The organism is Streptococcus sp. DFI.7.26, from assembly GCF_022240605.1.
Classification (GTDB): domain Bacteria; phylum Bacillota; class Bacilli; order Lactobacillales; family Streptococcaceae; genus Streptococcus; species Streptococcus xiaochunlingii.
Genome location: NZ_JAKOGN010000002.1, coordinates 1 through 401839 on the forward strand (window position 1 = coordinate 1; position 401839 = coordinate 401839).

Annotated in this window: 394 protein-coding genes, 1 tRNA gene, 5 pseudogenes and 2 riboswitches; of the genes and pseudogenes, 118 read left to right on the forward strand and 282 right to left on the reverse strand. The window is 42.0% G+C overall.

Translation table 11 applies throughout. The annotated features are described in order from the left end of the window. Positions 1-59 precede the first annotated feature (59 nt). The 13 genes from L0M85_RS02605 to trpX all read right to left on the reverse strand — a co-directional run bounded on the left by L0M85_RS02605 (position 60) and on the right by trpX (position 12905). Entirely contained in the window at positions 60-1205 is a 1146-nt protein-coding gene (locus L0M85_RS02605) for an FtsX-like permease family protein (protein WP_238656426.1), read from the reverse strand. A gap of 3 nt (positions 1206-1208) precedes the next feature. After that, positions 1209-1889: an ABC transporter ATP-binding protein gene (locus tag L0M85_RS02610; protein WP_238656427.1), complete on the reverse strand. Its 681-nt coding sequence runs from the start codon at positions 1887-1889 to the stop codon at positions 1209-1211. Next, on the reverse strand, positions 1886-2461 hold the full coding sequence (locus L0M85_RS02615) for a TetR family transcriptional regulator (protein WP_003002793.1): 576 nt from the start codon (positions 2459-2461) through the stop codon (positions 1886-1888). The genes L0M85_RS02610 and L0M85_RS02615 overlap by 4 nt, the downstream gene beginning before the upstream one ends. Before the next feature lie 144 nt (positions 2462-2605). Then, positions 2606-3529 (reverse strand): aldo/keto reductase, encoded by a 924-nt coding sequence (locus L0M85_RS02620; RefSeq protein WP_048691048.1) that lies wholly within the window; start codon positions 3527-3529, stop codon positions 2606-2608. 256 nt (positions 3530-3785) lie between these two features. Next, entirely contained in the window at positions 3786-5000 is a 1215-nt protein-coding gene (locus tag L0M85_RS02625; RefSeq protein ID WP_238656428.1) for an ABC transporter permease, read from the reverse strand. Further along, positions 4997-5890 (reverse strand): ABC transporter ATP-binding protein, encoded by an 894-nt coding sequence (locus L0M85_RS02630; RefSeq protein ID WP_013903836.1) that lies wholly within the window; start codon positions 5888-5890, stop codon positions 4997-4999. Before L0M85_RS02630 ends, L0M85_RS02625 begins: the two co-directional genes overlap by 4 nt. Positions 5891-5901: 11 nt before the next feature. Further along, positions 5902-6675 carry a DUF3169 family protein gene (locus tag L0M85_RS02635; RefSeq protein ID WP_048691042.1) on the reverse strand — a complete coding sequence of 258 codons (774 nt, stop codon included), beginning with the start codon at positions 6673-6675 and terminating at the stop codon, positions 5902-5904. Between the two features lie 2 nt (positions 6676-6677). After that, the gene (locus L0M85_RS02640; RefSeq protein ID WP_003002675.1) at positions 6678-6887 is read right to left on the reverse strand and encodes a helix-turn-helix transcriptional regulator; all 210 of its coding nucleotides are present in this window, start codon (positions 6885-6887) and stop codon (positions 6678-6680) included. Positions 6888-6900: 13 nt separating this feature from the next. Continuing rightward, on the reverse strand, positions 6901-7209 hold the full coding sequence (locus L0M85_RS10065; protein WP_342751245.1) for a hypothetical protein: 309 nt from the start codon (positions 7207-7209) through the stop codon (positions 6901-6903). 234 nt (positions 7210-7443) lie between these two features. Continuing rightward, positions 7444-9849 (reverse strand): phenylalanine--tRNA ligase subunit beta, encoded by a 2406-nt coding sequence (gene pheT, locus L0M85_RS02650; RefSeq protein WP_238656430.1) that lies wholly within the window; start codon positions 9847-9849, stop codon positions 7444-7446. A gap of 172 nt (positions 9850-10021) precedes the next feature. Then, positions 10022-10537, reverse strand: coding sequence for a GNAT family N-acetyltransferase (locus tag L0M85_RS02655; RefSeq protein ID WP_048691034.1), 516 nt, complete (start codon positions 10535-10537; stop codon positions 10022-10024). 2 nt (positions 10538-10539) lie between these two features. Further along, positions 10540-11586 (reverse strand): phenylalanine--tRNA ligase subunit alpha, encoded by a 1047-nt coding sequence (gene pheS / locus L0M85_RS02660; protein ID WP_048691032.1) that lies wholly within the window; start codon positions 11584-11586, stop codon positions 10540-10542. Between the two features lie 314 nt (positions 11587-11900). Next, positions 11901-12905, reverse strand: coding sequence for a tryptophan ABC transporter substrate-binding protein (trpX, locus tag L0M85_RS02665; RefSeq protein ID WP_195611776.1), 1005 nt, complete (start codon positions 12903-12905; stop codon positions 11901-11903). 547 nt (positions 12906-13452) lie between these two features. Between trpX and L0M85_RS02670 the strand changes: the two genes are divergently transcribed. Further along, positions 13453-15114, forward strand: a complete 1662-nt coding sequence (locus L0M85_RS02670; protein WP_238656431.1) for an NFACT RNA binding domain-containing protein — start codon at positions 13453-13455, stop codon at positions 15112-15114. A 170-nt stretch (positions 15115-15284) separates the two neighbouring features. Here the strand turns inward: L0M85_RS02670 and budA are convergent, their stop codons facing one another. From budA to L0M85_RS02685, 3 genes are all read right to left on the reverse strand, one after another. Continuing rightward, entirely contained in the window at positions 15285-16016 is a 732-nt protein-coding gene (gene budA / locus L0M85_RS02675; RefSeq protein WP_023027055.1) for an acetolactate decarboxylase, read from the reverse strand. Positions 16017-16151: 135 nt separating this feature from the next. Then, positions 16152-17390, reverse strand: a complete 1239-nt coding sequence (locus L0M85_RS02680) for a tetratricopeptide repeat protein (protein ID WP_023027056.1) — start codon at positions 17388-17390, stop codon at positions 16152-16154. Beyond that, the gene (locus tag L0M85_RS02685; protein ID WP_048691022.1) at positions 17380-18549 is read right to left on the reverse strand and encodes an AI-2E family transporter; all 1170 of its coding nucleotides are present in this window, start codon (positions 18547-18549) and stop codon (positions 17380-17382) included. The genes L0M85_RS02680 and L0M85_RS02685 overlap by 11 nt, the downstream gene beginning before the upstream one ends. Before the next feature lie 175 nt (positions 18550-18724). On the opposite strand from L0M85_RS02685, the gene L0M85_RS02690 reads away from it, so the two are divergent. Further along, positions 18725-19735 (forward strand): lactonase family protein, encoded by a 1011-nt coding sequence (locus tag L0M85_RS02690; protein WP_042361161.1) that lies wholly within the window; start codon positions 18725-18727, stop codon positions 19733-19735. 76 nt (positions 19736-19811) lie between these two features. Next, positions 19812-19997 (forward strand): hypothetical protein, encoded by a 186-nt coding sequence (locus L0M85_RS02695; RefSeq protein WP_023023803.1) that lies wholly within the window; start codon positions 19812-19814, stop codon positions 19995-19997. A 103-nt stretch (positions 19998-20100) separates the two neighbouring features. On the opposite strand, the gene eno is transcribed toward L0M85_RS02695, so the two are convergent. Beyond that, positions 20101-21405, reverse strand: a complete 1305-nt coding sequence (gene eno, locus L0M85_RS02700; RefSeq protein WP_000022824.1) for a surface-displayed alpha-enolase — start codon at positions 21403-21405, stop codon at positions 20101-20103. Between the two features lie 186 nt (positions 21406-21591). On the opposite strand from eno, the gene L0M85_RS02705 reads away from it, so the two are divergent. After that, the gene (locus tag L0M85_RS02705) at positions 21592-22035 is read left to right on the forward strand and encodes a DUF1694 domain-containing protein (RefSeq protein WP_023027060.1); all 444 of its coding nucleotides are present in this window, start codon (positions 21592-21594) and stop codon (positions 22033-22035) included. A 308-nt stretch (positions 22036-22343) separates the two neighbouring features. Here L0M85_RS02705 and L0M85_RS02710 read toward each other — a convergent pair whose 3' ends face one another. The 8 genes from L0M85_RS02710 to L0M85_RS02745 form a co-directional block, all read right to left on the reverse strand. Further along, entirely contained in the window at positions 22344-23477 is a 1134-nt protein-coding gene (locus L0M85_RS02710) for a glycerate kinase (protein WP_238656432.1), read from the reverse strand. Between the two features lie 91 nt (positions 23478-23568). After that, the gene (ezrA, locus tag L0M85_RS02715) at positions 23569-25293 is read right to left on the reverse strand and encodes a septation ring formation regulator EzrA (RefSeq protein ID WP_238656433.1); all 1725 of its coding nucleotides are present in this window, start codon (positions 25291-25293) and stop codon (positions 23569-23571) included. Between the two features lie 86 nt (positions 25294-25379). Continuing rightward, positions 25380-27329, reverse strand: coding sequence for a DNA topoisomerase (ATP-hydrolyzing) subunit B (gyrB, locus tag L0M85_RS02720; protein WP_006595946.1), 1950 nt, complete (start codon positions 27327-27329; stop codon positions 25380-25382). A 12-nt stretch (positions 27330-27341) separates the two neighbouring features. Next, positions 27342-27905, reverse strand: a complete 564-nt coding sequence (locus tag L0M85_RS02725; RefSeq protein ID WP_006595945.1) for an HAD-IA family hydrolase — start codon at positions 27903-27905, stop codon at positions 27342-27344. A 179-nt stretch (positions 27906-28084) separates the two neighbouring features. Further along, on the reverse strand, positions 28085-28642 hold the full coding sequence (locus L0M85_RS02730; protein ID WP_238656434.1) for a DJ-1 family glyoxalase III: 558 nt from the start codon (positions 28640-28642) through the stop codon (positions 28085-28087). A gap of 1 nt (position 28643) precedes the next feature. Beyond that, entirely contained in the window at positions 28644-29888 is a 1245-nt protein-coding gene (locus L0M85_RS02735; RefSeq protein WP_238656435.1) for an FtsW/RodA/SpoVE family cell cycle protein, read from the reverse strand. 16 nt (positions 29889-29904) lie between these two features. Beyond that, positions 29905-30912, reverse strand: a complete 1008-nt coding sequence (locus L0M85_RS02740) for a YeiH family protein (protein ID WP_048789356.1) — start codon at positions 30910-30912, stop codon at positions 29905-29907. A gap of 1 nt (position 30913) precedes the next feature. Then, a complete protein-coding gene (locus L0M85_RS02745) occupies positions 30914-33373 on the reverse strand; it encodes a bifunctional DnaQ family exonuclease/ATP-dependent helicase (protein ID WP_048789355.1) in 2460 nt (819 codons plus the stop codon). A 158-nt stretch (positions 33374-33531) separates the two neighbouring features. On the opposite strand from L0M85_RS02745, the gene L0M85_RS02750 reads away from it, so the two are divergent. Beyond that, entirely contained in the window at positions 33532-34173 is a 642-nt protein-coding gene (locus tag L0M85_RS02750) for an MBL fold metallo-hydrolase (RefSeq protein ID WP_048789354.1), read from the forward strand. Positions 34174-34211: 38 nt separating this feature from the next. Here the strand turns inward: L0M85_RS02750 and ftsX are convergent, their stop codons facing one another. From ftsX to prfB, 3 genes are all read right to left on the reverse strand, one after another. After that, on the reverse strand, positions 34212-35138 hold the full coding sequence (gene ftsX / locus L0M85_RS02755) for a permease-like cell division protein FtsX (protein WP_048789353.1): 927 nt from the start codon (positions 35136-35138) through the stop codon (positions 34212-34214). Continuing rightward, complete coding sequence (gene ftsE, locus L0M85_RS02760; RefSeq protein ID WP_006595938.1) at positions 35131-35823, reverse strand: cell division ATP-binding protein FtsE; 693 nt, start codon at positions 35821-35823, stop codon at positions 35131-35133. The genes ftsX and ftsE overlap by 8 nt, the downstream gene beginning before the upstream one ends. A gap of 42 nt (positions 35824-35865) precedes the next feature. Continuing rightward, positions 35866-36961 (reverse strand): peptide chain release factor 2 gene (gene prfB / locus L0M85_RS02765; RefSeq protein WP_129821903.1). Its coding sequence is split into 2 segments (ribosomal slippage): positions 35866-36888 and positions 36890-36961, totalling 1095 coding nucleotides; the frame shifts between segments, so codons are not numbered across the junction. Between the two features lie 197 nt (positions 36962-37158). Between prfB and L0M85_RS02770 the strand changes: the two genes are divergently transcribed. After that, positions 37159-38016, forward strand: coding sequence for a metallophosphoesterase (locus L0M85_RS02770; RefSeq protein WP_048688711.1), 858 nt, complete (start codon positions 37159-37161; stop codon positions 38014-38016). Positions 38017-38072: 56 nt separating this feature from the next. Here the strand turns inward: L0M85_RS02770 and L0M85_RS02775 are convergent, their stop codons facing one another. From L0M85_RS02775 to L0M85_RS02785, 3 genes are all read right to left on the reverse strand, one after another. Then, positions 38073-38741: an MIP family channel protein gene (locus L0M85_RS02775; protein WP_048688708.1), complete on the reverse strand. Its 669-nt coding sequence runs from the start codon at positions 38739-38741 to the stop codon at positions 38073-38075. Positions 38742-38864: 123 nt separating this feature from the next. Further along, positions 38865-41549 carry a cation-translocating P-type ATPase gene (locus L0M85_RS02780; protein ID WP_238656436.1) on the reverse strand — a complete coding sequence of 895 codons (2685 nt, stop codon included), beginning with the start codon at positions 41547-41549 and terminating at the stop codon, positions 38865-38867. 193 nt (positions 41550-41742) lie between these two features. Beyond that, the gene (locus L0M85_RS02785) at positions 41743-42126 is read right to left on the reverse strand and encodes a DUF1934 domain-containing protein (protein ID WP_238656437.1); all 384 of its coding nucleotides are present in this window, start codon (positions 42124-42126) and stop codon (positions 41743-41745) included. Between the two features lie 110 nt (positions 42127-42236). On the opposite strand from L0M85_RS02785, the gene L0M85_RS02790 reads away from it, so the two are divergent. Genes L0M85_RS02790 through L0M85_RS02805 form a run of 4 tightly spaced genes read left to right on the forward strand, consistent with a single transcriptional unit; the run spans position 42237 to position 46744 of the window. Beyond that, complete coding sequence (locus tag L0M85_RS02790; protein ID WP_048688696.1) at positions 42237-43547, forward strand: HD domain-containing protein; 1311 nt, start codon at positions 42237-42239, stop codon at positions 43545-43547. Then, positions 43537-44346 carry a sugar-phosphatase gene (gene yidA / locus L0M85_RS02795; protein ID WP_238656438.1) on the forward strand — a complete coding sequence of 270 codons (810 nt, stop codon included), beginning with the start codon at positions 43537-43539 and terminating at the stop codon, positions 44344-44346. Before L0M85_RS02790 ends, yidA begins: the two co-directional genes overlap by 11 nt. Then, positions 44346-45560 (forward strand): aminoacyltransferase, encoded by a 1215-nt coding sequence (locus L0M85_RS02800; RefSeq protein ID WP_140814169.1) that lies wholly within the window; start codon positions 44346-44348, stop codon positions 45558-45560. Before yidA ends, L0M85_RS02800 begins: the two co-directional genes overlap by 1 nt. Before the next feature lie 8 nt (positions 45561-45568). Next, positions 45569-46744, forward strand: a complete 1176-nt coding sequence (locus L0M85_RS02805; RefSeq protein WP_140814170.1) for an aminoacyltransferase — start codon at positions 45569-45571, stop codon at positions 46742-46744. A gap of 234 nt (positions 46745-46978) precedes the next feature. On the opposite strand, the gene tpiA is transcribed toward L0M85_RS02805, so the two are convergent. The 4 genes from tpiA to L0M85_RS02825 all read right to left on the reverse strand — a co-directional run bounded on the left by tpiA (position 46979) and on the right by L0M85_RS02825 (position 53502). Then, complete coding sequence (gene tpiA / locus L0M85_RS02810; protein WP_006595928.1) at positions 46979-47737, reverse strand: triose-phosphate isomerase; 759 nt, start codon at positions 47735-47737, stop codon at positions 46979-46981. Between the two features lie 163 nt (positions 47738-47900). After that, the gene (tuf, locus tag L0M85_RS02815; protein ID WP_048689446.1) at positions 47901-49097 is read right to left on the reverse strand and encodes an elongation factor Tu; all 1197 of its coding nucleotides are present in this window, start codon (positions 49095-49097) and stop codon (positions 47901-47903) included. A 312-nt stretch (positions 49098-49409) separates the two neighbouring features. Then, positions 49410-52235: a phosphoenolpyruvate carboxylase gene (gene ppc, locus L0M85_RS02820; protein WP_140814171.1), complete on the reverse strand. Its 2826-nt coding sequence runs from the start codon at positions 52233-52235 to the stop codon at positions 49410-49412. A gap of 28 nt (positions 52236-52263) precedes the next feature. Beyond that, positions 52264-53502 carry an FtsW/RodA/SpoVE family cell cycle protein gene (locus L0M85_RS02825; RefSeq protein WP_061564188.1) on the reverse strand — a complete coding sequence of 413 codons (1239 nt, stop codon included), beginning with the start codon at positions 53500-53502 and terminating at the stop codon, positions 52264-52266. 256 nt (positions 53503-53758) lie between these two features. On the opposite strand from L0M85_RS02825, the gene L0M85_RS02830 reads away from it, so the two are divergent. From L0M85_RS02830 to L0M85_RS02840, 3 genes are all read left to right on the forward strand, one after another. Next, on the forward strand, positions 53759-54622 hold the full coding sequence (locus L0M85_RS02830) for a GH25 family lysozyme (RefSeq protein WP_048789341.1): 864 nt from the start codon (positions 53759-53761) through the stop codon (positions 54620-54622). 86 nt (positions 54623-54708) lie between these two features. Then, positions 54709-55182, forward strand: coding sequence for an aminoacyl-tRNA deacylase (locus L0M85_RS02835; protein WP_048689458.1), 474 nt, complete (start codon positions 54709-54711; stop codon positions 55180-55182). 14 nt (positions 55183-55196) lie between these two features. Continuing rightward, entirely contained in the window at positions 55197-55820 is a 624-nt protein-coding gene (locus L0M85_RS02840) for a histidine phosphatase family protein (protein ID WP_140814173.1), read from the forward strand. A gap of 36 nt (positions 55821-55856) precedes the next feature. Here the strand turns inward: L0M85_RS02840 and lysS are convergent, their stop codons facing one another. The 4 genes from lysS to L0M85_RS02860 form a co-directional block, all read right to left on the reverse strand. After that, positions 55857-57347, reverse strand: coding sequence for a lysine--tRNA ligase (gene lysS / locus L0M85_RS02845; protein ID WP_061564191.1), 1491 nt, complete (start codon positions 57345-57347; stop codon positions 55857-55859). Between the two features lie 183 nt (positions 57348-57530). Next, complete coding sequence (locus L0M85_RS02850) at positions 57531-58871, reverse strand: ABC transporter permease (RefSeq protein WP_238656439.1); 1341 nt, start codon at positions 58869-58871, stop codon at positions 57531-57533. Continuing rightward, positions 58871-59566: an ABC transporter ATP-binding protein gene (locus tag L0M85_RS02855; protein ID WP_006595919.1), complete on the reverse strand. Its 696-nt coding sequence runs from the start codon at positions 59564-59566 to the stop codon at positions 58871-58873. The genes L0M85_RS02850 and L0M85_RS02855 overlap by 1 nt, the downstream gene beginning before the upstream one ends. Continuing rightward, positions 59550-60707, reverse strand: a complete 1158-nt coding sequence (locus L0M85_RS02860; RefSeq protein ID WP_140814175.1) for an efflux RND transporter periplasmic adaptor subunit — start codon at positions 60705-60707, stop codon at positions 59550-59552. Before L0M85_RS02860 ends, L0M85_RS02855 begins: the two co-directional genes overlap by 17 nt. 200 nt (positions 60708-60907) lie before the next feature. Between L0M85_RS02860 and gorA the strand changes: the two genes are divergently transcribed. Further along, positions 60908-62257 carry a glutathione-disulfide reductase gene (gene gorA / locus L0M85_RS02865; RefSeq protein WP_238656440.1) on the forward strand — a complete coding sequence of 450 codons (1350 nt, stop codon included), beginning with the start codon at positions 60908-60910 and terminating at the stop codon, positions 62255-62257. Between the two features lie 211 nt (positions 62258-62468). Here the strand turns inward: gorA and L0M85_RS02870 are convergent, their stop codons facing one another. Then, positions 62469-63200, reverse strand: a complete 732-nt coding sequence (locus tag L0M85_RS02870) for a cyclase family protein (RefSeq protein ID WP_048689477.1) — start codon at positions 63198-63200, stop codon at positions 62469-62471. A 338-nt stretch (positions 63201-63538) separates the two neighbouring features. After that, complete coding sequence (locus tag L0M85_RS02875; RefSeq protein WP_006597402.1) at positions 63539-63751, reverse strand: YdbC family protein; 213 nt, start codon at positions 63749-63751, stop codon at positions 63539-63541. Between the two features lie 90 nt (positions 63752-63841). Here L0M85_RS02875 and L0M85_RS02880 point away from each other — a divergent pair, with 90 nt between their 5' ends. Next, positions 63842-64171, forward strand: coding sequence for a hypothetical protein (locus tag L0M85_RS02880; RefSeq protein WP_172605094.1), 330 nt, complete (start codon positions 63842-63844; stop codon positions 64169-64171). A 42-nt stretch (positions 64172-64213) separates the two neighbouring features. Here L0M85_RS02880 and L0M85_RS02885 read toward each other — a convergent pair whose 3' ends face one another. After that, positions 64214-65500 (reverse strand): U32 family peptidase, encoded by a 1287-nt coding sequence (locus L0M85_RS02885; protein WP_048789336.1) that lies wholly within the window; start codon positions 65498-65500, stop codon positions 64214-64216. A 162-nt stretch (positions 65501-65662) separates the two neighbouring features. Beyond that, positions 65663-66592 (reverse strand): peptidase U32 family protein, encoded by a 930-nt coding sequence (locus L0M85_RS02890; RefSeq protein ID WP_125336001.1) that lies wholly within the window; start codon positions 66590-66592, stop codon positions 65663-65665. Positions 66593-66723: 131 nt separating this feature from the next. Between L0M85_RS02890 and L0M85_RS02895 the strand changes: the two genes are divergently transcribed. Then, complete coding sequence (locus L0M85_RS02895) at positions 66724-67020, forward strand: DUF3270 family protein (RefSeq protein ID WP_048689491.1); 297 nt, start codon at positions 66724-66726, stop codon at positions 67018-67020. A gap of 98 nt (positions 67021-67118) precedes the next feature. Here L0M85_RS02895 and L0M85_RS02900 read toward each other — a convergent pair whose 3' ends face one another. The 7 genes from L0M85_RS02900 to L0M85_RS02930 form a co-directional block, all read right to left on the reverse strand. Next, a complete protein-coding gene (locus L0M85_RS02900) occupies positions 67119-67589 on the reverse strand; it encodes a YtxH domain-containing protein (protein WP_048789334.1) in 471 nt (156 codons plus the stop codon). 15 nt (positions 67590-67604) lie between these two features. Beyond that, entirely contained in the window at positions 67605-67988 is a 384-nt protein-coding gene (locus L0M85_RS02905) for a DUF948 domain-containing protein (RefSeq protein ID WP_006595909.1), read from the reverse strand. Between the two features lie 11 nt (positions 67989-67999). Beyond that, positions 68000-68782, reverse strand: a complete 783-nt coding sequence (gene lgt, locus L0M85_RS02910; protein ID WP_238656441.1) for a prolipoprotein diacylglyceryl transferase — start codon at positions 68780-68782, stop codon at positions 68000-68002. Next, a complete protein-coding gene (hprK, locus tag L0M85_RS02915; protein ID WP_061564198.1) occupies positions 68779-69711 on the reverse strand; it encodes an HPr(Ser) kinase/phosphatase in 933 nt (310 codons plus the stop codon). The genes lgt and hprK overlap by 4 nt, the downstream gene beginning before the upstream one ends. Positions 69712-69954: 243 nt before the next feature. Beyond that, on the reverse strand, positions 69955-70230 hold the full coding sequence (locus L0M85_RS02920) for a PspC domain-containing protein (RefSeq protein WP_238656442.1): 276 nt from the start codon (positions 70228-70230) through the stop codon (positions 69955-69957). Between the two features lie 60 nt (positions 70231-70290). After that, positions 70291-70743, reverse strand: a complete 453-nt coding sequence (locus tag L0M85_RS02925) for a SprT family protein (RefSeq protein ID WP_238656443.1) — start codon at positions 70741-70743, stop codon at positions 70291-70293. Continuing rightward, complete coding sequence (locus tag L0M85_RS02930) at positions 70730-72856, reverse strand: Tex family protein (protein WP_238656444.1); 2127 nt, start codon at positions 72854-72856, stop codon at positions 70730-70732. The genes L0M85_RS02925 and L0M85_RS02930 overlap by 14 nt, the downstream gene beginning before the upstream one ends. A gap of 119 nt (positions 72857-72975) precedes the next feature. Here L0M85_RS02930 and L0M85_RS02935 point away from each other — a divergent pair, with 119 nt between their 5' ends. The 51 genes and pseudogenes from L0M85_RS02935 (at position 72976) to L0M85_RS03190 (ending at position 105659) form a co-directional block, all read left to right on the forward strand. Next, a complete protein-coding gene (locus L0M85_RS02935) occupies positions 72976-73122 on the forward strand; it encodes an SPJ_0845 family protein (RefSeq protein ID WP_238656445.1) in 147 nt (48 codons plus the stop codon). Further along, positions 73119-74024 (forward strand): permease, encoded by a 906-nt coding sequence (locus tag L0M85_RS02940; protein ID WP_125329827.1) that lies wholly within the window; start codon positions 73119-73121, stop codon positions 74022-74024. The genes L0M85_RS02935 and L0M85_RS02940 overlap by 4 nt, the downstream gene beginning before the upstream one ends. After that, the gene (locus tag L0M85_RS02945; protein ID WP_238656446.1) at positions 74021-74836 is read left to right on the forward strand and encodes a TIGR03943 family protein; all 816 of its coding nucleotides are present in this window, start codon (positions 74021-74023) and stop codon (positions 74834-74836) included. Before L0M85_RS02940 ends, L0M85_RS02945 begins: the two co-directional genes overlap by 4 nt. 165 nt (positions 74837-75001) lie before the next feature. Beyond that, the gene (gene zwf / locus L0M85_RS02950) at positions 75002-76468 is read left to right on the forward strand and encodes a glucose-6-phosphate dehydrogenase (protein ID WP_238656447.1); all 1467 of its coding nucleotides are present in this window, start codon (positions 75002-75004) and stop codon (positions 76466-76468) included. Between the two features lie 131 nt (positions 76469-76599). Then, positions 76600-77244, forward strand: coding sequence for an Imm43 family immunity protein (locus tag L0M85_RS02955; RefSeq protein WP_140814183.1), 645 nt, complete (start codon positions 76600-76602; stop codon positions 77242-77244). 16 nt (positions 77245-77260) lie between these two features. Then, complete coding sequence (locus L0M85_RS02960) at positions 77261-77944, forward strand: hypothetical protein (RefSeq protein ID WP_140814184.1); 684 nt, start codon at positions 77261-77263, stop codon at positions 77942-77944. A gap of 176 nt (positions 77945-78120) precedes the next feature. After that, on the forward strand, positions 78121-78525 hold the full coding sequence (locus L0M85_RS02965; protein WP_045615792.1) for an immunity 22 family protein: 405 nt from the start codon (positions 78121-78123) through the stop codon (positions 78523-78525). A gap of 105 nt (positions 78526-78630) precedes the next feature. Next, positions 78631-78849, forward strand: a pseudogene (locus L0M85_RS02970) (RHS repeat-associated core domain-containing protein); the annotation flags it as partial. 32 nt (positions 78850-78881) lie between these two features. Next, positions 78882-79166: an HNH endonuclease gene (locus tag L0M85_RS02975; protein ID WP_140814186.1), complete on the forward strand. Its 285-nt coding sequence runs from the start codon at positions 78882-78884 to the stop codon at positions 79164-79166. A 44-nt stretch (positions 79167-79210) separates the two neighbouring features. Next, positions 79211-79696 carry an SMI1/KNR4 family protein gene (locus L0M85_RS02980; RefSeq protein ID WP_140814187.1) on the forward strand — a complete coding sequence of 162 codons (486 nt, stop codon included), beginning with the start codon at positions 79211-79213 and terminating at the stop codon, positions 79694-79696. Positions 79697-79798: 102 nt separating this feature from the next. Next, positions 79799-80206, forward strand: coding sequence for an RHS domain-containing protein (locus L0M85_RS02985; RefSeq protein ID WP_238656448.1), 408 nt, complete (start codon positions 79799-79801; stop codon positions 80204-80206). A 55-nt stretch (positions 80207-80261) separates the two neighbouring features. Continuing rightward, positions 80262-80537, forward strand: a complete 276-nt coding sequence (locus L0M85_RS02990) for a hypothetical protein (protein WP_140814188.1) — start codon at positions 80262-80264, stop codon at positions 80535-80537. A 524-nt stretch (positions 80538-81061) separates the two neighbouring features. Beyond that, a complete protein-coding gene (locus tag L0M85_RS02995) occupies positions 81062-81493 on the forward strand; it encodes a DUF4265 domain-containing protein (protein ID WP_140814189.1) in 432 nt (143 codons plus the stop codon). A 188-nt stretch (positions 81494-81681) separates the two neighbouring features. Further along, positions 81682-82182: a hypothetical protein gene (locus L0M85_RS03000; protein WP_238656449.1), complete on the forward strand. Its 501-nt coding sequence runs from the start codon at positions 81682-81684 to the stop codon at positions 82180-82182. An 82-nt stretch (positions 82183-82264) separates the two neighbouring features. Next, positions 82265-82738, forward strand: a complete 474-nt coding sequence (locus tag L0M85_RS03005; protein WP_238656450.1) for a hypothetical protein — start codon at positions 82265-82267, stop codon at positions 82736-82738. A gap of 414 nt (positions 82739-83152) precedes the next feature. Continuing rightward, positions 83153-83824 (forward strand): growth inhibitor PemK, encoded by a 672-nt coding sequence (locus L0M85_RS03010; RefSeq protein WP_238656451.1) that lies wholly within the window; start codon positions 83153-83155, stop codon positions 83822-83824. Positions 83825-84138: 314 nt separating this feature from the next. Further along, complete coding sequence (locus L0M85_RS03015; protein WP_238656452.1) at positions 84139-84555, forward strand: CTP synthase; 417 nt, start codon at positions 84139-84141, stop codon at positions 84553-84555. A 309-nt stretch (positions 84556-84864) separates the two neighbouring features. Next, complete coding sequence (locus L0M85_RS03020; RefSeq protein WP_156676637.1) at positions 84865-85449, forward strand: SMI1/KNR4 family protein; 585 nt, start codon at positions 84865-84867, stop codon at positions 85447-85449. Between the two features lie 165 nt (positions 85450-85614). Continuing rightward, positions 85615-85956: an RHS repeat-associated core domain-containing protein gene (locus tag L0M85_RS03025; RefSeq protein ID WP_238656453.1), complete on the forward strand. Its 342-nt coding sequence runs from the start codon at positions 85615-85617 to the stop codon at positions 85954-85956. After that, entirely contained in the window at positions 85901-86209 is a 309-nt protein-coding gene (locus tag L0M85_RS03030) for a hypothetical protein (protein WP_238656567.1), read from the forward strand. The genes L0M85_RS03025 and L0M85_RS03030 overlap by 56 nt, the downstream gene beginning before the upstream one ends. After that, a complete protein-coding gene (locus L0M85_RS03035; protein WP_045615782.1) occupies positions 86202-86447 on the forward strand; it encodes a hypothetical protein in 246 nt (81 codons plus the stop codon). The genes L0M85_RS03030 and L0M85_RS03035 overlap by 8 nt, the downstream gene beginning before the upstream one ends. A 253-nt stretch (positions 86448-86700) precedes the next feature. Continuing rightward, complete coding sequence (locus L0M85_RS03040; protein ID WP_238656454.1) at positions 86701-87552, forward strand: hypothetical protein; 852 nt, start codon at positions 86701-86703, stop codon at positions 87550-87552. Positions 87553-87807: 255 nt separating this feature from the next. Then, complete coding sequence (locus L0M85_RS03045; RefSeq protein WP_238656455.1) at positions 87808-88272, forward strand: hypothetical protein; 465 nt, start codon at positions 87808-87810, stop codon at positions 88270-88272. Positions 88273-88356: 84 nt separating this feature from the next. After that, positions 88357-88971, forward strand: coding sequence for an RHS repeat-associated core domain-containing protein (locus tag L0M85_RS03055; RefSeq protein ID WP_275112243.1), 615 nt, complete (start codon positions 88357-88359; stop codon positions 88969-88971). 9 nt (positions 88972-88980) lie between these two features. Then, the gene (locus L0M85_RS03060) at positions 88981-89313 is read left to right on the forward strand and encodes a hypothetical protein (protein ID WP_048789323.1); all 333 of its coding nucleotides are present in this window, start codon (positions 88981-88983) and stop codon (positions 89311-89313) included. 271 nt (positions 89314-89584) lie between these two features. After that, positions 89585-90274, forward strand: coding sequence for a hypothetical protein (locus tag L0M85_RS03065; RefSeq protein ID WP_238656456.1), 690 nt, complete (start codon positions 89585-89587; stop codon positions 90272-90274). 104 nt (positions 90275-90378) lie between these two features. Then, positions 90379-90717, forward strand: a complete 339-nt coding sequence (locus tag L0M85_RS03070; protein ID WP_082162656.1) for a hypothetical protein — start codon at positions 90379-90381, stop codon at positions 90715-90717. A gap of 185 nt (positions 90718-90902) precedes the next feature. Further along, positions 90903-91328 carry a hypothetical protein gene (locus L0M85_RS03075; protein WP_238656457.1) on the forward strand — a complete coding sequence of 142 codons (426 nt, stop codon included), beginning with the start codon at positions 90903-90905 and terminating at the stop codon, positions 91326-91328. Next, positions 91315-91728: a cytochrome C biogenesis protein gene (locus L0M85_RS03080; RefSeq protein ID WP_238656458.1), complete on the forward strand. Its 414-nt coding sequence runs from the start codon at positions 91315-91317 to the stop codon at positions 91726-91728. Before L0M85_RS03075 ends, L0M85_RS03080 begins: the two co-directional genes overlap by 14 nt. Before the next feature lie 134 nt (positions 91729-91862). Next, a complete protein-coding gene (locus L0M85_RS03085; RefSeq protein ID WP_238656459.1) occupies positions 91863-92123 on the forward strand; it encodes a DUF4303 domain-containing protein in 261 nt (86 codons plus the stop codon). Between the two features lie 573 nt (positions 92124-92696). Further along, a complete protein-coding gene (locus L0M85_RS03090; RefSeq protein ID WP_238656460.1) occupies positions 92697-93395 on the forward strand; it encodes an RHS repeat-associated core domain-containing protein in 699 nt (232 codons plus the stop codon). Between the two features lie 31 nt (positions 93396-93426). Next, positions 93427-93963: a hypothetical protein gene (locus tag L0M85_RS03095; RefSeq protein ID WP_238656461.1), complete on the forward strand. Its 537-nt coding sequence runs from the start codon at positions 93427-93429 to the stop codon at positions 93961-93963. Between the two features lie 602 nt (positions 93964-94565). After that, a complete protein-coding gene (locus L0M85_RS03100) occupies positions 94566-94850 on the forward strand; it encodes a type II toxin-antitoxin system RelB/DinJ family antitoxin (protein WP_033629679.1) in 285 nt (94 codons plus the stop codon). Then, positions 94840-95193: a type II toxin-antitoxin system RelE/ParE family toxin gene (locus L0M85_RS03105; RefSeq protein WP_238656462.1), complete on the forward strand. Its 354-nt coding sequence runs from the start codon at positions 94840-94842 to the stop codon at positions 95191-95193. Before L0M85_RS03100 ends, L0M85_RS03105 begins: the two co-directional genes overlap by 11 nt. Positions 95194-95408: 215 nt before the next feature. Next, positions 95409-95576: a hypothetical protein gene (locus L0M85_RS03110; protein ID WP_238656463.1), complete on the forward strand. Its 168-nt coding sequence runs from the start codon at positions 95409-95411 to the stop codon at positions 95574-95576. A gap of 12 nt (positions 95577-95588) precedes the next feature. Beyond that, positions 95589-96164 (forward strand): hypothetical protein, encoded by a 576-nt coding sequence (locus L0M85_RS03115; RefSeq protein ID WP_238656464.1) that lies wholly within the window; start codon positions 95589-95591, stop codon positions 96162-96164. 96 nt (positions 96165-96260) lie between these two features. Next, positions 96261-96455, forward strand: a complete 195-nt coding sequence (locus L0M85_RS03120; RefSeq protein ID WP_238656465.1) for a hypothetical protein — start codon at positions 96261-96263, stop codon at positions 96453-96455. 3 nt (positions 96456-96458) lie between these two features. Then, positions 96459-96809, forward strand: coding sequence for a hypothetical protein (locus L0M85_RS03125; RefSeq protein WP_238656466.1), 351 nt, complete (start codon positions 96459-96461; stop codon positions 96807-96809). 505 nt (positions 96810-97314) lie between these two features. Then, entirely contained in the window at positions 97315-97518 is a 204-nt protein-coding gene (locus tag L0M85_RS03130; protein WP_045615779.1) for a DUF4926 domain-containing protein, read from the forward strand. A 247-nt stretch (positions 97519-97765) separates the two neighbouring features. Continuing rightward, the gene (locus tag L0M85_RS03135) at positions 97766-98617 is read left to right on the forward strand and encodes a hypothetical protein (RefSeq protein ID WP_238656467.1); all 852 of its coding nucleotides are present in this window, start codon (positions 97766-97768) and stop codon (positions 98615-98617) included. Positions 98618-98938: 321 nt separating this feature from the next. Continuing rightward, positions 98939-99415 (forward strand): hypothetical protein, encoded by a 477-nt coding sequence (locus L0M85_RS03140; RefSeq protein WP_238656468.1) that lies wholly within the window; start codon positions 98939-98941, stop codon positions 99413-99415. 71 nt (positions 99416-99486) lie between these two features. Continuing rightward, on the forward strand, positions 99487-99804 hold the full coding sequence (locus L0M85_RS03145; RefSeq protein ID WP_238656469.1) for a hypothetical protein: 318 nt from the start codon (positions 99487-99489) through the stop codon (positions 99802-99804). Between the two features lie 187 nt (positions 99805-99991). Further along, a complete protein-coding gene (locus L0M85_RS03150; protein ID WP_238656470.1) occupies positions 99992-100354 on the forward strand; it encodes a hypothetical protein in 363 nt (120 codons plus the stop codon). A 61-nt stretch (positions 100355-100415) separates the two neighbouring features. After that, on the forward strand, positions 100416-100706 hold the full coding sequence (locus L0M85_RS03155; protein WP_238656471.1) for a hypothetical protein: 291 nt from the start codon (positions 100416-100418) through the stop codon (positions 100704-100706). 497 nt (positions 100707-101203) lie between these two features. Next, entirely contained in the window at positions 101204-101266 is a 63-nt protein-coding gene (locus L0M85_RS03160; RefSeq protein ID WP_238656562.1) for a hypothetical protein, read from the forward strand. Between the two features lie 196 nt (positions 101267-101462). Then, entirely contained in the window at positions 101463-101849 is a 387-nt protein-coding gene (locus tag L0M85_RS03165) for an ankyrin repeat domain-containing protein (protein ID WP_238656472.1), read from the forward strand. Positions 101850-101906: 57 nt separating this feature from the next. Further along, positions 101907-102674 carry a hypothetical protein gene (locus tag L0M85_RS03170; protein ID WP_238656473.1) on the forward strand — a complete coding sequence of 256 codons (768 nt, stop codon included), beginning with the start codon at positions 101907-101909 and terminating at the stop codon, positions 102672-102674. A 22-nt stretch (positions 102675-102696) separates the two neighbouring features. Beyond that, positions 102697-103986 (forward strand): RHS repeat-associated core domain-containing protein, encoded by a 1290-nt coding sequence (locus tag L0M85_RS03175; RefSeq protein WP_238656474.1) that lies wholly within the window; start codon positions 102697-102699, stop codon positions 103984-103986. Positions 103987-104097: 111 nt separating this feature from the next. Beyond that, positions 104098-104613, forward strand: a complete 516-nt coding sequence (locus tag L0M85_RS03180; RefSeq protein WP_238656475.1) for an SMI1/KNR4 family protein — start codon at positions 104098-104100, stop codon at positions 104611-104613. Between the two features lie 337 nt (positions 104614-104950). After that, the gene (locus L0M85_RS03185; protein ID WP_238656476.1) at positions 104951-105271 is read left to right on the forward strand and encodes an RHS repeat-associated core domain-containing protein; all 321 of its coding nucleotides are present in this window, start codon (positions 104951-104953) and stop codon (positions 105269-105271) included. A 55-nt stretch (positions 105272-105326) separates the two neighbouring features. After that, a complete protein-coding gene (locus tag L0M85_RS03190) occupies positions 105327-105659 on the forward strand; it encodes a hypothetical protein (protein ID WP_061863329.1) in 333 nt (110 codons plus the stop codon). 308 nt (positions 105660-105967) lie between these two features. Here the strand turns inward: L0M85_RS03190 and ftsY are convergent, their stop codons facing one another. From ftsY to yycF, 9 genes are all read right to left on the reverse strand, one after another. Continuing rightward, entirely contained in the window at positions 105968-107629 is a 1662-nt protein-coding gene (gene ftsY / locus L0M85_RS03195) for a signal recognition particle-docking protein FtsY (protein ID WP_238656477.1), read from the reverse strand. Then, positions 107629-108450, reverse strand: coding sequence for a Cof-type HAD-IIB family hydrolase (locus L0M85_RS03200; RefSeq protein WP_048789301.1), 822 nt, complete (start codon positions 108448-108450; stop codon positions 107629-107631). The genes ftsY and L0M85_RS03200 overlap by 1 nt, the downstream gene beginning before the upstream one ends. After that, positions 108447-109244: an HAD family hydrolase gene (locus tag L0M85_RS03205; protein ID WP_238656478.1), complete on the reverse strand. Its 798-nt coding sequence runs from the start codon at positions 109242-109244 to the stop codon at positions 108447-108449. The genes L0M85_RS03200 and L0M85_RS03205 overlap by 4 nt, the downstream gene beginning before the upstream one ends. Continuing rightward, the gene (gene smc / locus L0M85_RS03210) at positions 109234-112779 is read right to left on the reverse strand and encodes a chromosome segregation protein SMC (protein ID WP_238656479.1); all 3546 of its coding nucleotides are present in this window, start codon (positions 112777-112779) and stop codon (positions 109234-109236) included. The genes L0M85_RS03205 and smc overlap by 11 nt, the downstream gene beginning before the upstream one ends. Next, positions 112770-113471 (reverse strand): ribonuclease III, encoded by a 702-nt coding sequence (rnc, locus tag L0M85_RS03215; protein ID WP_048689531.1) that lies wholly within the window; start codon positions 113469-113471, stop codon positions 112770-112772. Before rnc ends, smc begins: the two co-directional genes overlap by 10 nt. Before the next feature lie 158 nt (positions 113472-113629). After that, on the reverse strand, positions 113630-113992 hold the full coding sequence (locus L0M85_RS03220) for a YbaN family protein (protein ID WP_023023915.1): 363 nt from the start codon (positions 113990-113992) through the stop codon (positions 113630-113632). Between the two features lie 83 nt (positions 113993-114075). Next, complete coding sequence (locus tag L0M85_RS03225) at positions 114076-114885, reverse strand: MBL fold metallo-hydrolase (protein ID WP_156676661.1); 810 nt, start codon at positions 114883-114885, stop codon at positions 114076-114078. A gap of 8 nt (positions 114886-114893) precedes the next feature. Continuing rightward, on the reverse strand, positions 114894-116240 hold the full coding sequence (gene vicK / locus L0M85_RS03230; RefSeq protein WP_156676662.1) for a cell wall metabolism sensor histidine kinase VicK: 1347 nt from the start codon (positions 116238-116240) through the stop codon (positions 114894-114896). Continuing rightward, positions 116233-116934, reverse strand: a complete 702-nt coding sequence (gene yycF / locus L0M85_RS03235) for a response regulator YycF (RefSeq protein ID WP_238656480.1) — start codon at positions 116932-116934, stop codon at positions 116233-116235. The genes vicK and yycF overlap by 8 nt, the downstream gene beginning before the upstream one ends. Positions 116935-117510: 576 nt before the next feature. Here yycF and L0M85_RS03240 point away from each other — a divergent pair. Next, entirely contained in the window at positions 117511-118560 is a 1050-nt protein-coding gene (locus tag L0M85_RS03240) for a DUF389 domain-containing protein (protein ID WP_140814220.1), read from the forward strand. 360 nt (positions 118561-118920) lie between these two features. On the opposite strand, the gene thrS is transcribed toward L0M85_RS03240, so the two are convergent. The 5 genes from thrS to ccpA all read right to left on the reverse strand — a co-directional run bounded on the left by thrS (position 118921) and on the right by ccpA (position 124996). After that, positions 118921-120864 carry a threonine--tRNA ligase gene (gene thrS, locus L0M85_RS03245; RefSeq protein WP_140814221.1) on the reverse strand — a complete coding sequence of 648 codons (1944 nt, stop codon included), beginning with the start codon at positions 120862-120864 and terminating at the stop codon, positions 118921-118923. A gap of 56 nt (positions 120865-120920) precedes the next feature. Further along, entirely contained in the window at positions 120921-121244 is a 324-nt protein-coding gene (locus L0M85_RS03250) for a MazG-like protein (protein ID WP_172605099.1), read from the reverse strand. Between the two features lie 329 nt (positions 121245-121573). Then, the gene (locus tag L0M85_RS03255; RefSeq protein WP_125329073.1) at positions 121574-122896 is read right to left on the reverse strand and encodes a glycosyltransferase family 4 protein; all 1323 of its coding nucleotides are present in this window, start codon (positions 122894-122896) and stop codon (positions 121574-121576) included. A 1-nt stretch (position 122897) separates the two neighbouring features. Continuing rightward, positions 122898-123896 (reverse strand): glycosyltransferase, encoded by a 999-nt coding sequence (locus L0M85_RS03260; protein WP_006597024.1) that lies wholly within the window; start codon positions 123894-123896, stop codon positions 122898-122900. A 95-nt stretch (positions 123897-123991) separates the two neighbouring features. Continuing rightward, entirely contained in the window at positions 123992-124996 is a 1005-nt protein-coding gene (gene ccpA, locus L0M85_RS03265) for a catabolite control protein A (RefSeq protein WP_238656481.1), read from the reverse strand. 160 nt (positions 124997-125156) lie between these two features. Here ccpA and L0M85_RS03270 point away from each other — a divergent pair, with 160 nt between their 5' ends. Further along, positions 125157-126239, forward strand: a complete 1083-nt coding sequence (locus L0M85_RS03270; RefSeq protein ID WP_238656482.1) for a Xaa-Pro peptidase family protein — start codon at positions 125157-125159, stop codon at positions 126237-126239. Between the two features lie 461 nt (positions 126240-126700). On the opposite strand, the gene L0M85_RS03275 is transcribed toward L0M85_RS03270, so the two are convergent. From L0M85_RS03275 to L0M85_RS03290, 4 genes are all read right to left on the reverse strand, one after another. Next, on the reverse strand, positions 126701-127150 hold the full coding sequence (locus L0M85_RS03275) for an Rrf2 family transcriptional regulator (RefSeq protein WP_048789598.1): 450 nt from the start codon (positions 127148-127150) through the stop codon (positions 126701-126703). A gap of 143 nt (positions 127151-127293) precedes the next feature. Then, entirely contained in the window at positions 127294-128136 is an 843-nt protein-coding gene (locus tag L0M85_RS03280; protein ID WP_048789597.1) for a metallophosphoesterase family protein, read from the reverse strand. A gap of 69 nt (positions 128137-128205) precedes the next feature. Next, positions 128206-130923: an FtsX-like permease family protein gene (locus L0M85_RS03285; RefSeq protein ID WP_238656483.1), complete on the reverse strand. Its 2718-nt coding sequence runs from the start codon at positions 130921-130923 to the stop codon at positions 128206-128208. A gap of 11 nt (positions 130924-130934) precedes the next feature. Next, a complete protein-coding gene (locus L0M85_RS03290) occupies positions 130935-131636 on the reverse strand; it encodes an ABC transporter ATP-binding protein (RefSeq protein ID WP_048789595.1) in 702 nt (233 codons plus the stop codon). 544 nt (positions 131637-132180) lie between these two features. On the opposite strand from L0M85_RS03290, the gene L0M85_RS03295 reads away from it, so the two are divergent. Next, on the forward strand, positions 132181-132741 hold the full coding sequence (locus L0M85_RS03295) for a TetR/AcrR family transcriptional regulator (protein WP_048789594.1): 561 nt from the start codon (positions 132181-132183) through the stop codon (positions 132739-132741). A gap of 165 nt (positions 132742-132906) precedes the next feature. Continuing rightward, a complete protein-coding gene (gene nt5e / locus L0M85_RS03300; RefSeq protein ID WP_238656484.1) occupies positions 132907-135075 on the forward strand; it encodes a cell surface ecto-5'-nucleotidase Nt5e in 2169 nt (722 codons plus the stop codon). Positions 135076-135276: 201 nt separating this feature from the next. Here nt5e and L0M85_RS03305 read toward each other — a convergent pair whose 3' ends face one another. Continuing rightward, positions 135277-135687, reverse strand: a complete 411-nt coding sequence (locus L0M85_RS03305; RefSeq protein WP_342751248.1) for a transposase — start codon at positions 135685-135687, stop codon at positions 135277-135279. Positions 135688-135699: 12 nt separating this feature from the next. Then, positions 135700-135806: pseudogene (locus tag L0M85_RS03310) on the reverse strand (IS30 family transposase); the annotation flags it as partial. A 293-nt stretch (positions 135807-136099) separates the two neighbouring features. Here L0M85_RS03310 and L0M85_RS03315 point away from each other — a divergent pair. Next, positions 136100-136405, forward strand: a complete 306-nt coding sequence (locus tag L0M85_RS03315; RefSeq protein WP_238656485.1) for a rhodanese-like domain-containing protein — start codon at positions 136100-136102, stop codon at positions 136403-136405. Between the two features lie 94 nt (positions 136406-136499). On the opposite strand, the gene L0M85_RS03320 is transcribed toward L0M85_RS03315, so the two are convergent. After that, positions 136500-136757, reverse strand: coding sequence for a metal-sensitive transcriptional regulator (locus L0M85_RS03320; RefSeq protein WP_048689573.1), 258 nt, complete (start codon positions 136755-136757; stop codon positions 136500-136502). Between the two features lie 86 nt (positions 136758-136843). Then, a pseudogene (locus tag L0M85_RS03325) lies at positions 136844-137449 on the reverse strand (VOC family protein); the annotation flags it as partial. A 265-nt stretch (positions 137450-137714) separates the two neighbouring features. On the opposite strand from L0M85_RS03325, the gene L0M85_RS03330 reads away from it, so the two are divergent. Next, positions 137715-137876 (forward strand): transposase, encoded by a 162-nt coding sequence (locus L0M85_RS03330; RefSeq protein WP_061564216.1) that lies wholly within the window; start codon positions 137715-137717, stop codon positions 137874-137876. Between the two features lie 177 nt (positions 137877-138053). Here L0M85_RS03330 and L0M85_RS03335 read toward each other — a convergent pair whose 3' ends face one another. From L0M85_RS03335 to L0M85_RS03430, 20 genes are all read right to left on the reverse strand, one after another. Beyond that, on the reverse strand, positions 138054-138884 hold the full coding sequence (locus tag L0M85_RS03335) for a PrsW family glutamic-type intramembrane protease (RefSeq protein ID WP_048689576.1): 831 nt from the start codon (positions 138882-138884) through the stop codon (positions 138054-138056). After that, positions 138877-140538, reverse strand: coding sequence for a C69 family dipeptidase (locus L0M85_RS03340; RefSeq protein ID WP_048689579.1), 1662 nt, complete (start codon positions 140536-140538; stop codon positions 138877-138879). Before L0M85_RS03340 ends, L0M85_RS03335 begins: the two co-directional genes overlap by 8 nt. 212 nt (positions 140539-140750) lie before the next feature. Continuing rightward, positions 140751-141446 (reverse strand): LrgB family protein, encoded by a 696-nt coding sequence (locus L0M85_RS03345; protein WP_048689583.1) that lies wholly within the window; start codon positions 141444-141446, stop codon positions 140751-140753. Further along, a complete protein-coding gene (locus L0M85_RS03350; RefSeq protein ID WP_061564218.1) occupies positions 141446-141817 on the reverse strand; it encodes a CidA/LrgA family protein in 372 nt (123 codons plus the stop codon). Before L0M85_RS03350 ends, L0M85_RS03345 begins: the two co-directional genes overlap by 1 nt. Positions 141818-141952: 135 nt before the next feature. After that, positions 141953-142813 (reverse strand): SAM-dependent methyltransferase TehB, encoded by an 861-nt coding sequence (tehB, locus tag L0M85_RS03355; protein WP_048689588.1) that lies wholly within the window; start codon positions 142811-142813, stop codon positions 141953-141955. 159 nt (positions 142814-142972) lie between these two features. Next, positions 142973-144718, reverse strand: a complete 1746-nt coding sequence (locus L0M85_RS03360; RefSeq protein ID WP_125374362.1) for a C69 family dipeptidase — start codon at positions 144716-144718, stop codon at positions 142973-142975. A 184-nt stretch (positions 144719-144902) separates the two neighbouring features. Then, positions 144903-145370: an SsrA-binding protein SmpB gene (gene smpB, locus L0M85_RS03365; protein ID WP_006595871.1), complete on the reverse strand. Its 468-nt coding sequence runs from the start codon at positions 145368-145370 to the stop codon at positions 144903-144905. After that, positions 145333-147690, reverse strand: coding sequence for a ribonuclease R (gene rnr / locus L0M85_RS03370; protein ID WP_195323710.1), 2358 nt, complete (start codon positions 147688-147690; stop codon positions 145333-145335). Before rnr ends, smpB begins: the two co-directional genes overlap by 38 nt. Before the next feature lie 126 nt (positions 147691-147816). Next, on the reverse strand, positions 147817-148050 hold the full coding sequence (gene secG / locus L0M85_RS03375; protein WP_006595869.1) for a preprotein translocase subunit SecG: 234 nt from the start codon (positions 148048-148050) through the stop codon (positions 147817-147819). A 43-nt stretch (positions 148051-148093) separates the two neighbouring features. Then, a complete protein-coding gene (gene rpmG / locus L0M85_RS03380; protein ID WP_081453577.1) occupies positions 148094-148243 on the reverse strand; it encodes a 50S ribosomal protein L33 in 150 nt (49 codons plus the stop codon). Beyond that, positions 148233-149432, reverse strand: a complete 1200-nt coding sequence (locus L0M85_RS03385) for a multidrug efflux MFS transporter (protein ID WP_342751249.1) — start codon at positions 149430-149432, stop codon at positions 148233-148235. The genes rpmG and L0M85_RS03385 overlap by 11 nt, the downstream gene beginning before the upstream one ends. A gap of 16 nt (positions 149433-149448) precedes the next feature. Beyond that, positions 149449-150045, reverse strand: coding sequence for a dephospho-CoA kinase (coaE, locus tag L0M85_RS03390; protein ID WP_195323709.1), 597 nt, complete (start codon positions 150043-150045; stop codon positions 149449-149451). Next, positions 150046-150870 carry a DNA-formamidopyrimidine glycosylase gene (gene mutM, locus L0M85_RS03395; protein ID WP_238656487.1) on the reverse strand — a complete coding sequence of 275 codons (825 nt, stop codon included), beginning with the start codon at positions 150868-150870 and terminating at the stop codon, positions 150046-150048. Between the two features lie 46 nt (positions 150871-150916). Beyond that, complete coding sequence (gene era / locus L0M85_RS03400; protein ID WP_238656488.1) at positions 150917-151816, reverse strand: GTPase Era; 900 nt, start codon at positions 151814-151816, stop codon at positions 150917-150919. Between the two features lie 29 nt (positions 151817-151845). Then, entirely contained in the window at positions 151846-152244 is a 399-nt protein-coding gene (locus L0M85_RS03405; RefSeq protein ID WP_238656489.1) for a diacylglycerol kinase, read from the reverse strand. Next, the gene (ybeY, locus tag L0M85_RS03410) at positions 152225-152722 is read right to left on the reverse strand and encodes an rRNA maturation RNase YbeY (protein WP_238656490.1); all 498 of its coding nucleotides are present in this window, start codon (positions 152720-152722) and stop codon (positions 152225-152227) included. The genes L0M85_RS03405 and ybeY overlap by 20 nt, the downstream gene beginning before the upstream one ends. 91 nt (positions 152723-152813) lie before the next feature. Beyond that, positions 152814-154550 (reverse strand): ABC transporter ATP-binding protein, encoded by a 1737-nt coding sequence (locus L0M85_RS03415; RefSeq protein ID WP_238656491.1) that lies wholly within the window; start codon positions 154548-154550, stop codon positions 152814-152816. A gap of 1 nt (position 154551) precedes the next feature. Further along, on the reverse strand, positions 154552-156276 hold the full coding sequence (locus L0M85_RS03420; protein WP_238656492.1) for an ABC transporter ATP-binding protein: 1725 nt from the start codon (positions 156274-156276) through the stop codon (positions 154552-154554). Between the two features lie 403 nt (positions 156277-156679). Beyond that, positions 156680-156752 (reverse strand) — tRNA-Thr (locus L0M85_RS03425). Positions 156753-156802: 50 nt separating this feature from the next. After that, positions 156803-157372 carry a GNAT family N-acetyltransferase gene (locus L0M85_RS03430; RefSeq protein ID WP_061564225.1) on the reverse strand — a complete coding sequence of 190 codons (570 nt, stop codon included), beginning with the start codon at positions 157370-157372 and terminating at the stop codon, positions 156803-156805. A 202-nt stretch (positions 157373-157574) separates the two neighbouring features. Here L0M85_RS03430 and ald point away from each other — a divergent pair, with 202 nt between their 5' ends. Then, positions 157575-158687, forward strand: coding sequence for an alanine dehydrogenase (ald, locus tag L0M85_RS03435; RefSeq protein ID WP_238656493.1), 1113 nt, complete (start codon positions 157575-157577; stop codon positions 158685-158687). 47 nt (positions 158688-158734) lie between these two features. On the opposite strand, the gene L0M85_RS03440 is transcribed toward ald, so the two are convergent. The 7 genes from L0M85_RS03440 to rplK all read right to left on the reverse strand — a co-directional run bounded on the left by L0M85_RS03440 (position 158735) and on the right by rplK (position 163711). Continuing rightward, a complete protein-coding gene (locus L0M85_RS03440) occupies positions 158735-159733 on the reverse strand; it encodes a PhoH family protein (RefSeq protein ID WP_172605100.1) in 999 nt (332 codons plus the stop codon). A 90-nt stretch (positions 159734-159823) separates the two neighbouring features. Further along, positions 159824-160039 carry a YozE family protein gene (locus L0M85_RS03445; RefSeq protein WP_048689636.1) on the reverse strand — a complete coding sequence of 72 codons (216 nt, stop codon included), beginning with the start codon at positions 160037-160039 and terminating at the stop codon, positions 159824-159826. Between the two features lie 10 nt (positions 160040-160049). Beyond that, positions 160050-160904 (reverse strand): RNA-binding virulence regulatory protein CvfB, encoded by an 855-nt coding sequence (gene cvfB, locus L0M85_RS03450; RefSeq protein WP_048689640.1) that lies wholly within the window; start codon positions 160902-160904, stop codon positions 160050-160052. Between the two features lie 106 nt (positions 160905-161010). Next, positions 161011-161568: a ribosome recycling factor gene (gene frr / locus L0M85_RS03455; RefSeq protein WP_048689643.1), complete on the reverse strand. Its 558-nt coding sequence runs from the start codon at positions 161566-161568 to the stop codon at positions 161011-161013. An 18-nt stretch (positions 161569-161586) separates the two neighbouring features. Further along, entirely contained in the window at positions 161587-162318 is a 732-nt protein-coding gene (pyrH, locus tag L0M85_RS03460; protein ID WP_006595852.1) for a UMP kinase, read from the reverse strand. A 180-nt stretch (positions 162319-162498) separates the two neighbouring features. Further along, positions 162499-163188, reverse strand: a complete 690-nt coding sequence (rplA, locus tag L0M85_RS03465) for a 50S ribosomal protein L1 (protein ID WP_006595851.1) — start codon at positions 163186-163188, stop codon at positions 162499-162501. A gap of 97 nt (positions 163189-163285) precedes the next feature. Then, the gene (gene rplK / locus L0M85_RS03470) at positions 163286-163711 is read right to left on the reverse strand and encodes a 50S ribosomal protein L11 (protein ID WP_006595850.1); all 426 of its coding nucleotides are present in this window, start codon (positions 163709-163711) and stop codon (positions 163286-163288) included. Between the two features lie 160 nt (positions 163712-163871). Here rplK and L0M85_RS03475 point away from each other — a divergent pair, with 160 nt between their 5' ends. Further along, on the forward strand, positions 163872-164216 hold the full coding sequence (locus L0M85_RS03475; RefSeq protein ID WP_135782627.1) for a DUF3397 family protein: 345 nt from the start codon (positions 163872-163874) through the stop codon (positions 164214-164216). A 62-nt stretch (positions 164217-164278) separates the two neighbouring features. Here the strand turns inward: L0M85_RS03475 and L0M85_RS03480 are convergent, their stop codons facing one another. From L0M85_RS03480 to L0M85_RS03505, 6 genes are all read right to left on the reverse strand, one after another. Continuing rightward, positions 164279-166624 (reverse strand): HAD-IC family P-type ATPase, encoded by a 2346-nt coding sequence (locus L0M85_RS03480; RefSeq protein ID WP_238656494.1) that lies wholly within the window; start codon positions 166622-166624, stop codon positions 164279-164281. A gap of 84 nt (positions 166625-166708) precedes the next feature. Then, complete coding sequence (locus tag L0M85_RS03485; protein ID WP_238656495.1) at positions 166709-167095, reverse strand: VOC family protein; 387 nt, start codon at positions 167093-167095, stop codon at positions 166709-166711. Positions 167096-167196: 101 nt separating this feature from the next. Further along, positions 167197-169551: a DNA translocase FtsK gene (locus L0M85_RS03490; RefSeq protein ID WP_238656496.1), complete on the reverse strand. Its 2355-nt coding sequence runs from the start codon at positions 169549-169551 to the stop codon at positions 167197-167199. Positions 169552-169653: 102 nt separating this feature from the next. Then, positions 169654-170196: a hypothetical protein gene (locus tag L0M85_RS03495; protein WP_238656497.1), complete on the reverse strand. Its 543-nt coding sequence runs from the start codon at positions 170194-170196 to the stop codon at positions 169654-169656. Positions 170197-170274: 78 nt separating this feature from the next. Next, complete coding sequence (locus L0M85_RS03500) at positions 170275-171039, reverse strand: hypothetical protein (protein WP_238656498.1); 765 nt, start codon at positions 171037-171039, stop codon at positions 170275-170277. A gap of 90 nt (positions 171040-171129) precedes the next feature. Further along, positions 171130-172116 (reverse strand): hypothetical protein, encoded by a 987-nt coding sequence (locus L0M85_RS03505; protein ID WP_238656499.1) that lies wholly within the window; start codon positions 172114-172116, stop codon positions 171130-171132. 232 nt (positions 172117-172348) lie between these two features. Between L0M85_RS03505 and L0M85_RS03510 the strand changes: the two genes are divergently transcribed. Then, positions 172349-173173, forward strand: a complete 825-nt coding sequence (locus L0M85_RS03510) for a peptidylprolyl isomerase (RefSeq protein WP_238656500.1) — start codon at positions 172349-172351, stop codon at positions 173171-173173. A 33-nt stretch (positions 173174-173206) separates the two neighbouring features. On the opposite strand, the gene L0M85_RS03515 is transcribed toward L0M85_RS03510, so the two are convergent. From L0M85_RS03515 to tmk, 8 genes are all read right to left on the reverse strand, one after another. Continuing rightward, positions 173207-174748 carry an ABC-F family ATP-binding cassette domain-containing protein gene (locus L0M85_RS03515; RefSeq protein WP_238656501.1) on the reverse strand — a complete coding sequence of 514 codons (1542 nt, stop codon included), beginning with the start codon at positions 174746-174748 and terminating at the stop codon, positions 173207-173209. An 84-nt stretch (positions 174749-174832) separates the two neighbouring features. Beyond that, the gene (locus tag L0M85_RS03520) at positions 174833-175186 is read right to left on the reverse strand and encodes an arsenate reductase family protein (RefSeq protein ID WP_238656502.1); all 354 of its coding nucleotides are present in this window, start codon (positions 175184-175186) and stop codon (positions 174833-174835) included. Between the two features lie 9 nt (positions 175187-175195). Beyond that, positions 175196-175684 carry a methylated-DNA--[protein]-cysteine S-methyltransferase gene (locus tag L0M85_RS03525; protein ID WP_125334781.1) on the reverse strand — a complete coding sequence of 163 codons (489 nt, stop codon included), beginning with the start codon at positions 175682-175684 and terminating at the stop codon, positions 175196-175198. Beyond that, positions 175677-176249 carry a GNAT family N-acetyltransferase gene (locus tag L0M85_RS03530; RefSeq protein ID WP_125334783.1) on the reverse strand — a complete coding sequence of 191 codons (573 nt, stop codon included), beginning with the start codon at positions 176247-176249 and terminating at the stop codon, positions 175677-175679. The genes L0M85_RS03525 and L0M85_RS03530 overlap by 8 nt, the downstream gene beginning before the upstream one ends. Next, positions 176239-177123 (reverse strand): 16S rRNA (cytidine(1402)-2'-O)-methyltransferase, encoded by an 885-nt coding sequence (rsmI, locus tag L0M85_RS03535; protein ID WP_048789564.1) that lies wholly within the window; start codon positions 177121-177123, stop codon positions 176239-176241. The genes L0M85_RS03530 and rsmI overlap by 11 nt, the downstream gene beginning before the upstream one ends. Positions 177124-177125: 2 nt before the next feature. Then, positions 177126-177446: a DNA replication initiation control protein YabA gene (yabA, locus tag L0M85_RS03540; RefSeq protein ID WP_023024026.1), complete on the reverse strand. Its 321-nt coding sequence runs from the start codon at positions 177444-177446 to the stop codon at positions 177126-177128. A gap of 4 nt (positions 177447-177450) precedes the next feature. After that, complete coding sequence (locus tag L0M85_RS03545) at positions 177451-178350, reverse strand: DNA polymerase III subunit delta' (protein ID WP_048789563.1); 900 nt, start codon at positions 178348-178350, stop codon at positions 177451-177453. Beyond that, the gene (gene tmk, locus L0M85_RS03550) at positions 178347-178985 is read right to left on the reverse strand and encodes a dTMP kinase (protein WP_048715350.1); all 639 of its coding nucleotides are present in this window, start codon (positions 178983-178985) and stop codon (positions 178347-178349) included. Before tmk ends, L0M85_RS03545 begins: the two co-directional genes overlap by 4 nt. Before the next feature lie 172 nt (positions 178986-179157). Between tmk and L0M85_RS03555 the strand changes: the two genes are divergently transcribed. Next, the gene (locus L0M85_RS03555; protein ID WP_048689693.1) at positions 179158-180045 is read left to right on the forward strand and encodes a YitT family protein; all 888 of its coding nucleotides are present in this window, start codon (positions 179158-179160) and stop codon (positions 180043-180045) included. A gap of 38 nt (positions 180046-180083) precedes the next feature. On the opposite strand, the gene L0M85_RS03560 is transcribed toward L0M85_RS03555, so the two are convergent. The 13 genes from L0M85_RS03560 to L0M85_RS03620 all read right to left on the reverse strand — a co-directional run bounded on the left by L0M85_RS03560 (position 180084) and on the right by L0M85_RS03620 (position 194552). Continuing rightward, entirely contained in the window at positions 180084-180740 is a 657-nt protein-coding gene (locus L0M85_RS03560; protein WP_048789562.1) for a CBS and ACT domain-containing protein, read from the reverse strand. 166 nt (positions 180741-180906) lie between these two features. Beyond that, positions 180907-181617 carry an ABC transporter ATP-binding protein gene (locus L0M85_RS03565; RefSeq protein WP_003005434.1) on the reverse strand — a complete coding sequence of 237 codons (711 nt, stop codon included), beginning with the start codon at positions 181615-181617 and terminating at the stop codon, positions 180907-180909. Further along, positions 181617-182381, reverse strand: coding sequence for an ABC transporter ATP-binding protein (locus L0M85_RS03570; RefSeq protein WP_048689704.1), 765 nt, complete (start codon positions 182379-182381; stop codon positions 181617-181619). Before L0M85_RS03570 ends, L0M85_RS03565 begins: the two co-directional genes overlap by 1 nt. Further along, a complete protein-coding gene (locus L0M85_RS03575) occupies positions 182381-183328 on the reverse strand; it encodes a branched-chain amino acid ABC transporter permease (RefSeq protein ID WP_048689708.1) in 948 nt (315 codons plus the stop codon). The genes L0M85_RS03570 and L0M85_RS03575 overlap by 1 nt, the downstream gene beginning before the upstream one ends. A gap of 3 nt (positions 183329-183331) precedes the next feature. Next, on the reverse strand, positions 183332-184201 hold the full coding sequence (locus tag L0M85_RS03580; RefSeq protein WP_009731472.1) for a branched-chain amino acid ABC transporter permease: 870 nt from the start codon (positions 184199-184201) through the stop codon (positions 183332-183334). A gap of 81 nt (positions 184202-184282) precedes the next feature. Then, positions 184283-185440 carry an ABC transporter substrate-binding protein gene (locus tag L0M85_RS03585; protein ID WP_006595827.1) on the reverse strand — a complete coding sequence of 386 codons (1158 nt, stop codon included), beginning with the start codon at positions 185438-185440 and terminating at the stop codon, positions 184283-184285. 92 nt (positions 185441-185532) lie between these two features. Continuing rightward, positions 185533-185817: a DUF2129 domain-containing protein gene (locus tag L0M85_RS03590; RefSeq protein ID WP_048689712.1), complete on the reverse strand. Its 285-nt coding sequence runs from the start codon at positions 185815-185817 to the stop codon at positions 185533-185535. A 130-nt stretch (positions 185818-185947) separates the two neighbouring features. Continuing rightward, positions 185948-186538, reverse strand: coding sequence for an ATP-dependent Clp protease proteolytic subunit (locus tag L0M85_RS03595; RefSeq protein ID WP_023024046.1), 591 nt, complete (start codon positions 186536-186538; stop codon positions 185948-185950). Between the two features lie 162 nt (positions 186539-186700). Beyond that, positions 186701-187330 carry a uracil phosphoribosyltransferase gene (gene upp / locus L0M85_RS03600; protein WP_048789561.1) on the reverse strand — a complete coding sequence of 210 codons (630 nt, stop codon included), beginning with the start codon at positions 187328-187330 and terminating at the stop codon, positions 186701-186703. A gap of 100 nt (positions 187331-187430) precedes the next feature. Continuing rightward, positions 187431-190091 carry a magnesium-translocating P-type ATPase gene (gene mgtA, locus L0M85_RS03605; RefSeq protein ID WP_238656503.1) on the reverse strand — a complete coding sequence of 887 codons (2661 nt, stop codon included), beginning with the start codon at positions 190089-190091 and terminating at the stop codon, positions 187431-187433. Positions 190092-190314: 223 nt separating this feature from the next. Then, positions 190315-190469: riboswitch (M-box (ykoK) riboswitch) on the reverse strand. A gap of 41 nt (positions 190470-190510) precedes the next feature. Next, positions 190511-191680, reverse strand: a complete 1170-nt coding sequence (locus L0M85_RS03610) for a MalY/PatB family protein (RefSeq protein WP_238656504.1) — start codon at positions 191678-191680, stop codon at positions 190511-190513. Between the two features lie 9 nt (positions 191681-191689). Continuing rightward, positions 191690-192784, reverse strand: a complete 1095-nt coding sequence (locus L0M85_RS03615; RefSeq protein WP_238656505.1) for a cystathionine gamma-synthase — start codon at positions 192782-192784, stop codon at positions 191690-191692. A gap of 139 nt (positions 192785-192923) precedes the next feature. Next, complete coding sequence (locus tag L0M85_RS03620) at positions 192924-194552, reverse strand: polysaccharide biosynthesis protein (protein WP_238656506.1); 1629 nt, start codon at positions 194550-194552, stop codon at positions 192924-192926. Between the two features lie 86 nt (positions 194553-194638). On the opposite strand from L0M85_RS03620, the gene L0M85_RS03625 reads away from it, so the two are divergent. Beyond that, positions 194639-196084: a UDP-N-acetylmuramoyl-L-alanyl-D-glutamate--L-lysine ligase gene (locus L0M85_RS03625; protein ID WP_238656507.1), complete on the forward strand. Its 1446-nt coding sequence runs from the start codon at positions 194639-194641 to the stop codon at positions 196082-196084. Between the two features lie 37 nt (positions 196085-196121). On the opposite strand, the gene L0M85_RS03630 is transcribed toward L0M85_RS03625, so the two are convergent. From L0M85_RS03630 to pflA, 4 genes are all read right to left on the reverse strand, one after another. Next, complete coding sequence (locus L0M85_RS03630) at positions 196122-196772, reverse strand: DUF1803 domain-containing protein (RefSeq protein ID WP_238656508.1); 651 nt, start codon at positions 196770-196772, stop codon at positions 196122-196124. Then, positions 196756-197268: a YiiX/YebB-like N1pC/P60 family cysteine hydrolase gene (locus tag L0M85_RS03635; protein WP_238656509.1), complete on the reverse strand. Its 513-nt coding sequence runs from the start codon at positions 197266-197268 to the stop codon at positions 196756-196758. Before L0M85_RS03635 ends, L0M85_RS03630 begins: the two co-directional genes overlap by 17 nt. Before the next feature lie 63 nt (positions 197269-197331). After that, on the reverse strand, positions 197332-198267 hold the full coding sequence (locus tag L0M85_RS03640) for a manganese-dependent inorganic pyrophosphatase (RefSeq protein ID WP_048789551.1): 936 nt from the start codon (positions 198265-198267) through the stop codon (positions 197332-197334). A gap of 128 nt (positions 198268-198395) precedes the next feature. After that, on the reverse strand, positions 198396-199190 hold the full coding sequence (gene pflA / locus L0M85_RS03645) for a pyruvate formate-lyase-activating protein (protein WP_048689741.1): 795 nt from the start codon (positions 199188-199190) through the stop codon (positions 198396-198398). 214 nt (positions 199191-199404) lie between these two features. Here pflA and L0M85_RS03650 point away from each other — a divergent pair. Beyond that, positions 199405-199587, forward strand: a pseudogene (locus tag L0M85_RS03650) (UTRA domain-containing protein); the annotation flags it as partial. 263 nt (positions 199588-199850) lie between these two features. Beyond that, a pseudogene (locus L0M85_RS03655) lies at positions 199851-204740 on the forward strand (glycoside hydrolase N-terminal domain-containing protein). Positions 204741-205178: 438 nt separating this feature from the next. Here the strand turns inward: L0M85_RS03655 and L0M85_RS03660 are convergent. The 7 genes from L0M85_RS03660 to L0M85_RS03690 form a co-directional block, all read right to left on the reverse strand. After that, positions 205179-205982 (reverse strand): ATP-binding cassette domain-containing protein, encoded by an 804-nt coding sequence (locus L0M85_RS03660; RefSeq protein ID WP_023024060.1) that lies wholly within the window; start codon positions 205980-205982, stop codon positions 205179-205181. A 13-nt stretch (positions 205983-205995) separates the two neighbouring features. Beyond that, the gene (locus tag L0M85_RS03665) at positions 205996-206889 is read right to left on the reverse strand and encodes an ABC transporter permease (protein WP_023024061.1); all 894 of its coding nucleotides are present in this window, start codon (positions 206887-206889) and stop codon (positions 205996-205998) included. A gap of 10 nt (positions 206890-206899) precedes the next feature. After that, positions 206900-207874, reverse strand: a complete 975-nt coding sequence (locus L0M85_RS03670; protein WP_236127857.1) for an ABC transporter substrate-binding protein — start codon at positions 207872-207874, stop codon at positions 206900-206902. Between the two features lie 426 nt (positions 207875-208300). Continuing rightward, on the reverse strand, positions 208301-209554 hold the full coding sequence (locus L0M85_RS03675; RefSeq protein ID WP_048789545.1) for a hypothetical protein: 1254 nt from the start codon (positions 209552-209554) through the stop codon (positions 208301-208303). Positions 209555-209666: 112 nt separating this feature from the next. Then, the gene (locus tag L0M85_RS03680) at positions 209667-211016 is read right to left on the reverse strand and encodes a hemolysin family protein (protein WP_023027140.1); all 1350 of its coding nucleotides are present in this window, start codon (positions 211014-211016) and stop codon (positions 209667-209669) included. Positions 211017-211120: 104 nt separating this feature from the next. Further along, positions 211121-212602 (reverse strand): M protein trans-acting positive regulator PRD domain-containing protein, encoded by a 1482-nt coding sequence (locus L0M85_RS03685; RefSeq protein ID WP_048789544.1) that lies wholly within the window; start codon positions 212600-212602, stop codon positions 211121-211123. Between the two features lie 155 nt (positions 212603-212757). Further along, complete coding sequence (locus tag L0M85_RS03690; protein ID WP_048715385.1) at positions 212758-213885, reverse strand: AI-2E family transporter; 1128 nt, start codon at positions 213883-213885, stop codon at positions 212758-212760. Between the two features lie 56 nt (positions 213886-213941). Here L0M85_RS03690 and L0M85_RS03695 point away from each other — a divergent pair, with 56 nt between their 5' ends. Beyond that, a complete protein-coding gene (locus L0M85_RS03695) occupies positions 213942-214745 on the forward strand; it encodes an ABC transporter ATP-binding protein (protein ID WP_048789542.1) in 804 nt (267 codons plus the stop codon). Between the two features lie 83 nt (positions 214746-214828). Here L0M85_RS03695 and L0M85_RS03700 read toward each other — a convergent pair whose 3' ends face one another. From L0M85_RS03700 to L0M85_RS03735, 8 genes are all read right to left on the reverse strand, one after another. Beyond that, complete coding sequence (locus tag L0M85_RS03700) at positions 214829-216883, reverse strand: sodium:proton antiporter (protein WP_048688260.1); 2055 nt, start codon at positions 216881-216883, stop codon at positions 214829-214831. A gap of 3 nt (positions 216884-216886) precedes the next feature. Further along, positions 216887-217150 (reverse strand): hypothetical protein, encoded by a 264-nt coding sequence (locus L0M85_RS03705; protein ID WP_006595800.1) that lies wholly within the window; start codon positions 217148-217150, stop codon positions 216887-216889. Continuing rightward, positions 217143-217700 (reverse strand): class I SAM-dependent methyltransferase, encoded by a 558-nt coding sequence (locus tag L0M85_RS03710; protein WP_061564239.1) that lies wholly within the window; start codon positions 217698-217700, stop codon positions 217143-217145. Before L0M85_RS03710 ends, L0M85_RS03705 begins: the two co-directional genes overlap by 8 nt. A 10-nt stretch (positions 217701-217710) precedes the next feature. Next, positions 217711-218643 carry a TIGR01212 family radical SAM protein gene (locus L0M85_RS03715; RefSeq protein WP_125335171.1) on the reverse strand — a complete coding sequence of 311 codons (933 nt, stop codon included), beginning with the start codon at positions 218641-218643 and terminating at the stop codon, positions 217711-217713. A 23-nt stretch (positions 218644-218666) separates the two neighbouring features. Beyond that, a complete protein-coding gene (locus tag L0M85_RS03720) occupies positions 218667-218978 on the reverse strand; it encodes an MGMT family protein (protein WP_048688271.1) in 312 nt (103 codons plus the stop codon). A 3-nt stretch (positions 218979-218981) separates the two neighbouring features. Further along, the gene (locus L0M85_RS03725) at positions 218982-219632 is read right to left on the reverse strand and encodes a phosphatase PAP2 family protein (protein WP_048688274.1); all 651 of its coding nucleotides are present in this window, start codon (positions 219630-219632) and stop codon (positions 218982-218984) included. Then, complete coding sequence (locus L0M85_RS03730) at positions 219622-220179, reverse strand: ECF transporter S component (RefSeq protein WP_048688279.1); 558 nt, start codon at positions 220177-220179, stop codon at positions 219622-219624. The genes L0M85_RS03725 and L0M85_RS03730 overlap by 11 nt, the downstream gene beginning before the upstream one ends. A 216-nt stretch (positions 220180-220395) precedes the next feature. Further along, positions 220396-220630: riboswitch (FMN riboswitch) on the reverse strand. An 85-nt stretch (positions 220631-220715) separates the two neighbouring features. After that, positions 220716-221258, reverse strand: coding sequence for a tRNA (cytidine(34)-2'-O)-methyltransferase (locus L0M85_RS03735; protein WP_236127854.1), 543 nt, complete (start codon positions 221256-221258; stop codon positions 220716-220718). A gap of 300 nt (positions 221259-221558) precedes the next feature. Here L0M85_RS03735 and trkA point away from each other — a divergent pair, with 300 nt between their 5' ends. After that, a complete protein-coding gene (trkA, locus tag L0M85_RS03740) occupies positions 221559-222914 on the forward strand; it encodes a Trk system potassium transporter TrkA (protein ID WP_048688284.1) in 1356 nt (451 codons plus the stop codon). Between the two features lie 3 nt (positions 222915-222917). Next, positions 222918-224378, forward strand: coding sequence for a TrkH family potassium uptake protein (locus L0M85_RS03745; protein ID WP_236127852.1), 1461 nt, complete (start codon positions 222918-222920; stop codon positions 224376-224378). A 78-nt stretch (positions 224379-224456) separates the two neighbouring features. On the opposite strand, the gene yidD is transcribed toward L0M85_RS03745, so the two are convergent. The 14 genes from yidD to L0M85_RS03815 all read right to left on the reverse strand — a co-directional run bounded on the left by yidD (position 224457) and on the right by L0M85_RS03815 (position 233845). Continuing rightward, the gene (gene yidD, locus L0M85_RS03750) at positions 224457-224711 is read right to left on the reverse strand and encodes a membrane protein insertion efficiency factor YidD (RefSeq protein ID WP_048688293.1); all 255 of its coding nucleotides are present in this window, start codon (positions 224709-224711) and stop codon (positions 224457-224459) included. After that, entirely contained in the window at positions 224711-225439 is a 729-nt protein-coding gene (locus L0M85_RS03755) for a pseudouridine synthase (RefSeq protein ID WP_238656510.1), read from the reverse strand. Before L0M85_RS03755 ends, yidD begins: the two co-directional genes overlap by 1 nt. Then, a complete protein-coding gene (gene scpB / locus L0M85_RS03760) occupies positions 225429-225998 on the reverse strand; it encodes an SMC-Scp complex subunit ScpB (RefSeq protein ID WP_023024095.1) in 570 nt (189 codons plus the stop codon). The genes L0M85_RS03755 and scpB overlap by 11 nt, the downstream gene beginning before the upstream one ends. Continuing rightward, the gene (locus L0M85_RS03765; protein WP_048715402.1) at positions 225991-226701 is read right to left on the reverse strand and encodes a segregation/condensation protein A; all 711 of its coding nucleotides are present in this window, start codon (positions 226699-226701) and stop codon (positions 225991-225993) included. The genes scpB and L0M85_RS03765 overlap by 8 nt, the downstream gene beginning before the upstream one ends. Next, a complete protein-coding gene (gene xerD / locus L0M85_RS03770; RefSeq protein ID WP_048688302.1) occupies positions 226701-227432 on the reverse strand; it encodes a site-specific tyrosine recombinase XerD in 732 nt (243 codons plus the stop codon). The genes L0M85_RS03765 and xerD overlap by 1 nt, the downstream gene beginning before the upstream one ends. Next, complete coding sequence (gene cbpB, locus L0M85_RS03775; protein ID WP_061564243.1) at positions 227429-227890, reverse strand: cyclic-di-AMP-binding protein CbpB; 462 nt, start codon at positions 227888-227890, stop codon at positions 227429-227431. Before cbpB ends, xerD begins: the two co-directional genes overlap by 4 nt. Next, positions 227887-228408, reverse strand: a complete 522-nt coding sequence (locus tag L0M85_RS03780; protein ID WP_061564244.1) for a metallophosphoesterase — start codon at positions 228406-228408, stop codon at positions 227887-227889. The genes cbpB and L0M85_RS03780 overlap by 4 nt, the downstream gene beginning before the upstream one ends. Next, entirely contained in the window at positions 228393-229361 is a 969-nt protein-coding gene (locus L0M85_RS03785; protein ID WP_048688311.1) for a nucleoside-triphosphate diphosphatase, read from the reverse strand. Before L0M85_RS03785 ends, L0M85_RS03780 begins: the two co-directional genes overlap by 16 nt. Then, positions 229358-230152 (reverse strand): glutamate racemase, encoded by a 795-nt coding sequence (gene racE / locus L0M85_RS03790; RefSeq protein WP_125334813.1) that lies wholly within the window; start codon positions 230150-230152, stop codon positions 229358-229360. The genes L0M85_RS03785 and racE overlap by 4 nt, the downstream gene beginning before the upstream one ends. 79 nt (positions 230153-230231) lie before the next feature. Further along, a complete protein-coding gene (locus L0M85_RS03795) occupies positions 230232-230474 on the reverse strand; it encodes a YneF family protein (RefSeq protein WP_006595782.1) in 243 nt (80 codons plus the stop codon). Between the two features lie 56 nt (positions 230475-230530). Then, on the reverse strand, positions 230531-231781 hold the full coding sequence (locus tag L0M85_RS03800) for a diaminopimelate decarboxylase (protein WP_195610862.1): 1251 nt from the start codon (positions 231779-231781) through the stop codon (positions 230531-230533). Positions 231782-231863: 82 nt separating this feature from the next. After that, positions 231864-232550, reverse strand: coding sequence for a Bax inhibitor-1/YccA family protein (locus L0M85_RS03805; protein ID WP_048789604.1), 687 nt, complete (start codon positions 232548-232550; stop codon positions 231864-231866). Between the two features lie 29 nt (positions 232551-232579). After that, a complete protein-coding gene (locus tag L0M85_RS03810; protein ID WP_048789532.1) occupies positions 232580-233068 on the reverse strand; it encodes an HD domain-containing protein in 489 nt (162 codons plus the stop codon). A gap of 30 nt (positions 233069-233098) precedes the next feature. After that, on the reverse strand, positions 233099-233845 hold the full coding sequence (locus tag L0M85_RS03815; protein ID WP_238656511.1) for an RNA methyltransferase: 747 nt from the start codon (positions 233843-233845) through the stop codon (positions 233099-233101). Positions 233846-233918: 73 nt separating this feature from the next. Here L0M85_RS03815 and L0M85_RS03820 point away from each other — a divergent pair, with 73 nt between their 5' ends. Together L0M85_RS03820 and yidC are read left to right on the forward strand one after the other, a co-directional pair. Further along, positions 233919-234197, forward strand: a complete 279-nt coding sequence (locus L0M85_RS03820) for an acylphosphatase (RefSeq protein WP_048789530.1) — start codon at positions 233919-233921, stop codon at positions 234195-234197. Between the two features lie 78 nt (positions 234198-234275). Beyond that, complete coding sequence (gene yidC, locus L0M85_RS03825) at positions 234276-235214, forward strand: membrane protein insertase YidC (RefSeq protein WP_048688323.1); 939 nt, start codon at positions 234276-234278, stop codon at positions 235212-235214. 77 nt (positions 235215-235291) lie between these two features. On the opposite strand, the gene greA is transcribed toward yidC, so the two are convergent. The 18 genes from greA to L0M85_RS03915 form a co-directional block, all read right to left on the reverse strand. Continuing rightward, positions 235292-235774 (reverse strand): transcription elongation factor GreA, encoded by a 483-nt coding sequence (gene greA / locus L0M85_RS03830; protein WP_048688326.1) that lies wholly within the window; start codon positions 235772-235774, stop codon positions 235292-235294. A gap of 60 nt (positions 235775-235834) precedes the next feature. Further along, the gene (gene mltG, locus L0M85_RS03835; RefSeq protein ID WP_238656512.1) at positions 235835-237433 is read right to left on the reverse strand and encodes an endolytic transglycosylase MltG; all 1599 of its coding nucleotides are present in this window, start codon (positions 237431-237433) and stop codon (positions 235835-235837) included. Between the two features lie 74 nt (positions 237434-237507). After that, a complete protein-coding gene (locus tag L0M85_RS03840) occupies positions 237508-238008 on the reverse strand; it encodes a GNAT family N-acetyltransferase (protein ID WP_048789528.1) in 501 nt (166 codons plus the stop codon). Positions 238009-238020: 12 nt separating this feature from the next. Further along, entirely contained in the window at positions 238021-238449 is a 429-nt protein-coding gene (locus tag L0M85_RS03845; RefSeq protein WP_048789527.1) for a GNAT family N-acetyltransferase, read from the reverse strand. A 9-nt stretch (positions 238450-238458) separates the two neighbouring features. After that, on the reverse strand, positions 238459-239793 hold the full coding sequence (gene murC, locus L0M85_RS03850) for a UDP-N-acetylmuramate--L-alanine ligase (RefSeq protein ID WP_006595771.1): 1335 nt from the start codon (positions 239791-239793) through the stop codon (positions 238459-238461). Positions 239794-239807: 14 nt separating this feature from the next. Beyond that, entirely contained in the window at positions 239808-240476 is a 669-nt protein-coding gene (locus L0M85_RS03855) for a cystathionine gamma-synthase (protein WP_238656513.1), read from the reverse strand. 57 nt (positions 240477-240533) lie between these two features. Beyond that, on the reverse strand, positions 240534-243629 hold the full coding sequence (locus L0M85_RS03860; RefSeq protein WP_238656514.1) for a DEAD/DEAH box helicase: 3096 nt from the start codon (positions 243627-243629) through the stop codon (positions 240534-240536). Between the two features lie 310 nt (positions 243630-243939). After that, a complete protein-coding gene (locus tag L0M85_RS03865; RefSeq protein ID WP_238656515.1) occupies positions 243940-244386 on the reverse strand; it encodes a hypothetical protein in 447 nt (148 codons plus the stop codon). Positions 244387-244392: 6 nt separating this feature from the next. Next, a complete protein-coding gene (gene der / locus L0M85_RS03870; protein WP_117744583.1) occupies positions 244393-245703 on the reverse strand; it encodes a ribosome biogenesis GTPase Der in 1311 nt (436 codons plus the stop codon). 16 nt (positions 245704-245719) lie between these two features. Further along, a complete protein-coding gene (locus L0M85_RS03875; RefSeq protein WP_117744584.1) occupies positions 245720-246436 on the reverse strand; it encodes an NADPH-dependent oxidoreductase in 717 nt (238 codons plus the stop codon). Beyond that, positions 246433-247332 carry a primosomal protein DnaI gene (gene dnaI, locus L0M85_RS03880; RefSeq protein ID WP_238656516.1) on the reverse strand — a complete coding sequence of 300 codons (900 nt, stop codon included), beginning with the start codon at positions 247330-247332 and terminating at the stop codon, positions 246433-246435. Before dnaI ends, L0M85_RS03875 begins: the two co-directional genes overlap by 4 nt. After that, complete coding sequence (locus tag L0M85_RS03885; protein WP_236127843.1) at positions 247333-248505, reverse strand: DnaD domain protein; 1173 nt, start codon at positions 248503-248505, stop codon at positions 247333-247335. Then, positions 248506-248979, reverse strand: coding sequence for a transcriptional regulator NrdR (gene nrdR, locus L0M85_RS03890; protein ID WP_006595763.1), 474 nt, complete (start codon positions 248977-248979; stop codon positions 248506-248508). It abuts the gene before it with no gap. Between the two features lie 113 nt (positions 248980-249092). Further along, complete coding sequence (locus L0M85_RS03895; protein WP_129822394.1) at positions 249093-249908, reverse strand: endonuclease/exonuclease/phosphatase family protein; 816 nt, start codon at positions 249906-249908, stop codon at positions 249093-249095. Between the two features lie 63 nt (positions 249909-249971). Beyond that, positions 249972-252161, reverse strand: a complete 2190-nt coding sequence (locus tag L0M85_RS03900; protein WP_154854190.1) for a PTS transporter subunit IIBC — start codon at positions 252159-252161, stop codon at positions 249972-249974. A 276-nt stretch (positions 252162-252437) separates the two neighbouring features. Continuing rightward, the gene (locus L0M85_RS03905) at positions 252438-253127 is read right to left on the reverse strand and encodes a response regulator transcription factor (RefSeq protein ID WP_129822395.1); all 690 of its coding nucleotides are present in this window, start codon (positions 253125-253127) and stop codon (positions 252438-252440) included. A 9-nt stretch (positions 253128-253136) separates the two neighbouring features. Then, a complete protein-coding gene (gndA, locus tag L0M85_RS03910; RefSeq protein WP_006151777.1) occupies positions 253137-254561 on the reverse strand; it encodes an NADP-dependent phosphogluconate dehydrogenase in 1425 nt (474 codons plus the stop codon). A 322-nt stretch (positions 254562-254883) separates the two neighbouring features. Next, entirely contained in the window at positions 254884-255426 is a 543-nt protein-coding gene (locus L0M85_RS03915; RefSeq protein ID WP_236127842.1) for a DUF177 domain-containing protein, read from the reverse strand. Positions 255427-255632: 206 nt separating this feature from the next. On the opposite strand from L0M85_RS03915, the gene L0M85_RS03920 reads away from it, so the two are divergent. Together L0M85_RS03920 and L0M85_RS03925 are read left to right on the forward strand one after the other, a co-directional pair. Then, the gene (locus tag L0M85_RS03920) at positions 255633-256493 is read left to right on the forward strand and encodes an Rgg/GadR/MutR family transcriptional regulator (protein ID WP_238656517.1); all 861 of its coding nucleotides are present in this window, start codon (positions 255633-255635) and stop codon (positions 256491-256493) included. Between the two features lie 437 nt (positions 256494-256930). Next, a complete protein-coding gene (locus L0M85_RS03925) occupies positions 256931-258148 on the forward strand; it encodes a transporter (protein WP_238656518.1) in 1218 nt (405 codons plus the stop codon). Positions 258149-258448: 300 nt separating this feature from the next. On the opposite strand, the gene htpX is transcribed toward L0M85_RS03925, so the two are convergent. Together htpX and L0M85_RS03935 are read right to left on the reverse strand one after the other, a co-directional pair. Continuing rightward, on the reverse strand, positions 258449-259345 hold the full coding sequence (gene htpX, locus L0M85_RS03930) for a zinc metalloprotease HtpX (RefSeq protein ID WP_048716550.1): 897 nt from the start codon (positions 259343-259345) through the stop codon (positions 258449-258451). A gap of 1 nt (position 259346) precedes the next feature. Continuing rightward, positions 259347-259907 (reverse strand): LemA family protein, encoded by a 561-nt coding sequence (locus tag L0M85_RS03935; RefSeq protein WP_003004967.1) that lies wholly within the window; start codon positions 259905-259907, stop codon positions 259347-259349. 71 nt (positions 259908-259978) lie between these two features. Here L0M85_RS03935 and rsmG point away from each other — a divergent pair, with 71 nt between their 5' ends. Then, complete coding sequence (gene rsmG, locus L0M85_RS03940; protein ID WP_048716547.1) at positions 259979-260692, forward strand: 16S rRNA (guanine(527)-N(7))-methyltransferase RsmG; 714 nt, start codon at positions 259979-259981, stop codon at positions 260690-260692. A 29-nt stretch (positions 260693-260721) separates the two neighbouring features. Here the strand turns inward: rsmG and L0M85_RS03945 are convergent, their stop codons facing one another. The 5 genes from L0M85_RS03945 to L0M85_RS03965 form a co-directional block, all read right to left on the reverse strand. After that, positions 260722-261642: a carbohydrate kinase family protein gene (locus tag L0M85_RS03945; RefSeq protein ID WP_238656519.1), complete on the reverse strand. Its 921-nt coding sequence runs from the start codon at positions 261640-261642 to the stop codon at positions 260722-260724. Between the two features lie 72 nt (positions 261643-261714). Further along, the gene (locus L0M85_RS03950; protein WP_048691652.1) at positions 261715-262470 is read right to left on the reverse strand and encodes an SDR family oxidoreductase; all 756 of its coding nucleotides are present in this window, start codon (positions 262468-262470) and stop codon (positions 261715-261717) included. Between the two features lie 4 nt (positions 262471-262474). Then, positions 262475-263305: an energy-coupling factor transporter transmembrane component T gene (locus L0M85_RS03955; RefSeq protein ID WP_125329119.1), complete on the reverse strand. Its 831-nt coding sequence runs from the start codon at positions 263303-263305 to the stop codon at positions 262475-262477. Then, positions 263298-264980 carry an ABC transporter ATP-binding protein gene (locus L0M85_RS03960; protein WP_238656520.1) on the reverse strand — a complete coding sequence of 561 codons (1683 nt, stop codon included), beginning with the start codon at positions 264978-264980 and terminating at the stop codon, positions 263298-263300. The genes L0M85_RS03955 and L0M85_RS03960 overlap by 8 nt, the downstream gene beginning before the upstream one ends. Next, on the reverse strand, positions 264981-265754 hold the full coding sequence (locus L0M85_RS03965; protein ID WP_125329334.1) for a nucleoside phosphorylase: 774 nt from the start codon (positions 265752-265754) through the stop codon (positions 264981-264983). A gap of 617 nt (positions 265755-266371) precedes the next feature. On the opposite strand from L0M85_RS03965, the gene L0M85_RS03970 reads away from it, so the two are divergent. Beyond that, positions 266372-267652: a solute carrier family 23 protein gene (locus tag L0M85_RS03970; protein WP_048716531.1), complete on the forward strand. Its 1281-nt coding sequence runs from the start codon at positions 266372-266374 to the stop codon at positions 267650-267652. A 306-nt stretch (positions 267653-267958) separates the two neighbouring features. On the opposite strand, the gene L0M85_RS03975 is transcribed toward L0M85_RS03970, so the two are convergent. The 26 genes from L0M85_RS03975 to L0M85_RS04100 all read right to left on the reverse strand — a co-directional run bounded on the left by L0M85_RS03975 (position 267959) and on the right by L0M85_RS04100 (position 288169). Continuing rightward, the gene (locus L0M85_RS03975) at positions 267959-268855 is read right to left on the reverse strand and encodes a DUF4299 family protein (RefSeq protein ID WP_238656521.1); all 897 of its coding nucleotides are present in this window, start codon (positions 268853-268855) and stop codon (positions 267959-267961) included. A 361-nt stretch (positions 268856-269216) separates the two neighbouring features. After that, positions 269217-270200 (reverse strand): rhodanese-related sulfurtransferase, encoded by a 984-nt coding sequence (locus tag L0M85_RS03980; protein ID WP_140814263.1) that lies wholly within the window; start codon positions 270198-270200, stop codon positions 269217-269219. 150 nt (positions 270201-270350) lie between these two features. Then, positions 270351-270842 (reverse strand): DUF6773 family protein, encoded by a 492-nt coding sequence (locus L0M85_RS03985; RefSeq protein WP_238656522.1) that lies wholly within the window; start codon positions 270840-270842, stop codon positions 270351-270353. Next, complete coding sequence (locus tag L0M85_RS03990) at positions 270843-271322, reverse strand: DUF6773 family protein (RefSeq protein ID WP_238656523.1); 480 nt, start codon at positions 271320-271322, stop codon at positions 270843-270845. Positions 271323-271350: 28 nt separating this feature from the next. Next, complete coding sequence (locus L0M85_RS03995) at positions 271351-271545, reverse strand: helix-turn-helix transcriptional regulator (protein ID WP_003005328.1); 195 nt, start codon at positions 271543-271545, stop codon at positions 271351-271353. 140 nt (positions 271546-271685) lie between these two features. Next, entirely contained in the window at positions 271686-272237 is a 552-nt protein-coding gene (locus L0M85_RS04000) for an ECF-type riboflavin transporter substrate-binding protein (RefSeq protein ID WP_238656524.1), read from the reverse strand. A gap of 13 nt (positions 272238-272250) precedes the next feature. Next, positions 272251-273099, reverse strand: coding sequence for an S-adenosyl-l-methionine hydroxide adenosyltransferase family protein (locus tag L0M85_RS04005; protein WP_126404726.1), 849 nt, complete (start codon positions 273097-273099; stop codon positions 272251-272253). A 17-nt stretch (positions 273100-273116) separates the two neighbouring features. Further along, positions 273117-273695 (reverse strand): MptD family putative ECF transporter S component, encoded by a 579-nt coding sequence (locus L0M85_RS04010; RefSeq protein ID WP_238656525.1) that lies wholly within the window; start codon positions 273693-273695, stop codon positions 273117-273119. 15 nt (positions 273696-273710) lie between these two features. Next, a complete protein-coding gene (locus L0M85_RS04015; RefSeq protein ID WP_006595735.1) occupies positions 273711-274403 on the reverse strand; it encodes a methionine ABC transporter permease in 693 nt (230 codons plus the stop codon). Further along, positions 274400-275467, reverse strand: a complete 1068-nt coding sequence (locus L0M85_RS04020) for a methionine ABC transporter ATP-binding protein (protein ID WP_048789833.1) — start codon at positions 275465-275467, stop codon at positions 274400-274402. The genes L0M85_RS04015 and L0M85_RS04020 overlap by 4 nt, the downstream gene beginning before the upstream one ends. Next, positions 275460-276833: a M20/M25/M40 family metallo-hydrolase gene (locus tag L0M85_RS04025; RefSeq protein WP_125334839.1), complete on the reverse strand. Its 1374-nt coding sequence runs from the start codon at positions 276831-276833 to the stop codon at positions 275460-275462. Before L0M85_RS04025 ends, L0M85_RS04020 begins: the two co-directional genes overlap by 8 nt. Before the next feature lie 68 nt (positions 276834-276901). Next, the gene (locus L0M85_RS04030; protein ID WP_238656526.1) at positions 276902-277774 is read right to left on the reverse strand and encodes a MetQ/NlpA family ABC transporter substrate-binding protein; all 873 of its coding nucleotides are present in this window, start codon (positions 277772-277774) and stop codon (positions 276902-276904) included. Between the two features lie 32 nt (positions 277775-277806). Then, complete coding sequence (locus L0M85_RS04035; protein WP_125334843.1) at positions 277807-278634, reverse strand: amino acid ABC transporter substrate-binding protein; 828 nt, start codon at positions 278632-278634, stop codon at positions 277807-277809. A gap of 128 nt (positions 278635-278762) precedes the next feature. Next, on the reverse strand, positions 278763-279905 hold the full coding sequence (locus tag L0M85_RS04040) for an amidohydrolase (RefSeq protein WP_125334845.1): 1143 nt from the start codon (positions 279903-279905) through the stop codon (positions 278763-278765). Between the two features lie 188 nt (positions 279906-280093). After that, the gene (locus tag L0M85_RS04045) at positions 280094-280810 is read right to left on the reverse strand and encodes a YebC/PmpR family DNA-binding transcriptional regulator (RefSeq protein ID WP_006146163.1); all 717 of its coding nucleotides are present in this window, start codon (positions 280808-280810) and stop codon (positions 280094-280096) included. A 175-nt stretch (positions 280811-280985) separates the two neighbouring features. Then, positions 280986-281240, reverse strand: coding sequence for a Txe/YoeB family addiction module toxin (locus tag L0M85_RS04050; RefSeq protein ID WP_156676497.1), 255 nt, complete (start codon positions 281238-281240; stop codon positions 280986-280988). 3 nt (positions 281241-281243) lie between these two features. After that, complete coding sequence (locus L0M85_RS04055; protein ID WP_238656527.1) at positions 281244-281498, reverse strand: type II toxin-antitoxin system Phd/YefM family antitoxin; 255 nt, start codon at positions 281496-281498, stop codon at positions 281244-281246. Positions 281499-281754: 256 nt separating this feature from the next. Beyond that, positions 281755-282849 (reverse strand): nucleotidyltransferase, encoded by a 1095-nt coding sequence (locus tag L0M85_RS04060; RefSeq protein ID WP_156676495.1) that lies wholly within the window; start codon positions 282847-282849, stop codon positions 281755-281757. A gap of 6 nt (positions 282850-282855) precedes the next feature. Beyond that, the gene (locus L0M85_RS04065; protein WP_342751250.1) at positions 282856-283596 is read right to left on the reverse strand and encodes a class I SAM-dependent methyltransferase; all 741 of its coding nucleotides are present in this window, start codon (positions 283594-283596) and stop codon (positions 282856-282858) included. 284 nt (positions 283597-283880) lie between these two features. Further along, positions 283881-284234, reverse strand: coding sequence for a ribosome silencing factor (rsfS, locus tag L0M85_RS04070; protein ID WP_238656528.1), 354 nt, complete (start codon positions 284232-284234; stop codon positions 283881-283883). A 14-nt stretch (positions 284235-284248) separates the two neighbouring features. Further along, a complete protein-coding gene (locus L0M85_RS04075; RefSeq protein ID WP_156676492.1) occupies positions 284249-284749 on the reverse strand; it encodes a cysteine hydrolase family protein in 501 nt (166 codons plus the stop codon). Beyond that, positions 284750-285346: a bis(5'-nucleosyl)-tetraphosphatase (symmetrical) YqeK gene (yqeK, locus tag L0M85_RS04080; RefSeq protein ID WP_156676491.1), complete on the reverse strand. Its 597-nt coding sequence runs from the start codon at positions 285344-285346 to the stop codon at positions 284750-284752. Next, positions 285346-285975, reverse strand: coding sequence for a nicotinate-nucleotide adenylyltransferase (locus tag L0M85_RS04085; protein ID WP_129270137.1), 630 nt, complete (start codon positions 285973-285975; stop codon positions 285346-285348). Before L0M85_RS04085 ends, yqeK begins: the two co-directional genes overlap by 1 nt. Positions 285976-285996: 21 nt before the next feature. Next, positions 285997-286308, reverse strand: coding sequence for a ribosome assembly RNA-binding protein YhbY (yhbY, locus tag L0M85_RS04090; protein ID WP_006595720.1), 312 nt, complete (start codon positions 286306-286308; stop codon positions 285997-285999). A 224-nt stretch (positions 286309-286532) separates the two neighbouring features. Then, positions 286533-287639, reverse strand: a complete 1107-nt coding sequence (gene yqeH / locus L0M85_RS04095) for a ribosome biogenesis GTPase YqeH (protein ID WP_156676490.1) — start codon at positions 287637-287639, stop codon at positions 286533-286535. 2 nt (positions 287640-287641) lie between these two features. Next, positions 287642-288169, reverse strand: coding sequence for a YqeG family HAD IIIA-type phosphatase (locus L0M85_RS04100; protein WP_125329136.1), 528 nt, complete (start codon positions 288167-288169; stop codon positions 287642-287644). Positions 288170-288352: 183 nt separating this feature from the next. On the opposite strand from L0M85_RS04100, the gene L0M85_RS04105 reads away from it, so the two are divergent. Next, positions 288353-288973 carry a TVP38/TMEM64 family protein gene (locus tag L0M85_RS04105; protein WP_048691717.1) on the forward strand — a complete coding sequence of 207 codons (621 nt, stop codon included), beginning with the start codon at positions 288353-288355 and terminating at the stop codon, positions 288971-288973. Positions 288974-289005: 32 nt separating this feature from the next. Here L0M85_RS04105 and L0M85_RS04110 read toward each other — a convergent pair whose 3' ends face one another. From L0M85_RS04110 to L0M85_RS04150, 9 genes are all read right to left on the reverse strand, one after another. Further along, positions 289006-289917: an EamA family transporter gene (locus L0M85_RS04110; RefSeq protein ID WP_156676488.1), complete on the reverse strand. Its 912-nt coding sequence runs from the start codon at positions 289915-289917 to the stop codon at positions 289006-289008. Between the two features lie 86 nt (positions 289918-290003). Then, positions 290004-291044, reverse strand: coding sequence for a 2,3-butanediol dehydrogenase (locus L0M85_RS04115; RefSeq protein WP_238656529.1), 1041 nt, complete (start codon positions 291042-291044; stop codon positions 290004-290006). Between the two features lie 108 nt (positions 291045-291152). Beyond that, positions 291153-291533: a hypothetical protein gene (locus tag L0M85_RS04120; RefSeq protein WP_129822420.1), complete on the reverse strand. Its 381-nt coding sequence runs from the start codon at positions 291531-291533 to the stop codon at positions 291153-291155. 100 nt (positions 291534-291633) lie between these two features. Further along, positions 291634-293076: an Asp-tRNA(Asn)/Glu-tRNA(Gln) amidotransferase subunit GatB gene (gatB, locus tag L0M85_RS04125; RefSeq protein ID WP_238656530.1), complete on the reverse strand. Its 1443-nt coding sequence runs from the start codon at positions 293074-293076 to the stop codon at positions 291634-291636. Continuing rightward, entirely contained in the window at positions 293076-294542 is a 1467-nt protein-coding gene (gene gatA / locus L0M85_RS04130) for an Asp-tRNA(Asn)/Glu-tRNA(Gln) amidotransferase subunit GatA (protein ID WP_238656531.1), read from the reverse strand. The genes gatB and gatA overlap by 1 nt, the downstream gene beginning before the upstream one ends. Then, the gene (gene gatC, locus L0M85_RS04135) at positions 294542-294844 is read right to left on the reverse strand and encodes an Asp-tRNA(Asn)/Glu-tRNA(Gln) amidotransferase subunit GatC (RefSeq protein ID WP_238656532.1); all 303 of its coding nucleotides are present in this window, start codon (positions 294842-294844) and stop codon (positions 294542-294544) included. Before gatC ends, gatA begins: the two co-directional genes overlap by 1 nt. A 136-nt stretch (positions 294845-294980) precedes the next feature. Beyond that, on the reverse strand, positions 294981-295550 hold the full coding sequence (locus L0M85_RS04140; protein WP_238656533.1) for an isochorismatase family cysteine hydrolase: 570 nt from the start codon (positions 295548-295550) through the stop codon (positions 294981-294983). Next, positions 295550-296338, reverse strand: coding sequence for a GTP-sensing pleiotropic transcriptional regulator CodY (gene codY / locus L0M85_RS04145; protein WP_233331210.1), 789 nt, complete (start codon positions 296336-296338; stop codon positions 295550-295552). Before codY ends, L0M85_RS04140 begins: the two co-directional genes overlap by 1 nt. 185 nt (positions 296339-296523) lie before the next feature. Then, a complete protein-coding gene (locus L0M85_RS04150) occupies positions 296524-297738 on the reverse strand; it encodes a pyridoxal phosphate-dependent aminotransferase (protein WP_023024219.1) in 1215 nt (404 codons plus the stop codon). A gap of 211 nt (positions 297739-297949) precedes the next feature. On the opposite strand from L0M85_RS04150, the gene L0M85_RS04155 reads away from it, so the two are divergent. Beyond that, positions 297950-298402 carry a universal stress protein gene (locus L0M85_RS04155; RefSeq protein WP_048789814.1) on the forward strand — a complete coding sequence of 151 codons (453 nt, stop codon included), beginning with the start codon at positions 297950-297952 and terminating at the stop codon, positions 298400-298402. 41 nt (positions 298403-298443) lie between these two features. Here the strand turns inward: L0M85_RS04155 and L0M85_RS04160 are convergent, their stop codons facing one another. Beyond that, positions 298444-299856 carry a Cof-type HAD-IIB family hydrolase gene (locus L0M85_RS04160; RefSeq protein ID WP_238656534.1) on the reverse strand — a complete coding sequence of 471 codons (1413 nt, stop codon included), beginning with the start codon at positions 299854-299856 and terminating at the stop codon, positions 298444-298446. Positions 299857-299920: 64 nt separating this feature from the next. Between L0M85_RS04160 and L0M85_RS04165 the strand changes: the two genes are divergently transcribed. Beyond that, entirely contained in the window at positions 299921-300883 is a 963-nt protein-coding gene (locus L0M85_RS04165; RefSeq protein WP_048789812.1) for an asparaginase, read from the forward strand. 359 nt (positions 300884-301242) lie between these two features. Here L0M85_RS04165 and recG read toward each other — a convergent pair whose 3' ends face one another. The 6 genes from recG to manA all read right to left on the reverse strand — a co-directional run bounded on the left by recG (position 301243) and on the right by manA (position 309640). Further along, a complete protein-coding gene (gene recG, locus L0M85_RS04170) occupies positions 301243-303258 on the reverse strand; it encodes an ATP-dependent DNA helicase RecG (RefSeq protein ID WP_195550426.1) in 2016 nt (671 codons plus the stop codon). 97 nt (positions 303259-303355) lie between these two features. Then, entirely contained in the window at positions 303356-304483 is a 1128-nt protein-coding gene (gene alr, locus L0M85_RS04175) for an alanine racemase (protein ID WP_195550425.1), read from the reverse strand. Further along, positions 304473-304835, reverse strand: a complete 363-nt coding sequence (gene acpS, locus L0M85_RS04180) for a holo-ACP synthase (RefSeq protein ID WP_006595699.1) — start codon at positions 304833-304835, stop codon at positions 304473-304475. The genes alr and acpS overlap by 11 nt, the downstream gene beginning before the upstream one ends. Positions 304836-304918: 83 nt before the next feature. Further along, a complete protein-coding gene (locus L0M85_RS04185; protein ID WP_006595698.1) occupies positions 304919-305950 on the reverse strand; it encodes a 3-deoxy-7-phosphoheptulonate synthase in 1032 nt (343 codons plus the stop codon). Positions 305951-305970: 20 nt separating this feature from the next. Beyond that, complete coding sequence (gene secA / locus L0M85_RS04190; RefSeq protein WP_006595697.1) at positions 305971-308490, reverse strand: preprotein translocase subunit SecA; 2520 nt, start codon at positions 308488-308490, stop codon at positions 305971-305973. Between the two features lie 205 nt (positions 308491-308695). Next, positions 308696-309640: a mannose-6-phosphate isomerase, class I gene (manA, locus tag L0M85_RS04195; protein WP_129822430.1), complete on the reverse strand. Its 945-nt coding sequence runs from the start codon at positions 309638-309640 to the stop codon at positions 308696-308698. Between the two features lie 143 nt (positions 309641-309783). On the opposite strand from manA, the gene queG reads away from it, so the two are divergent. After that, complete coding sequence (gene queG, locus L0M85_RS04200; RefSeq protein ID WP_135782752.1) at positions 309784-310917, forward strand: tRNA epoxyqueuosine(34) reductase QueG; 1134 nt, start codon at positions 309784-309786, stop codon at positions 310915-310917. Positions 310918-310978: 61 nt separating this feature from the next. On the opposite strand, the gene L0M85_RS04205 is transcribed toward queG, so the two are convergent. From L0M85_RS04205 to L0M85_RS04220, 4 genes are all read right to left on the reverse strand, one after another. Further along, positions 310979-311494 carry a phosphatase PAP2 family protein gene (locus tag L0M85_RS04205; protein WP_048691120.1) on the reverse strand — a complete coding sequence of 172 codons (516 nt, stop codon included), beginning with the start codon at positions 311492-311494 and terminating at the stop codon, positions 310979-310981. A 45-nt stretch (positions 311495-311539) separates the two neighbouring features. After that, entirely contained in the window at positions 311540-311950 is a 411-nt protein-coding gene (locus tag L0M85_RS04210; RefSeq protein WP_195347695.1) for a peptide deformylase, read from the reverse strand. Positions 311951-312057: 107 nt separating this feature from the next. Beyond that, positions 312058-312951, reverse strand: coding sequence for a fructokinase ScrK (gene scrK, locus L0M85_RS04215; RefSeq protein ID WP_135782755.1), 894 nt, complete (start codon positions 312949-312951; stop codon positions 312058-312060). A gap of 198 nt (positions 312952-313149) precedes the next feature. Further along, the gene (locus tag L0M85_RS04220) at positions 313150-315039 is read right to left on the reverse strand and encodes a sucrose-specific PTS transporter subunit IIBC (RefSeq protein ID WP_135782756.1); all 1890 of its coding nucleotides are present in this window, start codon (positions 315037-315039) and stop codon (positions 313150-313152) included. Positions 315040-315419: 380 nt separating this feature from the next. Between L0M85_RS04220 and L0M85_RS04225 the strand changes: the two genes are divergently transcribed. Next, positions 315420-316874, forward strand: a complete 1455-nt coding sequence (locus L0M85_RS04225; protein ID WP_061564303.1) for a sucrose-6-phosphate hydrolase — start codon at positions 315420-315422, stop codon at positions 316872-316874. Beyond that, positions 316855-317820, forward strand: a complete 966-nt coding sequence (locus L0M85_RS04230) for a LacI family DNA-binding transcriptional regulator (protein WP_048716431.1) — start codon at positions 316855-316857, stop codon at positions 317818-317820. Before L0M85_RS04225 ends, L0M85_RS04230 begins: the two co-directional genes overlap by 20 nt. Positions 317821-318068: 248 nt before the next feature. Here L0M85_RS04230 and nusB read toward each other — a convergent pair whose 3' ends face one another. The 5 genes from nusB to uvrA all read right to left on the reverse strand — a co-directional run bounded on the left by nusB (position 318069) and on the right by uvrA (position 323451). Further along, the gene (gene nusB / locus L0M85_RS04235; RefSeq protein ID WP_223355542.1) at positions 318069-318497 is read right to left on the reverse strand and encodes a transcription antitermination factor NusB; all 429 of its coding nucleotides are present in this window, start codon (positions 318495-318497) and stop codon (positions 318069-318071) included. Then, a complete protein-coding gene (locus L0M85_RS04240; RefSeq protein ID WP_006595687.1) occupies positions 318490-318879 on the reverse strand; it encodes an Asp23/Gls24 family envelope stress response protein in 390 nt (129 codons plus the stop codon). The genes nusB and L0M85_RS04240 overlap by 8 nt, the downstream gene beginning before the upstream one ends. A gap of 36 nt (positions 318880-318915) precedes the next feature. Next, entirely contained in the window at positions 318916-319476 is a 561-nt protein-coding gene (efp, locus tag L0M85_RS04245; RefSeq protein WP_233331194.1) for an elongation factor P, read from the reverse strand. A gap of 85 nt (positions 319477-319561) precedes the next feature. Next, positions 319562-320629, reverse strand: coding sequence for a Xaa-Pro peptidase family protein (locus L0M85_RS04250; RefSeq protein ID WP_238656535.1), 1068 nt, complete (start codon positions 320627-320629; stop codon positions 319562-319564). Beyond that, on the reverse strand, positions 320626-323451 hold the full coding sequence (gene uvrA / locus L0M85_RS04255) for an excinuclease ABC subunit UvrA (protein WP_238656536.1): 2826 nt from the start codon (positions 323449-323451) through the stop codon (positions 320626-320628). Before uvrA ends, L0M85_RS04250 begins: the two co-directional genes overlap by 4 nt. A 121-nt stretch (positions 323452-323572) precedes the next feature. Here uvrA and L0M85_RS04260 point away from each other — a divergent pair, with 121 nt between their 5' ends. Both L0M85_RS04260 and L0M85_RS04265 read left to right on the forward strand, forming a co-directional pair. Further along, positions 323573-324517 carry a magnesium transporter CorA family protein gene (locus tag L0M85_RS04260; RefSeq protein ID WP_006597173.1) on the forward strand — a complete coding sequence of 315 codons (945 nt, stop codon included), beginning with the start codon at positions 323573-323575 and terminating at the stop codon, positions 324515-324517. 28 nt (positions 324518-324545) lie between these two features. Next, positions 324546-325220: a DUF1129 family protein gene (locus tag L0M85_RS04265; protein WP_129270089.1), complete on the forward strand. Its 675-nt coding sequence runs from the start codon at positions 324546-324548 to the stop codon at positions 325218-325220. A gap of 34 nt (positions 325221-325254) precedes the next feature. Here the strand turns inward: L0M85_RS04265 and L0M85_RS04270 are convergent, their stop codons facing one another. The 4 genes from L0M85_RS04270 to rpsF form a co-directional block, all read right to left on the reverse strand. Further along, on the reverse strand, positions 325255-325776 hold the full coding sequence (locus tag L0M85_RS04270) for a GNAT family N-acetyltransferase (RefSeq protein ID WP_238656537.1): 522 nt from the start codon (positions 325774-325776) through the stop codon (positions 325255-325257). A 157-nt stretch (positions 325777-325933) separates the two neighbouring features. Continuing rightward, positions 325934-326173: a 30S ribosomal protein S18 gene (gene rpsR / locus L0M85_RS04275; protein WP_000068664.1), complete on the reverse strand. Its 240-nt coding sequence runs from the start codon at positions 326171-326173 to the stop codon at positions 325934-325936. 41 nt (positions 326174-326214) lie between these two features. Continuing rightward, entirely contained in the window at positions 326215-326709 is a 495-nt protein-coding gene (locus L0M85_RS04280; RefSeq protein ID WP_156676403.1) for a single-stranded DNA-binding protein, read from the reverse strand. Positions 326710-326735: 26 nt separating this feature from the next. Then, positions 326736-327026 carry a 30S ribosomal protein S6 gene (rpsF, locus tag L0M85_RS04285; RefSeq protein ID WP_006595679.1) on the reverse strand — a complete coding sequence of 97 codons (291 nt, stop codon included), beginning with the start codon at positions 327024-327026 and terminating at the stop codon, positions 326736-326738. A 277-nt stretch (positions 327027-327303) separates the two neighbouring features. On the opposite strand from rpsF, the gene L0M85_RS04290 reads away from it, so the two are divergent. Genes L0M85_RS04290 through L0M85_RS04300 form a run of 3 tightly spaced genes read left to right on the forward strand, consistent with a single transcriptional unit; the run spans position 327304 to position 329633 of the window. Then, on the forward strand, positions 327304-328356 hold the full coding sequence (locus tag L0M85_RS04290; protein WP_238656538.1) for a bifunctional glycosyltransferase family 2/GtrA family protein: 1053 nt from the start codon (positions 327304-327306) through the stop codon (positions 328354-328356). Then, complete coding sequence (locus L0M85_RS04295; RefSeq protein ID WP_129822443.1) at positions 328343-329245, forward strand: phosphodiester glycosidase family protein; 903 nt, start codon at positions 328343-328345, stop codon at positions 329243-329245. Before L0M85_RS04290 ends, L0M85_RS04295 begins: the two co-directional genes overlap by 14 nt. Next, complete coding sequence (locus tag L0M85_RS04300; protein WP_129822620.1) at positions 329226-329633, forward strand: hypothetical protein; 408 nt, start codon at positions 329226-329228, stop codon at positions 329631-329633. Before L0M85_RS04295 ends, L0M85_RS04300 begins: the two co-directional genes overlap by 20 nt. Positions 329634-329700: 67 nt before the next feature. Here L0M85_RS04300 and L0M85_RS04305 read toward each other — a convergent pair whose 3' ends face one another. Beyond that, positions 329701-334167 carry an SGO_0316/SGO_0317 family LPXTG-anchored serine peptidase gene (locus L0M85_RS04305; protein ID WP_238656539.1) on the reverse strand — a complete coding sequence of 1489 codons (4467 nt, stop codon included), beginning with the start codon at positions 334165-334167 and terminating at the stop codon, positions 329701-329703. Between the two features lie 246 nt (positions 334168-334413). Beyond that, positions 334414-336798: a phosphoketolase family protein gene (locus L0M85_RS04310; RefSeq protein WP_048716402.1), complete on the reverse strand. Its 2385-nt coding sequence runs from the start codon at positions 336796-336798 to the stop codon at positions 334414-334416. A gap of 361 nt (positions 336799-337159) precedes the next feature. On the opposite strand from L0M85_RS04310, the gene L0M85_RS04315 reads away from it, so the two are divergent. Further along, positions 337160-338131 carry a hypothetical protein gene (locus tag L0M85_RS04315; RefSeq protein ID WP_048716400.1) on the forward strand — a complete coding sequence of 324 codons (972 nt, stop codon included), beginning with the start codon at positions 337160-337162 and terminating at the stop codon, positions 338129-338131. Positions 338132-338240: 109 nt separating this feature from the next. Here the strand turns inward: L0M85_RS04315 and hutI are convergent, their stop codons facing one another. Further along, the gene (hutI, locus tag L0M85_RS04320) at positions 338241-339488 is read right to left on the reverse strand and encodes an imidazolonepropionase (RefSeq protein ID WP_048716397.1); all 1248 of its coding nucleotides are present in this window, start codon (positions 339486-339488) and stop codon (positions 338241-338243) included. Positions 339489-339688: 200 nt separating this feature from the next. Between hutI and L0M85_RS04325 the strand changes: the two genes are divergently transcribed. The 8 genes from L0M85_RS04325 (at position 339689) to hutG (ending at position 349856) form a co-directional block, all read left to right on the forward strand. Next, positions 339689-341719 (forward strand): urocanate hydratase, encoded by a 2031-nt coding sequence (locus tag L0M85_RS04325; protein ID WP_048716395.1) that lies wholly within the window; start codon positions 339689-339691, stop codon positions 341717-341719. An 82-nt stretch (positions 341720-341801) separates the two neighbouring features. Next, positions 341802-342701: a glutamate formimidoyltransferase gene (gene ftcD / locus L0M85_RS04330; RefSeq protein ID WP_023027213.1), complete on the forward strand. Its 900-nt coding sequence runs from the start codon at positions 341802-341804 to the stop codon at positions 342699-342701. Positions 342702-342713: 12 nt separating this feature from the next. After that, entirely contained in the window at positions 342714-343343 is a 630-nt protein-coding gene (locus L0M85_RS04335; RefSeq protein ID WP_023027214.1) for a cyclodeaminase/cyclohydrolase family protein, read from the forward strand. A gap of 52 nt (positions 343344-343395) precedes the next feature. Beyond that, the gene (locus tag L0M85_RS04340; RefSeq protein WP_129270069.1) at positions 343396-345069 is read left to right on the forward strand and encodes a formate--tetrahydrofolate ligase; all 1674 of its coding nucleotides are present in this window, start codon (positions 343396-343398) and stop codon (positions 345067-345069) included. 15 nt (positions 345070-345084) lie between these two features. Then, a complete protein-coding gene (locus tag L0M85_RS04345; RefSeq protein ID WP_129270067.1) occupies positions 345085-345663 on the forward strand; it encodes a HutD family protein in 579 nt (192 codons plus the stop codon). Between the two features lie 20 nt (positions 345664-345683). Beyond that, positions 345684-347012: an APC family permease gene (locus L0M85_RS04350; protein ID WP_048716383.1), complete on the forward strand. Its 1329-nt coding sequence runs from the start codon at positions 345684-345686 to the stop codon at positions 347010-347012. A 228-nt stretch (positions 347013-347240) separates the two neighbouring features. After that, positions 347241-348782, forward strand: coding sequence for a histidine ammonia-lyase (gene hutH / locus L0M85_RS04355; RefSeq protein ID WP_048716381.1), 1542 nt, complete (start codon positions 347241-347243; stop codon positions 348780-348782). Positions 348783-348869: 87 nt separating this feature from the next. Beyond that, positions 348870-349856, forward strand: coding sequence for a formimidoylglutamase (hutG, locus tag L0M85_RS04360; protein ID WP_048716377.1), 987 nt, complete (start codon positions 348870-348872; stop codon positions 349854-349856). Between the two features lie 102 nt (positions 349857-349958). On the opposite strand, the gene L0M85_RS04365 is transcribed toward hutG, so the two are convergent. The 5 genes from L0M85_RS04365 to L0M85_RS04385 form a co-directional block, all read right to left on the reverse strand. After that, a complete protein-coding gene (locus L0M85_RS04365; protein WP_123159533.1) occupies positions 349959-352895 on the reverse strand; it encodes an AAA family ATPase in 2937 nt (978 codons plus the stop codon). Positions 352896-353027: 132 nt separating this feature from the next. Continuing rightward, positions 353028-353903 carry a methylenetetrahydrofolate reductase [NAD(P)H] gene (gene metF / locus L0M85_RS04370; RefSeq protein WP_048716370.1) on the reverse strand — a complete coding sequence of 292 codons (876 nt, stop codon included), beginning with the start codon at positions 353901-353903 and terminating at the stop codon, positions 353028-353030. Between the two features lie 71 nt (positions 353904-353974). Then, on the reverse strand, positions 353975-356224 hold the full coding sequence (gene metE / locus L0M85_RS04375) for a 5-methyltetrahydropteroyltriglutamate--homocysteine S-methyltransferase (protein ID WP_238656540.1): 2250 nt from the start codon (positions 356222-356224) through the stop codon (positions 353975-353977). A gap of 266 nt (positions 356225-356490) precedes the next feature. Then, positions 356491-358104 carry an alpha-glucosidase gene (locus tag L0M85_RS04380; RefSeq protein ID WP_238656541.1) on the reverse strand — a complete coding sequence of 538 codons (1614 nt, stop codon included), beginning with the start codon at positions 358102-358104 and terminating at the stop codon, positions 356491-356493. Positions 358105-358218: 114 nt separating this feature from the next. After that, positions 358219-359259 carry an acyltransferase gene (locus L0M85_RS04385; protein ID WP_238656542.1) on the reverse strand — a complete coding sequence of 347 codons (1041 nt, stop codon included), beginning with the start codon at positions 359257-359259 and terminating at the stop codon, positions 358219-358221. Between the two features lie 120 nt (positions 359260-359379). Between L0M85_RS04385 and pabB the strand changes: the two genes are divergently transcribed. From pabB to L0M85_RS04410, 5 genes are all read left to right on the forward strand, one after another. Beyond that, the gene (gene pabB / locus L0M85_RS04390; protein WP_238656543.1) at positions 359380-361110 is read left to right on the forward strand and encodes an aminodeoxychorismate synthase component I; all 1731 of its coding nucleotides are present in this window, start codon (positions 359380-359382) and stop codon (positions 361108-361110) included. Further along, positions 361107-361721 carry an alpha/beta hydrolase gene (locus L0M85_RS04395; RefSeq protein ID WP_238656544.1) on the forward strand — a complete coding sequence of 205 codons (615 nt, stop codon included), beginning with the start codon at positions 361107-361109 and terminating at the stop codon, positions 361719-361721. Before pabB ends, L0M85_RS04395 begins: the two co-directional genes overlap by 4 nt. 274 nt (positions 361722-361995) lie before the next feature. After that, a complete protein-coding gene (locus L0M85_RS04400; protein WP_006595653.1) occupies positions 361996-362181 on the forward strand; it encodes a hypothetical protein in 186 nt (61 codons plus the stop codon). 12 nt (positions 362182-362193) lie between these two features. Further along, complete coding sequence (locus L0M85_RS04405; protein ID WP_238656545.1) at positions 362194-363102, forward strand: ATP-binding cassette domain-containing protein; 909 nt, start codon at positions 362194-362196, stop codon at positions 363100-363102. A gap of 57 nt (positions 363103-363159) precedes the next feature. Beyond that, positions 363160-363912, forward strand: a complete 753-nt coding sequence (locus tag L0M85_RS04410) for an ABC transporter permease (RefSeq protein WP_238656546.1) — start codon at positions 363160-363162, stop codon at positions 363910-363912. A gap of 20 nt (positions 363913-363932) precedes the next feature. Here L0M85_RS04410 and L0M85_RS04415 read toward each other — a convergent pair whose 3' ends face one another. Then, positions 363933-364820, reverse strand: a complete 888-nt coding sequence (locus L0M85_RS04415) for a HAMP domain-containing sensor histidine kinase (protein ID WP_238656547.1) — start codon at positions 364818-364820, stop codon at positions 363933-363935. Beyond that, positions 364820-365509 (reverse strand): response regulator transcription factor, encoded by a 690-nt coding sequence (locus tag L0M85_RS04420; protein ID WP_061564321.1) that lies wholly within the window; start codon positions 365507-365509, stop codon positions 364820-364822. Before L0M85_RS04420 ends, L0M85_RS04415 begins: the two co-directional genes overlap by 1 nt. 202 nt (positions 365510-365711) lie before the next feature. Between L0M85_RS04420 and L0M85_RS04425 the strand changes: the two genes are divergently transcribed. After that, positions 365712-366245 (forward strand): hypothetical protein, encoded by a 534-nt coding sequence (locus L0M85_RS04425; protein ID WP_061564322.1) that lies wholly within the window; start codon positions 365712-365714, stop codon positions 366243-366245. A gap of 114 nt (positions 366246-366359) precedes the next feature. Here the strand turns inward: L0M85_RS04425 and L0M85_RS04430 are convergent, their stop codons facing one another. The 5 genes from L0M85_RS04430 to L0M85_RS04450 form a co-directional block, all read right to left on the reverse strand. Next, the gene (locus tag L0M85_RS04430) at positions 366360-367799 is read right to left on the reverse strand and encodes a 6-phospho-beta-glucosidase (RefSeq protein WP_238656548.1); all 1440 of its coding nucleotides are present in this window, start codon (positions 367797-367799) and stop codon (positions 366360-366362) included. A 525-nt stretch (positions 367800-368324) separates the two neighbouring features. Then, positions 368325-368672: a VOC family protein gene (locus tag L0M85_RS04435; RefSeq protein WP_238656549.1), complete on the reverse strand. Its 348-nt coding sequence runs from the start codon at positions 368670-368672 to the stop codon at positions 368325-368327. A 154-nt stretch (positions 368673-368826) separates the two neighbouring features. Further along, positions 368827-370602: a pyruvate oxidase gene (spxB, locus tag L0M85_RS04440; protein ID WP_227038209.1), complete on the reverse strand. Its 1776-nt coding sequence runs from the start codon at positions 370600-370602 to the stop codon at positions 368827-368829. Positions 370603-370935: 333 nt separating this feature from the next. Continuing rightward, positions 370936-371568, reverse strand: a complete 633-nt coding sequence (locus L0M85_RS04445) for an SGNH/GDSL hydrolase family protein (RefSeq protein WP_238656550.1) — start codon at positions 371566-371568, stop codon at positions 370936-370938. 52 nt (positions 371569-371620) lie between these two features. Beyond that, the gene (locus L0M85_RS04450; RefSeq protein ID WP_238656551.1) at positions 371621-372454 is read right to left on the reverse strand and encodes an HAD family hydrolase; all 834 of its coding nucleotides are present in this window, start codon (positions 372452-372454) and stop codon (positions 371621-371623) included. A 249-nt stretch (positions 372455-372703) separates the two neighbouring features. On the opposite strand from L0M85_RS04450, the gene L0M85_RS04455 reads away from it, so the two are divergent. Beyond that, positions 372704-373579 carry an AraC family transcriptional regulator gene (locus tag L0M85_RS04455; protein WP_048688652.1) on the forward strand — a complete coding sequence of 292 codons (876 nt, stop codon included), beginning with the start codon at positions 372704-372706 and terminating at the stop codon, positions 373577-373579. Between the two features lie 92 nt (positions 373580-373671). On the opposite strand, the gene L0M85_RS04460 is transcribed toward L0M85_RS04455, so the two are convergent. From L0M85_RS04460 to L0M85_RS04485, 6 genes are all read right to left on the reverse strand, one after another. Then, on the reverse strand, positions 373672-375354 hold the full coding sequence (locus tag L0M85_RS04460) for a hypothetical protein (protein ID WP_342751247.1): 1683 nt from the start codon (positions 375352-375354) through the stop codon (positions 373672-373674). Positions 375355-375372: 18 nt separating this feature from the next. Next, entirely contained in the window at positions 375373-376650 is a 1278-nt protein-coding gene (locus tag L0M85_RS04465) for a CapA family protein (RefSeq protein ID WP_238656566.1), read from the reverse strand. 348 nt (positions 376651-376998) lie between these two features. Continuing rightward, on the reverse strand, positions 376999-377199 hold the full coding sequence (locus tag L0M85_RS04470) for a hypothetical protein (RefSeq protein ID WP_048688684.1): 201 nt from the start codon (positions 377197-377199) through the stop codon (positions 376999-377001). A gap of 37 nt (positions 377200-377236) precedes the next feature. After that, positions 377237-378172, reverse strand: coding sequence for a peptide-methionine (R)-S-oxide reductase MsrB (gene msrB / locus L0M85_RS04475; RefSeq protein ID WP_048688646.1), 936 nt, complete (start codon positions 378170-378172; stop codon positions 377237-377239). Between the two features lie 281 nt (positions 378173-378453). Beyond that, a complete protein-coding gene (locus L0M85_RS04480; RefSeq protein WP_048688644.1) occupies positions 378454-378810 on the reverse strand; it encodes a hypothetical protein in 357 nt (118 codons plus the stop codon). Positions 378811-378933: 123 nt separating this feature from the next. Then, a complete protein-coding gene (locus tag L0M85_RS04485; protein ID WP_238656554.1) occupies positions 378934-379869 on the reverse strand; it encodes a dihydroorotate oxidase in 936 nt (311 codons plus the stop codon). 374 nt (positions 379870-380243) lie between these two features. On the opposite strand from L0M85_RS04485, the gene gdhA reads away from it, so the two are divergent. Further along, on the forward strand, positions 380244-381590 hold the full coding sequence (gene gdhA, locus L0M85_RS04490; RefSeq protein WP_048688639.1) for an NADP-specific glutamate dehydrogenase: 1347 nt from the start codon (positions 380244-380246) through the stop codon (positions 381588-381590). A gap of 94 nt (positions 381591-381684) precedes the next feature. Here gdhA and dnaJ read toward each other — a convergent pair whose 3' ends face one another. From dnaJ to L0M85_RS04555, 13 genes are all read right to left on the reverse strand, one after another. Next, positions 381685-382830 (reverse strand): molecular chaperone DnaJ, encoded by a 1146-nt coding sequence (gene dnaJ, locus L0M85_RS04495; protein WP_238656555.1) that lies wholly within the window; start codon positions 382828-382830, stop codon positions 381685-381687. A 154-nt stretch (positions 382831-382984) separates the two neighbouring features. Next, entirely contained in the window at positions 382985-383617 is a 633-nt protein-coding gene (locus L0M85_RS04500; protein ID WP_048688632.1) for a DJ-1/PfpI family protein, read from the reverse strand. 192 nt (positions 383618-383809) lie between these two features. Next, the gene (gene dnaK, locus L0M85_RS04505) at positions 383810-385633 is read right to left on the reverse strand and encodes a molecular chaperone DnaK (protein ID WP_048688628.1); all 1824 of its coding nucleotides are present in this window, start codon (positions 385631-385633) and stop codon (positions 383810-383812) included. Between the two features lie 240 nt (positions 385634-385873). After that, on the reverse strand, positions 385874-386398 hold the full coding sequence (grpE, locus tag L0M85_RS04510; RefSeq protein WP_342751251.1) for a nucleotide exchange factor GrpE: 525 nt from the start codon (positions 386396-386398) through the stop codon (positions 385874-385876). A 24-nt stretch (positions 386399-386422) separates the two neighbouring features. Further along, positions 386423-387457, reverse strand: a complete 1035-nt coding sequence (hrcA, locus tag L0M85_RS04515) for a heat-inducible transcriptional repressor HrcA (protein ID WP_045759110.1) — start codon at positions 387455-387457, stop codon at positions 386423-386425. Positions 387458-387623: 166 nt separating this feature from the next. Continuing rightward, complete coding sequence (locus tag L0M85_RS04520; protein WP_238656557.1) at positions 387624-388397, reverse strand: M15 family metallopeptidase; 774 nt, start codon at positions 388395-388397, stop codon at positions 387624-387626. Further along, on the reverse strand, positions 388390-389088 hold the full coding sequence (locus L0M85_RS04525) for a histidine phosphatase family protein (protein ID WP_238656558.1): 699 nt from the start codon (positions 389086-389088) through the stop codon (positions 388390-388392). The genes L0M85_RS04520 and L0M85_RS04525 overlap by 8 nt, the downstream gene beginning before the upstream one ends. Before the next feature lie 41 nt (positions 389089-389129). Next, complete coding sequence (locus L0M85_RS04530) at positions 389130-389846, reverse strand: histidine phosphatase family protein (protein WP_238656559.1); 717 nt, start codon at positions 389844-389846, stop codon at positions 389130-389132. Positions 389847-389979: 133 nt separating this feature from the next. Beyond that, positions 389980-391317: a PFL family protein gene (locus L0M85_RS04535; protein ID WP_048688607.1), complete on the reverse strand. Its 1338-nt coding sequence runs from the start codon at positions 391315-391317 to the stop codon at positions 389980-389982. 18 nt (positions 391318-391335) lie between these two features. Beyond that, entirely contained in the window at positions 391336-391602 is a 267-nt protein-coding gene (locus tag L0M85_RS04540; RefSeq protein ID WP_003004214.1) for an ACT domain-containing protein, read from the reverse strand. A gap of 284 nt (positions 391603-391886) precedes the next feature. Then, complete coding sequence (locus L0M85_RS04545) at positions 391887-393008, reverse strand: VanZ family protein (protein WP_125334906.1); 1122 nt, start codon at positions 393006-393008, stop codon at positions 391887-391889. 177 nt (positions 393009-393185) lie between these two features. Then, the gene (locus tag L0M85_RS04550) at positions 393186-393896 is read right to left on the reverse strand and encodes a type II CAAX endopeptidase family protein (RefSeq protein ID WP_125334908.1); all 711 of its coding nucleotides are present in this window, start codon (positions 393894-393896) and stop codon (positions 393186-393188) included. A gap of 38 nt (positions 393897-393934) precedes the next feature. Further along, positions 393935-394120: a hypothetical protein gene (locus tag L0M85_RS04555; RefSeq protein WP_125334910.1), complete on the reverse strand. Its 186-nt coding sequence runs from the start codon at positions 394118-394120 to the stop codon at positions 393935-393937. 480 nt (positions 394121-394600) lie between these two features. On the opposite strand from L0M85_RS04555, the gene L0M85_RS04560 reads away from it, so the two are divergent. After that, positions 394601-394804, forward strand: a complete 204-nt coding sequence (locus L0M85_RS04560) for a CsbD family protein (RefSeq protein WP_125334912.1) — start codon at positions 394601-394603, stop codon at positions 394802-394804. Positions 394805-395101: 297 nt separating this feature from the next. Here the strand turns inward: L0M85_RS04560 and L0M85_RS04565 are convergent, their stop codons facing one another. The 9 genes from L0M85_RS04565 to L0M85_RS04605 form a co-directional block, all read right to left on the reverse strand. Continuing rightward, entirely contained in the window at positions 395102-395689 is a 588-nt protein-coding gene (locus L0M85_RS04565; protein ID WP_125334914.1) for an SMI1/KNR4 family protein, read from the reverse strand. 299 nt (positions 395690-395988) lie between these two features. Continuing rightward, entirely contained in the window at positions 395989-396138 is a 150-nt protein-coding gene (locus L0M85_RS04570) for a hypothetical protein (RefSeq protein WP_185761502.1), read from the reverse strand. 68 nt (positions 396139-396206) lie between these two features. Then, positions 396207-396824 (reverse strand): CPBP family intramembrane glutamic endopeptidase, encoded by a 618-nt coding sequence (locus L0M85_RS04575; RefSeq protein ID WP_125334916.1) that lies wholly within the window; start codon positions 396822-396824, stop codon positions 396207-396209. A 711-nt stretch (positions 396825-397535) separates the two neighbouring features. Further along, positions 397536-398585, reverse strand: a complete 1050-nt coding sequence (locus L0M85_RS04580; RefSeq protein ID WP_238656560.1) for a DUF389 domain-containing protein — start codon at positions 398583-398585, stop codon at positions 397536-397538. After that, the gene (locus L0M85_RS04585) at positions 398582-398905 is read right to left on the reverse strand and encodes a potassium channel family protein (RefSeq protein WP_001253404.1); all 324 of its coding nucleotides are present in this window, start codon (positions 398903-398905) and stop codon (positions 398582-398584) included. Before L0M85_RS04585 ends, L0M85_RS04580 begins: the two co-directional genes overlap by 4 nt. Positions 398906-398918: 13 nt before the next feature. After that, positions 398919-399260, reverse strand: coding sequence for a hypothetical protein (locus L0M85_RS04590; protein ID WP_000397556.1), 342 nt, complete (start codon positions 399258-399260; stop codon positions 398919-398921). Continuing rightward, positions 399185-399487 carry a TMEM175 family protein gene (locus L0M85_RS04595; protein ID WP_004240734.1) on the reverse strand — a complete coding sequence of 101 codons (303 nt, stop codon included), beginning with the start codon at positions 399485-399487 and terminating at the stop codon, positions 399185-399187. The genes L0M85_RS04590 and L0M85_RS04595 overlap by 76 nt, the downstream gene beginning before the upstream one ends. A 559-nt stretch (positions 399488-400046) precedes the next feature. Next, a complete protein-coding gene (locus L0M85_RS04600) occupies positions 400047-400637 on the reverse strand; it encodes a hypothetical protein (RefSeq protein WP_021154426.1) in 591 nt (196 codons plus the stop codon). 183 nt (positions 400638-400820) lie between these two features. Continuing rightward, a complete protein-coding gene (locus L0M85_RS04605) occupies positions 400821-401333 on the reverse strand; it encodes a GNAT family N-acetyltransferase (protein ID WP_049473333.1) in 513 nt (170 codons plus the stop codon). Between the last annotated feature and the right edge of the window lie 506 nt (positions 401334-401839).

A 401839-nucleotide genomic window follows, 5' to 3' on the forward strand; every position in this document is an offset into this window, starting at 1 on the left:
TGGGACGACGAAATCGAATTCTAACGAATTACCGATTTCTGTCCCACTCTCTTTTCTATTTATTCAGCTAAGAGTACTTCTTTGATGGTTTGTTTTTGGAGTTTTCTGTTGGATAGATAAAAGAGGCTTTCATAAACCACCGCAAAACCGAGCAAGGTCCAAAAGCACACATTCCCATCAAAGTTGTGCTCAATCTTTTCAGGTACCGTGTCTTTGATCACACCAATCAAGATTTCCATGATGCCATATTGATAAGCCGTCCCAAGGGCAAATCCTAGATAAGCCCAGAAACGATAGGGAGCGAGAATATGACTTTGGCATTCACGATCGGTGTAGCCAAATGCCTTCATAAGAGCCAAGGTTTCGCGACTTTCTGAAACGACAATCCCCAATGACAAAAAGAGGATCGAGAAAGAAAGAATCAAACCAATCATAATCATCATCGTTTGGATGATGTCATCTGTGTAGTCCCTTAGCCCAAAAGACAATTGAACCATGGACGCGAAACACATAGAGCCAAAGACCACAAAAAACAAGATCGATTTTCTCCCCCAAATCAGCGACGAAGACAGCTCTTTTAGGAAGGATTTCTCTTTTTTAGGAGCCCTTTTTCTCCTTTTGACCTTAATCGGTGTTGGAGATTTTTTCAATAAGCGAAGGGCCGGCGTTTGTAGTTGTCTTCTAGCATAAGCAATCGCAAGGACCATAAAGAAAGTCGTTGGCAGTATCACCAAAGCGACCAAGAGCTGCCAGTGAAAATGAATGGTAATGTCTGGCAAAATCCCCTTCTCATTACGAAAGTCATAAAAATGTCCCATCATGAGAAATGAAGCGCAATAGCCAAGAAGCGCTCCAGCTCCAAAACTCAGTCCAAAAGCCCAAAATCGTTTCGCCAACTGGACATTGCTATAACCCAAAGCCTTTAAAATTCCTAATTGTTCCTTGTGGTCATCGACAAATTGTTTGATATAAAAACACATGAGAAGGATCGACGTCAAGGACAAGACAAGCCCACTGACCATGGCCACCATCCAAGATAGCGAAACCTGGGCATCATAGTAGGTATGAATCATGGGATTGGTTTTCGAAATCTCCAACTGCTCGATATCCAGGTAAAAATTCAAGAAGAGATTGGCTACAAAGACTGCACAAGCCCCAATGATACTGACGACAACTAATTTTCGAATATCTTTTACTGAAAACATGGCTTACCATCCAATCTCATAGGCAGTCTGAGGCTGATCGTTGATCACAACTTGGGTAATCTTGCCACTATTGACGCGAATGATGGTTCTGGCCATATCCGAAATATTTTGGTTGTGCGTCACCATGATGAGGGTAAAGCCCAGTTTTTCCTTCAGTTTCCAGATATAGTCGAGAATCTTGCGCCCTGTTTCTTCATCCAGGGCTCCCGTCGGCTCATCTAAGAAGAGAATCTCTGGCCTTTTGGCCAAGGCCCGAGCAATGGAGACTCTCTGCTGTTCCCCACCAGACAATTCACTCGGATACTTGTCCAGCTTATCGCCAAGCCCCAAATCCTCGATGATCTGCAAAAAATCATGATTGTTTGCCAGGTCAGCTCCCATCTTTACATTTTGTCTGACCGTCAGATTCGGCAATAGATAATACTGCTGGAAAATAAAGGCAATCTTCTCCCGTCTAAAGGCTGTCAATTGAGCATCTGTGAGTTGTGATAAATCTTGTCCTTGAATGAGGATATGCCCTTCGTCTACCTTTTCTAAGCCTGATAACACATTTAAGAGAGTTGATTTCCCCGATCCAGAAGGGCCGAGGATAACCACATCATCCTGGTCTTGAATCTGCAAATCAATCTCCTTTAAAACCTTGGTTTGGCCGTAACTTTTGTGCACATTTTCTAGTTGAATCATTTCTTTCCTACCATTTCTTTGATGAGAGATTGACAAACCTCTGTCAGTAATCCAATCACTTCTTCCATGCCGAACTGGTAAATACCAGAAGCAACCATAGAGGCCATCCCGTGTGAGTAGATAAATAGATGCTGGTACAAGCGACTAGCCTCCTCTACAGTCAAAGGATAGTCTGCGACAATCGAATCCAGAACCAATTGGTAACTATGATCCTTCATGGGAAGAAAATCTTGAAAGCGACGAATCGGATCTTTGCTAGGATTTTGGAAAAGCAATTGAAAGAGTTGGGGTTCTTTTGAGGCGAAAAGGATATAAGCAACCCCGACAGATCGGAAAGGTTTCTCATCTTCTAAGGCCTTGCGAATATACTCCACCACGACCATCTCCGCAGCACCAATAACCTCTGCTTGTAACTCAGCCATATTAGCAAATTGCCCAAAAATGACTCTCGGTGTGGCTCCCAGTTTCTCCGCTAATGCTCGAGCAGTTAAACTAGCCATTCCCTCTTCTCTCACCAATTGTAAAGCTGTCCCAATGATAGCCTCTTTACTAAATTTAACCTTGGGTGGCATAAGACTCCTTTCGCGCAACATTCGTTGCGCAACACTTGTTGCATAAAGATTACCATAAAAAAGAAAGACTTGTCAAGAAAAAACTGAAAACCACAAAAAAACCAGACCACCGATAAGAGTGGAATCTGGTTTACTAACAAGATTCTAAGGCAAATCATTTCCCGCCGCCAAGTAGATTTGATACCATTCCTTGCGAGTTAGGGTGACTGTTGCTGCTTTTCCTGCTTCAAGGACATGCTGGGGCTTGGTCGTTCCGATGACGGACTGCATCTTACCCGGATAGCGGAGGACCCAGGCAAGGGCGATAGCTGTCGGTGTGACCTGGTATTTTTTCGCCAAATCATTGAGGACGTGATTGAGAGCCGCAAACTCTTCTTTACCGACAAAATTCCCCTTGAAATAGCCATGCTGGAGAACAGACCAGGCCTGAATCACCGTATCAGTTAAGCGACAATACTCAAAGACACTGCCATCTCGCACGGCTGCTTTAGGCCCTTCCATGTTGACATGAAAACCAGCTTCAAAGCTCGGTGTAAAGGCAGCACTCAACTGCAACTGGTTGATCTTGAGAGGCTGTTGGACAGCCGTTTTGAGCAATTCCATCATCATAGGGTTTTGATTGGACACCCCAAAATGGCGGACCTTGCCCGCTTGCTCCAAGTGATCAAAAGCTGCCGCCACTTCTTCCGGCTCCATGAGGGCATCCGGTCGGTGAAGGAGGAGACTATCTAAGCGCTCGATCTGCAAACGCTCGAGAATGCCATTGACGGAGTCCAAAATATAGTCCTTGGAAAAATCAAAATAGGTAAAGCCGTCTTTGCGAATCCCACACTTGGACTGGATCCACATCTGGTCCCGAAGATCCGGACGACGCTTGAGAACCTTACCCAGCAGGACCTCACACTGGCCATCGCCATAGATATCCGCCAGATCAAAGGTGTTGATCCCAATCGACAAAGCTGCCTCCACCAAGGCCTCCACCTCATCTTCACTCATCTGACTGATCCTCATCATCCCAAGGACAATCGTGGACAGACGCTCATTTTCAGCAAACTCAATATAGTTCATGTCCGCCTCCTTTTCATTCTTCTTTCATTATAATGTAAAGAAGATCAAACAGCAATGATTTCACAAAGCAAAACGAGGCTGGGACAAAAGTCCTAGCCTCTCAATTTTCTTTGGATTGTCGAGCAAGACGCAGTGGTTGAGTGGGCTCTACTAGGCTGATTTCATCAGCTTATACAGCCCTACTCAACTGTGCGGAGGTGGGACGACGAAATCGAATTCTAATAAATTACCGATTTCTGTCCCACTCTCGTCTCTTTTAGCGATAGCTCAAAGCTTTTTTAACAGTCTTGACTAAACCTAGGTCATCTGTTTGTAAGATAAGGCTAGAATAGATTTTTCCAATGATCATGGTGCCGAGGAGCGTGAAGGCCAAGGCAATTCCGAATGATCCCCATGATTCAAGTCCACTTGCATAGCCATTGATGGTACGGAATGGCATGAAGAAGGTTGAAATGAATGGAATGTATGATCCAATCTTCAACAGAAGGACATCACCTGCGCTACCTAAGGTAGTTACTCCAAAGAAGCTAAAGAACACTAACATCATCAGTGGCGAAATCGCTTTTCCTGTATCTTCTGGACGAGCAACTGTTGAACCTAGGAAAGCTGAAAGAACCACGTACATGAAGATTCCAAGAATGATCAAGAATAAGGTATTCAAGGAAATGGATTGTCCAATATGTTGGGTGATAGGAGAGTCTGGAGATAAGATATCTTTCACAAGAGGAATGGAGTCTCTAAAAATCCAAACGCCTCCCAATCCGACTGCATAGATACCAATATGAGTACAAATGACTCCGAAAAGACCAATCATGCGAGCATAGAAATAGTGAGTTGCGCGAATGCTTGAGAAGACCACTTCCATAATCTTGGTCCCTTTTTCACTGGCTACCTCTTGAGCAGTGATACCTGAATAAAACATCAGAATCATGTAGATAAGAAAACCGATTCCTCCAGCTACCACGGTCTGCACCATTTTCAGCCCTTCTTTCTTCTCATCAATTTTTTCAGTCAATGAGACCTGTTGCGAAAGGGCTGCTAACTGCTCTTGGCTTAAATCCGCTTTAGAAACATTGAGCATTTGTTGGACCTGACTCAATTTAGCCATAAGGATTGCTTTGAAACCTGGCTTCATGGCATCCTCACTCTGGTAGCGAGCCTCTAGCTGGCCATCCTTTTCTTCAACTGTGAGGATTCCCTTGATTTCTTCCTCTTTCATGGCCTTTTTAGCTGCTGCTTCGTCCTTATAGTCAAAGGTCAAGCCATCGGTCCCTTTCAAGACTTCCTTGACAGGAGCTTGATCTGTAATCAAGGCGATGTTGCTTTTCGCAGATGTAGAAGATCCGACGAAATAGTTCACTCCAATCGTCAATCCGAAGAAGAGAAAGGGAGTAAGCACCATCAGTAAAAAGCTCCATGATTTCACTTGGCGTAAATAAGTTTCTTTGATAACAATCAGCATCTGTTTCATACTTCTACTCCTGATTCTAGTTTAAAGATTTCATCAATGGTTGGGGCTTGTTGGTCAAAGGTTGCTAGATAGCGACCCTTGGTCAACTGATCAAAGAGGTCCGGACCTGCTGTTTCATCATCCAATACCAACTTCCACAGGCCTTGCTTGGTCATGGTCACCTTGGTCACGTGAGGCAGCACTTCCAACTCCTCTTTACTGAAGTCATTGGATACGAAGAGACGAGTCTTCCCGAAGCTATTGCGAACTTCTTGTACGGGACCTGAAAGAATCACAGATCCATCACGAATCATAACCAACTCATCACAGAGTTCTTCCACATTGGTCATGACGTGGTCAGAGAAGATAATGGTGGCACCGCGTTCTTTTTCTTCAAAAATGACCTGCTTAAGCACTTCTGTATTGACAGGATCCAGTCCGCTAAAAGGCTCATCCAGGATGATCAATTTTGGCTCATGGATCATGGTAATGATCAATTGAACCTTTTGCTGATTCCCTTTTGAGAGGCTCTTGATCTTATCGGTTAATTTTCCTTTTACTTGGAGCTTTTCCATCCAGATTGGAAGTTTCTCCTTGACCTCAGCAGTTGACATTCCTTTGAGATTAGCAAGGTAACGGACTTGCTCATAGATGGTTAACTTAGGCATAAGGCTTCGCTCTTCTGGCAGGTAGCCAATTTCCTTATAGGTTTCTTGACTGATTGCTTGGCCATCCAATTGGATATCACCGCTGTAGTCAAGGAAGCGGAGGATACTATGAAAGATAGTGGTCTTCCCAGCTCCGTTCTTCCCGATCAAACCTAAGATGGATCCTTTTTTCGCAGTCAAGTCAATGCCGAACAAGACTTGCTTCTTGCCAAAACTCTTTTCTAAATTTCTAATTTCTAACATGAATGACTCCTTTACTCTTTATAATAACGTTTGGTAATCTTGTATTGAGAGACCAAGATATAGACATAAATTAGTGATACAACTACTAATGCTAACAAGATATCTGCCTGGAAAGCAATGCCAACTAAGAATATCGCCATTAAGGAAATCGGTAAGACATAATTGCTTAACTTGAAGACAATATCGTAATTCTCCTCGTAGCAAATTTGTTTCTCTGCCTCATCTATCATGCTCATTATTAGTTCACGGACTTCTGCCCCACTAGCATTGCGTGGGATTGCTTTTCCATAAATCTGTTTGAAGGTTTTTCGAAACTGATGTTCTAGCCCAAAAGTAAGAAGGAACAAAGCAAGAAAAATAAGCGGGATGGTGTATTTCCCAAAAGCACCTGTTAGTTTTTCTTCATAGACTAGTTTTTGGCAAGAGAAGAAAATCACTAATAGATAGGGAACAATCATGACGCCTTTGAACATCGTAGCCAAGTCATAGATTCTTCTCGTTTGGCTTTCATAACGGTAGGCTTCGTCTTCATCTTCTGCCTCCTCCATCATCTGATAAGACTGGCGCGATGAGATGAGGTAGGTAGACGCAATCCCGAAAACCACCAGATATAAAATGATTGACCCTATATAGATCATATCTCGATCAAATAGCTTTTGGAATTCAATAGGATGGTCTGAACCAAAATAACCTGTCAAAAAACCAATGATTAATCCTGATAGGACCATGGCCATGTTTCTCCAAAAACGAAAACGGGCTGACCTTTCTTTTAACTTCTTTTTCACTTTTATTCCTCTCCCTCTACTAGACTAAAGACATTCTCCACCGGTTCCTTGAAAATCTGGGCGATGGTGATGGCAATAATAACCGAGGGGGTGTATTCCCCCCGCTCCAAGAGACTGATGGACTGGCGCGAGACTCCTGCTAGCTTGGCTAGCTCGGATTGGTTGAGGCCATCACGCGCCCTCAGCTCTTTCAGTCGATTTTTTAAGATCATGGCTTTCGCCCCCTTATAGTTGAATACCTTGAATATCTTCGATGCGGACTAATTTGGTTTCCCTCTGTTGTTTATGATTCACACGAGTCAGTTTGACCCAATCTTCGTCGATATCCAAAATTTCATACTCGAACCCAACACCACTCACTGTAACAGTGGCCGTTTGGCCTTTCAATTCTTCTAAAATTCTAGACATGTCTTGATTTCCTTTCACTTGTTTTTCTAATCGTCTAATGCGTTTGTTCAACCTTTTAATCTTCTTTTCTGAGCTCGCATAAACCATAATCAGAAAAGGGATAAAAAGAATCCATATGGCTCCCATAAGAAACCTCCCCTTCTTTCAACTAAAATCATTGTAACACTTCTTTTTCTTTTTGACAAGTATTTTTGTCAAAAAAATAAAAATATTTGTCAAAAATAGAAAGATGGTTGACATGGATATTTTGAGTCCTTAAAGGAATTTCTTTATTTTTATAGGGTTTTAAGCTCTATATCAAGTAAATTCTGTAAGAAAAAAACAGCTGAGAAATTCTCAACTGTTTCAAATTTTTACGATTTACCGCACTTCTGCGTCTACTTTTTCTTCAAGGGAAGCTTGGATTTTTTCCATGTAGCGTGCGACTTCTTCGTCTGTCAAGCTATCTTCTGGATTTTGGAAGGTCAGACTGTAGGCCATAGACTTCATTCCGACACCCAGTTTTTCACCTGAGAAGACGTCAAAGAGTTTGATGTCTGTCAAGCGTTTCACGCCCGCAGCTTGGATGGCATCGACCACCTCTTGGTGGGTCACTTCTGCTTTAAGGAGAAGGGCGATATCACGGCTCACCGCTGGGAACTTGGTAATTTCCACAAATGGAGCGGCTGGTTGAAGGGCTGCTTCGATAGCTGAAAGGTTAAGTTCTGCTACATAAGTCTCTGGAATATCATAAGCCTTAGCTGTTACAGGGTGCACTTGACCGAGAAAACCGATCACTTGATCACCGAGTGAGATCAAGGCTGTGCGTCCTGGGTGAAGGCTGGAGATTTCAGAGGTTGCTGTATAGGTCGCTTCAAGACCCAAACGAGCAAAGAGAGCTTCCAAAATTCCCTTAGCATAGAAGAAATCAACTGGAACCGCAGCTGTTTGGAAGTCTTTTTCAGCGACTAAACCAGTCAAGGCAAAGGCAAAGCTGTTGATCTCATTTGGCAATTCTTCTTTTGGATTGCCCGTTTGCTCGAAGACTTTTCCAATCTCGTAGAGAGCCAAGTCTTTGTTCTTACGCGCTACGTTGTAGGCAACTGTATCAAGGATACCAGAAACCATATTTTGACGGAGGACTGAACGGTCCACGGTCATTGGCCACATGAGCTCTGTTAAGTTACTTGGTCTAGTCGTAAATTCAACTGCTTTTTCAGGGGTTGTCAGAGCGTAGGTGATGATTTCAGTCAGTCCTGCTCCTTCTGCAATAGTGCGAACTTTACGACGCAATTTTTGAGTCACAGTCAATTCACCGGCTGTCCCATCGTCTTTTGGTAGACTAGTTGGCAAGCGGTCATAACCATAAATTCGAGCGATTTCTTCAAAGAGGTCCGCTTCGATAGTGATGTCCCAACGGCGACGTGGTACGCTAACTGTAAAGCTTTCTGCATTTCCAGAAAGGCCAAATCCAAGGCGACGGAAGACATCTTCTACATCCGCGTAGGAAAGCTCTGTACCAAGGACACGGTTAACGTCTGCAAGAGTGGAAGAAACTTCCACGTCCGAAGTATCTAGTTGGCCTGCTGAAACGATACCTTTACGAACAGTCGCACCAGCCAATTCAGCAATCATGCTTGCTGCCGCATCAAGGGCTTCATTAACAGTTGCCACGTTGATGCCTTTTTCAAAGCGAGAAGATGATTCTGAACGAAGGTTGAGGCGACCGCTGGTCTTACGGATTGATTTGCCATTGAAGACAGCAGCTTCAAGGACAACACGACTAGAGTTTTCAGAGATTTCCGTCGCTTGTCCACCCATAACACCTGCAAGGGCTACTGGTTTGTCTGCAACCGTAATCACTAAGTCAGTTACTTCCAAGTCACGTTCTTCCCCATCCAAGGTCACCAATTTCTCACCAGCACGCGCTTCACGCACACGGATGTCAGTCCCTTCAAAGGTATCCAAGTCAAAGGCATGCATAGGCTGACCAAAGTAAAGCAGGATATAGTTGGTCACGTCAACGACATTGTTAATCGGACGGATGCCTTCGTTCATGAGGAGGTTTTGCAAGCATTGTGGACTTGGTGAAATAGTCACATTGTCCAAGATACGGGCTGCATAGTAAGGTGCCTTGTCTGTGTCAATGCTGACTGAAAGAGCATCTGCTGCAGCTTGGTCTGTTTCTGTTAAAGTAAATTCTTTGAAGGTGACTGCCTTGTCATAGATGGCTGCCACTTCGTGCGCCACTCCACGCATTGAAAGGGCGTCTGCACGGTTTGGAGTGATGGAAAGTTCGATGATTTCATCATCCAAGTCTAGGTAAGAGAATACTTCCTCACCTGGTACTGCATCATCCGGCAAGATTTGGATGCCATCTGCAAATTCCTTAGGTACAACGGAATCAGAAATGCCCAATTCACCAAGTGAACAGATCATCCCTAGTGACTCTAAGCCACGGATTTTCCCTTTTTTAATCTTGTAGTTATCCGCGATGCGAGCACCTGGAAGAGCCACCATAACCTTGATTCCTGCACGCACATTTGGTGCTCCACAGACGATTTGACGAGCTTCTTCTTCGCCCACATTGACTTGGCAAACATGAAGATGAGTTTCTGGCACATCTTCGCAAGACAAGACTTCTCCGACGACAATTTTTGAGAGGCCAGCAGCTGGTGATTCGACACCTTCTACTTCAATCCCTGTGGTTGACATTTTTTCAGCCAACTCTTGTGATGGCACATCAATGTCCACCAATTCTTTTAACCATTTATAACTAACTAACATATGTAAGATACCAAGGGCTAAGCAGAAATCTAGATATCTTTCCTAGATCTCCATCCACCCTCGTTTTGATCCTTTCATTTTGTGTTTTCCAGCTCGAGGCTAGCTTAGGAAGGTCTAATAACCTCCCCTTCTCTAGAATGGAAGCTTCCAATTCTGAGACTTCTTGTCCATTCTAGATCAATTTCTTTCTCAACAACCAGTCTGTATCCACGGTATCTCCGGTAACATACTGGTGTTCACTAAATCGTTCAAAACCAAAGCGATAGTAAAAATCTTGCGCCTTAAAGTTGCGTTCCCAGACACCTAGCCAGGCCCACTCAAAGCCCCGGCTCTTGGCTTGATCCAGCGCAAAGATAAACATTTCCTTGCCAAAACCAGCCCCATGAAATTCCTTTTTGACATAGATCCGTTGGATCTCAAAGGACTTGTCCATCTCTACTGGCTCCGTCTGTGCTTGCCCCCAATTGATCTTGAGAAAACCACAGATTTCTTGTTCTTCATTGAGGACAAAATAGATTTCAGATTCTGGATCTAGCAGATCCTTCTCGATTTGCTCCAAAGAGAGCACGGTAGAGAAGTACTCTTCCAAGTCTTCCTCAACAATATAGGGACCAAAGGTCTCCCGATAGGTTTCCACCTCTAGGTCACGTAAGGTCTGTAATTGATCGATTTTTACTCTAACTAACATGATTATTTAAACTGTTCTGAGAAGCGAACATCTCCTTGATAAAAGCCACGGATATCATTGATTCCATAACGAAGCATGGCTACACGCTCCTGACCAAGTCCAAAGGCGAATCCTGAATAGACTGTCGAATCAATGCCACTCATCTCGAGCACGCGTGGGTGAACCATACCGGCCCCCATGATTTCGATCCAACCTGTCTTCTTACATACATTACATCCCGCTCCACCACATTTGAAGCAAGATACATCGACCTCAACGGATGGCTCGGTGAATGGGAAGTAAGAAGGACGCAGACGGATTTGACGTTCTGCACCAAACATCTTCTGCACGATCAACTGAAGCGTTCCTTGAAGGTCTGCCATAGAAATGTTCTTCCCAACAACCAAGCCTTCGATCTGATGGAACTGGTGACTGTGGGTCGCATCATCTGTATCCCGACGGAAAACACGCCCTGGAGAGATCATCTTCAAAGGCCCCTTGCTAAAGTCATGCGCATCCATGGCACGCGCTTGAACTGGCGAAGTATGGGTCCGAAGCAAGATTTCTTCTGTGATGTAGAAGGTGTCCTGCATATCACGAGCTGGGTGATCCTTTGGCAAGTTCATGCGTTCAAAGTTGTAGTAGTCTTTTTCGACTTCAAAGCCATCTACAACTTGGTAGCCCATCCCGATAAAGATATCTTCGATTTCTTCACTGGTTTGGGTCAAGACATGGCGATGACCAACTGCGACTGGACGTCCCGGAAGGGTCACATCAATACTCTCACTAGCTAATTTGGCTTGGACTTTCTTTTCTTCCAAGAGCTTAGCTGTTTCTTCAAAGGCAGCCGTCAAAACATCACGCGCTTCATTGACGTGTTTCCCGATAACCGGACGCATTTCAGCAGAGACATCTTTCATCCCTTTAAGGATTTCAGTAAGGGAACCTTTTTTCCCAAGGACAGAAACGCGTAGCTCTTGCATCTCTTTTTTATTTTCAGCAGAGATCTGCTTCAAGGCTGCCAGCGTTTCTTCTCGAAGCGCTTTTAGTTGTTCTTCAATCGTTGACATATTTCCTCCATCATGGTCCTCACTCAGACATAGAAAAAACCACGTGCCACACCCATATTCGGAGCGTTGACACGCGGTACCATCCGTTTTTTATCTGAAACTCAGACCTTAATTTCTAAATCCTTGCGCAAGTGAATTCACTCAGCTTTCATGCAAAGAGCTTTCAGTCACGGCTCTTCTCCCTGTTGCACTTCCCTTGAGGTACTAGTCTTGCAGATTTCTATTCAGTTACATTCTAGTTTAGCAGATTTTACAAAAAATGACAAGTGAAGCCTGTTTTTCTTCACTTGCCATTCTTGTTATTCGTTTGGTTTTTATTCGATGACTTGTCCAGCTTCTTTCAAGACAGATTCTGGAATGGTAATGCCTAATTCTTCTGCCACTTTTTTGTTAATGACAGACTTACCATCTGTGAAGATTTCAACTGGTGTGTCAGCTGGTTTTTGACCTTTCAAGATCTTCGCAGCCATTTTACCAGTTGCCACGCCAAGATCATGCTGGTCTACGACCACAGATCCTAAACCACCTGCTTCGACCATGGCTGTCGCACTTGGGAAGATTGGTTTTTTAGCTGTTTTGTTTGCTTCAACTACCGTTGAGAAGGCTGATGCAATGGTGTTATCGATTGGAACCCAGATAGCATCCACTTTACCAGTCATGACAGAAACCGTTGAAGCAATTTCATTTGTAGAAGGGACTGAATAAGGAACTACTTTGTAGCCTGCTTTTTCAGCCAATTTTGTAAATTCTTCTACTTGAGTTTTAGAATTATCTTCACTGGTTGAGTAAAGAACCCCGATTGTTTTCACGTTTGGAGTCAACTCTTTGATTAACTTCAACTGTTGTTCCGTTGGGTTGTGGTCAGATACTCCTGTGATATTGCCACCAGGTTTTTTCAAATCTTTGACCAAGTTTGCGCCGACTGGGTCTGTGATAGCACCCATGACGATTGGTTTGTCCTTAGTCGCACTAGCCAAACCTTGAGCAGATGGGGTTGCGATTCCGATCAAGACGTCGTTGTTATTTTGAACCAATTGCTTACTCATGGTTGCAACCTTGTTTTGGTCTCCTTCCGCATTGAGGAATTCGATCTCAATCTTGTCCTTGTCGTAGCCTTCTTCAGCCAAGCCATCTTGAATCCCCTTGTAGATTTCGTCTAGCGATGGGTGGCTGACTAACTGTAAGACACCAACTTTTACCTTTTTGGTTCCATCTGTTTTATTCGCATCCTTTTTATTGGTTAGTATTGGGTAAACAACAGCTACCAAAATAACAGCTAGTAAAGCACCAATCATTCCCAATACACGTTTGTTTTTCATATTTTTTACCTCTATCTTTTATTTTTTCGTTTTTTTTCATCTTTGTTAAAAACTGAGTCGCCATCGTTTCTTCATCTTCTTTTCTCCCTTCTTTCTTGAAACAAAAAACACGCCTACACATAGCGAAAGCTATGTGAGGACGTGTCATCGCGGTGCCACCTCACTTATGGGAAAATGGATAAACTCCTCCCACATCTCTGTCTTGTCTAGCAACAAGTTGCACGATAAGGTGTGCCGACCGAATTTTTATTGTTTCAAATTCATCTCATCATTAGTCCAATTTCATAAATGTCCACTACCCACTTTCACCAACCGTGAGCTCTCTAATAAATTTTCATTTACTACTTTTCTAATTGAATCCATTGTAAATGTTTCTGTAAGCCTTGTCAATACTTTTTTATGTTTTTTTTGAAAACGTTCGGCATTTCCTGAAATTCTTTTCCTAGTGAGGTTGTTTTTGCAAAATGTTTGTCCTTCTTCTTCCTAGGTTTTCAGGCACTTTTTTGATATAATTTACTAGAACTAGTCTAGAATGTTGAGGAAACCCATGTCTTTTGATGGATTTTTTTTACACCATATGGTGGATGAATTACAAAGCGAACTCTTAAATGGTCGCATCCAAAAAATTAACCAACCCTTTGAACAAGAGTTGGTTTTACAAATTCGTAGCAACCGCAAGAATCAAAAACTCTTGCTTTCTTCTCACTCTGTTTTTGGACGGATCCAACGGACCCAGACCAACTTCGAGAATCCTGCCTTCCCCAATACCTTTATCATGGTCATGCGCAAGTATCTCCAAGGAGCAGTCATTGAGCAGATCCAGCAAGTGGAGAATGACCGCATTTTAGAAATCGCCGTCTCTAATAAAAATGAAATTGGAGATGATATCTCTGTGACTTTGATTATTGAAATCATGGGCAAGCACAGCAATATCATTCTTCTGGACAAGGCGACAGGAAAAATTATCGAAGCAATCAAACATGTTGGCTTCTCTCAAAATAGCTATCGGACCATTTTGCCAGGCTCGACCTATCTAGCTCCTCCAAAAACCGATGCGGTCAACCCTTTTACAATCAAGGACGAAGCATTATTCGCCTTTCTCCATCGGGAAGAGTTGACACCTAAAAACCTTCAAACTCATTTCCAGGGTCTTGGTCGAGATACTGCTCAAGAATTGGCCAGTCGATTAGAAACTGGAGAAAAACTAAAAACCTTCCGAGCATTCTTTGAAGCTCCAACAGATCCTCGTCTAACGAAAAAATCCTTTGCTGCTCTCGCTTTTGCTGATAGCCAGGAGGAAACCTTTGAGACCTTATCGGATCTCCTCGACCACTATTACTTAGACAAGGCCGAGCGCGACCGGGTCCAACAACAAGCTGGAGAACTCATCCGCAAGGTGGACAATGAACTAGAAAAAAACCGGAAAAAGTTGGCCAAACAGGAAGCCGAACTGGCAGCGACAGAAAATGCCGAAGACTTCCGGCAAAAAGGGGAGCTTCTCACCACCTTCCTCCATCAAGTCCCAAATGATCAAGATCAGGTCACCTTGGACAACTACTATACCAATCAACCTATCACCATTGCTTTGGATAAGGCTTTGACCCCCAGTCAAAATGCGCAACGCTACTTCAAGCGTTACCAGAAGCTAAAAGAAGCTGTTAAACATTTGACCTCTCTCATCCAGGAAACCAAGGAAACCATCTCCTACCTGGAAACAGTCGAAACCGCTCTGGCCCAAGCAAGCCTTTCTGAAGTCGCCGAGATTCGAGAAGAGCTGATCCAAACAGGCTTCATCAAACGACGCAACCGAGAAAAGATCCACAAACGCAAAAAACCAGAGAAGTACTTAGCCTCAGACGGCAAGACCATTATCCTGGTCGGCCGGAACAATCTTCAAAACGAAGAATTAACCTTCAAAATGGCTAAGAAAGATGAACTCTGGTTCCACGCTAAGGATATTCCAGGTAGTCACGTGGTCATTACAGGTAACCTCAACCCTTCAGATGAGGTCAAGACAGATGCAGCTGAGCTAGCGGCCTATTTCTCTAAGGGACGCCTCTCTAATCTGGTCCAAGTCGACATGATTGAAACCAAGAAACTTAACAAACCGACCGGAGGAAAACCTGGCTTTGTAACCTATACTGGTCAGAAAACCCTACGGGTCACCCCTGAAGAAGAAAAAATTAAAGCCATGCGTATCAATGAGTAATAAAAAAGAGGCTGGGACTTTTGTCCCAGCTTTTCTCATATTGATGATAAAAAGTTTCAGTGTATGTTTGAATGAACCTCAAAGTATACCTCATTTTTTAAGCATACTAAGGTTCTTATATGTAAAATAACTTTGTCTACATTTTAAAAGGTTGAGCGACGCTCAACCTTTTATTCTGCTTTATTGATATCCTCTTTGACCTGGTCAACATTAAACTTAGCAAAGAGATATTGGCGATCCTGGACAGGGAAACGTTGATCCAATTGATCAATGGCCCCAACTTCAACAATCCCTTCTTTGATAACAAAATCCATGACATGACCTCCGAAGGTATGATCATCTGAGATAAAGTGAAGGTGATAGCCTGCTACACTGACCCCATGGAAAATCTCTGGTGTCCAAAAACCAACAATAGTTCCTGTAACATTTTCTCGCGTAAATTCAGGCTGATGGGTCGCCACATCTGCAAATTTGGTGTCTGAAGTTGATTTGGGAATCATACGCACATGCATCTTGGCGAAATCACCGTGAATCTTGATGGAACGAAACAAATTTTCGCCATCATAATAAGATTCAATGCGAGCCTCTAATTCCTCATCTGTCATCTCAAAGCGCTGACGAAAAATCACTTCGGCCTGATGGGGAACGATAGCCGCATAAGGGACTGTCGCATCCGGGGCCACTTCCACAATCTCTGGCTCCTCCCCTGATCCCTTAGCTTGGTAGGCCTTGCCATCTAAGACAATCAGTTCGCCATCAATGGAGTCCAAGGTCCCAATTCCAAGATCTCCATGCTCTAGTAATTCTTTAATGGTAAAGGATCCTCCATAGAGACCAGCCATCAAAGCCCCCAAGGTATTGTATTGAAACAATTTCACCGGTTCCATTATCTTCTCCCTCATTCATCTTGTCTTCTTTTCAGCCCTTCCAGTATACCACATTCTCAAGGACAATGACAGAAAAGACTGATTAAAAAAGAGCGGGCCAGAACAAGGATGCACACTTGTTCTGATTCCCGCCCTTCAAGGGTCAACTAGTTAATCTTCTAACAGGCTCTCATAGAAAGCTTGCATTTGCCCATCATCTGGGACTAGCTGCAAATAGCCTTCTGCCACTTCCCGGGCTTTTGCGATTTGTCCCAACTCTCTCAAGAGGTAACTATAGCTTTCTAAGTACTCTGGATTTTCTTTCAAATCTGGGTAGAGCTCTTCATAGATCGGAGCCGCTTTTTCAACCTCTTCGAGTGCTACCAAGGCACGAGCGATATTCCAACGGGTGACGACATTTTCCACTTCCACTTCTTGCCATTCAAGGACGTCTTCATAACGTTCCTGTTCCAGATAAAGAGTTGTCAGACGAAGGGCGATATCTTCAAGATCCTCAGCAACTTCTTTGGCTTCTAACAAATACTTCTCTGCTTTTTCTGGCTGGTGCAACTCGTAGGCCAATTGGGAGGCTAGAAGGAGGAGATAAGCGTCAAAAGGATTCTTTTGGATTCCTTGCTCTGCTATTGCTAACGCTGTTTCTCGGTCATTTTCAGCTTGAAGAGCCAAGGCATAGCCGTATTCATACCCTTCAAAGTCTGGCGACAGTGTATCAATCTGCTTGAAGTAGATCAGAGAACGTTGATACTCTTCTCGGTCAGAGAGAAGGGTTGCCAATTCATAGGCAATCTGGTCATCAAACTCAATTTCCAAGGCCTTTTCTAAAAACTCAATAGCAGACTCAAACCGACCCAGATTCGCATAAGCATAGCCAATCCGCTGGTATGTGGAAATGCCCGTTTCTTCTAAAATGAGACGGTTGTCTAACTGAGCATACTCTTGAATGGCTTCTTGGTAATTTTCAAGTTCTAAATCAATCTCTGCCAAGCCTAGTTGAATAATAGGGTCATCTGAAAGAGTCGCTGCTTCCATCAGTTTTTCTCGAGCCACATCTGCCAAGCCCTCACTTTGGTAGAGGTCTGCCTTGACTAAGAGACTGGCTAGATACCATTCCGAACTTTCCGGGATTTCTTCCAAATAAGCAAAGGCTTCTTCCATTAGTCCATCTTCCGCTACGATAGTGGCTAGACTCAGATAGACCTCTGGATAATCATCTCTCAGATGCAAGTAGGTTTGCTTGGCTTCTGGGTAAAAACCAATACTTTCAAAATATTGTCCCAATTCTAACAAGGTAGCTGGATCATCTTCTAGCAAAGCCTTATCCAAATAAGCTGGCAGACGATCTAGCTCTTGTTTCTCAATTGCTTCTAGAATTTTTTGACTATTCTTCACTTTGAATTTCCTCAACTTCGTCCTTTTCGTACAAACCACTGACCTCTTTATACCATTCAAATAGAGCACTGATGACTACTTTAGCCGAAGCATAAACCGGGATTCCTAAGAAGACTCCCCAGATTCCAAACATAGAGCCAGAAGTAATCAATACAAACAGAATCGTGATTGGGTGGATATTGAGCTGACTCCCCAAGACAAGTGGGGAAACGAAACGTCCCTCGATTGTTTGCTCAACAATAAAGACAATGACGACTTTGACAAACATCTCTGGTCCTGCCACCAACCCCAAGACTAAGGCTGGGAGCATGGCCAAGAAGCTGCCCAAGTATGGTATCAAGTTCAAAAAACCAGCGGTTACACCGAGTGTCACAGCGTAACGAAGCCCAATGATCTTAAGCAGAAGAATAAACATTAAAGCTACGATGATAGCAACAGTAATCTGACCTCTGACATAATTAGCCAATTGTGTATTGACATCAGACAGTACTTTGTCTGCAGATTTACGAATCTTGGTTGGCAAGAAACGGATGATTTGCCCTTTTAAGTTCTTTCCATCTCTCAAAAGATAGAAGACGATAAAAGGCATAATAATCAAAGCGATAATGACCTGAGAGGCGACAGTAATCAGATTGCTGACCCAGTTGACTGCTCGGGCGGAAAAAGAACTCGCCCAACTGGTAATATTCTGCGACAATTGGCTGGTCCATTCATCCAGCTGAGGCTTGATTTCTGGCGACACTTTGTTGTCTAAGACATCATCGATGGTCCTATTGGCCTTTTCCAAGTAATCTGGCAGGTTCTTCATAAAACTAAGAACTTGATGTTGAATAGCTGGAATAGCGACAGCCAAGCCCCATAAAATGAGAAGCGCGATCAAAATAAAGACGATGGAAATTGCAATGATCCGTTTGACTCGGTGCCTTTCCAAAAAGTCCACGATTGGATTTAACAAATAATAGAGGAGCCCTGAAATAATGACTGGTAGCATGACTGCTGCTCCAAACTCTAACAGGGGTGTAAAAATAAAACTAATCTTGCTGAGAACTAAAATATTCAATCCCATCAGTAAGGTTACTAGAAAAACAGTAATGGCTTTATTATCTACAAACCATTTAAAAAACCAGGATAAACTAAAATCTTTTTCTTTATGTTCCACGGGAATCTCCTTCGTTTTCAATCTGTCTTTATTTTAGCATTTTTAGTCCATAATTTCACGATATAGCTGAAATGTGAGCTTTTTTTTAATGCTTAGCTTGTCAATCCTTCACCTAATCGTTTTCCATCCCCTTCTTTTCTGATATAATGGAGCTATCAACAAAGTCGAGGTGCATGTGATGCAAGATATTTATTTCGGAACCTATACCAAACGAGACTCTAAAGGAATTTATAAGGCTTCCTTCGATGAAAGAACTGGTCAACTTAGCGACTTAGAACTAGTTGCTCAAGAGCCAAACCCAACCTATCTCGCTTTTTCAAAAGCTGGTTTCTTATACAGTGTGGGTGCGGAGCAAGGTCTTGGCGGCATTGCAAGCTTTAGTCCTGATCACCAGTTAATCAATCATGTGGTCGAGGAAGGGGCGCCCCTCTGTTATGTCTCTGTTGATGAGGCGCGTGGCTTGGTCTATGGAGCTAACTACCACAAGGGACAAGTCCTCTCATATCGCATCCATGAAGATGGTCATTTAACCTTTGTCGACCAAGCGACTCATCAGGGTTCTGGACCTCACGAAAACCAAGCGAGTCCCCATGTACATTATGCAGATCTCACTCCCGATAAGCTACTCATCACTTGTGATTTGGGTACCGATCAAGTAGTGGTCTATCAAGTCGATGATCTTGGTAAACTAACGAAGACTCAAACCTATCAAACAGCTCCAGGTGCTGGTCCACGTCATATCATTTTCCACTCTCATTACAAGACCGCCTACCTCATTAACGAATTAAACGCTACCATCGATGTCCTTTTCTATGACGGACTTGGCTACTTTGAACATTTCCAAACCATCTCAACCCTACCTAAAGAGTATGAAGGTCAAAAATGGGCCGCTGCTATTCGCCTCTCAGAGGATGGGAAATTCCTCTATGCCTCAAATCGTGCCCATAACTCCATTGCAGTTTATGAAATCTTGGCAGATGGTAGCTTAGTGCTTCTGGAAATCGTTCCAACCAATGGACTCAATCCACGTGATTTCATTCTTAGTCCGGACCAAGAATATCTCATTGCAGTTCATCAAGATTCAGACAATGCCACTGTTTTTAAACGCGATAAAACGAGTGGTAGATTGACTGAATTAAGCCATGATTTCCACGTACCAGAGGCGGTTTGTGTCCTCTTCAACTAACAATCAAAACGCTTGCTAGTTTGGTTAAAAAGTGATTAAATAGTGATAATAATAAATAGGTTATAGGAGAAAACTCATGAACCCAATGGATTTATTTAACCAAGTCAAAGAAATGATCGAAAAGAAAGATTTCGATGCTGCTAAAAAATTTATCGATGACAACAAGGATAACCTTGGTGACTACTTAGAACAAGCAAAAGCTCTTGTTGCTGGAAACGATCTAGTGAGCGGTGCTGTTGATAAAATCAAAGGCTTATTCTAATCCCTAAAATTCTCAACTACTTGGTTGAGGATTTTTTGTTTAGCTCGATAGCAAAAAAAATCCTTGAGAAAACTCAAGGATCTTTTTAGTCTAGTAAACTAGCTTATTTTTTCAAGTTGTAGAATGATTTCAATCCACGGTATTCAGCTACTTCACCAAGTTGATCTTCGATACGAAGCAATTGATTGTATTTAGCGATACGGTCTGTACGTGAAAGTGAACCAGTCTTGATTTGTCCTGCGTTTGTTGCAACTGCGATGTCAGCGATTGTTGAATCTTCAGTTTCACCTGAACGGTGTGATACAACGGCAGTGTAACCAGCTTCTTTAGCCATTTCGATAGCATCGAATGTTTCAGTAAGAGTACCGATTTGGTTAACTTTGATAAGGATTGAGTTAGCTGCTCCTTCTGCGATACCCTTTTCAAGGTATGAAGTGTTTGTTACGAAGAAGTCGTCACCAACCAATTGAACTTTTCCACCAAGACGTTCAGTAAGAGCTTTCCATCCGTCCCAGTCATTTTCATCCATACCATCTTCGATAGTGATGATTGGGTATTTGTTAACCAATTCTTCAAGGTAGTCGATTTGTTCTGCAGCAGTACGTACAGCAGCGCCTTCACCTTCGAATTTAGTGTAGTCGTAGACTTTACGTTCTTTATCGTAGAATTCTGATGATGCACAGTCAAATCCGATGAATACGTCTTTACCTGGTACATATCCAGCAGCTTCGATCGCAGCAAGGATTGTTTCAACACCGTCTTCAGTTCCTTCGAAACGAGGAGCGAATCCACCTTCGTCACCTACGGCTGTTTCAAGACCACGAGATTTAAGGATTTTCTTAAGAGCGTGGAAGATTTCAGCACCCCAACGAAGAGCTTCTTTGAATGTAGGCGCACCAGCAGGTACGATCATGAATTCTTGGAAAGCGATTGGAGCATCTGAGTGAGAACCACCGTTGATGATGTTCATCATTGGAGTTGGAAGAACTTTAGTGTTGAATCCACCAAGGTAGCTGTAAAGTGGGATTTCAAGGTAGTCAGCAGCAGCACGAGCTACAGCGATAGACACACCAAGGATTGCGTTCGCACCCAATTTACCTTTGTTAGGAGTACCGTCAAGAGCGATCATTGCACGGTCAATAGCTTGTTGATCACGAACATCGTAACCGATGATTGCTTCAGCAATGATGTTGTTTACATTGTCAACAGCTTTTTGAGTTCCAAGACCACCGTAACGAGATTTGTCACCGTCGCGAAGTTCAACCGCTTCGTGTTCACCAGTAGAAGCTCCAGATGGAACCATACCACGTCCGAAAGCACCTGATTCAGTATAAACTTCTACTTCAAGTGTTGGGTTACCGCGTGAGTCTAGGACTTCGCGAGCGTAAACATCAGTAATAATTGACATTTCTTACTCTCCTTTGAGTTTAAATTTTTTACACCTCTATGATACCTTAAAAATACGCGTTTTTCAAGAAAAAACGTTATCTTTGTGCAGATTTTCCTTAACTTTAGCAAGAAATCGCTTTCTTTATCTTGAAATCCAGCTCCATTCGTTTGTCATTTTGTAGTTAAAGTATGATATACTATTCTTATGACTGATCTATCTAAAGAAATTATGGAAAAGGCCCACGGTGGCTTAAAATTAAATCCTGATGAACAACGTCGCTTTCTAGGTACTTTTGAAGAGCGCGTCCTAGGGTATGCTGATTTAAGAACAAGCAACAGTCCTCAGCTTCAAAAGGGCTTTTTGAAGGTGCTTAAAAGCTTCAGTGAGCAAGCTGACCCTCTCTTTGTAAAAATCTCCCCAAATGTTGATTCTAGCGTCCAATTGAGCTATCTAAAACAAGCAAAAGAGTTCGGTTGCCAGGCTACCATTGTTTCGGAAGAGCATGACTCCTCTCCTTTTGGGCTCGTGATACATACAGATGCACCAGTGACCACTACTGACAAGGACCTTCGCTCTGCTTTTGCAGATCTCTGGGAGGAAGAAAAGAAACCGAGCAAACCTTCTCTTTGGAAGAAATGGTTTGGTTGATCATGACTGTCCCTTAGACATTTTATTAGTATTAAACATTAGATGAAAAAAAGCGGTTTAACCGCTTGAGTATGTAGACAAGCTATTGTTTTACATAAAACAGTTAGATGATTATCAAAAATGACTTTTAATTTTTAGTTATTTACGAAGATCAAAAACTTTCCGCTGTGAGAAAAATGCCTGAAACATAATTGTTTCAGGCATTCGGAATTATTGAGACCTTAGGCTCAATAATTAGTCATGGAACTTTGAAAAAGTTCGCTGACGTCCGTACTCACCTAAGGAAAGTTTTTCTGAAGACTTTATCTTCAATTTGAAGCGGTTAAACCGCTTTTTTCTATGCTTAATAGATTTCCGATATTTCTAGCTGTAAAGAGAAGATTTTCCCTCGCATTCTTCAGAAGTTGCTCTAAACTATCGGGATGTTTCGTAATAGAAAAGGCACCGACTATATTTTCAAATGGGAGACTTGGTAAATCATCTGCAAGACTGCCACAAATGGCTATTACTGGGATCCCCTTTGGGGTTCGTCTCGCAACCCCTATCGGAGCTTTCCCGGATAGACTCTGATGGTCCAGTCGTCCTTCACCGACAATAACCAAGTCTGCATTGGCTACTTTGGAGTCAAAGTCGATCAGATCTAAACAGCTATCGATCCCTGATACCAGTCTCGCTTGCGCGAAGACACAAAGACCCGCAGCAAGGCCACCACCAGCTCCCATCCCTACTTGAGTCAAAATACTTGGACAGTGCTTTTCGTAAAAGCTGTAAATAGCTTGATCCACTTGCTCAAACATATTGGGACAGAGCCCCTTTTGTTTTCCAAAAATATAGGTCGCACCATCTAGTCCACATAAGGGATTGGAAACATCTGCTAAGACCTGTATCTGGACATCATCTGGGATCTTGAACGTTTCCTCTTTACGGATGGAATCCCATTCTAAAAGACTTTGTCCACAGGCCTTTAATTCTCTTCCTTCTCGATCATAGAAGTGGTATCCTAGACCCGCAGCAAGACCTAGCCCCCCATCATTGGTCGCTGTTCCTCCAACCCCGATATAAATCTCCTTTTTCCCCTGTTTGATTAAATAACAAATCAGTTCACCAATTCCTCGGGTTTCTAGGTCAAGTGGACGGCGTTGATCAACTGGAATTTTTCCTAAACCGATCAAGTCGGCTACTTCAAAGAGAGCCAAAGAATCCTTCTCCATATACCGCATTTCTACCGGCTCTCCAAATGGACCTGTGACAAGGGTAAAAGTTTCCTTCAATCCCAATGAGTAGCTGATGGCATCCACTGTCCCTTCACCACCATCTCCAATAGGACAGGTGACCGGTTCTACATCGAGGAGAGACTGACGCAAGCCTTCTGCAATCATTTCTGCTACATCTTTCGCAGGTAAGCTTTCTTTGAATGAATCTGGAGCAATTAAAACTTTCATGGACTCATCTCCTTTTTCTATCCTTCCCTTTCCCATCACAGCTTCATCTCCATAAAAAAACATCCAGGAATATTCTCCTGGATGTTTTAGATTAGAATCGGATGGATTCTCTTGTTTTTTCAAATGAGGTAACAAATCTCTCTGTTACTCCTGGTTCAACTGTTTCCAATGCTTCTGAAATGACTTTGAATGAAGCAGGATAGTCATACTCTTTTTCAAAGATGTACAAGGCTTCATCAAACGCTGCTTGGACATGATCGTCGAATGAACGATAGCGATTTGAGTATTGAAGCAACTGCTCTGTTAGAGTAGCATATTGTACTAATTTGTAAGTTTCTTCCTCTAACTCTGTCATATCGTTGGTCAAAATATCCAGGAGACGGTTGGCGTTTTCGATATTGACACGACGACCTTCTAACTCAGCCAAGAGAGCTTCTGTGTTATCACTTGCAGTGAAGAAGATAGTTAGGAAGGATTGAGGAATTCCAGGTAAGTTACGCTTATCCATGTAACGCTTAATGGCATGTAAACGGTTGGCGTAGATATTTACCTTTTGACGAGCATTGGTGTCGTCTTTCTCAATCTTAGACAAGGTTTCGCTCAAAGCAATTTGATCATCTTCAATCTCTTTCAGACGTTCTTCAATCGCTTCTAACTCTTCTTGAAGGATAGAGTAGGCTTTTTGAGTTTCAGATGTATCCTTCAAGGCATCTTCTACAACGAGCTCTTGAGCTGTTAATTCAGCTTCTAACTCCTTCAAATGATTTTCCTTAAGTTCTTTACTTTCAAATGTTTTGCTGAGACGTTCAACTTCTTCTGCTAAACGCTTGTTATTTTCCTTAGCATGGGCAAGGTAACCTGGTAAGGCTTTGACCAATTTTTCAACAACTTTGTGTGATTCAATTTCACGAGTGAAAATATCATACAAGGCGTTGATTTCTTCTTGAATCTGCTCATTTTCATAGAGCGCATTATCTAATTCAAGAGCAGCAACATTTTGTAGGTTGGCTTTCAAAGCTGCATGCAATTGTTGGAAACGTGCTTCCAAATCAGTCTCTGTAAAATGATAACCAGATTCCAAAAGTTTGCGATGACCAGCTTCCAAATCTTCCAATTGATCAGGAAGAGTTGTTTGGACATCCTTCACAATTGCAGGAACTTTTTCGACAATGTGCGTCAAGGCTACAATATGATTCTCAGCTGTATCCAAAATTTCTGCAGCTTCAACAGGGTCACCTGATGAATTCAAGGTTACAAATTTTGAAAACTCAACTTGAATATTTTCAGCTTGCTTCTCAATTTCGGGAAGCGCTGGGCCGTATGCATCTGGATCAGAAGCTACTTGTTTTTGCAAGTTTTCAAACATATCCAAGGCATGAACAACACGTCCGCTATTCTTTTCTTCTTTTTCTTTTAATTCAGATAAAGCTTGACGGATGGCCTTGATATCTTCATCAATCAATTGAACCTGACTCTCAATATTTCCAATCGCTTGCTTTGCTTTTAAAAAACGGAAAGAATTATTGTAGCCTTCTGCTTCAAAGAGGTTGTTCTCGATATCAGCAAAAGAATTGAGGGATAGGTCCACCCATTTTTGATTCCATTCACGAAATGCAACTTGACTTTGACCAATCAAATGCATATTCTTCACAGCCTCTACTTCATCATTTACCGGAAGGTTATATAACTCTTCTTTTCGTTCTTCCAGAGATGCCAGTAAGGCTTCGTTACGCTTTCTCAATAAGACTGCCACTACATATCCTAAAACCAAGAGGACCCCAATGACAATAATGAGAATAATTAGTCCACGAGACATATAAAAACTCCTTCATTAAATTACTTGAAAGTAATCGTAGTTATTATATCATAAATATTCGAATAATTGGCAAATATCGCAGAATTTTATACATCAAGTGTACTATATTCGGCATTTTCTTCGATAAATTCACGGCGAGGTTCTACTCGATCTCCCATGAGCATATCAAAAATCTTATCTGCTTCTGCTGCATCATCAACTGTTACACGCGCCATGAGGCGGTGTTCTGGGTTCATCGTTGTTTCCCAGAGCTGGTGATCATCCATCTCACCCAAACCTTTGTATCGTTGAATCGTTGGTTTGGAACGACCTTCAGAATAACGTTCAAGAGCCTCAGCCAATTCAGCTTCTTGGTTGGCTCCTGGCTGGATGTATTCTTTGATCTCACTACCAACTTTTACACCATAGATTGGTGGTTGGGCAATGTAAACATAGCCTGCCTCCAAAACTGGTTTCATATAGCGATAGATCAAGGTTAAGAGGAGGGTTCGAATATGAGCTCCATCGACATCGGCATCTGTCATGATGACTAATTTTTGATAACGGGCTTTCGATACGTCAAATTCTGCACCAAAACCGGTTCCCATAGCTGTGAAAAGACTACGAATTTCTTCATTGGCTAAAATCTTATCCATGCTGGCTTTTTCCACGTTGAGGATTTTCCCACGAATAGGGAGAATTGCCTGGAATTCGCGGTTTCGACCTGATTTAGCAGATCCTCCGGCAGAGTCTCCTTCGACGATGAAGAGTTCTGTCTCAGCTGGATTGTTAGATGAACAGTCTGCTAATTTACCAGGAAGGTTTGAGATTTCTAAACCTGATTTCTTACGGGTGACTTCACGGGCGCGCTTAGCAGCAACACGTGCTTTTGCAGCCAAAATTCCCTTTTCAACAATTTTCTTAGCAATCTGCGGATTTTCCAACAAGAAATCAGAGAAGGCATCGCTGAACAAGCGGTTGGTAATCTTCACCACTTCAGAGTTTCCAAGTTTTGTCTTGGTTTGTCCTTCAAACTGTGGATTTGGGTGTTTGACAGAAATCACTGCTGTCAACCCTTCCCGGACATCTTCCCCTGTTAGATTTTCTTCATTGTCCTTGAGAAGCTTATTCTTACGCGCATAGTCGTTGATAACACGGGTCAAAGCTGTACGGAAACCTTGTTCATGAGTCCCCCCTTCATGGGTATGGATATTATTGGCAAAACTCATGACAGTTTCGTGATAACCAGTCGTGTACTGCATGGCTACTTCAACCGTGATATCATCCAATTCTCCATCGGTATAAATCGGAGTTTCAAAGATGACATCCTTGTTTTCGTTGATGTATTCTACATAACTAGCAATCCCACCCTCATAGTGGTAATCTTTCGTTTGCTCCTGCCCTTCACGCTTGTCCGTGATCGAGATCCGTAAGCCACGGTTCAAGAAGGCTAATTCTTGAATCCGTTTGTTCAACTTGTCAAAATCAAAGACGGTTGTTTCTGTGAAAATCTCTGGGTCTGGAGTAAAGTGAACAGTTGTACCAGTTCGATCAGTTTCACCGATCACTTCAAGATCTGCAACGACTTGCCCACGTTTGTATTCTTGGTAATGAATTTGACCATTCTTATGGACGTGCACATCCAACTGAGTCGACAAAGCATTTACGACGGATGATCCAACTCCATGGAGTCCACCAGAAACCTTGTAACCACCACCGCCAAATTTTCCTCCCGCATGGAGAACGGTAAAGACAGTCTCAACCGCTGGACGGCCCGTTTTTTCTTGAATGTCAACCGGAATACCCCGTCCATCATCGACGACTGTAATCGAATTGTCCGCTTCGATAAAGACTTCGATATGGCTAGCAAAGCCTGCAAGGGCCTCATCGATTGAGTTATCGACGATTTCCCAGACCAAATGGTGAAGACCTTCTTTAGAAGTGGATCCGATATACATCCCCGGACGCATCCGAACTGCTTCTAAACCTTCTAAAACCTGAATTTGACTGGCATCATATTCTTGACCAGTCGTTTCTTGCTTCAATTCTTCTGTCATTCTTTCCCTTTTCTAATTAAAAATATAGGCACTTAATTGATCCATTGAGTCGAACAAATAGGTCGCCATGCCAGCTCTCTGACCAGCTTCGATATCGATTGGGCGATCTCCAATCACCAAGCCAGACTCAATCGCATACTTGTCTTTTAGATACAACATGGACGTAGGATCTGGTTTACGTGGAAAACCATCATCAGCAGTCACAACTTCTGTAAAGTAATGACGAATCCCTGTTTTTTCTAAGATGGTCTCTACATGATGGTCACGGTGAGAAACCAAAAAATGACGGGCTCCTACAGCTGTTAGACGATGCAATAACTCCTCAGTCCCCTCGAATAAGCAGGGGATTTCAAGAGCTTCTTTCTCTCGCTGTTTATACTCTCCCAAAAAGTCTGGAAGGTCTGAGGCAAACTGCTGAACAGCATAATCCGTGGAAACCTTTAAAGCTGCATAAACGGAATCATGATCAGCCTCCCTTTGGAAATACTGTAAGGTCGCTACAAAAGCTTTTGTAGAGGTCTCATAATTGTCCAATAAAGTCCCACCAAGATCCCATATAAAATCATGATAATCCATAGCTCCAATTATACCATAATTTTCAAAAAATTGCTTGTAAAGTCAATGTTTTCACGGTTTTTTTACAGTCATCTCCCACCTGTTTTACTTTCATTCAAAAAGCATTTATATTTTGACAAAACTAGCCTATAAAAAAATGAAGACAGGAATTTTCCTACCTTCATTTTTCTTCTCGACAACTATGGGGCCGATGTTCCAAAAACATCTTGATAGAGCATCCCTTCTCTCAATGCTGTGGCATCTCCCCCAAAATGGTTGACCAGGGCATAGGAAAAAGCAAGTGCTGTTGCAGGACCCCGACTGGTCAAAATGTGACCATCCTGGACCACTGCTTCTTTCACATAATGCTCTCTTCCAATTTCTTTTTCAAAGCCATCATAGCAGGTATAGCGTTTTTCATCAAGTAGTCCAGCTCGATCCAAGACAATCGGAGCTGCACAAATAGCTGCTAGAGTTTTTCCTCGTTCATGGGCTTCTTTTAAAGACTGGATCAAGCCCTCATGGTCGCGTAGATTTGCTGCTCCCGGCATCCCTCCTGGAAGGACAATGCCATCAAAATGATCCAACGAACCGGACCAGACCTCATCAACCTTCACTGTGATCCCATGGGAACCTGTCACTTCTGGATCAAATCCAACCATCAAACACTCGATTGCTGCTCTTCGCAAAACATCGACAACGGTCAAGGCTTCGATTTCCTCGAAACCATTTGCTAACATCACTGCTACTTTTGTCATATCAAATTATTCCTTTCTCGTGTAGTCGACTCAATTGTTTCTGTCTCAATAGTCGACTTTCTTTTTTCCGTTCTTCACTCACCCTATTTTGATGGCTCATGGATAATAATAAACCAATCCCAATAAGGTTACTCACAATAGCGGATCCTCCTTGTGAGATAAATGGCAAGGGAATTCCAGTGAGAGGCAAGATCCCCGTTACAGCCCCAATATTCTCAAATATGTGGAAGACCAGCATCATGATGAAACCAGTTGAGATATAGGTGTAAAATTGATTATTGGATTTCAGGGTAATGCGCAACATCTTATAAACTAGAAACATGTATAAGAGAAGGAGGCACAGTCCTCCTACAAATCCAAAATCTTCCGCGATGACCGTAAAAATCATATCACTCTCCCTGACCGGGATTAACAGATTAGATACATTAAAACCTTGCCCCAATAGACCACCGCTGGCAATGGCCAGCTGTCCCTGAGCCTGTTGGAAGGTCATGGTTTGTGCATAATCAAAAGGATTCAACCAGGCTAAAATGCGATTCATCTGATAGGTGGGCATCCCCAGAGTTTGATGGAGAAAGGCCCGCCCACCGTCGGATAGAAAGACGGCCAAAAAGAGAGCAATTCCACCTGCGAGGGTCAAAAAGACTGGTAATATGATTTTCCAAGAGACCCCTGAAATAAGGACTACTCCTGAGAAGATAGCCATAAATACCAAGGAGGTTCCAAAATCATGTTGAAAGGCTAGAAGCCCTAGGACCGGTATGGTATAGGCAGCAATTTGGAGAATGAGAAAAAAGTCTTTTTTTAGCGTCCGATTTTCTTCCCTATTGTTTCGTAAAAAATGAACAATCGCACGAGAGACCATCAAAATATAAGAAATTTTCATAAATTCTGATGGCTGAAAGAGGCTGATCCCCTTGTAGGCCACCCAGTTTTTAGAACCGGTCGAAGCAACCAGGTTTGGGTTGTAAAAATAAAGGGGCAAGACCATTAAGACCAAGCCAAAGACATACAAATAGGGCGTTACTTTCCATAAAAATTCTGTATTAAAGAGCATAACGACAAAACTAATCATACATCCTAAAACAATCCAGGCAACCTGTTGGCCTAAAATAGACCAAACCAAGTCAGGATAATCATTCGAAACTGCAATGTAGACTGCCACCACACCAAATGCTAATAATAACAAAACAGTGGTGATCAAGGAGAAATCTCCTCTAAGTTTGAAAGACAGACGTCTCTTCATTTCATCTCCCTTTCATTTAAATTTCTAAAACATGTTGAAGTAGCAAACTAGAAATGGATACAGCTAGCCAGGCCACAAGGCCGATGAGGAGAGGAGCCACCCCCTGCTTACGGAAGGCCTGAATAGATACTTGACTTCCAATGCCAACCAAGGCCATGGCCATCAAATATTGTGACAACCATTTACAGAAGGGAATCCAAGAACTTGGAAACCAGCCAAAGGACGTCACTAAAGAAGCCAAAAGGAAGTAAAAAATAAACCAAGGAACAATTTTACTCAATTTCACTTGCTTCCCTTCTCGATCCTGTTTCGACCGTCCTAGAAGTTTTAGTCCCAACATCCCAAAACAGATTGGAATTATCATCAAAGCTCGGGTCAACTTCACAACCGTAGCCACTTCACCCGCTGCTTTACTATAGGAAAATGCGGCCGCTACAACAGATGAGGTATCATTAATGGCCGTTCCTGCCCAAAAACCAAATTGCCGATCCGTCATAGCAAGGAGGTGACCAAAGAAAGGAAAAAGGAAAACCGCTAGGATATTAAAGAAAAAGATGGTCGACATGGACAGAGCAATGTCATTTTCATCAGCTTCTAGAACAGGAGAGGCTGCCGCGATTGCAGAACCTCCACAAATAGCTGTCCCCATTCCAACCAAGGCTGTTAAGATCTTCGGAGCTTTTAAGAGGTAGCCCATTGCAAAAGCAGAGAAAAAGGCAATACTGATGGTCGGTAGACTAATGACCAAAGAAGATAGTCCCAATTGGGTCACCTTTTGAAAAGACATGGTAAAGCCCATCAAGATAATGGAATATTGCAAGAGTTTTTTCCCTGAATAGGCTAGTCCCGGCCTGCTATTTTGAGGCAAGAGTTGACTAGCATTCAAGAGAATCCCACATAGGATAGCAAAGAGACTAGAGCCAAGGATAGGTACTGCTTTTCCTAACACCATAGATAGTCCTGCTGTGAGAGCGGCTAGCAAGACACCGGGAACATACTGAGTTCCATTGGGTTTTTGATTCATGTTAACTCCTAAATTGTTCAACAACTTCTTTTACTTCTCCTGTCTTAGCAATGACAAGAGGAGCTATTTTCTCTAAACTAGCTTGAATCTGCGAACCATATTGACGATTTAATAAGCGTTGATCTAATAAAATGACCAGAGATTCTTGCTCGCTCGAACGACTCGAGCGTCCAAGAGCCTGCTTCAAGCGTAAGATAGCTAGTGGCAAACTATAATCATAGAAAGGATTTTTCCCTTCTAGACGCAAGGTTTCGTGCAGTTTTTGCACGAAGAAATCACTTGGATTATCAAAAGGAATGCGAGGAATGACTTGAATGATTTTTGCTTGCTGGGCAAAATCGACCCCTTCCCAAAAACTACCGGATCCTAAAAGGACGGAAGCTTCCCCTCTATCAAATCGGCGTTTAATAGTTGCTGCTTCACCATTCTTATACTGAGCCAGATGACCCACTGTCATCAGCTGAGAAGTTGCTAAAAGCAAGTCCTTGGAAGTGAACAAGGCAAAGAGAGGCAAGCCAGTACCTGCTAGATCATCCAAATAACTTGCTAAAGAGCCAGCTAATTCCTCTTGCGTCAAATTGGTCAAATCAGGAAATTCTCGATCGATGAAGATGGTTTGCCCTTGATGATAGGACAGTTCTTTCCCAATGAATTGGTAATTCTCAATTCCTAAAATCGAGGCTAGATTGACCTTTTTACTAATGGATAAGGTAGCTGAGACCAAGAGAAGTCTGGTAGTTGTTGGAATAAAGTCTTGAAGGGAAACCAAGCCCTCTCTTCCAGACTGCAAGCGAATTATCGGATGCTGATTCTCTTGTGTACGATCAATCCAAAAAATTTGAAAACGAGGATCAAAGACCGTTTTTAATGCAGCCAAGACTGGACTATCTAGTTCAGATAAATCCTGGCGAATTTTTTTCACCTGTTCCGGTGTTAGTTCGACCTTTCTGCTACCCGATTCAAGATGTTTGAGTAGAGCATTCAATTCAAATTGGAGACTTTCAAGGATCCGTCGTTTCAACAAGGATTTTTCTATTTCAATCTCCCGTTGCAGATCTAGCATGAAATCCGATAAGGATAAGGAAGCCCTTGAAAACTGCTCCAATGAAAAATAAAGTTTTTGTGCTTCATCCACCACTAGAGTCCGATTTTCTACTAGAGAAGGATCATCCTCTAATCGAGTCAATAAATAGGCATGATTGGTGAGCAAGACTCGACTCATTTTGGCTTTTTCTTGACCGAGACGCCAAAAATCTTCTGTGTAAAATAAAGATTTTTTTGATAGCTTCCCATCATGACGGATTCGTTGAACAAAATTCCCGTAACGATGGAGCTGCCCTACTTCGTTTAGATCACCCGTCCTTGTTTGGGTCAGCCAGACTAGCAATTGCATTTTGAACCGATTCCAGAGGCGATTTTCCTCTGGTTCATGCAAGATTCGAAAGAACTCATCCAGTTTTAGATAATTTTGAGGACTCTTTAGGCTATGAAAAGATGTCTGAAAAACGTCCTCAATCGTCTTAGCTTCCTGTTGCATGATTTGGTCTTGTAAGACCTTGGTTGGAACACTGACAACAATCTGGTCCCTTGTATGCGCTAGTAAGGGAAGGAGGTAGCCATAGGTTTTTCCAATCCCAGTAGGTCCCTCGATAAAGGTTGCTACTTCTCTTGAAGACTGAAGACTTTCTTCAATTGACTGGGCAAACTCTTGCTGCAAGGGACGGGGTTCCATGCCCATTAACTGGATATTAATATCAAACTGATCAGAAAAATTCTTGGCATCTCTTTTGATCAGAGGCTTACGAAGAAAAATCCCATGGTGAGATGTCAAGTCCTCTTTATGAAAAGCTCCCGCATCCTCGAATGCATCCTCTATCAAGAGTCTCGACTCGTAAATCAGATTATCAGAAAATGATAGCAAGGTTTCCACCAATTCCCTCGGTAAGGAAGCAATCGTTTCACGAAGCTTAAGAAATAGCTGGGCGGTTGCTTGCGCATCAGAAATAGCTGAGTGAGCATGGTCTAGAGTAATCGCAAATTCTTCACACAGGCTACTTAAATTATATCTTTCTAGGGTTGGGAAAAAGACTTGGGCCAATTCAACCGTATCGATCCGGGGGGTTATGAGCTCAAAGCCTTCCCAAAACAATGATTCTGCCAAGAGATTGGCATCAAATTTGACATTATGAGCCACAAAGACAGCATCTTCAATCAGTTCGTATGCTTGTCTGGCCACCTGTGAAAAGTCAGGGGCCTTCCTGAGTTGCTGATTGGTAATCCCAGTCAGTTGGCGAATATGTTCGTCTAGTTCCTCATGGGGGTTGACATAAGTCTCATAGGTCTCTACAATCTGCCCATCTTGAATGATGACAATCCCGATTTGAATAATTTTTGCATTGCTGCTTGCACTGGTTGCTTCCAGGTCCACGACAGCATATTTTCTTTTAACATTCGTTGTCATAGCACTTAAAATTATATCATTTTCCGACTCGCTTTGCTTGGTATTTTATGACATTGAAAGGGCCAAATCCAGCCAAGGGACGATTCTTCGGTTTCTAGAGGCGTTTTAGTCAGCTATTTTACAATATTTTTGATAGACTAATAGAGAAAGGAGCTCTTATGAAAATCCACCGCATTGTCAATCCCATCGCTTATGAAAACACCTACTTGCTTGAAAACGAGGACTATCTTCTGGTCGTTGATCCCGGGAGTGCTTGGGATCAAATTCGCAGCCGCATCGATCAACTCGCAAAACCAATTGCTGCTATTCTCCTCACCCATACCCACTACGACCATATCATGAGTTTAGAGAAGGTGCGGGAAACTTATGGCCATCCACCTGTTTATGTAGATGCTCATGAAGCAGCTTGGCTTCAAAGTCCTGTGGACAATCTTTCTGGTTTAGACCGCCATTCTGATTTAATGGATGTAGTCTGCCAGCCAGCCGAAGAGCATTTTGACTACCGAACAGATTATCAATTAAAAAACTTCCATTTTTATGTCCTTCACACACCTGGACATTCCATCGGAGGGGTCTCCTTGGTCTTTCCTGATGACCACCTTGTCTTGACAGGAGATGCCCTTTTCCGAGAAACTATTGGACGGACTGATTTGCCGACAGGAAGTGGACCCCAACTCCTTGAAAGTATTGAGACACAATTGCTCACTCTTCCATCCTCTTATGCAGTATACCCAGGACATGGGAATGATACCACTATAGGTCATGAAAAAATGTTTAATCCCTTCTTTCGAAATCGATAAAAAAGGAAGTTCAGATGAACTTCCTTTTTTGTATATTCTTAAATCTTCAAGAAACGTCTCATTGAAATAGAAGAGCCAATCGCTCCAATTAAAATACCGAGACCAAACAGTCCTCCGACCATAATCGGAACAAGAAGGTTTGGACTATATAAGAACAATTTCTGATCTTGTAGAGTATTGTACATAGACTTGTAGACAATATTATAGACATAATAAAGCAAGAGAGCTGGTGGAATTGCACCAATCAAGCCAATCCAGGCACCTTCCAAAAGGAATGGCGCACGAATATAGCCACTCTTAGCACCAACCAGACGCATAATCTTGATTTCTCGACTTCGTGAAATAATGGTAATCCGAATCGTATTAGAAATCAAGAAGACCGCGATAAAGATTAGTAAACCAGCACCAATCAAGCCCCAAATACGGATGAAGTTTCCGAGAGCAAAGAGGCGTTGAGTATCAACTCCCCCATCTTTTACTTCAGATACCCCTTCGATCTTCTTAGCGGCTTTAGAAACTTCTTTTACGTACTTAGGAGCAGTTGTCTCTACAAAATAGGCATCATAGAGTGGATTGGCATCCCCGTCAAAAATTTTCCAGTTGTTACCAGCAGTCTTGATCAAGTTTTCATATTGTTCTTCCTTGCTAGAGAACTCAACTTTATCAACATTCTTCATGGCTGTCAACGCATTATAGACTTTCTTGTAGTCCTCATTATCAACCATCTGGCCTTCTTTTTCGATCTGCTGGCTTTGATCTTGGATATCCTTGCGCATATAGACAACAATCCGTACACTATTTTGAATATCATCTGATAGCTTGATCGTATTCGCAATAACTGAGGCAAAAATCGCTACAAGTCCAAGTGTAATCATCACCGAACTAACCGCAGCAATGGTCATCCAGCCATTCCGTTTTAAACTTTTAAATGATTCAATGAGATGGCGGAAAAATCTTCTAATCATCGTATCCGTACTCTCCTTCCGCTTCATCCCGTACAACACGGCCATTTTCAATGGCGATAACACGGTGACGAAGTGTATTTACAATTTGGCTATTATGAGTCGCCATCAAAACAGTGGTACCTTGCAAATTAATTCGCTCTAAGAGGTTCATAATTTCCCAAGAGTTATCTGGGTCCAAGTTCCCTGTTGGTTCGTCCGCAATCAATACTTTAGGATTGTTGACGATGGCACGCGCGATAGCGATCCGTTGTTGCTCACCACCTGAAAGCTCATTTGGGAATGAACGAACCTTGTGTTTCAAACCAACAAGGTCTAAAACTTCCATTACGCGTTTTTTAATGTTGCGACGACGCTCTCCGATTACTTCCATTGCGTAGGCAATATTTTCATAAACGGTCTTTTTAGGAAGCAATTTGTAGTCTTGGAAGACTACCCCAACGTTCCGACGCAACATCGGAATATCACGTTTTTTGATTTTATCTAAATCAAAACCAGCAACTTTCAAGCTACCTTTATCATGCTTCACCTCACGGTAAAGCAAGCGAATAAAGGTTGATTTACCTGCACCAGAAGGTCCTACAATATAGGCAAATTCTCCTGGTTCAATATGAACGGTCACTCCTCGAAGAGCTGTCGTTCCGTTGTCATACTTTTTGACAACATCTTTCATTTCAATCATTGACATGTATTGAAAATTCCTTTCCACATTTTATATAGAAGGAGGACTTTAATTGAGACGCCATTTTAAATAGGCATCAATAAAGCCATCAATATCTCCGTCCATTACTTTATCAACTTGGGCCACTTCATAGCTTGTACGGTGATCCTTCACCATGGTATATGGTGTAAAGACGTAGGAGCGAATCTGACTTCCCCAGGTAATTTCTTTTTTATCACCCTTTAAGGAGTCCACTTCAGCTGCCTTCTTTTCTTGCTCCAATTGATAAAGTTTCGCCTGCAACATTTTCATTGCACGGTCACGGTTTCCGTACTGAGTCCGGTCAACCGTCGAAGCCACCACAATCCCTGTTGGGATGTGGGTCAAACGAACACCTGTAGAAACCTTGTTGACATTTTGTCCACCAGCTCCACCCGAACGGAAGGTATCCATCTTGATATCATCATCTCGGACTTCCACTTCAATGGTATCATCCAATTCTGGCATCACTTCAACCGACGTGAAGGATGTATGGCGACGTTTAGCTGAGTCGAATGGCGAAATCCGTACCAAACGGTGAACGCCCATTTCAGATTTCAACAAGCCATAGGCATGTGGTCCTTCGAAAGACAAGGTAACGGATTTAATCCCAGCCTCGTCTCCTGCCTGGTAGTCCAAGACTTCCACCTTGAAGCCATGAGCATTTCCGAAGCGGGTATACATCCGAAGAAGCATATCTCCCCAGTCCTGAGCCTCAGTACCACCAGAGCCCGGATGGATTTCCAAGATTGCATTATTATTATCATAGGGTTCTGATAAGAGAAGCGTCATTTCATAACTGGTCATCATCTTATCCAACTCTGTCAACTTCTCTTCTAGCTCTTCGTGAACGGATTCATCTTCAGAGAGAAACTCAAGAAGGATTTCGGATTCATCAAACAAGTCTGTCATTTGATGGAAATTCTCATAGGTTTGTTTCAACTCATTTAATTCTTGGGATGTTTTTTGCGCCGCAATATTATCATCCCAAAAATCAGGTTCTGTCATTTTGTTTTCCAAAATGGCAATTTCTTCTTCCAGACCCTCTAAGTCAAAGAGACCCCCTGAAAGAAGCTAATTTTTCACGATTCGCGTCAATTTTCTGACGGATTTCTGAAATATCCATAAGTACCTCTTTCTAAGTATCAGTCTATTATACCACAAACCCCGTCATTTGCACATAGTAAGAGATAGTAAGAATGGTTTACCTTACAAAAATCGCATAGAACCAAGCTGTTGTCACCTTCTTTGTTACATAATTGTTAGATTTGTTACATGTTGGTTAACTTTCTTTTTCTTATCAACTTATGATACACTAGTGATATGACACGTATTGGTTTTATGAGTGACCTGCACCTGGATTCCAATCAGTTTGGCGAGACCGAACGCATGCAACTCCATCAGGTCCTACAAGAAGAACAAATTGATCACCTTCATCTAGCTGGCGACATTTCCAATGACTTTAAACAGATAAGCCTTCCCTTCATTCAGGACCTCCAAAGACAGCTTCCTGTCTCCTTTAACCTGGGCAATCACGATATGCTATTTCTTTCAGAAGAAGAAATCAAGCAGTATGATTTTCAGGTCCAGACCTTTGGGGACAGCCATTTAGTATCTCTTGCTGGATGGTACGATTATAGCTTTGTCCCTGAAAAGAGTAAGGAAGCCCACTTGCGTACCAAGAATACTTTCTGGTTTGATCGAAGATTGGAACGTCCTTTAGATGATCCAAGGATCACGCAAGAAGTTCTCTTCCGATTAGATCAGCTCCTCGCTTCTTTAGATGGTAGAATCATCGTCGCTCTTCACTTTGTCCCCCACAAGGACTTTCTCGTTAGCCACCCCTACTTTCAGAAATTTAATGCCTTCTTAGGTAGTCAAGCTTTTCACGATCACTTTGTAAAGCACGAGGTAGCGGATGTCGTCTTCGGACACTTGCATCATCGCCATCCTTCCAGAGCCATCGATAACATCCATTATCACATGCGACCTCTTGGCTATATTCGCGAATGGCAACTGACAGAAGAGTTTTTCAAGGCCTATCCACAGTACAAGATCCCTCACATGTATCGTCTTCATAAACGCTACAACGCTGTGAAAAATTTACCTGAATTTCATCAATACAAAAGACAGCAGTTAGCAAGCGAATTTCGTCAGGCTTTAACCATCCTTGACTGCTAAAAAGAAAAAGATTTCGACCCCATAGGGAATCGAAATCTTTTTTTCGTTAAAATAGCTTAAGCTTCAGTTTCAAGGAGATTCTTTGCAACAAGCGCTGCCAAGACACCACCAACGATTGGAGCAAGGATAAAGATCCAAATTTGTTGGAGGGCTGCACCACCTACAAAGAGTGCAGGAGCCAAGCTACGAGCTGGGTTAACAGAAAGACCTGTAATGTTCAAACCAACAAGAATGATCAAGGTCAAGCTCAAACCGATCACAAGACCAGCGATTTTCCCGTTTCCTTTAGAAGCTGATGTCACTGTCATGATGACCAAGATAAAGATAAAGGACGCAATCACTTCAAACAAGAAACCGCCAAATGGAGTCACTCCTTTAGCCAAGGCATTTTCACCAAGACTAGCGGTTGCCATACCGGAATTGGACAAAAGGAAGAAGACAGAAGCAGTTGCAAGGAAAGCTCCTACTACTTGCGCTACAATGTAGTTGACTAAGTCTTTTGAAGACAAGCGTTTGTTGACAAACATAGCAATCGAAACAGCAGGATTCAAGTGAGCACCAGAAACAGTCCCAATAGAGTATGCAGCTGCGACAATTGACAAACCAAATGCCAAGGCAATTCCTAAATGCCCAAGACCTTCAGTCCCATTTCCAAAAACAACCGCGCCAGTCCCGATAAAGACAAGCATAAATGTGCCGATTACTTCAGCAAAAAACTTTTTCATAATATAAATTTCCTTTCTTCAAACTGTTGTCTAGTTTATCAAAAATCCAGTCTGGGCTCAAGAAATATGCCCAGACATCTCTGCACACAAAAAAGCCATCCGAAGATGACTTTTGATATGCGTTTAAATAGCGTTTTTATCTTTTCCAAGTGCTCGTTGGATTGCTTTGACAATCTCAACAAGGACTACAATCATAAGGGCACCTACAGCGACCACCATCCATTGAGTCAAACTCAAATGTGACACGTGGAAGAGATTATTAAATCCAGGAACCAAAATTGTCACCACAAAGAGAACAAAGGCAACTGGGATAGACCAGTTAAAGGTCTTGTTGGTAAAGAGTCCCACTTTAAAGATCGATTGGTAAACCGACTTAACGTTAAAGGCATGGAGCAATTGGATCAAACCGAGAGTTGCAAAAGCCATGGTAAGGGCATCCGCATGGATTTCAGTATGACTTTGGTGCTCTGGGAAGAGAAGAGCCCAACCATAAACACCTAAAACTAGCATCGTTTGGAAGATCCCTTGATAAATGATAGCTCCGAAGACACCGCCATCAAAGAAGTTAGACTTACGGCCACGAGGCTTGTGGGTCATGACACCTGGTTCAGCTGGTTCCACACCAAGGGCGATGGCTGGTAGCGTATCTGTTACCAGGTTAATCCATAGCAAATGCACTGGTTGAAGCACATCCCAACCTAACAATGTTGCAAAGAAGATGGTGAAAACTTCAGCCATATTGGCAGACAAGAGGTATTGGATTGATTTTTGGATATTTGAGAAGACCTTACGTCCTTCTTCTACCGCTACGATAATAGTGGCGAAGTTATCATCGGCAAGGACCATGTCAGAAGCACCCTTAGAAACCTCTGTACCTGTAATCCCCATACCGATACCGATATCAGCTGTTTTAAGCGATGGCGCATCGTTAACCCCGTCACCAGTCATGGCAACAACTTTACCTTCTTTTTGCCATGCTTTTACGATCCGAACCTTGTGTTCAGGTGATACACGTGCGTATACAGAGAATTGCTTGAAGACTTTTTGGAATTCTTCATCAGTGAGTTCATTCAACTCAGCACCTGTGAAGACATGGTCTTCTGTATCATTTGGATCAATGATTCCAAGACGTTTGGCAATAGCTTCTGCTGTATCTTGGTGGTCACCCGTAATCATGATCGGACGGATACCTGCTTCTTTAGCGACACGTACAGCTTCTGCAGCTTCTGGACGCTCAGGGTCAATCATGCCGACCAAACCAGAGAAGATGAGGTCAGACTCAACAATTTCAGATTCCAAGGTTGGGATTTCCTTGCTTGTCTTATAAGCCATCATCAAGACACGAAGGGCTTGTTTGGCCAAGTCTTTGTTGGTTGCAAGAATAGCTTTCTTGTCTTCTTCTGTGATGGAACGAACTTCCCCATTAACTTCAATACGCGTCACACGTTTGAGCAATTGGTCAGGCGCACCCTTAACAGCGATAAAGTAAGAACCGTCCGCTTCCTTATGGATGGTTGACATAAGCTTACGGTCTGAATCAAATGGCAATTCAGCCACACGTGGCTCATCCTTCAAGGCTTCACGGACATCAAAGTTGTGGTCCAAACCAAACTGAACAAGAGCTGTCTCAGTTGGGTCCCCAATCAATTTACCAGATGGGTCCACCTTGGTATCGTTGGCAAAGTTCATGATGCGAAGAGTATTGTTGTTTGCAGCAATCTCAGCTGCAGAGCTTTGCAATTGACCATTGGTATAAACTTTTTCAACCGTCATTTGGTTCATGGTCAAAGTACCTGTTTTATCAGATGCGATGATTTCTGTTGAACCAAGCGTTTCAACCGCTGGCAATTTGCGGACAATCGAATTACGTTTGGCAAGGGTTGTTGTTCCCAAAGAGAGAACGATGGTTACAATGGCAGGAAGACCTTCTGGAATCGCCGCAACCGCAAGGGCTACCGCAACCATCAAGCCTTCCAACGGATGTTCACCACGAACGAATACACCAACCAAGAAAGTGATAATCGCAATCACAACGATTAAGTAAGTCAAGGCTTTAGATAATTGTTCCAAGCTTTGCTTCAATGGTGTTTCTGTCTCATCGGCATTAGCCAACATATCCGCAATCTTACCAACTTCAGTATACATACCAGTGTTAGTCACGACGCCAATACCACGACCGTAAGTTACGTTTGAGTTTTGGTAACCCATATTGACACGATCACCGATACCAGCATCTGCTTCAACAAGTCCTGTCACATCTTTTTCAACTGGGACAGATTCCCCTGTAAGGGCTGCTTCTTCGATTTTAAGAGAAGCTGCTTCAAACAAGCGCATATCAGCTGGAACGACATCTCCTGCTTCAAGTAAGACGATGTCCCCAGGTACTAGTTCTTTCGAGTCAATCTCAATGACATGACCATCACGACGAACACGGGCCATGGGGCTAGACATATTTTTCAGAGCTTCAATGGCTGCTTCTGCTTGCCCTTCTTGGTAAACCCCAAAGGCAGCATTCAAGACAACAACGGCCAAGATGATAATAGCATCCGTTAGACCGTCCATTCCTTCTGTAATCACAGAAAGTGCTGCTGCCGCAAGCAAGATGATAATCATCAAATCCTTAAATTGATCAAGGAATTTAGCTAGTAGGCTACGTTTCTCACCCTCTTCCAACTCATTACGACCATAAGTCGCTAAGCGTTCTTGAGCTTGAGCAGTTGACAAACCTTCGATCGATGAGTCCAAGTTCTTTAGGACTTCTTCTGAGGTTTGTGTGTAAAACAAGTCTTTATTTTGTTCTTTTGACAAAACAGTCTCCTCCTTTTTGGCCTCTTTTTACAAAAAAAGAGACCTGTTTTTTAAAAAAACAAGTCTCGCTGTTTAATATAGTGCCGGAAATAATTCGTAATGACGACACTATCGCGGTTAACCGCCAGCTACTCCCTTGAGTGGTTTCATTATACCACAACTCATGAAAAAATCAAGAAAAACTACTGATAAACTAGTCTTCCCATGTTAATTCTAAGCGATAGGTCGCAAACTGTTGACTTTCATCCGCCGTCAATAACTGATAGGACAAACCAAGCTTATTTTGCTCCAATGTATATTCCTTGGTATCAATCACAAATTGCTGCATACCTAGGGGAGTCGGAATGAGCGCATGGCCTTTCTCTGAAGCCATAAATTTCATGATAGATTTTGGCGTTGAAAAGCGCGTCATGGTCAATTCTTGATCATGAAATTTCAAAGCGACTTTTTCTCCTTCTTCGTTGACGTAAAGCAGATAGTGATAGCCACCCTTTTCCTTCCATTCCCCTTCGTAATATTGATCCATCACTTCGAGTTGATCATCAAATTGAATCTGATTTTGTATTCTAATTTTCAAAAGTTCCCATCCTTTCCCTCTTTCCTTTATTTTACCAAAAACTTCTTTCTTTTTCCTATTGCAACCATCTCTCGATACCAATTTAGGCCGTTTTCTGCTATAATAGAGGCATGAATGAAAAAGTATTTCGGGATCCCGTGCACAACTATATCCACGTGGATCACCCAGTCATTTACAAGCTCATTAATACAAAAGAATTTCAACGACTACGTCGCATCAAACAGTTGGGAACCTCTGGGTTTACCTTTCATGGGGGCGAGCATAGTCGTTTTTCGCACTGTCTAGGAGCCTACGAAATTGCTCGTCGTATCTTATCTATCTTTGATGAGAAATACACCGACCAATGGGACTCGAGTGAATCCCTCCTTACCATGGTTGCCGCCTTGCTCCATGACATTGGACATGGGGCCTATTCACATACCTTTGAAGGACTATTTGATACAGATCATGAAAAAATGACCCAGGAAATCATTACCTGTCCTGAAACGGAAATCTACCAGATTTTAATTCAAGTAGCTCCAGATTTCCCTCAAAAGGTAGCCAGTGTTATCGACCACACCTACCCTAATAAACAAGTGGTGCAGTTAATTTCTAGTCAGATTGATGTCGATCGCATGGATTACCTTCTTCGAGACGCCTACTTTACTGGAGCTTCCTACGGAAACTTTGATTTAACTCGTATATTGCGTGTTATTCGTCCAGTAGAAAATGGGATTGCCTTTCAGGTCAATGGGATGCATGCGGTTGAAGATTATGTTGTTTCTCGTTACCAAATGTATATGCAGGTCTACTTTCACCCAGCCACTAGAGCAATGGAAGTCCTATTGCAAAACCTACTCAAGCGAGCACGTCATCTCTATGCTACGCACAAGGAGTTCTTTCACGCGACTTCACCTCGCTTGATTCCATTCTTTGAACACCAAGTGAACCTTGCCGATTACTTGGCTTTGGACGACGGCGTCATGAATACCTATTTTCAATCTTGGATGGAGAGTCCTGATTCTGTTCTCTCTGATTTGGCCCAGCGTTTTATCAATCGCAAGGTTTTCAAATCCATTCTCTTTCAAGATAAGGATGAAAAACAATTAGCTGCTCTCAAACAACTGATTCAAGAGGTTGGTTTTGATCCGATCTATTATACAGCTATCCATCGAAACTTTGACCTTCCTTACGACGTTTACCGACCAGATTCAGAAAAACCTCGTACTCAAATTGAGATCATCCAAAAGGATGGTAAATTAGCTGAGCTATCCTTACTCTCTCCTATCGTTGCTTCCTTAGCTGGTAGTAGACAAGGGGATAACCGCTTCTATTTCCCGAAAGAAATGTTGCTTGAAAATAGCTTGTTTACACCTCAACTACAATTATTCCAGTCCTATATTATTAACGATACCTTCACAGGAGAGAAACATGAACATTAAACTTGTTGCCTTGGATATCGATGGAACCCTTTTAACGTCTGACAGCCAAGTAACCCCCGAAGTTTTCCAGGCTATCCAAGATGCCAAAGCTCAAGGGGTTCATGTTGTCTTAGCAACTGGTCGTCCTCGTTCTGGTGTCCTTCGATTGTTGGAGGAACTTCATTTGGATCAAGCAGGTGACCTCGTCATCACCTTCAATGGGGGACTGATTCAAGACGCCCACACTGGTGAAACTCTCTATGAAGAACACCTCTCCTACAACGATTATTTGGATATTGAAGCGCTAGCTCGTAAGTTGGCTGTTCCTATGCACGCTAGTACCAAGTCTGGCATTTATACAGCTAATCGTAACATTGGTACCTATACCGTCCATGAAGCCAAATTGGTCCACTCTGATCTTTTCTACCGGACTCCAGAAGAAATGAAGCAGCATACGGTTCTCAAGTGTATGTATGTCGACGAACCGGAAGTCTTAGAAGGAATCATCTCCTCTATTCCAGATAGTTTTTACGACCGTTTTACGATTGTGCGTTCCGCACCTTTTTACCTTGAAATCTTGCCTAAAACAGTTGATAAAGGCCGGGCGCTCTTACACTTAGCGTCTAAGTTACACTTAAGTCCAGACCAAGTGATGGCGGTCGGCGATCAAGAAAACGACCAGGCCATGCTAGAAGTTGCTGGCTTCCCAGTCGCGATGGACAACGCTAGTCCTGAATTAAAAAAGATTGCGAAAGTTGTTACGCGATCCAACGATGAGTCGGGTGTTGCTTACGCCCTTAGAAAGTGGGTACTCCATTAATGTATACTTACAAAATCGGCATTACTGCCGAAGAACATGATGAATTCGTTAAAACTAGCCCCCAAACCAATTTGCTTCAGAGCGCCGATTGGGCAAAAATCAAGGACAACTGGGGCAATGAGCGCCTTGGCGTTTACCAAGATCACAAACTAGTCGCTGTCGCAAGTATTTTAATCCAGCCACTTCCACTTGGTTTTACCATGCTCTATATCCCACGTGGACCTATTATGGATTACCAAAATAGCGAATTAGTAGCCTTCATGCTCCAATCCATCAAAACTTATGCTAAAAGCAAGCATGCTGTCTTTGCCAAGTTTGATCCCTCTCTTTTCCTAAGAAAAGGATTAATCGGCCAAGAAACAAGTGATCAAGAGGCCACTTTAGCGATTATCCAATCCTTAAAAGAATGTGGAGCGGAATGGGTTGGACGGACAGAAGACATGGGAGAAACTATTCAACCACGTTTCCAGGCCAATATCTACAAGGAATACTTCACTGAGGACCAACTGTCCAAATCCACCAAGCAAGCCATTCGGACTGCTCGAAATAAAGGTGTCGAAGTCATCTTTGGAGGCACTGAACTCTTAGACGAATTTGCAGCTCTGATGAAAAAGACAGAAGCACGAAAAGGCATCCATCTTCGTGGAAGAGACTATTATGAGAAACTGCTAACAACCTATGCAGGACAATCTTATATCACTCTATCAAGAATTAACTTGGCTCAACGTCTTGCTTCACTCAAAGAACAGCTGGAAAAAAACCAAGCCGAAGCTAGTCGTTTTAACGAAAAAACAAAACCAGGCAAGATCGATAATAACCGTCAAGAAAAAGAACGCTTAGAAGAAGAAATCCAATTTCTCCATCAAGAGCTAAAAGCAGGCCAAGAGATTGTTTCTCTTTCTGGAACTTTAACTCTTGAATTTGGAGGCACTTCAGAGAATGTCTACGCAGGAATGGATGAGAACTTCCGCCGCTATCAACCAGCTATTTTGACTTGGTATGAAACAGCCCAGCATGCCTTTGACCGTGGAGCTACTTGGCAAAATATGGGAGGAGTTGAGAACCAGTTAGATGGAGGACTCTACCACTTCAAGTCAAAATTTAATCCAATGATCGAAGAATTTGTTGGCGAATTCAACCTCCCAACTAGCATGCTATATCCCCTTGTTAACAAGGCCTATCAATTACGAAAAAAACTAAGAAATAAACAGTAAGGTGACCTATGACATTCAAGATTATTAGTAGGGAAGATTTTTACCAACACTCTCTTACTACTTCCAATCACTCTTTTTTACAGAGTATTGAAATGGCTGATTTGCTTCATAAAAGAGGCGCAACCATTCACTATATTGGATGGGAAGAGCAAGGAACATTAGCTATCTCTGCCATTTTATACAGCCTACCTATGACGGGAGGCCTGCATTTCGAAATCAATAGCGGGCCAATCGTTACAGATACTCGTTACCTACCAGATTTTTACAAAGCAGTACAGGCTTATGTAAAAGAAAATGGTGGCATCGAATTCATTTTAAAACCCTATGACCACTATCAAGTTTTCGATAGCAATGGCAATCCGACTGAAGAAGAGCAAAAACAGCTTCTCCAATCATTACTGGATCTTGGCTATCAATTTGATGGCTTACAAGTTGGCTATCCTGGAGGAGAGCCTGTTTGGCATTATCTGAAGGACCTCACTAATTTCGATGCCAAATCTCTCCTAAAATCCTTCAATAAGAACTGTAGCCGGAATATCACGACTGCCCTCAACTATGATATTTCCATTCGAAATATTAGGAGAGAGGAAATCCCTCAGTTTAAACAAATTATTGAGGAAACTGGAAAACGTCAAGGCTTTGAAGACAAGAGTCTGAACTACTACTACGATCTCTATGATACCTTTGGAGATAAGGCAGAATTTCTCATTGCTGAAATCAATACAGCTGATGCACTCGCTTATTTAGACCAGAAGATTTCCTTGCTCAATCCTTCATCCAAACAATATGAGCAACAATTGCAAAAATTAGAGAAACAAAAGACAATTGTCCGGGAAACCTTGGCTAACGAAACAGTTGAAACAGTGCCCTTGGCCTGTGCCCTGATCATTTATAATCCATCAGAAGTGACCTATTTGTTTGGCGGTTCGTATACCAAATACCAGAAATTCTCTGCAGCCTTCTTGATTCAATACCATGCCATGAAGCGTGCCCTAGAAAAAGGAATCACCTTATACAATTTCCTAGGTATTCAAGGGGTCTTCGACGGCTCAGACGGCGTTCTTCGTTTCAAACAGAACTTTAATGGCTACGTAGTCCGTAAGATGGGAACCTTCCGTTATTACCCAAATCCTCTGAAATTCAAAGCCTTGTCCCTGATCAAACGAATCTTAGGACGCTCATAAAAAACAAAGAGGCTGGGACAAAAGAAGTCCTAGCCTCTCAATCGTCTTTGGATTGTCGAGCAAGACGCAGTGGTTGAGTGGGCTATATACGCTGATTTCATCAGCTTTTACAGCCCTACTCAACTGTGCGGAGGTGGGACAACGAAATCGAATTCTAACGAATTACCGATTTCTGTCCCACTCTCTTTTAATACAAGAAAAAGACGAGAAATCTCTCGTCTTATTCTTGTTCGATTAGTTTACGAAGTTCAACAATGCCAAGAAGCTTTCTGGATCAAGTGATGCACCACCAACAAGAGCTCCATCAACGTCTGGACAAGCCATGTATTCAGCAACGTTTTCAGGTTTCACTGAACCACCGTATTGGACACGTACTTTGTCAGCTACTTCTTGACCGAAGTCAGCAGCTACAACGTCACGAACCACTTTACACATTTTTTGTGCATCGTCTTGTGATGCAGATTTACCAGTACCAATCGCCCAGATTGGCTCATAAGCGATAACAGATGCAGCTACTTGCTCAGGAGTCAAACCAGCCAAAGCAGCAGATACTTGAGCACCTACGAATTCAGCCGCTTTACCAGCTTCGTAAGTTTCAAGACTTTCACCACAACAGATGATTGGAAGCAAACCATTAGCAAAGATAGCTTTTGCTTTTTTGTTGATGTCTTCGTCTGTTTCGTGGAAGTAATCACGACGTTCTGAGTGACCGATTACCACGTAGTCCGTACCGATTTCTTTCAAAACTTGTGGGCTAGTTTCACCAGTGAAGGCACCAGCGTTTTCAAAGTAACAGTTTTGAGCAGCAACTTTAAGGTTTGAACCTTTAGCAGCAGCAAGAACAGTTGTCAAGTCAAGTGCAGGAGCTGCAATCCCAGCTTCAACAAGATCAGATGAAGGAAGTTTTGATGCTACTGCTTCAACAAATGCTTTTGCTTCTTCTGGGTTTTTGTTCATTTTCCAGTTACCAGCAATAAATGGTTTACGTGACATTTCACATACCTCGTTTTTCTAATTTTATACTAACTATTTTACCATAATTTTCGTGATAATGAAAGGTTGCACAAACTCTTTTACTTTTTAAAACAATAAAAACCCCGTCTTCACGGGGTTTTCTGTCTGTCTATATAATTGTTAATCTGGGAACTAGATCGAATTAAGCTTCGATTTCAGTAACCATACCTGAACCAACAGTACGTCCACCTTCACGGATAGAGAATGTAGTACCTTGTTCAACGGCGATTGGGTGGATCAACTCAACGTCGATAGTCACGTTATCACCAGGCATTACCATTTCAGTACCTGCTGGAAGTTCGATAGATCCAGTTACGTCAGTTGTACGGAAGTAGAACTGTGGACGGTAGTTGTTGAAGAATGGAGTATGACGTCCACCTTCTTCTTTAGAAAGGATGTAAACTTCACCTTTAAATTTAGTGTGTGGGTTGATTGAACCTGGTTTAGCGATAACTTGTCCACGTTCGATTTCATCACGTTGGATACCACGAAGAAGCACACCAACGTTGTCCCCTGCAAGACCTTCGTCAAGTTGTTTACGGAACATTTCAACACCAGTAACAACCGCTTTTTGGATTTCTTCTTTAATACCAACGATTTCGATTTCGTCGTTGACTTTAACGATACCACGGTCGATACGTCCTGATGCTACAGTACCACGTCCAGTGATTGAGAATACGTCTTCGACTGGAAGAAGCAATGGCTTGTCAGTATCGCGTTCTGGTTCTGGGATGTACTCATCAACAGTGTTCATCAAGTCCATGATGATGTCTTCGTATTTAGCATCACCTTCAAGAGCTTTAAGAGCTGAACCTTGGATAACTGGAAGGTCATCACCTGGGAAATCGTATTCTGAAAGAAGGTCACGGATTTCCATTTCAACCAACTCAAGCAATTCTTCATCGTCAACCAAGTCAACTTTGTTCATGAAGACGATCAAGTGTTTAACACCAACCTGACGTGAAAGAAGGATGTGCTCACGAGTTTGTGGCATTGGTCCGTCAGTTGAAGCTACTACAAGGATAGCTCCGTCCATTTGAGCGGCACCAGTGATCATGTTTTTAACGTAGTCCGCGTGTCCTGGAGCGTCGATGTGAGCGTAGTGACGTTTTTCAGTTTCGTACTCAACGTGCGCAGTGTTGATAGTGATACCGCGTTCGCGTTCTTCTGGAGCAGCATCGATAGACGCATAGTCTTTAGGTTGGTTAACTGATGAAGGCAAGCGACGTGCCAAAACAGTTGTGATAGCTGCAGTTAGGGTAGTTTTACCGTGGTCAACGTGTCCGATAGTACCAATGTTAACGTGTGGTTTACTACGATCGTATTTTTCTTTTGCCATTTGAGTAAAAGCCTCCAATAAAATATATTTTATAGATAGACAGTAGGCAATACAGTCTAACTTTCCTTACTATTTTATCAAATTTCGTCTAAATTGCAAGTGTTTTACTAGCTTTTTTTCTTATTTCTTTTTTCTTAAAGGAATTTATCCAAATGAAAGTTTGTGAAATCTCCTTTCCACTTCTTTTTTGAAATAAACAGCTAGATATTTCATTATTTGTGACCTATTTTACGTGTTTTTTCACAATCATTTTCACTTTATTCCAGTAAAAAACCAATCCCTTTAATCGAGATTGGTTTTAAGGGTTCACGATTAACCAGAATTACGCAATCCTGTCGCGACACCATTGATCGTGATATGAATCAATTTGTCCTGATCAGTAGGCAATTCGCCACGTCTCTGGCGTTTAATTAATTCTAATTGAATATAGTTCAGAACATTAAAGTATGGCATACGATAATCTAAACTATCTTTTAGATAAGGGTTCTCAGCTAAGAGTTCATCATGACCTTCAATCTGTAAAATAACATCCTTAGTCAATTGCCACTCGTCCAGGATAATATTGAAGATGTCACGAACCTTCTCTTCCTCACACAGCTTGGCGTATTCAAAAGCAATGTTCATATTGGCTTTTGAGAGCACCATGTCTACGTTTGAAAGAAGAGACTTGAAGAATGGCCATTTTTGGTACATATAACGCAAGGTTTCAATGTTTTCAGGATCTGCATCAATAAATTCTTTAAAGCTAGACCCTACACCGTACCAACCAGGGAACATCACCCGGCTCTGTGACCATGAGAAGACCCAAGGAATGGCACGCAAGCCACCGATTTCTTTGATAGTCTTTCGGGCTGCTGGACGGGAACCAATATTGAAACTAGAAATAGCCTTAATCGGACTGGATTCGAAGAAGTAATCATAGAAATGGTCATTGCCAAACACCAGTTCACGATAAATATCGTAGCTACGATTGACAATCTGATCCATTATCTCATTGTACTGATCGGACATGCTCTTTTCACTCTTCTGCTTAGCAATCATCCGGTTAATCGTTGCAGATACCAACATTTCCAAGTTGTAATAAGCTGCATCCTTGTTCCCATATTTATTGCCAATAACCTCACCTTGCTCCGTCAAACGAATGCGGTCATTAATGGATCTCAATGGTTGGGAGGTGATGGCTTCATAAGTTGGACCGCCCCCACGACCAACTGTTCCACCACGGCCATGGAAGAAGGTAATCTTCACACCAAACTCGTCACCAATCGCTGTTAATTGTTGCTGGGCCTTATAAAGAGTCCAACAAGAAGATAGATAACCACCATCTTTGTTACTATCTGAATAACCAAGCATAATTTCTTGGTAGTTATTCTTAGAAGCAATCCAGCGTTTAGCAATTGGAAGTGATAGATACTTTCTCATTGTATCTTCAGATTGATCCAAGTCTTCGATGGTCTCAAAGAGGGGAACAATTTGCACACGTGCGCTTTCCTTGTCAATTAGTCCCACTTCTTTCAACATGATAGCCAACTCAAGCATATCCGATACACTGGTTGCGTGAGAAATAATGGTTTGGCGAATGACATCTTCTCCTAAGCGGTCTTTTAATTCACGCGCTGTTTGGAAAATAGCTAATTCTTTTTCAAGCAATTCTGATTTTTCTGCATGGGTAGCAGATAAAATCCGAGGATCTTCTAACAACTCTTGTAAAAGCAACTCGCACTTTTCGTCTTCTGACAAATCACTATAATGGTCATTGATTCCAGCTTCTTTGAGAAGTTCCGCAACACAGGCTTCATGGACACTCGAATCTTGACGCATATCGATCGAAGCCAAGAAGAATCCAAAGACTTCTACTGCTTCTAATAACTCAGCAAACTCACCTGAGATTAAAGCCTCTGCCTTATTTTCAATCAATGATTCTTGAATAAGGTTCAAATCCTGTTTAAATTCTTCAACTGTTTCGTAATAAGGAGGACGATCTTCTGCCAACTCTTGGATAGCTCCACTGATGCGATTACCAATATAATCAGAAACCACTCCTTGTTGATGGGTGTGAGCACCGAGAAGACGTTCAACCGGATGACGGTCATCTACTGTTGAGCCAACGACAGACCATTCCTTAATATTCAATAAGGTTTGGACCAACTTGGATTGAATATAATGGAAGGCCCGACGGTAAGGCTCCTTCTCTCTAAAGACAGATGTATCACTGGAACGGGCTGCCATCTCTTCAACCGCTTGACTGGTTTTTGAAAGATTGGTAGAGAGGGAGAAGTTCCGATAAAGACTAGAGATTTTCTGAATATAATAGTTCAGAATGACTTCACTTTGAATCGTAGCTGATCGCTTCAAGGTCTCTGCAGTTACAAAAGGATTCCCATCCCGGTCTCCACCGATCCACATTCCCATCGTAATCGGTTTGGGGTGTTGCAACTCAATCCCTTGCTCTTTGGCAAGACGTTTGTATTCCAACATTAAGTTGGGAACAGCCTGAAGGAAGGAGCTATTATAGTATTCCATGACGTTGGTAATCTCATTGGTTACCTTGAGTTTCTTTTCACGGATCATATCGGTTTGCATCATAATTTCAATATTACGACGCAAATTATTGTACCATTTGGTCTCGTTCATCAAGCCAGCTTTTACATCCCGGTGTTGGCGCAAAAGACTGTGAATGTGAGTGGTTAAGTCCAACATGGTTTTCCGTTGTACTTGAGTCGGATGAGCGGTCAATACCGGTACCACATTGAGGTGTTCCAAGATTTCCTGAGCATTTTCAGTCTCAGCCACCTGGCGAATGGTGGACGACAGTTTTCCAAGATAGTCTTGACCCACATTATTTTGATGATTGATTTCAAAAGCCAAATCGACATCTTCAGAGATATTAATCAACAAGGGGAGAATGGCAAAGTAGCGAGAAATCACGGTCATCTCTTCATTTGATAGCTCTTTGACAATTTGATCCAATTTTAAATAGTCTTTTGAAACAGATAGTTTTTTCAATTCAAGAATCTTATCAAAGGTTTCTGGACTCACCAAATTTTTAGCAATATCTTCTAAAATAGTGGTTAAAATCTCTGCTTCTTCTTTGATAATTTCTTTGTTGGTATAGCTCTCTAGTTTTTGTAAAGTCATGATAACTCCTTTCTTTACTCACACCGGTTTAGTAATAGCTTTGAATTTTCTGAGGCTTCTCGTAAGAAGGGGCCTCTTGAGTAGCTAGGGCGCGCTTTTCACTCGCATCAATATTCAAGACAAGGGCAATCGCAATGGATAAGACCCACAAACTATTTCCTCCTTGTGAAAGGAAGGGGAAGGTCACCCCTGTCGAAGGAATCAGCCCAGAAATCCCACCAATGTTGATGAAAGTTTGGGTCAGGAGCATCCCTCCTATACCAATCGCCATCATCGAATTAAAAGGATCTCTTGCCCGAATCCCGACAAGAATAATGCGCAAAATTAAGAAGAACAACAAGGCTAAGATGAGACTAGCTCCCACAAAACCAAGTTCTTCAATAACGATTGAAAAGACAAAGTCTGTATGAGCTTCTGGCAAGTACCCTTGCTTTTCAATCGAATTTCCAAGTCCAAGGCCAAACCAGCCCCCATTACTCATGGCGTAATAAGAATTGGCTAGTTGATGTCCCGAATCTGATAAATCATTAAAGGGGTTGTAAAAAGCACTGAATCGTTTCGCTACATATCCAAAGACAGGGATTTTAGAGAAACGCTCTACCCCGATAAGCTGAATAGAATAAAGAAGAACGGTTGAACCTCCTACTAGGATAGCTAATAGGCTTGAAAACCAGCGGTAAGCTATCCCACTTGCACTAATCATAATTAAGGTTGTCAGTGCAAGAATGGTCGCATTTCCTAAGTCTGGCATGATGACCACAATAGCAATCAGGAAGAGCACCATCCAACGCCAATCCGACAAATCTCGAGGAAGCCATTGATTGTGGGTTAACGCTTGGTAATCATATCGTTGAATTTCTTCTTGCTTTTTAGAGAAGACCAAGGCCAAGTACCAGACGATGATAATCTTCAAATACTCAGCTGGCTGAATAGAGAAACCTCCAAAACTCAACCATCCATGCGCACCATTCACCGTATCTGTGATGAAACGCGATAGCAAAAGAAGGATCGTCTCAGCTATAATGAAAATTCCGATGAAGCCCTTTTTCTTAAGGACATTTAATTTCACCTTATAGGTAATCAGAATAGTGATCAAACTTAGAACAAAAAAGATCCCCTGGCTTCTGATCATCCCGAAAGGACTAAGCCCTTTTTGGATGGCTAAGGCACTCGTTGTCGAGTAGACTACTATCAATCCCAATACTGACAAAAGGAGGTAAGGGATCAGGATCGAATAGTTTAAAAAATGACGTTTTTCTAATTTCATGTAACACCCATACTTCTAATTTTCAAATTTCATTATATCACCTTTCAATAGTAAAAAAAAGGAAAGACCAAATAAGATTCGGTTTTCACTTTCAAAAGATGATCAAACAAACCAGTCTGACTCTTATTTCTACTCCAACTATTGTGAGGAAGCAAAGAAAATCGATCCTCTGATTCACTATCATATCATCTTGTTTTTCCTGTTTTCAGGCCCTTTGTTTTGCCTTTTTCCGTCTTTTACGGTAAAATGATTCTGTATGAGAAAAAGGATTAAACCAATTGTCCTCTTTGTCTTTTTCGCAAGTATCTTTTCCTTTTTGGTAATTTCTAAAACAGTAGCAGATATCCAAAGAAATCAACTTGCTAAAAACAAGACCCTACAAGAGGCAAAGAACACCAATCAAACAAAAATCCCATCTTCCTCTTCTTCTGACTCAGTTGAAGAATTAGATCAAGAATTTTTGAATCGACCAATTATCGATATCTCTGGTTGGCAATTGCCAAGCGAGATTGATTATGATCTTTTAGCACAAAATGTTTCCGGAGTCATTGTTCGAGTTCATAGTGGAGCTCAAGCTAAAAAAGAAAATGCCGCGACTTATTTAAATGGAATAGACAAATCATACGAAACTCATATTAAAGAGTTTCAAAAACGAAATATTCCAGTTGCGGTATATGCTTACGTAGCTGCCAAGGACAAAAAAGAAATGGAAAAGGAAGCAGAAGAGTTCTATCAGGCATCCAAAAAATACAAACCAACCTATTATTGGCTGGATGTAGAAGAAAAAACGATGGGTGATATGAACGCTGGCGTGGAGGCCTTCCGTGCCAAGCTAGAATCATTGGGAGCCAAAAATATCGGAATCTATATCGGGACCTATTTCATGGAAGAACATAGTATCTCCACTGATAAATTTACCGCCCTCTGGATTCCAACTTATGGTCATGATGACGGCTACTACAATGCAGCACCATCTACTGATGACGAGTATGATCTTCATCAGTACACCTCTCAGGGACAATTGAATGGTTTCACCCACTACTTGGACTTGAACCAGATTGCTCCTACACAAAATCGAGAAAAAATCTACCGAAAACTATTTACTGTAGAAAAGAATTAAAAGAGGCAACTGCCTCTTTTTCTCTTGAACGGAAACTCAAATAGTATGATATAATGTTAGGAAATTAAGAGAAAGAGAAGAGTGAGATGGCAAAAAAACAAAAAGTAAAAAAAACATTGGTTGAACAAATACTGCAGAAAGCGAAAATCGACCATACAGGATTGCAAATCAATGCTCTTGAGGGAATCATCCCAGAAGGAATTACGACTGATCAAATCTATAAGACACTGGCTCTAACAGGTGATAAAACTGGTCCCGTCATTGGGATTGTTCCCATCTCTGCCCACTTATCCGAAAAAAAATTGGCTAAACTATCTGGCAATAAAAAAGTTAGTATGATTCCGCAAAAAGACTTAGAAAAGACGACGGGCTATGTTCATGGGGCCAATAATCCTGTTGGTATCCGACAAAAACACAACTACCCTATTTTTATTGACCAGTCTGCCCTGGAACTCGATCAGATGATTGTCTCTGCAGGTGAAGTTGGTCATAGCATTCAAATCAAGGCGCAAGATTTAGCTGATTTTGTCAAGGCTAGCTTCGAAGACTTAGTCGAGTAAAGGATAAAACCAATATGAAATTATATTTTGTCCGTCACGGACGTACTGAGTGGAATGAAGAGGGACGTATCCAAGGGGCAAATGGTGACTCTCCGATTTTAGAATCTTCCATCCAACAGTTAAAAGCCTTGGGCCAGCATTTATCTCAAACATACTTTGATGCAGCTTATTCAAGTGACTTGCCTAGAGCTGTCCATACTGCTCAAATCATTCTCGAGCAAAATCAACATCCTATCTCCCTCCAAGAGACTCCTGCTCTACGGGAATGGTGGCTTGGTAGGTTAGAAGGTAGAAAAATTGTGGAGTTGAAGGCTCTCTATCCGGAGGAAATGAAGGCCTTTCGTCATAATTTAGCTGAGTTTCACCACGATATTTTCGGAGCAGAATCCGTTGAAGAAACCACCCAACGGACCGAAAATTTTATCAAAAGTTTAAAAGACAAGTCTGGCGAGGCCATTCTAATCGTTGGCCATGGCGCTAATTTAACCGCTTCTATTCGGACTCTTCTAGGCTATAAACCAGAGGAACTCCGTAAAAATGGCGGACTCAATAATGCTAGTGTGACGATTCTAACAACAGATGATTTTGAGCACTATCACTTAGATACTTGGAATGATACTTCTTATTTAAAAGACTAAAAAACACTGATCTTGCGATCAGTGTTTTCTTTTATTTTATTTCATAGTTGGGAAGAGCAATACGTCACGGATAGTAGTCGTATCAGTAAGGAGCATGCAGAGACGGTCGATACCGATTCCCAATCCTCCTGTTGGTGGCATACCATATTCAAGAGCTTCTACATAATCGTAGTCAATTCCAGTTGCTTCGTCGTCTCCCAATTCTTTGGCGCGTGCCTGCGCTTCGAAACGTTCCAATTGGTCGATTGGATCGTTCAATTCTGTAAAGGCATTAGCATATTCCTTTGTCATGATGAAGAGCTCGAAACGATCTGTGAAACGAGGATCTTCGTCATTCTTCTTAGCCAATGGTGATACAGCTACAGGGTGTCCATAGACAAAGGTTGGTTGTGTCAAGGTTTCTTCCACATATTCTTCGAAGAAGGCATTGATAATATGCCCCACTTCAGTGTAGTGTTTTTCAACTGGCACATGTTTTTCTTTAGCAAGGGCTACTGCTTCTTCAAAGCTCATTTCCTGCCAGAAGTCAACACCAGCAATTTCCTTGATCGCATCCACCATGTGGACACGTTTGAATGGTTCATTGATCTTGATTTCAGTTCCCTGATAGTCAACTGGACCATCCCCATGAATGGCTTTCGCAGCATGTTGGATAATCCCTTCCGTCAAGTCCATAATATCTTGGTAGTCAGCGTAAGCTTGGTAGACTTCGATGGAAGTAAATTCTGGGTTGTGGGTAGCATCCATTCCTTCATTACGGAAGATACGTCCGATTTCATAGACGCGTTCCATCCCACCAACGATCAAGCGTTTCAAGTGAAGCTCGGTCGCAATCCGAAGTACCATGTCAATGTTTTGAGCATTATGGTGAGTGATAAACGGACGCGCAGATGCTCCACCAGCTTCATTGTGAAGAACAGGGGTTTCTACTTCAAGGAAGCCTTGACCATCCAAGTAACGACGGATTTCTGAAATGATTTTCGAACGGGTTACAAAGCGGTTAAAGCTTTCACGGTTCGAAATCAAATCCAAGTAGCGTTTGCGGTAGATGGTTTCCACATCAGACAAGCCATGGAATTTTTCAGGCAAGGGACGAAGGGCTTTAGACAAGTGTGTGATGTGAGTAGCTTTGATGGAAAGCTCACCCATATCGGTCCGCATCACTTCTCCTTCTACCCCAAGGAAATCTCCAAGGTCAGCCTTTTTGAAAATTTCATAATTTTCTTCACCGACCGCATCTTTACGAACGTAAATTTGGATTTGACCTTCACGGTCTTGAAGGTGGGCAAAGCCAACCTTCCCTTTCCCACGTTTGGTCACGAGACGGCCTGCAATAATGGCCGTTTCGTTCAAGTCATGAAGTTGTTCTTTATCTAATTCTGAATATTTTTCTTTCAATTGACCAGAATCTGCAGTTCGTTCGAATCGCTTTCCAAATGGGTCGATTCCTTGTTCACGAAGGGCCGCCATCTTTTCGCGACGGACAATCTGCTGGTCATTTAATTCTTCCATATGTTCAGTAGTCATTTGGAACCTCCTAAGTTATTCTCCCCTATTTTATCATATTTGACGGGGAAATACACTATTCTTGAGCAGGAAAAATGAAAAAAGGAATGGAAGGAAAGGGTTCCTTCCCCCTTTTCCATCACATTCCATTCATTCATAATCAAATTTTACTTCATCCGAGTCAAGCATGTAGGGCATCCATCCTTATTCATAGCGAAGAGCTTCAATCGGATCGAGTTTTGATGCCTTGCTTGCTGGTAGGATACCGAAGACAATTCCAACGCAAGCTGAAAAGATGATACTTCCGATAGCCACTGACATGGAGACGACTGGTGGTCCTTCTAGAGCACCTGCGGCAGCTGTGGCGATGAGGGCATTGACACCATAAGCCAATCCCAGACCGAGAATTCCTCCCATCATGGTCAAGACCATGGATTCGATGAGGAATTGAATCAAGATTTTTCCACGAGTAGCTCCAAGAGCTTTTCTCAGACCGATTTCACGTGTCCGCTCGGTCACAGAAACCAACATGATATTCATGACCCCAATCCCACCAACGAGAAGGGAAATTCCTGCAATCGCACCAATGACTGTTGTCATAATACTGAGCATTTGATTGGTCTGCTCCAAGATACTATCCATGTTAAAGATTTGGAACTCTCCTTGGCGAACTCCCGACAACTCGGTTAATTTTTTCGCCGCTTCTATCCCAGTTGGTTTAATCTGTTTGACATCTGGGATATGCACCACAATAGTAGAAATTTCTTCTGTTCCAAATTCTGAAGCTACTTGGGTATTGGCCATCAAGGCACTTCCTCCAGAAGAAACCCCGTATAATGCAGATCCAGCATTTGGATCCTTGAAGATCCCTACCACCCGATAGTTGTTGTCTCCGACAGCAACCACTTGGTTGAGGGCACTTTCCGTCCCAAATAAGGTCGAAGCTAAACCTTCATCCAACATGATGACCCGTGAGAAACTCTGATAATCTGAAGGATTTAGTTTTCTTCCTGAAACCAATTCAAATTTTCTTACTGAGAAATAAGTATCATTGACCCCCATGATATTGACCCCTTCAGATTTTTTCTTCTGATAGGAGATAGTGGCATTGGCCGTATTTCCAACATAGTAGCCATCAATGCCAGGAATATTGGTCAATTCCTTGACCCATTCTTCTTGAACGACGGGTGGTGTTTCAAGGATTGGGTTGTCAACGTCCTCGCTAGTTTCCTCTCCATAGCCAGCTGGCGGTGACATTCCTTGGTCTCCTTCACTAGCAACACCGCCTTCACCACCACCTTCTTCTGAGACAGGTTCTGGCCCAAGATTAAAACCAGTCATGTAGCCACTCTTTCGGGCGGAATAGGAAATCTGAACATATTGTTGATCCTTGGTAAAGGTCTTAGTCACTCCCGCTTTCATCCCATCTCCGAGAGCCATGATGACAACGACTGAGGCAACCCCGATGATAATCCCTACCATGGTTAAGAACGATCTCATTTTATGTCCCATAATGGAACTAATAGCGAATTTCCAGTTCTGCATCAGGCCCTCCTTTCATTACGGCTATCCGAAGATATCACTCCATCTCGAATGACAATCTGACGTTTGGCATAGGCAGCAATCTCCGTTTCGTGGGTCACCATGATGATAGTTTTCCCTTCTTGATTGAGGGCTGTCAAAAGCTCCATAATCTGATCGCCGGTCTTGGAGTCAAGAGCTCCTGTTGGTTCATCCGCTAAGATAATAGAAGGATGATTGACCAAAGCACGCGCGATGGCCACCCGTTGTTTTTGCCCTCCGGACAGTTCCGAAGGAAGGTGGTGCATCCGCGTATCTAGCTCAACTTTCTTTAAAAATTGTTCAGCTAATTCCTTTCGTTTAGAAGGATTTACTCCTGCATAAATCAAAGGAAGCTCGACATTTTGAAAAGCATTGAGTTTCGATAGAAGAAAGAATTGTTGGAAGACAAAGCCTATTTGCTCATTGCGAACCTGGGCTAATTTCTTCTCACTAAGATTTCCTACTTCTTCCCCCTCTAGCCTATACTCACCGCTGGTCGGACGATCCAGAAGACCAATGATGTTCATTAGGGTAGATTTCCCAGACCCGGAAGGTCCCATGATAGCTAGAAATTCCCCTTCTTCCACATCTAAATGGATATCCTTTAATACCTGTAGGGTTTGATCGCCATTTTGATAACTTTTATTGATGTTTTTCAGCTCAATCAATTTTGTCATATTTTCCGACCTCTTTCCCATCTTCCAAATCGCCAGAAGGGTTGGTGATGACTTGAGCATCCTTGTTCAAACCAGATAAGATTTCTTGATTTTCTGCATCTGCATTTCCTAAGGTAACATTGACTTTTTTAGCCTTGCCAGCTTCAATCGTCCAAACATAGCTTTGATCGCCGTCTGATAAGACACTTGTCACAGGAACCAAAGGATGGATGGTTGAACTTTTTACTTCAATATTGACAGAGAAACCTTGTTTCAAATCACCAATCTCACTGGTAATATCTACCGTAAACGGATACTTAGCTCCCCCTGTTCCTTGTCCAGAACCTGCGGCATTTGCACCAGCCTGACCAGCTTCTGTCGGATAATTGGCAACGTAGCTAATCTTTCCAGTCCATTTTTTCCCAGGATAGACCTTAGAGGTTAAGGTCACTTCCTGACCAACTGAAATGTTGGCTAGATTGTACTCAGACAACTCACCTTTTACTTGAAGGTTACCGTTGCTGACAATATGAACAAGGGTTTGGTTGGTTCCGGTTGTTGATTTGGAGACATCTTTATTGACTTCTACAACCGTTCCATCTGTACTACTTTTTACAGTTGTAGCATCCAACAAAGCTTTAGCTTTTTCCATATTGGCTACAGCATCCGCACGGGCATCGCGCAAATCACCCACTTGTGTGTCCAAAGAGCGTTGGGCTTGAGAGGCTGATTTGCCATCTGCTTCCTCATCCCCTGTTGTATCAATGGTCACTCCATTGGTCATGAGATCGTTCAATTGACGATCTGCCTTATTGACCGCACGTACCGCCGCGTCATAGGCAGATTGCGCTTCTGTACTACTATATTGAACAATAGCTTGGCCGGCGGTTACTTGATCCCCGACATTCACTAGGATGGATTGCAAATCTCCTTTGGTTCCGTCAAAATAAATATATTGTTCTTGATTGGCTGTGACCTTACCTGTCAATAAAACAGAGGAAGCAATCGAACCTTCTTTCACGGTTTGTACCATAGGTGTCATATTGACCATTTCTTCAGGGCCACTACCTGATTTTCCAAAAGCAAGCCAGCTCCCCATTCCTACAACTGCTATAGCAGCACCAGTCGCTGTAATAATTTGCCATTTTTTAAATTTCTTCATTTCTTTCCTCCAATATTCGAAAGCGTTTCAAAGTATAAGTTTAGTATATCATATTTCCTCATTTTTCAATTCAGAATCATCTGTTTTGCACGTTTTTTTTGCTATCTTGTTTTCTCCTCCTATTCAACGATGGCAATTTCTTGATTTTTGTAACCTTTGTTGTTACAATGAAAGTGTAAATCAACAAAGGAGTACTAACCATGAAAGAATTTGATATTATCTCCATTGGTGGAGGTAGCGGAGGGATTGCTACCATGAACCGAGCTGGAGAACATGGAGCCCGAGCTGCTGTTATTGAAGAAAAGCAACTAGGTGGGACCTGTGTCAACAAAGGATGTGTCCCTAAAAAAATTATGTGGTATGGCGCCCAAATTGCTGAAGCCATTCGTGATTACGGTCCAGATTATGGGTTTACTTCTGAACAGACCAATTTTGATTTTGCGACCTTAAGAAAAAATCGCGAAGCTTATATTGATCGGGCTCGTTCTTCTTATGATGGCAGTTTTAAACGAAATGGTGTGGAGTATATCCAAGGTCGCGCTCGCATTGTCGACGCCCATACAGTCGAAGTCAACGGGGAAACCATCAAGGCTAAACACATTGTGATCGCTACAGGGGCTCATGCTTACATCCCAGATCTACCTGGAGCAGACCTAGGAGAAACCTCTGATGATGTCTTTGCTTGGGAAGAACTACCAAAATCAGTTGCCATTATTGGCGCTGGCTACATTGCGGTAGAACTAGCCGGTGTGCTACATGCCCTTGGTGTTAAGACAGACCTCTTCGTTCGAGGTGATCGTCCTTTAAGAAAGTTTGATTCATACATTGTCGATGGCTTAATGGAGGAGATGGATAAACAAGGATTGCCTCTCCATCCTCACAAGGTTCCTGTCCGACTCACGAAGGAAGAAAATGGTCAAGTCCGAGTCTATTTCGAAGATCAATCATCTTTTGTCGCTGATCATGTCATCTGGGCAACCGGCCGAAAACCAAACGTCCAAGACCTCGATCTAGAAGCTGCAGGCGTCACCTTAAATGAAAAAGGATTCATTGCAGTGGATGAATACCAGAATACGGTTGTTCCTGGCATCTATGCTCTTGGAGATGTCACGGGCGAAAAAGAATTAACTCCTGTCGCTATCAAGGCAGGGCGTACCCTATCCGAACGTCTCTTTAATGGAAAAACCGATGCTAAAATGGACTACGCAACCATTCCGACCGTTATCTTTTCCCATCCCGCTATTGGTACAGTCGGTCTCACTCAAGAAGAAGCCGAAAAACAATATGGAAAAGAAGCTATCAAGGTCTATACTTCAAGTTTCGCCTCTATGTATTCAGCTGTGACCCAGCATCGTCAGTTGGCTAAATTTAAACTCATCACTGCAGGACCGGAAGAAACCGTTGTCGGTCTCCATGGTCTTGGGTATGGGGTAGATGAAATGATCCAAGGATTTGCCGTTGCTATCAAGATGGGAGCGACAAAAGCTGATTTCGATGCGACCGTCGCTATTCATCCAACTGGATCCGAAGAATTCGTTACCATGCGCTAACATTAGAAAAGGTTTGTCTGACAAGCCTTTTTCTTCTGTTTAAATTTTAATGGATCATCATTGGAGCTACCATAGTCTAATCTTTCATTTTAACTCTCTTTCCTTACATTTTTGTAAGATAACAAGGTTTGATAAGATAACCATCAGATTCAAAAATAGATTTCAACATCCATATAAAAGAGCCTGAAGATTCGCTTCAGGCTCTGTTTTTTTAAGGCAAGATAGCAATGGCACGGACAGGTGAACCAGTTGCCTTGTCCCAGTGAGGGAAGGCAATTGAAATCAAGGCACCTACGGCTGGCACTTGATCCAAGTGGTTCAAGACTTCTACTTGGTAGATATTTTGCTCCAAAAGGTAGTATTCATTGACCAAGCCATGCTCTGCTGCTGGAATACCAGCATCTGTGTCGAAGGTTTCATGGCCCACAGCCTTGACATGGCGTTCATGAATCAAGAATTCCAAGGCTTCACGGCTCCATCCTGGACTTTGTTGAACCCCATTTTCATCCAGATTACGCATAGCATCTTGATCTGGCCAACGTTTTGACCAATCACTACGGAAGGCAACAAAAGCACCCTCAGCAATTTGTCCATGTTCAGCTTCAAAATCCAAAATATCTTGTTTGCTCAAGATAAAGTTTGGATTGGCTGCAACTTCTTTAGACTTGTCGATAACATAGAGTGGCAAGAGGAGATCTTTGAGGTCAATCTCATCCAACCAACGACCACCTTCAACAAAGTGAATTGGTGCATCAATATGCGTTCCGTATTGACCAACCACTGTAAATTTTTGAACATGGAAGCCATCTTTTAATGTGAAGAGGTCTTCTTGTTGCAAGGCAGGAAGAGCTGGGAAGTGTGGACTTTCTGCATTAATTTGGTGACTCAAGTCCACCCATTTTTTAGCTTGCAATTCTTTATAAATACTTAATAAATCTGACATATGGATTCCTTTCCTATAAGTGCTACATGAGATAAACGAATAAGGTTATTATAACAGTCTATCCCATCATCCACAATGATTTGCGTTAATCTTGTTTTCTTGAATGGGATATAGTTTCAAACTATAATTATAGAAAGCAGCAAAAAAGAGGCTGGGACAAAAGTCCTAGTCTCTCAATTGTCTATGGATTATCGAGCAAGACGCAGTGGTTGAGGGGGCTCTACCACGCTGATTTCATCAGCTTTTACAACCCTACTCAACTATGCGGAGTTGGGACGACGAAATCGAATTCTAATGAATTACTGATTTCTGTCCCACTCTCTTTCTTACTCAGCCTATTACTGTTTAAATGCATCTAGCAGAACTTGGAATTCTTCATTGGTGAGCGTGATCCCCTTGCCCATCTTCGTATGGTCTGGGCTCCAAGTTCGGATATCATACTTGGCAGGTGCTCCATTAAAGCTAACCCGGTTTAACTCCTTGGTCCATCCTTTTTCATTTTCAGATAAGACCAAGAGTTGTTCTTCAATTTCAAAACTAAAATCTGCCATTTCATACTCCTTTCAATGTCTTTCACCTTAATAATTCGTAAAAAATTTTACAAAATGAATGAAATTTTCTATAATATATTGTATCAACTTATGGAGAATTATGCTATGAAAAGATTTCTTGAGCTTCTCAAGGACCGAGCCAATGTATTTTTCAACGATAAAACCTCTCAACCAGCTCCTTTAGAGGATGGTAAAACGATTCAAATTATTGAACTGGCCCTTCGAAAAAAACAAGGAGTCCATGTCATCTTCCAAAATAAGAGTTTTACAGGCGATATCGTGAAATATGATCAGGAACGAAAACAACTCATTGTCAAGAATTTTAAAAAGAGTATGTCAACTATCATTCGAATTTCAGACATTCAAAAGATTAGTCTCGTTCCACATACGATTCGAATCGCACAACAAAAAACACCGTAAACTTCCAAGCTTGGGAAGCATGCGGTGTTTTTTTTTTACGTTTTATGCACGAACTGTTTGACTAGTTCCATCTTCTTTATAGAGGTTGATCAAGCCTTCTTTGAGTGCACGGATCATATCACCTGGTTCAACTGGTGTTGGCATATGAATAGTCAATAACTCCATTGGATTTGGAGCCCGATCAATTTTATTACCCTTGGCATCATGCAAATCTTCAATGACTGTTTCAAAATGACGGAACCCAGGTCCGTAAAATTCTACTTGGTCTCCTTCATTGATGACATTCCGTTGTCGAATGGTCGCAATTTGCTTGTCCGCATCATAGGCTACCACTTCTCCGACAAACTTGTACTCTGGAATCTTCCGACGAGCCCCAAACAGTTGCTCGTTTTCAGATGGTGTTCCGTAATAGAATCCTGTAGCCAACTCACGTTGGGCTACCTTCCACATTTCATCTACTAGATCTTGCTTAATCGCTTCAAACTTCTCAGGACTTTCCAAATAAGCATCAACAGCTGCCTTGTAGCAGTTCGTTACGGTAGAGACATAGTGAATGGACTTCATCCGACCTTCAATCTTGAGGCTGTCCACTCCATTTTCAATCATATCAGGGATATGGTCAATCATCGACATGTCCACAGCTGACATCGAGAATTCTTCAGGGATTTCCCCTTTGAGACTCTTACGTTCTTGGCCAAATGGCATATCGTAGAGATCGTACTTCCAACGACAAGATTGGGAACATCCTCCACGGTTGGCATCACGCATACTCATATGATTGGACAAGGTACAACGGCCAGAGTAGGAGATACACATTGCTCCGTGAACAAAGGCTTCAATTTCAACATCCGTCCGCTTACGAATTTCCGCTAGTTCTTCCATTGAAACTTCCCGAGCCAAAACGACCCGTGTCAAGCCCAAGTCTTTCCAAAACTCTAGAGTTTCATAGTTGGTGGCACTAGCTTGGGTAGAGAGGTGAATTTCCAAACCAGGTGCTTCTGTCGCTGCGATGGTAATCAGGGCAGGGTCTGATACAATGACCGCTGCGATTCCGATATCCCGTAAGCGACGGAACCATTCACCAGCTCCAACTTCATTTCCTTCATGCATGACCATATTGGCTGCAACATAGACCTTGGCTCCATACTTGGCCGCAAATTGGACACCTTCTTCCATTTGCTCAAAGGTGAAGTTTCCTGCACGGCTACGAAGACCATAGGCCTGACCACCGATGAAGACTGCATCCGCACCATAGCGCACAGCAACCTTTAGTTTCTCAAGTGTTCCCGCAGGTGATAGAACCTCAGGACGTTTCAATTGTTTTGTCATCATATCTCCTAGTATATTACAAGTATATTAGTTAGATTATCAATCTTGTCTATTTTATAGCAAATCCAGTCGAAAGGCAATGGTTTGGGAATTGTTTTGACAATTCTCATTCTTTACCATCACCAAAAAGGAAGGCCCGCACTCTTGGCAGGCTTTTCTCCTTTATTTAACCATGTCTGGATCGTAATCATAAAATCCAGTGTCAAGGAAACGATTCTTAGGATGCAATTGGTGAATCTGCTCATCCAATAAGAAGGCTTGATCAGATGTGAAAGTCCCAGCTTCTAGAAGCTCACGTGCTTTCACAAAACACTTGGCAATTTCCACAAAGTTTTGACCAGGTGTATAAATCCCCTCTAACTTCCAGTGAGTAAAACCATGCTCGACTAACTCAGAGAGTTTGGTCATCAAATCCAGGTCATTATTGGCAAAAATATGAGTTCCATGCTTGTCCTCAAAGATAGAATAGTGGCTTTCTGGATCTCCTGGTTCTGCCAAAAAGAGATCACGCTCTCTCGTCTTTTCATCATCGATATGAGTAAAATTATAATAATTTTGTAGAAGAGGACGTTTAGAATGGTGAATCACACTAGCCCCATAAACCAATACTTCAGCAGGAATCTCTAAAATTTCTGGCATCTTGAAAAGCTCTGCAGATGGGATTTCTCGAGCAAGAACAGCTTCAGAAACACCAGCCTTCTGTCCCCAAAAATTGATCTGACGGCTACTTGTCACCATGGTAGAAGCATCATAAATGGTTTTAAAGTTATAGCCATCCCGCTTCAATACATAAAAGACGCCTGCATCTCCCACCGTGATATAATCAACGTTAATCGAAGCAAGGAAATCTAAAAATGGTTTGATACGATCCATCATGTCTTGGTGCATCAAGGCATTGACAGCCACTGTCATTTCCTTACCTGCGGCATGGACCAGTTCAGAAATTCGACTTAATTCGTCATACGAGAAAGTGTGAGGAAGTCGTAATCCAAATTCCTTTTCTCCGACATAAATACGGTCCACACCTACTTCTAGAAGGGCTTGAACCTGTTCAATACTTTCAGCTGTAGCTGTAATAATTATCTTTTTCATGAAAACTATTATACCAAAAAAGTCATTTTGCTCTCTAAATTTCTTAATTTTGTAAAAATTGTAACAGTTTTGTAACATTTCTATGCTTGAAAACGTGTTAAAATAATAGAGTACTGTTAGGAGAGAGAAATATGCCCGCAAGAAAACTTAGAGTTGTTGAAGAATACGACTATGTCGAAGTCCCTCTTCAACAAGAGAATACAACAACTAATTATGATTTTAACCTTGATACTGAACCAGCTCCGCAATTAAGTGAGCTACTATTTTTCCTTAATATTGCTGTGTTTTGTGTCTTAACTGTTTTATTTAGTTTCGTCTTTTTATCAATGAAGATGAATACCTTCTTTGCTTTTGCCTCAGCAATTGCTTGTAGTTTGGGAAGTATCCAAGCTTTCCGTATTTTCCAGTTAAAACGGAAACAGGACTAAGATTACATTTTTAGCCTCCTTCGGGAGGCTTTTTGGCATTTCCCATCCTCGTTTGTCATTTCATAAAAGAAATCCCTCACCATTGGTGAGGGATTATTTTATTCTTCTTCTACAGCTGTTTCTTTGATCTCTTCTTCCACTTCTGGAAGAGCTGTTTCTTCTTCCAATTCAAGGACAATCTCTTCACTTTCTTTTTCCTGTTTAGGCTGGAAAGGACTTGCTTGATTGCCGGTCTTTTGCTGGATTTTTTCCTTAATCGTTTGGATAGCATCTTGTGAAAATTCTACCACATCCTGCGTCTTATCTTTCACTGTCTCTATAACAGTGTCTTTGTTGATCTCGCCACTTTCAACTTTTTCCTTGGTTTGCTGAATAGCGTCTGATGCTTGCTTGGATAACTCCATTGCAGATTGTTTCACAGAATCATGAACTTCTTGTGGATTTTCTTGGTATTCTTTTACAAAACCTTTGACTTTCCCAGTCAACTCTTTCCCTTTTTCTGTTGTCAGGAAGTAGGCAACAGATGCGCCAGTGATCGTTCCAATTAACAATGATGATAAACGTCCCATAAGGTACCTCTTTTCTTATTTAAATAATTTCATAGCCATGCGAGCTGCTTTTAATCCGACAGATGTTTTAACGGTTTTCCCACCAACTACGACAGCTTTTTTGCTAATCTGACGCGCTTGATCATTCAGATCTGATACAGATACAGACAAATCTGCCACTGCAGTGAAGAGTGGATCAATGGTTGCAACTTTTTGATTCAAATCTTCTGTCAAAACATTCACTTTTGCTAACAACTCATTGGTTTGGTGTAAGGTTACATTCACATCTGATGTCAAGGTCTTAATCGTTACCTGAGTCTCATCTACAACTTTTCCAATCTTTGAAAACAAGATAATCAAGTAGATGACCAAAACTACTAAAGCTAACCCTAAAAGCCCATAGGCAATTTCAATAAACATTTCTTTTCTCCTTAATCTATTTCCGTTCTATAAAATGGTGCATTCTTTTTTCGTTGATAGATCATGATGCTGATTCCAAGTAGGATGAGGATCAGGGAAAGCCATTGTGAAACTCGAATTCCCAAAAACATCAAGCTATCTGTCCGCATTCCTTCAATAATCATTCGACCAAAGCCATACCAAATCAGATAGAAAGCAGTAATTTCGCCCTTTCTCAAAAGTTTCGGACGACGACGCAAGTAAAGAATCAGCACAAAACCAAGCAAGTTCCAACAAGATTCATATAAGAAGGTCGGTTGACGGTAATGTCCATCAATGAACATCTGATTCCGAATGAAAGAAGGTAAATAATCTAAATTCTTAACAATGGCTCCGTAGGCTTCTTGGTTAACAAAATTGCCCCAACGGCCAATACTTTGAGCAATCATGACACTCGGTGCAGCGATATCTAAAAAATTAACTGGATCAATCAAACGACTGCGTGAAAATAGGTAGAGGACTAGAGCCCCTGCCAGGAGTCCACCATAGATAGCAATCCCACCGTTCCATACGGCAAAAATCTCTCCTGGGTTTTCCCTGTAATATGACCATCGAAAAATAACATAGTAGAGACGGGCCCCTATAATCGCTACTGGAAAAGCAATCAGAATGAAATCAATAATATCGTCTGACTCTATCCCTTTACGAGGAGCTTCTTTCATAGACAGGATAACCGCCAAAAGGAGACCGAAGACGATACAAATCGCATACCAGCGAATGCTAAAGGGACCAAGTTGAATGGCTACTGGATTCATACTTTCACCTCATTCTGATCAATCAACTGGGTCAATCGATCTTCAAAGGTTTTAGTAGCATCATATCCCATTTCTTTGGCGCGGTAGTTCATCGCAGCTGCTTCAATGACAACGGAAATATTGCGACCTGTCTTAACAGGGATGCGAATTCTTGGAATGGTTACTCCACAGAACTCAATTTCTTCCGCATTGTTGCCAAGACGATCGTAGGTTTGTTCCTTGGTGTAGTTTTCCAAGTAAACCGCGATTTGAACTTGAGAAGAATCTTTAACTGCACTGGCACCATAGAGACTCATGACATCAATGATCCCGACTCCCCGAATCTCTAGCAGATGGCGTAGAATTTCAGCAGGCTCACCCCACAAGGTCATCTCATCACGGGCGAAGACATCTACCCGGTCATCTGCTACCAAACGATGGCCTCGTTTGACGAGCTCTAACCCAGTCTCACTCTTCCCGATTCCACTATCTCCTTGGATCAGAACCCCCATGCCATAGATATCCATCAAGACACCATGGACACTAGTTCTTTCCGCAAGGAGAGAATCTAGGTAGCTTGATAGTTCACCAGACAAGCGACTAGTTGGAACGCGACTGCTTAAAATCGCGATTTGCTTTTCCTCTGCAGCACGGAGCATTTCTTCTGGAATCTCCAAATCACGTGCAATAATGATAACTGGTGTTTCCGGCTGGAACATCTTTCTCAAAACTTGGTGACGATTGTGAGAGGTCATCTTGATGAGGTAAGACCACTCTTTCATCCCAACCAATTGAATTCGTTCTGGAGTATAGTAATCAAAATATCCTGTCATTTCAAGTCCAGGACGTGAAATATCTGCCGTTGTGATTTCTTTTTCAAATAGGCTTTCATTGCCGTACACAACCTTTAAACGAAGCTTATCAATTAAATCTCGGACTGTTATTGCCATAGGCTTCTCCCTTTTTGTTTTCTCTTACTATTATAGCAAATTATCCCAGGTAAGACTTGCTCAAGCATCTTTTTTTGGTATCGAAACTGATGCTATTATTCTCACACTTATTCCAGTACTCTTTGATGTTTCTCTTTATCCTTGTTATCCCATTTTTCCATCGTCCTCTTTTTTAGTTAAAAAAACAAAGATGGAGAAAGGCCTGGTCCTTCTCCACATTCTTATTTGATTCATGAAAACTCTTTAAAAGAATGGATCATCGTCTTTGATTACTTGTGCATCCTTCCGTTTGCGAGGTCCGAGGCCATACTTTTCTCTATCAAGGTCTTCTTTATATGGCAAGGAGAAGGCACACAGGCAATAAATAGCCAAGCCTACAAGCCCATAAGCATGAAAGATACTAAAGAGCACAAAGAGAAAACGCAATAGGTTTGCATCGAGCCCAAATCGATCCGCTAGTCCAGCAAATACTCCGAAAACGATTCTGCCTCGACGTAATTTATAAAAAGTTGGATTCAAGGGCCTACCTCCTATTATTTTAGAACAGTATATCCCGAAATCAAGTCACTGTCATCCGACTCAAGGCCGATTTCCTGGATCAATTGTCCCTTGATACTTAAGTAGTCCTCGACACCGCCCACAGCGGTACTTTTGCAGATCAATCTGCCGCTTTCTCCTGAATTCTTGCCCACAGCTCGTACAAACATAAATCTTATAGTTTCCCTTATCAACTGAAGGGGCATACCGCAAGCCGTCTACCTTTTTGAGTAAGGCCTTGAAATCTTGATCCTGATGGCGATACCCCTTTTTCATATAGTAGAGATGGTAGTGACACAACTCATGGCGGACAATCTTTCGAAAAATCTCCCAGCCAAATCTTTCTAGGATTCTGGGATTGAAATCCAGATGGCCATCTTTTGGAAAAAAGCGACCGCCGGTCGAACGCAAGCGAGGATTCCAGATGGCTTGGTGAAGAAATGGGCGACCAAAATCTTCCAGCGATACTTCTTGAACGTATTTAGTCAGATTCATGTGGTGCCAAGAGGGAAAGATTTACTTTTTCCCGTTCTAAATCAATCTTGTAGACCCAAACGGTCACTAGGTCGCCAACTGAAACAACTTGACTTGGATGCTTGATAAATTGCGGACTCATCTGTGAAATGTGGATCAAACCATCTTCATGAATCCCAATATCGACAAAGGCTCCAAAGTCAACAACATTGCGGACAACTCCTTCTAGTTTTTGACCAATCTTCAAGTCTTTCAAGTCAAGAACATCCTGGCGAAGGACGGGAGCATCAAAAGAATCACGTAAATCGCGACCTGGTTTGAGAAGATCTGCGACAATATCTTTCAAGGTTTCAGGACCAATTTCAAGTTCCTGAGCCATAGAAACCGTGTCAATTTGTTTCAATTTGGCTTGGGCCTCTTCATCCATTTCCCGAATCCCTAGTAAGGTAAAGAGCTTCTTCACTGCAGGGTAACTTTCTGGATGGACCCCTGTCCGATCGAGGAAATTCTCACTTTCTGGAATCCGTAAGAAACCAGCTGCTTGTTCAAAAGCCTTGGCTCCCAGACGAGGAACCTTTTTGATCTGTGCCCGAGAAGTGATCAACCCTTCTTCTTCCCGGTACTTCACGATGTTCTCAGAAATGGTTTTATTGAGACCAGCCACGTGAGACAAGAGGGCTGGACTAGCAGTGTTAATATTAACTCCGACTTGGTTTACCACGGTATCGACTACGAAATCAAGGCTTTCAGATAATTTCTTCTGGCTGACATCATGCTGGTACTGGCCGACTCCGATTGATTTTGGATCAATCTTAACCAACTCAGCCAGTGGATCCTGCAAACGACGGGCAATGGAGATGGCTGAGCGCTTTTCAACCGTCAATTCTGGGAACTCATGGCGAGCCAATTCACTAGCTGAATAGACGGATGCCCCGCTCTCGTTCACAATGACATAGCTGACATCTGGAACTTCCTTGAGAACTTCCGCAACAAAGGCTTCGCTCTCTCGACTAGCCGTCCCGTTCCCGATCGCAATGATTTCCACGCCGTATTGACGAATCAGCCGTTTCAGTTCTTCTTTGGCCGCTTCAATTTGTGCTGGTTTAGCCGGCGCAACAGGGTAAATCACCTGGGTGGTCAACATCTTTCCTGTCTGATCGACAACAGCTAATTTAGCTCCTGTCCGAAAAGCTGGGTCAAATCCCAAGACCACGCGACCCTTGAGGGGAGCAATCAGCAAGAGGTGTCGAAGATTTTCAGAGAAAAGCTGAATGGCTCCATCTTCTGCCACTTCTGTCAGTTCTGTCCGAATTCGACGCTCCATAGCTGGAAGCATTTTCTTTTTCAGAGCCTGGTTAATGACTTCTTCGATGTAGCTATTCTTCGATTTAAATCGGGCTTCAAAGTGACGAATCAAACGGTCTACAGGATGCTCAAATCCAACTTTTAATACCCCCAATTTCTCTCCACGGTTTAAGGCAAGGGTTCGGTAGCCCTGCATGTTTGCAATCTTCTCAGAAAAATCATAATAGATTTGGAAGACCTGCTTTTCGTCTTTACTTTCATCCTTGAGACTAGAGGTGATCAAAGAGTGTTTGCGAATCTCCTGGTAGGTAAGGTTGCGCAATTGTGGATCTTCTGCAATGGCTTCGACCAAGATATCAATCGCTCCAGTTATAGCATCTTTTACAGTTGGAAAAGTTTCTGATAAGAATTCCTCTGCTGCTGTTTCCAAGTCCTTTTGATCTTGCAGAATCATCCGAGCAAGTGGGAAAAGTCCTGCCTCACGCGCAATGGTTGCCTTGGTCCGGCGTTTTTCCTTATAGGGAAGATACAATTCTTCCACATCCGCCAATTTTTCAGCTTGCTCAATCGCTTCTTTTAAGGCTGGGGTCAGTTTCCCAAGCTCTTCAATCTTAGCGAGAACAGTTTCTTTCCGATCGGCTAAGGCTGTCAAGGACTTGTCCATGTCGATAATAGCCTTGATGGCTACTTCATCTAAATTACCCGTAGCATCTTTTCGATACCGAGCGATAAAGGGGATGGTGGATCCCTCTGCTGTTAAGGTCAAAACAGTATCAATTTGTTTGAGACTGACACCCAATTCTTGGGCTATTTTTTCATATTTTTCCATAGCTTCTATTATACCATAGAAGGCCTTCTATACTGCTTTTTCATCTTACTTTTGGACTTGATTTTCCCCTCTTTTTTGAGAATTTGATATAATGAGGAAAAAAGAAAAGGAGACCTATCATGGCGATTAAATTTTCAAAAACAGACGATTTAGACAAACTCTTTGAGGAATTTGCTGTCTTCCCAGATCCCCCTCAAGTCACTTCACCAGATGACAAGAAGAATGGAACAGCAGGGGAAAAAGTGCAGAAGGATTCTAACAAATGAGTTTCTTCCAACAGTTGCCAACCAGTGTCCTTCAAGCTGGAGCGATTTTTCTTTCGATTATGATTGAAGCCCTTCCCTTTGTTTTGATTGGAAGTATCATTTCAGGGGCGATTGATGTCTACATCACCCCTGAAAAAGTCTACCGAGCCCTTCCCAAAAATAAATGGGGGAGAATTCTGTTTGGGACCTTGATTGGCTTTATTTTCCCTTCCTGTGAGTGTGGTATCGTCCCCATTATCAATCGCTTTTTAGAGAAGAAGGTGCCTAGCTATACAGCTGTGCCCTTTCTAGTGACAGCCCCGGTTATTAACCCCATTGTCCTCTTTGCCACTTATTCTGCCTTTGGCAATTCTATTCAAATGGCTCTCTTACGAGCGATCGGCTCTATCCTGGTAGCGACTGTTCTGGGGATTTTTCTAGGATTTTTCCAAACAGCTTCTATTCAACGGGCCAACCGCAAGGAAGTCCATATTCATGACTTTTCAAAACTATCTGCCGGTCAACGCTTCTTCCAAGTGTTCGTGCAGGCCATTGATGAGTTTTTCGACACTGGACGCTATCTGGTCTTCGGTTGTTTATTTGCCAGTGTGGTTCAGGTTTATGTGCCAACTCGCGTGCTGACTTCTATTTCAGCGACGCCACTCCTAGCCATACTCCTCCTTATGCTTCTCTCCTTCCTCCTCTCCTTGTGTAGTGAGGCGGACGCTTTTATCGGCTCCTCCCTTCTCTCGAGTTTTGGCTTAGCTCCCGTTTTAGCCTTTCTGGTTATCGGACCTATGTTAGACGTCAAGAACCTCTTGATGATGAAGAATTATCTGACCAATCGCTTTATTGTCCAATTCATTAGCATCGTCAGCCTCGTTGTCTTGGTTTATGCTTGGTTTGTGGGGGTGGTCCTATGATTCGATTTCTCATTTTAGCAGGCTATTTCGAAATTACGATGTATTTGCAGCTTTCTGGTAAGCTCAACCAATACATCAATATGCATTATTCCTATTTAGCCTATATCTCTATGATTCTTTCCTTCCTTTTAGCTGTCGTCCAGCTCTATATTTGGATGAAGAATCTGCCCATTCATAGTCACCTCACCAGTAAAAAAGCCAAAGTCATGAGTATTCTTCTGCTCCTGATTCCCTTGATTGTAGGGATTGGCTTCCCGACAGTGACCTTGGATTCCCAAACGGTTTCAGCCAAGGGCTATCATTTTCCCATCGCGGCTGGCTCTTCCAAAGATATTCAAAATGATGAGGGGACAACCAACCAATACCTCAAGCCAGATACTAGCAGTTATTTTACCAAGTCTGCTTATGAATCCGAGATGAGGACTGCAGCCAAGAAGTACCTCAAGCAAGATCATATCCAGATCACGACAGAAAACTATATGGAAGTCATGGAAGTGATCTACGACTATCCCGATGAATTTGCTGGAAAAACCTTTACCCTAACCGGCTTCATTTATAAGGATCCCCAGGATCCGGGCAGTCAGTTCCTTTTCCGTTTTGGAATTATCCACTGTATCGCCGACTCAGGAGTCTATGGTTTGTTAACCAAAGGATCCTCCCAAACCTATGACGATAATACCTGGGTCCAAGCTACTGGAACTCTCAAGATCCAATACCATAAACAACTTGGCCAAACCCTTCCTATCCTAGAAATAAAGGAAGCCCACTCAGTAGAAAAACCTACGAATCCTTATGTCTATCGGGTCTTCTAAAGGACGTTAAACAACTCTCGGTTGTGACCTTTCGGTCCAACCTTTTTTTATAGCATCATACATTTAACCTGCATGATGAAAGTCCGAATACTTTTACTTTCAAAGGGAAATTATCTGAATTTTATGGTAAAATATGGTTTATCAAGTTAGAAAATAGGTATGAACATGTCATCTAAAGTTATTGTAACAATTTTCGGTGCTAGTGGAGATTTGGCTAAACGCAAACTCTACCCTTCACTCTTTAGACTTTATAAATCAGGTAATCTTTCTGATCATTTTGCTGTTATCGGAACTGCTCGTAGACCATGGAGTAAAGAGTACTTCGAATCTGTTGTTGTCGAATCTATCTTAGACTTGGCAGATAGCGCAGAAGAGGCTCAAGCATTTGCTAGTCATTTTTACTACCAAAGTCACGATGTTAATGACACTGAGCACTATATTGAATTACGTAAGCTTCAGGCTGAGTTAAATGAAAAGTATCAAACTGAACACAACAAACTCTTCTTCCTCTCAATGGCACCTCAATTCTTTGGTACCATCGCCAAGCACCTCAAGTCAGAGCAAATCGTTGATGGTAAGGGCTTTGAACGTTTGATTGTTGAGAAACCTTTCGGTACAGACTATGAGACTGCAAGCAAACTAAACGAAGAACTCCTTGCTACTTTTAACGAAGAGCAAATCTATCGTATCGACCATTATCTTGGTAAGGAAATGATTCAAAGCATTTTTGCCATTCGTTTTGCCAATATGATTTTTGAAAATGTTTGGAATCGTGAGCACATCGATAATGTTCAGATTACCTTTGCAGAGCGTCTCGGTGTTGAAGAACGTGGTGGCTACTATGATGAATCTGGTGCCCTTCGTGATATGGTACAAAACCACACACTTCAACTTCTTTCTCTACTTGCCATGGACAAACCTGCAAGCTTTACAAAGGATGACATTCGCGCAGAGAAAATCAAGGTCTTCAAGAACCTTTACCAACCTACAGACGTGGAACTCAAAGAACAATTTATCCGTGGCCAATATCGTTCTGGTAAAGTCGATGGCATGAAATACATTTCTTACCGCAGTGAACCAAATGTCAACCCTGAATCTATGACAGAAACCTTTGCTTCTGGTGCTTTCTTTGTTGACACTGATCGCTTCCGTGGTGTACCTTTCTTCTTCCGTACAGGTAAACGCCTAACTGAAAAAGGAACACACGTGAACATTGTCTTCAAACAAATGGATTCCATTTTCGGTGAACCTCTAGCGCCAAATGTTCTTACCATCTATATCCAACCGACTGAAGGATTCTCTCTTAGCCTTAACGGTAAGAAGGTGGGTGAAGAGTTTAGCCTTGCGCCAAATTCTCTTGACTATCGAACAGATGCGACTGCTACAGGTGCTTCACCAGACCCATATGAAAAACTCATCTATGATGTTTTGAACAATAACTCAACCAACTTTAGCCACTGGGATGAAGTAAGCGCATCATGGAAATTGATTGACCGTATTGAGAAACTTTGGGCAGAAAATGGTGCTCCACTCCATGACTACAAGGCTGGTAGCATGGGACCTCAAGCTAGCTTTGATTTACTTAAAATATACGGAGCTGAGTGGACCTGGCAACCAGATACAAAGCTCTAACCAAAGAAGCGACGTACTCCATTACGTCTACGACAAAATCGGACAGATTGAAAAAACGTTTGAGTAAGCCCATATCTGTTGGAGGATGTTCATCTGCCAATTCACCAAAACGATTATCTTAAGAGGGTATTATGAAAAAGTTATTAGTATGGGGATATGCTCTGCAAAGTATGGATAAAGCAGGAAAAATGGGGTTGCCACGAGTAAGTAGTGGAGTCCTAGGGATATCAGAGGAATTCAACCCTAAAAAAACGCATCCTGATTTTGACTTTCCATGGAGTTGGTTCGTAAAGGGGCAAGAAATTCCTCCGATGCCTGAAAAGGTTTATGTCTGCTTAAAGAAAGCAAGAGGTGTTACTTTTGATTTTCTTCCATATAATGATTTCTTTATCATGTCAGCGCGCTTTTTGGAATTTATAAAAAAATATGGGTTTGATCATGATTTTGGTATGAGCAAGGCAATTATTGTCAATACAAAAGGTGAGCTATTGACGAATGAAGTCTATTATTTGGTAAGAATAGTTAGCTGGGAAATTGAGGATGAAATTGTTTATCCAGATTTAGGAAGAGATGAAAAAGGTTTTTCGCTGGAGGCATATACTAATTCAGATAAGGATATTTTGCTGTCTACCAATTATAATTATTCAGGAACGCTTTTGGTCTCAGAAAATTTAAAAGAAAAAATATTGGAAATGTTCTCCTTACCTTTTCTTTATACTTTGAAGGAATGGAAGGAGCAAAATTATTATGAATTTATTGGATTTGATGAATTATAGCAAAAAGGAAATTTAAATGTCAAAATTACTTTTTACTTCTTCTAAAACACCACATAGTATTGGTTATATTGGAGGAGGAGCCGAACATATTCCGTTAGAATTATGGCCTAAAGTTCCAAATTCTGATGCCTATCAAACGCATCTATTTACTCTTTATTCTGACTTTTTACCTGAAAATGTATTCCCTCGTAGAAATTATTATATCTCTGTTTTTATTTCTATAGAGGAGCATGTACTGGGAGGAGTAAAAGACTCTATTTCATCTAAATATACTGTTAATTGTCAGGATGATTTGATTTTACTAAATGATGGTTTTAGTTGCGCTATCCTTTATGAAAGGGAACAAGCTATCAACAATCAAGATTTGGGAAATATTTCTTTGGAAAGAAAATTTTTTGAAAGGCTTGATGAAGTTGATAAAGAAGCTGATGCAAAATACAATGAAGATGAACATTTATTCTTTGAAGATAAAGGGATGGGCTTGGATGTATCCAAAATTTTTGGTAATCCTTATTTTGAACAAGATATAATATATCCTTCTCCTAAGTTTAGTTTTTGCTTGCAATTATTAGAAGAAGATATAAATAAAAAGTTACATATTTTTCAGAATGGTATTGGTTATTTTTATTATGACCAAAATATTAAGAAAAAACTTCTATCTGGAAGTCAAGCAGGTATTTTCTTTATTCAAAATACTTAATAATTAATATGAAACCTTCAGTTTCAACTTAGCAAGCCGTAGCCTGCAAAACCTCAAATCCCGACGTGGGGTGTGAGCGGTACGCACGCACGCGGCTTTTTTTGGTTTATTAGACGGCCTCTGTAATGAAATAAATTTTAAATTAAATTTTCAATAACTGAGAAAGGACGATTAAAATGCTTGATTCAGATACAAAAAATATGATTTCTGTATGGATAGGAACATCAAATAAGACGTTAGATGAATTTAATAAATACACTGAAGGAATGGAAGATTCAGATTCTCAATGTCCAGCATTTGCAGATTTTGGGGTTTCATTTATTGATTCAGACTTTTTTGTAGCTTTTCGTACCAAAAACGGAGAGATTGTTCCAATTGAAATTTTAGCTGAAGAAATTGGTACGCATTCGAAAAAAGCCACAGAAGAAATTATAAGAGCATCTAAAGAAAAAGGTGTGAATGAAGGGAATTCTTTGTATTATTATGCAAACGCTACTTTTAAACCCGATGATCCAGAAAAACTTTATAATGACTTAAAATTTATAGGAACGTTTAAAGATCCTAGAAAAAAATATCGCTAGTGATTGTGAAACATTAGTCAGGATAAAGGCCGTCTGAAAAAGAACGAGCGCGTTTACAAGAACGACCATCAGACGTTCAGATTGCAAAACTAATACTTTGATGAAGAGACCGGACTGCATTACAACTTCTTCAGGTACTATGAGCCTGATGCGGGTCGGTTTGTGGATCAGGACCCGATTGGGTTGTTGGGTGGGGAAAATCTTTATTCGTTTGCTCCGAATATGCAGGCTTGGGTGGATTGGTTAGGCTTGCGATTTGCCAAACCTCACATCATTAAAATTAACCTATTAATTCCAGTTATGCTGGTACTACGTATCATTTAAGTGGGAAACTAGGAGGAAAATATCCTCATGGTGTGCCATTTAATATGTTTGGATTACCTGATTTTAGTCGTTACTATGTGAAAAACTTTAATATTGGTAAACCCGTTAGTGATTATAAAGATTTTAAGAAAGCAAATATATTGGCTTTTGGAAAAAATAATCCTTTTGGTGCAGAAGCTCCTCCAGGTTTTGTTTGGCATCATGATACAGGAGGGGTGATGAGACTGCTTCCTGAAGACATACATAACTCTGTGAAACATACAGGCAGTGCGGCCCAACATCAAACACGGAAGAGAAAAAGAAAAGGGAAGTGTTAAATAACTTAACCAAGTTAGTAATAAGCAATAGGAGTGATTTAAAAGTGAATATTAAATTTAAAAAATTTGGTTTGAGCCCAGATGACATACAGCAGATGAAAAATTATGGAATTTTGCCAGATAAGAGGACTTTACAAAGTCTAAGTAAAGCATATAATTCAATCAACCCTAGCATCGAAGATATTATTGAATTTCAAGATAAATTAGGTTTTAAAGTTGATACAGATTATGTTGATTTTTTACTTAGAAATAATGGAGGGGTTCCATCAAAGGTTAGAATAAAAGGTAATAAGATAGTTATTGATCATTTTTTGTCTTTTAAGTCTGATTATAAACTTAATTCGATTATTGATATATATTCCGATTTTCAGCAATATGGATTACCAATTGCAAACACTCCTTCTGGAGATAGTATTATTTTGTCCTCAGATGGGAAAGTTCGTTTTTTTAATCATAATATTTTTTCTATTGATGAAGAAGTCGGTGTGATTGCAAATAATTTTTTAGAATTGCTTGAGAAATTATATTAGTAAACTGTGGCTAGCTGAAATCTTACCTTCAATCATTGCATAGAGTATGTACAGTATGCACGCGGTTTCTGTTTTTCAGACGACCTCTACCTAAAAGAACTGGTGCGCTACGACTACGACGGCTACGGCCGCATTACCGTAGAACGCGACCCGTTCGGACGCGAAAGCCGACAACAAACCCACTACTTCCACTGCGACCAAATCGGTATCCCTAGGGAGTTGACCGATAAGGACGGTAATTTGCTGTGGTTCGGCAACTACACTGGTTGGGGCCGTCTGAAAGAGGAAACCCGAGTAACGGACAGTGCTTACCAACCCTTCCGCCTTCAGAACCAGTATGCCGACCGTGAAACGGGGCTTCATTACGACTTCTTCAGGTATTATGAGCCTGAGCCTAATGCGGGTCGGTATGTGAATCAGGGAAAAATTATGCTATGGATAAAGCAACAGGACGGTGTAAAGGACATGATGATCCACAAGGAACAGGACATGGAAAATATCCGCATATAAATCTTAGACGTCCGGATGGGAAACAAGTGCGTATTGATATTATAGGAAAATAGATATGTTAAATTTAACTAATTTACAAACAAAAGGATATGATGAACTTATTGAAATTGATGGAGAGGTTGTTTATCAAGTATTTGCTATTAAGAAAAATAATGGAACTTATTGTACATATTACTATACGGTACCAAAAAATAAATTGGATCAGGCTGAAGATTATGAGATAGAAGAATTTAATGAATTTAATGAACTTGAATTAGCTATAAAACATATTCAATCAAAAGGAGCTAATCTATCAAGATTTAATATATTTAAAGGTAACAAGCCTCTTTAAGACCTTTTTTAGACCATAGGTTGGGTCGAGCCCCAACAAAACATCAAGGTCGTCTAAAATCAATTCTCAGACGGCCTTTTCCATATGCATTATTTATTATTAATTCGACTACAACGACAACGGCCAAATCATCGGCCAGCACCAATGGAAAGTACCGATTAAGGAAGAGAACGCCCGAAACGGTTTGCCCGAAACCGACTGGCACTATGCGCAGTACGATATGCTGTATCTGCCTATTACCGAAAACATCTGCCACCACTACGACTTCAACGGCAACCGTACTGCCATGACTTGTCCCTCTCACAAGCCTCAGAGAGGTCAAAAGGAATGGTTGACATATCTGACTCAAGAGGATATTCTTTTTTCAAAGACAAAGAAATAAATATTTGCCATGAAAATGGTAGTTATTTGGAAGAATTAATGGTTGATTCTATAAAGAATATGACTAAAGTTTAACTTAAGAAAGTGCGAATTGTTAAATCAAGATCCTACAGTAGGTAGCAAGGTTATATAAGGTAATTAAAATGAAAAAGCTTTTTTTAAATCTAGAAGTAATTGATGGTTATCCTCCAGTATCTATGGAAAGCATTTGGGCAGAAGTGACTGAAGAAGGCTATCTTATAATAAATAATATTCCTTTTTATAGCAAAGAAGTCTCTTTTGGTGATATTGTTAGCGTAATACAACATGAAGAAAATTACTTATTATATGATAAAACTATAATTCATAGTAAAAATAGTACATTGCGGATTATTTTCTTTAATGAAAATCAGAAATTTAAAGATAAAATATTAACTAAACTAATAGATCTTGGATGTGAGTCTGAAGCATTTAATGCAAATTTCCATGCAATAAACATACCAATTCAAGTAGATATAGAAGAAATATATATTTTCTTAGATGAGTTTGTGGAAACTGGCGATTTAGATTATGACACAGGGTATTTGGCACAATAATTTGTACAAGCTATAACTTGCGTAATATCGTAATATGTAGAAAATTCTATCATTGTTTACGTAGTAGAATTTTTAAGACTATGCGAAGGCAGCCATCTGTTACAGGAGAAAAATTCAGACGGCAGATATACCTTCCTGTAGCCACGTATTAAAAAATCTTGGAATTCGTGACAGTAATGGAGGTTTAAATGACTGAAGTAAATAGACCTGATGTTATAGCAGGACGAAAATTAACCGATACATTTGATATTGATGCCATGAATTATCATGACATTCAGATAATTACGCATGATTTTATCAAAAACGTACTTTTATCTAGTCCTTGTATTCATAATCAAATACCTGATACTTTAATAAAATTAGCAGAAAATACATGTCGTAAAATTCTATTGAATTTATCCAATGCCTTATCAAATGATGAATTGAAGAAGGAGCGCATAAGAGTTTGGAAAATTTATGATTCACAAACATCATCACATGAAAGAAACTTTACTCAACTTATACTAGGAGGGTTATCAGATGAGGAACAATTCACTAATGCACTTGAGAACTACGCTACAGTATCCGATACACTACTTCCCACTTTCTTTAATGTGTATAAATTATGCGGAGAGGAACTTTGTAAAAAATATCTAGAGTTTCTATTGAATCATCCTATTTTAAAGAAATATCGTGTTGAACATGTTTGAACCAAAAGTTGGATATAATGATTGAATTTCCCAAATAATACGAGAGATTTCGCTACTACTTTAAAAGCATTAGGAGGATAAAATGGCAGCTAAAATTTTTAAAATAAGAGATTTTTTTAAAAACGGTACTTTTTTAAAGGATCTCTCAACCGAAAATATATCATGCTTCCTAAAAGATAACAGCATTGAGTCTTTTGGAAAGGATATTGTAATGTATTACTTTTATTTTAAGGGATATGATATATCTTTTATATACGATGAAAGTAAAGGTGTACTTAATGGGGAGCAAATAGAAATCTCTAACTATAAAATAATTAAGAGTAAAACAATATCTTCTATATTAACATTTGAAAAATTGAAATTAAGCAAATTGAATGGGGATATACATTCTATCTATCAAGATGATGATGAGCTTGTCGTTTTTCTTCAAAATGGATTAAATCTCTACTACAACAAATTTAATAAGAAAAAATTTCTACTTACAAAAATAATTAGCCCAGACGAAAATTCTAGAAACTTAGTAAAATCCACTATGAATATATATTCTGAATATTAAACGTTATAAACTAAGCGTAGCAAGCCATCCTGAGTATGCAGGTTGTGTTCGGCGTGCACACAATTTCTACTTTTCAGACTACCTCAATCCTTTTTCGAGGTAGTCTGAATAATCTCATTATCGTTCACTCTTACTCTATATCTTACCTACGAATACGGCCTAATATAGTCGCAATGAAAGATGGGGAAATCTATTTTATTGAGGTAAAAAATAATATAGACGATTAACGAAAGGTCAAAAGAGATCAGGGCTATTCAATTTGAAAAAACCGCACAATGCTGGGGGAAAATGTCCGAAGGCTGCATATATGGTTTCAACAAACAATAAGGATAAGCAAACGGATGTGGGTTCCTCCAAAGGTGTTGCTCGCTTTATGACTTTAGTATTCAAAGATTGATTTTAAGAAGGATAATTATGAAAAGTAAAGAATTTATTCAAGGCCTTATTGAATATTTAAAAAATAATTTAAATATTCCTGATGCTAATTTTCTAAAAGATAGGATTAAATTTAAAAAAGGAAAATATGTTTATGGTGAAATATCCTTTAGCAATTCTCGTACTTTCGAGGGGGTCATACTTCACCTATATGCATACAATTCTGAAATGGGAAATTTTTTCTCCCAAAATGTTCCTCCTTATGATAAATCGTCAAATCCACATGATTTAGTATTTGTACAACCATCTATCTCGCAGGCGCATTTTTTTAAAGCTCCCCCTATTACCTCATTTCCTTATGGAGATACCATTAAATTACCTGAATCTGAGAATGATGCAAAAGACATCTATCTAGATGTATTAAAGCATTTGCAGCAAAATCATATTCCAATCATTATGGCCTTCCATTCCGGTAGTAAAGAAGTTTTAAAATATTTAGCACTCTATCCAGTGGCTTTTCGTTTTAAAGCGTTAACTGCTATTTATATTATAAATAAGAATGAATTACCACTAAATGATCCTTTAATACAGAATATTTTATTATTTGATAAAAAAGTATTAGAAAATGATAATGGCTTGTTTAGCAAGCATGATTTGATCTTCCTGGAAAATTCTTTTGACCAAAAATTAAAACAACAAATTATGCAATAATTAGTCCTTGTAACAAGCTGTAGCCAATGAAATCTCCAATTCCGATGTAGAGTGCGAACGGAACGCACGCACGCGGTTTTTGCTTTTCAGGTGACCTTCATCTTATTTCGTCAAAAATGTGCGCACGAAAGGGTTTTTATATCATACTGCTACCTTTGAAATAGAATATAAGGCGTATATAAAACCATGTGGGAGAATGATTTAAGAAACTAAACGGCAGAAATTTATTTCTAGGAAACAGGCAACAAGATTTCGTAGAATTATTGGTAAATGTTCCTAATTTTATTAATGTAAATATATTGGAAAGGGTTAATATGAACTACTTGATTAAGCCATATGAATCAATTGGTGATTTTGTATTTGGTACTTCTCTTGAGGAAGTACAAGAAAAATATGGAAAACCAGCAAAAATGGTTGAAGATAATATTATGAATAATAAGGTGGAATATAGAAATGCTTGTGAGTTGGTTTATGAAAACGATAAACTGGTTTATGGATATTGCTTAAAAGATTCTAATCCCATATTAGGAGATATTGATATATTTAAAAATTCAATCGAAGACCTTAAAGCCATCGATTCAGAATTTATTGAAGGAAAAAAATATATTCTTTTTAAGAACCTCGGAATTTGCATAGGAGGTATGACAGGGAAAAAAATTCCTGAAGGCAAGTTATTAATTGCATTCGATAAAAATCACTTTGATTTTTTTGAATGTTTTATCGAGGTGTAATCGAACTGTAGCCAATGAAACTTCCAATTCCGATGTAAAGTAAGTCGTAGCATGCACAAAACCTTCAGTCCTGACGTAGGATGTGTGCGGTACCCACAAATACTGTTTTGTATTTCAGACAACCTTATATATTGCGCTCCATGAAATAATCTGATTTTGCATCATTATAGTAGGGATACGGCGCAAATAATACCGAGAGATTTACATAGTGGCATTAGGCATACTGGTCCTGCAAGTGTGATACGCGATAAACGACCTAATAAGAAATGTTGATTATTTGATAAATTATAACTGAAAGGAGTAATGAAAATGAAAATTAAGAGTTTAGTTGAGAAAATGGGTGGAGTTCAAAGGTTTACATTTGAACCACTGATTCCTACATCTAGAAAATCAATGTCTAAATTTTTAGATATTACTAAAGAAGAATTTTCAGATTATTTGGATTATCTTGAATTATTTGGTGGAGAGACAGGATTTATAAAAGAATTTAAGTTAACCCCATATAGTGATTTGCCTGAATATTGTTATCCTGATGACGATATTCCTGTAGGTGGTAATATCGAATGGAGTGGTGGTGATTTAGGTTTTTTTTATGGTGAAAATATAAACTACCAAAAAAACTCCCAAATTAGTGAAAGGCTTGAAAAATACAAAAATAGAATACCAGATAATTTTCTACCAATATCAAGTAATGAATTTGGTGATTTGATTTGTCTATGTACTCAAGGAGAAAGAATTGGGCAAATTTTCTATTGGGATCATGAAAATGAATGGGATGAAGAAGATTATTTTGATGAATTTGGTGTACAAATGCCTGAAGAAGCAAAATTCCAAAATATCTATTTAATTGGTAAAAATCTATATGATTGCTTTAGCAGAATGATTCCAGTTTAATAATTGAAACAAGCCGTAGCCCGCACAAAACCTTCAGTCCTGACGTAGGGTGTGTGCGGTACGCACGCACACGGTTTCTCCTGTCTAAACCACATCAGCGAAGACGGCGAAAGCCGACAACAAACCCACTACTTCCACTGCGACCAAATCGGCATCACTAGGGAGATGACCGATAAGGACGGCAACCTCCTGTGGTTCGGCAGATACACCGGCTTGGGTCGTCTGAAAGAGGAAACCAAGGTAACGGATAACGCCTACCAACCCTTCCGCCTGCAAAACCAGCATTGCGACCTTGAAACGGGGCTGCACTACAACTTCTTCAGGTACTACGACAGTAGAATCGGACGGTTTAACAATCAAGATCCCATAGGATTAGTGGGCGGGGAGAATTTTTATGCTTTTGCGCCTAATGCTCAGGTGTGGGTTGATCCTCTAGGTTTGAATAAATGCTGTGAAAATAGCAAAGTTAAAACAGAACCAAACACAGCATTTTTTTTGGTCAGGTAGAACAGATGGTATTGGTGGGCAACATATTACTGCCGATATTGCCAAATATAATGGAGGAACAACATTAGAAATGTTAATTGAAGCTAGAAAAATTATCATGCCTACGTGGAATCAAAATAACCAAGCAAGCATTAAAGCATGGGAAGATATTTCATCAGAGTATGCAACATGCGCTTCTGGTACTGTAACAGGCATTATTGGCAAAGATCTGCGACCAGGAAATATATGGGAAAAAGGTAATTACTATGGATGATTTCGTAATTGAAAAAATTTCAAGAGGTATGTTAATTGTTTCTTTAAATGGAAATGAAATTTCATTTGAGGGAGAAATGTTCTTTCCAAATAATGAGTTTCACTTTTCCCTATATGCGAAAACAGCAAAATTTACTAAGACCAACCAAATTTTAAGCAAGGAAGAGTTAGATAATATTTTAGAACATTTAAAAAAAGAATTTATTTTAAAAAATAGAGTATTAGACATAATTTTCTAAATTTAATTATCAACTGTAAAGTAGCCCAAGCAAGCCGTAGACCACATGAAACCTTCAATTCCGCCGTAGCATGGGAGCGGTAATCATGCTGTTTCTGCCTTTCAGACAACCTCAATTCTTTTTCGAGGTCGTCTGAAACATTTGTTATTTAACAATCTCATTACCATTAGCAATGGCATTCTATCTAGAGGTCGTTTTTCCTGATGGCTGAGAAGCTAATTGACATAGACAAATACAGGAAAGGATATATATTATGTTGAAAATATTAAATAATTCATTGGATGGAATTGTATTGCGTCAAAAAAAAGCTGACTTTGATGATGTTATTTTAAACAATCCCAATTATTCATTAGAGTTTGATAGAAAACACAAGATACAATCTGATTCAGAATTGATTACTGTATCTTCCTTGAGGAATTGTGATGAATTTTGCTTAAATGGAAAAGTTATTAACTTTTCAGATCTTGAAAAATTTTTAGAAGAGGAGGATCCTCTAATAGAAGTTTCGGATGAAGAAAATTATTTTTATATTATTCCAAAATATAATTTAGTTTTATATGTTGACTATAAGGATAATTTGTTTCTGCAGATATTAATTTACGATGAGAGTATAAGAGATTTATATGATAATAAAGGTAAAAAGTACTCAGACTTTCAAAAAAGTAAACTTAAAAACCCAACTTTAAATCATGATAAATTATTATTTATTCCTTATAAGAGCATAGGCGATTTTGAATTAAATTGTTCTCTAAAAGATACTATAAAAAAATATGATATATCAGAAAATGTTATTTCAAAAGCAAAAAATATCATAGAGGTAAATAATTTTGTACTAAGGTTTGATAATGAAAAGTTAACTGAGGTTACAATTTTCAATGATAAGAAAGTAGAGCTTGCAATTTACTATAATGAAATGGATATATCATCAAAAAAAGGGCTTACTGAGTTATTAAGTCAATATGAAGTTATTGAGAGAACGAAATCTAAATATCTTTTCAAAGAATTAGGTCTAGTTGTAGAAAAAGATCTGTCCGAATTTCGTTTTTTTGAACAATCATTATTAAAATTTTGGGTAAATTTGCATAGACCTATTACTAGCTGGTAATCACAAGTAAGCCGTAGCCTGCACAAAATCTTCAGTCTTGACGTAGGGTACGTGCGGTACGCACGCGGTTTCGCCTATCAAAACCACATCAACGAAGAAGGAGAAAGCCGCCAACAAACCCACTACTTCCACTGCGACCAAATCGGCATCTCAAGATTTAACCGATAAAGACGGCATACTCTTGTAGTTCGGCGAATACACCGCATGGAAAAACCACTATTAATGTAAAAGTTATCTAACATAATGGAGACAAATATGCCCTTCCTTAAAATTCCCTATAGAGATTATCCTAAAGAAGGATTGTTCAAAAAACTCTATCGAGAAAACATCTATAAAATAGAGGAATTTAAAGAGGAATTTAAGTATTACGAATATACCCCAATAGAGAAAATTATTATTGATGAACATAATTTAGTACCTTTCATCTTTTTTTCACCAGAAGGAATAAATTATTTAATGCCTAAGATTTTTGATAGCATCAGCAATGGCATTAGAAATGATGATATTCCAGTAAATATAGAAGAATTTATTATAAATATACCTACCGCAGAAAACATCACTCATGCTTTAAATCTCTTAAAAAAAGATGAGCTTATAATTCTTAAAAAGTATTTAGAAAAAATATTATTTGGGGGCCCATCAAATTTGATACAGCAAATAGGTGAACATTATTTATTCAGAAGTATTGAATATCTCGAAAAGTTAATAAATAATTCCTAAGCCTACTTATTATTTTGTTAATCGAATACATAAGCTAAAGGTTTCTAGAAAAATAGCCGTAGATTGGTTAAAGGTCTAACAATCTTGCAAGGTCGTCTAAAAGAGGAAACCAAGGTAACGGATAGCGCTCACCAATCCTTCCGCCTGCAAAACCAGTATTGCGACCTTGAAACGGGGCTGCACTACAACTTCTTCAGGTATTACGAGCCTGATGTAGGTCGATTGGTGAATCAGGACCCGATTAGGTTGCTGGGCGGAGAGAATTTGTATCAGTTTGCGACGAATGCGCAGGGGTGGGTGGATTGGCTTGGATTACATTCTGATCCAGATTTATTGAATAGAATTAATAAAGTTGCTGCTGCAATGTCAGAAGGAGATAGGTCTCGTACAACTTATGCTTTGGCGAGAGTGACAACAGGTTCTGGTCGTAGCGAAATTTGGATAGTATCAGCGGGGAAAAAAGGATGGGTATCAAGGGCACTTCAAAGAATAGCTGGTTCTGATGAAGTAATTAATAATGTACACCGAAGTAATAAAAATCATTTAAATGATGCAGAACGTAAACTAATGAGGGAAGCAAGAAAAAGAGGAGCAAAAATTGAATCAATAGGAGCTACTAGACCAATGTGCGGTAGATGTCAAAAAGGCGCAAGAAGTATGGGAATTTTGCGAAGAGTAATTACAGCTTTAAAAAGATAGGAATTAACTATGGAACCTCAAGAATTAACTAATGAAATTTTATTAGAAAGTATTTTGGATTGCACTGATTTTGTATCAAATGAAGTTCCTAATCTATACAAATCGGTAAAAAAATCTCTGCCTAAAAGCGATGAAATATTTTTTATGAATTTTGTTGAAGATGAAAACAAAGAGGATAATTATTATGGATATGTCTATGATAAAAAAAATACAGTAATGTATGAATATTCTTTTCAAGATAGTAAACTATTGAAAAATAGTAAATTGTCTCTTATTGAAAAGGATGTTAGTAAGTTAACTACAAAAGATATTCTTGAGTTGCCTGCACTCAATTTATTGTAGCAAGCCGTAGCCCGCATGATACCTCCAATCCTGACGTAGGATATGTGCGTTACGCACGCGGTTTCTGCTTTTCAGACGACCCCAATCCTTTTTCGAGGTCGTCTGAAATATTTCTTCAATAACAATCTAAGCCGAGACCGCCTACAAATACGGCCGAGGCAGTTTGCCGACCCAACACGCCAAAAGGAGGAGGAACTATTTTAACTTCTAAAGGCAAAGTTGTTAATGTAAATGAAAGAGATATAACATTTTTTTTATTGAGGTATAAAAAATGAAGAAAAAAATATTAAATAGCTTCTGCTCATATTTAGAAGCTAACCATATTTCATTTAAAAAACACGATTGTATTATTTCACTTTTTTTTAATGACATTCTTTTTGGAAAAATTAATTTCCAATTTAAAAAAGGTAAGCATGTAAAAATTGGGGCATTATGCTCATTTTCTATCGTTTCTTATATAAATGAGAAAAATATTCTAGACCAAAAATTTATAGAATTAAGTACAACTATCCCAAAATTTTATCCTGAAATAAACGATATTTTTGATGAGAATGACACACCAAGTAATTTTAAAGTACATGGCTCAGAACTTGGAAAATTTGATTCTATTTTTAAAGATCTTGGCATTATTTCTTTATATCCAGAAACATCCGAAAATGAAATAAATGAGATAATTATTGCTATATTCGATAATTATGTATTACCAATGAAAAATTATTATTTCGGAAGTAATTTAGCAATAGAGGATATTTTAAAAAATCCTTCCTCATATAAATACCCACTATCTACAATTTTACTAATAAGTCATTTACACAACTTGGAAATTAATAATTTCGTAAACATAAAAAATCCTAGAAAATTCCCTGACTCAAAGAATATATCTAAAATTTTAGATTTATTATTCGCACATAAAAAAAATATTGAGATACACAATGATAACAATAGTAAAAATGACCACTAGATTGAGTTAGTATGCGTAGCCCGCATGAAACTTCCAATCCCGCGGGATTCGATGCAACTATGCAATCTAAATCCATAAGGCCAAATAAAAAAAGAAAAACATATATGACAGATAAAATTATGACACCATCGCATGTAGAAGGAAATCTTATGAAAAAATCCGGTCAATTTAAATTATGTGAAGAGTTACAACTGATTCTAGATAAAGAATTAAAAGCAGGAAATACTTTACTTGAATCGCCATGTTGTACGAACTGGCCTCAGGAGGGAAGTATTTTTGCATCACTAGCAAATAGACTAACTGTTGGTAAGGAAGTTTTAACAGATGATGTTTATTATTCTATTAATGATGATGTTCACTATGGCTGGATTGATGAATGTGTATGCAAAATTCATCATGATTTATTAGTCGCAGGCAACTTAATTACAAATAAACATAAATGATTTGTTTTTAAGTAATTATAGCTCGTTAAAAGTAATTGTATTCGTTAATAACCCAATTTCCACGGCTACTGCTGCGACGGCTATTAGGAACAACTATTATTGAAGGCAAAGCTGCACCTCATGGTTTGGGGTTGCCTGGTGGACAAACACAAATATATTAATGACTTAGAAAGGTTAATAAGACAATGAATTCGGAGCAATTTATAAAAATTCCTAAGTTAAAAATTTTGAATGAAACTCCTTTAGAATTTCAAGAAAAAAATTTTTTTGACGAATGGGAAGTCAGCTACCTTGATTTGATGGAAGTAAATCAAGGTTCTCCCTTAGTTGGAAGTCTATCCATTAACGGTCAAGTTATTATTAAAGAACAGGGGTTTGGAGGGCCTTTGTTGTATTTCAATAGAAAAATATATATTCCAGTTTTCATTAGACGATTTTGCGTTGTTGGATTTAGGCTTGCAATATTAAATTTAGATGATTTATCAATTGAGTATATTGGAGGTATCGAAGACTTGGTTTATCTGAAAGAGATAAAAGATAATAGAATTTATTTCTATACAGATATATATAAAAGCACAGAAAAGAATTTAACTTTATATGAACAAATATAACTCAAGGCTATGCTGTAAACATCGTAGCCAAAGGACTTCCATATTAATTAAATTTAAAGAATTTATTCAAAAGTATTGGATAAGTATTTTAATTTCTTGGTTTTTCATTTGGTTATGGATGGCTTATTATGGGGATAACACGATAGTTAAGTTGGTCGTGTTTCCGATTATCTCTTTCTTTCTAGTTATTTTATTTCATTTAGAATTAGAAAGAAAAAATATTAAATATCTATCCATATTTCAAATGTTAATTGGGATGTTGCTGGGATTAGCTATTCAAATCAAAAGAGAGAATTTTATGCTCCTTGAAGGATTGATATTCGGAGGAATTTGGGGATTAACAACACCCTTTTGGGTAAAAATATTAGTTATTTTAAAAAAAATAGGATATCAAGTATAACAAAGCTCAAACAGATAGATACATGAGTAAGTAATTAACTAGAAGTGCTGGTAAGGTTTTTGGAAAATACGGATCACGTAGTAAATGTGCATAGAAACTGATTGATAACAAAAATTTATAAAAGGAAAATTAAAATGAGTGTTTTAAGTAATTATATAATTCAAGATTTAATCCAGAATGTATCTAAAGGAGTTACAGAGACATTTAAATTTGTATTAGAAAGATATAATTCTAATGAAGTTTTTGCCTATACATTATATATTGATGACTATTGTTCATATCTGGGTTGGGCTGCTAACACTATTTCTCACTACGAAATAGAAAAAGTAAACTACCCAAAAGAAGAACATCCTTTTATTAAATGGTATTACCCTCAATTTGCAATAGGGCTTTGAGAGGTTCCTGAGAAAATAGATAGTGTATTCAATAATGAGATTCAAAATATTCTTAACGATGGAAATACATTAATAACAGAAGGTAATTTTGAGCAATATCAGGCGGAAGTATATGATTCAATTATAGAAGGATTTAAAAAAGCGATAGAAAATATAGATAAGAAAAAAACAAAGAATGTCATATTTTTTGTTTCTATTTTAGATAGTGATAATGCTGAAATTATGGAAATTTATTCTGCTGAACAACTAAATTCATATGATAAATTTCTTACGTTCAAAAATAGATTTCAAAGCAAGCCGTAGCCCGTATGAAACCTCCAATCCCGACGTAAAGTCTTCGGGGTACGCACGCGCTTCTGCTTCTCAGACAGCCTCGAAGAGGAAGCCGGATTCGTTTGGGACGGCAGCCATTTACTGCAAGAAATCCAACCGGACGGCAGATATATCTATATCTACACCAATCTGGATTCCTACGATCCTTTAGCACAGGTTCGCGATTAGACAACCGAAGACGGAGAAGGCGTCCAACAAGCCCACTACTTCCACTGCGACAAAATCGGCATCCCGCGTGAGATGACCGATAAGGACGACAATCTGTTGTGGTACGGCGAATACACCGCCTGGGGGCGTCTGAAAGAGGAAACCAAGGTAACGGATAGTGCTTACCAACCCTTCCGCTTGCAAAACCAGTATGCCGTCCGTGAGACGGGGCTGCATTACAACTTCTTCAGGTATTACGATCCTGATGCGGGTCGGTTTGTGAATCAGGATCCGATCAAATTAAAGGGTGGGAATAATCTTTATCAATTTGCGCCGAACGTGCAGGGATGGGTTGATATTTTTGGTTTATATAATGCTCAGAAATGTGCATCAATTGCAGCTAGAATAGAAAATCTTAAATACGAAATATACTTAAAACGTATTCCCGCACTTGAGAGTAATCCAAATTATTTACCGTGGCGAATTGGTCCAGGAGAAGCTCTTAGAGATACTGTCCGAGGTCATGTAAAGCTACTGAATGCTGCGTATAGTAAACTAGCTAAAGCCGAAAAAGAGTGGGTAGATAATGGTTGCGACAAACCACCTCCTCCTTCTTCTCCCGTAACAAAATACACTAATTGCTCCACTGAAGACAAAACATCTACTAATAATGATGCTTTAACAGCAATCGCCCTTGTTGGAACTGTTGTGCTAGTTAGTGTTTGTATATATTCAACGGCGGGAGTATGTGGTGCTTTTGTGGTAGGAGGAAGTCTTGTAGGAGCAATGTGAAGTTTAATATTGATATAGGAGCATGATAATTATGCGCAATAGTGATTTTTATATACAAAATATGATTGAATCTTCTTTAGAACAAGAAGATTTCAGTCAAATAATTACACTACTAGATTCGCTACCATCTAAAAAAATACGTAGAGCATTGTATTTATTATCAGAAATATTCCCAAATAAAATAGAAATTACTGAGAATGAATTTAAATTTATTAAATATATATTATCCAATAATAAATTTATAGTAGTTCAAAGCATCTCTGATTTTCTGAGAGAAATATCTATACTTAACTTTAATGACCTACAAAAACAGGAAATTGCTGATTTGATTTTTCAAAATCTAAATATTTTAAGCAAAAATTGTGATTTTGAGTTAAATGTACTAATAACAAAATTAATAGAACCCAATAAATTTTTTATGCTAATTGAGAAAATTAAAAATAATTTAGATGATTATTCAAGAAAATATTTATTAGATTTTATTTTTTATGAGAAAGAATATCTTGAAAATAGCTTTAATGAAGATGAAATAAATGATTTCATAAAATTTTTGAGCAACCCTAGATAAAATAGCAAGCCGTAGCTGCATGAATTTTCAAAAACACAGGTATGGTTCGGCGAATGCACCGCCTGGGGGCGTCTGAAAAAAGATGAGTGGGTTTATAAGAACGCACATCCCAAGAGGTCCTTATAAAAAATTCATCTCAAGGATAACTATAACATCCATCTAATACAAAAATCGCCTTATATTCTTCTTGTTATTGAGGATATTGATACCTTTAAAACTGGAGTTATTAACCTCTTTAATGACTTACTTGATCCTGATAAAAAGTACCTGATTTATCGTGATTTTATCAAAACATATCGCAATATGACTCCGATTGAAAAAATCGAATTTTTCAAAAAGAGGACAGTCGAGGAAATCGCATCTAAAAAATAAGCTGTGGTATATATTTAGTGATGAGGCAACGCTATGAGAAAAACACTTTTTGGTTGGATGCTTGCATTTTCTGTATTACGCTTTCTTGACCGCTCAGTACGTCAGTCAACTAAAGTACTACGACGTCTATTGAAATAACTTAGTTCTGTCATCAAACAGAACTTTTTTTCTTGATTAGAATATATATCTAGTATATAATCAATCTATAACGTATAGATCGGAGATATATCATGGCTATAACTTTATCGAAACAATACAATTTTAAACTGAATGAAGCCACTATGGAACAAGCTCGAAAAATTATCAAGGAAAAGGGAATGACAATGACAGATGCTATTTCCTTATTTGTGGAGCAAATAGTCCTGGAGCAAGATTTGCCTATTAAGACGGCCGAAGATCTACATAGAGAACAGTTAATTGAAGAATTACAAGCCCAATCTGAGCGTGCCTTGAGAGAATACGAGGCAGGCGAAGGAACTTCCCTAGACGATATGAGGGTACGTTATGGCTTATAAAGTGATTGCTTCAAAAGAGGTCGAGGAAGCTATCGACAATATACACGACTATATAGCTACGGTACTTCTATCCCCTCAATCCGCCAAAAATACTGTGGCTAAAATCTTAGACAGCTTAAAAAGTTTAGAGATTTTTCCTGAAGCAGGATTTGACGCTGATGAGAAAATCGGAGTAAAAATTAACAGCAAGTATCCCTCACGAGGAAAAATTATAGACCAATATGTTTTGCTTTACTTCATTGACCAAAAACGAAACACTGTTTTTTTATCTCACCTATTCCACACTAAAAGTGACTACGTCACTTTGTTACAAAAAGACAATAAAAAAAGGCCAAATACTTGAGACAACTTTCTTAAGTTTATAAGTGCCGAAACCTTAAGTTTTGATACCGTCTTGGTTTAACAATACGATATATATATAATATTTTACAGCTATATCCCCTTTAGAAACGTGATTTAATAAAGATTTAAACACTATAGAGTATATCTTTGTAAAATAATATAGTACCTAAGGTTCAAAGAACTTGGGCCGAGTCTAAAGGTATTACTGTTATAAATATGAAAGATGCTCATGCAGAAGAATCTTTAATCAAGTCAGGAAAAGGAATTACAGAGATTGAGGCCTCAGATCCTGTATATCTTGATTTTAAAGATTTGATGAATGAAAAAGGTGTTAAAAGTAAAACTCCTCGTTCTAGTAAGAAAAGTAGAAAAAACGTAACATAGGAAGGTGCTAATATGGAAAAATATGAAGAAAAGGTAAAAAAGGAATTTGAAAATTTAACAAATACACAAAGATTACTTTTTGGAGCATGTTGCATCGATAGAATTTTACATCTCATAGCAGGTTTTGATTATTTTTTAGAAGAGAATCATATTAAAAGAATAACTAAGGAGCCATATCTTTCTTTATGTACTGATTGGCTAGATAGTATCTTTTTATATGTTAATATAAATAAAGATATTTCTCCTGATGAAATTGAAAAAACTTTGAATATATTAAATGAAATTATTCCTGATACAGAGGAGTTCTCAGATAACGTAGTTATCTTTACACAAAATTCTATGATAGGGTTATCATATCTATACGAGTTTATAAATAAAAATGAACTAATTTTTATTACGAATTGTAGTGATAAGGTAATTGAAACCATTGATGTTATGTATTACGAAACAGATTATGAACGGCTTGATATACATTATGAAGAAGATTACAAAATACAATTTAATTGTATTGAAATGATTAAAGCAGGGAAAGACATAACTGAATTACGTAAATATAATCAATTGACTAGAGTGAATAACAAGACATAGCTCGCATGAACCCTCCAATCCCAACGTAAAGTGTGTGCGTTACGCACGCACACGGGTTCTTCTTTTCAGACGACTTCAAACCTTCATCAAGATCGTTTGAAAGATTTGTTTTTTGACAATCTCACTAATAATAAAAACACTGAAACTTCTGGATATAATTTACGAAATCGGCAGTCTGCAAGTTTTGCATATGGGGCAAGTCAAGCTGCTGATATCAAAGAAATGAAAATGTCTGGTTGGGTTATTCCTGCTTCGTTAGTTAAGAAAATTAATAAATTAAATGGTAAATAAATTATGAAATCAATTTTAAGTTCAATTTTATCTCTAATCGTATCCTCCTCTTCTAAATTACCTTATGTTTCACATTACTCGTATGATTTTCAACATGGCTGGTTAAATATAGTTGTATCAGCATATAATAGTCAAAATACTTGTGGAGACATAGGTATAAGTAATAATGAGTTACAATATAAGCTTTTTTGTGGGAAAGAAAATAGAAAAGGAAGAATTCCGTTAAGTAAAATAAAATTCAAACATGAGAAAGATATTTTTTCTGCTCAAAGTATTATAAGTGGGAAAATACTTTTTTCAGTTAAATGTACACAAGAGCAATACAGATATATAGAAAAATATATTAAGAATTAAACAACAAGCAGTAGCCCCCATGAAACTTCTTCAGGTATTATGAGCCGGATGCGGGGCGGTTTGTTAATCAGGACCCGATTCGGCTGGTAGGGGGATGCGTTTGCACCAAATACTCAAGATTGGCTTGATCTATTAGGTCTTTGCTCTAATTCGAAATTACCTAATGCAGATAAGGCTATCATTGACCCCAGAAAAATCACGGGATATGCCTTAAATACAGAACACCCTGTAGGTGGAAAAAGCAAAGGGTTTTTCAATCTGCATTAGGATTTAATCAATCAAATGTAGATGAGTTGGTTAAAAAAATCAACAAGGTGTTTGTGAAAACCCAGCAACTCCAGGTAAATGTGATGAACATGGGCAATGCTATACTGTTGATATTCCAATGACTGGTCCAATTGGACAGACCGCCACAGTTAGAACTTGTTGGATAATCGATAGCGGACAATCAATTCCACGATTGGCAACTACATATGTTTTATAGTTAATTATTAAGGAGTTTATAATGAAATATTCACTTTTAGAAGTAGTCAAATTGCAACAAGATCTTCCTGGTTTTAATTTACAAAAGGGAGACATCGGTGCTATTGTAGAAGTTTATTCAAATCCTTATGAAGCATATGAGGTTGAATTCTGCGATACTAAAGGAAAAACAATCGCACTACTAACTTTAAAGCCAGAACAATTAATGCCATTTCTTGATACATAATATTATTCTTATGAATCTTATAAGCAAGCCGTAGCCTACATGAAACCTTCAATTCCGCCGTAGCATGGGAGCGGTAATCATGCTGTTTCTGCCTTTCAGACGACCTCAATTCTTTTTCGAGGTCGTCTGAAATAGTTGTTCTTTAACAATCTCATTACCATTAGCAATGGCATTCTATCTAGAGGTCATTTTTCTTGATGGCTGAGAAGCTAATTAACATAGACAAATACAGGAAAGGATATGTATTATGTTGAAAATATTAAATAATTCTTTGGATGGAATTGTATTGGGTCAAAAAAAGGCTGATTTTGATGAAGTTACTTTAAATGACCCTAGTTATTCATTAGAGTTTGATAGGAAGCATAAGATACAATCTGATTCTCAATTAATTACTGTATCATCCTCAGGGAGTTGTAATGAATTCAGCTTAGATGGTAAAATTATTAACTTCTTCAATTTAGAAAATTTTTTAGAAGAAGAGGATCCTTTAATAGAAATTTCTGATGAAGAAAATTATTTTTATATTTTTCCACAATATAATTTACTTTTGTGCATTGACTCTAAGGATAAAGTATTTTTACAGGTATTAATTTACGATGAAAGCATAAGAGACTTATATGAAAATACATGTAAAAAGTACTCAGACTTTCAAAAAAGTAAACTTAAAGATTCAACCCCATTTTATGATACATTAATATTTATCCCTTATAAGGCTATAGGTAATTTTGAATTTAATTGTTCTCTAAAAGATACTATAAAAAAATATGATATATCAGAAAATGTTATTTCAAAAGCAAAAAATATCATAGAGGTAAATAATTTTGTACTGAGATTTGATAATGAAAAGTTAACTGAGGTAACAATTTTTCATGATAAAGCAGTAAGGCTTGCAATTTACTATAATGAAATTGAGATATCATCAAAAAAAGGGTTTGCTGAGCTATTAAGTCAATATGATGTTATTGAGAGAACGAAATCTAAATATCTTTTCAAAGAATTAGGTCTAGTTGTGGACAAGGATCTGTCTGAATTTCGTTTTTTTGAACAATCATTATTAAAGTTTTGGGCAAATTTGCATAGACCTATTACTAGCTGGTAATCACAAGTAAGCCGTAGCCCGCACAAAACCTCCTATCCCAACGCAGGATATGTGCGGAACGTACGCAAGCAGTTCGATTGGGACGGAACACGATTACTTCAGGAGTATACCTACAAAGGCTGCTACACCTATCCCGCCTAGTTTGGGAATCATTACGATTGGGGTACCCTAAAGAGTGAAACCAACATATCCGGAACTGCTCACAATCCCTTCCGATTGCAAAACACCCTTGTCCACATTGGCATGTAGCTACTGCCAAAACGGATGGAAATCTTAGTCAAAAAAGAAATAATGTACCCGAACAACATAGGAAATAATATCATGACAACTTTAGAAGATAAGATCTTTACTTTAAAACAGAATAATATAATGAAAAAAATGAAAGAAATTCATTTTTTAAATAATTTAATTTCAGATTCTGAAAAAATCATTCCATTTCCCCTCTCATGTGAAATAATAAATCGTACTTTTACCCCCTATAGAAATATAGAATTATCAAAAGAAAATTTTAGTTTATCGATAAAAAATGAACTATTAAATTTTTTTGCACCAGAGGAAAATGATATTGCTTATGTATACTTTTATGGAGGAATAAATGATTCGGCCGAAATACCAATAGAATTATTCCCCTTGTTTATTATCAAAATAAAAAATATTAGCAATTGGCTAGAATTAATAAACAAACCTAATTTTTATTGTTTAAAATTATTTAGTCATAAAATAGATAAAGTTATCGATATATCTCTACTCGACAATGAGGAAGATGTATTATCTATTTCTATTGGAGTGAACGCTTAACTATTTTAAAAATAAATAAACTATTCTAGCAGAAGCAATCCTTTGCTTTGTATAACTTAAAGGAGTTTACCATGAAAGAATTATTAGAAAAACTTGAAAATAATAGTTTTATTTATAAGGTCAGAATGGATCTTGAATTCGATGTAAAGGACTATCAAGAATTATTAAAAATTTTAAATGAAATAAAGCATTATACTCATAATCATAATCTAATTGAAAAAAGACTAGCATCTATTTTATATGAAATACCGAAATTAACACATATTTGGTATCTCAATTTAAAAGATGACCCAAATAAAAATGAATCTTCTATTGTTAGTCAACTTGAAGATGCATGGATAGAGTTAGATTCAATAATTGGAGAAGAAATTCTTGGTCAAGGACAATAAACTCCTCTTAACAAACATAGATCATGGCTTAAACTTAACAAACAGTAGTCGTAGGTTAGGTCGAGTTCCACCAAATATCAAGAGTATCTGAAATCAATTTTCAGACGACCTCTTCCCTATGCTCTCCTCACTTGCTTCAACTATACCGGCTGAGGTCTTCTGAAAAAGGACGATCGGATTTACAAAGATGCGAATCATCCGTTCAGACGGCAAAACCAATATGCCGACCGTGAAACGGGCTGCATTACAACCTGATGCGGATTGGTTTGTGAGTCAGGATCCGCTTGGGTTGTCGGGTGGGGAGAATTTTTACCAGTTTGCACTTAATATTCAAGGATGGGTTGACCCATTGGGGTTAGCAAAAAATAGAGGACGCGTTCAGGTACAAGGAACGCATTTAGAAGAATCTGTTTCTTGGGATACAGATAAGCCTGTTACTGTAAAAGATGTTCAAGATAAACTCGAAGAACTAAAAAGAAAACTCCCAAAGAGAGATCTAAAAGATAGAGAAGAAGCTTTTAAGAAAACCAAAAATTTTATAGAAAATTGAAACAGTTGCAATGGATTAGATGCCCCTATATCAAAAACTTTCATGGTAAAAGGAACTAAACATGAACGTGTTGATATTGAAATTATTTCAGGAAGAATTGGCCCAAATTCTTAAATATTTAGAAAGTTTAAACATGATGAATAAATATGAAAATTGGTATGAGAATATTGATGAATATAGTAAATTAGAACAGTATATTGAAAATATATTTGTAAAATTACTTAATATAAATTCAATCAATAGAGAAAAATGGATTTTTCCATACTTCAAAACTACGTATTCTGATGGCACGTCATTTATGGATGGGAATCCCATTTTTTCAGCACATGCTCCCAATGAAAAAAAATTATAAAAATCATTGTAGATGATAATTATGATGCTATATATGATTTTAATAGTTCATTTGATGAAAATTTACTGTATACAGTGATAGTTCCTATTAAATTAATTGATAATATAGACGTTTTAATAACAAGTTTTCTACTATCAGAATAGCAAGCCGTAGTCCGCATGAAAGCTCCAATCCCGACGTAGGGTGCGTGCGGTACGCACGCGGTTTCTGTTCAAATGACCTCAGTCTCTTCGGATTACCTGAAAAAGTACAGGCTACTTCGACCCCGCGCACAATATCCTGTCCGACAACAATAGCCCTACCATCCCAGACAACCGCCTGAAAACCTACAACGGCACGACCTATTACTACGACCACTTCGGCAACCTGATCCACCGCGAACTGACCGACGACGAAGTGCAGAACTATTTCTACGACCTGCATGACCAACTGGTTAAAGCCGAAATCTTCAAGAAAACCGCCAACAAACCCACTACTTCCACTGCGACCAAATCGGTATACCGCACGAGATGACCGATAAGGATGGCAATCTGGTTTGGTTCGGCAACTACACCTGCTAGGGTCGTCTGAAATATTTATTCCGTAACAATCTAAGCCAAAACAGCCTATGAATACGGCCAGGACGGTCATGCTCAAAAAATACAAGAACGTAAAAACAGATTAAACAATAAAAAAGAACATAAAGAAAATTGCGTCACGTGTAATAAATAAGATCAAGATATTAAATTTATCAACTTACAACTATAGGTATTATTAATGGAAAAAGAATTGTTATGTATTTTAAAAAAATATGAAACGCATCCTGATTTCTTGGGTGACACTATTGAAGATATAAATCAAGTAGGAGGTATGGATGATACAGTTTTACATATTGCTGCCAGAAATAATTCTTTAAATGATGCTCTTGTATTTCTTCAAAATGGAGCATTGATCGATCTTAAAGGGGACTTAGGGTATACTCCCCTACATTATGCATGCATGTTTGGAAATATAGAAATGGTGAAAATACTCCTTGATAATGGATCTGATAAAAATATACAAAATGAATTTGGAGAAAATGCCGTTAAAATTGCAATTAACTCATCCAGCGAAAATAAAGAGAAGATAGTAAAACTATTAAATAATTTTAAAAATCGTAAATAAAAAATAGATTATGAATCAATCAAATGGTGCCATACCTTAAAATGGAGAAAGTAAGACATGAAAAAAAACAATCTAATTCTATTAATTAAAAATCAAATGTCAGATAAACAAAAAAATGAAAATGCCTTACATTTAAATACACTTTTACTAAGTTCAATAGAAAACCCTAGTATGGATAATGATAGTTTCATAGAATTATTTAGCTATTATTCTAACATATCCCAAGGAGAAGTAAGTGAACTATTTGATTTACTACAATCTTTAACCAAAGATGAAATCAATATAATTTATGATTTTTTAGAATATATTTCAAAGTTTGTCAAAGACTTAGGAGTATATTGTGAATTTGAAAAATTTCTTACGGAGGTAAAATATATACAAGAACGAAATTATCTAGAGGAAAAAATTAGGACTACTTTTCCAGTTTTCAAAGTTGATAAAAACAATATCATAAGTTTTGATGATAGTGATAACTTTTATATATTTTCTATAATGCAACTATCTACTAAAACTTGGATTGAGATAACATACGATGATTTTCTCTCAATACTCGAATCACTAGAGTGGCAAGCTTATACTAATAAGGCTATATTATATTTTACTCCCTGCTGTTTAAAATATATTTTTTCTAATTTATCTAAATTTTATTTATATGGTTACGTTGTTGAATTTATATATATTGCCCTAAGAAACCAAAGTACGATATTTAACACTTCTCAAATCAAATTAATTATTGATTTTTTAAAATTAATCCAAAATTTTAACCAGGAAATTAGTGTTGAAACACAAAAGAAAATAACAAGTACTATCCAACTCTATTTATAACTTCCCGGCCTTTAAGGGTGCGGTGGGTGGCGACCGGCCGGTCAATCCGATACATGGTTTGAAATTTTTGGAGGGTGAAACCAACTTTGCTTTTGAAGGCATTTTGCCGCTGGTCTGGAGCCGCAGCTATTATTCCGACCAAGACAGCTATGAACCCTTAGCACAGGTTCGCGATTGGACAACCGAAGACGGAGATGGCGTCCAACAAGCCCACTACTTCCACTGCGACCAAATCGGCATACCGAGAGAGATGACCGATAGTGAAGGCAAACTGGTTTGGTTCGGCGATTATTACGGTTGGGGCAAACTAAAGAACGCAACCAAGGTAACGGATAGCGCATACCAGCCCTTCCGCCTGCAAAACCAGTATTGCGACCGTGAAACGGGGCTGCATTACAATCTGATGCGCTATTACGATCCTGAGGCCGGGCGGTTTGTGAATCAGGATCCGATTAGATTAATTGGTGGAGATAATCTATATCAGTTTGCGCCTAATGTGGCTATGTGGCTTGACCCTTGGGGGTTAGCAAAATTTGGTTCTGGGAAAGGTACACATAATGCAATTGTTAGTCATTTTGATAGTAAGGGTAATTTTGTGGGGCAGCCACGTTCCTATCAAAGTGGAGGTATGACTCCAGAGGAAAAGGCATTAGGTTTTCCTAGATCAACTTTGGCCACTCATACAGAAAATAGAGCGATGCGAGATTTAACACCGGACTTGAAGCCTGGAGATACAGTGAGAATTAAAGGAGATTACCCAGCATGTCCTAGTTGTAAAGGGGCTATGAATAGAGCACATGAAAAAACAGGGGCCAGGATAATTTATGAAGTTCCAGGGACTGAGCCATGGGAAGCAGGAAAAAGTAAAAAAGAACTCGTAAAGCACCTCGCCCAGCTGGAAAAAAACGACAAACACCTCCACCTGGAAAATGTTAAGAAACAATATGATAAGGAATTTTTTATGGAAATTATTTCAAGAAATACATATTACAAAATAGAAGATGATATTCTTACCATTGCATTTGCAGATAGTGAAAAACCTAATCCTGACAATTACTTAATTTTGCAAAGAGAAGTTGATGACTTAGAATACTATTATTATGAAATTAATAGTCAACAATATTCAGGGGTAGGTGGTTTCAAAAAGGTAGAAATTTATTCCGATAAATTAGTTATTTATTTTCAAGAAAACCAAAAAATTTATCAAAATAGTATTAAAAATCTAATTATTACATATCAACCTGATAAAAAATTAAATGAATATATTGAGTATATTTTTGGAGAATCTGATTGTGAAGTTGTAATTTGCTAAATCTAAAAAATAATGACGGTAAGGCTATAATATCTAAAAACAACAATAAAAGGATTAGGAAAATATTGAAGGAAATATCTTTCTATCAAAAAAATTATGGAGTATACTTTTATGTTCAAATCAAAATTATTTCCCGAGGATTTTTTTAATATATGTATTAAGCGTAAAGTAGAAATTAAAAAGTTAGATAAACTTCCTAAGCTGGATAATAACTATTTGTTATTTATTGCTAAGTATCAGGAAGTAGAAATAATACCTGATATTTCTCTTTTTAATTATGAAGAGGCTTTAAATGAAAATAGATACCTAGAGTGTAATTATCCCGAAATATCAAGGTGTTTTTGGAGTATTGGACAAGCAGGACAGGGAGATGGATGGTTTTTAAATAAAATAGATAATACCATTTTTCATTATAATCATGATGCTGGAGAGTATACCAGATCTGGATTTACAAATTTAGGGATAGATTTCTCACAATTTATCCAGTTGGCTTTCTTATACCGAGATTTAGAACACCTATTAGATGAAGGAGAGACACTAACGGATAACATAAAAACTGAGTTTATAAATTCAGTAAATAGTATAAGTAATAATTTATTTAATGTTTATCCATTTAAATATTTTTAATTGGAATATTCAATAAATTTATTAAGTAAACCGTAGCCTGCACAAAACCTCCAGTCCCGATGTAGGGTGTGTGCGGTACACACTCGGTTTCTGTTTTTCAGAAACGTCATTCCCGCATGATTTAGGCGGGAACGCCCCCGAAAACCAACCCCACTTCGTCTGGGACGGCAGTCATCTCTTGCAGAAAATCCACCCGTACGGCAGATATACCTATATCTACACCGATCCAAGTAGCTACGAACCGCTGGCACAGGTTCGCGATTGGACAACCTAAGACGGAGAAGACGTCCAACAATCCCACTACTTCCACTGCGACAAAATTGGCATACCGCGTGAGATGACCGATAAGGACGGCAATCTCTTATGGTACGGCGAATACACCGCCTGGGGTCGTCTGAAAAAGGAAGAGCGGATTTATAAGAATGCGCATCAGCCGTTCAGACTTCAAAACCAGTACTTTGATGAAGAGACCAGTTTGCATTACAACTTCTTCAGGTATTCCGAGCCTGATACGGGTTGGTTTGTGAATCAGAATCCGATTGGGTTGTGGAGCGGGGCTAATTTTTATTGGTTTGCACCTAATGTTCAAGGATCGGTTGACCCATTGGGGTTAGCAAAAAATAGATGGGCTTACTATTCACTACATGGCAATATTTGATAAAGCTGGAAAAAGGAAGAATGTAACTGACTTCAAATTCAAATAAGAGGATTATATGAATAAATTTATTTATAAAAAAGATCAAAATTATACTGACCACTGGGAGTTTTGCAATCAAAATAAATATCCATTTATTACAATTAATAATATTGATAATGGTTTTAGTGAGCTATTTTTTGACATAACTAATATAAGTAATAAATTAGAAGATATTTCTAATTCTATAAAAGAAATATCTTCTTGCTATAATAAATTTTTTTTAATTCCCAGCTACATATTAGAAAGATATGAATCTCAATATTATTACTTTGAATTCCCCGTTATAAATACCCATGCAGAACTTATTGCGAACCAGTTATTTGATTATTTACTTGAAAACATAAGTTAAAGCTTACTGTTACGAAAGAAGATCAACCATTTTACTAAGCCAAAGCGAGCGAATTAGATTAAGATCTAATAAACAAGTCATAGCTCGTATAGAGAGATTCTCCTAAAGCACACAGTTAGCTTCATAAAACAAATCGCCGCACTTAACGACCTGACGCAGACCGAGATAGGTAAGAACTCAGTAGCATCAGCTTAGGCCGTCAACCGCAGATATGCCTACGAAGAAGCCGCTAACCAGATATCGCCTATCGTAAAGATGGTCGATTAGAATAGAAAAAACATCCTGCAAGCATTCTTGCAGGATGTTTATTATATTAGACCTTCTAACAAACCACGCATAAAGTTTTCAGAGTTAAACTCACCGATATCATCGATTTTTTCACCAAAACCGATTAATTTCACTGGGATATCCAATTCTTCTCGAATGGCAAGAACCACTCCTCCTCGAGCTGTTCCATCAATCTTAGTAAGGACGATTCCAGTAATCGGCGTGATCTTAGAGAATTCCTTGGCTTGGACCAGGGCATTTTGTCCTGTAGACGCATCCAAGGCCAAGAAGGTTTCATGAGGGGCTGTAGGATCCACGCGCTTGATAATGCGACCGATTTTTTCTAATTCAGCCATCAGATTGTCTTTATTCTGAAGGCGACCAGCCGTATCAATCATCAAAACATCGACTTGCTCTGCCACTGCTCGTTCCATCCCATCAAAGACCACACTTGCAGGATCTGATTTTTCAGGACCTGTGACAACGGGCACATCCACACGGCGTCCCCATTCAGCCAATTGAGCAACAGCTCCTGCCCGGAAGGTATCTGCTGCGACTAGCATCACTTTTTTCCCTTCCTTCTTGTACTTATGAGCCAGTTTTCCGATAGAAGTGGTTTTCCCAACGCCATTCACTCCGACGAAGAGCATGACGGTCAAGCCGTCCTTAAAGTTGATTTGCTCATTGTATTGGCCATCTTTTTCATAGAGATCCACCAATTTTTCAATAATCACGCGACGCAAGGCATCCGGCTTCTTGGCATTTTCCAAGCGTGCTTCATAGCGGAGCTCTTCCGTCAGATTCGAAGCGACTTGAACTCCGACGTCACTCATGATCAAGAGTTCTTCTAAGTCTTCAAAGAATTCTTCATCTACAGAACGGAAGTTAGCAAAAAATGCATTAAGCGCAGCACCAAAGCCGGTCCGAGTTTTCTTCAAGCTTCGATTGTATTTTTCTTGAACCGTTTCTGTTGGTTGAGCAAGCTCTGGCTCACTTGTCGTTTCTTCTACTTCAGTCTCTTCTTCAACCTCTTCTGAAATTTCAAGTTCGCTAGCAGCTTCCTCTACTGGGAATTCTTCTTCAAGCTCTTCTGTATCTTCAGATTCGCTAGTTGTTTCTTCTACTGGAGTGTCTTCTTCAAACTCTCCTGTATCTTCTTCTGAACTTTCAGTAGTTGCTTCTTCAATTACTTCCTCGGGTTCTTTGGAAAGAATTGAAGTCTCATCTTCTGTTTCATTTTTTACAAGAACTTCTTCTTCAAGGACTTCTTGGACAAGATCTGATGAAGAATTCAGAGGCTCTTCATCAAGACTCTCTTCTTGTAACGTTTCTACTTCTATAGTCTGTTCTTCAGGAACAGGAGCAGGTTCGGTTACTTCCTCAGGAGAGGTAGCTTGCTCTAGTTGAGAAGAGCCCTCTTCCTCGATAGCTGTTTCCTGATTTACAGGCTCTTCTGAAGGAACTTCTTCTTCAATGGATGCTGTCGACTCCTGCGCTGATTCGGTAGCCATCCGCTCTTTCAATTCCGCATAGTAGGCTTCCATTGCCGAGATCTTAGCTTCATCACTTTGTGAAGCCTTTTGTGATATCGGCTCAGCTGGCGAACTTGCTTCTTTCTCGCTTCCCCCAATCTCTTCTGTAAGTTCTTGGGCTTTTGGTTTTGTTTCTTCTTTTCTTCCAAATAGTCGGTCAAATAATCCCATTATTGACCCTCCTTCAATACATATTCTTCAATCGCTCTTCCGACTGCATCTTCATCATTGGTGTAGTCCGAGACTAGTGTGGCAATCTCTTTCACCTCATCCACCGCATTGGCCATAGCGATTCCTAGTCCTGCCCATTTTAACATGCTGGCATCGTTGGCTTCATCTCCACACGCCATGACTTGGCTAGCATCGATTCCTAAATACTCCACCAAAGCTTCCAAGCCTCGATCCTTTTGAACGCCTTTGGGGCACCATTCCAAGAGCATGTCTCTGGATTTAAAAATCTCAAAACGCTCCCTTAATTCAGGAGAAATCTTTGGAATAGCGCCATCCAAATAGTCCTGTTGAAAGGCCGTCACACACTTATTGTAGGAAATCTGACTGGACAAATCTTCAATAGAAACGGGAATAAAATTCAAGTAAGGGTTATAGAGAGGGTAAAGAGATTCTTGATCAGATACCAGTGTATAAACATCCCCTTCGCTGATGGCATCTAGGGGCAAACCAAGGGCCTCTGTCTCCTCATAAATGCGGACGACATCATCTCGAGAGAAAACTGTCTTCGCAATGATCTCCCCTGTATTCTTTTGTACCAAGCCACCATTAAAAGTAATGGTGTATTCATCTGACAAGCCGACAGTCCCAATCTCTTGAAGCAGAAAATCCATAGCCTTGAGGGGACGACCCGTCGTCAAAACTACCTTGACCCCTTTTTCTTGAGCTGCACGAATGGCAGCTAAATTCCGAGGGGAGATTTTCTTCTCTGAGTTTAAGAGAGTACCGTCCAAGTCTAGTGCGATAACCTTAATCTGACTCATAATTCTTCCTCCATATAGCGAAGGACCGATCCTGTCGAATGGTGGGGCAATACGGTTTCAGCCAATTCCAAAATCTCTGGACGGGCATTTTCTGGTGCAATTGGATGGCCAACAACCTGCATCATATGAAGATCATTGAGATTATCACCAAATGCTAGGACTTGATCTGAGCTTATGCCTAATTGATCCATTAGGGCTTGGATGGCGACCCCCTTGTCCACATAATCCAAGACAATATCAATGCACTCATAACCAGTGGTCATAGCCTTAACACCCTCAACATTTTGGGTAACCCAGGCTTCCCCTTCCGCTAATACTTCTTGGTCAAAATTGGTGGTCATCTTAAAGACAAGATCATCAATTTCTGAAAAATCAGACACCATTTGAATATTTTCATTGTAGTTTTGCGAAGCAGCTAGATAGTCTGGATCAACGGTCTTTAAAACATAGCTCCCGAGTTTTCCCGTTAACAAGCACTTATTTTTATCGAAATAAGGACTTTCTTGTAACTTGTCAAACATGGCTTGGTAAAATTCAGGGCTCATGGTCGCTTCATAGACATCTTCACCATGAAACTCAACAACACTGCCGTTTTCAGCTATAAAAATAATCTGATCCTGAACCTCTTTAAAGATTGTCTTCAAAGAGAGGAGAGACCGACCACTTGCTGCCGCAAAGTAGATCCCTTTTTCTTGAAACTTCTTTAATACCTTTAGGAATAAAGCTTGATCAAATTGATGATTTTCATCCAAAAAGGTCCCATCCATGTCTGTTGCGACTAATTTAATTTCCATTATCCATTCCTTCTATATCTTTCAGCTTCACAGATACAATCTTAGAGACTCCAGATTCTTGCATGGTCACTCCATAGATGGAATCTGCTGCCGCCATGGTTCCCTTACGGTGGGTGACCACAATAAACTGACTTTCCTTATCAAAACGATTGAGGTAATCCCCAAAACGTTTAACATTAGCCTCGTCTAGAGCCGCTTCTACCTCATCCAAGATGACAAATGGAATAGTCTTGACACGAATGATTGAGAAGAGCAGCGCCAATGCTGACAAAGCTTTCTCCCCACCACTCATCAAATTCAAGGATTGAATTTTCTTACCAGGCGGTTGAACAGAAATCTCGACTCCAGCTGACAAGAGATCCCCATCCGTCAAGATGAGATCAGCGGATCCTCCCCCAAACATCTGTTTAAAGGTTATTCGGAAGGATTCACGAATCGCTTCAAACGTAGACTTAAAGCGTTCTTTCACCTCATCATTCATATCATTAATGGTTTCAAGAAGAAGATTCTTCGCTGCCAAGACATCTTCTCGTTGACCGGAAAGGAAATCAAACCGAGTCTTGACCTCATCGTATTGTTCGATAGCATCAATATTGACAGGGCCTAAGGCTTTAATCGCTTTCTCCAAGTCTTTTAAGACTTGCTCAGACTGGGCTAGATTTTCTAGTTCGTTGGCCTGATTAGATGCCTCTTCAAAACTCATCTTGAATTCATCGGTCAGAGCTAACATCAGTTTATTTAGCTTATCTGCCAAGCGATCGCGATTGGATTCTGCTTTGGCCTGTAGGCGAATCCATTCCTCATTTTGACGACGGGCTTGTTCCATATGACCCGCTACATCATCAGACTGGCCTTCCAAATCCTCTAATTCAAATTGCTTACGAATCACAGCTTGCTCCAGAGCGGTTTTCTCTTGAAGGGTTGCTTGCAGTTGTTTTTCAAGGACAGAAACATCGATTTGCTCATGTCGATCTTCTCCCTGCTCAATCGCATATTGGAGAGCTTGGATTTCCCGTTCAGTAGAAGCCAACTCTTGCTGCAAGCGTTCGGCATCTGTCTGGTCATAGGTCAATCGACTCTTCAACTCTGTTTTCTGTAATTGGAGCTTGGCAATGGCTGCTCGTAAATTTTCAATTTTCTCGACAACGACATCTTTATTGAGCTTGACTTCTTCAATCTCAGCAGTGACTTGCTCTTTTTCCGCCTCAATTTCTTTCAGTCGCGCTTGCAAGTGATCCCGTTTTTGGAGGAGCTCCTGGTCGCTACCTTCATCCAGCTCTGTACGGATAAGTTCTAACAGTTCTTGGGCATCCAAGAGTTGCTGGTGAGCTTGCTCAAAAGCCAGTTGAAGTCGTTGCTCTTCTAGTCGCGCCCCTTCTCCTTGGCCTTTCAAAGATTCTAGTGTTTCTTGTGATTGGGTCACTTGGTCCTGTTGCTCTTGAACCTGCCCTTCTACTTCTCGCAAGTTCTTCTGAAGAGAGGCCAATTCTTGGTGCAAGCGATCCAGTTCTGGCTTGATGAAAATCGAATTATTGCTTCGATTTGCACCACCTGCATAGGAACCACCTGTGCGCAGTTCAGTTCCATCCAGCGTCACGATACGAACTTGGTAGGCAACCTTGCAAGCAGCCGTCTTGGCGTGCTCAATCGTATCAAAAATAGCTGTGACACCCAAAAGGTTTTGGAAAATCGACTCGAGGGAAGGATCATAGTCCACCAAACTGCTAGCTATCCCTAGGAATCCTGGACAGGCTTCAATCAGTTCTTGATTCTTTCCTGTAAGGTAGCGTGGTTTAATAGTTGTCAAAGGAAGGAAGGTTGCACGACCCGAGCGATTCTTCTTCAGATGCTCGATTGCCCGTGTTGCTGCTCCTTCGTCTTCTACGATGATATGCTGACTGCTGGCTCCTAGAGCAATTTCTAAGGCAGTCTGATACTCTGGTGAGAAGGAAAGTTTTTCACTGACAGCTCCCACGATTCCACCTAAGCGAGGCGCTTCTTGCAAGACACTCTTCACGCCCGCATAAAAATTACTATGATTTTTTTGAATCGCCTCTAAACTGTTAATGCGAGCCTGTTTTTCCTTACTTTGATCCAGTAAATCAAACATCTTGGCTTGCGCTTCTTGATAAGCCTGGCGAGCTTCCTCAAACCGTTTTGCCTCTGACTGATAGGTCTCAAGCAAGTGTTTCAGATGCTCTTGAGCTCCTTGATAAGCTTCTTGAGCAACCTGCTCTTTTTCCTGCAATTCTGTCACCATTTGGATTTGATTTTGGTAATCTTCCTTTTTACTTTGTGACAATTGAGCTGAGGCTTCCAATTGATTTTCAATGGTTGTTAATTCGTTTGATCGCTCCGCTTCATCCTGCATCAAGGCCACGTATTTTTCACGTAAATAATCGATCACCTGATCTGGATCTTCTGAGAAGCTGGCCAACTCTTTCTCCAAACCTTCCAGAGCTACTTGGCTCTTTTGTAGTTCTTCTTGAAGACTCTTTGTATTAGCTTGTTTTTCTTCCAACTGGGTCCGAAGAACTTGTAGACGCTCTTCCAGACTATTGACCCGCTCTTGATTTTCCTGACGACTTCGAGCGACCTGTTGCGACTCCAAGCGTGCCAATTCGATTTGTTTCTCCAAATCGCTTAAGAGACGAGTCAATTCCAAGAGGCTAGCTTGATCATCTGACAATTGGTGTTGAAGGGTCTGGCGACTCTGTTTCAATCGGAGACTTTCCGCCTCATACTCTTCTCTTTTCTGGTAATAAGCCTTTAATTGCTCTTGGATGGAGGTTTCTTCTTGGACGGCTTGATCATAGTCTTTTTTATTGACTTCAATTTGAGCAATCAAAACATCCAAATAAAGAACTTGGCGTTGTTGATCCAATTCTAAGAAACGTTTGGCCACAAGGGCTTGCTTTTCAAGAGGTTTGATTTGCCCCTCTAACTCAAAAATAATGTCTTCCAGACGGTCCAAATTATCCTGGGTCTGAATCAACTTAGATTCTGTTTCCTTGCGACGCGTTTTAAATTTAAGAACCCCAGCGGCTTCCTCAAAAATAGCCCGTCTCTCTTCTGGTTTGGAGTTAAAGATTTCTTCAACCTTTCCTTGGGAAATAATAGAGAAAGAATCTCTCCCCAGTCCAGTATCCATAAAGAGATCATGGACATCTCTCAAACGGACTTTCTTACCATCAATCTTGTATTCACTATCACCCGAGCGATAAATATGACGCTCCACTCGGATTTCTTTAGCAGCCTGTTTGATAAAGCCATCCCGGTTATCCAGTACTACCGTTACGCAGGCGTAGTTTAAGGGTTTCCGAGTTTCAGTCCCAGCAAAAATCACGTCCGGCATCTTGCCACCACGTAGGCTCTTGACACTCGATTCCCCTAAGGCCCAGCGCAGACTTTCCGTAATGTTTGATTTTCCAGATCCATTAGGGCCAACCACTGCGGTTACCCCTTGGTCAAAGATGACCCGGGTCTTATCTGCGAAAGACTTAAATCCTTGAATCTCAATTTCCTTTAAATACATGAGGGATCCACCTTATTCTCCACTGCTTTTTTTGCTGCTTCTTGTTCTGCAGCCTTTTTAGACCGGCCACGTCCTTGACCGATGATTTTCCCATTGACAGACACTTGCACTTCAAACTCCTTGGCATGAGCCGGTCCTGATTCACTCGTCACCTCATAGGTAATCAAGACATCCCCATGGATTTGAAGGATTTCTTGCAAGCGCGTCTTATAGTCAATCACTTGCTCAAATTGGCCCGCTTCGACTTTAGGAATCATGACTTGCTGAATGAAGTTCCGCACCATCTCCACTCCCTTATCCAAGAGTAAGGCGCCTAAAAAAGCTTCAAACAAATCTCCTAAGATGGTATCTCGGTTACGTCCACCAGATTTTTCCTCTCCCTTGCCAAGTTTGATAAATTGATCGAAACCACAATCACGGGAAAAACCTGCCAGGCTTTCCTCACGAACAATCATGGAACGCATTTTTGACAAATCACCCTCTGGCTTACTAGGGTAGAGGGCAAATAAATATTCGGAAATCACTAACTGGAGAACAGCGTCTCCTAAAAATTCCAAACGTTCATTATGTGAAATTTTTAAGAGGCGATGCTCATTCGCATATGAGGTATGTGTAAAAGCTGTTTCCAACAATTCTGTATCGTCAAAAGTCAGCCGAAATTTCTCAGCAAGAAGGTTATATAAGGCTTGCATCACGTTACTACTTTCTTTCTTCATTTATGCATCTGGATTGAATCCTGTGACCTATTCCGTCCAAAAGATACACCCCTCTATTATACCAAAAAAGAGTGCGTCTCGCACTCCTTTCCCTTGTTTTCACGATAGGATTTAGGACCTATTCTGTCCTTATATCATTCTTCTTTATCCGGAATCACTTTGAACAAATAATAACTGATAAAAATAGTTAATCCCACTAGACCCAATTTCACAAACCAGAGTGGTGCCAGGTAAATGGAAATCCCCATCAAAAGATAAATTTGTAGAATAATTCTTTTTTTCCGCTTTTTTGAGATCGACTTGGTTTCCCGATAATCCGCTACATAAGTTTGGTACAACTTGGTCCCATGCAACCATTTTTCAAAGCGTTGAGAACTCTTGGCAAAACAAGCCATAGCTAATAAAAGAAACGGGGTCGTTGGTAAAATAGGTAATGGAATCCCAATAATCCCTAATCCTAAGGAAATAAACCCTACTGTTATATACACGTATTTCAAACTAACTGCTCCTATCCTTCCACTCATTTCAAGCTACACTACTGACCTAAAAAGGAGATGAGCTCATCTCCTCTTTTAATCATTTAGATATCTACTAATGGAGTCGCTGTATCTGGAGATGTATCCAAGACGTCAAAATCATGCCCCACTGCTAGATCTGCTCGAGCCAGTTGATTAACCATGGTCATATGGGCCAATTCCTTGATATTGTTTTCCTTGGATAAGTGGCCTAGATAAATCTTTTTGGTCTTATTGCCTAGGGTCCGAATCATAGCATCTGCGCCATCTTCATTAGAGAGGTGGCCCAAATCGGATAAGATCCGTTGCTTTAATCGCCAAGCATAAGAGCCTGCCCGTAGAATTTCCACATCGTGGTTGGACTCGATCAAATAGCCATCTGCATTTTCAACAATCCCTGCCATTCGATCACTGACATAACCTGTATCCGTCAGCATGACAAAGCTCTTCCCATCCTTCATGAAACGATAGAACTGGGGAGCTGCAGCATCATGGCTAACACCAAAACTTTCCACATCCAAATCCCCGAAGGTTAAGGTCTTACCCATTTCAAAAAGATGTTTCTGGGAGTCGTCGACCTTCCCAAGGTACTTGCTTCCCTCCATGGCCTTCCAGGTAGCTTCATTGGCGTATAGGTCCATCCCGTATTTACGAGCTAGCACACCAACGCCATGAATGTGATCCGAATGTTCATGTGTGATTAAAATAGCATCAAGATCTTCGGGTTTGCGATCAATCTCTGCAAGCAAACCTGTAATTCTCTTCCCGGACAAGCCTGCATCTACTAGAATTTTCTTCTTAGGAGTCTCTAAGTAAAAAGAATTACCACTCGATCCTGAAGCTAAAATACTATATTTAAACCCTTTTTCATCCATTAGTTTTCTTATTCATCCTCATTATCCCATCCATCATCCAGGATAGCATCTTTATCATACGGTAGGACAATCGTGAAAGTAGAACCTTTTCCATATTCACTCTTGGCCCAGATAAATCCTTTATGTTGCTTGATAATTTCCTTGGCAATGGCCAGTCCTAAACCAGTCCCGCCTTGGGCGCGACTACGTGCCTTATCCACGCGATAAAAGCGGTCAAATATTCGTGGCAGGTCCTTTTTAGGAATCCCTAAGCCCTCATCCGAAATCGAGATAATCAACTGGGCATCTGTTGTTTTCATCCCCACACGAATTTCCCCACCATCTGGGGAATATTTGATAGCATTATTTAAGATATTGTCTAAGACCTGTGTCATCTTGTCTGTATCAATTTCAACCCAGACAGGAGAAATAGGATAATCACGAACAATATCATATTTCTTCTCGCCAGCCTGGTTCTTCATCTTATCAAAGCGATTCAAAATGAAGGTGATAAAGGCTGTAAAGTTGGTCAATTCAACATCCAATTGACTGGTTTCATTATCGATCCGTGAAAGACTCAATAGATCCGTCACCATCCGCATCATCCGGTTGGTCTCTGTCAAAGATACTTTGACAAAATCCGGTGCAACTGGCTCCGAAATGGCCCCATCATCCAAGGCTTCCAGGTAGGATTTCACACTGGTAAGCGGTGTCCGGAGTTCATGACTAACGTTGGATACGAATAAACGACGTTCCCGCTCTTCCTTGTCCTGTTCGGTTGTGTCATGCAAGACGGCAACCAGACCAGAAATAAAACCAGACTCTCTCCGGATCAAAGCGAAGCGAACCCGTAAAGAGATGTACTCCCCATTTTCATCCTGCGAATCGATAATCAATTCTGGAACATTGGTAATCAAGTCACGCAGTTCATACTCTTCACTAATGCCAAGCAGATCTAGAATACTGATGTTCATGACCTCTTCGACCACAACATTGAGTTGTTTAGCAGCCATTTCATTGACCAAAATAATTTGCCCCCGACGATTGGTCGCTAAGACTCCATCTGTCATATAGGAAAGAATACTGGTCAAGCGCTTGGTTTCTTGTTCCAGATTTTCATGCGTCAAACGAATCACTTCAGATAAATCATTGATACTGTTGGAAATCTCTGTTAATTCAGGACCCCCTTGTAAATCAATGATATCGGAATATTCTCCAGCAATCAAACTCTTAATCTTATCATTCAACAAGCGTAGCTTCATGTTATCCCGACGATTTTCTAAGATCAGCAAGGCGACAACAATAATAAATCCAAGAGTAATTAGGACAAAGATAAAATTATAAGAGGTTATGACTTCTTTGATGTAATTAATCATTGTTTCTCATATAGTAACCGACACCACGGCGCGTTAAAATATACTCCGGACGACCTGGGATATCTTCGATTTTTTCACGCAAACGTCGAATCGTTACGTCCACTGTCCGAACATCACCAAAATAATCGTAGCCCCAGACTGTTTCCAGCAAATGCTCACGAGTCATGACTTGGCCTACATGGGTTGCCAAGTGATAGAGCAACTCAAATTCCCGATGGGTCAACTCAAGCTCTTTGCCCTTTTTCTGAGCAAGGAAGGCATCCGGAATGATTTTCAAATCCCCAATCACAATCTCTGAATCTGATGTAGACACTGTTTGTGATTCTACCGTTAGTTCTGTCCGACGCAACAAAGCTTTTACGCGAGCTTGAAGCTCACGGTTTGAGAATGGCTTGGTCACATAGTCATCCGCCCCAATTTCAAGACCGATGACCTTATCAAATTCTGTATCTTTTGCAGATAAGACAATAATCGGTACATTACTGGTCTTTCGAATGGTACGCGCTACTTCCAAACCATCAATTTCAGGAAGCATGAGGTCCAAGATCAAAATATCTGGGCTCTCAGCTTCGAAAACAGCCAGTGCTTCTTTCCCATCGAAGGCAGTCAAGACTTCATAGCCTTCTTTTGCCATATTGAATTTTATAATATCCGAAATCGGCTTTTCATCATCTACAACAAGAATTTTCTTCATACATGTACCTACTTCTATTTTTTTCTTTGCTTCTTCAAATCTCTGTCCTTTCATTATAGCAAATTTCTTTGAAAAATGGGAGTTATACTTTGATTTGTAAAGAAAGAGAAAGAAAAAGGTTGTGCAATAAAAAAATGATAATCACAACATAGAAGTCACTAAAATAGTGCTTGAATAATTATTTTCAATCCACAAAAAAGCTAGGTTTGAAGCCTGACTTTTCTATCTGTTATTTTCTCAACACGGGATTTGTTGGCGATGTCAGCTAGGATTGCTACAACACACTCATCATGTTTAAACATTAATACGGTATCTTCTTTCAGAGGAGACACCGTTCTTCCTTCTTTGAATAAGGAATCTAAAATTTCTGACTTTCTCTATCTGTTCAACTGATAGATTTCTTCAGAAAAAGGCTGTAAAATTTTTGATATAATGTTAAGGATGGATTGATGGATATTTAAAAGATAATGTTCAAAAGAATTACAAATGAGAATTAAAAATATGTCAAATTGGACAGAAGTTTCTCTACCATCATCCATTCAGAAACAAGATTATATGAAATAAAAGGAGTAACCAATGACCAGGAACTATTCAACACGTGAATTCCGCGAGAAACTATATGATGACCTTCATGTTCGATTAAGAGATACAGTGATTTTGATGTGTTCGATTTTTATTGCCTCTATAGGTCTAAATATGAATTCAACAGCTGTCATTATTGGAGCCATGCTGATTTCCCCTCTTATGACACCGATTATTGGACTGGGGTTTGGTTTAGCTATTTTTGATACGCGTTTAATCAAGCAATCTCTAGGGGTTTTATTTACTCAAGTATTGGTCAGTTTGCTTGTCTCGACTCTATATTTCTGGATTTCTCCCTTATCTTATGCAAGTAGCGAATTGATTGCACGAACCTCTCCAACCATTTGGGATGTTCTCATTGCTATTGCTGGTGGGATAGCAGGCTTTATTGGTTCAAGGAAAAAAGAAGCAAACAATATCGTGCCAGGAGTAGCCATTGCAACTGCTCTAATGCCACCTATCTGTACTGCAGGTTATGGTTTAGCTAATGGAAATGTACGGTTCTTATTTGGAGCTCTCTATCTTTTCTTGATCAACTGTGTCTTTATCATGCTAATCAACATTGTTGGAACAAGAATATTGATGAGAAAATCTCCCTTAAGTTCATTTAATGAGCTAAACATTAAAATGAAAATTGGGTTGATATCCTTGATTGTATTATTGGTCCTTCCAGCCAGCTATTCAGCAGTCACTCTGACGATGGATCAAGCGCGAAAAGAAGGGATCAAACAGTTTGTAGGAAAAGAGTTCGCTAATCATACGGTCATTAATCAAGTCTACAAGTCGAGGAATAATGAATTGGTCTTGACGGTTGTTGGAGATCCGATTTCAGAAGAAGAATTAGAAACCATTCGCCAAAAACAAGCCTCTTACGGTATTCAATCTGTTCAATTGAAAGTCAATCAAGTCCATAATTCGACAAAATTAGATAGTGAGACGACCAAGGAATTTTACGAAAACATTGACAAGTATATCGATCAAAAACTCTCTGAAAAAGATTCACAAAACGATCTCGTAAAAGAAAATGAGGCAAACAAGGATTGAGGATAGTCAATTTATCTAACTCATGGAAGCAAATCTTGGGGGGATATCCTATATCCAAAAGTTAATGGATAGAAAGGATTGTTGATGAGGATACTATTTGTGGTGGTTTGACCAATCACTACTAGCTCAGGTTAAACAAAATATAAAAAGGCGGTGGGACAGAAATCGATAGACAAAGTCTCGATTTCGTAGTCCCAGCCCAGCGAGGATGATTAGGAGCTTTTTGGAGTCTAAAAGACGAACAAAAAGTTCAATCAGCTACCGCGTCAAAGTTTGATTGCTAATAAAAAGTGAGGTCGGGATCTTTTGTCCCAACCTCTTTTTTAGGTAGCTGGAATTTTTATCCCAGGTTTTATCGTTTTATTTCTCAATACGAGATTTGTTGGCGATATCAGCAAGGATTGCTGCTACAAACTCATCTACTGACACAGTGTTTGTTTCTTTTTGTCCATAGCGACGAACGTTGACAGTTCCGTCTTCCATTTCCTTGTCACCAACGATTAATTGGTAAGGAATCTTGCTAGTTTGTGATGCACGGATCTTGAATTGCATTTTCTCATTGCGTTCATCCACATCAGCACGGACACCACGGTCACGAAGCTTCTTCGCTACTTCCCAAGCGTAGTCCACGTGTTTTTCGTTAGAAACTGGGATAAGAGTCACTTGGTGTGGTGCAAGCCATGTTGGGAAGGCACCCTTGTAGTTCTCAATCAAAATCGCTGTGAAGCGTTCCATGGTTGAAATAACTCCACGGTGAATCATAACTGGGCGATGTTCTTCACCATCAGCTCCAATGTATTTAAGGTCAAAGCGTTCTGGAAGCAAGAAGTCAAGCTGGATCGTAGAAAGGGTTTCTTCTTTTCCAAGGGCAGTCTTCACCTGGATATCCAATTTTGGTCCGTAGAAGGCTGCTTCCCCTTCAGCTTCAAAGTAGTCAACGCCCATCTCATCAAGAGCAGCACGAAGCATGGTTTGGGCATTTTCCCACATTTCATCGTTATCAAAGTACTTGTGAGTATCTTGAGGGTCACGAAGAGAGAGGCGGAAACGGTACTCGTTTAGGTTGAAGTCTCCGTAAACATCGATAATCAACTGAAGGGCACGTTGGAATTCTTCTTGGATTTGTTCAGGAGTTACAAAGAGGTGACCGTCGTTGAGAGACATTTCACGCACCCGTTGAAGACCTGTCAGGGCACCAGATTTCTCATAGCGATGCATCATTCCGATTTCAGCGATACGGATTGGCAATTCACGGTATGAGTGAACATGGTGTTTAAAGACTTGGATGTGGTGTGGGCAGTTCATTGGGCGAAGGACGAATTCTTCCCCATCTCCCATATCCATAGTTGGGAACATGTCTTCTTGGTAGTGATCCCAGTGACCAGAAGTCTTGTAAAGCTCTACAGAAGCAAGTGGTGGAGTGTAAACGTGTTGGTAGCCAGAAGCTAACTCCTTGTCGACAATATAGCGTTCCAATTCACGACGGATTGTCGCACCATTTGGCAACCAGAATGGTAGACCTTGACCAACTTCTTGAGAAATCATGAACAAATCAAGCTCTTTACCAAGTTTACGGTGGTCACGTTCCTTAGCTTCTTCACGCATTTGAAGGTAGTTTTTCAAGTCTTTCTTGTCAAACCAAGCTGTACCATAAATCCGTTGCATCATAGCATTGTCGCTATTTCCACGCCAGTAAGCACCAGCTACATTGAGAAGGTGGAAGATTTGGATACGGCCTGTTGATGGGACGTGTGGCCCACGGCAAAGGTCTACATATTCACCTTGACGGTAGATGGTCAAACCACCTTCGTCTTCAGAGTGTTCTTCAATCAATTCCAACTTGTATGGATCGTTTTTGAAAATTTCACGCGCTTCATCCTTAGTCACTTCCTCACGGATTGATGGGAAGTTTTCTTTAACGATCTTTTGCATTTCTTCTTCGATACGAGGCAGGTCTTCGTTAGAGATTTGACCAGCTTGGTTGTCTGTATCGTAGTAGAAACCATCTTCAATTGCTGGACCAACACCCAAGTGGATGTCTGGGAAGAGACGACGAGCTGCTTGGGCAAACAAGTGAGCTGCTGAGTGACGCAAGATTGGAAGAGCGTCTTCGTGATCAGGTGTCACGATTTCGATGCTTCCATCTTCAGTGATAGCACGAGTAGTGTCAATTAATTTGCCGTTAAATTTACCAGCAAGAGCTTTTTTAGCTAGGGAATTGCTGATGGATTGAGCAATGTCAAAAGTTGTAACGCCAGATTCGAATTCACGAACAGCGCCATCTGGGAAAGTAATTTTAATCATGGTTTTCTCCTTTTTTGTGTTTCATAGTTTCTATGCATTGACTTTTTATTAGCTGACTACTTCCTAGTCTGAATGTTCAACTGCTTTTCTTTATCAGAGAGGAAGTTTTCCATTTCCGTCAGGATGTCTATATCCAAACGTTGAGAAAGTTCTACTAGCCACCAGATATTTTCTGAAAGTTTATGTTCCAGTGTGTAAGGTGTTTCATCATAGTAGCGTCCTTGCTTGGTCATCACTAATCGTTGGAAATTCCCAATATCATTCGATAAAGCCAAGAGGTCTTCTTCTACCGTCCACTTGGAATCATGATGCTTAACTTCCAGATCGTGATAAGCTTGTCGGATCGCCCAACTGCGCTCCACTAATTCTTGCAACTCCATAGAAAGTCTCCTCATAAAAAAATTGCGACATCCTAAAAAGGACGTCGCAACGTGGTTCCACCTTCATTTATGTTCCTCAAAAAAGAGGAACACCTCTGATTGGCTCTAACGTGGCCACCGTTTTATGTTTGCATAAAAAGTTCACCGAGTAGTCCCAAACCTATCCTCTACGCGATTTCCAGCCCCACGCGTTCTCTATAAGATTTCCTAGATTTGATATGTCTCTGACTAGTATTATAGCACGATTGAAATATTTTGCAAGAGGAAAAAGCTTCCTATCCCCTATGCCAGGAGCATTTCTTTAGGACCCCTAGCTTTTGAGATGAACTCTAATCCAATAGCTTGGTAATGTTGCGTATCTTTTTCACCTGTTTAAAGGAGCCCTTCATGATTCTCACAGACCCATTCACAGGCATAGCGATAACCTTTTGCGGAATTTTCACAATAGACTTGGTCACCCGTTTGGTACGGCTTTCCTCAGGATGACGTTCATTGTAAAAATCTTTCGATATAATAGCGTCTAGATAGAACTCATAGACCCTGCGACCAAAATTTGTCGAAGAAATTTCATAAAGCTTCTCCTCCCACTTAGCCTCATCCTTCTCTGGTGTGGCTAAGGTCGCTTCTAAAATAGCTGCTGCCAAATCTTCTTCCTGGTCATACAAGATTCCGAACATCCGATCATTGATCACATTATCTAAGTAAGGATTACTCTGAGCAATTAGGGGTGTCCCACTAGCGATACTCTCTAAATAGGTCAAGCCTTGCGTCTCACTAGTCGAAGCTGAAATGAAGAAATCTGCTGCTTTATAGTACAGAGCTGTTTCGTTTGGTGGAATCATCCCTGTGAAGACGACCGTATCTGATACACCAAGCTTGGCCGCTTGTTTTTTTAAATCATCCAGATAAGGCCCATCTCCAGCCACAATCAATTTAATATGCGTATTTTCTTCTAGCACTTTAGGCAAAGCCGCAATAACGGCTTGGATATTTTTCTCGTAAGAAACCCGTGACAAGCTCAAGAGCATAATTTCACCCTTTTGAATCCCTAATTTTTCACGAAGGGCTTGCGTCTCCACTTGTGTGATTTCAGGTCGTTCAAACTTCGCCAGCTCGATTCCTGTTGGAATAATCCGCTTTTCAGCCTTGACCTTGTATTTCAGCAAGAGATCATAGACAATCTCACTCGGACAGATGACCCCATCCAAGTCATTCATATAACCACGAACAATGTATTTGACCATACTTGGTCGGATAACCATCCCCTTGGCAATATAACGCACATAATCTTCATACTGGGTATGATAGGTATGAATTACTGGAATCCGAAGCTCCTTAGCAATCCAAACCCCGAGTAGTCCTAAAGAAAACTCCGTCTGTGTATGGATCATATCCAGTTTGTATTGTTTGGCAATGGCCAAAGCCTTGGTAAAGCCGCGATAAGCAATCCGCCGATCCTTAAAAGCAAAGAAAGGGATACTTGGAATGCGGATAATTTGCCAGTCTTCATAGCGGTTGACATCCTTATCCGTCGTCGTAAAGATAAAAACAGTATGTCCCAACTTCTCCAATTCTGTTTTCAGGGTTCGAATACTGGTCGCAACCCCCGATACCTGTGGAAAATAAGTATCTGTAAATAATCCAATACGCATATTACATCTCCAATACTTGCTGATAGGCTTTCACTAGTTGATCCGCTACCAAATCAATTGAGCGACTTTGAGCTACTCGATCCCCTGCATCGCGCTTGTCCACTTGACCAGACAAGACTTTTTCAAGAGAGTCCACAAACTCATCCACTGAATGACACAATTCTGCTGACTCTTGGTCCACCCAACCATGATAAACTGGAATATCCCGGAGAACGACATGCTGGTGACCCGCTAAGGCCTCTAGGACAACAATTCCTTCCGTTTCCTCGTAAGACGGGAAGAAGAAGGCATCCGCACCTGTCATGGCCCCTTGGAATACAGCTCCCTTAAAATAGCCAGGGAATTCAACATTGCTCGGATGATCTTTCTCGACCAGACGACGAATAGCCCGAGGAATCAACCATTTATTAATCGATCCCAACCAAATAAAGCGGACATCTGGCATCCGACGAGCCACTTCTACAAAGTCTTCAATCCCTTTTCGTCTAAAGTATAGACCCGCACATAAAACGACCTTCTCTCCTTCTTGGATATTAAAGTGCTTCCGAAAAACCTCTTCTTTTTTGGGATCTTTTTTATATTTAGACAAATCAATCCCATTGGAAACAGCGACAATTGGAGTCTTGACCCCGTAAGACTGAATCAGCTGTTTCGAATACTCTGAAGGGGTTATAATAAAATCGGCTTTTTTATACATATGAGCCAAGTATTTGCCAAATAAGGGAGCAAATAAATTGGACCCGATAAATGAATTTTGGAAATCTTCCCGTGTGGAATGTCCATGCATAATGACCTTTTTCCCCCGACGTTTGGCAGCATGCAATAGCAACAAACTCCGAGGACCATAGGTATTAATATGAACGACATCGTAGTCCCCTAAAATATCTGTGGTGTAGGGGATTCCAGCCAAATCCAAGGCATGCATCTGGTGTTGGAGGGCACGACCGATCCCCGATTTTTGTAAAACGGATTTTCCTTCAAGATACAGTAAAACTTTCATACCCTCTATTATACCTGATTTAGCAGACCCCTTCAAGTTTTACTGGAGATTCATACAGAGACAAGAAAAAAGGAAGCCTTGGCTTCCTTTTGTTTTTACTTCTTCGTAGTCCCACGATGATTGATGGTATGGGCAAGAAGAACTTCTCTTTCTTCCAATTCTTCCTTATGCATAATTTTTGTCAACATCCGCATACTGATAGCCCCCAAATCATAAAGTGGTTGGCCTACAGTTGAAAGATTTGGACGAGTGTAGCGTGTAATTTGTGAATCATCACTGGTAATCAACTCAAAATCTTCCGGTACGTTCACACCTTGATCAGCTAGACCATTAAGCAAACCTGCTGCCAATTCATCCCCAGTTACAAAGGCTGCTGTCGCTTTAGATGCAATGAGGCGTTCAGCCAAGTTATAGCCTTCTTCATAGCGGTACTTAGACTCAAAGACCAAGCCTTCACTGTAAGACAATTTTTTTGCTTTCAAAGCATCTTTGTAGCCAGCCAAGCGAATCTTACCGTTGATATCATCTACTAATGGTCCACTTACAAAAGCAATCTTTTTATTTCGTTTAGCCAATAGTGTAACCGCGTCTACTGTCGCTTGCTTGTAATCAATATTGACACTTGGCAATTGATGTTCGACATCAACTGTCCCAGCAAGGACCACCGGTGTCCGAGAACGAGAGAATTCTGAACGAATCTTTTCTGTCAAGTGATAACCCATGAAGATAATCCCATCGACCTGTTTTGAGAAAAGAGTATTGACAACAGAAACTTCTTTATCATCGTCTTCATCGCTGTTGGCAAGGACGATGTTGTACTTATACATTTCAGCAATGTCATCGATCCCCTTTGCCAGAGTAGAGAAATAACTATTGGTAATATTTGGAATCACAACACCTACGGTTGTGGTTTTCTTACTCGCAAGTCCACGAGCTACTGCATTCGGACGATAGTCCAAACGTTCAATGACTTCCAATACTTTTTTACGAGTATTTTCCTTAACGTTCTTATTTCCGTTCACGACACGGCTAACAGTCGCCATTGAGACACCCGCCTCTCGGGCAACGTCGTAAATGGTTACAGTATCGTCTGTATTCATAATACTTCCTTTCTTTATTGAAAATTTCGTTTTCAGTCTTCTATAACAACTATTCTATCACTTATTGTAAACACTTTCAAGCATTTTAACATCTTTTTGCAAACTCTTGATTTTTTAGGGAAAATCTGACAAAATATTATCAATAGAAAGAAGGTAGCTTATGTCTAAATTAGATCAAATTGTAGCATTTCTTGAAACTGAAAAAACAGAGGTTGCTGTTGTATCCGATCCTGTCACTATCAATTACCTAACTGGATTTTACAGTGATCCCCACGAACGTCAGCTCTTCTTGTTCGTTTATCCAGACCATGAACCGCTTCTTTTTGTCCCTGCTCTTGAGGTAGAACGGGCGACTGCAGTTGTGGATTTCCAAGTGGTAGGGTATGTGGATTCTGAAAACCCTTGGGAAAAAATCAAAAGGGCTAGCGCTAATCCAGAAGCCAAAAAGGTCGCTTTGGAATTTGATAATTTGATTTTGACCAAGTACCATGGGCTTCGTTCAGTCTTTGAACAAGCAACATTTACCAATCTCAGCCCTCGAATTAACCGCATGCGCTTGATCAAATCTGCTGATGAAATTCAAAAAATGTTGGTTGCAGGTCAATATGCGGATAAGGCTGTCAATATGGGATTTGACGCTATCTCACTGGGTAAAACAGAAACTGACATCGTCGCAGAAATCGACTTTGGCATCAAACGCTTGGGCTATGAAATGAGCTTTGAAACTATGGTCTTGACTGGTAACAATGCAGCCAACCCTCACGGCATTCCTGGAAGCAACAAAATTGAAAAAGATGCTCTTCTTCTCTTCGACTTGGGCTGTATGGTGAATGGCTATGCTTCAGATATGACGCGAACAGTCGCTGTTGGAAAACCAGATGATTTCAAAAAAGAAATCTACCACTTGACTTTAGAAGCTCAACAGGCTGCCCTAGATATGATCAAACCAGGTGTAACAGCACATGACGTAGACCGTGCTGCCCGGAGCGTCATTGAAAAAGCAGGATACGGCGAATACTTCAACCACCGCCTCGGACACGGTATCGGAATGGATGTGCATGAATTCCCTTCTATCATGGAAGGAAATGACATGGTCATCGAAGAAGGAATGTGCTTCTCTGTCGAACCAGGCATCTACATCCCTGGAAAAGTCGGAGTTCGGATTGAAGACTGTGGCTATGTCACAAAAGATGGCTTTGGCCTCTTTACCGAAACCAGCAAAGACTTGCTTTATTTTGATTAAGATAGGAAATAAGGAAATTATTTAATTATTGTTTGGCGTGGTAAAGGCTTGCTCGTTCCCCATGCTCTTATGATTGGAGGAGTTTTGGCGAATATGATTTATTCCTTCCTGCATCTTAATGTAAATAAGAGTACAGATAGTATCATCTTAGGATGTATGTTGGGAATTCTTACTGCAGCAGTCAATTATTTGCTAACAAAAAAAAAATTGTTTCCGATCAGGTTCGGTATATGATTGATGAGGAAACAGGGCGACGCATTGCTTTGCGCGATCGTTCTTCCTTTATGTTCATTCCTAATCGTTACTGGACATGGATTTATGTAATTGGATTTATTCTAGTTAGTGTCTTATTTATTAAAAAATAAAAATTAGATAAACTTTAAATCATTTCATTCAACAAAAAAAAGCCTTTCAGTATATACTGAAAGGCTTTTTTACATCAAGTTTCTTACAGACTCAAATCAAGAAACGGTTGCTAGTTCCATTTGTTTCTTGGTTTGCTCCACCACTTCTTTGAGGCTGGTCTGAGACATTTCCTTTTCCATAGCTAACTGAATCTCTTCCAGCTTCCCATCTAGGACACCATGGATGCTATTTCCAATCGGACAAGCTGGATTTGGGTGCTCGTGGAAACCAAATAATTGACCAGTCTTCCCAAGGCACTCAACCGCCTGGTAGATATCTAACAAACTAATGGCTTCCAATTCTTTGGCCATCTCGGCCCCACCTGTTCCACGCGCTACATGGATCAAGCCTGCCTTTTTTAATTGAGACAAGGTTTTCCGAATAATGACCGGGTTCACCCCAACACTGCCAGCAATCATATCACTGGTCACCTTGGTGCAATCTCCTTTTAAAGCAATCATGACTAATACATGGGTTCCAATGGTGAAACGACTTGAAATTTGCATGGATACTCCTCTCTTCCATCTAGATAGGGATGTCTTAAACTGGATCTAAGGCCATCAGTAACTAGATACATTTACTCTTCCGACGTTAAAGTTCTTTCTTTTAGTCTATTATACCCTTATTTGTTGTAATGTCAACTGTTACACTAGTTGAAAAAATCTCTCAACCATGCGTCTACTTCTACATTGTGTCCCTCTCGCTGGGCTATTTCATGTAGAAGCTCATGATTATGGGTATGGTGGATCCCATTGACTAAACTTTCATAGTAAACTTGGAAGTAAGGGAGTTTCAGATCCTTAGCGAGTTGGAGTTCTTTCTCAATGTCATAGGACACCCGCCGAAAGGCAACATCTTTCAAACCCGATTCATCAAACTCTAGAATAGCATACATGGCCCGGAGATCCTTTCGAAGATTGGCTTGCAAAAAGAAGGGTTGACCGATGGAACCCGGGTTCAAGATGAGCTCTCCACCACTTCCATATCGGAAAAATTGTTGGTGGATATGACCATAGACTGCTAGATCACAAGGGGGATTGGTTACGAGGCGATCAAAATCTTTCTGGTCTCCTATATGGATCAATTCGCGTCCCCAGTTTTTGTCTGGCAGATGATGGGTGATGCCCACTCTTAAGCCGGAAATTTCCCGATGCACTTGCATGGGCAGACTTTGCATGGCCTCTATTTCTTCTGGACGAATTTCTTCTAAGATATACTGACAATGGCGCATCAAATAACGGTGACTAGCCCTTGATGGATCCAGCATCCCCTTCATCGCTCGCCACAAGCTATCTTCCCAATTTCCTAAAATCTGTACGGTGATAGGCAATTCTTCAAGTAGGTTCAAAAGATGTCGTCTACCAGTCCCCGGCATAAGGACATCCCCTAATAACCAGTATTCTTCTACACCTGCCCGCTTGGCATCTTCAAGCACAGCCTCTAAAGCAGTTGTATTCCCATGTATATCCGAAAGCAAAGCAATTTTTGTCATGTCTCTTCTCCTTCTCTCATTATACCAAAGCTCTAAAAAACTTCCACCCTAGGGTAGAAGTTTCTTTTTTTATTCAACAGATTTCAAAGCCTCCAGCATGTCTACCTTACGAAGATGATGATTAACCAAGATTCCTAAGCTAGCTAGGATCAGAATGACGCCAGCGATAGGATAAAGATAGACACCAAGGGCTACCCGCGGATAGAAGAGAATGGCATCTGGGGCGATCATGGCAATCAAGAAGCGATGGAGATAAAAACCTCCTAGCAAACCCAATCCTATCCCTACAAGAGACAAGAGGATGGTTTCTCGATAAATATAAAGGGTGACTTCTTGATGATGAAAACCTAATACCTTAATGGTGGATAACTCACGGATTCGTTCTGCCACATTGATATTGGTCAAATTATACAAAATAACCATCGCTAGCAAAATAGATACCAGAACTAAAATCATCATGGTCTTATTCAATGATTGTGCCACAGAACTGAAGAGAGAAATCAAGGAAGTATTTTGCGTAACAGCAAGCACCGCCCCTTCTTCCATCATGTCCCGACTGACCTTCTGGACGAACTGCTGAGAAGAAGACTGTAATCGGACCAAATAGGCATTCATATTAGCGCTTTTTCCATAGGTTTTCTGATAGGTCGCTTGATTCATATAGACAAAATGGCCTACATAATTTTCGGTAATCGCAGCCACTCTAATCTTATGGCCATCTATCCACAAATCATCCCCAACTCCCACCTTGGCCAGCTGCGCTAATTTACTGGTAATCACCGCCCCATTGGATAGGTCGATTCTTCCCTCTTCTGAGCGAAGACTGATAAAGGGTTCCAAGCTGTCTTTAGAGGACACCATCAAGGTCATGCTTTGTTTTCCACGTCCTGATGGATAAGAAGCCTCCACTTGTTTTGTAAAAATGGCTTCTGTCTCTTTAATATCTGCTTGCTTCAAGCTCTTCTTCAAGGATTCTTCCTCTTCGTCTGTCAGACTGGATTTGGTCGAGAGAATCATATCATACTTGAGGATTTCCCCAAACTGACGTTGGGGCACACCACCGACTGAGGATTGAATACCAAGACCCGCAAAGAGAAGAGCAACCGAACCAGCAACACCAAATATGGTCATCACCATCCGCTGTTTGTAGCGAAAAATATTTCTAGCAGTCACCTTTTGGGTGAAACTCAAACGTTTCCACAAAAACGGAAGGCGTTCGAGCAAAATACTGGATCCGGAAACTGGCGGTTTTGGAAGAAGGAGGTGACTGGCTTCTTCCTTCAACTCTCTCTTAGCGACTAGATAAGCTGGAAAGACGCTAGAAAGAAGGGAGAGCCCCAAGGCTAATAAGCTATAGGACCCATAAAAATACTGTTGACTAGTACCCACGACCATCCCCTGAGTGATAATTTGTGAAATGGTTCCTGATAAAACATAATGACCGAGAAGAGTTCCGATGCCTGTCCCAACAGTTCCAGCAACCAAGCCATACAAGAGAAACTTTGCTAAGATATCTTTCGTTCGATAGCCCAAGGCTTTGAACAAGCCCGCATGGCTCCGTTCTTCATCAACAAAACGAGTCATGGTCGTGAACGTGACCATGGCAGCGACTGCGTAGAGTACCACAGGAAATAGATTGCCTACGGCGGAGATACTGGCACTGGCATTACTATACATGAGGTAACCCTGGCCACCTGGAATGGTTTTTCGATCATAGACATGATAGTTTGGTTGCTCTAGATTTTTCAGATCTTCCTTGGCCTTTTCCAGGTCCTTCTGTTTAGTTGCTAGTTCCGATTCACCTGTCTGAATGTTGACCAATTGATAATCTAGTTGCTTTTGAGCTTCTGCCAACTCGAGTCGTCTTGCTTCTAATTCTTCCTTGGGCAAGAGTGTAGATAGTTGATTCAGATTATTGGATTGCTCCGTCAATTGTGTCTGTGCTTGACCTGCCTTTTCGCGTGCGTCTGCTAACTGTTTATTTGCAGCATCAAGTTCTTCTCGCCCTTTTTGGATCTTTTGTTTCCCATCAGCCTGTAGCTTTCGATAGCGCTCCTGACCATTTCCAGCTAAGAGTTTTTTCAGGTCCTTTTGATGGGAGGCCAGACGATCTTGATAGCTGGTTGAGAATGGATTGAACCCCCTCAAATCATCAAACCGAATCCGAGCAAGGCTATAAACAGGACTAGTAAAGGCTTCTTTTGAGAGGACGCCATAGGCATCCAAGGAACCACTCCCACTCCTAGCTTGTCCCAAGTCTTTTTCGGACCACATCTCAGCAGACTTTACAAAGCCAACAATTCGATAGTTTTTTGTCTTTAAAACAGATGGACTTCCAGCTTTTTCATGTATCCTTAGCTGATCCCCAATCTGGTAACGATCTTTCCAAAACGCTGCTAGAGCGACCTCATCTTCCTTCTGCGGAAGCCGTCCTGAAGCCAGCTGAAAGCGTGAGATGGTTTCTGGAATGGAAAACAGTCGAACAGCTTCGTCCTTTCCGTCAAGCGTCACATCTGTCAGGTAGGAAAACTCCAAGCTGGCCCCCGTCAATCCTTGTAGCTCTTCTTGGTCAGTCTTATCCAAACCAAGATCTCCCATGACAGCTAGGTCCAACATTTCTTGTTTGTCTATAAAGCGCTGGGCAGTCCGATGCATATTTGGAGTCGTTACTTTTAAACCGACCAGGGCTAAGCTACCCAGCATCATCAGCGTTAAAATGGACAAAAAGCGCCCTTTGGAACTGGTAAAGGAATGACATAGATCTTTCCAATATACTTTTCGCTTCATGAACAACCTCCCTAATACTCTAGGCTATCAATATCTAGTGGAGTGTTATGGATGGTCACCGATTTTACTTGGGCATCATGCATCTGAATGACACGATCGGCTATTGGCGCTAAAGAAGCATTATGGGTGACGATAATCACTGTTGCCCCTTTTTTACGAGACATGTCCTGAAGAATCTTTAAAACCTGTTTACCGGTTTGGTAGTCTAAAGCCCCTGTTGGTTCATCACAAAGGAGAATCTTAGGGTTCTTCGCCACTGCGCGCGCAATGGCTACCCGTTGTTGTTCCCCACCAGATAGCTGGGCTGGGAAGTTGTTCAAACGCTCACCCAATCCAACCTCTCTCAAGACTTGTTCAGGGTCTAAGGCATCAGAAACAATTTCAGAAGCCAGCTCAACATTTTCCTTGGCTGTCAAATTAGGGATGAGATTATAAAACTGGAAGACAAAGCCAACATCATTTCTGCGATAATCCGTTCGTTGGTGCGAGGAGAAGCTTGAGATGGCTTTCCCATCCACTAGTACCTCCCCTTCATCATTGCTATCCATACCTCCCAAAATATTGAGGACTGTTGATTTTCCTGCGCCTGATGCCCCCAAAATGATGACCAATTCGCCTTTCTCAATTTCAAAAGTAACATCTTTATTGGCAATGATGTCAGTTTCTCCTGACGGATAGCGCTTGTAACTATGTTTCATCTCAATATAAGCCATATCTTATCTCCCACTTAAACACAAGTTCCTATCTTTATTATAGTCCTTTTTTACCGGAAGACCAAGTACAATCAATCCCTTAAAACGACTAAAAAACAAGAAATTTGTGAGGGATGCATTTCCTCTATTTTATGAATAAAGCCATCCAACAAACTAATACTTTTCTATGCAAAAATAGACAAGGAAAAAGCTTGATCTTATCTAGTTCCTGATATAGAAATCTCCAAGCATCATCTGCCCTCCTCTCCTTAGTTTGTGATATAATAACAAATAAGTATGAATTGTAATGATCGTTTAAATAACTGATATTTCAAGTTTTTCTTTCATTTTTATATAATAGCCCCTTTGAAAGTAGATCTGGGAAAAAATTTTATAATCCTTCCAAAATGGCTTTTATAGTATAAGAATAAGACCTGATTTCAAGCCATTTAGACTTATAGAATGATACTAAAATTTTATTCTGTTGATGAATAAATTTGATTTCTGTATAATATGATGATTAGTGAACAATCATTTATACCAAATACATGATAAAGGAGGAACTATGACCCGAAAAAAGAGAAAAACGAATTCTAAAAATGCTATCCGAAGCGCCCTATCACGCCTGCTTCTTGAACAATCACTTGAAAGCCTTACAATTAGCCAACTAACAAAGGAAGCCGGCATTAATCGAGGTACCTTTTACCTTCATTATGTAGACAAACAAGATATGTTCAACCAGCTTAAATCTGAACTCTTAGGCGAGTTGGGAGAACTTTTCGCTACAAGCACCGTCAATCGAGCAAATTTTCTTGCCTCACTTCAATATATTCAAGATAATTATGACTTTATCTATGCCTTGATGCAGATGGATTACCAAGAATTTCATTTTCTAATGAAAAATTTCACCCTGCAACTTCTTGACGATACTCCACACGCCAAAGACCACTTGGTTAATAAATTCCAAGTTCCTTATAAGTATGCTGTTGAGATTTTTGCAGCTACGATTGAAGCCGTAATCACAAAATGGTTGTCAACTGGTGCAAAAGAAGAGCCGATCGAAATCGCGACAGTCGTATTAAGTGTGACTGACTTTACCACTTGGAACCAACCAATAACAGAATAAGAAAATGAGAAAACGAAAGTTTTCTTTTTTTATGGATAAGAGCAACTAGCTGGAACCTCAACGCTCTCACAAGATTATTTGCCCAACTATCAGAAAACGTTTTCCTTTTCTTTCCTTTTTAGCTATAATATTTAATATGCAATAAAATAGAAATGAGGACCGTTTATGAAAAAGAAGAAACTTCTTTTGCCGATCTTATTGCTTGCTCCTGCCTTCCTAGCTTCTCAGGTAGCTGCAGATGAGCAAACAGCTCCAGAAACTAACCTTGAAGTAGCTGCTGCTTCCACAAATGCTACAGATGCTGCTACTCCTGATTCAACAGAAGCTAATACAGCTACTTCAGAAGGCGCTACAGAGAGCTCAGCTGACTTGCCTGAAGCAAATATCATTCATACCAACGATGTCCATGGTCGGATCGTCGAAGAAAAGGGTGTGATTGGTGATGCTAAATTAGCCGCAGTCATCGATGAAGAACGTGCGAAAAATCCATCTACTTTAGTCGTAGATGCTGGAGATGCCTTCCAAGGACTACCGATTTCAAATAGTTCAAAAGGGGAAGAACGAGCTAAAATTTTGAACGAAATTGGCTACGATGCTATGGCAGTCGGAAACCATGAGTTCGATTTTGGTTTGGATGAGGCTAAGAAATACAAAGAAATCTTGAACTTCCCACTTCTCAGCTCCAACACCTACATCAACGGTGCTCGTTTATTTGAGGCTTCCACCATTGTCGATAAAGATAAGAATGTCGTTGGGGATGAGTTTGTCGTCATCGGGGTGACAACGCCTGAAACAGCCACTAAAACTCACCCTAAGAATGTCCAAGGTGTTACCTTTACAGATCCTATTTCAGAAGTAAACAAGGTCATCGATGAAATTGAAGCACGCGCTACTGCAGAAGGCAAGACTTACAAAAACTATGTTGTCCTTGCTCACTTGGGAGTAGATACGACTACACCAATCGAATGGCGAGGATCTACCTTAGCTGAGGAACTTTCTAAAAACTCAAAACTGAAAGGAAAACGCGTCACCGTTATTGATGGGCATTCCCATACTGTTCAATCAACCACATACGGAGATAATGTCACCTATAACCAAACCGGTAGCTACCTGAACAATATTGGTAAAATTACTTACCAAGCCAACCAATTGCTTGGTAACCCTCAACAAATTTCAGCAGCTTCAACCAAAAATGTCGTGCCAAATGCCAAAGTAGCTGCCATGGTCCAAAAAATCAAGGAACAGTACGATGCTGAGAATGCAAAAATCGTTCGTGACAATAGTCCGGTAGAACTAAACGGTCAACGGGAAAATGTTCGCGTCCGCGAGACCAACCTTGGAAATGTTGTAGCGGATGCCCTCTACGAATATGGACAAACTGGTTTTAGCCATAAGACTGACCTTGCTGTAACCAACGGTGGCGGCTTGCGCGAAACCATCGCCAAAGACAAGCCAATCACCAAAGGAAGTGTCATTGCTGTTCTCCCATTTGGGAATACCATTTCTCAAATTAAAGTAACTGGTCAGAATATTGCTGATATGTTTGCTAAATCTCTAGGCTCTATTTTACAAGAAAAAGATGGCAAAACCGTTCTTGACGAAAACGGTCAACCCCTTCTTGAACCAAGCGGAGGCTTCCTCCAAGTATCTGGAGCGAAAGTTTATTACGATACAACCCTACCAGCTGAAAAACGCGTCCTCTATATCGAAATTAAAAACCCAGAAACTGGTCAATATGAACCGCTCAACCTTGCTAAAGATTATTACTTGACTACTAATGACTTCTTAGCAGCAGGTGGGGATGGCTACACCATGTTAGGTGGAGCTCGTGAGGAAGGTCCTTCCATGGACGTTGCCTTTGCAGATTACCTTGCTAAGGCAGATCTCACAGCCTATGCAACCATCAATCCAAATTCTCGTACCATTTCTATTTCTGCTAGCAAAGATACAGATGGAGATGGTGTGGCAGATATTGAGGAAATCAAACAAGGAACAGATCCTGCTAATCCAAAGTTCTACCCAGGAAGCAATAACCAACCAGTTATCCCATCTACCGGTAAAATGGATCAAACATATATTCCAGCTCTAGTTGGTACGAATTCTCCTAATCAACTAGCTAGCCAAACAAAGAATACTTTTACATCTGCTAAGGACGATACACAGATCAAGGCCAACAACCATCACCTGTCCTTCACCTCAGCAAAAACATTTAAACCAGCAGCTGCAAGCCTACCAGAAACAGGAACAGCCGACTCTCCTGCTATCTATATGCTCGCTCTGTTGACATCCATCCTAGCCTTCTTTGGTCTTAAGAAAAAAGAAGAAAACGAATAGTCACTGTAAAAAATAGTCTGGGACAACATTGTTCTCAGCCACAAAAAAGCTAGAGATTTCCAATTATGGACCTCTAGCTTTTTAATTTTGAGTAGTTTTCTTATTGTATTTGAGGAGATTATTAGCCATGAGTACTAATCCCATGTCATTTTTTACCTGACGCTTGGATTTCTTTTACTTTTAAGAGCTGATACCTCTCATTCACATAGAGCCCCTTTTATGGAGCCAAATCAGCTTGTTCTGCCTTATAAACCATATTTTCCTGTCTAAAACCTGTTGTGCTATGCCTATGTTTGAGGTGATCAAACTGCTATACCCAACTCTCTGGATGGGTGTAGGTATCTGTTGTTTCATCGTAAGTCCAATTATCCAAATTCCTATCAGATTCTTTGTATCTTTCTTCTGTTCCTTGTCAAAAAGACTATATTTAATCAAATGCTCAATACCCATCCTATCCAAGGTAAGAAGAATCTCCAAACTACCGTATCCCGCATCGGCGACAGCTCTTTTTAACTCATGTGGATAGGTTTCTAAAAAAGGCAACAGCGTTCTGGTATCTGTTGGATTTTGATAGATGTCATCGTGAAGGACGAACTGATTTTCAGTAGCGATTTGTAGGTTGTAAGCAGGTTTGAGTCCTACGCTTAAATAAGCTTCAATTCCCCTCGTTCAGCTTCAGATAAGTGCTTGTAGGATTGATTTGTGGTAGGATAATTAGCAGACATGTTCATCTTCCTTTATACTGTTTTTCGCAACTCTAGTATATCAGATGAACATGTCTTTTGTGTTGCACTTCATTTTACAACAGAGCATGTGGTCTGTTTTCAGAAAAGGTAATTTTCTAGACAGGTAGTTGTTGAATAAATATGACAGGTTCTAGTCATTAACCTATCAACCAACTCTTTAGTTTGTAAGTTGGCATCTTGTATACTGAAAAGGAAACAATACTAATCAATTCAACTTACTTGACAAAAGCGTTGCTTAGTGGTTTAATATACCCCATAAGGGTATATCGGAGGTGCCTATGTTTCACTTATTTACAAAAATTGATAGTATTTCTACCAGCGAATTAGAAGCTAAACTCAAGGAACCAATTCAGCTACTGGATGTGCGGACGCCTACGGAATTCCGTAGAGGCCATATCAAAAACGCCAAGAATGTTCCTCTAACCGAAATCGGAGCTTACACACCTGCGACAAATGAAACACTTTATGTCATTTGTCATTCCGGTGTTCGAAGCAAGATGGCTGCTAAAAAGCTCAAGAAAAAAGGCTATGATGTTATCAACATCCGAGGTGGTATGAGCGCTTGGTCTGGTGATGTTGAATAAATAAAAATCAAAAAGAGCAATTGGTCTAATTTCAAGAAAACCAACTGCTCTTTTAATCATTTGTTCACTATTTAAGAGAAACGTATGTTTTTTATTACTTGCGTTTAATCAAGTATTTAACCGCCTTTTCCAATCTTTCCTTCTGTGCTTGAGGATCCTCTAAAGGGTCGTTAATACAAGTTGTTAAATTCTCCGTTATCATCAGTTCAATAATACGATCAACACTGGACCGCACTGCTGTTAATTGAGTAATGATATCAATACAATCACGCTCTTCCTCCATCATTTTTTGAATACCTCGCAATTGACCTTCTGAGCGTTTGAGGCGTGTAATGTACTTTGATCTTGTCATATCTTTATCCTAAAACGATTTTTCTACATTATATCTCTAATACAGTCCTTTGTCAAAAGGAGCATTTATCTTAAAGACAAAGACTTCTAGTTCTCCACTCTGACTCTCGTTATAATTCCATCTTTATCTGTAATGGAGAATTCAGAAAGAGAAATCCAGTGGGTTCTAGCCTTGTTTCTCTGAGCTTGCGTAAGCAAATTGACCAAAAACTCTTTATTCTCAACTTCAACCAAATAGTAGGCAAGACCTACCATTCCATTCTCACGAGGAGCTAAGTTTTTACCACCCCATTCATTTACTGCTAGATGATGGTGATAATTCCCTGATGCTATCCAACTGACATGTGGAATCGTGAATTTATCCTCAAGACCTAGAGACTCTTGATAAAATGCACATGCCTCTCGGCTATTTTTAACAGATAGGTAAACATGGCCCATGCGAGTGCCTTCTGCGATCACAAAAGGATCAAGTTCTTTGCCTAATTCATAGATTTCTTGCGCAGACAGCTCTTCTGTGATTCCAGTAATTCGACCATCCTCACGAATATCCCACTCGTTCACAGGCTTGTCTCTGTTGAGTTCAATGCCATTGCTCTCTAAATCTTCTAGATAGACAGCTTCACTATAGCCATGATCAGCTCCGCCAACTAGTGGAACCTTTAGGTCTAACAAGCGTTTAAAAATATTTGCCAGATCTTATCAACTTGGATAGGATGGGTATTGAGCATTTGATTAAATATAGTCTTTTTGACAAGGAACAGAAGAAAGATACAAAGAATCTGATAGGAATTTGGATAATTGGACTTACGATGAAACAACAGATACCTACACCCATCCAGAGAGTTGGGTATAGCAGTTTGATCACCTCAAACACAACCATACCACAACAGATTTTAGACAGGAAATTAGGGTTTATAAGGCAGAACAAGCTGACTTGGCTTCACAAAAGGGGCTCTATGTGAATGAGAGGTATCAGCTCCTAAAAGTAAAAGAAAGCCAAGCGCTTTTATCTGTCGAAGGCAGTCACATCTTTGCCCAACGCAAGGTTAATGTGGAACCTGTCTTTGGGCAGACAAAGGCTTGTTTGGGTTACAAGAGATGTAATCTAAGAGGCAAATGACAGGTTAAAATTGACATGGGATTGGTTCTCATGGCCAATAACCTCCTCAAATACAATAAGAGAATGACTCAAAATTAAAAAGCTAGAGTTCCACAATTGGAAATCTCTAGCTTTTTTGTGACTGAGAACAATGTTGTCCCAGACTATTTTTTATTTCCTGACTACCAAATCCATCTCTTACTGTTTCTTTAAAAGGTTTAGATTCGGATTTTTATGAGTAAAGAGCACGACCTCAATAAAGGTTCCCACTTGGAAGGCAAAGAGCAAGCCTACCAAAATATTGACCCGATGGTCTGTTTCATAGAATGGGGAATTCCATAAGAAGTGATTGGTCACCGTGGAAACTACACACCAGAGACCAAAGAGCTTTTCTTTTTGCTTGGTGCACTGAGACAGGATGAGAAAGGCTCCAACAGATACAACAGCTGTGTAGACTGCATGAGATGCTAAACCACCAGAAATGCGGTTCACTGCCTCTGTTACTGCTGAGAGATCTCCAGTTCGCGTTTGACGCGCCACATAACCTAGATCTTCAATGATTTGGAAACCAAGACCAGATCCAAAGCCGGCAATTAAAATCGATTTCAAATCCTTACGACCCAAAATCAAGAGGATCCAGAAGGCCACCAGAGCTTTGAAAAATTCTTCAGAAAAAGGTGCTGTCAAAGCATCTGTCCATTTATTAAAGGTACTAACATCTTGAATGAGATGACTATTGAAATGGTCAATGAGGCTGTTCCCTGAAAAACTGAGCCAGCCAGCAACAAAAGCACCACCAAACATGGTCGCCCACAAAACAAGAAGAGGAACCTCAAATCTTTTTGCAAGTCGCTTAATAAAGAGATAAAGAGGAACGACAATCACCGCTAAAACGAGCAGATTTAATACCAAATCTCTTCCTGCTACTTGGTTAAACTCTTGTTGAGAGAGAGAGCCTAGCTCAAACTCCATCCCAATCCCTGCTAAGACCAAAAATAGGAAGAGCAATATTCGTTGAAACTTATTCATCCTTCTTACCTCCCTTTGCTTTCTTTGATTTAATGAAGAAAATTCCTACTCCTATCACTGTCACAAGGGCTAAGCCAATCGTGATGACGAAGTCATAATCAAATGGTACCAAATTGATTTCTTCTTCTTGGTTTGCATCTTCTTCATCTGTTAAATCGTCAATAGCACCTTGTCCATATTGAGCAATCACCTTTTCTTCTGCTTCTTGACGAATTTCTTGCAGACGATCGAAGGTCTTTTGAGCTCGAGTCATGCTCGTTTCTGTCGCTTTTAGGCTCGCCTGCTCTGGCTGCGAAGCGAGGGCAATTTGTTCTTGGTCACTGATTTCTTGCTCAGCCATCCATTGAGATTCTAGGCGTTCCATTTCAGTACGGATGGCTCCATCTCCGAACAAATCAGGATATTTGGCAACTAAATCATTAATGCGAGACATGGTCCAATACCAAGATTGGGGATTATAGGCTGTCCCTAATTCTTGATAGGCTTGGTAGGTATTGGTGATATTGCCATAGTAAGGCAGGTAAGGAGCATTTCGTGGGCTTCCCATCGCTAACCACATAGTTCCCCCACCAGCACTATCAGGAACATTGTCCTTTAATTGGAAAATATGGGCTTCCATGACATTCGGGTTCGAAATCGGGTATTTATAGACTTCATCAAACTTCCCTTTTTCTGGAATCCCTTTTCCATCTAACTCCATTTGATCTTGTGGTTTGAAGTCTGTTCCTTCTAACCGATTGCGTTGGAGATTCATCGCATCACGTAGCGTCAATTTCCGATCCGTTGTATGCATCAAGTCAAAATACTCGTCATCGTAGTTCACATCTGCATCTGGATCCAGTGACTTAATACCAGACCAAACACGAGAACGATCTGCCTCATGCAAAGGTGGATTGTAGGATTGAGACACATGGAACTGGCCATCGATTTCTTTATAGGTTCCTGCATCACGGGCGACTTTTTCAACATCCTTCGAGGCAATAGTCCGTTCCTTATCTGAAAAATCAACATGTCCTAAGAAGAAGGTATTTGGAAAGACTGCATAGCGATCTTCTGGGAAGAGAATCGCTACATATTGGTGACCAGAAAGGATCTCCATGTACCAGATACCTTCCTTGTCCGCGATCGTCACAATATTTCCTTCTGCTGCCCCTTTTTCTTCCACAATTTTCGCAATGAGCTCGACTCCTTCACGAGCCGTTTTGACACTTGGAAGAACGACAGTGGTGAGGGCAGACTCAGCCAAGCCGTCCTCTACATAAGGATCGACCTTTTTAATGTTGTCATTTGCTGAAGCTGAGACGGTCGCCGAGATGGACACACCATGCTCATTAAAACCAGCTTCATCAAATACACCCTGTTCTGGTGTAACATCTGGGACAGCTGTATATTTATAACTTACTTCTGGGAGCTCATACTTAAAGCCATTGGTGGCATCTTCAAAGACCTCCCCTTTCTTGTTATAAGTTCGTTCTCTGACCACAAAGTTCTTATTGTGGTTTGGTTCTAAGTCCTCCGTACGTCCGTACAAAGCATTCCCATCTGCTGTTAACTTTTTACCGATGATAAAACCTGTACAGGCCTCTACCGGTTGGGCAAAGAGGAAGAGAGCAGTGATCAAGCCCAAGGCTGATCGAGCATAACGTTTCTTCATATTGAACTCCTTTAACTAGATATTAACCGTATAACCTCTTTTAGTATACCTTTTGAACCAAAGTTTGGCAAGCGCTTACAACGACTGTAATCAATTAGTAATCTATCTGAAAATTGTTTGACCTTCAAATTATTAAACAACCTTCTCTATCTAACTGTATACAAAAAAGCTCGGAACTTCTTCCAAGCTTTTTCTGAATACTCTCTACCTTTTTAGGAAAGAATCAGGCTCGCGACAAGGGGACTTATAAAGACGTAGAAAACGCCAGTTATCCCAATTGCTAAGCCACCCATAGCTCCGGCTACTTGACCATACTGAAAGGCTGTACCAGTCCCCACCGCATGACCTGTACCCCCAAGGGCCAAACCAATGGCAACAGGATCCTCTACTTTTAGGAACTTAAGAATCGTTGGTCCTAGGACACTTGTCAGGATACCTGTCGCTACAACGACAACTAGGGTAATGGTAGTTATTCCCTGCATTTTTTCAGAAATCCCCACTGCCATGGCTGTTGTCACAGACTTAGGAAAGAGGGAAATAGCTAGAAAGTACTTCATCCCAAAAAGCTTAGCCAAGACAGCTGTAAAAAGCGTGTTGACTACTACTGCTAGAAAACTACTAAGAAGAATACTCTTGGCATGGTGCTTCATCAAATGGAAACTCTTATACAAGGGGATTCCCAGGACAACCGTTGAAGGCACAATCAAATTACTGAGGTAGGTCCCGCCAATATTATAGGCCTTATAGGAAATCCCTGTCAGCTTTAAAAATCCAATGATTAATACCGTAGCAACTAGGAGGGGTGTCGTGATCGGATGGGGAAAGCGACGAAAAATCATCATCCCAATCAGATAGGCAAAGACTGATAAAGAAATCCCAAAGAGAGGATTTGACCACAAACTTTCCATTATTTTTTCCCTCCTTCATAATCCCCCTCATACCTTGTCTTGATAAAACCGACAACTAAGGCAATAAGGGTTACATTGATGATGATAGCCCCTAAAATAATCAATACGATGGGCAATAAATAAGGCTGGATAACATCAAACTTATCCATAATCCCAACCGCTGGAGGTAAAAATAAAATCGTCATATTGGCTAAGAGAAAAGATCCGACCAGATTCACATGGCGGATACGAAGCCATTTCAACTGCAAGCAAAGAAATAAAATCAGTAGACCGATAATACTTCCTGGAATTGGCAAATGAAAGAGGGTCGATATCCCTTCCCCAATCAAAGAGATGGTAAAGATAATCATCAGTTGAACATATAGTTTCACGCGCTTCTCCTCAAAATTCTTGAAAGATACACTAACAGTCTACTCCTTTTCTGTAAAAAATCAAGTATTTTCAGAAAGTTTTCAGATATAAAAAGACAAGGACGACTGCAAGGGGGTCCTTGTCTAGAGAGCTATTTATATTTTCTTGGCTAGCATGGTCGCAAAGCGTAAGGCAATTCGATTGCCATTTTCATCACGTCGGTGCAGATGCCCTGGATTTTCATTGTATTTAACGAGTTCCCAATCCTTGTAGTAGTCTGCTAGCTCGCCTTCCTTAAAGGTAAAGGAAAAAGGAACCTGGCAAGGATAGTCCTCTGTATCCATGGCACAAACAATCAAGTTATAGCCTCCCGGATTGGTCTGGTCTTGCATATTTCGAATAATCGCTGGAATGCGATCCGCTTGCAAGAACATGAGGACAACCGTTGAGACAATCAAATCATAACTTTGTTTTAGGTTCGCTGAGTTGATATCATAGAGTCCCACAGTCATTTCCAAATCTTCTTGTTCTACAATACTTTGGAGGATCTCTAGGGCTAATTCATTTTGATCGACTGCTGTCACTTCAAAGCCATGCTGGGCCAAAAAGAGAGCATTTCGTCCTTGTCCACACCCCAAATCCAAGGCCTTGCCTGGAGAAAGGGACTCCATGGCTTCTAGCACTTCCGAATGGACGGGATTGCTATTATATTTTTTGGGGAAATAATCTTTGGGCTCACAGTAGAATTCCAAAAACCATTCCACATCATCTGTAAGGGCCTCTACACGATGCCAAGCTTGCGGCTGTGCCATCGGGTTATCCGCACCTGCCTCAAAAACATGGCTAGCTACTTCTTCCCCATCTTCCGTCAGCTCAACAAACTTGAGTTTTCCTTTTAGGACTGTAATCTTTCCCCAAGTACCTACTTTGGTATTGTGTTTTCTTTGGACTGCTTCAGGCATGGTATCCTTGGTCCACAAAGGCATCCGTTTATAGGCAATTAATTTTTCAGGCATCCGTTTCTTCTCCTTCTTTCTATCTATCCCTATCATACAAAAATTGCATGCAAATAACAATAAAAAGAGTGGAATTACAAGCTCCTTTTCTGAAGACTTCTATTCCACTCTCTTAGAATCCAGTTGAGGCAGGATGCTGATTTAACAGTCTCTGTCTACTTATTCTTCATTTTCATTCTTTTTTGATTTTTTAAAGTAGAAACCTGCCAAGCCAAATCCTGCAAGAGCCAAAACTCCTAAGACGGCAGATAAACTGCTGTTTGAATCACTTGCCTTGCTAGATGATTGACTAGAAGCTGTTTCTTCCTTCTTATCAGTTTCTTTCGATGCATCTTTTTCAGCTTGAGCTGCTGCTACCAGATTGGCCTTGTTATAGCCGTCATATACAAAGTCTGCTTCCAAACCTTTTTCTGTACGAATCTTATCTTCCATCTCGCTTTCAACTTGCTTGATTTGTTTGAAAATCGTTTCCGCACGTTTAAGTGAGTCACTTGTTACTTCATCTGCAGTAGCTTTCGCTTGGTCATCAGTGAGTCCACTATATTTTTGATCCAAAGCTGCTTGTTCTTTGATCCAGCCTTTTTCCAATTCTTTCCACTTCTCTTGGATGCTGTTGCCAAAGAGGTCTGGGTATTTCATGACCATTTGGTCAATATGCCAAACAGCCCAATACCAAGAAGTTGGATCGTATTTGGCAGAGCGAACTTTGAATGGTGCATAGGTATCGTTGACAATACCATAGAATGGCACATAAGGCGTGTTCCGGCTTTGAGCGAGACCTAACCAAACGACACCACCAAATGGAGTCGGCAAGTCCTTCTTAATTTGGTAGACGTGGGCGTTAATGACGTTTTCATTTCCCAAAGCATATTTGTATTTATTGGTATCGACTTCTTTACCTGGTTCCACCAAGTCATCTGGTGTGTATTGTTTAAGGTGTTCGAACCGGTTCCGTTGTTCAGCGAAAACATCTTCTAGACTATACTTTTTAGAAGGATCCGTTGGTTTGCGCAAGAGGTCAAAGTGCTTATCATCATATTTGATGTCCGCCTTCGGATCCATCAAGGTAATCCCTGCATAGGTCCGTGAGCGGTTGCGTTCGGTATATTCATCTGGACCATAAGAGTCTGCAATATGGAAGTTACCATCTTTATCAGTCTTGTAGTGGTCTGCCTTTTTAGCAACTGCTTCCACATCTTTCGAAGCAATGACGTTGTCCTTGTCCTTGAAATCCACATGTCCTAGATAGTAGGTATTGGCAAAGATGGCATAGCGGTCTTGAGGGAATTTAATGGCTACATATTGGTGACCAGAGAGGATTTCCATGTACCAGAGTTCATTCTTATCTGCTACGACAATGATGTTTCCTTCGGCAGATCCTTTTTCATCAAGTACCTTAGCAACCAACTCAATTCCTTCACGAGCTGTTTTGGCACGTGGAAGAACCAAGTCTACCATAGCAGCTTCAGCCAAGCCATTTTTCACAAGTGGATCTGCTTCCAAAATCTTATCGTGTGGGGTTGCAGATACGGTAGAAGTCATGGAAACGCCCGCTTCGTTAAAGCCATGTGCTCCGAAGTTCCCGTTGGAACCATCTCCATGGGCTGCATCATAAGTTGCGGTATATTTCATTTCATGACTCAAGTGAGGATAAGCAAAGCCGTTGGATTCGTCCTCCAACATATCCCCATCCTTATAGTCTTTGGCAGGTACCACTTCATAGGTTTTATTGTGGCGACCACCATCGGGCGCATAAGGATAGTCTTCAGTCCGCCCAAAGAGCATGGAACCATCAGTCGTGAGTTCTTTCCCAACAATGAAGGCTGAGCAGGCCTGCGCAACTTGAACTGGAATCAAGGCAAAGACCATCAAAGCAATCATCAGTTTGACCAGTAGTTTTCTCATAGTCGATCTCCTTTATGACTACAAAAGAGGCTAGAAAATCAATTTCAAGCCGACGAAAAACAACTATACCAACGCTACCTTCAGTATACCCCTATCCAGATAAAAATGCAAGCGGTTTCAAGAAGAGAAATTTAAAAATAGGAACAGTTTTCAGCCCTTGCTTCAGCTGTTCCTATTTCTTACTTTAACGCGTATTGTATTGTTTCATGACACGAGCAATGTCACGATTTTGTTCCCGCCGTTTGATGGATTCACGTTTGTCATAATCGTGCTTCCCTTTGGCTAAGCCTAACAAGAGCTTAGCATAACCATCCTTAAGGTAAACCTTAAGGGGAACTAGAGTCATCCCAGTCCCTTTAGTTTCCTGCTCCAGTTTTTGAATCTGTTTCTTATGCAGCAAGAGTTTGCGACGGCGTTCTGGGTCTTGATTCCAGATATTGCCTTCCTCATAGGGAGCAATATGAACATTGCTGAGCCAGACTTCCCCATTTTTGACTTGGGCAAATCCATCCTTGAGGTTGATACGAGCTGCTCGAACACTCTTGATTTCTGTACCAGTGAGGACCATTCCTGCTTCAATGGTATCAACAATTGTATAATCGTGGCTTGCTTTCTTATTTTGTGCGACGACCTTTCCCTCGCCCTTTGCCATGCTTAGCTCCTTTCTTAGCTACTTCCTTGTAAAAAGGTTTCTTACTCTTTTTCTTCTTGTCTTTTGGTGAATGCTTGCGCTTGTTCTCTCTAAAGCCTCCTTGCTTTCGTTCTTCTTTCTTAGAAGAAGGGTGCTTAGAGTGTCCATTTCGATCTTTACGGCCCGATGCTTTAGTGACTTTTTCAATCAAATCCAGCTCACTTGGGATATACGAAAAATCAATCTCACCAGTCATCTTATCCGCTCTTTCGACCCTGATTCGGATCTCCTGACCGACACGGAAAGTGACGCCTGATTTTTCCCCGCGCAAGGTCAAATCGCGCTCGTTAAAATGATAAAAACCAGGTAAGGTGGTGATGTGGATCAAACCTTCTACAGTATTTGGCAATTCAACAAAGAGACCAAACTTGACGACACTGGACACCAGAGCATCGTACTCTTCGCCAACATAGTCCTCCATGTACTCTGCCTTCTTCATGGCTTCTACTTCCCGTTCCGCATCAATGGCGCGGCGTTCCCGACTAGAGGATTGGCTAGCAATATCTGGAATGACCTGTTCAAAATGGCTAGCCACTTCAGAATCTTTTCCATACTCTCGCACCATGCGGTGGACTAATAAGTCTGGATACCGGCGAATCGGACTGGTGAAGTGAGTATAGAACTCAGCTGCTAGCCCATAGTGTCCGTGGTTGTGCTCGGAATAACGCGCTTGCTGCATGGAACGAAGCAACATCATAGACAAGACATCAGCATAGGGTTCCCCTTCTACCTTCTTCATGATGTCCTGCAAGGTTTCCTGACTCATGGAATTAGCTGTCCCATAAATTGGAAGGCCAAAACTAGAAGCATAATCGATAAACTTTTGCACCTTCTCTGCTTTGGGTTCTTCGTGAATCCGGTAAATAAAGGGAAGTTTTCGTTTGGCAAAATGCTCAGCTACTGTCTCATTGGCGATCAGCATGAAGGATTCAATCATCCGTTCTGCAACCCCACGTTGGCGCAAGACGATGTCTACTGGTTTTCCTTGAGGATTGACCAGGATTTTTGCTTCATTGGTATCAAAGTTCAGGGCTCCTCGTTTTTCCCGCATTCCTTCTAAGATCTGATGAAGACCAACCATGGCTTCGATACTTGGGACAATGGCTTGGTATTCCTCACGCTTCTCCTGGTCTCCAGCAATGATCTCATTGACATCGCTATAGGTCATACGGAAAGTCGTTTTAATGACAGTTTGGGTGATCTGGTAACGAAGTACCCGACCACGCTGGTCAATCTCCATAATGGCTGACTGGGTCAAGCGATCCACTTGAGGGTTTAAGGAACAAATCCCATTTGATAGACGCTCAGGTAACATGGGCACGACCCGGTCTGTCACATAGACAGAGGTTGCCCGGTTGAGGGCTTCCTTGTCCAAGGCCGAACCTTCGGTCACATAATAAGAGACATCAGCTATGTGAACGCCAAGCTCAAAATTCCCACCTTCCAAACGCTTGATGTGAACCGCATCATCCAAGTCCTTGGCATCGGCACCATCAATGGTAAAGATGATTTCATCTCGAAGATCCAAACGTCCCTCCATATCCTTCTCACTAGGCTGGTCTGGGATGCTTTCTGCTTCTTTGAGGACTGCTTCTGGAAATTCTGAGACGATATCCATAGACTCTAAAACTTCCAAGACATCGATCCCAGGATCTGTCACATGCCCAACCACATCTTGTACTGAGGCAACAAAGTAATTGTGCTTCCGACTTGGATACTGTTCAATAGCTACCTTGAGAACTTCCGTCCCCTCTAATTGTAGGGCAGGTTTTTTCACGTAGATGCGTTGGCTAATCTTTTGATTCTTTGAAAGGATGTAGCCTGCATATTTGGGTTTTTCCTCATCCAAAACGATTTGGCCGACGACTGTTTGGAGGCTGTGCTCCAAGACATCAATGATTTTCCCCTCTGCCGCAGTCCCCTTTTGCCGATCGGCGACCTTGGTGATTACAACCTCAACTGTATCCCCATCAATGGCATGGTTGACATCATTTCGTCCAATAAAAAGGTCCTCTTCTTCCCCCTCTAGGCTAACAAAGCCAAAGCCACTCTTATGAGCATGGAAAATCCCTTTCACAGTAATGACGCCTTTTGGCTTGGCATCAAGGAGACTTAAAAAACCATTTTCTTCAAAGGTTAGTTGACGACGTCGCTCCATCAGCGAAATAGTCTTAATCAGTTCACGAAAACCTTTAGCGTCTGTACTCCCAATGGCTTGAGCCAACTGATCAACCTGAGCTTTTCCCTCCTGTTTTAAATAATCAATAATTTTACTTTTCATATCTTGTGCTGGATACCCAGCCTCCTTTATTTTCTTTCTTTCAGAGAGATTTCTTTGCAAGTGACAATCTCCCTATCCAACGACCCATAGATGAAAAAATAGGCAAAGACAATGTCTAAGCCTATCTTATTTACTGGATAATACCATTAGAATCATCGCAATGAGTAACCAAAGGAAAATCATTACTCCTGTCAATCGTTGCATCACTGCTTCGAATCCACGAGCTTTTGAACGTTCAAACAAGTCATTTGAGCTTGCATCGAATACGTTGCTAGATTGATTTTTAGTCGGTTGCATGAAGATAGCGATAATAATTAATACAGATAGTACCAATAAAATAGTAATCAACGGTTTAGTCATAATTTAAAAACTCCTTAAAATCCTATCTATTTTACCATAAAAATCATTTCGTTTCAAGATGTAATGTCACTTTTCTCTCTTTGGGACAATACTTCAAAACTTCAATTTTTTCAGGGTGGGTCTTCATATTTTTACTTGTCAAATAATTCTGACTACCACAGCTCGTGCAGGTTAGTTGTACTTTAATGCGCACTGATTTCTCTCACTTTCAAATACTTTCTAAAGATGAATAAAAGGAAGGCCAAATCTATAAAGGCTAGGATAGCAGTCCCATAGAATACCCAATGGTAATTGACATGCATGGCAATACTAGAGCCCATCAGGGGACCAAGAACTCCCCCAACATAAAAGAAGAGCTGATTGTAACTAAAAATCCGAGAAATTCCTTCCTTGGGAGTCATGCGGTTTAAGAGAGCCGTCACTCCGGGCATTAAGGCTCCTGTCCCAATCCCAAATAGGAAACGAAGAAAGCCTAATTGAAAAGGGGTCTGAGCAAGGGCACAGAAGATATAGAGGATACCACTATAGAGAAGAGCTAAAAGTAAGAGGCGATGGTTGCCAATTTTATCTCCGAGCTTCCCCATCCATCCCGATGTCAGGATACTAGAAATCCCCATCGCTGATACGATCAGCCCAGATACAAAAATAACATTGTCGCTCTGGCCAAGCTCTCTTACATAGAGTGGAAGAATGGGAGAAATGGACTGACCGATCATCTGAATGGTCATACTGGTCAAAAAGAGACCCAGTAAAATGTCCTTATGCTGGATAGAAGTCAATAATTCCCAGCTTGAAAGGTGCTCCTCCTTGGATATTTGTTGGTAGTCTTCCTCAATGCCCCACCAAGTCAGGACAGAGACGAGAAAGAGGAAAAAACCAACGAGGAGAAAGACATTCCGCATACCAAATTGCTCTGCAATCAATCCTCCCAACAAGGGGCCCATCAAGGTACCGGCAACAGTTCCCGTCGATAAGGTTCCTAGAGCGTATCCAGATTGATTCTTTGGCACCTGACTGGCAATGAGAGCCGTGCTGTTAGGGACAAAGCCTGAGAAGACACCATTTAATAAGCGTAGGAGCAACAACCAAAAGACGGAGGGGACAAAAGCAATTCCTCCCATGGTCAAGGTCATGGCAATCGAGGCTCTCAACATCATGGGTTTCCGACCATAACGGTCTGCCAGACTCCCCCAGATTGGGGCCATTAGAGCAGAAGTCAAAGAGGAGGAGGCGACTGCAATCCCAGCATAAAAAGGAACTGCCGGACCTTTTACCCCCAACTCCTCCACAAAAAGAGCCATAAAAGGGACCACCAATGAAAGACTGGCACCTACGAAAAAGCAGCCAATCCAGGCAATAAAAAGATTTTTACGCCAATTGATTTCCAGTGAAATAGGATCATCTTCTTTCTATTTGTTCTATAGCCCGATAGATTTCCTGATAGAGGTGATCACGCTGGCTATTGTTATCGATCACGAGATCGACAAGAGATTTTTTCTCATCTAGAGGCATCTGGGCTACCAAACGATCGCGCGCCTGGACCTCCGTTAGGGCGTTTCTTTCCATTAGACGTTGCAACTGAGTATCTTCCGTCACATAGACCAGCCAGACTTGGTCAAACCAGTCCAGATATCCTTGCTCGATTAACAAGGGGATATCCATGAAAAAGAGGTCTTCTGTTGCAGCTAGTCGGTCCCGTTCTCGCGCCAGAGCTTTGCGAATGATGTCCCCTTGTACTTGGTTGGACCAGACAATCTCTTTTTGGCTTGAGAAGATGCGTTGAGCCAGAGCAGGACGATTCAAGTCTCCTGTATCTAGAAGGATGTCCCTTCCAAAATGCTCTACCAAAGCTTGATAGAGTTCTCCACCTGGTGCCTGCAGGTCATGGACCACTCGGTCAGCATCAATGACAGGATATCCCTTTTCTCTCAAATAGGAGGTGACAGTGGACTTTCCTGAAGCAATCCCTCCTGTTAATCCGATGATTCTTGTCATCTAGTTCTCCTTTTGACAGTGAGGGCAAAAATGGGTTCCGCGTCCCCCCAGCTGGATTTTCTCAATCGGTGTCCCGCAGCGCAAACAAGGCTGGCCTGTTTTCCCATAGACCTGGTGTTCTTCCTGCATGGTGCCATCCTCACCAAAAGCATTGCTGTAAGAGCGAATGGTGGAGCCACCCTTTTCAACAGCTTGGGCAAGCACAGCAATTGTTTCTTTGCGAACGGCTTTGGCTTCTCTAGCAGTCAAGCTTTGACCTAAACGGGCTGGATGAACCTTGGCTCGATAAAGGACCTCATCTACATAGATATTGCCCAGACCAGCCACTAATTTTTGGTCCAAAAGAGCTGATTTAATGGGTTTCTTTGATTTTTTAAGAGCTGCTTGGAAGGCTGGTTCTTTAAAATCTGCTTCTGTCGGCTCTGGACCAATCTTTTTCGCCAAAAAATAGCTGTCGACAAGCTCAGGTGTGATGACTTCTATGGTTCCAAACTTGCGGACATCTTCATAGACCAGGGTGCTACCATCTGTAAAATGAAAGAAGACATGGGCATGCTTGCGAAGAGGGACTTCGTCTGGATAAAAGAAATACTTGCCTTCCATCCGCAAATGCGAGATGAGAACCAGATCCGTCAGATAAAACAAGAGATATTTCCCACGGCGCCCCATGGCCCGAATTTCTTGACCTGGGAGATCTTGACAAAAAGCATCTAGATCCGTATGAATCATCTTAGGATACTTTACTTCCACTGACTGAATGGTTTTTCCAAGAATTAATTTCTCAAGACCGCGTCGGACAGTCTCTACTTCTGGTAATTCAGGCATAGAACTCCTTTCAAAAACAAGAAGCAGGCCTTCTGCCCACCTCTTCTTAATATTCTTTTTCGTTGTATCCGAAATCAGCAAGATCCAATTTCTTATCCCGCCAATTTTTCTTGACTTTGACCCAGGTTTCTAGGAAGACCTTGTCCCCTAGCATGAGCTCGATATCCTTACGCGCAAGAGTTCCAATCTTCTTGAGCATGACACCGCCTTTTCCGATGACAATACCTTTTTGGCTATCGCGCTCGACCATGATGGTTGCACGGATATGGACCTTATCTGTCTCTTCATCCCGCTTCATAGAATCCACCACTACGGCAACAGAGTGGGGAATTTCTTCCCGCGTTAAATGCAAGACCTTCTCACGGATCATTTCAGAGACCAGGAAGCGCTCTGGGTGGTCAGTGATTTGATCAGCAGGGAAATATTGGAAACCTTCTTCTAAGTTTTCGCTCAAAATATCAATCAAATGCGAAACATTGTTTCCTTGAAGGGCTGAAATCGGCACGATTTCCTTGAACTCCATCTGACTACGGAAGTCATCGATTTGCGCCAAGAGTTGGTCAGGGTGCACCTTGTCGATCTTGTTGACCACCAGAATAACCGGTACCTTAGCAGCCTTGAGGCGCTCGATGATCATGTCATCGCCTTTCCCACGTGGCTCGTCTGCTGGCACCATAAAGAGAACGGTATCCACTTCTCGAAGGGTGCTATAGGCCGACTCTACCATGAAGTCTCCAAGCGCTGTCTTGGGTTTGTGAATCCCTGGGGTATCGATAAAGACAATCTGTTCCTTATCGGTCGTGTAGATTCCCATAATCTTATTACGCGTTGTCTGCGCCTTATCACTCATGATGGCAATTTTTTGCCCCATGACGTGGTTCAAAAAAGTTGACTTCCCGACATTGGGACGTCCTAAAATGGCTACAAAGCCTGATTTAAATGTCATAGTTTCCTTTCTTGAGGGAAGTCTCCCTCTTATCCAAATACTAGAGCCCACAACTTGGGCACAAATATAATAAGACCTGTCACCAAGGCAAAGCCCGAAATAACGAGAACTGCTCCTGCCGCCATATCCTTGGCATTTTTAGCTAGCATGGAAAAGTGGTAATTGCTCGCTAAATCCACTACATTCTCAAGAGCAGAATTCATGATTTCAAAGGCAATGACCAAAGAAACACTTAAGAGTAGAAAGAGCCACTCTGTTGCTGAAATGCCAAAAAGGAAGCCTGTAACAATCGCTAAGATAGCTGAAAGTGCATGCTTACGCATATTTCGTTCCTCTTTAAAGGCTGTGAAAATCCCTGTTAAAGCAAATTCAAGACTGGCAATCAGTTCTCGATTTTTCCATTTTCGTTTATTGTCTTGTGAGTCCATAGGCTGTCAAAATCTCTTCCTGTAAGCCAAACATTTCCTTTTCTTCTTCCGGCGTATAGTGATCATAACCGTTGATATGAAGGAAGCCATGCACTGCTAAAAAGCCCATTTCGCGCTCAAAGCTGTGGCCATACTCGGCTGCTTGCTCACGCGCCTTGTCTACAGAAATAAAGAGCTCTCCAATATAGGTATCGAATTCAGCCATCATCTCGGCTAACTCTGGATGGTCTTCTAAATCTTCTTCCGAAAAAGCAATGTCCATCTCTGGTTTGTATTCCAGACTGATTACATCCGTTGGGCGATCCGTGTCCCGGTATTCCAAGTTCAATTCATGGCTACGTTCGTTGGTTACAAAGGTCACTGCCATTTCCTTGTCTTCTTTGCCCAATTTTTTTGCAGCAAATTCTAAAATTTCCTGGGTTTGTTTGATCATTTCTTCAGAGACTTGACCGGTCTCATCAACCATTTTAATATACATCTTGGATCACCTCACTATCATTTCAATTATAGCATAAAAATAGCGTATATACTAGAATACACGCTACTTTTACTATTTGAAGAATGCCCTTTTATTCAACCGTCTGTTGGATAGCTTGCATCTGGGCATAGATTCCGCCTTGCGCGATCAAATCCTCATGTCGACCACGCTCTACAATGCGTCCTTCTGATAAGACCAAGATCTGATCTGCATCTTGAATGGTCGATAAGCGGTGGGCAATAATAAAGGTCGTCCGGCCATTTTGCAGGACTGCCATAGCCTTCTGAATGATCTCCTCTGTCTCCGTATCAATGTGGGAGGTTGCTTCGTCCAGAATCAAAATTTTCGGGTTCATGTAGAGGGTCCGCGCAAAGGAAATCAATTGGCGCTCCCCGCTTGAGAAGGCAGATCCCTTTTCAACCACTGGATGGTCGATTCCCTTTTCTAATCTCTGGATCATAGGCAGGGCACCGACCTGTTTTAGAGCATCCAAGACGCGATCACGGTCGATATCTGTTTGACTCATGGCCACATTGCTAGCAATGGTCCCTGAGAACAGATAGGGATCCTGTAAGACAATTCCCATATGGGAGCGAAGACTCTCTCTAGAGAAATGGCGAATATTCTGGCCGTCGATCCGGATTTCCCCCTCCTGCGGATCATAGAAACGATAGAGCAAGTTCATAATGGAGGATTTACCCGAACCGGTATGGCCAACCAAGGCAAGGGTTTGACCCGGATGAGCTTGGATGGAAATGTCCTTCAGAACTGGCTTGCCTTCTTCATAGGCAAAAGTGACATGATCAAACTCCACAGCCGCCCGATCTATTTGGATCTCTTCTGTTGCATCTGCCTCTACCTTTTCATCTAGGAAAGTCAAGACCCGTTGCCCTGTTTCCAGAGAGCGTCGGATATCCGGAAGACGACGGATCAAATTGGCCATGAGATCAAAGAGCTGAATAACATAATTGAGATTGATAAACAAGAAACCTGCAGTCATCCCCAAATCTCCCCCAAGATAGGATAGGCCTGCAATGGTAAAAATTCCTGCAATGACGATGTATTTCAAGAATTCTGTCAGGCTCCAAGAGGCAATGGAGTCTGCTAGAACCAAACGATCATAGGCCACAGTCATCTTGTCTGTCGTCTGATCAAACTCATCAATCACGCGCTCTTCTTGTCCGTAAAGTTGGATCATACTCGCTCCATGAAGCAGTTCATTAACCTGGGTATTGATCTCACTTCTGGAGTCAAAAAAGTCTTTCATAGGCTTGTCTGTCATATGCTTATACAAGGCCTGAATCCCGTAAAAGATAGGGAAAATCAAGCATAAGAGGAGACCCATCATGGGATTGATAGTAAAGAGAACTCCCATGATAAAGAAGAAACGCATCAAATGAATGACCAAATACATACAGGAATTGTAAAATTGAGTCCGTAAGGTCTCTGTATCATTAACAATTCGTGTAGCAATTTTCCCTGCTGGCTTGTCATCAAAGTAGGAAATCGGTAGTTGTTGCATCACGAGGAAGGCTTGATCGCGTAGCTGTGCAGTTACCTTATTGCCTCCATGGATCAAAACCCGATTGCCTATATAACTGACAATCTGACCCACTGCCAAAACAATCAGATAGAGGACACCCATAGGATAGAGTGCTCCTAACTCTCCTCCCTGACTCAAGGCTGTCAAGGGACCATCAATCATTTTTTGCAGAATAAATGGCGATAGATCTGACAAAATCGTTGCCAGCAAAAGACAGATGAAACCAAGCCCAAAAATACCAGGAAAAAGGGATAGTTTTTGTAATAGTCGTTTTAAAATACCCATCTTATTCTCCTTCCTGTCTTTGTTGCCGTTGGTATTGTTCGTAATACCAACCTTCTTGAGCTAGTAAATCACTAGCTGTTCCTTCTTCTACAATCCGTCCTTGATCTAACACAAGGATCCAATCTGCCTGATGGACAGCTGAGAGACGGTGAGAGACTATCAAGGTTGTCTTTCCTTGTCGCTCTCTTTGAATGGTCTCAATAATGGCCTGTTCCGTCTTGGCATCCACTGCGGATAAAGAATCATCCAAGAGGAGCAACTGGGCATCACGTAAAAAGGCGCGCGCCAAAGAAATCCGCTGCTTCTGTCCTCCCGATACGGAAACTCCTTTTTCGCCGATCAGAGTGTCCAGACCATCCGACATCCGTTCCAAATCATCTGCAAAGGCTGCCTGAGCGATAGCATCCATGATTTCCTCTTGACTAGCTCCCTTCTTACCAAGGGAAATATTTTCTAAAATAGACTTTGAAAATAAGATGTGTTCCTGAGAGACGTAACCGATTTTTTCCTCAATAGAGCGTCTCACATAGTGTGTAACGGACTCCCCATTAATGGTAAACGTCCCTTGCCCAAGTGGGTATTGACGTAAAAATTGACGGACCAAACTTGTCTTTCCTGCTCCTGTTCGACCTACAATCCCAATGGTTTGCCCTTTATTGAACTGCAAAGAAATCTGCGAAAGACTCTCCTTCTCCGCCATTGGATAGGTAAAAGTATAGTTTTCGAAAACCACCTCATTCAGTTCCTCTAGCCAATCGTCCCCATCTCTTTCCAAATCATCATCCTCTTCGACCAATTCTGACAACTTTTTGTGGGAAGTCTTGGCTGTTTGATAGACAAGGATAAAATCTGCTAGCATCCACATCGGCTCAATCAAGGCCACTAGATACAATTCTAGACCTAGCAGTTGACCCAAGCTAATCTGCCCAGTTTTCAAGAAATGGCCCCCACAGACCAAAAGAAGGACGGTTGAAACCCCGATAAAGAAGAGAGCAAAAGGACCAAAGGCATTTTGAATAGAGGCGATCTTATCCCCCGTTTTGGCCAAACTTTCTGTCCGCTCTTGAAATTGTCGCACCTGACGCTCCTTACGGCTATAAGCCCGCATAACCCGAATCCCTTCGATGGATTCTAGGACCTCATCATTCAAGTGAGCCACCGCATCACGGTTTTCATCCACATAGATCTCTTCCTTTTTGCCGAGGAGATAGGTTGATAAAACCAGAAAGCTCATGGGAATAAAGGAAATCAAACTCAACTGCCAGGAAATCAAGAACATGGCTGGAATGATAAAGAGGAACAAACCTCCCCCATAAAGGACAATCAGCATTCCATAGCCGACCATCCCCATCATCCCGTCTACATCCGTGGTAAAACGTGTCAAGAGATCTCCTGAGCGAAACTTTTCATAAAATGGCCGTCTCATGGCTACGAGCTTACGAAAAGCTTGCCCCTGTAATCTAGCCTTGTAATGGACCGAAGCTTGAAACAACTTCAGATGCCAGTAGTAAGCGGAAATGTAATTTAAAAAAGTAGCTCCCAACAAGAGAGCAATATCTCTCGTAAAACTTGACTGAGTCAAGGTCTGCTTGCTCAGCTGGTCGACTAGTCGTTGAATGACCTGTGTAGGTATTAAAATTGTATAATCATAAATCACTAGGACCACAGCAATGCTGAGATACAGCCACTTATGCTCCCAGATGTACTTCCATAAAGCTCCTATCATCTTCTCCCCTTTCAAAATGGCACAGAAAAAACCCAAGTAGGAGCTGAGTACGTGCTCAGTCCACACTTGGGCCTTCTGATGCCTGTCACCAATTCAGTTAAGGCAGGCAAAAATGCATACAAAAAACCCAAGACAGACTCCTCCATCTTGGGTTTCATTCAATTTTTACATAGAACTCAACTGAGATTGGAGAAGCTGTGTATTCAATTGTGTCATCAAAACATCTACTTTGTTCATGATGGTTTTCTCCTTTCTCTTTGTTGTTCTAACTTTACCACAGATTTCTGTGCTTGTCAACGTTTTTTTGAAAATTGTTGAAAAAAGATCCATAAATAGGCACTAAATTAGAAATTAAAGCACAAAAAAGAAGCCTAGATCCTCTCTAAGCTTCTCTCTTCTTCTATGCTAGTTGCCGGGATTGAACCGGCGACCTCATCCTTACCATGGATGCGCTCTACCGACTGAGCTAAACCAGCAGTACCTATCTACTATATCATGGAGATAGGCCTTTTGTCAATATCCTGACTCATTTTTCTGCCAAATATTCTTCCTTTGTGAGGACATAATGAACTCTCGTCACCATTCTCCCTTCTTCATGCAGGTCTAGCATCGCGTAGGGCTCTTCATGAGAATATTTCATCCCTGATTTGGCCATCACCCGTCCAGAAGCCGGGTTGTCCTGATCATGAACAGCAATGAGCTTGTTCATCCCTAACTGTTCAAAAGCCAGGGCAATGACTGCCTTGGTAGCTTCTGTCGCAAGACCTTGGTTCCAATAATCTTTATTCAGAACATAGCCGATACTCCCCTTTTTCAGAGAAAGATCCAAATCCAGTAAATCAATAGTCCCGATAAATTTTCCATTTTCTTTGAGTTCGATCCCCCATCTGCCAAGTGGGCTCGCTAGGTAAAAGAGGGCAATATTATTACGCGTCTCTTCTAGACTTTGATTGGTTGGAAAAGTGTAGCGCGTAACTGTTTCATTAGAAGCGTACTCAAACATAGACGGTGCATCTTCTAGAGTGACCGGACGCAAGTGCAAGCGCTCAGTCTCTATTTCTCGATAAGCCGCTAACTTCACATATAAATTTTCCATTTGACACTCCTTCTTTAGGGATTAGTTTAGCAAATAACATAAAGGAAGGCAAGCTCAAATTTTTCTTGCTTTTTAACCCATTTTTCTATACAATAAAATCAATCAAAACAATCAGATGAGGAGTGAAAAGGTCATTGAGTTAGGAGAGCAATCTCATGCCAATGACCTTTTCACACCTAAATCTAAGTAAGGAGAAATAATCATGTTAATTGGTATTCCAAAAGAAATTAAAAATAATGAAAATCGGGTCGGCTTGACCCCTGCAGGTGTACAAAGCTTGGTGAAGAAAGGCCATCAAGTTTTGGTAGAAACAAATGCCGGACTTGGTTCTGGCTTTGCCGATGAAGATTACGCCAAACAAGGAGCGACTATCGTTGCTACTGCGGCAGAGGCTTGGGCAGCTGAATTGGTAGTCAAGGTCAAAGAACCCCTCGCTGAAGAATACGGCTTCCTTCGTGAAGACCTCTTGCTCTTCACCTACTTGCACATGGCTGCTGCACCAGAATTAGCGGACGCTATGGTCTCAGCTAAAACAACAGGGGTGGCCTACGAAACCGTTCGTGACTTAGATGGACAATTACCTCTCTTGGTTCCAATGAGTGAGGTTGCTGGACGAATGGCCGTTCAAATCGGGGCTCACTTCCTCACCAAACAAGAAGGTGGATCTGGTGTCCTCCTAGGTGGGGTACCTGGTGTTCCTAAAGGGAAAGTTACCATCATCGGTGGTGGGGTCGTTGGAACCCACGCAGCTCGGATCGCTCTTGGACTCGGCGCCCAAGTGACCATCTTGGATATCAGCGCTAAACGCTTGTCTGTCCTAGAAGATGTCTTTGGTCACCAAATCCAAACCCTCATGTCCAATCCATTTAACATTGAAGCCAGTGTCCGTGATGCCGATGTTGTCATCGGAGCCGTCCTAATCCCTGGAGCTAAAGCTCCTAAATTAGTGACAGACGATATGGTCAAACAAATGCGTCCAGGTTCTGTCATCGTGGACGTAGCCGTCGACCAAGGTGGTGTTATTGAAACTGCAGACCGTGTGACAACACATACGGAGCCTGTTTACGAAAAACATGGTGTGCTCCACTATGCCGTTGCCAATATCCCAGGCGCTGTCGCTCGTACTTCTACCATTGCCCTCACCAATGTAACCCTTCCTTATGTCGAAGCTTTGGCTGACAAAGGTTTCCATAAGGCCATCGCCCTTGATGAAGGATTGCGCCAAGGTGTTACTACTTACCAAGGCCATATCACAAGCCAACCAGTTGCAGAAGGGCTAGAACGCAACTTCACACCAATTGATGAATTGGTTTAATTTCTAATATTTAAAAGGCAAAGATCATAAAATCTTTGCCTCTTCTTTTATTCTGCTTCTTCTTCCACATCCAGTTTTTCTTTGAGGACTGGATTCGGAATGGGCTCGTAGGCCCGGATAATCTCTGCTACTACTGGATGACGAACAACATCCTTGGCAGAGAAATGCACAAAGTCAATCTGAGAAATATTTTTTAATTTCTCCTGAGCATCAATCAAACCGGATTTGACATTTCGAGGGAGGTCAATCTGGCTGGTATCTCCATTGACAATCATCTTGGAGTTAAAACCAAGACGGGTCAAAAACATCTTCATCTGCATGATGGTGGTATTTTGCGCTTCATCGAGGATGACAAAGGCATCGTCCAAGGTCCGCCCCCGCATATAAGCCAAAGGCGCAATCTCGATAATCTCCCGCTCCATCATCCGAGTAGTTTGGTCTTTCCCTAAAATCTGGTAGAGAGCATCATAGACCGGTCGTAGATAAGGGTCCACTTTTTCCTTGAGATCTCCTGGAAGGAAACCAAGGCTCTCTCCTGCTTCTACAGCTGGACGGGTCAAAATGATCCTCTTAACTTGACCACGCTTGAGGGCGGTGACGGCCAAGGTCACCGCTAAGAAGGTTTTCCCTGTCCCGGCTGGTCCAATCCCGAAGGTCACATCATGGTGCTTGACACTATCGACATAAATCTTTTGCCCCAGCGTTTTGACCCGAATGGGCTTGCCGTAGCTATCCTTGATGATTTCTTCTTCATACAAGGCGACGAACTTATCCAACTCATCATTACGAACCATTTGAATAGCTGTTACGACATCCGGCGTCCCGATGATCATACCACGATTCACCAAGATCAGCAAAGCCTCAATGACTTGTCTAGCTTTCTCACAATCTTCTTCTTGCCCAATGACCTGGACAATTTCTGTTCGTGCATGGATGATCACATCCAACTCTTGCTCCATCAAACGCAAATGACGCTCATTGGATCCAAACAGATGGAAGAGATCATCTGGATGACTTAATTGAATATCAATTGAATGTTCTTTCAAATAAAGAACCTCTCTATTTCTGTAAGTTTTCTCTATTATAACAAAGTGACCGAGAATTGACCATCCCCGGCTCACCACTATCTCCTGTTACTAATGACCTAAGTATTCTTCCCAGATCGCATCAAATTCTCCTAGATTAAAGGAGAAACTGGCATGTTCTTCCAGAAAGCGGCTGACCTCATCAAAATCATCTGTATGTTTTGGAAAGGCAGACTCATGAAAAGCTAGATCAGCTAGCAAGGCTTTCGGAGCATTGCTTTTGGGATTGCGCTCTGTCATCAGCCAAGTGTAAAATGATTTTCGCATAAGGCTCCTCTTAGATTAGTTCCGTTCCAAACTGGTCTTGCTTGATTTTTTTCGCTTTCATCAAGCCACCCAGAGCCTTTTTGAACTGCCCCTTGGAAATTCCAAAGGTTGCCTTAATCTCTTCTGGGGAGGACTTGTCATTCAAGGTCATAAAGCCACCATTCCCCTCCAAGTAGGCCAAAATCATCTGCGCATCGTTTTCAAGCATTTCAAACGAGCGTGGTTTCAAGGACAAATTCAAGGTCCGATCCACCTCTCGGAAACCGATGACCCGAGCATCTAAGACTTGTCCCAAACGGGGTTCGGCATAGCGCTCACTTGGATGGATAAAGCCCAGCATATTGTTTTCAGGCAGGTAAACAAAGGTCCCTGAAAGTTTTAAGCGATAGACGATGGCCGGCCAGTTCTGGTTTTGCATATTGTTGTAGGCTGGACGAGCAATTCGTTGGAAGTCTTCTTGGTAGGCCAAGACACCCCAGATCCGATCTTTTTTATCAACTTCTAGGCTAACAAAGAGTTTATCGCCTTTTTTCGGCCACAGATCCTTGATTTCTGGCAAAATATCCAGAGAGACGACAATCTCCTTATCGGGTAGACCCGTATCGACAAATACACCCAGGTCCTTGCGAACTTCAGTCACTGTCCCCCAGCCAAATTGGTCCTGACGGGCTGTGACTTCTAGGGTGGTCAGACGCAAACGTTGCTTCATATCCGTATAGGCAAAGCCCTTGACGGATTCTCCAAGTGCATGCTCTCCTTCAGACTTGTCCAAGGCATAAGTCTGCCCATCCTTCTGGACAAAGTAAAAGCGATCATTCTCATCCGTTACAAGGCCCACGATATCATGTGCGAGGTTGGTATTCATTTTTTCCTTCTTTCTGGCTAAAGCTCATCAATAGCCCCTTAATGGAAATAAAACTCAGCCAGCAGTGCCAACTGAGTTCATTTCCTCTGTAAACTGCTGGAAATGATTAAACTTCAAGCAATTCTTTTTCTTTGTGTGCTGTCATTTCATCAACATGTTTCACAGCATCATCGGTTACTTTTTGGATCTCTTTCTCAAGATTCTTCAATTCATCTTCAGTGATTTCTTTAGCTTTTTCTTGCTTCTTCGCTTCATCCATCGCATCACGACGAATGTTACGGATCGCTACTTTAGCATTTTCACCGACTTTTTTCACTTCTTTGGCCAAGTCACGACGAGTTTCTTCTGTCAAAGCTGGGATGACCAAACGGATAACCGAACCATCGTTGGCTGGAGTAATGCCAAGATCAGAAGCATTCAAAGCGTGCTCGATATCTTTCAATGAAGACTTGTCAAAAGGTGTGATCAACATCACACGAGCTTCTGGAATGGTAATCGATGCGATTTGATTCAATGGAGTATCAACTCCGTAATATTGAACATAAATACGATCCAAGAGACTTGCATTTGCACGGCCTGCACGGATACTTCCAAATTCACGTCCCAAACTTTGGTGAGACTGAGTCATTCTTTCTTTAGCTTTTTCTACGATTGGATTTGCCATTTTATTCCTCTAACTTCCTTATTTTTCTACATTATTAGAAACAGTAGTACCGATATTTTCTCCAAAGACAACGCGTTTGATGTTCCCTGGCTCATTCATGTTGAAAACGACTAAGTCAATATCATTGTCCATTGAGATGGTCGATGCTGTCGAATCCATGATACGAAGGCCTTTATTGATGACATCACGGTGAGTTAATTCTTCAAACTTCACAGCTGTCTTGTCTTTCTTTGGATCAGCATTATAAACGCCGTCAACACCATTCTTAGCCATCAAGATTGCGTCTGCTTCAATTTCAGCGGCACGAAGAGCAGCCGTTGTATCCGTTGAGAAGTATGGAGAACCAATGCCTGCACCAAAGATAACAATACGCTCTTTTTCCAAGTGACGAAGGGCACGGCCGCGGATATAAGGCTCAGCGACTTGTTGCATGGCAATCGCTGTTTGGACACGCGTATCTACTCCAACCTGTTGAAGAGAATCCGCCATCACCAAGGCATTCATAACTGTTCCAAGCATTCCAGTGTAATCTGCTTGAACGCGATCCATACCTGCTTCCGCCGCAGGTTCTCCACGCCAGAGATTTCCTCCACCGATAACGAGAGCAATTTCAATTCCAAGGTCATGAACTTCTTTGATTTCAAGGGCCATCTTTTGAACCGTTTTGATATCAATTCCGACACCACGCTCACCAGCTAATGCTTCACCTGATAACTTAATTAAAATACGTTTATACTTAGGTTCTACCATTTTGTCACTCCTTCTTTAATCTGTATTATTTTACCACAAAAAGCGTTTTTTATATAGTGATATTTATCAAAAATATTTTAAACCTTCCAACTTCAATTCCCTGCCAGAAGTTAGATATATTTTTAGAATTAAGTGAAAGAATTGTCAAAAAAGCTACCCGAAGGTAGCTTTGATTTCTAATTAAAGTGAGTTAACATCCACTTTGATACCAGGACCTTGAGTTGTAGTCAAAGTCAAGCTAGTTACATAAGTACCTTTAGCTGTAGCTGGTTTTGCTTTTTGGATAACATCGTTGAAAGCTTTGAAGTTTTCAACCAATTTGTCAGCGTCAAATGACACTTTACCGATGATCGCTTGTACGATACCTGCACGGTCTGCACGGTAAGTGATTTTACCACCTTTAGACTCTTCAACTGCTTTAGCAACATCCATTGTTACAGTACCAGTTTTAGGGTTTGGCATCAAGTTACGTGGTCCAAGGACACGTCCAAGACGTCCAACAAGAGCCATCATGTCAGGTGTAGCGATAACAACGTCGAAGTCCAACCAACCATCGTTGATTTTCGCAACAAGGTCATCCTCACCAACGAAGTCTGCACCAGCAGCTTTTGCTTCTTCAGCTTTTGCACCACGTGCAAATACAAGAACGCGAGCAGTTTTACCAGTTCCGTTTGGCAATACCATTGCACCACGGATTTGTTGGTCAGCTTTTTTCACGTCGATGTTCAAGTTGTAAGCAACTTCTACAGTTGCGTCAAATTTTGCAAAGTTAGTTTCTTTTGCAAGAGCTACAGCTTCTTCTACGCTGTATGCTTTTGTGCTGTCGATTTTTTCAAGTGCAGCACGAAGTTGTTTGCTTTTTTTAGCCATTTTATCTTTCTCCTTGTAATGTGGTCATATCGATTTTCATCTCCCACGTCACTCGTCTCATGATCAAGTGTATTGCGGGCAAATAGGATTGTTACAATTAGTCAGTAACAGTGAATCCCATAGAACGAGCAGTACCTTCGATCATACGCATTGCAGACTCAATGTTTGCAGCGTTCAAATCTGGCATCTTAGTTTCAGCAATTTCTTGTACTTGCGCACGAGTAACTGTTGCAACTTTCGTTTTGTTAGGTGTACCTGATCCTTTTTCAACACCTGCAGCTTTTTTCAAAAGAACAGCAGCTGGTGGTGTTTTTGTAACGAAATCAAATGATTTATCTTCATAAACAGTGATCACAACTGGGATAATCATACCAGCTTGGTCAGCTGTACGAGCGTTAAACTCTTTAGTGAATCCCATGATGTTGATACCTGCTTGACCAAGTGCTGGTCCAACCGGTGGAGCTGGAGTAGCTTTACCAGCAGGGATTTGCAATTTTACAAGTTTTTCGACTTTTTTAGCCATTTCTTAAATCCTCCTTTGTGGTTTTGGCGGTAATTACAGATTTTTACCTCCCACAAGTATGCTCTGCGCATACCTTTCTATTATACACTATTTTCTTCCGAATGCAAGAAAAAATTTCATTTCCATCACACTTTTTTTACTTTTGTGATAAAATGGAGGTATGTTAATAAAAGTTGCTTCCCTTGTATTTATTTTTTTGACCCTGATTCTCAGTGGGATTATTATTCGAGTCTTTAAACTGCGTCGATATGGCTGGAATTTTGCCGATCTAGCTTTTCCTCTGTTCGCGCTTGAATACTATTTAATTTCAGATGCGGCCTACTATCATAATTTGTTGCCGCAATTGTTATTGGCCTTGTCCCTCTTAGCTATCGGCTTGACTATCTATTTCTTGAAAAAGAGACATAGCTTTTACTATCCGAAATTTTTTAAGTACTTTTGGCGAGCAGGTTTTCTCATTACCTTCTTCCTATACCTCATCATGACGATTAGTCTCTTTATCTGATTTTAATAATAAAATAACGGTATTAACTAGATCCAAGATGATTTAGCTAATACCGTTTTTTTTTATTTGTTTCTGGACTTATGCAGATGGGTCACCAAGGTATAGACAAGACGATTCATCACCCATAAGACTCCTTCCATGACCAGTCCTAGGACAAGGGTCAAGATCCAGCCAGTTAGATGAAGGTGGCTGAGATTAAAAATGGAAGAAAATACAAAGACCGACAGACAAAATCCAGTTACATTAAGAAGGATGATGCCCAATTTTACATGATTAAAGGGAAGGCTGAGTTGGTATACTTTTGTAAAGCCAATCAAAGCCAGCAGGTAAATTGAGATGGTCGAAATATCTTCCTGACTTAATCCAAGGAAAGGACCCAGAACCACAAGAAAAAGGACTGATATGAGATTGGTCAAGGCAGCTGGAAGAGCTTGCTCTATCACTGTTTCCATAAAGTCTCCTTCTATCCGGGATCGATTCTTCTCCAGGGCTAGTAAGAAACCGGGGATTCCGATGGTAAATCCACTGATCAAGGACATCTGAGAAGCCTGGATAGGATATGTGAAATGAAAGAGAATGGCCAAAATTGCCAATAATATTGAAAAGATATTCTTGACCAAAAAGAGACTCGCCGAACGCTGAATATTGTTGACCACTCGGCGACCTTCATCTACAATCGAAGGCATGTGAGAGAAGTCCGAATCTAAAAGCACAACCTGGGCCACCTTTTTGGTCGCATCGTGGCCCGTATTCATAGCAATACTACAATCTGCCTTTTTCATAGCGAGAATGTCATTGACCCCATCCCCTGTCATCCCAACCTTATGACCATCCGCCTGCAGGCTCTCTACGAGGATTTGTTTTTGTTCTGGACTAACTCGTCCAAAGACTGTGTAGGTCCGTGCTGCATCTACTACCTCCTCATATGTCTTAAGCTGACTAGCATCGACCACTTGATCTGCATTAGGAATACCTGCTTTTTGAGCTACGGCGGCAACTGTCACAGGATGATCCCCTGAAATAACCTTGATGGTCACCCCTTGTTTTTGGAAATAGGCGAAAGTTTCAGGGGCAGTCAATCGTACAGGATTCTCCAAGACCAAGGCTAGAAGGGGAAGGACTGGAGCTTCTAATACTTCCGTCAATTGCTCCCCCTGGTAATGCCCCAAAATAAGGACACGCGCCCCCCGTTCAATCTCTCGCTGCCAGATTTCTTGGTAAGCATGGAGATCATCTCGAAGCAAAACATCCGGTGCCCCTAATAGGTAAATGCCTTCTTGGAACTGAAGGCCCCCAAATTTCTTCTTAGATGAAAAAGGAAGACGGTCTTGAACGGTCCATACTTGGGTGGGTTGGACTGAGTGATACTGCCGAATGGCCGTGATGGTATCATTCCGATCTTCACTGGCCTGGAGATAGTGGCTTAATATTTCTTTGCCTTCTTTTTCATCTAGTGCCAAGGGGAGGAGCTCACTCACCTGCATCCTGTGTTCGGTAATGGTTCCCGTCTTGTCTAGACAAAGGACGTCGATACGGGATAGGGTTTCAATCCCCTTCATACTGTTGAGTAGGACCTTTTGAAGGGCTAAGCGGGTTGCTCCAAGCACCAAGGCCAGGGTCATTAAGAGGTAGAGTCCTTCTGGGATCATCCCAATGATGGCACCAACCATAGAGGTAATGCTAACTTTGAGGGAGTCTTGATTTCCTAGATAGCTCTGCAAGAACAAGAGCAAGCCAATCGGGATGAGAATCATTCCGATCATTCGGACGAGACTATCCACAGCATGAACCATTTCGGATTCTTCGTGTCCCTTGACTTTCTTAGCAGATAGACTCAGCTGATTAATATAAGACGCATCTCCTACTTGTTCTAAGACGGCAACTGCTTGACCTGAGATAACAAAACTTCCTGACATGAGTTTCTGATTCTCACCTTTAGGGATTTCATCTGCTTCACCTGTTAATTGAGACTCATCGACCATGATCGAGCCATCCAGAACCTTGGCATCCGCATAGATCTGATCCCCTGCTTGGAACAAGGCGACATCCCCCTCTACCACCTGGTCGACAGGAAGATCCAGCCGTTCTCCTTCACGAATCACTCGAGCTTTCTCCACTTGAAGAAGGCGCATCTTATTCAAAATCCGACGGGAGCGCAATTCTTGAACAATCCCAATCAAGGAGTTAACGACCACAATAGGAACAAATAACATATTGTTCCAAGACCGTACTAGTATCAATAAGATAGCTAAAATACCAAAAACCAGGTTGAAATAGGTAAAGATATTTGAATAAATAATCTCTCTTGTCGACTTTTCTGCCGTGATGGTTACTCGATTTTGTTTTCCTTCTCTGATTCTGCTTTGGACTTGCTCATTCGTTAGCCCGCTATATCGCTTCTCTTCCATATTTTCTTCTTTCTTTTTTCTGTATCTAGTTTAGCAAAAAGAATGTCTTCTGGCTTGGGACTAGAGACCGAAGATTGTGTAGACCTATTCGTGAAGTTCAAGAGGCAAGCCATCTGGATCAAAGAAGAAGGCCATTTTGCGCCCATCAAAATCATCCAACCGTAGCTCTGTATGAGGAATTCCTAATTGGTCAAACTCTGCTAGACAGGCTTGAACATCTTCCACTTTAAAAGCTAGATGACGAAGGCCTGTATGCTCTGGATGAGGGAGAAAGGGTCTCTTGGGGGCATCTGGTTTGATAAATATTTCCAAGGTCAGGTTTCCCTTTCGAATGTTAAAGAGAATATCCTGCTTTTCTGGTCGATGGTGTTCGTCTAAAGGTTCAAAGCCTAACTTATCTACATAGAATTCTCTGGTTTTGTCATAATCGTGGCCAATAATGGCAATGTGGTGAATGGTATCGAGATGCATCTGCTGTCCTTTTCTTTTTTATCGTAAACAAAACCTGCCCCTTGTACAGGCAGGTTTTTGCTATTGTCAAATATCTCATTCCTTCTTCATTTAAAGAAAGATTAATTGGTCTGTAAGACCTTTCTTGGCTTGGTTCCTTCAGCTGGTCCAATAACACCTGCCGCTTCCAAGTCTTCCATGAGGCGAGTGGCCCGGTTAAAACCAACCGATAAGCGGCGCTGAATCATGGAAGCACTGGCTTTTTGAGTTTCAATCACGAGCGCCTTAGCCTCTTCAAAGAGTGGATCGCCTTCGTCTGAGCCACCCATACCTCCATCAAAGTCTGACTCAGATACTTCACCTGGATCGAAGGCATCATCATAATCCGCATCAGCTTGCTCTTTGACGAAGTTGACAATCTGCTCCACATCGTCATCTGAGATAAAGGATCCCTGTAGACGGATCGGATGATTTTCATCAATCGGTTTAAAGAGCATGTCTCCACGACCGAGCAATTTCTCCGCTCCATTTTCATCCAAGATGGTCCGTGAGTCGGTCCCGGATGATACCGCAAAAGCGACACGGGAAGGTACATTGGCCTTGATCAAACCTGAGATAACATCAACCGATGGCCGTTGGGTTGCCAAGATCATGTGGATCCCTGCTGCACGCGCCTTCTGTCCGAGGCGAATAATAGCATCTTCCACTTCTTTACTTGCGACCATCATTAAGTCTGCCAACTCATCGACAATGACCACGATCAATGGAAGGGGCACTTGCTTCATCTCAGACTGGGCATTGTACTCAGCCACTTTGGCATTAAAGCCAGCAATATTGCGAGCGCCTACTTTCGAGAAGAGCTCGTAGCGATTTTCCATCTCATCGACAACTTTTTGCAGGGCACGACTGGCCTTGCGTGGGTTGGTCACAACTGGGATCAAAAGGTGAGGAATATCATTGTAGACAGAAAGCTCCACCATCTTTGGATCGACCATCATAAACTTGACTTCGTCCGGACGGGCCTTCATCAAGATACTCGAAATGATCCCATTAACCGCTACTGATTTACCAGATCCGGTCGAACCCGCTACCAAGAGGTGGGGCATCCGAGCCAAATCAAAGGTCCGAGCTGAGCCATCTACAGCCTTTCCAAGAGGAATCTCAAGGAGTTTGGCTGGGTCTGTCTTGGACTGTTCCCACAATTCACGGAAAGAAACGGTCGCAATCTCTGAGTTGGGCACCTCAATCCCGACCAGAGACTTCCCTGGAATCGGTGCTTCAATCCGCACATCCTTGGCTGCTAGGGCCAAGGCCAAATCATCTGCTAGGTTGGAGATGCGGTTGACCCGCACACCGACAGCCGGTTTTACTTCATACTTAGTGACAGAGGGGCCGATTTCCGCCCGCTCCACTGTCGCCTTGATATTGAAACTTGCAAAGGTCTCTTCCAAAATGCGGATATTCTGACGAACGATATTTTTCTCTTTGGATTGATTTTTCGGCTTGTCAGGTGCGAAGAGATCAATGGTTGGAAGTTTGTATTGAAGGAGTTCCTTAGGCGTGAAGTCTACAGTGACTTCTTCATCCATATCCTCCTCTTCTGAAACTTCTTCAAGCTCCTCTGGGGAGTCGTCCGACCATTCTTCCGAGTAGCCTTCCTCTTCATTTGGTAGATAAATTTGAGGGTAGGCCTCCTCTGCAGGTGCTTCTGTTTCGGTCACAGGTTCCATGACCTCACCTGTCTCAAAATCTACAGGATAGCCTTCTGTACTCATGGGACTAGCTTCTGCAAGTTGCTCGATGCGGGCAGCCTCCTCTGCTTCTGCTTGAAGGGCCTTCTTCTCTTCACGCTCGACAAAGCGCTCTTGGCGACGAATTTCCCGTTTTTCCATAAAGGAGTGAAAAGCTGCGACAGCCTGCTCATACAAATCATAAACCGAATAAGAACTCATCAAGAGAAGTCCTAATACGATCAAGAGTCCTCCAATGAAATAAGTCCCGATGTTCGAGAGCAAGAAGGCAATCGGCGTATATAAGATTGCTCCTAGTAGTCCTCCTCCTGCAAAAGAAGAGACGCGAAGGTGCACGAGGTCCCCTAAGATACGTGAGAAGGTTGGCCCAAAAGAAGAGCCTTCAAGTTTCAAGAGGGAGACAAAGTAAGCTTGATAGATCAGTAGCAAGCCTGCAAAAAGACTTAAAAAGCCAGACAAGGTCCCCTCATGCTTCTCAATCCATTTGAAAAAGAAGAGGTAGAAAATAACAGCCGTCATCGCTACGTAAGCCAGACTACCTACCAAGAGACGGATAAGGTTGTAGGTCACTAAGCCTAAGGCTCCTAATCGTAAAAAGGCGAAAATGAAGACGAGAGTTAGGACAATCGTCATGATCATTCGGCGAATTGCTTTTTTTCTTTCTATTTCTGCTTTAGACAGTCGTCTTGTCGACCGTGTTTTCTTTGATTGATTATTGTTTGCCATAACCTTTATTATACCATATTTCTAGACTAGTTCTCTAGTAAAATCCTTTTCTCTCATCTGCGATATAAACAACAAAAAACAGTACCTCACAGGCACTGTTACTTATAGATTTTTCTTTGGGTGACGGTCGATGATGGCTTGATGATCTTTCAGCGCTTGTTTTCCTTTTTCCGTCAACTGATAGCCCCGAACTGTGAACTCTTGTGCCAACTCTTCTTCGGTAAAGTGATTCGATAAAGCTTGGTTCAAATCGGCTGCTTTCATTTTGGACAAGCCCGCGACTCCCTTCTTTTTAAGAATGGCTTTTTTCATGGTCGCATTGATATGGTCCAGCGAATCAAAAGCGGATTCGATAACAGCATACCCCTTATCTACCAAAGCCTTCAAATGTTCCGGCGCATGAATCCCATAAGTGTATTCGAAGTACTTAGGAAACCAAGTCTCCGTCGTAAATGTTCCAAAATGGATCCGCCACAAGAGAATGATATCCCCCGCAAGCAAGCCATCTTGGAGCAACTCCATGTTTCGTTTAGAAACAGGCTTTGGATCCAACAACCAAGCTTCCAAGTCTCTCTCAAGCGAAATATAAGGTTTCACCTCGTGATCTGCATAAAATTTTTCTAGTATATCTGAAATAGTTGTCATCTGTTTCTCCATTTTAATCCTATCTCTCTTTACCTTTTTATACCTTCATTTGGAAAAATTCTGTTTTGATTGGAGGATTTATAGATAATTCCCCTCATCCTTCAAGTATTGTTGCGCCTTTCGAACGATATAGAGCGACTCATCTTCTGAAACCAACTTGCGAAAGAGCTCTTCCGCTCTAGACTTATCGCCTTTAAGAGTTGCATTCAAGGCTTGGTAGTAGATAATTTCCAACTGCTGGTACTTGAAATCATTACATAAATCTTCGAAATAGTCATTGCTTTGGTGGGCAATGGTTAAATCATAAAGAGCGAGACAGACCTTTTTAGTTTTCTCAGCTAGTGTAGGGTCTGTAATGGTCAAACTATTTAGCCTAGCCTCCAGCTCTTCCCTGGACAAATCAGGATCTGTCAGCACGATCGAATGAATAAGATAACTCTCAAAAAAATTCTTATATTTCTGCGGTAGTTCCTTCTGACTGAGTGCTTCCCTAGCTTCTTTTATGACAGTATCGAAATCTCCCATCATAAAAGAATAGGCGACTGATGTCAGCTTCATATCTATCTGTAAAATGGGCTTTTTCACATTCTTGTTCAACTGAAGGTATTGTTGCCAAAAAGCTAAATCTAAGTCTACATGGAGCAAGGTGTTGCACTTGTTGGTATAGCTTTTCTTGAGCAAGTGGATAAATAAAAACAAGCCTGCAAGGACCAATAAGAGGCCAGCAGTCTGAAGAAGGGTATCTCTGACCACGAACCCAATGCAAAAAATCAAAAGCATTGCCAACAAGCCAGCAGATCTAATATAGAGTCTATAGTTTTTGCGTAGAGTTTTATAATCCATCTTGTATCCTCCTATTCATGATTCGATTTTTGAAGAAATCAGCTTCTCCTAAATCGAACAATTGAATCTTACTAGTCGTTTTTTCATCCTCTACTTCTCCTCATTTTTCTCAATGGTTTTCTCTCCCATAATTTCCTCACGAAGTTTCGGATGCTGTTCCAACCACGTCTTGGCCTCTTGACTATTATGAATTTGAGTATCAGATACTGAGAAGTCATCATTATAGGCATAAACAGTCAAAAGATCTTGCCCTTTTGGTGCAAACCAGTGAAGAAGAGTTTCAAATACCTCCTCCTGTGTGACCTTATCAGAACGAATAGAAAGCGTCCATCCTTTTCTTATAATTTTTGATTCTAGATCAGGATAAAGAGTGTAAAGATTGATATCTTTCTCTGAAATTACATTATATGAAATACCTGAAACTATGGAATTTTCAGGATTTAAATATTTCTTTGTGTGTATGACTTCATCAAAATTTGTTGCACGGGATAGCGCGTAAATATCTGAGTCCTGAGAAAATTTAGTATCCATTGGAAAATCTTCAATTTTTTCTGTTTCTAAATTTAGATATACATCCTTAAAAGTAGGAATTTTGTGCGACAGGTCTTCCAATCTTATTCCGAAATAACTGACACCATTGCGGTAGTAAAATCCAAACAGTTCTTTTGGCAGACTGTATTTATTATAATCACGAACAATTCGGTAAATATCCAACTTTCGCTCTGGCAGATCATCTTTTTCCAAATTATAAAGAATTAAGTTCCAATACTCTCCCTTTATTTGAATATTTGTCATAGATCGTTCAGAAACTTCAGCTAATTTTCTTTCGTAAGTAGCGGCATATTTTTTTCCAACACTCAAATAGGCATTAGTAGGTGCTAGAACATATTGATTTTTATCCCCGAATAGTTGAATATCAGACCGCTTCATTTTAGATAGACTTACAAACGTAATCTTTGGTAATTCATTTTTAGGCAAGGTGTCAAAGCTTGACTTATAAAAAACTACTGAAGCTAAAATCAACAAGAGGGTAACTATCGTAATAAATTCTATATGTTCCTTAATCCACTTTTTCATTTCCTTGCTCCTACTTTTTTATACAGAATGATACAAATTTTACCTTAAGAAGAGAAATTTCTTTGTTAGATTTAATAAATGCTCATTATCCCAACAAGATAGTTCACCTCCCATCATACCTCATTTTTCATAGGCCCGCAAGCTGAATATCGCCTCATTCCAAGGCTAGATTTGAATCAAATGGAAAATTAAGGTACAATAGAGGATAGACTAATGTGTTGAAAGGATTAATATGAAAAAATTAATTGCCCTACTTGTATTTTCCGGTTTAGCTTTGGCAGGATGTGGCTCTAATCAATCAGATACAAAGACATCCTCTAGCTCGGCTTCAGAAACTAAGCAATCAACTACTTCTAGCGTAGATGCTAGTGAACAAAAGAAATTAGATCAGCTTCGTAAGGATATCCAAGATGCGATGACCAATGAAAATGCGGTCTTTCCTCAGCTCTCCAACGAAGTTGCTGAAGATGAAGCTGTCGTGAAAATCACGACCAACAAAGGGGACATTACCGTTAAGCTCTTTCCAAAATACGCACCTTTAGCCGTTGAGAATTTCTTAACCCACGCTAAGGATGGCTATTATAATGGCCTCATCTTCCACCGCGTAATTAATAACTTTATGGTCCAAACAGGAGATCCTAAAGGAGATGGTACAGGTGGTGAGTCCATTTGGAAAGGAAAAGATACCTCTAAAGATTCAGGAGCAGGCTTTGAAAATGAATACTCCCCTTACCTCTACAATCTTCGTGGTGCTTTAGCCATGGCCAATTCTGGACCAAATACAAATGGTAGCCAATTCTATATTAACCAAAATAAAGAAGACTGGTCCAGCAAGCTTCCAACTGAGCGCTTCCCTGCTAAAATCATCGAAGCCTATAAGAATGGTGGGAACCCTACCCTTGATGGTGGGAACTACACTGTCTTTGGACAAGTCATCGACGGCATGGATGTAGTCGACAAAATCGCCGAAGTTGAAACAAACGACAAAGACAAACCAAAAGAAGATGTCAAAATTGAAAAAATGGAAATCGTAAAAGACTATGATTTCAAGAAATAAGCAAAAGAGAACCTCGCGGTTCTCTTTTTGTGTTTACGTCAATTCATTAAAGTCCCAGATTTGGTCCATCCAGCCTTCATAGAAGTCTGGCTCGTGGCAAACCATGAGGATTGATCCCTTGTATTCCTTAAGGGCCCGTTTCAATTCATCTTTGGCATCCACATCCAAGTGGTTAGTCGGCTCGTCTAGTACCAAGACATTGTTTTCACGGTTCATTAAAAGACAGAAACGTACCTTGGCTTGCTCCCCACCAGATAGTACCTGAATTTGGCTCTCGATATGCTTGGTGGTCAAACCACAGCGAGCAAGGGCTGCACGGACTTCTGCTTGGTTGAGAGCTGGAAATGCATTCCAGACTGCCTCTAGCGGGGTCTGACGATTTCCCCCTTCAACTTCTTGCTCAAAGTAGCCAAGTTCAAGATAATCCCCGCGCTCGACTTCACCAGCAATTGGAGGGATAATTCCTAAAAGACTCTTCAAAAGAGTGGTTTTCCCGATCCCATTAGCTCCGATAATGGCTACCTTTTGATTGCGCTCGAAGGTCAAGTTTAAAGGCTTGGTCAAGGGACGTTCATAGCCAATTTGGAGATCCTTGGCCTGGAAGATAAAGCGTCCAGGTGTGCGGGCATTTTTAAATTCAAAGGAAGGTTTTGGTTTCTCGCTTTGCAACTCAATGAGTTCCATCTTATCCAGCTTCTTCTGACGAGACATGGCCATATTCCGCGTTGCCACACGCGCCTTATTACGGGCCACGAAATCTTTGAGGTCAGCAATCTCTTTTTGTTGGCGCTCATAAGCCGCTTCCAATTGCGATTTCTTCATTTCATAGACTTCGAGGAATTGGTAATAGTCCCCAGAATAGCGGGTCAACTGTTGATTTTCCACATGGTAGACGATGTTGATTACATCATTCAAGAAAGGAATATCGTGGGAAATAAGGACAAAGGCATTTTCATAATTCTGCAAGTAGCGCTTGAGCCAATCGATGTGCTCCGCATCCAAGTAGTTAGTTGGCTCATCTAGTAGCAAGATATCAGGTTTTTCTAGCAAGAGTTTGGCCAAGAGGACCTTGGTCCGCTGCCCACCTGAAAGAGCCGTCACATCCGTCTCCATGCCAAAGTCCATGACCCCAAGAGCACGCGCCACCTCATCGATCTTGGCATCCAAGGTATAGAAATCCCGACTCTCTAATCGATCCTGGAGCTCTCCGACTTCTTCCATAAGAGCATCCATATCCGCTCCATCTTCAGCCATTTCCATATAGAGGTCATTGATGCGAGCCTCTGCTTTAAAGAGCTCGTCGAAAGCTGTCCGTAAAACATCACGCACCGTCTGCCCTTCTTTTAGAACAGCATGCTGGTCCAGATAGCCAGCGGTCACATACTTAGACCACTCGACCTTCCCTTCGTCAGGCTGCATCTTGCATGTCACGATGCTCATGAAGGTGGATTTCCCTTCACCATTGGCTCCAACCAAACCGATATGCTCTCCCTTTAACAAGCGGAAGGACACATCCTCAAAAATAGCCCGGTCTCCAAAGCCGTGGCTTAAATTTTTCACCTCTAAAATACTCATGATTGACTCTCTTTCATTGATTTCACTCGTATGATTATATCATCTTCAAGACAGAATTAAAAGGGAGTCCAACTCCCTTTTTTCTTACAAACCTAGGTCCGCATATGGTTTCCGGTAGCCCACTTGAACAACTTTTCCGTCCTTCACTAAAAGAGGGCGTTTGATCAGCATACCATCACTAGCTAAAAGGTCTGCCGCTTCTTCTACCGAAAGCTGATCCACCTTGTCTTTCAAGTCCAATTCCCGATACTTCATCCCACTGGTGTTAAAGAATGATTTGATTGGTAGTGAAGACTCCTTGATCCAGATTTGTAGTTGCTCACTGGTCGGTGTGTCCACCACGATATCTTGGCAATCAAACTCACAGCCTAAGCTCGTTAACTCCGATTTCGCCTTGCGGCAGGTTGAACATTTTGGGTATTCAATAAATGATAACATCTTTTCTCCTTATTCTTTCCAAGTTATGGCCTCATGATGCAACAGCCAACGCTTGCGATCTAGTCCAGCCGCATAGCCTGTCAACTTTTTCTCCGTCCCCAGCACCCGGTGACACGGGATGAGGAGGAGCAAGGGATTCCGACCTACTGCTTGACCGATGGCTTGAGCCGATCTGCAAGACAAGGCATGGGCAATCTCTCCATAAGTCCGACTCTCCCCATAGGGAATCTGAGCTAGATAGGCCCAAACCCTTTGTTGAAAGTCTGTCCCTTGAGGAGACAGGGGAAAGGGCATGGAAGGATTTTCCCCTAAAAAGTACTGATCCAGCCATTCAAAGACAGCTTCATGAAGTGGCTGACAAGCTGCTTCGATATGCTCAAGCCCCTGCTCACAATTGGCTTGGTCACAAAACCAGATCCCTACTAGGCTGTCTTCATCCACCACAATAGATAGAGGTCCCAAGGGACTCTGATAGAGTTGCCGATAAAAACTAGTCATTTTGAGACTGTTCTGCACGGTAGTCCCAACGATCATCTTCGCTAATCACTTGGAAGAGGCTGGTTTCTGCCTTTCGTTTGATCTTCTGATAAGCGAGACGAACCCCATCAATTGGTACCTTCCCACAGTAATGGAAGCCTAACTTCTCTAAAAGGTGTTGCATGACCTTGTTGTCAGGATGGGTATCACAGCGGAAATCTGGGCCCTTTTCTCCTTCGATCAAACCTTGAAGGAAGGTTTGGGCTACTCCTCGACCTGCGGCTTCTTTGGCAACAGCGACCCGGTGGAAACTGATATAGAGATAATTATCATGTTCCCATTTTCCTTCATAAATGTCATTATAAGCAGCTTCATTTCCCTTATAGAGAGCGGCATAGGCTACGACTTCTTGATTCTCTACAGCTACATAACCACGGCTTTCTAGGATATCCTCAAAAATGATTTCTTGATTGGGATAACCATCCTGCCATTGGTCCACGCCAGCTGCAGCTAAGCTATCCTTGCCATCTTGGATGATTTCCATAATCCGATTGATTTCATTGGGATAGGCCATTCTAATTTCCATCAGACTCTCCTTTTTCTTCCTCTTGGTGGTAACGGGCATAAAGTTCACTCTTTTGTAGCCCGAATTGTTTGGCAACCTGTTTAATCGCTTGGTTCTTTTTCATACCAGACTGGACCAGTAGATCAATCTCTTGGATCAGATCCACTTCTTCTAGATCTGGCTCCTGCTCACTGGCTCCCTCTACAATCAGAAGGCACTCCCCCTTGAGGGTATTTTCCTCTAGGTAAGCCACTAACTCTGTGATGGTCCCTCTCGTGTACTCTTCATAGATCTTGGTCAGTTCTCGGACCAGGACAACTGGACGATTCCCATAAACTGCCAGCATATTTTGAAGCGTCGCACGAACTCGGTGCGGAGACTCATAAAAGATCTGGGTCTCAGGATAGGCCAATTTCTCTTGGAAAAAGGCCTTTTGCTGCCCTTCCTTGCGTGGAAGAAAACCATAAAAAATATGGGGCTGGGGTGCCAGACCACTGGCAATTAGGGCAGTAATGCCGGCACTCGGACCAGGAACTGCCACAACAGGGATTTCTCGCTCAATCGCTGCCTTGACCAGGTCGTGACCTGGATCCGAAATACTAGGCAGTCCTGCATCCGAAACCTGGGCCAGGTCCTTTCCAGACTCTAAATGAGCAATCAAATCAGGGATTTTCTCCATAGCATTGTGCTCGTGAAAGCTGGTTTGTGGTGTCGCAATCTCAAAATGCTTGAGCAAGAGTCCTGTATTGCGTGTATCTTCCGCCGCTATCAGATCCACCTCTTTTAGAGTTTGGATCATGCGGTAGCTCATGTCATCCCGATTGCCAATTGGGGTTGGCACTAAAAAGAGAGTCCCTGTCGCTCTATCCCCTTTAAAACTTCGTTGAATCTGCATGTTTACTCCCTAAATAACAATTCATCACAGAAAATACACTCTTCATCATTTTCACGACGTTGACCATAGGAGTCTGTACAAACATGAAATCCATCATTGTAAATTCTTTGTAAATTTTCACGACCATTGCGATGGAATTTAGGAGAGCTGGTTTTCTCCACTTCTCCTAAGCGCTCTCTCAATTTATCATTTTCAAGACGCAGAGCTGTATTTTCCTCGACAATGAGTTTGAGATTTTTCTTAATAGCTTCAACCTCTGCTAATGTAACCAGCAATTCCTGGGAGAAGCCATCCAAAGCATCAAATAATTCTTTTTTATTCATCTCTTTACCTTCTATTTTTCAACTGTAGGACCATATACTCGAGAGCATTTTGAAAACTCACATTCCGTTCCCACATCAGTTTGGCCAAGACCAATTTTTCTAGATAGTCTCTTCCTAAGGACTGACTGATGGAGCGTGCAAAGAGCAATTCCAACAAGCGAAAAGCTTGGGCCTGCTTTTCTTTATCATCCGTCTCTTGAACCAAGCGAGAGACCAGTAAGTAGATATGCGGATCTGCTTTTAGACAAGCTGCAACGAAACGCTCACACTCCCTCGCCAGATCGAAAAAGGAGGTATTCTGAGCGAGAATTTGAGCCTCTTGGAAACCTTGACTAAAGTTGGCTAACAGATCTGCTTGTTGAAGCAAGAGACCTTCCTGAAGGAGATACTCTTTTAGGAAATCTTGGTTTTTTGGAAAATGGACCTGCTGCGCCCGACTTTTTATGGTCGGGAGAACCAGTTGCTCATCTGCTGTCAGCAGAAAAATATGAACTTCACTCTGAGGTTCTTCAATCACCTTGAGGAGGGAATTGGCCGCATTGACATGCATCCGGTCTGCATCGCAGATGATAAAGACTTGCTTGGATCCTTCGTAGCCTGACTGAGAAAAATGCTGGATCAAATCCCGGATCCGATCCGTTTTGATGATTTGATTGACCGGTCGGACAACCGTTACATCTGAGAATTCATCCTCTTCAATCAAGCGACAAGCCCGACAAGTCCCACAGGGCCAAACACCCTTCTTGTCCGTACAAAAGAGACTTTGGGACAAGAGCTGGGCCATCTCAAAACTGCCAAAATCTCCTGTAAAGAGATAGGCGTGGCTCAAGCGGTCCTGTTCTAAAATAGCTTGGAAGCGATCGACTAACTGAGGTTGAAGTTTTTGCACTTGTTCTAACTTCATTCACTAATCTCCAAGACTTCTTTCAATAATAGCCAAGTATCCTCGACCACCTGGTCAAAAGGTTGACTGGCATCAATTTTCACCACACGTTGTGGTTCTTTTTCGAGGATGGCCAGATAGCCTTGACGGACTTTCTGATGGAGACTGAGTCCTTCTAGATCCAAGCGATTGACTTCACGGCTAGCACTCTTAGCAATTCGCGCCAACCCTTCTTCTACATCAATGTCAAAGTAGAAGGTCCGATTGGGTTTCAGACCATCAGTCGCAAATTGGTTCAACCATTCAATATCTGCTACTGCTAATCCACGCCCAAAGCCTTGGTATGCTACCGAACTGTCGATAAAACGATCCATGATAACTAGCTTCCCTGCTTTCAAAGCTGGAAGGACACGTTCTGCCAAGTGTTGGCGACGACTGGCGATATAAAGAAGCAATTCTGTCTTGGGATCCATTTCCGTATGGGATGGATCTAGAATGACCTCGCGTATTTTTTCTGCTATTTCGACACCCCCTGGCTCCCGCGTGGTAATATAGGCAATCCCTGCCTTTTCCAAGCGTGGTAGCAAGGCTTCTAAAACGGAGGATTTCCCTGCACCTTCTGGGCCTTCAATTGAAATTAATGTTCCCTGTTTCATTCTCTTATCTTAACTTTCTATACTCATTTCTCTAGCATGCATCACTTCTTTTTATTTTACCAAAAATAGGGGTAAAAATCCTGTCCGAATTCGTGAAAATTGATGAAAATTATTTCCTATTTTTCATTTTTTTTGGTAAAATGTATGGTGAAAAATGAATAGGAGAACGAGCATGTTTAAGGCAAAAAATATTCTGGCCATTATTTTGGGGGCTGGCATTTTTTCTTTTGGAATCTTCTTTTTAGTCATTCCATTTCACTTTTATGAGGGAGGAGCTACAGGGATTACCCTGATTACCTACTACCTCTTTAAAATTCCCGTTTCGGTCATGAACTTGGCCATCAATATTCCCCTCTTTTTCCTAGCCTGGAAATTACTGGGGCTCCGATCCCTCTATCTCAGTTTGATTGGAACTTTTTCGGTCTCTATTTGGATGGCCATCTTCGAGCTGATCCCTGGAAGTCATCATCTTCAAACTGCAGTCTTTACGGCTCTTGATGGAGATATCCTTCTGGCCTGTATCGGATCAGGGGTTATCCTTGGAACTGGACTGGGGATTATCTTCAACGCTGGAGGAACAACAGGTGGAACCGATATTGTCGCACGTATCTTTAACAAGTACACGACGCTTTCCATGGGACGCCTCATGTTGATTGTGGATGCCATCGTCTTGACAACTGTTTTGATCGTCTTTAAGGACTTCCGAATTGCAGCCTACACCCTCCTCTTTATCCTGATTGACACCGTCGTCATTGATATCGTCGGTGAAGGAGGTTTTGCAGGAAAAGGATTCCTCGTGGTTACATCTAAACCGGATGAAATTGCCAAACAAATCACGACTGATTTGGGCCGAGGAGTCACCTTCGTAAACGGCATGGGCTATTATAGCCAACAAGAAATGAAGATTGTCTACTGCGTGGTCTCACGGAATGAAATGAAACAAATGAAAGATATCATCAATAAGATCGATCCATTTGCCTTCATTACCATTACAGAAGCCCACGAAATCCTAGGAGAAGGATTTACCTTGGATACCAACAAGCAACCCATTGCTCGCTAAAACAAAGAGCCTGAGAATATCTCAGGCTCTTTCTTTATTTAAAAGGCTTTTGCAGATGTGCGACTAATTTCATCCACACGAATACCATTTTCTTCAAATTTCTTCTTGATAACTTCCGTATCGGTAATGCCATCAATCTGAACTTCGATAACGACATGATCATCTTTGGTTGGGATATTGACTGTATTGGCGATATTGTATCCTTCTTCTACAATCAAATGAATGATTTGTTCTAGAACACCAACCTTATCTTCTGTCACAAAGCGAACACGAACTCCTTCTTCTCCATAACCGGATACTTCGAGGAAGGCACGGAAAATATCACGGTCTGTGATGACACCGGATACTTGGTCATTGTCTACAACCGGAAGAATTCCCACCTTGTTCTTATACATGAGATAGGTCGCATCTTCGAGGCTGGCAAATTTAGAGACAGTAATGACATCACGAAGCATGACATCTTTGACCTTGGTCTTGTTCAACAGATAGTTCATCTCAAAAATAGACAAGCTTGTTGCTTTAGATGGACTTGCTTCTGCAATCGTGCCCTCTGTCACCAAGCCGACCAATTTATCATTTTCAATGACTGGCAAGCGGTGCAAGCCTTGTTCCCGCATCAAATCTGCCGCATGAGCAATTGTTGTATCTGGACTAATATACACTACTTTACGGGTCATAAAATCTTTAACAGCCATAATCATTCTCCTATGCTTTTCTTAGTTTTATTATACTTGATTTTTAGAATGATTTCAAACGCTTTCAGCAGTTTTCTCTTGTTTTCAAAATTTAGAAAAATCAAACAAGAGAGATGAAAAAAGAAAGGCCTTTAGGACCTTTCCTTTCAAACAAACTTTAAAAATCTTATCCACCAAGGTAGGCCTTGCGGACTTCTTCTGAGGCTAAGAGTTCTTTTCCTGTTCCGGTAAGAACGACTTTCCCTGTTTCGAGAACATAACCGCGGTCTGCGATGGCAAGGGCCTTGTTGGCATTTTGTTCAATCAAGAGAACAGTTGTTCCTTGTTTTTGGATATCTTGGATGATATCAAAGATTTCTTGGATAAAGATTGGGGCCAATCCCATAGAAGGTTCATCCAGGAGCAAAAGTTTTGGCGTCGACATGAGGGCACGACCCATTGCAAGCATTTGTTGCTCCCCACCAGATAGGGTGGCTGCATCTTGGTTCTTCCGTTCTTCCAAACGCGGGAAACGGGAGAAGACCTTCTTCAAGTTAGCTTGGTTTTCTTCTCGGTCTTTCTTCAAGAAAGCTCCCATTTCCAAGTTTTCCATAACGGTCAAGCCTGGAAAGACGTGGCGACCTTCTGGAACTTGAGAGAGTCCTGCTGCTACAATCTTTTGAGCTGGAACCTTTTGAATCTCCTGACCCAAAAACTCAATTTTCCCAGCACTTGGACGCACCAAACCTGAAATGGTACGAAGAATAGATGTTTTCCCAGCACCGTTAGCACCGATAAGAGAAACAACTTCTCCTTCATTTACCTCGAAACTGACATCACGGACAGCCTGGATCATGCCATAGTGTACAGAAAGATTTTCAACTTTTAACATAGACATTAGGCTTCACCTCCTAGATATGCTTCGATAACGCGTTTGTTGTTCTTGATTTCATCTGGCGTACCATGAGCAATCAAGCGACCATATTCCAATACATAAATCCGTTCGGTTACTTCCATGACCAAGCTCATATCGTGCTCGATCAGCATGATCGTAATATTAAATTCTTTTTGAATACGACGGATCAATTGGGTCAATTCTGCTGTTTCTTGAGGGTTCATCCCTGCAGCAGGCTCATCCAAGAAGAGGATTTTTGGCTCTGTCGCAAGGGCACGAACAATCTCCAAGTGACGTTGTTGTCCGTAAGCCAAGTTTTTCGCCAAAGTATCTGCTTCTTTTTCCAAACCGAAAATGGCTAACAATTCAAGGGCTTTTGCTTTCAAAGCTTCTTCATTCTTGTAATAGCTTGGCAAGCGGAAAAGACTTGCAAAGACATGTGGTTTGTGGTGGTTGGCAAAGGCAATCAAGACATTGTCCAAAACGCTCAAATCTTTAAAGAGACGAATATTTTGGAAAGTCCGTCCCAGACCACCTGCAGCAATTTTATAAGGTGCTTTACCATTTAATAGGTGACCATCTAAGGTAATGGTCCCTTCACTTGGTTCATACACTCCTGTTAGGAGGTTGAAGAGGGTTGTTTTACCGGCACCGTTGGGCCCGATCAACCCAACCAATTCCCCTTCATTGAGTTCCATGGTCACATCCCCAACGGCTGTCAAACCACCAAAGTTTTTTGTTAAATTTTTTACTTCAAGAAGTGCCATTAGTTAGCCTCCTTTTTTGAGAGTAGTTTTTTCAAGCTGAATTCCCATGTTCCAAGAAGACCACCTGGACGGAAGATCATCACGAGAATCAAAGCCAATGAGTAAATGATCATACGTACACTTGAGAAGTCTTGAAGCACCATGTTCAAGATCCCTAAGACGATGGCTGCCACAACTGTTCCTGACATTGATCCCAAACCACCAAAGACGACAATGATCAAGACATTAATAGTATTGGTGAAAGAATAATCTTTAGGAACAACGGAGCCGATAAAGCCAGCTTGGAGAGATCCAGCAATCGCCGCTGTGATCGCACCGAAAACAAAGGCAATAACTTTGACTTTGGTCGTATTGATCCCAACAGATTCTGCTGCGATTTCGTCTTCACGAACAGAAAGGGTAGAACGTCCAATTGGACTGCGTAAGAAGTTGATGGTAAAGATGGTTGTAATCACGACAAAAAGGTAAACCAATTGCCAGGTTGTAAAGGCTGGCAAACCAAGGATCCCAGCGGCACCATTTGTCAGAGTACCCCCATTGACGATCAAAATCCGGATGATTTCAGAAACCCCCAGTGTCGCAATCGCGAGGTAGTCCCCTTTCAAACGAAGGGTTGGAACCCCAACGATCAAGGCAACGAGACCTGCGATCAAAGCACCTAAAACCATCGCACCAAAGAAAGCCCCGTAGGTTGGTGATTTGGAACCGAGAATGGCTGCAGAATAGGCACCAATCGCCATAAATCCAGCATGTCCGAGTGAGAATTGACCTGAAAAACCAACGATGAGGTTCAAACCAACAGCAAGGATGATATTAATCCCAATTTGTTCCAAAATTTGGATATAAAAGAGGTTGAGCACACCCGCTGCTACTAAGACTTGGATCAAGGCAAAACCTGCGACCAAAAGACCAAGCCAGACTAAATTCACTTTTAAATTTTGTTTCATGGCTTACACCTTCTCTTTCACATTTTTACCGAGGATACCTGCTGGACGGATGAGCAAGATCACAATCAAGATAGCATACACAATGGCATCACGGAAGTCTGAAAGACCGATCGCTGTAGCGAAGGTTTCCAACAAACCGATGACAAATCCACCTAGGGCAGCACCTGGAATGATTCCGATTCCTCCAAGAACGGCTGCGACAAAGGCTTTGATTCCTGGTGTCATCCCCATCAAAGGCTCGATCGAGTTGTAATACAAACCGATCAAAACCCCACCAGCACCTGCCAAAGCTGATCCCAAGGCAAAGGTAAAGCTGATGGTCCGGTTTACGTTAATCCCCATCAATTGAGCGGCATCGCTGTCGACAGAAACGGCACGCATGGCTTTCCCCATCTTTGTCTTTTGGATAATAAATTGAAGAGCGACCATCAAGAAAATAGACACTCCCAAGATCATCAACTGAATGTTAGAGATCGAAATAGGACCAAAGTTGTAACGAACAGTTTCAATGACTTGCGGGAAGGAACGGGTATTGGCCCCTACAAAGAAGACCATCCCATATTCAAGCAAGAAGGAAACCCCGATGGCTGTGATCAAGGCTGCAATCCGAGTCGAATGACGAAGCGGACGATAAGCCAGATATTCAATCACAACCCCTAAAATAGCTGTCCCGACCATAGCTAGAAGCAAGGCTACAAAGAAGTTAACTTTCAATGAGTTCAATAAGAAATACCCCATAAAGGCACCTACCATGTAGATATCCCCATGGGCAAAGTTGATCAATTTGATAATTCCATACACCATAGTATAACCAAGGGCCAAGAGTGCATAGACACTTCCCAAGATTAGACCGTTCACTAATTGCTGGAGCATTTGAACCATCCTTTCTAATAATAAAGAGCGAGGCCAGGAATTTTCATTCTCCCAGCCTCTTGTACAAACAACAAATGATAATTAAGGTTTAACCGACTCAACTGACTCAACTTTACCATCTTTTAAGCCAATCATAAGTGCAGATTTAACCGGATTATGGTCTTTGTCAATAGACATTGTACCAGTAACACCTTCCAAGTCTTTCAACTTCGCAAGGTTGTCTTTCAATTCGACAGAGTTCTTAGCACCTTTAGATGCTTCTGCAACCATGTAAACTGAATCATACGCCAAAGCTGCAAACATTGAAGGTTCTTCGTTGTATTTTGCTTTATAAGCTTCTACGAATTTTTTGGCTTTATCAGTCATTTCACCTTCAGTAGAGAATCCAGCTACGTAGTAGATGTCTGTAGCTGCAGCAGGTGTTGCTTGTTCAACGAATTTAGCATCGCTAAATCCATCACCACCAATGATTGGTTGTTTGATTCCCATACCACGTGCTTGGTTTACGATTTTACCAGTTTCAGTGTAGTACCCTGGAAGGACAATCGCATCGAAGTCTTTGTCTTTGATTTTTGTAAGAGCAGCTTGGAAGTCTGTATCCTTAGATTGGAAAGTTTCTGTTGCTACGATTTCACCTTTATAAGATTTCTTAAAGGCTTCAGCAATCCCTTTAGCATAGTCAGATGAATTATCGTAGTAAAGAACAACTTTCTTCGCTTTCAAGTTATCCGTTGTATATTTAGCAATGATTTGTCCTTGGAAGCTATCGATGAAGGTTGCACGGAAAAGGTAATCTTGACCTTTTGTCAAATTATCTTGTGTTGCTGATGGTGTTACCAATGGAACACCTGCTTTACCAGCATTCGCAACAGCTGCGGCAGTGGCACCTGAAGTAGCAGGCCCTACAAGAGCGTTCACTTTTGATTGAGTGACAAGGTTTGTAGTGATTGTAGCTGCTTCAGCTGTTTCAGATTTGTTATCTTTGTCTGTGACAACAATCTTCTTACCATCAGCTCCACCATTAGCATTGATTTCATCAACGGCTAATTGAGCACCTTTTTGTTCAGCACTACCATATGCTGCTACTTCACCAGTTTTTTCAAAGTTAAAACCGATTTTTAGTTCTTTGCCGATTTCGTTACCAGTTGTGTTTGAACCTGAAGTTGAAACTTCACCACAGGCCGCAAGAAGAGCGACACTTGCAATTGTTAAAAATGAAAGAGCAAATTTTTTCTTCATTTGTAATAATCTCCTTAAATAATCTTAAAATAAATACATATTAAGAATATACCGAATTATCTGACAATTGTCAATATAAAAAACGCAATCCTTTAAATGATTGCGTTTTCTACTTGTGTTTCATCCTGTTGACGATGCAAACTTCCTACAAAATCACGATCCAATTCTTGAATATGGCAAATTTGAACCTTCTTTACAAAGCGTTCTTTTTTTAATTGTTGCATAATTTCAAGAACTTGAGGACTATCGACATAGACCTGGACATAGCGCATTTTTTTGGAATGATAGATCACATCCCCAATTTCCTGTAATTTCTTTGCATCTCGATTATAATACAATTTTACAATTAAGCCTGTTCTAGCTTGCTTCTCAAACATACACAATCCCTTTCTGCTTCTGTTACAAGTATAGCAAATTTCAGGTAAAAATACTATCTTTTTCTAGAAAGTAAAGAATGTCCTAAAAAACCTCTCCTGTCAAAGGAGAGGGCTGGATGGTTAAGATTTCTTATCCGAGATTGTTGTTAGCCATGATTTCATCGATGAAACCATAAGCTAAGGTTTCTTCTGCAGTCATCCAATTATCCCGTTCTGCATCAGCGTGGATTTTCTTGATGGTTTGACCTGAATTTTCTGCCAAGATTTTTTCCAATCTGTGACGTGTTTTCAAGAGGTGTTCTGCTGCAATGGCCATATCCGTTTGTTGAGTACCGCCACCAGTACCACCCATTGGTTGGTGGATCATGTACTCAGCATTTGGCAACATGAAGCGTTTGCCTTTGGCACCACTTGATGCAATCACAGTCCCCATTGAAGCTGCCATCCCCATGACGATGGTTTGGACGTCTGATTTGATAAAGTTCATGGTATCGACGATTGCCAAACCTGCAGAGACAGAGCCTCCTGGCGTATTGATATACATATAGATATCTTTGGTATTATCTTGGGCATCCAAGAAGAGCAATTGGGCAATAATCGAATTGGCCATTTGGTCTTCTACCGGTCCTGTCACCATGATAATACGGTCTTTTAAGAGGCGTGAGTAAATGTCGTATGAGCGTTCGCCACGACTAGTTTGTTCAATTACTACTGGAATCATTCATTCATCTCCTTTTATCCATTATAACCGGCACCATCTCACGAGTTTCATCCGGTTGATTCGAGAGGCTAGCTCTCCTTCCATTCTTTATAAAAGCTATTATATCCCATTGGTCAACAAAGGTCAAATTTTCACTTTCCTAAAGATGGATTGGAAATGTGCTTATTTGGTACCAAACAAACGGTCCCCAGCATCACCCAAACCTGGAACGATATAGCCGTTTTCGTTGAGGCGTTCATCCAAGGCTGCAGCAAAGATTTCGACATCCGGATGAGCTGTTTGAAGTGCTTCCACTCCTTCTGGTGCTGCAACTAAGCAGACAAATTTAATATGGCTTGCACCACGTTTCTTTAATGAATCTACCGCTAAGATTGCAGATCCCCCAGTCGCCAACATTGGGTCTACGATAAAGATTTGACGTTGGTCGATATCTTCTGGCAATTTCACCAAGTATTCAACTGGTTTCAAGGTTTCTTCATCACGGTACATTCCGATGTGACCAACTTTAGCAGCGGGTACCAAACTCAAGAGTCCGTCTACCATCCCGATCCCTGCACGAAGGATTGGAACAATCGCTAGTTTTTTACCAGCAATCTGTTTTTGAACTGTCTTTGTGATGGGTGTTTCGATTTCTACATCTTCAAGAGGAAGTTCGCGCAAAACTTCGTATCCCATCAACATAGCAATTTCATCTACTAATTCACGAAAAGCCTTTGTAGAGGTATCAGTCCGACGCAAAATAGACAATTTATGCTGAATCAGTGGATGTTTAATAACTTCAAGTTTTCCCATTGTGGTTCCTTCTTTCTCTATATTCATCTTATTATATCAAAAAGGAAGAAAAAGGCCTACAAATATGCAAACCTTTTCTTTTCTTATTTTAATGACTATCTTATAGCCACTCTTTGTACTTGCCAATATAATAGTGTTTGACCAGGGTGACACTTGCCATATAAAGGAAAAGGATTCCCGCTAGTAATAGGAAGTAAAGACTATTTAGTGGCGCTACTTTCAACAAGGAAGCCAGTGGGCCATATGGTAGGAAGGTCACAAAGAGGGCGCCCAATAGGGTCGTTGCCATGACTGCAAGGGCTGGCCGACTTTGAACAAAAGGCAATTTTGGAGAGCGGAGCATATAGATGACCATAGTTTGGGACCACATGGACTCGATAAACCAGCCGGTTTGAAAGAGCATGATGAAGAGTCCCGCACTGTCTGCTCCATGGACATAGCCATAGCCTGTAATCATAGGTACGATGATAAAGTAGAGAGCGATAAAGGTCAAGATGTCAAAGACAGAGGAAATAGGACCAAACCAGGCCATAAAGCGGGTAATGGATTTTGCTTCCCAAATCCGAGGTTTCTTCAAGAAGTCCTTATCCACTCGGTCAAAAGGCAAGGCGATACAGGAAAGGTCATAAACCAAGTTCAAAACGATGAGATGGATAGGGGCCATTGGAAGGAAAGGAAGGAAAATACTAGCAAAGAGAAGGGAGAAGATATTCCCGAAATTAGAAGAAACGGTCATCTTGATGTACTTGGTCATATTGGCATAAACCTTGCGGCCCTCTACCAAGCCTTTTTCGAGGACCATCAAGTCCTTATCCAGTAGGATAACATCTGCTGTTTCTTTGGCAATATCGACAGCTGTATCAACCGAAATCCCCACATCTGCCACTTTCATAGAAGGAGCATCGTTGATCCCATCTCCCATATAGCCGACCTTGTGGCCATTTGCTTTGAGTTGCAAGATAATGCGTGCTTTTTGATCTGGAGATAATTTTGCAAAAACGGTGGTGGTTTCTACCGCTTGAGCCAAGTCTGAATCAGAGAGACTGTCGATATCGCTACCCAGCAAAATGCGGTCAACATCCAGTCCCACCTTTTCACAAACCGCTTGGGTCACTTTCTCATTATCACCCGTAAGGATTTTAGTAGCAACTCCATATTCCGCAAGGGTATTGATGGCTGGTGCTGCAGATGGTTTTGGTGGATCTAAGAAGGCTAGGTAGCCTGTCAAGATCATGTCTGCTTCATCTGCCACTTCAAAGGCATAGCCTTCCTCAAGATTTGATTTGTAACTAACCCCTAGCACGCGCAAACCTTGTTCATTCAGCTGAGCCACCTCTGCCAAGACGTCTTCCCGCACTTGATCTGTTAGGGGGATAATCTCATCCTTGTATTCTACATAGTTAGAGACTGCTAGCATTTCTTCCAAGGCTCCCTTGGTGACCATGCTCACGATTCCCCCCTCATCTTTGACAATGACACTCATCCGCCGGCGTTCAAAGTCAAAAGGCAATTCATCAATTTTTTGGAAGCTTTGGTCCAAGCCTCTGACAATCTCATGTTTCTTAGCTTCTCTTTCTGTCCGACTGATAATAGCGCGGTCCATCAAGTTTTTGAGGCCGGTTTGGAAGTAAGAGTTGAGGTAGGCCCGACGAAGGACGGACAAATCCAAGTCTCCACGAATGTCGAGGGGGTATTCGAGTACAATCTCATCTTGGGTCAAGGTTCCTGTCTTGTCGGTACAGAGGATATCGATAGCTCCTAAGTCTTGAATAGCGTTGAGCTTTTTGATGACCACCTTTTCTTTGGCCATGATAATGGAACCCTTGGCCAGGCTAGCGGTGATAATCATTGGGAGCATTTCCGGAGTCAAACCCACCCCTACACTAAGGGCAAAGACCCCTGCTTCCAGCCAATCCCCATCTGTCAAACCATTGATAAAGAAGACGATGGGTACCATGACCATCATAAGTCGGATCAACAACCAAGAGATGGTGTTCATTTCTCGTTCAAAAGAGGTTGGTTCATCATACGTATTGATGGTTTGCTCAATCGCTCCCATCATGGTTTCATCCCCAACGACCAAGACCAAGGCTGTTGCTCGACCCGAGATGACATTGGTCCCCATGAAAGCTAGACTTTCACTCTCCAAAAGACTGTCCAGATTTTGGCCAGTCGCTTTTTTCAAGCAGACTTTTTCGACAGCATCGCTCTCTCCAGTCAAACCAGACTGTTGAACGAAGAAGTCTCGTGAATCCAACAAGACCACATCTGCTGGGATCATGTCGCCTGCACTCAGTTTGATCAAGTCTCCCACAACGATTTCATCAATGGGAATTTCTTCTTCTTTGCCTTCTCGAATCACCGTTGCAGTATTGACAATCATGCGAGAAAGGTTGCTAGCAGCCTTGTCACTTCGCAATTCTTGGATAAAGCGAATCCCTCCAGAGAGAAGGACGAGAACGACGATGATGAGAGAGGTCGTTGGATCTTCCTCACCTGGTTTGGCTAACCAAACATTGGTCACCAGAGAAACAAGGGCAATGAGCAGTAAGATGACTGTGAAGGGATTGATGATGGATTCAACAATCCGTTTCCAGATAGAATCATCTTGCCCCTTTGTGAGGACATTTTCTCCATAGCTATCCCGGTTCTCCTCCACTTGGTCTTCCGTCAAGCCAGACCAGCTAGATTGATAGGTTGCTAAGGTTTCTGTTTCTGCATCTTGCAATGCAGCAATGAGTCTTTCTTTTGTTGTTTGCATTGGAATCTCCTTTTAAATCAGGAGCCAAACGCTTATAGAGTCCCGATGACACAAATCAGCGATTGGCTGGCTATGTGCGGTTCGGGATGATCGTCGATTTGTATCATAGTGCTCTCCTTTTCTACTTGATAGGTGAGAGGCTTCTTAAGCATAAGAAAAGAGCCCTCCCCTTTTACAGGTAGGACTCATTAAACTCGTCGTTTATTTTTTAATAAAAATTCTCAAAAAATAGACCGTCCAAGCTTTAGCTCCGCAAGGCAATGAAATGAGCTTAGTCTTGACCTTTGCGATCAGGACTGTTGACCAACGAGTAGTGTCTCCACTGCTTTGCGGTAGTCATCCGTATCCTTGTGGTAGCCTCACCTACCGTTATTCCCCTTGAGTATACTCCTCCCCTATAGAAAAGTCAACCCTTAAAATCAACCTTTTTTAGGAAAATTTGTTACGATCCGATCGACAATCTCTTGGACTAGGGTTTTCGGAGTTGCCACATTGAGGCGGGCATGTTGCTTCCCTTCTACTCCAAAGTCTGTCCCTTTATTGAGGATGACCTTGGCCTGGTCATGAAGTCGAGCATGGAGTTCTTCCTCTGACAAACCGTAGGCAGAAAAATCAAGCCAGATTAGATAGGTCCCTTGCGGTTTCATCACACCAATGTCTGTCTGCTCACGCAAAACTTCTACAGTGTAATCGATATTTTCTTCCAAGACTTCCTTTAAGTCCTCTAACCAAGCTTTTCCATTCTGATAGGCTACTTCGGTGGCGATAAAGCCAAGGGCAGAAATTTCATGTTGATTGTTTCGCAACTGCTGAGCTTGGAAGGATTTTCTTAGTGCATCATTTTCGATGATGGCATAGGAATTTTTTGTCCCTGCGATGTTGAAGGTTTTGGTCGCACTCGATAAGACAAGGGTGAAGTCCTTAAAGCTTGGATCTACCGTATTAAAACATACGTGCCGATTTCCAAATAGCACCAAGTCTTGGTGAATTTCATCTGAAACAAGCAAGACCCCATGTTTTTGACAGAGACGACCAATCTTTTCTAGGACTTCTCGTTCCCAGACGCGACCGCCTGGGTTATGAGGATTGCACAGGATGTAGAGCTTGACTTGGTGCTCTTCAAAGTCTTTCTCCAATTGCTCAAAATCAATTTGGAAGAGTCCATCCACTTCTACTAAGGAATTGGTCACTAATTTGCGTTGATTAAGGCGGACACTACGGGCAAAGGGTGGATAGACTGGCGTATTGATGAGAACAGCCTCGCCTTCCTTAGTGAAAGCCTGAATAGCCGTCGAAATAGACGGAACCACACCCTCCATAAAGACAATGGCTTCCTTCTCAAAAACATATCCATGCTCTGACTTTTCCCAATTCTGAACAGCCTGGTAAAGCTCTTCACTAGGATAGGTGTAGCCGTAGACCAATTGATCCGCGTAATCTCGAATGGCTTGTCGAACCGCAGGCAAGGATTCAAAATCCATATCTGCAATCCAAGCAGGAAGAAGTTCTGGATCTTGCTCTGACTCCTTCCACTTGCTAGTATGATGCCCCAAACGATTAGGGACAGTCAAAAATTGTTCTTTTCCCATGATGGACTCCTATCTAGCCAATGCTTGTTCTAAATCCTCAATCAAATCCCGTGCATCTTCAATTCCGATGGAAAGGCGAAGCAAGTCATCCGTTAACCCATAGGAATGACGAACCTCTGCAGGAATATCTGCGTGGGTCTGTGTAGTTGGGTAGGTAATCAAACTCTCCACTCCACCCAAGCTCTCTGCAAAGGTAAAGACTTGCAAGTGGTTTAAAATGGTTGGAATTTTTTCTTGATGGCTTACTTTAAAGGAAACCATGCCTCCCTTGCCGGTATACAAGACTTCCTTAACAGCTGGATGCCCCTTCAAGAATTCCACTACCTTCTTCGCGTTTTCTGTAGAGCGCTCCATTCGAAGGGCTAAGGTTTTTAACCCACGGATCAATTGGTAGCTGTCAAAAGGAGAGAGAACAGCTCCAGTTGTGTTTAAGTTATAAAAGAGTTGCTCATAGAGACCTTCATCATCAGTCACTACAACACCAGCCAAAACGTCATTATGACCCGCTAGATACTTGGTCGCTGAGTGAAGGACGATATCTGCTCCTTCTTCAATTGGACGTTGGTAGATAGGGCTATAGAAGGTATTGTCTACAATCACTTTTGCCCCTTTTTCATGAGCGAGTTTAGCTAATATCTGGATATCAAACTCCAGCATGAGTGGGTTAGTAGGTGTTTCAATATAGAGAATATCCACCTCTCCCTTCAATCCTTCTACCAACTCTTCTTCTGAATTTGCATAGGTAAAGAAAAAGCGTCCTTCTTGTTCCATTTGGTTGAACCAACGGAAAGAGCCTCCATAAAGATCTCTTACTGCCAAGACCTTACTGCCAACTGGAAAAATACTAAAGGCTAAGACAATGGCAGACATACCTGAGCTCGTCACCAAGGCATGCTCTGCACTCTCAATAGCTGCCAAGGTCTTTTCAGCGTTTACCCGCGTCGGATTCTTGGTACGGATATAGTCAAAACCAGTAGATTGACCAAACTCTGGATGCTGGTAAGTGGTTGAAAAATGAAGCGGAGTAATCAAAGCCCCTGTTGCTGGATCCGACTTGATTCCCGCTTGAGCTAGGATGGTGTTAATATTCTTTTTGTGACTCATACAAACCTCCAATGGACGTAAATTCAATTGTCTCTATTGTATCACTTCTTTAGATGATTCGGTTTTTCCTTTTTCAAGAGCTAGATATAGCTTCAAACTATAATGAAAAAAGAGGTGGGATAGCCCCAACCTCTACTGATTATGAAATATGAAATTTATTTCGAAGACTAGCTGCCTTACTACCAATGAAGCGATCTAAGAAACGAAGACGAAGACCGAGGCTACCGTATACAACGATTCCCACACCACCAATCAGAGCTACATAGATCATACTGGTCACTCGACCATTTGGTTTGATCACCAAACCAAGGATCAAGCCTGCAACTAGGACTACTAAGAGCATAATCAAGGTGAGAATAGCAGTCAATAAGCTCCGTTTAAAGACTGTCTTGCGATTGAAATGAGTCACCTGATGAATTTCCTTGTACATAAGGACAATCGGAATCATGAGACCAATCGTAGTAGAAAGAAGAGGACCATAAGCTTTAAAGAGATAAATGAACGGTACTTGGAGAATCAGTTTTACCAATACTCCATAACCAAAGTAAAGAATTGCCTTCCGATTTTGGAAAAGAGCCTGGATCATTGGAGAAAGGACCGTATACAAGCCTAGAATGACCGTTTGCAACATCGCTAGGATAAAGAGTCCCAAAGCTAGGGAATCAGGTTTCCCGTAAAAGACCGTATAGAGAGGCTCTGCAATGGCTACTGCTCCAATCGTCGCTGGAAGCAAGAAGGCTACTAGCATGGTCAAATTATCTTGAACCAGCTTACCTGCAGCCCGGAAATCACCCTTGACATAGTTCTCTGTTAGGAGAGGGATTCCCACCCCACCGATCGATGTCGCAACTGCAATTAAAATCATGGTAATCTTGTTCGGATTCGCTGAGAAGTAACTGAACTGAACCAAAAGCTCTGAACGAGTGAAGTTGGTGAACCAAGACATGACATTGCTATAGGTCATCTGGTCGATGATTTGGAAGAGTTGAATGGCTGATCCTGTCACAATGAACGGAATCGCTTCACGAATAGTATCCCACAAGAGAGCCTTGGTATCAATCTGGCTATCAGACTCCGGGCGATGGATAATGTGCTGTAGAAGCCCTGTTTTCCAGAGGTAATAGACGAGGACTAGAAGACTCGCTCCCATCCCAATAAAGGCTGCAAAAGTGGACTGGGTCACGGCTTCAACGTAATCACCTGAGCCGACTTTCATAATGAAGTAGGCTGTCAAGAGCATCCAGATAACCCGAATCACTTGCTCAGCAATTTGACTGATAGCATAAGGTTTCAGATTGTTATGCCCTTGGAAGAAGCCACGAATGACACTCATGGAAGGGAAAATGAGGACCGCCCAAGACAGGCTCTGCATGACAGGGATTAGGTCTTTCCCACCTCCTGATAGGTTTGCAAAGACTGGAGAAAGCACATACATGATAATGGCAAAAACCAAGCCCAATAAAGACATGAACTTAAGGAAGCCACGAATCATGGCAAAACTGTGTTCTTCTTGCCCCTTGGTATTGTACTTGGCCACCTGCTTAGCGACTGCTACCGGGACGCCTGCTGTTGAAATCAGCAAAAACCAAGCGTAGATATTGTAGCCCATGGTAAAGAGACCGTTTGCCTCTGCTCCATGTTTGCCCATCCATATATACCAAGGGATGATATAGGCCGCACCTAAGAGACGACTAATGAAATTACTGGCTGTTAACCAGACTGTACCTCGAAGCATCTGGGCCTGTTGATTACTTGTTTCGTTACTCATATGTTTCCTCTAGTTTATAGTCTTCTTTCATTATAAACTTTTCCTTTACACTTGTAAAATAAGGTCTTTCAGTTTAAAATAGGATTATGATAAAGATAGAAACTGTACTAAACATTTTAAAAGAGGATCACAACTTTCGTGAGATCCTACAAGACGGAGAATACCACTATTCAGCAAGTGGTGTTTCTTTTAATCAAATAAGCTACGATAGTCGAAAGGTCAACGCTGAGACCCTCTTTTTTGTCAAGGGGGCAAATTTCAAGAAAGAATTTTTGGAACAAGCAATCGACCAAGGTCTCCAGTGGTATGTCGCTGAGCAAGACTTTGAGGTCAGCATCCCTGCCATTATCGTTACGGATATCAAACAGGCTATGAGCTTGATTGCCATGGAATTCTATGGCCACCCTGAGCGCCAGCTAAAACTCTTAGCTTTTACAGGGACCAAGGGCAAAACGACTTCTGCTTACTATGCCTACAAGATTCTTGAGCAAGGACACCGTCCAGCCATGCTATCCACTATGAATACAACCTTGGATGGCAAGACCTTCTTCAAGTCAACCTTGACCACTCCAGAAAGCATTGATCTTTTTGAAATGATGGCCCAGGCAGTTGCCAACGATCGGACCCACCTGATTATGGAAGTTTCTAGCCAAGCTTATTTGGTGAAACGGGTTTACGGTCTGACCTTTGATGTCGGTGTCTTCCTCAACATCAGCCCTGACCATATTGGACCAATTGAGCATCCAACCTTCGAAGACTATTTCTACCACAAACGTCTCTTGATGGAAAATAGCCGTGCTGTTGTCGTCAATAGCGATATGGATCATTTTGAGATTCTTGCGGAACAAGTCGCTGAGCAAGACCACGACTTATACGGTAGTCAATCAAGCAACCAAGTCCAGAACTCAAAAGCCTTTAGCTTTTCTGTCACTGGCAAGCTGGCGGGAGATTATGATATCCAGCTCATCGGTCACTTCAACCAAGAAAATGCTGTGGCTGCAGGTCTTGCCTGCCTTCGTCTAGGAGCGAGTCTCGAGGATATCCAAAAAGGAATTGCCAAGACGCGCGTTCCTGGCCGAATGGAAGTCTTGACTCAGCATAATGGAGCCAAGGTCTTCATCGACTACGCCCATAATGGAGATAGCTTGAAAAAACTACTCTCAGTTGTTGAAACCCATCAAACGGGGACCATTTCACTAGTCCTTGGATCAACCGGTAATAAGGGAGAAAGCCGCCGCAAAGACTTTGGCTTACTCTTAGAAGACCATCCTGAAATCCAAGTCTTCCTCACTGCGGATGATCCCAACTATGAAGATCCTTTGGCTATCGCTGAAGAGATTAGCAGTTTCATCACGCGACCTGTCGAAAAAATCGCAGATCGCGAACAAGCCATTCAACTGGCTATGGCAACGACCAGCAAGCCTGAAGATGCCGTCATTATCGCCGGAAAAGGAGCTGACTGCTACCAAATCGTCAATGGCGTAAAAGAAGAATATCCAGGTGATGCTGCCATTGCTGAACGTTACCTATAATCAAACGAAAGAAGGCTAGGAAAATTCCTAGCCTTTTTTATTGTTTGATAAACATCAGTCTTTCCTTATCCAAGTCCACTGCTAATTCATATTTTCCTTCATCATTTTTGCGGATATAGCCTAAGACTTCTAAACTATCGACAAAGATGTCTCTGCGCTTTTGCTGGACTTCTTCTTTTTTGAGGAACTTGAGCAAAAAGCTGGTCATATACTTGAGAGCATACTCAGGATTGACATCGCCTAAAATGACATAGAGCTTTTCTTGTTCCTCTGTCAATGGATATTGGTGTTGCACCTTGTAGAAGTAATTGGAAAGAGTCTGTGCATGTCGTTCGAAGTCAGTCTCATCTATGAGAATTGCTGCATTGGTCGTGTTGCGGAGTTCTGTTTGGAAGACCTTGGCTTTTAATTCTTGATAAACTGCACTGTCCTCTCGAACAAAGACCTCTTGATCCAGTTCAACTCGATCAGCTGACTCTAAGAAAGGCAAATTGAGAGTGTAGCGTTTATTTTCTCGAAGGATGAAGCCCGCTTTGATATACTCCTCCATCAGCTTATCCACTGGTTGATCTGGAAATTGGGCCTTGATTTGCCGCAGGATCACATCATCCTGCTGGTCCAGATAGTTGATCAAGTCCTTGAAAAATGGCTGACGTGTCAAACGTGTGGGATTAATGATCTGAATCATCCAAATACCTTTCTTTAAACTGTAGCTGTGGTGATTGGGCTAACTGACTCGGGTTGGTCCCGGGCTGATCTAAAGGAACAGCTAGACCAAGCTCCTTGTAGTAATCCAGCCAGAACGGACTAATCTCCTCTTCCCCATCTCCAAACTTCATGGGAATGGTTTCAAAGATAGGAAGTAGTTCAGCGATGAATTGGGAACAATAGAAACCATCTCCATCTGGATAAAAGGACGCATTGTAGGGAGCTCCTAAAAGGCTCTCTGCTCGCTTTTTGACTTCTTCGTGATCAATCGCCGTATAGCGATAAAGATCATAGACTTTTCCAGCTTCAAAGAAATCTTCGGGTGACTGGGAAAGAACACCACCTTCCACCGTAGCATGATAGATCTGTCCGTCCAAAAAGATAGCCACGTGACTGTAGTTACCTGTCGAAGCCTGGATGGCCTGCCCCATTTCCGTATTTTCTCTCACAAAAATCAAATCGCCAGATTCTAACATGGTCTCCTCCTAGCAAAAAAGGAGTCGAAACTCCTTTTTAACGATGGGTTTCCCCATCAATCCTTATGCATTAAAGCTTTCAGTCAATTGAGGAACCACTTGTTTCTTACGTGAAACGGCACCTGGAAGGAAGGCATGGTTGTTTTCAAGTTTGAAGTTGAAGGCTGCTTCAACTTTGTCCATGTTAGCACCAAGAGCCAAAATTTCTGAGTTTGAGTTGACGATATCTGTAATCATCAAGACAAAGTCAGAGTATCCGTTAGCTGCATTTGCTTCTTGGATAGCTGCTTCGATTTCAGCTTGGCGTTCCAAGACTTCTGCAATATCAACTGTGTTCACTTGAGCCACACGAACGTTGTTTCCGTTCAATTCAAAAGTCTTAGCATCAATGTCAATCAACTCTTCTGCTGATTTGCTTGCCAAGTTGGTACCAGCCTTGAGCATGGCAAGACCGTATTCTTCCAAGTTCACACCAGCCAATTCAGCCAATTCAGGTGCAATCACCTTATCAGATGGGTGAGTTGTTGGAGATTTCAAAAGAAGAGTATCTGAAATCAAACCTGAAAGCATCAAACCTGCGATTTCTTTTGGCACTGCTACACCGTGTTCTTTGAACATACGGTACACGATAGAAGATGCTGATCCAACTGGCTCCAAACGCATGTAAAGTGGGCTAGCAGTTTCAAAGTTAGCCACACGGTGGTGGTCCACTACACCGTAAACTTCTACTTCAGCGATATCTGAAACAGATTGTTGGAATTCATTGTGGTCCGTCAAGATGACTTGCTCTGCACCTTCTGCTTTAGCTGATGTGATCACGCGTGGTGCTTCCACACCAAAATAGTCCAATACGAAAGCAGTTTCTTCATTTGGAGTTCCAAGAGCTACTGCTTCTGTATCCAAACCATAAGCTTCTTTTGCAAGATAAGCAAAGGCTACAGATGAACCGATAGCATCTGAGTCCGGATTTTGGTGACCAAAAACGAGAATTTTTGACATGTTTCTACCTCTTCATTTTCATTTGTATATTCACTCTATTTTAGCACGTTTTTCCGTTTAAAGAAAGGGAATAGTTGTTCATTTCATCAGAAAAAGACAGCTGGAAGGACCAACTGTCTCGATTTATTTTATCCTTTAACCCGTTTCAGGTAATCTTGGTAACTTTCCGTTTCCATCAAATCTTTTGCATTTTGAACCCGTTCTTTTGTCGGTGGTTTCACACCCTCCAACTTGTACGGAATACCCAATTCCCGCCATTTGAATTCCCCCATAGTATGGTAGGGCAGAATTTCAAATTTATCAACATTTTTAAGGGTTTTAACAAATTTCCCAAGTTCGATCAGGTCATCATCTCGGTCTGTAAGCCCAGGCACCAAGACGTGGCGAATCCAGACGGGCTTGCCAATATCAGACAAGTACTTGGCACAGGCTAAAATATTTTTGTTTGTCTGACTGGTTACAAATCTGTGCCGTTCATCGTTAATTTCCTTGATATCCAGAAGCACCAAGTCTGTCACTGCCATTAATTTATCAAATTTTTCCAGGTAACGAGGGGTATTGCGGAAAGGCAGAGCACAGGTATCGAGCGTGCAGTGAATGCCCAACTCTTGAGCCTTGGTGAATAGGGCAATCAAAAAGTCTATCTGTAAGAGGGCTTCTCCACCACTGACCGTGATCCCACCTTTTTGACCCCAGAATCCACGATAGCGGAGAGCTTCTTCCAATACATCATCCACTGTTCGTTCTCTAGACATGTTGGTTTCCATAGCCCAAGTATCCGGGTTATGGCAATACTGACACCGCATTTGACAGCCTTGAAGAAAGACAATAAAACGGATCCCTGGTCCATCCACGGCACCGAAGCTTTCCGTAGAGTGTACCATTCCTGTTACTTTTCCATAGTCAACTGTTTCATTTTCCATGTCTTGTCCTTCTCTCTTGAAAACGTTTTATGGTTTTATTATACCATGATTCCTTGTGAATAAAAGGATTTTAATGATTTTTTAGAAAATAAACTGTTTTTCAATTTCAACCCATTGTATTAGTACAGGCCCTTCCAGTCGCTCTTGGCTGCTCCTATTCTCTCTGACAAAAAAAGAAAACGAAGAGCCGTTTTCTTTTTTTAATATCTTAAGAATCTTGATCTCACCAATCGATAATCGCGACAAAATCTTACTGGATCTTGGGAAAGACCAACACGTGGTGACGGTCCGCTCCCAAGTTCACCTAGCAGACGGACGACAATTCCAGTTCACCGAAAGTCAACACAAATTAGACAAGTTTCATTTTGTCGACTATGCAAAAAGAAATCAAAAATAAAGTACTCCGCTGACAGTTGAGAATGGACTCAACTGTTTTTTTACGATATCCGAAAATGAAAAATGTTTTCAGCCCAAAATAATAGCTTATTTATCTCTTATTTCTCTACTATTTCAAGAAATAACACTCTCAAATATGCATCTTACCTAAAAGCTATTGACATTTTCCTGTTTCCCTATTAAATTGGAAATGATAAAAATAAATATGAAGGGGCTGTCTTTAACTGAAAATGTAAGCGGTCTCAAAAACTAGAGGAGAGTTCTATGGACCAAAGATTTTTGGAAAAATCCTGTCGTTATAGTATTCGAAAACTAACGGTTGGCACGGCTTCTGTGTTATTAGGAGCCATTTTTCTCGGCTCACACCAGGTAGGTGCTGATAGTATTGTTGGAAGTCAAAACGAAAGCAACCACCTTGAAGCTGCTCCAGCCATAGAGAGCCCGACTGACGGAACTGGAGAAGCCAAACCAGAAAATCCGTATAGCGCTCCTATTTCTGAAGAAAAAAGCTTGTCTCCAGATACAGAAGTTCAAAGCAAGCATACAGCCACTTCGACTACTTCGATTGAGCCAAATGAAGAAAGGGAAACTATGAAAATTGAGACTCCCGTGGCCAAACAAACAGATTATCATTTAAGCTACAATCAACCTGCTGCTGCTAGCTATGATGGGTGGGAAAAACAAGCTCTCCCAGTCGGAAATGGAGAAATGGGCGCTAAGGTTTTCGGACTCATCGGCGAGGAAAGAATTCAATACAACGAAAAAACTCTTTGGTCTGGTGGACCACAACCGGATAGCACCGACTAAAACGGAGGAAACTATCAAGATCGCTACAAAGTCTTAGCAGAAATCCGTAAGGCTCTTGAAGCTGGAGACCGCCAAAAAGCGAAGCAGTTAGCCGAAGAAAATCTAGTGGGACCAAACAACGCTCAATACGGACGCTACTTATCTTTTGGTGATATCTTCATGGTCTTTAACAACCAAAAGAAAGGTTTGGAGAACGTTACCGACTATCACCGTGACTTAGATATTACCGAAGCTATCACAACTACTTCTTATAGCCAGGATGGAACCACCTTTAAACGCGAAACCTTCTCTAGCTATCCGGATGATGTTACTGTGACCCATTTGAGTAAAAAAGGGGATAAGACCCTCGATTTTACCCTTTGGAATAGCTTGACAGAGGATTTACTTGCGAATGGTGACTACTCTTGGGAATATTCGAAGTATAAACAAGGGGCAGTCACGACAGATTCAAATGGTATCTTGCTCAAGGGGACTGTCAAAGACAATGGCCTTCAATTTGCCTCTTATCTTGGAATCAAGACAGATGGACAAGTCACTGCCCAAGATGGCTATTTGACTGTCACTGGAGCCAGCTATGCGACCCTTTTACTCAGTGCCAAGACCAACTTTGCTCAAAATCCAAAAACAAATTATCGCAATGATATTGATGTAGAAGCAACTGTTAAATCGATTGTCGAGTCGGCTAAAGCCAAAGATTATGAAACTCTGAAACATGACCACATCGAGGACTACCAGCGTCTCTTCAATCGTGTCCAACTGAATCTTGGTGGTAATAAGTCTAGCCAAACGACAAAAGAAGCTCTCCAAACCTATGATCCTACAAAAGGGCAAGAACTAGAAGAACTCTTCTTCCAATACGGACGTTACCTACTAATCAGTTCTTCTCGTAACCGGACAGATGCCCTTCCTGCCAACTTGCAGGGAGTCTGGAATGCTGTAGACAATCCACCTTGGAACGCTGATTACCACCTCAATGTCAACCTACAAATGAACTATTGGCCTGCCTACATGAGTAATCTTGCAGAAACGGCTAAGCCAATGATCAATTATATCGATGACATGCGCTACTATGGTCGTATCGCTGCTAAAGAATATGCAGGTATCGAATCCAAAGAAGGCCAAGAAAATGGTTGGTTGGTTCATACTCAGGCAACACCATTTGGCTGGACAACTCCAGGTTGGAATTATTACTGGGGTTGGTCTCCTGCTGCCAATGCTTGGATGATGCAGAATGTCTATGACTACTATAAATTCACCAAGGATGAGACTTATCTCAAAGAAAAGATTTACCCAATGCTCAAGGAAACAGCCAAGTTCTGGAACTCCTTCTTGCACTACGACAAATCTAGTGACCGTTGGGTTTCTTCTCCATCTTATTCGCCAGAGCATGGAACTATCACGATCGGGAATACCTTTGACCAATCACTAATTTGGCAGCTCTTCCACGACTATATGGAAGCTGCCAATCACCTCAATATGGACCAAGATTTGGTGACAGAAGTGAAGGCTAAATTTGACAAGCTCAAACCACTTCATATCAACCAAGAGGGACGTATCAAGGAATGGTACGAGGAAGACAGTCCTCAATTCACCAACGAAGGCATTGAAAACCATCACCGCCACGTTTCCCATCTAGTTGGACTCTTCCCAGGTACTCTATTTGATAAGGATCAGCCTGAATATCTGGAGGCCGCACGCGCAACTTTGAACCATCGTGGAGATGGTGGAACAGGTTGGTCCAAGGCTAATAAAATTAACCTCTGGGCTCGTCTCTTAGACGGAAACCGCGCCCACCGTTTGTTGGCTGAACAGCTCAAGTCCTCAACTCTAGAAAACCTCTGGGATACCCATGCACCTTTCCAAATCGATGGGAACTTTGGTGCCACCAGCGGTATGGCAGAAATGCTCCTTCAATCTCACACAGGCTATATTGCCCCATTACCAGCCCTTCCCGATGCCTGGAAAGACGGGCAAGTCTCAGGGATTGTAGCCCGGGGCAACTTTGAAGTCAGCATGAAATGGAAAGAAAAAAATCTTGAGACATTAGCTTTCCTTTCCCATGCAGGTGGAGAATTAGTGGTCGATTATCCAGACATCGAATCGAGTATTGTCAAGATTAACGGGAAAGAAATCAAACCAACTCTTCTCAAAGACAATCGGATTCAGATTGCCACTCAAAAAGGGGATCAGATCACCTTTGAAAAGTTACCAGAGCGGGTTACTCGTCTATCTGCTGTGAGAAAAGATGCTGTAACAGCTAAACTCGATTTCAATCCGGTTACAGATGCGACCCACTATGTCATCCGTCGAGAAAGTAATGACGAAAGCAGTGATGCTCCTTCTATCAAGGAATTCCTAACCAATGTCACTCATTTCATCGACCGCTCCATCGATTCTCTCCATAGCTATAGCTATTCTGTTAGAGCCATGATTGGGGAGCACTCAAGGCAAGTATCCGAATCTGCGTCAATCCAACCAGTTGTCGAATGGATGGACGACAGAGATCCTCGTGTTCAATACGGTCCTGCCTTCCATAACTGGGAGGATGCTGACCTATTTGCAGGAACTGAAAAATATGCTGACCTAACTGTTGATAGTTATTCTGACAACGATGCCACTGCTAGGATTACTTTTAATGGACGAGGAATTGAAATCTATGGTCTCAAATCATCTGAATTAGGCCTAGCGGAAGTTCAAATCGATGGTAAGAAAGTAGGAGACCTAGATTTCCACACATCGGGAGAGACGGAAAAAAGTGCTCTAATCGGTCGTTTCACAGGACTTCCTGATGGAGAGCACCTCCTGACTCTAACAGTGAAGAAGGAACACTTGAACCGAGGGAATGAACGCTCAAAAATTTCCTTGGATTACTTTAAAATCTATCCGGGTCAAGGGGCGACTGTTGAAAAGATGGATGACAGAGATTCTCGTATCCACTATGGCTCCTTGTTCAAGGACTGGAATGAATCAGGCTTATATCAAACGACAGAAAAATACGCGACTCTCCAAAACGTGGATTCATCTCAGTATTCAGAGGCCAAGGCAACCATTCCATTCACTGGTACAGGTATTCGTATTTACGGCTTAAAATCTTCTGACTATGGAAAAGCCTTAGTCACCATAGATGGAAAAGAAATGCCAAGTTTGGACTTCTACTCAAGTGCTGACTATGAAAAGAATGTGTTGATTGGCGAGTATACAAACTTAAGCAATGGAAATCATATCCTCACCTTGACAGTGGATCCTAACTCTCCTGATGACAGAAAGATGATTTCCCTGGATTCATTTGACATCCTGAAGCCGTCAACAGTATCCCTGGATACTCCAAGCCTGGCCCCAATAAAAGCAGGCGATCAGACGATTACCCTCACACTTCCGTCTGGGGAGTGGGATGCTATTGCCCTTCATTTCCCTGGGGAAAAAGATCCTGTTTTCCTCAAGAAAACCGATGATTCCCACGTCACCCTATCAGATGGAAATCGAGTGTTAGCGATTAAGAACCAGCAAGTTGAATTGCCGATCCCAGAAACTGCTCATCAAAAACAAACTCAGATCATCTCAGCCTATGCCATCCGAGGAAAGACCATCACTAGTCCGGTCGTCTCTCTCTTACCTGCTATTGTGACAAGTTTGGGAGACCAAGAACCACCTGTAGTGACCCTTCCTAAGTACACAGAGCCAATCGGCACTGCTGGACAGGAGGCAGCTATCCACTCTCTACCTGAATATGTCCTTCGAGTACTGAAAGACCAAGCAAGCCAGGTAGAGGTCATTAGTGGAGAAAATGAGATTGGTAGTGACAGTCATTTAGAGATTCAAAAGGTCCTTGACCAAGGACTCTTTGGCAAAACCTACGATGCTTTCAACCTTCAACTCAAGGATAAAGAAGGGAATCCAGTTCCAGTCAAAGGAAGTGTATTGGTTCGACTTCCACTATCAAAAGAAGTGAAGCAAGTCTATGTCTTGACTCCTAATCGAGAACTCCAAGCAGTAGAATTTACACTACGAGAGGGCATGATTGAATTCCTGGCACAAGAGTTAGGAACCTATGCTATTGTCTATAAGTCGGAACCAGAAGTCGGATCCGTTAATACAGATTCCTATGAGAGCGTTGAGCCTATCGTCTCAGGAAGAAAGGTTCAAAATAGGAAGATGCTTGTTTCAGAGAGCACGAGTCCAAGGAAGGCCGGTGATAGTTTAATGAGTGTTCCCAACTCTAAACAAGACCAGGCTTCGCAAAGACAACTTCCAAAAACGAATACTGGACACAGTTCATACCTACTCTTCTTAGCAGGACTCAGCCTTGTCCTCACAGCTAGCTTCCTAGGGAAAAAGGAACAGGTTTAGCTTGATGTTGTTAGCTACATCAATAAAAGAACTTTAGTGATTCTTCAATAAAAAAATAAATTTCGTCTTTTTAGCATTAAGCTAAGCATTGAAACTTTCCGCAGTGAGAAAAATGCTTGAAACACTGTTTTTTCAAACATTCGGAAGTTTTGAAACCTTAGATTCAAAACTAAGTCATGGAACTTCGTAGAAGTTCGCTAACGTCCGCACTCACCTAAGGAAAGTTATTAGGATTACTTTTTCTTCAACATAAAAGAGGCTGGGACAAAAGTCCTAGCCTCTCAATTGTCTTTGCATTGTCGAGCAAGACGCAGTGGTTGAGTGGGCTCTACTACGCTGATTTCATCAGCTTTTACAGCCCTACTCAACTGTGCGGAGGTGGGACGACGAAATCGAATTCTAACGAATTACCGATTTCTGTCCCACTCTCTTTTTCGTTTATCCTAAAACCAATTCGTCACTCACCAAGGTTTCACCACTATTCTGATGGAAAAGGCGCATCAAGTCTTCAACTGTCAAGTTTTTCTTTTCTTCTCCTTTAACATCGACCACAATCTTGCCTTGGTAGAGCATGATTAATCGATTGCCATATGCGATAGCATGGTTCATATCGTGTGTAATCATCAAGGTTGTCAAATCATGACTTTCCACGATCTTTTGTGTCAATTCCATGACCATTTCACTGGTCTTTGGATCGAGCGCTGCGGTATGTTCATCCAGAAGCAAGAGTTTTGGTTTGACCAAGGCTGCCATGACCAAGGTCAAAGCTTGCCGCTGTCCCCCTGATAAGTATTGCGTGTCCACTTTGAGGCGATTTTCCAAACCAATATTGAGTTCCTTCAAGGCTGCTTTAAATTCTTCGCGATCTTTTTCTTTGACCCCCCAACTAAGGCCCCGTTTTGCTCCACGTTTTTTAGCAATGGCCATGTTTTCTTCAATGGTCAAACGGGAAGCCGTCCCCATCTTAGGATCCTGGAAAACACGGGCGATCTCCTTAGCACGCTTCCGAACACTGGTCTGCTTAATAGATTTTCCTTCTAACAGGATATCTCCTTGGTCCACTTGCAAGCCACCTGCCAGAATGTTCATCAATGTCGATTTCCCTGCTCCATTTCCTCCGATGACGGAAATGAAATCTCCTTCTTCTACTGTCAGGTCCAAGCCTTTGAGAACATGGTTTTCATTGACTGTTCCTGCTTCAAATGTCTTATGTATATCTTCGATTTTTAACAATGTTGCCATTTATCTTCTCCTTTTAGTTGCTGGTTAATTTTAATCCACGAATCTTGAGACGTTTCTGGGCTTCTGGTGCAAACAAGACCAAGGCCAAGAGAATAGCATTAAACAAACGGACTAAGTTTTGATCTAAGTTTGGAATTTCATAGATATTGAGGATAATGAGGCGGTAAACAATTGCCCCCACTCCAATCGAAAGTAAGCGTCCTCCAATGGTCAAATCATGGATCAAGACTTCTGCTAGAATAACGGCGCTAAGTCCTACGACGATGGTCCCTGTACCAGAAGTCACGTCTGAGAAGCCATCTGTCTGAGCGAAGAGAGCCCCACACAATGCAACCAGTCCATTAGAAATCATATAACCGAAAATCTTCATGGTGTCCACATTCACCCCATTGGCCTCACTCATTGGGATATTGTCACCCGTTGAACGAAGAACCAAGCCAATCTGAGTTTTCATTAAGAGGGTCAAAATCAGACAGACCAATAACAAACAAGAAAGACTAACAGCAAAGACAGCAGCCTCATTGGACAAACCCAGCCCCATCACAGACTTGAAGATGGTACTTGAATCTCCAATGGATAAATTAGGAACACCTCCCATGATCTTAATATTGATCGAATAGAGACCAGTCAGTGTCACAATCCCTGTTAAGAGTGCGGGGATCTTCATCTTAGTATGAAGGAGGCCAGAAACTAGACCTGCTAACATCCCTGCAAAAATAGAAAAGAGGGTCGCTAGCCATGGGTTTTGACCTGCTTGAATTTGGGATGCAACGACTGCTGCCCCAAGCGGGAAAGCCCCTTCTGCTGTCATATCCGCTATATCTAAAATGCGGAATGTTAAGAATATACCAATGGCCATAATCGACCACAATAAACCTTCAGATAAACTTGATAATACTAAATCCATCATCCATCTCCTATTTCTTTTCGTTTATACCAGAGAGATCAATTCCTAATTTCTTAGCCATCTCTTTGTTGACATACAATTCTAAATTCTTAGGGGCTTCCACTGCCAGATCGGCTACCTTTTCCCCTTTCAGGATACGAATCGCCATCCGGGCAGATTGACGACCCAACTCGGTGTAGTCTGTCCCATAGGTATAGAGCCCTCCTACTTGAGCCATTTCAATTGAACCTCCAATGACTGGAACTTTGTGTTTTAAAGAAACTTGTTTGATCGTTTCCATCGTAGAGGAAATAATGTTGTCTGTTGGAATAAAGACTAGATCGACCTCAGACATCAAACTGTCCGCTGCTGCTTTCACATTATTACTGTCTAAGATGGTTTTCTCTACGACACGGTAGCCTTTAGCCTCAAGGACTTTCTTGGCCTCATCTTTTTGAACGACGGAGTTGGGCTCACTTTGCGTATAGAGAATTCCGATTGTCTTAGCTGTTGGCAAAACCTTTTGAATCAGATCGACTTGTGTAGTAATCGCATCTGAAGATTGGTCACTCGTTCCTGTCACATTGCCACCAGGACGATCCAAGTTCTTGACCAACTTAGCAGCCAGAGGGTCCGTCACTGCAGAAAAGACTACAGGGGTTCTTTTGCTCGTATTGGCAATACTTTGTGCTGATGGAGTCGCAATGGCAAACACAAGGTCACTTTCCTGTGATAATTGATTTGAAATGTTTTTCAAATTTCTCTGCTCCCCTTGAGCATTTTGATAATCAATTTCAATCTCTTCTCCGTCTACATAACCCTGTTTTGCTAACTCTTCTACAAAGCCTTTTCGAGTTGCATCAAGAGACTTATGGGTAATATACTGCGAAATCCCAATCTTAATCTTTTGATGCTTAGAGGTCTTCAAGTGATGGAGGGTCAAGAGGGAGGTCATCAGTAGACCAACTACCAGAACCGGGGCAATTAACTTCTTTACAACTTTCATGAAACATGTCTCCTTCTCTAAAACATTCAAACAGCATACAAAAAACCGTTTAGATGATTCTAAACGGTTGGTATCATTCCTCACAAACTTAAAAGTATGCCAGCATTGCCGTCCATTTAGATATCATCTATATGGACCACAATCAAAAATCTTAGCCACATAGATACAAACAAATTGCTCGTTTCGTTTGCATCCATGAGTTCATGTCTACAAACACTATCTAAAGTAGCTAAAGTAAAAGTTTTGATTCAACAATGTGGAGTTCGTGTTTTTCATAAAATTCTGCTTTCGTTTTTTTATGTTGACTATCTTACCGAAATTTTTTCAGGCTGTCAAGCCTAAATTCAGAATTTTTTTAATTATCTTATTTTTTCTTCATTACCAAACAAAAAAGTGCCCGATGAGGGCACTAAATGAGCGAATATCTTATTTTTTAAAGGAGTATTCAATTCCATAATCATTTCCATCCACGGAAACTTTCAGCGTTCCATTTTCAATTTTATACTTGAGGTCGTATTGAAGGATATGATTCGAATCTTCATCCTGAATGAATCGGTGATCTTTTTCATCTACCTCACCTTCAAAGGCTACCATTTTAAGAGTGCCTTTTTTCACATCGATTTCAAGTCCCATATCCTCTAAATAGGAATTCTCACTGTTTTCTTGGATATAGTCTAAGGCATCCTCAACAGAGTAAAAATCATTGTCCCCATCATCATAGAGTTCCTTTGCAGCTCCCTTGAAATCAATCTTACTAACCACACTGATGGTCACTTTTTTCCCCTTTACCTCTACGATCATATCAATGTCTTTTATAAATTCACTCGAAATATCTGATGTAGCAGAGAAGGTGCCTGAAAAAGCAGACTTCATTGTCTTTTTCATTTCAGGAGTAGCTGACCATTTTCCTTGAATACTATTTGGATTTTTAGCAAATAAGAAAAATGCAAGTACAGATAAAACTGCAACAGCAACAAGACTACATAAACCAATAATCAGCCCTTTTTTAGACTTCTTACCTGGCATTGGAGCTTGTCCCATATATGGGGAATTAGCCTGGTAATTCAGCTGCCCATTGTTTGGATAGCCTCCCTGCATCTGAGCGTTGTTATAAGATGCGAAGGGCGCTCCTGCTTGAGCCGCCTCCTGAACAGGAGCTTGTGGCTGAGTTCCACCTTGTCCAAAAGCCTGTCCTTGATGCTGATAAGGACTTGTTCCACCTTGGAATTGATTTGGAGTTGGACTTGCACCTCCAAATGGGGCTTGGCCTGTACCTCCAAACTGTGTTTGTTCTGGGGCTGGTGTTGCACCTCCAAATGGCGTTTGCTCTGGAGTTGGCGCTACTCCTCCAAACTGTGTTTGCTCTGATGCTGGTATCGAATCTCCAAATGGTGTTTGTTCTGGCGCTAGCGTTGCTCCTCCAAATGGCGTTTGCTCTGGGGCTGGCGCTGCTCCTCCAAATTTGGCTTGTTCTGGAAACGGTAAGGGACCTCCAAATTGTCCTTGATTGGAAACAGGAGCTGTTCCCTCAAATGGAGATTGAATTGGGTTTACGGGCGTATTCGGTGTCGCTTGTGTTTCAGGACTTCCAAACGCACCAAAAACCTGTTGGATCTCCTCTTGATTGGCTGGTCGACCATGGGCTCTCTCAAACTCTGCTAACCATTCTTCTTGTTTCATTGCTATCTCCTTATAACCACTAATTATTTTATTATAAATTAATTTGGTTAGAGATGCAAACTCAACTAAAATGAGCATAAAAAAATCAGGGAAACTCCCTGATTTGATGTTCTTATTCTTGACCTTTTGTCGCTTGCTCATCTTCATCGACTAGGTCACTGACCTCAACCTTCACCTTGGTGACACGACCATTTTTTACCTTATCGTTTGTAAGGATCAGATGCTTCTTCATACTGTCTACTTCAAAACTCAAGCGTTCCTTGTGACCTGGAATCCGTCCGACACCAGTCAGGTAGTAGCCTGCAATGGTATCCACATCATCACTTTCCAACTTCACATCAAAATACTCATTGAAGTCATTTAGGGTCACAATCCCCTGCACAATATAGAGGTTGGGTTCAATTTCAAATACGTCATTTTCAGCCTTATCGGTCTCATCATCAATTTCACCGACGATTTCCTCAAGAAGGTCCTCCAAGGTTACCAGACCAGCCATTCCTCCATACTCATCAAGCAAAATGGCCATCTGATTTTGTGTATTCCGGAGCTCCTTCAAAAGATCATCCACAAAGATCGTTTCCGGTACAAATAGTGGTTCCTGAAGAATCTTGCGAAGAGCGATGTTATCAAATCCATTCACAAAACCTTCATTAAGCAAACGTTTGGTATGGATCAGACCAATGACATTGTCCTTGTCATCATCATAGACAGGAATACGAGAAAAATTCTGCTTTAAGATACTTTCGATGATTTCTCTGGTATCATCTTGGATATCCACCATAAAGGCATCCGTACGAGGAACCATTAGCTCACGCGCCATCAGCTCATCTAGTGAAAAGACTCCTTGCAACATTTCAATCTCGTCAGCATCCAGACTTGTTTCACTCTTAGCTAGCATATAGGCAATCTCATCCCGTGACATCTCTTCGTCTGCATCATCGAATTGCATAGGGGTCAGACGACTGACCAGATTGGTTGATGCCGATAAGAGCCAGACAAAGGGGCTAACGATTTTTCCTAGTAAAATCACAATTGGAGCCGTTCGAATAGCCAAACTATCTTTCAGATTCATGGCAATACGCTTCGGATATAACTCACCAAATACAATTGAAATATAGGTCAGAAAAGCCAGTGAGAGGAAGCTAGCTATCGCACGTGCTGTCTCCGTATTTCCCATCCAAGAAGCGATTACTTTCCCAAGATCATCAGCTAGGCTTGCCCCAGATAAGATAGTAATCAAGGTGATACCAACCTGAATCGTAGATAAAAAGTGGTTGGGATTTTCCAATACCTTTAAGAGACGAATATATTTCTTATCACCTTCCTCAGCCTTTTGCTCTACGCGAGAACGGTTCAGCGATACCATTGACATCTCCGTTGCAGAGAAAAATGCATTTAATAAGGTCAATACAAATAGTAAAACAAATTGCAGTATTAAATCCTGACTGCCAGGGTCTTCCATGGATATTCTCCTCAATGTATAGTAATAATGCCCATTATATCATATTTTTTAAAATGATGCATAGTCGCAAAAATTTCCCTCCTAAAAGAGGAGGGAAGGCTCAGTTATACTCCATAACGTGTAAAATCATAAAAGAGTACATTCAGTTTTTCTACAAGTTCCAAAAGGGTCAAACTACTTGTACAAATAAATTTTTTCCCTTTGATATTCGGAATCATAAAGTTGGCAACAATGACATCATATTCGGTATGCTCTAGTTCATGAAGATTAAAGTCATGCTTTATGACCTGTGAAAACTCAAAGTTATCCGTACAATAGAATTTTAAGAAATCAATCATGGACTTAGCATGATGGTCATCGTATCGGCTAATGATTAAGACTTTGACAGCTGTCCGTCTCCTTAATAGTTGAGGCAATAGATTTTCCCAATGTGAAAATACGGTATAAATCTGATGCTTGAGGTTTTCAGGATTTTCATGAAAGCCCATCTCTTTGAGATAGTGATACAAACCAGTTTCAACATCCTGATAAAATTTAGGGAAGAGGGTTCGATAATCCTCATTGGTATAACTCTTGGTATCATAGAGAAGAAATTCACCAAAGATTTCACGCCGCTCCAAATAGGCAGTGTTGTGAATATGCATGATCATCTCTTCATAATTCTCAAGTTCTAACCCATAAGATTCACTCAGGTGATCAAGAAATTGAGAGGCTAAAATATAGGATTTTTTTGTAACAGCATCTTCCTCAGTAGCGTCGATTAAATCCTGTGGGGTAAAATAGAAGCGTTTCTGTAGGAAGATAATAAAGAGCTGTTCAATGGTTTCTTCATTAAATTCTACACCCAGCTGCAAACCAAAATAACGAAGCATCTCATTGATTTTTGGGAGCTCTTGATAGAGATAGGCGTATTGTTCAAAATTATTGGCCCCTTCAATTCGATAACCTTGCTTAATCCGGTATAGGTAGACCGTCAGCATAATTTTATAGGAATGGAAGATCGAATAAGTCAGTGGGATTTCTGTCAATTTATAGAAGAAGGTGATGAAATCAATAATGACTTGCTCTCTGATATCTGGAAATGGCCACTCTAAATAATAATACCGCTCTGCAAAATACTGGGAATAGAAAAATCGAATATCGACCTCGTCCCCCACAACATTTAGAGGATTCAAGGTGATTCGAATATTGTACTTTTCCTGAATAATTTGGTTGATATTTCGAATCAAGCGATAAAATGATTGCTGGCTGAGATCATACCGTCTACAAATTAAGTCACTGGAAACATCCTTATGGAAGAACAAGTATTCCAAGAGGGAGAAAGCTGTAGATTCTTTAAAGAAGTGATGATAGACCACCTCAATCCCAATCGAATCGTCATAGCTAATCTTAATACCATTTGTCGAAGATTCAATCAAAAATTCATTAAAGACCGTCCGTAAATTTGAAAGATCCTCCTTTAATGACCGCTCTGTACAATCTAACATTTCAGCGAGTTCCTTCAAATGAAACCAGCGCTTTTCACGAATTAATGTTTCTAGCAAACGCATTTGGCGTCGCTGCTTTTTGGCAAGCAATTCTATCATCTTATAGAAACTCCTTGATTTTGTATCATTACTAATTCATTATAACATATTTTCTTAAAGGAAAGCTAAAACTTTAAGATTCAAGTACTCAGCCTATCCTTTCTAGGTCCATACTCAAAAAGGAATGGTCACCCATTCCCTTCTCGTTTATTCTGTTAGGATTTATTGATGATTCCATACTCTTCTTGCTTGCGCTGTTCCTTTGTCTTTTTATGATTTTCATACAAGGCCACGAGGAATTTCACGATCTCTTTACCGATCGAATAGACCGGAATCGCCACAACCATCCCAATCACACCATAGATGTTACTGGATAAGAGCAAGAGGACCATGATGGTAATGGGATGCACCTTCATCACCCCTCCCACAATCCGAGGGTAGAGGATATTTCCGTCAATCTGTTGGACGATGAGCATGAAGATAACCGCTTTGATCATCATATTGAAATCCGTGAAGGCATAGGTAACCACCATAGGAATCAAGCCAATCGTCGGTCCAATGTAAGGAATGAGGTTAGCCAAGGCTGAGAAAATGGCAAAGACCAAGGCATACTTCAAACCGATAAAACTGTAGCCAATAAAGGCTAAAGTCCCGATGATTAAAGCATCGATAGAAATACCACTAATATAGCGAGAAACTGTTTGGTTGAGACTCACTAAGAGAGAGGTAATATTCCGCCGGTCATTTTTTAGGATTGTCCGCTCTAACATCGGAAGTAACTTCTTCCCATCAATTAAGAAGTAAACCAGGAATATCGGTGTCATCACCAGAATGAAGAGTGTATTGACAATCGTTGACACCACACTACCTAAACTATTGGTCACACTGTTTAAGATATTTTGTAGAATATCCACATAAGATAGGTTTAGTTGCTGAATGGTTGATTGAATATTGATACTCTGAAAGGCTGGATTCTTTGATAACTTCGTTACAAAACTTTGCACTTCCCAATACAAGCCTTGGGTTGAATTAATCAAGCTTGTCAACTGGTTGATCAAAATAGGCAAGATATAAACAATCCCATAAATAATCAATCCAAAAAGGGTTACCAAGGTTAATAGAATGCCCAAAATTCGATTCAGATGAAATTTCTTTTCCAAAAATTCTACGATTGGATTGGTGATATAGTACAAGAAACCAGCAATCAAAAATGGAAGAATAATGGTATTCAGAACGGATACAAAGGGAGAGATCAGGCTTCCCATACTTCCCCAAATATAGAATATAATCGTTAATAATAGGACTTCACAGGTCCAGAAAAATAATTTACTTTTATGAAACATCCCTTTCCTCCTATCTGCTATTTTATCATATTTATGGTAAAATAGAGAATATTTTTATGAAGGTTAAAAAGATGAAAGAAAGCTTAATTGAACTGAAAGACGTCACTCTCAGAAAAGAAGGAAAAAATCTCCTTTCCCGTTTGAATTGGACCGTCAATAAGGGGGAAACCTGGGCCATCCTTGGACTGAATGGTGCTGGCAAATCGACCCTACTCCGTCTCTTAATGGCGGAATATTGGAAAACGGAAGGGGAAGTTTCTGTCCTTGGAACACAATTTGGCCAAGGAGGGATTCCTGAACTCCGCAAGCGAATCGGAGTGGTCAGCTCCTTTATTTCTGAGCGCATCCCTGAATCTCTATCCCCAGAAGAAATCGTCCTCACTGGAAAATACAAGAGTAGCATTCTTTATACAGCTTATGGAGAAAAAGAACTCGAGGAAGCACGATCCATGTTGCGTCGCATCGGTGCTGCTTCTTTGATTGGGCGAAAATACCGGACTCTCTCTCAAGGGGAAAAACAGACGATTCTAATCGCCCGTAGTCTCATGGAAGAGCCCGATCTTCTCATCTTTGACGAAGCCTCCAGTGGGCTTGACTTATTTGCTCGGGAAGCGATCTTTCAGCTGATCCAACAGATCAAGCAGATGGAAAAGGCGCCGACCATTCTCTTTGTCACCCACCATGCAGAGGAAATCACCAAGTCCTTTAGCCATGTCCTTCTCCTCAAGGAGGGACAAAGTTTTGCCCAAGGGCCTAAGGAGGAAATTCTCACTCAAGAAACGCTATCAGCTTTCTATGGAGGAAAGGTCCAGCTGATTCCAATCGGGGAAGAACGCTATTATATCCAGCCAGAGCATTAAAAAGAACCTACTAAGATACAAAACAAAGAGATTGGGACAAGCGTCGCCAATCTCTTTTCTTTTATTAAGGCGGAAACTCACTTTTACCGATTCCGAGCATAATTGATCATGTCATAAGGAAGAGTATTGGCACTTTCTCTTAAGGAATAGTTTTCCAATTCGTTGACATTTTGGCGCATGCGACGCGCATACTTGGCCGAAATCAAGTGCTGCTCCTCATATTCGAAAATCAATTTTCTTTCTAAGTAATAGCCTCTTAGCATCTCGTCAATATTATTAGGCTTGATGCGATTGATAACCCGCTCTACAAAAGCACCACTGGTAATCAACGATGTTTCTCGCAGACGAGATTCTTGAAGGAAGGAAATCAAGGTACTCCGATAAATCCCTTTTAGGTTTTCCAAACTCTCGATAATGATTTCCGTATTGGCCAGATACAAGGCAGCAATCTGGTCATAGTCGATGGCTTCAAGCTTGTAATTCTCTCCGTTTTTCCATGCCCGAATACCGGAACCAAAGGTCACAAGCTCGTGCAACAGCAGGCGGAGCAGGCGGAAGAGCACCAAGAAATAATAGGTCAGGCGCGATGATAGATTGCGGTTGACCTTCTGCTCCATGGCCCGAAGATAACGTTGATAGACATGGTAACTTCTATCTCGAATCTTTCCTTCTTCATAAGCCTGTTCCAAACCATCATTCTCAATACTGAGTATAAGGAGTTTTAGTTGTTCCCAGTCTCTTTGGGTCGCTTTATCCTCCTGACTGAGAATCATATTTTCTATCCGCCCATGATAATTATCAATCGCAGCATAGAGAGGTCCCTTCTGCTTGGTCACCGTCAAGTCTTTCTCCAATAGCATGACGACATCATTCAAGATAGCAATATGCATCAAATGATCATTGGATTCCTCTTTGTCCTCGGATAGTTTTGGTAGGACGAGAAGTCCGATTAAGAAACTACACAAGGTGACCCCTGCTACTAAAAACAAGAGAACTGGATATTCTGCTTCTAGATGCGTCGGTATCAAGAGAATGGTCGCAATTGACACTGTTCCTTTGACCCCTGAAAAGGTCAACAAGAGGGCATCTTTTAGATACTTATCAATGGATTTTTTCAATCGGAAACCCCGATACCAGTAAAATCCATACACCATCAAAAAGCGAATCAGGAACAAGAGCCCCGTCAATAAGAGAACAGTCACAATCAAGAGCAGATTGTTGTAAAAGGGAGTCCTCAAAATTGGCTCAGAAATCATCTCCAGCTCCATCCCCAAGAGGACAAAGACAGACCCATTGAGGACAAAATTGACTGTATTCCATACCGTATGCGTGACCGTATCCACCTTGGCTTCTAGTAGGGTAATTTTCTTAAAACGACTAGCCTTTAGGATCCCAGCCACGACAACCGCAATAATCCCTGATACATGGATCTCTTCTGCGATAAAGAAGGTCAGTAAGGGGAGACTCAATTCTAAAATGAGTTCACTGGCAATATCCGTTGCCCGAACACTGAGCAGTAATTTTTGAAGCCCACGGTTGACAGCAGCTGTCACAATCCCGACCGCAAACCCTCCTAAAATAGAGATGACCAAGTCCCAACTAGCTTGGCCTAAGGAAAAGACTCCAGTGGTCCATGCAGCTAGGGCCACACGAAAGGCCACCAAGCCTGAAGCATCGTTGAGCAAGCCCTCTCCTTTTAGAATATTGGAGATTCGTTTTGGAAAGGTAAAGCGTTCCGAAAGGGAGGCAAAAGCCACCAAATCAGTCGGCCCGAGCGCTGCCCCTACTGCCATACAGGCTGCTAGTGGAATTCCTAACCACAAGAGATGGGCCAACCACCCCAAGCTAAGGGTCGAAATAAAAATAACCGGGAAGATTAAAAAGGCGATAATGCGCCAGTGCTTCAGAATCGAGGTAATGTCTGCTTCTTCTGCTTCTCGAAAGAGCAATGGTCCAATAACCAAGGCCAAAAAGAGCTCGGTATCTAAGTGGTACTCCGAATTGGGTAAGAGAAAGCCAATCCCAATCCCCAATAATATCTGGATCAAAGGGAGGGGTAAAGTCGGAATCAACTTATTGGTCGCATTGGAGACAATCAGGATCAAGGAAAAGACAATGGCGTATACAAGAATCTCCATCCCTTATCCTCCTGATCGTTGGTTACAACAGTCCTCAAAGAGTTGCTTTTGTTCTTGGATCTTTTGATCAATCTTTGTCAGATCCTTGTGCTCAATTTTCTTCTGGCAACGTTCCATTTCAAGAGAAACCAGCTTCTTCTTGATTTTGATCATCTTTTTGCTCATCCGTGCTTCATCTAAAAAACCAACGGCACGTTCATGAGAGGTGGACTCCACAAAATCGTGGCGAAGAGCATCAATTTTATTTTTTAAAAATTCTTTATCCATGACGGTAACTTTCTAATTTTTCGATCATGACCAAAAATGGGGGATGGTTGATCTGGTTCAGGGTCCGGTAAGTAGTGACCGTAAATTCTTGTTGAGGAAGTTGGGAGACAAACTCCAAGACAGCATCTTTTTCTAGGTCCCCACCCTCATGACCATAATAGATCATAATGGCTATTCGCCCTCCCTTGATCAAGCGGTGACAGAGTTTATCAATGGCTTGAATCGTTGTTTTAGGCTGGGTAATAATCGACTTGTCTGCTGAAGGAAGATAGCCTAAGTTGAAGATAGCCGCCTTGACCTGGTTTACATAGTGATCTACTTCTTCATGCCCCTTTAACAGAAGGTGGGCATTGGAAAGACCTGCTTCTTCCAAACGCTTTTGCGTATGGACCAAGGCCTGCTCTTGAATATCAAATGCATAGACTTCTTTGGCTAGTTTTGCCAAGAAAAGTGTATCATGCCCATTACCCATGGTCGCATCAACCACAGTATCTTGATCTGTAATGACCTCCCTAAGAAAATCATGGGCCATCTCTAATGGTCGCAACATGCTACTCCTCCTATTTTCCTACTTTACAACCTTGAACACTTCCACGGCGACGCATCTCAGCTTCAATGGAATTCAGAACTTCCCACTTATTGAGACTCCACATCGGTCCTATCAGCATTTCGCGTGGAGCATCTCCTGTAATCCGGTGGATGACGATCTCCTTGGGAATGATCTCCAGTTGGTCACAGATGACCGACACGTATTCCTCCTGACTCATCAATTGCAATCGCCCTTCATGGTAGTCTCGTTGCATCCGGGTATTGGTCATGAGATGGAGCAGATGCAATTTAATGCCCTGGATATCGTTGTCTGTTACACAACGGCGGACATTCTCCACCATCATCTCATGCGTCTCCCCAGGAAGACCGTTGATTAAGTGTGAAACAATCTCTGCCTTAGGGACCTGTTGGCGAATCCGCTTCACCGTTTCCACATAGAGTTCATAGCTATGGGCTCGGTTGATCAATTCAGATGTCGTTTCATAGGTCGTCTGCAAACCCAGCTCAATAGTCACATGCATGCGCTCTGTCAATTCTGCTAGATAGGCCAACGTTTCATCCGGCAAGCAGTCTGGTCGTGTCCCGATGTTAATCCCTACGACACCCGGTTCATTGATGGCTTGCTCATAGCGCTCCCGAATGACATCGACGGATTCATGCGTATTAGTGAAATTTTGAAAATAGACCAAATACTTTTTGACATCGGGCCATTTGCGGTGCATAAAATCAATTTCTTTGTAAAACTGATCCCGAATAGGGGCATCTGGAGCTACGATGGCGTCCCCAGAGCCAGAAACTGTACAAAAAGTACAGCCCCCACGAGCAACAGTTCCATCACGATTGGGACAGTCAAAGCCCGCATCGATTGGGACTTTGAAGGTCTTTTCTCCAAATAAGGTTCGGTAATAATCATTTAAGGTCGTATAGGATTTCATACCCCTCATTATAGCAAAAAAGCAGAGTGAACTCAAAGTTGAGTCTCCTCTGCTTTCCATTTGTATTTCTTAAGATCCACACAACCGTTGGATTTGCATTCCACCCCTTCTGCCCAGAGAAGCGTGCCTTGCTCTTCCCAATCAGGAGCCAGGCGACCAGTAGAGGTCACGACCCGATGACAGGGATAGGTCACAGCTTTAGTAGAAGTGGCCAAGACCTTGCCGACCTGGCGAGCATGGCGAGGATAGCCAATGAGTTGGGCAATTTGACCATAGGTGGCCACACATCCCAGGGGAATCTGAGCAACGACTTTTAGGACCTTTTCTTCAAATAAATCGTTCATGCTTTACTTCTGCTTACTCTTAAAGCGCCATTCAAAACGCAAACGGTCGTAATAAGGAAAGACCATTTGCAAAAGACCAAATCCCAAAAGCATACTTCCTGTGACGTCTGTCGGGTAATGAACCCCAACATAGACACGAGATACAACGATGGTCGCCATACAAAGGAAGAGGGCAAGCTGAGCTAGGACTTTCCCAACTTGAGAGGTCATCCGTTGCCCTACCACAATGATCAAACTACCGAAGACCAGGGTGGCTGCCAAGGAGTGGCCACTTGGAAAAGAATAGCCCCCTTCTTGGACCAAATGTTGAAGTGCTGGTCGTGGGCGTAAATAGATGTGTTTCAGGATTACCACGAGTAATCCAGTTGTAACCAAACTCCCGGTGAGGAGGAGGGCCTCCGTATACCATTTCTTCCAGACAAAGAAGAGGACAATGACGCCAACCCAGGATGCAACAACGGGTGTGTTCATCAGCACTGTTACACGGGTAAAGAAGGCTGTCAAATAGGCTGGTAAATCCCCGCGAATAGCCGATTGAATCGGTTGATCGATTCCGACTAAATTTTCCGGATAAAATTTGACTACATAGCCCAGAATCATAAATAACAAAAGGGCAAAAGAGCCCTTTAAAAAATGAGATTGTTTATTTTTCATAGATTTTAAGTAGGGGCTGTACGACGGTATATACCATCCAGAAGGTTACAGCCCAAATCAGTCCTTCTATTAGATTAAAGGGAACAACCATACTGAGAAGATACTTTTCAACTCCGACCATCTTTGCGATGTCAAAACCAACAAATTTGGCATAGAGAGGGATGGCATAATAGTAATTGACCAGGAGCATGGAAATGGTTAAACCAATGGTCCCAACTAGACTAGCAATTACAAACCGAACCTGGCTTTTCTTCTTATTCCAAATGACTGCAAATGCTAAGACAAAGACTAATACACCAATGATATTAATCGGTAAGCCAACCAAGGTCTCAGCTCCTCGACCATTCAAAACCAACTTGAGAACCGATCGAATCAAAACCACCACAACTGAGCTCTTTAGATCTAATAGAACTAAGGCGAGTAAGATTGGAATCGTACTAAAGTCAACCTTTAAAAAATCAATCCCTATTGATAGTTGATAAAACATCAATAGAAAAGAAAGTGCAGATAAAACAGCCACTAGGGTCAGTTTACGAGTATTTGTCATCACAGGTTCCTCCAATTTTTACTAAAATTAGAAGAAGTTGGAAAGATTCCCTTAACCTTATTCTATTTCAATCGTTTTAAAGAAAACTTAAACAGTTCCTTGGTACTTGATTAAAAAAGCCCTGATGCTACAAGAAAAAAGCGCAAAGACTGATTTCTTATAGAATCAACAAAATTTCCATCAAGTCCATCGTCAAAAAGAACAGGTTTGTTCCTCTCTCGTCTTCTCCCATCCAGACTATACTGTCGGTTGTGGAGTCACACCACATCAGCTTGCGCTCGCGGACTTCTTTTAGAGTATGGAAATGGAGATTTTTCTTTTAGACGAGGCGACAAGCTCTAGGCATAACTTCTAGTTAGGCAAAGCTTGGCAACAAAGTAGAAAAGGAAAAGAGCGTTTCCTAGTAAAAGTCACCGCCGGTCGGGAATTTCACCCTGCCCTGAAGACTCCTTAATCATAACAAAAAACACCTGCTATTGCAAGTGTTTTGTAATATCAAAAGTTACAACGAAACTCCTTTTGCAAAGATCCTCTTCCTACTTCAACTTATCTCCCTCATACTGATGGACCAGCTCTAAGCCTGCAAACTCCTGTTGTCTGAGGGCTTCATAAACAATCATACAAACGGCATTGGAGACATTCAAGCTTCGAACATGCTCATCATTCATCGGAATCCGAATCGCCTTTTCAGCATGAAGCCGCATAAAATCCTCTGGTAAGCCTTTGTCCTCACGACCAAAAATGAAATAATGTTCTGCATCATCATTGTAATCCACATCCGAATAGGTCTGGTCAGCAAATTTTGAAACCAGGTGGACCTTTCCTCCAGCTGCAGCCTCCATAAATTCATCCAAGCTGTCGTAAAAGCGAACATCTAACTTATCCCAATAATCCAGTCCCGCACGTTTCATCTTCCGATCATCGATAGGAAAAGCCATGGGCCGAATGATGTGAAGGGGGGCATTGGTAGCTGCACAAGTACGAGCGATATTCCCTGTGTTTTGGGGAATTTGAGGTTGATAGAGAACTACATGGTTTTTTGATTTGGTTTCTGTATAAGCTAATTCTTCAATATTCATCACGATCTCATTTCTGGCAAAAAAATAGCCACACTGCCCGGAGTCAAGCTCAGCAAACAGCGTGGTTACGACTTCATTAACTTAACTCACAACAGGTTTGAGGTAAATCAATGAGGTTACTGTATCAGTATACCACTTTCATGCCTCCTGTCAACTATTTCGACAAAAAAATTTCACTTTTTTACATTCTCTTTCATGTAGTTTAGAGAATCTGGCTCTTTATGCCCTATTTCCACCATTAAGAGGTGATTTTTTTTTGAAAATAGAGTAAGATAGAATCATACTTTGGAGGAAATATTCATGAAAATTATTGTAGTTGGAGGCGGTAAAGTCGGAACAGCACTCTGTCGTTCCCTCGTCGCAGAAAATCACGATGTCATCTTGATTGAACAAGATGAAGCCGTCGTTAATCATATTACCAAACGCTACGATATCATTGGTATTGTCGGAAATGGTGCCAACTTTAAGATTCTCGAACAAGCAGATGTAGCCGACTGTGACATCTTTGTCGCCCTAACAGAGCAAGACGAAGTCAATATGGTATCTGCCGTCTTAGCCAAAAAAATGGGAGCCAAAGAAACCATTGTCCGGGTCCGCAATCCGGAATACTCAAATTCCTATTTTAAAGAGAAAAATATTCTCGGCTTCTCTCTAGTTGTCAATCCTGAGCTTCTTGCTGCCCGCTACATTGCTAATAGCATTGACTTCCCAAATGCCTTATCTGTTGAGCACTTCGCTGGTGGGCGAGTGGCCTTCATGGAGTTCAAAATCAAGGAGGAAAGCCCGCTCTGCCAGATGACTCTTTCTCAATTCAGAAAGAAATACGGAAACATCATTATCTGTGCTATCGAACGGCAAGGTCAGTTAACGATTCCAGATGGCGACTTCACTTTACAAGCCTTTGATAAGATTTTTATGACTGGAAATCGAGTGGAAATCGTAGACTTCCACAATAGCATTCGACCGCAAGTTGTTAAAAGTCTGCTTCTGATCGGAGCTGGCAAGATTTCCTATTATCTCCTAAATATTTTAGAAAATAGCAAACGGAAGATTGACTTAAAAGTCATTGAAATCGATCAAAAACGGGCAGAATGGTTTAGTCAAGAATTCCCTGATCTCTATGTTATCCAGGGAGATGGGACATCAAAAGATATTCTAATGGAAGAGCGCGCAGGTAACTTTGATGCTGTTGCGACTCTAACAGGGGTCGATGAAGAAAATATTATCGCTTCTATGTTCCTAAATAGCGTAGGTGTTCAAAAGAATATTACCAAGGTCAACCGGACTAGCCTGCTAGAAATTATTGATCGGCAAGATTTTTCAAGTATTGTGACACCCAAAGGCATTGCGGTGGACACCATCATGCATTTCATCCGTGGACGCTACAATGCCCGCTATTCAAATCTTGAAGCCTTGCATCATGTTGCCAACGGTCAAATCGAGACCCTTCAATTCCAGATTCGCGAAGAAAACAAAATGACGGGCAAACCTTTGGCACAACTGAAATTGAAAAAAGGTGTTCTCATCGCAGCCATTATTCGAAACGGGAAAGCTATTTTCCCAACTGGAGATGACCATCTTTTGATAGGGGATCGCATTATCGTTACTACCCTAATCAGCAACATCACTAAAATCTATGATTTGTTAGAGGGGTAAGCCATGAACAAAAGTATGATTCGCTACCTTTTAGCAAAACTCCTTCTGATTGAAGCCATGTTGCTCTGTGTGCCGATTGTGGTTGCACTTCTCAATCTAAAGAACGATTTTGTTGTCAAGGATAGCCCGACTGTCTTTCTCTCCCTATTTGCAACCATTGCCATCCTCCTTGTATTGGGAGGCATTGGTTCCTTTTTCAAACCCAAAGATTTTCACATCTATGCCAAGGAAGGCGTTCTGATTGTGGCTTTGTGTTGGATCCTATGGTCCTTCTTTGGTGCTCTTCCTTTTGTCTTTTCAGGACAAATCCCAAACATCATTGATGCATTTTTCGAAGTTAGCTCTGGTTTTACAACTACAGGGGCAACCATTTTAAATGACGTCTCCGTCCTCAGTCCTTCCCTTCTTTTCTGGCGTAGTTTCACCCACTTGATTGGAGGGATGGGGGTGCTAGTCTTTGCCCTAGCTATTATGGACAATAACAAGAACAGCCACCTCGAAGTGATGAAGGCAGAAGTGCCTGGTCCCGTATTTGGTAAAATTGTATCCAAATTGAAGAACACAGCTCAAATCCTTTATTACCTCTATTTGGCCCTCTTCTTCCTCTTTGTGATGATCTACTTCTGTGCTGGCATGCCTCTTTATGATAGCTTTATCATTGCTATGGGGACTGCTGGTACTGGTGGGTTCACCGTCTTCAATGACGGGATTGCCCACTACCATTCGACGCTCATCACCTATTTGGTCAGCTTTGGTGTCTTGGTATTTGGGGTTAACTTCAATCTCTATTACTATATCATGCTTCGCAAGTTCAAAGCCTTCTTCGGCGATGAGGAACTTCGCACCTACCTGATGATTGTCGGGGTTTCTTCCCTTTTGATTGCCTGCAACATTTTCCATCTCTATCATAATTTTGCGGATAGTTTTGAAATGTCCTTTTTCCAAGTCTCCAATGTCATTACCACGACTGGATTTGGTTTTGGCAATACTGTTGATTGGCCGCTCTTTTCTCAGTTCCTCCTTCTCATGCTCATGGTGGTTGGTGGATCCGCAGGATCAACGGCCGGTGGACTAAAAGTGATTCGCTGCTTAATTCTAGCTCGGATCGGGAAGAATCAAATTCGTTCGACTCTCTCACCCAACCGGGTGATGACCCTACATGTGAATGGCACTGCCTTGGATAAGGACACCCAGCACAAAATCTTAAAATATTTCGTAGTCTATACCTTGATTACCATCGCCCTCATTGCGGTTGTCAGCTTTGACAGCAACAATTTTATGACAGTTGTTAGTGCAGTCTTTAGTTGCTTTAACAATATTGGACCGATGATTGGGACAACGGATACCTTCGCTATCTTTAGCCCCATCTCTAAATTCTTATTATCAATTGCCATGATTGCAGGACGGTTAGAAATCTACCCGATGTTACTGCTCTTTATGCCTCGCACTTGGTCAGATCGCTAAAAAACAAAAAGTTTTGGAGAATTTCCAAAACTTTTTTCTTTGCTCTGAGTGAGACTTCTTATAAAAGTTTGCTCTAACTTAATTTTCGCTTTTCTCTTCTTCTAGGTGGCTCCTCAGACTGAAATGATCTGGAACTGGATCTACTCCAGTCTTGCTCCAGGGATGGCAACGAAGAATCCGAGCAAGCCCCATCAGAATCCCTTTCAAACCATGCCGTTCAATAGCCTGGATCATATAGTTGGAACAGGTAGGACTATAGCGACAGGAAGGTGGAAAGAGGGGAGAAAGAAGGCGTTGATAGAGACGAACAAGACCAATCGCACATTTCTTCATTATTTTTTCGTCTTTGTCACTGCAAGGGTATGCAATTGGCTGATTTCTTTTTTATTGAGACGGCGGTATTCACCAGGACGAAGTCCAGAAACGTCTAGATTTCCAAATTGAGTCCGGGACAATTTATCCACCAAAAGCCCCACGGCTTCAAACATCTTTTTGACCTGGTGATTGCGTCCTTCATGGATGGTCAATTGGACAACTGAGCGATTCTTTTCTGGATCAACCTTTAGAATCTCATAGGTAGATGGCTTGGTCTTTTTGCCATCAATGGTCACACCACGAGTCAAGGGACGCAAGTTTTCTTTGTTCGCCAATCCCTTCACGCGCGCAACATAAACCTTATCAATCTCATTACGCGGGTGGATCATTTCATCTGTAAAATCACCATCATTGGTCAAAATCAGAACACCAGAAGTATCCCAGTCCAAACGACCGACAGGATAAATCCGTTCCTTGACTTGCGGTAACAAATCAATAACAGTTGGTCTCCCTTTATCGTCTGATACACTAGAGATGACCCCTCTTGGTTTATTTAAGAGGTAGTATACCTTCTCCTCGTTGTATATCGGTTGACCTTCTACTTCTACCTTGTCTCCAGACTTGATCGTCGTCGCCAATTCACGGACCACTTGGCCATTTACAGTGACAAGGCCTTGCTTAATCAATTCCTCTGCTTTGCGGCGGCTTGCGACACCAGCATGAGCAATATATTTGTTAATTCTCATCAATTTCCTCCGTTCTTTCTGTAAATAATTGGCTTTCTTGACCGATTAACTCAGTCTCTTCAACAATTGGTAGCTCGTCTAGATGGTTTATCCCCATGTAATCCAAAAAGTAATCTGTCGTCACATAGAGATTAGGTCTCCCAATGACTTCTTTCTTCCCATCTTCTCGAATCAACTCAAAAGAAAGTAATTTTGAAATAGCCCCACTAGAGTTCACCCCTCGAATATCATCGACTTCAATCCGAGTAATCGGCTGTTTATAAGCAATGATGGAGAGAGTTTCCAAGGCGGCACGAGAGAGACTTTGATTCATTGGTGACTTTGAATACTCACGTAACAGCTCTGCATATTGGGACTTGGTCACTAATTTATAGGTTGACGCTGTCTCTAATAAGGCCATACTAGAATCTTGATCCTGCTCATATTTCTGGGCCAATTTTTCTAAACTTTGAATCACCCCTGTGGGAGGAAGGGATAAGAGGTCGGCAATCTGTCTCACCGTTAAACCATCTTCTCCTGCAACAAACAAGAGGGCCTCCATCTCTGCAATTTTACTCATTCTTTAATCCTACTAAAATAATATCTCCAAATGGTTCTTCCTGAAGAGCCTCAACTTCTTGTACTTTAATTAATTCCAAAGTCGCCAAAAAGACTGTAATTAGTTCATTCACATCCTTGGCTTCCTCAAAAATATCTTGTAGCAAGATTCTCTTACCAGGTTGACACAAGTGACGAACAACATTCATCAGGTCTTCAATTTTATACTCGTCTCGAACAATGGTCGTATGATTTTGTCGAAATTCTTCCTTCTTTTTCGTTAACAATTTTGAAAAGGCCAAGAAAAGATCTATCGTGGTCTTGTCATGGACCAATTCAGCATCATCATAGACTAATTCCGTTTTGGGTTTTGAAAAGTACTGGGCTCTCTCCTCGTGTTGAAGGGCCATCTTTTCACCCAATAGTTTAAACTTCCGGTACTCTTCGATTTGAGACAGGAGATCCTGCTCCAAATCTTCTTCATCCGTTGCTTGCTCCGCAATTTTTGGAAGGAGACGCCGACTCTTAATCAAGGTCAACTGACTGGCCATCAGCATGTATTCACCAGCAACCTCAAGTCGCATGGCTTGAAGGGTCGTTAGATAGGCCAAGTACTGCTCGATCACCTCAATTAGAGGAACCTCATAAATATCCATTTGGTATTTTGAAACGAGGTGTAAGAGAAGATCCAAAGGACCTTCAAAATCCTTTATTTTAATATCCATTACTTATACTTTTCTAAGGTAACAAGAGTTTTTAAACCGAGCTCGCGGGCGATGCTAAACAGATCCATCCCCTGTTCTCTTTGTTTTAAAATGTATTGTTCCCGTAAGGATTGTGCCGAAAGATTCTCAAACCCTTTTTCCAATAGGAAGGACTCTAATTGACGGAAGCCCCACTGACGTGAATAGGCCTTTCCCTTGTTATCAAATAAATAAGTCCCCGTCATCAAATCCGTCAACTCTCCTAGAAGAGCATCTGGAATACGCAAGACCCGTTTTTGCCCTTCTTTTCCTACTCGTAAAACCTGAAAATCGAGTTCAATATCAACGATTTTCAACTGAAGAATTTCACTAGGCAACAAGCCCATCTCGACAATCAATAGGGCAATCAAGCGACCTTGGGATAGTTCTGACCCTTCCCACAAGAGGGATAAGTCCAATAGTTCTTGGTCGTGGCTTTTCGGCACAGAGACTTTCGGAAGGACCAAGCGATGGTAATCCTCGATAACTTGATGTTGATAAAGATAAAACAAAAATTGGTTGACGGCTGAAAGCTTCCTTTTTTGAACAGCTGGTTTAAAATCTTTAATCGAAGCTTGATAAATTCGAAGATTGGTATCTGAGACATGGTTATGAACAGTATCCACGAACTGATCCAAATCATAAGAATAAGCCGTCTGTGAATTTTCACTTAAGTCTTTTTCTTTGATAAAACTAGCTATGTATTCTTTCATTTTTTCCTCATCTCATATTCGTGTGAGAAATTGTGCATGAGGGAGTTGATGGCTTTTAAAATGGATTTTCGAGTGATGATTCCTTCAAAGACTCCATCCTCTGAAACAACCGGTAGAAAGGATTCCTCTACCAACTTATGTAAGACTTCCGTCACAGTATAGTCTTTTCCAAGGCGCTCCCCATCCGTTTTTGTCATATGAACGATGTCCATGGATGAAAAGACTTCATCAGAATAATCATGTTTCATTTGGTAAGAAAGAATATCTGTTAAAGAAATCGTCCCTACGTATTTCATTTGATCGGTCACAACAGGAACGCGAGTGTAGCTAATTTGACTCAGCACCAAGATGGCATGATCCACATTATGCGTATCAATCAAGACAGCCAAATTGCGCGCTGGAGTCAAAAAAGTCTTTTCTTCTCGGAGAATAAACTCCTCAAATTCCTTGGCGATCATCGATCAAACTCCTTTGTAAGAGGTTCATAGACCTCATGTTTCCGATTTAAAAATTCAACTCGATAGGAATCTGCATCAATTTCCACTTTAGCATAGAGGCACTCTTGAATGGCCCCCCTCGGTAAACTGACTGACCCAGGGTTCAGAAAAAGGGTACGCCCTTCCTTCCAAGCATCCGGAATATGCAGATGGCCATAGAGGCAGATATCTGCATCTTCTTCCTGGGCCCACAAATCTAACTTTTGAAAACTAAAATTAATTTGGAAAAGATGACCATGGGTTTGAATAATCCGAGTAGGACCCAATTGCGTCACCAGACGTTCGGGGTACTCCCCATAAAAGTCCATGTTCCCTTTGACAACATGAATGCCTTCCCATACAGGGTCGGTACTTTCTAACTCAGAATCACCGTTGTGAAAAATGGCATCGACCTTTCCTTTATAGTGGTTTTTGATTTCTTCTACGATCTGACGATCGCCATGAGAATCGCTCATGACGATAATTACTTGTTCTGCCATGCTGGGAATACCTCCACTAATTTCTTCACGGCTAAAGCACGATGCGATTGTTGATTTTTCTCCTCTAGAGTTAGTTGAGCAGATGTCTTACCTGTTTCTCCTACCAGAAAGAGGGGATCATAGCCAAACCCGTTCTCACCTTTTGGTTCAAAATTGATATATCCTGGCCAATCCGCCTCCACAACAAGGCTCTCCTTACCAGGACTGGCAACCACTAAGGTTGTATGAAATTTTGCTGACCGATCCTTCAATTCAAAGACCATCGCCAACTCGTGTAAGAGCTTGGCATTGTTCTCTAAGTCGGTCGCTCCTACACCTGCAAAGCGAGCAGACCAGACACCTGGTAAGCCCCCAAGGATATCGACCATGAGTCCTGAATCATCTGCCAACACCATTTTCCCTGTTAGCTGTGAAATTGTCTCAGCTTTTAGGCGAGCATTTTCTTCGAAAGTCATTCCTGTTTCAGCGACTTCTGGAAGATCTGGATAGTCATTGAGATTCTCGACTTCAAAACCCATTTGTTCAAAGATCTGACGAAACTCTTTGGTTTTTCCTTCATTCCGAGTAGCGATTAGCAAGCGATCCTTAAGACCTTCCTGGCCCAAAAAATCTGCAAGTGGAAGACCATTCTTTGGCAGATAAACAGAGAGCAATTGCTCTCCTTCTACAATGAGAAGAGCTCCTTGACGCTGCACGATTTCAATTTTGCGACCTAGTGTTTCCTCAACGATTTGAAAGAGGAAGGTCAAAAACTGCAAACTAGAGGCGTAACGAACAACCGTTACATTTAGGGGAAAGCCCAAATCTGTGTCTCCAACTAGTGATTCTACTAGGTCAACAAGCTCAGAAGCTTCTGAAGAGACTTCACTATATTCGTTATAGTCACTCCGATCTCCCCATTCAGCTAGAAACCAATTTAAGGCATCTTTGTATTCATAAATCTTTTGGTTCATAATTCTACATGCTCCACATGAACGACTTGATGCAACCAAGTCTTGGCAATCGCTGCAAAACTGGCTGCATTGGCCGTTGTATAAAACTGATGGTGGCAGTCCTCCAGTTGACGACTGCGATTAATCTCAAAGTAGTTGAGCAAGACCGAGATATCCCGGACACACTCAGCACCGCTATCAATTAACTGAACCTCTGGCCCCATGACATTTTGAATAATAGGGCGAAGGAGAGGATAATGGGTGCATCCCAAAACCAGTGTATCTACTTTCCCAGCCAAAGGTTTCAAGGTTTCATAGACAACTTTTTTTGTAACACTGGACTGCAACTCATTAGATTCAACCAGAGGGACAAATTTCGGACAAGCTAAACTCTCTACTGCCATTTCTGGTGACAGGCTTTGAATTTTTTTCCGATAAATATCTGAAGCGACCGTCATTGGGGTCCCAATGACTCCAATTCGTTTGCTTTTTGTCGCCTTGATCGCTGCGGAAGCTCCTGGCAAAATCACTCCTAGAACGGGGATATCCAAGGCTTCTTTCACCTCTTCCCATACAACAGCTGTCGCCGTATTACAGGCCAAAACAATCATCTTCACATTTTTCGTTAGGAGAAAACGAACCATCTCCCAAGTATAGTCACGAATTTGATCTGCTGGTCTCGGGCCATAAGGTGCTCTAGCGGAATCACCAATATAGACCACCTCTTCATGGGGGAGTTGCCGCATCAATTCGCTAACAACGGTTAACCCTCCGACACCCGAATCCAAAAAACCAATTGGTCGATTGTCCATCTGCCTTCCTTTCAAAACAAGGGACCAAGAAAAATCTTAAAGTCCCCCTACTTATTTTATTGTGTCATCTGTTTTGCTTTTATTTCTTCTTCGTATTCAAAGATGCTTTTTGTTGATTCAGAATTTGACGGTAAACTTGTTGCACCTTCGCTTCACTTGGACGTTGACCACTAGCTCCCAACAATGTACGAACTGCTTCAACATTCAAACGTGGGTTTGATGCAAATTCTTTTTCAAACTGCTTGCGAAGTAGGTACATACCTGCCAACATTCCACCAAAGAAAGCAAGGATAATCAATAAAATTGTCAAAAATGTAGACATAAGTGTTTTTCTCCTAAATTCAATATTTACACATTTTCTATTATACCAAAAAGGCCCTATTTTTCAAAGTCAAAGCCATACAATGTTGCAAAGTAATCCTCTGGTTTTTCGGCCCGTCGGATGAGACGAGTTTGGCCTGATTCTTCTAATAAAATCTCCGCAGAGCGGAGCTTGGCATTGTACTGATAGCCCATGGAATATCCATGCGCTCCTGTATCATGGATGACCAAAAGATCCCCAATTTCAGAGACAGGAAATTCCCGATTTTTGGCAAACTTGTCATTGTTTTCACACAAACTACCAACAATGTCTACTATTTCTGTCTTTCCATCTGGTCGATCCAGATTAGTGATATGGTGGTAGGCCCCGTACATAGCGGGACGGAGGAGGTTGACAGCCGAAGCATCTACTCCTAGATAGGTCCGATAAGTCTGTTTCTTATGGGTGACATGGGTGACCAATAGGCCATGTGGGGCTAGCATAAAGCGGCCTAATTCCGTATAGATTTTCACTTGATCTAAGCCCACTGGAACTAAAATGTCCTCGTAAGCCCGACGAACACCTTCCCCAATCACAGCAATATCATTTGGTTGGTCTTCTGGTTTGTAGTTCACTCCAACCCCACCAGAGAGGTTGACAAAGTCCAAGGTAACCCCTGTCTTTTCAACTACTTCTACTGCCAACTGGAATAATTGCTTAGCCAATTCTGGATAGTAATCATTGGAGACGGTATTCGAAGCTAAGAGGGCATGGATCCCAAATCGTTTGACTCCTAAATCTTTCAACTCCGTAAATGCTTGGATCAATTGCTCCTTGGTCATGCCAAACTTAGCCTCTTCAGGATGGTCCATGATATCCGTTCCCAGTTCAAACACCCCTCCTGGATTATAGCGGCAAGAGATGACCTCCGGTAGTGTCGCAACAGATTGTAGGAAGGCTACATCTTCGTAGGCATCCAAGTTGATAGTCGCTCCTAGCTGACGGGCAAAGACCATCTCTTCAGCCGGTGTATTGTTGGAAGAAAACATGATTTCTTGGCCTGTAAACCCTAATTTTTGTGCCATCAACAATTCCACATAGCTAGCACAGTCCACGCCACAGCCTTCTTCTTTGAGGATTATTAGGATGGCTGGATTAGGGGTCGCTTTGATAGCGAAATACTCCTTAAAGCCTGGATTCCAAGAAAAGGCTTGATGGAGGGCACGAGCTGTCTGCCGGATCCCAGCTTCATCATATAGGTGAAAGGGAGTTGGATAGGTTTCCGTAATTTGTTTTAATCTTTCTCTACTAATAAATGGACGTTTCATGTGAAGATTCTCTTTTCTATCAATTTTCTTTAGTATATCACAAGTTTTCCAACAAAAAAAGCCGGTTTCCCGGCTCTTTCGATTAATCGTTGCGTCCAAAAATACGCAAGATATTGATGAACAAGTTGATGAAATCAAGATAGAGTTCCAAAGCCAAAGCAACAACCCAACCATTGGTTGGCTGACCATTGGATTGTTCATAGACATAACGAATCTTTTGGTTATCCCAAGCAGTCAAACCTGCAAAGATGATAACACAAAGAATGCTAAGGACATAATCCATACCAGAGCTTTGTAAGAAGATGTTCGCAATCGAAGCAATGATAATACCAATCAAGGCCCCCATAAATGCTCGTCCCATTCCAGACAAGTCTTTTTTGGTCACACGACCAATGGCTGACATGATGAAGAACATCAAGGCACTAACGACGAAGGCTTTATAAACTGTCGCTTGAGCATAGCGTGCAATGATAAAACTCAAGGTAAAGCCATTCAGAGCTGAATAAGTTAAAAAGAGAGGCAAGGCCATGGGATTGTTTTTCACAGATTGTCTCGAAGCGACCAAGACCAAAATCAATTCAACAGCAATGGCAATATAGTAGACCCATGGAGCCTGAGTTAGAATATATATGAAGGTTTCTTGGAAAATGGTCATCATCAATGCTGAGACGACAGCAGAAACTCCAACTCCAACCCCGACTAAAGAATAAATTTTGCTATAAAAGCTATTAAGACCACTTTGTTCGTGGATAACGGTTTGTTGATTCATCATCAATCATTCCTTTCAAACTTAAATTATTATGATTTTAACATTTTTCGATGGAAAAGTCTCCTCTTTGACCACTTTTTTCTCATTGGTTCTGAGGCTTCTTTGATCGCCCAGTATTTATCGACCATGGTCACGAGGAAAGATTCTTTGTAGCGAGGTGGAGCAAGCGTCAAGCCCCACATATGTTTGAGGATGATGTCCTCTTCTTTTTTATTGAGGCTTGTTATCTTTTTGGCATTTCGGACAGCTATCCGAGGATGTACCCAGGCATGGCTCTTGTTAAATTTGACCTGCCGCCAGTCGTAGTAAAAAAGATCGTGTAAGAGAGCTCCCCTTGCTGTACTTTTGGTATCCCAGCCCATCTTCTTAGAAATGCGGTAGCTGGTGTAGCTAACGTGAATGGAATGCGCCAAACGGTTGGAATGAATATGGTGGGGAATTTCCTTTAATTTTTGAAGTTTGGGATGCTGGATCAAATGTCCGACTTCAGCCATATATTCTTTGTCTTGTCGATACATGCGTCTCACCTCCTCTATCTGACTAACGCACTATTCTTCAATCATAGAAAAGATCAAAATCCCTGCAGCAACAGCGACATTCAGACTCTCTGCCTGACCTGGCATGGTGATATGAACCAGCTGATCTGCCTTCTCAGCCATCTGGTCACTAATACCTTGTCCTTCATTCCCCATGACCAGTACAAAAGCAGGGACTTTCTCCACTTGCTTATAGTCAATAGAATCCTGAGACAAGGTGGTCGCATAGATGGGTAGCTGACTTTCTTCAATGGCTGTTAAGAGTTGCTCTTTAGGCAAACGGATAACAGGAAGATGAAAATGACTCCCCTGCATAGAGCGCAAGGTTTTCATATTATACAAATCTGCTGATTGATCGGTTAGAAGCACCCCGTCAAAGCTTGCTGCGTCAGCAGTCCGAATCATGGTTCCGACATTTCCTGGATCTTGAACATCCTCTAACAATAAATACCGTCCTTGAGCCAGCTGAAGATGCTGGATTGGCTGTATCTTAATTTCTGCCACGATTCCTTGAGGGCTTTTGGAATCAGCAATTTCTGCTAAAACCTCAGGAGTTACGATGGTCACCTTCGTATCTTTCTTGACCTTATCTACAGACTCTTCCAGAACAAAGACTTGTTCAATCGGAGCCTGATGATTGATAGCTTCTTCATAAAGATGCCAGCCTTCGATCAGGTAGGAGTCGATTCGGTATTTTTTTTGATGAAGTTTTTTAACTTTTTTGATCCCATTATTGGACTTAGAGGTTATAATATTCATAAGACTATTATACCACATTCACAGGAGGAGCTTCTCCGTCCTGAGTAGGAATTCAAGCACAAGGAGGACAAGCATGCAAAAAGTTGAAATGACAGCCCAAGGTCGAGTTCAAGGTGTTGGCTTCCGTTGGGGAGTTTATAGCTTAGCACTAGAAATTGGAGGCATTACAGGTCGGGTCTGGAACAATGATGACGGAACGGTCACTATCCTTGCTACCTGCGAAGACAATGCCCGCATGGCCAAATTTATCCAAGAAATACGAAAAGGTCCTACTCCTTTTTCAAAGGTTTCTTATCTGGACGTCCATCTGGCAAACTTCGAACCCTACAAAGATTTTAAAATTTCAAATTAAGTCCAGAGAACTATTGTTAATTTGATAAAAAAACAGTAGAATAGAAAGGTATTATTTAAAATTAAAGGATTATAACTCGTGAAAAAATATAAACGTTATCTACTTGCTGCTCTCAGCTTGTCTGCCCTCCTCCTCTTAACAGGATGTGTCAGCATCGACAAGACAACCAAACAACCAACTGGTTTCGTCTGGAACCTCATTGGAAAACCGATGGGGGAAGCCATCAATTTCTTTGCGACAGATCTTGGACTTGGCTTTGGACTGGGGATTATCTTAGTAACCGTAATCGTTCGAATCATCATCTTCCCTCTAGGTATTTATCAATCTTGGAAAGCAACCTACCAGTCTGAGAAGATGAACTACCTAAAACCAATCTTTGCGCCGATCCAAGAACGCATCAAAAATGCGGAGACTCAAGAAGAGAAATTATTGGCCAACTCTGAATTGATGGATGCTCAAAAAGCAAATGGTGTCAGCCCATTCGGCGGCATTGGCTGTTTGCCTTTGTTGATTCAAATGCCTTTCTTCTCTGCCCTATATTTTGCAGCTCAATACACTCCAGGTATTAGCAAGGACTCTTTCCTTGGCATTGGTCTCGGTTCAAAAAGTCTAGCTTTAACCTTAGTTGTTGCTGTTCTTTACTACATTCAAAGCATGCTCTCTCTCCATGGTATAGAAGATGAAAACCAAAGAGAAACTATGAAGAAAACAGCTCTCGTAAGCCCTATTATGATTGCAGTCTTCTCTTTGATGGCACCAGCTGGTGTCACTCTCTACTGGGTAGTCGGTGGTTTCGTACAGATTATTCAACAATTTGTCATCAACTACCTCATCCGTCCAAGATTGCGCAAACAAGTTGCTGAGGAATATAAAAACAACCCTCCAAAAGCTCCAGCATCCAATGGACGTCGTGTAAAAAAAGATATCACACCTACTAATCCAACCAACGCTAAACGTTCCCTTCCAACTAACGGAAACAAAAAACGAAACGCTGGAAAACAACGCAACCGTAACTAACACTAGCAAAAAGGCCGAGATATCATCTCGGCTTTTCCATTACTACAAAAAAAATGAGAGTGACTCACTCTCATTTTTTATTCTGTTTTTTCAACGTTTAAGATTTTCACTTGGTAGCTTCCTGCTGGAGTTTCAATCGTCACAGTGTCCCCTGTTTTGTTACCAATTAAGGCATGACCGATTGGACTTTCATTTGAGATCTTACCAGCAAAAGCATCCGCTCCAGCTGAACCAACAATAATGTAAACATCTTCTTCGTCTTCGCCAATTTCTTGCACGGTAACTGTTTTTCCGATTGCTACTTCATCAACAGCGACAGCATCGCTGTCGACAATTTCAGCATAACGAATTTTTGTTTCTAGGCTGGAGATTTGCCCTTCAACAAAAGCCTGTTCGTCTTTAGCTGCTTCGTATTCACTGTTTTCTGAAAGGTCTCCGTAAGAACGAGCAATTTTAATCCGCTCTACAACTTCTGGACGACGAACTAATTTCAATTCTTCTAATTCTAGTTCTAACTTTTGCTTTTCAGCTAGGGTCATTGGATAGGTTTTTTCTGCCATATTTCTTTCTCTTTTCTATTATTTTTTCGAACTAAAAAGGTGTGGCATGCCACATCCTCCTTAGTTTGAGCTGCTTTCTGTTAATTTGCTATTCACGTGTTCTTCCACGTTTTTAGTGTGTTCCTCATAAGTTTTTGCAAAATAGACTTCCCCAGTCTCTACATTTGCTACAAAGTAGAGGTAGTCTGTCTTGCTTGGGTTAACGGCTGCTTCAATTGCAGATACCCCTGGACTATCTACTGGACCAGGCATCAAACCAGTATTCTTGTAGATATTATAAGGTGAATCGATATTGGTGTCAATCGTTGCGTCTTCTTTTAGTGTCGTCTTCTTGCCTAATTGGCCTTGTGCGTACAAGATAGCAATATTACTTTGAAGAGGCATATCTTGATTCAAACGGTTATAAAAGACGCTTGCAATATCCTTGCGGTCTTTATCGGTAGCACCTTCTTTTTCAATCAAAGAAGCCAGCGTCAATGCCTCATTGACATCAATATTTTTAGCTTCCATGGTGTCATAGTAGGCTGAAAGATTTTGGTCCATTGCAGCTAACATCTGGTCTACAAGATCTTCCATTTTACTAGTTTTTCCATAGCCATAAGTAGCTGGGAAGAGATATCCCTCCAAGCGGTAGCGTACGCCACTTTCTTTGGACGGCAAGGTTGCTAGTAACTTAGGATATTTGGCTACCATCTTTTCAATAAAAGCATCATCTTGGATGACTTTTAAGAATTCTTCTTGCGTATATGGAGTCTTGGCACCAGATTTGGAGCTTGCATCCACAGATACCACTTTCGCGATTTGATCAATCGTGTAACCCTCAGGAATCGTAATTTTTCCTAAAACTGGTGGTTCTGGGGTTTTAGTCCCTTGCTCTTGCAATTTTTGAATAATGGTATCGAGATCCATACTCTTTTGTAGATTGAAATAACCGGATTGGAAGTTCCCATAATTCTTGAACTTGGTGTAATAGTTGAAGAACTGGCCATTCTTAATCAAGCCTTTTTTCTCCAAAATAGTTCCAATTTCACGATTGCTAGAACCAGCAGGTATTTCAACGGTTACAAACTCTGTAGCCTTGGCATCCATGGCATTTAAGTTAGATTGAACATAGGTCACTGCAAAAATTCCAGTTGCAATTATTAAAACTAAAAGAATTCCTAAAACCGTCAAGACAATCCGCTTCGCAATAGTATTCTGTTTTTTCTTTTTTTGAACACGTTGGTCACGATCCTTGCGCGAAACACTAGATACCGGTTTTTCTTTTCTCGAAACAGCTACAGGCTGACTTGAACTTTCTGCTTCTCGAGTTGGCTCTTCGATTGGTAGAGGTGTTTCTTCTTGGTTCTCTTCGGCTACTTCCTGAATTGCAGGGACCTCTGTAACCTCTGGCACTTCTACTCTTTCTACTTCCACTGGAATCTCTACTGTTTCCTGAACCTCAGACTCTTCTGACACAAGCTCTGGAAGCGTTCCTTCCGTCTCGCCTTCTTTTTTTTCTGGAATAGAGATTTCTTGAACAGGTAAGTCATATTCTTTTTCAGCTTGTAAAATCTGCTTATTGGCTTCTTCAAGATCACGGAGAATTCGCTCTTTAAAGCTTAATAATTTTTCATTCTCTTGTTGGTTATCAGTCAAATACTTGACCTCCCTTGTCATAATCCTTAATATTATATCTTAAAAGGGATAGAAAAGCAATAGGAACGAGGCTTGAGCGCCTCAAATCCTATTGATCAGTTACTTGATGGAACCTCCCATACTAAATCGTACCAAACTTCTCCAGCATAGTTAGAGTCCGAGCGTCCTTCGTTTACAAAGCCGTTCCTTTCATAATACTCAATCAAGTAATCATGACAGGTCAAACTAACCCCTTCCCGTCCTTCTTCTAAGGCAAGATTTTTCATGGCTTCAAGCAGGGCTTTCCCGACCCCTAAGCCTTGGACAGACGGGGAAATCGAAAGACTCGTAAGGGTAATATAACCTCCTGGTAGATGGGACTCGTCTTTTACGTCCGCTGTAAAAGAGCGGTCCTCGACATATCTAGTTTGTGTCACTGGGCCTTCTAAATAGCCTAGGAGTTGGCCATCCTTGTCAGCGACTAAAAAGCTATTATTAAACGTTTCAATATGTTTTGCAAGCACCGTCTTATCTATTGCCTCTTCTGGACTAAAATTTTCCAGTTCTATGGCAACGATGGCTTCTAAATCCTTCATAGTTGCACGACGAATGTTCATTTTTCTTCCTTTCTATAGGGATAGGTGCCACATTAGGTGATAGCCCTCCACTCCTTCTTCCTTATCCCCTATCTCTAGTTGAAAATCATTCATTTCAAAATACGGAATCAACTCCTCTTGGCAGGTCACATGAATCCCTAACAAGGATTCTTGAGCTACAAGAGACTTGAGTGTGGCGAGTAGCAAGGTGCCAAACCCTTGTTTTCTAAAGTCTGGAAGAATTTCCAACCACAATAATTTTAAAGAGGGATTTTCGAACTGCTCCTCCATCTGAATCAGGCAACTTCCAATCACTTGCCCTTCAAATTCCAAGACCAGGGTTCTAAATCCATTCAGTTCTTGCTGATCCGCTCTTTGAAAAGAAAAATTTTGGGACGTGATCTGTTCGATCTCATCCCAATCATTTTCTTTAGCAAACCGAATCCTAACGCTTGGTTGCATGGTATCTCCCTATTGAACGTTATTGGTCAAGTTCCCAAGCAAACGTTCAAATGAATATTCATAGGTCTGGATATCTCCTGCTCCCATGAAGACATAAACGGCATTGTCATGATCCAAGAGTGGAGAAACATTTTCAGCTGTAATCACACCGGATTTCTTAATAATTTTCGCTTCTAGATCTTCTACTTTGACATCCCCATGATCCACTTCACGAGCTGATCCATAAATCTGTGCCAAGTACACCGCATCTGCCTGATTCAAGGCATCCGCAAACTCATCCAAGAGGGCAATCGTCCGAGTAAAAGTATGAGGTTGGAAGACCGCTACGATTTCCTTACTTGGATACTTTTGACGTGCCGCATCCAAAGTAGCAATGATTTCAGTTGGATGGTGGGCAAAGTCATCAATGATGACGGTATCGTTGACAATCTTTTCTGTAAAGCGACGTTTGACCCCGCCAAATGTTTTTAAGTGTTCCCGAACTAAATCAAGATCGAATCCAGCGATATAAAGCAAGCCGACAACCGCTGTAGCATTCATGATATTGTGACGTCCGAAGGATGGGATTTGGAACTGTCCCAAATCTTCTCCACGGAAGTGAACAGTAAAGGTTGATCCAGTAGTAGAACGCAAGAGATCACTGGCTACAAAATCATTGCCCTCTTCTTCAAAGCCATAGTAATAGATTGGGGCATTAGCTGTAATCCGACGAAGCTCAGGATCTTCCCCATAGATGAACAAGGCTTTGGAGATTTGTTTGGCATAATCATTGAAGGCATTAAAGACATCTTCTAGGCCAGTAAAGTAGTCAGGATGGTCAAAATCAATATTGGTGATAATCGAATACTCTGGGTGGTAAGGCATAAAGTGACGTTCGTACTCGTCTGATTCAAAGACAAAGTACTTAGCACCTTTGGAACCACGGCCAGTTCCATCACCAATCAAATAGCTGGTATCTGTGATATTAGACAAGACATGGGACAAAATCCCTGTAGTAGAAGTTTTCCCGTGAGCTCCTGCTACTCCCATGCTGACAAAATCACGCATAAATTCACCCAAGAATTCATGGTAGCGTTGATAGGTGTAGCCTTGAGCATCTGCATAAGCAATCTCTACATTATTTTCAGGTTTAAACGCATTCCCTGCGATCAAGATTTGATCACCGGTAAGATTTTCTTCACTGAATGGTAAAATGGTAATCCCTGCCTGCTCTAAACCTCTTTGTGTAAAGTAATATTTCTCCACATCAGATCCTTGTACAGTGTGTCCCATCTGATGGAGCATCAGAGCCAAGGCGCTCATACCTGCTCCTTTTATTCCGATAAAATGAAATGTTTTTGACATAGTTTCTCCTCCTGCTAGTCCAGATTGGTCACATCGAGTTCTTGTTTAATGGGTCTCGTTTGGATGTTTTGATGATCCTTGTTATAGATTTGACTCTTTTTCAAAAAATCATAATTATTCTTCTTTGGCTTTTCTTCTTGGTGGGACTCTTGAACCGGAAGTTCCTCTGCCTCCTCTAAAAGAATCAATTGCTCTTGTTTCAGTCGCTCGCCATATTTGATTAATTCACCTGGATTTTCTTTTTGAAAAGGAGCTGTTGGCTTCACTTTTGGCATGAAAGAAGGGGTGAATTTTTTCCGATTGGGTTTAGAGGCGATATCTGCTGTTAAATAAGGAGCCGTTCGCTTCTTTTTCAAATCAGCTCGCGCTGCTTCACGCGCCTCTTCTGCGTAGCGATTTGCCGGGCTCTTTTTATCAACAGGTTCCTTGAAATCCGGAGCCATTGGCTGCCTTCTTGACTTGGGCACTTCAAATGGTTTTTGAAGAGACTTTTGAAGGGGTTTCTGATAGGGCTGCTCTGCAGTTTTTCCAGTAGCAATCGGCTCCCATTCTAAATAATTTTTATCTGTATACTCTCCAAGAATATTACTAATGAAGTCCCCGTCATCATATAAATTCATATGGGGCATTTGAGTTAGCATGATTTCATCATCTGCTACTTGTGGGAAATGCTTATCCGTCATCCTTCTTCTTCCTTTCGACACTTCATTAATTATAAACTATTCATTATATTTTTCAAGTTATTCCACCGAAATACCCAAAATTTCCCGAATTTCTTCAATAGAAAGACTAGAGCGCGTTTCGGTACCATCTAATATGGTAGAAACTAAATGACGTTTGCTGGTCTGGAGCTCTTGTATTTTTTCTTCAATGGTCCCTCGAGTGATCATCCGGTAGACCTCAACATTCTTATCTTGTCCCATTCGATGGGCACGGCCAATGGCTTGATCTTCTACCGCAGGGTTCCACCATAGGTCAACTAGAATAACCGTGTCCGCACCTGTCAAATTCAAACCAACTCCACCTGCTTTCAAGGAAATGAGAAAGGCATCTCCTTGACCGGAATTAAAGGCATTGGTCATGTCTTGGCGTTCATTAGCTGGCGTAGATCCCGTGATTTTAAAAGAAGTCATCTTCAGAGCGTCCAACTCTTTTTCAATGATATCTAACATCCCTCTAAATTGTGAGAAAATCAAAACCCGTTGGTTGCCATCTTTGATCTGCTCTAGCAGTTCTCGAAGGCTATCTAACTTTCCACTTTCTCCATCGTAGTCCTCTAAAAAGAGAGATGGCGTATCACAAATCTGACGAAGACGCATCAAGCCAGATAAGATTTCCATCTTACTGCGATTGAGTTCCTCTTCAGAAGAGCTTAGAATGCGATCTTGCATTTGCTTCAACTGAGCCAAATAGATTGTTTTTTGATCGTCAGCCAATTCATTCTTATAGGTCATCTCTATCAGATCCGGAAGTTCCTGCAAGACTTCACTTTTTTTCCGTCTCATGATAAAAGGCTTGACGTAGTGAGAAATGGTCTCTGGGCTCAATTGTTTAAATTCTTTTTTACCGGGAAATAAACCAGGAAGAACAATTTGGAAAATCGACCAGAGTTCCTCCACATGGTTTTCTATTGGTGTTCCCGACAAAGCAAAAGTATGAGGAACATCGAATTTCCGTAAGTATTGAGCAATTTTGGTTTGGGAATTTTTCATGACCTGCGCTTCATCCAAGATTAAGTATTGGTACTGATTTTCTTCGTATTGCTCTACGTCCTGACGGAAGGAAGCATAACTGGTAATCGCTACCTGAGGATTGCTTGCAATAATCTCGTCGCGACTTGCTTTAAGGCCATAAATGACCTCTACTTTCATTTGTGGGGCGAACTTTTCGAACTCCTCTTTCCAATTATAGATTAAACTAGATGGAGCTAAGATCAAAATCTTAGAATCTGATGTCACAACACTCGAGAGAAAGGCAATAGTCTGGAGTGTCTTTCCAAGTCCCATATCATCTGCCAAAATCCCCCCAAAACCGTAGTGATTAAGCATGGATAGCCAGCGGACTCCTAGTTCCTGATAATCTCGTAGTTTAGCTGTTACTTGCAGCTTACCTAATGGAAATTGCTCTGGATGAATCAAATCATGAGCCAAATGACGAAACTCTTCAGAAAATTGGACATTGTCAGCCGTCTCAAATAACTGGGAGAGCTGGAAAGCTGCAATGCGATTGGTTTGCAACTGCCCTGTCTTTGTCTTCTTTGCACGAAGATTCAATAAGGTCTGACTAATCCGCTTGGTTTCTTCATCAAAGATAAGGACCTTTCCTGTTTGACTGATATAATAGTCATTCTTCTCGATTAAGGCACTCATGACTTGGTCAACTTCAGAGGGATCAATGGAGTCAAATTCAAAACCAATTTCAAGCAGTCGTCCACTGGTTTGAATGTCAATCTTGGGCTTCTCCACCTGATACAAATCCAACAATTTCTCCGAAACTTCTACCTCTCCTAGTTGTTCAAATAATGGAAGGGTCTGCTGAAAGAAAGGATAGATTTGTTTAGGAAGAAGAGGAGACCGTTTGGTTTGAAAGTGATTGGTAAAACCAGCTGCCAAAATGGTTTCAAAAACCAAACGTTCCTTATCAAAATTACTGGAATAAGGCAGATTCTTAAGCTCTTGGTCAGAGCGAACGATACAATCTTCGTAGACAAATGCTACTTCTAACAACACTTTTCCCTGTTCAGATAAATCAAAAGTAAAGTGAGGTTGAAAATCATGGATATAGAAGTTACTTGGTGCTTTCACCTCACCAATTTTCCTGAATTGCTCTAAGCTATAGGTCAATTTGGTCTGATCCGACAAATCAAACTGAACATGTCTCTTCTGATCACTGGATAGGGGTAAACTCTGAACAGCCTCTATCAAAATCTTTTGAAGTGGAGAGATTTGGTAAAAGTGGCCATTTGCCAAAAGAAAGCGACCTTCCACCATTTTATAGGAAGCCACTTGGACCTGTAGTTCGATAAACTCCTTCATTTCCACGACTTGGAAAGAAAACAAGCCTGAATCTTCCTGGAGTTCTTGAAAGAAAACTTCCTGATAGGTATCCATCCCGACTTCAAGGGTAAAGGACGGTAAATCCATCAATAATTGCACAGCCTCTTCAAAGAAGCTCATTGGAAAGTAAAGGTGACGACCTCCATTTGGAAAGAATAGAGCATCATGTACCGTGTCCCCCGATAATAACCCTTCTAAGAATCGTATCAAGGCGCGACTTTCAGGGTCAAAGGCCGCATAGGAAATCGGCTCATAATAACTTTTCCCAATCGCAAAATGGGACTGTTTTCTGATAGCTTGCAAAAAAGCCACAACATCCCGCACTACATACGTTCTCTCATCCGGTCTGCGATAGATACGAAGGGTCCACAAAAACTGACCAGAATAGTCGTCCACATGACCGGTTGCTGAGAGACCAAAACGGATCTCTTTACTTTCAATTTTTGGTAGGACCTGATCTAAAAACAAACTTCCAAAGGATACTTTTTCCTTTGTTTCTTGGCTTTCTGTTGCATCTTGCTCCAAACCAAGCAAGAGTTCCTTCCCTTTTTCATCATTTTTTAAAAAGGCTTCACCCGCAGCTAAATGCACACAGAATTTTTTCTTCTGGAAAAAATCACAACTACAAAAAATTGCTTGATCATCCAGGCTATATCGGAGGGAGTCATTGTCAATTCTGAAATAGAGGTACTGATTTTTCATTTCCTGTAGGGTTACTTTGCCGTTTTCATAGAGAAGGATTCCTTCTGAACGGATTTTCCCAGGAATTAATTTTGCCATATTTACCACCTTATGTTTATCTCCTTATTATATCATATCCCCTCTAAAATAGAAAAAGAAGACAAAGAATTGCAAAGAATTCAATACCTCATTTTACAATCATCTAAGTCCACTTTTCTTTTTTCATTCAAAAAGAGGCTGGGACAAAAGTCCTAGCCTCTCAATTGTCTTTGCATTGTCGAGCAAGACGCAGTGGTTGAGTGGGCTCTACTACGCTGATTTCATCAGCTTTTACAGCCCTACTCAACTGTGCGGAGGTGGGACGACGAAATCGAATTCTTACGAATGACCGATTTCTGTCCCACTCTCTTTATTTTATTCTCTTAAAACCTTCTTTTTTGAGGTTCTTGATATGATCTGAATAGTCGGCCAGTTCTCCAATCGTTTTTTTCTCATCGTTGGCTTTATTGAAGGCTTCAACATCTAGGTCTTGGTAGACGATTTTGGTATGAATCATCAGCCCATCCTCTTTCGTACGACTCACATCTGTTGTATAGCCCGAAATTCCTTTTTTGGAATCAACAATCTCTTTTTTTATATATTCGAATTCAGAGTCATCTTCAATATGTACATTAAAATTATCAGCCCAAAACTCTTCAGAGATCATTTGATTGGATCTATGTCGAATAGTCACTCGAACAAGACTGTCTTTAAATTTTTTCTCATAGGTTTCTTCTCTTTCAAGGCTGCAAGCTGTCAGTCCCAGAAATACAAAAAATGTGATAACAAGCAGGAGTCCTTGTTTCAAAATTTTCATAAAGCCCTACTTCCGTTTCCGAGCGATCAAATGAATCGGGGTTCCTTCAAAGACAAAGGCTTTCCGAATTTGATTTTCCAAGAAACGAAGATAAGAGAAATGCATGAGTTCTTCTTCATTGACAAAGACCACAAAAGTTGGTGGCTTGGTAGCAACCTGAGTCGCATAGAAGATTTTCAGGCGTTTTCCTTTATCTGTCGGTGTCGGATTAATGGCAATAGCATCCATAATGACATCGTTCAAGACAGCTGAAGGAATGCGAGTGTTTTGGCTCTCACTAATTTGCTTGATCATGTCTGGTAGCTTGTGCAAGCGTTGTTTGGTCAAAGCAGAGACAAAGATAATGGGTGCATAAGAAAGATATTGGAATTGATCGCGAATATCATCTTCCCATTGCTTCATGGTGTGGTTATCTTTTTCAAGGGTATCCCACTTATTGACCACGATAATCATTCCTTTTCCAGCTTCATGGGCAAATCCAGCAATCCGCTTATCGTACTCTCGAATACCTTCTTCCGCATTCAAGACCATCAAGACTACATCCGAACGATCGATAGCCCGCATAGCCCGCATCACAGAATACTTCTCTGTATTTTCATAGACCTTACCAGATTTCCGCATTCCGGCAGTATCAATCATGGTATATTCTTGGCCTTCAGCATCCGTGAAATGGGTGTCAATAGCATCTCGCGTAGTCCCAGCCACAGGACTAGCAATGACGCGGTCTTCTCCAAGGATGGCATTGATTAAGCTTGATTTTCCAACATTTGGACGACCAATCAAACTAAACTTAATGACGTCTGGGTTTTCTGCTTCACGATCCGTTGGAAGATTTTCAACGATGGCATCCAAGACATCCCCTGTACCAATCCCGTGTACAGATGACACTGGCAAGGGTTCTCCCAGGCCAAGAGCGTAGAAATCATAGATGTCATTTCGCATCTCTGGATTATCCACTTTATTGACCGCTAAAATGACTGGTTTGTGAGTCTTGTAGAGCATCCGAGCGACATATTCATCCGCATCGGTAATCCCTTCTTTTCCAGATACTACAAAGACAATGACGTCGGCTTCATCCATGGCAATCTCAGCTTGGTGCTTGATTTGCTCCATGAAAGGTGCGTCCACGTCATCAATCCCGCCAGTATCGATAATACTAAATTGGTGGTTGAGCCACTCCGCCGTTGCATAAATACGGTCCCGAGTAACTCCTTCGACATCCTCGACAATGGAAATCCGCTCACCGGCAATCCGGTTAAAGAGCGTGGATTTCCCGACATTAGGACGTCCTACAATGGCAACAGTAGGTAAAGCCATGGTATCCTCTTTTCTCTTATTTTTCTAGTTGGTGTTTCTTTAATAACTCTGCCGTAGCAACTGGTTCCTCCTGTCCAAATTGGGCAGCCAAGCGTTGACTCCAAGTATCTGTTGCCCGTGCTCCAGCATAGGCAGTCTGTACTTGGTCAAAGGCTTCAATCACCTCAGGAGTCTGCACTTGATAGCTTTCCTCAAATACAACAGCTTCCAAAGGAAGGCGTGGTTTAACAGGATGATTCTGATTTGGCACCCCTAAAGCCATCCCAAAGACAGGATAGGTATAGTCTGGTAAATTAAATAATTTAGCCACTTCAGAAGCTTGATAACGCACCAAGCCGATAATGACCCCTCCATAGCCTAAACTCTCTGCAGCCAACAAAGTATTTTGACCTGCCAAGGCAGCATCTACAGAAGTAATCAACAAATTATCCGGTCCTTCTGGATGGAATTGATCCGTATGCATCCGAACCCCTTTTTCAGCTCGGTTGAGATCTCCTACAAACAATAGGAAGACAGAGGATTGACGGATGGCCTCCTGAGGGACAAATTGATACAGTGCCTCTTTCTTTTCTTGGCTTCTCACTAAGATGATGGAATAGGACTGAAAATTTTTCCAAGAGGAAGCCATTTGCCCAGCTGTTAGGATCGCTCGAAGATCTTCCTCCTTGATATCCTCCTCTTTAAAGCGACGGACAGAGGAATGAGATTTCATCAAATCAATAACGGTATTCATCGACGATTTTCTCCTTCTAGGCGCACTTCTTTAGCCAGGAACTTTATTCGCTCCATGACACGTTTAGCTTGCCAAGTCTCATCTCCATTCCGAGACGTAGCAAAATGACGTTCCAAGTCTTCAAAATTGAAATTGGAGGTAAAGAAGGTTGGAAGAATCTCCTGCATCCGGTGTTGCAAAATCACTTGCAAGACTTCATCCCGCACCCAAGGCGACATTTGCTCTGCCCCAATGTCATCAAGAATCAAGATTTCAGCCTTCTTGACTTGATCCAGCATCTCTTTAACTTGGCCTGTATTAATGGCATTTTTGACATCGATGACAAAGCTTGGAAAATGCAGAATCGTTGAAGAAGCCTGCCGTTTTTCAGATAAGTCGTGGGCAAGGGCTGCCATCATATAGCTTTTCCCAACTCCAAAATCTCCATATAGAAAAATCCCTTTACGGGCTTGAGGATAGGAAGCAACAAAATTGGCCAACTCTTCAAAGGCTCCAAAACGTCCCCGATCATCCAAGTCAACTTTCGCTAAGGAAGCTTCCCTCAAGGTGCTTGGCAAGTTGATCAGCTGCAAGCGTTTATTGATAGCAGCTTGTTTTTGTGCCTCAATCAACTCAGGTGTCTCTTCATAGGAAACATCCGCATAGCCTTCATTCATGACCAATACAGGCTTATACCCTCTTGCAATATAATCTTCATCCCCGAGGACAAAGCGATTTCGTTCACTGATGTATTGGTTAAATTTTGAAATGCTACGACGGATTTCTGCTTCCGACAAGGCTTCCTTTTGAATAAAGCTTGCAATCTCAGGTTCGGCGAGAATTTGAGCTACCAATTCTTCATAATTGAACTGCTGTGATCGATTCATCTGGGACATGGTTTTCCCTACGCTCTCCATTTACTCCCCTCCTTGATTTAATTTATCGAGCAAGGCTCGTTTTTGTTGTTCTAGATTAGCCTGTTCTTCCTGGCTGGTCTGATTGGTATAGTTAGGCTGACTCCACTTAGGAACATTGGTTTTTCCAGTCGCTTGTCCACTCTTAGTTGCTTTCTCTTTTGCTTTTTGTGTATGGGAGTCTTGGCGCTGGCGGATCTTCAGGACAGCCTCTTCAGCCGTTTTAATTCCCTCATACGCAAAATCATTCCCAACTTTTAAGGCATATTTTTCATTGAGATTAGCAGAAGCAACCTTATTAAAGGTCAACAACAAGATCACGTTTATGACTTCATCTAATAGGCCTAACTGGGCCAAGTCAGAAATTACTTGGCGTTCTGATTGGGTCACAACAGCCTTACGCGCTTTTTTTATTCCTGCTAAAAATTGACGACTGGTCTTATTTTTAGCTTCCCGGATAATGGCCCTTTCCTGCGGAGTGAACTCATCCTTACCTTTTTCTTGTGGCTCTTGGGTCAGTTTTTGTCTCATCCGTTTGGTCGAAATGACCAAATTAACCGCTGTCTCCTTGGCCAACAGATAGGTCTCGTACCAAGTCCAATTCTTCTCTTCGGTGATGGCATAAAGAACTAAGAGGTCCTCTTGTTCGTTCTCAAAACGAAGGCCATCCCGTACCATTAATTGTTTAAAGTGCTCTAAACTGAAGGAAGATACTTTCCTCTGAGGGGTCGAAACACCATCAATCCCAAAAATAGAGGCAAAGTTCACCTTCCGTTTCTCTCCCTCTGGTTTTTCAGGAAGCAAGTCACGAACTGCTGCTTCTCCTATTTTTTTCTCCAGCAACTTCTGATAAGCAACATTGGCGAAAAATTGATCTGCTTCTAGCGGAGCCAAAAATCGGAACTGAATTCCTTCATCTGTCTCAAAAACCTCTAGTAAATTCATGGCAATCAAACGGTCTAGACTTTCGAGAAAATGAGCGAAACCTAGATCCAAATGATTTAAAACAACAGCAATCAGCCGTTTTTCTTTCCCCTGATCATAGAGACTCAGCAGAAAAGTATATAATTGACTTGCTTGAACACCTAATATTGGTCCATACAGATGCGTGAAAGAGGCTCCTGTAGGCGCTAAATAATTATTCTTCAAGAAAGAAAATGAAGTATTGGGCTTCATCTATTTTTCCTTTTTCTTCTTCGTTCCTTTGGTAATCTGCTTTAAGAGACTTTCCAATTCACCAACATCCTTGAAACTACGATAGACACTCGCAAATCGAACATAGGTAATTTCGTCCAATTCTGCTAACTCGTCCATGACAAGTGATCCGATATAGTCACTCTGGATCTCATTTTCACTCTGACTACGAATCTTTTGTTCGATTCGCCCCACAATTTCCTCAATTTCGTCACTCGACACGGGACGTTTCTGAGCAGATCGAATAATCCCATTAAATATTTTATCTCTAGAAAACTGTTCCCGGGTGCCATCTTTTTTCACCACAACAAGAGTCCGCTCTTCTACTCGTTCATAAGTGGTGAAGCGATGATGACATTCATCACATTCTCTTCTTCTACGAATCGTTTTTCCATCTTCTGCCTGGCGACTATCTACAACACTAGACTTATTTCCGCCACATTTTGGACACCGCATGGACACCCTCCTTATCGTTTCTTAATACTTTATTCTATCATATTTAGGGCTAAAGTGAAAGCAAGGGAAATAAAGAAAATCCCTAGCCTCCTGGAGGGATAGGGATTTGAATATTATGGTAAATACAAGTCAGCTGACAAACCATAATGGTCGCTGACGAGAGGCTGACTAGAACCATCAAACACAACTTCTAGCCGTTCGATAACCCATTCTTTTGAGGTGAAAATATAATCAATCCGCAAGGGTACTTGATTATCATCCCATCCATCAATTCCAGGACCTACAGTGTAAGTCCCCTTGGTCTGGCGAGCTTCAATAAAGCTATCTTGAAGAGCTAGCGGGCTCGCTAAAATGGCTTCATAACCTTCTTGCCCAGCTGGATTATTAAAGTCCCCAGCTAAAATCAAAGGCTTTTGCAATTGGCTAAAGCGTTCTTCTAAACGCGCCCACTCTTGCTGGAAGCCTTTGTCCCACCAAGAGAGGTGAACACTGGCAACAGCAATGTCTTTCCCATCAACTTGGGTTTCTGCAATGGCAATCCGTCGTGTATGATAATCTGTTGGATCATTCACATCTGAAACCAAGAGTTCGCTTGCCTGGATTGGGGTACGCGATAGAATCGCCACACCTTCATGATAACGGTCATAGCCGATATGGTTATAAGCCCAGGTCCAGTGGTAGCTCAATCCTTCTTCTTCTAATTTTTCAACTAAACAACGAACATAGTGATCCTGATGGATCGGCTCCGAAGAAGGAGTTGGATGGTACAAGTCATTAACAGGAACAACTGGACTTTCGATGGTCTGATTAATTTCTTGGAAACAAATCAAGTCGTATTGCTTTTCAAGAATGTCTTTTAATAAGTCCTCAAATTTTTGTTGGGGATTTTCTTCCATCCAACTATGAGTGTTTAAAGTTAAAAATTTCATGATCCTACTCTCCTAATAGAGAATTCCCTGTATCCAATAGATACAAGGAATAACTCTCATAGATTATAATTCAACCTTAGCAACCACAGCATCTGCTGGAAGTTGACCAGTTTGTGTAAGAGTAACAGATTTAATTGCTGCACCATTTGTGAAGACTACAACTGTTGAAGTTGCACGTCCAGCTTCACGAATAGCATCCAAATCTGCTTCTACCAATAGGTCTCCCGCTGCCACTGTTTGGCCTTCTTCTACCTTCACTGTGAAAGGTTTACCTTCCAAACTTACAGTATCAAGACCGATATGAACGAGGACTTCAAGACCAGATTCTGTTACCAAACCAAGCGCATGTTTGGTAGGGAAGACGCTTGTCACCTTACCAGCTACTGGTGAAACAATCTGACCATTTGCTGGTTCAACTGCAAATCCGTCACCCATCATTTTTTGTGAGAAGACTGGATCTTGAACTTTTTCTAATTCAATGACTTGTCCTTCAGCAACTGAGTGAACTTCTTCCGTCACCCCTTTAAAGGCAACTTCTGCTTGTTGAACCGCTGTCTTTTGACTTGGAAGAGTTTCAGGAATCACTTCACCTGAGTCTAACAAATCTTGGATATCTGATTTCAAGACGTCCGCTTTTGGACCGTAAATCGCTTGGACACCTTGTCCTTTCATGACAAGTCCCATTGCTCCTTCAGCCTTCCATTGTTCTTCTGTTCCGACTTTAGTTTCGTCTTTAACAGTAACACGAAGACGAGTCATACATGCATCTACATCGACGATATTGGCACGACCACCAAGAAGGTTAATGATGTTAACCGCTTGAGAAGCAGCAGCCACTTTACTTGAACCTGAAGTTTCAGACTCTTCTGCACCACCCTCAGCTTGTTCGTAGTTTCCATTACGTCCAGGAGTTGCGTAGTTAAATTTCTGGATCATGAAGTTTGCAATGAAGTACATGATCACTGCAAAAAGTACAGTTACCCAGATGAAATTAATGATATCCATACCAATACCAGCTTTAATGGTCATTGGTGTACGAGTCAAGAACTCAATTGATCCAAATGAATGGACACGGAGATTGACGATATCTGCCATCGCGAAGGCTGCACCTTGTACCACTGCATAAACGAGGTAAAGAGGCATTGCTACGAACATAAACATGTACTCGATTGGTTCTGTAACCCCTGTGAGGAAGGTTGCAAGAGCAGTCGCAATCATCATCCCTTTGTATTTGTGTTTCTTATCAGGGTCTACATTACGGTAAATGGCAAGGGCAACCCCCATCAAGATACCGAATGAACCGATCATTTGTCCCACTTTGAAACGAGCAGGTGTGACAGTATCCAACAAGTGTTGGTAAGTAGCAGGGTCAGAAACTTTTGTATTTCCTAAGTCTGTAATCCAAGCCAACCAAAGTGGATCTTGACCAAATACTTGAGTGCCTTTTGCTGCACCAGTTAACACTTCATAAGTACCACCCAATTGAGTATAGTTGATTGGGATAGTCAACATGTGGTGAAGACCAAATGGAAGCAAGAGACGTTCCAAGGTACCGAAAGCAAATGGTGCTAAGATTGGAGCAGTCTCTTTTGAGTTAGCAATCCAAATACCAAAGTTGTTAATTCCTGTTTGGACTACTGGCCATAAGAATGACAAGATAAGAGCCACAATTGCAGAACGAAGGATAACGACAAATGGAACAAAGCGTTTCCCGTTAAAGAATGATAGGGCATCTGGTAACTTGCGGTAGTTGTAGTATTTGTTAAAGGCTGTTGCCCCTACAAAACCGGCAATAATCCCAACGAAAACTCCCATATTCAAGGCAGGTGATTCTAACACACTCGTGAAGTAATCAGCAACCTTGATAGATCCACCAAGAAGTGTTTTCACCTTCGCTTCTGGATCTTTCAGCATATCTCCTGTTACACCGAACATCACACCAGTGATCCGGTTAATCAGGATAAAGGATAGACCTGCTGCAAAGGCCCCACCCGCACGTTCTTTCGCCCAGCTACCACCGATAGCGAGAGCAAAGAGGATGTGGAGGTTTCCGATAACCCCCCAACCGATCTGTTCAAGAACACCACCGGTAGTTACCAAGAAACCAAGTTCTGGATTAATCATTGCAATGGTTTTACCAAGACTGATCATCAGACCTGCCGCCGGCATAACTGCAATGACCACCATCAACGCTTTACCGAATTTTTGCCAAAATTCAAAGCTTAATAGACTTTTGAATGATTGTTTATTCATCATTCGACCTCCTTATAAAATTGAAATGCCCGCAATACGAGAAAACGTTTGCATATTTCACTTACTATTATACCACTTTTTTTCTTTTTGTAAAGCCCTTACATGTAAATTTTTAATTCACAAACATTATATACAAAGGCCTTGGAAATACTGTAATCCAGGCAAACGTTTGCTTCTTTCACAAGATTTTAAAAAAATTTTTTTAAAAAATTTTTCTTTCTTCCTTTTTGACAAACAAAAAAATCCCTTTGAGATTTCTCATCAAAGGGATTGTTGTTATTCTTGCATTTGGTAGCCGACACCTCGGACAGTTTTGATATAGCTCTTTTGTCCTGGAAGATCTATTTTCCCACGAAGATAGCGAATATAGACATCAACGATATTGGTTTCTGCTGTACTCTCATATTTCCACACCCGCTCTAAGAGTTGCTCCCGACTAAGGACATGTTTGCTTCCCATCAAAGTCGCTAACAGGTCATATTCTCGACGTGTCAGGTCAATCACTTCTTCTCCCCGATACACCATATGATTCTCGACATCAATACGCAAATTTCGATAGGAAGTAGGAGCTTTCATCTGATTACAATGTTGGTCAATAAAATCACGACCTCTAAAAATAGCGATGATTTTCTCAACCAAATCACTGATCACGAATGGTTTGATGACATAAGATACTGCAAATCGTTGGATACTCTCCATATGCTCTGAAATTTTCTCACGACTATCCAAGACAATCAAGACTGCTGCAGGACGAATCTTGCTCAGACGCTGGGCAAACTCTTCCCCACTCATATCTTCTAGTTCGTAATTGAGAAGAATTAAATCATATTCTGTAGCTTGCAGGAGTTTCAAGGCGAGTTCCCCTTGTTCTACCAAATCAACTACATAGCCTGCTTTCTGAAGTTCTAAATCAATAAAGCGCGCTAAATTCTTTTCATTTTCTACTAGTAATATCCGCTTTGTCATAACCTACAATTATTTTTCGTCGTACCAAGAATAGTGGAAGGTACCTTCTTTATCCTTACGTTGGTATGTGTGAGCACCGAAGTAGTCACGTTGTGCCTGGATCAAGTTCGCTGGAAGATCCGCTGAACGGTAGCTATCAAAGTAAGTGATAGCTGCTGAGAAGGTTGGGACTGGCACACCAGCTTGAACAGCAAGAGCTACGATATCACGAACAGATTGTTGATACTTAGCAGTGACATCCAAGAAGTACTCATCCAAAAGAAGGTTAGCAAGGTCTGCATCACGGTTGTATGCATCCGTGATCTTTTGCAAGAAACGAGAACGGATGATACAGCCATCACGCCAGATAGAAGCGATGTCTGCAAATGGCAAGTTCCAGTTGTTTTCTTTAGATGCAACACGCAATTGTGCAAAACCTTGTGCGTATGAAATGATTTTTGAGAAGTAAAGGGCTTGACGGATCTTTTCGATCAACTCAGCCTTATCACCTTCAAATTTGAAAGCAGCTGGTTTTGGAAGCACCTTGCTAGCGTGTACACGTTCTTCTTTGTATGTAGAGATGTAACGGGCAAATACTGACTCCGTAATGAGTGACAATGGCACACCAAGGTCAAGCGCTGATTGGCTAGTCCATTTACCAGTTCCTTTATTTCCTGCAGCATCCAAGATGTAGTCAACGATTGGGCCATCTTGACCTTCGTCGTCTTTGCGTCCAAGGATATCCGCAGTGATTTCGATCAAGTAGCTGTCCAATTCACCCTTGTTCCACTCAGTGAAGATTTCAGCCATGTCTTGAGCAGAAAGGCCAAGCAAGTGTTGCATCAAGTCATAGCTTTCAGCGATCAATTGCATATCCCCATACTCGATACCATTATGGACCATTTTCACATAATGACCAGCTCCATCAGGACCGATGTAAGTCACACATGGTTTACCATCTTCTGGTGCTTTTGCAGAGATTTCTTCAAGAACATCAGCTACCAATTCATAAGCTTCTTTTTGTCCACCAGGCATGATAGAAGGACCTTCAAGGGCACCCTTTTCACCACCAGAAACACCTGTACCGATGAAGTTGATACCAGAGTTCGCCAACTCTTCATTACGACGGATTGTATCTTTGTAGAACGTATTTCCTCCGTCGATCAAGATATCGCCTTTGTCCAAATGTGGAAGAAGGGCTTGGATGGTCGCATCTGTACCAGGTCCTGCTTGAACCATGAGCATGATCCGACGTGGTTTTTCGATTGAGTTTACGAAGCTTTCGATATCATAGCTTGGTACAAAGTTCTTTTCAGGATGGCAAGCAACAACATCTTCTGTTTTTTCTTTACTACGGTTATAGATAGCAACTGTGTATCCACGAGATTCAATATTAAGGGCAAGGTTACGACCCATTACGGCCATACCAACAACACCAAAGTTTGCTTTTGTCATGTGACACTCCTCTTTATAGTTTGCCTATATTCTACCATTTTTTGACATCAAATGAAAGTAGAAAATCATCCCCTGCCCCTTCATGTAGAAAGATAGCTCCTATCTACTTTGAAGCAAAAAATAAAAAGTGCCTGAGTTACAGTCCTCAGACACTTTCTAATAGATTCTAGTCATCGGTTTTAGACATTCATTCATTAGCTTCCATAATTCGCTATTTGTAGACAGACACCGTTTCTAACTTCGACTAGCTCCCCGCTATGCTAGCTAATTTTTGCTCCCCACCCCTACTTTCGCTTTCCTTTAGGAAGGCTCCTATCAAACATTATTCTTCTCCGTCAAATAATCCTTGAAGGCCAGCAAAGGGGCTATTTTCTTCTTTCTTAATCGCTTGAGCGGCTTGGTATTCTTCTTCGGATAGGATTTTCCAATCATTGCCTTCGATAAACCCTTGTCCAGCCTCCTCTTCTGGAGTGAGAACCTTGAGGGGAATATTGAGCAGGATATTATCCGCCACACTCTCACTCAGATCAATCTTCCCACCTTCGATTGGAAGGATCAAGTCTTCCTCTAGGGCCTCGATATCTGCGTCAGACTGTACGTCCTCAGCAAATACTTCTGTTACAGGATAGCTTTCTTGGAGTTCAACAGGTTCCATGCTTCGACTAGATGCCAAAACGATGGTGTAGTTCAACTGGTAATCCAAGACATAAAGACCTGTATCATGAGCTACTCGACCTGTCGCTGTCACATTCTTCAAATCAAGAATTTCTGGATTACGCTTTTGCAATTCTTTTAACAAATCCAACTCTTGAGCAAATGCTAGTCCTTCAGGATTTTTACGGATTTCTTGTGTAAATAAATTCATTCTATATTGTCCTCAAATCTTCTAGATACTACTAGTATATCATGAAGCTGTCCCTTCAACCAAGATGTCTCCTCAAAAATTTGTTATAATCATGAAAAAGATACAGAGACTAGGCAAATTGGTGTTGTACACAATGGTCCCACATCTCTTGAACAAAAGATGGTCACTTGCTAGGGCATTGATCAATGTTAGATAGAGGAGAAGTCATGAAAGAAATCGGAGCAGTTTTTCGGCAAATACGTGAAAGTCGCCACATCTCTTTAGAGGAGGCTACGGGTGGCGAATTTTCGCGCTCTATGCTGTCTCGATTTGAAAGAGGGGAAAATGACCTGACGACGCAACGGTTTTTTCAGGCCCTTCAACAAATCAAAACCAGCCTCAGTGAGTTTTCCCATCTAGCAGGGATCGATCAGCACTCCTTTATTCCCAAATTGTTAAAAGAGCACTATGAAAACATGAGCTTGGAACATGATCAAGCCTTGTACCAAAGCTACCAGCAAGCCTACCAGAAACATCAGAAAAAAGAAGACTTCTTAGCCAGCATTATTCTCAAGGCCAAAATGCTTGGCAACTATCCTGAGGTAGAGTTGGCTGCTAGCCAAGAGGAACTAGATTTCCTCTATGACTACCTCTTCTCTGTCATGGTCTGGGGAAATTTTGAGTTAAGCCTATTTTCACTGACCTCTCCTCTTTTCTCTAGTCAGCTCTATCGACAATACACAAAGGAGTTGGTCCAACGGGAGGATTTCAAGCTTCTCCTAGATTCCTCTCGTCCTGCCATCAATTCTATTTTCCTTAATGGCTTTTTTCTGGCCATTAGTTCAAATGAATTTGAAGATGCAACCTATTTTGATCACCTGATTAACAACCACTTTTACTCTGAGAACGAAGCCTACCTTCGGACGGTTTATCTCTACGCCAAAGGAGAATTTCTCTATCGAAAGGGAGAAAAAGAAATCGGTCTTGAAAAGATGGAGCAGGCCATCCAGATTCTCTCTATTCTGGATTGTAAGGACAGTGCCAACTACTACAAACAGGGCCTGCAAGAACTCATCAAGGAATCCTGAAAAGAGAGTGGGACAGAAATTGGTAATTCGTTAGAATTCGATTTCGTCGTCCCACCTCCGCACAGTTAAGTAGGGCTGTAAAAGCTGATGAAATCAGCGTAGTAGAGCCCACTCAACCACTGCGTCTTGCTCGACAATCCAAAGACAATTGAGAGGCTAGGACTTTTGTCCCAGCCTCTTTTTGTTGAAAATATGCAACATTTTGTTTTTCTTATTTCTGAGGTCTACAATAGGATCATCAAGCAAAGAAAGAAGGTTTCTTCCATGATGATCAAACTAAAAAGATATTTCCTTCATTTGTTTCTCAAGCATACCAGCGTCTACCTAAAAGATCAGAAACTTCTTCTCTCTGATGATGAGAAATTACAGATCTTAAAACAAATCTTTCGATCCATCAAACAAGCTCTACCCACTGATCACGTGAAGGAGGAAGGCTTATGAAACTCTTAGCTCGTAATAAAATTTTTGCCTTACTAAGCCTTTCTCGCTTTTTGAATACCCTTGGTGCTGCCATCTACAATCTGGTCTTCGTGGTCTTTGCTGCCAGCATGCCTCAGCCTAGTCTGGCGGTTGGCATTGCTAATCTGATTGTGTTTATTCCCAGCCTCTTTAGCATTTTTGTTGGCATGAAGGCTGACCATACGAAGAAAAAAGCTTACTGGTTGATCCGCATCGGCTATCTCCAAGCGATGCTCTTCATCCTTATTGCGCTCATGACCAAGATTCCAGGTTACCTAGCCTTTTCGATTGTTTGCTTTTTAAACATTGTTTCAGATTGTTTGAGCGATTATCGCGGGGGGCTACAACTCCCCATCATGAAAAAGAACATCTCTAGCGAGGATTTGATGGAGGCTTACTCCTTCAATCAACTACTTAGTATGGTCTGCTCGATTTCTGGACAAGCCTTAGGGGTTTGGCTGCTAGCCATCAGCCATCAACATTTTGCTCTGGTCGCTTCGATCAATGCCGTGACTTTTCTCCTGTCTTCCACTTGTCTCCTGATGAGAAAAAAGCAGCTGACACATGATCCCGTCATTGAGCCCCAAAATAAGAATTCTTTGGTACACGAATGCCAAGAGATGTATTCCAATGCCAAAAATATTTTTGCAGATGAGGAGGTCCACCACTTTGGCAAGTTGCTCTTCTCATTGGTTCTCATCAATGCCTTAGGTGGATCCATCTCTGGTATCTACAATCTGCAACTGCTTGACTCCCCCTTCTTTCAGTTGAGCTTTAGCCAATCCCTCTTGATCTTAGAGGCAGTGACTATTTTAAGCATGGTCTGGGCTAGTCTGACACCTCACGATTATTTTTCCAAACAAACCCTCCACCATATCCTTCTGTGGATAGCAGGTGGGCTGACCATGCTTGGGCTCACAAATATTCTGGTGCACTGGGATTTCCTTTCCCTTCTACTCATCACTTTCCTTGGTTATCTTGTTGCAAAAATCAACCCAAAAGTTTCCAGTCTCTTAATGAGTAAATTACCCGCTGAAAAATTAGCGTCTACCTCTAGCTTTTTGGGACTGATGGTCAGCTTTGCCATGCCCCTTGGAACAGCTCTCTTTTCTAGTCTAGCTATCTGGAGCCTTCCCCTAGCTTGGGGGATCTTTGCCATCCTTGGTTTCACTACCCTCCTCTTAACAACTAAATAAAAAACCCACCATTGGGTGGATTGAGCTTAAAGACAAAGTTATCTTTTATACAATTCTATTAACTTCTATAAAGATAAATACTTTTTTATCTTTAGAGTTATTCAATCATCTACTGAAACTTTCCGCCGTGAGAAAAGTGCTAGAAACAAGGTTGTTTCTAGCACTCGGGAGTTTTGGAACCTTAGGTCCAAAACTAAGTCATGGAACTTCATAGAAGTTCGCTGACGTCCGTACTCACTTAAGGAAAGGTTCTAAGATGATTGTGTCTTCAATCTGAATCCACTGTTTGGTGGATCTTTTTTACATGTTTCTTAATCTTTCAACCCGCTCAGCAATGGGTGGGTGGGTATAAAAGAGCTTTTGAAATCCGGATTCTTTTTTGGGATCGTTAATAAAGAGAGCACTACTTGCACTATCGACTTCTCGTTGCATAGGTACACTGTTATCCAGCTTCAAAAGAGCATTGATCATTCCTTGAGGATTCCGTGTCAATTCGACACTTGAGGCATCCGCTAGGAACTCCCGTTGGCGAGAAATGGCTAATTGGACCAAAGTCGCCGCTAATGGAGCTAATACGATGGCAATCAAGGAAAGGATCAGAATAATAATTTCTAAACCACTGCCTCCTTCTCGATCATCATCCCGTCTACGACCACCGCCCCACCACATCATCCGCCCTCCAATACTAGAGAGCATGGTGATGGCACTGGCAAGGGCAACCGCAATCGTGGAGATGCGGATATCGTAATTGCGAATATGGCTGACTTCGTGTCCGATGACTCCCTCCAATTCCTCACGGTTCATCACAGCCAGAAGACCTGTCGTTGCTGCAACAGCAGCATTTTGAGGATTGGATCCTGTCGCAAATGCATTCATGGACGGATCATCTACAATATAAACTCGAGGCATAGGGATTTGAGCTACCATAGCCATATCTTGGACAATATGGTAGAGTTGAGGGGCTTGCTCTTCCGTCACCTCACGCGCCCCGTTCATCCGCATCACAACTTCTGTTGATTGGAAAATCATACTAAAGGCATAGATACCACCAATGATTAAGGCTAGGATGACGCCGCCAAGTGAAGAGCCTAACCAGAGGTAGCCAACGGCTGCTCCGATAAGAGCCAAGAGTATGAAAAAAGCAATAAGGAGAATCCAGGTTCTCCTTTTATTGCTTGCAATTTGGTCAAAGAGCATATTAGTCTCCTAATCCGCTAAAGTCCACCTTTGGTACTGCTTTTTCTTCTTCAGGTACTTGAAGGAATTCGGCTTGTTTGAAGCCAAACATTCCAGCAATCACATTTGTTGGGAAAGTTTCCAACTTGACATTGTAGTTGCTAGTTACACTATTGTACAATTGACGAGCATAAGAAATTTTGTTTTCTGTGTTAGTCAATTCTTCTTGCAATTGCATGAAGTTGGTGTTAGCCTTCAAGTCTGGGTAGTTTTCAGCCACCGCAAAGATACCTGCCACTTGACGTGAAAGAGCATCACTGGCTGCCATTGCTTCTGCAGGTGAAGATGCTTGAGCTACTTGTTGGCGAAGTTGAGTTACTTTTGCTAGTGTATCTCCTTCGTACTTAGCATACCCTTTAACGGTTTCGATCAAGTTTGGAATCAAGTCATTCCGACGTTTCAATTGCACATCGATTTGACTCCAAGCTTCGCGAGTCTGCATCCGACTTTTTACCAAGCCATTGTATACTCCAACAACTAATAATGCGAGGACCACTAGGACCCCAAGAATAATCCAAATCATTTTATTGAATTCCTTTCATTTCTTTAGTACCAGTATATCAAATTTCCCTTATTTTGTGGTAAAATTATCTTATGAAACCAGAAGAATTTTATGACCGTTTAGCCGACCTCGGCTTCCCACTAACTGATCGACAAAAAGAGCAATACGAACGCTATTTCGAGCTCCTCGTGGAATGGAATGAGAAAATTAATCTCACCGCTATCACCGATAAAGATGAAGTCTATCTCAAGCATTTTTATGATTCTATCGCACCCATTTTACAAGGTTTGATTGAAAACCAACCCATCCGTCTCTTGGATATCGGCGCTGGTGCTGGCTTTCCGAGTCTACCAATGAAGATCCTATTCCCTGAGCTAGATGTGACCATTATTGATTCCCTCAATAAGCGAATCAATTTCCTTCACTTGCTAGCTGAAGAGTTAGGCTTGAGCGGAGTTCATTTCTACCATGGACGAGCTGAGGACTTTGCACAAGACAAGGCCTTTCGTGCCCAATTTGATATCGTAACTGCCCGCGCCGTTGCCCGCATGCAAGTCTTGTCTGAACTGACCATTCCCTATCTGAAAGTAGGGGGACAGCTTCTTGCTCTCAAGGCTAGCAATGCTCCAGAAGAGTTGGAGGAAGCCAAAAACGCCCTCAATCTGCTCTTTAGCAAGGTTGAAGACAATCTACAGTATGAATTGCCAAATGGGGATCCACGCTATATCACTCTTGTAGAAAAGAAAAAAGAAACCCCAAATAAATATCCAAGAAAAGCAGGCATGCCCAATAAGCGTCCATTATAAGATGATACTAAAAAGAAGCTGACAGTTTGTCAGCTTCTTTTTGAATGAACTAATTTTTTTAACTCTTGCTCTAGGGTATGGTGGTGATGACGCTCTAAATGAACTCCCTTGATCGCCACAACCATACTTGCTAGACGGTTAGCAAAGCTTAAGGCATCCTCCACATCTAGCCCTTGCAAAGATGCCACTAAAAAGGCTCCCAGATGACTGTCTCCTGCTCCTACGGTATCACGAACTTTTGTCGGAAATCCGGACATCTCGTAGAACCTACCATCGTATGCGATCGCTCCTTTTTCTCCCAAGGTGACGATGACTAACTGTCCCGTTCTTTGGTAGAGCTTCTTAGCTGCGTCAGCAATCTCTTCACAAGCTGAAAAAGCCTTGGCTTCTGCCTCATTGACATGAAGGATTGGATGCAAATCATAGATAGCTTCCAAACGCTCCTTAGGAATCAAGAGACCTCGAGGTCCTGGCGCAAAAATGACTTGGCCTTTGACTTTTGACACAGATTGAATCAGTTCCAATCCAGTCGGCTCTTCTACTTCAAGGCCACAGAGATAAATAAATTCGTAGCTTTCCTGCTCCAGAGACTGGAGCCATTCCTTCTGAAAACTATATTCTACTCCATGATCTGATAAAAAGGTTCGTTCACCATCCGACTCGATAAAGCAATAACAACAACCATTTGCCCCGGTTACTGAGATTGGAGTATGTATACCCAGCCTCTCGAGTTCTGCCTTGACAAAGTCCCCGTAGACACCCGTCCCCACTGGCGAGATGAAGTCAACATTTTGATCCAAAGCATGAAGTACGGAGACCACATTAAAGGCACACCCTCCAAGAGACCAAGTCTGCTCATGGATATGGGCGTCTCCTTCCCGACTCGGTAGTCGATCCAGATAGACCATAACATCACAAACAGTAGATCCAATCACTAAAGCTTTTGACATGGGTTTCCCCCTCCTATTCTCTATTCTCAACATGGAAAAATAACCAGCACCGGATCGTGCTGGTTAGTAAAACTAATCACCCCGATAGATCGGTTGCGGACCAAAGGTTTGGGAAACCGGCATGATTTCAATCCGGTTGACATTGAAATGCTTGGGTTGTTGGATGAGCCAAGCTACAGTGTTGGCAATGTCTTCAGACTGAATGGCTTGGGCGTCTCGATAGAGAGCCTCTACCCGTTTTTCATCCCCTTTAAAGCGAACCATCGAAAACTCGGTCCCTTCACAGAGACCTGGCTCAATGTTGGTCACCCGAATCTGTTTTCCAGCCAAGTCCGCACGCAGATTTAATGAAAACTGTTTAACGAAGGCCTTGGAAGCACCATAAACATTGGCCCCTGGATAAGGCACTGTCCCAGCAGTTGACCCCATATTGATGACATAACCATCATTTCGTTCCACCATCTGAGGCAAGATTTTCCTTGTCAGATAGGTCAAGCCGATAATATTGGTCTGAATCATGGTCAACCAATCTGCAACCTCTGCTTCATGAGCTGGAGCGAGGCCTAGGGCCAAGCCAGCATTATTGACCAAAACATCCACTCTCTCCCAAGCTTTTGGCAAACTAGCAAGTGCAAGATCCACCTGAGAAAGATCCGTCACATCCATTTGAAGGGGATAAAAAGCTTCTCCCAGCTCTTCTTGAAGAGCCTGTAATTTTTCAATGCGTCTAGCAGCACCAATCACGCGATGCCCATCGGTAACTAAGCGGCGGCAAATCGCTTGACCAAAGCCAGCAGATGCTCCCGTTACTAAAATTGTTTCTGCCATTTTCTTACCTCCAAGGATTATAGAAGCGACCTTTGTTTACCCAAATCAGGACGATACTCAAGACTACCATGAAGATTGACCCCAGGATAATCAAGCGATCACGAGTGGTCATCTCCTGATAGGTGTACCAAGTTCGTTTTTTATTTTTACCAAAGCGGCGCAGTTCCATGGCCGTAGAGATCGTTTCAATCCGCTCCAAAGAACTAAAAATCAAGGGAGAAATCATCTGAAGATTTCCCTTCACCCGTTGGACAAAGTTGGCCTTTTTAGACAACTCCAAGCCTCTTGCTTCTTGCGAGAGCTTGATAATCTGGTATTCCTCCTGCACATCTGGAATATAGCGCAAGGTCAAGCTCACTGAGTAAGCAATCTTGTAGGACACCCCAATCTGGTTGAGACTCGAAGCAAACTGACTGGGATGGGTGGTCATCAAGAAAATGAGAGCTAAGGGAATGGTACACACATACTTCAAAGCTAGGTTGAAGAGATAAAATAACTCTTGGGCTGTAATACTATATGCCCCTAAACCATCTAGAAGAACTGTCTTTGCTCCATAGATTTCTACCCCATATTGAGGGGCAAAAAGATAGACCATCAAGACATTTAGCAGGGCAAAAGCTAAGGCAAAACTCAGAACAAAGGAGATGTCTTTCAAACGAATGCCTGAGGTTGCAAATAAGGCGAGGGCACCTAGACCAATGACCAACAACAAGCGAGTATCGTAACTCAACATGGCAGCTAATGATACCAAAAGTAAGAAAAGAAGCTTGCTAGCGCCTGAAAGGCGATGCAGAAAACTGGTTCCGGCATGGTAGCCGACTAAGCGATTATTCATGACCTTCCCCCTTCTGATTCATATAAAACTGGGTCAAGGCAAGAGGATCGACACCAAGTCGATTTGCCAAGGCGAAAATAGACGTTTCTTTCAAATTAGCCCGCGTCAAAATTTCTGGTTGAGTCAAGAGCTCAGCCGGTGTCAAATCAGCCAAAACCTGCCCATCCATGACCACGACTGCCCGGTCCGAATAATCCAGCATGAGCTGCATATCATGGGTAATCATGACAATGGTATGCCCTTTTTGATGGAGTTCATCAAGGAAATCCATAATTTCCGTATAGTTTCGTTGGTCCTGACCAGCCGTCGGCTCATCGAGGACGAGAACATCTGGTCCCAAGACAAGGATAGAGGCGATGGTCACCCGCTTTTTCTGACCATAGGATAGAGCAGAAATCGGCCACTTACGAAATTCGTAAAGACCACAGGTTTTCAAGGCTTGATGGACACGATTTTCGATTTGCTCCTCTGGAACATTTCTCAAGCGAAGACCCAGGGCCACCTCATCAAAAATCATGTTGGTCGAGATCATCTGGTTGGGGTTTTGCAGGACATAGCCCACGCGCTCTGCCCGCTCCTTGACACTATCACCCTTGATATCCTCTCCCTTTGAGAAATAGGTTCCTTCCGTCTGGATGAAGCCACAAATCGCCTTAGCAAGGGTTGATTTTCCAGCCCCATTTTTACCAACAATAGCCAACCGTTGGCCTTTTGGAATGGTTAGAGAAAGGTCTTTTAGAATGGGCTGGCCTTCTCGATAGGCAAAGTTCAAATGACCAAGTTCTAGGATTGTCTCTGCCTCTGCACCTTTTTCAAAATGAGGAGTTGGGATATCCACTAATAAATCTCCAAGTGGTAGTTTTTCTACCTTGTCCAAGTGCGGTAGCTCGTTGATATCCTGGCCCAACTGGCGAAGAGTCGTTAAATAGAGGGGTTCACGAATCCCATTTTCTGCCAGCAGTGTCGTTCTCAACAACTCATCTGGGCTCCCATTAAAGAGGACTTGCCCTTGATTGATCAAAATGACCCGATCGATGGGACGGTAGAGCACATCCTCCAAACGGTGTTCGATGATAATGGTTGTCGTTCCCTGCTCTTCATGAATCTGATCAATCAGATCTATGATATCCTGACCCGATTTGGGATCTAGATTAGCCAGTGGCTCATCAAAAAGCAGGATCGGACTTTCGTCAATCAGGACACCCGCCAAGCTGACCCGTTGTTTTTGCCCACCGGATAAATCTTGAGGCCGATGGTCCAAGAGCTTGCTCAAATCTAAGCGCTCCGCCCAGGTATGAACCCGAGTTTTCATCCTTTCCAGCTCCACCATATCGTTTTCAAGGGAAAAAGCTAAGTCTTCTGCAACACTGAGACCAATAAACTGACCATCTGTATCCTGCAAGACCGTACTGACCAAGTGAGATTTCTCATAAATACTGAGATCAAAGGCTTCTTTCCCCTGAATGAGGAATTGCCCACTACTGGTTCCCTTATAAATATTAGGGATAATCCCATTTAAGCACTGGCCAATGGTTGACTTCCCAGAGCCAGATGGCCCGACAATCAGGACCTTTTCCCCCTTATAAATGGTTAAGTTGAGATTTTTTAAAGTTGGCTCAGACTGTGCCTTGTATTGGAAGGAAAAATCCTTCAATTCAATCATTGCTTCTTTCATTTAGTTCGCCTTTTCCCATAAGAGCGCAAATTGGATGGCTAAATCCGCGATTCGATCCTTGCTATCTAAATCCTCATGACTAGATAAGGTTCGGATATCCCATTTTTCTTCCGAGAGGTGGTCTGCTGCGTAGAAGAAATGGCAGAGCTCAAAGTCCCGAAAAGCTGCTAAGGCAGCTACTGCAGAACACTCCATATCTACACAGATGGCTCCTGCTTCCATTCGTCGCTTCATCTTGTCGATAGTTTCCCGGTAGGGAGCATCTGTCGTCCACACTTTTCCTTTCTGATAGGAAACCTTGTGACTATCCAGAAAAGCTTGGAAGAGAGGAAGAGTTTCCTTATTTACTTCCACTTCATCACTAGCCGGAAGATAGTGGTAGCTGGTCCCTTCGTCTCGAAGAGCTGCTGTTGGAATGATGATGGAGGTCGCCTCAATATCTTGGTCCAAAACCCCACAGGTCCCAAAGAGCACCAGTTTTTCCATCCCAAATTGAATCAAATCCTCTATAATCCCTACACAGGAAGCAGCCCCAACTGGTGCATTAAAGACAGCAATCTGTTGGTCTTCAATCGAAATCCCATAGACAATGACTTCAAAGTTGGCCATGGAAGTTCTTGTAATGACCTCATGTTCATAATTTTCAAGGAGGCGCGCAAAAGTTACTCTTGAAAAGCAAGAGATGACTACTTTGGGAAATCCTTCAATGGGACCATGTAGGTCTTGTGGGTTGATAATCGCCTGTCGATTGGCATCAAATTCTTCTAACAGCATCTCTGACTTCTCTTTCATTCATTCTACTTCTAGTCCTCTATTATACCACAAAATCGGCCTCTTTCCTTCTAACAAAGGGAAAAGCAGGCTCACTTGTTCGCCTTTTGTAGTAGAAAATGATACCGAATCTCTCAAAAAGTAAAAGAAAATGGACCACTCAACCACTGCGTCTACCGTTGACCTCTTTCCTAATACAAAAATGAAAACTTTAATGATTTCCTCCTCGCTCTCTTGTTTCTTAGCTCGGGAAAAGGGAGAGGGACAGAAATCGATTACCATTTAAAACGACGGTTTCGTCGTCCCTCCCCCGCAAAGTTGAGTAGGCCCGTCCAAGCGAGAATTAGAGCGTGGGAGGGGCCACTCAACCACTGCGTCGATCGTTAACCTCTTTCCTGATACAAAAATGAGAACTTCAACGATTCCCTCCTCGCTCTCTCGTTTCTTGGCTTGGGAAAAATTCGTTTACAAAACGAATTTTTTCTGCTATACTTCTTAGAAGCAAAGGTTTTTAATGTCATCCTGTGAGGTGACAAAGACACAGAATATGAATAATCTGAGGGCCCTTGCTATGCAAAAAAATCATGGGCTCTTTTTTGGTGCCCAAAAGTGAGGTTATTATGAAAGAAGAATCAACTGTTGATTTGCTCCTGGATGTCGACCAAAGTCCGGCACCCCTAAAAGGAATCTTATTAAGTTTCCAACACGTTTTCGCCATGTTTGGGGCTACCATTTTGGTACCACTCATCTTGGGCATGCCCGTATCCGTTGCCCTCTTTGCATCAGGGGTCGGGACACTGATCTATATGACTTGTACCGGCTTTAAAGTCCCTGTCTACCTTGGATCTTCCTTCGCCTTTATCACAGCCATGGCTTTGGCGATGAAAGAAATGGGAGGAAAAGTCGATGCAGCCCAAACTGGGGTTATCCTGACTGGTCTGATCTACGTACTAGTCGCAGCAGGGGTTAAAGTAGCAGGCACTCGCTGGATTGACAAATTGCTTCCTGCCGTTGTTATTGGACCTATGATCATCGTCATTGGTCTAGGGCTTGCAGGATCAGCCGTTAAGAACGCTGGTTTTGTCGAAGGGGGAGATTGGAAAAATGCCCTTGTTGCTGTCGTGACCTTCCTGATCGCTGCCTTCATCAACACCAAAGGAAAAGGTTTCTTCAAAATCATTCCTTTCCTCTTTGCCATTATCGGTGGTTATGTCTTCGCAGTCTGCTTGGGCTTGGTTGACTTCGATCCCGTCCTCAAGGCCAACTGGTTTGAAATCCCTGGTTTCTATCTTCCTTTCAATACGGGTGGGGCCTTCAAACAATACAACTTGTATTTCGGTCCTGAAACCATCGCTATCTTGCCAATCGCTATCGTAACTATTTCAGAACACATTGGTGACCATACCGTGCTTAGCCAAATCTGTGGCCGTCAATTTTTGAAACAACCAGGTCTTCACCGTACCCTTCTTGGTGACGGGATTGCAACATCTGTATCTGCCTTCCTTGGTGGTCCAGCTAATACCACTTACGGTGAAAATACAGGCGTTATTGGGATGACTCGCATCGCTTCTGTTTCCGTTATCCGAAATGCAGCCTTGATTGCTATTTCCTTGAGCTTCCTTGGTAAGTTTACTGCCCTCATTTCTACTATTCCAAACTCTGTTCTCGGTGGGATGTCTATCCTTCTCTACGGGGTAATCGCAAGTAATGGTTTGAAAGTCTTGATCAAAGAACGCGTTGACTTTAGCTTGATGCGCAACTTGATTATTGCAAGTGCCATGTTGGTTCTTGGACTTGGTGGAGCAATTCTGAAACTCGGTCCAGTGACCCTTTCAGGAACAGCCCTCTCAGCTATGACAGGAATCATACTTAACTTGATCTTGCCACATGAATCAAACTAAAAGAAAAAGTTCTCAACACTGAGAACTTTTTGAATGTAGACAAACTACTTTTTTACATAAAACAGCTAGATAATTTTCATAAAATAATTTATATTTTTTAGTCATTTAAGAATATAGAAAACTTTCCGCTGTGAGAAAAGTGCCTGAATCACAGTTATTTCAGGCACTCGGAATTATTGAGACCTTAAGCTCAATAATTAGTCTTGGAACTTCGAAGAAGTTCGCTGACGTCCGCACTCACATTAGGAAAGTTTTTAAAATTACTTTGTCTTCAATCTGAAACAGTTCAAATGAACTGTTTTTTTATTAGAGTTGGGCTAATTGCAACAAGCGTTCTTTGGACAATTTTTTAATTTCAATTTGATTAGCATCCAACAATTCAAATTCACTCGAGTCCAAAGCATCCAGTAGGGCTTCTAAATTCACAGCAGCCACCGGCTTATAACTCTCTGGCATATCAGGATTTCCAGTGATTTCCACTAGGTTCACTTTCCAGTCGATGACCTCATCCATATTGACCTTCTCTACAAACTCAGCAGGTACAAAAGGCACACGTGGCAAGACAGTATCCGTATCTTCTGTTAGACTGTAACTGCCAATAATGCCTCCCGTTTCGTTCTGACGGTAGAAACGAACTTGACTAAAGAAGGCGGAGCTGTATTGAACCTTTTTAACCACTTGACTGAACTCCTCTAAAGGTTGAGCGGAGTCTAAAATTTTACGAAGGAGCTCACGATCCAAGATCACAGAATGAGCAAATCCCTGAAGTTGATATTGATGAAGGTCTGGATCTTTTTCTAGATTCTGTAGATTCTTCAGCAAATAGTTCTCATAGTCAAAAGAGAAAATAGAATCTGCGTCATAGCTGGTTCCTAAATTATCGTGAATCTCATTCCCCAACTGACGAGCTAGGGCACTGAGCCATTCCAAGATGAGTCGCCAATCTTCAAGGGTGGCAAAATCTGCAAGGATGAACTGATAAGCATGCTCTTGATCCAGATAACGAAGGATGATCGGCAAGCAGCTCTTGCCATAGCGGATACACATCATGGCTGGAAAATCTTTGAGAGAGCGACCAAGCATGGATTCCTCAAAACTGTAGGTAAGAACTCCCTCTACCAAATTCAATACATCTTTAGCTGGCATCACTTTTTGATAGCCAAACATACTCTTTTTATTTCGAATTGAAAACACAACTGACATTTGTTTTCTCCTTTTTGTAATCGCTTACCAAATTATAGCACAAATTTTCACGACTTTCCATAGAAAAAACAGCCGAAAGTCTGTTTTTGAATGTAGACAAACTATTGTGCTACATTAAACAGCTAGATGACTTTCAAAACATGACTTATATTTTTTTGTCATTAAAGAAGATGAAAAACTTTCCGCTGTGAGAAAAAGTGCTTGAACCACAGTGGTTCAAGCACTCGGGAGTTTTGAAACCTTAGGTTCAAAACTAAGTCATGGAACTTCGTAGAAGTTCGCTGACGTCCGTACTCACCTAAGGGAAGTTTTTCAAAAGACTTTGTCTTCAATCTGAAACAGCCAAAAGGCTGCTTTTAACTTATGCAAGAGTTCCATCAAGCGTCTCACCGATAACGGCCAAACGTTCAGCAACTTCTGTCTGTGACAAGTTGTGTTCTTCTACATAGCGATTGCGTGGATGAACACGACACTCATGGGAGCAGCCACGGAGGTACTTGTCTTCGTTTTCTTCTGAAGTCAAGATGCGACGGTTACAGAAAGGATTTCCACAGTTGACATAGCGTTCACATGGTGTTCCATCAAACCAGTCTTTTCCGACAACGCTTGGATCGACATGGTTGACATCGACTGCGATCCGCTCGTCAAAGACGTACATTTTCCCATCCCACAGCTCTCCTTGAACTTCTGGGTCTTTTCCGTAGGTTGCAATTCCGCCGTGCAATTGACCGACATCTTTGTAGCCTTCACGCACCATCCAGCCTGAGAATTTCTCACAACGAACGCCACCTGTACAGTAAACTACGACACGCTTGTCCATGAATTTTTCCTTGTTATCACGGACCCATTGTGGCAACTCACGGAAATTGCGGATATCTGGACGAATAGCGCCACGGAAGTGTCCAAGGTCGTACTCGTAGTCGTTACGAGTATCAAGGACAACTGTATCTTCATCTAGGAGGGCTTCTTTAAATTCTTTTGGAGACAAGTAAGCACCTGTCGTTTCAAGGGGATTGATATCGTTATCGAAGTTATCATCCTCTAATCCAAGGTGGACAATCTCTTTCTTATAACGTACAAACATTTTCTTGAAAGCTTGCTCTTCTTCCTCATCAATCTTGAACCAGAGGTCTTCCATACCTGGAAGGCTGTGAACATAGTCCATGTATTTTTGCGTCGTTTCGTAATCACCAGAAACGGTTCCGTTGATTCCTTCATCAGCAACTAGGATACGTCCCTTGAGCCCGATTGATTTACAGAAAGCCAAGTGGTCTGCCGCAAATTGTTCTGCGTTTTCGATGGGAACATATTTATAGTAAAGTAAAACACGAATAGGTTTTGCCATAAGATTCTCTTTTCTAAGATTAAATTATCAGAATTTTTCATTCAACTATACCAGTATACTCTCCCGAGAAAACGAATGCAATTTATTTGACTGAAAAATAAAAGCCTGGGATTCCAGACTTTTACACGACGATAATAAGGTTCCAACTACCTACTCTTCCTTTTCCAACTGGTCTAAATAGGCTTCATAGCGTTTTTTCTCTACTTTTGCTAGGAGCATCACAAGGGAATTCATCCCCCATACAATCGGAAGATTCAGGAGAAATGTGATAGGAAGCACCAGCAAAAATTTTGAATGAAAGGGATTATTGTGATAGATTGCTTGGTTTAATTGAAAATTTTGAGCCCAGATGAATAAGGAGAGAACACAAGTTACAGTAATAATCCCCATTAGATTGAGGTAGCTATAGCTGATAAACCGTACACCCAATCGTTGACAACGAACCGTATAATACAATCCTGAAACAATGAGTAAGGTTACGACCATAATTGGACTCAGTCCAGGATTGGTAGTAAACATAGATCCCACACTAAAAACCGCTAAGACCAAGAATAGAAAACTAGCCGTTTCAGCACCAGCCTTATTGGCCAGTCCTTCTTCTCGTTCATCTATAATTTGTTTGTTCAACAATTGTAATCTCATTTATTCCTCCTCTAACTCTGCCTCGATCTTCTTTTGTTTTTTCCTATTGATAAGAGCAAGTGGTTTCTCTAACAGATAAGTCAAAAGGGCAAAGACTAAAATGGCAAGAACGATTTTGAGCAGATACTTGGGACTGAACATAAAGCTCATCGTTTCGCGCTTCCCAATCACATCTGTTGCGATCACAAATAAGGCAAATAAGACGCCTGCCCCGATGCGGCTGAACCAGCTATCTTTTTCTAACATATCTCGAATGTCGATCCCTGAGCTGATCCTTCTCACAAAGGCATAAACTCCCATGACAATCAAGAGAATAAGTTCGGGCATATAGGCTACTAGGGCTAAGTCCAGAATACTAGCTTTCACAAAGGCTGATAAGGCGATAAAGCAGGTCATTCCTAAAACAAGTTCCCCTGCAATTTTTCCATCAAGCAGCATGGTCCGTTCATCTTTTACAATTGGTTCTTTCTTTTGTTTCATATGTTTCCTCTTTCTATTGTTAAAACTGTTACTCCCAGAACAGTTGATCCAGCGTCTTATCCAAGGTCTTACAAATAGCAAGGCAGAGGCTGAGGGTCGGATTGTACTTCCCTGCCTCGATCAGGCCAATGGTCTGGCGTGTCACCCCGATGGCATCTGCAAGATCTCCCTGGGTCATATCATGCTCGACCCGGGCCATTTTTAATTTGAGATTTTTCGCCACATGCTTTTCCTTTCTTGTTTTTATAGCTCTATTATACACTATATTTTCTATTTTGCAACATATATCTTACATTTTGTAAAAAATATTTTTGGCAAACAAAAAAAAGCCTGGTTTCCCAGACTTTATCTTCTTAGTTATGATTAGTCTTTAGACAAACTTCCATCTTTTGTTTGAGTCCGTGCATAAGCAATCAAGAGAAGAGAACCTGCAATAGCTACCACTAACGCATTGACAGAACCCGCAACAACACCTTGTAGGAAGACTTTATTTGGATTATCGTGGTAGATCAAGACATCCCCAACCGGAGCAATCAATCCCCAAATAAGCAAGTTGGCAATGACTTGCACAACGTTAAAGACGATCAATTCTTTCTTGGTCACTTCTCCTTTGAGGTCACCGATTTGCTTGCGGAAGATACCAACAAAGAGTCCAAACAATCCACTAGAAATGATCCAGGTCCACCAGAGTCCTCCAGACATGGCATCTTTGATAGCATGACCGATCAAGCCCATTAAGAAGCCGACAACCGGGCCAAAGATCACACTAAAGAGGGCTTGAAGAGCGTATTGCAACTGAATGTTGGTATTTGGAGCTGGCGCTGGAATTGGGATCATCGCAATGACCACAAAGAGAGCTGCTCCAACCCCGATGGCTACAACATCCTTAATTGAAAAAGCTTGTTTTTGTTTCATATTTTATCTCCTATTAATTTTCCATTTTTCTAATTTCGATATGCCAAGAAGCCCCAACTCCTACATTATAGGCCTTGGCAAAGGATCCCTGGTTGATGGCAAGACCAACACGGTAGAGGGAATTGATATAAAGGATTGGCTGTCCAATCCGCACATCGGCGAAAGACTTGCCGTAAGTTACTTGGTTTTGGTAAACCAGCATGTCATTGTTGTAGATGGTCACTTCAAAGCGTTCCCCAAATTCGGGTTCCAAATGATTGAACTCTTCCCGAGTAATCGAAGTCCAGAGGGAACCAAAACGTACATCCAAGATGTCAACGGCTCCTTTGACAAGATTGTCCTCTATAACAGTTTCCACTACAGGGATTTCTACAATATGTTCGACACTGAGTTCTGGTCCCACTTCTTCAAAGCTGATATGGCCACTGGCTAACTTAGCTCCTGTATAGGCATAGACATCACGCCCATGGAAGGTATAAGAAAACTCTGTATTGGCCCGGCGGTTCTTCACCTCTGAAATCTCACGAATGGCAACAATCCCCACATGTTTCTTGATGAAAGAGAGGGTTCCATTATCCGGAGTAACAATGTATTGATTCTTCGCCGTTTTAGCTACCACACTCTTTCGTTTAGAGCCGACACCCGGATCGACCACTGAAACAAAGGTTGTCCCTTCTGGCCAGTAGTCTACCGTCTGAAAGAGGCGGTAACTTCCTTCAAAAATATTGTAAGGGGTAATGTCATGGGTCAAGTGGTGAATCTTGAGGGTTGGTGATTCCTCTAAAGCAACCCCGATCATAGCAGAGACAGCCCCATCTACCAGACCGAAGTCTGACTGAAGGACTAATAAATTATTGTGCATATTTCTTCTCCATCATGTCATTTTCTATCTAGCTTTTGATAGACCAATTGTCCCAGAAGATAACCTAGTAGAGCTCCAAGAAGAAGGGTCAATAAAAACCAGCTCACCGTCTCCATATTCGACGGTACCATAACGCGTTCAATATAATCCATCGATTTCCCACGGGCTAGTAAAGAAGCACGGTAACTAGCCGGTTGGATCCACATCATGAGAATGGGCCCTGTCGTCGTAAAGGAAAAGAGGAGGAAGGAAAGCGCATTGCCTAACTTCGACTGGTAGTGAGCACGGGCTGCGACCAATTCGGCTAAAAGCCCCCCAATAATAGCAGGAAGAAAGGCTCCAGCTCCATGACGAGTGAAAAGGAAAAAAGCACCAATCACAAGAGCAACTACTAGAATAGCTCCTGTCCGTTGAATTTTCTCAACATAGACTCGATAGATCCCTCCACCAACTAGGGCAGAGAAGGCTGGAGCATAAAACATATTCCCTCGATGGTCAACCAGACTTCCAAGCAGGACACCTAAGCCAATGGCAAGAAAATACAAGCCTGCAAAGGCCGCAACCTGCTTAAATTGATGTTTCTGTATTATTTTCATGTATCTATACCATCCTTACCGGTGACTAATTTTCTTGGTCAAGAAATCACCGATAAACTGAATAAAGAAGATCAAAAGCAGAATCAAGAAGGTTGCTAGCAAGGTGACATCATTATTAAAGCGTTGGTAACCATAGGAAATAGCCACGTTTCCGAGACCACCGGCTCCAATCGCACCCGCCATGGCTGTTTCACCAACCAAGGAAATAAGAGTAACAGTTGTGACACGAATCAAATCTGGAAGACCTTCACGAAGATAGACACCTACAATATCCCAGAAGGTCGCTCCACTTGCCTGTGCTGCTTCAATCACACCTCGGTCAAGCTCAGATAAAACGACTTGAACTTGGCGGGCAAAGAAAGGAAAGACGGCTAAGGATAGGGGAACTAAGGCTGCTGTAGGACCGATCCCAGTTCCGACAATCATACGAGTGAAGGGATTGATCAAGGCTAGCAAGATGATAAATGGAATGGCACGGAAGATGGAAGTGATTTTATCCAAGATATGGAAAACCAATTTATTCTCGATAATCCCGCCTGGTGCTGTCAAGACTAATAATAAGCCTGCAATGAGTCCCAACAAACCACCAATCACAAAAGAGATAAAGGTCATGTAAAGGGTCAGATAAATCGCTGTTCCCCATCCAGCTTGGCCACTCCAGCCCATCCGGTAAACATTTGGTAGATAGGTTTGAATAAAGTCAATCATGCATTACTCCCTTCTTTTAAGACACGAACAGAAACACCTGCCGCTTGTAAATCCCGTTGGGCAGCAGATAGATTCGCTGCTTCTCCAGTCAGGATAACAACCAACTCTCCAACAGGGGTATGATCCAAAATTTCAATATTCCCGTGTAGAATATTTGCAGACACTTGGTACTGTTTATAAATATCGTTGATAATCGCCGTGTCTGTCACCGAACCAGAATATTTCAAATGGGCCAAAACAGAATCCGCTGGCAATTGCTTAACAATTTGTTGCTGGTTGATTTTCACCATAGCTTCATCGATTCCTGTTGCTGTTGTGATGAAGTCTTGCGTTAATTCATTCTTAGGATTTGAGAAGATATCTAAAACAGAACCTTCTTCAATCAATTCACCATTTTGCATAACAGCAACCCGATTGGCAATGTCTTTGACAATTTGCATTTCGTGGGTAATCAAGACCACTGTCAAGCCCAACTTCTGATTCAGCTCTTGCAGAAGAGCAAGGATTTGTTTGGTCGTTTTTGGATCTAGGGCAGATGTTGATTCGTCAGAAATCAAAATCTTTGGATCGTTGGCGAGCGCACGCGCAATCGCCACCCGTTGTTTTTGACCACCTGACAACTGAGCAGGATAGTTGTCCGCCCGATCTGACAGTCCTACTAGTTCCAACAACTTAGCTACTTTTTCAGCCTTTTGCTCTTTAGACAAATTTGAATGCTTAAGGGCAAAGGCCACATTTTCAGCAGCGGTCATTTGGGCCATTAGATTGAAGTGTTGGAAAATCATACCAATGTCTCGGCGTTTTTGGCGTAAAGCCGCAGCATTCAAGGTCACCTGATCTTGATAGATGACATCACCATCTACGGTGATAGTACCTGCTGACGGTACTTGCAAGAGATTGATGACCCGTACAAGCGTTGATTTCCCTGCACCAGAATATCCAACAATCCCGTAAATATCCCCTTCATTGATATGAATGGTCACATCCTTCACGGCTGCAATTTCACGTTTTTTCTGATGAAAGGTAACATCGATATGGTCCAGTTTGATAATTTCTTTACTCATAACTTGTGATTAACTCCTTAATTAATTCAATATGGGTATAGTAGTCTGCAATTTTCACATTTTCATCCCCACCATGATCTCGACTATTGGCATTTCCGATACCAAAGGCAGCCATTGGAACTTGCAAGGCCTCAAAGACCGTATGCATGGGACCAGTGCCTGCAGTTGTCGGAAGAACACAGACCCCTTCTGGATAAAAGCGTTTGGCCAGATCAATCACATTGAGAATGGACGGCGCACTCATATCACTCCGATAGCTCATTTCCCCTAGTGTGAAAACAAGTTCAATCTTCTCAAAGCCATTCTGATCCAATTGTTTACGAATCAACTCCAAGACTTGTTTAGGCTCCAAGCCTGGCACCAACCGAACTTCCATCTTGGCTCGAGCTTCTGCAGGGAGAATCGTCTTGACTCCTTGTCCCTGATACCCTGTTCCCAAGCCTTCAATGTTCATAGCTGGCTCAAAATAAAAACGTTTTAAAAACTCACTTCGTTCTTCTTTCAAGATAGGCAATTGGAGATTGTAGATTTCTGTCACATCGTCCGCCGTTTTATTAGCATAACGATCAATCAGGGCCAGTTCCCGCTCGTTAGGCTCCTCAATCAAGTCGTAGAGTCCATCCACCAAGATGCGACCGTCTTTATCTCGAAGACTGGACAAACCATTGAGCAGATACCAAGATGCTGATTCCACCACTCCACCATAGCTGGAATGGATATCCACATCTGCACTTTTGACCACCATGTCAAAGGTAACAATCCCCTTGTTGCCACCGGAGATTTCCAGTTCCCCTTGTTGGTTACGAGTCCCTTGTTCCCAGACTAAGAGATCTGCCCCACGCAAGTGTTTTTTGTGTTTGGCTAGATACTTATCCAGGTCGGTCGAAGCAGATTCTTCTGCTCCTTCGATGATAAAGGTAATGTTGACTGGCAGGTCGCCATTCTCACGGATATATTTGCGAATAGCCGTTAACCGTGCTGTAATATGCCCCTTGTCATCATCTACCCCTCGACCATACATGGTCCCGTAATGGACCGACAGCGTAAAGGGATCACTTGTCCAAGGTTGGTCGCCATCTGCTGGAACAGTATCGTAATGGTTGTAGAAAATGATGGTCTTGGCATCCGGATTGGGTGAAACAAATTTAGCAATGACAAATGGCGCTGTGTAACTGTCATCCACAGTTACCTTAGCTCCTGCAGCTGTGAAAATTTCTCCCAAATAGGTCGCTACTTCCTTTAAGCCAATCTGCTGGGCAAAAATGGAGCGTTTGGAAATGAGGGTCCTCAGGACTTCAAAATAATGTTGAGCCACCTCATCATTTTCAAATTTGCGTATTTGTTCTGTCTCTCTTGGATTGGACATCATTTCCTCCTACTATACACGATAAGAGGTAGAGAAAACCTTCTCCACCTCTCTATTCATCCTATCAATTACCAAATTGGTTGGTCCATACCGTCTGAAGATTCTTCGATGACTTTCTTCACGTTGTCAGTATGGTAGGCTTTAATAATGGCTTCGATTGCTTTTGCTTTATCAGATGATTTCCAATCTTTCTTAGCTGCAATCAAGTTGTACCATTGTTTAGAGTTGCTGTTTGCTTTTTCTACAAAGAGAGCTTTCTTGTAATCAATACCTGCTTCACGAACAAAGGTGTTATTGATGATTGCTGCATCAACTGATGGAAGTGAAGAAGCTGTTTGAGAAGCGTCCAACTCAGAAATTGTCAAGTTCTTTGGATTGTCTTTGATGTTGCTGATGGTAGCCAATTCCCCATCTTTTGTATCCAACTTGATCAAACCAGCTGATTCCAATACATACAAAGCACGGCTTTCGTTTGTTGGGTCATTTGGTACTGCAATGGTTCCTTTTTCAGGAATGTCTTTCACATCAGTGTATTTGTTCTTCCCATCTTTAGTACCAGAGTAAAGACGGATTGGCGCAATGTAAGTATCTGCTACAGAAACTAGGTCTGCGTTGTTTTCTTTGTTCCAGTTTTCAAGGTAGTTGTAATGTTGGAAAGCGTTGATATCCACATCCCCATCACGAACAGCTTGGTTTGGTTGAGAATAGTCTGTAAACTCAGTGAATTCCAACTTGATGTTTGCTTTTGCATCATCCAAGTTCTTTTGCACTTCTTTCCAACGAGCTTCTTCTGTATCGCTTAAGCTTATCACCCCAACTTTAACAGTTGTTACACCATCTTTATCAGATGATTTAGATGATTTTGAAGACCCACATGCTGCTAAGGCAAAGGTTGCAACGGTAGCAAGAGCTGCTACACCAAAAAGTTTTGTTAATTTCATGTTCTTTCTCCTTATGATGTTTTTAAATAACCTTATTTAATATCAGAAGCTTCTGGAAGGAAGGTTCCACCAAAGTACTTCTTAGACAATTTTTCAAGTGTCCCATCTTCGTACAATTCTTTGATTCGTTTGTTGACGAAGGTTTCCAATTCTTTTTCACCTTTGGCAAGGATTGGGTAAACGTATGGTTGTTGATCACTTGGAAGTTCAATCACTTCCAAATTATCCAACCCTTGGTCCTTGATCAAAGCTTCAACGGTCAAACGTTCAAAAATCTTATAATCTGAACGGCCATCGCTCAAATTAGCAAGAATAGATTGAATCGTTCCATCTGTATATTTGAGCTCTGTTGGATTATCCTTGTGCTCTTCATTGTATGCTTCCAATTGTTTCGCTGTAGAAGTTCCTTGGATGACCTCTGTAGACTTGCCACCGATATCATCCAGTGACTTGATCCCTGAATCTTTGCGAACCACTAAGACCACTGGGTTCTTTGCGTATGGATTTGGGTACAAGTATTTTTCCGCACGTTTTTTATCGTAGCTAAGGTTGCTGACACCGATTTGGTAACGATCGCCGTCTAAGCCAGCAAAGATAGAAGACCATTCTGTCTTATTAAAGTTGACTTCATACATATCTGAACCTTTGAAGATTTCACGCATGACTTCGATTTCATAACCAGTCAATTCTCCGTCCTTATCATAGGTGAAGGGTTTGGTTGTTCCAACTGTTGCGACTTCAATGGTCCGTTTTCCGCTTGATTTACTTGATGACTTGGATGAGCAGGCTACCAAAGTCCCAACTGCTACTAAGCCCACAAGACTCAAACCAACATATTTGATGAATTTATTCAATTTCATTTGTTCTCCTTTTTCACTAAAATTGTTTATTCCTCTTTAAAAAAACAGCTTTTTCCATCATATCAAAATTCCTGACTCTTGGGTATTATATTTTCTTTATGGCAGTGATAAGTTTTACCTATCACGTCTCATTTGGTTGAAAATTTTTTCAGCAAAGCGAGGGCATTTTCTACGTAATATGGAACTGATACTGCAAAAGCAGCATCATCTATGACCATGCTATCATGGTGGAGATCCGGTGCATCCGCTGCACCATTCGATCCGATAAAAGCAAAGACTCCTGGGATTTTCTCTTGATAGAAAGCAAAATCTTCACCCGCTGTCGATGGCTGGGCCTCGACAACTTCTGCAAAAGACTTGGACCAGCGAAAAACTTTTTTAGCCAGGGCCTTATCATTATAGGTAACCGGTGGTGTCTTGCCCCAATCAAATTGGACCATGACTCCGGTACTGTTAGAGATTTGCTCAATCACGCGAATGAAATCCGCCTTGAGGCGTCTCTGGAGATCCGGATTAAAGGTTCGAATGGTTCCTTCAAAGTAACCATACTTGGGAAGAACATTCCAGGTTGAACCAGCTTCGATATGGGTCACCGATAGGACAGCTGTCTCAAATGGCGAAACCGTACGCGAAACCAAGGTCTGCAACTGCTGGACCATACTAGTGATTGCTACAACCGTATCCAAACCGAGATCCGGTCGAGCTGCATGACTGCTCACCCCAGTGACAGTCACCTTGAACTTTTCAACACCCGCCATCATGGCGCCTGGACGCAGGGCCAACTGACCCGCAGGCAATGACGGCATGTTGTGAAATCCAAGGATGGCCTGTACATTCTCTAGGAGCCCGGTCGCTAATACCGCAGATGCTCCTTCAGAAGTCTCCTCAGCCGGCTGAAAAATCAACCGAACCGTTCCCTTTAAGTCTGTTTCCATACCTTTTAGGACTTCTGCAGCCCCTAATAGGCTCACCTGATGGAAATCATGGCCACAGGCATGCATGACACCAGGGTTTTGACTTTGGTAGTCGAGACCCGTGTTTTCCTGAATTGGAAGGGCATCAATATCTGCGCGAAGGGCAATGACTGGTTGACCGCTTCCGATCTCAGCAATCAGACCGGTCTTTAATCCACTGTTTAAAATGCGTACACCTAGCTTTTCCAAATAGGCTTTGAGATAAGCTGTGGTTTGGTATTCTTGTCCAGATAACTCTGGATGCTGATGCACGTAATGCCGAATGGGCACTAGATGTTCATAGGAAAATGATACCATTTCTCGTCCCCTTTCTAGCATAGTTCTATTCTATCACTGCCTCCCCTATTCGTCTAATTCCTATTTTTTTCTCTCAGTTATAGCCAGGAACTATATCGTTATTGTTGTGTCCTCTGCTTTCCTTCCTAAAAATGCCAAACCTCAAGAAAAAAACCTTTGAAGAAATTATCTTCAAAGGTCTATTTCTATTAGAATCCATCCACGTTTGTGTAGATTTTTTGTACGTCTTCGTCGTCTTCAAGAACGCTGTAGAGTTTTTCAAATGTTTCCAAATCTTCACCTGATAACTCAACTTCTGATTGAGGAATCATTTCCAATTCGGTTACTTGGAATTCTTCGATACCAGATTCACGCAAAGCAACGATCGCTTTGTGAAGGTCAGTTGGAGCAGTGTAAACAGTAATTGTTCCTTCTTCTGCTTCAACATCATCTACATCCACATCTGCTTCCAATAAAAGCTCAAAGATGGCATCCGCATCATCACCCGCAAAGACGATGACCCCCTTGTTGTCAAAGAGGTAAGATACAGAACCAGAAGCTCCCATGTTTCCACCGTTTTTACCGAAGGCAGCCCGGACATTCGCAGCTGTACGGTTAACATTTGATGTCAAGGTATCAACGATCAACATGGAACCATTTGGTCCAAATCCTTCGTAACGTCCTTCTGTAAAGGTTTCGTCTGTATTCCCTTTTGCCTTATCGATCGCTTTATCAATTACGTGTTTTGGCACTTGCGCTTGTTTAGCACGGTCGATAACGAATTTCAAAGCAGTATTCAATTCTGGATCTGGCTCACCTTTTTTAGCGGCTACATAGATTTCTACTCCGAATTTCGCATATACTTTTGAGTTAGCGCCATCTTTGGCAGTTTTCTTGGCTACAATATTGGCCCATTTACGTCCCATGAGGATTCTCCTTGTGTTTGATTCATATTATTTTCAATCTTTAACATTATATCACAAATCGTTCCCATTAGACTAGATTTTTCTATTTTTAACGGGGGAATTCATGCGAATTTTCTATGAGTTGGAAACTTTAAATAGCTAGTTTAACTATAAAAAAAGACTCTCTGTTAGAAACTTAGTAATGGTCTTTAAAAGAGAGGAAAGCGACACCTGACTCATCTATCATATAAATGAGGCGATTCTCTGCATCAATCCGTCTTGACCATGCTCCTTGAAAGTCATATTTCAAAGGCTCAGGTTTACCAATCCCAGCAAATGGATCCCTTTGGATCTCTTTAATCAGGCTATTAATCCGTTTCAGTGTTTTTTTGTCCTGACTTTGCCAGTAACAATAATCCTTCCAGGCATCTTCTGTAAACTTGAGTAACATCCGTTACCCCTCAATCTCATGGAGTTGAACCTGACCAGCTCGGACTTCTGCCATACCCCGCAAGACCTTATCCGACAATTCCTTGTTCTGAGTTAGTCTTAGGGTTTCTTGTAGGCTGTCCCACTCACTCTTAGAGATGACCACAATATCTTCGTCTGGATTCTTATTCACGACTGTCAAAGGCTCAAACTCATCATTCACCTTCTTCATATAATCCTTCAAATGATTGCGGAATGTTGAATAAACGACTGCTTCCATGACCATACCTCATTCTACCTCTTTTCTATTATTATACATGAAAAAGAAAAACTTGTCAGGAACTTGTACAAGTTTTTCCCTATCTACCTAATTATTCGTAAAAAGTTTCTAAATTTGGTAAAAACAAAAAAATCCATTGTCTAAAAAGATTTTTTAGACAATGGATAAACACTGTTTCTGTGCATCATAACGTTCTTGCCTTATGTGACAAAAGCTCCTTTATTTTTGTGAGCAAAGAAGATTTCAGTGAGACTGTTTATTCTTCCACTCTCACCGGCACCCGACCCCAAATCTGTTCCGGTAGTTGGGGATGGCCTAGCTGATACACCTGATCCGCTTGCTGGGTCAAGGCATCCCAAGGTTCCTTACCGATTCGGGTCACGATTTCTACTGTTTTTTTCAAGCCTTTGAGATGAACTTGTCCCTTTGCAGAAAATCCTAAGACATGAATGGCATCTGGAAGAGCTTGATTCATCGCCCCTACCAAGATATAGGTCAAGATGCGACGGACACGAGCCTTGGTATAGCGTTTTGTCGCCACCTGATCCACCAACTCTTCCACAGAGCTAGCACTTCGAACCGCATCCTTTATCCGGTTGGCCAATTCCTCATTGACCTGAAAAATCTGTGTCAAATCCGGATGGGTTAGGATTTGATAACGGAGCAGTTGGTCGTAATTCTCCCAAGACACTTGCGGAGCTGACAGAAAGAGTTGACTATTTGGCATGAATTTAGCTACAAAGTCCTGATCTTCCTTGTGCAGGCGTATACTAGTCGCAGAAGCATAGGCCACTTCTTTTTCTTCCGAATGGTATCCTGCACCCTGGCGTTGGATAGCCTTGAGCGTAATCCCCTTCCCAACACAAGCCTTGGCATAAGCCAGCCCTAGAATATGATTGGGAGTATCTCCTGTGAACTCCACTCCAGCAAAGGTTTCCCACATTTTTTGGGTCTTTTGTGGATAGGATAAATCATCCGGAAGGCTTCGCAAGAAAGCTTCCATTTCCGATGATTTCTCCGAGTAAACTGTCGCAATCGCTTGATAATCCAGGACTTCTTCTGTCCCAAAGGTCAATTGGTCGATTCCCAGACGGGACAAGATTTCTACCGCTCCCTTGGCAAAATGATCCGCCGACTGAACAGCCACGAGAAAGGGGAGCTCGACCACCAGATCCGCTCCATTTTCCAAAGCCATCTGAGCACGTGTCCACTTGTCTACAATGGCAGGCTCGCCACGTTGAACAAAATTCCCAGACATGGCCACAATCTTCAGCCCCTCTGCCTGTTCCAGCAGGTACTTGTGTCCATTGTGAAAGGGATTAAATTCTGCAATAATTCCTGTAACTGTCATGCTATCCTACTTCTGCGCTACGAAAAACCAACGTTTGCTGGTCTTTGTTGGCTCCTTATCTTCAAAGTCCGCGTAGAGTTTAAAGGACTTAAAGCCAGCCTGCTCCAATAAGATGTCATAGGTTAAAACTTCATAGGTGCGTTCCTCATGAACTTCATCGTGGCGACTAAAGGATCCATCCTCTTCTTGGACAAAGAAGGTCAGCTCATGGACGATGGAGTGGGGGGCTTCATCCTCATAGGTATCCCAGAGCATGGCAAAATCTTCCGCATTTTCATGATAAGAATAGCCTGGGAAGACCTCATCTGTCTGGTAGGTCGAATGGACATCAAAGATAAAGACTCCGTCCTCATTGAGGGCATTATAGACTTCTATGAAGACATCCCCTACTTCTACCTCGTCCTGCATATAGCAGATAGAATCCGAGTAGCAGGTCACGAAATCATAAGTGTCTGCTTGCGACAGGTTCAGCATATTGCCCTCGATAAAATCAATCTTCTGTTTGGCTGAAGCAGCTCTTTTTTCAGCAATTTTCAGCATGTCAGCACTCAGGTCTAATCCTGTCACATCAAAACCAGCTTGAGAAAAGCGAACAGATTGAATCCCTGTCCCACAAGCCAATTCCAGTAATTTTTTCTTATCTTTTGTCTTTGGGAGATGGCGGAGGGAAAAATCCGTCCACAAATCATACAGACCGTCATCCATGACCGTATCATAGACCGCCGCAAACGTTTCATAAGTCGCCATATTCATGATACCAAGTCCGCCCGTAATCCGATAGAAAATTAGGAGCACGACGATGGAGCTAAGCTCCAAGGAGAGCTATCTATTTTCCGAGGATTACAGGACGGGTTCAAATCCTTTCTAAGATACAAAGAGCCTTAAAAGCAAAGAGAAAATTTTTCTCTTTCTCAAATCTTTTAGCTCGTGTTCAGTTAGAAACCTAACCAAACACAAGGCCCTATCCTTTCTTTCCATAGAATTTCAATTTAACCAACAAAACTCAGTTGCTGCCAACTGAGTTTACCTGCTTATGCTAGGGCTGCTGAAAGATCGACAGCACTTGCTTCGTGCCATAGCTTTTCTAGGTTATAGTGGGTACGCATTTCTTCTGAGAAGACATGGACCACCACACCACCTAAGTCAAGAAGGACCCAACCTCCAGCTGAGTCACCTTCGACGTGGCTAGCATTGACACCAGCTTCAACGACTTTCTCACGAATATTCTCTGCGATAGCTTCCAACTGACGGCTATTCATAGAGCTTGCGATGACAAAGTAATCTGTCACGCTGGTCAAGCTTTGAACATCCAATGCCACAATATCTTCTGCACGTTTTTCATCGGCAGCTTTAACAACAAGTTCAAGTAATTCTTTTTCTTTCATGTAATCCTCTTTCCTCAAAAAATTGATTTGTAATCTAAGACATCCGTAAAACGCTCTGCCCAAATATTTTCATAAAATTCATTAAGCGTTTCTGCCGAAATATCCTCTCCATCAAAGGTTGTGACAGCTCCTTCTGGAATGACCAGCTTATAGCCGTATTCAAATCCCACTTTGATGGATGTATCGACACAATATTCTGTCTGCATGCCACACAGGACCAGTTGTTGAATTCCTTGTTGATCCAAGTATTCTTTTAATCCTGTCTCCTTAAACATGCTATTGTATCGCTTCTGAAATACCTTTTCATTCTCCTGTCTTTTCAACAGAGGAGATAATTGCCAATCTTCCGAAGTTAAAGCCTCTGGCGTTTCAATATGCTGAATGTAGATGATTTCAATCTGCTGTTTTCTAGCCTGATCTTGCAAATAAGCAATCTTCTCTAGGAGCTTTTCTGTCTCAAAACCTGTTTCCACTAAGATATTTTGTACATCAATAATGATAAAAGCTGTCTTCACTTACTGCTCCTCTTTCAAATACTTCACAAATGCGTTATAGGTTTCAAGGGTTTGGGGATAAATGGGCAATCCTTGGTGGGCCAGGTGTTCGACTGTGCGAGCCGTCTCATAGGCCACGGCACGATCCAAGGAGACTTGGGCGATGTCACGTGCTTGCTCTACCCCCGGAAAGGCCCGGTTGTGTTCAATATAATCTGCCACATAGACAATCTTGTCTAAGGTTGACATCTGTCCACTCCCCACGGTGTGAATCTCAATACTACGAAGAATGGCTGGATCTGTCAGTCCGAGATCTTCCTGAATCTTATAAATGCCGATCATTCCATGCCAGACGTTATTGCCCCAGTTTTTTAATTCTGGATCAAGACTATAGCGATCAATCAAGTCTAGAAATTCCTGATCCGATAATTTCTTGGCATAGTCATGCAAGAGACCTGCTAGTCCAGCCTGTTCTTCATCTGCTTCATAGCGTTTGGCCAAGTCACGCGCAGCTTTCTCAACCCCTAAACAGTGGGTTAGGCGTTTTTCTGGCAAGATTTGACCCATTTTTTCAAGCAAGACCTCGCGAGAAAAGCCGAGATAGTTTTCATAGGTCATTAATACAAACCTTCTTTCTTGATGTAGTCCAAGACTGGCTTTGGCAACATAAAATTGGGCGTCCGACCTTGGGCGATAAACTCTCGCACCATGCTAGAAGAGATGTCCATAAGAGGAACATCGACCCAAATCACAGGATAGGAGGTTCCTGCCTTGTAACGGGGACGTTGAACACCGACAAACTGCACCATCTCCACTAATTCGTCAATCCGATACCATTTTGGCAGGTAGTCTACCATATCCGCTCCAATGATGAAGTAATAGTCTGTATCTGGGTCTCGCTCATTGAGCAACTTCATCGTATCGTAGGTATAGGAAATCCCTTTACGCTCTAGCTCAATCGTCTCGATTTCCAGACCTTCAATGCCATCGATGGCTAGTTCCAGCATTTTCAAGCGATGGCCTTCATCAATGGTTTCTTTTTTATCCACATGCGGAGGCTCATATTCTGGCATGAGAAGGACCTTGTCCAAGCCTAGTTGCTGGCGGACTTGGTCTGCAACTACAAGATGGGCATTATGGACGGGATTGAAATTCCCTCCGAGGATTCCCACTTGTTTGCGTTTCTTATCTTTGATTTCTGGCTCTAACTCCACCTTGGTGAAGGGGGTTAATAGTTCAATGGCCATATACCTGCTCTCCTGTGTCTCTTAGATTTCTTTTACTTTGACTGAAATCTTCCGGTTTTCTTTTTTGCTTGATTGTTTGTATAAGATGAGGATGCGTCCAATTTTTTGAACCGTATCCACACCGATTTCTTCTTCCAAGATTTCCGCTACTTCATGGATATTCTCATCCGTATTTTGAAGAAGGGTCACCTTGATCAGTTCGCGTGCATCTAGCGCTTGGCGCACACTGGTTTTGATTTGGTCATTAAGCCCGTTTTTCCCAATTTGGATAATGGGTTTGAGGCTGTGGGCTTGGCTGTTGAGGAAAGCCCGTTGTTTGGATGTTAATGTCATGCTTTTACTTCCTTTTTTCTTGATCGTTATTTTAAGTGGTGGGGACGGCCGGAACTAATTTTTCAAAGATCTCATCTTTGAAAAATGGATTTCCTCACCTCAAAATGGAGCCTTGGTCTCCATTTTGCCCTTGCCAATCTCACGATTGGCAACTACACCACGGCAATAACAACCTCTTTATGAGCTCACTTCGTTCGCTCTTCAATTCATTCTATTTCAAATTTTTAAATAATAGCTTTGCGGGTAACGACTGCTACGCCTTCTGGTGCCCAGACGGCTACTTTGGCTTCTCCATTGACGCGGATCCAGCCCAGTCCAGAGATGACGAGGTCTGTCTTGTCCTTGATGGTAAACTCATGAGAAACCAAGGGTGGGAACTCTTCTTTTTCCTTGCTATTAGGAGGTGTTAGTAAGCCACCGACATGCTTGTCATAAAAAGCAGTCGCTCCTTCGAGCTTGGTTCGGTGAAGCTTGAGTTCATTGTCAAAGAAGGCAGTGAAGCCTTGCTTTTCTCCCTTGATAAAGTCGAAGCGCCCCAGACCACCCAAGAAGAGGGTTTGCTCTGGATTGAGCTGATAAGTCTTGGGCTTGATTTCTTTTTTAGGGCTAACATACTTGAGGTTTTTTGCCGTCAAGTAATGAGCCATCTGGTGGCGATGGATAATCCCTGGTGTATCGTAGATATAGGACCCATCGTCCAGTGGGATTTCGATCTTGTCCAGTGTCGTTCCTGGGAAGCGAGAGGTTGTAATGATATCCTTGTCTCCAGTGATTTCTTGGATGATCGCATTGATGAGGGTTGATTTTCCAACGTTGGTCACACCCACCACATAGACATCACGGCCTTTGCGGTGCTGCTCAATCTTTTCCATCAAGTCCTTGATAGCACTCTTGTTTTGGGCAGAGGTGAGGACCACATCGACAGGACGCATGCCTTCTTCGTGGGCCCGCTCCATCAACCAATGCGTCACTTTGCTATCCTTGACAGACTTGGGCAAGATGTCTTTTTTATTTCCGACTAAAAGGACATCATTACCTGCTACAAAGCGCGGTAAGCCAGGAATGACAGAGCCATTAAAGTCAAAAATATCGACTACATTGACCACGAGAGCATCACTATCTCCTACTTCGTGAAGGAGTTTTAGGAAATCATCATCTGTCAGATGCACATCTGTGATTTCATTGTAGTGACGTAGACGGAAACAGCGTTGGCAATAGACTTCGCCTGTTTCCAAGCCCTTTTCAAGAGCTGATTGGGGAGTATAGCCTATCCCCTCTTTGTTTTCTGTCTGAATGGGCGCTCCACAGCCAATACAGAATAATTCTTCCATTCTTAAATTCCTTTTTTGTATACAATCGGACCATATTTTTCGGCCATTTGCTTCATGACACGGCGTTCACGCGCCCGGTTGATCTTGGTCTTGATGGAGTCATGCTCAACCAAAGGCTTGACCAAAATCGAGCGAATGCCTGCACGATGGGCAGCCCGGATATCCGTCATCAGTTGATCCCCGACCATGACCACTTCATTTTTCTCATAGTGGAAACGTTTAAGGGCCCGATCAATCCCAAAAGTAAAGGGCTTGAGCGACCAAGCTTCATAGTCAATATCAAATTTCTCAACAGCGCGCTTGACCCGTTTGGGGCTATTATTGGACACCACGATAACCCGAATTCCGCCATCACGAAGGTCGTGCAACCACTGGCGCATCTCAGGAGTACCATCCGGATTATTCCAAGCAATCAAGGTGTTATCCAAATCCACAAGGACCGCCTTAATGCCTTGTTTTTTCAAGTCTGCAACGGTGAGATCATAGGCTGCTTCCACCGCAAAATCTGGTTTGTAATTTTCGATTGACACGTTTTTCTCCATTTTTTATATTCTCTTCATTGTAGCATAAATAGACGTATTTTGCACTTGCTTCGTTGTCTCCTCTTTGTAAGAGGACCCATTCTATCTCTTTGATATTCCCTAAAATAGACAAAAACGTTACAAAGTTCCAAAAACGTGGTATAGTAGAAGAAAAAAATACGCGGAAGAGTTATGATAACAAAAGAAAAAAAATTGAGGGAGGTCTCCCCTCTCCTCCAAAAAATCATTAATTGGTCCTCCATCATTGGGGCCCTGGCAACCCTTGCTTTCTGTATCTGGGCCTACTTTGCTGGCATCCTCCAATCCAAGGAAACCTTGTCAGCTTTTATTCTCCAAGCAGGTATCTTCGGTCCACCTCTCTTTATCTTTCTTCAGATCCTTCAAACAGTGGTGCCTATTATTCCTGGCGCTCTTACGTCTGTCGCTGGTGTCTTTATCTATGGCCACATCATTGGGACCATCTACAACTACATCGGCATCGTCATTGGCTGTGCCATCATCTTCCACCTCGCAAGAATGTACGGGCCTAAATTTGTCCAGTCTATGGTTAGCCAGAAGACTTACGACAAGTATATTAACTGGCTCAACGAAGGCAAGCGGTTTGACCGTTTCTTCATCTTCATGATGATCTGGCCCATCAGTCCAGCGGACTTTCTCTGCATGCTAGCTGGATTAACCAATATGACCTTTAAGCGCTATATGACCATTATTATTCTCTGTAAACCGATTACTCTGGTCATTTACACTTATGGTCTCACCTATATCATCGACTATTTCTGGCAAATGATGTAAAAAAGATGTTGGGCAAACACCCAGCATCTTTTTTATAGAATTCCTTTTTCTTTTTGAATAATGAAGTCCTTTAGAGTAATCAGGAGGACCGCTAACAGAATCATGCCCATACCCAAGAAGTCAATCATAAAGAAATGCTCCTTCATAATGATAAAGGCAAAGAAAACTGCCGAAATTGGCTCAATAGAGGCTAATAAGCTTCCCTTTACAGCTCCGACCAAAGAGGTCCCTTTAAGAAAGGCTGTGTAGGCAAAAATCGTTCCAATAACAACCAAACCAAAAAGAGCCATCAAGGTATCCAGTCTATAGTTTCCAGAAAAAGAAAGAAGACCACTAAAAGGAATCATCAGAATTCCTGGAATGACCATCCCAACTCCAATCACCAGCATACTTCCCCATTTTTTAATTAAATTAAGAGGAAGGACAATATACAGAGCATAAGCAAAGGCTGAAACCACTCCCCAAGCCAGACCTTTTGGATTAATGGCCAGTTGGTTGACTTGACCGTGTGTTGCAATTAAGAATGTGCCACCAATCGCTAAAAGCATGGAAGCTACTTCCGCAAGAGTAGGAGCTACTCTATCCTTGATACAGGTATAGGATAAAATCCCCACTGGACAGAGATACTGCAAAACGGTGGCAGTCCCAGCATTGGTTTCTGCAATCGCCTCTAAATAGGTCAATTGAGTTAGTAACAATCCTAAAAATGAAAAAACGAGAAGGGAAAGATAGGAAGATTTATCTTTAGCAAAGGCTAATACCTTCTCTTTATCCGCTACGTAAGATAATATAATAAGGACAATGCCTGAAAAAAGTAGACGAAAATTAGTTAACCCTATAGCTGAAAAACCATGTGCCATCAAATATTGCCCGCTAACACCAGAAAGCCCCCAAGCAATTCCAGCAATCACAGTCATCAAGGTTCCTTTGAAAGATGTAGACATGTTGCCTCCACAAATATTATTTACATCCTAATTGTAACATAAAAACCAGCCCAAATGGACTGGTTTTATTCATAAAATATACTAATTTACGGCTCAACCAAAATCTTGATTTGCGATTTATCTTGCGTTAATTCGATAAAGCCATCTTGAACAATATTTTCCAATTTGATTTTCTTGGTAACCAATTTTTCAGCAGAGAAATAGCCTTGTTCCATCAATTCCAATACTTTAGGGAAGATGTGGCGATAAGCGATAATCCCTTTAAGAGTCTTTTCTTGAATGGCGAATTCATTTGGATTGATGCTAGCTTCGCGTTCCCAAATGGATACGACCATACACTCACCAGCCTTATGAACTGCTGCAAGAGCTTGTCCAAGAACAACAGGAACCCCTGTTACTTCATAAGACACATCCGCTCCACCATCTGTCAAGCGATGGATCGCTTCCACGACTGTTTCACCTTCTTCTGGACGAACAACAATGGCACCTAGCTCTTCTGCTTTGGCTTGACGTTCAGGGGACAATTCAACCGCATAGATTTTTGATGCTCCTGCTGCACGAAGGGCTTCCACGATCAAAAGACCAATTGGGCCTAAACCAAAGATAACAGCTGTATCGCCTGTTTTCAAAGCAGATTGACGAACTGCATAAACGGCTACAGCAGCAGGCTCTGTAAGCGCGGCTTGCTCATAGCTCAAGCTATCTGGAATCACATGGACTAAATCTCCATCTAGGACACAGTATTTAGCAAACCCACCATCTGCCGCAAGACCGACGAAGTTCAAATTTGGATCAAGGTTATAATCACCAATTAAGTTGTGTTTTGCCAAAATTGGCTCAATTGTCACACGATCACCGACTTTGACCCGAGTCACATCGCTTCCAACCTCAACAATTTCTCCAGCAAACTCGTGACCGAGGGTAACGGGTGCTTTTTGACCAGAATAAACATGCTCTTCTGTTGGAATGAAGATTGGTCCATCCAAGTATTCATGCAAGTCTGTCCCACAGATTCCTGTGAATTTGACCGCAACCTTTACTTGATGAGGTTGTACTTTAGGGACTTCTACTTCTTCGATACGAACGTCCTTCTTACCATGCCAGCGGGCAGCTTTCATTGTTTCCATATGATTCTCCTATTTTTCCATGAATTGTAATTCCCTTTCAGGAAACCCGACAACCATATTGTAAACCCTTTCACAAACTTTGTCAAGAAGCAACAGACGGTTAATATCTTAATTATCGGCCCGAGATGACTCTAGTTTCCAACCGACAATCCAGCCCAGAACAAGAAGATAATTTTCAAAAGCTCCAATAGCATTTACTGGCAAATGATAGTTGAGATAAGCAAATAAATGATTGGTCCCAATTCCGATGCCACCAACAATCAAGGCCAATAAAACCGTACGAAGATAAAACCAATCATATTTGAAATTAACAGCAATGAGAATCACAAGAACTGCCACATTCCAAATCCCAATCTCCCGCTGCCAACCGATAGAAATACCATATCCCGAATGACTTCCCATATAAGATGGAAAGAACAGCTGGAAGACAATCGCTCCAGACATGGCGATGATAACCAGGACAAATAAGACTCTTAAAAATTTGTTCATGTAACTCCTCCTAATGCCAGTTGATATGTAATGATCTTTCCTATTCTAACACAATTTTATGGATAGTAAAAACCAACCTCTCGGCTGGTTTTTTTCTCTATTACTCTTCTTTCAACTTCGCCAATTCTTGGGCAAGTAGTTTAAGAGCTACTTGTGGGTTGGCTTGGCCTTTAGTTGCTTTCATGAGGAAGCCGGTGAAGGCCTTGTCCGCATTCCGCTTCCCTGACTTGAAGTCGGCTACTGCTGCTTCGTTGTCTGCAAAGACTTGGTGGATGATAGGGATTAAGACTTCAGGATCTGAAATCTGTACCAATCCAGCTTTTTCAACGTATTCACGCGCACCGCCACCGTTTTTCGCCAAGTGAACAAAGACTTTCTTAGCAATCTTAGATGAAATGGTTCCATCTTCGATGATGGCAATCATTTCGACCAAGTTTTCTGGTGTCAATTGAATTTCTTCCAGCGTCTTGCCTTCTGCGTTCAAGAATTGTGCGACTTCACCTTGGAGCCAGTTAGACACTTGTTTGGCATCACCACCAAGGGCTACAGCTGCTTCAAAGAAGTCAGAAGTAACTTTGGTCGCTGTCAATTGGTTGGCATCATAGTCAGATAAACCAAGCTCTGCCACATAGCGAGCACGACGGTCTTTTGGAAACTCTGGCAACTCCGTACGCATTTCTTCGATCCACTCATCTGAGATTTCAAACAAGGGAAGGTCTGGTTCTGGGAAGTAACGGTAATCCGCAGCTCCTTCTTTGACCCGCATAAGAATGGTGCTCTTATTCGCTTCATCATAACGGCGTGTTTCTTGACGAATGACACCACCTGAACGCAAGATTTTCGCTTGACGCTCAACTTCGTATTCAAGACCTTTACGGACGTTTGAGAAGGAGTTCAGGTTTTTCAACTCCGTCTTGGTACCAAATTCCTCTTGACCGTATGGGCGAAGGGAAATGTTGGCATCGACCCGCATAGAACCTTCTTCCATCTTGACGTCTGAAATGCCAGTGTACTGGATGACTTCTTTCAAAGCTGTCAAATAAGCGTAGGCTTCTTCTGGAGAACGCATATCTGCTTCAGATACGATTTCAATCAATGGCACCCCTTGACGGTTGAGGTCAACATAAGAGTAACCATCTGTACCGTGCGTGTTTTTACCGGCGTCTTCTTCCAAGTGAGCCCGTTCAATCCCAATTTTCTTAGTCGTACCGTCTTCTAGTTCCACTTCAATCCAGCCGTTATAACCGATTGGCTCATCAAATTGAGAGATTTGGTAGGCTTTAGGATTATCTGGATAGAAGTAGTTCTTACGGTCAAAGTGCATCTTCTTGTGGATGTCCATGTTGAGGGCAAGAGCTGCCTTGATACCAGCATCGACAACCCCCTTATTGAGAACTGGTAGTACCCCAGGGAAAGACCAGTCAATCACGTTTGTATTGGCATTTTGGTCATTTCCAAAGTGGGCAGAGGTAGGTGAGAAGATTTTTGAATTGGTGTTGAGCTCTACGTGGACTTCAAGTCCAATGACTGTTTCAAAGTTCATTAATTGTCACCTCCGAAAATAAGGGGTTGTTGCTTGTGGTAATCCGTCGTTGCTTCAAAGGCCGCTGCAGCTTGGTAGATGTTTTCTTCAGAATACTTGGGACCAATCAACTGCAAACCAACTGGAAGACCTTGCGCAAAACCTGCAGGAATCGAAATCCCTGGAAGACCTGCCAAGTTGACTGGGATGGTCAAGAGGTCAGCCAAGTACATGGCAACCGGGTCGTGGTTGAGCGAATCCAAATCAAAGGCTACACTTGGAGCTGTTGGACCAAGGATGAGGTCGTAATCTGCAAAGACTTTTTCGAAGTCTTGGATAATGAGGGTACGAACTTGACCAGCTTTCTTGTAGTAGGCATCGTAGTAACCAGATGACAAACTAAAGGTACCCAGCATGATCCGGCGTTTGACCTCATCACCAAAGCCTTGGCTTCGAGTGTTCACATAGATGTCATCCAAATTCTTGGCATCTTCCGCACGGAAACCATAGCGAATCCCATCGAAACGTTGCAAGTTTGAAGAAGCTTCAGATGAAGCGATGATGTAGTAAACGGCAACCCCATATTTAGAATGAGGAAGGCTGACTTCTTCGACAGTTGCTCCCAATTTTTCAAAGTGTTTGGCCGCATTAAGGATAGTTTCTTTGACTTCTGGGTCGATCCCTTCACCGAGGTACTCCTTGGGAAGGGCAACCTTCATGCCTTTAATGTCTTGACCAATCTTAGAAGTAAAGTCTGCTACACGTACAGGGGCAGATGTTGAATCCTTGGCATCTTCACTGGCAATGACATTGAGCAATTGGGCATTTTCCTTGACCGTTGGTGCAAATGGTCCAATCTGGTCCAATGAGCTACCAAAGGCAATGAGACCAAAACGGGAAACTGTTCCATAAGTTGGTTTGAGACCGACGATTCCGTTGAAGGCGGCTGGTTGACGGATAGAACCACCAGTATCAGACCCAAGAGACAAACGGACTTGACCTGAAGCTACAGCAGCTGCTGAACCACTAGAAGATCCACCAGGCACCTTGCTGTGGTCCCATGCATTCTTGGTTGGCCCATAGTAAGAAGTCTCACCAGATCCACCCATGGCAAACTCGTCCATATTGGTTTTTCCGATGACAATCATACCTTTAGCTTTGGCATTGGAAACAGCTGTTGCATCAAAGATGGGCTCATAGTTATAGAGCATTTTTGATGCCGCAGTGGTCAGGATGCAATCTGTTGAGATATTGTCTTTGACCGCGAGTGGAATCCCTGACAGGAGGTTATCTGCATCGATTCCTTTTTCATCAATGGCTTTGGCTTGCGCAAGGGCAGCTTCTTCGGCCACCGTTACAAAGGCATTGACTGCTTCTTCACGCGCCTTGATATCGTCAAGCGTCGCTTGGGTCAATTCGGTTGCTGAGATTTCCTTAGAGACAAGGAGGTCGTGCAACTCTTCAATGGTTTTATGGTTGAATGACATTAGGCATCTCCTCCATCTTCTAGGATAGCTGGTACCTTGATGTAGTAGTTATCCTTTTCAGGTACATTTTTAAACAAGCGGTCACGGTCCGTCCCTTTTTCAGCAACATCCGGACGCAATACGGTCTTACGATCTGCCATGGTTGTTGTTGGAGCCACACCGGTTGTGTCTACTTCTTCCAACAATTCCACCATGTCGACAATTTTAGACAAGGTTGTCGCAAACTCAACTGTCTCTTCTGGAGAGAATTTCAATTTTGAAAGATTGGCAACGTGGGTTACCTCTTCTTGCGTAATTTTCATCTTGCTTCCTTTCGTGAAATGATGATTTTTCAATACCCTCTATTTTACCATATTTTTAGTATTTATGCGGTAGTTTGGCAAGAAAATAGAGTCCGAGGAAGGCTAGGCATTAGGCCATTCTCCTCGAACTCTAATATTACAATTCTTCCAATTGTTCATTCACAACTTTTGCTCCCAAAACATGTTTGAAATGATTTAAAGCAAACTGGTGATTTTTAGGAGTGAGCGACGCCACTGCAGGCGCGACCACTTCAATCTGATAGCCCAGATTATAGGCATCTACTGCTGTATGGAGGACACAAATGTCCGTTAAGACTCCCGTCAAAATAACCGTATCTACGCCACGTTCCCGGAGGCGGATATCCAAGTCAGTTCCTGAAAAAGCAGAATAATGACGCTTGTCCATCCAAAAGACACGTGGATCCGCTTTGTGCTCCCGATAAAAATTAGCTAAGGGACCATACAAATCCCGTCCACTCGTCCCAATGATATTATGAGGTGGGAAGAGCTTGCTTTCTGGATGAAAGGGATCGTCTATATCATGAGCATCAATAGCAAAAAAGACATAGGCACCTTGGTCAAAAGCCAGCTGGGTCACCTGGGCAATACTCTCAGAAATAGCTTGTGCAGGAGCTCCTGCCGTTAACTTACCTTCATCCGCTACAAAATCAACGGTGTAGTCAATCGAAATTAACGCTTTAGTCATTAGTAGTCTCTTTTCTTAATTTCTTCAAAAATATCTGGGATCAAGACTTTAAGGTAGGTTCCCTTCATCCCAAGAGAGCGACTTTCAATAATACCGGCTGACTCCAATTTCCGCAGCGCATTGACAATCACAGAGCGGGTAATACCAATCCGATCCGCAATCACGGAAGCAGTTAACTGCCCTTCATTTCCCTTCAATTCACCGAGGATTGCAGATACAGCCCGCAATTCTGAATAGGACAAGGTATTGACAGCCATATTGACCGCAGTGCGGCGACGAATATTTTTCTCATCTTCCTCTCGTTGGAAGTTCAACATTTGAATCCCAACTACGGTACTAGCAATCTCAACCAAAATCAAATCATCATCCGCAAATTCCTTATCATTGCGCCAAATAATCAATGACCCCAAACGAATCCCAGATACATGAATAGGAGCAATCGTTGTCAACCCATCAGGAAAATCAGACTTTGTCTCTACTGGAAAGATACTTAAATCGTGATCTACATCTAAATTCGCCTCTGTATCATAGACTAAACTGGCTGCTTTCGCATAATCTTCAGGTAATTTTTTATTGTCAAAAAAAGCTTCAACCCGGTCATTATTGGTTTTGTAGCGCATGAAATAACCTAGAAGAGTTCCCTTGCTATTAATAATACAAGCGTTACAATGAATGATATCAGCCAGTTGACGGGCAATTGCATTATACGGCATTTCATCTTGCAACTGTTCTTCAGAACGCTTCAAGATAGATGTAATTTTTCTCGTTTTTTCTAATAATTTAGCCATAATAAACCTCGCATATAGTCAGCTAAAGTATATCATATAAGTGAGGGAATTTCAATCAAATTATCTGAAAATTATTTATTTTTTCTACAATTCTATTCAATTCAGAAAAATTAGCCTTATGTAACAAAATATTCGCTGGATTCATTCAAAAAAAAGAAACCGCCTATTAGCGATTTCTCTTACACTTATCGTTTGTATTGTTTTAAGAAACGAGTCATCTTCTCTTGAATTTGAGCCAATTCTTCTACTCGAGGAAGGTAAACAATCCGGAAATGATCCGGCTCTTTCCAGTTGAATCCACGTCCGTGAACCAAGAGAACCTTTTCTTGTTTTAAGAAATTCAAGACAAACTGCTCATCATCATCCACTCGGTACATTTCACGATCAATCTTAGGGAAGATATAGAGACCAGCTTTTGGTTTGACAGCTGAGAGTCCTGGAATATCATTGATAGCCTTGTAGATAAAGTTCCGTTGCTCGTAGATTCGACCGCCTGGAAGCAAGAGTTCGTCCACTGACTGGTAGCCTCCCAAAGAAGTCTGGACCACTTGTTGGGCCAAGACGTTTGAACACAGACGCATATTGGAGAGCATATTCAAACCTTCGATATAGCCCTTCACGTGGTGTTTGGGTCCAGACAAGACCATCCAGCCCACACGGAAGCCCGCTATGCGGTGTGATTTGGACAAACCGTTCATGCTGACACAGAACAAATCTGGCGCGAGACTAGCAATGGCTGTGTGTTTGGCACCATCCATGACCAAGCGATCATAAATTTCATCTGCAAAGATAATCAAACCATGTTGACGAGCAATTTCGACAATTTCCAACAAAATCTCATCTGGATAGAGAGCTCCGGTCGGGTTATTTGGGTTAATCACGACGATAGCCTTGGTGTTTGAAGTGATTTTCGACTTGATATCATCAATATCAGGATACCACTCAGCCTCTTCATCACAGACATAGTGTACTGCATTTCCACCTGCTAGGCTGACCGCTGCTGTCCAAAGAGGATAGTCTGGCATTGGCACAAGTACTTCATCGCCATTATCCAGCAAGCCTTGCATGGACATCACGATCAACTCACTGACACCATTTCCGATATAGATATCATCAATCTCAACATTCGGGATCTTTTTCAATTGGCTATACTGCATAATAGCCTTACGGGCAGAAAAAATTCCTTTTGAATCCGAATACCCTTCACTATCCCGAGCATTCATAATCAAATCATGAATGACTTCGTCGGGAGCCGTGAACCCAAATTCAGCCGGATTTCCTGTATTTAAGCGAAGGATTTTCTCCCCGTTGGCCCGCATGCGCATCGCTTCTTCTAAGACTGGACCACGAATATCGTAAGCAACGTGTTCTAGCTTGACGGACTTATTGTATTCTTTCATGATTTTTTCCTCACTTTATCAAACTGCTTCCATTATACCACTAGTTAATCTGGAGTACAACTGAGCAACCTCTTTCATTCTCAATGAAATCCTATAGATATCTGATTTGACCTTTACTTTCTATGGTAAAAGGTTTAAAATATAATTATAGGTAACATAAATGGGTTCTTCCATTTTTTTCACGTTTTCAAGCAGTAAAGGAGGACGGAACATGTCTCAAAAATACGAAAACATCATGGTTGCAGTTGATGGATCTCGCGAAGCTGAACTCGCTTTTGAGAAAGGGGTCAATGTTGCGTTGCGAAACGGATCAAAGCTTACTCTCGCTCATGTCGTTGATACACGCGCCTTACAAAGTGTCTCTAGTTTTGATGCCGAGGTGTATGAAGGATTCCAAACAGAAGCTAATGAACTATTAGAAGGGTATATCAAGCGTGCTAAAGAAGCCGGTGTCCAAAACATTGCTTCGGTGATTGAAATGGGGAATCCAAAAGTCCTCTTAGCGACTGATATCCCTGATGCAGAGGGAGTTGATCTCATCATGGTTGGGGCAACTGGTCTCAATGCTTTTGAACGTTTACTAGTCGGGTCTTCCTCTGAATACATTCTCCGCCATGCCAAAGTCGATTTGTTAGTGGTTCGTGAGACAGAAAAGACCTTATAAACTTTATAAAAACCAAAAGGTGTGAAGGAAAACGAATTTCCTCACACCTTTTTATTTTCTTCAGTTTCTGCTGTTTTTTCAGAGTAGTGTTTTTGATAAGCTTTGATTTGCCGTTCCAACTCTTTTTGAATGGCTGGCTCAGGTGCATACTTTTCTTCCCAGTCGTTCGGTTTTAAAATTTTATGCGTGACTTCATCAAAGTGAGCCTGACCATCTGGGAAAATCTTCCCCATGTTTGCACGGTGAACAATCTCAAAGACCTCTTCCGGATCGACCCCCATTAGAACAAAACTACCATAAGTCAGATAGAGCGTATCAATCAAGGCATCGACCTGCCCCACCATGGAGATCTCAGCTGGATGCTTGCTACGAACCTTATTGGCTGCCTCGTCTAGGGCTTGATGCAAGCTTTCGATTGAACGATCAAAGGTTGCTTCATCCTTGCTCGCTGCCCGAATAAATTCAACCAATTCCTCCTGCTTAAACATGGTTCGGTAAAGAGCCTCTTGATTGTCCCAGGCCTTTGGTTCTTCCTGAGTTTGACCATCCATGAGTTGATGGAAGGCTTTGACCTTATTAAAGTGATCGTCGCGACTAACAAACAGTGACTGATCCGTGATAATGCCAAAATGTTCCAGCGCTTTTTGGATCCCGTCTTTGGTATTACTGGTCGTCGTATGCTGAGCTACTTCTTTGACCCTGCTGGTTCCATTGCCCATCGCAATCGATAAGCCAACACCCGAGAGCATTTCCAAGTCATTATCTGAATCTCCAAAGGCCATCACCTGGTCCATTGAAAATCCAAATTCTTCTCCTACGATCCGAATCCCTTCCAATTTTGAGTTGTCTGGATTGATAACGTCCGCCGCAAAGGGGCTGGAACGCGTAAATTTTAATTCAGGAAAAGCTTGCTCAACTTTTTGAGTGTCTTTAGGACTAGCTAATAAGAGAACCTGATAAACCGGTCCTTGGGCAATTTGTTGCAGTTGCTTTTGATCCTGAGGGACAGCCTTGCTAACCACCTTGTTGAAGCCCTGACTAACTGCCTTTGAAAAGCCTTTTGGTACAAATCGCGCAGACCATTGAGAAACAGGGCTCATCCCAAAACTCATAATGCGAGAGCCTTCAACTCCATCTTCTGTTCCTAAGGCGATCTCAATGCGATGTTTTTTTGCGTAGTCAATCAAGTCATGCAGATTCTTCTTATCAATTGGAGAAGCAGATAAGACCTTGTCCTTGGTAAAAATATACTGACCATTATAGGTGACCGCAAAATCAAAGTCATAGCGCTCGATAAAAGGACGGACAAAGAAGGGTCCTCGCCCTGTTGCCAAACCAACAAAAATTCCTTGTTCCTTTAAGGCGCGAATGGCTTTTTCAGTTGACTTCAAGACCATTCGACTATCATTGACCAAGGTTCCGTCAATGTCAAAAAAGACCGCTTTTATTTCCATGATGACTGCTTTCTTTCCGTTTTATGATACAATAAATTATAACACACATTCCAAGGAGACACACATGATTAAGAAAATTTTGGCCCTTCATACAGGAGGGACCATCTCCATGCAGGCGGATGACTCTGGAGCTGTCGTGACCAATTCATCCAACCCCATGAACCATATTGATCTGTCACTGGCAGGGGTTGAGCTTACTTCAGAAGATTTTTTAAATTTACCCAGCCCTCATGTAACTCCTCAGCACATGTTACAACTCTATCATAAGATTCAGAAAGAGGCTTCCCAGTATGATGGGATTGTCATTACCCATGGTACCGATACTCTTGAAGAAACAGCCTACTTCTTAGATACCATGGACTTGCCAACTATTTCAGTAGTCTTAACAGGAGCCATGAGAAGCTCCAATGAATTAGGAAGCGACGGCGTCTATAACTATCTGACCGCCATCCGAGTAGCAGCAGATCCCAAATCACAAGACAAGGGTGTCTTGGTCGTGATGAATGATGAAGTCCATGCAGCCAAGTACGTGACCAAAACACATACCACCAATGTCAGCACCTTCCAGACCCCCACACATGGCCCTCTAGGCTTGGTCATGAAAAAAGAAGTTCTTTTCTTCAAAACAGCTGAACCCCGTGTGCGTTTTGATTTGCAAGAAATCAAGGGAGTTGTCCCCATCATTTCAGCCTATGCTGGCATGAAAACAGAACTCCTTGACCTACTAGATGTCCAACAAATGGATGGTTTGATCATTGAAGCCTTTGGAGCTGGAAATCTTCCTAAGGAAGTAGCTGAGAAACTCTTTGAATTTCAAGAGGCTGGCCTTCCTATTGCCTTGGTTTCCCGTTGCTTCAATGGAATTGCGGAACCTGTCTATGCTTACGATGGGGGCGGAGTCAAACTTCACGAGCACGGCATCTTCTTTGTCAAAGAGCTCAATGCAGCTAAGGCCCGGCTGAAACTATTGATTGCTCTCAATGCCGGATTAAAAGGCGATGAATTGAGAGACTATATAGAAGGTTAAAATATAGATAGAAGGCACGATGATGGATACATCCGCCTTTTGTATTTAAAAATAGCTCTGATGGACTGAGATAATGATTGACAAGATGAATTTTAACATGGTTCGCATAGCTAAGACCTCTTTTCTATTTTTTACGATTATAGGTCCACAAACTTAAATTAAGATAAAAAGAGAGTGGGACAGAAATCGGTAATTCGTTAGAATTCGATTTCGTCGTCCCACCTCCGCACAGTTGAGTAGGGCTATAAAAGCTGATGAAATCAGTGTAGTAGAGCCCACTCAACCACTGCGTCTTGCTCGACAATCCAAAGACAATTGAGAGGCTAGGACTTTTGTCCCAGCTTCTTTCTTATCCCTTCTTAATCCAGGTGTTCTTTCTGCTCCAAATGTAGAGACAGACAGTGCCAATCTGGATGCTCTCGCCAATTATGAGTCGTGACCACCTGAATAGCTACCTTTCGTGCTTCCTCTAAGATTGGATAATCTTCAATGAGGTTGGCTACTTGAAATTCAGGTATACCTGATTGACGCGTTCCAAAGATTTCCCCAGATCCTCGTAGCTTGAGGTCCTCTTCTGCCAAGACAAACCCATTGGTGGTTTCGGTCATGATTTTCATCCGACGCTTACCAGATTCTGTTTTGGGATTGGCAACTAATACTGCGTAAGACTGCTTATCACCACGCCCTACCCGACCTCTCAACTGGTGCAATTGGCTCAAACCAAAGCGGTCTGCATCCATAATAATCATGACGGTAGCATTGGGAACATTGACGCCGACTTCGATTACAGTTGTAGAAACTAGTAAGTCAATTTCTCCCTGCTTAAAGGCCTGCATAATGGCCTCTTTTTCTTCCCCCTTCATCTTACCATGAAGGAGAGCAATACGGGCTCGGTCTCCAAAATAAGCAATCAATTCTCCCTCTAAGGCAATAGCATTTTTGAGGTCCAAGGCTTCAGATTCTTCAATCAAGGGTGAAATAACGTAGGCTTGGGAACCTTTTTGGATTTCTTTGACCAGCCAATCCAAGACTAAATTTAACTGTTGATGCTTGACCCAGCGGGTGATAATCTCTTTTCGACCTGCTGGCATTTGGTCGATAATCGAAACATCCATATCTCCAAAAGCAGTGATTGCTAGAGTCCGGGGAATTGGGGTCGCTGTCATCATCAAGACATCCGGATTTTGGCCCTTTTCACGCAGGATCCGTCTTTGGGCCACGCCGAAACGGTGCTGCTCATCAATAATGACCAAGCCTAGATCATGAAAACGAACCCCCTCCTGAATCAAGGCATGAGTTCCCACAATAAGGTCCACTTGCCCTGTCTGAATCAATTCCAAGCGTTCTCTTCTCTCCACAGCTTTTAGACTGCCTGTTAAAAGAAGAATTCTAAGACTAGGAAAGAGAGAGGTCAAACTTTGTAAATGTTGCTCAGCTAGGATTTCAGTTGGGACCATCAAGGCTGCTTGCTTGCCAGCAGTTACAGCAGCATACATGGCCAGTCCAGCAACGACGGTCTTCCCGCTTCCGACATCTCCTTGCAAGAGACGATTCATGTGGTAAGGAGAGCGCATATCTGCTAGAATTTCGTTCAGACTTCGCTCCTGAGCTTCTGTCAACGTAAAAGGAAGCTTAGCTTGAAGATCTTTTAGCTTCTTCTTATCCCAATCCAGGACGATTCCCTGTCCGACGGAACGATTTTCTTCCTTCAAGACCTGCAGTTGCAATTGGAAAAAGAGCAATTCTTCAAATTTCACTCGTCTCAAGGCCTGCTTATATTCCTCAAGATCCTTGGGAAAATGCATAGCCCTGACTGCTTGTCTGCGAGAAAGCAAGTGGTACTTATCCATTAAAATCTGGGGTAAATTTTCTTCCAACAAGTTGTCTAAACCTGCTTCAAAAGCCGTCTTGATAACCTTTACTAGAGCTGACTGGCTCACCCCTTGAGATAAGCGATAGACCGGTTGGAGGTCATCTTCGACTTGGGCTAACAGCTTCATCCCTGTCAAAGCTCCCTTGGCCTTATCCCATTTACCAAAGACAGCCACTGTTTGCCCTAGTTCAATCTTGTCCGCTAGATAGGGCTGGTTAAAGAAACTAACTGCTAGGACCAGCTCCCCTTGTTTAATGGTAAAGCGAAGCCGGTTACGCTTGTAACCATAATACTGGACATTAGCTGGAGTGGCAACAATTCCAGAAACAACTGCTTTTTCTCCATCTTCCAGGTCTAAAACATTTTTTGATTTAAAATCTTCATACCGAAATGGGAAGTAAAGTAAGAGATCTTCAACCGTTTCGATACCCAATTTCTTGTATTTCTCTGCTGATTTTGGTCCAATTCCTGGTAGGACAGATAGTGGTTGGTGTAAGTTCATTCATTCCTCCTAGATAAGAAAGGAGGCTGGGACATTCGTCTTCAACCTCTTTCACCTCGAACTTTTTATGAAAGGAAGCTAGGAAAAGACAGACAGCTTACTTTCCACTATCTTCCTTTGTTGGACGATAAACTCTTGGGACGCGATCGCTCAAGACACAAACAACCTCATAGTTGATCGTGCCTCTATAATCTGCTACGTCCGTTGTCGTTATAGCTAGATCACCATCCACTCCGATCAATACTACCTTAGTCCCAATCGGGTAGGGCTTCGGTAGGCGAATGGTGATTTGGTCCATGGATACGCGACCGACAATCGGGCAGAATTGCCCATCAACAAGGACATGAAAACCTTGCATATCTCTGGTCCAGCCATCTGCATAGCCAATCGGAATGGTCCCAATCCACTCTTCATCACTAGTCTGATAGGTCGCTCCATAGCCAACTGTCTGCCCCACTTCTAGTGGCTTGACATGCACCAATTCTGTTTCCAAACTCAAAGCAGGACGGATGTCATAGGGAAGTTCTAACTCTCTTCCACTTGGATTGAGGCCATACATGACATCGCCAAGTCGGACCGCATTAAATATGGTATCAGCATGCCATAAAGTTGTTGCTGAATTGCTAGCATGAACGATTTTCGGAGTAAAGGGCAAGAGCTCCAACAAGCACTTAAATCGTTGCAATTGGTTTTGAAAATGGCGGTCATCTTTCTCATCAGCTGTTGCAAAATGAGTAAAGATCCCTTCCACTTCTGCTCCATGGTCTCTTAATAAAATCATGGCTTCTTGCAAGTCTTCTGCTGAACGGAAACCAATTCGTCCCATTCCTGAATCCACTTTTATATGAACCTTCAACCCACTCAAATCAGTCTTTTTAGCTAACAAAGCTTTCAACCACTCGAGACTAGCCACTGTATAGCGAATTCCCTCTTTGATGGCGATCGCAACGTGTTCCACTGGTGCAACACCCAAAATTAAAATCGGCTTTTCACCTGCTACTTGGCGAACTTCCAAGGCTTCATCTAGGTTGGAGACACAAAAAGCATCTACTAGTGGCAATAAACGTTCTACCACTGGCACAACCCCATGGCCGTAGGCATTAGCCTTGACAACTGCAAAAGTCAAGGTCTCTTTCGGAATATGGGCTTGTATTTGTTGAACATTATAGGCAATAGCCTCTACATCCACATATGCTCGCGTTGGTCTATGTATACTAGCTTTCATTTCTTTCCTCCAAAATGACACTGGTCGAAACTAAATCGCCTGAGTGACTAATCGAAACCCAAATCTTTCCACTAAAAGGAGCTTTTGAAAAATAAGGAGCTCCTTTTTGATTGGTTAAAATTTCCAAATCCTGAAATCCTACTGGACCAATTCCTGTTCCCCAAGCCTTGGAAAAGGCTTCTTTGGCAGACCATCGACCTGCCAGGTATTCCATTTTCCGTTTTCCAGATAATTGGTCGAACCGTTCTCGTTCCGTCTCTGTCAATACCTTGGAAGCAAATCTCGGATGTCTCTGGTAGGCTTGTTCAATGGATTGGATCGATTCGATATCTATCCCATGTCCAACAATCATATCTTTTCCTCTTTAATGATTCTCTATCAGCCACTCTATTTAAGAAGGAAAGGGCTGAGAATGTTTTCTCCAGCCCTCTCCTCTTATTCAGCTACATACTGATAAATTTCTCGTACTAAGCTTTCTGTCTTTTCCCAACCCAAGCATGGGTCTGTGATCGATTGACCAAATACTTCTGGTTGATCTTGACGACCGTCCTCTAGATAAGATTCAATCATAAATCCACGGACTACATCATGGATAATTGGATTCCAGCTACGATTTGTAAGGGTTTCTCTGACAATGCGAATCTGCTCAGCAAATTTTTTCCCTGAATTATCATGATTGGTATCAACCAGGATAAATGGATGTTGCAATCCCAAGGCTTGGTAGCGATGCGCAGCTTCTAACAGATCTTCATAGTGGTAGTTTGGAATATTTTTCCCATTCGCATCTAAGGCCCCACGCAGAATAGCGTGTCCAAATGGATTTCCGCTTGTCTCCACAGAACGACCATTATAGAAGAAATGATGCCCATGCTGTGCAGCATAAATCGCATTAAACATGACAGACAGATTTCCAGATGTCGGATTTTTCAATCCAGTTGGGACTGAAATTCCACTCGCTACAAATCGATGGCCTTGATCTTCTACAGAACGTGCTCCAATAGCAACATAGGAAAGTAAATCCTCAACAAATGGGTAGGTCTCTGGATACAACAATTCGTCTGCTGTTGTCAATCCGGTTTCTGTAATCACTCGATGATGCAAGCGACGAACAGCCTTTAAACCAGCTACAAAACTTGGTTCTGAAGCAGTATCTGGCTGATGCATCATGCCTTTATAGCCATCTCCATTGGTCCGAGGTTTAGCAGTATATACCCGCATCACAATGAAGACCCGATCTTTGACTTCTTCTTGAAGGGCTGCAAGTCGACGAGCATATTCCATCACCGCTTCCTCATTATCTGATGAACACGGTCCCATCACAAGCAAGATCCGCTTGTCTTCCCCCTTTAAAATAGAGGCTAGTTCACGATCACGCGCTTCTTTGCGAGCCAAATGTTCCCCTTCTAAGCGGTAAAGAGAAGTCACCGTTGTTTCATCAATGATTGGGCTAGTAGCTGTAAAAGACATAGGCAAATCCTTTCATACGATTAGAGTTTTTTACCGTGACAGTTTTTAAATTTCTTACCAGATCCACATGGACAAATGTCATTGCGTTTGATTTGACTCAAATCAAGATCTTCTGGTAAATCAGTTTTTTGAGCGGCAATGTTGCGAGTCGCAGTCGTTGAAATACTGTGTTCTGTACGTGGACGCTCTTGTTCATGAATTTGAGCTTTCATCATCAAACGAGTCACATCAAACTCGATAGAACCAATCATATCGTTGAACATACGGAATCCTTCAGATTGGTATTCAACTACAGGATTGTTTTGTGCATAGCCACGAAGACCGACAGCATTACGCAATTGATCTAAAGCATCGATATGATCGGTCCATTTGCTATCCACAACACGAAGGATCAAGACCTTTTGGAATTCTCTGACTGCTTCTTCATCACGTAGTTTCGCTACTTGGTTTTCATAAACCTCTTCAGCGCGTTTATACAAGTAATCAATCACATCTTTATCCGATTTGCCTTCAATATCGCTCTCTGAAATCGTATCTTCAGGGACCAAATTGTATTTGGCAAAGTTCAGAATAGCTTCGATCCGTTCTTCCTTGCTTGAGTGGCTTGCTCCTTCAACGATCCGTTTAATGGTCCGTTTAATCATGGCCTTGATTTCTGGAGCTAAATCACGATCCGCTGTAATAACATCATAGCGTTGAGAGTAGATAATCTCGCGTTGTTCCCGCATAACATCATCATACTGAAGGACTTGCTTACGAGTGTCATAGTTGTTCCCTTCCACTCGTTTTTGAGCTGCTTCAACTTGGCGTGTAAACATGTTGGATCTGATGACAGATTCTTCTTCGCTTAGTTTGAAACGGTCTAGCAAAGCCTTGATGCGCTCTGAACCGAAACGACGCATCAACTCATCTTCAAGAGAAAGGTAGAATTGAGATTCACCTGGATCCCCTTGACGTCCAGAACGTCCACGCAACTGGTTATCAATACGACGGCTTTCATGACGCTCTGTACCAATGACACAAAGTCCACCGAGTTCACGAACTCCTTCGCCGAGCTTGATATCGGTACCACGTCCGGCCATATTGGTCGCGATCGTAACGGCACCACGTTGACCAGCGTTCATGATGATTTGTGCTTCTTTGTAGTGGTTTTTCGCATTCAAGACTTCGTGAGGAACGCCTGCTTCGACCAAAAGGCGAGATAGGTAGTCACTGGTTTCAACAGCAACAGTACCCACCAAGACTGGTTGGCCTTTTTCATAGCGAGCCTTTACATCTTCTACTACAGCTTTAAACTTCGATTTCAAGCTTGGATAGAGAAGGTCTGGATGGTCAATACGTGCAATCGGACGGTTAGTTGGAATTGGAATGACGCGAATGTTGTAGATTTCACGGAATTCTTCTTCTTCTGTTTTACCAGTACCTGTCATCCCTGAAAGTTTCTTGTACATACGGAACAAGTTTTGGTAGGTAATAGAAGCTGATGTTTTGGTTTCTTCTTGAACCGGCACACCTTCTTTAGCCTCAATCGCTTGGTGCAAGCCGTCTGAATAACGACGACCTTCCATGGTCCGACCTGTAAATTGGTCGACGATCAAGATTTCTTGATCCTCACTGACCACATAGTCGATATCCAAAATCATGATGTAGTTGGCACGGAGAGCATTGTCAATGTAGTGCGTTAAAGCAACATTTTCAATGTCATACAAGTTTTCAAGCTTAAAGTAGCTTTCAGCCTTATCAATTCCAGAATCTGACAAACCAATCGTTTTTGAAGGGACATCAATAATGTAGTCTTCTTCTTCCAAAGATTTCACAAAGGCATCCGCCATGTGATAAAGTTGGCTAGTTTCTGTAGAAGTCTGACCTGAAACAATCAATGGAGTACGGGCTTCATCTATTAAGATGGAGTCTACCTCATCGACCAATGCGTAGTTCAAAGGACGTTGTACCATGTTTTCGGCACGAACAACCATGTTATCACGCAAGTAGTCGAAACCGATTTCCGCGTTGGTTGAATAGGTGATATCACAAGCGTAAGCTTCTTGTTTTTCAGAAGGTGATTTTGCAGCTAGGTTGATCCCAACTGAAAGACCTAGCCATGAGTACAATTCCCCCATCTCTGTCGCGTCACGTTCTGTCAAGTATTCGTTGACAGTAACAACGTGAACTCCTTTACCAGATAGGGCATTCAAATACACCGGCATGGTCGCGGTCAAGGTTTTCCCTTCCCCTGTACGCATTTCTGGAACGTCACCATGGTGAAGAACAATTCCCCCCATGACCTGTACTTTATAAGGGAACAAGCCCAAGACACGTTTAGCACCTTCACGAACTACTGCGAAAGCTTCATAGAGGAGATCATCCAATGATTCACCATCTTGGTAGCGTTGCTTGAACTCTTCTGTTTTCGCTTTCAGTTCATCATCTGACAAGGCAGCCATTTGATCTTCATACGAGAAGACCTTATCTGCCATCTTTTCCAATCGTCTTAATTCACCTTTATCATTTTCGATAATTGTTTTTAATAAATTAGCCATTAGTTTCCTTACTTTTCAAATTTCTTAAATTTTAAACGTTCTTTTTATTATAGCACACTGTAGCTTATCCATCAAGAAATTCCATTGATTAGAAGATGGTTTCTCCCTCTTTTTCTCTTATCAATTTCACCTCCCAACCATCCATTAGAAAATTCCTAAAAACAACAAAAGGCTGAGCACTTGATGACTCAACCTTCTTTCTTCTTTATGGATGACTGACAATTAATTCCATCTCTTCTCCTGACAAGGTCCAATTCTGGATATCACTCGTTAAGATAAAGTGGTCCCCTTTTCCAATCGGATAATTCTCCCCATCTACCTGAAGACTTCCTTGCCCTGAGAGAACGCTCACCAAGCTATAATCATGGGTCTTTTCAAATCGAACTTCCCCATTAACTACCCACTTGTGAACACCAAAGAAGTCATTGGCCACTAACAAAGTCGATGACAAGTGATCAACTTTTTCCTCAACTGGTCGGCTATTTGCCGGAGCACCTAAGTTCAGTACATCAATGGACTGTTCAATATGCAACTCACGTAGATTCCCTTGATCGTCTTTACGATCAAAGTCGTAAACCCGATAGGTCGTGTCGCTCGATTGCTGGGTTTCTAAAATCAAGATACCTGAACCGATCGCATGCATGGTTCCACTTGGTACATAGAAGAAATCTCCCGCTTTCACAGGAACCCGTGCTAAAAGATCATCCCATTCTTTGACTTCGATCATTTGGCGCAATTCTTCCTTGGACTGGGCGTGATGACCATAGATAATCTCTGCCCCCTCATCAGCAGCAATAATATACCAGCATTCGGTTTTTCCAAGTTCTCCTTCATGCTCCATTCCATAGGCATCATCTGGGTGAACCTGAACACTGAGCCAGTCATTTGCATCTAGAATCTTTGTCAACAAAGGAAAAACCGGTTCTGTTCGATCTCCAAATAATTCGCGATGCTCTGCATATAGTTGGTCTAAGCCCATTCCAGCATAAGGTCCATTCTTAACAACAGAAACACCATGTGGATGGGCCGAAATAGCCCAGTATTCACCAACATGATCGCTCGGGATTTCATAGCCAAACTCATCTCGTAATCTAGTTCCACCCCAAATCTTTTCCTGCATGACGGATTGTAAAAATAACGGTTGTGACATACCTGCCTCCATATATCCTTGTATTCAATACCTTATTATACCAAATTCTACTCATTTTTGAAAGCCATGCCAAGCTGTTTAGACCCTTTTTAATTTTTTGCACGTTTTTCGCATTTTTACCAGCTTTCCGCTATAATAGGTATATGAACCTCAAAGAATCTATTATTGAATTGGCTCACTCCATTGGTATTTCAAAAATTGGCTTTACCACGGCAGATGATTTTTCCTATTTAGAAAAATCCCTCCGCCTAGCTGTGGAAGAAGGCCGAAATTCTGGTTTTGAGCACAAAAATATTGAAGAACGAATCCAACCACGCTTAAGTTTAGCTTCTGCTAAAACGATTATCTCCATTGCCGTTGCCTATCCTCACAAGTTAAAACAACAACCTCAGAAGACAGCCTATAAACGCGGAAAATTCACCCCCAATAGCTGGGGCCTTGATTATCACTATGTCTTGCAGGATAAATTAGACCGCCTAGCACGAGGGATTGAAGAATTAACCGCCGACTTCGAATACAAGGGCATGGTGGATACCGGTGCCTTAGTGGATACCGCGGTTGCTCAACGAGCAGGGATTGGCTTTATCGGAAAGAACGGCCTCGTCATCTCAAAAGAATACGGTTCTTATATGTTTTTAGGGGAGCTTATCACCAACCTAGAGATTGAACCCGATCAAGCCGTTGACTATGGTTGCGGAGATTGTAACCGCTGTGTAGAAGCCTGCCCGACTTCTTGCTTAATCGGGGATGGCACCATGAATGCCCGACGTTGCCTATCCTTTCAGACTCAAGACAAAGGGATGATGGATCTGGAATTCCGTAAAAAGATTAAAACGGTCATCTACGGTTGTGATATCTGTCAAATCTGTTGCCCCTACAATCGTGGTCTGGACAATCCGCTAGCCACTGATATCGATCCTGAATTGGCTCACCCAGAATTAATCCCCTTTATTGAGTTATCCAATGGACAATTCAAGGAAAAATTTGGAATGGTCGCTGGTAGTTGGCGGGGAAAAAATATTCTCCAGCGCAATGCTATCATTGCTTTGGCCAATGCTAATGACCGGTCTGCTATTCCTAAACTGTTAGAAATCATCGAAACCTCGCAAAACCAGATTCATATTGCAACAGCCATTTGGTCACTGGGAGAGCTGATTCGTGAAGTCACACCTGACTTGGTTGATTTGTTAACTTCCCTCAAAAAACCAAGTCCTGCGATTATAGAAGAACGTGAACGGTTCTTCCAAAAATTCCAACACCAAATCTCACATAATTAAAAACTGCCTAACTGAGTTAGGCAGTTTTTAATCATTTCTTACTTCTCTCATCCAGCCTCTATCAGAAAATTCCTAATAGAGAAAAACTGACAATTCCCCATAGGAGTGCAACGACAAATCCGACTACGACATCACGGACAAAATGGAGTCCCGCCAGAACACGAACTCCTGCCAATAGCAGAGCCAAGAAGAGACCTAGGCTCGATAGAAGAGGATTCACACCCCAAGCTACCGTCGAAATGATTGCCGCCGAAAAAACATGCCGACTTGGCATAGAACTCCCCTTGCCTTCTCTCTCTAAGAGAGGTGGAAATGCACCAAGCTCATAGGGACGGGGCCAATTGATTGCTTTTCGAATGACACTCAATAAAATAAAGCCAGAGGCTGGAACCAACAGATAGGCAAGAACAACCCAAAGCTCGGAAGCTTTCAGATAGGCTGCCCAAAGAACATAAAAGTAAAGGAGTGGCATCAGGAGGGTGACGAGGCGGTTAGCCCACTTTAATAAAGAAAGATAATAGGGATGGGACACAAAAAATGGTCTAACCCGTTCATAGAACAAATATTCTTTTTTCATCAACAATTTCTCTTCGATCGATTCCTTAATAAGCAGCAACTGGACCTAGATCAAAATCCCTTCCAGGTGATCTAGCTCATGCTGGCAGATCTGAGCCGCAAAACCTTCTAAGCTTATGAGCTGAGGCTTCCAATTCATGTCGAGATAGGAGACCTGAATCTTTTCAAAGCGGCTCGTTTTTCGGCTCCCTGCCAAAGAAAGGCACCCCTCTTCTGTCTCATAAACTCCTTCTTTCTTGACTAGAACAGGGTTAAAGAGAACCAAGGGCATCAAACCAAATTGGATAATGATCACTCGCTTGCGTACACCAATCATATTGGCCGCCATGCCAACACAGGAATCCTGGTGAGCTCGTAAGGTATCTTGTAAATCTTGCGCCAGATACAAATCCTCTTTTGTAGCTTCTTCAGATACTTGACTCAAAAAGAAGGGATTCTTCATAATGGCTTTTTCCATCTTTTCTCCTCTCTTGCTTAAAAAAGAGAAGGTCATTCATCCATCTTCCCGACGAAGAACTCCCTCCCCTAGCATTTCATGCTTTTTGTTGATTCAGCCTTACCTGATTAGTCTTTTTTGCTGACTTGTTTTGCTAAGACAAAGTTACCCAAGGTTGCTGAACCATTTCCAGCTACCGCAGGAGTCACGATGTAGTCACGAACATCTGGAACTGGTAAGTAGCCGTTCAATAATACTGTGAATTTTTCACGAACGCGATCCAACATGTGCTGTTGTGCCATCACTCCTCCACCAAATACAATCACATCTGGGCGGAAGGTTACAGTCGCATTGACAGCAGCTTGAGCAATATAGTAGGCTTGGATATCCCATACAGAGCTATTGAGTTCGATATTTTCCCCACGAATACCAGTACGAGCTTCCAAGCTTGGACCAGCCGCAAGACCTTCTAAACAGCCTCTGTGGAATGGACACACACCATTAAATTCTTTTTCAACATCCATTGGGTGTTTGGCAACATAGTAATGGCCCATCTCAGGATGTCCTACTCCACCAATGAATTCACCACGCTGGATGACACCTGCACCAATCCCTGTACCAATTGTATAGTAGACTAGGTTTTCAATCCGTGCACCCGCATTATTACGAGCGACAACTTCACCATATGCCGAGCTATTTACGTCCGTTGTAAAGTAAATCGGTACATTTAATGCACGACGGAAAGCCCCTACCACATCAATATTCGCCCAATGGGGTTTGGGAGTTGTTGTAATAAAACCATATGTTTTTGAATTTTTATCAATATCAATCGGTCCAAATGAACCAATCGCTAAACCAGCAAGGCTTTCAAATTTAGAGAAAAACTCAATACATTTATCAAGGGTTTCAATAGGGGTTGTTGTTGGAAACTGTGTCTTTTCAATAACGTTATTATTTTCGTCACCTACAGCACAAACAAACTTTGTTCCACCAGCTTCAAGACTTCCATATAATTTAGTCATATCAATCCTCTTCTTCAATTCTCTTTTTTCTATTATATCATAAAGGAAAACGGTTCACTTCTATTCCTTAAAGAAAAAACTACTCTTATTTATGTTTCAACATTAGGTGAGCAACTTTTTTATTCCAAACCTCATCTCCAAACAAAATTCAAGGACTGGAGGATACCCTAACCAGTCCTTGAGCAATCATATTTTAAATTATGCTTTTACTTCAATAATCGCATCGCCTTTAGCAACTTCACCAGTAGCTACTGGAGTTACTGAAGCATAGTCAGCTGTGTTTGTAACGATGACCATTGTTGTATCATCAAGACCAGCTGCTGCAATTTTAGCAGAATCAAATGTTCCAAGAACATCACCAGCTTTAACCTTGTCACCTTGTGCAACTTTTTGCTCAAAACCGTCACCATTCATTGAAACAGTATCAATCCCAACGTGGATCAAGATTTCAGCACCATTGGCTGTCTTCAAACCGAAGGCATGTCCAGTCGCAAAAGCAATGGTTACTTCTGCATCTGCAGGAGCATAAACGACACCTTCAGAAGGCTTCACTGCAATCCCTTGACCCATCGCACCGCTTGAGAATACAGGGTCATTCACATTTTCTAAAGCAACAGCTTGCCCAATGATTGGTGAAATAATGGTTTCATCTTGAAGAGTTGCAGGAACGGTTCCAGTCACAGCTTCCTCAACAAAACGATCTGTTGTAACACTTTCAGTTACAGTTTCAGGTTCTTCATCCTCAAAACCAAACATGTAAGTAAGAGCAAAACCAAGAGCAAATGATACTGCTACCATAAGGAAGTATTGTGGGAGTTGACCATTTACATAAAGCACTGTACCTGGAATGATTGTGATTCCACTACCAGTACCAGCAAGACCAAGAAGTGAAGCCAAACTACCACCGATAGCACCTGCAATCAATGAAAGGAAGAATGGTTTACGGAAACGCAAGTTAACCCCAAAAATCGCAGGCTCAGTAATACCTAAGAAGGCAGAAAGAGCAGCTGGGAAAGCAAGAGTTTTCAATTTAGGATTTTTAGTTTTCACACCAACCGCTACAGTAGCAGCTCCTTGAGCAGTCATAGCAGCTGTGATGATAGCATTGAATGGGTTGGCATGGTCAGCAGCAAGCAATTGAATTTCAAGCAAGTTGAAGATGTGGTGAACACCTGATACGACAATAATTTGGTGTACCCCACCGATCAACAACCCACCAAGACCAAATGGTAAGCTAAGGACAGCTTTTGTTCCAAGAAGAATGTAGTTTTCAACAACGTGGAATACTGGTCCAATAAGGAATAGACCAAGAATTGACATTACAAAGAGGGTTACGAATGGTGTTACCAAAAGATCAAGGACATCCGGAACTACTTTACGAACAGCTTTTTCAAACTTAGCTCCAACAACCCCGATAATAAAGGCTGGAAGAACAGATCCTTGCAACCCTACGACTGGAATAAAGCCGAAGAATTTCATAGCAGTCACTTCACCACCGGATGCAACAGCCCAGGCATTTGGAAGTGAACCAGAAACAAGCATCATACCAAGAACTATACCAACCGCTGGGTTCCCACCGAAGACACGGAAGGTTGACCAAACGACAAGACCTGGCAAGATGATAAAGGCCGTATCTGTCAAGATTTGAGTATAAGTCGTAACATCTTCTGGAAGAGTCACACCAAGGGCATTCAAGAGTCCACGGACACCCATGAAGAGACCTGTCGCAACAATAACTGGGATGATTGGTACAAAGACATCACCAAAAGTACGGATAGCCCGTTGGAACCAATTTCCTTGTTTAGCGGCTTCTGCTTTCATCTCAGCCTTAGTTGAAGTTGGCAATCCAAGAGCGACAACTTCATCATAGATCTTATTTACAGTTCCAGTACCAAAAATAATTTGGTATTGACCTGAGTTAAAGAAAACTCCTTGAACTTTTTCAATATTTTCGACAGCATTTTTGTCGACTTTCGCTTCATCTTTCACCATCACACGAAGACGAGTCGCACAGTGAGCAACACTGTTGACGTTCTCAACTCCACCGATCGCATCGATGACTTTTTTTGCAATTTCTGTATTTGACATTTGCAAAAATCTCCTTATTTTTTATTGTTTTGAAAACGGTTCACCCGTCTCTACGCATTTAATTGTACCACGTATCAAGAATATGTCAACCGTTTTGCAGAAAGTTTTTGGTATTTATTTGTAATTTTTGATGGTTTGAAAATAGTACTTTTTATTTTCAACCGTCCCAATGCCCGTATACCATAGAATATAGACTTACTACGGTTTTTAAATTTTCAAAAACTTTCATATTTTCATTTGTTTTCAAAAACTCAATCTAGTACTCACTACTAAATTTTATGATAAACGTTTGACATTTTTTCTCAATTCTTTGGCCAAAGTCTTGCTTTTTTTTATAGAAATCGGTACTATGGAAGTAAGAAAAATTTTGGAGGAGTCAAATGGAATGGACAACAGAACTTCGGTACAAACGGTATGAAGACTGGACCGAAGAAGAAAAGAAACAAATTAAAGAAAACATGGCTAATTCTCCTTGGCATACTCATTACCATGTCGAACCCAAAACTGGCCTTTTAAATGACCCGAACGGTTTCTCCTATTTTAATGGTAAATGGATTCTCTTTTACCAGAATTTTCCCTTTGGAGCCGCTCACGGATTGAAGTCTTGGGTACAACTGGAAAGTGATGATTTAGTTCATTTTAAAGAAACTGGTCTTAAAGTCTTACCAGACACACCTTTGGATAGCCACGGAGCCTATTCTGGTTCGGCTATGCAATTCGATGATAAACTTTTCTTATTCTATACAGGAAATGTACGAGACGAGAACTGGATCCGTCATCCCTACCAAATCGGGGCCCTTTTAGACCAGGATGGAAACCTCGAAAAAATCGACCAAATCCTCATTGATCAACCAGAGGATGCTACCGATCATTTCCGCGACCCACAAATTTTTAAATTCAAAGATCAATACTATGCCATCGTCGGTGGTCAAGATCTTGAGAAAAAAGGATTCGTTCGCCTTTACAAAGCGGTGAATAACGATTATACCAACTGGGTTGAAGTAGGCAATCTTGATTTCAACAATGATCGTACAGCTTATATGATGGAATGTCCTAACTTGGTCTTCGTCGGCGAGCAACCTGTCCTTCTGTATTGCCCTCAAGGCTTGGACAAAGCAGTTCTCGATTACGATAACATCTACCCAAATATGTATAAGATTGGGGCTTCTTTTGATCCTGAACAAGCTCGTCTCGTTGACGTATCTGAATTACACAACTTGGACTACGGCTTCGAAGCCTATGCAACTCAAGGCTTCAACACTCCTGATGGAAGAGCCTTAACGGTTAGCTGGTTAGGTTTACCAGATGTCGCTTACCCATCCGATCGCTATGACCACCAAGGAGCCTTCTCTTTGGTCAAAGAGCTAACTATTCAGGATTGTAAACTTTATCAATATCCGGTCGAAGCTGTAAAAGAGCTCCGCTCCACCTCTTCCGAATTTACAAACAAGGAAACAACCAATAATTGCTACGAGTTAGAATTAGCCTTTGAAGCCAATAGCAAAAGCGAGATTATTCTCCTAGCCGATAAAGAAGGCAAAGGACTTTCTATTACTTTTGATATTGCAAATGGTCAAGTCATTGTCGACCGTAGCCAAGCCGGCGAACAGTATGCCCAAGAGTTTGGAACTACTCGTACTTGCCCGATCGAAAATCAAGCGACAACAGCTACAATTTTCATCGATAACTCGATTTTTGAAATTTTTATCAACAAAGGAGAAAAAGTATTCTCTGGTCGCGTCTTCCCGCATGCTGATCAAACTGGTATCTTGATCAAATCCGGAACACCTACTGGAACATACTACGAACTAGACTATGGTCGCAAAGCTCACTGATGTCGCTAAACTAGCTGGTGTCAGCCCCACGACAGTTTCACGAGTCATTAACAAAAAGGGCTATTTATCTGAAAAAACTGTCTCAAAGGTTAAAGAGGCTATGAGGGAATTGGGCTACAAGCCCAATACGATTGCTCGGAGCCTACAAGGAAAATCAGCCAAGTTAATCGGCTTAATCTTCCCAAAAATCAGCCATGTCTTCTATGCAGAATTAATCGATAAACTGGAAGAAGAACTGTTTAAACATGGATACAAAACCATTATTTGTAATAGCGAGCATGATTCGGAAAAAGAACGTGAATACATCGAAATGCTAGAAGCCAATCAAGTAGATGGGATTATTTCTGGTAGTCATAATCTGGGAATTGAAGACTATAACCGGGTCACAGCTCCTATCATCGCCTTTGACCGGAACCTATCACCTGAGATCCCAGTCGTCTCGTCGGATAACTACGCTGGGGGCGTTCTCGCTGCGGAAACCCTTGCCAAGACAGGGGCAAAAAAGATTATCATGCTCACAGGGAATGATAACTCCAATTCCCCTACTGGCCTCCGGCATGCTGGCTTTGCTTCAGTTCTGCCAGAGGCACAAATCATCAATGTTTCCAGTGATTATTCACCCATTCGCAAAGAAATGGAAATCAAGTCCATCTTGACCCAGCAAAAACCGGATGCCATCTTTGCGTCTGACGATCTAACGGCTATTTTGGTGATGAAAATCGCTGACGAACTCGGCATTGCCATTCCAGAAGACCTGAAGATCATTGGCTACGACGGGACCTACTTTATCGAAAATTATTTCCCCCGTCTCACCACTATCAAGCAACCCTTACAGGAAATTGCTCGCCTGACGGTCGACCTTCTTCTTCAAAAAATCGAAGGAAAAGACGTAAAAACAACAGGCTATTTTCTCCCAGTGAGTGTTTTACCTGGCAAAAGTGTTTAAAAGAGAGTGGGACAGAAATCGGTAATTCGTTAGAATTCGATTTCGTCGTCCCACCTCCGCACAGTTGAGTAGGGCTGTAAAAGCTGATAAAATCAGCGTAGTAGAGCCCACTCAACCACTGCGTCTTGTTAGACAATCCAAAGTCAATTGAGAGGCCGGACTTTTGTACCAGTCTTTTTCCTTATCATGATCAAGCGAAGCTCTATACTCAAAAAGAAACCACCCGTGAAGGTGGTTTCTTTTCTATCTTATTCTGCTTCCGTTACGAATTGACTTAAAACACCATTCACAAACCGAGCAGATTTTTCATCTGAAAATGTTTTAGCTAATTCAATTGCTTCATTCACTGCAACCAACTGAGGGGTATCAAAAGAAGTGATTTCAAACACACCCAAACGAAGAATGTTTTTCTCCACTAGAGTCAAGCGTTCGACGGTCCATCCAGTTTTCAAGTGTTGGGCAATCTGTTGATCCAATTCATCCTTTGATTGACGAACACCAGATACCAAATTGAGTAGAAAAGCTGGAATTTCCACTTCCTGGTTAGTCTCCTCTTTGTCATGAGTAAAAGCAAATTGACAGGCTTCTACAACATCCCCTTCATACTCTAAACTCATTAGAGCTTGAAAGGCACGCTCCCGTAGATCACGACGTGATTCAAATAAAATATCAGTCATTGAGGAAATCCTCATTAAACAAATCTTTCAAATCAGGTTTCGCTGCTTTTTCAGTCACGATTCCAACCACATGGATATTGACATCATCCAAGGTGACATCTGCCATATTATAGACAGCTGTTTTTACTGCTTTTTGGATCGCAACCGCTACTTTAGGGACTGCTACACCATACTCTAGATAAAGGTAAATATCAACAGAGATTTGACCATCTTCTTGTGTACGAAGGTAAACCCCACGTCCAAGAGCACGTTTTGAAAGGCTATCCGATACACTCTTGTTTTCAAGAGAATGAACACCATCTACTTTTGCAGTCGCAATCGCAATAATTTTTTCTAGCACACGAGGTGCAATGACGATTTCGCCGTATTGTTCAGTTGCCATAGAAGTTCCTTTCTATCAGACCTATTTTAGAGCTGATTAGGCACGAGAAACGTAAGTTCCTTCAGCTGTATTGATAATCAATTTTTGTCCTGCTTCGATGAAGTCTGGAACGTTTACCACAAGACCTGTTTCCATTGTAGCTGGTTTACCAGAACCTGTAACTGTAGCACCTTTAATAGATGGTTGAGTTTCAGCAACTGTCAATTCAACAGTTGTAGGAACAGTCACCCCAATCACTTCACTTCCGTAGAATTGGATTTTCACTTCTGAGTTTTCAAGGATGTAAAGCAATTCGTTCTCAACATTGGCAACAGGAATTTCATATTGGTCGTATGTTTCAGTATTCATGAAGTAAGCTGTATCATCCATTTTATACAAGTATTGAGCTGGTACAGTTTCAATAATAGCTTGCTCAAATTTTTCTTCTGGACGGTAGCTTGTATCAAAAGTTGAACCAGTACGAACATCACGCAATTTCATACGCATGATGGTGTTTCCTTTACCTGGTTTGTGGTGGCTCGCTTCCAAAACGCGGATCAATTTTCCATCAGCTGTTTCAAAGGTCATACCAGCTTTCAACTTACTTGCTTCAATCATGTTTTCATACCTCTTTTTAAAAATATATTACTCTTTATTCTATCACAAATGCTCAGATTTCTCAAATCTGTCTCTGCAAATTTCCTTAGATCACAATCAATTCTTTCGGTGCCAAGGTCAAGACTTCACAGCCAGTTTCCGTAATCAAAAGATCATCTTCAATCCGAACACCAGACAGGCCTTCAATGTAGATTCCTGGCTCATCTGTCAAGACCATGCCGGCCTTGATAACTTCTTTGGAAGTTTGACTGAAATAAGGCTCTTCATGGATGTCCAAGCCAATACCATGTCCAATTCCATGAGTAAAGTACTGGCCGTATCCTGCAGCCTCAATAATATCCCGAGGAATTTTATCAAAATCACGGAAACCGAGTCCATCCTTGGCTTGAGCAATGAGAGCTTGGTTGGCTTTCAAGACCGTTTCGTAGATTTCTCTTTCCTTGTCGCTGACATGACCTGCATAAATGGTCCGGGTCATATCACTGACGTAATGGTTATAGAGACAGCCAAAGTCCAAAGTCAAGGCATCCCCAGGAGAGATGATGCGATCACTTGGAGTCGCATGGGGCATAGCAGAGCGCTCTCCCGCAGCGGAGATGATATCAAAGGATACACCTGAAGCCCCCAATTCCCGCATTCTGAAATCGAGGAAGGTCGCCGCTTCTAACTCTGTTGTTTGCCCAACCTTGATAAACTCCAGCACATCTAGGAAGGCTTGATCTGAAATACTGCAAGCCTTGCGGATGGTTGCTACTTCTGTCTCATCTTTAATCAAACGAAACTCCATTACAAAATCAGACAAGGCTCTTAGAGAGACTCCTGAGAAAGCAGTCGCTAGACGGGTATGGTAGGCAACTGTGATCTCATCCTCAAAGCCAAGTTCTTGAATCGCTGCGTCTTTGACAATTTTTGCTGCCTCATCCAATTCATTGCGGGTTTCAACAATCTCAACAAAGGGGAAACAAGTCGCATGGGCATGAATGGTATAGCGCGAATCAGTGAAGAGGACCACGCGCTCTTCTGTCACCAAGACAGTCCCATTTGATCCCCAAAAATTGGTCAAATAGTAGACATTTTTCAAGTTGTTAATGAGGACAGCTTTTAGATCCTGTGCCTTCATTTTAGTTCGTAGATTTGTAATTCGTTGATTCATTGTAATTTCCCTTTCAAATACTGTCCTGTAAAGCTAGCTGGGTTGCTGGCTACTTCTTCTGGTGTTCCTGTCGCAATAATGGTACCACCACCGACACCACCTTCTGGTCCCAAATCAATGATATGGTCCGCTGTCTTAATGACATCCAAGTTGTGCTCAATGACCAAAACGGTATTGCCATCATCCACAAAGCGTTCCAAAACCTTGAGCAAACGAGAGATATCCTCTGTATGAAGTCCAGTTGTTGGCTCATCCAAGATATAGAAGGACTTACCAGTTGAGCGCTTATGAAGCTCTGAAGCCAACTTCATCCGCTGGGCTTCTCCACCAGAAAGCGTCGTTGCCGGTTGTCCCAGGGTCACATAGCCCAAGCCGACATCCTTGATGGTTTGTAATTTGCGATTAATCTTTGGAATATGTTTAAAGAAATCCACCGCGTCATTGACAGTCATGTCCAAAATCTGGGAGATATTTTTTTCTTTATAGTGAACTTCTAGGGTTTCACTATTATAGCGTCGTCCATGGCAGACTTCACACGGTACATAGACATCCGGTAGGAAATGCATCTCAATCTTGATGATCCCATCTCCCGAACAAGCCTCACACCGACCCCCTTTGACGTTGAAACTAAAGCGGCCTTTTTTGTAGCCTCTAATCTTGGCTTCATTGGTTTGGGCAAAGAGGTCACGAATGTCGTCAAATACACCTGTATAGGTAGCCGGATTGGAGCGTGGAGTGCGGCCAATCGGGCTTTGATCAATATCGATCAGTCGATCAATGTGCTCTACTCCTGAAATAGTCTTGTATTTCCCTGGTTTCTCTGTATTGCGATTCAATTTTTGAGCCAGCGTTTTTTTCAAAATACTGTTGACCAAGGTGGACTTGCCTGAGCCAGAAACACCAGTGACAGCAATGAACTTGCCCAGCGGGAAGCGTGCGGTCACCTCTTTTAAGTTATTTTCAGCAGCCCCTGTCAGTTCGATAAAGCGACCGTTGCCTACCCGCCGTTCCGTTGGTACGGGGATAGCCCGTTTTCCAGAGAGGTACTGACCAGTGATGGATTTGCTATTGCGAGCCACCTGCTTCGGTGTTCCAGCCGCAACAATCTCGCCTCCAAAGACACCGGCTCCTGGACCGACGTCGATCAGGTAATCAGCCTCTCTCATCGTATCCTCATCGTGTTCGACCACGATCAAGGTATTGCCCAAATCACGCATCTTCTTGAGACTGGCAATCAAGCGGTCATTGTCCCGCTGATGAAGGCCAATCGAAGGCTCATCCAGGATATAGAGGACACCTGAGAGGTTGGATCCGATCTGGGTCGCCAAGCGAATCCGCTGACTCTCTCCCCCTGATAGAGTCCCGGCCGAGCGAGACAGGGTCAGATAGCTCAAGCCAACATTGTTCAGGAAGGTCAAACGATCCTTGACTTCTTTGAGAATCGGTCGCGCAATGGTCTCTTCATTCTTGGTTAATTTGAGATCAGCTACCACCTTAAGATGGTCCTCGATGGACAAATCCGAGATCTGCCCGATATGTAGCCCCTTCTCTCCTCCCACTCGGACAGACAAGGCCTGGTCATTCAAACGATACCCATGGCAGGTGGCACAAGTCAATTCATTCATGTAGGACAACATCTGATTGCGGGTGAAGTCGCTAGACGTTTCGTGGTAGCGGCGATTAATATTGGTAACGACCCCTTCAAAAGGAATGTCAATATCTCGAACCCCACCAAATTCATTCTCATAATGGAAATGGAATTCCTTGCCCTCAGAACCATAGAAAATCAAGTGTCGGTCTTCTGGGGACAAGTCTTCAAAGGGCTTGTCCATATCAATCCCAAACTGGATCATGGCCTGCTCCAACATCTGAGGATAGTAGTTAGAAGAAATCGGATTCCAAGGCGCAAGCGCTCCTTCACGGAGAGTCTTGCTAGAATCTGGAACAACCAAATCCAAGTCCACCTCTAGCTTGATCCCTAGTCCATCACAATCCGGACAAGAGCCAAAGGGGGCATTAAATGAAAAGAGACGAGGTTCCAACTCAGGGACGGTAAAGCCACAAACCGGGCAAGCATAGTGCTCTGAAAAGAGCAGTTCATTTTCGTCCATGGTATCGATGACCACGTAGCCATCTGCGATCCGAAGGGCCGCTTCGACAGAATCAAAGAGCCGAGAGCGGATACCATCTTTGATGACAATCCGATCTACGACAACCTCAATCGTGTGTTGCTGGCTTTTGGATAATTCTGGGACCTCTGTCACATCAAAGATCTCGCCATCCACCCGCACCCGGACATAGCCGTCTTTTTGCACCTTTTCGATGATATTCTTATGTTGGCCTTTTTTCTTACGAACGATGGGCGCTAGAATTTGCAGGCGTTGGCGCTCTGGTAATTCCAAAACTTGGTCTACAATCTGCTCGACTGAAGAAGCCGTAATCGCCCCATGGCCATTGATACAGTAAGGAGTCCCCACACGAGCATATAGAAGGCGTAAGTAATCGTTGATTTCTGTAGTCGTTCCAACCGTTGACCGCGGATTTTTGCTGGTTGTTTTTTGGTCAATGGAAATGGCTGGACTTAAGCCATCAATCGAGTCCACATCGGGTTTTTCCATATTTCCTAAAAACTGACGAGCATAAGCTGACAGGCTCTCTACATAACGTCTTTGTCCTTCCGCATATAGAGTGTCAAAGGCTAAGCTCGATTTCCCAGAACCTGATAGACCAGTGACCACGACCAGCTTATCTCGAGGGATTTCAACATCAATATTTTTTAAATTATGAGCACGCGCTCCACGAATGACAATTTTATCGAGCATTTCTTCCACTTTTCATCAATTTATTTATCCTTCATTATATCAAATTTTTCAGCATTCTTTTATCCAAAAGCGTGCTTTTTCTGTTATAATGTTAAGGTGTAAAAAAACAAGGGGAGGCACCATGAAACAGGTCTTTTTATCAACAACGACTGAATTTAAAGAAATAGAGACACTGGAACCCGGTAGCTGGATCAACCTTGTCAACCCTTCCCAAAGTGAATCGATGGAAATCGCCTCTGCTTTTAACATCGATATTGCCGACTTACGGGCACCGCTCGATGCGGAAGAAATGTCTCGTATGACCATCGAAGATGAGTATACCTTGATCATCGTCGACGTTCCCATCAAGGAAGAGCGGAACAATCAGACCTACTATGTCACCATCCCTTTGGGAATTATCCTAACAGAAGAGGCTATCATCACCACTTGCTTGGAAGAGTTGCCTCTTCTAGACACCTTTATCAATCGTCGCTTGCGGAATTTCTATACTTTCATGCGGTCGCGCTTCATCTTTCAGATCCTTTATCGAAATGCAGAGCTCTACTTGACCGCGCTTCGTACTTTGGATCGCAAGAGTGAACAGATTGAAAGTCAACTGCACAAGTCTACTCGAAACGAAGAACTGATTGAACTGATGGAGCTGGAAAAAACCATCGTCTACTTTAAGGCCTCTCTGAAAACTAATGAGCGCGTGATCAAAAAATTGACCAGTGCCACTAGTAACATCAAGAAATACCTGGAAGACGAGGATCTGTTGGAAGATACCTTGATCGAGACCCAACAGGCCATTGAGATGGCGGATATTTATGGAAACATCCTCCACTCTATGACCGATACCTTCGCATCGATCATCTCCAACAACCAGAATAATATCATGAAGACCTTGGCCATGGTGACCATCGTCATGTCCATCCCAACTATGATTTTCTCGGCCTATGGCATGAACTTTAAGAACAATGATCTCCCCCTCAATGGAGAACCTAATGCTTTTTGGCTCATTATCTTTATTGCCTTTGCCATGACCGGATCGCTCGTTGTCTACCTCATCCATAAAAAATGGTTCTAACACCTACTAATAACACTAAGGAGTATTTATGTCTCAATTTGATTTGACCCAATTAAGTAAAAAAAATCAAGAATTCGTTCGCATCGCTAAACACCAATTGATTGAAAACGGCAAAACAGAAGAAGAGGCTACTAGCCTGATTGAAGAGATTCTTCCAGCTATCTTTGAAAACCAACCAAAAGGAGTAACGGCGCGAACTCTCTTTGGAGCGCCAACTGTTTGGGCCAATGCTTTTAGTGATCAGGAACGCTACGAAAAAGAGCATCCAAAAGAGAATGATGCTCCTCATCTCATGATCACAGATTCTTTCCTTCTCGTCTTTGGTCTCTTTGCTGCTATTTCAGCCTTCATGAACTTATTTGCTCCTCAGGGAACCACTTATGGACTCCTCACATTGACTCTTGGTAGCTTGGCTGGTGGGGTTGTGCTCTATTTGATGTATTACTACTTCTACCAATACTACGAAGTTTCTAAACGTGGAATGAAACGTCCTGCTTTAACCAAGTCACTTCCTATCCTAATGTTAGCCATGATCCTTTGGGTTGTGATTCTCATGGTCACTGCTTTGCTCCCACAATTCCTCAACCCGCGTGTACCAAACTGGTTCATGCTCTTACTCGGTGGTGGGGCTCTTCTCCTCCGCTACTATTTAAAGAAAAAATACAATATCAAGAGCGCCAATACAGCACCTCAACGACGCTAAAAAGAAACGGATGAAGTTTTCATCCGTTTTTGTTTTACTGTATTTCCCTGTTCAATCTTTTTGAAAAATAGAGGACTAAGTCATCATTGTTTTCACAAGAACTGTAAGGGTCCAAAGGCTGATCCCTAAACCAAACTCCAGATCCATCTGGGATATAGTCCCGTTTGACATACAGTCTTTGAGCTGGGCCATAACCCGAGTGTAAACCAACCCCTAAAGTGACAATCTCTGATAGTAGCCGGACTCTTTTTTCCGCCTCTTCTATGAGTTGATTCCCAATTCCTCGATTTCTAAATGGCTCAAAAACATTAAAATCAGATAGTTCAGGATAGACTCCCACGAAAGGGCCGTGCTTGGCATAAGGCAATATAGTGATATAACCTGCCACAAATCCATCCGACTCAGCTACTAATACGTCTCTCTTTCCGTTCTCCTGATCCTGAAAATAGCTGGCCAAGATATCCTCTCTACCCGGCCACCCTTGGTGGATAAAGGCTTGAGAGATCCCTTCAATATCATACTCCATCATGCTTCTGATGATTGTGCATTCCTTCATGTTGCGCTCCTTGATACCTTTCTCTCCCTCATTATAGCATGATTAGAGCTTGGGAAAGGTCAAAGAGGTCCACTGGACCTGAAAAAAAGACCCGTAAGGGTCTTACTCGCTCTCTTGTTTTCAAGCTCATGAAAAAGAGGTCCACTGGACCTCTTTTTTAATCTTCGTTTACGAAAGGCATCAAAGCCATTACGCGAGCGCGTTTGATAGCTGTTGTTACTTTACGTTGGTTCTTCGCTGAAGTTCCAGTTACACGACGAGGAAGGATTTTCCCACGTTCTGAAACGAAACGGCTAAGAAGCTCAGTATCTTTGTAATCAACATATTCAATTTTGTTTGCTGCGATGTAATCAACTTTTTTACGGCGTTTGAATCCGCCACGACGTTGTTGAGCCATGTTTATTTCTCCTTTATAGTTTTAATTCGTTAAACCCATTCTTAGAATGGTAGATCGTCATCCGAGATGTCCATTGGATTAGCTCCAAATGGATTGTCATCACGTCCAAAGTTTGGTGCTGCGTTTGATGGTTCAGATCCTCCAAAGCTTGGAGCTGCATTTCCTGCAAATCCTCCAGCTGAAGCATAGCCTCCACCAGCTTGTCCTTCACGATTCGCGCGACTTTCCAACAATTGGAAGCTGTCCGCTACGACTTCAGTGACATAAACACGTTGACCTTGCTGATTCTCATAATTACGAGTCTGGATACGACCTGTAATCCCAACTAAGGCACCCTTTTTAGCCCAATTTGCTAAATTTTCAGCTTGTTGACGCCAAATCACACAGTTAATAAAGTCCGCATCTCGTTCACCATTTTGGTTTTTAAAATTACGGTTAACAGCGAGTGAGAATGTCGCAACAGCCTGATTTTGAGGGGTATAACGAAGTTCAGCATCTCGAGTCATACGACCTACAAGTACAACATTGTTAATCATTAGTCACCTTCTTTATTCGTTAGGGCTTACGCGTCAACTTTTACGATCATGTGACGAAGAATGTCACCGTTGATTTTTGAAAGACGGTCGAACTCGTTAAGAGCTGCATCGTCGTTCGCTTCAACGTTTACGATGTGGTAAAGTCCTTCACGGAAATCTTGGATTTCGTATGCAAGACGACGTTTTTCCCAATCTTTTGATTCAACAACAGTTGCACCGTTGTCAGTCAAGATAGAGTCAAAGCGTGCTACCAAAGCGTTTTTAGCTTCTTCTTCAATGTTTGGACGAATAATATAAAGAATTTCGTATTTAGCCATTGATATGTTCCTCCTTTTGGTCTAATGACCCCAAGTCTTTGCAAGGGGTAAGTGAGGTTTGCTCACAAGAAACTATTATACCAGACTTTGGGATAGAAGGCAAGTAAAAATACCTTCTCTATATTCTTTTCGAAAAGTTTTATTTTTCTTCTATTATTTTCTCTCCTTTTTTACAACAAGGAAATCTCTCCCTTTCCTTAAAGAAAACTGATATCAGTTAGCTTTAAGAAAGGGCCGTTATACTACCTTCATCACAAACAAGAAACGAGGAACGCTTATGAATTATTTAGTCATCCCCGCTTATCAACCCGATCAAAAACTTCTCAAACTGGTAAAAAAACTGAGAGAAAAATGTGACTTCTCCATTATCGTTGTGGACGATGGTAGTTCTGAGGACTGCCAAGCGATTTTTGAAAAGTTAGACGGGCTAGCTACAATCCTTCACCACGAAACCAACCTTGGAAAAGGAGGGGCTCTCAAAACAGCCTACACCTACATTCAAGAACAAGGGCAATATGGAACAGTCATCACCGCTGATGCTGATGGTCAACATAAGGTTTGGGATATCTTCCGCGTAGCCAATCAATCACAAGAAAATCCGAACCAATTGGTTCTAGGGGCACGCGCCTTTTCAGGCAAGGTTCCCTTGCGTTCTGCATTCGGAAATAAATTGACCCGCTTCTTTTTCAAGCAACAAACAGGGGTCGCTGTGACAGATACGCAGACTGGACTTCGAGCCTTTACAGCCAACATGATCCCCTTTATGTTAGATATCGAGGGACAACGGTATGAGTACGAAATGAATGTGCTCCTCGCAGCTAGCAAGGCCTTTCCCATCTTGGAAGTTCCGATTGAAACAGTCTATATCAATGACAATGAAGGGTCCCACTTCCGTCCTATTCGCGACGGTCTCATGATCTACAAGGACATGTTCAAGTTTGCCCTCTCTTCCCTGAGTAGCTTTATCGTGGATTACCTGGTCTATGCCTTCTTCCTTTTCGTGATGATGGCTGTGCCGATTAGTCTTCGTATCCTCCTTGCAAACGGGATCGCTCGTGTGGCCAGCTCCATCTTTAACTACTCAACCAACAAACATCTAGTCTTTAAGAACAAAGACAGCGTGGCTCGAACCGGAAGTAGTTACTTGGGACTTGCGATTGGACTCTTTATTCTCGATACCCTCTTGATTCGACTCTTCTATGCAAGCTTTGGTCTCCATTTGCTCCTCAGCAAAGTGATCGTCGGACTCTTGCTCTTCGTCGTCTCATGGTTGATTCAGAAAAAAATCATTTTCAAGGAAAGGACTGCACCTACTCATGAAATTCTTTAAAAAATCTTATACCTATGCTGCTTGTTTCGGCATCCTGCTAACAAGCTCCTTCAGCTATTCTATGCTCAAGACCTTTATCTTATCGGATGCTATCCAAACAGTCAAAGCTACGACCACTGATACCAAGGCGGCTGAGGAGGCAGCAGCCTCTGCTACTACTACAGATACCAGTTACTCCGATGACAATATCCAGGTGAGCCTGACAGAAACAACAGTTGAAAACACTCAAGTTTACATTGCAGATATTACGGTTAGCTCTTCTGACTATCTAAAAACTGCTTTTGCTCAAAATACCTACGGGACAAACGTGACGGCTAAGACGTCCGTCACTGCAGCTGAAAATAATGCTATTCTAGCCGTCAATGGAGACTACTACGGTGCTAATAGCACCGGCTATGTCATCCGAAATGGAGTGGTCTACCGCGATACGGTTCGCGAAGACTCTAGCAATGGCGACTTAGCGATTTATAAAGATGGTTCCTTCAAGGTTATCTACGAAGATGAAATCACTGCGGATCAGTTGGTCAAAGACGGGGTTGTTAATATCCTTGCCTTCGGACCTTCCTTGGTTGAAGATGGAGTAATTACTGTCGATACGAACTCAGAGGTGGGACAATCCATGGCGTCTAATCCACGTACTGCCATTGGGATCATCGATGAAAACCACTACATCATTGTCGTCTCGGACGGCCGGACTTCAGAGAGTGAAGGGCTTTCTCTCTACCAATTAGCGGAAGTGATGAAATCGTACGACGTCAAAACAGCCTACAACCTGGATGGTGGTGGATCTTCTACACTTTACTTCAATGGCCAAGTTATTAACAAACCAACTACAAATGGTACTATCTCAGAAAGGGCGGTGAGTGACATTGTCTACATCGGTTACTAATCCTATCAAACAACGGTTGAAAAAGACCATCCTCTGGTACACTCTGATTACAGCTTTCTTCTTCGTCGGAAGTCGCATCTACGAACACTTTAGTTTTGGCGAAACCTCTGCCTTCATGCACTACCTCTTCTTGATTCCTTTGATCGGCGGCACCCTGCTAGTGGCTCTGCAACTAGTGGTAAAAGGCCTTTCTCGACTCACTCTCAATCTTTGGAACTCAGCAGTTGCCACGGCAACTGCTGGAGCCCTCTACCGAGGCATTGTTAAGCTCTCTGGTCGTTCTACAACTCTCGACCAGCCCTACTATTATGTTGCAGGGATCTTCCTAGCCCTTGCCCTTATCAGCCTCTTCTTTGTCCGAAGTGTCTGGGTGGAGAAAACAGCTTAAAACATTCAAAACGTCCGTTTCTAAAATGAAACGGACGTTTTTTTGATTAACCTAATACATGAACGACTTAATCTTGCCGTTTTTTACTTGCTACAAAGCCTGCCAAAGCTAGTGAGGTCATGCCAAAGAGGCTAAGGACTGTTGAAGCCAATTCATCTTGACCTGTTTTTGGAAGACCAGTTGCTGATGTAGCAGCTACTTCTGCTTGACCACCTGTATGATAGGTAACAGCGACTGGTTTGTTTGTTGCAACTTCTTTCGTTTCAGATGTAGTTGGTTGAGCTGGGGTAGCTGGGCCTTTAGATACCGCTGGTTGGACAGGCGTCACTGGAGTTTCCGGTATCTCTAGTGTCGGATTTTCTGGTTGAATCCATGGTTTCACAATCGCTCCACTATGCACCTCTGGGTTTGGCTTGATAACGTCTTTGACCAAAGAAAGAAGGTGGAAATTGATTTGATTGCTCACTTCATAAAGGAAATCATTTTCCGATGCACGATACCCCGCTGGGAGATCCACATGAACACGATAGGAGCCGTTCATCAACATGGTCTCAAAGCGTTTCAAATCATAGATACTTTGTGGGAGAAGGCGACTGATACCATCATTCCCCACCACTTTTACGACTGTTCCTGTCGGAACCGGCTGATCAAATCCAATAGTGAGTTTGTTTTCATCTAAATAATGGAAGGCAAAGGTCACTTTCGGATGTGGATTTTCGGCTGAAACCGTCACCTTCTTCACTAGTTCTGTTCCCCAATCATAATGGTAATCAGACAAGGTGATTTTCACTGTATAAGTGCCAAAAGGTAATTCTGGGAAGGTGCCAGCATTGTAGGACGCATTGAACTCTCCTTCTACTACACGGCCTTGGTCATCCACTACCTGATAACGAACGACGGATGGATAATACGAAATGACTTCTCCACTGCTATCTGTGAAGACCACCTCCAAGGTACTCTTTTCAGCCTTTGGTTTTTCAGTCTCTGTCTCGCCTGGTTGTTCATCTGAACTGGCTTCATTCGTCGAAGTCGTTGCCTCTACTTTCTTTCCTTCGATGTCCATCTCAGTGGTATTGTAGACCTTATCCCAGATGGTATAGCGAACAGTAGAAGGGTCAACCCCTTCCGGAAGCAGATAGCTACCGTCTTCTTGGGGTTCCAAGGCCACGGTTTCCCCATTTTTGACGTAGGACAGATAAGTCCCTGCTAGTCCACTACCAGTTTCGATCACCTTACCTGGTCGGAAAATCCGTGTTGCTGGATCGTACTGAGCACTTCCAGACTCGATGCTTGGAGTCGTATTGTCAATCTTAACCTTGAAGTTAAGCTCTTGTTGCTTGGCCCCTGAAGCAGTTGGACGGTAGGTAATCACAAATTGGTATTCTCCATCTGGTAATTGCTTGCCGTCTTTGTCCAAACCTTCCCAAGAGATTTCATAAAACTCTTCGCTACGATTCCCAATCCGGTAACTCCAGTCTGTCTTACGGTGGACTTCATTTCCGACCTCGTAAATCGGGTTAGTACGAGCTGTGTCCTCCTTCTTGTAAACTGATAGGTGGACATTTTCAACATTGCGAAGCATGACGGCTTTAACCTTGATGCTATCAAAGCTGGAATCACTGTTTGGAGAGAAGTAAAGTTGGTCCCCATCAAAGCGATCCCCATCCTGGCCAAGAGTTTTGGCTACGGATTCCCCATTTTCATAGACATAACTAATCAAAGAGGTAAAGTGATTGTCTGGATGACGCTCTGGCGTTTCTGGGACCTTTTCATCTGGATAATCGGTCTTGTCCTTGTAGTAGTAAAACGGCTTGTCGCTGCCTGTGTATTCGTAGATTGGCTTTTCAATGCCCCGCAGATTTTGGTACTCTCCATGGAAGCCAACATAAGGGAGGCTGACCAGATGTTTTTGGTTGCTGGCATCTTTGACCAGTACAAACCCTTCTAAGAAATAACCATTTGGCATTTGCTTGCTGAGCTCTTCCTTGTACTTGCTCGCATCAACCGTTACATGGATGGTCCGCTGACCATTGGCTGGAACAGTAATGGTTTCCTTGCCATCTATGGTTTCTAATAGACGAGGATGGAGGGTGAATTTGCCATCTTGAACTTGATCTGTCTGAAGGGTCGTTTCATAACGAACAGACTTCTCTTGATTGGAAAGATTGTGGATGGTCACGTCAAACTCAAAAGTATCTGTGACATTACCTAGTGTCAGACTACTTTTAGCATCTTTCGCCGTTACATAGAGATCACCTAGAGCTGCAGCTGTGACATCCATGACCCCTGCTCCTTGCTGACGAACAGAGGAATAGGCATGTGTTTCCTCATCCACATGCGGGACAGCTGTACTCATGGTCATCTGTTTGACAAGAACTTGTAACTGTTCTGGACTGAGATGAGGGAAGCGCTCCTTCAGGGCTTGTTTCACCAGTGCAGTGGCACCTGCCGCGTGAGGAGATGCCATACTGGTCCCCCTATCCATATAGTACTCTCCATTATTAACAGATGAGTAGATCATCCCTCCTGGAAGAGTGACATCCGGTTTGAGGTCGCCATCAGCTGACAGCCCCCAAGAGGAGAAGTCGGATAATTGATTGGCTGCGTCGTACGGCACCCGTTTGAATTTGTTGGCAATATGGAGCTGGTAGTCCTGGGCATGTTGTGCTAGGACACTTCCAGCATCGTGGCCAATAACCCCAACTGGGAATCGTTCCCCCAGCCCTTCTAAGTCAAAGCTTACAGGATTATTGCCCTGCTCCTTAGTCTGGTAGAAGATCACCCCTGTAGCACCAGCTCTTTTGAGCTCTTTGACCTTATCCACATCCGAAACTTCGCCACCTCGCTCCGTAAGGACTAAGTGCCCATTGATACTATCAGCTTGGTAGTGGTCGATCCCTCCCTTTTCCACATGGAGATAGCTTTGAGGGATGGTCGTCCGAAAGGCATCGCGTTCCACAAAGGAGTGCATCGGAATTTTGCCATCTGGGAAGTCTTTCGAACCTTTTAAGGCTTCTACGGTCAGGCTTGCTTCTGCCGACTCATGCTTGGTCAGACTATTAATCGAAGCGACTGAGATGACATTTGGGTTGACGGATGGGGTTCCTGTCATCCCATAATCCGGTGTGCTTGCAAGTGGTTTGCTGTGCCAGAAGCCATTGGTCGCCATATTGGTAGAGGCAACTGTAATGGTCACTCCCGCCTTTCTCGCTGCCTCAAAGGCCTGGCGCGTGATTTCTCCCACATCATAAATCGAGCCTGATGCGGTTCCCAAACTCATGTTGATGGAATCAGCCCCTAATTTGACGGCGTCTTCCACTGCCTTGGTATAGATGAAATTTTGCACCTGACCGCCCTTGGTGTCTGAGAAAACACGCAAAAACATAAGCTGGGCTTCGGGAGCGACACCTCGGATAATCTCACCATTTGGGGATGGTTGAGAGGCATTTCCCACAGCGGTTCCAGCTACGTGGGCACCGTGAGAGATTGGATCATCTTCTTTAACATTGTCATCCATATCACTATAGTTGTGAACGTAGACGACTTTATTGTTGTACCATTTACCGTAAGTGATGCCGGCCTTTTTCTTAGCCTCTTCAATTTCCGCTTCACTCTTGTACTTGGCCTTGCTGATATCTGTCAGACGGAAAATATCGTGGGCAGGGTCGACCCCCGAATCGATGACCGCTACAACCTGACCTTGACCCTTAATCCCCTTATCCCAGAGTGGCTGTAAATTGATCAGACTATTTTCTTCACTGACCTTGGTCGTAGTTGAAGTCGGTGATGCAGGAGCAGGCTGGTTTTCCTCCACTCTAGTCCGACCTAGTGGAGCATAATCTAGGGCATCTACACGCGCTAGTCCCCGAATCTTTTTAGCATCTCCATAAGTCGTCTCTAGAGCCAGTCCATTAAAGAGCAAATTAACGTCATACAATTTTTTGAACTGAATGGATTGCTTTTCGAGTTCTTTCAAAAATTGTTCATGGTCTTGGTTGGTTTGTTCGATACGTGCTTCTTTTGAGACTGGTGATGATTCTCCAACCCCATCAGAAACTTTTTCTTTCAGACGAACTAGGACCTCGACTGGACTTGAATCCTCTAGAGTTTCTTTCGTTACTTCCTTGGGAGTGTCCGTCGTAGCAAGCTCAGGATTAGCTGTTGGACTTGCCATAACAGAAGCTGATAAGGTCTTCTCTTCTTTTGGTTTCTCATTTGAAGGATCGCTAGTAGCTGAAGAGGTAGTTTGTGGTTGCTTGGTTTGGTCCTTACCATCAGTCTTGGCTTGCTCTTGTGAGGAAGACTCCTCTTTAACTGTATCAGTTGCATGAGCTCCGTCCGAGCCTTTGTCCTGTCCGACTGTCGGACTCACCTCTTGACTTCCTTCTTTCACTACAAGAGCGGGTGTATCTGCCTGCCCTTCCTGCTCCTGGGCTGAAACAGTCACCCCACAAAAAAAGCATCCGACAAGTACCGATACTAAGCCGACTGCATATTTTCGTAAAGAAAAACGTTGTTGTCTGTCGCTTCCCATAAACAGACCTCCTTTATATTTTGTAAGCGGTTTCCGCACCTATATTTTAGTCCTTATCTTATGCAAAGTCAATGCAATCTAGCAAAATCTAAAAAAATATACTATCTTATTGATTTTGTCAGATTTCTCTATCCATTATTGAAGAATCTTTTCTTGCCAAGGGGAATTCCTCAGACAAAGTTTCTTTCATTAAAAAGGTACAAAAAAAAGAAACCAGAATAACTTCTGATTTCTTTTGGAATAAACTTATTTATTTATGTTTTCCCATTTCCAGTTGTGTACTTCTGGAATATCATCACCATGTTCACGGATGTAAGCATTGTGGAAGGCAATTGTTTCGTCCATTTGAGCTGCGAATTCAGCTGCTTCTGCTCCAAGAGCTGCATTGGCTGCATCTTGTGCCAAGTGGAAGCGATCCAATTCAGACATGACACGCATATCGAATGGTGTTGTGATATCTCCGTTTTCACGGTAACCATGTACACGAAGGTTATGGTTGTGACGGTTGAAGAAGATGTCACGGATCATGCCTTCATAACCGTGGAAGGCAAAGATCACAGGTTTATCAGTTGTGAAGACTTTGTCGAACTCTTCATCTGAAAGTCCACGCGCATCGACGGATGGGTGACGCAATTTCAAGATATCTACCACATTGACAAAGCGGATCTTCAATTCTGGGAAGGCCTTGTGCAAGATTGTAATAGCTGCAAGAGCTTCAAGGTTTGGCTCTGTACCTGCAGCTGCAATGACAAGATCTGGATCTTCATCTGCTGAAACAGTTGATGCCCAATCGATCACCTTGTATCCTTCACGAACCAATTCCTCTGCTTCATCAGCTGAGTAGAATTGAGGACGTGGGTGTTTAGAAGAAACGATCAAGTTAATCATATCTTCTGCCTTGAAGGCTTGGTCCATCACCGCAAGCAACGTATTCGTATCTGCTGGCAAGTACTCACGGATATATTCTGGAGTTTTTTCTGCCAAGTGAGTCAAGATACCTGGATCTTGGTGAGTGTAGCCATTGTGATCTTGTTGGAAAACAGTTGAAGTCGCAATCAAGTTCAAGGCAGGGTAGTTTTTACGCCATGTCGTGTGAGTCTTCGATTTACGCAACCATTTGAAGTGTTGAGTAATCATAGAGTCCACGACACGAAGGAATGATTCGTAAGAAGCGAAGAATCCGTGACGACCTGTCAAGACATATCCTTCGAGCATACCTTCTGCTTGGTGCTCTGACAATTGAGAGTCAATAACACGTCCAGCAGGGCTCAAAGCTTCATCGTAGTCTGGTTTCGTACGTCCTAACCATTGACGGCTTGTACGAGTGAAGACTTCTTGAAGACGGTTTGATTTAGTTTCATCTGGTCCAAAGATACGGAAGTTATGTGGGTTCGCATCCACAAGATCTGCTGCATACTTACCAAACTCGATCATATCTTGGGCCATGATAGCCCCTGGTGTTTCAATCTTGAAGGCATGTTTCTTCCAATCAGCAGTGTCCATTGGTTCGATGACACCTGCGTTTGTGATTGGGTTCATAGCCATGCGACGGTCACCTTTTGGTGCAATTTCGGCAATTTCAGGAAGCAATTTACCAGTTTCGTCGAACAATTCAGCTGGACGGTAAGATTCCAACCATGAAAGAAGGGCATCTACATGCTCCATGTGGTGAGCATCTACTGGGATTGGAACTTGGTGCGCACGGAATCCACCCTCGATTGGTGTACCTTCCCAAGCTTTTGGTCCAGTCCAACCTTTAGGAATACGAGCAATCAAGACAGGATATACTGGTTGAGTTGCTTCTTCTGCAGAACCTTTACGAGCTTCTGATTGGACTTTCTTGATTTCTTCAATCGCTTCGTCTAATTTTTCTGCAAACAAAGCATGAGCTGCTTCGTGGTCGTCAGAAATAGCCGTTACGTCTGCAAAGATTGGTTTCCATCCAAGACCTTCAAAGAAGAGGGCCAATTCTTCGTCTGTTTTGCGTTCAAAGATCGTTGGGTTGTGAATCTTCCCACCGTTGAGGTAGAAGATTGGAAGAACAGCACCATCGTTAACTGGGTTCAAGAAGGTATTGGCCAACCAACCAGCCATCAATGGACCAGTTTCTCCTTCGCCATCACCGATTACGGTTGCAGCAATCACATCTGGATTGTCCAAAACAGCTCCAGCTGCGTGAGAAAGAGCATAACCAAGTTCTCCACCTTCGTGGATAGATCCTGGTGTTTCAGGCGCCGCGTGAGAGGCAATCCCTCCTGGGAATGAGAAGATTTTACATAGGTGTTTAAATCCTTCTTCATTTTGTGGGATATTTGGATTCAATTCTGTGTAAGAACCATCTAAGTAAGAGTTGGACACCATAACTTGTCCACCATGACCTGGTCCCTCAATGTAGAACATATCCAAGTCGTATTTGTTGATGGCACGGTTCAAGTGAGCATAGATAAAGTTTTGTCCTGGTACAGTTCCCCAGTGTCCGATTGGGTGAGCCTTCAAGTCGTTTTCAACCACTTCACGTTTCAATAATGGGTTGTCTTTCAAGTACATTTGAGCAGCCGAAATGTAGTTGGCTGCACGCCACCACGCATCCACTTTATCCAAGTAAGCTTTGCTGTTAAAATCAACAGTCATATTGTCTCCTCTCAAATTCTAGCTATGATTCTGATGAATTAGAATCCAGTGCAAGTATTTAGGTTATAAACATCCTGTTTCATTCATATGAAGACAGAACGAACGCGAACCAAATTTTAATTCAATTCTTTTCTATTCTATCAATAATTTAGCTTTTTGTATATAGAAAAAATTAAAAAAAATATAGTTTTTTATAAAAAGTTGCAAATCTCTTCTAAAATCAAAGCATTTTTCAATCATTTTACAAACAGCTTTCTGCTTAGACCACTTAAAAAGCCTTTGAAATCAGCTATCTATAAATCCCCTTGTCACATAAAATCTTTCATGATATACTTTAGATATCAAACTAAAGGAGATCATTATGATGACGGAAAAACGCAATAAAGGATTTGTGTCAGGTCTAGTGCTTGCCCTTGTCTTTCTTGCATTCGCAGGATTAGTATTTTCATTATGGATGGGCCGCCAGAACCCTTCTACTAGCTTTGCGAAGGCAGAAAAGTCTGGGGACCCTGTAACGATGAAGGTCTATGATATTACACGAGAACCTGTCGGAACTGTGGACAACGGCCACGTCCTCTATATCGTCCAGTACGATAACCAAAACGATGGTAGGTTTGCAGGGATCGAAGCCAAAAAAGACGATGCGACGATTAAAGAGGTCATTGATAAGGCAAAAAATGGGGAACTGCAGACCGATCCTTATCAACTAAAGGGAACGCAATTAGCCCCTTTGGCAAAGGATAGCAAAAATACGTCTCGTAACGGTCGCCTTGTCGGTTATAGTGACTACATCCATTCCCTTCTCGACCCGACTTCTGTCGTGTCACTTAATATGACGACCAGCTATTACTTAAGCCTCACAGAGTACAACAAAGACTCCTTATTCCTCTTAATTGGTTCAGCTGCTCTTGCTGGACTTTCTATCATAATGGTCGTAGCCAGCTTCTCCGTTCGGAAACGGACCATTGCTTCCTATCAGGAACTCCACCAAAACTATCCCGAACTCCAAGGAGATCTGTCTCGCCTGTCTGATGAAGCCAGCTACTACAATCAAGACTTAAAAGTTATCTTGTACAAAAATCATTTGATTACCTATTTCAGAGGAACGCAAACGATTGATTTACGAGAGGTTCAACAACTATACTTACATGTCACTCGAGTTCGTCAATCAGGGATTGCTCGCTCAATCTTCCAATTGTGCTACATCCGCAAGGACAAACCAAAGAAACAGCACCGCCTAGCCATTAAGAATAAGAAGAACGCTGAAGAACAACTCTACACTCTTTTTGCACAGGTATCTGAGAGATTCCCAGATGTCAAGGTTGGAATTTAAAGATTTTCCAACTCCCTTTGGAAATACTGATCTAAGCACTAAATCCCCTCATCAGAATCAGTTGATGAGGGGATTTTTTTCTATTTAGGTCACATTTGAAACGAGAGGATTAAATCACTTTTTTACCATTTTTATAAACATCTGTCACTAGGTTGGTCGCAAAGAAATAGAAGAGATAATCTAGATTTGGTGCATCGTAAATAGTGATATCGGCCTGTTTTCCAGTATCAAAAGATCCAATGGTTTTGGCACGATCGACTGAATAAGCTGCATTAATAGTTACCGCATTGAGAATCTCAACTGGTGTCAAACGCATCATGAAGCAACCGAGGTGCATGGCAAACTGAAGATTGGCTGTCGGACAGGATCCTGGGTTACTGTCGGTTGTTAGAGTGATGGCCATCCCAGCATCCAGCATCTTACGAGCCGGTGCATAGGTATCTTCCATGAGGCTGAAGGTTGTAGCAGGCAACAGATTGCCGATAACTTTTGCTTTTGCTAGTTTTTGAATGCCTTCATCGGTAATCACCATCAGGTGTTCTGCGCTAGTAGATTCCAATTCAGCTGCAACATCCACACCACCGATAGACTCGATTTCATCCGCATGAATCCGCAGTTTGAAGCCCATTTCCTTGGCTTTTGACAGAAGATAGCGAGACTCATCTGCTGTAAAGACACCCTTTTCACAGAAGATATCACAGAATTCAGCTAACTTTTCTTCCTTCACTTTTGGAAGCATTTGCTCAATGATGAGATCTAAATACTCTTGAGAACGGCCCTTATACTCTGTCGGGATCGCATGAGCTGCCATAAAGGTCGAAACCAGATCAATTTCATGGTCACGGTCCAAGGCAGCTACTACATCTAGTTGGCGTTTTTCCGTTTCCCAATCCAAACCATAGCCACTCTTAGCTTCAACGGTGGTCACTCCATGACGCAACATATAGTCCAACAATCGTTTGGACTTGTTATAGAGATTGTCAAAAGATGCTTCACGAGTTGCCCGAACAGTGCTCAGAATTCCACCGCCTTGAGCGAGGATGTCTAAGTAAGAAACACCCGCTAACTTTTTCGCAAATTCATGTTCACGACTGCCTCCATAGACCAGGTGGGTATGACAGTCGATCAAACCAGGAGTCGCAACTTTCCCTTCACAAGATTTTACTTCCGTATGGTCATCGATCAGTTCTGGATCTGGTTGACCTGTTCCAACTGCAAGAATTTTTCCATCCTTAATAGCAATATAAGCATCGGATAGGATTCGCGCTTCTGCCATCTCTTTTCCATAGAGAGGATGGCCTAGATCATTTGGACAAAACAACTGGTTAAAGTGGGTTAAGATTACATCAGCAGACATATGAAAACATTCCTTTCTATTTCCATTGTTATTCATTTTACAATTCTACAGGAAAAGCGTCAAAAAAAAGTCAAAAAGTTTCTCCCTCATTATTTTTTGCTTTATTAAAAATTAAATTTATTTTTGACTCTTTATTGACGTTTCTTGGATACAATAAAGAAAATATAAATTCATAGTCTACACATAAGGAGGTTCCTACTATGTCATTTATAGACGATAAAGAAATTGCAGCTGCTATGTCTGTCAAACTTGACTTTGATGTCCTACCTGAAAAGGCAACTTTTCAAGAAGGCATCCGTCGTGCACCTGATAGAGGCTTCCGCTTAACGCAAGCTCAGACTGAGATTGCTCTTAAAAACGCTCTGCGTTACATCCCTAAAAAATTCCACCAAGAGTTGATCCCAGAATTTCTGGAAGAACTAAAAACTCGCGGTCGGATCTATGGCTATCGCTTCCGTCCAAAAGATCGGATCTATGGCAAACCAATTGATGAGTACAAAGGAAAATGCACTGCTGCTAAGGCTATGCAGGTTATGATTGACAACAACTTGAGCTTTGAAATCGCCCTTTATCCATATGAATTGGTCACTTACGGAGAAACAGGTTCTGTCTGTGCTAACTGGATGCAATACAACTTGATCAAGAAATACTTGGAAGTCATGACAGAAGACCAAACCTTGGTGGTTGAATCTGGTCACCCTCTCGGCCTCTTCAAGTCTAAACCAGAAGCTCCTCGCGTCATCATTACCAACGGTCTCTTGATCGGTGAGTATGACAATATGCGCGACTGGGAAATCGCTGAAGAAATGGGCGTTACCAACTACGGTCAGATGACGGCTGGTGGCTGGATGTACATTGGTCCTCAAGGGATCGTTCACGGTACCTTCAACACTCTCCTTAATGCTGGACGTCTTAAACTCGGTGTGCCTGATGATGGCGACTTAACTGGTAAACTCTTCATCTCGTCTGGTCTCGGTGGTATGAGTGGAGCTCAAGGGAAAGCAGCTGAAATTGCAAAAGCTGTTGCCATCGTTGCAGAAGTAGACCGCTCTCGGATCGAAACCCGTCACTCTCAAGGTTGGATTAGCCAAGTAACCGACAGTGCCGAAGAAGCTGTGAAATTGGCTCAAGCAGCACTGGAAGCTGGTGAATCAACTTCTATTGCCTACCATGGTAATATCGTAGACTTGCTCGAATATGTCAACGAACACCAAGTCCACGTTCACCTCTTGTCTGACCAAACCTCTTGCCACAACGTCTATGATGGTGGCTATTGCCCTGTTGGGATCAGCTTTGAAGAACGGACACGTTTGTTGGCAGAAGACAAAGAAACCTTCCATCGCTTGGTCGATGAAACCTTAGCTCGTCACTTTGCAGTGATTAAAGCTTTGACGGCTAAAGGTACCTACTTCTTCGACTACGGTAATGCCTTTATGAAATCTGTTTACGACTCTGGCATCAAGGAAATTTCTAAGAATGGTCTCGATGACAAGGACGGCTTCATTTGGCCATCTTATGTAGAAGATATCATGGGACCTATGCTCTTTGACTATGGTTATGGTCCATTCCGTTGGGTCTGCCTAAGCGGTAAACACGAAGACTTGATTGCAACTGACCACGCTGCTATGGAAGCGATCGATCCAACTCGTCGCTACCAAGACCGCGATAACTACAACTGGATTCGCGATGCTGAAAAGAACCAATTAGTCGTTGGTACACAGGCTCGTATCCTCTATCAAGATTGTATGGGACGTGTCAATATCGCTTTGAAATTTAATGAACTCATTCGCCAAGGCAAGATTGGACCGGTCATGATTGGACGTGACCACCATGACGTATCTGGTACAGATGCTCCATTCCGTGAAACCTCCAATATCAAAGATGGTTCAAACGTTACCTGCGATATGGCGGTTCAATGTTACGCCGGTAACGCCGCTCGCGGTATGAGTCTCGTGGCTCTCCACAATGGTGGTGGTACTGGTATCGGTAAGGCCATCAACGGAGGATTTGGTCTCGTTCTAGACGGTAGCCACCGGATCGACGAAATCATCAAATCTGCGATTGCATGGGATACCATGGGTGGGGTTGCTCGTCGGAACTGGGCAAGAAATAACCATGCCATCGAAACAGCCATCGAATACAACCGCCTCCATGCAGGAACAGACCACATCACCATTCCGTATCTGGCAGATGAAGATTTGGTCAAAGATGCGGTTCAAAAATTGTTTTAACATCAAAAAATAAAAATTGAGAAAGGGGAGGAAATACAAAGACTCCTCCTCCCCAACTTCTCCTATAAAAAGAGGTAATCATATGGCAAAAATTGTTGAGTGTATTCCAAACTTCTCTGAAGGACGCAATCAAGCTGTGATCGACGGATTAGCAGCCACAGCAAAAAGTATTCCAGGTGTTACGCTGCTGGACTACTCGTCTGACGCCAGTCACAACCGGAGCGTCTTTACACTCGTTGGGGATGAAGAAAGCATTCAAGAAGTTGCTTTCCAATTGGTAAAATACGCATCTGAAAACATCGATATGACCAAGCACGAAGGCGAACACCCTCGTATGGGGGCAACAGACGTTTGTCCTTTCGTTCCAGTCAAAGATATCACAACAGATGAATGTGTCGAAATCGCCAATAAAGTAGCCGAACGCATCAATCGTGAATTAGGTATTCCAATCTTCCTTTATGAAGATGCTGCAACTCGCCCAGAACGAAAAAACTTGGCGAAGGTTCGCAAAGGACAATTTGAAGGAATGCCAGAAAAACTGTTGGAAGAAGACTGGAAGCCAGACTACGGTGAACGCAAGATTCACCCAACTGCAGGGGTTACAGCCGTTGGTGTCCGTATGCCACTCGTTGCTTTCAATATCAACCTTGACACAGATGATCTAGAAATTGCCAACAACATTTCTAAAATCATTCGTGGATCTAGCGGTGGATACAAATACTGTAAAGCAATCGGTGTCATGCTAGAAGATCGCAACATCGCCCAAGTCTCTATCAACATGGTCAACTTGGAAAAATTCCCATTGTATCGCGTCGTTGAAACCGTTCGTTTCGAAGCACAACGCTACGGGGTTCGCATCACTGGAACAGAACTCATTGGACTGGCTCCTGCTAAGGCTTTGATTGACTCTGCTGAATACTACTTGCAATTAGAAGACTTTGACTATAGCAAACAAGTCTTGGAAAATCACTTGTTGGGTTAGAAAGGGAGTTCTATGAAACTAGTTGACTTAAGTATTACAGAGTTTGCCAAGGTTCTTGGTTCAGATGCCCCAGCTCCAGGTGGCGGTTCTGCTGCTGCCCTATCTGCTGCAAACGGGATTTCACTTACAAAAATGGTCTGTGAACTGACCATCGGTAAGAAAAAATACGCTGAATTTGAAGACCACATCAAAGGGGTTCACGAAAAAAGTGCCCACCTCCAAGACCAATTACTAGAAGCCATCGACAAAGATACAGAAGCTTTCAACGTGGTATCAGCAGTCTTTGATCTTCCAAAGGAAACGGAAGAAGAGAAAGTCGCTCGTCGTGAAGCCATGCAAAAAGCTTTGAAACATGCGACAGTATCTCCTTTCTCTATGATGGAGCTCATCGTTGAGGCGCTTGAAACAACAAAAGAAGCTGTTGGTAAGTCCAACACCAATGCGGCGAGTGACCTAGGAGTGGCTGCTCTCAATCTCAAGGCTGGACTTCAGGGGGCTTGGCTCAATGTCCTGATCAACATTTCAGGAATCAAGGACCAAGACTTCGTCCAAGAATACCATAGCAAGGGACTCGAACTCCTCCAAACAGGCTCTGAGCTTGCAGATAACATTTACCAAAGCATTTTAGAAAGCCTATCTTAAACCTACCAATTAACGTTATAACTTTAATACCTACAAAGAAAGAAGGGATTCTATGGTTTTATCGGATATTGAAATTGCCAATTCTGTCCAAATGAAGCCCATCATGGAAATCGCTGCTGAACTTGGATTGACTGAAGACGACATTTCGCTCTACGGAAAATACAAGGCAAAAATCGATAGCAACCAACTGGAACAACTAAAGGACAAGGAAGATGGAAAGCTAATCCTCGTGACAGCCATCTCTCCGACACCTGCTGGAGAAGGAAAGACAACCACCTCTGTTGGACTAGTGGATGCCCTCTCTGCTATCGGTGAGAAAGCGGTCATTGCCCTCCGCGAACCTTCACTTGGCCCTGTCTTTGGGATCAAGGGTGGTGCTGCCGGTGGTGGGTACGCTCAAGTGGTTCCAATGGAAGATATCAACCTTCACTTTACCGGAGACTTCCATGCCATTGGGATTGCCAACAACTTACTTGCAGCCTTGATTGACAACCACATCCATCATGGCAATGAGTTGGGCATCGATTCTCGTCGCATCACCTGGAAACGGGTGGTCGACATGAACGACCGGCAACTCCGCCATATTGTAGACGGCCTTCAAGGAAAGACAAACGGAGTTCCTCGTGAAGATGGCTTTGACATCACGGTGGCGTCTGAAATCATGGCTATTCTCTGTCTCTCAGAAAATATCCTTGACCTCAAAGAACGCCTCGATCGCATCATTATTGGGTACAACTACCAGGGACAACCAGTGACAGCCAAAGACCTCAAGGCTGGAGGTGCCATGGCAGCTGTTCTCAAAGATGCCATCCATCCAAACTTGGTACAAACCTTGGAGCATACTCCGGCTATCATCCACGGCGGACCATTTGCCAATATCGCTCATGGCTGTAACAGTGTGCTGGCTACCAAACTAGCCCTCAAATATGCAGACTATGTCGTGACAGAAGCTGGTTTTGGAGCAGACCTCGGTGCTGAAAAATTCATCGACATCAAATGCCGCATGGCCGGACTCAAACCTGCTGCCGTTGTCCTCGTCGCGACCATCCGTGCTCTCAAGATGCATGGTGGTGTCGCCAAAGCGGACTTGGCTACTGAAAATGTCCAAGCCGTGATCGATGGTCTGCCAAACCTGGACAAACACTTGGCCAACATCCAAGAAGTCTACGGTCTACCTGTGGTCGTTGCCATCAACAAATTCCCGCTGGATACAGAGGCTGAGCTAGAAGCTGTCTATGAATCTTGTAAGAAACGCAATGTAGACGTGGTCATCTCTGATGTCTGGGCACATGGTGGAGCTGGCGGCCGTGACCTAGCTGAAAAAGTCATTCAACTAGCTCAAGAAGAAAACCACTTCTCTTATGTTTATGACCAAGAAGACAGCATTGAAACAAAATTGACCAAGATCGTCACAAAAGTCTATGGTGGTAAAGGCATCAGCTTAACACCCGCGGCCAAACGCGAACTAAAAGAATTGGAAGCACTTGGTTTCTCCAACTACCCAATCTGTATGGCCAAAACGCAATATTCCTTCTCGGATGATGCCAAGAAGATCGGAGCACCGAAAGATTTCACTGTCAAAATCAGCAACCTTAAGGTGGCAGCAGGAGCTGGCTTTATCGTTGCGCTCACAGGAACGATCATGACCATGCCTGGCCTACCAAAAGTTCCAGCCAGTGAAAAGATTGATATCGACGCCCAAGGCAATATTACTGGTCTCTTTTAAGAAAGAGGAGGTCCTATGGTGACTATCCTTCATCTCACCCCCGCAGATTATCAGATTTCTACTTGGTCTGGTGGTCAAACCACCCAACTCTTCCTCTCTCCAAAAGAGGGAAGTTATCCAGATCGGACCTTTGACTTTCGCCTCTCTACTGCAACGGTGGAGGTTGAAAAAAGTGATTTTACTGATCTCACTGGCTACCACCGAATCTTGATGCCTCTGACTTCATCGATTACACTCACCCATCAACATAAAGAAGTTGTTTTGAAGCCATTTCAAAGCTACTTCTTTGACGGGGGAGATCCCGTATCTAGCCAAGGGACCTGTCAAGATTTTAATCTAATCTATAAACCTTCTTATCAGGGGCATATGAGTGCTATATCCCCAAAAGAAAGTGTCACGAGCCAGAGTCGCTATCAATTGATCTATGCTCTCTGTCCACTAACACTTGAATGGAAAAAGGGACAACTTTACTCCCTCAAAACTCACGAGCTCCTGTTTATCGAACAAGCATCTCCTCTTCAAGAGATGACAATTACGTTTTCACCCCTTCAGTCTGGGAAGCAACCGATTGCTATCTGGACTGCGCTAAGATAATGTTTTAAAGGAGAGACATTATGAACGGAGCACATAAACAGTCGATTGAGGAACAAGAAAAAGCGAAATTCAGCTTTAGCGGTGCCACTCTATACGGTATCAATGCCGTGATTGGGTCTGGTATCTTCCTCTTGCCCAAAAAGATATATTCTGGCCTCGGACCAGCTTCCCTGGCCGTCATGTTTGGAGTAGCTATTCTTGTCATGCTACTATCAGCCTGTCTGGCTGAAACGGCTGGCTACTTTGATAAAAACGGTGGAGCCATGCAATACTCAAAAGCAGCTTTCGGAGACTTTGTCGGCTTTAACGTCGGGATCCTCGGATGGGCCGTTACCGTTATCGCTTGGGCTGCTATGCTAGCTGGTTTTGCTAAGATCTTCATCATTACCTTCCCAGCATTCGAAGGCTACAACCTACAGATTAGTATCGTTATGTTGGTTCTCTTGAGTCTTATGAACATCGCCGGTCTGAAAACATCGAAAATGTTCACACTGACAGCTACTGTTGCAAAATTAATCCCAATTGTCCTCTTCTCACTCTTCGCCATCTTCTTTATTCCTGGTGGAGTAAGCAAGGGCAACTTCACACCTTTCCTTCAATTGGAAAGTGGATCAAATCTCTTTAGTGCTATTTCTAGTACCGCTGTTTACATCTTCTATGGATTTATCGGATTCGAAACCATGTCCATCGTTGCAGGGGAAATGCGTAACCCTGAAAAGAACGTTCCTCGTGCTATCTTGGGATCCATCAGTATCGTCTCAGTTCTCTACATGTTGATCATCGCTGGAACAATCGCTATGCTTGGTGGAGGCATTATGGGAACCGAGGCACCAGTACAAGACGCATTTGTTAAAATGATTGGCCCTATCGGTGCCCCTCTTGTCTCCTATGGTGCTCTCATTTCAATCGCCGGTCTCAACATCGGTGAATCCATTATGGTTCCTCGTTTCGGTGCTGCCCTAGCAGACGAAAAACTCTTGCCAGCAGAACTTGGAAAAACAAACTCCAAGAATGCTCCTGTCATTGCCATTATCATTTCCGGTTTCTTTGCATTCTTACTCTTGTTATCTGGATCTTTCGAATCCTTAGCAACTTTCAGTGTTGTTTTCCGTTTCTTCCAATATATTCCGACTGCTTTGGCAGCGCTCAAACTCAGAAAAATGTACCCAGAGAAAAAGGTTACCTTCCGAGTGCCATTCGGTCCAGTTATCCCAATTTTGGCTGTTGTCATCAGTATCTTGATGATTGCAGGGGATAATCTAATGAACTTTGTATGGGGAGCTATCGGTCTAGTAATCGCTAGTGGACTTTACTTTGTTTTCCACGGTGACAAACTAGCTAAAAAATAAAACAGTCCTCACCAATTCTATTTACACATTAGATGGGAACTTAGGAGGAGCAAAGCATTCCTTTGCTCCCTAGCCCATCTAAGAAGCCACGAATATCAAACCTGAGCTCTTTTCTCTAAGACTTCTTTCAATCCTTCTAAGAATCATAGACAATGGGCTCACGTTTGGTATTCAAACCGAAGTAAACAAATCTACTTCTACAGAACAATTCATAATCGGAGGTTTTATATGACTCAATTGATTCATTTAGATGGTAACAGCTTAACACTAGAAGAGGTCATCGCCGTCGCTCGGCACGGTGCCCAATGTGAGTTAGACGAAGCAGCCAAAGAAGCTGTTATCGCATCTCGTAAAATTGTTGATGATATCGTCCGTGAAAAACGTGTTGTCTATGGTGTGACCACTGGATTTGGCTCTCTCTGTAATGTCAGCATTTCTCCAGAAGATACTGTCCAACTGCAAGAAAACTTGATTCGTACCCACGCATCTGGTTTTGGTGATCCACTTCCAGAAGATGCCGTTCGTGCTATCATGCTCATCCGGATCAACTCGCTCTTAAAAGGCTATTCTGGCATTCGTCTGTCAACTGTTGAAAAACTATTAGAATTGCTTAACAAAGGAGTGACTCCTTATATTCCAGAAAAAGGATCACTCGGAGCTTCCGGAGACCTTGCCCCCCTTTCTCATATGGTGCTCCCAATGTTGGGACTTGGACACGCCTACTACAAAGGTCAACTCTTGAGCGGTCAAGAAGCTCTCGACCAAGCTGGTATTGAAAAGATCCAATTGGCTGCCAAAGAAGGGCTTGCTTTGATCAATGGTACGACTGTCCTAACCGGTATCGGCGCTCTTGCGACTTATGATGGTATCCAATTGCTCAAACTGTCTGACATTGCCGGTGCTCTTTCAATGGAAGTCCACAATGGTATTACCAGCCCATTTGAAGAAGACCTTCATACTATCCGTCCTCAAAGTGGACAATTGGCAACCGCTCGTAATATCCGTAACCTCCTTGAAGGAAGCAAAAACACAACTGTTGCGACCCAACAACGGGTACAAGATCCTTATACACTCCGTTGTATTCCTCAAATCCATGGAGCCAGCAAAGACTCTATTGCTTATGTAAAAACAAAAGTTGAAATCGAAATCAACTCTGTGACAGATAACCCAATCATCACCAAGGAAGGACACGTCATCTCCGGAGGTAACTTCCACGGTGAACCAATGGCACAACCATTTGACTTCTTGGGTATTGCCCTTTCTGAGATCGGAAACGTATCTGAACGTCGGGTGGAACGCTTGGTCAACAGCCAGCTTAGTAAATTGCCATCCTTCTTGGTCAAACACCCTGGCCTCAACTCAGGCTTCATGATTACGCAGTATGCTTGTGCTTCTCTTGCATCTGAAAACAAAATCTTGTCTCACCCAGCCAGCGTTGACTCTATCCCATCTTGTGAAAACCAAGAAGACTTCGTCAGCATGGGAACTACAGCAGCTCGTAAAGCAGCAGAAATCCTTAAGAATTCACGCCGCATCGTTGCTACTGAAATTATGGCAGCCTGCCAAGCCTTGGATCTCAAACCAGAAAATCATGAACTTGGTAAAGGTACAAAACCAGCCTATGACATGATTCGCAGCAAGGTGGCCTTCATTGAATTTGACAAGGACATCGAAATCTTCGAAGAACTCAATAAAGCATCTGCTGTTGTCGAAAGTGAAGAATTCTTAGCAACCATCGAAAAAGCAGTTGACTTAAGCATTCAATACTGATACAGTAAGGATACAGCAGAAAAAGGCTGAGAAAATTTCTCAGCCTTTCCAATTCTAGCCAAATACCAACAAACGGAGGCATGTAACGTGCTTAGAGATTATTACCCAACGACTTACAGTTATTACCAAGGCAGTATTGAAGACAATCCTTATACAGCCAAATGGGGAATGCTGACGAAGTTTTTGGATTTGAATGATGAAACCTTGACTCCTTTTGAAGAAGTCACCTTTGGAATCCTTGGTTTTAAAAGCGATAAAGGAGTCTATATCAATAACGGTCGCGTCGGTGCTGTCGAAAGTCCTAATGCTATTCGCACCCAGCTCGCCAAACTTCCTTGGCACTGGGGCACCAACGTCACAGTTTTTGATGTCGGAAATATCGATGGCCCCAATCGTTCTCTTGAAGATTTGCAAGAAAGCCTCTCTCTAACTGTCAAACGGATGTTGGAGCTAAATATTCAACCAATCGTCCTCGGTGGAGGGCACGAAACGGCTTATGGTCACTACCTGGGCCTCAAATCCTCCTTGCAACCAGATGAACAATTGGCTGTCATAAACCTAGATGCTCACTTTGACCTGCGTCCTTACGACCAAACTGGTCCCAACTCTGGAACAGGATTTCGCCAAATGGCAGACCACGCAAAAGAAGAGAGCAAAGATTTCCCTTACTTGATTTTGGGCATCCAGGAACACAGCAACAACCTGTTCCTATTCAACTATGTGGCAAAAACACCAAGCATTGATTTCTTAACAGGACAAGATCTCTTCCGGATGAGCCACCAGGCCATTCTTGATCGGATTGATCAATTCTTAGAAAAACAGACAGCGGTCTACCTCTCTATCGATATGGACTGCTTTGCCGTTGGTTCTGCCCCTGGCGTCAGTGCCATCCAGTCACTTGGTGTGGATCCAAAACTAGCCCTAATGTTGCTCCAACACATTGCTGCTAGCGGCAAACTGATTGGATTTGATATTGTGGAAGTTTCCCCTCCTCATGATATTGACAACCACACCTCCAACCTGGCTGCAACCTTTATCTTTTACTTGACCCAAATCTTGTCCCAACAAAAATAAGATGCAAAACCTCTCTAACATACAAAAGGCTTATCAACATCCATCCCTTGGGTGTTGATAAGCCTTTTTTTATTCTTCCTTCGTGACACTTGATGAGCTATACTAGAGGACTTTTAATCTCTTGAGGAAGGGACGGTCTCTATACGGAGTCAGATGTTGCTCTGCCAGTTTCTTGTAGTAGCCCTTATCTTCTTTCAAGAAAGAGCTCAAAGCAGGAACCAGTTGCTCTCCTTGTTCCTTCTGGGCCGCCAAGAAGGCTAAGAGATAACAAACCATCCCCTTGTCTCGCGCATTCGTCGTTTGCTTCATGGTTCCTTCTTTACGAGCCAGATAAGTTGCCACCTTCTCTTGCTCGCCAAAATGACAGGCGATTAAGGATTGATAAAATTCGAGCAATTCTTCCTTCCAAGGGAAGCGAACGCCGGACAAAACCTTTTGAGCCCTGTCAAAATAGAAGCGGGCTTGGACCAAATCTCCCTTCCAATAGTAGGCAATCCCAAGATCAATTTCAAACACCACTCGGACTGAATCAACAGATTGATCTCCCACCAAGCGTAGGACCTCTTCCAAATGGGTGACAGCTACTTGAAAATGCCCTCTCACTTGCTCTATTTCAGCCAGGTAGGCTAAAGATGCTGCAATTTGAATGGCATACTTGGCCTGCATGCTATTGGTCAGACTAAAGCAATCAATGGAGCGATAGAGGTGGCGGGTTGCCTGCTCCTCATCCCCTACCATCAAATGGTACAAACCCTTCAAACGTAACTGAATCGCAATCGCTTCATGGTTGTTGGCCTGAATCGCATCTTCTAAAGCCAAATCTGTGTAATAGGCCATTTCAGAAATATTTTCTGTTTGAATGCAATAATAAATGATTTGCCGGTACCCTTCTAAAAGAAAGTCGAGCCGTTTGAGTTCCCGCGCATAGGAGATGACCTTTTGAATATCATGAATCCCCTTTTGGTACTCACCACTTCGAATGAAGTAGCGCCCCTCTAAATACAAGTAGCGCAGTTGCAAATACTTGTAGTCTCTATCTTTTTGGTGTCGTGAAAAAAGCTGATCCAGTTCTCGACGAAGACGAGAGAGTTCCCCAAAAATATCCAAATGGCTATTTTCACCATCTGATACTCCCCCTTCTTCTCCCTTGGAGTATATTGGGAATAGTTCATGTTCTAGCTGGAGGATTTCTTCCAAGTAGGTTAGCTCAAAGGATAGGGAACACAAGAGATTTTGGGACTGCTTGTATTGGTAAGCTATTTCCTTATAGAAGAGCAGGTCTGTCGAATCTTCTAAGGTTTCTTCCAGTTTTTGCGCGATTTGTTGATGGAAGAGACGCCGTCTGGCTGGTGACAGGAGTTGGTAGAAATACATGGCTACCAATTGCTTGCAAAATTGGACTAAGAGATCCTCCCCCTCCTCCACTATTGAGATGATTCCTCTTTGAGCTAAAGGATCTAATAATGCAGTTAAAACAGAAAGATCTGTAGCTGTCAAATCGGCCAAGATAGACATGGATATCGGCTTATGAAAACAAGACAAATAATGAAGAAGGGACTCCTCTTCACTGCTCAAGTCACCCAGCTCTTGAGACAGATAGGCTTGAATAATATCAGGTAAGGGCTCTAAACTTTCCTTCTCTTTCCACTCTTCTATATAGCTGGACAACAAGAAGGGACTACCTTCACTCCACTCCATCATTTGCTCGATCAGGGCTGGTTCTATCTGCCCCAGTTGCCCTTGTAAGAGTGATCGACTTTCACTCGGATCAAAATTGGTCAACTCTAGCTGGGACAACCGTCTCTCGACTTTTAAACTCCCAAAGAAGGTGACCAAGAATTCCGGCAAAGGCCCCTCAGCTGTAACAATCAGTTGCCATCTTTCCCCGCTACTTTTCTCCTCCAATTGCTTTACTTTATTGAATGAGGCCGCATCCATCCACTGAGCATTTTCAAGCAGAATCAGGAGAGGTTTTTCTTGGCTGAGTCTTTGAAGGTGCTTCCGGACAGCAGGGAGATTGTCCGCTTTTCCTAGAGGAGGAGCTTCCAAGCCCCCACTCACTTTCTCTAGGGAAGCTTTGAGGTCGTCCCAGATCCCTCCTTCTTCTTGGCGACTGCCGACTTTGCCTTCCAGCTTGACAAAGCTAAAACTACGATTAGACAGCAAGACCAATTGACGCAATAAACGTTTTTTGCCTGTTCCAGATTGCCCCATGACCAAGAGAGGGCCAACCGCTTCCCCCTTCTCTACTAAGGATAGGTATTCTTCCAGTTGGGACAGTTCTTGTTTGCGACCAAAGAAAGGGAGTTCTCGGACATTCACACGATTGCTCTGTTTATGGGTTCGCTTAGCTTCCAAAACAGAATGATACAGTTCTTCTATCACTCGACTAGGACGAACATTCAGCTCACGATCCAATAAATCCACCAGCTTGTAATAGGTCTCAAAAAATTTCCCCAGCTGGTGATGAACTCTATAATACTCCATCAAGAGCTGGTAGTTCTTTTCTTCAAATTCATCCAGCTCTACTAAATGGTGGAGTAAGGACTCTATACCAGGGTCTCCCAGCCCCTCTTTGTCAATCTTTTGATAACAGCTTTCAATATAGAGTTGCTTATAAGCGCTCCGTTTACGGGAAGCCCACTGGTCAAAGTCCTCATCATCCTTGACGTAGAAGCCTTCCAGAAAATCTCCCTGATAAAGATGTAAATTGCTTATCGGATCCCTTTCAAAAAGCTGGACATCCAAAGAAAGATTCAGCTCAGAATTAAGGGCCAAGCTACTCCTACTTGGAGAAACAATGACATCTCCTTCAAAGATTTTATTAGCTTGGTAAACAGTATTCCGTAGATTTTTCCGAGCGACTTGGTTTTCCTTGTCCCCCCAGAGAATGCCCGCAATTTCATCACGGTTGACCTCACCCGATACAGCTAAGTAATAAAATAAAGCCTCCATCTTCGAGAAGGAAAAACGGATGTCTTTCTGTTGGAAAACAACCTTAGGGGGTCCAAATAACTTCAACGTGAGTTCTCTCTTCATTGCAAGCGCCTCCAAAATCTTCATATTAATACTATAAAAAAAAAGTTGTCTTTTAGCAAGCGATTGGCCCAAGTAAAAAAGAGACTGAGAAAAATTTTTCTCAATCTCTACAATTCCTGCTTAGACTGTTGATTAAATCACTTCCAAATTTGGTTGGTGTTCAAATAAGGCTTTTGTTGCATGGTGGACATGATAGGCTACATCTTCATTGTTCATGGTGTAGAGATGGACACCGGCAACATCTTGTGTGACCAAATCAACGATTTGATCCACCGCATAGGCTAAACCAGCCGCACGAAGAGATTTTGGATCATGTTCATACTTATCCAGAATGGCTTTGAACTTCCGTGGGATATGAACATTTTCACAAGTCTTCAACAAGCGAAGGGCCTGGTTTCTGTTAAGAATTGGCATCACCCCTGCATGAATGGGAACATCAATTCCCGCCAAGGTACACTTATCTTGAAAATCGTAGAAACGCTCATTGTCAAAGAAAAGCTGAGTCACTAGGCTCGAACATCCAGCATCCACTTTCTTTTTCAGATTTTGAATATCTGAAATTTGGTTTGGCGAATCTGGGTGACCTTCTGGGTAACAAGCACCGATCACATCAAAGTGAGGAGCTTCTGTTTTAATAAATTCAATCAAGTCCGTTGCATAACGAAAGTCTTTTAAAGGCTCAATACCAGGAATAATATCACCACGAAGGGCCAAAATCCGATGAACCCCTACTTGATCTAATTCATGAAGGGTATCTGCTACTTTTTCCTTGCTTAGATAGATGGCAGGTAAGTGGGCAATGGTCGGAATAGACAATTCATTCTGAATATGATTGGCTAAAGCAACCGTCGTCTCTTTGATATTGTATTTATTATTGCTAGCTGTCACACTGATAAAGTGTGGAGCTAATTCCTGCATATTTTCCAAGGCACGTAAGAGCTTGGCATTGCCTACTTCAGGATTTGGAGGGAAAACCTCAAAGGAGAGCGACGGTGTTTGCTTAGTCATCAAATGTATTCCTTTCTTGATTGAGCAATTCTTTTTTTGCTATCGAGCAAGCTTAGGAATTTCTACTTGCTTTATAGCGCTTTACGAGCAGCTTTTGCCGCTTCTACAAGACGGATCAAGCTTTCTTTTGTTTCTTTAATTCCACGTGTTTTCAAACCACAGTCAGGGTTGATCCAAACTTTTCTGCTTGGTACTTTGGCAAGGATAGCTTCGATAGTGTGATCGATTTCGCCTTCGTTAGGCACACGAGGTGAGTGGATATCGTAAACCCCAGGTCCAACTTCTGTTTGGAAGTTTTTCGCTTTGAGTTCGTCCAAGATTTCAAGGTTTGAACGGCTTGCCTCAAATGAGATGACGTCTGCATCCATGTTGTCGATGGCTGGGATAATATCTGTAAATTCTGAGTAACACATGTGCGTGTGGATTTGTGTGTCTGGTGCTACTGTTGAATGTACCAAACGGAAGGCTGGAATAGCCCAGTCAAGGTAGTCTTCGTACCAGTCACTACGACGAAGTGGCAATTTCTCACGAAGAGCAGCCTCGTCGATTTGGATAATCTTCACGCCTGCAGCTTCAAGGTCAAGAACTTCATCCTTGATAGCAAGAGCGATTTGAAGAGTAGAATCCTTGATAGAGATGTCTTCACGTGGGAATGACCAGTTAAGGATGGTAACAGGTCCAGTCAACATCCCTTTAACAGGTTTGTCCGTACGGCTTTGTGCGTAGCTAGACCATTTAACAGTGATTGGGTTAAGACGAGTGACATCACCCCAGATGATTGGTGGTTTAACCCCGCGCATACCATATGATTGTACCCAACCATTCTTAGAGAAGAGGTAACCGGACAAGTTTTGACCGAAGTACTCAACCATGTCATTACGCTCGAATTCACCGTGTACAAGCACGTCAAATCCAACTTCTTCTTGCCATTTGATCCATTCGTCGATAGTTTCAGCAAGGAAGGCATCGTATTCTTCTTGTGACAATTCACCCTTACGGAAAGCCAAACGTTTCGCACGAACTTCCTTGGTTTGAGGGAATGAACCGATCGTTGTTGTTGGAAGGGCTGGAAGTTTGAAGGCATCTTCTTGGATAGCTTCACGTTCTGCAAAGGCTGGCAAACGAGTGTAGTCTGCATCAGTCAATCCAGCGATACGCGCACGAAGCTCCGCATTTGCTCCGACACGTTCTGTCGCAAAGAGTTCTTTGTTTGCTGCAAGAGCTTCTTCACCTTGACCATTGCGGATAGCATCCAAGTCACGAAGTTCTTCCAATTTTTCAACAGCAAAGGCAAAGTGATTCAAGATAGCTGGTTCAAAGTCTTCATTGGCAGTTGTAAATGGCACATGAAGCAGTGAGCATGAGCTAGTCAAAACGATGTTTTCAGCTGGTACTTGTTTCAAGATTTCCAAGCTTGCTTCGTAGTTGTTGCGCCAGATGTTCTTACCATTGACAATCCCTGCATAAAGAGTCTTGTCAGCTGGGAAGCCACCTTTAACGAGTTCAAGAGTTTTCTTCCCTTCAACGAAGTCCAAACCAATCGCATCTACTGGCAAATTCACAAGGTCAGCGTAGATGTCACGTACATCACCAAAGTAAGTTTGGATCAGAACCTCAAGACCTTTCTTGTCAGCCAAGAGCTTGTTGTAGAGGTTCAAGAAGAGCGCTTTTTCTTCAGCTGATAAATCTTTAACAAGAGCAGCTTCATCCAATTGAATACGAGTTGCACCAAGCTCAGCCAATTTAGCAAAAACATCTTGGTAAGCAGCCACTAAGCTATCAACGAAGTCTTCTGCCTTCACGCCTTCTTCGAAGTCTGATAATTGAAGGAAAGTGAATGGTCCAACCACAACTGGACGAGTGTCAAGACCCAAGTCTTTCGCTTCTTGGTACTCATCAAAAATCTTGTGACCAGCCAATTTGACTTCTGTTGTTTTTTCAAATTTTGGAACAATGTAGTGGTAGTTGGTGTTGAACCATTTCTTCATTGGAAGGGCACGCACATCCCCTTTTTCTCCTTGGTAACCACGCGCCAAAGCGAAGTAGCGTTCAAGGTCAGACAAGTCCAAGTTTTGAACCGATACAGGAACCACGTTGAAGAGGAAAGCAGCATCGAGGAAGTTGTCATAGTGAGAAAAGTCATTTGATGGGATTTCAGTAATGCCTTTTTCTTTGACAATGTTCCAGTGTTTGGCACGCAATTCTTTTGCAGCATCCAACAAATCTTCAGCTGTAATTTCGTTTCTAAAATATTTCTCAGTTGTAAATTTTAGTTCGCGGAATTCACCCAAACGAGGGAATCCGATGATTGTAGTTGACATGTTTTGTCCTCCAAAAATTCAAGTTGAGTCTATCTTATCAGAAGAAGCCCCTTCTGTATAATTGCTTTTCAATGGTTTATGGTATAGCCAGAAGCTATAACCTTATAGATCAAGGGTTTCCGCCTCTTGCCATTGACCAGAACTAATAGTCCTTATAAAAAATAACTATATGGCTTCTACCAGACAGACTGAGCCCCCTCCCATTGGACAGACCTCGTCCCCTCTAAAACAAAAAAAGAAGCTATACGCTTCTTTTTTGTAGGAACTTATGCTCTAGTCAATTGCACACAAAAAGCATCCCAAGGTTCCAATACTTTTGTCTGTTTGACCTGCTCTACATTGGTATTGCTAATGAGGACCTCCTCATAGTCTTGCTCCAGTTTAAAGCTCTGGACTTGACTAGACAAATTGACCACAATCAAATAGCGTTGATTCCCATCTACTCGTTGGTAGGCAAAGACCTGATCTGCTGTATCCAGTAGTTCAAAGTCGGCAGAGATCAACCAATCTTGCTCCTTACGGAGGGCAACCAATCGTTGGTAGGTATAAAAAATGGATGAGGGATCAGCCAAAGCCGCTTCCACATTGATTTCCTGATAGTTTGGATTAACAGCTAGCCAAGGGTGACCGGTTGTAAAACCAGCCTGTGGCTGCTTGGACCACTGCATCGGAGTCCGAGCATTGTCCCGGCCAATATGTCGGATCTGGTCCATAATGGTGTCTAGCTCCACTCCCTTTTCTAAGCTTTCCTTGGCGTAGTTAATAGACTCAATATCTTCGATTTCGTCTAGGCTCTTAAAAGGATAGTTGGTCATGCCAATTTCTTCCCCCTGGTAGATATAAGGTGTCCCTCTCATCAAATGAAGAAGAATGGCTAGGGCCTTAGCGGACTTCACCCGATAGACTTGGTCATCTCCCCAGGCAGAAACAATCCGAGGGAGGTCATGGTTATTCCAAAAGAGAGAGTTCCAGCCTTCGTCCATGCCCAGCTCCGTCTGCCACTTGTTAAATATTTCTTTCAACTTAGGAACATTGAGCTTCTTCGCAAAGTGCCATTTGGGCTGGCCTTCCTGGAAGAGAAGCCCGATGTGTTCAAATTGAAAGACCATTGACAATTCTTCATTATCAGGACCAGAGTATTGCTTGGCAATCTCAGGTGTCGCTCCCCAGGTCTCCCCGACCGTTAACAAATCCTTATCCCCGAAAGTCGCTCGATTCATTTCTTTCAGATAAGGGTGGAGCATGGGACCATTGGCTACGATCTTCTGATCAGGAATTTTCCCAATCATGTCGATGACATCCATTCGAAAACCACCGATCCCCTTGCCGATCCAAAAGTTCATCATGTCATAAATCTTCTGCCGAAGGGTCTCATTTTCCCAATTCAGGTCCGGTTGCTTCTTACTAAAGAAGTGCAAATAATACTGCTGGGAAGCTGGATCAAATTCCCAAGCTGAACCACTGAAGGTAGAGACAAGATCATTAGGTTGGTCCCTCCAAATATAGTAGTCTCGCTCTGGACTGTTTGGATTTTCCTTGGCCTCGATGAACCAAGCATGCTCATCAGACGTATGGTTAACCACCAAATCCATGATGATTTTAATACCGCGCTTTTGCCCCTCCGCAATCAATGTTTCCATATCTTCCATGGTACCAAAGATGGAAGCAATATCCTCGTAATCGGAAATATCATAGCCATTATCATCCATAGGGCTTTGGTAGACAGGGGACAGCCAAATAGCTGTAATGCCTAACTTCTCCAAATAATCCAGCTTACTGATAATCCCCTTGAGGTCACCGATTCCATCCCCATTGCTATCTAAAAAGCTCTTGGGATAGATTTGATAAATCACGGCATCATGCCACCATTTTTTCTTCATGCGCTTCTCCTTTTTGATTTCACTTGTAATCCCTTACATCATAACCAAACTTGAAAAGAATTGCAACCCTCAGCTGACCTATCAGTCTTCCTTAAAATAAAAAAGAAAGTCTCTTTAGAGACCTTCCTTTTCAAGACTGCCATTCTTCTTTTCTTTTTGCCAAGAGTGATAAGAAAGCATGACCAATCCAAAGAGGTGACTTCCCAACAAGGCCGTCACAAAAATCAACTTGCCCCTGTCTGGATAAGAAAGCGGGAGATTACTAAAGCCATAGCGAGCCCATTCGATAAAGATCGGATGCGAAAAATAAAGCGCCATGCTCACCTGCTTTAAGTACTGCAAATCATAGCTTTTCAAAAAGGACGATCGCAGACAAGCATTAACCAAATAGACCGTCACAAAGGGAAGGAGCAAGTAAAAGTTCTTATCGATTCCTTCATGTTGAAAAATGATGATGCCTTCCATACAGAACAAGCCAAAGGCGAGAGATAGCTTTTCCCAACGGTGAACCCTAAAGGTTTGTGCATGAAAATGATCATAGAGATAGTAACCCATAAAGATAAAAATGGGCGTGTAAAAGAGACCATTTCGAGCTGTAAAAAATAAATTGCTGTAGAGCTGGTAACCCTCGAGAAGACTCGTGGTGTCCAGATAAGCTGAATAGGTCTCGATCAAGCCCCAGCAGTAAAGAAGAAAGGTGATCACCCCCGTCCAAACCATACCTAAGCGTTTGACCAATTGATTGACCAAAAACAGGCCCAGCAAAAAGGCAGGGATATACCAGAGTTGGTAACACATTCCCAGATAGAGCAGAGCAATCAGAACGCCTGCTGGAAAGAGATAGACAGGGAGATGGAGACTAGAAAAAAAGACCCAGGCATAGGGAAGATAGACACAACTCCAAAATAAATAGGTTTTTACGATTTTGACCAGGTAGGCCTTCATTTTCCTTGCATCTCTTAGTGATGGCTTGAGGAAAAAGCTGGCACAGACGATAAAAAATGGCACCGCTAGCCGTCCAAGGATACTCTTGAGACCAAAATGCACCGGCTCATAGGAAGTTAAGCGACCACTATGCACCAAAATCACTGCAATCGCAAAGAGGTATTGAAAAAGACTAATACTGGAAGTGTTATAGAGGGAATTCTTTTTCATTGTCCTACTCCTTCGCCAAATGCAGATTCTATGGTTATTTTAGCATGAAAGAGAGGACCAAGCAAGGAATCCTTGCCTCCTTATCTACCTTTTTTCCTATATTTTTGATATACTCAAAGCATGCACAAACAAACGATTATTGATTTTAAAGAGCTTGGATTGCGACACATTTTCACCAAGCCGCTAAAGGAATTAAAAACAAGAGATCTCGACCAAGTAGAGACTCTTCTGAGAGAGGCGGAAGCCTATCAGGAGACTGGTTATTATGCCGTAGGCTATGTCAGCTATGAAGCCGCTCCTGCTTTTGAGAAAAAATTAGCCGTCCACCCAGCACCACTCATGGGAGAGTATCTCCTCTATTTCACCATCCACGAGAAAGTAGAAACCCTTCCTTTCCCAGAGGACTACGAGGCAGTGGATCTTCCAGCCAATTGGCAGGAAGAGGTAGAGGCGCCTGCTTATCGAAAAGCTATCGAGACCATCCAGCACCACATCCGTCAAGGGGATACCTATCAGGTCAACTACACCGTCCAGCTTTCTCAAGAGCTAGAGGCTGATCCTTTGGCCATCTACAATCGCTTGGTAGTAGAACAGAAGGCCCATTACAATGCCTTCATCCAGCACGATGATGTGGCCATCCTCTCCATCAGTCCTGAGCTCTTTTTTGAACAAGATGACAGGCTACTAACCACCCGCCCTATGAAGGGGACGACTCGTCGTGGTCTCACTAGCCAAGCCGACCTCAAGGAAGCCGCTTGGCTAGAAGCCGATCCCAAAAATCGAGCAGAAAACATGATGATTGTGGATCTCCTCCGCAATGACATGAACCGGATTTCGGAAATTGGAAGTGAGCAGGTGACCCATCTCTGCCAGGTTGAGCAATACTCTACTGTTTGGCAGATGACCTCGACCATTGAAAGTCGCTTACGTCCCGAAGTCGACCTAGTCCAAACCTTCCAGGCCCTCTTTCCTTGCGGTTCCATTACAGGGGCACCGAAGATTTCCACTATGGAAATTATTCAACAGACAGAGGTTGCTCCTCGTGGCGTCTACTGTGGAACGATCGGTATCCTTCTTCCAAAAGGTAAACGAATTTTTAATGTGGCCATCCGAACCCTCCAAATGCAGGGGAAGCAAGCCATCTATGGCGTAGGTGGAGGCATCACTTGGGACAGCAAATGGGAAAGTGAATACCAAGAGACCAAGCAAAAGTCTGCTGTTCTCTACCGACAAGAGCCTCGCTTTGAGCTCCTGACGACCGGCCGCATCCACCAAGGAGAGCTGACCTTCCTGGAGCAACACCTGACCCGTTTGAGAGAGGCCAGCCGCTACTTTGCCTACCCTTATGATGAGCCAAAACTCCTGAAGGAACTTCAAGAAGAGCTTGCTCGTTTGGATTCCAACCTTGACTATCGTTGCCGCATTGCCTTGCAAAAAAACGGAACCGCCCAGCTAGAGATCACAGAACTAACAGACTTGCCAGCTAGCTATCTGCAGGCTCAACTGACCGAGCAAAAGTTTGATTTAGCGAAGCCATTTACTTATTTTAAGACTAGCCAGCGAGCTCATCTAGCAGCTAAAGATCACGAGCAGATCTTCTATCTTCCTGATGGCAGCTTGCTAGAGACGACCATCGGAAATCTCATCCTAGAGATTGACGGCAAGCGCTATACTCCTCCAGCTCACCTCCCTATCCTCGACGGGATTTACCGCCGCCATCTCTTAGAAACTGGACAAGTAGAAGAAAAACTGTTAACGCTGAAGGATTTAGAAGTCGCTGACCAAGTCTATGCCTGCAATGCCCTGCGTGGCCTCTATCCACTCGATTTCACTAGAGAGGAATCAGAATGAAACTTATTTTTTTACATGGCCTAGGTCAGGATGCTCACTCTTGGCAAGGGGTCCAAGATGCACTTTCCCCCTTGCAATCTGAATCTTTCGCTATTTTCTCCCATCCAAGCGAAAGCTACCAAGAGGCCAAAGAAAGATTGACGGAGCACCTCCAGCAAGAAAGCGAGCCCTTTATTCTGGTAGGACTCTCACTGGGAGGCGTTCTCGCTCTTGATCTCTCCAGCCGAGACTTGCAACAACTCAAGTGCTTGGTGCTTTCAGGGACGCAATACAAACTCAACACCAATCTCCTCTATAGGCTCCAAATTCTCCTTTTTCGTCTGCTTCCCAAGCGTGTCTTTGAAAAGCAGGGGGCCAATAAACAACAGATGCTTCAAATCTTGACCGAATTAAAAAGTCTCAATTTAACCGATACCGTTAAAGCTTGCCCTCTTCCTAGCTTGGTTGTTTGTGGTAGCAAAGATTGGGTCAATCAATCTTCTTCTAAAAAATTGGCCAAGCTCCTGCCAAAAGGCCGCTATCAAGAAATCGCAAACGGAGGCCATCTACTCAATACTCAGAAACCCCATGAACTCGCACAAGCTATCAAAGAGTTTGTCGCTGGGTTTTAATAGGAACAGAGGCTGGGCATAAAGTGTCCAGTCTCTTATATATGATAGTTATAACTGCAATACGCAGTAGCTGATTGGCATCTTTGTTCGCCTTTTAAGCTCCAAAGATGACCTAATCAGCCTTGCGGGGGTGGGACAACGAACGATTTTTAGTCAAAATTCGTTCTGTCCCACTCCCGTTTTTTTAGAAATATTTTAGAATTGCTTGATAGTTATTTGAAAAGCAAGCTGTATACTAAGAGTGTAAAGAAAATAACCAAGAAGGAGTTCACTTATGAAAAAGAAACTAATGATTGTCGCCATCGCCTCTATCATTGCTCTTAGCGTCTGGAGCCTCGTACATAACGATTTTAACTTTGAGGTCACATTCAACGATAGTCAAACAAATTTTATAGAGCATAGCTACGAGCATGAAGCCTACGGAATCGTTTTCGATTTGCTAGAAAATAAGCTGTACTAAGGAGAAGAAGCCATGGAAAAAGTATTAGAAATTAAACACTTGACCAAAAAATTCGGTCAACAATACGCCCTTAATGATGTGAATCTCACCATTCGCAAAGGCGACGTCTACGGCCTCATCGGTAAGAATGGAGCTGGGAAAACCACCCTCATCAAGGTCATCACCCAGCTGATTCAAGAAACTGACGGAAGTGTCTCTCTCTTTGCTTCTTCAAATCGCTCCCAGTGGACGAAAGCCCTGAAACGGGTTGGTTCCGTCATTGAAAGTCCCGTGGCCCACAAGCATATGACCGCCTATCAAAACCTGGTCTACTATTGCAAGGCTCGCCATATCCCCAACCCTGATCAGGTCATCAAAGAAACCTTGAACTATGTTGGCCTGAATAATACGGGTAAGAAGAAATTCCGCGATTTTTCACTGGGGATGAAACAACGGTTGGGAATTGCGATTGCTCTCATTGCCAAACCCGACTTCCTCATTCTGGACGAACCCATCAATGGCCTAGATCCTGTCGGGATCAAAGAATTCCGTCAGATGATCAAGCGCCTCAATGATGAACTCGGCATGACCATCCTTATTTCCAGTCACATCCTGTCCGAACTTTATCTGGTTGCCAATCGCTTTGGTATTGTCGACCAAGGACGCCTGATCAAAGAAATTAGCAAGGCTGAATTCGAAGAACAAGGCGAAGACTACATCATCTTCAAGACCAGCCAGCTAGCCCTTGCGAGTCAACTGATTCAAGATCAACTCCATCACCGTATCAAAGTCATCGATAAGGATGGAGAAATCCATATTTTCGGACAGACTCACGATATTAAAGTCATTGTCAAAGCGCTCGTTCAAGCAGATATTGATGTGGACGAAATCTACTATGCCCGCCAAGATCTGGAAAAATTCTTTACGGACTTGGTAGACTAGTCAAAACACCGTCTTCCTGTATTACTTATCCCACATATTTCATTTAGGAGATTTATCATGTTGCATACCATTCAAGCAGATTTTTACAGACTTTTTCGCTCTAAAGGTTTTTGGATTACAGAAGCCCTTCTCGTTCTCAATATCGTGTCTGGAGTCATCTTTGGAGCTACCGGCCATCTCGGTATCAATACGGAATCCAAATTACCCCAAGCGACCGAAGTTTGGACAGGCTTTAAAGCTTTGATCAACTACTCTGGGAGCATCAGTATGACCATCTTTTTTACCATTATTGTCATCACCTTAGTCCTAGGAACGGACTTAACACAAAACTTATACAAGAATAGTCTGGCCTATGGCGTTTCGCGCACCAGCTACTACTTTGCCAAAAGTGCAGTCGTCCTGACCATTGCTCTCTTCCAATTTCTCGTTTCTTATGGTCTCGTCTTCTTGACCGAGATCCTCTACAATGGACTTGGCACCATGCCAGAGCACTTCCTTGCTCATTTTGGACTAACCGTGCTGATTCAGTTTCTTTCCACCCTGGCTTGGGTCAGTATCATTTCCTTCCTCCTTTATGCCAGCCAATCCATCACCTTGGCCTTCGTTGGCTACTTCATTGGAAATATCTTCTTAGGCCTTCCAGCTCTCTTCTTTAAAGAGATTGACATTCTCCACTATCTAAACTTGGAATTCCAATATTCCATGGTACAGAGCACAACCGCAACGAACTATACCCTCTCTATCGCCCTTGGTTTCATCCTTGTTTTCGGATTCCTGGGACTAGCTACTTTCAAACACAAAGATTTATAACAAAAAGGCTTGAGCGATGCTCAAGCTTTTTTTCTTAGTGTAATGGTCAAAACAAACCAATCTGCCTCTGTTGCCAGTTGCAAGTCGCCCCCTAAGATCTCTACAAAATTTTGAATAATGTAGAGACCCAAGCCAGAAGACTCTTCTGTATCCGACAGATTTTCTGAGTAGAAGCGACTAGCCAACTGGTCTAAGTGCTGGATCGGTTGTTGCACAATATTGCGCAGCTCGATCCGAATCGTGTCCTCATCCGACATCAAGGTCAAACGGGCCTGATCCTTCCCATGCTTGAGGACATTGCTGAGCATATTTTGCAAGAGGCGCTCCCAAAGCTCAGGATCGGTCGCATAATGAAGATGCTCTTCTAGCTCCACCTCTAAGGCAATCCCCGCCTCGGACAAGCTGTCATAATACTGGAACAACTGCTGGGTCAGGACTTGGCTGAGATTAACGTCTGTAAGCCGAGGCTTAATAGCTCCCTCCATCAAGCGTCTGTATTCCAAGAGAGATTCCAAGCGTTTTGAGACGACTTGAAGATTGGAAGCAATTTTCTTCAGCTTTTCCTCTTCCTGCGTCCCACCCTTGATGATTTGTTGGGTATAGCCCGATGCAATGGTCAAAGGCGTCCGGATATCATGAGCAATATTACTGATGGCCATATCCAAGGTCTTTTTCTCTTGAAAGGCAATCCGATTGGTCCGCTCGATCTGATCAAAGAGATCACTGACCTGCTTGGTCAAGGCGACCATTTCTTTTTTTGAAACACGTGACGTTAACCGCACCCCACTCCCATTTTGGAGCTTCTTTTGAATCTGCTCCTGCAAATCTTTGAGAGCAGAGAGTAGGCGAAGGTAGCCAAGTCCCAAGAGAAGGACAAGGACGACTAGAATTAGAACCAATCCCCACATTACTTGTCTCCTTTCAAGCGAACACCCAAGCCCCAGACGGTTTCAATATAGTCCTCATCTGGATCAAGCTGGGCAATTTTCTTTCGAAGATTGCTTAATTGAGCATTGAGGGTATTGTCTCCTGGCAGATAGACCTCTTCCCAGACCGCCTCATACAATTCTTCCTTGGTAAAAATCTTCTTTGGATGCACCAGTAAGGTCTCAAAAATTTGAAATTCTTTTTTGCCCAAACGAATCGTCTGTTCTCCGGACTCCAGTTCAAAGGTTTCTGGATTTAAGACCAAATTCTTAAAGGATAGCTTTTGCGACGCTTGAGCTTCCTGTGCTACCGTCGTTTGATTTCTCAACTGCACCGTCACCCGAGCCGCCACTTCGTCCAGATTAAAGGGCTTGACAATATAATCATTGGCACCTGCAAGGAGATACTGGCTAATGAGGTGTTTGTCTCCAAGAGCGGTCATCATGATAACCGGTGTCTGACTCTGCAAACGGATCTCCTCAAGGACCTGGTCGCCATTTTTCCCAGGAAGCATGATATCCAGAAGAACCAAATCAACGGCTTCTTGCTGGAAAAGCCGCAGCCCTTCTGTACCTGAAAAAGCCTGAAGGACCTCATGATCTTCACTTAAGAGACTGTATAAAATTTCTTGGATATCATTATTATCCTCGATTAATAAAATCCGTGCCACTTGCCTCGCTCCTTTTTTCTTTTCTTGCGAAATCAGTTCTATTCCCCTAGCCTATCAAATAAAGGGACCTTCGTCAATGAAAATCTGATAAATTCTATTGTCTCCAGGTAGATTTGCATGTTAGGTCATTACAGGATGAACTTGACTATCCTTTCTTTCAAAGGGTATAATGGGACCAATGACACAATAGGGAGACTCATCTATGAAAAATCATGCTAAAACTAAAATCAGTCTTGTATCCATCCTTGTCATCCTGGGTGTTGCTGCAAGAATGATGCGAGTCATCCACCGACACCAAATCAGGGAGCAAAACAAACAAACCATCCAAACGACTAATAAGGTTGCTGAGTTTCAGAAAACACTAGACGAGGAAGAAACGAAGAAACGTAACGAAACCTTCAACAAGATTTATAACGAATCCCTTGTTCGGACAAAATTTGAGAACTGGCAAAAAGTCGATGAACTTCATGGTTTGGGACAAAGAGCTGGGCAATTTTATATCTATAACTTTGAAAAAAAAGAAGAGATTCTCTTAGAGAATACAGATCAAGCATTTGTTCTACCCATTCGAGACAAGAGCAATAACGTCACATTTCAGGCTATCTTTGCCCACAAGGACGGTCAGTGGCACATCATGAAGCCAGACGGAAGTTCGCAGTTGCAACTAGGAGCAGCCAACATTTCCGCTGAATCTAAGTTTGTCATCGAGAACAATGTCTTAGATTACGACCAGTAAATCCGTAAGTACTTGGCTAAACTACATACAAAAAGCTTAGGACCCCAGCTTGAAATTGGGATTCTAAGCTTTTTCGTTTATAGGAGAGAATCGGCCAGCAAGGACCGAAAACTTTTATTCAACAGAAGCCCCATTGGTCGCAATGACTTTTTTGTACCAATAGAAGGATTTCTTACGGGAGCGCTCCAAGCTTCCCTTGCCTTCGTTGTCTCGGTCGACATAGATAAAGCCGTAGCGTTTCTTCATTTCTCCTGTCCCGGCAGAGACCAGGTCAATACAGCCCCAAGTTGTATAGCCCCAGAGGACAACGCCATCTTCATGAATAGCATCCCGCATGGCCTTGATGTGGGCTGCGAGGTAGTCAATCCGGTAATCATCCTCAATCTCCCCGGCTTCATTTGGAGTATCAATGGCGCCTAGTCCATTTTCTACAATAAACAGGGGTTTTTGATAACGATCCCAGATGGTGTTGAGGGTAATGCGGAGACCAAGAGGGTCAATCTGCCAACCCCATTCTGAGCTTTCTAGGTAGGGATTCTTCAGAGAAGCAAAGATATTGCCCGCTGTTTTTTCCCTTTCAGCTGGATCCCCTGAAGCGACCCGACTGGCATAGTAGGAGAAGGAAATAAAGTCAACTGTATGGTCTTTCAACAATTGAAGGTCATGCTCGGTCATCTCGACCGTGATACCCTGACGCTCCCACTCTTTCTTGGCATAGTTAGGGTATTCCCCACGCGCCTGCACATCGATAAAGAAATAGTTCTTGCGGTCTTCTTCTAGACCAGCCCAGACATCTCGCGGAGCACAGGTATGCGGATAGTTTTGCCCAGCTGCCAACATACAGCCAACCTTATTGTTAGGATCAATCTCATGGGCTAGCTTGGTAGCAATGGCTGAAGCGACCAACTCATGGTGAGCCGCCTGGTATTTGACTTGCTCCTCATTCTCCCCTTCTTCAAAGCAGAGACCCGCTCCCATAAATGGCGCATGAAGGATCATATTGATTTCATTGAAGGTCAGCCAGTATTTGACCAAGCCCTTGTAGCGAGTGAAGAGGGTCCGGCAGAGACGTTCATAACATTCCAACATCTTGCGACTACGCCAACCTCCATACTCAGCAATCAAATGCATGGGACAGTCAAAGTGGGTAATGGTCACCAAGGGTTCAATGCCATACTTATGGCACTCCTTAAAGAGGTCTTCATAGAACTGTAGACCTGCTTCATTTGGCTCCAGTTCATCCCCTTTAGGGAAAATCCGAGACCAGGCAATGGACAAGCGATAGGTTTTAAAGCCCATTTCCCCAAAGAGCGCAATGTCTTCCTTGTAGCGATGGTACATATCAATGCCATCCTTAGCCGGATAAAAATAGCCCTCTTTAAAGTCGAACATCTTTTTCTGACCCGTAATAATGGCGTGACGATCAGGACCAATCGGTACCACATCCACATTGGCCAAGCCACGGCCATCTTCATTATAAGCTCCCTCACACTGGTTAGCAGCCGTCGCCCCACCCCAAAGAAAACCATCTGGAAATTGAAGTTTATCGGTCATCTCTCTACCTCACTTGATTTGATAGTTCTATTATATCCCTCTTTAACCCGAAAGTCTTACAACATCCTAGGAAAAACTGATACTATTCTAAGGTATCTAACACACTCATACAAGAAAACAGATCGGACGAATCCGATCTGTTAAAATGCATACTCTTTTGCCAAATATAATATTTGGCTTTCTTAAATCTAATAAATTCTGTTAAATATAGAAAAATTTTATTCGTTAGAATTATTCAATCATCTACTGAAACTTTCCGCCGTGAGAAAAGTGCTTGAAACACGATTGTTTCTGGCACTCGGGAGTTTTGAAACTTTAGGTTCAAAACTAAGTCATGGAACTTCCTGGATTGCTGAAATCATCCACTGGATAATTTCACCTAACGTCCGTACTCACCTAAGGAAAGTTTCAAAGAAGATTTTGTCTTTAATAAAAAAGACCGGATGGCTCCGATCTTTTCTATAGTTCATTTTCTCAAATTCTAATTTAAGAATAGCTAAGGTTGACGTTAAATGACCACGCCTCCTATTTCATACGATAAAAATCAATCACTAGACCTGCTGGACCACTTACTAGCAGGGATTCGGTTCCCCAATCAGTTACAGCTAGACCATTTAAAACCTGGATACCAAGATCATTCAACCGTTGGTAGTTCTGCTCTACATCCTCAACTTCAACGTGAAGAATGATTCCTGACTGGAAATTTTCCAAAGGTATCAAATGGTTTTGGGATAACATGAGACAGTGACTGCCAATCGTGAACTGAGCAAAACTGTCGTCAACATAATCGGCTTTTTTATCAAAAATACGCTCCAAGTCGGCACATACTTGGGTAACATTTGAAACGATGATATCTAATTGATTTAAATTCATTTACTATCCTCCAGAAAAAGACCGGATTGCTCCGATCTTTTCAAGTTCTGCTCTAAGAAAATCAAAGTATAAACAAGGCATCGAACCGCAGACAGTACTGGAGTACGGCAAGGTGAAGATAACGCAGTTTACATTTGATTTTCGACGAGCAGGATTATTTGATTGCGCGTGATTGCAACCCTTCTTCTTCCAAGAAGAGGCGGAATGGTACAAGCTCTTCAGCTTCGTATTTTTCCTTGAAGGCTTTGATTGCTTCTTCTGAGTGTTGTTTTGGATCCAACTCAAGTACTTCTACTGGAAGTGGACGATGTGGAGTGATGTGAGCATCGATCACAACAGTTTTACCTTCTTTGTTCAATTTAACAGCTTCTGCAACAACTGCATCGATGTCTTCGATACGGTCAACTGTAAATCCTACAGCACCTTGCGCTTCAGCGATTTTCGCATAGTCAGCATTAGGGAAGTCACAACCAAACAAGTGTTTGTTTGTGTCTTCGTATTTGTCCTTGATGAAGGCATATTTACCATTTGAGAAGACAACATTGATAACTGGAAGGTCGTATTGAACGTTTGTGATCACGTCTGGGTAGCACATGTTGAATGCACCGTCACCCATGATGTTCCATACTTGGCGATCTGGATTGTCTTTCTTAGCAGCGATACCACCAGGAAGGGCAATACCCATTGTCGCAAAGAGTGGAGATGTACGCCACATGTTCTTAGGTGTCATGTGAAGGTGACGAGTAGATGTTTGAGTAGTGTCACCTACGTCGATTGAGTAGATAGCGTCTTGATCAGCATGTTTGTTGATTGCATTGTAAACTTGATACAATTGCAATTCACCCTCAGTTTTACCTTCGAGTTTGTTCATGTAATCACGCCAGTTTTGGTTGTTCTTCACGTTTGCACGCCACCATGGAGTAGACTCAACTGGGTTCACTTTGTCAAGGATAGCTTTCGCTGCTTGACCTGCGTCACCAAGGATTGAAGCGTCAAGGGCGTGACGTTTGCCAAGTTTGTAAGGGTCAATATCCACTTGGATGAATTTTTCAGTATTCTTGAATGCTTCGTAAACTTCAGCAAATGGGAAGTTTGAACCAAGGAAAAGAACTGTGTCTGCTTCAAAGACCACTTCGTTGGCTGGTTTCCAACCAACACGGTAAGCAGAACCTGTCAATCCTTCGTAGTTCCATTCAAAGGCTTCAAAGTTTTTACCAGTTGTGATGATTGGTGCTTTGATTTTACGTGACAATTCAGTAATCACTTCACCAGCTTTAACACCACCGTAACCAGCGTAGATCACTGGACGTTCAGCATTGTTCAAGATTTCAACAGCTTTGTCGATTTCAAATTCGTTCAAAGCTGGAGCGATGAATGAACGCTCATATGAACCTGATCCATAGTATGAGTTTTCGTCGATTTCTTGGAAACCGAAGTTTACTGGGATTTCAACAACAGCTGGGCCTTTTTTAGAAACGGCAGCACGGCAAGCTTCGTCAATCACTTTTGGCAATTGCTCAGCGTAAGCTACACGTTTGTTGTAAACAGCGATACCGTTGTACATTGGGTTTTGGTTCAATTCTTGGAAGGCATCCATGTTCAATTCGTTAACTGGACGTGATCCAAGGATAGCAAGGAATGGAGTGTTATCCATAGCTGCATCGTAAACACCGTTGATCAAGTGAGTTGCACCAGGTCCACCTGAACCAACTGCAACACCGATAGATCCGCCAAATTTAGCTTGCATAACCGCTGCAAGAGCACCTGTTTCTTCGTGGCGAACTTGCAAGAAACGGATATCTTTGTCTTCAGCCAAAGCGTCCATTAATGAGCTAAGTGTTCCTGATGGGATACCGTAGATAGTATCTACGCCCCATGTTTTCAATACGTTGAGCATTGCTGCAGATGCAGTAATTTTCCCTTGAGTCATAATGATAACTCTCCTTCAATAAAATAATTGTCAGTCTTTGAACTGAATTCGACAAAGAGTGAAAACGTTTCAAATAACTTTACTATATCAATTTATCACGTTTTATTGCCCTTGTATAAGAATATGCTCACTAAACACCTGGAACTATTACATAACACAAAGCAAAAATCTGTTCTGTTTCTGCCAACTATTTTATAACAGAAGTCAAAAACCGAATAAGGACAAGGTTTTTGTTAGTTGTAGAATTAGTACAAAATAGAATGTTTTGCCAAACTGTTTTATAGAAGACATAAAAAATCCTAGCTGGAAAATCATTTTCCTTGCTAGGATGGGTTATATTTCGCTTTGAAGAGCCTTACTCAAGATCCTGTATCCTTCAATTGTTAAATGAAGACCATCTGTTGTATAAGCCGGTTTGAGCTGACCATCCTCTCCAAGAAAATGGGCAAAAACATTGATAAATTCAACATTTATCATCCCTTGGGCCAATTCGTGGTAGGCCTGGTTCAAGGTCTGAATCTTCTGATTGGTCCGGATATAAACTGTCCCCTTGTAGGGCTCTCCCTCATTCACAGGAAGAACCGAAAGGAGTTTGATTTGCGCCAAAGGCAAGAGTCGTACCATCTCCTGCAGTATGATGCTCATGTTATCAATGGTTTCCGACAGGGGCATTTCCTTGCCAATGTCATTAGTTCCGATCAGTAAAAAAACCTTATCCACTGCTTGACCGAAAATATGGGCATCTAGATTCTCTCTTAAGAGGTCTGTCTTGTAGCCTCTAATCCCCCGGTTCACCATATACTGATCCGTCAACAACAACTCTTGAAGGGGATAGTATTCGATGATAGAGTCTCCTATAAAAAGAATATCGGGTTCCCTCAAAGGATTTTGATTCAGTTCTCGGTAATTCTTCTGTATTTTTACCTGTTCTTTTAACAGCCAGGTCTCCAATAATTGTACAGCCATAAAGACTCCTTTCGATTCGTATAGTAGAAACTGTGCAAGGTAGGATAAGGTCCTAGTCGAAGCTGAGCCTTCCATCCAAGTAAGCTTCGATGACTTCGTAGACCCCATGATTCTGATGAGAAGGCGCCGTAAAGCGGGCTGCTTGTCGCGCATGGAGATCCGCATTTTCCATTGCATAGGAATGAGTCGCTAACTCAAGCATCTCGACATCGTTTTGGCTATCGCCAAATGCCATCAGATGCCCACCATCCACGCCCCAGCGTTCTTCTAAGAATTGAATGGCTGTAGCCTTATTGACACCCGGTTGCAGAATATCAATGGCTCCATAGCCACTAGCTGCTGGAAGCAGGCGCTCTCCAAACTTTTCTCGTAACTCCTGCACAAAGGCTTCGACTTTTTCAGTCTCCGTGACGACACTTAGCTTCAAAACTTGCTCGCCATGTTCATGGGTCAAATCATCCACAAAGCACATCCGTTTGTAAAAAGCAGCCGCTAACTCAGGCGTCATCAATTGCTCTAAAAGAGGAAACTCTGTTCTTTTCTTAGCATAGCCTCCCGATAAGCTACTAACGACCAGATGGAGTTCTTCTTCTCGGCCTTCTAGATACTGCAAGACCTCCTGCACCAGCTCTTCCGGCCAGCTACACTCTCGGATGAGCTTTCCCTTCTCTAATATCCGTGCCCCATTGGCCAGCACCAAGGTGACGCGATCTTTCAAGTCTCCCAATACATGAGCCATACGGCTATAGCCGTTCCCTGTCGCAATGACAAAGGGAATCCCTCTTTGGTCTAGCTGATCCAAAATACGGCTCAAGCGCTCATGGTCTACTTCTCCTTGCTCGTCCATCAGAGTGCCATCCATATCTGTCGCAATCATTTGTAGCATACTGCCACCTCTTTCCATCTTTCCCCTATTATACACCATTCCCTCATCATTTTGGAGACTTCTCTCCCTTAAATCGCCCCTCTCCTCCTTCCTTAAAATTTAAGAAATTCCATCGAATCCTCTTTAATTTTTGGTCCAATTTTATTATAATATAGATAGTAGATTTTCCCTGTATGAAGTAACTAGCAGACCCTTTCACACACCTGGTAAAAACGTCTGCTACTCCCGAAAAAGATCTAAGAGGTAGGCATGAACACAAAGACTTTATACCGCCAAACATCCTTTACCAATAGCGATTTCCCTTTTTCAATCAAACAGATTAGCACCCAAAATGGACAGCCAGATATCTTATTTCACTGGCACACCGATATTGAGATTATTTATGTCAATGAAGGGACTGCTCAGTTCCATATCGACTATGAATATTTTAATAGTCAGCCTGGTGATATTATTTTGATCCGCCCCAATGCCCTCCACTCCATCCACCCCATCCAGAGTTCTTCTCATACTATGGATGTCCTGCATTTTAATCTGGACCTGATTGGGATTACCCATAAAAATATCGCCACTCTAAAATATTTACAACCCCTCTACAATGGGGATTTTGAATTCGTCCGACGCATTCAAGCCCAATCACCCGGTTACGAAGAAATCAAACAGAGCCTCTTAACCTGTATGGCAAACGGAAGAGAACAAGGCCCCTTCTATGAACTCCGACTTAAATCCCAGCTCAATGAACTCCTCTATCTCCTCTTCTCCCATAACTATATCGTCGAGAAGAAGTTCTCAACGGACGCTTACCGGAGAGAAGAAAAAATCCGTTTGGTCCTCGACCATATTTCAAACCATTACCAAGAGGAGCTCATGATCGAGCATTTGGCAGAGCTGTGCCATTTTAGCCCGACCCACTTCATGAATTTCTTTAAGAAACAATTAGGGCTCTCTTGCATGGAGTATATCATTCAATATCGACTGAAAAAAGCAGCCCATCTCCTCCAGCATTCCGATCAGGCAATCATTGATATCGCGAGCCAATCCGGCTTCAACAACCTCTCAAACTTTAATCGCCAGTTCAAGAAATACTATCAGGTTACTCCAAGCCAATACCGAAAAGCTTGTCTTTAACCAATAGAACAAATAATAAAAGCACATGAAACACAAGTGAAGTTTGCGTTTTATGTGCTTTTAATGTTTTTCAACAGAAGATCTGATACAACCTAGCAACCTTCCTCTTTATCACTCAACATTCTATTTAAAGACCATTTCCCTGTTTTTTCATATTGTACAATTAATTCTTGGGAAGTTCGAGTGATTTCCGAAGGAAAATAGAGGCTTTTTAATGTATTGACCGCATTCTTCGTTACTGCTGCTCCCTGCTTTATCTGATAATCAAAGACGATTTTCCCGTCAACATAGCGACTGTCAAAATGATAATTATCATTTACTGCACCAGATGCTGCAACTAGCTCAATATCATGACTCGAAATCATATACAAGCAATCGTGTCTCGATAGCCAGCGGACAATCCCTAAGCCAGACCCAATTCGCTCAATGGTATTGGTTCCCTTAAAGAGTTCATCAATAAAGAAATAATGAAAACCTGACTTTTCCAGACTCTCAATCATTCGGAGAATTGTTTTACTCTCTGTAATAAAATAACTATCTCCAACCTCGATATCATCGCTGACATCCATAGAGGTCATGACATGTCCATAAGAAAGCTCCAAACTGTCACCATAAGCGAAGCCCAAGCCCTGCGCTAAAATACAGTTAATGGCTACCATTTTCAAATAAGTGGATTTTCCGGAGGCATTATCTCCACTGATCACCATATTTTTTTCAAAAGTGACGTCATTAGCAACCGGATCCGCTAGTAAAGGATGGTAGATCCCCTTTCCTTTAATCCCAGCTTCTTCCTTAAAATTGGGATGACAAACCAAATTACCATCACGCTTATGGCGTAGAAGGCTGATGGCTACTTCCAATTCCCCCAAAAGATTGATTGTTCCCTGAGCTTCTATCTGATGAGTCCTCACTTGCTGGTAGATATAGATTTGGGCAATCTGCGGAATTAAGAAAAGAAAATTAAGATAAATCAGGATAATTTCCATCTCGGAGCTTCCTGTTGGACTTTGTAAGATGCTGGAAATGACTTTCGTCTTCTTAAATGGTTGGACAGCCTGTTTGAAGGCTTCTTGTTTTGGTAGCGCTAGACGGCTCAGCTTTTCCGCTGAAGCAAAGATGCGAACCAGGTAACTAACTTGATCCAAGCGCATTTTATTCGACCAATTCCGAATGCTCGAAAAAATGATATTAAACGTCACACTCGCTATCAAGACTGACATGGCTTGAATTTGAAAAAACGGAAGAAAGAAAAGAGAGAGGACTGGCAAACACGCTAAAAAAAGATAGAGAGAAAGATAGATCCTCGAATCTTGCTTCCCTGGATTCGCCACAATACTTCTAGCCATATTGTGGTTCTTTTTTCCTAACTGGTTCATAACAACCTGAACCTTCAGACGAAGATCCGGGTGATGTTCAAAGAAATCTTCTAACTCCTGCAAAGATGCATCTGGTTGAAAGTTTATCAAACGCATCTTCTGATACAAGGCCTCAGCCCCTATACTAGACTGTGTATAGTTTAGCTGATCAAAGACTCTATGCATGTCTAAATCATGCCAAGTTTGACCATCTACTTGACTATCCGTTGGCTGGAGTGTAGATGCCAAAAGCATCGTTTCCACTAAACTCTCTTCACTATCATTTTTTATAAAAAAAGGTTTTCCCTCCCAAGCCTTGGCTAATTTTTTTCTCAGACGAATCGTTGATATCCAATTTGTTAGAACCATAATGATGATCAGTCCAACAAATCCAATTGGTAACCATCCAAGTTTATCCATTCCTACATTCGCCCCTTCCTACTGCCAATTCAGATTCACACGTTCCTTCACTTCTTGATAGGCTGTATCAACACGCGCCTTTGTTTCATCATCCAATTGGTCCCGATACTTGCCTCCTTCAATCCAGTCCTCCAAGATATAGGTCTGGAAATGATAGAGTTCATAGCCTTCAGGAGAATAACTGTCCTTTGGAGTCCGGCTGACCCAAGTAGGATGAGCTGTAGCCGTTTTAATCCGTGTCTTGCGCCCTACCTTCTCAATGGTTATATCCATCAGGACACCCCGTTCGGTCCATTGCGCATTGTCTATCCCTTCCATGGTTTCCATGCGCTGGTTGGAAAGGAAATTCCCCATAGAATAAACAATCAATTTCTGTTGCCCATCCTTATCCACAATCTCAGCAGGCTGGACGACATGAGGATGACCACCCAAGACGATATCCGCCCCCCAAGAAATCATCTTATGGTATAGCTCCTTTTGTTCCTCTGTCGGTTCTAACTCATATTCATTCCCCATCTGAGGCATGACAATGGTCATGTCTGCTTCCATCTCAGCTTTTTGGATTTCTTGACGCATCCGCTCCTCATTGAGATCCGATAGACGGTTGTCATAGTCCTCTTGTTCTAGATTATATTCCATCCCATTAAACCCGTAGGAGTAGGCCAAGATCGCAATCTTGATTCCATTTACCTCCTTGATCAGGATAGGGGCTTGATCTCTCGTCTCATGTGGGTAGACACCAATCGTTTGGATCCCCGCGTCTTCAAAGGCCTTGGCAGTCGAAAACAGCCCTTCCAAGCCAGAATCGAGGATATGGTTATGTCCCAGATCCATCACCTGATAACCTGCCTCCTTAATCGAAGCAACTACCTCCCCAGGGGCATTGAAAATCGGATAGCCCGAAAGCCCATAATCCGAATTAATGGTCCCTTCAAAATCCCCCAAGACCAGATCCCCTTGCTTCAACCATTCCTGAGCATAGTGATAATTCTCAGAAAAATCATAGCTTCCATCTTCCTTGGCGGCACTCATATAAATCAAGTCATGATAGAGTTGATCTCCATTTGCCATGATCCGAGCCGTATGAGGTAACTGATCCGGATGAACTTCTTCTTGCTTTTCAACGACTTCCGGCATTTCTAGCGCTGTAATGGGAAAACCATTCCATTTTTGAACCCACAAGACCAGATTTGCTGCCGCAAATACTGTAATCAGCAAACCATAGACAAACTGTTCGTTGGTCAGGCGAAAAGCGGTCACCTTTCCCAAGCCAATATCAAGCCAGTCGTTGAGCATCCTGAGGATATCTTTCCCAAGCTCGCTCCATCTCTTTAAGAGATCCTTCCAATTCTTCATCATCTTCTCTTCCTATTTCTCTTGCACTTGTCAAAGGCCTCTCCCTAGCATCTTGATGGTACCTTTTACATTCTCACACTTCTCTAACATTCCAACTTTCTCATCTCAGGTTTATACAATGAGCCACTAAAACCACATCAAACCTAGTATTCATTGAAATGCTTTCTCTTCATTGTATCACAAATTTTAAGAAGAGAAAAAAGAGAGCAGGACAGAAGCGCCATTGTTTAGAAACGCTTCATCGTCCTGCTCCTGCACAGTTGATTAATTCATGTAAATGATCAATCATCACTTCTTATCGTTTGATTTGGACAAGCTAATCGCAACCATGACAAGACTTAGGAAAAAGGCCGAAAGCAACCCTTTTGTCGTCCGATTCATAAAAGGTTGATGGAATACAAAATGATTATAGGCAGTAAATCCTAATCCAATCAGAGTTACCATAGCCGAAAGTGAAAAAATTGTTAACCACAAATTTCTATTTTTCATCATAAACTCCGTTTTTCGATTTAATAGAAAGGCCCTCTTATTTCAAAGCCTTTAACAAATAACCATAACCTTCTTGCTCCATTTCCTCTTTTGGAATAAAGCGCAGAGAGGCCGAATTGATGCAATAGCGAAGGCCACCTTGGTCTTTGGGTCCATCGGTGAAGACATGGCCTAGATGGGCATTGCCTGAGCGGGAACGAACTTCGATCCGCTCCATTCCGTGGCTATGATCCTGGTAATAGTGGATGACATCTTTGGCAATAGGACGGGAGAAACTTGGCCAGCCACAGCCAGACGCAAACTTATCCTTGGCAAAGAAGAGAGGCTCCCCAGTCGTAATATCCACATAGATTCCCTCTTCAAAGGTCTGATCATAGGCATTGTGGAAAGGACGTTCCGTCGCACTCTCTTGAGTGACTTGGTACTGCTCTGCTGTCAGTTTCGCTTTTAAGGTTTCTTGATCTGGCTTCTGATAAGCTGCCGGATCAATCAAGGGTTGGGCTGCATCCGTCACATCGATATGGCAATAACCCCCAGGATTCTTCTTGAGGTAGTCTTGGTGGTAGTCCTCAGCCAGGATGTAGTGACGCAAGGACTCTAACTCCACCGCGATCTTGCGCCCCAGTTGCTCTTCTTGCTCCGCAAACACTTGGGCGATGACCTGACGATCTGCCTCATCTAGGTAATAAACACCGGTTCGGTATTGGCGGCCTCTATCATTTCCCTGCTTGTTAACGGACAAGGGATCAATCACACGGAAAAAGTAGAGCAGAATCGCTCGTAGAGTAATCTTGTCTGGATCATAGACGACTTGTACAGTCTCTGCATGATCCGTTTCCTTGATCAATTGGTAATTGGTCGTTTCTACCTGGCCATTGGCATAGCCCACCGTCGTCTTTTCTATACCGGGGATCCGAGAGAAATACTCCTCTAAGCCCCAAAAACAGCCACCTGCTAGATAAATCTCTGCCATCTTTTTTCCTCGCTTCCTGCATTCCCTAAGAGGAACGCTTAACATCTATTAGCTCCATCATAATCCAAGAGCCTCAGATTTTCAAGGATTCTGCATCAAAAATCCCTTCTACTATACTAGTAAAAGGGATAAAGGCACTCCCACTTATTTTTCAAATAAGAAAAAGAGCGAATAAGCAAGATTTCGTAGAGACACTAAAAACTGATGGAAAAAATCATGCATGAGAGACATGTCCCACACATCCTTTGAATATCTGTGGATAAACACAAAGCTAGCATCAACTACAAAACCACCGTCGGTCCGTAGACCTGTAACTGAGGCTTCACAACCTCGTAATGCCAGTGATCATAAGCTCGCCAAGATTGAAAGGTTTCTTCGTTCAATGCTAGCCCACCCAGACCAATCAATAGACTGGCGGCCTGATAAAACTTCTCCAACTCGATCAACAGGCGATTGTCTATCCTTTGAGCCTTCAATAAAACTTTCAACATCTGATCTAGATTTTCTTTAAATCGAAAGGCATCAGGATTGGCTTTGCATTCCCTAGAAAAGGCTGTTTGGAGAGTTTCAATCTTCGTTCTCGCCTCTTGAATCACATCCCTTTCTCCCATCGAAATCACCTTCCTTTTCACCTCCATTGTACACCTTTTTCTCTCTATAAAAATGGAAAATCTCTAAAACTAGGAACAGAATGTTGTCTCTGGATAAGAAACTATAAAAAATTCCCCAAGTTTCCACTCGAGGAAGTTCTTTTCAAAAAATTAGTCAATGTAGTGCAATTTTCCACGGAAGTCTTCTAGGCTTTGGTAGCCTTTTTCTTCCATGATGGCTTTGAGTTCTGCAGTGATGCGGTCAAAAGCCCCCACTCCTTCTTTATGAAGCGTGGTTCCGATTTGTACCATACTCGCGCCACAAAGGATATGTTCAAAGGCATCGCGACCAGTCAAGACGCCCCCAGTCCCCACAATCTGAATTTCTGGATTCAGCCGTTGGTAAAAGGCATGGACATTGGCCAGAGCCGTTGGTTTGATGTATTCGCCACCAATCCCACCAAAGCCGTTCTTCGGACGGATCACAACGGATTCATCCTCGATGTAAAGGCCATTACCGATTGAGTTGACGCAGTTGACAAACTTGAGCGGGTATTTGTTAAAGATTGCTGCCGCTTGGTCGAAATTAACGATATCAAAATAAGGTGGCAACTTGATGCCAAGAGGTTTGGTGAAATAGGCGAAGACCTCTGACAAGATCCGATCCGTCGTCTCAAAATCATAAGCGATCTGAGGTTTTCCTGGGACATTGGGGCAGGAAAGGTTCAATTCAGTCAAACCTTTAAAATCACTTTCTTGCACCTTTTTCAAGATGGTATGGGTTTCCTCAGGAGACATGCCGACAAGAGATAGGAAGAAAGTCCGATCGGGATCTGTTTCTTGCAACTCCAATAGGTAATTCAAATAATAGTCCAAGCCTTGGTTAGGTAGCCCCATCGAATTGATTGAGCCCAGTGGGACATCTTGGTAGCGTGGCTCTGGATTTCCAGCACGGAACTCCAGGGTAGCTGTCTTGGTCACAAAGGTCCCAGCAGCGGAATTCTTCACTTCCTCTAATTCCTCAGTGATCATACAGGCCACACCTGCCGCATTCATCAGGCAGTTGTCAAATTCAAAACCAGCAATTTGCGTCTTTGTCGATACCATCTTCTTCTCCTTGAAATGAATTCTTACAGCCATTATAGCACGAAAAGGAGGATTCATGACTAGAAAACCAAAAAAGAGCAAGAAACGTACGGAAATAGAAAAAATTACCATAAATGTTATCCATTTATTTTCTATATAGAGGGGAAAAATCAGACATTTTTCCAATCCTATCGTCCTTTCGCATCCATTTTTTCCCACTTCATAGGCAGTTGTGAAAATTTTCAGAAAATTCAACTTTTTTCTTTACAAGTCAAAAAAAGTCTGCTATAATTATCGACGTAATAAAACATGACATTGCTTTCAGCAGTGCCTCCATATACCAGTAAGTTCGCTAACCTGCTGGAATTCGTTTCAATGAAAAAAGGAGAAACATGATGACAACTGCAAAAGAATATATCCAAAGCACTTTCGAAACCGTAAAAGCTCGCAACGGCCATGAAGCGGAATTCCTTCAAGCTGTTGAAGAGTTCCTTAGCACTTTGGAACCTGTATTTGAAAAACATCCAGAATATATCGAAGAAAACATCTTGGCACGTATCACTGAGCCTGAGCGCGTGATTAGCTTCCGTGTTCCTTGGGTTGACCGTGATGGAAAGGTTCAAGTTAACCGTGGTTACCGTGTTCAATTTAACTCAGCTGTTGGACCATATAAAGGCGGACTTCGTTTCCACCCAACAGTTAACCAAGGGATTTTGAAATTCCTCGGCTTCGAACAAATCTTCAAAAACGTTTTGACTGGTCTTCCTATCGGTGGTGGTAAAGGTGGATCTGACTTCGATCCTAAAGGGAAAACAGATGCTGAAGTGATGCGTTTCTGCCAAAGCTTCATGACTGAATTGCAAAAACACATCGGTCCTTCTCTTGATGTCCCAGCTGGTGATATCGGGGTTGGTGGACGTGAGATTGGTTACCTTTACGGACAATACAAACGTCTTCGCCAATTTGATGCCGGTGTCTTGACTGGTAAACCTCTTGGTTTCGGTGGTAGCTTGATCCGTCCAGAAGCAACTGGTTATGGTTTGGTTTACTATACGGAAGAAATGCTCAAGGCCAACGGCGACAGCTTTGCTGGTAAGAAAGTCGTAATCTCAGGTTCTGGTAACGTTGCCCAATACGCTCTTCAAAAAGCAACTGAACTTGGTGCAACTGTTATCTCTGTATCTGACTCAAATGGTTACGTGATCGACGAAAACGGTATTGACTTCAACCTTCTTACAGACGTCAAAGAAAAACGCCGTGCTCGTTTGACTGAGTATGCTGCTGAAAAACCAACTGCTACTTACTACGAAGGATCTGTATGGACTTACGCTGGTAACTATGATATCGCTCTTCCATGTGCAACTCAAAACGAGATCAACGGTGAAGCAGCGAAACGCTTGGTTGCTCAAGGGGTAAAAGTTGTTTCTGAAGGAGCCAACATGCCTAGCGACCTTGATGCGATCAAAGTCTACAAAGAAAACGGCATCCTTTACGGACCTGCTAAAGCTGCCAATGCTGGTGGGGTTGCTGTATCTGCTCTTGAAATGAGCCAAAACAGCCTCCGCCTTTCATGGACACGTGAAGAAGTGGATGGACGCTTGAAAGACATCATGACCAATATCTTTAACACTGCTAAAACAACTGCAGAAACCTACGGTCTTGGTAAAGATTACCTTGCGGGTGCTAATATCGCAGCCTTTGAAAATGTCGCAAATGCGATGATTGCCCAAGGTCTTGTTTAATTTGATTCTTTTGCCACACCTCTGAAGCCTTTGGTTTCGGAGGTGTTTCTCTTGATAAAAAAAGAAGATTGGAAAAACCAAATCTTCTTTTATTTTATAAATCATCCAGGGCATCTTTAACCTTATCAAAGAAGCCTTTTTTCTTTGGGTTGACCTTCAAATCACTTGCTTCCGCAAATGCACGAAGGGCTTCTTTTTGCTTGTCATTTAGACCTGTTGGTGTCACCACATTAACAGATACATATTGATCTCCTACAGAGCCTCCACGCAAGCTTGGTGCTCCTTTACCGCGGAGGCGGAATTTCTTACCTGTCTGGGTTCCTTCAGGGATGACCAAGTCAACATCGCCGTGAACCGTTGGAACATGGACCGTATCCCCAAGAGCAGCCTGAACAACGTTCAAGTTCAATTTATAGTAGATGGTTGATCCATCACGCTCAAATTTGTCGCTCGGCTCAACGTTGACCACCACGTAGAGATCTCCGTATGGCCCTCCATTAAATCCAGCTTCTCCTTGACCAGAGAGGCGGATTTGTTGACCTGTTTCAACCCCAGCAGGGATTTTCACATTGACACTGTGGGCTTGCTTCTCGTGACCAGTCCCATGACAGGTTGTACAAGGATCTTTAATTTCTTTACCACGTCCATGACAGACATCACAGGTGATTTGACGGCGCATCATCCCAAGCGGGGTTTGCGTATCCACATTGATAACCCCAGAACCATGACAGCGTCCACAAGTTACTGGGCTTGTTCCTGGTTTAGCTCCAGTGCCATCACATGTCCGACAGCTGGCTTCCCGATGGTACTTCACTTCCTTCTCAGTTCCAAAGATGGCTTCTTCAAACTTGAGGTTTACGCGGTACTGAAGATCATCTCCCTGACGTGGAGCATTCGGATTACGGCTCGTACCACCACCTCCAAAGAAGCTTGAGAAAATGTCTTCAAAGCCACCAAAGCCAGTGCCATCAAAACCACCGAAACCACCAGCTCCACCACCAAAGCCGCCAAAACCACCGTTGGCTCCTGCAGCACCGTATTGGTCATAGGCTGCCCGCTTTTGTTCGTCGCTCAAAGTCTCATAAGCTTCTTGAACTTCCTTGTACTTTTCCTCAGCACCAGGCTCCTTGTTGATATCTGGGTGATATTTTTTAGATAATTTCCGATAGGCTTTCTTGATCTCATCCTGAGACGCATTCTTTGAAACGCCCAAACGGTCATAAAATTCAGTATTGTTCATACAAGATACTAAGAGCGAACAGAAAGCGACTGAAATTTAGGAAACCGACAAGAAATCCTGATTTCTTAGGCGGTTTATCTAATTTCCAAGCTTTCCGCTCGGGTTCAATTCCCCGAACACTCTTTGTTCCTTTCTATAATTTATAAGTAAATCTTTAGAGGATGTTTTCTATACTTCGCTTCACTTGTTCAAATTCTTGGTCTGATAGAGTAAATATCAAATCCTCTTCAGCGTACTCGTTCTGTTCTTTAAAATAGTTATCCGTATTCTCTGCCAACCCTAAACTTAGAATCACTTTCCTTGCAAACTCTTGATGCGCAAAACCAATAGTCGTAATGATTTGTTTATCTTGCACAAGAACTTTCGGTTGGAAATTTTCACGTGGAAGAAATTCAAAATAGTCAAAGAAGTTTTGCCAAATTCCACCTGTAAATTTCGTATCCTTCAACAAGCCTGCTTTCGCCAATAAAAGAGGCGCTGAAGAAATGGCGGCAATGAGGATATCTTGCTCACCAAGGTTCCTCAAGAACGAAATCAATTTCTCATCCTGTAGGGCAGGTCCTATGTTTACCATTCCTGGCAAAATCACACAAGAATACTCTTCTATACGGATCTGATCTAGTGTTTTGGTCGGTTGACAGGGCAAACCATCCTCAGAGACCACTATCGAATGATCTGAAGCGACATAATCAATCGTGACGTCAAAAGACAGAGCTAAAGTACTTGTTAAAGCGGTTATCTCATAAAGAGAAAAATTAGGATAAATGATACAAAGTACTTTTTTCATACGCAACATCCTCTATTTTACCGAAAAACAGAGGCTGGGTTGCAACCTCTGGATTTCTTCCTATACTTACTAGTTTAAGTTTTAAAAATCAAACTAGTAATGCTGAATTGAGTTTCGGATTAAAGGAATCCTAAAATCTCGGAACCTTTCTTTATTTCAGGAGGTTCCGCTAAAACAATCCACTGGATTGTTTTACTTTTCAGTAAACTCTCCGTCTACGACGTCATCGCCTGCGTTTCCTGTTGCTTGTTCGCCTTCTGCTCCTGCTTGGGCTTGTTGTGCTGCTGCAGCTTGTTCGTAGAGTTTCACAGCAAGTCCTTGAGCTTTTTCGTTCAAGGCTTCAAGTTTTGCTTTCATTTCGTCCAAGTTGTTATCTTCTTGGGCTTTCTTAAGCTCATCAAGGGCAGCTTGTGCTGCATCACGTTCTGCATCGAAGCCTTTACCTTCAGTTTCTTTGATTGTCTTTTCAGTCGCAAAGATTGCTTGGTCTACTTCGTTACGAAGGTCTACTTCTTCTTTACGTTTTTTATCTGCTTCAGCGTTTGCTTCTGCATCTTTCATCATGCGATCGATTTCTTCGTCTGTCAAACCTGAGTTTGATTGGATAACAATTGTTTGTTCTTTTTGAGTTCCAAGGTCTTTGGCTTTAACAGATACGATACCGTTCTTGTCGATGTCAAATGTTACTTCGATTTGTGGGATACCACGAGGTGCAGCTGGGATATCTGTCAATTGGAAACGTCCAAGAGTCTTGTTATCTGCTGCCATTGGGCGTTCACCTTGAAGAACGTGGATATCAACGGCTGGTTGGTTGTCTGCTGCAGTTGAGAAGACTTGTGATTTAGATGTTGGAATAGTTGTGTTACGGTCGATCAATTTTGTGAAGACTCCACCCATTGTTTCGATACCAAGTGACAATGGTGTTACGTCAAGAAGGACAACGTCTTTCACATCACCAGTGATCACACCACCTTGGATCGCAGCACCCATGGCAACAACTTCATCAGGGTTCACTGATTTGTTTGGTTCTTTACCAGTTTCAGCCTTAACAGCTTCTACAACGGCTGGGATACGAGTTGAACCACCAACAAGGATGACTTCATCGATTTCTGACAAGCTCAAGCCTGCATCAGAAAGAGCTTGACGAACTGGAACTTTAGTACGTTCTACAAGATCACGAGTCAAATCGTCAAATTTGGCACGAGTCAAAGTCATTTCCAAGTGAAGAGGTCCAGCTTCACCAGCAGTGATGAATGGCAAGCTGATTTGTGTTGAAGTTACACCAGAAAGGTCTTTCTTCGCTTTTTCAGCTGCATCTTTCAAACGTTGAAGGGCCATCTTGTCTGTTGACAAGTCAATGCCGTTTTCTTTCTTGAATTCTGCAACCAAGTGGTCGATGATTTTTTGGTCAAAGTCGTCACCACCGAGTTTGTTATCCCCTGCAGTTGCCAATACATCAAAGACACCGTCGCCTAATTCAAGGATAGATACGTCAAATGTACCACCACCAAGGTCGAATACTAAGATTTTTTCTTCTTTATCTGTCTTGTCCAAACCGTAAGCAAGGGCTGCTGCAGTTGGTTCGTTGACGATACGTTCTACTTCAAGACCAGCGATTTTACCAGCGTCTTTAGTTGCTTGACGTTGAGCATCGTTAAAGTAAGCTGGAACTGTAATAACAGCCTTCGTTACTTTTTCACCAAGGTATTCTTCAGCGTAACCTTTCAAGTATTGAAGAATCATTGCTGAGATTTCTTGTGGAGTGTATTCTTTACCGTTGGCAGAAACCTTTTCAGAAGTACCCATCTTAGATTTGATAGAGATCACTGTATCTGGGTTTGTTACTGCTTGACGTTTTGCAGCGTCACCAACGATGATTTCACCGTTTTTGAATGACACTACAGATGGAGTTGTGCGGTTTCCTTCTGGGTTTGCGATGATTTTTGATTCAGTTCCTTCAAGAACTGCTACTGCTGAGTTTGTTGTACCTAAGTCAATACCGATAATTTTAGACATATGTTTTTCTCCTTGTTGATTTTTTCTTCTTTTTTTGATATTTCCCTTAAGTGGTGGGGACGTGAGCAACTCCCTTCGGGATTTCATCACTTATTTTTGAGCCTACTGTCTCAAAAATCCCCTGTTTCAGTAGCACAAGCTACTGAAACTTTCACTACGGCGGGAAATATCTTCCTTGCAAGCCTCCGGCTTGCATCTTATCTTTCTTTCATAGTTTAGTGTCGTTTCGGACAAGGTATCCTAGTTGTAAACAACTACCATAGCCGGTCTTAGGATGCGGTCATGGAGTTTGTAGCCTTTTTGGAAGACTTGTGCGATGGTGTCTGCTGGATGTTCATCATCTGCAGGCAAGGTTTGGATAGCCATGTGGTAGTTATGGTCAAAGGCTCCGTCCGCTGGAATTTCTTCAATTCCTTCTTCTTTCAGAGCATGTACCAAACTTTCTTGGACCATTTCCAAGCCCTTCTTCACATCATCTGTCAATCCTTCGACGGCAAGGGCACGTTCGAGGTTGTCAAGTGATGGTAAGATTGCTTTTGCCAAATCTTGGCTACGGTATTTTTGTAATTGTTGACGTTCTTCATTGGCACGGCGCTGAATGTTTTGCATTTCTGCATGAGCACGAAGGTATTTATTTTCAAATTCCTCGGCACGCGCTTGTGCTTCTTCTAACTCAGAAGGTTGGTTGGACTCCTCCACAACTTCTTCAGTAGCTTTGGCAATTTCCTCTTCTTTCACGTCTTCTTTTTTAATATCTTCTGTCAAGGCATACACCCCTTTCATTTGGTCTTAATTTACTTCATAATGGTTGCTGTTGAGGTAACGGTAGTAATCCGTTAACTTCATGACCAACACTCGGCCGATAACATTGACCAGACTAATCACACGCCTGTAATCCATCTCTACGGGACCGATTACATGCATGAGGGCCATCCCACGATAAGGAACCAAGAACTTGTGACTAATCACCGTCACATTTTTCAAGGCCTTTTCTTGGGATTCCGCAACCAGGATCTGGGTCATTTGGTCTTCTGGCATTCCCCCTCGTAACTCCAAGGCTACGTGTTGGGGATTATCTAAGAACTGATAGGTCTGAAGATCGGCATAACTCAAAGATGAAACCTTTCCTTCTACAAAGACCAGTTCTTGAAACAGTTGCGAGAAGACGTAATCGAATAGATCCAAGACATTGTCTGTCGTTTTGAAGTAGCGCTGTACAATCTGTGGAATCTCCGTCCGCAAGCGGTAGTGGATATCCAAGACCGTATTTCCAATGAAGCGTTCTTGAACCAGCTGATGGAAGATTTCCAAGTCACTGGTTAAGAAATTCTTTGGAATGGCAAATTGTACGGTGACAGGCTTTGATTCATCCAAGGTCAACACCGCTAAGGCATCGTGGTTGGATAATGGAACAATCTCAAAACCCGTCAAGCGCTGCCGTGTCGGCTCCACATCCTGAATCACTGCGGTGTAGCCCGTCATCTGGGCTAATAACTTGGCCGTAGCATCCAAGATATCATCTAACTTAAAGGCTTCGAAATCAAAGGCTTTCACCACCTGGTAGACATCTTGTTCATCAATCAACTCTAGATCGAGCGAGTTCTGAACGAAATATTGGAAACCAGCTCGGCTAGGCATTCGGCCACTCGAAGTATGGGCTTTCTCTAGCAACCCTTGCTTTTCGAGGGCAGCCATATCGTTTCGGATGGTCGCACTACTGGATTGAATGACATCTTGTAGCGCTTTTGAGCCGACCGGTTCGTGGGTCTTGGTAAAGATATCGACGACAAGATTGAGAATCTCATTTTGACGTTCTGTAACCATGACCTCACCTCTCTTTCGTATTTAGCACTCTAAACACTCAAGTGCTAAACCATGATTCTATTATACACTCTCTCAAAAGAAAGTCAAGAAAAAAATCCAAAAAATTAGCACTCTTTTTTAAAGAGTGCTAAAAATCATTCTTAAGACCGATACTAGGCCAAAAAAACTATAAACCTGCTTCTTTCAGCTTTTGAATGTATTCTTCTAAGACCAGTTGGTGCTTGACCATATACTGGGCATTTTCTACACCGACGTAGCGGAAGTGCCAGTTTTCATAGTCTACACCCGTGATCGCGTTTTTCCCTTCTGGATAACGGAGAACAAACCCATATTGTGGCGCCAAGGCAATAATTTGTTGTACTACCTCTTCGGACAGCCCATTTGGGGCACTCATATCAATTGCAAGACCCGTCTGGTGCTCACTAGCTCCTGGAACCTGTACCTGAGCTTGTGCCTGACGTTCTGCTTCTTCATGAGAAAGACCAGTAGCTTCCAACTGTGCTACCCGCTCATTGTAAAGCTCTGTTTGCTCCTCCACACTTCGATAACCGGAAATCAAGGACTCCTCAGGAGCAACTGCCCTTGCCGCCGCTAAAAATTGTTTGGTTTGTTCTGCAATCCGACTATCCACCTTGATTTCTTCAAGGTCGACTAACTGAGGATTCAGCTCGGCTAACTTGTTGTCTCGGTTGACCAGGACTAGGTTCCAATCCTTACTAGAAACTTGGGGAAGATCTGTTTTAGGTTTTTCTTCCTTTTTCTCAACCTTTTTTGGAATGCTTGTTTCTACTTTTTTATCTTCAACAGAGCCCATATGAAGCCATTGAGGTTTCAAATAGAAAATACCCACTCCTGCTCCAATTAGACAGATGCCTAAACAGCAGAGTACGATCCAGCTAACTTTCTTTTCTCTTTTCTTGGCAAGTTTATATTTAGTCATGATTTCCCTCTAACCATTTTGCTCCAACCTGGCGGTATGACAGATCTCCAACTGCTTCTAGTTTAAATTGGCCATCTTCATACTCAATAACAGTCACACTACCATTGTCCAAGACCAATTCTTTAAAGGCTTTTGGATCAATCAGGTAAATCAAGGTACTGATGGTCATCCCATGACTGACCACGATGGCATTCCCGCCACCCTTAGACTCGACATCCTTAGCAATTGCCGTAAAGCCATCCAAGATGCGGTCACGAAGGGTTTCCCAGGACTCTGCCCAGCCGGCTGTGTCCACTTCGACAATCCCTTCTGCCAACTCCATCAAGCTCAAATGATGGAAGTCATCAACCCGAAAGACACGTGGCAAAACGCCCAAAAAGAGTTCCCCGTCATAGGCTCCATCAAAACTTCCAAAGCACCATTCGCGGATGCGCTTATCATAATGGTAAGGAATCTTACCCGTTAACCCTAGTTCTTCTAGCACAATCCCCATGGTTTGAATGGTTCGACCGGAGTCGCTGGACACCGCTTGTTGGAACTGAATCCCGGCTTCACGTAGACCAATCCCCAATTCATGAATCCCTCGTTCGCCAGCTTCTGTCAAGGGACTATCAGACCAACCTTGGGCGCGACCAATGGTATTAAACATGGTTTTTCCATGACGGGCAATATACAATTTTGTCTTTGCCATTTTTATCCTCCTGCAATTGTTTTCTTCTTATATAAGCTATCTTATTTTTTCACACCAAGTTCTTCTGAGTGGGCTGCTAACCAGTTAGCACCCAGTTTGCGATAAGACTCATCTCCGATGGTCTGGATCGAGAAGTGTCCATTTTCGTATTCGACGAGGGTGACACTACCATTTTCAACCCTTGGATCCAGCTCAATCTCTGGATTCAAAATACACACAAAGGAACCGATGGTCATGCTGTGACTAACAACCAAGGCATTTCCACCACCCCTGGCTTCAACTTCCTTGGCAATCTCCTCAAAGCCATCTACAATCCGTTTTTTCAACACATCCCATGGTTCAGCCCAACCAGCTGTATCTACTTGGTAGATTCCATTCGCCAGTTCTTCCAGGGTAAGTTTCTTATAGTCTTCAATATCTAAAACTCGAGGAACGACTCCACGGAAAAGTTCCCCTCCGTAGGCACCATCAAAACTTCCAAAACACCATTCCCGGATCTTTTTGTTGAAAGTATAAGGAATCTGATCTGTGAGCCCAAGCTCGTCTAAAACAATTCCCATGGTTTGAATGGCGCGACCTGAATCGCTGGAAACAGCACGGACAAAGTCTAAACCAGATTCTCTCAAACCAACCCCCAATTCACGGATGCCTTCTTCTCCTTGAGCAGTTAAAGGTGTATCCGACCAACCTTGGGCACGACCTATCGTATTAAACATGGTTTTTCCATGCCGAATAATAAATAATCTTGTTTTCGCCATGTGATCTCCTTTTACGTCCTTCTATTATATCATTTTTTATAAGGAAACTGGCAGCGATGACCTCTCGATTCACCTTCACTTCTCCAGCCAACATTAAAAGCCCCGAACACGCGAAGTGCCCCAAGGCTTTCTTTTAATTTTTAAAACTATGAACTGGGGCCGGAATTTGACCACCACGGGCAATAAAGTCAGCTGACGAGGCCTTGTTGACCTTCATTACCGGAGCAGACCCAAGAAGTCCTCCGAGCTCTAACATATCACCTTCTTTTCCATAAGGAATGATCCGAACCGCTGTTGTCTTTTGGTTGATAACGCCGATAGCTGCTTCGTCGGCAATCATGGCCGCAATGGTCGAATCTGGAGTATCAGCTGGGATGGCAATCATATCCAAACCGACGGAACAGATAGCTGTCATGGCTTCCAATTTTTCCAGGTTGATATGACCGGATTGGACCGCGGCAATCATCCCCTCATCCTCTGAGACCGGAATGAAGGCACCTGACAAACCACCGACTTGATTACAAGCCATGATGCCACCTTTTTTTACTTGGTCATTAAGCAGGGCAAGGGCTGCGGTAGTTCCATGAGTTCCGACCACTTCAAGCCCCATGGCTTCAAGGACACGGGCAACCGAATCCCCAACAGCTGGCGTTGGAGCAAGAGACAAGTCGACAATTCCAAACTCAACACCGAGACGTTCACTAGCCATTTGACCGACTAATTGACCGACACGGGTAATCTTGAAGGCTGTCTTCTTGACTGTTTCAGCCAATACATCAAAGCTTGCTCCGGGAACTTTTTCAATGGCCCGTTGGACGACACCAGGTCCTGAAACCCCAACGTTGATGACGACATCGGCTTCACCGACACCGTGGAAGGCTCCCGCCATAAAGGGATTATCTTCTACCGCATTAGCAAAGACAACGAGTTTACCTGGTCCCATTGGATCTGCTTGGGAAGCTTCTTTAATGATGCGCCCCATGTCTCGGACAGCGGTCATATTGATCCCTGTCTTGGTCGATCCGATATTGACTGAAGAGCAGACAAAATCTGTCTCCGCAAGGGCACGAGGAATCGAATTAATGAGGATTTCATCCCCTTTTTGGTAGCCTTTTTGAACCAGAGCTGAGAAGCCACCGATAAAGTTAACCCCAACTTCCTTCGCTGCACGATCCAGCGCCTTGGCAAAGGGTACATAGTCTGTCGCATTGGTTGCGGCTCCGATAATAGAAATCGGAGTGACCGAAACCCGCTTATTCACAATGGGAATGCCAAGTTCTGCCGCAATCTCATCCCCAACAGCCACCAAATCTTTGGCCTTTGTCACAATCTTATTGTAGACTTTTTCTGCCGCCTTTTCGATATCCGGATCAATACAATCTAGAAGCGAAATCCCCATGGTGATAGTCCGAACATCGAAGTTCTGCTCCTCAATCATGGCAATGGTTTCTGTTACCTGTTTAATGTCCATAAATTCTCAACCCCTATCTTATAAATTGTGCATGGCATCAAAAATCGCTGCGCTTTGGATATTGATTTTCACATGAAGAGACTGACCGAATTCTTCTAACTCTGAACGAAGCTGGGTGAAATCTTTTTTCTCATCGGATGATACGACCGCCATCATGGTAAAGTATTCATCCAATACCGTTTGAGAGATATCATCGATATTGAGTCCTAATTCTGCCACTTTCGTTGCAACACCCGCTACGATTCCTTTTTGGTCTTTACCAACGACTGTAATAATTGCTTTCATTTCACTGCTCCATTCTATCTATTTGCTTCCATTGTAGCATAATCGCCTTAAAATCGCCCTTCTCAACTGGGAACGTTCGGATATTTTCCGCGTGTATAAAACAATAAAGAGGCTGGGACAAAAGTCCTAGCCTCTTTATTGTTTTTGGATTGTCGAGCAAGACGCAGTGGTTGAGTGGGCTCTACCACGCTGATTTCATCAGCTTTTACAGCCCTACTCAACTGTGCGGAGGTGAGACGACGAAATCGAATTCTAACGAATTACCGATTTCTGTCCCACTCTCTCTATTTTGACGATTCAGTTTCACCCTTTAAGAGCTCTTCCTTCACGCGCACGGTACTCTCATACTCGGCTCCAGCTAGACGGTCAAACGGAAAGCGACGACTGAGCAAGATGATGGCAAGGGTGAGGATCAGGTACAATAAGAGTACAAAGAAGAGCAATAAAATCATAGATAGAGTCAAAAGGGAATTGTCCGTCAAATCCTGATTCAAAAGCGAGATTAAATAGAACAGTCCTTGAGGAATCCAGTAGAAATAGCCTACCACTAGGATTCCTCGCCAGATGGTGCGAAGCCATTTTTTCTTGTCAAAACGCAAGCGGAATTTCAGTAAAGCCATTCCCAAGGTTTTGCCCCGCCACAAGGGAAGCAAACTAAAGTAAAGCACCAAAACCGCTACATAAGGAATCATCTCTAAACGCTCGATTACCGCGTAGAGAAGAGATAGCATCACAAAGTCAATCAAGAAAGCAAGACCAATCCGGAAACCAGATACTTTCGTCCCTACTCGGAAAGAATGCTCGTCAATCTCATCTCGTGTTGGCAATAACCAAACCAGGAACCAACCGAGCAGATAGCCCACTCCTCCACCAGTGGTATTTTGAATAATATCATCGACATCTGCTAGGCGGTAAGGACCCGGATACAGAAAGTAGAGACCTGACAACTGGGTCAGCTCCAAAAAGAGACTAAATAGGGCTGTTAGGAGAATCGTTTTCTTAAAACCACACTTGAAATAATAGCGTAAGTACATCCCAAAGGGAATCAACATTAGGACATTAAAAGCGGGTACATAAAAAGTTGGATGCTTGATGGCCTGAAGCCAAGTGCTTGTCTGCGCTAGATCAAAAGGACTCTCCTTGAAAAAATCTACCACAAAAGCAAAGGGATGGAGATTGACCATTTCCAAGTAGCTAGTATGGATCTTACTCGGATCTGGCAGAGGCAAGACCACCAAGAGATAGACCGTCATCAAGTAAAGCATAAAAGAATAGAAAATCAGCACCCGCAATTTATTGACCGAACCATATTTTCGATAATTCAAAATCATGTAGGGCAAGGTCAGCAAAAAGGCCAGGAAAGGAAAGAGCTGAACAGCTGTTTTGATTGTAGAAATGTATCCCATTGTGTCTCCCATTTACCGTTATAAAATCACCTTTTGCACAATGACAAAAGGTGATTTCTTCATTGATATAGAATATTATACGGCCTAGTAGAGGAAGAGTCAAGGAAGTATGATGAAAACCTCGCTCAATAGTTGGCTCCTCTAACTCCCATTTCACGCCCGGCCACAGAGACAAGGTTATTTAACAAGAAAATGCCAGTAGATATAATTGAAGATGAAAATCCAGATCGGTTTCCAAAAAGTGAGAAAATTGCTAAAGGCATGCAAGAAGATGGGCAACCGGATATCTTTAGTTTTCTTATAGACAGCTGCGAAGAAGAGTCCTGAACAGAAATAAAGAGAAAAGGTTACAGGATCCCGATATTGATGGATCAGATGAAAGGCCGCAAAGAGAAAACCCGAAAGCAAAACATCTAAATGAAACTTACTTTCTTTAAAGAAGACATTCATCAGATAGCCTCTAAAAATAAATTCTTCTATCATAGGAGATGTAACAGTTGCTAGGACAAAAAACAGAGTACCCGAAATACCAGGGCCATTTAGATAAATGGAGGATGGCAATTTGGTTTGATGAACGACAGGAACCAGCAAATCTTGAAAAGTTTGCAGCACCCATCTTTCAACAAAGAACCACAAGAGCACCAGAGCAAAATACCCCAGATAGTGCCACTTCCATTTCTGTATATTGGAACGAATGACTATCTTCTGTCTTTTGAACCACAATAAAATGCCAATGAGAAGCAAAGAGTAGAGAATCAAATAGATGAAATAAAGAAAACTTAAATCACCATTGAAAACTCCAGTTAGGTAGATACCAAGGCCTTCAATCCCAAAAACAAATAAATATAACAGGAACAGTAAAGCAAGTCCATGTTTGGCATATTTCATAACATCCTCCACCAACAAAAAAATTTAGCCGATACTCATTAAATTGCGAAGAAACTTCGCATTTCAAGTGGCGCAATCAACTTACGGAAGTATTCCCAACCATTCGGACCACCTGAAACTGGAGGCGGTCCCATATATATAGTATTAAAAACCCCACCACCTGCTACTGTTGAGAGAAAATCGCTATCTAAACTATCAAATTCTTCCAAAATCTTTGTATTCATTATGAATACCTCCTTATATTTATTAGATTAAAAAATATTGTCTAGTTGCAACTTTGACAATTTTAGTATAGCACACGAAAAATCTTTAAATCAACAAACTCCTAAATTGTCCCTTTTTGAACAGAAAGTGGCATCTTCTTTTGTTTTTTACTCCACTTTGCTAGGAGAAAACAGCCATTTAGATTTTCTAGCCTGACGATGCTACACTATATTATTCCTTAATCACCTGGACGATTTTATTTTGAAGTAGCGGAAGATCTATGCTTCTTCAATTAAAAACAAGGCAAGGACCTATTCATCCATCATTAGTTGCTATCTCATCATGACTCCTTCCCACTTTCAAAATACCGTAGCGAATATTTGACTTCCCATTTCAGAAGGCATATACTTATATTAATCTGAGCTAAATAGTTTTAATTTTTTAAATGAACTGTCTTGAATTCAGATTAATAAAACTATTTACTTAACGGAGGTGACACTATGTCATTAGAAGATAAATTAAACCAAGTTAAAGGTTCTGTTAAAGAAGGTCTCGGTAAAGTAACCGGTGATAAAAAAACAGAAGCTGAAGGCGTTGCTGAAAAAGTTGCATCAAAAGCAAAAGAAGTTGCTGAAGACGCAAAAGAAGCTGTCGAAGGAGCTATCAAGGGCGTGAAAAACATCCTTCACAAAGACGATAACTAATCGTTAACGTTCTAAAGCTACTCTATTTTCTACCGTCACGTTTGACTGTGGAAGATAGGGTGGTTTTTTGTTTATCTTTGATTTAGTTTGGGTATAGGAAAAAGCACCTCGAAAGGTGCTCTCTGTAAGTATAGTAATTCTTTTGAATGAACACTTAGAGTGCAGTGGTTGCCATCCAATTCAAACAACACTCGGGCTTTTACTGAAATTGAGCAAAGTAATTGCAGGTCCCTAAAACCATTTTACTTCATTCTCTCAAACCATTCTGAAACATTTGGGACAATATACTGCCCTCTTTCATACGATCACTTCCATTATCCCTTCGATCAGCTCCGTAAAACTTTCTGCCACATAGATAATTTCATCAGGGTCATGAATGTAGCAGATTATCTGCCCTTCTTGCCCTTCCTGGTCTGGATCAAAATCAAGCATGAGATAACAAGAATCGCAATACTCCGCGAAAGGAAGCCATTTTTTATTAAAAAGATAGGGTTTAACTCTGCTATCACGCATTTCTTCAACATCTTGGCTTGAAAAATAGTCAGGAAATTCCGTCAACAGAGCATCCCTATTTTGAAAAAATTTTTTTATCGACTCAATCTCTTGTAGGCTCATCAAAGAGAAAGCCATTTCTCTTTGGCCAATCACACAGGGTAGGACTGCTAAGAATTTACTGCCGTTTTTGTAACGATAGACTTCCTTAAGCTCATTTGGGAGAGAAATTCCAATTCTCTTCTCAAACTCCTGAATTTCCTCCTCAGATGCTCCAGAAATTTCCTGATAATCTTCTAGGTATCCTTCCTCTACAGGATCATCCAAACCCCAGTCTTCAAAAGCTTCACAAATATAAGTTGCTATTTTCCTAACTTGGTTAACTATACACATAAGAACCTCCTTTTTTGATTTCTCTTACCCTTCGAATTTTCATCCCAAAATATGTTCAAAATATTGACAGACTTGCATCTTTACTTTTTCTAATATTATTTTTAGTATGGAATTGGATTTTTTTATTTCTTGATTAGATAAAGTCATTTCATCCGTTCGCTTTACTCAAGTTAACATTATAAACAATTTCTGCATTCGGACTGCCTTTGACATCCTTCACGACTCCTTTTAACTGACCATCTACTACTAATAATTCGATATTTTCATCTATAAGATCCTGTTTAGACAGTGTAACTTCATTATTCAGGAGGTATTTCCGTCATCGTAATCATCATATGACCAGTTATTTTTCCATTTTCCTCTTCAAACTTTTCAAGTACTCCTTGCTCACGGAGGATATTTTCTATTTTGAAGAACATTTCTTTAGCTGCCAACATTACTCCAGTCATATTTATTAGTGGTCTCTTGAGCAAAACCTTACATAAAAATACAAATAAAAAACAATTAGAATACATAATTAAAAATCTATTACAGCCAAAAAATTAGCAAGCATGTGAATTAGTACAGAGTATTCTATCCTTTTAGTTCTATAATAAATGTAAGACATTATACCGCCTAACAAACTATACAGTAAAATCGATCTAATAAAAATTCCAATACTAGGTTCGTTCATACAATGCACAAATCCAAACAATATATTTGATATGATGAAACCTTTCCTGCTCATATTATAGCAATAATTCATTATTGCACCACGAAAAGTTAATTCCTCTAAAACTGGTCCTACGAAAATTGCATAAAAATTGAATAACTCTACGCCCATAATATCTTTTAAAATTTGTAATAACGCATCATTTTGGGTATCTCCAAAAATGCCTACATACAAATGAACTATGAGTCTTAACAAAACAGCGAATGCTAAGCAATAAAATACTTTGTTCCACTCTAGTTTCTGAATACGATTAATGACATTATGTTTTATGCTTATTTTATAAGAGAAATATAATGTAAAAAATAAGAAAAGTACAAATAGCAACCTAGCATAGACTAATGAAATATCTTTCAAAATAAAACAACAAATCGGTAAATTTGAGAGTAAAAATAACTGCCCAGTCACTTTATATTTTTCTTTCATTTTTAACTACCTCCAATAAACCATTTTTAATATTTCAATCATTGCTTAATTCACTTAATTATTTTTCTGAAACTTAAAGCGGAAATGCTGAGATTCTTTGCATATACTTGTTCTGACATTTTATCTTTCCTAAAAATCCTCCTATCTTAAGAAAGAAACACAGATATCTTACAATATTAACCTCCCCAATAATCAAGTAAGCGCTTTTACATTTTTATTGTAACTAACTATTTTTATTTTTTCAAATAATTATATGCAATTCCCAATTTGTAAAATTAAAGTAGACAAAAAAAGACATCCAAGAGAATACTCTTGAATGTCTGTAAACGTTGATATAATCGTATTGATTAACGTTTTGAGAATTGTGATGCTTTACGAGCTTTCTTAAGACCTGGTTTGGAAAGTATGAATTTCAGTTGGACTAAAAACAGCGTAATATCAAGACTTTTCTCCGCTTTTATAAAAGCGTTTTTCCAATCAAATTCAACTAATTTTATCTAAATGGTGTGGATTTTACCCCCAAAATTACAGAGAATGGAGCTGATAAACACTAAACGTTCACACCATTAGTTAAATGATTTTTTTCATCATTTTTCTTAGATGATAGAACTTCTAATTTATTTCTTATTCAAGCAAAAACAACCTGCTATAAGTAAGAAAGAGGAAGATACAAGAAAAACACGGCGTAAAAACCGATTCAGTTCATTGTCCTCAATCCTTGTCTGCTTCATTTTCTTTTACGAGATCGTTTTGTGAATCTTTTTCAGAGAGTTTTTGATCAATATACTTGTCAATGTTTTCATAAAATTCCTTGGTCGCTTCACTATCTAATGTTGGCGAGTTCTGAACTTGATTCACTTTCAATTGAACAGATTGAATACCGTAAGAGGCTTGTTTTTGGTGGAGTGTTTCTAATTCTTCTTCTGAAATCGGATCTCCAACAACCGTCAAGACCAATTCATTGTTACTTGACTTGTAGACTTGATTAATAACCGTATAATTGGCGAACTCTTTTCCTACAAACTGTTTGATCCCTTCTTTGCGCGCTTGTTCTATTGTCAGAGTAACTGCCGAATAGCTAGCTGGAAGATTCAACAATACAATCAAAGAAATCAAGCCAATTCTCATTTTAATGCTCAGCTCTTTAAATGAAGTTAAAGGAGATTTTCTCATCAAAATTCTTGTTCCAACAATGTTGGCTAGCATGATAAAGACACAGTTGATCAAGAAAAGATAGAGAGCCCCCAATAAAAATCGTACATTCCCATTAGCTAAACCATAGCCAGCAGTACAGATAGGCGGCATCAAAGCTGTAGCAATGGCTACTCCTGGCACGATATTGTTTGCTTCTTTTTTCCTTGAACCGATCACACCAGCAATCCCACCAGCAATAGCAATGAGAACATCCCAAATGGTTGGAGAGGTTCGTGCGATCAACTCGCTACTTGCATAAGACAAGGGAGAAATCCAGAAATACAGAGTCGAGACAAGCAAACTGACCAACACTTGAGTCAATAAAACCTCTAGAGATTGCTTGATTAAACGCGTATCAAAAATAGCTAAACCGAATCCCAGTCCAACAATCGGTGTCATGAGAGGTGAAATTAACATGGCTCCAATAATAACAGCTGTTGAATTCATATTTAGACCGATAGAGGCAATAAAAATTGCACACATCAAAATCGCTGTATCTCTCAATCGAACATGAAGGTCATCGTATAATTTCTCACGGTATTCCCGTGTTGAATAATTGGCAGTCATTTGTCCTCTCCTCTTTCCTTATTTAAATCGGTATAATAATTAATAATAACAGCTGATAAACAGCCAAAAAATATGAGCCCATAAATCGTCAAGAAGACACTGGTAATCCTTCCAATCAAGGTCACAGCTAGGAGATCCCCGTAGCCGACAGTCGTCGAAGTCACAAAAGCATACCAAAGACCGTCTCCGTAATTTGTGATAGCAGGTTCAACTAGGAAAAGCACGCCTCCTGACCCAAAAACAAAGGTCACAAAACTCAGAGCAAACCGAGTAAAACCCGTAACCTGTATAATATGCCATAACATTTTTAAACGTCTCATTTGTTCTCCTTATTCATACTAGCTCCTGACCGAGCCGTTTTTTCCAATAATCAAAGTGAAGATAGGACATGATCTCCATCAGAGAAAGATAGACAAACTGATAGATCTGATTTAAGCTGATTATCAACTGATATTGTTTGAAAAATGACTGGAAGAAAGACCAGATATGACTGTCTTGAATCAGTCCCTTCTTAACATCAGACAGGATATTAGCTAAAGCTCCCAAGGACTGAAACGGTAAATCCTTGACATTTATATAGATCCGGTCCACCACATCATTCAGACTGGTATCTTGGATGGCATGAAATTCTCCAAAGAGAACTCCTGCCGCTCCAAGAGTAGAAACAAATTCCACCAAATAATTTCTGAGGAAATTTTCTCAACCTTTTCCCATAATGTGTTTAGTGCCATCCATAACGATCCCAACCAGAAAAAGGAAAGAAAACAAGCAAAGAAATTTTGCCGTAAATCCCAAAAAGCTTCAAGACTTGGTGTTGTTGGTTTTTCTAACTCTAAAATCAAGATGGTCATAATAATTGCTAGAACAGCATCTGTCAATACAATTAATCTGTCTTTCTTCATCGGATTGCATCCCCTTTCTTTTTTGTAACATTCTATCTTATCGCATAATATTGGATATTCTTTCATAATCCGACTACAAACAAAAATAAACCAAAAAGTCTGTCCCTATTATGCTATATTTAACTCTAGAAGTATTCATCCATCTAATTAATAAATATATCATATTTCACAATAAATGAATACTATCAAAGATTCATCCCCTTTCACTTCATCATTTAGTGTTGCTTAGATTTATCAAAAACAACCAAATTTGTATTAATTTCAAGTATCACCTAGTTACAAAAATTTGGGGTGAACAGAAAAAGCATCCCGTATTTTTGATACGAAATGCTTTCAATAAGTTTAAATAAGTTTTAACGTTTACTAAATTGTGATGCTTTACGAGCTTTTTTCAAGCCTGGTTTGGAAAGTATGAATTTCAGTTGGACTAAAAACAACGACATATCAAGGCTTTTCAGAACGATATCTACTGATTTATTTCATAAAATTTGAATCAATATTTTTTAAATAGGGGAATAGTTATTGTAATCTTCGAACTTCCTGATCAGATAATGTCATATCATTCTTTTCCTTTGCTTAGCTCAACATTATAAATGATTTCAGCTTCAGGACTTCCTTTTTCATCCTTAACAACATCCTTTAGCTGATTGTCTTGAACCAATAAAGAAATATTTTCATCTGTACTTCTAGCCTTCGTGAGTTTTGCTTCATCTGGCAAGTGCTGTGCTTTAGAAACATCGATATTATTTCCATTGGAGTCCTTTAAATCTATAGCTTCATTCCCGCCTCCATCAAAATTGAGAAGAACATCAGAAACGATACCAAAACTGCTTGGATTAAAGTTATTAATTGGAGTTCCTAGAGTAGCCTTATTTCCATACTTATCATAAATAGTTGGACGCACGTACGCATTTGAGAATGTTGACCCTTCCTCAGTAATGTATATTGGGGAAAATTCAATCTTTTCAATACCTCTATAGTGTTCTTTGATGTAGGTTCCTATTTGCTCTTCTAGCAAACGAAAGCCATGCTGATAGAGTTTGGTTGTTTTCGGGCCTAGATTTGGTTTAGTCAGCTTGTTATATATATATGTTCCTCCAAATATAAGAATGAGTACAATAGCAATTATTTTAGCAACCTTATTTCTCATTAGTTGCCTCCGTTCCAAGTGATAATCTACAATTTTCAGTCTGTAATCATATTACTTAATTATAACATAGTTCCCATTTTGTAAAATTAAGATAGACAAAAAAAGACATCCAAGAGAAAATTATTGAATGTCTGGAAAGAATATAACTCCATTAACCTTGTTAATAGACTGGAAATGATGATATTATGGTCTCCTTACCTCAAATACTGCTGTATGAACCCACTCATTATGAATTTGTAAGTCATTTTCTATCATTCTACTAAAGGTGAAGCCATTTTTTAAAAGCACTCTCTGAGAAGCTAGATTATCTCTTGCTGTTCCTGCAATGATTCTATTAAAACCATAAGTAGTAAACGCTTTGTCTAAAACGAGTCTAACCGCTTCGCTTGCATAACCTAAATTGGTAACATTTTCCCCAATTCTATACCCAAGTTCTGCTGTTTTCCGATCACCATCTAAGACACTTAAATTGATTCTCCCGACCATAACGCCTTGCGAATCTCTAATAAGATGCATATAGACATCACGATTCCTTTGTTCCGTTAACAACTCCCTTGTAATTTCTTTAAAACCTTCTAAATCAAAATAGTTAGCTGGTCTAGGAGGTAAATTTCGTTCAAAATACTCTCGATTTTCTTTTTCAAAAGAATAGACATCTAAACTATTTGCTTCAGACAACAACTCTAAACTGATCATTTCAAAGCCTCCCCCATCATTATCTACATTCAACATTTTCTCATGTTTACACAAAGTGAAATTTACAGAATTTAAAAAGATTCTTTTATTTTCTGTATTGTTTCTACATTATAACACAAAATACTATGGATAAGCATAATATTCAAGGCGCCACACCAGCCAAACAGGCTAGAATATCTATCAAAGCTATTTCAGAAGCACTTACTCATAGTGACATCCAAATAACGAAGACTTATGTCAATACTACTGAAACAGTAAATCAAACAGCAGGAGAAATAGCCTTTAGAAGTCTCAAAAAGCAATAGGGTGAACTTTAGTTTTTTGAACAAAAAAAGACATCCAAGAGAAAATTCTTGAATGTCTGTAAACGTTGATATAATCGTGTTGATTAACGTTTTGAGAATTGTGATGCTTTACGAGCTTTTTTCAAGCCTGGTTTGGAAAGTATGGGTTTCAGTTGGACTAAAAACAGCGTAATATCAAGGATTTTCTGAACAATATCTACT

Excerpts from the sequence above, each read along its gene's own strand:
- L0M85_RS02605 (WP_238656426.1), bottom strand. The coding sequence starts at position 1,205 with ATGTTTTCAGTAAAAGATATTCGAAAATTAGTTGTCGTCAGTATCATT.
- L0M85_RS02610 (WP_238656427.1), bottom strand. The coding sequence starts at position 1,889 with ATGATTCAACTAGAAAATGTGCACAAAAGTTACGGCCAAACCAAGGTT.
- L0M85_RS02615 (WP_003002793.1), bottom strand. The coding sequence starts at position 2,461 with ATGCCACCCAAGGTTAAATTTAGTAAAGAGGCTATCATTGGGACAGCT.
- L0M85_RS02620 (WP_048691048.1), bottom strand. The coding sequence starts at position 3,529 with ATGAACTATATTGAGTTTGCTGAAAATGAGCGTCTGTCCACGATTGTC.
- L0M85_RS02625 (WP_238656428.1), bottom strand. The coding sequence starts at position 5,000 with ATGAAACAGATGCTGATTGTTATCAAAGAAACTTATTTACGCCAAGTG.
- L0M85_RS02630 (WP_013903836.1), bottom strand. The coding sequence starts at position 5,890 with ATGTTAGAAATTAGAAATTTAGAAAAGAGTTTTGGCAAGAAGCAAGTC.
- L0M85_RS02640 (WP_003002675.1), bottom strand. The coding sequence starts at position 6,887 with ATGATCTTAAAAAATCGACTGAAAGAGCTGAGGGCGCGTGATGGCCTC.
- L0M85_RS10065 (WP_342751245.1), bottom strand. The coding sequence starts at position 7,209 with ATGGGAGCCATATGGATTCTTTTTATCCCTTTTCTGATTATGGTTTAT.
- pheT (WP_238656430.1), bottom strand. The coding sequence starts at position 9,849 with ATGTTAGTTAGTTATAAATGGTTAAAAGAATTGGTGGACATTGATGTG.
- L0M85_RS02655 (WP_048691034.1), bottom strand. The coding sequence starts at position 10,537 with ATGTTAGTTAGAGTAAAAATCGATCAATTACAGACCTTACGTGACCTA.
- pheS (WP_048691032.1), bottom strand. The coding sequence starts at position 11,586 with ATGTCAACGATTGAAGAACAACTAAAAGCGCTTCGAGAAGAAACGCTG.
- trpX (WP_195611776.1), bottom strand. The coding sequence starts at position 12,905 with ATGAAAAACAAACGTGTATTGGGAATGATTGGTGCTTTACTAGCTGTT.
- L0M85_RS02670 (WP_238656431.1), top strand. The coding sequence starts at position 13,453 with ATGTCTTTTGATGGATTTTTTTTACACCATATGGTGGATGAATTACAA.
- budA (WP_023027055.1), bottom strand. The coding sequence starts at position 16,016 with ATGAGGGAGAAGATAATGGAACCGGTGAAATTGTTTCAATACAATACC.
- L0M85_RS02695 (WP_023023803.1), top strand. The coding sequence starts at position 19,812 with ATGAACCCAATGGATTTATTTAACCAAGTCAAAGAAATGATCGAAAAG.
- eno (WP_000022824.1), bottom strand. The coding sequence starts at position 21,405 with ATGTCAATTATTACTGATGTTTACGCTCGCGAAGTCCTAGACTCACGC.
- L0M85_RS02705 (WP_023027060.1), top strand. The coding sequence starts at position 21,592 with ATGACTGATCTATCTAAAGAAATTATGGAAAAGGCCCACGGTGGCTTA.
- L0M85_RS02710 (WP_238656432.1), bottom strand. The coding sequence starts at position 23,477 with ATGAAAGTTTTAATTGCTCCAGATTCATTCAAAGAAAGCTTACCTGCG.
- ezrA (WP_238656433.1), bottom strand. The coding sequence starts at position 25,293 with ATGTCTCGTGGACTAATTATTCTCATTATTGTCATTGGGGTCCTCTTG.
- gyrB (WP_006595946.1), bottom strand. The coding sequence starts at position 27,329 with ATGACAGAAGAATTGAAGCAAGAAACGACTGGTCAAGAATATGATGCC.
- L0M85_RS02725 (WP_006595945.1), bottom strand. The coding sequence starts at position 27,905 with ATGGATTATCATGATTTTATATGGGATCTTGGTGGGACTTTATTGGAC.
- L0M85_RS02730 (WP_238656434.1), bottom strand. The coding sequence starts at position 28,642 with ATGACAAAAGTAGCAGTGATGTTAGCAAATGGTTTCGAGGAAATCGAA.
- L0M85_RS02735 (WP_238656435.1), bottom strand. The coding sequence starts at position 29,888 with ATGAAGAGACGTCTGTCTTTCAAACTTAGAGGAGATTTCTCCTTGATC.
- L0M85_RS02740 (WP_048789356.1), bottom strand. The coding sequence starts at position 30,912 with ATGAATCAAAAACCCAATGGAACTCAGTATGTTCCCGGTGTCTTGCTA.
- L0M85_RS02745 (WP_048789355.1), bottom strand. The coding sequence starts at position 33,373 with ATGACAACGAATGTTAAAAGAAAATATGCTGTCGTGGACCTGGAAGCA.
- L0M85_RS02750 (WP_048789354.1), top strand. The coding sequence starts at position 33,532 with ATGAAAATCCACCGCATTGTCAATCCCATCGCTTATGAAAACACCTAC.
- ftsX (WP_048789353.1), bottom strand. The coding sequence starts at position 35,138 with ATGATTAGAAGATTTTTCCGCCATCTCATTGAATCATTTAAAAGTTTA.
- ftsE (WP_006595938.1), bottom strand. The coding sequence starts at position 35,823 with ATGTCAATGATTGAAATGAAAGATGTTGTCAAAAAGTATGACAACGGA.
- L0M85_RS02770 (WP_048688711.1), top strand. The coding sequence starts at position 37,159 with ATGACACGTATTGGTTTTATGAGTGACCTGCACCTGGATTCCAATCAG.
- L0M85_RS02775 (WP_048688708.1), bottom strand. The coding sequence starts at position 38,741 with ATGAAAAAGTTTTTTGCTGAAGTAATCGGCACATTTATGCTTGTCTTT.
- L0M85_RS02790 (WP_048688696.1), top strand. The coding sequence starts at position 42,237 with ATGAATGAAAAAGTATTTCGGGATCCCGTGCACAACTATATCCACGTG.
- yidA (WP_238656438.1), top strand. The coding sequence starts at position 43,537 with ATGAACATTAAACTTGTTGCCTTGGATATCGATGGAACCCTTTTAACG.
- L0M85_RS02800 (WP_140814169.1), top strand. The coding sequence starts at position 44,346 with ATGTATACTTACAAAATCGGCATTACTGCCGAAGAACATGATGAATTC.
- L0M85_RS02805 (WP_140814170.1), top strand. The coding sequence starts at position 45,569 with ATGACATTCAAGATTATTAGTAGGGAAGATTTTTACCAACACTCTCTT.
- tpiA (WP_006595928.1), bottom strand. The coding sequence starts at position 47,737 with ATGTCACGTAAACCATTTATTGCTGGTAACTGGAAAATGAACAAAAAC.
- tuf (WP_048689446.1), bottom strand. The coding sequence starts at position 49,097 with ATGGCAAAAGAAAAATACGATCGTAGTAAACCACACGTTAACATTGGT.
- ppc (WP_140814171.1), bottom strand. The coding sequence starts at position 52,235 with ATGACTTTACAAAAACTAGAGAGCTATACCAACAAAGAAATTATCAAA.
- L0M85_RS02825 (WP_061564188.1), bottom strand. The coding sequence starts at position 53,502 with ATGAAATTAGAAAAACGTCATTTTTTAAACTATTCGATCCTGATCCCT.
- L0M85_RS02830 (WP_048789341.1), top strand. The coding sequence starts at position 53,759 with ATGAGAAAAAGGATTAAACCAATTGTCCTCTTTGTCTTTTTCGCAAGT.
- L0M85_RS02835 (WP_048689458.1), top strand. The coding sequence starts at position 54,709 with ATGGCAAAAAAACAAAAAGTAAAAAAAACATTGGTTGAACAAATACTG.
- L0M85_RS02840 (WP_140814173.1), top strand. The coding sequence starts at position 55,197 with ATGAAATTATATTTTGTCCGTCACGGACGTACTGAGTGGAATGAAGAG.
- lysS (WP_061564191.1), bottom strand. The coding sequence starts at position 57,347 with ATGACTACTGAACATATGGAAGAATTAAATGACCAGCAGATTGTCCGT.
- L0M85_RS02850 (WP_238656439.1), bottom strand. The coding sequence starts at position 58,871 with ATGCAGAACTGGAAATTCGCTATTAGTTCCATTATGGGACATAAAATG.
- L0M85_RS02855 (WP_006595919.1), bottom strand. The coding sequence starts at position 59,566 with ATGACAAAATTGATTGAGCTGAAAAACATCAATAAAAGTTATCAAAAT.
- L0M85_RS02860 (WP_140814175.1), bottom strand. The coding sequence starts at position 60,707 with ATGAAGAAATTTAAAAAATGGCAAATTATTACAGCGACTGGTGCTGCT.
- gorA (WP_238656440.1), top strand. The coding sequence starts at position 60,908 with ATGAAAGAATTTGATATTATCTCCATTGGTGGAGGTAGCGGAGGGATT.
- L0M85_RS02870 (WP_048689477.1), bottom strand. The coding sequence starts at position 63,200 with ATGTCAGATTTATTAAGTATTTATAAAGAATTGCAAGCTAAAAAATGG.
- L0M85_RS02875 (WP_006597402.1), bottom strand. The coding sequence starts at position 63,751 with ATGGCAGATTTTAGTTTTGAAATTGAAGAACAACTCTTGGTCTTATCT.
- L0M85_RS02880 (WP_172605094.1), top strand. The coding sequence starts at position 63,842 with ATGGAGAATTATGCTATGAAAAGATTTCTTGAGCTTCTCAAGGACCGA.
- L0M85_RS02885 (WP_048789336.1), bottom strand. The coding sequence starts at position 65,500 with ATGACAAAACAATTGAAACGTCCTGAGGTTCTATCACCTGCGGGAACA.
- L0M85_RS02890 (WP_125336001.1), bottom strand. The coding sequence starts at position 66,592 with ATGAAAAAGATAATTATTACAGCTACAGCTGAAAGTATTGAACAGGTT.
- L0M85_RS02895 (WP_048689491.1), top strand. The coding sequence starts at position 66,724 with ATGCCCGCAAGAAAACTTAGAGTTGTTGAAGAATACGACTATGTCGAA.
- L0M85_RS02900 (WP_048789334.1), bottom strand. The coding sequence starts at position 67,589 with ATGGGACGTTTATCATCATTGTTAATTGGAACGATCACTGGCGCATCT.
- L0M85_RS02905 (WP_006595909.1), bottom strand. The coding sequence starts at position 67,988 with ATGTTTATTGAAATTGCCTATGGGCTTTTAGGGTTAGCTTTAGTAGTT.
- lgt (WP_238656441.1), bottom strand. The coding sequence starts at position 68,782 with ATGAATCCAGTAGCCATTCAACTTGGTCCCTTTAGCATTCGCTGGTAT.
- hprK (WP_061564198.1), bottom strand. The coding sequence starts at position 69,711 with ATGGCAATAACAGTCCGAGATTTAATTGATAAGCTTCGTTTAAAGGTT.
- L0M85_RS02925 (WP_238656443.1), bottom strand. The coding sequence starts at position 70,743 with ATGAATCTGACTAAATACGTTCAAGAAGTATCGCTGGAAGATTTTGGT.
- L0M85_RS02930 (WP_238656444.1), bottom strand. The coding sequence starts at position 72,856 with ATGGAAAAATATGAAAAAATAGCCCAAGAATTGGGTGTCAGTCTCAAA.
- L0M85_RS02935 (WP_238656445.1), top strand. The coding sequence starts at position 72,976 with ATGGCGATTAAATTTTCAAAAACAGACGATTTAGACAAACTCTTTGAG.
- L0M85_RS02940 (WP_125329827.1), top strand. The coding sequence starts at position 73,119 with ATGAGTTTCTTCCAACAGTTGCCAACCAGTGTCCTTCAAGCTGGAGCG.
- L0M85_RS02945 (WP_238656446.1), top strand. The coding sequence starts at position 74,021 with ATGATTCGATTTCTCATTTTAGCAGGCTATTTCGAAATTACGATGTAT.
- zwf (WP_238656447.1), top strand. The coding sequence starts at position 75,002 with ATGTCATCTAAAGTTATTGTAACAATTTTCGGTGCTAGTGGAGATTTG.
- L0M85_RS02955 (WP_140814183.1), top strand. The coding sequence starts at position 76,600 with ATGAAAAAGTTATTAGTATGGGGATATGCTCTGCAAAGTATGGATAAA.
- L0M85_RS02960 (WP_140814184.1), top strand. The coding sequence starts at position 77,261 with ATGTCAAAATTACTTTTTACTTCTTCTAAAACACCACATAGTATTGGT.
- L0M85_RS02965 (WP_045615792.1), top strand. The coding sequence starts at position 78,121 with ATGCTTGATTCAGATACAAAAAATATGATTTCTGTATGGATAGGAACA.
- L0M85_RS02990 (WP_140814188.1), top strand. The coding sequence starts at position 80,262 with ATGTTAAATTTAACTAATTTACAAACAAAAGGATATGATGAACTTATT.
- L0M85_RS02995 (WP_140814189.1), top strand. The coding sequence starts at position 81,062 with ATGAAAAAGCTTTTTTTAAATCTAGAAGTAATTGATGGTTATCCTCCA.
- L0M85_RS03000 (WP_238656449.1), top strand. The coding sequence starts at position 81,682 with ATGACTGAAGTAAATAGACCTGATGTTATAGCAGGACGAAAATTAACC.
- L0M85_RS03005 (WP_238656450.1), top strand. The coding sequence starts at position 82,265 with ATGGCAGCTAAAATTTTTAAAATAAGAGATTTTTTTAAAAACGGTACT.
- L0M85_RS03010 (WP_238656451.1), top strand. The coding sequence starts at position 83,153 with ATGAAAAGTAAAGAATTTATTCAAGGCCTTATTGAATATTTAAAAAAT.
- L0M85_RS03015 (WP_238656452.1), top strand. The coding sequence starts at position 84,139 with ATGAACTACTTGATTAAGCCATATGAATCAATTGGTGATTTTGTATTT.
- L0M85_RS03020 (WP_156676637.1), top strand. The coding sequence starts at position 84,865 with ATGAAAATTAAGAGTTTAGTTGAGAAAATGGGTGGAGTTCAAAGGTTT.
- L0M85_RS03025 (WP_238656453.1), top strand. The coding sequence starts at position 85,615 with ATGACCGATAAGGACGGCAACCTCCTGTGGTTCGGCAGATACACCGGC.
- L0M85_RS03035 (WP_045615782.1), top strand. The coding sequence starts at position 86,202 with ATGGATGATTTCGTAATTGAAAAAATTTCAAGAGGTATGTTAATTGTT.
- L0M85_RS03040 (WP_238656454.1), top strand. The coding sequence starts at position 86,701 with ATGTTGAAAATATTAAATAATTCATTGGATGGAATTGTATTGCGTCAA.
- L0M85_RS03045 (WP_238656455.1), top strand. The coding sequence starts at position 87,808 with ATGCCCTTCCTTAAAATTCCCTATAGAGATTATCCTAAAGAAGGATTG.
- L0M85_RS03060 (WP_048789323.1), top strand. The coding sequence starts at position 88,981 with ATGGAACCTCAAGAATTAACTAATGAAATTTTATTAGAAAGTATTTTG.
- L0M85_RS03065 (WP_238656456.1), top strand. The coding sequence starts at position 89,585 with ATGAAGAAAAAAATATTAAATAGCTTCTGCTCATATTTAGAAGCTAAC.
- L0M85_RS03070 (WP_082162656.1), top strand. The coding sequence starts at position 90,379 with ATGACAGATAAAATTATGACACCATCGCATGTAGAAGGAAATCTTATG.
- L0M85_RS03075 (WP_238656457.1), top strand. The coding sequence starts at position 90,903 with ATGAATTCGGAGCAATTTATAAAAATTCCTAAGTTAAAAATTTTGAAT.
- L0M85_RS03080 (WP_238656458.1), top strand. The coding sequence starts at position 91,315 with ATGAACAAATATAACTCAAGGCTATGCTGTAAACATCGTAGCCAAAGG.
- L0M85_RS03085 (WP_238656459.1), top strand. The coding sequence starts at position 91,863 with ATGAGTGTTTTAAGTAATTATATAATTCAAGATTTAATCCAGAATGTA.
- L0M85_RS03090 (WP_238656460.1), top strand. The coding sequence starts at position 92,697 with ATGACCGATAAGGACGACAATCTGTTGTGGTACGGCGAATACACCGCC.
- L0M85_RS03095 (WP_238656461.1), top strand. The coding sequence starts at position 93,427 with ATGCGCAATAGTGATTTTTATATACAAAATATGATTGAATCTTCTTTA.
- L0M85_RS03100 (WP_033629679.1), top strand. The coding sequence starts at position 94,566 with ATGGCTATAACTTTATCGAAACAATACAATTTTAAACTGAATGAAGCC.
- L0M85_RS03105 (WP_238656462.1), top strand. The coding sequence starts at position 94,840 with ATGGCTTATAAAGTGATTGCTTCAAAAGAGGTCGAGGAAGCTATCGAC.
- L0M85_RS03110 (WP_238656463.1), top strand. The coding sequence starts at position 95,409 with ATGAAAGATGCTCATGCAGAAGAATCTTTAATCAAGTCAGGAAAAGGA.
- L0M85_RS03115 (WP_238656464.1), top strand. The coding sequence starts at position 95,589 with ATGGAAAAATATGAAGAAAAGGTAAAAAAGGAATTTGAAAATTTAACA.
- L0M85_RS03125 (WP_238656466.1), top strand. The coding sequence starts at position 96,459 with ATGAAATCAATTTTAAGTTCAATTTTATCTCTAATCGTATCCTCCTCT.
- L0M85_RS03130 (WP_045615779.1), top strand. The coding sequence starts at position 97,315 with ATGAAATATTCACTTTTAGAAGTAGTCAAATTGCAACAAGATCTTCCT.
- L0M85_RS03135 (WP_238656467.1), top strand. The coding sequence starts at position 97,766 with ATGTTGAAAATATTAAATAATTCTTTGGATGGAATTGTATTGGGTCAA.
- L0M85_RS03140 (WP_238656468.1), top strand. The coding sequence starts at position 98,939 with ATGACAACTTTAGAAGATAAGATCTTTACTTTAAAACAGAATAATATA.
- L0M85_RS03145 (WP_238656469.1), top strand. The coding sequence starts at position 99,487 with ATGAAAGAATTATTAGAAAAACTTGAAAATAATAGTTTTATTTATAAG.
- L0M85_RS03150 (WP_238656470.1), top strand. The coding sequence starts at position 99,992 with ATGCGAATCATCCGTTCAGACGGCAAAACCAATATGCCGACCGTGAAA.
- L0M85_RS03155 (WP_238656471.1), top strand. The coding sequence starts at position 100,416 with ATGAACGTGTTGATATTGAAATTATTTCAGGAAGAATTGGCCCAAATT.
- L0M85_RS03165 (WP_238656472.1), top strand. The coding sequence starts at position 101,463 with ATGGAAAAAGAATTGTTATGTATTTTAAAAAAATATGAAACGCATCCT.
- L0M85_RS03170 (WP_238656473.1), top strand. The coding sequence starts at position 101,907 with ATGAAAAAAAACAATCTAATTCTATTAATTAAAAATCAAATGTCAGAT.
- L0M85_RS03180 (WP_238656475.1), top strand. The coding sequence starts at position 104,098 with ATGTTCAAATCAAAATTATTTCCCGAGGATTTTTTTAATATATGTATT.
- L0M85_RS03185 (WP_238656476.1), top strand. The coding sequence starts at position 104,951 with ATGACCGATAAGGACGGCAATCTCTTATGGTACGGCGAATACACCGCC.
- L0M85_RS03190 (WP_061863329.1), top strand. The coding sequence starts at position 105,327 with ATGAATAAATTTATTTATAAAAAAGATCAAAATTATACTGACCACTGG.
- ftsY (WP_238656477.1), bottom strand. The coding sequence starts at position 107,629 with ATGGGATTATTTGACCGACTATTTGGAAGAAAAGAAGAAACAAAACCA.
- L0M85_RS03200 (WP_048789301.1), bottom strand. The coding sequence starts at position 108,450 with ATGAGTCAGATTAAGGTTATCGCACTAGACTTGGACGGTACTCTCTTA.
- L0M85_RS03205 (WP_238656478.1), bottom strand. The coding sequence starts at position 109,244 with ATGGAAATTAAATTAGTCGCAACAGACATGGATGGGACCTTTTTGGAT.
- smc (WP_238656479.1), bottom strand. The coding sequence starts at position 112,779 with ATGTATTTAAAGGAAATTGAGATTCAAGGATTTAAGTCTTTCGCAGAT.
- rnc (WP_048689531.1), bottom strand. The coding sequence starts at position 113,471 with ATGCAAGCCTTATATAACCTTCTTGCTGAGAAATTTCGGCTGACTTTT.
- L0M85_RS03225 (WP_156676661.1), bottom strand. The coding sequence starts at position 114,885 with ATGGATGAAAAAGGGTTTAAATATAGTATTTTAGCTTCAGGATCGAGT.
- vicK (WP_156676662.1), bottom strand. The coding sequence starts at position 116,240 with ATGATTAATTACATCAAAGAAGTCATAACCTCTTATAATTTTATCTTT.
- yycF (WP_238656480.1), bottom strand. The coding sequence starts at position 116,934 with ATGAAGAAAATTCTTGTTGTAGATGATGAAAAGCCGATTTCGGATATT.
- L0M85_RS03240 (WP_140814220.1), top strand. The coding sequence starts at position 117,511 with ATGACCAGGAACTATTCAACACGTGAATTCCGCGAGAAACTATATGAT.
- thrS (WP_140814221.1), bottom strand. The coding sequence starts at position 120,864 with ATGATTAAAATTACTTTCCCAGATGGCGCTGTTCGTGAATTCGAATCT.
- L0M85_RS03250 (WP_172605099.1), bottom strand. The coding sequence starts at position 121,244 with ATGGAGTTGCAAGAATTAGTGGAGCGCAGTTGGGCGATCCGACAAGCT.
- L0M85_RS03255 (WP_125329073.1), bottom strand. The coding sequence starts at position 122,896 with ATGCGTATTGGATTATTTACAGATACTTATTTTCCACAGGTATCGGGG.
- L0M85_RS03260 (WP_006597024.1), bottom strand. The coding sequence starts at position 123,896 with ATGAAAGTTTTACTGTATCTTGAAGGAAAATCCGTTTTACAAAAATCG.
- ccpA (WP_238656481.1), bottom strand. The coding sequence starts at position 124,996 with ATGAATACAGACGATACTGTAACCATTTACGACGTTGCCCGAGAGGCG.
- L0M85_RS03270 (WP_238656482.1), top strand. The coding sequence starts at position 125,157 with ATGTCTAAATTAGATCAAATTGTAGCATTTCTTGAAACTGAAAAAACA.
- L0M85_RS03275 (WP_048789598.1), bottom strand. The coding sequence starts at position 127,150 with ATGCAAATTTCAAGTCGTTTCACCATTGGAACCCATGTATTAGTCATG.
- L0M85_RS03280 (WP_048789597.1), bottom strand. The coding sequence starts at position 128,136 with ATGACAAAAATTGCTTTGCTTTCGGATATACATGGGAATACAACTGCT.
- L0M85_RS03285 (WP_238656483.1), bottom strand. The coding sequence starts at position 130,923 with ATGAAGCGAAAAGTATATTGGAAAGATCTATGTCATTCCTTTACCAGT.
- L0M85_RS03290 (WP_048789595.1), bottom strand. The coding sequence starts at position 131,636 with ATGGCTTATATTGAGATGAAACATAGTTACAAGCGCTATCCGTCAGGA.
- L0M85_RS03295 (WP_048789594.1), top strand. The coding sequence starts at position 132,181 with ATGACCCGAAAAAAGAGAAAAACGAATTCTAAAAATGCTATCCGAAGC.
- nt5e (WP_238656484.1), top strand. The coding sequence starts at position 132,907 with ATGAAAAAGAAGAAACTTCTTTTGCCGATCTTATTGCTTGCTCCTGCC.
- L0M85_RS03315 (WP_238656485.1), top strand. The coding sequence starts at position 136,100 with ATGTTTCACTTATTTACAAAAATTGATAGTATTTCTACCAGCGAATTA.
- L0M85_RS03320 (WP_048689573.1), bottom strand. The coding sequence starts at position 136,757 with ATGACAAGATCAAAGTACATTACACGCCTCAAACGCTCAGAAGGTCAA.
- L0M85_RS03335 (WP_048689576.1), bottom strand. The coding sequence starts at position 138,884 with ATGAATAAGTTTCAACGAATATTGCTCTTCCTATTTTTGGTCTTAGCA.
- L0M85_RS03340 (WP_048689579.1), bottom strand. The coding sequence starts at position 140,538 with ATGAAGAAACGTTATGCTCGATCAGCCTTGGGCTTGATCACTGCTCTC.
- L0M85_RS03345 (WP_048689583.1), bottom strand. The coding sequence starts at position 141,446 with ATGGAAAGTTTGTGGTCAAATCCTCTCTTTGGGATTTCTTTATCAGTC.
- tehB (WP_048689588.1), bottom strand. The coding sequence starts at position 142,813 with ATGCCTGAAAAATTAATTGCCTATAAACGGATGCCTTTGTGGACCAAG.
- L0M85_RS03360 (WP_125374362.1), bottom strand. The coding sequence starts at position 144,718 with ATGAGAAAACTACTGGTCAAACTGATGATTGCTTTGATGGTCTTTGCC.
- smpB (WP_006595871.1), bottom strand. The coding sequence starts at position 145,370 with ATGGCAAAGGGCGAGGGAAAGGTCGTCGCACAAAATAAGAAAGCAAGC.
- rnr (WP_195323710.1), bottom strand. The coding sequence starts at position 147,690 with ATGAAAAGTAAAATTATTGATTATTTAAAACAGGAGGGAAAAGCTCAG.
- secG (WP_006595869.1), bottom strand. The coding sequence starts at position 148,050 with ATGACTAAACCGTTGATTACTATTTTATTGGTACTATCTGTATTAATT.
- coaE (WP_195323709.1), bottom strand. The coding sequence starts at position 150,045 with ATGACAAGAATCATCGGATTAACAGGAGGGATTGCTTCAGGAAAGTCC.
- mutM (WP_238656487.1), bottom strand. The coding sequence starts at position 150,870 with ATGCCTGAATTACCAGAAGTAGAGACTGTCCGACGCGGTCTTGAGAAA.
- era (WP_238656488.1), bottom strand. The coding sequence starts at position 151,816 with ATGACATTTAAATCAGGCTTTGTAGCCATTTTAGGACGTCCCAATGTC.
- L0M85_RS03405 (WP_238656489.1), bottom strand. The coding sequence starts at position 152,244 with ATGGACTCACAAGACAATAAACGAAAATGGAAAAATCGAGAACTGATT.
- ybeY (WP_238656490.1), bottom strand. The coding sequence starts at position 152,722 with ATGTATATTAAAATGGTTGATGAGACCGGTCAAGTCTCTGAAGAAATG.
- L0M85_RS03415 (WP_238656491.1), bottom strand. The coding sequence starts at position 154,550 with ATGGGTATTTTAAAACGACTATTACAAAAACTATCCCTTTTTCCTGGT.
- L0M85_RS03420 (WP_238656492.1), bottom strand. The coding sequence starts at position 156,276 with ATGATAGGAGCTTTATGGAAGTACATCTGGGAGCATAAGTGGCTGTAT.
- L0M85_RS03430 (WP_061564225.1), bottom strand. The coding sequence starts at position 157,372 with ATGGAAAATTTATATGTGAAGTTAGCGGCTTATCGAGAAATAGAGACT.
- ald (WP_238656493.1), top strand. The coding sequence starts at position 157,575 with ATGTTAATTGGTATTCCAAAAGAAATTAAAAATAATGAAAATCGGGTC.
- L0M85_RS03445 (WP_048689636.1), bottom strand. The coding sequence starts at position 160,039 with ATGCGAAAATCATTTTACACTTGGCTGATGACAGAGCGCAATCCCAAA.
- cvfB (WP_048689640.1), bottom strand. The coding sequence starts at position 160,904 with ATGAATACCAACCTCGCACATGATATCGTGGGCCTTGTAACGGATGAG.
- frr (WP_048689643.1), bottom strand. The coding sequence starts at position 161,568 with ATGGCAAATCCAATCGTAGAAAAAGCTAAAGAAAGAATGACTCAGTCT.
- pyrH (WP_006595852.1), bottom strand. The coding sequence starts at position 162,318 with ATGGTAGAACCTAAGTATAAACGTATTTTAATTAAGTTATCAGGTGAA.
- rplA (WP_006595851.1), bottom strand. The coding sequence starts at position 163,188 with ATGGCTAAAAAAAGCAAACAACTTCGTGCTGCACTTGAAAAAATCGAC.
- rplK (WP_006595850.1), bottom strand. The coding sequence starts at position 163,711 with ATGGCTAAAAAAGTCGAAAAACTTGTAAAATTGCAAATCCCTGCTGGT.
- L0M85_RS03475 (WP_135782627.1), top strand. The coding sequence starts at position 163,872 with ATGTTAATAAAAGTTGCTTCCCTTGTATTTATTTTTTTGACCCTGATT.
- L0M85_RS03480 (WP_238656494.1), bottom strand. The coding sequence starts at position 166,624 with ATGGAAGAGAAGCGATATAGCGGGCTAACGAATGAGCAAGTCCAAAGC.
- L0M85_RS03485 (WP_238656495.1), bottom strand. The coding sequence starts at position 167,095 with ATGCATCTCGATACCATTCACCACATTGCCATTATTGGCCACGATTAT.
- L0M85_RS03490 (WP_238656496.1), bottom strand. The coding sequence starts at position 169,551 with ATGGCAAACAATAATCAATCAAAGAAAACACGGTCGACAAGACGACTG.
- L0M85_RS03495 (WP_238656497.1), bottom strand. The coding sequence starts at position 170,196 with ATGACAACTATTTCAGATATACTAGAAAAATTTTATGCAGATCACGAG.
- L0M85_RS03500 (WP_238656498.1), bottom strand. The coding sequence starts at position 171,039 with ATGGATTATAAAACTCTACGCAAAAACTATAGACTCTATATTAGATCT.
- L0M85_RS03505 (WP_238656499.1), bottom strand. The coding sequence starts at position 172,116 with ATGAAAAAGTGGATTAAGGAACATATAGAATTTATTACGATAGTTACC.
- L0M85_RS03510 (WP_238656500.1), top strand. The coding sequence starts at position 172,349 with ATGAAAAAATTAATTGCCCTACTTGTATTTTCCGGTTTAGCTTTGGCA.
- L0M85_RS03515 (WP_238656501.1), bottom strand. The coding sequence starts at position 174,748 with ATGAGTATTTTAGAGGTGAAAAATTTAAGCCACGGCTTTGGAGACCGG.
- L0M85_RS03520 (WP_238656502.1), bottom strand. The coding sequence starts at position 175,186 with ATGTTATCATTTATTGAATACCCAAAATGTTCAACCTGCCGCAAGGCG.
- L0M85_RS03525 (WP_125334781.1), bottom strand. The coding sequence starts at position 175,684 with ATGACTAGTTTTTATCGGCAACTCTATCAGAGTCCCTTGGGACCTCTA.
- L0M85_RS03530 (WP_125334783.1), bottom strand. The coding sequence starts at position 176,249 with ATGGAAATTAGAATGGCCTATCCCAATGAAATCAATCGGATTATGGAA.
- rsmI (WP_048789564.1), bottom strand. The coding sequence starts at position 177,123 with ATGCAGATTCAACGAAGTTTTAAAGGGGATAGAGCGACAGGGACTCTC.
- yabA (WP_023024026.1), bottom strand. The coding sequence starts at position 177,446 with ATGAATAAAAAAGAATTATTTGATGCTTTGGATGGCTTCTCCCAGGAA.
- L0M85_RS03545 (WP_048789563.1), bottom strand. The coding sequence starts at position 178,350 with ATGAAGTTAGAACAAGTGCAAAAACTTCAACCTCAGTTAGTCGATCGC.
- tmk (WP_048715350.1), bottom strand. The coding sequence starts at position 178,985 with ATGAAACAGGGAACATTAATTTCAATTGAAGGCCCAGAAGGTGCAGGG.
- L0M85_RS03555 (WP_048689693.1), top strand. The coding sequence starts at position 179,158 with ATGTTTAAGGCAAAAAATATTCTGGCCATTATTTTGGGGGCTGGCATT.
- L0M85_RS03560 (WP_048789562.1), bottom strand. The coding sequence starts at position 180,740 with ATGGCTGTTAAAGATTTTATGACCCGTAAAGTAGTGTATATTAGTCCA.
- L0M85_RS03565 (WP_003005434.1), bottom strand. The coding sequence starts at position 181,617 with ATGTCTATGTTAAAAGTTGAAAATCTTTCTGTACACTATGGCATGATC.
- L0M85_RS03570 (WP_048689704.1), bottom strand. The coding sequence starts at position 182,381 with ATGGCACTTCTTGAAGTAAAAAATTTAACAAAAAACTTTGGTGGTTTG.
- L0M85_RS03575 (WP_048689708.1), bottom strand. The coding sequence starts at position 183,328 with ATGAAACAAAATTTAAAAGTGAATTTAGTCTGGCTTGGTCTTTTGGTC.
- L0M85_RS03580 (WP_009731472.1), bottom strand. The coding sequence starts at position 184,201 with ATGCTCCAGCAATTAGTGAACGGTCTAATCTTGGGAAGTGTCTATGCA.
- L0M85_RS03585 (WP_006595827.1), bottom strand. The coding sequence starts at position 185,440 with ATGAAGAAAAAATTTGCTCTTTCATTTTTAACAATTGCAAGTGTCGCT.
- L0M85_RS03590 (WP_048689712.1), bottom strand. The coding sequence starts at position 185,817 with ATGTTTGAGAAGCAAGCTAGAACAGGCTTAATTGTAAAATTGTATTAT.
- L0M85_RS03595 (WP_023024046.1), bottom strand. The coding sequence starts at position 186,538 with ATGATTCCAGTAGTAATTGAACAAACTAGTCGTGGCGAACGCTCATAC.
- upp (WP_048789561.1), bottom strand. The coding sequence starts at position 187,330 with ATGGGAAAACTTGAAGTTATTAAACATCCACTGATTCAGCATAAATTG.
- mgtA (WP_238656503.1), bottom strand. The coding sequence starts at position 190,091 with ATGCAAACAACAAAAGAAAGACTCATTGCTGCATTGCAAGATGCAGAA.
- L0M85_RS03610 (WP_238656504.1), bottom strand. The coding sequence starts at position 191,680 with ATGGGAAAAGAACAATTTTTGACTGTCCCTAATCGTTTGGGGCATCAT.
- L0M85_RS03615 (WP_238656505.1), bottom strand. The coding sequence starts at position 192,784 with ATGAGTCACAAAAAGAATATTAACACCATCCTAGCTCAAGCGGGAATC.
- L0M85_RS03620 (WP_238656506.1), bottom strand. The coding sequence starts at position 194,552 with ATGAGTAACGAAACAAGTAATCAACAGGCCCAGATGCTTCGAGGTACA.
- L0M85_RS03625 (WP_238656507.1), top strand. The coding sequence starts at position 194,639 with ATGATAAAGATAGAAACTGTACTAAACATTTTAAAAGAGGATCACAAC.
- L0M85_RS03630 (WP_238656508.1), bottom strand. The coding sequence starts at position 196,772 with ATGATTCAGATCATTAATCCCACACGTTTGACACGTCAGCCATTTTTC.
- L0M85_RS03635 (WP_238656509.1), bottom strand. The coding sequence starts at position 197,268 with ATGTTAGAATCTGGCGATTTGATTTTTGTGAGAGAAAATACGGAAATG.
- L0M85_RS03640 (WP_048789551.1), bottom strand. The coding sequence starts at position 198,267 with ATGTCAAAAATTCTCGTTTTTGGTCACCAAAATCCGGACTCAGATGCT.
- pflA (WP_048689741.1), bottom strand. The coding sequence starts at position 199,190 with ATGGAAAATGAAACAGTTGACTATGGAAAAGTAACAGGAATGGTACAC.
- L0M85_RS03660 (WP_023024060.1), bottom strand. The coding sequence starts at position 205,982 with ATGGCAACATTGTTAAAAATCGAAGATATACATAAGACATTTGAAGCA.
- L0M85_RS03665 (WP_023024061.1), bottom strand. The coding sequence starts at position 206,889 with ATGGATTTAGTATTATCAAGTTTATCTGAAGGTTTATTGTGGTCGATT.
- L0M85_RS03670 (WP_236127857.1), bottom strand. The coding sequence starts at position 207,874 with ATGAAAGTTGTAAAGAAGTTAATTGCCCCGGTTCTGGTAGTTGGTCTA.
- L0M85_RS03675 (WP_048789545.1), bottom strand. The coding sequence starts at position 209,554 with ATGAAACAAGAAGAATGGTTAGCAGAGTTTGAGAGAGCCCATGGTCGA.
- L0M85_RS03680 (WP_023027140.1), bottom strand. The coding sequence starts at position 211,016 with ATGGAAGACCCTGGCAGTCAGGATTTAATACTGCAATTTGTTTTACTA.
- L0M85_RS03685 (WP_048789544.1), bottom strand. The coding sequence starts at position 212,602 with ATGATAGAATTGCTTGCCAAAAAGCAGCGACGCCAAATGCGTTTGCTA.
- L0M85_RS03690 (WP_048715385.1), bottom strand. The coding sequence starts at position 213,885 with ATGTTTCATAAAAGTAAATTATTTTTCTGGACCTGTGAAGTCCTATTA.
- L0M85_RS03695 (WP_048789542.1), top strand. The coding sequence starts at position 213,942 with ATGAAGGTTAAAAAGATGAAAGAAAGCTTAATTGAACTGAAAGACGTC.
- L0M85_RS03700 (WP_048688260.1), bottom strand. The coding sequence starts at position 216,883 with ATGGAGATTCTTGTATACGCCATTGTCTTTTCCTTGATCCTGATTGTC.
- L0M85_RS03705 (WP_006595800.1), bottom strand. The coding sequence starts at position 217,150 with ATGGATAAAGAATTTTTAAAAAATAAAATTGATGCTCTTCGCCACGAT.
- L0M85_RS03710 (WP_061564239.1), bottom strand. The coding sequence starts at position 217,700 with ATGTTGCGACCATTAGAGATGGCCCATGATTTTCTTAGGGAGGTCATT.
- L0M85_RS03715 (WP_125335171.1), bottom strand. The coding sequence starts at position 218,643 with ATGAGGGGTATGAAATCCTATACGACCTTAAATGATTATTACCGAACC.
- L0M85_RS03720 (WP_048688271.1), bottom strand. The coding sequence starts at position 218,978 with ATGAACGATTTATTTGAAGAAAAGGTCCTAAAAGTCGTTGCTCAGATT.
- L0M85_RS03725 (WP_048688274.1), bottom strand. The coding sequence starts at position 219,632 with ATGAAAAATAAACAATCTCATTTTTTAAAGGGCTCTTTTGCCCTTTTG.
- L0M85_RS03730 (WP_048688279.1), bottom strand. The coding sequence starts at position 220,179 with ATGACAAATACTCGTAAACTGACCCTAGTGGCTGTTTTATCTGCACTT.
- L0M85_RS03735 (WP_236127854.1), bottom strand. The coding sequence starts at position 221,258 with ATGAATATTGAAGAATTAGCTTATACAGAAACCAAATCAAAAAACCAT.
- trkA (WP_048688284.1), top strand. The coding sequence starts at position 221,559 with ATGAAAATTATTGTAGTTGGAGGCGGTAAAGTCGGAACAGCACTCTGT.
- L0M85_RS03745 (WP_236127852.1), top strand. The coding sequence starts at position 222,918 with ATGAACAAAAGTATGATTCGCTACCTTTTAGCAAAACTCCTTCTGATT.
- yidD (WP_048688293.1), bottom strand. The coding sequence starts at position 224,711 with ATGAAGAAATGTGCGATTGGTCTTGTTCGTCTCTATCAACGCCTTCTT.
- L0M85_RS03755 (WP_238656510.1), bottom strand. The coding sequence starts at position 225,439 with ATGAGAATTAACAAATATATTGCTCATGCTGGTGTCGCAAGCCGCCGC.
- scpB (WP_023024095.1), bottom strand. The coding sequence starts at position 225,998 with ATGAGTAAAATTGCAGAGATGGAGGCCCTCTTGTTTGTTGCAGGAGAA.
- L0M85_RS03765 (WP_048715402.1), bottom strand. The coding sequence starts at position 226,701 with ATGGATATTAAAATAAAGGATTTTGAAGGTCCTTTGGATCTTCTCTTA.
- xerD (WP_048688302.1), bottom strand. The coding sequence starts at position 227,432 with ATGAAAGAATACATAGCTAGTTTTATCAAAGAAAAAGACTTAAGTGAA.
- cbpB (WP_061564243.1), bottom strand. The coding sequence starts at position 227,890 with ATGATCGCCAAGGAATTTGAGGAGTTTATTCTCCGAGAAGAAAAGACT.
- L0M85_RS03780 (WP_061564244.1), bottom strand. The coding sequence starts at position 228,408 with ATGGCAGAACAAGTAATTATCGTCATGAGCGATTCTCATGGCGATCGT.
- L0M85_RS03785 (WP_048688311.1), bottom strand. The coding sequence starts at position 229,361 with ATGAACCAAAAGATTTATGAATACAAAGATGCCTTAAATTGGTTTCTA.
- racE (WP_125334813.1), bottom strand. The coding sequence starts at position 230,152 with ATGGACAATCGACCAATTGGTTTTTTGGATTCGGGTGTCGGAGGGTTA.
- L0M85_RS03795 (WP_006595782.1), bottom strand. The coding sequence starts at position 230,474 with ATGTCTACATTTTTGACAATTTTATTGATTATCCTTGCTTTCTTTGGT.
- L0M85_RS03800 (WP_195610862.1), bottom strand. The coding sequence starts at position 231,781 with ATGAAACGTCCATTTATTAGTAGAGAAAGATTAAAACAAATTACGGAA.
- L0M85_RS03805 (WP_048789604.1), bottom strand. The coding sequence starts at position 232,550 with ATGAATCAACAAACCGTTATCCACGAACAAAGTGGTCTTAATAGCTTT.
- L0M85_RS03810 (WP_048789532.1), bottom strand. The coding sequence starts at position 233,068 with ATGTATCGACAAGACAAAGAATATATGGCTGAAGTCGGACATTTGATC.
- L0M85_RS03815 (WP_238656511.1), bottom strand. The coding sequence starts at position 233,845 with ATGAATATTATAACCTCTAAGTCCAATAATGGGATCAAAAAAGTTAAA.
- L0M85_RS03820 (WP_048789530.1), top strand. The coding sequence starts at position 233,919 with ATGCAAAAAGTTGAAATGACAGCCCAAGGTCGAGTTCAAGGTGTTGGC.
- greA (WP_048688326.1), bottom strand. The coding sequence starts at position 235,774 with ATGGCAGAAAAAACCTATCCAATGACCCTAGCTGAAAAGCAAAAGTTA.
- mltG (WP_238656512.1), bottom strand. The coding sequence starts at position 237,433 with ATGACAAGGGAGGTCAAGTATTTGACTGATAACCAACAAGAGAATGAA.
- L0M85_RS03840 (WP_048789528.1), bottom strand. The coding sequence starts at position 238,008 with ATGAACATTCGTCGTGCAACTATGAAGGATTTAGAAGCCATCGTTGCC.
- L0M85_RS03845 (WP_048789527.1), bottom strand. The coding sequence starts at position 238,449 with ATGCAACCAAGCGTTAGGATTCGGTTTGCTAAAGAAAATGATTGGGAT.
- murC (WP_006595771.1), bottom strand. The coding sequence starts at position 239,793 with ATGTCAAAAACATTTCATTTTATCGGAATAAAAGGAGCAGGTATGAGC.
- L0M85_RS03855 (WP_238656513.1), bottom strand. The coding sequence starts at position 240,476 with ATGACGGATAAGCATTTCCCACAAGTAGCAGATGATGAAATCATGCTA.
- L0M85_RS03860 (WP_238656514.1), bottom strand. The coding sequence starts at position 243,629 with ATGGCAAAATTAATTCCTGGGAAAATCCGTTCAGAAGGAATCCTTCTC.
- L0M85_RS03865 (WP_238656515.1), bottom strand. The coding sequence starts at position 244,386 with ATGAAAATTTTGAAACAAGGACTCCTGCTTGTTATCACATTTTTTGTA.
- der (WP_117744583.1), bottom strand. The coding sequence starts at position 245,703 with ATGGCTTTACCTACTGTTGCCATTGTAGGACGTCCTAATGTCGGGAAA.
- L0M85_RS03875 (WP_117744584.1), bottom strand. The coding sequence starts at position 246,436 with ATGAATACCGTTATTGATTTGATGAAATCTCATTCCTCTGTCCGTCGC.
- dnaI (WP_238656516.1), bottom strand. The coding sequence starts at position 247,332 with ATGGAGAGCGTAGGGAAAACCATGTCCCAGATGAATCGATCACAGCAG.
- L0M85_RS03885 (WP_236127843.1), bottom strand. The coding sequence starts at position 248,505 with ATGAAGCCCAATACTTCATTTTCTTTCTTGAAGAATAATTATTTAGCG.
- nrdR (WP_006595763.1), bottom strand. The coding sequence starts at position 248,979 with ATGCGGTGTCCAAAATGTGGCGGAAATAAGTCTAGTGTTGTAGATAGT.
- L0M85_RS03895 (WP_129822394.1), bottom strand. The coding sequence starts at position 249,908 with ATGAAATTTTTAACTTTAAACACTCATAGTTGGATGGAAGAAAATCCC.
- L0M85_RS03900 (WP_154854190.1), bottom strand. The coding sequence starts at position 252,161 with ATGAATAAACAATCATTCAAAAGTCTATTAAGCTTTGAATTTTGGCAA.
- L0M85_RS03905 (WP_129822395.1), bottom strand. The coding sequence starts at position 253,127 with ATGACAAAGCGGATATTACTAGTAGAAAATGAAAAGAATTTAGCGCGC.
- gndA (WP_006151777.1), bottom strand. The coding sequence starts at position 254,561 with ATGACAAAAGCAAACTTTGGTGTTGTTGGTATGGCCGTAATGGGTCGT.
- L0M85_RS03915 (WP_236127842.1), bottom strand. The coding sequence starts at position 255,426 with ATGAATTTATTTACACAAGAAATCCGTAAAAATCCTGAAGGACTAGCA.
- L0M85_RS03920 (WP_238656517.1), top strand. The coding sequence starts at position 255,633 with ATGAAAGAAATCGGAGCAGTTTTTCGGCAAATACGTGAAAGTCGCCAC.
- L0M85_RS03925 (WP_238656518.1), top strand. The coding sequence starts at position 256,931 with ATGAAACTCTTAGCTCGTAATAAAATTTTTGCCTTACTAAGCCTTTCT.
- htpX (WP_048716550.1), bottom strand. The coding sequence starts at position 259,345 with ATGCTCTTTGACCAAATTGCAAGCAATAAAAGGAGAACCTGGATTCTC.
- L0M85_RS03935 (WP_003004967.1), bottom strand. The coding sequence starts at position 259,907 with ATGATTTGGATTATTCTTGGGGTCCTAGTGGTCCTCGCATTATTAGTT.
- rsmG (WP_048716547.1), top strand. The coding sequence starts at position 259,979 with ATGAAACCAGAAGAATTTTATGACCGTTTAGCCGACCTCGGCTTCCCA.
- L0M85_RS03945 (WP_238656519.1), bottom strand. The coding sequence starts at position 261,642 with ATGTCAAAAGCTTTAGTGATTGGATCTACTGTTTGTGATGTTATGGTC.
- L0M85_RS03950 (WP_048691652.1), bottom strand. The coding sequence starts at position 262,470 with ATGGCAGAAACAATTTTAGTAACGGGAGCATCTGCTGGCTTTGGTCAA.
- L0M85_RS03955 (WP_125329119.1), bottom strand. The coding sequence starts at position 263,305 with ATGAATAATCGCTTAGTCGGCTACCATGCCGGAACCAGTTTTCTGCAT.
- L0M85_RS03960 (WP_238656520.1), bottom strand. The coding sequence starts at position 264,980 with ATGAAAGAAGCAATGATTGAATTGAAGGATTTTTCCTTCCAATACAAG.
- L0M85_RS03965 (WP_125329334.1), bottom strand. The coding sequence starts at position 265,754 with ATGCTGTTAGAAGAATTTGATGCCAATCGACAGGCGATTATCAACCCA.
- L0M85_RS03970 (WP_048716531.1), top strand. The coding sequence starts at position 266,372 with ATGAAAGAAGAATCAACTGTTGATTTGCTCCTGGATGTCGACCAAAGT.
- L0M85_RS03975 (WP_238656521.1), bottom strand. The coding sequence starts at position 268,855 with ATGTCAGTTGTGTTTTCAATTCGAAATAAAAAGAGTATGTTTGGCTAT.
- L0M85_RS03980 (WP_140814263.1), bottom strand. The coding sequence starts at position 270,200 with ATGGCAAAACCTATTCGTGTTTTACTTTACTATAAATATGTTCCCATC.
- L0M85_RS03985 (WP_238656522.1), bottom strand. The coding sequence starts at position 270,842 with ATGAGATTACAATTGTTGAACAAACAAATTATAGATGAACGAGAAGAA.
- L0M85_RS03990 (WP_238656523.1), bottom strand. The coding sequence starts at position 271,322 with ATGAAACAAAAGAAAGAACCAATTGTAAAAGATGAACGGACCATGCTG.
- L0M85_RS04000 (WP_238656524.1), bottom strand. The coding sequence starts at position 272,237 with ATGAAACAAAAACAAGCTTTTTCAATTAAGGATGTTGTAGCCATCGGG.
- L0M85_RS04005 (WP_126404726.1), bottom strand. The coding sequence starts at position 273,099 with ATGCACAATAATTTATTAGTCCTTCAGTCAGACTTCGGTCTGGTAGAT.
- L0M85_RS04010 (WP_238656525.1), bottom strand. The coding sequence starts at position 273,695 with ATGAAAATAATACAGAAACATCAATTTAAGCAGGTTGCGGCCTTTGCA.
- L0M85_RS04015 (WP_006595735.1), bottom strand. The coding sequence starts at position 274,403 with ATGATTGACTTTATTCAAACCTATCTACCAAATGTTTACCGGATGGGC.
- L0M85_RS04020 (WP_048789833.1), bottom strand. The coding sequence starts at position 275,467 with ATGAGTAAAGAAATTATCAAACTGGACCATATCGATGTTACCTTTCAT.
- L0M85_RS04025 (WP_125334839.1), bottom strand. The coding sequence starts at position 276,833 with ATGTCCAATCCAAGAGAGACAGAACAAATACGCAAATTTGAAAATGAT.
- L0M85_RS04030 (WP_238656526.1), bottom strand. The coding sequence starts at position 277,774 with ATGAAATTAACAAAACTTTTTGGTGTAGCAGCTCTTGCTACCGTTGCA.
- L0M85_RS04035 (WP_125334843.1), bottom strand. The coding sequence starts at position 278,634 with ATGAAATTGAATAAATTCATCAAATATGTTGGTTTGAGTCTTGTGGGC.
- L0M85_RS04040 (WP_125334845.1), bottom strand. The coding sequence starts at position 279,905 with ATGGTATCATTTTCCTATGAACATCTAGTGCCCATTCGGCATTACGTG.
- L0M85_RS04045 (WP_006146163.1), bottom strand. The coding sequence starts at position 280,810 with ATGGGACGTAAATGGGCCAATATTGTAGCCAAGAAAACTGCCAAAGAT.
- L0M85_RS04050 (WP_156676497.1), bottom strand. The coding sequence starts at position 281,240 with ATGTTACTCAAGTTTACAGAAGATGCCTGGAAGGATTATTGTTACTGG.
- L0M85_RS04055 (WP_238656527.1), bottom strand. The coding sequence starts at position 281,498 with ATGGAAGCAGTCGTTTATTCAACATTCCGCAATCATTTGAAGGATTAT.
- L0M85_RS04060 (WP_156676495.1), bottom strand. The coding sequence starts at position 282,849 with ATGACAGTTACAGGAATTATTGCAGAATTTAATCCCTTTCACAATGGA.
- L0M85_RS04065 (WP_342751250.1), bottom strand. The coding sequence starts at position 283,596 with ATGGCGACTTATGAAACGTTTGCGGCGGTCTATGATACGGTCATGGAT.
- rsfS (WP_238656528.1), bottom strand. The coding sequence starts at position 284,234 with ATGAAAGAAAAAGAATTACTTGAACTTGTTGTTAAAGCTGCCGATGAA.
- yqeK (WP_156676491.1), bottom strand. The coding sequence starts at position 285,346 with ATGACCTATGAAAACTATCTCGGCTTTTCTCGCGAGGTCTTGCTTGAA.
- L0M85_RS04085 (WP_129270137.1), bottom strand. The coding sequence starts at position 285,975 with ATGGCCATTGAACTATTAACCCCCTTCACCAAGGTGGAGTTAGAGCCA.
- yhbY (WP_006595720.1), bottom strand. The coding sequence starts at position 286,308 with ATGACATTAACATCCAAACAACGGGCTTTCCTCAACAGCCAAGCCCAC.
- yqeH (WP_156676490.1), bottom strand. The coding sequence starts at position 287,639 with ATGGAAGAATTATTCTGTATTGGCTGTGGAGCGCCCATTCAGACAGAA.
- L0M85_RS04105 (WP_048691717.1), top strand. The coding sequence starts at position 288,353 with ATGATAACAAAAGAAAAAAAATTGAGGGAGGTCTCCCCTCTCCTCCAA.
- L0M85_RS04110 (WP_156676488.1), bottom strand. The coding sequence starts at position 289,917 with ATGTCTACATCTTTCAAAGGAACCTTGATGACTGTGATTGCTGGAATT.
- L0M85_RS04115 (WP_238656529.1), bottom strand. The coding sequence starts at position 291,044 with ATGGAAACAATGAAAGCTGCCCGCTGGCATGGTAAGAAGGACGTTCGT.
- L0M85_RS04120 (WP_129822420.1), bottom strand. The coding sequence starts at position 291,533 with ATGAACAAATTTTTAAGAGTCTTATTTGTCCTGGTTATCATCGCCATG.
- gatB (WP_238656530.1), bottom strand. The coding sequence starts at position 293,076 with ATGAACTTTGAAACAGTCATTGGACTTGAAGTCCACGTAGAGCTCAAC.
- gatA (WP_238656531.1), bottom strand. The coding sequence starts at position 294,542 with ATGTCATTCAACCATAAAACCATTGAAGAGTTGCACGACCTCCTTGTC.
- gatC (WP_238656532.1), bottom strand. The coding sequence starts at position 294,844 with ATGAAAATTACGCAAGAAGAGGTAACCCACGTTGCCAATCTTTCAAAA.
- L0M85_RS04140 (WP_238656533.1), bottom strand. The coding sequence starts at position 295,550 with ATGACTAAAGCGTTAATTTCGATTGACTACACCGTTGATTTTGTAGCG.
- codY (WP_233331210.1), bottom strand. The coding sequence starts at position 296,338 with ATGGCTAAATTATTAGAAAAAACGAGAAAAATTACATCTATCTTGAAG.
- L0M85_RS04150 (WP_023024219.1), bottom strand. The coding sequence starts at position 297,738 with ATGAAAGAATACAATAAGTCCGTCAAGCTAGAACACGTTGCTTACGAT.
- L0M85_RS04155 (WP_048789814.1), top strand. The coding sequence starts at position 297,950 with ATGTCTCAAAAATACGAAAACATCATGGTTGCAGTTGATGGATCTCGC.
- L0M85_RS04160 (WP_238656534.1), bottom strand. The coding sequence starts at position 299,856 with ATGGAAATAAAAGCGGTCTTTTTTGACATTGACGGAACCTTGGTCAAT.
- L0M85_RS04165 (WP_048789812.1), top strand. The coding sequence starts at position 299,921 with ATGATTAAGAAAATTTTGGCCCTTCATACAGGAGGGACCATCTCCATG.
- recG (WP_195550426.1), bottom strand. The coding sequence starts at position 303,258 with ATGAACTTACACCAACCACTATCTGTCCTACCAGGAATTGGACCAAAA.
- alr (WP_195550425.1), bottom strand. The coding sequence starts at position 304,483 with ATGAAAGCTAGTATACATAGACCAACGCGAGCATATGTGGATGTAGAG.
- acpS (WP_006595699.1), bottom strand. The coding sequence starts at position 304,835 with ATGATTGTTGGACATGGGATAGATATCGAATCGATCCAATCCATTGAA.
- L0M85_RS04185 (WP_006595698.1), bottom strand. The coding sequence starts at position 305,950 with ATGTCTTTTACAGCTACTAGCCCAATCATTGATGAAACAACGGTGACT.
- secA (WP_006595697.1), bottom strand. The coding sequence starts at position 308,490 with ATGGCTAATTTATTAAAAACAATTATCGAAAATGATAAAGGTGAATTA.
- manA (WP_129822430.1), bottom strand. The coding sequence starts at position 309,640 with ATGTCACAACCGTTATTTTTACAATCCGTCATGCAGGAAAAGATTTGG.
- queG (WP_135782752.1), top strand. The coding sequence starts at position 309,784 with ATGAACCTCAAAGAATCTATTATTGAATTGGCTCACTCCATTGGTATT.
- L0M85_RS04205 (WP_048691120.1), bottom strand. The coding sequence starts at position 311,494 with ATGAAAAAAGAATATTTGTTCTATGAACGGGTTAGACCATTTTTTGTG.
- L0M85_RS04210 (WP_195347695.1), bottom strand. The coding sequence starts at position 311,950 with ATGGAAAAAGCCATTATGAAGAATCCCTTCTTTTTGAGTCAAGTATCT.
- scrK (WP_135782755.1), bottom strand. The coding sequence starts at position 312,951 with ATGACTAAATTATATGGAAGTCTTGAAGCTGGTGGAACAAAGTTTGTT.
- L0M85_RS04220 (WP_135782756.1), bottom strand. The coding sequence starts at position 315,039 with ATGTCAAATACAGAAATTGCAAAAAAAGTCATCGATGCGATCGGTGGA.
- L0M85_RS04225 (WP_061564303.1), top strand. The coding sequence starts at position 315,420 with ATGGAATGGACAACAGAACTTCGGTACAAACGGTATGAAGACTGGACC.
- L0M85_RS04230 (WP_048716431.1), top strand. The coding sequence starts at position 316,855 with ATGGTCGCAAAGCTCACTGATGTCGCTAAACTAGCTGGTGTCAGCCCC.
- nusB (WP_223355542.1), bottom strand. The coding sequence starts at position 318,497 with ATGACTGATATTTTATTTGAATCACGTCGTGATCTACGGGAGCGTGCC.
- L0M85_RS04240 (WP_006595687.1), bottom strand. The coding sequence starts at position 318,879 with ATGGCAACTGAACAATACGGCGAAATCGTCATTGCACCTCGTGTGCTA.
- efp (WP_233331194.1), bottom strand. The coding sequence starts at position 319,476 with ATGATTGAAGCAAGTAAGTTGAAAGCTGGTATGACCTTTGAAACAGCT.
- L0M85_RS04250 (WP_238656535.1), bottom strand. The coding sequence starts at position 320,629 with ATGAATCAACGAATTACAAATCTACGAACTAAAATGAAGGCACAGGAT.
- uvrA (WP_238656536.1), bottom strand. The coding sequence starts at position 323,451 with ATGCTCGATAAAATTGTCATTCGTGGAGCGCGTGCTCATAATTTAAAA.
- L0M85_RS04260 (WP_006597173.1), top strand. The coding sequence starts at position 323,573 with ATGAAACAGGTCTTTTTATCAACAACGACTGAATTTAAAGAAATAGAG.
- L0M85_RS04265 (WP_129270089.1), top strand. The coding sequence starts at position 324,546 with ATGTCTCAATTTGATTTGACCCAATTAAGTAAAAAAAATCAAGAATTC.
- L0M85_RS04270 (WP_238656537.1), bottom strand. The coding sequence starts at position 325,776 with ATGAAGGAATGCACAATCATCAGAAGCATGATGGAGTATGATATTGAA.
- rpsR (WP_000068664.1), bottom strand. The coding sequence starts at position 326,173 with ATGGCTCAACAACGTCGTGGCGGATTCAAACGCCGTAAAAAAGTTGAT.
- L0M85_RS04280 (WP_156676403.1), bottom strand. The coding sequence starts at position 326,709 with ATGATTAACAATGTTGTACTTGTAGGTCGTATGACTCGAGATGCTGAA.
- rpsF (WP_006595679.1), bottom strand. The coding sequence starts at position 327,026 with ATGGCTAAATACGAAATTCTTTATATTATTCGTCCAAACATTGAAGAA.
- L0M85_RS04290 (WP_238656538.1), top strand. The coding sequence starts at position 327,304 with ATGAATTATTTAGTCATCCCCGCTTATCAACCCGATCAAAAACTTCTC.
- L0M85_RS04295 (WP_129822443.1), top strand. The coding sequence starts at position 328,343 with ATGAAATTCTTTAAAAAATCTTATACCTATGCTGCTTGTTTCGGCATC.
- L0M85_RS04305 (WP_238656539.1), bottom strand. The coding sequence starts at position 334,167 with ATGGGAAGCGACAGACAACAACGTTTTTCTTTACGAAAATATGCAGTC.
- L0M85_RS04310 (WP_048716402.1), bottom strand. The coding sequence starts at position 336,798 with ATGACTGTTGATTTTAACAGCAAAGCTTACTTGGATAAAGTGGATGCG.
- L0M85_RS04315 (WP_048716400.1), top strand. The coding sequence starts at position 337,160 with ATGATGACGGAAAAACGCAATAAAGGATTTGTGTCAGGTCTAGTGCTT.
- hutI (WP_048716397.1), bottom strand. The coding sequence starts at position 339,488 with ATGTCTGCTGATGTAATCTTAACCCACTTTAACCAGTTGTTTTGTCCA.
- L0M85_RS04325 (WP_048716395.1), top strand. The coding sequence starts at position 339,689 with ATGTCATTTATAGACGATAAAGAAATTGCAGCTGCTATGTCTGTCAAA.
- ftcD (WP_023027213.1), top strand. The coding sequence starts at position 341,802 with ATGGCAAAAATTGTTGAGTGTATTCCAAACTTCTCTGAAGGACGCAAT.
- L0M85_RS04335 (WP_023027214.1), top strand. The coding sequence starts at position 342,714 with ATGAAACTAGTTGACTTAAGTATTACAGAGTTTGCCAAGGTTCTTGGT.
- L0M85_RS04340 (WP_129270069.1), top strand. The coding sequence starts at position 343,396 with ATGGTTTTATCGGATATTGAAATTGCCAATTCTGTCCAAATGAAGCCC.
- L0M85_RS04345 (WP_129270067.1), top strand. The coding sequence starts at position 345,085 with ATGGTGACTATCCTTCATCTCACCCCCGCAGATTATCAGATTTCTACT.
- L0M85_RS04350 (WP_048716383.1), top strand. The coding sequence starts at position 345,684 with ATGAACGGAGCACATAAACAGTCGATTGAGGAACAAGAAAAAGCGAAA.
- hutH (WP_048716381.1), top strand. The coding sequence starts at position 347,241 with ATGACTCAATTGATTCATTTAGATGGTAACAGCTTAACACTAGAAGAG.
- L0M85_RS04365 (WP_123159533.1), bottom strand. The coding sequence starts at position 352,895 with ATGAAGAGAGAACTCACGTTGAAGTTATTTGGACCCCCTAAGGTTGTT.
- metF (WP_048716370.1), bottom strand. The coding sequence starts at position 353,903 with ATGACTAAGCAAACACCGTCGCTCTCCTTTGAGGTTTTCCCTCCAAAT.
- metE (WP_238656540.1), bottom strand. The coding sequence starts at position 356,224 with ATGTCAACTACAATCATCGGATTCCCTCGTTTGGGTGAATTCCGCGAA.
- L0M85_RS04380 (WP_238656541.1), bottom strand. The coding sequence starts at position 358,104 with ATGAAGAAAAAATGGTGGCATGATGCCGTGATTTATCAAATCTATCCC.
- L0M85_RS04385 (WP_238656542.1), bottom strand. The coding sequence starts at position 359,259 with ATGAAAAAGAATTCCCTCTATAACACTTCCAGTATTAGTCTTTTTCAA.
- pabB (WP_238656543.1), top strand. The coding sequence starts at position 359,380 with ATGCACAAACAAACGATTATTGATTTTAAAGAGCTTGGATTGCGACAC.
- L0M85_RS04395 (WP_238656544.1), top strand. The coding sequence starts at position 361,107 with ATGAAACTTATTTTTTTACATGGCCTAGGTCAGGATGCTCACTCTTGG.
- L0M85_RS04400 (WP_006595653.1), top strand. The coding sequence starts at position 361,996 with ATGAAAAAGAAACTAATGATTGTCGCCATCGCCTCTATCATTGCTCTT.
- L0M85_RS04405 (WP_238656545.1), top strand. The coding sequence starts at position 362,194 with ATGGAAAAAGTATTAGAAATTAAACACTTGACCAAAAAATTCGGTCAA.
- L0M85_RS04410 (WP_238656546.1), top strand. The coding sequence starts at position 363,160 with ATGTTGCATACCATTCAAGCAGATTTTTACAGACTTTTTCGCTCTAAA.
- L0M85_RS04415 (WP_238656547.1), bottom strand. The coding sequence starts at position 364,820 with ATGTGGGGATTGGTTCTAATTCTAGTCGTCCTTGTCCTTCTCTTGGGA.
- L0M85_RS04425 (WP_061564322.1), top strand. The coding sequence starts at position 365,712 with ATGAAAAATCATGCTAAAACTAAAATCAGTCTTGTATCCATCCTTGTC.
- L0M85_RS04430 (WP_238656548.1), bottom strand. The coding sequence starts at position 367,799 with ATGACCGATAAACTTCAATTTCCAGATGGTTTTCTTTGGGGTGGGGCG.
- L0M85_RS04435 (WP_238656549.1), bottom strand. The coding sequence starts at position 368,672 with ATGAATTTAAATCAATTAGATATCATCGTTTCAAATGTTACCCAAGTA.
- spxB (WP_227038209.1), bottom strand. The coding sequence starts at position 370,602 with ATGACTCAAGGGAAAATTACTGCATCTGCAGCAATGCTCAACGTATTG.
- L0M85_RS04445 (WP_238656550.1), bottom strand. The coding sequence starts at position 371,568 with ATGGCTGTACAATTATTGGAGACCTGGCTGTTAAAAGAACAGGTAAAA.
- L0M85_RS04450 (WP_238656551.1), bottom strand. The coding sequence starts at position 372,454 with ATGCTACAAATGATTGCGACAGATATGGATGGCACTCTGATGGACGAG.
- L0M85_RS04455 (WP_048688652.1), top strand. The coding sequence starts at position 372,704 with ATGAACACAAAGACTTTATACCGCCAAACATCCTTTACCAATAGCGAT.
- L0M85_RS04460 (WP_342751247.1), bottom strand. The coding sequence starts at position 375,354 with ATGGATAAACTTGGATGGTTACCAATTGGATTTGTTGGACTGATCATC.
- L0M85_RS04465 (WP_238656566.1), bottom strand. The coding sequence starts at position 376,650 with ATGCTCAACGACTGGCTTGATATTGGCTTGGGAAAGGTGACCGCTTTT.
- L0M85_RS04470 (WP_048688684.1), bottom strand. The coding sequence starts at position 377,199 with ATGAAAAATAGAAATTTGTGGTTAACAATTTTTTCACTTTCGGCTATG.
- msrB (WP_048688646.1), bottom strand. The coding sequence starts at position 378,172 with ATGGCAGAGATTTATCTAGCAGGTGGCTGTTTTTGGGGCTTAGAGGAG.
- L0M85_RS04480 (WP_048688644.1), bottom strand. The coding sequence starts at position 378,810 with ATGGAGGTGAAAAGGAAGGTGATTTCGATGGGAGAAAGGGATGTGATT.
- L0M85_RS04485 (WP_238656554.1), bottom strand. The coding sequence starts at position 379,869 with ATGGTATCGACAAAGACGCAAATTGCTGGTTTTGAATTTGACAACTGC.
- gdhA (WP_048688639.1), top strand. The coding sequence starts at position 380,244 with ATGACAACTGCAAAAGAATATATCCAAAGCACTTTCGAAACCGTAAAA.
- dnaJ (WP_238656555.1), bottom strand. The coding sequence starts at position 382,830 with ATGAACAATACTGAATTTTATGACCGTTTGGGCGTTTCAAAGAATGCG.
- L0M85_RS04500 (WP_048688632.1), bottom strand. The coding sequence starts at position 383,617 with ATGAAAAAAGTACTTTGTATCATTTATCCTAATTTTTCTCTTTATGAG.
- dnaK (WP_048688628.1), bottom strand. The coding sequence starts at position 385,633 with ATGTCTAAAATTATCGGTATTGACTTAGGTACAACAAACTCAGCAGTA.
- hrcA (WP_045759110.1), bottom strand. The coding sequence starts at position 387,457 with ATGGTTACAGAACGTCAAAATGAGATTCTCAATCTTGTCGTCGATATC.
- L0M85_RS04520 (WP_238656557.1), bottom strand. The coding sequence starts at position 388,397 with ATGACTAAATATAAACTTGCCAAGAAAAGAGAAAAGAAAGTTAGCTGG.
- L0M85_RS04525 (WP_238656558.1), bottom strand. The coding sequence starts at position 389,088 with ATGGCAAAGACAAAATTGTATATTGCCCGTCATGGAAAAACCATGTTT.
- L0M85_RS04530 (WP_238656559.1), bottom strand. The coding sequence starts at position 389,846 with ATGGCGAAAACAAGATTATTTATTATTCGGCATGGAAAAACCATGTTT.
- L0M85_RS04535 (WP_048688607.1), bottom strand. The coding sequence starts at position 391,317 with ATGGACATTAAACAGGTAACAGAAACCATTGCCATGATTGAGGAGCAG.
- L0M85_RS04540 (WP_003004214.1), bottom strand. The coding sequence starts at position 391,602 with ATGAAAGCAATTATTACAGTCGTTGGTAAAGACCAAAAAGGAATCGTA.
- L0M85_RS04545 (WP_125334906.1), bottom strand. The coding sequence starts at position 393,008 with ATGGGATACATTTCTACAATCAAAACAGCTGTTCAGCTCTTTCCTTTC.
- L0M85_RS04550 (WP_125334908.1), bottom strand. The coding sequence starts at position 393,896 with ATGAAATATGCCAAACATGGACTTGCTTTACTGTTCCTGTTATATTTA.
- L0M85_RS04555 (WP_125334910.1), bottom strand. The coding sequence starts at position 394,120 with ATGAATACAAAGATTTTGGAAGAATTTGATAGTTTAGATAGCGATTTT.
- L0M85_RS04560 (WP_125334912.1), top strand. The coding sequence starts at position 394,601 with ATGTCATTAGAAGATAAATTAAACCAAGTTAAAGGTTCTGTTAAAGAA.
- L0M85_RS04565 (WP_125334914.1), bottom strand. The coding sequence starts at position 395,689 with ATGTGTATAGTTAACCAAGTTAGGAAAATAGCAACTTATATTTGTGAA.
- L0M85_RS04570 (WP_185761502.1), bottom strand. The coding sequence starts at position 396,138 with ATGACTGGAGTAATGTTGGCAGCTAAAGAAATGTTCTTCAAAATAGAA.
- L0M85_RS04575 (WP_125334916.1), bottom strand. The coding sequence starts at position 396,824 with ATGAAAGAAAAATATAAAGTGACTGGGCAGTTATTTTTACTCTCAAAT.
- L0M85_RS04580 (WP_238656560.1), bottom strand. The coding sequence starts at position 398,585 with ATGACTGCCAATTATTCAACACGGGAATACCGTGAGAAATTATACGAT.
- L0M85_RS04585 (WP_001253404.1), bottom strand. The coding sequence starts at position 398,905 with ATGAGACGTTTAAAAATGTTATGGCATATTATACAGGTTACGGGTTTT.
- L0M85_RS04595 (WP_004240734.1), bottom strand. The coding sequence starts at position 399,487 with ATGAAGAAAGACAGATTAATTGTATTGACAGATGCTGTTCTAGCAATT.
- L0M85_RS04600 (WP_021154426.1), bottom strand. The coding sequence starts at position 400,637 with ATGAGAAATAAGGTTGCTAAAATAATTGCTATTGTACTCATTCTTATA.
- L0M85_RS04605 (WP_049473333.1), bottom strand. The coding sequence starts at position 401,333 with ATGATCAGTTTAGAGTTGTTGTCTGAAGCAAATAGTTTAGATGTCTAT.